This window comes from Amylibacter marinus, assembly GCF_030160015.1.
GTDB classification, from domain to species: Bacteria; Pseudomonadota; Alphaproteobacteria; order Rhodobacterales; family Rhodobacteraceae; genus Amylibacter; species Amylibacter marinus.
Genome location: NZ_BSNN01000002.1, coordinates 688795 through 1148870 on the forward strand (window position 1 = coordinate 688795; position 460076 = coordinate 1148870).

Here is a 460076-nt window from a genome sequence, read left to right on the forward strand (position 1 = left end):
GGGGCGTGCCCTCTAAATAGAGGCGCATCTCATCCGTCAGAGGCATAGATTTGGTGGCGGTTTCATTCACCAGCACCATCTGTGTATCCCCACTGGTGCGCAATTCACCGTTTACAAACACGCCGTATTGGAAATCAAAACTGCTGTTGCCAATACGCGAACAACGAATGCCTGTAATATAGTCCTCACCAAACAACATCTGAGCGTGATATTCGATGCCCGCACGCCGCACCACAATCTTGTAGGGCGATTCCCCACCGAACAGTCCAAACCCCTGCACATAACAAACCCGCAGGTTTTCAAACCACGTATGATAGATTTTGTTGTTAACATGGTTATACGCATCCAAGTCGCTGTAGTGCACTGTGCCGGCCAATCCCATTGCCCAGCCCCCCTGCACGCCAGCCTCTGTAACCTGTGCGGCAGATAAAATCATAGTACACCTGCCGTGATCAAACCCTGGGCTATTTCTTGATACGCCCCCGCCACCGCGCTGTCGGTCGCCGCAATCGGTGTGCCACTGTCACCGGCCACGCGAATATCCAGCTCTAACGGGATTTCCCCAAGGAACGGCAAGCCAAGGCGCGCCGCATCATCGCGCGCGCCGCCATGGCCAAAGATATGCGCCTCGTGGCCACATTTCGGGCAATGATAGCTGGACATATTCTCGATCATCCCCAGCATCGGGGTTTTCACCCGCTCAAACATGTTCATCGCCTTGCGCGCATCCAACAACGCCACATCCTGCGGCGTAGACACGATAATCGCGCCATCTACCTTGGTCTTTTGCGCCAGCGTTAACTGCACATCCCCAGTGCCCGGCGGCAGATCAATTAATAAGACATCCAATTCGCCCCATTCCACCTGATTAAGCATCTGTTGCAACGCCCCCATCAGCATCGGCCCACGCCAAATAACCGCCTCGTCCTCTTGCATCATTAGTCCCAATGACATCATGGTCACACCATGCGCCTGTAGTGGGATAATCGTCTTGCCATCCGGGCTGGCGGGGCGTTTGGATACCCCCATCATGCGCGGCTGGCTAGGCCCATGGATATCTGCATCCAATAGCCCCACCCGCTTGCCCATCGCGGCCAAGGCCACGGCAAGGTTGCTGGACACGGTGGATTTCCCCACCCCACCCTTACCAGAGCCAATGGCAATGATTTTAGAAACACCGGCAATGGGCTGATTATCATCTTGGGGTTTCATATGCCCCCCAACCTTTAGGTTTGGCGGGGGCGCCTTGGGGGCCTCATGCGCGGTTAGAATTACACGGGCCTTGCTGACCCCATCCATCTCGGCCAACAATTTCTCTGCGGCTGCACGCACCGGTTCCATACGCGCGCCCAGCGCCGCAGGCACCTCGAGCACAAAGCTGACCTGCCCGCCCGTGATGGTAATTGCGCGTACCATATCCGCAGAAACGATGTCACTGCCATCGGGCAGTTGAATGCGCTTCAACTCATCTTGAATTTGTTGTGTAGTTATAGACATGACGCCCCGCGTTCAGTTAAACAGTTTCGAGCCAAATTTTACCAATTCCGCGCCGAGGGCAAGAGGGAACCACAGGTTGGATATTTTTACCACAGCCCTAAGCCTGATCACCAGCGCAGATGCGACGCTGTGGGGGATTGTCGGCCTGTCCTTTAAAATCAGCGGCGCGGCCACACTTTTGGCCGCACTGCTGGCAGTACCGCTGGGGGCGGCGCTGGCCATGGGGCGGTTTTGGGGGCGGCGGGGCATACTGGCCCTCTCGACGGCGCTTATGGCCCTGCCCCCCGTGGTGGTTGGACTGGCGATCTATCTGTTGCTGTCGCGCGCAGGGCCCTTGGGGCACTGGGGGCTATTGTTCACGCCCAGCGCCATGATCATCGCCCAGACGGTTCTAATCTTCCCGATTATACTGGCCCTAACCACCGAGGCCGTCACCCCCCTAGAGCAAAGCTACCGCCCACTGTTAGATTCTGTTGATGCGGGTTGGGTGTTTCGCCTGAAAACACTGATCATCGATGCGCGTTTCGCAATTTTTACTGCCCTATTGGCGGGATTTGGACGCGCCATTGCCGAGGTGGGCGCGGTGATCATCGTGGGGGGCAATATTGCGGGGTTAACACGGGTTATGACCACCACAATTGCACTCGAAACCTCTAAAGGTAATCTGGAATTGGCCTTAGCGCTGGGGATTGTGCTGATCCTGATGGCCTTGGCGGTAAATGCGATAATTCATTTGCTAAAATCCGCAGGCGAAAAGAACCAAAGGGCGCAAAGATGATCCTCTCACTCAAAACCGCAAGCTTTGCGGCGAATGGGAAAACCCTGCTGGGGCCGATTTCGCTGGATATCCCGATGGATGGCATCACAGTGGTTTTGGGGCCAAATGGTGCGGGTAAATCGCTGTTTCTGGAAATGTGCCATGGGTTAATCCCCCTCAGTATGGGCAGTCTGTGCTGGGATGGCATCCCGGCCAATCATGAAAAATCAAGCAGAGGCTATATTTTTCAGCATCGAATTACCCTGCGCCAATCGGTTGCCCGCAATATTGCCCTACCTTTGCGCGCGGCCAAATGGCCAAAGGCCAAACAAATTGCCCGCACCAAAGAACTGTTGTCCCTTACACAGCTTAGTGCCAAGGCCGATGAACCAGCGGTTGTTCTATCCGGCGGCGAGGCCCAGCGCATGGCATTGGCGCGCGCCATGGCCCACCACCCCAAAACAATTCTAATGGATGAACCCACCAGCAATCTAGATCCAAAGGCCACAGAAACCTTTGAAATGCTGATCCAAGACATTGCCGACAGTGGGGTGTCGTTTTTATGGGCGACCCACAATCTGGCACAGGCTAAACGCTTTGCCAAGCATGTGCTGTTTATCTCCGAGGGAAAAATTGTTGAATATGCCCCCGCAGATCAGTTTTTCAACACACCCATTCATCCCACTTGCCAAAATTTTTTAAGGCCACCTTTATGAAATCGCTGCTAACCTGCCTGTTGCTTCTTGCCACCCCCCTAAGCGCAGACAGCATAACCCTCGCCTCTACCACATCAACCCAGAATTCCGGGCTTTATGACTACCTTATCCCTCTGTTCACCAAGGATACGGGCATCGAGGTCAAAGTGATCGCCGTTGGCACAGGCCAAGCCCTGCGCATTGCACGTAATGGCGATGCGGATGTGTTGATGGTACACCACCGCCCGTCAGAAGACGCGTTTATGGCCCAAGGTTATGGCAGCGTTCGCTTTGATGTCATGTACAATGATTTCGTACTCGTCGGGCCACAAATGCCCCAAAAACCCAAGTCCTTGACCCGCTTCCTTCAGATAATGGCTCAGGATCAAACGCATCTGTTTATCTCTCGCGGTGATGACAGTGGCACCCATAAAAAGGAACGCGAGCTTTGGGCCCAAGCGCTAGACACCCCCCCCAGTGGCACATGGTACCGCGAGATCGGCGCAGGTATGGGCGCGGCTCTGAACATGGCCGCATCTGAAAATGCCTATACGCTATCGGATCGCGGCACTTGGCTATCTTTTGGCAACAAAGGCGATCTGGCCATTCGCTGGGCCGGTGATCCAGACCTGCGCAACCCCTATGGGTTGATATTGGTAAACCCAGACCGCTTCCCCCATATTAACGCACAGGCAGCGGCGGAATTTGCCAAATGGATTACCGCCCCCAGGGCACAGGCCGCTATCGAGGCCTTCCGTATCGAGGGCATGCAATTATTCTGCCCCCATACCCCGGTAAATGCCACCCAGAGCGCAAAAACATGTCCAGCGCAATGAAAGAGCTATGCGTAAAGCGCATAACGGCTTTGCATTAATTAATCTTCTATTAACACATCAACCACCCTAAATATAACCCAAGAGAAACAAATCTCTGCGCCACTCCTCCTCCCGGCGCGAAATTTGAACTGGCCAGCTTCCTCCTCCCTGAAGGTGGCCAAACAAGATAGACGGCGACACTTCATCCTCCTCCCTTGAAGTGTCGCCGTTTTAATTCCCCCCTCAAACACCGGCGATAAACCCCGCGCTTATTGCACCCCGTACAATACATCACTGTACTGTTGCTGCGTGCCTTTGCATGCACCAAATTAATGGCTAGATGGCCAAGCTATGCATCAGGCGCATTTCGGCATTGCAGAACTATCTGTTTAACGTCCACCCCAAGGATCCTAATTATAAGGTACGAAACCAAGGAGCCTTAGACATGGCATATATCACACAGAACCACGCAACTCCCAGCGTATTCGCTGGTATCATCTCAGCATTCAACGCGCTCAAAGCGCGCTATGAAGCAAACCGTGTTTACGCGAAAACAGTGTCTGAGCTAAGCGCCCTGACAGCTCGCGATTTGGCTGATCTCAATATCAACCGTGCCGACATCCGTCGCATTGCACGAGAAGCCGCCTACGGCGCATAAGACAGCCCATAACACGAAAAGGCGATGCATTCCTCCCATGCATCGCCTTTTTTGTATCTGCTGTTCCGATTTTATCGGCCAGTGGCATCCATCAATTTCTGCACCTCGTTGCGTGCATCGTCGGCGTTATCGTCAAAATCTCCTAAAATATTTGTATTCATCGCCGCCAAAACCATAATTAATGGCATCACGATCAATCCAGCAATCAGTACCTTGGTCATAACGCTCTCCTAAGCTCTATTGCGGCAAGTATACATCGGCCACTTATTTACACAAGTAATGCTATGCGCGATACCGTGTTAATCCGATAGCACTGCCTGCACAGCATGTATCCTGATATCCTCAGATGCTTTCTGGATTGCCAAACCCCATTTCAGAAAATAGCGTATTGATCTGCAAAAGGATCACCCATGCTGACAAATTCCGATATAACCCAGCTAACTCACCTACGCCGCAAATTGCACAAACACCCCGAAATATCGGGACAAGAGGCCGAAACCGCCAAAACAATCATCGCAGAGCTGCACCCCCTAGGCCCAAACGAGATTATCTCGGGGTTGGGCGGGCATGGGGTGGCCGCCATATTCGACAGCAAGATCCCCGGCCCTACGGTACTGTTTCGCGCAGAGTTGGATGCCCTGCCAATTCAGGAAATCTCTGCCAACCCTTGGAAATCCGAAATCGACGGGGCCGGCCATCTATGTGGACACGATGGGCATATGATGTTCCTGATGGGGCTGGGGCGTATTCTATCGCGCACCCCCGTGCAAACTGGGCGTGTCGTCCTAATGTTCCAACCGGCCGAAGAAGATGGCAGTGGCGCACGCGCCGTGGTCTCAGACCCCGCCTTTGACAGAATTCGCCCTGATTGGGCCTTTGCCATTCATAATGAACCCGGTCGCCCATGGGGCTATGTCTCTACCCGGGCGGGCCTTATTAATTGCGCCTCATTAGGGCTGGGAATAAAACTTATCGGCAAAACCGCCCACGCCGCGGATCCACAGGATGGGGTATCTCCGGCACTGGCAATTGCAGAGTTGATCCCCGCCCTCTCAAGCCTTGGAATAGGGGGCGACTTAGGCGATGATTTCCGTCTGGTAACCATTACGCATTGCCAAATCGGCGCACCCAGCTTTGGCATTGCGCCGGGGGATGGGGTTTTGTTCGCAACCCTGCGCACCCCACACGACGATGCGATGGATAAAATCACTGAGCAGGCCCGTGCGTTGGCCGCCAAGAGCGCCGCCAAACATGGGTTAGCGGTGGAATTCGAAATTCATGATCATTTCGCCGCGTCGATCAATGATGCCACGGCCACCCAAATTGCCTGTACAGCGCTAGATAAACTAGACATACCCAACGGTGACTTGGGGCTACCAATGCGCGCCTCAGAAGACTTTGGCGTTTTCGGCTGGGGCGCACGGGCGGCAATGCTGTGTTTGGGCCCTGGTGAAAATCATGCCGCACTGCACAATCCCGATTATGATTTTCCAGATGACCTGATTCCCATCGGCACCAGAATTTTCGAACAAATTGCGCGCGACATTCTAGACGATCCAGACTAGCCTGATACACAGACAATCTAATCTATCCGAATAAAACCCTCTGGTAGGCGCATCGCCCACAAGAGATGTAATCAGACACCCGCTAATCACGAAGAAAACATCGACGCCTAGGTAATGACCCTCGCGCTGTCAAAGAGTATTTTAATAGCCTAAACTATAAAACCACATTAGATGAAAAACGCATCTTTATGTCCTTAAGCCAGAGATATAGCCTATCAAAAGATGAAACAACCTTAAGATTTGTAGCAACTCTTAGTTTACGTGGTGAAAGCCCTCCTGTTTTTATCAAACCAAGCGGTTTTATACATACACTATACTACGATTTTCTCGATCCAAGCATAGAATACGTCTATGTTTCTTGGCTCCCTGACGGAACGATTTACCGAGTTTCTGTCGGGGGAACTCAAAGTGAAATTATTATTCATAGAAAATCAAAACTATTTTTAGAAAGTTAAAATCATGGGAACAATAACGCTTGCCACCAATGCCATCGCCGCGACAAACTTAAATTTTTCATCAGATGTGAACGATGATTTTTATGTCAATGATTAGCCATATCGGGATTTTAAATGGTGCGGCTGAGAAGACTCGAACTTCCACGGGTTTTACCCCACAGCGACCTCAACGCTGCGCGTCTACCATTCCGCCACAGCCGCACTAAGGTATCTGGCGTATAGCCAAGCAATTTTGGGATGTGAAGGGGTGATTTTGCATTTGATAGATTTCCCCCACTAGACCTACCCCACAGTTTATGAAATGACTGCAAAATGCTGAACTGGACACATGCCCCCGATATCGTTGCCTACCCTGATGCGGTGGATGCAATGGAAATCCATGTGGCCGATATGATCGCAGGCACGGCGGATGAAAAGGTCTGGTTACTAGAACACCCCCCCCTTTATACCGCAGGCACCAGCGCACAGGCGCAGGACTTGGTTGCACCAGATCGTTTTGATGTCTTCACATCAAAGCGCGGTGGCCAATACACCTATCATGGTCCCGGTCAACGTATTGCCTATACGATGCTCGATCTGAACAAACGCGGCAAAGATGTGCGCAAATTTGTACAAAGCCTAGAGGATTGGGTCATCCTGACCTTGGCCGAGTTTGGCGTTCAGGGCGAGCGCCGCGCGGGCCGAGTAGGCGTATGGGTGGTGCGCCATGACAAGCCGCTTACTGCCCTTGGCACCCCGCGCGAAGATAAAATCGCCGCCATTGGGGTGCGCCTGCGCAAATGGATCAGCTTTCACGGTATTTCCATCAACGTAGAACCAGACCTAGAACATTACAGCGGCATTGTCCCCTGTGGCATAAATGACCACGGCGTCACATCCTTGGTGGATCTGGGTTTGCCTGTCAGCATGACAGATGTAGATATGGCCCTGAAACAGTGCTTTACCAAAATCTTTGGGGATGAAATTTGAAACCGCCCAGAATTTTATACACCGGTCTTTATATTCTGGCCTTTGCGATATCCTTCATTGCGCTGGTGCTTAGCGCCACGTCCTATACATCGGCCCAAACCAGCGACGAAACCCACTATATCTACATTGCCTTTGGGGTGATCTTTGTCGCGCTGCTTGTTTTGCCAGGGCAGGATATTCCGCGCGGCATGACCAAATCCCTGTGGGTGCTTGCACTGTTTATCCTGCTGTCCATTCCCTTTGCGGTGTTGAAAAATGCGCTGGCAATCAATCGCATAGATGCGATTTTGATCTTTATGCGCGATCACGATCTGTCCGATGTCGCCAGCTTTGGCTGGGAAACGGTGTTTAAGCCCATCCGCACGTTTTTATTCCTTGGCTTCATCGCCTTTATCAGCGCCTATATCGTACAGCCCCGCAAAAAATATTTTAACGGTACCGTTCTTGGCTTGGTACTGCTGGGGGCTTGTACATCACCGCCAGTGAATTACCTGTGGGAAACCGCATTCCCATCAAAATTCAAATCCACCTTCGATCTAGCGGGCGAAATCGCAGGGCTGGATATCACAGCAAAGCCAGCGCATCAGCGCAATATGGTAATCTTCTACCTAGAAAGCATCGAGCAAAGCTACAAAACCCTGCCCCAAACCGCCAAGGCCTATCAACCGCTGGCCGATTTTGCCGATCAAAACACCCAATTCAGCGAACAGTTACAGGTCACAGGGGCCGATATCACCATTGCAGGTATCCTTGCCTCGCATTGCGGCGTGCCCTTTCTGACCAAGGTATCAAATCGCTATCGCTTTAAACAGACATCCAAAACCGAAGTGGCAGAGTTTATGCCCAGCGTTTGGTGCCTTGGCGATCAACTACAGGCAGATGGCTATACGCTCTCTTATATGAATGGGGCCAGTTTGCAGAAATTCTCGAAAGGTGCCTTTCTGCGCAGCCACGGCTATACCCGCGTAATGGGGCGCGAAACGCTGGATGAACAAGGCGTTGATTACCGCAAAAACTACTTCGGTGCCGATGATGAATTCTTGTTTCAGGCGCTGAAAACCGAATACGAGACGCTTAACGCCGCCGGCAAACCCTTTGTTCTCTCTATGCTAACGACCGCCACCCACAGCCCTGATGGGTTTTTTGATGCCACCTGCATGCCAGAGGATGATGTGGTGTCAAATATCCCCAAGGGCATATCCTGTAGCGTTGCGCGCACCCTTGCGGCCATCGCGCATATGCGCGCCCTGCCCGGGGGCGATGATACGATCTTCGTGGTGCTCAGCGACCACCTGTCCTACAAAAATACGCTCTACCCAGATCTGGGGAATATGGGCGATCAGCGCCGCAATATGCTGACCATTGCCGACGGCACAGCCGCGCGCCGTATCGCCAAAACCGGCACACATCTGGATATTTACCCCACACTATTGGAAACACTAGGCTATCAATTGCGCGACCATCGCGCCAATATGGGTATTTCATTGTTTTCAGACACCCCCACATTGATCGAACAACACGGCCAAGACAAAATAAACAAGCTGTTTCGCAACAATGCCGCCATGGCTGATTATTTGTGGCGCTAAGCTAGGGTAACATTATCTGACAACATCCCGACAAGAGCTTGATCTCATTGCCCCCCACACCAAGCAAATCAATTTGCAACGCATAGACACGATCAGACATGCCATCATAACAGGCCCGTTTCTCAAGCACCGCCCCCCAATTCGGCGAAGACAATCCATAGCGCAGGCTATGATTGGCTGATACGCTGTTTGATATCAAGGTCTCAACAGGCCGCTGCCCCTCGCTCATCGAAAACGTCACCTCAACACCATTGCTAAGCGACCAGTTCCAAAAGGGCTCTGTACCAAAACACGCAAGGTTCTGTGCGATACCCGATGGCGACAGCACGGGCGTTTCTACAGGCGTTAGATATCTACGTGCCACCCATGCGCTGCGCTCGCCCATAATGACCCGCGCCCATGCACCGGATGTATCCACGACCCCCACCTCGACAAATGTCCCTGCCGCCAGATCCCCGATGTCTTCTGATCGCGCATTCGGCTCTGCGCGCAAATTAAGATGATCCCCAGCGCTCAGCCCAGATACCTGCATAATAGTCGGCAAGGGAATGATTTGCTCGGCAGATACCGGCAACACGCCCATACACACCACCGCCGCCATCAGCTTGCGCCTAAGGGATTTATACATCTTTCGCTGCATTCTATGCTCCATCTGTATTACCAGCCGTCTCGGGCTAAATCGCCACACGATTGCGCCGCGCGGATAAACGATTCATGGTATCGATTTTCTATGCTTCAACTCAGTTTTATTGTGATAACACATAGCGTTGCAATCAACTTTGTTTCAGAAAACACATACTGGCAAAATTCTAAAGCTGTGTCATGATTTCAATCCCTCATCGCAATTACGCCGGTTCGCAATACCGCACAGCACCAGCCGATTTTGCCCGCCGACCAATAAGCCAAAGCCACCAACACCGCCAAAACACCCCATTTGACCTGCGACACGCAGTCCGAACTCCTTATTTATGGCGTTGAAACAGTTGTTCCCTGAAACGAAAGCCGTTAAGACGGCGCTGGATACATGCGAACCTTCGGGATTCGCACAATAATGACGTGTCAGGAGAGAACACATGGCAGACGCAGCCCATAACGACCACGCCACACCGGGTTTCTTCACCCGTTGGTTCAAGTCGACGAACCACAAGGATATTGGGATCCTTTACCTATTCACCGCCGGCCTTTTGGGGTTCGTATCGGTGTGTTTCACAGTGTATATGCGCCTAGAGCTTATGGAACCTGGCGTTCAATACATGTGTATGGAAAACCTAGACAAGGCTGCAAATGCCGCCGCGCTGGCCGCAGGTGAATGTACACCAAACGGTCACTTGTGGAACGTTCTGATCACAGGCCACGGCATCTTGATGATGTTCTTCGTGGTGATCCCCGCCCTGTTCGGTGGTTTCGGCAACTATTTCATGCCGCTGATGATTGGCGCGCCTGATATGGCCTTCCCACGTATGAACAACCTATCCTACTGGATGTATGTTTGTGGTTCTTCACTGGCTGTTTTGTCGCTCTTGGCCCCTGGTGGTAACGACCAAGCAGGTTCTGGTGTGGGCTGGGTGCTATATGCACCGCTATCAACACGAGAAGGCGGCATGTCTATGGATTTCGCGATCTTCGCGGTACACGTATCCGGTGCCTCTTCGATCCTTGGTGCGATTAACATCATCACCACATTCCTGAACATGCGCGCACCGGGCATGACGCTGCACAAAACACCTTTGTTTGCTTGGTCTATCTTCGTAACGGCCTTGTTGATCTTGTTGTCCTTGCCTGTTTTGGCAGGTGCGATCACCATGTTGCTAACCGACCGTAACTTCGGCACCACCTTCTTTGATCCTGCTGGCGGCGGCGACCCGATCCTATACCAACACTTGTTGTGGTTCTTTGGCCACCCAGAGGTGTATATGATCATCGTTCCTGGCTTTGGTATCATCTCACACGTGATCGCCACCTTCTCTAAAAAGCCGATCTTTGGCTACCTGCCGATGGTTTATGCGATGGTTGCAATTGGTGCGCTTGGCTTCGTTGTTTGGGCACACCACATGTACACGGTTGGTATGTCGCTCTCTCAGCAATCATACTTCATGCTGGCTACGATGGTTATCGCGGTACCAACAGGTATCAAAATCTTCTCTTGGATTGCCACAATGTGGGGCGGCTCAATTGAAATGAAAACGCCAATGCTGTGGGCCTTTGGGTTCTTGTTCTTGTTCACCGTTGGTGGTGTAACGGGTGTTGTATTGTCTCAGGCTGGTGTGGACCGCGCCTATCACGATACATACTACGTGGTTGCACACTTCCACTACGTGATGTCACTGGGTGCCGTATTCTGTATCTTTGCTGGTATCTACTACTGGATCGGCAAAATGTCTGGCCGCCAATACCCTGAATGGGCTGGTAAATTGCACTTCTGGATGATGTTCATCGGTGCCAATATCACCTTCTTCCCCCAGCACTTCTTGGGGCGTCAGGGCATGCCACGCCGCTATATCGACTACCCAGAGCAATATGCCTATTGGAACGAAATCTCGACCTACGGTGCCTTCCTATCGTTCGCCTCTTTCGTCTTCTTCATCGGCGTTGTGTTCTACACAATCAAGTTCGGTAAAAAGATTGAAGAAAACGCCTACTGGGGTGAGTACGCAGATACGCTAGAGTGGACACTGCCAAACCCACCACCAGAGCACACGTTCGAAATCCTGCCAAAACAGTCAGAGTGGGACAAACAACCCAGTCATTAGCGGGCATAGCCATTGATCAAAGGGCGGAACGAAAGTTCCGCCCTTTTTTGTTAGATATCCAAAATAGCCAATGATGCTAAATACGTATTTGGATCACTTCGAGGCTCTCAAATCGCATTCACAACTTATAGATGATCTGCCTACAGAATATCTATCCCATCGCATGTATATGAACATTGCCTTTTAGCGGATACCTGTCAGAGTGCAACTTTAACAATTACATTCTAAAGGCCCTCCTATGAAAAAGGCATACTACGAAGCATCTTTTCAGGAATTTTGTACCGAGAGTAACAGCAGTATTCTTGGCAAGTTAGCAAAACATCACCAACATGATTTAGACCATCTTCAGCGTAACGCTTGGATCACCCAGGTGGAGTATCTTCAGGCAGTTCTGATGAATTTTCCAGATGGCCATATCTTTTTCGAGTTTTCCATCCCCCGTATGGGAAAGCGAGCAGATTGCTTGGTTCTTCTGAACGGTGTCGTATTTGTATTAGAATTTAAGGTAGGCTCATCCAGTTTTGATCGTCACGCCATCGAACAGGTCGTTGATTATACTCTTGATCTTAAAAACTTCCATGGTGGGAGCCACAACGCGACCATCATCCCGGTGCTGATCGCGACCAATGCACCAGAGAATGTCATTGAAATAACGCTAGAACAGGACAACGTTGCAGCACCCGTATGCATAGGGAACTCTGGCCTAGGTTTCCTCTTTTCACAAGCATCCCAAATCCCTCGCCAGCAAAATGTTGAAATTGTCGCGTGGCGAAATTCGGGCTATCGCCCAACACCAACCATTATCGAAGCTGCGCAAGCACTCTATAAATCTCATAATGTAAATAACATCTCACGATCAGATGCTAGCGCGAAAAACTTGCAGGTCACCTCGGATCACATTGCTCAAATCATTGAACAATCCAAACTAAATGGTAAAAAATCGATATGCTTTGTCACCGGAGTACCCGGAGCGGGAAAAACACTTGCAGGCCTAAATATCGCGACAAGTCGGGCCGAGCGACATAAAAACGAGAACGCAGTCTTTCTGTCCGGAAATGGTCCACTAGTAGCCGTTCTGCGCGAAGCATTGGCACGCGACAAGGTTGAACAAGGCAAACTTAGCGGGGAAAAAATCAAAAAAGAGGATGCAAAACGACAGGTCAGTCAGTTTGTGCAAAACATCCACCACTTTCGCGATCAATACCTAAACGATACGGATAAACCATTTGAACACGTCGTTGTATTTGACGAGGCTCAACGCGCCTGGACAACAGAGCAAGCCTCTAAGTTTATGAAAAAGCGTGGCGTAAGTGATTTCAATCTATCAGAGCCAGAGTTTCTAATCGGGGTCATGAACAGACATACCCAATGGTGTACAATTGTCTGCCTTATAGGAGGCGGTCAGGAAATCAACACTGGTGAAGCAGGACTTGGCGAATGGTTGCATGCGTTAGAAACACGCTTTCCAGAGTGGGAGGTGCATGCATCGACTCTGTTGGAGGATCCGCATTATACAGTTTCCGACGATGCCAAGGAGCTTTTAAGCTCGACAAGAGTGTCAAAGCATAATGACCTACACCTTTCCGTATCCATTCGGTCGTTTCGCGCAGAGAGTCTTTCGTCTTTCGTATCAACGGTGTTGGACAATGATCCTTTGGCTGCATTGGAAATTATGACAACCCTGATAGATAGCTATCCGATTTTCTTGACACGTGATTTGGCCAACGCAAAAAATTGGCTGAAATCTAAGGCGCGCGGCAGTGAGAGAACCGGCCTAGTCGCCTCATCCGGCGCGCATCGCTTGCGGCCCGAAGGCATTCATATCAAATCAAAGATCGAACCCGAAAATTGGTTTCTAAATAACACCGAAGATGTACGTTCGTCTTATTACTTGGAAGGTGTCGCAACAGAATTCGACATTCAAGGACTGGAATTGGATTGGGTGGGAATGTGCTGGGATGCTGATCTACGGTATGTTGGCGACAATTGGAACTTCACTGCTTTTAAAGGGAGCAAATGGCAATCAGTCAATGTTCCGACAGGTCAACTTTACTTAATCAATGCCTATCGTGTTCTACTCACTCGAGCACGACAGGGCATGATTATTTTTGTACCGCATGGCGACGCGTTGGATAAAACCAGACCCCCAGAGTATTACGATGGAACCTACCGATACTTACGATCATGTGGCATTAAGGAACTCTAACTTACAGAGAAATTTGTTATAATAAGTGGGTTTTTACTTTTTCAGAACTCTCAAAATCGAGCATGTTTAAACCACTGAAAAGTCCATATTCCGCAAAAAGCTCAATCCGCGCCTATGTCCACGACAACGGATCTCAACCCAACAGCGCCTTAACAGCCCCGCCAGCCTTGCCAAAATCCATCTGGCCCGAATATTTCGCCTTTAGCGCGCCCATCACCTTGCCCATATCACGAATGCTATCCGCCCCGATCTCGCTGATGGCCTCTTTTACGGCATCATTCACCTCATCTGCGCTCAACTGCTTTGGCAGAAACTCTTCGATCACCTTGATCTCATTGTTTTCCCTACAGGCCAATTCCTCGCGCCCGGCGGATTGATAGACCTCGGCGCTGTCTTTGCGTTGCTTGATCATCTTGGCCAAAATGCTCAGAATCTCGCTATCATCCACACCTTCATCATTGCCGCTGGGGCGTAGGGCAATATCGCGATCCTTGATTGCCGCCATGATCAGCCGCAATGTAGACAGGCGCGTCGCCTCTTTGTCTCGCATGGCCTGTTTCATAGACGCATTGATTTTATCGCGCATTTTGCATTCTCCTGCATTGTCGCATTTCCAATTTTCGAACCTATCGAAAAACCAATTTGCACTCAACTGATTATCGCAAAGGCAAGAGATTGATAAATAAAGGAAACAAAAATGATCGCTGCTTGACCTTCCTAGACCCTAGGCGTATTTTCTGCCAAATTTCTAAATAGGATGAGTCTCCATGTGCCCTGCCCCCGCACCAGCAGAAAACCCTGAAAACCCCACCGCATGTATTGTTTTGGCCGATGGAACCACATTCTATGGTCGCGGATTTGGTGCACCCGGTGAAATCCAAGCAGAGCTGTGCTTTAACACGGCAATGACGGGTTACCAGGAAATCATGACCGACCCCTCCTACGCAGGTCAGGCCGTTACCTTCACCTTCCCCCATATCGGTAATACCGGCGTTACCCACGAAGATGACGAAACAGCAGACCCCGTCGCCCGTGCGATGGTGGTAAAATGGGATCCAACCGAGCCATCTAACTGGCGCTCCGAAGGCACATTAAACGCATGGTTGGAAAAAAATGGCCGTATTGGAGTCGGGGGCATTGATACCCGCCGCCTTACCCGAGCTATTCGTCAACAGGGCGCACCACATGTGGCAATCGCCTATAACAAAGAGGGCGTATTCGATCACGCAGCCCTTCTTAAATCCGCCCGCGATTTCTCTGGACTCGAGGGGCTAGACCTTGCCAAAGAGGTCACCTGTGCGCAATCCTACACATGGAACGAGCAACGCTGGGCATGGCCAGATGGCTTCCCAAAACGCTCAACTCCGGGCAAAAAGGTCGTCGCCATAGATTTCGGCGCCAAGCGCAATATCCTGCGCTGTCTGGCATCGGCAGGCTGTGATGTAACAGTATTGCCCGCCACGGCCACCGCCGCCGAGGTTCTGGCCCATAAGCCCCAAGGCATTTTCCTATCGAACGGCCCGGGCGACCCTGCGGCGACCGGCGAATATGCCGTACCGATGATCTCTGAAATCCTTGAGACTACCCAGTTGCCAATTTTTGGTATCTGCTTGGGGCACCAAATGCTGGCCCTTGCACTAGGTGCCAAGACCATAAAAATGAACCACGGCCACCACGGTGCCAACCACCCCGTGAAAGAAACGGCCACAGGCAAGGTCGAAATCACCTCGATGAACCACGGGTTTGCAGTAGATGCCCAAACCCTGCCCGAAGGTGTGATAGAAACCCATGTATCGCTGTTTGACGGATCAAATTGCGGCATTCGCCTTGCGGATCGCCCCGTATTTTCTGTGCAACACCACCCAGAGGCCTCACCAGGCCCACAAGACAGCTTCTACCTATTCGAGCGTTTCTCCGCCGCTATGGCGTAGGACACGTTCTATCATGGCTTGATTGCCGCCCGCATTCATGTTCTTCTGCAAAAGAAGCCGGATTTTTCGTTCGGCTTTTAACAGACGGCTGTGAATGCGCGACAATTATATTAAAATTTTGCCTGAATTGGGTTTAATAAACCTTTAATTTACCAATAAATAGAAAGACTGGTCCCTAGAAACCATTTAACCTTCGATTAACTGGTTACAAAGTACCTAAGAGACGAGGATGAAATGTCTAAGCACAAATGGATAGTATCGGTTGTACAGCATCTTTCGAACTATGCCGCTGAAGAGAAGCTTGAGAACTGGCAAGAAATTCTAGAATGCGCCAAGGCCGAGCTTTTGCATATTTCACCCAGCGCCACCCAAGAGCCAATCATCACCACATCCGAGGGGGCCGTGGATTATGACGAGCTAGCCCCGTTGGCGGCCTTGGACAAAGATTCTATGATCCACTAAAAATATATCAGCATTAAGATCGATTTAACTAAAATTCGATCAACTACACGTCAGCAAAGGCGTGTTATGTATCAATCTGTTTTTCCAAAGCTTACCCAAAAGGCCCCGAAAATAGAGGCCAAGCCGCGTCAACCCGCGCGTCTGGGCGATATTTTGGTCGAAAATGGGCAGATTGGCCCAAATACATTGGCCAAAGCCTTGGCCCTGCAAAACCATGAAGAGGCCCAGCTAGGCCAGATCCTGATGGTGAATAATGAAATCAACAGCGATGATCTTGGTTCTGCTTTGGCGCAACAACACCAAATGGCCTTTGAAAACATCGACACCCAGATCGATCCCGCCCTATACGCCTTGCCGTTTTCGGCCCGCGTGATGCTGGAACATTCATTTGTTCCCCTATCCCTGCGTAAAAATACTGTAGAAATTGCCACCTGCACACCACATTCAATCAACATGATCTGCGAGCTATGCGAGAAATTTGGCTTAACACCGCGCTTTGCGTTGGCCTCGCGCCCAAAAATACACAACCGCATCGCATCCCTTGCAGAACATGATCTTGCATGCCTTGCAGAAAATGCCTGCCCAGAAGAGCGAAGCTGTCGGCGATTTTTCTTGCTAGAGCGCCGATTAATGGCACTTGCCTGCATATTTGCCACCCTGTTCGCCTTCTTCGGGATTGGAATTTTACCCGAGGTCACATTCACCCTAATTCTGTTAATTTTTCTAGGAAATAGCCTGCTGAAATTCACCTGCCTCTTGGCCGCGCTACGTGCACCGCCGCCCCCTGTACCAGTGGCTAAATTCCCAAAGAAGCTAGAAAAAGTCAGTATTCTGGTACCCCTTCTGCACGAAAAAGAAATTGTAGGGCGGCTGATCCCAAGGCTGGAAAAAATCAACTATCCCAAAGAGTTGTTAGAAATATGCCTGATATGCGAGGCCAGTGACTCCATCACCCGTACCGCAATCGATCAGGCAACCCTGCCCCCGCACTTTCGCGTGATGGTCACCCCAAAAGGCAGCATAGAGACCAAGCCGCGGGCGTTGAATTATGCCATGGAATTCTGCAATGGCAGTATTATCGCCGTGTATGACGCCGAGGATGCCCCCGAAACAGACCAAGTGTTCAAAGCTGTAAAACACCTACAGCACTGCGATCCGCGTGTCGTTTGCGTACAGGCGCGCCTTGATTTTTTCAACCAGTCCACCAATTGGTTGTCACGCTGTTTCACCATCGAATATGCCATGTTGTTCCGCGTGGTTCTACGCGGGTTACAGCGGCTGGATATTCCGATCCCGTTGGGGGGGACGTCGATGTTTTTACGCAAATCAGCGCTGGATAGCCTAGGGCGCTGGGATGCGCATAATGTGACCGAGGATGCGGACTTGGGCATTCGGATTTACCGCGCGGGCCTACGTGTGGAATGCCTAGATTCAACCACCTACGAAGAGGCGAATTACCGCTTTATTCCATGGGTCAAGCAACGTTCCAGATGGCTAAAGGGGTTTTTCATGACATGGGTCACCCATATGCGCCGCCCGCTACAGCTGCACCGTGATCTGGGGCTCAAGGGCGCCATTGGGTTTCATATCCTGTTGCTTAATACCCTGCTGACATATCTGGCAATACCCTTTGCTCTGCCCTTATGGGTGCTGAGCTTTGGTGTTGATTTGCCCTTTGCACCAGACAGTTTGGACTGGTTCATCCCCTTGATGATTTTACTGTTCTTTTTGGGTGAACCAATGCTGTTTTTGGTGGGATATGTCGCCACTGATACGGCCAAGCACAAGTCCCTGCGCAGGGGACTATTTACCATGTTTGCCTATTGGCCACTGGCCAGTTTCGCAGCCTTCAAGGCGCTCTACGAAATCGCCTTTGCCCCCGCCTTTTGGGACAAGACCGAACATGGGCTGGTGGATGCGGAATATGCTGACGAGATTGCCAATTTAACCCCGGTAAAAGAGGATTCGGATGAATATGTGCAGGGGGTTTTGGATGTGCTGGCTCTCAAGAAAACCGGCACAATCAGCTGATCACACTCAACTCGCCGGCATCAATCTTAAGACGGGTTTCAAAAGCAAAGGACAGATGCGTCTTCAATGCATCGCGCGCAGATTCGCCATCCTTACGCTCAATCGCCTGCACAATCTCATAATGTTCGTTCAGCGCCGCCTCACCACGCCCATCCGCCGCCAAAGAGGTCGCCCCCAACAGGGCCATAGTGCGGTGCACCTGCTGTAGCTGTTTTATCAGGAAATTATTGTGGCTGGCCAGATGCAGCTGATTGTGAAACCGCCGATTAGACCGCGATAACGCATTGGGATCATCCACCAAGCGCCGATCGTTTTCGATCATATTGAACAAAACACGGATCTCTTCGGGGGCTGCATGTTGCGCCGCCAAAAAGGCCGCCAGCCCTTCCAGCTCGGCGCGCACGGTATACAGCTCGCCGATTTGATTATGATCCAACGTGGCCACCATCAATGAGCGCCCGTCCCGTTTAAGAAAGGACTGCGTTTCAAGCCGTTGTAGTGCCTCGCGAATTGGGGTGCGCGATACGCCAAAGCGATCCGCAAGCTCTGCCTCGACCAAGCGATCCCCCGGCTGATAGGCCCCTTCATCAATCGCCTCAATGATCAACTCATAGGCATCCTTTGCCTCGGTTTTCTTGATGACCATGTCTTCCCTCATTATTTTGGATGACATTAGCCAAGCCAAAGGAATTTGTCACCACCCTTGGACAGCGCTTTACCCTCCGCTGATTGCAGATTAACCTAGCCCCATGAAAACAAAATTTGCGCATATAGACACTTGGGTTTTTGACCTTGATCACACTCTCTATTCCAAAGAGGATTGCCTGTTCGACCAGATCGAGGATCTGATGGTTGCCTATATGAAGAAGGCGCTGAACATAGATGAAACCACGGCAAACCACCTGCGCAAACACTACTGGCAAACCTATGGCACCACCCTATCTGGGCTGATGGTGGAACATAATATCGCACCTGAACCCTTTCTGGCCGCCGTGCACGATATCGACCTCGGCGCTCTTAGTCCCGATCCCGCACTGGCCACCGCCATTAACGCCCTGCCCGGACGTAAAATCATCTATACAAACGGCGATAAGAATCACGCGGTTCGCGTTTTGGCCGCGCGGGGCCTTTCGCATTGTTTCGAGGATATATTCGGCATCGAACACGCCCAATACACCCCAAAACCTCAGCGTGATGCCTTTGAGATCATCTTTCAGCGCGCCGCCCTATCGCCCCAAAATGCCGCCATGTTCGAGGATGACCCCCGCAATCTGTTGGTACCCCATGAAATGGGCCTTAGCACGATTTTGGTAGATCAGATATCAACCCAACCCCACATCCACTATTGCACAGATCAGCTCACGCAGTTTTTGCACGCAACACAGGCCTAGATTATGCGGCGTAACACCACAGATATTGTTGTCTCAGGCGGGGGGATTGCCGGCATGGCCGCCGCCGCCGCCTTTGGTGGCGCGGGATTTCATGTGGTTTGCGTAGAACCACACCAGCCGATCAGCGACCCCAAAGATGCCCACGCCGATCTGCGCAGCACCGCATTCCTGCAACCCGCCCGCCATACGCTACAGCGCGCAGGCCTCTGGGATCAGTTGGCCCCTTTTGCCACTCCGATGAAAACCATGCGCTTGGCAGATGCTGGCGGCGAAACAAATACGCTGCGCGCAATTGCTGATTTTGAGGCCTCGGAAATATCTGATGATTTTTTTGCTTGGAACTTGCCCAATTGGCTGTTGCGCCGCGAAATGCATGCCCATTTAGAACGCCTAGAAACCGTCGAGTTCATCACCGGCCAGCGCACCCGCCGCCTGACCGCCCGCTCGGATCACGCCTTGGTGCAAATCGGAGAGCAACACTATAAATGCCAGCTGGTGATTGCCGCCGATGGTCGCGAATCCCCCCTGCGTAAAATGGCGGGAATTGGTGTAAAAACATGGCGTTACGGGCAAAAGGCACTGGCCTTTGCCGCTACACATGACGCCCCCCACGACAACATCTCGACCGAGATTCATCGCAGTGGCGGTCCCTTTACACTGGTGCCTCTGCCCGATCACCAAGGCCGCCCCTGTTCGGCCGTAATCTGGATGGAAACCGCGGCCAAGGCCAGCGATCTGTGGGCAATGGACACGGCTGATTTCAACAAGGCGTTGAATATACGCGCTTGTCAGGTGCTGGGCGAAATGCATCTGGTCTCTAGGCGTAATATCTGGCCGATTATTTCGCAAAAGGCCGATCATCTAACCAGTGCGCGCCTTGCCTTGGTCGCCGAGGCCGCCCATGTGGTGCCCCCCATCGGCGCACAGGGGCTGAACATGAGCCTTGCGGATATCGACTGCCTGCTGAACCTTGCGCAGGAAAACCCAGATGCATTGGGCACGCCCCAGCATTTGGATGCCTATGAAAAAGCCCGCGCACAGGATATTGCGATGCGCGTGCGCGGCGTAGATGCCTTGAACCGCGCAGCAATGTTTCAAAGCCCGACCCTACGCGACCTGCGCCTACAGGGGCTGAAATCATTGCATGGGTTTGCCCCCCTGCGCAAAAGTATAATGCGCAAGGGCTTAGGCTAGCTAAACCTGATCCAGAATACGCGTCAGGCGCCCAACAGTAGAATTCACATCATACAACTTTTCCAAGCCAAACAACCCGATGCGGAACGATGAGTAATCCTCTGGCTCGTCACATCGCAGCGGCACCCCAGCCGCGATTTGCACGCCAAGGGCTGCAAACTTTGACCCATTTTGAAAGGCAGGGTCGCTGGTATAGCTGACAACCACCCCCGGTGCCTCGAACCCAGCCCCCGCGACAGATTTAAACCCCCGCTCGGCCAACACCGCGCGAACCGCCTTGCCCAAATCCCACTGAGCCTGCTTCAGTTCACCATAACCAAAATCTCGCATCTCTAACACGGTGTCACGGAAATCGCGCAATGAATCGGTGGGCATGGTGGCGTGATAGGCATGGCCGCCATCAGTATAGGCACGCATAATTCCCGCCCATGTTTTCAGGTTGGCGGCAAAACTGTCGCTCTCGGTTTCCGCCATCTGTGCCTCGGCGCGCTCGTTTAGCATCACCAATCCAGCACAGGGCGATGCAGACCAACCCTTCTGCGGGGCAGAGATCAATACATCCACATTGCAGGCCTGCATATCCACCCAGATACAACCAGATGCAATGCAATCCAGAACAAACAGCCCCCCATAGCTGCGCACCGCCGCACCGATGGCTTCCAGATAGGCATCGGGCAGGATAATTCCGCTGGCGGTTTCTACGTGGGGGGCAAAAAACACATCTGGCTTCTTGTCCAGAATCTCGGCCACCACATCCTCGATAGGCAAAGGACGAAAGGCAGATTCGGTGTGATTGTCACTGCGCCGCGCCTTTAACACCTGAGCATCGGCGGTAAAATCCCCAGTTTCAAAAATCTGTGTCCAGCGAAAGGAGAACCAACCGTTCCGCAAAACCATCACTGATTTGTTCCGGCTAAATTGGCGGGCGACGGCCTCCATCGCGAATGTGCCCCCCCCGGGAACAATGGCACAGGAACTGGCGTTATAAACATGGCACAGTTGTTCAGAAATATCGCGCATCACCTTTTGAAATTGCGCGCTCATGTGATTGAGAGATCGATCCGTGAACACCACTGAAAATTCCAACAACCCATCTGGGTCTACATCTGGTAATAGGGCTTTCATCTTCCCTCCTCGTTGTTCAATTTTGGGCTACAGTTAACATTAAAAGCCACAATCCACCTAACAGTTTATAATGCCTCTAAATCGCAAGTTTTCGATGCTCGTCCGAGAGCAACACATTTGCTTCTACATCGCCAACGCCGGGCAATGTCATCACACGGCGACGCAAAACCCTCTCGAAATCACTTATGTCTCGGGCAACCACCTTTAGGCGGTAATCATAAAGCCCCAGAACATGCTGTATCAACTGAACCTCGGGGATGGCGGCAGCGGCGCGTTCGAAATCCTCGAGCGCCACACGCCCCTTGGTCGCCAGCTTTATCCCAAGAAATACGGTCACATCGAAGCCCAGCTTCTTGGCATCCAGCACCACGCGGCGCCCGCGCAGCACGCCGCCCTCTTCTAATCGTTTTATCCGCCGCCACGTAGCGGGCTGTGACAGTCCGACCTTCTTGCCCAGATCAGATGCGCGCGCAGCGCCATTGTGCTGTAGCCCCCGCAGGATCGCGCGGTCGATATCATCAAGGGCAATCATATGGGTAACGCCTGTCTATCCATCACTGTTGAAACCAGCATCAAGGCTTCGATATCGCTGATATGGGGCAGTGCCAGAATTTTGTCGCGGTAGATCTGTTGATAATGTGCCATGTCGCGGGCCAAAACATTCAACCGAACATCAACACGGCCCAAAAAGGTCTGGATTTCATTCACTTCTGCGATGTCGCGCGCGGCCGCAATAAAGCCATCAAAAGCATCGGTGCGGGTTTTATCCAAGGTGACGCGCAACGAGACCTCGACCTCATAGCCCAAGGCCTTGGCATCTAGCACTGCTTCGTGGGCGGCGATGATGCCCTCTTGTTCTAGCCGCTCGATACGGCGCCAACAGGAGGCAGAGGCGATTCCTATTTCATCAGAGAGCTGAGCAGCAGAGCGCGTTGCGTCTGCCTGTAGCGCCCTTAGTATTTTCATGTCAGTATTATCAAGATTATGCATGATAATTTCATAAACTATAATCTGGTGCATGTATATTTCTAAATTACGGGGAATTCCCGCGCTATTCACATGCATCCCCATGGGGAATGGGGTAAGGTATGCGCAACATGACATAGGAGAAAATCATGCGTGTATATTATGATCGCGATTGCGACGTTAACCTGATCAAAGACCTGAAGGTCGCAATTTTGGGCTATGGCTCACAGGGGCACGCCCATGCGCTAAACCTGCGCGATTCTGGCGCCAAGAACGTTGTTGTAGCCCTGCGCGAGGGTTCTGCATCTATTAAGAAAGCCGAAGGCGAAGGCCTAAAGACCATGGGCATCGCAGAAGCTGCTGCATGGTGTGATGTGATCATGTTCACAATGCCCGACGAGCTACAGGCCGAAACCTATAAGAAATACGTTCACGATAACCTAAAAGACGGCGCGGCAATTGCCTTTGCCCACGGTTTGAACGTGCACTTTGGTCTGATTGAGCCAAAGCCTGGTGTGGATGTGATCATGATGGCGCCTAAGGGCCCGGGCCACACCGTACGCGGCGAATACACCAAGGGCGGCGGCGTTCCTTGCCTTGTAGCTGTTGATCAAGATGCCTCTGGCAATGCTTTGGAAATCGGTAAATCCTATTGTTCTGCCATCGGTGGCGGCCGTTCAGGCATTATCGAGACCAACTTCCGTGAAGAGTGTGAGACCGACCTGTTCGGCGAGCAAGCGGTTCTGTGTGGTGGTTTGGTAGAGCTGATCCGCTGTGGTTTCGAAACACTGGTTGAGGCGGGTTACGCCCCAGAGATGGCCTACTTCGAATGCCTACACGAGGTGAAGCTGATCGTTGATCTGATCTATGAAGGCGGCATCGCAAACATGGATTACTCGATCTCTAACACCGCTGAGTTCGGCCAATATGTGACCGGCCCGCGCATCCTGAATTACGACGAAACCAAAGCGCGTATGAAAGATGTACTGTCTGACATCCAGACCGGTAAATTCGTGCGTGATTTCATGTTGGAAAACCAAGTTGGCCAACCAACAATCAAGGCCTCTCGTCGTGCAAATGACGAGCACCTGATTGAAGAAACTGGTGCTAAATTGCGCCGCATGATGCCATGGATTTCTGATGGCAAAATGGTGGATAAAGAGCGCAACTAATCCAGCGCCTATCGATTTAAAACCGCCTGCCCTTGCAGGCGGTTTTTTTATGCGCACTCCTCCCCATGGGGAAGTTTCCCCTTGCGCGGGATTTCTGCTCTTGTAGCATCGCTGCGAAACCCTTTCGAAAGTTATGATATGAGCAAACCAACACTTGCCAATTGGCTAGCGCTGATCACCCTTGGCGTTATTTGGGGGGGGTCGTTTATGGGGGCTAAAATCGCCCTGATTGATTTGGAACCGATGACCGTGGCCTTGTTGCGCCTTGCGATTGCGGCGGTGGTTTTATGGCTGGTCACGCTGGCCACGGGGCGCAAGTTCCCTGGATTCAGCACGCCAACAGATCGCCGCATTTGGGGGCATATTGCGCTGATGGGGCTGATCACCAATGCCATTCCCTTTACCCTGCTGAACTGGGGCCAGCTATATGTTAGCTCTGGGTTTGCAGGGGTGACCATGGCGGTTGTGCCACTGTTGGTTCTTCCGCTATCGCATTTTTTCCTAAAGGGCGGGCAGATGACCCTACGCAAGACCGTGGGGTTTGGTTTTGGGTTTATAGGCATTGTGATCCTAATCGGGCCGGCAAAATTGCTGGCGGCAACGGGATCAAACCTAGAGCCGATTGCGCGGGTTGCCTGTATTGCCGCGGCCTGTTGTTATGCCTTGGGCACCATCAATACCCGCCTGTGCCCGCCGGTATCGGTGATGGCCTATTCTGCCGGTGGATTGATTATTGGCACCATCGCGCTGTTGCCTGTTACCCTGATGTTCGAGGGCATACCCAGCTGGCCGGACGCCCCTGCACTGATGGGGGTGGTATTCCTTGGACTTTTCCCAACGGCATTGGCCACGATCCTATTGGTCAGTGTTGTGAATACTGCGGGGCCTTCGTTTATGTCATTGGTGAATTATCAGGTGCCTCTGTGGGCGGTTTTGTTCGGGGTATTGTTCCTAGACGAATCGTTACCGCCCAGCTTCATCGGGGCCTTTGCGTTGATCTTGTTCGGATTGGCCATCAGCCAGAGCCGCGCCAAAACGGGCAAAACCTTCCCCGCGGGGAAGGTTTGAAAATTCAAAACTGCTGAAATCGGCCTAAAACCTTCCCCGCGGGGAAGGTTTTGCATTATAAACAATACGTTATGCGACAGAGCGCACAGTATCGGCTATATTCATCACAACGGTTTTCAACAAGGCCTCGTCCTCACATTCCCCCATAACCCGCACCAAAGGCTCTGTGCCGGATTTGCGGATCAGCAAGCGGCCCTTGGCGCCTAGCTCGGCCTCGCCGTCGGCAATTGCCTGAAGAACATTTGAATTTTCCAATGGCGTTGCCCCAATCGTAAAGCTGACATTTTCCAGCATTTGCGGCATGGGTTCAAACACCTGCAACAATTGGCTGGCGGGCATATTGCTTTCGACCATGGCGTTTAGGAACTGTAGACCCGCCATCAGCCCATCACCGGTGGTGGCATAATCACTCATCACGATATGGCCGGATTGCTCACCGCCAAGATTATAGCCACCGCTGCGCATTTCCTGCACTACATAGCGATCTCCAACGTTGGTGCGCTTTAGTGTGATACCTTGATCATCTAGGTGGCGTTCTAGGCCCATATTGGACATGACTGTCGCCACCAGTGTGTTCTGGGCCAATGTGCCGCGCGCCGCCCACTGGGTGGCAATCAGCCCCATCAGCTGATCGCCATCGGCCACTTGGCCTTTTTCATCGATCAGGATCACGCGGTCTGCATCGCCGTCAAGGCAAATACCCACATCAGCACCATGTTCCAACACCGCACGCGCCGCCGCATCCGGGTGGGTAGAACCGCAATCTAGGTTGATGTTAAACCCATCGGGGTTCACCCCCAGCGAGATCACCTCGGCGCCCAATTCCCATAGGACAATGGGGGCTGCCTTGTAGGCGGCACCATTGGCACAATCGACCACAACCTTCATCCCATCGAGTAGTTTTTTACGCGGGAAGGCAGATTTGGCAAATTCCATGTAGCGGCCAAGCCCATCATCGATGCGCCGTGCCATGCCGATGTTTTCGGCCTTGGCGTAATCAATCTCGCCCTGTAGGAATTCTTCGATTTTCAGCTCGGCGCCATCGTCCAGCTTGAACCCATCGGGGCCGAAAAATTTTATACCATTGTCCTGATATGAATTATGCGAGGCGGAAATCATTACCCCAACATCCGCCCGCATAGAGCGGGTAAGCACCCCAATAGCCGGTGTGGGTACAGGGCCCAACAGGTATACATCCATACCCGTTGACGTAAACCCAGCCGTAAGCGCATTTTCAAACATATACGACGAGCGGCGCGTATCTTTGCCGATCACCACGCGGTGCTGTTTTTTATCTTGGCGGAAATAGCGCCCAGCGGCGGCCCCCAAGCGGAGCGCCACATCCGGCGTCATTGGGAAAGTATTGGCCAAGCCACGCACACCATCGGTGCCGAAATATTTGCGTTGAGTCATCAGGTGCCCATTGTTGTTTTTGCGTCAGTCATTGCCTGCCACAGGCGCAGGGCCTGTGCAGTTTCGAATACATCATGTACCCGTAGTATTTGTGCACCCTGTGCCAGACCTTCAAGCCCCACCGCAAGAGAGCCGCCAAGCCGATCAGCAGGATCTTGCGCTTGTCCGAGTGTACCAATGAAGCGTTTGCGCGAAACCCCAAGTAATATCGGGCATCCCAGCCCGTGGAATAGGGATAATCCGCGGATCAGTAACATATTGTGTTCCAGTGTTTTGCCAAAACCGATGCCCGGATCGATGGTGATTTTGGATTTTGACAGCCCCGCATCCACACAGGCCTGCACGCGTGCCGCCAGATAATCGTAAACATCCAGCAAAACATTATCATATCTGGGGTTATCCTGCATGGTTTTGGGATCGCCACTGGCATGCATCAAACAGACATCAGGTTGGGATGTACCCACCAAAGACAGGCTGCGTGGATCATAGGACAGGGCCGTCACGTCATTAAACATGCCTGCCCCGCCATCTAGTGCGGCGCGCGCCACATCAGCCTTGCGGGTATCGATGGAAATGGGGGCGATTTTAGACAAGGCCTTCACCACCGGCTCTATTCGGTTGCGCTCCTCTATTCGATCAACGAAATCGGCCCCTGGGCGGGTGCTCTCGCCACCGATATCGATGACATCTGCGCCCTGCTGGTGCATTTCTTGGCCACGATGAACCGCCGCATCGAATGTATTATGCATCCCCCCATCAGAGAAGCTGTCTGGCGTGGTATTCAGCACCCCCATAATTTTAGGGCGATCCATCGACAGACCCAAGATTGTGCCGCGGGGCGCGGTGAGCGATTGCAGGGTCGTGCCGGGGATATCATCGGCATCGGTGATTTCTGGCGCGGCAGTACGGCTATGTTTGAGGCAATGGGTAAACCAAAGCGGCCCACCCGCCAATATATGCGCCGATCTGGGGCGGGCGGGGTGGTTTTGAACAAGTGGTTGATAATAGGCCATGTGCCCCCCAATATGTTTCTGGGGAATTTACGCGAGCATCTCTGGTTGTGCAAGAACCTGCATGTTTTCGCGAAACGGGCCAGAGCCTAGAATATAGACCTGATCGGCGGCGAATTGTTCTGCGAACCAGCCTGCTAAATCCAGCGGCGAGGCATCTGGGCTTGGCTTATCCGTCGCATCTAGCACCATTTTTGAGGGTGCCCAGACTGATAGTTGGTCTCGTTTCATGGCCCAATCCAGCTCTGTGCGGCTGTCAACCACCACACAGCGACTGTCCTTGCCGGCCAAAACCCAGGCGTTTTGCTCGATCGATAATAGGTTAATGCGGCGGTTGGCTGGTGTGATATCGGCCTGTGGAATCGGGGTTTGCGTGGTTTCTAGGCACAGCACGGCAGGTAGACAGTGGGTCTCGATTGCATTTAGCCATGTTTTCAGGGCACTTGATTGGATCAGCGCATTGGGTAGGAAAAAGACCCTGGGGTGTACTGGGGCTTCTTCGCCCACAGTTTCGTCCAATTTCACCAAATTATCGGCATCAATTCTGGAACGTACGATTTCAACACCCAATGTGCCGGGGATGCGATCCAGCTTTTCGATGCGTACAAAGACACGGATTGCCTTGGGGTTGGTTAAGATCTGTGCCGCGATCCGCTCGGCCAAAGTTTCAAGCAGGTTCAGTCGCTCGACCTCTAGCTGATGATCGATGGCCTCGGTGATTGTGTCATAGGACAGCACCTGATCCACATCATCAAATTTCGCCGCAGCCGTATTGGCAACCTCTAGCACCACGTTAAAGCGAATGCCTTGGGTTACACCACGCTCTGCCTGAAATGCGCCAATTTCCACATTTACAGTGTAATCACGCACAGCAATGCGATCATGGGGATCACGCGCGGTGGCGCTGGCGCGGGTTTCTAACGTTTCGAATGCAAATGCGGTATCTTTGGTCATCGGTTTTCCATCTGGCCATTTGATGTTCGGCACTGTTTACGCGCAGTGCCGCGGTGTTTTCAAGAGGCTTGTGGTGGTTTGGGAATTAACCGCGGTAGAAATGGTGGTGGCCGATTGTGGCAGTGCGGTCAAAGGCGCGCGACCAGCGAGGGCTGACGGATTTCGCATGATAGAATGTGGCACCAGATGTTAGTTTTGGGGCGCGTTGCTCCAAAACGATCTGGGCGATCTTCGCAACCAGCTCTTTGGCCTTCTTCTCGTGGTAGATCTCTTTGTGGCCATCACATTTATACGAGAACTGGCAAGCATTTCTACGATGGGCGCCTTGCGAGATCACCTTGCACACTGTGTTTGGGAATTTCTTTGAATTACGGCGGTTCACAATGACCTCGGCCACCGCAAAAATACCAGATAGGCTCTCGCCGCGGGCCTCGAAATACAGCGCCTCGGTCAAACAGGCCCACTCGGCATCGCCGCTGGCCTGTGGCAATGCATTGATTGTCGCCTTGGCGGGTACGGTTGCATAGATATGCACCTTGGGGCGGCGCTGAAACAATGAGCCGATTTTGCGTTTTTGGTTTTTGGGTGCAAATTTCACATTGGTGATGGTTAGGTTCCCAAAGGCATCGGCCTCTTCTTGGCTGGGCAAGGCATCTTTGGAATACAGCGGCATGCGCAGATCCCGAGCGGACAGAGCGGCCACATTGCCCTTTTCCCTCGGTTGGCCATCAATCGTCTTATTGATCGGCATATTCACAGACAGCTGTTCCGAAATCGGTACCCAGCGCCCGGTGCGCGTTGATCCGCTGGTGGCCTGATCTTTGGCCTCGGCCTGGGCCACGGCATTCAGTTGCGCCAGCGTATAGGACGCGGTGTTCGCATTGGCAGCCACGGGGATAATCAGGGCCGAACACAGGGCTATAACATTTAGATACTTCATCAGATCACCGCTACGATGGCACGTTTTTGTCTTTTGTTACTTGGGGGCTTGTAGGGTGCAAATGCGGATTCGTCTATCCCCCCCGGCGCATAGCACCTATGCATCTGGGGTGGATGTACTGATTTTTTGTTAAATTTTACTTACTTACTCATGCGGCGGCTGTCATTTTTTTGCCACATTTTTGAGTAATTGCGCCTGTGCGGCGGCCAATCTGGCGATTGGAGTCGAGAATGGAGAGCAAGAAACATAGTCGAATCCGGCCTCTGCACAGAATTTTACCGATTCGGGATCGCCCCCATGTTCACCGCAAAGCCCCAACAGAAGATCGGGTTTATCCGCCCTACCCCGCTCAGCCGCCATTAGTAATAACTCGCCCACACCATCCACATCTAACGAGCGAAACGGGTCCTCTGGGAAAACATTCAGATTGACATATTCGCGCATAAACCGCCCCGCGTCATCGCGGCTAAGACCATAGGTCATTTGGGTCAGGTCATTGGTGCCAAAGCTCATGAATTCACAAGAGCGCGCGATATCGCGCGCGCGCAAGGCCGCACGCGGGGTTTCCACCATGACGCCCAGCTTGTAATCCAGCGCAACGCCGCGTTCGGACTGTACGGCCGAGGCAATGGCATCGATACGCGATTTAACCAGCTCTACCTCGTGATTGGCCGACACCAAAGGCACCATGATTTCTGGGGTAATGCTGCGCCCCGTGGCATTGGTAAATTCAAGTGCGGCCTCGAATATCGCGCGGGCCTGCATATCGTAAATTTCTGGCACCGTAATGCCAAGACGCACGCCGCGCATACCTAGCATCGGGTTGAATTCCGAAAGTTCCTCGATACGCGCGCTGACCTTTGAGGACGGGATGCCCATGGCATCGGCCAAGGCCTTTTGTTGCGCGCGGGTGGTGGGCAGGAACTCGTGTAGTGGCGGGTCAAGCAGGCGAATACAGACCTGTGCCCCATTCATCAGCGCGAATATCTCTTGGAAATCGCCACGTTGCATAGGCAACAATAGGTTCAGCGCATCGATACGATCTTCGGCTTTGTCTGCGAAGATGAGTTCGCGCATCACCGTAAGGCGCCCCGGGTCGTAGAACATATGTTCTGTGCGCACCAGTCCAATTCCATCAGAACCAAAGGCCAGCGCCATACGCACATCCTGGGGGGTGTCAGCATTACAACGCACACCCATCTCACGCACCTCGTCTGCCCATGCCAAAAATTGGCGAAACGGGCCATCGAATTTGGGCTCGACCAGACCGGCCGCGCCCCAGAATATTTGCCCTGTTGATCCATCCAGCGTGATAACGGTGCCCTCTTTTAGGGTTTGGCCATCGGGTAATGTGATGGTTTTGGATCGTTTATCCACCGAGATATCCTCGGCGCTAACAACACAGGGTAGACCAAGGGTGCGCGCCACCACAGCCGCGTGGCTATTGATGCCCCCGCGTTCGGTTAGGATAGCATTGGCCGAATGCATGCCGCGGATATCATCAGGACTGGTTTCAACACGCACAAGGATAGAGGCCTCGCCGCGGGCCTGTGCCGCGACGGCGGCCGGAGAGGAGAAGACGATTTTTCCGCTGGCGGCGCCGGGGCTGGCACCGATCCCCATGGCCAGCTGCTTTGGGGCGGCCTTGGGGTCGATTTGGGCGTGCAGGACCTCGGAAAGGTTGCGCGGGGCTACGCGGGCCAACGCCTGATCGCGGCTGATCAGCCCCAGTTCCACCAGATTAACCGCAATGGCGATGGCCGCACGCACGTTGCGTTCGGCTGGGGTGGCATCCAACAGCCAGACTTGGCCGTCCTCGACGGTAAATTCCACCTGCATTTCATCGCGGTAAATTTCGCGCACCTGTGCGCCGTAGCGTTGCAATAGCATAAAGGATTCTGGGCAAGCCTCTTCCAGCGAGGGGCCGCGCTTGTCTTGGGCCAGATACTGTGCCGTTTTGGTGGTATCCATGGCATCCCTGCCCTGTGATTGCCCTAGATAGCGGCCAGACAGGTTCACCGTGCCTGTGGTGGGGGATACGAATTGGGCAATGCCAGATCCGAATTCACCCTTGCCAATACCCAGCACCATTTCCTGAACCAACAGCCCCAATCCCGCATCCGCAGGGGCCCCGCGCGCGGCGCGCAGGATCCGCCCGCTGGCACCATTCCATGCATTGGCCATTGAGCGTAGTGCTTGGCGCAACTGATCTTCGGGGTCCTGCGGGAAAGGCATATCCATTTCAGATTCGTAATAGGCCAAAGAGTGCGCAAGGGCGGTGGCAGAATCGGTGCCCGCATCGGTTTTAGATCGATCAAGGATCGCATCGAAATCTTCTGCATCAAGGCGCGCCACATTGATCGCAAACCCCTGTACAAAGCGCAAATAGAAGGCATCGGCGGCCTCTTGGCCCAGCGTGTCGATCAAATCCTTGTGGCGCGCGGCGTTCATGCCGATATTCAACAAGGTTTCGGGCCCACCCCAATCGCGGTTAATCGGGCTAACACGCAGGGAAACCATAACCCCGTTTTTCAAGGCGGTGCTGACGGGCCATGATTCTGGAAATTCGCCGCGGCCAAATTTGCGCACGGTATCCGCCGCAAAGGCCCAACCATTGGGAATAGGCAAATTAGCCCGCAACAGCTCTACTGCGGCGGCGGCGCGTGCGCCGTATACCGATACCGGCACTTCGGCTGTGGCGCTAAGGGCGACGCAATCTGGGTATGTTTCTTGGGTTCCGTCCATTTGGGCCTCCGGGGGATAGGCTACGCATTGGGATAGGCTACGCATTTGCGTATCAATAGAACAGAGCAAAATGAAAATCATATTTATTCTGTGGCGTTCAAGCCAGAGAATGGCACTGGGGGATAATACAAATCGGACGCGAACAGGTGCACCTATCCGCGTCCTTACAAAATGGGTGTTTGGGTGGAAACCCCCATTTGTTCCATCTTCATTGAGATCCTGGGGAAATCAATGAAAAGTGGCATTGCCCCTGATTTTGTCAATGTCGCTGAATTTGGACAAATTTATGGCCCTTGTTTGGCGGAACCGAGGCAGGCGCGATTATCCTTCTATTTTTTCGAAGGCGGCAACGCTGTTCATAACACTGCGGATGCGATTCAGCAGGCACAGCCGATTTCGACGCAGGATTTCCGAATCTGCGTTCACCTGAACATGCTCGAAAAACCCATCAATCGGTGCGCGCAGAGCGGCCAAAGCGGCCATAGCGGCGGTGAAATCCTCGGCTTTGATGGCGCCATCCAGCAGGGGCTGGGCGGTATCAAGGGCGCTGAACAGCGCTTTTTCGGCATCGTCCTCGGCCAATTTTGCCTCTGGGTCTAATTCATAGAATACCCCGTCTTTTTTCTCTTCGGCCGTGAGGATATTATTGGCGCGCTTAAAGCCCTGAAGCAGGTTCTCGCCATCTGCGCTGTCACGGAAACCTTGCAATGCACGGGCACGATTAACCAAGAGTGAGAAATCATCGTTACGTGGCATGGCAAGGCAGGCGTCGATCACGTCATGTTTGATGCCGGCATCTTTTAGGTAGACCTTTAGGCGGTCGTGGAAGAAGGAGAGGAGGTTGTCTAAATCAACTGCCCCACCGCCCCCAGCTAGAGTCTGGGCACCCAGCCACTTCAGAAGGTCAACCCGAACACTATTTTCCAAGATCAATCGAATAACCCCCAATGCTGCGCGGCGCAGGGCGAAGGGGTCCTTGGATCCTGTGGGTTTTTCATCAATCGCCCAGAAACTTGTTAGTGTATCCAGTTTGTCCGCCATCGCTACGGCTACGGAAACAGGAGCGCTTGGCACTGTGTCTGTCGGCCCAAGGGGGGAATAATGTTCCTCGGATGCCGCGCCAATTTCATCCGGCAACCCAGCCTCGGCGGCATAGTAACGCCCCATCAGCCCTTGGAGCTTGGCGAATTCGCCAACCATTTCTGATGACAGGTCTGCCTTGGCCAATTTTGCGGCCTTCGCGGCCAGATCAGCATCAGCACCGACAATCGGGGCCAGTTCGCGGGCGAGTTTGGCGATGCGGTCAATCCGCTCTGCCTGTGTGCCCAGCTTGTTATGGAAGGTTACGTTGGTCAGCTTATCTGCCCAAACGTCCATGCCTGCCTTGGCAATACGCAGATCGTTTTCCCAGAAGAATTTCGCATCAGACAGACGCGCAAACAGCACCTTTTGGTTCCCCGCAAGGATGGTGGCGCCATTGTCCGCAGTGGTGCGGTTGGCCACGGTGATGAATTTTTCAATTTGGCCGGTTTTGGCATTTTTCACCGAGAAAAATTTCTGGTGTTCGCGCATAGATGTGATCAAAACTTCGGGTGGTAGGTTCATGAAATCAGGTGCGATATCGCCCATCAAGACCACTGGCCATTCCACCAGCCCTGCGACTTCGGCCAGCAATGCGCTGTCTTCGACCAATTCCAAACCTGCGGCGAAGGCCATGTTCTTGGCATCTTCCCAGATATGTTCGGCGCGCTCTTCGCTGTCGAGCATCACAAAGGCTGATTTCAGCTCTGTTTGGTACTGGGCGAAGCTTTTTACAGAAAACCACTGTGGCGCCAAGAAGCGATGCCCCGCGGTTAGATTGGCGGATTCGATGCCATCGATTTCAAAGTCAACGATCTCGGCGCCGTCTTCGGCGGATAGAATACACAGGATCGAATGCAAGGGGCGCACCCAGCGCAAAGAACTACTGCCCCAGCGCATGGATTTGGGCCAGGGGAAATTGCGGATAATTTGAGGCAGAACCTCGGCCAAAATCTCGGATGCTGTGCGCCCCGGCTTTTGCATCACTGCATAATAGGTTTGGCCCTTTTTATCATCGCGGATTTCCAGCTGATCCTTGGTAAGGCCAACGCCGCGCAGGAATCCATTCAGCGCCTGCTCTGGGGCATCAACGCGCGGGCCTTTGCGTTCCTCGGTTAGGTCTGGGGATTTATCCAGCAGGCCATCGATGGTCAGGCACAGGCGGCGCGGTGTAGAGAGCGCCCCTGCATCCGCATAGGTGATACCGGCATCCACCAAGGCATCTGTGACCAGTTTTTTCAGGTCAGCCGCCGCGCGGGCCTGCATACGGGCGGGGATTTCTTCGGAAAAGAGTTCAAGCAGTAAGTCAGCCATTAGTTTTCAACCTTTTGGTGCCACGCAACGGCGCGCCCGTTGGGGTAAACGGCAATGATGCGATCATAGCCGGGAATAATATCATGTTGCCCCAATAGGGCCATTGCTTCGCCGCTGGCGATATCTTGGGCGATTTGCCCGTGATCGAAACAGTCCATAGGGCTGCGGGTTTTACGCGGTGATGCGTGATCAGCGATTACATATGTTTCGCTTAGCAGGCCAAAGGACATAGGCGTGTCAAAGCAGGCAAAGAACTCTTTGCCGTTGGTGGAATAGCTGGTTACGGGGTCTGACCCGATCAGCATGTCATCCAGCGTACCACCAATAACCGAGGTAAGGCGCAGGGTGAAAATATCTGCGTTTCGATCGCGCATCACGTTTTTGTCTTCGGCACCTTCGGGTACGGGGCATCCATCGGGCAATGGATCGCCGGAAAAATGTGCCGTGCCGCAAGAATTGGTCTGGCGCCACATAAAGGCACGGCCGTCCTCGTATTGCGCAATAAAGCGGTCAAACCCAAAGGGTTCGTTCTCTTGGGCCAGAATTGCCGTGGCATTGCCCGCCTGCAGGTCTGCGCCGATTTCTTTGGCATCGAAGCATTTAAAGAAATTTGGTGCGATCAGCGGCGTTGCGATATCCTTGTATTCATCGGTCGGGAAGTAATCCCAATCCACATCAAAACAGGCCCGCATTTTAAGGGGTGAGGTATCCGCATCAATCCCGCGATAGTTTTTAACAGGGAAGGCATCACCATAGGCCATGATTTCAGTCACATCGGTGATTTCGTTGTAATAGGCATTTTGGATGCTATACCACAGCCCTGCGCCCATAGCGCCCGCCGCCAGAAGTAATCCGCCCATCAGAACCGATCCTTTCATGGCGCTGCCCCGCCTGCCTCGGTTTGCACAAATGCATCCGCGCAAAGTTTGGCCAAGGCGCGCACGCGCCCGATATAGGCCTGTCGTTCGGTAACCGAAATCACACCGCGTGCATCCAACAGGTTAAACACGTGGCTAGCCTTGATGCATTGATCATAGGCGGGGTGCGCCATGATGATTTTAGCGCCGGTTTTGGGGTCTTCATGTGGGGTGTCGATGATGCGCTGGCATTCGGCCTCGGCATCTTTGAAATGCTGAAGCAATGTGTCTGTATCGGCAACATCGAAGTTCCAGCGCGAATATTCTTGCTCTGTTTGTTTGAACACATCCCCGTATTTCAACGCGATGGCCGCGTCCGGGTCATTGAATGGCATGTCCATCACGTGATCCACACCCAGCACATACATGGCCAGGCGTTCCAGCCCGTAGGTCAGCTCGCCAGAGACTGGCTTGCAGTCGTGCCCACCAACCTGTTGGAAATAGGTGAACTGCGATACCTCCATGCCATCGCACCAGACCTCCCAGCCAAGGCCCCATGCGCCCAAGGTTGGGCTTTCCCAATCATCCTCTACAAAACGGATATCGTGCATTTCCATATCAATGCCGATCGCATTCAGTGAACCGAGATACAGGTCTTGCAAGTTCGGGGGGCTGGGTTTGATCAGCACTTGGTATTGGTAATAGTGCTGTAAACGGTTCGGGTTTTCGCCATAGCGCCCATCGGTGGGGCGGCGCGAGGGCTGAACATAGGCCGCGGCCCATGGTTTATTGCCCAATGCCCGCAGGGTCGTTGCTGGGTGAAATGTACCCGCGCCGACCTCCATATCATAGGGTTGCATGATCGCGCAGCCGTTCTCGGCCCAGTAATTCTGCAGGCGCAAAATAATTTCTTGGAAGCTGCGGGGTTTTGACGATGCTGTTTGTGCCATAACGGGGCCTTTGCGGATTTGTTTGCGCCTTACTAGGCAAAGAAGCCTAGGGGGTCAATTCAATCTGGTGCGCCCTGTGCTTGCCTGATTGAATTGACGATGGTTTTCCTAAATTGACGAAAAAAACAACCCTAGCGATCCAAAACCTTTTCTAGCCGCGCTCCCTGCTCTACCACCGCCTCAATCAGCACATCCAAATCACTCTCTTGGGTGCGGTGATTGGTGATATTTACACGGATCGCCGTCTCGCCATTCAGCACAGTGGTAGAGGGCACCGCAACGCCGCTTTCTTGGAGGGCAATCACGATTTCTGTGTTCAGTATATCCATATCCACCCGATCAGAGGTATAGCGGAAGCAATTGATGTTCAGCGGGGTTGGAGCCATGGGTTGCAGGCGCTCATGGGCCACGATCCGCGCCCGCAGCGCCCCTGCCAATGCGATATTGCGATCAATGGTGGCGCCCAGCGCATCAAAACCGTGTTCCACCAAATGCGCCCAGACCTTTAGGGCACGAAAGCCGCGCGACAGCTCTGGGCCGTAGTCCACTGCCCAAAAGGCGCCCCCCGCCAGTCCGCGCTCGGTGCCGCGCAGATATTCCGCACGATCAGAGAACGAGGCGCGGTGTGCGGCATCGTTGCGGATCAAAACAAGGCCCGCCTCGTAGTTCACCTGGAACCACTTGTGGAAATCAAAGGCCAAGCTGTCGGCGCGCGCAATACCCGTTAGGCGATCCGCCGCGGCTGTGCCCAGACGCCCTGCCGCCCCAAAAGCACCATCAACATGGAACCATAGTTTATGTTCTGCGGCGATATCGGCGATGGTTTCTAGATCATCAATCGCGCCCATGTTCACCGCCCCCGCAGTGCCCGCCACCAGAAAGGGTTGATGCCCTGCGGCCACGTCGGCCTCGATTTGTGCGATCAGCGCATCCGTATCCATTTCAAAAGCATCGTTACAGGGCACAAGGCGCAAGGAGTCCGTGCCCAAGCCCAAGAGGTCAAACGCTCGTTTGATACAAGAATGCGCCTGATTAGATGTATAGCCAACCAGCCGCCCCTGCGGCACCCCGCGGATTGATGCCAGCGCATTGGCCTGATCACGCGCAGTTTTCAGCGCAACCACAGTAGCCAAAGAGGTACCAGACACAATCAAGCCTGATGCAGTTTCCCCAAATCCCATGACATCGGCGCACCAGTTGATCACCTGTTTTTCCACCACGGGGGCCACATGATTACGGCCACCTGCATTCACATTCATCGCCGCCGCGATAATGTCGGCTAAAACCCCAGAGGGTGCCCCCGCCCCATGCACCCAGCCGAAAAACCGTGGGTGGGTATTGCCCACGCCATAGGGCAGGATAGCGCGCAGGATTTGATCCACATCACCACCGCCGCGCGGCAGGGGTTGTTCTATCTGTGCCTTCAGCTGATTGGGCAGTGGCGTCCATACGCGGCCCTGATCGGCGGTGCTCATCTTGTCTAGGCTGTCATCCAGCAGTGCATGTGCGCGAGCGCGAAACTCATCCCAATTTTTGGGATCCAAATCACCAGTTGTCACGGTATTATCCTCTCCAGAAGGTGGCGGTGAACAAAACGTATACCGCCATTAACTCTAGCCGCCCGATCAACATGCCTGCGGCCAATATCCATTTTGCATTATCATTCAGCCCAGCGAAATTCCCCGCAGGCCCGATTTCAGAACCAAGGCCTGGTCCAATATTGGCCAGGGCCGCCGCGGCCCCCGAGATAGATGTGATGGTGTTTAGGCCCGTCATGCCCAGCGCCACCGCCAAAACCGCCAGCGTCACCAGAAACAACACCAGAAAGGCCATCACAGACGAGACCACATCTTCTTGGACTGTTGTTTTATTATAGCGTGGCTTAAAGATGCCATGCGGGCTGTGAATTCTCTTAATCTGTGCAGAAATAGACGCAAACAGCAATTGAAAACGGAAAATCTTGATCGAACAGGTGGTAGAGCCCGCACAACCGCCTATCAGGCCAATCAGAAAGAAGAAAGTAATGGGAAAGGCCCCCCATGTCATATAGTCAGCGCTGGCATAGCCCGTGCCCGTAAGGATCGACACCCCATTAAAGGCGGCCTTGCGTAGGGCAAACTCGAACGAGTTGGTGATAAAATACCACCGCCAAGCCACCAATATGCCGACCACAATCACCAACGTATAGATGAAGCCACGAATTTGCGGATCGGCCCAGATCGGGCGCACCGATCCGCCCAGCAATTGCACATAGCGCACAAAAGGCAAGGCTGCGAGGATCATAAACACCACCGCGATATATTCAGCCGCCGCCCCCAGATCACCAAATGAGTTATCATAATTAGCAAAGCCGCCCGTTGCGATGGTGGTCATTGCATGTACCGAGGCATCAAACAGCCCCATACCCGCCATAGAATAGGCCACCATACAAATCAGTGTCAGACACAGGTAGATCGAGGAGATCGAGCGCGAAATTTCCGCCGCGCGTGGCAGAATTTTACCAAATGTATCAAACCCTTCGGTGCGAAAAATCTGCATCCCCCCCACGCGCAGAACAGGCAAGAACACCATAGCGACCACAACCACGCCAATTCCCCCGAACCATTGCATCAGCCCGCGCCACAGCAATAAGCCCCGCGGCAGGGTTTCCAGCCCGGTAAAGACCGTGGAGCCCGTCGTGGTTAGCCCGGACATCGCCTCGAAAAACGCATCGACAAAGCGTGCGTCCGTCGCCCCCCAGACAAAGGGCAGCGCCCCAAAGACCGGCAGAACCAGCCATACGCCAGTGGTGAGGAAGAAGGTCTGTTGGATATTCAACGTACCTGTCGTGGCATTATGACAGCACAGTGCAATTGCCCCGCCAATGAGCACCGTGGTGAATGCAGATAGCCCCATCGCCACCCAATTGCCATGGCCGTCGATCAAATCCATAGCCATAGGCAACACCATTGCACCGCCCAGTGCCATAATAAGAATACCGATTACATAGCCCGCAGGACGTAGATCAAACATAGCTGCAGGTTTGGGATAGGTACGCGGGGGTGTCAAGGCCCTGCGCACCCGCGATGTATTAGAGTTTGTTGGTTGGATTTCCGATCAGCGACATAAATTCACGTCGCATATCTCGATCACTGTCAAATGCGCCACGCATCGCCGAGGTGACCATATTCACCCCATGTTTATGCACACCGCGCGTGGACATGCAGTGATGTTCGCCCTCTAGCACCACGGCAACACCGCGTGGTTTAAGGGTGTCATTGATGGTATTGGCGATTTGCGCGGTCATCTTTTCCTGTACCTGCATGCGTTTGGCGAATGCATCCACCACGCGGGCCAGTTTAGATATGCCGACCACGCGGTCGGTAGGAATATAGGCCACATGGGCGCGCCCGATGATCGGGGCTAGGTGGTGTTCGCAATAGCTCTCGAAGCGGATGTCTTTTAGCAGAACCATATCCTGATAACCTTCGACCTCGGAAAAGGTACGCTGCAACATTTCCTCTGGGTCTTGGCCATAGCCCTGAAACCATTCGCCGTAGGCCTTGGTCACGCGGCGCGGCGTGTCCAGCAGGCCTTCGCGGTTGGGGTCATCGCCTGCCCAGCGCAATAGGGTGCGTACGGCATCTTCTGCTTCGGCTTGGGTGGGGCGGATTACGACGTCATCTTCTTTGATGACTGGTTCATGCTTGGTCATGGGGTTCCCTTTCGGTCTAGTGCCCTTGATAAGTGTTACATGGGGGTTCTAGTGCGAGTATTCCAGTGGATTGTCAACAATAGCGACATTTTAGGGGCGTAATTGAGAGAAATACCCGAAAATAGAGTGGCGTGCGGGTTAGCGCATGCGGAAACGGGATCGAATGCCGAGGGCGAGGAGGAATTGGAGGATCACTGCCAAGACCGCCTGAATGCCTAAAACGGATTTGAACCACCACGGGGCGCATTTCAGGACATCTGCGTAATAGAGTTTTACATAGCCCAAGTAGCCGAACATATTGGATAGGGTTAAGCCAAGGGGTTTGCTCCAATGTACGGGCTTCTCTACTGGGTAATATACATCGTAAAAAAAGGCGGATGCGGCCCCAAGTAGAACCAACCAACTGATGGGAAGTATAATTGAATGTCCGTAATTCGAGAGGATTTGAAAGAGGCCATATGGTAGTTTAGTCCCCCAATCAGCCCCGACCTGTTGCACCCCGATCTCTCGGCGGTGGAAGAATTGTTCTTCTTCGACCATGCGTTTATCGGCCATGAAGCTGCGGATACGGTTGTAATTGCTTTTCTGGTCTTCTGCGCCATGTGCGCCCTTAGCTGGCGGCCACAGATCACGGTCACGCTCGTCTGCGGAAAACAGCGTGTCGGAATAGAGTGTGGTGCCGTGAAAGCTGGGCACGTATTTTTCGAAGGTTGTAGCGGTGAAGTCGGTTTTGGCTTGGAAGGTGGCGGCGTCGAAATCGGCGTGACCAGCGAAGTGGCAGGAATTGAAGTTGGCGAGATCTGCGAAGAGACTGGAACTGAAATCGGCGGAACCAGCGAAGTGGTTGGATATGAAGTTGGCGGTACCAGCGAAGTGACTGGAATTGAAATAGGCGTCACCTTCAAAGTAGCTGAAACCGAGTTCGGCGGAAGGTAGAAAGGGGCTAAAACCTGCGAAGTGGCTGCCATTGAAAAAGGCCCCACCTAAAAACAACCCATTTTCGAACAAAAGGGAATTCCGAAAAAAGGTATGAGGGAAGTTTACTCGCTTTGCTGGTTTCTGCTCAGCTAAACTCTGACCACAGCGTGTTTTTAGCTCGCGATCAATCGCCTGCTCTTCTTCTGGGGTCAGCGCATCAAATTCGCTGGCACTAATTTTCAATTCACCTGCATAATATTTGGCAAATTCGGCGTGTTGCCATTCTGCGCGGCCTTCGACTTGCCGCGCCTTTTCCAGCCATTTTTCATCTCGAAACGCCCGCCCAATAAACCCGTGCCAGAAACGACGGTTTTCGGCCATTTTTTCTTTTAGTTTGAAATAAAACCTATCTGGATCAAACTCCCCCGCCACAGTCATCAAAACATACCACGGGTTATTATGGGCGGATTCTAGTTTTGCGCCATCGTTGCGGTGAGCATGCAGGTTTGCGTGCGGTGTTGCGCGTATAAATTCATGGGGATCATTGACCGTTTTTCCGCTGTCATCGGAATATCTCAAAATCGCAAAGCGATCCAATGCGGGGTTTTTTAATTCGGATGTTTTAATTTCATTTGCCATAATCCCCGCACCCTAGGTCAGGGGGCGGGGTGGTTCAATGCAATTGTGGCGTGTATCAGGCCTGTTCCAGCGCCTGTGTGATATCGCCGATCAGATCATCCGTATCCTCTAGCCCGATAGAGACCCGCACCAAGCCATCCGAGATACCTAGCTCAGCGCGTTGTTCATCCGACAGGCGCTGGTGGGTGGTGGTGGCGGGATGGGTGACCAGACTTTTGGAATCGCCCAGATTGTTCGACATGGTGATAATTTTCAGCGCATTCAGGAACTTAAACGCCGCCTCTTTGCCCCCCGTTAGCTCTAGGGAGATCACCGTGCCGCCCTTGGTCATTTGCGCCTTGGCCAATTCGTATTGCGCATGTTTGGGACTAAATGGGTAGATCAGGCGTGATAATTTATTATGCCCTTCTAGCGCTTGTGAAATCGCCATGGCCGTATCCGCCTGTGCCTCACAGCGCAACGCCAGTGTTTCCAGACCCTTTAGCAGAACCCATGCGTTAAAGGGGCTCATCGAGGGGCCGGTATGTTTGTTAAACGGCTCGAATGTTCCGCGAATAAATTCTGTGGTACCCAGAACGACCCCGCCCAGAACACGGCCCTGCCCATCGATATGTTTGGTGGCGGAATAGATCACAACATCGGCGCCCAGATCCAGCGTGCGCTGAAAAATCGGGGTGGCAAAGACATTGTCCACCACCAGTGTGGCATTATATGCGTGGGCGATTTCGGCCACCGCGGCGATATCGATCACCTCGAGTGTTGGGTTTGACAGCGCCTCTAGAAAACAGACCTTGGTATTGGGGCGCATGGCCGCGCGCCATTCATCCAAATTGGTGCCATCCACCAAGGTAACCTCGATGCCCCAGCGGCGCAGAACATCATCAATAACAAAGGAAATAGAGCCAAACAGCGCCTTGGCCGACACGATATGATCGCCCGCACGCAGCATTGAAAACAGGGTGCCAGAAACGGCGGCCATGCCGCTGGCGGTGGCGAATGCATCCTCGGCGCCCTCTAGGGCGGCAATGCGTTGTTCGAACATCGCAACAGTTGGGTTGCCATAGCGTCCATAGATAAATTCATCCGGGCCAGTTTCAATAAATCGGGCCTCGGCCTGTTCGGCAGTATCATAGGCAAAGCCTTGGGTCAGGTAGATCGCTTCTGACAATTCGCCAAATTGGCTACGCTTGGTGCCGGCGTGCACCAGCTTGGTTTTTGGTTTCCAGTTTTCCATTATTCTCTCCTAGGGCCGCGCCCATAAAAAAACCCCGACCAAAAGTCGGGGCAATCGGCCCTGACCTTTTTAGCGGCATATTTAACGTGGCCCACAATCCGGTTACAAATCGCCACACCAAATAAGTACCCATTCAAATAAAAAACGTCAACGCGCGAATTTTAATGAATATCGCAACACTCTGGTTAGGTTTAGGGTGTTAAAGCTCGGATATGAAATATGATCCGCTTTTCCATTTTAAAACCCAAGTGCCGCTACGCATGTTCCCGATTAATTCTTGGGGGCGCAGGATTTGTAATCCTGATCAGCCGGCACGCGATTATCGCACCCTGTTGCGCCATCAATTGGCGCGCACACCTGTTGAAAACCCCATAACCTTAATGGTGCATGGCGCGGGGTTTTCCCCATTTTCGCACCGTGCAAACCCGCAAGAGACGCTCTTTGGATCACGGGGGGACAGCACGGGTGAAAAGTGGGCAGATCGGGCATGGGCCATGCGTTTTGCGCCCAGCACGCGCAATCCGCGCGATTGCTTGGCCATTACCTATGGCTGGCATGCGACAGGGGATCATTGGACCGCGGCCAGCAATCTGATGGACACGCGAACCCGCGCAGAACAAGAGGCGCCGTTTTTAGCACAGCTATTGGATAGTTTGCGCCAGATTGATCCCGCGCGAACTGTGAATATCCTGTGTCATGGGATGGGTGCGCATTTGGTATTATTGGCCCTGTCCCGCCTAACTGCCAGTACGGTTGCGCGGGTGGTTTTGATTGATGCGCAGACCTTTGATACGGATGCTCTATTGGCGCTGAATCGACCTGTGACCAAGGGCATATCATTTTACAATATGTGCAATGATGCCGCTATCCATACCACACGCTGGGCCAATCGCATTTTGCCAAATGCCGGAAAGCTGGACAGCCTAGTTGCCTTTGGTTTTGCGTTCAAGCGCAAGAATTGGATCGATATCAGAACAGGGTTTGAACAAAAATCTCAGGCAAAATTGGGCTGGCGGGCGGGGCTATCGAATCGGCGGCATAGCGTTGCCAATTGTCATTGGAGCGGAACATTGCCGCCACTTGCCAATGCGCGGATGGTACGAATATTGTTTCAAGCCCCGCGCACCGAAATCGAAGATCTGCGCCCCAAGGGCGAGGCGACAGTGCCCCTACCCTTTCGCCCGCGCAACAATCCGCTACTACGGGATGTTCTATATAATTTTGGGCCGCGGCTGGCGTCCTAGCTGGGGCGGTCTTCTGTCTGATCGGCGGAGTATTTGGAAAACAGACCCGTTTGCAGCATGATAAAGGCAAACATTGCAATTGGCAGGCCAAAGGTTTTGAAATTAACCCATGCATCCGTTGACATGCTACGCCAGATCGCCTCGTTGGCCAAGGCCAAGCCCAGAAAGAAGAGCGCAAAACGTTTGGTTAGGATCATCCAGCCCGCGTCTTGCAGCGGCAACATTTCCTCCATCATATAACGCAGATAGGATTGCCCCCTTAGCAGGCCAAATCCCAATACCCCGCCAAACAGCAAATAGATGATGGTCGGTTTCATTTTGAAAAAACTGTCATCATTAAACCAAATACCCAAACCACCAAAGACCACCACAAGGATCGCGGTAAAAACCTGCATCTTCGACAGCTTACCCGTAATCCACCACATGGCCGCAGTAGAGATCAAAAGCACCGGAATAAACAACGCAGTCGCAACGATAAACCCTTGGTATTCATTGCCGGCAAAGGTGAATGTTTGGTCCTTGATCTTTGTATAGGCTACAAAAAACAGGATAAGTGGGCCGTATTCAAACAGCGCCTTCCATGGCCCGTGGGATTTTTTAGGTTCAGTGTCAGACATTCTATGCTCCAAATTCAACTATAACCGCGCCGAGCGCGATCAATATCATAAATACAGCCCTCAGGGGACCAACTTTCTCGCCCAGAAACAACCATCCGATGAGGGCGGCAAAAACCGGCGATGTTTCGCGCAGAACCGCCGCCTCGCCGACACTGTCTAGCCGCGTGGCCACCATAATCGAACCAAAGCTAAGATAGGCGATGATTCCGCCAATAACGCCACGCGAAATCAGGGGCATGGGTTCGGGGCGCACTGCCATTGCGTGCCATCTGTACAGCGCAATCCATGGGAAGACCACCAGCCCATCGATCAGGAAAAACCACGCAAGGAAGGTAAACGGATCGGCAGTAGCGCGGATGCCGTAGGCGTCATAGGTGGTGTAACTGGCCACCATAATCCCCCCCGCAATAGCCCATGCCAGGGCCTGCTTTAGATCGCTACGGCGCACCTGTTCTGTGCGCCGCAGGTTCAGCGCCGCTAGGGATAGGATCGCCAAGGTCAGCAGCGCCACCCCGCCCCATTGCATCGGGGCGAAATGCTCGCCAAATACGATGCCTGCCGCAAATACCGTAACAATTGGCCCGATCCCGCGCACCACCGGATAGACCACCGTAAAGGCGCCCTTGGAATAGGCCATGGCTTGGACATATTTATAGATCACATGGATCACCAACATGCCTGCAAAAATCGGCCACATATGCGGTTCTGGCCATGGCACCACAAACAGTGCCAGCGGCAGGGCCATGATCCCGTATGAAAAATCAATTGCCCCGCGCGACAGCCATGGATCATGCCGCCCTTTTTGCAGCGCGCCGAAAATTGCATGCATAAAGGCCGCGAATAACGCAAGGATCAGAGCGAGTTGCGCGCCGGTTTCAGTGCCCGATTGGGCCACCAGCCATGCGCTCATAAATCAAGGCCGGTTAGTGCCTTGGCGAAATCATCAGGGTCAAAGGCCTGTAAGTCGTCGATTTTCTCGCCCACCCCAATCGCGTGGATCGGCAGACCGAAACGATCAGCCAAGGCCACCAAAACCCCGCCCTTAGCGGTGCCGTCCAATTTGGTCATCACCAGACCAGATACATCAGACACCTGCTGGAAAACCTCGGTTTGTTTTAGGGCATTTTGCCCTGTGGTCGCATCCAAAACCAGCAAAGTGTTATGGGGGGCTGTTTCGTCTTTCTTGCGGATCACGCGCACGATTTTTTCCAGCTCTTCCATCAGGTCGGTGCGATTTTGTAGGCGCCCAGCGGTATCGATCATCAACAAATCCGCACCGTCAGCCTCGGCGCGAGTCATAGCATCAAATGCCAATGATGCGGGATCAGATCCCTCGGGGGCGGTCAGCACAGGCACGCCTGCCCGATCACCCCAGACCTGCAGCTGTTCCACTGCGGCAGCGCGGAATGTATCACCCGCCGCAATCACCACGGATTTGCCGGCCTCTTTGAATTGACTGGCCAGTTTTCCGATCGTAGTGGTTTTACCCGATCCATTCACGCCGACCACCAAAACCACTTGTGGTTTTTTCGGGAAAATTGGCATGGGTTTTGCGACCGGTTCAAGGATCCGCGAGACCTCTTGGGCCAGCGCCTGTTTAATTTCCTCGGACGAGAGTTTTTTGCCAAAGCGACCCTCGGCCATATTGGCGGCAACACGCAGGGCGGTATCTACGCCCATATCTGCGCTTATCAACAGCTCTTCCAAGCTTTCGAGCATGGCATCATTAAACAGACGCTTGGGGGCTGTTTTTTTGGGCTCGGCCTTTTTCGGCTCGGTTTTACGCCCGAGAACGCGTCCCAGGAGCCCCGGAGATTTGACCTCTGGCTCTGGCTCTGGCTCTGGCTCTGGCTCTGGCTCTGGCTCTGGCTCTGGCTCTGGCTCTGGCTCTGGCTCTGGCTCTGGGGAAACAGGGGGGATCGGCGTGGGGATGTCAACCGCTGGCGCCTCTTCTTTGTCTGCGGTGCTTATCGTGGCGGAACCTTCGATGCTTGCTGGGGTATCCAGATCCTCTGTACCCTCGGCTACCAGCGCATCTAGCCCCTCTTCCAATTTGGAAGACGACTTGAATAGCTTTTCTTTAAGTTTGTTGAAAAACGCCATAATTCACTCCGATTTATACAGATGACATAATATGTGCACGCCGTGAAGGGAAGAGCGGAATGGTCTGAGCAAAACCGCCTAGCTGCAAACCGGTAGGAAATGCAGTGAAACAGGGTTTATTTCGCATCTGTCTAGGGGTATCATTTTGCTAAATTGGGATATGGAATGATGATAAACACACCTAAGATAATCATTGTTGGCCTGTTATGCATGGCGTTCCCCGCACTGGGCGAAGAGTTTGTGACAGCGGATGAATTCGAGGCCATGAGTTTGAATAAGACGCTTTATTTTAATGCGGGCGGGAATTTTCATGGCGCCGAGCAATATTTCCCAAACCGTTTGGTGACATGGAAATTTGCCAATGGAGATTGCGATCAGGGACGCTGGTATGCCGAGGCGGATGCCATTTGTTTCACCTATGAGACCAATCCGGTTCCTCAATGTTGGAATTTTATCCGAACCGATACCGGATTTTACGCTCGACAGTTGGGGGCGGCACCAGAAAATGACCTGTATCTAAATTTCATAAACACCGAAGAGTTGTTGTGCGAAGCACCGTTTCTGGGCGCCTCTTTTAGCCAGTAGTTTTCACCTTGCCATCTTGGAATTGGATTTCCAGAACGCGCTGTGATTGAGCGTCATTCGCACGGGTTACAACCCTGCCTGTTTCATCGCGCACCACCGCATAGCCACGCATTAACGTGGCCTCATAGCCGAGGGTGTTCAACACGCGCTCTAGCCCAGCAAGGGATTGAGAGCGCCGCTCTAACCCGTTTTCGGCGGTTTGTATGAAGGACTTGCCCAAACGCCCAAGGGTATCAGCATTTTGGGTAAGTTTTGTTCGCAGAATTTGCGGGCGCAGGGCGGCGGCTGTTTGGGCCAATTGGCGCCCCTTGCCTGTTGCGGCCATTTGCAATGCGCGCGGCAGACGCGCCGACACCATATCCAAGCGCTGGCCTTGCTGGGCCAAGATATCCGCAGGTTTTGGCAGGGCGCGCGACAGATCACGCAGGCGTTGACGGCGGGTGTCAATGGCCGCAGTGATCGCCCCGAGGCGGCGCTGTTCTAGCTGTGCCACATGGCCCGTTAGATCGCGCCACACAGGCACCGCCATTTCTGCCGCCGCTGTTGGGGTGGGCGCGCGCCGGTCTGATGCATAATCTATCAATGTGGTATCGGTTTCGTGACCAACAGCAGAAATCAAAGGGATATCGCTGTCGGCGGCGGCGCGCACCACCATTTCTTCGTTAAAGCCCCATAAATCCTCGATAGATCCCCCCCCGCGGGCCACGATGATCAACTCTGGGCGCGGCAATGCACCACCGGGGGTCAATGCGTTAAACCCTTGAATTGCGCGGGTCACCTCGGGGGCGCAATTCGCCCCCTGCACCGCCACGGGCCAAACCAGCACCTTGCGTGGGAAGCGATCGCGCAATCGGTGTAGAATATCGCGGATCACCGCCCCAGATGGCGAGGTAACCACCCCGATGATCCCCGGCAGGTAGGGGATCGGTTTTTTACGATCTGGATCGAATAGGCCCTCAGCGCTAAGCGCTGCTTTGCGCTTCTCCAGCTGGGCCATTAGTGCGCCAACACCGGCAACGGCAAGTTCGCTGACCACCATTTGGTAGCGTGACTGCCCTGGATAGGTGGTGATTTTTCCCGTGGCGACCACCTCTAGCCCCTCTTCCGGTTGGGTCGCCAATTTGGCCGCTTGGCCTTTCCAGCAAATGGAATTGATCACGGCATTGTCGTCTTTGATGTCGAAATACAGGTGGCCCGAACGCGCGCGTACCACGCGGCCGACCTCGCCCTTGATACGTACATGGGAAAATTCGCCCTCGATCACACGCTTAATAACCCGTGAAATTTCGCTAACCGAAAATTCAGGGGCATTTTGGCCTTGGGCGGGGCTATCAATTAAATCAGACACGGGCGACTTTCTGGTGGGGGGTACTTGTGATTTGCGTGGCGCAACCTTATTACCCGCATCAACAAAGGCCAAGTGAAAGCGTGGGAATTATGAATATTTTGATCTTAGGGAGTGGTGGACGTGAGCATGCGCTGGCTTGGGCCACGCGTCAGAACCCCAAATGTGATGCGCTGTTTTGCGCGCCTGGGAATGCCGGTATTGCCGAGGTTGCCACCTGTGTGGCGTTGGAGACCGAAAACGGCCAAGCGGTGGTGGATTTCTGCACCAAGGAGGCCATTGAGTTTGTAATTGTAGGCCCAGAGGCCCCACTAGCGGCGGGCGTTTCTGATGTATTGCGGGATGCGGGCATTTTGACATTTGGGCCATCGGCCGCGGCCGCCCAGCTAGAGGCATCCAAGGCCTTCACCAAAGAAATCTGCGATGCCTGCGCGGCCCCTACAGCAGGGTATGCGCGTTTTACACAGCTTGCCCCTGCGGTGGACTATGTGCGTGCGCAGGGCGCTCCGATAGTGGTGAAGGCCGATGGTCTGGCCGCGGGCAAGGGTGTGATTGTAGCCATGACGCTAGACGAGGCGATTGCGGGGCTAGAGGATATTTTCGGCGGCGCATTTGGAGCCGCAGGTGCCGAGGTGGTGATCGAGGAGTTTATGGAGGGTGAAGAGGCCAGCTTCTTCATTCTGTCTGATGGTCAAAACATTTTACCCATTGGCACGGCGCAAGATCACAAACGTGCCTATGATGGTGATAAGGGGCCAAACACCGGTGGTATGGGTGCCTATTCCCCTGCCCCGATCATGGATGCATCGGTCACACAAAAGGCGCTCGACGAGATCGTTCAGCCGACCATTGATGAAATGGCTCGTCGTGGCACGCCGTATCAGGGTGTTTTATACGCTGGGTTTATGATTAAGGATGGTCAGCCGCGGTTGGTGGAATACAATGTGCGTTTTGGCGATCCTGAGTGCCAGGTCTTGATGATGCGTCTTGGGGCACAGGCGCTGGATGCAATGTTGGCCTGTGCGGCGGGTACATTGGATCAGGCGCGGATCAACTGGGCCGATGATCATGCCCTAACGGTGGTTTACGCGGCAGAGGGCTATCCTGGATCCTATGAAAAGGGCACTGAGATTTCGGGGTTAGAGGGATTGAATGCCGAGGGTGAGGTGCATGTATTTCATGCGGGTACCAAAACCGAGGATGGCAAGGTATTGGCCATTGGTGGACGCGTTTTGAACATCACTGCACGTGGCGAGACCCTAAAACAGGCCCATGAGCGAGCCTATGCGGCAATAGATAAAATCCAATGGAAAAAGGGCTTTTATCGACGGGATATCGGTTGGCGGGCGCTGTAATCTTCAACCAACGTTAAGGTGCAGGCGCTAAACCATCCCTGATCTATTGGGGATGACCATGCAGAAAATTCGTAACCTTGCCACGCCTGTTTTGGCACACCAAATCGGTATTTTATTCTATGTCTGGCGGCGCGATGTCGTATTGCGCATCGGGATTGAGCTGTTGTTTTTTGCCAGCATTCTAGCGGTTTTGCCGGTATGGGTGGTAGCATCATTGGTGATCGGGATCATCTGGGTAGAAGTTGCGATTTATCGCATGGCTATCCCCTTTGCACAGAAAAGATATTTATTTACAGAGGGGTTTGGTTATCAGGTTGAGGTCATCAACATGGTGCATATGTTGTTGTTGGCAACGCCTGCGCTATTGTTCATTGCCACCACCAATCATGATCTGCGCTCGTTGGGCGGATTGTGGATCATATTCCTTGCAATTTACAGCACCACATCTACCACATCGATCCCGCGGTTTTATTGGATGAATTTTGTGATTGCCAGCGCCGCGCTGGCCATTAGCACGGTGATTATGTTTCAGTTTAGCCAGACATGGCTAGATGATACGGCATGGGGATCTTTGCTGATATTCTCGGCGGTTTTTGCGGTACATGGTATCAAATTTGCGCAACGCCAACAGGCCACCGCGGCGGCATTATGGCGCGCAAAAACCCTGACATCCGCCAGCCAGATCGAGCAGGAATTCCCTAGCCATTGTGACGCGTTAACTGGCCTGTCAAATCGCAATGCCTTTGATGAAAAGCTGCGCGCCATCACCAAGGACACAGGGCGCAATCAAGGCGACCTAGCCATGTTTCGCATTCGCCTGAGCCACCCCTGGCGTCAACATCAGGGGTGGGATCAAAACGCCTATGATCATGCGTTGTTCAACGTCAGCTCGCGATTGATGAGTTTTTGTAAATCTAAGGGATTTGCCGCCCGATTTGACAAGGATGATTTTGCGGTGATCTTATGGGATATCAGAACCGACCGCGCCGCGGTTAAGCTGGGGCGGGCCTTGGCCGATCTGTTGGACGAGCCAATTGCGTTTTTTGATCGCAACATTCATGTGGTTGCCTCGATTGGAATTGCACGATCAAAGGCAGGTAAGATGAACCAAAAAGAGTTATGCTCGTCCGCAGAATTCGCGTTGGATTCATTGCTGGGCAGTGAAACAGATGACGTCGCAATAATCAAAGCGCCAGAACAATCGAACTGTTTAATTCTAAGCGAATTAGAAGAAATTGATGCGGCTCTTAAGAATGGCGAATTCGAACCCTACTATCAGCCGAAAATAGATATGTTGACCGGGCAGATTATTGGATTCGAGGCCTTGGCACGCTGGCATCACCCAGATCGAGGCGTCTTGTTACCAGCAGAGTTTCTACCCAAGTTGCACGAGTTTGACCGAATGCGCGCCTTTACCTTTGCGATTACGCAGCGCGTTCTGTTGGATATTCAGGCATGGCAATTGCGCGGGCTTGACCCCAGATCTGTCTCTGTGAACCTAGATGAGGGAACATTGGTTGGTAACGAGGGGCTGGCGGATCTGTTTTGGCTCTTAGAGGATCACAAGGCCGCGGCAAAGTTGTTGACACTTGAGATCAGTGAAAAGGTGATCGTGCAACAAGAGGATCAGCTGATCCAGAATGCGCTACGCCAATTCGTAGATATGGGTATGCGGATTTCCATGGATGACTTTGGTACGGGGTTTGCAGCCTTTCGGTATCTGAGCCGACTGCCGTTGGACGAGCTGAAGATTGATACGCAATTCGTGACCAGCATTGGCCAGGATCCCAATGCGATTGTGAAAATCGAGGGATTCTTGGCGATTGCGGCGCAATTGGGGGTTATGGTGGTGGCCGAAGGGGTGGAAACCCCTGCTCAGCGTGCCTTCTTGCTGGAGCGCGGCTGTAACATTGGCCAAGGGTTTTTATTCTTTAAGCCAAAACAGTTTGGTCAGATCACAAAGGTGCTGCGCGAACAGAATGCGGCAATTGTTGTGCCTGCCTAGCTACATTTCAGGGCCGCGATTAAAGCATGGGGCGTGTATTTTGAGAGAATGCCTCTCTCGAGCTCTGCCCCATTAAATCTTGTGGATATCACATCGCGCCACCCGCCATCAACGGTGATGATTTCTGGGGATGCGCCCGTACAATGTCGGATGCCCCCCGAGATGGTGGTCTCGCCGATGCGATGATTGGTGAGATCGGGGGCTTCGGCAATTTTTGAAAATTTGCGCCCCTTTAGGCTCCATATCTGTAGGGTTTTTGCCAAATGCGGGCGATCAATAAAGGCGATGTCCATTGCCCCGTCCCCGTCAAAATCCGCGGCCCCAATTGGAGCAAGCCAGCGGAACCGTCGGCCAATATAGGGCGTGGCGGCAATTAACTTGATCTTACCTGCGCCCTCTTTGGCGTAGCCATAGATGGCAAGCCGCGCGCCCAATTTGAAATCGGAATGAACAACAACCACCTCGTTTAAACCATCGTTGTTCATGTCGATAAGGCGCGGTGCTACATCCTCGAATACGGAATTGTCAGGGGCCAAAACCCGATCACAGCGGGAGGCATCCCACGGCAGGGATACGATAAACCCACCCGCCTCTACATCATCCCCCAATGCACCATGGGGATAGGAAGATGTTGGGTTGACAAAGGCGGCCCTCTGACCATCCTGTTGCGTTACCGGAGAATGATCAAAGCTGCGTTTAATCGCACAGTTTTGACCGGTTAGGCGTGTTTGGTCAGGAGTTTGCGCCTGAGCAATATTTGCGCAGATTAGCGCGCAAATTATGGTGTAGGCGCGGCGCATTAAATCTGCTTTTCGGGAAGGTTCACGATCAGACCATTCAGATCATCGCTGACCTTTAGCTGGCAGGTCAGGCGAGATTTGGTGGCATCTGGCTCCCACGCGAAATCGAGCATATCCTCTTCCATGGCATCCTTAGCGGGCAGTTTATCCACCCAGGTATCATCGATGTAAACATGACAGGTAGAGCAGGCACAGGCGCCGCCGCAATCTGCCTCGATTCCGGGAATGTTGTTGTCGCGCGCACCTTCCATCACCGTAAGCCCATTGGCCACTTCGATCTCGTGTTTTGTTCCATTATGTTCGATGTAGGTAATTTTAGCCATTCTTGCCTCCAAAGTTCGCTTTGTTCCGATGTAGAGCGCCTGTTGCCATCTTGCCAGCGTTTTTTTTCAATTCTGAGTAAAACCCACAAAGGTTTGATCAACATGGGGAGCATTGCGTTAAAATTTATGACAAATTTTAGGCTGTATAATCGTAATTTATATAATAATTTTAATAGATTACGCGTTAACCTACTCGCAAACTTTGTTTTGATTTTTCCATGCATTTTATGAAAAATAGACCCAGAGCGAGCATGGGGTGTTTGACATGGCTATTGAATACAAAGCAAATAAAAATGGGTTCTTTCTGACAACTGCGGTTGGCGGGTTACTGGCGCCCAGCCTATCGTTATCGGAAACCTTGAACATCAAGGGGCGCGTCATCAGCGCCGCGGGCAGCGACCAATGGTCAACAGCACCCGCAGGTGACGGCGGATTGCGTTTTGACCTTTCGGCGGTTGAATTTTCAAGCATTGCGGTCATTGGCGCGTCTCGAGAGGTACAATTTGATGCGGCCATATTGTACCGCATCGAGGATGGCGCACAGCTGGCCATTGGAACGATTTCTTTCGGCACTGCCTTGGTTGTTGAGGCAACCTTTGATGATATCAACGGCACGCTGGGCTGGCGCGCGGATATTGCCGACGCAGTGGCCGAGATGGTGAAAACCAACGGTATGGTTTTTCGCGGCAGCTCAGACATAGATATTTTCGAGCCGGTTGTAGAGCCTCTGTATTACAGCGAAACAACGGTTGTTAAATTACGAGGGGGCGATGATATTGCCACAGGAACCCATGGGGATGACAATATCCATGGTGGTTCTGGAAACGATAATATCACAGATGACTACGGCACCAATCGCCTACATGGGGGCGATGGGGACGATGTGATTATTATTGGCAATAACAGTACCAACAGCACAGCACTAGGGGGGCGCGGTGACGATATGTTGGTGTCTGGGCATGGTGCTGATGTTTTGATCGGAGGGGCTGGTAATGATCAACTGGTGGGCAACAACGGTGCGGATCAGCTACGTGGCGGCAATGGCCGTGATGTTTTACTAGGCGGTGCAGGTGATGATTTTCTGCGCGGTGGCCACGGCGATGACACACTACAGGGGGGAATGGGCGATGATACCTTGGTTGGTGGCAGCGGCAGCGATCAGTTTGTTTTCTATCAAAACAGTGATGGTTCTGACGTGATCAAGGATTTTTCGACGGGGGTTGATGTGATTGTTTTGCCGGATTTCATCGGTGATTTTGGCGATGTAAATCTACACCAACAGGGCAATGACGTAATTGTGACTCTGCATAATGAGGCATTTGAGGTTAAGTTAAGGGGTGTTGAGGCGTCCGACGTTGGTGCAGACGATTTCTTATTTGCGGTATAGCAAACGGACAGGTTGAGTGTTTCGGCACCCTGGCCACGGGCGAACTTATCTCGCGCGTGGCCTTTTTGTTCCAAGCATTACGCGACAATTCGCAGCATATACACCGCTAGCCGGTGCATTACCTTTGATCAAAAATCAAAGGTGGGTTTCATGCTTTCCAATTTTCATCAAATCGATTCAGAAAACATCTATGTGCTAGCACCGAGAACGTCTCTATATTTCTATGACAGCCAAACAAAAGAGCTACCACAATACCAAACGCCGCTGGAGGCATGGCAATCACTGATGGCACATCCTATGCCTTTGCTACGCGTGGCGTTTAAGATCAGAGATCGGATAGCGGGCTGGTTCGGGGTGCACGCGATTGGCGGGTTTTCCGGCCAAGAAGTCAACGAGGTACGAGCCGGGGACAGTTTGGATTTTTTCAAGGTTGAATATATCAACGATACGGTAATGCTACTGAGCGAGCGAGATCGGCATTTGGATGTGTTAACCTGTGTGTCGACCAAAGGATCGCAGCTAACGATCACCTCTTCGGTCATGGTACATAATTGGTTTGGTCGCATCTATATGGTGCCGGTGGCACCTGCGCATCGCGTGATTGTGCGGCGTATGTTAAACAGGCTGGTCACGGCACAAGAGGCCCATAGCGCATAAAAAAACCCGCCTAGAAAGGCGGGTTTTCGGTGTATTCATTTATTTTATTCAGCCAAAACCAAGCCAACAAAGCGCGCATTACCACCGCGTGCCACCAGCATCAGGACAGATTTACGACCCGCAGCGACCACATCGGCAAAGGCCTTGGTGACCTGTTCCGGCGAGGTTACGGGTTCTTGTGCGATCTTTTGGATAACGTCGCCAACACGGATGCCTTTTACAAAAGCATCCGATGTTTCATCCACATCGATCACCACCACACCTTCTACCGAACCATCAATATTATACTGCTCTTTGAGACTATCGGATATCGGGGCAAGCTTCATGCCCTTTTCTGTGACGTCCGCTGGCGTTTCTTCGGGCTTGGCAACCACTGGTGTAACCTCGGCCTTTTCTGCGTCCTCGCGGCGACCAAGTGTCACCAACAGCGTTTGTGTCTTGCCATCGCGGTAAATCACCACCCGCACAGCCTTGCCAACCTCGGCGTTGCCAACTGCGGCAACAAGCTCGCGGGTACCTACAACGTCTACCCCATCAAAGGTCAGGATAACATCGCCGGCCAATATGCCCGCATCTGCGCCAGGGCCTGCGGGCACGCCGCTGACGATTGCGCCCTTGGCACTATCAAGGCCTAATGCAGAGGCCATGTCACTGTCGATATCTTGGATTTGCACGCCCAGCCAACCACGACGGGTTTCACCGAACTCTTGCAGCTGTTGGACAACACGGCTTACAACCTTGGACGACATGGAGAACCCAAGACCGATAGAGCCACCATTAGGAGAGATGATCGCCGTATTCACACCGATGACATCGCCATCCATGTTAAACAGTGGGCCACCAGAATTCCCGCGATTAATTGCGGCATCAGTTTGGATGTAATCATCATATGGGCCAGAGCGCAGCGAGCGATTGCGCGCCGAGATAATTCCAGCAGAAACCGAGAACCCCTGCCCCAATGGGTTACCGATAGCCATCACCCAATCACCGACCCGCGCGATATCGCTGTCGCCAAATGCAACAAAGGGCAGCGGCTCTTCGGCCTCGACCTTTAGAACCGCAACATCGGTTTTCGCATCACGTCCAATCAGCTTTGCATCGCGTTTCGTGCCATCGAAAAATTCGATGGTGATTTCATCGGCCTTATCAATAACGTGGTTGTTGGTTACAATAAATCCATCCGCCGAGATCACAAAGCCAGAGCCCAGCGCGGATGAACGGCGCGGACGGCTGGGGCCGGTATTTGGACCCTCGTTAAAGAAATCATCGAACAGATCGCCGAAGGGGCTGCCCTCGGGAACCTGCGGACGGTTTTCACCAGAGCGGCCCACCACGGTGGTGGATGTGGTGATATTCACCACAGAGGGTGACAGACGCTCTGCCAGATCAGCGAAGCTGTCTGGGGCGCCTCTGGCGTGGCTGCTGATGGCGGAGGCAATCCATAGCATTATCGCCATGAGTGTGGCGTTTAAATAGATTGGCAACTGATCAACATATAGCTTCTTGGTTCTGGCGATTGGGGTCACTCTTATCCTCCATTTGGGCAATTTATAGGGCTCTCCTGTCGAGCCTATCATTAAAGATGTAGTTTTTACCTAAGTTTTCAAGTCAATTTCGGGTAATATACCTCAAAACCACGTGAAGGTATCACAGGTATTTATCACATTCCTGTTTAGCGGTTTTTTGCTTAGGCTACAAAAGCGCGCACCGCCCACAGCATCACAACCCCAAATGCGACGATGATCAAACCAATGGTGCGCTTGCGGGTCAGGGGCATTTCAGACAGTGTCTGAAGCAGGTCTTGGTAACGCAAAGGGGCCAGTGCAAGCACCAGCCCCTCGATCACAGCCACAAGGGCCAGTGCTGTTAGAAAATCGCTCATTCAGGCACGGTGTCTGACTTTAGATAATCAAAAAACTCGCTATCGGGTGAGATAACCAAGGTCGAATTGTCGCCCTTTAGCGCTGTTTCATAGGCCGAAAGCGAGCGGTAAAACGCGAAGAACTCCGGATCACGGCCAAAGGCCTCGGCGAAGATCGCATTGCGCTTCGCATCGGCCTCACCGCGGATGATATCCGCATCCTTTTGTGCGGCAGAGGTGGTCTCCACCACCAAGCGATCCGCCGACGCACGCACACGCTGTGCCGCCTCGTTACCGCGGGCGATTTCATCGGCCGCTTCGCGTTCACGCTCTGCGCGCATCCGCTCAAAGGTTTGCTCTAGGTTTTGCTGTGGTAGATCCGCACGTTTGATACGCACATCGATCACCTCAACCCCCAGTGCCGCCGCTTTTAGGCGCGATGCATCACGGATCGCATTCATCAACGCCACACGATCCGCCGACAGCAACGCGCTAGAGTTTTGATCCCCCAAAACCTCACGCAGTTCTGAATTTAGGATCGTTTCCAACCGCGCATTCGCCGAGCGCACACCACCAGAGCCGACGGCCTTGCGGAATTGAACAGCATTGGTAATCCGCCAGCGGGCAAAAGCATCCACCTCAAAACGGCGGTTGTCCTTCATCGTCACCTCTAGGGGTTGGGTATCAAGGGGCTGGATACGATCATCGTATTTCACGATTTCATGCAGACCAGGAACTTTGAAATTCAGGCCGGGCTCTGAAATCACACCTGTGACTTCGCCAAACCATAGACGTAGAACGGTTTGACGTTCGTCTACGATATAAGCAGAGGACAACCCAAGCAGGCCAAGAGCCACAACAAGCGGCAATAAAAGTGTAGAGCGTGCCATTAGTTTGCTCCTCCCTTAGGTTTAGACAATTCATTCAACGGTAGATACGGCACAACGCCCTGCCCGCCGCTATTCTCGTCGATGATCACCTTGTTCACATCCCCATAAACCTTTTCGATGGTTTCAAGGTATAAACGCTTGCGGGTCACCTCTGGTGCTTTAGCGTATTCCTCGTAAACAGCCTTGAAACGGGATGCTTCACCCTCGGCTTGGTTGATGGTCTGTGCGCGGTAACCTTCTGCTTGTTCTAGCAATTGCGCCGCTTCACCACGTGCGCCTGCAACTTTGGTATTGGCATAGGCATCGGCCTGTTTTTCCAATGTATCGCGGGTTTGTTCCGCCGCTTGTACATCCCGGAAGGCATCTGCCACAGATTCTGGCGGATCAGCCTTGTCAAAGTTGACGCGAATGATGTTCACACCAGCATCATAGCTGTCCAAAGTTTCTTGGATCAATTCTTGTAGCTCTGCCGCGATCTTGCCCTTACCTGTGGTCAGGATCGGGGTCAGGTCGGTGCGTGCAACAATCTCGCGCATCACAGATTCAGAAACCGCGCGGATGGTTTCCTCTGGATCTTTTAGATTGAACAAGAAATTTTGTGCATCATTGATGTTCCAAACGACCTGAAAATCGATATCAACGATGTTTTCATCCCCGGTTAGCATCAGGCCTTGATCTGCCCGTCCCCCGCGACCAACACCAATATTTTCAGTGTTTTCGCGCGTTACTGGTACGATTTCTTTGGTCACAACAGGCCATGGTGCGAAGTTCAAGCCCTCGGATCCGGTTTTATAGTATTCCCCAAAGAACAGCTCGACAGATTGTTCGGACGTATCAACGCGGTAAAAGCTGTTGAACACCCATAGACCAAACAGCGCAATCAAAATCAATCCAATGCCACCAAACCCAATACCAGGGCCCGAAGGTCCTGTGGAATTGGGGCGATTGCCGGTAGAGCCGCCTTTGCCGCCCATCAAAACACGTAGTTGATCCTGCCCCTTGCGGATAATATCGTCAATATCAGGTGGGCCGCCGTTGCCACCACCATTACCGCCACTGGGTGGGCGTCCACCGCCATTGTTACCAGAGCCACGGTTATCACCGCCACCGCCCCATGGGCCACCAGAGTTATTTCCAGCCATAAATACAAAATCCTCCTGAGATTTATGCGTATTAGATTTTACCTGACACTAAATGTCAAAATATCAAGATGCCAGCCCCTAAACAGTGCGTGTTGGGGCGCCTAGCGTTACCAATTCTTCGGCCGCTGTTGGGTGTACGGCCATTGTGCGATCGAAGTCTTGCTTGGTTGCACCCATTTTAATGGCCACACCGGCTAACTGGATCATCTCGCCGGCGCCGTGGCCCACAATATGAAGCCCCAGCACCTGCTGGCTATCCGTAGCGACAATCAGCTTCATCAGCATCTTTTCACTGCGCCCAGCCAAAATCACCTTCATTGGGCGAAAGCTGGCAACATAGACATCTATCTTGCCCGTTTCGCGTGCGGCCTCTTCTGATAGGCCGATGGTGCCGATTTCGGGTTGCGTGAAAACAGCTGTCGGGATCAGCTCGTGATCCGGTTGCGTTGGGTTTGATTTGAATACGGTTTCAATGAATGCTGCGGATTCCACAATTGCCACAGGGGTCAGTTGTACGCGGTCTGTTACATCCCCCACGGCATAGATCGAGGGCACAGAGGTCTGCGAAAACCCATCCACCTGTATTTGCCCCTTGGGGCCAAGGGGCACGCCGACCTCTTCCAAGCCCAGCCCATCGGTATTGGGCACGCGCCCCGTAGCATAGAGCACCTGATCAACCGTAAAGCTATCGCCCAGCGTTGGGGTAACCAGCAGGCCATCATCGGTTTTTTCAATGCTTTTGACATCGGTGTTCACCCGCAGATCCACGCCCTTGGCGCGCATTTCCTCGGCGACAAAATCCGCAACCTCAGCATCAAATCCGCGCAGAATTTGAGCACCGCGGTAAAACTGTATGGTTTCGGATCCTAAGCCATTCAAAATACAGGCAAATTCACAGGCGATATAGCCCCCGCCTACAACCAAAACGCGCTTGGGTTGGGCGGGTAGTTCGAATATTTCATTTGATGAAATCACATGTTCGCCGCCCGATATCGCAGGTACAAACGGCCGTCCACCTGTAGCGACCAAGATGTGCTTGGCAGTAATTACCTGCCCATCGGCCAACCTAACAGAATGCGCATCGTTCAGCACAGCACGCGTGCGAAAATGCGTGACCGCATTGTTATCCAGAACGGATTGGTAGATGCCCTCTAGGCGGTCGATTTCGGCGTTTTTGGCCTGCATAAACTTGGCCCAGTTGAAGCTGGCATCGCCCACAGACCAGCCATAGCCCGCCGCATCTTCGAAATGTTCGGAAAATTCTGATGCATAGACCATTAGTTTTTTGGGGACACAGCCGCGGATCACACAAGTCCCCCCGTAGCGGTATTCCTCGGCCAAGGCCACCGATGCGCCCGATTGCGCCGCCAAGCGCGCGGCGCGCACCCCACCAGAGCCTGCACCAATTACGAAGAGATCAAAGTCAAAAGTCATATTACGCATCCATTTCTAACAGCGCCGCGATTAAATCGGCCTCAGCCGCCAGATCATAGGATTTCTCAGACCAACCGCCAGTACCCTCACGAAAACGTGCTGTGCCATCTGCATCCCCCATAATAATAGTGCTGGCCATATCGATAAATAGACCGGTTTCCACAACCCCTGGAATGTTCAACATGGCATCAGACAGCGCCCTTGGCGCGATGATTTTCTCAGCGTAAATATCCAAAATATGATTGCCCTCGTCGGTGACAAAGGGTTGGGTTGGGCCGCCGCGCCAAGTAGTGCGCACCGCCAGCCCCAAGGATTTCAGCGCCTCTTCAACTTGGCGCTGGGTTGAAATCCACCCAAATTTCGTAACCTCGATCGGCAAAGGAAAGGCGCCTAGGTGATCGACCTGCTTGGAGGCGTCGGTGATGATAACCAGCCGTTTCGCATTGCTTTCTACGATTTTTTCCTGTAGCAATGCGCCCCCGCCCCCTTTGATTAGATCTAGGTTTGGGTCAAACTCATCGGCGCCATCAATCGCCAGATCCAATGCCCCCAGGGCATCAAGAGATTGGATTTCAATCCCAAGGCTGGTGGCCAAATTCGTGGTTTGGGTGGAGGTCGCACAGGCCTGAAACATAAGGCCGTGATTGTTTTGGGCATGAGCCAACAGTTTGACCAGCCATGCGGCGGTAGATCCTGTACCCAGCCCGAGCTTCATTCCAGCACGCACCTCTTGCATCGCATGTTTGGCAGAGATGAATTTTCCGATTTCGGCGGGGGGAAGTGTATCAATCATGGCGACTTTCGGTTCTGTAAGCTGGGGTTAGGGAAACGGTTATGGAATCTGTTCAAACTATATGAGGTTTCAAATCTCAGGGCGACAAGAAAGCGCCGATATCGTCACGATAGCCCCTATTAATGCCGCTTTTTAGTGCTATGAATTTTCAAACCGGATATATTCTGTTGGAAACCATCAAAATACCAGCACGATCACAGGGCAGAATTCATGTTTCTAAGCATCTTCGATATCTTTAAGATCGGCGTAGGCCCATCCAGTTCTCATACCATGGGCCCAATGGTGGCTGCGGGGCGGTTTCTGAATCAGCTGCTGGAACATGGGATCAAGGCGCACAGCCTTGGCGCATCTTTGCATGGGTCATTGGCCTTCACGGGCAAAGGACACCAAAGCGACTTTGCGACCATTATGGGGTTGGCAGGTTTTGCGCCCGAAAGTTTTGATGCCGATGTGGGGCGCGCGACATATGCAGAAATTGCCCGTACGGGGGAAATCCATCCCGCGGGTCACACCGCCTATCTTTTCGATCCAGAAACATCTGTGCGATTTGATTTTGACCGTGTGCTAGAGGGACATGCGAATGGAATGGTTCTTTACGCCTACGACGCCATTGGCACGGTTTTATTCGAAGAGACCTATTACTCTATCGGCGGCGGATTCGTAAAAACCAGTGCCGAGCTGGCCTCGGCCACGGTGCAAGACCCGGATCAAGGGGCAGTACCCTACCCTTTTAAAACCGCCGATCAAATGGTGCACATGGCCGCCAACAGCGGCAAAAGCATTTCCGAGATGAAATGGGCAAACGAAATGGCCACACTAGAGGCCAAACAATTATCCGATGGCATTGCGCGCATTTGGGAGGTGATGAACACCTGTATCGAAGCTGGATTAAAAACCGACGGCATTCTACCCGGAGGTCTATATGTAAAGCGCCGCGCCAAGGGAATTCATGAAAGCCTGCGCCGCGAACAGGGCCGAAATTTTGCCGCACCCCATATCATCAATGACTGGATGTCGTGTTATGCCATGGCGGTAAACGAACAAAACGCCGCCGGCGCACAGGTGGTAACGGCCCCAACAAATGGTGCGGCTGGGGTTATTCCTGCAACTCTGCGGTATTATCTTGATCATGTTCCGAATGCCAGCATGTCGAAGATACCTGAATTCTTGCTGACAGCGGCAGCAATTGGGGGGCTGATCAAAACCAATGCCTCGATTTCGGGGGCCGAGGTGGGATGCCAAGGCGAGGTTGGATCTGCATCGGCCATGGCCGCCGCGGGCCTATGTGCCGTGTTGGGGGGGACGGTTACGCAAATCGAAAACGCCGCAGAAATCGCGCTGGAGCATCATCTGGGTATGACCTGTGACCCTATCAAGGGTCTGGTTCAGGCACCTTGCATCGAGCGCAATGGTTTGGGTGCAATCAAGGCCGTTTCTGCCGCCTCTTTAGCCCTGCGCGGGGATGGCAAACATTTGGTATCTCTGGATGCCTGTGTGGAAACCATGCGTCAAACCGGGCGCGATATGGATACCAAATACAAGGAAACGTCCCAAGGTGGGTTGGCGGTAAATATCCCCGAGTGCTAGGTAAGCTGGGCGCATAATAAGCCCATCACATCACGTTCGATAACGACCAAGGCAGTACCCGAGACCATATCAATGCGTACCTGCGGCTCAGTTGTGTGATTTGAGGTGCTGATAATGCCCATTGGCGACAATTCCAACCCATTTAGCGCATAAGCCAACCCAGCAGAACGCGCAATACAGCGTTCTAGGGGAAACAGCGAAAACCGGGTACCGCACGGCACAGAAACATTCAGCTGTTTCGGGCATGCGAAGCATAGATCCTGATCAGAGATCAAGATGGCCGGTGTGCCCGCATTTTTGGCCAAGGTTGAAAAGCTGGCCAATGTATGATCCAGCCGCTGCCCCAAAAAACCGAAGCAAAGGATTTGAGGTGCCGTAATACTGCGCAGCGCCTTTTCGAAATCGGTAAAATTCTGATCGGGAAGATGCAAGCGGGGTATCTGGATTTCAGCCTGATCAACACTGTCGAAATCCCCCAGCACACAGGCCACATCCAGCCCTAACTTTTGGGCGGTGTGGTACCCCGCATCTGCACAGAGAATGGGGCCCGTGAAATCTGTTAGAAATTTGCAATCCTTTGCGCAGACATCGCCCCCCCCCAACAAGACCACTGGTGTTTCAAATTCAAGGTTGGGCAGAGCGGCAGCGCGGGTCATTGCGGCAGTTCCTATTCGGGTGCAAAATATTTTCAGGAGTTTACATTTAACAGTTTTTTGGGCTAAATCACAGTTGTAATTACCTTTTTAACAAAAATATGCGCACCAACTTTCGGCGTGAAATAGCGTTACAGGCGAGGCGAGATTCATGGAGCAGAACCCCAAAGACCCAAGCGTTTCCGTAAATTACGGCAGCTTCTCGCTCTCTGTATCTGGCTATGACGACCCCTTTGAAATGGTGCAACAGGTTACGAAATTCTATAGCCAGATTGCCGCCGAGAACCCGCATTTTGGCTCGCAGCCGGTGGCGGCAGATTACACCGCCCCGACAGATCCTGCGCCAAAAAAATCGCCCGATCCCGCCGCCGATTTGGGGCCAAAATTTAAACGTCGGCGCGATTACAAAATCGCCCATACAGAGCCAAAATCCAAGGCCCAGATATGGGATCCAGAAAATCAGCCCAAGGAAGTGTTGTTGTTAACCGAGGCTATTTCCAGCTATGCGCGCACCGATCAGGCGCAAATCGAAGCAAGCTCCGCTCCTCTTCTAGTTGACGAAAATCAGCCTGAAACGGCGGGAGAAACGGGCGGGTTAAGCGAAAAGAATGATGGCAAAAAATTGTCATATTTACATCTAAAGTATCCTTTTCGGCGATTTCCTGACAACAAGTAGCCTTATTTCCGCCATATACCTTTCAGAAATCGTGAAAATTATCACAAATCAAGCCTGAAACGCGATTATTATATATAAACGTTTACAGAAATTACTTCTTAATACATCATTAACGCTTAAGGAGAGTAACGTCGACTGCTCGGGGGCTCTCCACTGCCGGAGATATGATATGACCGAACAAGGAAATCGAATTCTATCTGTAAGTTATGGAAGCTTCTCAGTTTCCCTCGAAGGGTTCGAAGACCCCTTTGAAATCCTTCGCGATATCACAGAATATTTTAGAGCAGTGCTGGCCGCCGATCCTAGCTTTGGTACCTTGGCAATTTCAAACGCAGACGCCTTTCTAAAGCAATTGGGAACAGAGGTCATCCAATCGGATGTTGATCTAAGTATGGATGCAGAATCCATCACCGTGCGCCCGGTCGCCACGACGGAATTGAAACCCGAGGATGTTCTACGCCCACAAGCACCAGCTCAGATGCGCACAGATGTCGAACACCCTATTACGGAATTAGAATCTAGTGCCTTGCGTCCCCTGGAATTGGGGCCAGAACTAGAGCAACCCGTTATGGAACCGGCCCAAGCCGAGGCATTTTCTACCCCATCTGATGAGAATACTGTAGCAATTACATCACAGCCCACAGCGCCTCTAACCACCGAGATCCAGACCGAGACCGAAGATATGATCAATACCGCAGACCAAGCATTGGGTCTGCCGTTGATGATCGAAGAGGTTGCCAGCATATCGACCAGCATTGAGCAAGAAGAGACCCTTGCCCATGCCGTGGGCGAGCCTGTGAAATATCGCACTGATTTGGTCAAGACCGAAGCACGGTTTCATGATGCGGTTGCCAATCACGACGAGATGGCCTTTGTTGGTAACTCTACTGTTCCCAGTGATGCGCCCAAGGGCCCGCGCAAGTTCCGCATTATCCGCAATGAGTATACCGCGCCCTTAGAGGCACAGCCAGCCGAGACAGCTGATACAGAGAGTGTAGAGCCCTCAGCACCTGAGGTTGGTATTCCTGAGGCCTCTATTGAGGATCAGAAGAGTCTGCGCAGCGCTAACCCTTTTACGCGGTTTTTCGACAAGGGTGAAACAGTGTCCGTACCTGTACAAGAAGATGATGAACAGGAAGCAGATGACTTTGTAGAGAGCTTTGCAAAGGCCGACGATGTGCGCGCGGCATTTCGCAAACTAAAGGCTGAAATCGCCTAGATTTCAGCCTTGGTTTTTGTGAACCTATGTCTCTGGATCGACCGGCGCATCGGGGTCAGGCTTTCCCACCCCGCGAAACAGCGATTTAAACGGCAAGGCCCAAGCAACCCCCAGCACCAAATACATCACAAACTGTAGGATGAAATGCAGGGGCGGCAGCATTGCGATGATGCCGATGCACAGGATGATGTACACAGGCATCCAAATCAGCAACAGGACCAAAGACCAGCGGCGGCGTGCTTTGTAGGACAGCGCCATCAGTCTTGGAACGGGTCGGTGACCAAAATCGTATCATCACGTTCTGGCGAAGTGGAAACAAGGGCCACGGGACAATCGATCAATTCTTCGACACGGCGCACATATTTGATCGCCGCAGCGGGCAGATCGTTCCATGTACGCGCACCTTCGGTGCTTTCTGACCAACCGGGCATTTCTTCGTAGATCGGCGTACAGCGGGCCTGTTCATCAGCAGCGGTTGGCAGGTAATCCAACCGTTTGCCATCCAGATCATAGCCCACGCATATTTTTAGGGTTTCGAACCCATCCAGAACATCCAGCTTTGTTAGGCAGATGCCTGTGATTCCAGATGTGGCGCAGGTTTGGCGCAAAAGTGCGGCATCAAACCAGCCACAGCGGCGCGCGCGCCCGGTGGTGGTGCCAAATTCGTGGCCGCGCTCACCCAACCGTTGACCATCTGCGTCGAATAGCTCTGATGGGAAAGGCCCCTCGCCTACACGAGTGGTATAGGCCTTAACTATGCCAAGAACATAATCGATAGCGGTGGGGCCAAGGCCCACGCCTGTGGCCGATTGGCCGGCAATAACATTCGAGCTGGTGACAAAAGGATAGGTGCCGAAATCAATATCCAACAAGGCACCTTGGGCGCCTTCGAACAGGATGCGTTTGCCGGCCTTGCGTTTTTCGTTCAGGATTTTCCAAACCGGTGCCGAGAATGGCAGGATTTTCGGAGCGATTTCCATCAATTGTTTCAACAATACATCGCGGTCAATTTCGTCAAACCCAAGTCCTCGGCGCAGTGGGTTATGGTGCTGTAGCGCACGGTCAATGCGCGCCTCTAGCGTGGCCGTATCGGCCAAATCAGCGACACGGATCGAGCGCCGCCCGACCTTATCCTCGTAGGCAGGGCCAATACCGCGCCCTGTGGTGCCGATTTTGGTACCCTTGCTGGCAGCCTCTTCGCGCAGGCGGTCCAGTTCGCCGTGGAATGGCAGGATCAGCGGCGTGTTTTCCGCAACGATCAGGTTCTCGGGAGAGATATCCACGCCTTGTTCTTGGATTGTGGCTATTTCATTCAGCAGGTGCCAAGGATCAAGAACCACGCCATTGCCGATAACAGACAATTTCCCGCCACGCACAACACCAGATGGTAGGGCATGAAGCTTGTAGACCTTGCCATCAATAACCAACGTATGGCCCGCATTATGGCCCCCTTGGAAGCGCGCAACGACATCGGCGCGTTCGGACAACCAATCCACAATTTTGCCTTTACCTTCGTCACCCCATTGGGCGCCTACAACGACTACATTGGCCATGTGCTTCTCTTTCGCATATTAGATTTCCGCCGTTCTCTATAAACAATGGTGCAGGTCTGTGAAACAGCGAATTTATACGAATGTGCACAGTGGGCAGTGTTTTTTGAACGGAAAGGTACCTGCCCTGCGTATAAGAGTAGAGAACAGGAGAGTTTCATGAAAAGAATCGCCACCCTAACATTGATCACCGCCTTGATTGCCGTGCAAGTCGGTACCGCCAACGCCAACCCCAATATTTTATTAGTGATCGCGGATGACATGGGGCGCGAGGTATCCCCCTGTTATGATTTAGGTTCGGACAAGCCGGCAATGCCTACGCTAGAGCATCTATGCGCAACTGGGATGGTGCTTGAAAATGCATATGTGGCCCCCACATGCTCACCAACCCGCGCCAGTATCATCACCGGAAAATACGGGTTTCGTACCGGTGTCGGATCAGTGATCAAGGGATCTGCGAAAGGATTATCCAGCCATGAGACCAGCCTGTTCGATCTGTTCAGCGCGCAGGCCCCCACCTATGCCACGGCGGTGATCGGCAAATGGCATCTGGCAAAATCAGACAGTAATCATCCAGCCAAGCTGGGGGTGGAAAATTATTATGGGCTAATATCAGGCGGATTGGGCGACTACTACAACTGGACTGCCGTGGAAAACGGCAAACGTGTTAAGGTGCGCGACTATTCCACCAGCCACCTGACAGACCGAGCAATCGAATTCATAGGCGCGCAAAACAGCCCTTGGTTTCTGTGGCTGGCCTATAATGCGCCCCACACGCCTTTTCATGTACCACCTGCGGATTTACACAGCCAAGGTACACTAAATCCAGATGCCAAGATCACCCCCAGAAATGCACGCCCCTACTATTTGGCCGCGCTAGAGGCACTGGATCACGAACTGGGCCGCTTGCTAGGTGGCCTAGATGCCAAAACACGCGCAAACACAGTGATTATATTTATGGGTGACAATGGATCACCTGGGAAAATTTCGCGCCGGTTTTATGCAAGCCGTGGTGCAAAAGGCGGTATTTTCGAGGGCGGAACCCATGTGCCTATGGTATTTTCTGGCCCGAGGGTCATGCAGGGCCGCAGTGAAGCTCTGGTTAATTCTACCGATTTATTTAGCACCATTGCCGCGCTAGCAGGCATTCAGGCCCATGCGCCCGATAGCATCAGCATGATCCCACTGTTACAAGGGCGCCCCAATGGTCGAGACTATGCCTATGTCGAGCATTTTGGCCCCACAGTTTCCCGTGCCAACGCGGGGTGGGCGATCCGAGATCAGCGCTACAAATTGGTAGAACTGGAGGATCATGCACCTATGTTATTTGATCTCAAACATGATCCCAAAGAGCATATTGATCTATTGTCGGGCGCCGCAGATGCGCGCGCTTTGGCCGCCAAGGCAAATCTTTTGCAGGCATATGCCCGCTTAGGCAAATAACCCATCGACACACCCTCTGGTTTCGCTTAGAAAGCCGCAAGTTAATTCGCAGATAAAGGCGCCCGTAATGCAAACCGTTGTTCTAGTTCTATTGTTGATCTTTGCCGTTGGCTTGATCGGTATCGTATTGTTGCAACGCTCTGAGGGCGGTGGACTGGGTATTGGCGGCGGTGGCGGCGGTGGTATGGGCGGACGCCCAAAGCCAAGCCCCTTAGCGCGGGTTACATGGTTTTTGGCCATTGGATTTTTCGCATCCTCGATCGCATTGACCATCATTTCGGCCCAAGACAGCCGCGGACGTTCTGTTTTGGATGGGGTAGACGTAGAAAACGGTGCCGCCGAGGGCTTGAACGCGGATAGTCTGGGCGACAATCTATTGCCCCCCAGCACCTCTGATGAACCAGCACTACCACCCAAAGCCGAATAATATTTACGCGCCCTTATTGGCCACTCTGCTGTGGTTAAGATGGGCGAAAATCGGGAATATCTGGTCATTTTCAGCACGAGAACCACAAGATAAAGGGGAAAACCCTTGCTTGAATCTTGCGAATCTCGTATGACTTAAATCCCGTGTACTGGGGGTTTTTAGCCCCTAAAAAATAACAATAATAATCACGGGGGCCAAAGCGTGGCACGATATATTTTCATTACCGGTGGCGTTGTATCTTCGCTGGGCAAGGGTCTGGCCTCGGCGGCATTGGGTGCATTGTTACAGGCACGCGGATACTCGGTACGGCTGCGCAAACTTGATCCCTATTTAAACGTTGATCCCGGTACCATGTCCCCCTTTGAACATGGCGAGGTGTTTGTTACCGATGATGGCGCGGAAACCGATCTGGATTTGGGCCATTACGAGCGCTTTACCGGTGTTGCGGCACGCCAGACCGACAGTATTTCATCAGGCCGCGTCTATACCACCGTGCTGGAAAAAGAGCGCCGCGGCGATTATCTGGGGAAAACCATCCAAGTAATCCCTCATGTGACCAATGAAATAAAGGATTTCATTGAAATCGGTGATGACGAGGTCGATTTCATGCTCTGCGAAATTGGCGGTACCGTAGGCGATATCGAGGGGTTGCCGTTTTTCGAATCTATCCGTCAGTTTTCACAGGATCGCCCGCGCGGCGAATGTATTTTCATGCATCTAACCCTGCTGCCCTATCTGGGTGCATCGGGTGAATTGAAAACCAAGCCAACACAGCACTCGGTGAAAGAGCTGCGCTCTATCGGCATTGCGCCAGATATTTTGGTCTGTCGTTCGGAACAGGACATCCCAGAGAAAGAAAAGGCCAAGTTGGCGTTGTTTTGCAATGTACGCCCAGATGCTGTTATTCCAGCCTACGATCTGGATACGATTTACGATGCACCGCTGGCCTATCACAAGGCCGGGATGGATCGCGCGGTGCTTGCGGCCTTTGGGCTAAGTGACAGCGCCCCTGCCCCTGATCTATCTGTATGGGAGGATGTATCCGATCGCATGCACAATCCCGATGGCGAAGTGAAGGTGGCGGTTGTGGGCAAATACACCCAGCTGGAAGATGCCTATAAATCGATTTCAGAGGCCCTAACCCATGGCGGTATGTTCAACCGAGTGAAGGTGAAACTGGAATGGATCGATGCCGAGGTCTTTGACACGGCCGATAATGTGGCCGAAAAATTGTCCGGATTCCATGCGATTTTGGTACCCGGTGGATTTGGTGAGCGCGGCACAGAAGGCAAGATCAAGGCCGCCCAATACGCCCGCGAAAACAAAATTCCCTATCTAGGGATCTGCTTGGGCATGCAGATGGCCGTAATCGAGGCGGCGCGTAATCTGGCCAAGATCGACAATGCAGGATCCGAAGAGTTTGACCACGAAGCGGGCGACAAGCGCTTTGAACCTGTGGTTTACCACCTGAAAGAATGGGTCGAGGGTAATCGGACGATCGAGCGGGCCGTGAATGATGACAAGGGCGGAACCATGCGTCTGGGCGCATATAACGCCACATTAAACAAGGATTCAAAGGTGGCCGAGGTATACGGTGGCACCTCTATTTCCGAGCGTCATCGCCACCGCTATGAGGTGGATATCAAATACCGCAAACAGTTAGAAGATTGCGGTTTGACCTTTTCTGGCATGTCACCTGATGGCAAGTTGCCCGAGATTGTCGAGGTAGCTGATCACCCGTGGTACATCGGCGTACAGTATCACCCCGAGCTGAAATCAAAACCCTTTGAGCCACATCCGTTGTTTCGTGATTTTGTACGTGCAGCGGTCGAGCAGAGCCGCCTAGTTTAGGGGCGTCTCCGGCTCTGAGAAATCAAAGCCCATCTGCTGATAGACCTTTAAAATGCGCCGCCGCGTTTCAACGGCGCGGCGCGGCATAAACAAATTCTTGCGCAAGAACCAAAACGCATAGCGATCGTATTCGCTGGTTATAACCGGCTGTGCCAGCGCGCTTGCAAGCGCATCTGTCGTTTTGCAGGTGGTAGCGATGTGGTGAAAATCTGTCTCGCCGCACAGGATCGCTGGCGTGTGATGCAAATAGCCCTCAAATCCAGTGGCCGAACTTTGGGATAGCGTGAGGGCTGCATTTTCCATCAGGTCGTGGATGCTGGCATCTGTCACCCATATTTGGTTTTCTGGCGCATGATAACGGCGTAGATCGGCCATCTCTTCGCTGGTTTGATTGGGGTGGGGTTTTATATAGATCGCGCGCCCTGCACGATTCTCTATCGCTGTGTCGATCATTTCCTGCGCGCTTAGGAAATGTTTGTGATAGCGCGGGGGATTAAAATCCTGTGCGAATATTGTGATACTATCTGGGATGATCACAGAAGGCCGCCGCGCGGCCTGTGCGAATTTAGTTTGATTATTTGCAATGGTACGGCTGCGGATCAAATCCATAAACTCGGTGGCATTTTGATCATTGATCGTAAATGCATTAAATTTCTTGTCGCGGATCGATGAATTGTTGCGCGTGGCGTTGCGATCAAAATACCAAAAGCCACGTATATATCCAGGCACAGTGTTTATAACATTTGGCGCGCTGCGCGGCGTATCAAGCATGCACAAATGTAGATGGCGTGGATCAAGGATCATGTCATCGATCCATTGCCCTGCCTTAAGTAAAACGGGGCGATGCCCATTGGCCTGGGCGATTTCTACCGCCATATTGATCATCGGCAATTTGCCCGCCTGAAACGACCGCGCCAATTTTTCAGGCGCATGAATGAACAGGCATGTGTCTGCTGAAAGAAGGAGCGCCAAATTTTCCAAAGACGGGGTTAGCAATTGCAAGTGCGACACAGCATATTCCACAAATCCAGTTACCCAAGTATCGCAAAGTTTTGTGATGAGAAACAGCCCAAATTGCCTTGCCAAATTTTGGGCATTTTTCTAAAGTTCACTATGCTCAAAGATATCCTAAATGCGTTTCAATCGCCCCGCCCGACAAAATTGAACACAGATGATGTACGTGTGGCATTGGGGGCGCTATTGGTGCGGGTGGCGCGCGCCGATGGTGAATATGCGCAGGTAGAAAAACAGACAATCTTACGGGTATTGGCTCGCCGCTTTGACCTTGGGGCGGATGATGCGCAAGCGCTGTGCACAGAGGCCGAAGATTTGGAAAGCCAGGCCCCCGATACCGTGCGCTTCACCCGCGTGGTCAAAGAAGGCGTAGCCTATGAGGACCGAGCCAGCATTGTTGAAGTCCTGTGGGAAATAGCCTTGGCGGACGGTGCACGCGACAATGAAGAGAGCAATTTTCTGCGTTTAACCTCGGATTTATTGGGGGTAACGGATCGTGACAGCGCCTTTGCCCGCCAACGTGTAATCACCCGTCAGGCCGACTAATTTCTGCGAAAATGTCGGGAATGGGCTTGCACCATTTGGGTGTGCAAGTAATTTGATCAAAAGCTACTCGGGTGAGCATATGAAAATTGGTATTTTACAAACAGGGCTTGGGCCTGATGTTTTGGTTGATGAGTTCGGCGATTATCCGGATATGTTTCAGGTGTTTTTAGCTGGGCGGGGGTTCACCTTTGAAACCTATCGCGTGCTAGAGGGACAATTCCCCGATAGTATCGAGGCCTGTGATGGCTGGCTGATCACCGGTTCAAAGTTTGGCGCCTATGAAGATCACGCATGGATACCGCCGTTGGAAGATTTTATTCGGGATGTATTCACCCAGAAACACCCCATAGTCGGTGTGTGTTTTGGCCACCAAATCATTGCACAGGCTCTTGGTGGGCAGGTGGAGAAATTCAAGGGTGGCTGGAAAGTTGGCCGCCAATCGTATAGTACAGGTGACGATCAGCTGACTTTGAATGCCTATCATCAGGATCAGGTGATTACCCCACCCCCAAGCGCCACCCGTATATTGGGCAACGAACATTGTAAAAACGCAGTGATTTACTATGGCGACACGGCTCTTACGGTTCAGCCTCACCCCGAATTTAGCTCTGATTTTGTAAAAGCGTTGATTGATGCGCGTGGGATCGGGGTGATTGCGCCCGAGATTCTGCAATCGGCTCGTGATGGCCTGCTACCAGATGTCGATGCGCAGAAAGTGGCCGACATGTTCGAGGCGGTACTGAAGGGGCGTAAAAATAGCTAGGCAGGTCAGTTCACGTCTGTTAGATATTTCGAAAGTTAGTTTCGGAAATTCTGAAAGAAGAGACCATGACACTAGATTTACACACCGCAGAACCAATCCCAGAGGCCGCCCGCGCAGAGCTAGAGCGTGTGTTACAAAGCGGCGATTTATTCCGCTATCACGCGAAATCTGATGCACCAGTAACAGTGCTCGAACAAGAATTTGCCGCCCTTTTGGGCAAGCGTTTTGCTTTGGCGGTCAGTTCTTGCTCTGCAGCGCTGTTTCTTACGCTGCGTGCTTTGGATCTGCCCAAAGGGGCTAAGGTTTTGATCCCTGGGTTTACCTTTGCCGCCGTTCCGTCCGCGGTGGTACATGCAGACTGTGTGCCGGTTTTGGTAGAGGTTGGTGAGAACTATCGCATGGATATGGTCGATTTCGAGGCCAAGCTGACAGATGACATTGGTGCGGTTATTGTCTCGCATATGCGCGGGCATACCTCTGATATGGATGTGATCGAGCGTCTGTGTAATGCCAAGAACATCCCCATTGTAGAAGATGCGGCGCATTCGCTGGGCACGCTGTGGAATGGGCGCAAAATCGGCGCAATTGGTGCCGTTGGGTGCTTTAGCTTTCAGTCCTACAAGCTGGTGAATGGTGGCGAGGGTGGTATTTTGGTAACCGACGACGAGGATATCATTGCCCGCGCGGTCATCATGTCTGGTGCCTATGAAAACAATTGGCAAAAACACGATTGCGGGGCCGATACATTTGGCAAATATCAAAATATGTTGCCGCTGTATAACACTCGCCTGTCTAATCTATCGGCGGTGGTTATTCGCCCGCAACTGGATGAATTGGCGCGCCGTGTTCATGATGGCCTGCGCAATCACGACCATTTGGCACATATGCTGAATGCCAGTGATTTCATCGATGTGCCCCCTGCCCTAGAACCAGAGACCCGCGCACCGGATTCGATCCAGTTTAATCTCACCGGATTTAGCGATACACAGGCCGAGGCATTTATGGCCGCCTGCAAATCGGCCGGTTTGGGACTATCTATTTTCGGATTGCATACTGAAAACGCTCGTGTTTTCTGGAATTGGAAGTTCCTCGATGACATTCCCGCTCTGCCTAAAACCCGTGCGATGCTGATGCGGGCCTGTGATGTACGCCTTCCTGCACGCCTAAGCTTGGAACAGGTGGAACTGATCGGCAAGATCATCCTTGATGCTGTTGCCCATAGCCGCCAAGAGGCCGCGGCCTAGGGCAGAAGGCGGAATTTTTGCTCTAGCCACGGGGTGATTTCCAGCATTTTATCAATCATCTGCGCCTTAATCGCCGGGCGCAGAGCTTCTGCGATCTCTGCCGGTATCCTATCCATTGCGCCCTTCTGAGCGATCAGAGAAATACTGCGCGACATTGATTTAAACGGCAATGGCATCAAATCGATACTGTCCATAAACCGCTGTGCGCGCAAAAAACCCATGGGGGTGGTTATTGTCCATCCGGTGCCATCAGCGACCAAACTAAGGATTGCGTGATAGTTATTAAACTCAAATTTATTAGGCAGGGAAATACGTTGTCTGGTAAGGTGGGTCTCGATTTGGCGCCCCATCATTTCGCGTGACGAGTATCGAACGAAGGGCAATTTAAACAGCTGCTCTTGAACATCTCCTCCCTGATCTACAGCCCCCCTGGGGGCAGCCACGATAAAGGGTTCGGTGACCAGCGGATAGATATCCATCCAACCCTGTGCGTTATCCAAATCGGCCGTCACGATTACATCCAGCGCCTGCGATTGCAGATCGCTGGTCAGGGTGTAGCTGTTACCGCTTTCGAGTAGAAAGCGACAATTACGCATTTTGCGGGCCAGGGATTTCATCAAGGCCGGCGTAATATCCGCATCAAAATCATCAATCACGCCAAGACGCAGGCGCACCATTTTCGAATGATCAAATTGCGCCAGCTCGGCCTTGGCCTGCATGACTTCGGATAGAATAACCCGCGCTCGGCGTAAAAACATCTGTCCCATTTTTGTGGGTTTCATGGGCCGTGTTGATCGATCTAGCAACTCAGTTCCTAGCGCGGCCTCTAGGTTTGATAGGTGTTGGGATACGGTTGATGCGCTGGCCTTCAGGCGTGTGGCGGCGGCCGAGATTGTGCCCTCCTCTACCGAGGCTACAAAAATCTCTAGCGCCCAAAGCGAAAATTTATTTGGTGTATCAACCATCGATATGCCCCTTTGCGCCAAAGATGCTGGAATTACGGTGCAATAACAAGCCAAAGTTCCCAGTCCGGCGACTGGCGTGTAGTTCTGATCCAATTACCACAAAATTTAGCGCATATGCATATGACACTTGGATCACAGGGCACAGCGTTTTATAAGCGGCATGACGAATTCGCCGAAATCCAACCAAGGACCCGCTATGCGTATTGCAAAAATCAGCCGCGACACGGCCGAGACAAAAATCAGCGTCGAGATTAATCTGGACGGCACCGGTGTCTATGACAATAAAACCGGTGTTGGGTTTTTCGATCACATGTTGGATCAACTTTCGCGCCATTCCTTGATTGATATGACGGTACGTGCCGAGGGCGATTTACACATTGATGATCACCACACCGTCGAGGACGTGGGTATTGCCCTTGGCAAGGCCATTTCTCAGGCCGTAGGGGATAAGAAGGGCATTCGCCGCTATGGATCTAGCCTGTTGGCTATGGATGATGCCCTAGTGCGCAGCGCACTAGATCTGTCTGGGCGACCTTATTTGGTGTGGAATGTAGAAATTCCAACCCAAAAAATCGGGTCGTTTGACACCGAATTGGTTCAAGAGTTTTTCACAGCCTTGGCCATGCAGGGTGGGATCACGCTAAATGTAAATGCGCTGGATGGATTTAACAGCCACCACATTGTCGAGGCGACATTTAAATCAGTGGCACAGGCCCTGCGCGAAGCACTTGAGACAGACCCGCGCAAGGCAGATTCTATACCCTCGACCAAAGGAACCCTGTCAGAATGACAACGGTAATAGTTGATTATAATTCGGGTAACCTGCGCAGCGCTGAGAAGAGCTTTCAGCGGATGGCAGATGAGCTGGAAGTTGGCAAGATTGTGGTATCGGATGATCCGGAAATGGTGCGCCGCGCAGACCGCGTGGTATTGCCCGGTGTCGGTGCCTTTGCTGATTGCCGCCGCGAGCTGGGCGCCATTGATGGGCTGTTTGGCGCCATCGAAGAGAAGGTGAAATCAGGCGCACCCTTTATGGGGATTTGTGTCGGCATGCAGATGATGGCCACGCAGGGCCTAGAGCATGGCCAACACGCGGGTTTTGATTGGATCAAGGGCGACGTGGTCAAATTGGCCCCCACAGATCAGGGATTGAAAATCCCGCATATGGGGTGGAATGCCCTAGAAATACAAACCGCGCATCCGGTTTTTGACGGGATCGAAACCGGCCAGCACGTCTATTTTGTGCATTCCTATCATTTACAACCCGAGCGCGGGGCTGATTTGATCGCCAGCGTAGATTATGGCCAGCCGATTACGGCTGCGGTGGCGCGCGATAATATTATCGGCACACAGTTTCACCCAGAAAAAAGCCAATCAACCGGCCTGCGATTGATTGGCAATTTCTTACGCTGGAACCCGTAGGGTTATTTAACACGTGTCCATGTGCCGCCATCGCGGCACACCACCAAGACACAGCCCTGCACTTTTAGGGTGTTTCCGGTTAACTGCATTTTCGATTTATAGGTTTTGTCGCGATCTGGTGACCAAATCTTACCCCCGGAATAGGCGCCATTACCATCTGCGGACATGCCCCAGATGATTTTTTTACCCACGTTTTCGGATTTCAGCACATTGCCGTCAGAGGAAAAGGATTTCACCAGTGTGCCACAAATGTCGGCGCCACAGGCCTCTACTTGGATATGGCCATAATTGCCATTATCGTCTTTGGTGGTTTGCCATGTGCCATAGGCGTCATCGGCCACGACGGGTGATGCCAATGCGACAAGCGCCGCGAACAGTGCTGTTTTTTTCATCAATAATCCTCCCAAGATTTTTGTTACTCTGCGTGTCTGGGGTGGACTGCGTCAAGAATTACCTTTGGTCACAATGACACTTTGCAATTCTGTGCTGATCCGCTAACAGGCAACAAGCAGAAAATTTCCGAGGCCGAAAATGATCCTATATCCCGCAATTGATTTAAAAGATGGTGCATGTGTGCGCCTATACAAAGGTGAAATGGACCAAGCAACTGTGTTCAATGATAACCCTGCGGCGCAGGCGCGGGCCTTTGTTACGGCTGGGTGTGATTGGTTGCATTTGGTGGATTTAAACGGTGCCTTTGCAGGGGCACCTGTGAATGCCGCCCCGGTAGAAGAAATTTTAAAAACCTGTGATGTACCGGCCCAGTTGGGCGGGGGCATTCGCGATCTTGCCACCATAGAAAATTGGCTATCCAAGGGATTACAGAGGGTAATCCTAGGAACAGTAGCCGTAGAGCAGCCCGATCTGGTACGCGAAGCGGCGCGTAAATTCCCAGGCCATGTGGCCGTGGGCATTGATGCGCGCGACGGCATGGTGGCCACGCGTGGGTGGGCCGAGGAAACAAATGTAGAGGTGACAGATCTAGCCCGTCAGTTCGAAGATGCAGGTGTGGCTGCGATTATCTACACCGATATCAACCGCGATGGCGCGATGCAGGGCCCCAATGTAGCGGCAACTGCCGCGCTGGCCAATGCCGTTGGCATCCCTGTAATTGCATCAGGGGGGGTATCGTCTATGGCCGATCTGGAGGCGCTGAAATCCTGTGGCGCGCCGCTGGATGGTGCCATTTCTGGCCGCGCCCTATATGACGGTAAAATCGATGTGGCAGAGGCAACCGCATTTTTGAAGAGCTAAGAAACAGCACCGTTGCACTTAATCGCCTAGAACCGTAAGAAAAGCATATGCTAAAAACACGCATCATACCCTGCTTGGATGTCAAAGATGGCCGTGTGGTCAAGGGCGTTAACTTCGTTGATCTGATTGATGCTGGTGATCCGGTAGAATCGGCCAAGGCCTATGATGCGGCAGGGGCGGACGAATTATGTTTCCTAGACATCGCGGCCACAGTTGAAAATCGCGGCACCATGTTTGATGTGGCGCGGCGCACCGCCGAGCAATGCTTTATGCCCCTAACCATTGGGGGGGGCGTTCGTGTTCCAGAGGATGTGCGCAATCTATTGTTGGCAGGGGCCGATAAGGTCTCGTTTAATTCAGCGGCAGTGGCGAACCCTGATGTAGTCGCAGACAGCGCCAATCGCTTTGGATCGCAATGTATTGTTGTGGCGATTGATGCAAAAACCGTATCCCCTGGCAAGTGGGAAATCTTCACCCATGGCGGGCGCAAGGCCACGGGAATTGATGCCATCGAATTTGCCAAGTTAGTTGAAAGCAAAGGTGCCGGTGAAATCCTACTGACCAGCATGGATCGCGATGGCACGCGCGATGGTTATAACCTGCCCCTAACCCGTGCAATCAGCGACGCAGTAAGCATTCCCGTTATTGCATCTGGCGGGGTTGGCAATTTGGATCATTTGGTCGAGGGGGTAACCAAGGGTGGTGCATCTGCCGTATTGGCCGCATCCATCTTCCATTTTGGTGATTATACAATCAAAGAAGCTAAAACCTATATGGATGCCGCTGGCGTCCCAGTGAGATTATGACCATGCCCAATGTTCTAACCCGACTTGCCCGCACAATCGAAAACCGCAAAGGCGGCGACGAGAAGAAATCTTATGCAGCCAAGCTGTTTAAACGTGGCCCCGAAAAATGCGCTGAAAAATTTGGCGAAGAGGCGGTAGAGGCGATTATTGCCGCGGTGAAAAACGACAAGAAAAACCTGACCGAAGAAGCGGCCGATGTGCTATTTCATATGTTTATCATGCTGTCGTCACGCGATGTGAAGTTTGACGATGTTCTAAAGGAGCTAGAGCGGCGCGAAGGCACCTCTGGGATCATCGAAAAACAACAGCGCAAGAAATAACTTAGCGCATCCACAGCTTGTGGTTTTTCAACCGTTTGCGGATAACTTCCTCAGATCTTGGCAGGTTCTGACGGTTGAATAACGGTCTGATTTTATGGCCTTTTCTCTGGAAAATCAGCTTCTTAAACGGCTCATGATTTTTCAGAACTTTCTTGAATTTATTGGGGGCAACCAGTTGCTCCAGAAACTCTACCGCCGTATCGGGTGCTGTGGCATAGAACAGAGACATCACACGGTAATGGGTGGTAATTTCCCCGTCCAGTAGGCCGCTGGGCAGAGTGTCACGCCCGCCCCCAAGTGTGTGAATAACCAGCGGCAATGCCACTTGATCTAGCCAAGGGCGCAGGGATTGCGTCTCCAACTGTTCTGGCGGGTTCGCATCTATTTCAGATGCATATTTAAAGAACAGATCACCAAATTCACGGGGGCACTTGTAAAAGAAAAATCCCGCGTTGAAATACAGATAGCGCCGCCAATGCTCTGCAGGCATATCCATGTCCAGCGAGGTTTCAAAATCTAGATCAAATTTATCATAGAGTGCTTTCCAAATTTCAGCGTAGCTCGGCCCATAGAGATCGATTTCTGGCCAAGTGGCCTCGCGCTTCATTGATGCCATGGGGCGTGTGAAATCAAAGGGAACCTGTGTTATCGGGCCTGTGAATATCGTATCCGTATCAAAAAAGACAAAAGGCTGGTCAGCGGGCATGGCGCGCAGGCCCAGTATCTTATTTGAGTGGGGATAATCGCTGCCAAAATGGCGATTTTCGAAAGGAATAATCTCAGCGCCCTGCCCCAAAAGGATATCACGCGCACCTGCATCCTGCATACGCGGGTCATAGGCCCACTCCTCTGAAGGTTGAGGTTCTAGAAAAATCAGCCGGCCTTCGAAATCGGGGTTATGTGCGCGAAAACTCAGGGCGAAAATTATGGCCTCGTATTCAAGGCGGCCATGTTGAACCACGGCGCAAATGTTGTAGATTTTCTTGCTCATTAGCCCTGCCATTGCCTGTATATCTCTGCGTCCTGCATAGCACAAATTGATCGCGGGCCAAGCGGTTGCGCACATCTTGTGCTATTATTTTCTGGATCAGATTACATGCTGAATTGACCCAGATGAAAACGCTTGTACAGAATCTGATATAAAGACACAGTATCACCTATCGTACTCACCAGCTGACGATCGTCAGATATAAATGCCACCAGTAGCACCATCGATGTTTTGATGAACGCTAGATTAGCACAGAATGGAGACCCGATGGCACAAATAGGCCCCAGCACACGTCTGCGCGTATCCCCCTTTTATCAGGCAACATTGGCCGAAGGCGTTACATCGTTTTCACCCTATAATAAGATGCTGATGCCGGTTTCCTATGGGGACTTAGATGCCGAGTATTCCCGCCTGATGCAGGGGGTTTCGCAATGGGATGTATCCGTTGAACGTCAGGTGGAAATCACAGGCCCTGATGCCACTACATTGGTGCAACTAATTTCGGTGCGCGATTTGTCTAGTATTCAGGTTGGACGGGGGAAATACATACCCATGTGTGATCATCGCGGCGTGCTGATCAATGACCCCGTGGTTTTAATGTTGGGGCAAAATCATTTTTGGCTGTCTATTGGGGACGATAATATTCTGATGTGGGCGCGTGCTATTGCCGCCGAGCGGGGGCTGAAGGTGGTGGTAAACGAGCCTGATGTCTCCCCTATGGCTCTACAGGGCCCCGATGCCGAGGCCGTGATGGCCTCATTATTTGGTGATTGGGTTAAAGATTTGAAATATTTCTGGTTTAGAGAAACCGAGCTACAGGGAATCCCGCTGGTGATTCAGCGCTCCGGCTACTCCAAACAAGGAGGATTTGAAATTTATCTGCGCGATGGCAATCGAGGCACAGAGCTGTGGAACATCGTGCGCGAGGCCGGTGCACCGTGGAACATTGGCCCTGGTGCGCCAAATACCACCGAGCGCATAGAGAGCGGACTATTATCCTATGGCGGAGATAGCGATGATCAGACCAACCCATATGAAGTGCGCTTGGGCAAATACGTAAACCTTGATCTCGGCGACGAGGTCGTGGGCATAACGGCCTTGCGCCAAATTAACCGCGAAGGCCCCAAACGGCATCAGCTTGGCGTGATCCTTGGTGATCAATCAAGGCATTCCGCTCATTTCGTATGGTATGAAATTCACAAAGAGGGCCGCGCAGTCGGACATATGACCAATGGCACCTATTCGCCCCGTGCCAAGGCTATGATTGGCTATGCGCTTGTATCAACATCCGTTGAAATTGGTGATCAGGTATCGGTGCTCCGAGAGGCGGGCATCGATGCGGCGCGCATTGTTGATTTGCCGTTTTTTTAGGGAAAAAATCCGCCATCATACCGAATAGTTCATATTTATGATCATTTTAGGAATAATGGTGGGCGACCCTGGAATCGAACCAGGCGTGCGTCTCCGCGAGGGAGTTACAGTCCCCTGCCACACCTTGCGGCCTGTCGCCCTAAGAGCACCGAAGCGCTCTTAACGAGGCACTGATTAGTCGTCTAATTCGGGGGCGTCAACCATAAAAGAGCGCTTTGTTCACTTGCGTGCACATGGCTCGCTGTGCGAAGACCATCCAAAGCGAAAGATTGGTATTATGGCCCCTAGATCAAAGAAAAAACCTGCATGGATTGTGGAAAAAGAGCGTAGCCGCCGTGCGGGTGGTGCCGAAACAGTGTGGTTGTTTGGGATTCATGCAGTACGCGATGCCTTGGCGAATCCCATGCGAGAGCGATTGCGCCTGATGGTCACAAAAAACGCCCATGATAAACTAGAGGCCGAGATCAAAGCATCAGGCATCGAACCCGAAATATTAGACCCCCGTAAATTCAACCCACCGATCGATGCGCAATCGGTGCACCAAGGGGCCGCCCTAGAGGTAAAACCGCTGGATTGGGGCGATCTGTCCTCCACCTGCGCCCCGCGCAAGGATCCCACCCCACGCGTTGTTGTATTAGACCGTGTGACCGATCCACATAATGTCGGGGCGATTTTGCGCAGCGCCGAAGTGTTTGGCGCACGTGCGGTCATCGGCACCCAGCGCAATTCAGCACCCGAAACCGGAGCCTTGGCCAAAACCGCATCGGGTGCATTAGAGCGCCAGCCCTATGTAAAGGTGCGCAATTTGGCCACTGCCCTGAGGACATTGCGTGATATGGGCTACTATATCATTGGCATGGATGGCACGGCCAACAGCACGGTTGATGATGCGGTATTTCTGCATGGCAAGGGGCCATTGGCTATTGTGCTGGGGGCCGAAGGCCCAGGTCTGCGCGATTTAACCAAGCAGACCTGTGACGAGCTGGTCAAAATTGATTATGCCAGCGATTTTGGCTCTTTGAACGTATCTAATGCCGCAGCTGTAGCGCTATATGCGGCCAAGCCCAAATAGCGGTCACAGCAGGTAACCTCTGCGAGAGGGCTGCTAACAGGCGTGATTTTTTGTGGTAGCAAGGAGTAAACCACAGGAGATCATTATGAAAATTACAAGACGTATAACCTTGGCGTTTCTAGCTTCTTTGCCCCTTGCAGGCGTTCCTGCATGGGCAGACACATCAGAAATCTACGTTGGCAACAATGGGTTTGCCATCAATGGGTTTGATGCGGTGGCCTATTTCACCCAGTCCGATCATGTAATGGGCGATGAGGCACACCAGACGTCCTATAATGGGGCGACATTTTTGTTTTCATCGGCGCAGAATAAATCCACATTCGAGGCCGATCCAGAAAAATATGCCCCTCAATACGGCGGCTACTGTGCCTTTGCTGTTTCCAAAGGTGCGATCGCAAAATCCGATCCGGATGCATGGACGATTGTCGATGGCAAATTGTACATGAATTTCGATCTTCAAGTACGCCATCGTTGGCGCCAAGATATTCCCGGTAATATCGCCAAAGCCGACAAAAACTGGCCCGGAGTTTTAAACTAAGGCAAAACAGCATAAACCACTGTGATCTGTGCCGAGAAATCCAAACTGCCTGCTTGGATCGGCACAGATTCAACCGATGCCGCGCGCCCCATCGCCCGCAACGCCCCGGATGGCCCTCGCGCCACCTCTGACACCGAAATCACCCGCCCCAATTTCAAACCGGCCGCATCGGCGTACAGGTTGGCGCGTCGTTGCGCATCCGATACCGCCTGCCTGCGCGCCATATCCATCTGTTTTTCTGTATCCTGCATGGCAAAAGATATGCCATTCATGGAATTGGCCCCAGATTTAATCAGCACATCCAGCAAGGGCCCTATGTTGGCTATGTTGCGCAACTGAACCACCACCGCGTTTTGGGCTTGGTATCCCGTGATTTTGGGTTGTTGGGTGTTATTTTGGCGCCTTTCCCATTGCGGGTGCAGATTGATCTGAGTCGTCTGTATATCGCTTGGCGCGATATTTGCGGAGGTCAGCGCATCCAACACACCCTGCATTTTAGCGCTGTTTTGCATCATCGCCTCATTTGCCGATGGTGCGGTACTGATGACACCAAGGTTGATCAAGGCCATGTCTGGAATGGCGCTTACCACCCCTCGCCCCATGACAGTAATGCGATTATCCCCTTCGCCGCGTGCGGGGGTGATCAATGTGATCAGGGATAGAAAAATATAAAAATAGAGGCGCATCGCAACATCCTTTCACGTCAAGAGCTAAACCCGAAATTTAGAGGAATATATTAAAATCTTCCACTTGTTTCCCGTTGCTTCGCATCATAACGTAAATACAACACGCACGCCTATTATATTTGGAAAATTCATGCTGTCTGGGCACAAACACGCGCTTGGCTTTCGTAATGGAGCCTTGACACTCTATTCTTCTGTCAAACGCGGTAAATGGAGTGCCACAGAAACGGTTTCGCCCTGCGACCCTGAAAACGTGGTTTTTCGCCAAAAGTTGAATGCTTTTTTCCTTTCTACGGCCCAAAATGAAGGGCGCATTGCTGTTTTTCTGTCTGACGAAGATATCCATCAAATTCCCCTGCCTGATGGCGTTGAAAGTGATGATGCCGCCAGCATTGCACAAGCGGTAGCAAAACATGCAAGTATTCCCGTTGATCAGCTATCCTTTGACACAATTCTGGGCGCTAAGGGGCAAGAAGATCGGGTTGTATATGCCGCCAATGAAACCTTAGCGCGAGCCGAGGCCTTTTTGCAAAACTATGGGTTTAACATCGCCTATTTCAGCTGTTTTCCCGATCAGGCGAGGGATCGCCCAGAAGCGCGATTGCGCCAAGGCCAACACTCGACTTCTACGCCAAAGCGGCATAGATTGCCCATTATGATATTAGCAACACTCACTTTTATAGCAAATACCTTTCATGGAGCGCCGCTGGGGACCCTAGATACGGCCTCTACACTGGGTGTTTCTACACCGATTTCCACGCATAAATCTTCTACAGAACCCGAACCCTATATTCTGAATTTGGCCCGCAAGTCTATCGATCACAATACGGTAGATACCCAATCGGTACTTCCACGTCCTATGCCGCAGTCCACCCCCAAGGTTAGCGCCGATATTCCAGATATGTCACCCCCAAGCGCGATGCAGCCGCTTCGCCCAAATGCGCCACTCGGGTTTCAGATAAATTACACCCTACCGATAAAAGATGTGGCGCCTTTTACGTTGACCCAACAGGTATCCTCAGATGCCCGCCATAAATCATTGACCCAAGTGGCCTTCGTATCCTATGGGTCAGACTGGGGACCGATTGATGCGGTTGGGCGCCCAAGCCCGCGCCCATTTACCCCCGTGCCGGCTCTGCCCGATGAGGCACCAACCACGCCGGATCCCCAGAACCAAGTACCCGAAACAACCACAGAACAGAGCATTGCCGCCCCGGCGGTGCCCACGGAAAACTCCACCAATACGCCCGCTACTGCCGCGCCGTTGCCATCGAGCATAGAGGCCGCCCTAAAGGATTCCGCAAGCGCACCGCTGCCCGAGCAGCCCGCCGTATCCGAAACCGCGACCCCCTCCAATATCACCCCCAGCTCAGCGCGGGCGTTAAAACGCCCCCCCCTACGCCCCCAGAGTTTTGCCGCGTTGCCCACCGCCAAGTCAAAAAGGCCAACGCCTCGCCCCGCGTTTATCGGCCCAAGCCCGAAGCTCAGCAGCACCGAAGAGGCCATCGCAGAGGATTTGCTACAGCAGGCAATTATAGACGATGCCAACCGCAAGGAAAACATCGCCAACGCCAGCCGCTTGGCCTTGAACGGGGCCAAGCGGCCAGCGCGCAGGCCTTCAAATCTGCCGCAAATTAAGGTTGCAACGGCAACAGTTGTAAAGCCTGCGCCAAAAAAACCTGCCACTGTGGCCAATACCGCCCCCGAAAAAGAAACCCGTGCCAGCACCACATTCAACAAACGATCACTTAGCTTGGTTGGTGTTTTCGGCACACCGTCAAACCGCAAGGCAATGTTCCGCACATCTACGGGCGGCTATCGAACAATCAAGCCTGGTCAATCCGTCAGCGGCTGGAAATTGGTTGGCGTCAGCGAAAGCTCGGTTAAGGTAGCCAAGGGATCGCGCAGTAAAACCCTGCGCATGCCAGAATAGCCTATAAAAGTATCGCCGCCGCAAATCCCAAGAATGCTAAAAATCCGATAACATCCGTAACCGTGGTGACCAATGCGCTAGAGCCCAGCGCTGGGTCCACTCCGAAACGATCGAGAATCAGCGGCACATAAATACCCGCAAGGCTGGCAACGATTAAATTGATGATCATCGCCAAGCCCAGCACAACCCCCAACATTGCTGATCCATACCAAATAGACCCGATGCCCCCAATGATGATGGCAAAAGCCAAGCCATTTAACACGCCAACAGAGAATTCGCGCCCAATCACGCGCCATGCATTCGCGGGGGTTAAATCCTTGGTTGCCAATGCGCGAACGGCCACAGTCAGGGTTTGCGTACCTGCATTTCCCCCCATCGAGGCGACGATAGGCATCAAGACCGCCAAGGCGACGATGGCCTCTATGGTTGAGGTGAATTGCGCAATAACCAAAGAGGCTAGAATGGATGTCAGAAGATTGACCGCCAGCCAAGGGAAGCGCTGTTTCGCGGTATCCCAAATAGTATCCGTCAGGCTTTCGTCCCCAACACCTGCCAAGCGCTTGATATCTTCTTCAACTTCTTCGCCCAACACCTCCATTGCGTCATCGCTGGTGATCACACCGACCAGTCGGCTTTTGTCATCAACCACGGGCGCGGAAACCATATTATATTGGTTAAACGCATAGGCCACATCCTCTTGGGATTGGGTGACGGGGATGGTGATGAAATCTTCGTCCATCACACTGCTCAGCAGAACTTCACGCGGCTTAGTCAACAGGCTAAACAGCGCCACCTTACCCACCGGTTTCAGGCGTGGATCAACCAAGATAACTTCGTAAAATTCATCCGGCAATCCACCAGAAGATCGCAGAAAATCAATCGCTTGACCGATGTTCCAATGGGTTGGTGCCATGACCACCTCGCGTTGCATCAGGCGCCCAGCGGTCTGATCCGGGTATTGCAGAGATTGACGCACAGCAACCTGATCAGCATCCTCAAGTGCGCCCAGAACCCGCTCTTTTTGATCCTCTTCCAGCTCTTCGATCAGATCGACGACATCGTCGGTTTCCAGGTCTTTAAAGGCCTCGGTGACGACGGTATCAGGCATTTCTTCTAGCAGCTCAGCCGAGATATTCTCGTCCAGTTCACTTAAAACTTCGCCGTCGACCTCGTGCCCCCATAATTCGACCAGCTTCGAGCGTTTAGAGGGGGAAACCTGTTCAAGAATATCAGCCACATCCGCCGCGTGCAGCGGATCAAGCAAAGCGATCAGGCGCGGCTGGTCATTATGTTCGACACAGTCCAAAACCGCATCTATCAGATCAGCATTGATCTCATAGGCGCGCTCGCCCAATTCAGAATCGCCATCGACAGGGGTATTCATAGCGTATCGCCTATCTAATTTTATTGGATCGCCGCATTCACCGTAGCGCTAGATACGATTTTGGCATCACCATACCCCAAAGCCCTGGATTGATAGAACGCCGATTTTGCATTGCCGTCTGATGAAAACGGCCCCACATAAAGACGGTGGTTTTTACCCACTGGGAAAATCATGCTTTCATGCCCACTGGCATAGAATTTGGCCGCCAGAACCTCTGCGAGGTCTGTGGCAGTAAACGTGGCAACCTCTACATAAAATCCAGGCGCAACGGTTGATTTAGGCGCTGGAGCTGACTTGGCGGCTTGTTTTGCAGCGGTGGCCTTGGCCTCGCGCTCGGCTTTCCTAGCGGCCTTTTTGGCGGCCCTGTCTGCGGCGGCTTTCTCTTGGGCCTTGGCACGCTCGGCCGCTCTGGCCTGAGACAGCTCTTTGGCGCTAGGTGTTTTGGGCGCTGGTTTCTCTGTTGTCGTTGTAGAGGCTAGCTTGGCCGCGGGCTCTGCTTTGGTTAGGTTGCCTTGCTCATATTCTTTTTGCAATTGGCGCAATTCTTGTTTGCTGAGCTTTTTCTCGCGTTGGGTCGAGGCCGTGGCCACCGGAATCGGGGCCGTGGCCTTTGGCTTTGTCACCGGCTTTGGCGTCTTTTTGGCAGCAGTCGGCTTAGCCTTTACTGGTTTTGCCTTTTTTTCAGGAGGCTTGGGGGCTTCTTTTTTGGGGGGAGCTTCATTCACCTTGGCCGTATTTTCAGCCGCTGGTGTTTCTGCTTTAGCAACCTTAAACGTTGGGGTTAGATCATCGGAACAGATGTGGCGACGTGAGACATCAACCCGCGGCACCCAGTTTACCACACCCAGACGCCCTGCCCGTACAAACACACAGCCGTTGTTATCGACATATTGCTGGCCGTTAAATCCCGCTGGCGGAAGGTTTGCGGGGTTTTGAATCCCCTTTAGTGCACGTGCATGTGTGACATTGGCACTGATCAAAATTGCGGCCGTACAGAATAGAATTTTCGAATAGTTCACAAACCCGTCCCCTTATTATATTTTTGTCACCTAAACACCAGTGGCGACTCCTTCCCCTTATAATAGCGCAAAATTCCCAAAGCGCATCACCCTAATTGCCTCTATTTCAAGCGCTATGTTTTAGGGTAGCCGATTGTGCCCAATGCGGTGGTGATCTCAGACAAGATAGTTGGATCGTCGATCGTTGCCGGCATGGTATATGGTTCGCCGTCGGCAATTTTAGCAATTGTTCCGCGTAAAATTTTACCCGAGCGGGTTTTTGGCAATCGATCGACCACAACCGCCAATTTGAATGCTGCCACGGGGCCAATCTCTCCACGCACCCGTTTTATGCACTGGGCTATCAGATCGTCTGGGGAGGTTTCACAGCCCGCATTCACACACAGAAAACCAACCGGCAATTGGCCCTTTAACTTGTCCGCGGCACCAATTACCGCGCACTCGGCCACATCGGGGTGACCGGCTAGAACCTCTTCCATTTGGCCCGTTGACAACCTATGACCTGCGACGTTGATCACATCATCGGTGCGCGCCATGATATATAAATAACCATCCGCATCTTTGTACCCCGCATCCCCCGTTTCGTAATATCCATCGTATGTTTCTAGGTAGGAGGATTTAAAGCGCTGTTCGGCGTTCCACAATGTCGGTAATGTGCCCGGCGGCAGGGGTAGTTTTATGGCAATGGCACCCAGTTCTCCTGCAGGTTTTTCAACACCCGCCTCGTCCAGAATTTGGACATCGTATCCAGGCATCGGTACCGTTGGGGATCCCATTTTTATGGGCAACTGTTCTATACCCAGCGGATTTGCAGCAATGGCATAGCCCGTTTCTGTTTGCCACCAATGATCGATGACCGGAACCTTTAGATAGTTTTGCGCCCAATGGATGGTGTCTGGATCAGCGCGTTCGCCGGCCAAAAACAGTGATTGGAGGCAGCTGGTATCATAGTCGTCCAGAAAACTCGCAGCTGGGTCCACACGTTTGATTGCGCGAAAGGCAGTGGGGGCCGTGAACAGGCATTTCACATTATGTTCGCTGACCACCCGCCAGAATGCACCGGCATCGGGCGTGCCAACGGGTTTGCCCTCGAACACAATAGAGGTATTGCGGTTCAACAACGGAGCATAGCAAATATAGGAATGCCCGACCACCCAGCCCACGTCAGAGGCAGCCCAGAATACATCACCCGGATCCATATTATAGATGTTCTTCATGGTCCAATTCAGAGCCACCAAGTGACCCGCGCTGTGGCGAACCACCCCCTTGGGTGCGCCTGTGGTACCCGAGGTATAGAGGATATAAACAGGGTGATCGCCACGCACAGCCACACATTCAGCGGGCGTTGCCTGTGCAACCGTCTGCTGCCAATCGCAATCTTGTGGTTTGGACATATCTGCTGCGCATTCGGGACGTTGCAGAATTAGGCATGTGTCTGGGCTGTGCTGTGCGATTGAAATTGCTTCATCCAATAGAGGCTTATAGGCAATCACCCCAGAGGGTTCTATCCCACAAGAGGCCGACAAAATCGCCTTAGGCGTGGCGTCATCAATGCGCGTGGCTAATTCTTTGGCCGCAAAGCCACCAAACACCACCGTATGGATTGCGCCAATACGGGCACATGCCAGCATTGCGATCACCGCCTCGGCGATCATTGGCATATAGATCAACACCCGATCGCCAACAACCACACCGCGCTGTTGTAATGCACCACCAAGGTCCGCCACGCGCGATTGTAATTCTGCATAAGTGATTTTTGACTGGTTTCCAGTAATTGGACTATCATAGATCAGCGCAACCTGATCACCGAACCCAGCCTCCACATGGCGATCCACTGCATTGTAGCAGGTGTTGACCTGCGCATCTTTGAACCACTCAAATAGCGGGGAATTTTCCGAGAAAAGAGCCTTGGATGGGGGCGAAATCCAATCGATATCTTGTGCCAGCGTCATCCAGTATTGCTCTGGGTTATTTTGCCAAGCCTGATAGGTGGTTTGATACGACATTGAAACTCCTCCCAAAGTGTTGTGCCCATGATTGCCCAAATCGGTTGGGCATTGTGATGGTTTATGCCAGCACATAAGAATTTTGGGGCAAGCATATCAACATCGCAAGTGACAAATTGACATAGGAACGAAGATCAGGGGAAAGAATAAAAGGCAAAGACCGAAACTGAATCAAGAGGGGACGATTCAGATGCCCGTAAGGTAGGGGACAATGTGGGCGGATACTCGATCTTTGCCTTTCATCAATTAAGATAGCTAAATTGCTATCTCCACCTATGAGAAGGCCATTAACCGTACTCGTTTACAAATGCTTACACATCAAAAGCACAATTTAAGCAGATTGCCGCCAGTGCGCGCCACCCGTAGGCAGGAAATTGCCGAAACAACACTCAACCCATGCGGGTAAATATTAACAATTCACCACAAATTGCGGTCTTATGTGCGGTCTTCGGCGAAGATATTCGGAAAGCTGACCATGGATTTACTGATATCAACCTGCATTAGCGATTCGTAATCCTGTGGATCAAATGGATCACCCAGCGCGACCACCTCGCGCCCGATAAGCCAGCTTAGACGTCCGGCATCCAAATTCCCGCGTACAAAGGGCTCGGCACCGAACTGCTCAATCAATGTTTGTAGAAAAACCTCGTCGGCTTTACGGTCCACATTGCGCCGATCCGCATAGCGCTCGCGGCGGATGATCTCAGTCGGGCCCGATTTGTTTGGGCGGCGAATGGTGAATTGAAAATCTGTTCCAGGAAGTCTGGATGGGAATCCGCGGTGCTTGTGCATTTGGGCCTCGGGTTTTGATTTAGCGTGTTCTAGACCATAGTTGTACCGATACACAACTGTATTGGACAAGCCTTGCTGAGTGATTTAGCAAGTTGGCATGACTGATTTATCTCCTGTGCGTTTCTTGGATCGCGTCAGTCCTCCGCATATATTGACCCTAACAGTTATGTCGGCGGCATCCGCGATTCCAATGAATATTTTTGTGGCATCTTTGCCCGCAATGGCTGTGGCATTTAACGTATCCTATGCGGTGATGGCGCTGTCCATTTCTCTGTATTTGGCCACAGCTGGTGTTGTGCAGGTTATTGTTGGACCGCTGTCCGATCGTTTTGGGCGTCGCCCTGTTACCCTGTGGGCCTTGGGGATTTTTCTGCTGGCAACGCTGGGGGCTACATTCGCACCTGATTACTATAGCTTTATGGTTTTTCGCATTATTCAGGCCGCGGCTATTACGCTGACGGTGATCGCGCGGGCTACAATCCGCGATATGGTAACGCGCGAGAAAGCTGCCAGCATGATTGGCTATGTCACCATGGGGATGTCTGTGGCCCCCATGCTGGCCCCTGCAATTGGCGGCTATATCGAGGGCGCATTTGGTTGGCGCGCCAACTTTATCGCCCTGTTTGGCACCGGAATTTTGACGTTTGTGTTGATATATTTTGACCAAGGCGAGACCAATTTGTACAAATCCAGCAGTTTCGCCCAGCAATTTAAAACCTATCCAAATCTTTTGAAATCCAAACGATTTTGGGGCTATGTTTTTTCGGGCGCATTGGGGATTGGGATGTTCTTCTCGTATCTATCAAGTGCGCCGATTATAGGTGAGCGGGTGTATGGGCTATCGCCACAACAGGTTGGGCTATATTTGGCCATCACGCCTCTGGGGTATTTCGTGGGCAATGGCATTTCTGGACGTCACGCCGTGACATGGGGCATACCGCGCATGTTGTTGCTGGGCAGCATTTTGGGATTACTGGGCATGGTGGCTGGACTGATTTCAATTCAGTTAGCACCAAACTCTCCGTTGGCATTTTTTGCATTCACCGCCTCTATTGGATTGTGCAATGGGATGATCCTACCCAGCGCCAATGCGGGCCTGCTGGATGTACGCCCCGAATTAGCGGGTTCTGCCGCGGGATTGGGCGGGGCATTAATGACCCTAACGGGTGCATTCTTGGGGGCTATGGCCACTTTATATGTTGATACCGCCCATAGCGCGGCACCAATGATCCTGTTCGTTTTGGGGATCATGGTACTGGCGCTGATTGTGATACTGTGGACGATTGGCCAAGAGAAAAAGCAACTGGTCGGTTTTTCTTAGAGGTTCTGATGAGGCTGCTAAAGATATGTTTGGTGCTATATCTTGCGGTGTTTGCAGGGGTTTGGGCCTTGCGAATTCAGTTTATTTATCCCTTTGATCCTACACATGTGTCACCTGTCAGTGCAGGCGAACCTAGATTGCGCGAATATCTTGTTAACAGCTATGATGGCACAGAACTGGTCGTATGGGCCGCAGCCGCCACTGGATCGAAACCGTTGGTTTTCTATTTTCACGGCAATGCGGGTAATCTAGCCAGTCGCACGGGCCGCTTTAGGCGATTTTTGGATCGTGGGTATGGTGTAGTGGCAATGGCCTACCGCGGGTCATCGGGATCGGCAGGTCAGCCCAGCGAGGCCCATATTTCCCAAGATGTCCTGTATTTGCACGACAATCTTCCCCTCGCCCATAGTGGCGCGCTGATTTATTACGGCGAAAGTTTGGGTACAGGGGTAGCCATTCAGTTGGCACATGCGCGCAGACCAGATGCTCTTATCCTAGAGGCACCCTATCAATCCGTGGTTAAATTGGCCGCGGATGCTTGGCCGATATTTCCTGTGGCACAGGTGCTGGATCAGCGTTGGGAAAGCATCGATTATATTTCCCAGATCGATATGCCCCTATTGGTTATACATGGTAAACGCGACCAAGTGATCCCCATCGAACATGGCAGGGCAATTTTTCAGGCTGCCAAATCTGTGGATAAGCAGCTGTTTGTGCAACCAGATAGGAACCATCACAACCTGTGGTCTGTTCAAGGGCAAACCCAAATTTACAGTTTCATTGACAAGATAGAAAAATAAGGGCCCCAGAGGGCCCCTATTCTTAGATTGATTGTAGCAGTTGATCCAAGGATGCCTTGGCATCACCATATAGCATCCTGGTGTTTTCCTTGAAGAACAGCGGGTTCTCGATGCCCGAATACCCCGTTCCCTGACCGCGCTTAGAGACGATAACCGATTTCGCCTTCCAACATTCCAATACAGGCATACCTGCGATGGGGCTGTTTGGGTCTTCTTGGGCGGCGGGGTTCACGATGTCATTAGACCCGATCACAATCGCCACATCAGTTTCTGGGAAATCCTCGTTGATTTCATCCATCTCTAACACGATGTCATAGGGAACCTTGGCCTCTGCCAAGAGCACGTTCATATGCCCAGGCAGACGACCAGCAACGGGGTGAATTGCGAAACGCACGTTCTTACCTTTGTCGCGCAGACGGCGCACCAATTCAGACACGGATTGTTGCGCCTGTGCCACCGCCATGCCATAGCCCGGAATGATCACAACACTGTCTGCATCCTCCAACTGCGCGGCAACGCTGCTTACATCTGTCGCCACCATCTCGCCGTCGATCTCCATCGCAGGCCCCTTGGTACCGCCAAAGCCGCCCAAAATCACAGAGACAAACGACCGGTTCATCGCCTTACACATGATGTAGGACAAAATCGCACCAGAAGACCCCACAAGCGCACCGGTTACGATCAACAGATCATTGCCCAATAGGAAACCAGTGGCCGCCGCCGCCCAGCCAGAATAGCTGTTCAACATAGATACCACCACGGGCATGTCCGCGCCACCAATGGCCGCAACCAAATGCGCCCCAACCAAGAATGCAATGATCATCATCAAATACAGCGTCCAAGAGCCAGCGTGATCCATATACAGGATCAATAAGCCAAAGCTTAGGATAACCGCACCAGCATTCAGCCCATGGCGAAATGGCAGGATCAAGGCCTTGCCATCAATCTTACCTGCCAATTTAAGGTAGGCCACAATCGACCCAGTAAATGTGATCGCGCCAATAAACACACCCAAGAACACTTCGATTTCGTGGATCACCACCTCAGCGTGGGTCAAATCATGGGTGCCCGTGATGTCGGAATTAAGCCCGATGAAAACAGCCGCCAAGCCCACAAAACAGTGCAAGGCCGCAACCAGCTGTGGCATTTCCGTCATTTCAACGCGTTTGGCAACAACCGCACCGATAATCGCGCCAACCACCAACAATGGCAGCAGCAGTGCATAGGACCAGCCGCCCACACCCGGGCCAAAGATCGTGGCGAAAACCGCGATTCCCATACCCACAATACCATACCAAACGGCGCGCTTGGCCTTCTCTTGGTTGCTTAACCCGCCCAGTGCAAGGATGAACAAAACAGATGCCGCGATATAGGCGGCAGTAACAATACCTGTACTCATTAGTCTTTCCCCTTACGACTTTTGGAACATTTGCAACATGCGGCGGGTGACCATAAAGCCACCAACGATGTTAATGGTGGCAATCAACACAGAAATTCCCGCCAAAAGGGTAACGATGAAACCGCCACCCCCAATTTGCAATAACGCCCCAAGGATAATGATCCCTGAAATCGCATTGGTCACCGCCATTAGAGGTGTATGAAGGGAATGGCTGACATTCCAGATCACTTGGAAGCCAATGAAACAGGCCAAGGCGAATACGATAAAGTGCTGCATAAAGGATGCCGGTGCATAAGCCCCGATCAACAACATCAATGCCCCGCCTGTGGCCAACAAAATAGTTTGCTGCAGGCCCGCTTTTTTCATGGCCGCGGCCTCGGCGGCGGCAATTTCTTCCGCTGTGGGTTCAGGCGCGCTAGGGGCCTTGGCCGCGATCGCCTGAATTTTGGGCGGAGGTGGCGGGAAGGTAATTGCGCCTTCATGGGTAATGGTTGCCCCGCGGATAACATCGTCTTCCATGTTGTGGTTCACAACCCCATCCTTTTCTGGGGTCAAATCAGACATCATGTGACGGATGTTATTTGCATAGAGCGTTGAAGATTGCGCGGCCATGCGGCTGGGCAAATCCGTATAACCAATGATCGTTACGCCATTTGCAGATAGGATTTTTTCATCAGCAACGGTCAAATCACAATTGCCACCACGTTCGGCGGCCAGATCTACAACCACAGAACCTGACTTTTGCAAGGCCACCATGTCTTCTAGCCACAGTTTAGGCGCATCACGCCCCGGAATTAGCGCCGTGGTGATCACGATATCCATGTCTGGTGCCAGCTCGCGGAATTTTTCCAGCTGTTTTTCACGGAACTCGGGGCTAGAAGGTGCGGCGTAACCACCGGTTTCTGCGCCATCTGTTTGCTCTTCTTCGAAATCCAGATAAACGAATTCTGCGCCCATAGACTCGATTTGCTCGGCAACCTCGGGGCGAACGTCAAATGCATAAACCACCGCACCCAGTGATGTAGCCGCGCCAATTGCGGCCAGACCGGCGACACCTGCCCCCACAATCAAAACCTTGGCTGGGGGAACCTTGCCTGCGGCGGTTACTTGGCCAGTAAAAAAGCGACCAAAGTTATTGCCCGCCTCCATCACCGCGCGGTAGCCTGCGATATTGGCCATGGATGACAGCGCATCCATTTTCTGGGCACGGCTGATACGCGGGACCATATCCATGGCAATCACATGCGCGCCCTTGGCGTTTGCCGCATCCATCAGCTCGGTGTTTTGGGCTGGGTAGAAGAAAGAGATCAGTGTCTGCTCTTTGCGCAGACGTTTGATTTCCACATCCTCTGGTGGGCGAACCTTGGCGACCACATCGGCCTCTTTAAATAGCGCAGCCGCCGTTGCAGCGATTTTTACGCCAGCATCCTTGTAATCCTGATCAGAAAACCCTGCGGCCAGACCTGCCCCTTTTTCAATAGAGCATTCATAGCCAAGTTTCTGAAGTTGAGTGGCGGATTCTGGCGTCATCGCAACGCGGTTCTCTCCGTCAAATATCTCTTTTGGTGTCCCGATACGCATGACAAACCTCCTTTGTTCAAGCATTGCCGCATTGGGGATCGGCAATTTATAACCAGATGAATCGATCCTCTGGAATGTGCGAGGCAATGTTGCACATCAATCAGGGGATGGGAAACGCTAAATGACTAAATTCTGCAAAAAACGATAGGTCGATGCCAGAATCTTGTTCTGGCGTCCTGCGTGCGACACATATGAAAACAGGCACGGGGAAAATTCCGTGCCTGTGCAATAATCTAGAGCAGAACTAGAATGCCAATCTAGGCCCTATAGTTGTGCCATAACTTCGTCAGAGGCATCCATATTGGTGGTTACGTTTTGGATGTCATCATCATCTTCCAAAGCCTCGATCAGGCGCATCAATTTTTCTGCACCCTCTAAGTCTACCTCTGTAACGGTCGTGGGTTTCCAGATCAGCTTGGTCGTTTCGGATTCGCCTAGTGCCTTTTCAAGAGCCGTGGACACCTCATTCAAATCCGTAAATTCACAATATACATCATGCCCCTCATCAGAGCTCTCTACATCCTCAGCCCCTGCCTCGATCGCATGATCAAGCATCGTATCTGCATCGCCGGCACTTGCCGGGTACACCACCAGCCCTTTGCGTTCGAACATAAAGGATACCGCACCAGTTTCGGCCAGATTACCGCCAGATTTGGTAAACAGAGAGCGCACGGTAGATGCGGTGCGGTTTTTATTGTCGGTCATAGCCTCGACGATCACTGCAATGCCACCGGGGCCATAGCCCTCGTAGCGGATTTCGTCATAGTTTTCCGCATCCCCACCTGTGGCCTTGCCGATGGCACGTTCGATCACATCCTTGGGCACAGAATTTGATTTCGCCTCTTTCACCGCTAGGCGCAGGCGTGGGTTTTTCTCGGGATCGGGGTCGCCCATTTTCGCGGCAACAGTGATCTCTTTGGACAGTTTTGAAAACAGTTTCGAGCGCAGCTTATCCTGACGGCCCTTACGGTGTTGGATATTTGCCCATTTGGAATGGCCGGCCATGGTGTGATCCCTTTGCTAATTTGCCTTGGCGCTTTATAAGAAGCCCTGCCACAGGTTTCAAGCGCCATTGCCCGCGCTATAATTCCCAAAATACCGGGATCAAGGCCGAGGCCACCAACCCAATTATAATATTCAATGGCACACCAATTTTCATAAAATCAGTAAAGGCATAGCCACCGGGGCCGTAAACCAAAGTATTGGTTTGATAGCCAATTGGCGTGGCAAAGCTGGCGCTGGCGGCAACCATCACCGCCACGACCAATGGGCGAGGATCCATGCCCAGCGCCCCCGCCAGCGCGATGGCAATGGGGGTAACCACCACCGCAACAGCGTTATTAGAAACCAATTCTGTCAAAACCGAGGTCAGCAGATAGATCGCCCAGATTACGAAAAACGGCGGCAGGCCATACAACAGGGGTGCAACCGCATTGGCGATCAATGCCACCGCCCCCGATGCCTGTAGTGCCGCACCAATCGCCAGCATTGAAAAAATCAGCACCAACAGGCGCCCATCGACGGCATCAAAGGCCTCTTCGGCATCTATACAGCGGGTCAACAACACCAGCGCCACCGCAATGACCGCCACGGCGAAAATAGGCGCAAAGCCCAATGCCGCTAGTGTTACCACCCCGAACAGGGCCAATAGGATTATTGGGGCATGCCCGCGGCGATAGGCGCGCTCAGTTGGTTCGGCTAGATTCACCAAATTCATTTCATCCGCAAGGCGCGCAATATCTTCGCCCGCCCCCTCTAACAAAATGGTATCCCCCACCTTAATCACGATATCATCCAGCTGGCTGCCGATGTTTTGATTTTTGCGGTGCAGGGCCAACGCATAGACGCCGTAGCCGCGGCGCAGGTGCAATTTCCCCAAGCGGCGCCCGATCATGCGGCATCCTGGAGTGATCAGAGCCTCAACCGTAGTAGCCTCTTTCGAGGAGACACTATCAGCGACAGATACATCACGGCCTTCCTTTAGGCCTAACAATTCACCCACAGGAGTTTTCATCACAACCCGATCCCCCGCCATCAGCTCGATGCTGCCTAGGCGACGGCGCAAGCTGTTATCAGCACGCAGTACGTCAATTACACGCCCGCCGTCGCGCTTAAACATATCCACATCGCGTGGTTGTTGCCCGATCAATGCGCTGTCTGTTGGGATCACCAATTCGGTTATAAAGCGCTTGCTGTTGTTGCGCCCCAGCATATCCGACATGCTGGAACGATCCGGCAACAACCGGTTTGCAAACAATCGAAGGTATACCCCCCCCACCAAAACCAAGATAATCGCCAGTGGTGTCACCTCGAACATAGTAAAAGGCGCCAAGCCCTCGGCGCGTGCCACCCCATCCACCAACAGGTTGGTCGAGGTTCCAATCAGCGTCAAAATACCACCCAAAATTGCCATATAAGACAGCGGGATCAGCAGTTTAGAACCGGAAACGCCCAATATCTTGGCCATTTGCATAGCTATCGGGATCATGATCACAACCACAGGGGTATTGTTCATAAAGGCCGAAGCGATCACCACAAAGATCGCCAGCCCAAAGAGCACGCTTTTGGGCCTTTTTGACCCCAATGCGGTTACCATCTCTGTTAGCTGTGACAAGGCCCCTGTGCGGATCAAGGCCCCCGAGAGAATGAACATGGCCGCGATAGTCCAAGGGGCAGGATTGGAAAACACATCCAGCGCCATTGAATAAGGCAAAATACCACTCAGCAGCAAGAACGCCGCCCCAGATAGCGCGATCACCTCGGTGGGATAGACCTCGCGGATAAAACCTGCGAACATGACACCAATGACCCCCATCGCCAAGAAGGGGTGGAGGAACTCGGGAATAAACGAAACCAGCATTTGCGATCCTATTCAAATTGCAGACAATGTATCAACTGCGTCGCTTTGCTCAAGGGGTCTGTTGCGCATGTGCTGTATTGTCCCCCTTCGGGTGCACCAATGCCAACGCGCCTAACATACAGGCCAATGCAGCCCAAATATATCCGGTATAGATTTCGCCCAGCAACCACAGTGACCAAATCACTCCAAATATGGTGACCAAATAGGCCACCAGCCCCGCGAATACAGGACCGGCGCGGCCAATCATCCAGATATATCCCCCATAAGCAAAGGCATGCAATGTGCCCGCCGCTAGGATTGCAAGATCCGATCTATCCAGCCCGCCCTGCCAGATTGGGGCAAACCCGCCAAACATCCAGAAATACACGCTTAGCGCGATAATCCCGCAAACAGATGCGCCAAGAAGTGTCTCGTGAGTTGTAAGCCCATCTAGGCCAAAATGGGCGATAAAGTTATCCTCGATGGCATAGCACAGCGGCGCGACCAAGGCGATCAGCACATAGTATTTGCTACTGCCTGCAGGCAATGCGGCCTCGGGGCCGATCAACAAAAATATCGCACTGGCGCCCAGTAAAATGCCAGACAGGCGCACCACATTGGGGATTTCTTGGCCGGTCAATATGGCGATTGGCATGATGAATATGGGAACCAAGGCAATAGTGATGGCCACAACACCTGCTGGCAAATGATGCATCGCCGTAATTGAAAAAACCGCCGGAAGCAGAGAACCGAAGCCCGCAATCCACAAAAATAAGGCAAAGCGCTTCCTGGTGATTTTGACCCTGCGACGCCGCGGTAAAAACAACAGGAATGCGACCAGTGCTGTCATCACCTGAAACCAGAATATCATCACTGGTGCGCTATGGCCCGTTTCAAGTGCGATTTTAGTCAGTGGGATCGTTGCGCCCCAAACCGCCCCTAACAATATCAGCGGGGCAAAGAGCCACAACTTAGAATTCATTGGGGCATCGATTGTTGCAATCGCCCACCCTGACGGATCTGCAAAACTGATTTCGCTAGCCCAGTTGCATCATCTGTTTCGATCATGATGCCAGACAGGGTTGCCTCGCCTGCGGCGGGGGTAAAGCGCTCTTTATTCATACCCGTGATAAAACGGCGCATTGGCTCATCTTTCTGCATCCCAATGACGGAATTATAATCCCCGCACATGCCTGCATCGGATTGATGCGCGGTGCCACGCGGTAAAATTTGTGCATCGGCTGTCGGGATATGCGTGTGTGTTCCCACCACCAATGAGGCGCGCCCATCCAGCCAGTGCCCCATAGCCACCTTTTCAGATGTTGCCTCCGCGTGGAAATCAACAATCACCGCATCGACAGATCCCTTCATCGGGTGAACCCGCAGGGCGGCATCCAAGGCAGAAAACGGATCAGAAAAAGGTTTTTTCATGAAAACTTGCCCCAGTGCCTGAGCAACCAAGACCTTCTTGCCATTGCGTGCCTTGATCACTCGCGCGCCCTTGCCCGGGGCCGCAGGGGCATAATTTAGCGGGCGGACGATGCGCGGGTCTTGTTCGCAGAAGCTCAACATATCGCGTTGATCAAAGGCGTGATCCCCCAAGGTAATGCAATCGGCCCCTGCCTCAAACAACACCTTGGCATGCCCGCCAGACAGCCCCATGCCGCCGGTGGCATTTTCACCATTGATCACGATGAAATCCAGCCCCCAGTCTTCGCGCAATTTTGGCAGGCGTTCGCTGATGGCTTTGCGTCCTGCGCGCCCCATAACATCCCCAAGAAACAGTATTTTCATGAATCTCTCCCCCCCACGCTTAAAACGTCAGGATGCCCTTTTCTGTTATTATTGCATCCAACGCATAATCGGTATCCTCGCGCGGAACCATCATGACCTCTTGCTCTGAATAGGCAAATCCAACAGCCTGCACATCCTTGGTTTCGGACAATTGCGCAAAACTGCGATCATAGAAGCCGCCTCCGTAGCCCAGACGATACCCCCCCCGATCAAATGCCGCCAAGGGGGTAATCACTATATCAGGGCGCAGTACCGTTGCATTTTTGGGCACCGAGGTGCCGAATGCACCCTTGGTCATTTCGGCATCTGGCGCCCACTGGTGAAATTCTAGCGGCATTGCTGTGCCCATAACCACCGGCACGCAGACCACCCGCCCCCGCGCCACCATTTTAGACATGGCATTTAGCGGTGACAGTTCTGTGCGAATGGGAAGATAGGCCGCAATGATCGCCGCCTCGTCCTGCATTTTTAGAAATGATATCAGCTGCGCGTTGGCCTTCGCATCCACACCCGATATATGGGCCTGCGCGCGCGCGGCAAAGGCCGCCTGACGGCATTGCTGTTTAAGGCTACTTATATCCATTTTACCCTCGGGTTCATCTATGCCCTGATTGGGGCTTTTGAGTTGCTTTTGCAATGGAATTTATTGGGAAAGGTTGGCGGGCCCGCAAAATCATGCCGTTGAGCAATCAACGCATCGGTGGAAAGGAGTCATTTCCGGGAGCCTGTGTAAAACAGGTGGGCACCGGGTGTGATAGACCAGGATCAGTCACAGAGCCAGCTCCCTCAAGAAAGATTATCGGCCACTGAAATAGAGTTTCTCACCTGAAGGGCAGAACCCGCCAGCCCCTAAGCTAGCCGATACACCGGCAAATGGCAAGGTGGAGGATAATCTTACCCTTAAATTTGATCCCATTTTATTTAATCTTTATTAATGACCGCAGGTCAGGATTGGTCCAAGCATATGGGCCAAAACATGAAGCACCAAGACCTAGAGAAACAACGACAACCAGCGGTAAACGGCGTGAAATCCCTGCCACAGACGCCGCAATCAGTGCTCTTCTACGGGTGTCTGTTTGAACAGGGGCGCGCGCAAACTGCCGAGGCAGTTCAATTCAATGCTCGACTGATCGAGACTGGGTGGGATTTACACACGGTTTCTGGTCGAACCGATACGCTGAATCAAAAGATCGTTAACTATCGCACCCCCTATAAGTTTAAACGATCTGTTGCGTTTCTGGCTAAATATGACCGTGTTATCATCCAGTTAGCAGAATTCGCCCACCCCAGTTATCAATGCGGAACCATATGGCGCAAAACCAAAGAGCGGGTTCGCATGCATCGGATGTTAAATTTGCTCATTCAATCAGGACATCGAGTGCATTTGGTTGGCACCCGACGTCAGATGTTTCAATCCGGCCTCGTACATCTGCCCAAACATGCCAGCTTCGACACCCTGCCTGCGCTTTTGTGTGCGTTGGGGGGCGTTGAGCCGCCCCTCAAATCCAAGAGTATCCAACGGGCAACACGTGTTCTGTACGATCACGCCAATTACCTTCATCAAGACGGGCGTTTTACGGCGACACGGTTGCACAGCCAACTTCAACATCAGGCGCATCCAGACGACGATCTTGTAAAAATCTGCGAGTTCGCCCAAAGCTCTGCGTTCTTTCGTCATGGGCTGGTCACACGGGTGCGTCGCGCGCGCATTCAGCCCAGCGCACCCGCAGTTCAGACCACGCCCCCCCATCCTCTGCGCGATATCGCGATGCATAATGCCGAAGAGTCGGGTTTACCCAGATACGCCCTACATCTGCGGGCATTTTTTGGGCTGACAACGACATATCCCATCGCAACGCACCAGCAAAAAGAAGCGTTTTTGCGCTGGTATGTAGAAAAATCACGTGAACGATTGCCTGATTTTTGGGTACCCCGCCCAACCGATGATCGTCCCAATTTGGACACGGATGCCAGTAAGGATGCCCTAGATATCGCACATTATCTAGAAGACCCAAATCACGCTAAGCTGTGCAATCCCGAAATTCGCGCGCTATTGCAAAAACGTGTTTGCGAGACTGGGCCCACCGGATTGGCTATTCTGTTGGCACTGTTGGTGCGACTGCCTGTCAGTCAGGAGGTGCTGGATAACCCATGGCAGGCGGGGGAAATCGCACACTGGTTTAGCAAGGTCGTATTAAATATCGAGCCAGAGCTAGGCCCACGAAATGCTCCTCTGCTCTCACAAAGCACGGGCAGGTGCATTGCGCAGATATCTGGGTTGTCGAATGGTGGGTCGGGATTGGCTGTGAATTTTGAGATGACACGACAGGCCTTGGACAAGTTATCGATCCCTGCAACCCTATTAGATGTTGAAAACAGAGCGCCCCCACAACAGCACACGAGCCATAGCGCGCAGACCAAAGTGCGCAAAAATTTCATCATCCATCACGTCAACGCAGATCGCGTGCCTCTGGCCTGTATGACCCCACAGCTGTGTCACCGGAACGATATTTTTCATATCGGATATTTCCTATGGGAAACCAGCGCCTTGCCAGAGATCCATCAACTGGGCATCGATTTGATGAATGAGATTTGGACTCCCAGCACATTCGTAACCGATCTTTACCGCGCCAACAGCAATCAAGTGGTAAAAACAATGGGCAAGTCAATTCCTCAACTATCAGATCTAGCGAATATGGCGGATAAAGCCACGCGCGATCCGAACTCTTTCACGGTTGTGAATGCCTTTGATTTTCACTCTTCGCTAGAACGTAAGAACCCTCTTGCTACGCTTATTGGATTTCAACGCGCCTTCCCGAAAAAACAATACCCACATGCGCGCTTGATCCTGAAATCAACACCCAGCGCATCCGGGCATTGGGGTGATCCAAACGATCAATTGGCACAAATTCGCAAGGCTCAAATCCAGGATTCTCGGATAAAATTGATCGAAGAGCGCATCCCTACGCTACAGTTTTTTCAACTAATTGCTCAGGCCGATTGTGTTGTTTCCAGCCATCGAGGCGAGGGTTTTGGGTATCTACCAGCCTATGCTCTGGCGCTGAAACGGCCGCTGATATGCACCAATTGGGGGGGAAATACCGATTTTTGCACGAAAAGAACCAGCCTATTGCTAGAGCCTAACCTAATACCTGTACCACAGGGGCATTCAATTTATGAGGCAAAGGGTGCGCAATGGGCCAATGTAGATCCAAACCAAATTGCTACGCATCTGCATTCTGTATTAGACGACCCGTTGCAGGCAAAAAAACGTGCGCAAAAAGGGTTTGATGAGGTTTGGGCGCGTTACGCCCCCGAAACCTATGCCAACAGTATTTCGCAGCGATTACAGGATCTAGGCTTGATCTAGGCTCGCCTTCATTCATAGAATGAAAAGATGGCAGTAGATGGCAAAAAGCTGGGAAAATTATTGGCAAGGGGTGTAACGCGCCACCTTGCGCAATTGAATTATCGTACTTTGACTGAATTCACCCTGAGCACTGGGCGCAGGGTCGATGTGATTGGACTGGGCCCTAGAGGGGAGGTTTGGATTGTTGAATGCAAATCCAGTAAGGCGGATTTTCAATCTGATTCTAAGTGGATGGACTATTTGGAATGGTGTGACCGATTTTTCTGGGCCACGCCACTAGGTTTCCCGCTAGACATCCTGCCCAAAAATATGGGGATCATTTGCGCAGACCCCTATGGTGCAGAAATCGTTGCACCAGCGGCAGAAACCAAGCTTTCAGCACCACGTCGCAGAAGTCTTACGCTGCAATTTGCCCGCAACAGTGCCCAAAGGTTACATGCCCTAACCGATCCTAAAATTGATACCTAGCAGCTACTTAGCTCGCGCAGCGGCAGCGGCGGCGCGAATCTCTTCTGCGATCTCTTCGGCCTCTTCAGGTTCGAAATCCATTGGAACCTCGAAACCATTCCCTTCGATATACAAACGGACCATTCCCGAGCTGGTCGGGCCAATTTGCAGGTTAGCTTCGATATCTGATGCGGAATTAATACCCATTTTTCTATCCTTTTTGTCGTGCATGCTCGCTATCAACAGAAAGTCACAAATTCAAGCCCGATCGCTATTGATAGTTGTTTGCGCATAGGTTACATGACCCGAGATGTGCCGGCGTAGCTCAGTAGGTTAGAGCGCTTGATTGTGGATCAAGAGGCCCCCCGTTCGAGCCGGGGCGCTGGTACCATCCCCCCAAACTTAATCTTCGTTGTGGATTGTAACTTGGCCGCCACCAGATTTTTTTGAATCATACATTGCTTGGTCCGTAGAATTGTATGCCTCGTCAAAATCACACGGGCTATCGATAATTCGTATTCCGATGCTGGCGCTAATGCGGCATTTTTCACCCTGAAAATTGATGGGCTTTTCCAGCTCTTCTATAATCCGATGCGAAAGCCGCTTTACCGCTTTTACATCAGAAAAATCGCCAAGCAGCAGAACGAACTCGTCGCCCCCTGCCCGTACCACCAAATCCGATGGGCGCGTTAACAGGCCCAATTTTTCGCTAACAATTTTCAGCACCCGATCCCCAGCGGCATGCCCCAGCGTATCATTGATCGATTTAAACCGATCTAGATCGATCAGCACCAAGGCGAAGGGAATGAATTTCTGACGCCGCATGATCCGATTAACAAAGGCATGTAGCGCACGCCGATTGTGCAATCCCGTCAGCGGGTCTCTATCAGCCTTGGCATAGGCCTCTTTGCGATCCTTGTTCATCTCAATCGCTACTTTTCGAGATTCCCGCAATAGGGCCTGCTGTACCTCGATTAAATAGATCATATCGATACTGGGATCGGTAGGGGCAAAATCAGTGGCAACCAAGTTTAGATTTTCGATAATATGAATGGCGTTCACGCCAAGGGAAAAATTCACCAAGTACCCCTGTTCCATGGGTAGTTTATGGGCGATTGCGTTCAGGCGCTTTGCATTTCCATTACACAGGTTGACCCGCAGGGACTGTTCCCCATCAGCTTCGCCCTTTGCGGATTGCATGAATAGTTGTGGATTGCGCAGCTCGAAATGATCAAAGAAGCTAGAGCCTACGGCCGAGTCTTCGTTTAATATCTTATGCAATGTTGGCCCTAAATGGATTAATTTAAAACCATTATCCAGCATGCAGTGCATAGGCATAAACCGATCCATGAACATCCATGATGTGGTTAAGCTTTTGGTTGAGAATTGAAACATCCGATCCCCTAAGCGGCGCTGGGTTGGGAATTTAGCCCAGCATCGTTAAATATATGTATTCTGAAGATATCGCGGTCTATTCCACCCTGAACACGTGGTTGATGCGTTACCGTAACCAGCGCCCCATAATCATCAGCCATGGCCCGCAACAGCCCTAAAAACACCGCACCATACCCTTGTTTTTCGAATTCATATTTCACGATAAATTCGTCGGCCGCTTTGCGGTCAACCTGCATTAGGGGCATATCAAGATCGGGTATGGCGATCGATGCGCGGTCATAAACATCCTCAAGAGAGTGGAGGAAGCCAACATAGTTAACCCCGCCCAATCTCAACAGGCGCCGCACCGAAGGCGAGCAATGTTCGGAGACAAGAAATGTACCAAAATCTTCTAGAATTTCATCGCGCTTGCGTTGAACAATCTGCGAAATTGAATCCAATATCAGTTCGGAATAGAATTCATCGTAGGGCAACACCGTTTCGAAATTTTGAAACGGCAAATCCGCATCTGCGCAGACTTCATGCCAGACCTCACTTCCATATATACTGACAACGAAACACTGTAGTCCGCGATTTACCATTCCATGCATCATCATTTCCCATACTGATGCACCCTGTCTACATGGTTTGACTTAAGCAATATTTGAAATTTTTCATTGGATTTGAATCGAAATGTTCTATCTAAGCACCGCTGATAGGCCCCGAATATCATCAAGTATAAGATCAGCCCTGTGCCCCAAATCCGCGCGGCTCGCCGGCCCCGATAGCACCGCTATATTTTTCCCAACCTTGGCATGATATCCCGCATCCAGATCATGGGTGCTGTCGCCAATCATCGCGACCTCGCTGGGGTGAAGATTAAATGCCTGACAAAATCCCAGAATGGTGTCTGGAGCCGGTTTTGGGGCATGACCGCTATCATAGCCAATCACGCTGGAAAATAGCCCACGGATCGCAAGTTTTTCCAGCTGTTGTTCGGCGGATTTTTCGCTGGCATTTGTTATCACGCCCAGAATGTAGCCCCTAGATTTCAAATCCCCCAGCACCTGATTCAAATCACAAATTGGCGCTGGTTCCAGATCCTCGAAACAAGCCGCCCCAGCAGAATAAAACAGATCCACATCTAGCGCTGGATAGGCCGCCTGCATGCAAGCCAAGGTGTCATCAATCGTCCCATTCACGAAACTAGACCCCGCCAGAAAACAACCCCTAGCCGTATCAAACCCACATGCCAGCCCAAGCGCTGAGCGTATTTCTGAATCATTCGGTACCAAGTGTTTTAAAAACGCGCCCATCCCAGGGGCCCAGCTTGCTTCGAAATCGATTAACGTGCCGTCTTTATCAAACAACAGTGCCTTAATAGTCGCCATATCATGTCCAATTCGGTATTTCCCCGCCCGGCAATGCCTGACGAACGTGATACACCATATCGTATTTGTAGCCATGGGCATCAGAGAATTCGCGCACCCAATCGTCATCCATTAAAATGAAATCCAGAACCGACCCCAAAAACATCGAATCTCGTGCATTGTCCTTGATATCCCCTAGATTTGCCCCAGTCGCACCAAGGAAGGTCATCAACAGATCCTCATGCCCTGCCAGCCATTCCAAGGCCTTAAGCGCAACAACATCTGCTTGTTCTTTGGATATCATGGCTCGTTTCCTAAAATTCAAAATCAATTAGAAATGTTTCGTTAACAGATTCAAGGTTAACTGTCTCTTATGAAACTGCGATTTTGAGGTGAAATGTGTCAGGTAGGATATTAGTAGCGGATTCAATAGCGTCGAACAGAATAGCATTGCGAGCCACATTGATTGACGAGTTTTTCGAGGTGACTTGCTGTGAGGATGTTGATGATCTGTTACACAATATTTTAAAAGCCCCGCCAGATATCATCATACTATCGGCCCGTTTTGGGCGATCTGACGGTTATGCCGTGGCAAAAAAGATAAAACTTAATCCCAAGTTCGCTGCAATCCCACTGATTTTAACAGCCGCTACCGGTCAAGAGGTGAACTGGGGCTGCGCCATCACCTCTCTAATTGATGATATCAAGGTTTTCCCAAGGGAAAAGTCACAGCTGATCTCTAGCGTTCGGCATCACTATCGCCAGAAACGCGATATCGATACATTGAAAACACATGTCCAAACCAAAGAGACCAGCGGATTTCATGATGTTGGGATCGAGTTGGGGAATGGATTTAAGGGCAGAGGGCGAATTACAGTCGTTAGCAACAGCGAGACAGCAAGACTAACATTGCCAAAAAGTTTTGCGGTACAGCATCGTTTAGCGACCGCATGCACTATCGCCGATATAACAACAAACACTGATTTGATTATTCTGGATGACACCAAACAGCATCTAAAACTACTGGCCGACCTAAAGTCCGACCCCCGCGCGTTGGAAATCCCTATTCTATGCCTGTGGAAGGATTTGCGCAAAAAACACTCCAAACGATCGCGCGAATTGGGGGCGGCGGATTGTTTGCCCTGCGAGGTGGGGGTGGATCAACTGGCCACGCGCATTCAATCCCTGATCAATGCCTATCGCTATCGCAACGAGTTGCAGAACCACATGCGAAGCTTGGTAAAAGATGCCAGTTTCGACCCCCTGACCGGATTGTTCAATCGCCGACATGCTGAAAACTATTTGGCCTCTGCCTTTGATGAAACGAAGATCAAGCCGACGTCCTTGGCCGCCTTGATGCTGGATGTCGATGATTTTAAATCTGTGAATGACCGGTATGGCCATCATGCCGGTGATCAAGTGCTAAAAGAGCTGGCCAATCGTCTAAGCAAGAACCTGCGAAAGATGGATTTATTAGCCCGAATTGGCGGAGAAGAGTTTCTGGTGGTTATCCCCGATACCAATAAAATGCGCACCACTGAAATCGCTGAACGTCTGCGTGGATTAATAGAAGAACAACCCTTTGTCCTGAGCACAAAAAAGCTATCTCTGAACATCACTGTCAGCATCGGCATAGCCTGTAGAACGGTAGAGCATGAAACCGCAGATCACCTGCTAGACTGTGCTGATCGTGCGTTATATCGCGCGAAATCCAGCGGCAGAAATTGCATTCATTTACACGCGGCTTAGGGTTACTCTGGTCTCTTGCGTTTGCGCTTTTGATCCAAATTTTGCAAAAATTCCGCCCTCTGAGCATCCGTCATATCAGAGATCACCGCTATCCAAACGCTATCACCCCGCTTGGCCTTCTCGGCCCGATACTGGTTTTGGCGCGCGAAAATCTCTTCCAGAGTGGCCCTATCATATGGCACGGCGGCAATGGCCGCACGCATTTCACGGCGCAATCCCAGGTGCAGGTCACGTTGCGGTTCGAACTTTTTACGCGCGGCCTTGAACTGTATGCGCAAATTCGCACGCGCCTCGTCTGGCAGCGCTGAGATCATTTCCCGTGGCCCATGCAAATTTCCAATCTGATGTTTGGATTTGGGTGCGGGCTTAACGGCAAATCCGACTACTGCGGCCACGAACAGCACATTCAAGCAGATCGATGCGATCAACAAGGGTTTCTTCCAGCCAGATTTTGGTGTTTTCTCACTCATGATGCATTCTCCAAGAAAGCGACATCAAACAGCGTCGTTTCACCAAAGCTATTGTCCATTTCGTAACCCTCATCTTGGGCGATCTCGGATTCGATACCAAGAACCATACCCGCAGAAGACGAATAGCCGATATACAACCCAAAGACAGCACAGGCGGTAAGCGCGGCCATGGATGGCCATTCGCCCGCGGCAAGCAATTTCTGATACCACTGCAATCTGGGCTGTGGGCGCGCGGGCTTTTCATGGGCATTTTGTGCATCCGTCAGGACACGCGCCAAAAACGCATCCGAAACAACGGGCAAGGCATCGCGCTCTTGTGCGAACAGTGCATCTAAATGATTCATATCTAATTCGTCATTTTTCATGTTGTGTATCCTAACTGATCTTTCTCTGCCGCCAATATTTTTGCAAGGGCCCGCCGCCCGCGAGAGGTTAGGCTTTCTACGGCCTCAACCGATATTTCCATAACATCCGCAATCTCGGGGTTTGACAATTCGTCGATGTGGCGCAGTGATACGGCTAATTTTTGACGCTCGGGTAACGCATTCAGTGCAGTGTGCAATTTCGAAAATCGCGCCTGTTGCTGAAGTGTTTCCTCTGCTGACGGTGCATCATCCTCTGGCTCGGGGATATCATCCAATGCCGCCCCGCGCTTGCGCCGCAAACGATCGGTGCACATATTGCTGACCACACGGTATAACCACGTTGAAACCTTGGCTTCGCCTTGGCGCCAATCGGGTGCGATTTTCCACAACCGCATCAACGCTTCTTGGGCGATATCTTCGGCCTCTGTTTGGTCGTTTAGCATCCGATACGCCAGCCCCATCATCCGCGCAGAATGACGCAACGCCAAGCTCTGCGCAGCAGTTTGATCCCCATTCGCATAGAGAACCATAAGCGCATCATCGCCAACGTCTTGCAAAGAATCCAATGCCATTACCATCTTTCGAAACTAGGGCCAGAGGGATGAAACCACAACCTAGCTAGGCTGATAAAGCCGAGCTAGGTTGAGAGCCATATTTACTCCTCGATTTTTTTGCCTTTTCCTTTGGCTTTGCCTTTTTTCTTTCCCTTGGCCGCTTCTGCTTCTTCTTTCGAGATTTTGCCGTCGCCATTTGTGTCTAGCTTTTCAAACATCTTATTAGAGTTTGGGTGTTTCATCTCGTCAGAAGATAGTTTGCCATCTTCGTTTGCGTCCATTTTCTCGATCATTTTGTCCAAACGACCCTCTTTCATTTCGCGCTTGCGCTCTTCAGCGCGCGCTTCAAATGCGGCGGTGATTTCTTCTTTGGTTAGAAAACCATCACCATCGGTGTCTTGGGCGTTAAAACGGGCCAATTGATTGGCTTCCATTTCTTCTGGTGTGACAAAACCATCTGAATTGCTATCAAGCGTTTCAAAATTAAAGCCGCGCTTCTTGCCGTGCCCCTTGCGATCTTCATCAGCATGCGCAGCGGCGAATGCGCCCATTGCGGCGATTATTGTTGTGGCCAATACAGTCGTTTTTGTAAGTTTGTTCATTTTCTGCTCCGTTCGCTTACGCTTGATTGCGTTTCTAATAGTAAAACGTAGGTGGCGTGGAATTCCGTCGCATGGTTTCAATTTTTATGAAATAACCTTGCCAAACAGACCCTTTGTCGCATTTCCATAAATCAGCACGCGCCCTATAAAGCACTATGACAGATATAGCCCATGCACAGTTTCGCCCAGAGCGAGACGCCAAAAAAGCGATGATCACTGGCTGGAAGCGCAAATGCCCAAATTGTGGCACCGGTGAGATGATGAACAGCTATCTGAGCGTCAATGACGCTTGTCCAGATTGTGGCGAAGAATTGCACCATCACAGATCAGATGACGGCCCCGCCTATGTAACCGTTTTGATATCGGCGCATCTTTTCGGGGCCTTGATGTTGCATCTGTTTGAAAAGTATCGCCCCGACGTCTGGGTTTTGACGCTGGGCGTGTCCTTGGCCTTTATTGCCTTTGCCAGCTACATGCTGCCCCGTGTCAAAGGGTGCTTTGTAGCCCTACAATGGGCCAAATACATGCATGGGTTCGGTCAGAACCGCTAACCAAACATAATAAGCAAAACCACCGAAAGCACAATCAATGTCATGCCAAGTGCCTCGCGTTGAGTCGTATGCTCTTTGAATACAAAACGTGAGCTAAGCGCCGCAAAAACCATTTCTATCTGACCCACGGCATTAACATAGGCTACATTTTGCAGGCTAAAAGCCACGAACAGACAGCCGGATCCGACCATGCTGGTTAGTCCCACCAATGCTGTAATTTTCCAATGTCTGATAACGCGAATGACCTCGCCACGCTGCATCATCACCAAATACAGCCCCAGCAACAGCAGTTGAATCCAAATGGCGAATGCCAGCGAAAACATCCCGCGATGCACGGCGCCCAAATCTGCAAGCTCCAGCGCCGCACCACGATAAAAGACCCCGCTAGCGCCAAAGAAAAATCCAGCCGCCAGCCCCAGTACTGTCGATCGTTGTAAAAGATCACGCCACGAAACCAATGCGTTACTTGGCGCAGAGCTAAGCAATAGAACCCCGCAAAAGCCCAGCACAATAATGCCCCAGCCCATCAAAGGCAGCGCATCGCCCAACAACACGGCACCAAAAACTGCCGCCTGTAGTGTTTCGGTTTTTTTGAATGATATGCCCACCGCAAAATTCCGCTGCTTGAACAAAACCACCAAGCAAACCGTTGCCAAAATCTGACAGATGCCGCCAGCGGTGACAAAGCCCAAAAACCAAACTCCAATTGGGGGATAGGCTGTACCACTGTGGGAAAACAGTGCCCAAAGCAGGATCGCGACCAGCGGTGCTGACCATAGATAACGCGCAAAGGTGGCCCCCGCGGCACTAAGCCCCGTCGCGGCCAGATGCTTTTGCATCATAAATCGAAAATTTTGTACCAAGGCCGCAAGAACAGCCAGAAATATCCACATCTCTAGAAGGGCATTGGGTTTTGGCGATGCACCTTGGCCAAATCAGACAGGCATTCCTCAGTAAGCTCAATCCGGGTAGATGCCAAAATATTTTCCAGTTGCCCTTCGGCGCGCGCACCGAAAATGGCAGATGCCATAAACGGGCGCGTCCGGCACCACGCCAAGGCCATCTGACAAGGGTCAAGCCCATGTTTTCTGGCAACGTCAACATAGGCATCAGCGGTGGCCCGCGCCCGCGCGGTTAAACGCCCCCCAAGCCCTTGGGCGATAGTCGCACGCGATCCTTCCGGTAGAGCGTTATTGGAATATTGCCCAGACAGCAGTCCCGTAGCCAAGGGCGAGTAACACACCAACCCCACCTGTTCATTATGGGCAAGTTCGGCCAAATCGGTATCAAACAAACGGCACATCAAACTGTATTCGTTTTGCAGAGATTCCATACGCGGCAGGCCCTGTTCCTCGCTGATACGCAACCACTGTGCGGTGCCCCATGCGCTCTCGTTGGATAGGCCAACCGCACGCAATTTTCCCGCCTGTTTCAGCTTGTCCAGTGTTTCTAGAACCTCGGCCATATGATCCAAGGTTTGGGCCTTGTTTTGTGCGCTGGGATCAAATTCCCAGTTCTGGCGAAACATATAAGAGCCGCGATTGGGCCAATGCAGCTGGTACAGGTCGATGTAGTCGGTTTGTAATGAAGTAAGAGAGGCCTCTATTGCCGCGGTCACGGTTTGCGCTGAAATCGGGGCGCCATCGCGCACCCCCTTAAATCCGGCGCCAGAAACCTTGGTGGCCACATAGACCTGATCGCGCTTACCCGATGTACCCAGCCATTGGCCCAATATCCGTTCGGAATCGCCCTGTGTTGGTTGGCTGATCGGGTTTACAGGATACATTTCTGCGGTATCAATAAAGTTCACACCATGATCCAGCGCTGTCTCAATTTGCTGGTGCGCCTCTTGGGCGGTGTTCTGTGTCCCCCACGTCATCGTGCCAAGGCAAAGTTCGGATACCACCATATCGGTTTGGCCAAGCTGATTATATTGCATGTAAATTCCTATGGAGAATGGGCTGTATTTTCACAAACTATATAACCACCCTTCACCGCTGACCAGTAGATTTCGAGGTCTGGATGTCGGATAACTTTCTCGATGCATAACTGTACCTGAGTGACATTTCCGCCGAGATCAGATTAGAATTTGATCAATGGCCCAAACTGGTGATAATGCAGACCAAATTATAATCCTGCAAAGGTCAATACACCATGTCAGTTTGGTCCAGAATATCAGAAGCACTTGCCGCACTCACCAGTGGCGAGAGCCTAACATCGGTGATTGATCGCCTGCGCACCCCTCCTGAACGTTCTGTGGCCTTTACCATCGCCGTGATTGCCCTAGGTGCAAAAATGGCCAAGGCAGATGGTTTGGTTACCAAAGACGAGGTCACAGCTTTTCGGCAGGTCTTCCACATTGCCAAGCGCGACGAGGCCAAGGCCGCACAGGTGTTCAATCTGGCGCGCCAGGATGTGGCAGGCTATGAGACCTATGCAAAAACTGTATGGTCGCTGTTTAGCAATGATCAAAAGGTTTTGGAGAACTTGGTCGAAGGGCTGTTTCACATTGCCATGGCCGATGGCCGCTATCACCCAAACGAAGATGACTTTGTACACCGTGTGGCACAAATGTTTGATTTATCAGAGGCGGCGTTTCGCTCTATGCGCACACGCTTTGTGCCCGATGCCCCTGCTGATGCTTATGATGTGTTGGGGGTCACACCCGACACCCCATTGGACGAGGTTCGAAAAGTTTGGCGCCAGAAAATTCGAGAAACGCACCCCGATATTCTAATTTCCCAAGGTCTCCCAGAAGAGGCTATCACCATGGCCACAAAAAAAATGATAGCGATCAATGAAGCATGGGAGCAGGTCTACGAAAGCCACACGCCCGCGTGATGCGTATTGCAACCTATAATATTGAATGGTTCAGCAGTCTGTTTGACGCCGAGGATCACTTGATCAACGATGACAGCTGGTCTGGGCGCTATGATGTTGTAAAACGCGACCAAAGCCACGCCATTGCCGATGTTCTGCGGATGGTGGATGCAGATGCGATCATGATCATCGAGGCCCCCGACAGCAGTAATTCGCGCTCTAGCACCCGTGCACTTGAAAATTTTGCGCGCCATTTCTCACTGCGCCAGAACAAGGCAATCAGCGGCTTTGCCAATCATACACAGCAAGAGATTTCGCTGCTGTATGATCCGCAAAAAATGTCGCTTCGTCATGACCCAATAGGAGAAGAGACCCCAGAAAACGGGGTGTTTTCACCACGTTTTGATCGTACGAAGATGCACCAATCCGCTGATGGTACCACCAAAGAGATCACCTTTTCCAAGCCCCCCCTAGAGGTGGTTTTGAAACCCAAACCCAGCGGTGCAGAAATCCGCTTGATTGGTGTACACGCCAAATCCAAGGCCCCCCACGGTGCAAAAAACCCACAAGAGGCGGCAAAAATATCGATTAAAAACCGCAGCAAGCAACTGGCACAGTGTCATTGGATCAGACAGCGTGTGGTGGAACATCTGAGCAAGCAAGAGCCCCTGATTGTTCTTGGGGATTTCAACGACGGGCCGGGATTAGACGAATATGAAAAACTGTTCGGCCAGTCCGGAATAGAGATCGTGTTAGGCGCAGATGGCCCCGCACAACATCGCCTGTTGGATCCCCACGCCCTACAGGCGATGCGCCCGCCCTATGTGATCCGTAAGAGCACCTCTCGCTTTTATGATCACCGTACAAAAACCTATCTAAATGCCCTGTTGGATTACATCATGATCAGCCCAGACTTGGTGCCCAAGGTGACAGATGGTTGGAAAATATGGCACCCCTTTGATGACCCAGAGTGTTTTGATTGCGCTGAAACACGCGAGGCATTGTTGCTGGCGTCGGATCATTTCCCCGTAAGTTTGGACATAAAATTAACTGCAGACTAGAAATAATGCTGGTTTGCGCCCATATTAGCCCCATGACCCTAGGATATCTAAAAATCGCGCCCATGGTTTTTATCGCGACCGTATCAATGGCGCAGGCCGATGATCGCTTGGATTTGCTTTTCGATTTCATGGAAGAATTCAGCGAACAAACCCAGCCGATGCTGGAGGAATTCATGGACGATTTAGCCCCGAAACTAGAACAGTTTCAGGAATTAATCAGCGATTGGAGCCTGTACGAGGCACCCGAGGTATTACCAAACGGTGATATCATCATTCGGCGTAAGTCTGCCCCCCTTGGTAAAGAACCTAGCCCAAAACAGAAGGCCTTGGAAATTTAGCTATAATTTGGCCTTTCCAAGCCCCCTATCGTCACCTATCGTTATAGCTTGAATTTTAAGGATAGAGCCATGATAAAACCCTTTGCAACCTTTGAGTTACTGCGCGACAACGCCGAGCCTGCGGGCATGGAATTTGGCGATATGCCCAGCTGGAATTTGGATGATCTATACCCTTCGCAAGATGGGCCAGAGATCACAGCCGATCTAGAGAAAATCGAAACCGCCTGCAAAGATTTTGCCGCTGATTATCAGGGCAAGATGGATGCGCTGGATGCCGACGAATTGCTGACATGTATTTTGCGCTACGAAGAGATCGAGGGATTATCGGGGCGCGTGATGTCTTATGCTGGACTGCGCTATTATCAAAACACCACCGATGCACAGCGCGCCAAATTTATGTCTGATATGCAGGGTAAAATCACCGAGTTCACAACGCCGATGGTTTTCGTATCCCTGGAAATAAACCGCATCGAAGATGCAAAAATGCAAGAAATGTTGCAGGGACATGCTGGTCTTGCGCGATTTGCCCCGATCATAGAAAACCTGCGCAAAATGAAGCCCTATCAGCTGTCAGATGAGCTGGAAAAATTCCTTCATGACCAATCAGTTGTGGGGGCGGCCGCGTGGAACCGGCTGTTTGATGAAACCATGGCCAGCCTGACATTTGATATAGATGGCGAGGAATTAAATTTAGAAGCCACATTAAATCTGCTGTCTGACGCCGATCGTGCCACCCGCGAAAAAGGCGCTCGCGCGTTGAGCGCGGTTTTTGCACAGAACCTGCCCCTATTTGCGCGGATCACCAATACGTTAGCAAAGGAAAAAGAGATTGAAGACAAGTGGAGGAATATGCCCAGCCCACAGCATTCCCGCCATCTGTCCAATCAGGTCGAGCCCGAGGTCGTTGAAGCCTTGCGCAATGCGGTTGTGGCCGCTTATCCAAAATTATCGCACCGCTATTATGCGTTAAAGGCCAAGTGGATGGGACTTGAAACCATGGAAGTTTGGGATCGCAATGCGCCCTTGCCCGATGGCCCCCGAGAAAAAATTCAGTGGGATGAAGCACAAAAAATGGTGATGGAAGCCTATGGCGATTTCTCGCCGCAAATGGCGGAAATTGCAGCACCATTTTTCAGCGATGGTTGGATTGATGCGGCGGTTAAACCAGGTAAAGCCCCAGGCGCATTTTCCCACCCCACAGTTACGGATGTGCACCCCTATGTGATGCTAAACTACATGGGAAAACAACGTGATGTGATGACCTTGGCCCATGAATTAGGGCACGGCGTGCATCAGGTTCTGGCGGCAAAACAGGGAGAATTACTGGCCTCTACGCCACTGACGCTAGCCGAGACAGCATCTGTGTTTGGCGAAATGCTGACTTTTCAAAAATTGCTGGATAACGCCCCAGATCAGGCAGCGCGCAAGCGCCTGTTGGCGGGCAAGGTCGAGGATATGATCAACACCGTGGTGCGCCAAATCGCCTTTTACGATTTTGAATGCAAATTGCATGCGGCGCGTGCCAATGGTGAGCTGACACCGGATCAAATCAATGAAATCTGGATGTCTGTCCAAGCAGAGAGTCTAGGGCCGGTTTTCAACTTTGTTGAAGGCTATGAGACATTCTGGACTTATATCCCGCATTTCATCCATTCGCCATTTTATGTCTATGCCTATGCCTTTGGTGATGGGTTGGTGAACGCGTTATATGCAGTCTACGAAGAGGGCGACGCGGATTTCCAAGGCAAGTACTTTGACATGCTCTCTGCGGGCGGCTCCAAGCACCACTCCGAATTGTTAGCGCCCTTCGGGTTGGATGCCAGTGATCCGAAATTCTGGGACAAGGGGCTTAACCTGATCAGCTCGATGATTGATGAGCTGGAAGCGATGGAAGACTAGGTAACTATGGCCAAGCGATCACGCGCTTGGCCTATTAGTCCTGGAACAAGGAAGTCAGACGATTCAGAACCGTTTCTGATTTTTCTGGTTTGCTCTTCTTGGTTTCATAAAAATCAATCTGATTTCGTGCGTACCGCAGCCCTACCAACCGCGTGATAAAGCACAGGCGGTCAATATCCACCCCAGCATAATGATGGGCATATTCCGCAAGCTTTGGACGCAACGGCGCGCTCGCACTATAGCAACTGGCAAGGGCCATTTTTGCTAGATCAAATTCTGGAATATCATAACGCCATTCTGAGAAATCGATGCAATACATCTCGCCCTGTTCGAATAGAATATTTGCATCGTGTAAATCACCGTGGCAAAAAACCATATCGAGGTGTGCCTCTGGCATCGTCGCCGCCATTTGTGACAGCTGTTCGAAACAATCCAGCAGGGTTTCCTTGGCGCGGGCAGAGGTCAATGCTGCTATTTTTTCTTCGAAGTCCTGCTCGTGTAAAATCTGGGTGGCTGCCCAGAATTGTTGTTTTGGGCCTTTGGTGTGATGCAGTGTTTTGACCCAATTGAAAATCGCCTCGTTAAACTCTGGCCGAGATAGTTGTGCGTTTTGACGCAGATTTTTCCGCAGATCATTGCCTTTGACTCGCGTCATAAAAATACAGGGAACATCTGGGTCAAATCCCAAAACCTCGGGATAGCGAAAACCTGCTTGTATCGGATTTTCCCGAGATAGGATTTGATAGGCTTCGTGCTCTTTGGCCAAACTTTGATCAGATTTATCAAGAATGATTTTAACAATCACCTCTTTGCCCGTTGTCAATTGGCGGCACCGAAACAAAAAATGAGGGCGCGCGGCTGCAAGATTGGCCGAGACCAACTTGATGTCCTTTGAGAGAGAGAGTTCTACGAACAGAGGGGATTTGCGACAGGCCTTTAGCGCCGCAGTTAACTTTAGAAAATATTGGAAACGTTGTCGCATGTGTACTTTTAATTTGAACTGAGCCAACCCTACCAATAATCACCACAGACGCATAGGTCTATTTGAAGTATATGGATCAACCTTCGGCAGTTAACATACCCTGTTCTTGAGCCAGCTCTTGCATGCGTTTTTGCAGTTTTTCAAAGGCCCGCACCTCGATCTGGCGAATGCGTTCGCGGCTGACATCATACTGACCAGACAGCTGTTCTAATGTGGTGGGTTTATCCAGCAATCTGCGTTGATGTAGGATATCCTGTTCGCGCTCGTTTAGGATTTCCATGGCCTGCGCCATTAATTCACGCCGTGCAACCAATTCATCCTTCTCTGCAAAATCAGAGGCTTGGTCTGCGTTCTCATCCTCTAGCCAGTCTTGCCATTCCGCCTGCCCTTCGGTCGGGTCGCCAATCTGCGCATTCAGGCTGGCGTCACCGCCAGACATGCGCCGGTTCATAGATACCACCTCTGCCTCGGTCACATTCAGATCATTGGCAATTCTAGCCACGTTTTCAGGGCGCAAATCACCTGCCTCGATCGCACCAATTTTGTTCTTGGCCTTGCGAAGGTTGAAGAACAGCTTCTTCTGTGCGCTGGTCGTGCCGATTTTCACCAAAGACCAGCTGCGCAGAATGAATTCTTGGATGCTGGCGCGAATCCACCACATGGCATAAGTGGATAGACGAAAGCCCTTTTCCGGATCAAATCTTTTAACCGCCTGCATCAAGCCTACATTTGCCTCGGAAACGACCTCGGCAGTTGGCAGACCATAGCCGCGGTACCCCATGGCGATTTTTGCGGCCAGTCGCAAATGTGATGTTACCATCCTATGGGCGGAGTCAGAGTCCTCGTTCTCGACCCACGCTTTTGCCAGCATATACTCTTCGTCTTTTTCCAACATTGGAAATTTACGAATCTCCTGCATATAGCGGTTCAACCCCTGTTCAGGCGATGGCGTAGGTAAATCTGCGTAACTCACTTTTCACTCCGAAAAATTAATATCTATAAATACTTGGGTATTTCAAAGCATTGTTCCAAGGGTACAGTTGAAAAACCTGCGGTTATCGCCCTAACTATTCAGATATTTTATTTAAAATCAAGAAGTTAATAAAGTGTGACGTTGGGGAATTATTTTCGCAAAACTACAAGTAGTTTCAAAAAATCAGCAGGTGCATCACAAGTAAATTCCACCTTGGCTCCTGTTGCAGGGTGCACAAACCCCAATGAACGCGCATGCAATGCTTGGCGATTAAATGCCTGAATCACTGCCCTACCCGTATCATCAAAGCGCGTCTGGGGCATTTGTTTACGATGGCCATAGATCGGATCCCCGATCAGCCCGTGCCCGATGTGGCTAAAATGTACGCGGATTTGGTGGGTGCGCCCTGTTTCCAACCAGCATTCCATCAATGCAGAGTGATCAAAATCCTCGAGGACTCGCGCCCGCGTGATGGCATGACGCCCCGCATCCTGCACAACCGCCATGCGCTTGCGGTCGGTCTTGTGGCGCGCAATATTTGTACCAATGCGAATAACACCGCCATCTTCAAACCCAACGCCACGTTGCCCCGCGAGGCGCGGATCAGATTTCTGCGCGACCCCTTTGGTGATGGCAAGGTATTGGCGCGAAATCGAGTGATCGCGGAATTGATTGGCCAGACCTTGATGCGCCTCGTCGGTTTTGGCAACCACCAACAGCCCAGAGGTATCCTTGTCAATTCTATGCACGATACCGGGCCGTTTTTCGCCGCCCACCCCAGACAGATCTCCGCCAAAATGATGCAACAGCGCATTCACCAGTGTTCCTGTCTCTGATCCAGGCGCAGGATGCACGACCATGCCCGCAGGTTTGTTCACCACAATCAGATGCTCGTCCTCAAAAACCACATCCAAGGGGATATCTTCGGGCTGGGCGTTTTCGTAATCCTCAACCTTTGGCATCACCACTTTAAACTCTTGGCCCGCCTGAGCCTTGTATTTCAGATTGTCGATCACTGTGCCATCCATGGTCTGCACAGCACCTGCTTGGATCAATTTACCCAATCGCGAGCGGCTAAGGGTAACATTCTCTGGTACTACGCCTGCCAATGCCTTATCCAAACGCGGAGCGGGGCTATCGCCCAGTGTCAAAATGATTGTAAGAGGCTCGGACATGAATGATACCTTGGAAACACCCGTTGAACCCGCAAACCTACGGTTTCTGCGGCGCTTGGTGACCCTTTTGTTGATCGTGATGATTTTGGGGTTCATAACCTTGATTGCATTGTTTGTCATGCGCTTCTCTGCAGAAACAGAAAGAAAACCGCTAACCAGCATTACCCTCCCCGCCGGCGTGACCGCCAGCGCCTATACCCGTGGCGGAGATTGGTATGCGATTGTAACGGCTGATAATCAAATTTTGATCTATAACCAATCAGATCAGTCCCTACGCCAGAGCATCCAAATTGAACCAAAGTAGCCAAAAACACCCCACCCCACCCTTGCGCCGCACATCGCGCGCGCGCATATTACAGCCATGAGTCTGCCCGATGGTTTTATAGAAGAATTACGCAATCGTTTGTCCCTGTCTTCTGTGGTGGGGCGCAAGGTGATGTGGGATACGAAAAAGTCCAATACAGCCAAAGGGGATTTTTGGTCGCCCTGCCCCTTTCATTCGGAAAAAACCGCATCCTTTCATGTGGATGACCGCAAGGGGTTTTATTACTGTTTTGGCTGCCACGAGAAGGGCGATGCCATAACGTTTGTGCGCAATACCGAGAACGTAGGTTTTATGGAGGCGATCGAAATATTGGCGCGCGAGGCCGGCATGACCATGCCCGCCCGTGACCCTCAGGCCCAGAAAAAAATAGACCGCAACAAGGTTTTGGCCGATGTGATGGAACAGGCGGTGCAGTTCTATCGCCTACAGTATAACACGGCCCAAGCAAGTGATGCGCGGGATTACATCCAAAATCGCGGACTATCTCAGCAGACCCAAGATACATTCGAAATCGGCTTTGCCCCCAGCCAGCGCGGCGCTCTTTCTCAGCATTTGCGCGCAAAGGGGGTCGACGAGGCCCAGATCATCGATGCCGGGCTGGCAATCAAGCCCGATGATGGTGGCGCGGCCTTTGATCGATTTCGCGGGCGTATCATGTTCCCGATCCGGGACGCGCGGGGGCGGTGCATTGCCTTTGGTGGTCGCGCCATGGATCCGAATGCACGGGCTAAATATCTGAATTCAAACGAAACCGCCCTGTTTGACAAAGGCCGCAGCCTTTACAATCACGCCCCCGCCCGCGAGGCCGCAGGCAAGGCAGATAGCCTGATTGTGGCCGAGGGTTATATGGATGTGATCGCGCTGGCGCAGTTCGGGTTCAAGCATGCGGTGGCCCCGCTGGGCACCGCCATCACCGAGGGTCAGCTGGCATTGATGTGGCGCATGCACCCAGAGCCGATTATAGCGCTGGATGGCGATACCGCCGGATTGCGTGCGGCACTGCGATTGATTGATCTAGCACTACCGTTAATCGAGCCGGACAAATCCCTGCGGTTTTGCATTATGCCAGAGGGCAAGGACCCTGATGATCTGCTAAAGGCCGATGGGGCCGATGCGATGCAGGCGCTGTTAGACAGCGCCCAACCCATGGTAAACCTTCTGTGGAAGCGCGAAATAGACGGCAAGGTTTTTGACAGCCCAGAGCGGCGCGCAGCACTGGATGCATCGCTGCGCACGGCCATTCGCACAATCAAAAACCCCTCGGTTCGCCAGCATTATGGTGCGGCGATCAAGGAATTACGCGACACCTTATTCGCGCCAGCAGGGTCAGCAAAATTCCCACCGCGCGGCCCCTTTCAGCCTTGGAGCAAACGCGACATAAAGCATGGCCCAACAGAGGGGGTTCGATCGTCGATCCTTGGCGGGCAATCAGATCAAGGTGCCTATCATATCCGCGAAGCAGTGATACTTGTGGCGGCGCTTCGCAACCCGGCAGCGGCATTGACCCACGAGGCCGGACTAGAAAGATGTCAGATCACCACGCCCGAGCTGAAAGAAATTATGAATTGCCTCTTGGCAAACCTACATATCGACCTACCTGATACAGATGGTACCGAAATCTTGGTAGGGGTAATGCAAGAAACATTGGGCTATTCGCCGCTTGAACGACTGTTCCAACTGAAACCAATTCAGAGCCACCCGTTCCTACACGCCAGCGCTGATCCTGAAAAAACCGAGCGTACGCTGCAAGAGGAATTGGCAAAGCATTCTGCGCTAATTGGGGCATCAGCCGAAATCAGAGACGCAGAGCAAGAGTTGCTAGGGTTAGCGGACGAGGGCCTGACTTGGCGCCTACAACAGGCCGCCGATGCCAAGGTAAAGGCCACCGCCGCAATCGAAAAAGAGGGCGCGACAGCAGGTGAAGATGTGGATGCGATGAAGAAACAGTTGCAAAATATGCTCGATGATCAGGTTTGGGTAAAGAAAAAGCACTAAACACCATTGCGAATCATCGATTCGATGTGTTGATTCGACAAAACCGATAGTGATTCGTTTTAATCGGGCACTTGCCCATGTGATAGGAGCCGCCAATATGGCCAAAGACGACAATTCTAAAAAAGACGAAGCCAACGCAGGCATGGGCGATATGAGCCAAGCCGCCGTCAAGAAAATGATCGCAGTGGCGCGGGAACGTGGCTATATCACCTATGACGAGCTGAATGATGTTATGCCCCCCGATCAGGTCTCATCCGAGCAGATCGAGGATGTGATGTCGATGCTATCGGAAATGGGCATTAACATCATTGAGGCAGACGAGCTAGAAGACGATGATACCCCCAAGGATGTCGCGGTGGTGGCCAGCGATCCAAAAGAGATCACATTGGCATCAACCGGCAAGGAAACGCTGGATCGAACAGACGATCCCGTACGCATGTACCTGCGGGAAATGGGCTCTGTTGAGCTGTTATCACGTGAAGGCGAGATCGCCATTGCCAAGCGTATCGAGGCCGGTCGTAAAACCATGATCGAGGGCCTCTGCGAAAGCCCCCTGACCTTCCAAGCGATCACCATTTGGCGCGACGAATTGCTGGAAGAAGAAATCCTTTTGCGCGATGTGATTGACCTAGAGACCACATTCAGTGGCACCATGGAAGATGACGACGAAGAGCCCGTGGCCGATGCCGCAAAGACCGCATCCCCCAAAGCCGATGGCGAAAAGCCCCGCGAACTGGACGCAGACGGCAACCCGATTATCGATGACGATGAAGATGATGACGAGGATGAGGTAGCGAACCTGTCTCTGGCCGCAATGGAAGAGGCACTAAAGCCCGAAGTTCTGGCAACCTTGGCAAAAATTGCCGGCAATTATAATAAACTGGCCTCCATGCAGGACGAGCGCATCTCGGCCACGATTAACGACGATGATACATTTTCTGACAAGAGCGAAAAATCCTATCAAAAGCTGCGCAAAAGCTTGGTAGAGATGGTCAACTCTTTACACCTACATAACAATCGGATCGATGCGCTGATTGACCAGCTGTATGGTATTAATCGGAAAATCATGTCAATCGATTCAGGCATGGTAAAATTGGCGGATCAATCTCGTATAAACCGTCGTGAATTCATCGAAAAATACCGTGGTTACGAATTGGATCCAGTATGGTTAGACACAATCGCAGATGAGCCAGGCCGCGGCTGGCAGACCTTTATCGAAAAACACCGCGACAAGGCCGAAGATCTGCGCGCGGATATGGCCCAAGTCGGCCAATATATCGGCGTAGATATCCCCGAATTCCGCCGCATCGTGAACCAAGTGCAAAAGGGTGAGAAAGAAGCCCGCATTGCGAAGAAAGAAATGGTAGAGGCCAACCTACGTTTGGTAATTTCCATCGCGAAAAAATACACCAACCGCGGCCTACAATTCCTAGATTTGATCCAAGAGGGTAATATCGGCCTGATGAAGGCGGTGGATAAATTTGAATATCGCCGCGGCTACAAATTTAGCACCTACGCCACATGGTGGATCCGTCAGGCGATCACCCGCTCTATTGCAGATCAGGCCCGCACCATCCGTATCCCTGTGCATATGATCGAGACGATCAACAAATTGGTGCGCACCGGTCGCCAGATGCTGCACGAAATCGGCCGCGAACCAACGCCCGAGGAATTGGCATCCAAATTGCAAATGCCTCTGGAAAAAGTACGCAAGGTGATGAAAATTGCCAAAGAGCCTATTTCCCTTGAGACCCCAATTGGCGACGAGGAAGACAGCCAACTGGGCGATTTCATCGAGGATAAAAACGCGATCCTACCATTGGACAGCGCGATCCAAGGCAACCTAAAGGAAACAACAACCCGCGTGTTGGCATCCCTGACCCCGCGCGAAGAGCGCGTGTTGCGCATGCGCTTTGGGATCGGCATGAACACCGATCACACGCTAGAGGAAGTTGGCCAACAGTTCAGCGTGACCCGCGAGCGGATCAGACAGATCGAGGCGAAGGCGTTGCGGAAACTGAAGCATCCAAGCAGAAGTCGCAAGTTGCGGAGTTTCTTGGATCAGTAAAATGGCCGATGTGATCTACATCCTAACAAATGAAGCAATGCCTGGTCTTATCAAAATTGGTAAGACCAAAGCACATTTACTTAAACGAATAAAAGCACTAGATACGACCGGCGTCCCTTTACCCTTCGAATGTTTCTATGCAGCCGAGGTTGCCAGTTGCGATTCTGCTGAGCGTCTAATTCATGATGCCTTTGACGATCATAGAGTTCGAAAAAACAGAGAGTTTTTCGAAATCAGCCCTGAACGTGCTGCATCTGCATTGAAGTTGGCAACTATCAAAGAGGTAACTCCACATGATGACATCTTTCAAACTAAAGAAGATTCTATAGCTGTTGCAAAAGTTAAAGAGCGCCGAAGCCGTTTCAACTTTAAGATGGTTGATATTCCGGCTGGCTCGATCTTACTCCACAACAAAGACGAGACTGAAACATGCCAAGTTGTTGATAACAGGACTGTTATTTATGACGATATTGAACAAAGCCTTTCACAAGCTGCGCTAACTGTGTTTCATAAACTTGGTTACACATGGTCGGCAGTTTCTGGCCCTGAATCTTGGATGTTTGAAGGTGAAACATTAGATGCGCGGCGCAAACGTTTAGAAAACGAAGACTGACAGCACACATTGAGAAAACATCACAACACAGTGCTTCACCAGCCAAAGGGCTATCAAACTCACAACCCCGCTGACCAGTTTATCCCCGCCAAGTAACACAAACATCATAGAAGCCAAAACCCTCACACCCTCGCCAACCTGCCGATAACAGGCTGGCCATGCACGGCGGCCTATGGCCTTGATTTCGTGCAAATACCCCCGCCACAGCGCATTGCCCTTCGCCGCCCGTCGCGTTACCCTACCCCATGCAACAAACCCAATTCACCATCCAAACCAACGGCCAAGGCCTCTATGAATTCACCCGCCATGTCATCAATTGGGTCGATATAGGTACGGGCCTGCTGACATTGTTCGTTCAACACACGTCCTGCTCTTTGCTGATCCAAGAAAATGCAGACCCAGAGGTACAAACAGACTTGCGTAATTATTTCGCTCGCCTTGTCCCGCCTACAACGGATCCGACTATGTCATACCTTAGCCACACCTATGAAGGCCCCGATGATATGCCTGCCCATATCAAGGCCGCGATGATGCCGGTTTCGCTCTCTATCCCCGTGACCAAGGGTAGAATGGCATTGGGCACATGGCAGGGCATATACCTATTCGAACATCGTGATGCCCCGCATCAGCGCCGTGTCATCGCGCATTTGGCCTGATTACCATTCTTTGTGGTCTTGAAGGTTCATGAAATCTGGCACCTCATAATCTTCTTGGAAACTTTCGTCCCACTGGATGCACTTCACCCCGCAGAGCAATCGTGATGTCTGTTCCTCTGCATTGTTAAACCAGACCCTCCCGCCAGGGGTGGCAACGTAGCCATCCACGCCTTCGGAAATATCCGCCTGCAAATCATCCAAAGAGGGCACTTCGCTATCATGGTCCTGCGAATATCCACCATGGGTGTGATAAGAGGCCAAGAGTTCTAAATCAGGATCGGGTTCATCAGCGCGGCAAAATTTCTTGGTGCCCTCGGTCGGCTTGCTGGCCACAAATTCACCTTGCTGGTTAATCCCAATATATCCACAGTATTCGCGGTTATTCTCAAAAGAGCGTTGTTGCAGATCCTCTAGAACAGATTTCGCAAATTCTATTTCGCCCCGAGATTGGGGTTGAATACGCTCTATAGGGGCTGCGATATCAGTTGAATTCTCTACACAACACGTCAACACAAAGGGAATCAACAACCAACGCATATTAACTCCAGTTTCAATAGACAAACAAATTGAACGCGCTCACTATTTATCAGCGCACCTTCCCCTTACCATATGCTAGCCGTAAAAAACATCCCCTCGAGTTTGAGATGCTGGATAAACACATTTAGCTACGCCACCTTCATAAAATTAGGGCAATGGATGCCAGATGATATCTATGCCATCCGCCATTTTGTGCGCCTGAATACCGCGCCGCATCTACAAATTTTGCGATTGGCGATAGATGTATCAACCACATACCGTCCCAAGGATTTCAACAATTTCCCTATGAAATTGTCTGTGCCGCGCAAACCGATAACCCCATACCAAACGCTGTGGGAGGGCTTTTTATCGGTTGCGCCTTTCTGATCTCTGTTGATCAGGGATGCTTCTTGGGGGCTGCGCATTGCCAAGTGTTTTTTGCTGTTTGAAAATTGAAAGGGACATTTTGGCCTGATTTTCATTTCGAGCAGAACTCTTGATACAAGGGACCAAGCCACAGTTTTCTTGAATCACGAGAAACGCAAGTAATTTTCCCGACGCAACAGCGCTGCGCTACAAATTCCCTTCGATTCCACCGAACCCTAAACCGCTATCGTATTTTTCAACGTCACAGAGATATCTGGATCATCAGCGTTGATCTGCGCATCCCGCACAAATACACGGAATACAAATGTCGCCGCGAAAATAGTTGTGAAAATAGGTCAATTGGCTAAATTTTAGCCATCAGTGCTGGGTTCCATTTACCTTTAACAATGCGTTAGTTATTGTTTGGCTATGGCAAAACTATATTTCAATTACTCTACCATGAACGCAGGAAAATCCACCCTGTTGTTACAGGCCAGCTATAATTACCGCGAGCGCGGCATGGGCACGTTTTTATTAACGGCCGCCCATGATGATCGCGCTGGCGAGGGCATTATCGCATCGCGTATCGGGATAGATCAAAAGGCCACAACCTATTCCCCCGATGATGATCTGTACCGCATCATCGAAAAGCGCACGAAAGAAACCCCCACCGCCTGTGTTTTTGTAGACGAGGCGCAATTCTTAACCCCAGATCAGGTCTGGCAATTGGCGCGCGCGGTAGATCACTGGAATGTACCAGTTATGTGCTACGGGTTGCGGGTAGATTTTCTGGGCAATGCATTCCCTGGATCAGCGGTTTTACTGGCCCTTGCGGATGAAATGCGCGAGGTGAAAACAATCTGTTTTTGCGGCAAGAAGGCCACCATGGTGGTGCGACAGGATGGCGAAGGAAATGTACAAAAAGAAGGTGACCAGATCCAAATTGGCGGTAATGAAACCTATGTTTCCCTGTGCCGTCGCCACTGGTGCGAGGCGGTTGGGAAATAGGCTAAACCACCACCCCTAGTGTTGCCAAAGTGACTCTACCCAAATATGGGAATACTGTGTATAAGATCCCTAAATTATACTAAAACCGAGCACAAACCCAAGGATCAGGCCCCATGAGATGTCCGTTTTGCGGTAATACCGATACCCAAGTGAAAGATAGCCGCCCAGCCGAAGACCATGTGGCGATCCGACGCCGCCGGTTTTGCCCCTCTTGTGGGGGTCGTTTCACCACATACGAGCGTGTTCAGCTGCGCGATCTAGTAGTGGTCAAGAAAAATGGCAAACGCGAGGATTTTGATCGCGACAAACTGGCCCGTTCCATCCGAATGGCGCTGCAAAAGCGCCCCATCGAGGCTGATCGCATTGAACAGCTGATCTCTGGCATTGTGCGTCGCCTAGAAAGCATGGGCGAGGCAGATATCGATAGCGCCAAGATTGGGGAAATTGTCATGGATACCATGGCCCGCATTGATACTGTGGCCTATGTGCGTTTTGCCTCCGTATATAAAAATTTCCAAGCGGCTGATGACTTTGAAGAGTTTGTCAAAGAGTTGCGCCCACCAGAACCCAAAGAAGAGGATTGATGCAAACGGTTGCTGCTGACCAGCGCTGGATGCGATTGGCACTGGCGCTTGGCGCGCGTGGCGCGGGCACCACGTGGCCTAATCCTTTTGTGGGATGTGTAATTGTCAAAAATGGCATCGTTCTGGGCCGCGGCTGGACACAAATAGGGGGCCGACCCCACGCGGAACCCATTGCATTGGCACAGGCCGCTCAGCAGGCCCACGGTGCCACGGCCTATGTTACACTGGAACCCTGCGCACATCATGGCCAAACCCCACCCTGCGCCGAGGCCCTGATCAAGGCAGGCATCGCACGGGTAGTGGTCGCCACCACGGATCCAGATCCGCGGGTATCTGGGCGCGGCATCTCTATGTTGCGCGCAGCGGGTGTCGAGGTAACAACAGATATCTGCAAATCCGAGGCGGATCATCAACACGCCGGTTTTTTCAAGCGGATACAGGAGAACCGCCCCTTTGTTACGCTAAAGTTGGCAACAACACTGGATGGTAAAATCGCCACAAGAACTGGCGATAGCCAATGGATAACAGGGCCCAACAGTCGCAAATATGTTCACCTTTTGCGCTCGACCCATGATGCGGTAATGGTCGGCCGCGCCACCAGCACTGCAGATGATCCCAGCCTAACAGTTCGCGAATTTGGCGCAATAAAACAACCCGTTCGCATTGTTCTGGATCGTCAGTTGCAATCAAGTCCAACCGGCAATCTTGGGCAAACGGCACAGGAAATTCCCGTTTGGATGTGCCACGCACAGGGGGCGCAGACCCAAGGCTGGGCCAAAACCGGGGCAGAGCTGATCGCCTGTGCCTCTGGGCCTGCTGGGGTTGATTTGGGCGATGCCCTTGGGAAAATCGCGGCGCGGGGCATCACGCGGGTTTTTTGCGAAGGCGGGGGCACCTTGGCCGCATCCCTATTGAGGCACGGGGTGGTGGATCAGCTGATCACCATTACCGCTGGCGTGGCAATTGGCGCCGAAGGCATCGGTGCATTGGGCACAATGGAGGTTTGCGCCCTTGCGGATGCGCCACGCATGAAGCTGGTGCAGAGCAAATCATTTGGAGGCGATATCATTTCCACATGGCACCCCGCCTAGCGCCATAGATAGGCAAATCCCGAAAATCGCGCTTGTAGCTTGGCTAGTGCGCGATTAAGTGGCCCACGCCGAGGCGAAGCTTGGCCTGTGGAAAACCTCTCGAGCACCACTTCTGGCGGGCAGGGTTGGCCTGACACAGGATCCCAGTAGCGCGGATAATCGATCAAGGTCGCATGGATCAATTGCGTAAGGTTGGGTCTGGATTTTCGGCGATCTGGCATGGCCGCCAAATCCTCGGTTAACCCCCACCCCGCATAAAACGGCACCCCAAAGCACACCACATGGCGCTCTTGCATCAGTGCCTCGAACCCCGCCAAAGAGGTAATGGTACACAGCGTATCGCAGCGCCCAATCAGATCAGAAATATCCCCCTCCGACAGAACCAAATCTGCCGTGGCCCGTAGCGTTTCCTGCCCCACCTCTCCTCGCCGCAGTCCCGCAACAACATCAGGGTGGTGTTTGTAGATTATATACTCATTTGGAAATTTTTGCCGCGCCGCCCACAGAAGCGCCTTGTTGGTTTTAACCTGATCTGCCCCCAACAAAACCGAGGCATCATCCTCGACTTGGCCAACAACCAATATAATCCGCTGGCCCTTTTTGGGCGCTATCTTCACCTCTGCTGCACCCAAGTTGTATTTAGATATCCCTGCCTTAATATAAGATCGCTTCAACGCAGTGGCGCGCGACAGCTGGGTTTCGGATAGAGAAATAGAGGCGTTGATCTGGGTTTCTAGGTCACTGGGGTAGTTGGGGTCATAATAGATGCCGCTGTGATCAAAAACCAATGAACAAGGTGTGATTAAATGCGCTCCTAGGCCACTAGAACGGATAAACCCATCCTCGACATTGATCAAATCAACCCCGGCCTTTTGCGCTCGCACCACCAAATCACTACCACCCTTCTGACCCCAACGGTAAATCGGGGCTGGCTGGCGCTGCGCCATGGTAATGGCATCTGCAACAGTCTTGGCAAAAAGCACTGGCTTGCGCGCACCGCTGAGGTATTTGCGCATAAACCCATGCTTCCATAGGCGCATGCCATACATCACCGCACCCGATGCGCCATCCCGCCAGTTCTGCCCCTGAGCCACAAGGATCTCTGTGGTACGTTGGAAATCCGATGCCCGATTAAAAAACGGATCAAAGTACAACGCGTATTTCAAATAGGTCGCCCAAAATATATGTTCAGGTTCGCGCCATCCCTTGACCACCGACTTGGGATGGCGATCATCGCTTAGCCCCCAACCGGCATAAAATGCCCGCCCGAAAACCACCGGTTTGTGGCCTGCAAAAATCGCCTCTGCACCCATTTGCGAGGTAACGCAGTAAACCGCCTGCGCCCTATCAAACAACGCCCAAGGAGAAACCGCGCGGTCATAGAGCTGAACGTTATCATCCTGATCTTCAGTGTTGAAATGCCCTGCCCGCGTGCCCGCCATCGTTTCGGGATGGGTCTTAATCAATATCTTAGATCCAGGATTTTCATCGCGCGCCACCTGTAGCATATGCGCAAAGGTCTCGGCATCAGCGCCGCCCTTGCTGATAGACGCATCACCTTTGGTTTGGTCAATTACCAGCACAAATTTCGATGGCAGCAGCGGGTCGTCCAGCGCAAAGGCATTGTATTTCGACAGGTTTTGGCGCTGCATCATCTGCATAGCACCCCGCGCTTGGCCTAGTTCCTGTGCTGATAGGCCTATGCTGTGATGGATAAACTGGTGTAGATCGTTTTTAGTATTCGCATCAAAGAAAATGCCATTGCGATCCTGTATCACGCCTAAACTGGGCGCCCCCTGACGCCCGGTACGTACAGAACGAAGAAAGCTATCCTCTACCGTCAGCAAAGGCAGTTTTCGCCGCTTGGCAATTAACCGACCGCGCCTTGATGACTTCTTGCGCCCCCAAACAGCGATCATATCGCCCTTGGCGCGCGGCCAACCAAAGCGGATTTTATACCCATGGGCCTGTAGAATTTGTCTGGGCCTGCGCGAAAACAAAAGCCCCAAGCTGTACACATACAACCCAGAGCTTTCTATTTTCTTCTTTGCCTTAACTAAGGCCATCGATGTTACAAATCTTCGATGGTATTGACCAAACGATCCCCAGTGCCCAGCACACCCAAGAACGTCGAAATAACCTTGGTGAATTGCGAATAGGGTGCCTCGGTTACAAACATGATGTCATTGTCGCGAATCTCAAAATCCTGTGCCAAGAATAGACCATCAGGCTGAACGATATTTAGCACATAGAGCACACGGCGTGATTGCACAAAATTGGAAACACCGGTCAGCTGAGAGACAATCTCTGGCTTTTCATCTCGCAATACAAAAATGCCAGTGGAATCCCCTGAATACGAATTAACGCCACGGCTTTGCGCGATGGCCTCAAGGGCATTGATCTTGGGCTTAGAGAAGCTGCGCAGCCCTGTGTTACCGACCTGCCCCATCACAGTATAGGATCGCACATCCTGCGAGATAATGATCCGATCATTGGGGCGCACATGCACGTCATTGCGTGGATTGGTATAGAGATCCTGCAACCAAACACTGCCGGTTTGCGACCCGCGTTGTAGCGTGACCTTGGTCAGGTCTTCTTGCCCCGTGGCAATGCTGGAACCGCGGCTGGCCTGTGCCAATATGCCCGTCAGATGACGGGTGGAATTATCGATCTGATAGACGCCCTGCCCCATGGTGCCCAATACCGTCACGGATGCGCCGGTGCCTTCGGCACGGGCCAGTTGCACCTGCGGATCAGGGGTTTGTGCTGCGAGGCTGGCCTCGATAGATCTGCGCAATTCTTCTGTGGTCTTACCAGAGGCAGGGATGCGCCCAGCATAAGGTACAAAAATATGACCTGTTTGATCCACCTGAATGTGGTTGATCACTGATGGCAAACCTGCGCTGCCTAAAATCCCGGCCTCTACATTCTCATAAACCGTTAGCACCAGAACATCGCCACTGCGCACTACATCTGTGTTCATCCCGCCTGATTGTAGAAATGTACTTGGGAAGCGCAGGGTCTCATCGACATTGGTGATATCTGCAACGCGTTGTGTAACCTGAACCAGTAATGTTTCACCGCCACGTTTGGACGATCCCGCCAAAAGCTGGCTTTTGCTTGGGCCCGCTGTTGGGAAAATAGTACAAGCGGCTATTCCAAATAACAGCCCCCCAAATGTCAATGTTTTAACAGCAGTGCCAATAAAATTTTTGCCGCGCATTAATCCGCCCTATCTTTTTTGCAAAGCTTTACCCAATTCTAGGTAGAATTCCACCAAAGAATGCAAAAATCATTTTATCAGTTTGATCTGTTGCATTGGCGCGGCAGGAGATTGCGAAATCAGGTCGTATGGGTCGCTGGATGACAGCACCAGATCGACCGCTTGGCGCGTAAGGCGCGCGCGGCTTTTGCGCGCATAAAAACCACCGGTTATCTGCGAGGTCACCAGTAAAAACCGCCGATAATCGCGATAGGCGTTTAAATCTGGCGTGTTTGGCTGCGCGAAAAAATCTGCGGTTGTTTGCTGGGATACCAATTCTGGCTTGGAATAAACACTGCGGCCCAGTGTTTTTACCGGCAGCCCACGCCACAGCGCCTGTTGTGCCGCGGTGGAATTTATGGTGATAACCGAGCGCGCGAAATCTAAGACAGCCGCCAATTTACCGCCGTGCAAAAAATGCACCCGTGCGGCCACACCGAATTCTGCGGCAATCTGGGCAACCACCCGATCGGGCCGTTCACGGTAGTCCTCTAGGGGATGTGCCTTAAAAACCAGATGATGGTGAGCAGGCGCCTTTTTCACAAAGCCTGAGATAACATCGTGAATGAATTCTGCATTGTCGCGATAATCGCTATGCTCGGCAATGGACGAGTCATGACCCAATTGCATCAAGGCCACATGGTATACATAGCCTTTGTTTGTAATTCTGCGCGTAGCGATCATCCGCTTTGCCCAGCGATAGGGCATTAGGATCAAACGCTTGCAATGCGCCCATAGCTCTTGACCAAGGGTAGCAGTCCGGTGCCCTCGATAATTCGGGTATTTGCGCCGACCAAGAAACAGGTTCAGATGATAGATCGCCCCATAAAGTGCATGGCGACGCAATTCGCCCCAGCGGGCCGGCGCCTCTGGCTGATCCTCATCAATACGGCCTAAACAGCTGCGCATTTCATCTATCGACATATTCATTAGCCGAGAATGCCCATTCACGCCACCGCGCTCATAGGTTGTCCAATAAGGGCGCATATAGCCCTCTTCGAAACAATGGATGGTAACGCCCGCGTCTTTCGCGATCTTGATCGCCTGTGCATGAAAAACCCTATGATCCCCATAGATCACCAGATCCGTTACCCCCCGAGCCAGGTAGTCCGATAGGTACTGCGCCCACTCATCCTGTGGCTGTTTAAAGGCGATATAGGTTTTATGATCGGGCCAAAACCGCGCATCCCCCTGATTGAATCCGATCTTTACGATCTCTGCACCAGAGCTTTGCAATATCCGCGATAGTTCATAGAAAAACGGGCCATGCGGCCCCTGAAGAAAGACAAACTTGCGCTTGGGGCGCGAAATTTCGCGAAGAGATGCCAATTCAATTCCTTGCAACGCCAGCGTGTGCTGGTAAACAGCACCGTCATACCGGTATTTTTTAAAAACTATGTTAAAAACTTATACCGAGTTCTATATCTGATAAGCAATATGGATAAAAGGACAGTTTCGGTGGCAATTTGCTGGCATTCGTACGGGTAAATAGCTACTAGTTTTCAGTGAAATTCAGAGGAATCGAAAATGTTTACGGGTATTGTCACCGACATCGGCGAAGTCATCGCACTAGAGCAAAATGGGGATATGCGCGCGCGTATTCAAACCCGCTATGATGCGGATGATATTGATCTCGGGGCATCTATTGCCTGTAACGGGGTCTGCCTGACGGTTATAGAAAAAGGCAAACTTGAAACCCACAGCTGGTTTGATGTGGAAATTTCATCGGAATCTCAGAGCATTACCAACATCGGCTCTGGCAACAAAGCTTGGAAAATCGGCACCAAGCTGAACCTAGAGCGCGCGCTAAAATTAGGCGACGAGCTGGGCGGGCATATGGTTTCGGGGCATGTGGATGGTCTGGCCGATCTGGTTCAGATGGATCAGGTGGGCGACAGCACAGTCGTGACCTTTGAAACCAGCGATAAATTATCGCAGTTTATTGCAGAGAAAGGTTCCGTAACGCTGGACGGCACATCCCTTACGGTCAATCAGGTTGATGGCAGTCGGTTTAACGTAAACCTGATCCCCCACACAAAAACCTGTACAATATGGGGGGATATGGCGCTTGGGGATAAAATAAATCTGGAGATTGACACGCTGGCGCGTTATGTGGCGCGTCTAGCGCAGGTGCGCGAGGCTAAACCACGCCCCGATAGCTTTAAGTCTGATGCGGACTTTATCGATATTGCCGGCCAAGCGAGTAAAACAACATGAATGTCGCCCTTAAGAGACAAATGAAATCCGCCGCGCGGCTCTATGCTGTACAGGCATTGTTCCAAATGGAAGCCTCGGATCAGACTATGGATGCGGTGCGCGAACAATTCGTCGAGCATCGCTTTGGTGCAACCTACGAGGGTGACCAATATGCGCAAGGCAATATCGCCCATTTCGAAACCGTGATCTACGAGGCAGTGAACCAGCAAGCGCTGATCGATCAAATGACAGATCGCGCCTTGGCAAAAAAATGGCCAATTGATCGCATCGATCCAACCATCCGCGCAATCTTTCGTGCGGCTGGGGCCGAACTGGTAAAACAGAACACCCCCCCCAAGGTCGCGATTAGTGAATATGTAGATGTGACCAAAGCGTTTTTTCCAGAGGGTCGCGAAGCCAATTTCGTAAACGCCGTATTGGATCATATGGCCCGCGAAGCAAACCCAGACGCCTTCGCCGAATAAAACTCTTCATTATTGGAATAACCCATGACCCGCACCCTGATCACATCCGCCCTGCCCTATATCAATGGTGTAAAACACCTCGGGAACCTAGTGGGCAGCCAGCTACCCTCTGATGTCTATGCGCGCTACTGCCGCGCTATTGGCCACGAGGTCATGTATATCTGTGCCACAGACGAGCACGGCACCCCCGCAGAATTAGCGGCGAAGAAAGCGGGCCAAGGTGTCGAGGAGTTCTGTACACAGATGCACGAGGTTCAAGCAGAATTGGCCCGTGGATTTCGACTATCATTCGATCATTTTGGCCGCTCTTCCAGCCCGCAAAACCACAAGCTTACGCAATATTTCGCAGGGCGGTTAGCCGAGAATGGTTTGATCGAAGAGGTCAGTGAAAAACAGGTCTATTCCAACACTGATGGCCGCTACTTACCTGATCGTTATATTGAAGGCGAATGCCCCAACTGTGGTTTTGCGGATGCGCGCGGAGATCAGTGCGAAAATTGTACCAAACAGCTAGACCCGACCGATTTGATCAACCCGCGCTCTGCAATTTCTGGATCTACTGATCTAGAGGTACGCGAGACCAAGCATCTGTATCTGCGCCAATCCAAACTGCGCGATACCTTAGACAAATGGATTTCAACACGCGAGGGCTGGCCAGTTCTAACCACATCGATTGCAAAAAAATGGTTGCATGATGGTGATGGATTACAGGATCGCGGCATCACGCGTGATTTGGATTGGGGGGTGCCCGTAAAGCGCGGCACCCAAGAGTGGGACGGCATGCAGGGCAAGGTCTTTTATGTCTGGTTTGACGCACCGATCGAATACATTGCCGCCACGGCAGAGTGGGCCGAGGCCAATGGTCACGAACCGGCCGAATGGCAGCGTTGGTGGTGCACCGACAAGGGCGCGGATGATGTGAATTACGTTCAATTCATGGGCAAAGACAACGTCCCCTTTCACACCCTATCTTTCCCTGCCACGATCATGGGCGCGGATGACAATTGGAAATTGGTGGATTATATCAAGTCCTTTAACTATCTAAATTACGATGGCGGGCAGTTCTCGACATCCAAGGGGCGCGGGGTGTTTATGAACCAAGCCCTGGATATCCTGCCCTCTGATTACTGGCGCTGGTGGTTGCTGTCGAATGTACCAGAAAGCTCGGATAGCGAATTCACATGGGAAAGTTTCCAATCTGGCGTGAACAAGGACTTGGCCGATGTTCTGGGGAATTTCGTGTCCCGCATCACCAAATTCTGCCGCTCTAAATTCGGCGAAGAAGTGCCCGCAGGGGGCGTGTATGGCGCGGCCGAGCAGGCAGTCATCGATCAGATCAATGCCCGCCTTGCCTCGTATAACGCCAATATGGCTGCGATGGAGGTACGTAAATCCGCTGCTGACTTGCGGGCCATTTGGGCCATTGGTAACGAATACCTACAGGCGGCGGCTCCTTGGTCATTGTTTAAGACAGATCCAGAGGCCTCGGCAGCGATTGTGCGCTTTGCCTTAAATCTGATCCCGCTTTATGCCGCCCTATCTCAGCCCTTTATCCCCGATGCCGCCCAGACTATGGGCGAGGCCATGAATGTGGATCTAAGCTGGCCACAGGATGCAGCAGAGGCCCTACAGACCTTAACCGCAGGGCATAGCTTTAGCGTACCAGAGGTGATGTTTGCTAAAATCAGCGATGATGCGCGGGATGAAATGGAGAGCCGCTTTGCAGGCGTATAGGGCGCCGGCACAGCCGCTGTGACCCATGTCAGACCTAGAGACTAAAAGGGCTGGTGCAGAGAGTGCACCAGCCCTAATTTTTTGCGCTGATCTCGTGCTTATTCAGCCCATTCCCAACCTTGGATAAACCCACCCAATACTGCGGTGACAGCCTCGTCGGATGCATCGCCACTGGCCTGCAACATCGCCACCAAACCCTTTTTCTTGGTTTCAACAACCAAGGCCACGGAAACCGGCAGGCCGGCATCTGTCAGTGCTTGGTCATAAATACGAGTGATCGCCATTTTGCGCAGGTCGGGCTTAAACACCTTGCCCACGGCTGTTTTGGGCAATTCTGGTAAGATTTCCATATATTTTGGCCGTGCGGCGCGCTCGTGCACATGGTCGCCAACATAGGTCATCAGCTCGTCGATCGTCACCTCGCCACCGTCTACCAATTCGACAAAGGCGCAAGGCAATTCTCCGGCTTTAATATCTGGTTGACCAATAGCTGCCGCAAAGGCAACAGCAGGATGGCCCGCCAAGGCTTCTTCGATGACCGCAGGATCAATGTTATGCCCCCCACGTATGATCAAGTCTTTCGCGCGCCCCGTGATCCATAGATAGCCCTCGGCATCAATGCGGCCCAAATCGCCGGTGCGCAAATGCGTGCCATTGGCAAAAAGGCCGGTGTTTTTATCCGCCTCAGTATAGGTCTGCCCAATGGCAACACCAGGATTAGAGACACAAATCTCCCCAACCTCATCAACGCCCATCTCGGCCAAAACCTTACCCTCGGCATCACAGTCATAAATGCGCACATCCGTATGGGGGAAAGGAAACCCGACAGAACCAATGCGTCGTTCGCCATCTGTGGGGTTACAGGAGACCAAACAGGTGGCCTCGGACATGCCGTAGCCTTCGATAATTTCCACACCCGTGGCCTTTTGGAAATTTTTAAACAGCTCCACAGGCAGTGGGGCAGATCCACAAAATGCGGCACTAAGACTAGAAACATCAGCATTGACGGGGCGTTGCATCAAGGCCGCCGCAGCCGTTGGCACAGTGACCAGAAAGGTCACTTTCCAGCGCTCGATCAGCTGCCACATATTGTCAAAAACACCATCACCGCGATAGCCCGCAGGGGTCGGCAAAATCATATGCGCACCAGATTTCAAACACCCCGCCCAGATAGGATAGGCCGCAAATACGTGGAACAATGGTAAAGGGCAAAGCACTACGTCTGTTTCCTTGTATAACAGGGTGCTGCCAATCCAGCCATTATACAACACACCCGATTGTTGGTGTTGTACGATTTTGGGGCGCCCTGTGGTGCCACCGGTGTGAAACAATGCACAGAATCGATCATCCGCACTTTCTTCGAAATCCAACGCATCGCCATTTTGCTCGGCCAGTGCCGAATGGAAATCGATAACCTTGGCAGAATGCTTTATTTCAAATTTAGGCCGGATCAGCGGTACGATCCACTTGAGAGGCGGTGTTAGATGCTCCAGCAGATCTACCTCTACAACCGTTTCTACCGAGGGGGCCTCGGCAGCAGCGGCATGGGCCAATTCTGCAACATTGGTTTTTGGGAAAGAACGCATGGTAACCAATACCTTAGCACCGGTTTCGCGGAGCAATGCGGAAATATGTTCCGGTTCTAATGTGGGATTGATCGGGGCAACCTTACCCGCGGTCATCCCCCCCATCAGGGTGACCAACGTCTCGGTCGTGGTCGGTAACAGATAGGCTACCACGTCGTTTTCACCAACCCCCAGCGCGCGGAACAGATTGGCTGCCTTGGTCACCTGCTGTGTCAACGATTTCCATGACAGGGTCTGGGCTTTATCCTTTGGGCCGGACTTCAGCTGAAAGCTAACAGCGCCACGTTCTGGGAAATTATTCTTTGTTTCCAACAGCTGCTGATAGGGTGTTTTTACTGATACGATCTCGGCAACCGATGTGCCCTCTTCGATTTTCTTTACATCTTGTGTATTTCTAAATTGATATGTCACGATAAGTCCTCCCAGTCTTCTCTCAAGGATGACGCAAGATTACGTTAACGTCAAAGAAAAAGGGCAGGATAGCCTGCCCTTAAAATCATTTTGACGCATCGTCGTATTATGTAGGAATACGCAAGACCTGACCTGGATAGATTTTATCAGGATGGGTTAGCATTGGCTTATTTGCCTCAAAAATCTCTTCGTACTTGGCGCCATTGCCCATGGTTTTTTCAGCAATTGCCCATAGGGTATCGCCTGATTCAACCGTATGGAAAACACCTTCCGAGTCATCCTCGGAATTGTCTTGAACACCAGCAATCCCCTTAACATTGCCAAGGGCAAGCATCAGCTTCTCTTTGATAGATTTAGATGCTGGTTTTCCAGTTAGAACGACTTCGTCGCCCTGAACCGCGATTTCGACGCCCTCTGCATCCAAGCCCAGATCGGCGATCTCGGTGTTCAATGCCTCGGTTGCTGTTGCTTCGTCGTCATCCTCGCCGAACAATTTCTTGCCAACGTTTTTCGCAAAATTTAATAGGCCCATTTACCCCTCCTGATTTGTTAGTCACAGGGGAAATGTAGGGCCCTATTCACCTATTGCAAGGTCTATACTGTATCTGACGTAAATTGTAATTTGGCTAAACGCGCATATAACCCACCGCGGGCAATCAAATCATTATGCGTGCCCTGCTCGATGATGCGCCCTTCGTCCAAAACCACAATACGATCGGCCTTTTTCACCGTGGCCAACCGGTGTGCGACGATAATGGTCGTACGCTCCTTGGCCAACGCATCTACGGCCAATTGCACCGCTTGTTCACTCTCGGCATCTAGGGCCGATGTGGCCTCATCCAACAACAGGATCGGCGCATCGCGCAAAATCGCCCGCGCAATTGCCAAGCGTTGCTTTTGCCCACCAGACAGCATCACCCCCTGCTCGCCCACATAGCTATCGTACCCATCTGGCAAGGCGATAAGGAAATCATGTGCCGCGGCGGCCTTGGCGGCGGCAATCACCTCTTCGTCTGTCGATGCTGGGCGACCAAATCGGATGTTTTCCATAGCCGAGGTCGCAAAAATTACCGGATCTTGGGGTACCATGGCCAAATGTTGGCGGAACTCTTCACGCGCCAAAGTGTTGATGGGTAGCCCATCGATACAGATTGTACCACTTTCTGCATCAAAGAACCGCATAAGCAGTTGAAATACTGTGGATTTACCAGCCCCGGAAGGGCCGACCAAGGCGAGGGTCTCACCAGATTTGACATTTAAATTCAGCTTATCCAGCGCGGTCACCTTGGGGCGCGCTGGATAGCGAAAGGTCACATCCTGAAACGTGATTTCGCCAACAACTGGGTGCTGCAATTGTTGCGGATTCTGGGGATCCAGCACCTCGTCTTCGGCATTCAATAACTCAACCAAACGCTCAGTTGCCCCAGCCGCACGTTGCATTTCGCCCCAGAACTCGGCAAAGGCCGAAACCGAGGCCCCCACAATTACCGCATAGATCACAAACTGTACCAAAACACCTGCTGTCATTGTACCTGCACGTACATCCCGTGCACCAATCCATAGCACCGCGACAATCCCTGTGAATATCAGGAAAATTACAATCGCCGTCATCACCGCGCGGATAGTGACCCGTGCGCGGGTTGCATCATAGGCCTGTTCTGTTAGCGCACCAAATCGCGCCCGCGATACGGCCTCATGCGTAAAGGCCTGAACCGTCTGCGCTGCCAAGAGGCTTTCGGATGCGTTGCCAGAGCTCTGGGCGATCTTGTCTTGGTTGATCTTGCTTAGGCTACGCACTCTGCGTGCCAAGGCGAAAATTGGAATCAGAATAAACGGTACCAAAAGTAAAACCAAAGCAGTTAGTTTTGCCGATGTGATAAACAAAAGGATCAATCCACCAAGGAACATCAGTAAATTGCGCAGGGCAAAAGACAAATATGATCCTATCACCGAAAGTATAAGCGTGGTGTCCGTGGTGATGCGGCTAAGCACCTCGCCAGTAAGCAGTTTTTCATAGAAAGCGGGGCTCATGCCGATCATTTTATCGTAAACCGCACGGCGAATGTCCGCGACCACCCGCTCACCCAACCGTGTGACCAGAGCATAGCGCACCGCAGATCCCACCGCCATCAAACCGGCGACAAAAATCGCCGACATGAAGTAGCGATCAAGTAGCGCAGGATCGCTCTCTTGTTGAAATCCATCAACAACGCGGCGGACCGCCAGCGGAAGTATCAGGGAAATCGCTGCCGTAAACGTCAACATAAACAGTGCCGAGGCCACGAGCCAGCGATAGGGCTTTAGAAACGGAATAAGACCTTTTAGGGCGCCAACCCGTTTGCCCTTTTGGCGGTCTTCTGCGATTGCGGCGGTAGATTCTGGTGTAGACATAGGGAATGAGTATTCACAACCGCGCCCCACCGCAAGCCAAAGCCGCAATTTTGCCCGATTTCAATAAAAGAGTGATATTTATCACTTTTACAGAATGTAAAATTAACATAAATTATTTGTAACGAATGTTTATAACCGATTCTGCGTCGGAAATTCTAAGTTGACTTTATAACCTACGAGATCTGCCAATGTATAGGAACATAGCCCCCCCGGCAATTGGACCGCAATTGCCCAAAGATTTGATACGCAACCCACAGGATCACCAAGGGGAACTGGAAGAGTTTTCACGTGACCTGAAAGAGTGGTGGCGCTTGCACAGCACCCGTCTGCGTCCCGATGGATACCACAACCGTATCGCCTATTATAAAATGCACACAATGGGTGGCGATGTTAATCTTCCCGAGAGCCTGATTAACTGGATGAAGGATGCGGATATCACGCGTGATCGTCGCTCTTGGAAGGCGGTTGAGAAATCAATTTTGACAGGCAAGCTGTTTAAATCCATCGCCTAATCACAGCACCTAAATCTTGGTGGAGCGTGCGTTATATTCCCAATTGCACGCATCTGTCACACGTCAGCCCTTTGTCGCCAAGTTGTATTTTACTTGGGTGTTTTTGCCGATTTATGCCAATGGAATCAACGCCCAAGCTCAGACATCAGCCCATTATCTTTAACATTTCTGGAGATAAATTCTCTGGAGCGGGCGACGGGAATCGAACCCGTGTCATCAGCTTGGAAGGCTGAGGTCTTACCATTACACAACGCCCGCTCTGAGAATTCACCTCATATTTCAATCCCCCTGCGCCGTCAAGAAGGTAGTTCATCTGAAATCAAAGTTTTAGTGCACCCAGCACGCGCAATCATGCCTCCCCTGCCACGGCATCGCCTTGGCGCCTAGCCGCATAAATTAATCAACCAATTTCCAGCCCAAAAGACCAACCACAATCATCAAGCCAACCGCTGTTACCTGCAGTATGGGTGCAAGATTGCTGATAGGCGGTTTACTTGTTTTTGTCGGGCGGGGGGCGCGGTTTCCAACGCTTGTGAAACCACAGCCATTGGCCCAAATTATTTCGTATTTGATTTTCAAGCGACAGGTTAAGCGCCTGCATCATCGCCTTCGGGGTGCTATGGGTGACCGGCGCTTCGAAGTGGACCTCGAAGTTCAGACCATCCGCCAGACGAATACCATAGGCCGGCACCAACAGTGCGTCATACTTCAATGCCATTTCTGCTACCGACAGCGCGGTCAAGGCAGGCTTGCCGAAAAAATCGATCTCTATACCAGATTGCATACGTTGATCATGCAACAGGGCCACAGGCCCACCACCGCGCAGATGGCGCACCAAATGCGCCAGCCCCTTGCGGCCCCGCTCGAACAGCGGGGTACCGATCTGTGAAATGGCCGACAGATAATGGGCGTTCATATGGCGATTGTTCAAGGGGCGATACAGGCCGCCCACCTGATACCCCTGCCCCGCTAAATAGCCGCGCACCGCATCATAATTCCCGATATGGCCAGAAACGATCAATACAGGGCGACCATCAGCAAGTGCCTGCATCAGCAACGCGTGGCCTGACCCGCTTATTTTTGGATCCCTTACAATTGATAGAAATTTCTGTGCTGAATACAATTCCATGATCGTGCGCCCAGCGTTATTTGGGGCCTGATCAACAACCTGTTCTATTTCTGCTGCAGACAGGTCAGGTAACACATGGCGCAGATTATCGCGCGTACGAGTCCGGTACCCTGCCATTGGCGCTACAACTTTTGACATGAAAACCCCCGCCAGAGGCACACGCAGGTGATAGGGCAACAGAAACAGCCCGCCCATAATTCCCCTTAGGGCGGCATTTTGGATCCAGTATTTTACAGACATGCCGGCCCCCTACCAAGCAGAGTACCCGCCATCCACATTTACAAATTGCCCGGTCATGTGATTAGCACCAGAGCTAGACAAAAACAGTGCGACATCCGCGATTTCGTCGGGCTGAGCCATACGCCCCTGCATGATCAATTCAGAAACCCGTTTTTGAAACTCTTCGGAATGCCCATTAAACACCGCACCAGGGGCTAGGGTGTTCACCGTGGCCTTATGGCGCCAAGAACTGGCCAACCACAGTGTCAGCCCATGTATCCCCGCCTTGGTCGCCTGATAGGCGCTAAAGTTTTTGAACGGCATACCCTCGTAGATATCGTGATGGGGGGCGCGCAATGCATACATCGAGGCAATGTTGATCAGTTTTAGATCCCATTTCCCCAGGACCTGTCGGTCAATCTCGCGGGCCAATAGAAACGGCCCCGTCAAGTTTACCGACAAGGCCTTGTTCCAGCTGTCCAGCGTAGTATTGGCCAGATCAGGAAATTCAGCCCCTGCCTTCATCAGCATCTCGCCAGTGATCGAGGCATTGTTAAAGAACACATTGGGCTTGTGCCCATCTGCCAGAATTTGCGACACCGTATCCCCAACAGCCGCCTCATCTGCCACATCCATCTCATAAAGGGCAAAATTCTCATTCTGGCCAAATTTTGCAGCCAAGCCATCATAACGCGCACCGGGCAATTCCGAGGCAATCACCCGCGCCCCAGCATCCAGCATACGCCGCACATAGGTAGAACCAAGAACCCCACCTGATCCAGTAAGGAATATGCTCTTGTCACTTAGATCGGTCATGCTTGGGCTCTCTTTTTCATCAGGAATTCTACATATTCAAAATCTTCTGGCGAGTCGATATCGAAACACCGCCCTGCGGGCATCAGATAGGGGATGACCCGTCCGTCAAACAGCGATGAGGCACGACGCAGATAGTCGGGGTCCAAAACATAGGTAGAGGCCGCATGTTCATAGACCACTGGGGCCTGCTGGCGGGCGACCACTTTGTTTGGCAGAGGTTTCGACACCTGAAGCGCGCCTGTAGCATCAGGCTCTACCAAATTGAAATAGGGGTTTTTACGTGCATCCGTACAAGACATCACCATATCGGGTGATTGGGTTTGATACAGGTTTATCGCATCTGTAATATCTTGGGGAATACGCAGGGGTGATGTGGCGTCCAGATCCACAAAAATATCCGCCACTTGGCCGGTTTTTTGCTCGACCGCCTCTAGCGCATGTTCCCAGACGTTCCATTTTGATGCTGTGTCCGATGCCAAATAGGCAGGGCGCAGCCCGATATCCAACGCCCCCTTAGATACTGCAAAATCCAAATAATCCTGCCCATCCGTTGAGACCACCACGCAGTCAATCTGCGGATGATCCAGCAGCTGATCAAGGCTCCATTGCAACAACGGTTTCCCGTTAATCTCGCGCATGTTTTTACCAGACAGCCCCTTAGACCCCGCCCGCACACCGATATGTCCAATAATCATGTTTTCGCTCCTAAAGTAGAGGTAAATTTGCGCTGTTCGTAGGCGGTACAGATCACTGCACAAGAGGCCATTTCCTTGGCAAAAACCGGCGCGATTGGGTTTTGTGCCTGTCCACTACGCACAAGTGTGATAAAATCTGCCATAGCATTTTGGAACATCTGCTGGCGATCAATGGATAGATCCAACTGCTGAGCGCCATTATCACGCTGGATTGTGTAGCGATCATTAGCAAAATCAAATGTGATATTCTGATCCTGCCCGAACAACACCATCCGCCGTGTGCTGATCGGATTTATGTAATCCATCGCCACAACCCCCTGCGCGGTATCAGAGGTCAACGATAGCTGGCTGGAAAAATCAACACCCGGATAAGCACCATGGCCAACGGCACTGACACCTTGCACTGTTAGTGGCCCTAAAACCACCTGTGCCATATCGATTTCGTGGCATAAATCCAGCAAAACGCCCCCGCCCTCTGGTTTGGCGGCATAGCTATCCTCAAAGCGCCAGTTCTGCCGCCATTGAGTGACATCATGGCCGATCTCAAAACAAAAGCGGTAGACCAGTGCATGATCTTGGGCCGCAAGATACTGAACCGCAGGGTGATAGCGCATCATATAGCCGACGAAACTGCGCCGCCCCAAATCCCCTAAGAGCGCCTCAATTTCCATCAAGTCCGAAGAGCGAAAGGCCACTGGTTTTTCGATATACACGGGGATGTCGTGACGTGCTGCTAGTTCTATCACCGGAATGCGCATCTGGGTTTCTGTACAGATAATCGCGGCTTCTACACCCTCGCCAAAAACCGCCTCGACCCCCGACAGCCCCGCCGCGCGCATCGAGATCAGCTGAACCTGCTCGCCCAGCACATCTAAATTATGTGCGTGGCGCTGGCCAATGGCCCCTGATCCAATTACCGCGATGCTCATTTGAATACATCCTTCATTTTCGCACCATGGCGTTGATATCCAGCGCGTACCAGCATGTCAGGCAAATGGGCTACAGCCTTGGCCCCGCCCCCTTCGTGGGCCTGAAAAAACGCCGCCGCTTTGGCAGACATGTGATCGCGATCTTTAAGCTCATACAGGCGTTCATATAGGCGTTCAGCCAGTTCATCAGCACTTGCCACCTGTGCCAAAACCCCTGCCTGTAGGGCCTCTTGCGCTGGATATTCAATTGACCAAGTCACTGGTCCCACGAACACAGGTTTGGCCAAGGCCAAGGGTTCAATGATGTTATGCGCGCCGCTATCCAAAAAACCACCCCCCACGATGGCAGCATGGCATAGATCCAAATAGAAATACATCTCGCCAAGGCTATCCCCAAGCAAAACATCGGTTTGCGATTGAACCGGTGTGATCATGTTTAGGTTTTCATCAAATAGATCACAGCGGCGTTCGACCCGTTGCCCCTGTTCAATCAGCAATTCATAACACTCTTCAAAGCGCTCGGGTGCCCGTGGCACGTAGATAAATAGTGGCAACGGATTACCGGCCTTTCGGGCGCGTGCCTGAATCTGCTCTATGGCCTGTAGATAGATTGCATCCTCGCCCACCACCACACTGGCCAATGTCACCACTGGGCGTGCGCCCAACACACCAAGGCGGGTTAAGGCCGCGCTGGCATCCAGCAGATGCGGCGCGATGGGTTGATCAAATCGGGTCTCGCCCATGATTTCAACATTGCTGGCCCCAAATGCACGAAACCGCGCCTCTTGGATTTCGGATTTAGCCAAAACCCCCGCATAGCCCGCAATCAAATCTCCGCGCGCGCCTAATATCCGCCCGCTGTCACGCTTGAAGCTGTGCTCGGGATACTGGGAATTACACAAGAACAGCGCCACACCTGCGCGGCGTGCGGAAAAGACCATCTGCGGCCATAACTCGACCTCCATCACCAACCCAAGGTTAGGCTTAAACGCCCTGAAAAACCGTGCATAACACCAATGATATTCCGCAGGCGCATAAACCACGGCCAAATCACCCGCCGTGATCGCGCCTTCGAACATCCGCATCGTTTCGCGCCGACCGGCTGGGGTAAAATTGCTGACCACCACGCGCTGACCTCGATCAAGGAAGGCCTGAATGATCGGCGCCGCAGAACGCAACTCGCCCAATGAAACAGCGTGAACCCACAAGTCGGCATTTAGATTCTGCCGATAAAAGCCAAACCTTTCACCCAAGAATTGCGTGTACAGGCGATCCTTTCGCCCTCGCAAAAACAGATAGATCAACGCGAATGGCAGGCCAAGCAGCCAGAACAGCTTGTAGGGCAGCATGGCACAGCGCAGACGCAAAGACGGGAAGTTTTTCTCAGACGGCATCGCGCGTAGCCCTAGGTGTTCTTGTCATAATCAACAAAGGTTTTCTGCATATCTGCTTCCCAAAACTTAGGTTGATTGATCACCTCTACAAAGCGTTTTGCGGTGCTGCCCGCACCAAAGCTTTGATCCCGCTCAAACCGCCGCCCCCAAGATTGTTTAAAAAAACCTGCGATGGTTTCATGATCATTTGCAGCTGCTGCAGTGATTGATTTGGCCTGTGAACGATTGGTCTGGCGCGATCCAATATCCAAACTGGCAATCCCCAGAAAGGGCGCCTCTCGCACGCCAGCACTAGAATTACCGATCAGGGCCTGCGCATTGCGCAACAGTTCTGAAAAATAGGCAAATCGCATAGAGGGTATACGTTTGAACCGCTGGGGTGATAACCCTTCTAGCACCGCAAAAATATCAACCGAGCCAGGGTCATTGTTTGGCGAAATGACCACAAAGTTTTTGCCGCTTTTGTCCAGATTGTCAAACAAATCCCTGGCCTGTGCGCCCATGGTTGCGGCCTCGGATGTGACAGGGTGGAACAGCACCACACCATATTCATCAAAGGGAATTTCATAGTGATCAAGGACGGTTTGAATATCCAGCCCCGTGGGCACCCCGTGGGTATCCAGCTCTGGCGAGCCAAGCACATAGATCGAGCTCTCGGGCTCGCCCAGAACCTGCACCCGCTCTTTGGCTTGGTCAGAACTGACGAAATGATAGGTGGCCAATTTAGTGTTACAATGGCGGAATACCTCGTCGATGGTTCCGGATACCTCGCCCCCCTCGATATGCGCAAAACGCACATAATTTGTGGCACAAACCAACGAACAGGCCAAAGCCTCGATCCGATCCCCATGCACCACGACCAAATCATGGGGGTTCTCTTTCAGAAAATCCGAAAACCCCAAAATAGTTTTAGACAGAATCAAATCTTGGGGGTCGCCTTCGACTTGGTTGGTAAATTCGATCAAGCCCACGCCAGAAACGCGAGAGACCTCGATCTTGGTCAGCCCATAGCGTTCCATCATGTGCATGCCCGTGATGAAAAACGACACATCATGCCCCGCATCCCGCGCCGCAATAGCCAGGGGCTCGATTTTACCGAAATCCGCGCGGGTTCCAGTGACGAATACAATACGCTTTCTCATTGATCTTCGAAATCCGACCAGCGCAATTGTTGATTAAAAGTCACCGCATGTTTCAATGTCTTGCCGACAACCTGATCAAATTCAAACCCCGCAATTTCGCCCGACCCCGGGCGGCGCGCCCAAATATCAGCCTCAGTGATTACCTGACCTGCCGGCAGATCACGATCCGCCACCACAGACCCACGAGCAAAGCGATACACGTCTTCCTCCGGGCCGGTACGTTTTTTTGCGTTGTGCAAGGCCGTGTGTATATCGCGCGATTTCTGCACCATCACCGCCAGTTCTGCGGGATCCATTGAGCAAATGATATCGGGGCCATCGCGTTCCATCGTATCGGTATAGTGGCGTTCCAAAATACAGGCCCCCAGCGCTACAGAGGCCAAGGCCATTTCAGGCCCAATCGAATGGTCAGAAAATCCGACAACCGCATTGGGGAAGGCATTTTGCAAATCAACCACCCCTTGCAAGGATACGATTTCAGGCGGCGAGGGGTAAAGATTGGTGCATTCCAGCAGCGCATATTCAATGCCCGCCGCATCCAGGATTTCAACCGATGCCCGCACAGTTTCGATGGTTTGCATCCCCGTAGACATGATCACAGGTTTGCCAAAACTGGCGATATGCCGGATCAGGGGCAGGTTATCCGCCTCGCCCGAGCCAATTTTAAACGCAGGCACATTAATGTCATTTAGAAAATCCGCCGCTGCACGCGAGAACGGAGTAGAGATATATATCATCCCCAGCTCTTCTACATAGGCCTTTAGTGCGATCTCGTCTTCCTGTGACAATGCACAACGCTCCATCACCTCCCAGATCGAAACATCCGCATTGGGTGGGAAAATTTGACGGGCTTCCTCGGTCATTTCATCAGAAACGATATGGGTCTGATGCTTGATCATCTCGCATCCAGATTCGGCGGCCAAGCGGGCCATTTCCTTGGCTACGGCCAGATCACCGCCATGGTTAATACCAATTTCAGCGATAACCAATGGGGGGTGTTGAGATGAAATTTCGCGCCCTGCAATTTTCATATTACTGCCTTTGTTTTTCTCTGTTTTAGCGGCGAAATCACCCATGCGCAATTCATGTTCGGTTTTTTGTCCATTTCCCAAGCGCAACGAATTGCGTTAGACATCGATAGAATTGTTAACCCCCTCAACCCCAAGGCGCTACCCATTGTTCGCATCGACTTTCTCTCCGCTGCTTGGCCTCTATTTAGCCCTATCGCACTGCATGGCCCCCGTGGCATCGCGCCACCTGCAAAAACGCCTAGCTAAGGGTAAAGAAGACCCAGATCGCCTACAGGAAAAACTGGGATTTGCCAGCCACATGCGCCCACAGGGGCGGCTGATTTGGATGCATGCGGTGGGGGTGGGCGAGGTGCTCGCTTTGCCTGCATTGATCACCCGAATGTCCCAGCTAGATCCCGCGGCGCATTTTTTGATCACCACCTCGGTTAGAAATGCCGCCACCGCGCTGGCGGATAATCTGCCGCCACGCAGTGTGCATCAGTATTTACCGCTGGATTGCATGCCATTTGTTACACGCTTTTTGGATCACTGGAAACCAGATCTATCGATCTGGGCCGAACGCGATATCTGGCCGGCGATGATCCATCAATGCCACAGGCGTGCCATTCCGCTGGCCATTGTAAACGGGCGGATGGATCAGAAATCCTTTGCCTCTAAGGCGCGCTTAAAATCACTGTTTCGTGCGGTTTATGCGCGTTTCGATCTCATTTCGGTACAAGATACGATCAGCCATACGAATTTTGAGACCCTAACCCCCAAGGGCACGGATATTCAGATTACAGGTTCGCTAAAGGCCAGCGCCCCTGCCCTACATCTTGATAAAGAGAAGCTTCACATATGGCGCAGACATCTCGGGGATCGGCCCGTTTGGGTGGCCGCTTCAACCCATCCAAACGAAGAGATGTTCTGTATTGAGGCCCACCAAGAGTACCGCAAGTTCGCGCCAGACGCTGCATTGATCATCGCCCCCAGAGATCCCGCCCGCGCGCACCATATCGCCGCCGATACCCACCTCAGCAACAGTCTGATCCAAGAGGCCCTACCCAGCCAAAGCGCTAGCATCTATATTGAAACCGAAATCGGTAATATGGGCCTGTGGTATGATCTGGCCGCTGCGGGGTTTATTGGCGGGTCAATCGCAGATATTGGCGGGCATAACCCCTATGAACCCGCACGCCTAGCATGTGCCATTATCCACGGCCCGAATACCTATAATTTTGCTGATGATTACGCTCGCTTTCATCAGGCCAAGGCTGCCATTGAAATCACCACCCCCAGTGCGTTGGCACAGGCTCTTCTGGCCCCAAAGCATCCAACCGATACCGCTCAAAAATTGGCCACAACCCCGCACCCTGAATTAGAAGGGCTGGCACGAAATTTGCTGGCATTGATTGCCCCTGAATAGGAAAATAGCGCTGGACACAGGCTACTGATTTGGCGCAGCATTCTGAAAAAATCAGCGAGCATTACATGGAAAGTTCAGCCCAGAATAAAACCTATGATGTGGTCATCGTTGGGGGTGCCATTATGGGCTCGTCGGTTGCATGGTTTCTGACCCATAACCCAGATTTCAATGGATCGATTTTGGTAATTGAATGCGATCCCACCTATGAATTCGCATCCACCAGCCACACAAACAGTTGCATGCGTCAACAATTCTCAACCCCCGTTAACGTAAAAATATCGCAATATTGTGCCGAGTTTATCCAGCAATTCCCAGAAATCGCACGCGATAGCCGTATCCCCAAACTTTCGGTGCAGAACTTTGGCTATCTGTATTTGGCCAACACACCAGAATTTGCCACGCATTTGCAAAACAATCAGATGATGCAGGCACAGCTGGGTGCTGGCACCCGTACATTAGACCAAGAGGCCCTGCGCCGCGCCTATCCCTTTATGAATGTCGAGGATATTATTTGCGCCAATTACAATAATCTGAATGAGGGTTACTTCGACGGCAACGCCCTGTTTCAATGGTGGAAACGTTTGGCAATTGCCGGTGGGGCGGAATATATTTGCAACAAGGTTGTGGGGATTACCACCGCCCCGGATCGCGCATCGGTTCAGCATATTGCCCTTAACAGTGGCGAAACGATCAGCTGTGGTACGCTGATAAATGCCGCAGGCCCACGTGCCGCGCAACTGGCGCAGATGGCAGGGCTAAATCTGCCGGTTGAACCGCACAAGCGCCACACCTATGTTTTTGCGGCTGAAAATCCGCTGGGGGAGGTTCTGCCCCTTACGATAGACCCGAATGGCATGCATGTGCGCTCGGATGGCGACTATTACATGGCCGGATGTACCCCTGACATCGATCCCGCCGTGGCCTATGATGATTTCGCCGAGGATCATGATCTGTGGATGGATAAGCTGTGGCCCAGCTTGGCCAACCGCATTCCGGAATTTGAACGGATCAAGGTGATGCACTCTTGGGTTGGGCATTACGCGGTGAATACATTTGATCGCAATGCTATTATTGGCGCCGATACCACTGTAAAAAATATGTTTTATATCAACGGATTTTCAGGCCATGGCCTGCAACAGGCCCCTGCAATGGGGCGCGCATTATCCGAGCTGATTACCTATGGTGGGTTTCAGACCCTAGACCTTGGCGCGCTGGGACCACAGCGCCTATTGGATGGCCGCGCAAAAAACGAAACAGCCCTAATTTAGTTGGTTTTGAATTCTTGTACGGCTTTGGGCGTAGACGCCCTGCCCCCGCAGGTTTTACCATCGAAACGTTTCGCCCCTTTGGGGGCAGCGGCTCTGGGTAGTGTTTGATACGGGGCAACAGGTTTGTATGCGCATTTTCCGCGCTGGGGGCCGTTTTTTGGTTTCCACAATCGCCTAAACTGCCTAGGCTCTGGCCAAGCAGTAACAGGACAGAGAATTATGGTAAAAGTTGCATTTTTAGGATTGGGTGTGATGGGGTATCCGATGGCTGGCCATTTGGCAGCCGCAGGGCACAAGGTCACGGTGTATAACCGCACGCCCTCCAAGGCAGAAGCGTGGGCCAAATCCCACTCAGGAAATGCCGCTGAAACCCCACAAAAGGCCGTACAGGACGCAGATTTTGTAATGGCCTGTGTGGGAAATGACGATGACCTGCGCGCCATTTGTTTGGGCGATGATGGAGCCTTTGCGGGTATGAAAGAGGGCAGCGTATTCGTAGATCACACCACTGTATCGGCCAAGGTAACTACAGAGCTATATGCAACCGCCGCTGATCAAGCCATTGCCTTTGTCGATGCGCCGGTATCCGGTGGCCAAGCAGGGGCAGAAAACGGCGCACTATCGGTAATGTGCGGCGGGACTCAATCCGCCTATGATCAGGCTGAACCGATTATCGCAGCCTATGCCAAAATATGCCGCCGCATTGGGGATAGCACTGCAGGTCAAGTGACCAAAATGTGTAACCAAATCGCCATTGCAGGCTTGGTTCAAGGTCTATCCGAGGCCTTGCATTTTGCCCAGAAAGCCGGCCTTGACGGGCGCGACGTAGTCGAGGTGATCAGCCAAGGTGCCGCGGGTAGTTGGCAAATGGAGAATCGATTTGCAACCATGCTCGAAGATCAATTTGATCACGGGTTTGCTGTGGATTGGATGCGCAAGGATCTAAATATCTGCCTTTCAACCGCTGATGATATCGGCGCCAGCCTGCCCGTTACCGCCCTAGTAGACCAATTTTACAAAGATGTGCAAAAAATGGGTGGTGGCCGCTGGGATACCTCATCTCTGCTAAAACGTCTGACCAGCGCGGGATAACACGGCAATGCCCCCTGATATCACCCTTGTGGTTGCGGCTGCGTCTTTTTTCCTGGCTGGCGCCATCAAGGGGTTAGTCGGCTTGGGCCTGCCCAGCGCGGCCATTGCCTTTATGTTAATTGCTATCGAGCCTCGCACCGCGATTGCCTTGGTGATTTTCCCAATGCTCGGCACAAATGTTTGGCAGAGCTACCGAGCCGGTGAATTTTTACGTACCGCAAGGCGTTATTGGGTGTTTGCTGTCATTTTGTTTTGCTGTGTTGGGGCTACTTCCTATCTCACCCGCGATATCCCGGATCGCGGTTTGATCGTTGTGTTGGGCATTGGGATATTGATTTTTGTTGTGGCCTCTTGGCGCGATTTGGTGCCGCCCATTCCGGCTCGGTATGATCGCCATGCACAGGTAGGCTTTTCATTGTTTGCTGGGCTGATCGGTGGGATGACTGCTGGTTGGGGGCCACCTATGGCGATGTATCTAACCAGCGCGCGCGTCAAGAAAGATGAATTCATTCGCGCCACAGGGTTTCTAATACTTGCAGGCAGTTTCCCACTGCTAATCAGCTATACCACGATTGGTTTCATGCAGGGTGATCTGGCGTTGGTGTCGATGGCCATGGTCATCCCTACTATACTAGGATTTAGCATTGGTGAAAAAATCCGCACCCGCCTATCGGCTGCACAATTTCACAATGCGATCCTGTGCCTGTTTGCACTGCTGGCGCTGAATATGTTCCGCCGCGCGATTTGGTATGTGTAAGAGATAGCTATTGCTTTAGTGCAAAGTGGTGCCCGGGGGCGGATTTGAACCACCGACACGAGGATTTTCAATCCACTGCTCTACCCCTGAGCTACCCGGGCACGGGTTCGACAATGTAGATCACTGTCTTGGGTTGGGGCGTTTTAGGATAGGCAACAGATGCTGGCAAGAGGGAATATGCAGGATTTCCCATTAATTCTGCATTTGCGATAAACTCCACCATATTCCAATATAATCAGCGCTCCCGATCGGGGGTTAATCGGTTATAATTTCTTGCATGACGCACAGAAATTTTGCGACTTCCTCGAGGCTGTTGTAATGGCACAAAGACACTCGAACACAGTCCAATAACCCCAGTGGATTAAGGATATTCCCGGAATAATGATCTGCTTTGCGCTCATGCGTACGAATACCACGCAGACGTAGGCGTTCGACCACATCTGCGCTTGGCAGGGACTTGATGCTAAAGGACACCAACCCTTTACGTTCTGGGTTATCCGCGCCGCCGATAATCTGTACCTGTTCATAATCCGACAGGCCCTTATGATTCCCCACCCCAAACAGCATAGCCTGCGTCAGCGCGCTCTCTTGAGCATGAATCACGTCGGATGCCGCATCGATTCTGGCGCGGCGGTCCCCAAACGGCACTACAGTACTGCCCAACCAATCAAAATAATCGACGACGTTGGAAAATGTTGCATAGGCGCCGGTATCTCTTGTGCCCATTTCCCAATTGTCCGCGGGGCCACCGACCAACGAATTATGTGGCAAACGTGCGATGCGATCCGATACCCACGCAATGCCATAACCATGGCGCGAGAAAACCTTGTAGGGCGAAATCACATAGGCATCGATACCATAGGCATCTACGTCAATGCCTCCGTGTGCGGCATGCTGAATGCCATCCACCACAATGAAACAGTCGGGAGAAATCTTACGAATTTCGCGTACAATTGCGGCAACATCCACCACCATGCCTGTAACTGGCGAGCACTGTAAAATCGTGGCCACCCGTGTATCCGTGGTAACATACGCGCGGTAATCTATATCTGTGACCAGCCCTGTTTCATTATCATGAGGCACACTCACGTAGTCCTTGCCAGCAATTGCGGCCCAGCGCTGAGCCGCGCTACGCGATGCGGGGTGCTCGAAACTGCTGCCCAGAACATTACCCTGTGGCGCTGCCGCCAAAATCGCCACGCTGAGGATCCGAAACAACAGCTCTGTGCCGCTTTCCCCGACAAAGACCTGCCCCCCGCTGGCATTGAAAAGCAAGCATGCGTCCTGTTTCGCCTTGGTAATCACCTCTGATAACTTTGACGATGCGTCATTCGCGCGGCCTTGGTTATCCGGCAGGCCTGCATAAAAGGCGCTGGTCTCGACCACGCTCTTTAGCGTCAGCGCACCGCCGGCGTTCTCAAAGAACACCCGCGCACCTTCGAATGGGCAACTGTCTATATGCGTGAAGCGGGCGCGTACCTCTGCTAGCAGCTCTGGTGTCATATTTTTGCCGCCAGCCCAGCCGATATCGTCACGCCGTTTTTCTCTAGCGAGGCCCGTAGGTTTTGGGCCAGGGATAGCGCCTGAGGGTGATCGCCATGAATGCAGATACTGTCGATAGGTGTGTTAATTTGGGTGCCATCAAATGCGGTGATACATTGGTGATCTAGCATCCGGTGCACCCCGTTGATCGCCTGTTCTTCATCATGGATCACCGCGTTGTCAGCGCTACGCGGTACCAAGGTGCCATCTGGCATATAGGCGCGATCCGCGAATACTTCGTTGATCACGGGAATATCCGCAGTCGCGCAGGCGCGGCTAAGGGCGGAATTGGGCATCACCATAATCGGCAAGCCGGTTTCCAGCCGTGCAAAGGCCTCGACAAACCCTGTGGCGATCTCTGGCTCGACCATAGCGATATTACTCAGCGCGCCATGCAGCTTTACATAGGCCATTTTGGCACCATTTGCTGCCGACAAAGCCTGAAATGCGCCAATTTGATACAAGATCATGCGGCCAATTTGTTCTGGGCTATCCCCGCGAATAACCCGTCGCCCAAACCCAGCCAGATCCTTAAATCCAGGATGTGCCCCCATGCGCACCGAATTTTTCAATGCCGCCTTTATGGTTTGATCCATCACATCAGGATCCCCCCCATGAAAACCGCAGGCGATATTTGCAGAGCTGACGATCTGTAATAGCGCCTCATCACAGCCGATCTTATATGCCCCAAAACTCTCGCCTAAATCGGCATTTAAATCCACAACACTCATACTCTTCGCCTTTGTTAGCCATAACCGAGGCTAGCAATCCCCCAATACCCTGTCTATTGTCTTTACTGAAACCAAGCATAAGAAGATGACTCACCAACCTCAGCAATCCCCCGAATTCCCCCGTCTTTACCCTATGGGAGATAGCGCCTTTGTGGTCGAGCTGGGCGATGCAGTTGATCCAGGTATAAATCAAGCGGTTCTGGGGCTGGAACTAACGTTGAACCACATGAGCATCCATGGCCTATCAGAAATAGTTCCAAGCTATCGATCACTAATGATCCTGTTTGACCCGTTGATATTACCCCTAGAGACACTAACGCAGAAAATACATCAGGCCCTATTACAGTCCCCTAATACTCCACTTCCCCGTGCGCGCCATTGGACAATCCCTGTGTGCTATGGCGCCGATCACGGCGAGGATATTACTGAGGTTTCAACCCTGTTAAACATCACCGTACCAGAAATTATTGCCGCCCATACCAACGCCGAGTACCGCGTTTACATGATCGGGTTTTCCCCGGGCTATGCCTATCTAGGGGGGCTGTCGCCGCGCCTGCATATACCGCGCCGCCAGACACCTCGGCCTGCGGTAAAACCGGGGGCCATTGGGATTGCAGGACAACAAGCCTGTGTTTTCACCAATGCTGCTCCAACGGGCTGGTATATTTTGGGGGCAACGCCCATTCCAGCATTTGAACCCGCTCGCGATCCTGCCTGCCTATTTCGGGCCGGCGATCAGCTGAGATTCGCCGAAATCTCGCCTGATCGCTATAACAATTTGGTACTGGATATTCAGAACGGACTAGATATCACCGCGGCCTTCGCAGCCCCCGCCCCCGCCAATCTAGGCCCCATATGAGAGAGATCAATGTCCTAAAAACAGGCCCTGCCAACAGCATTCAGGATCTGGGCCGATTTGGCCATCAGCGCCTTGGTATCACGCAATCAGGGCCGATGGATCTAGTGGCCTTTAGAACCGCACAAATCCTGCTGGATAATCCCGACAACGCCCCGATGATCGAGCTGGCAGGTATGGGCGGCGATTTCCGCCTAGGCCGCAATTCTTCACCGGTTCAATTCGCGTTAACAGGGGCTAAATTTGCAGCATCCCTTAATTCCACCGCCATAGACCTTAATCGCGTCTATATGCTTGGCATTGGCGATGTCCTGTCCATCGGTGCCGCGCAGATCGGTAACTATGGATATTTGGCCCTGCGCGGTGGGATTGATATTGAGCATGTATTGGGCAGCAGTGCCACCCACAGCCGCGCAGGGCTTGGTGGTCATCAGGGGCGTACCCTGCGAGCAGGCGATCAATTATCTGTAGGTTCAGCCCCAAAATTAGCGCCGGTGTTGATCCCCTCTGCATCGCGATCAACAGCTGGCATCGAAACCATCCATGTTATTCAGAACCCGCAATCAGAGATGTTTACGCCCGCCTCTTTGGATCGGTTTTACACCCAAGTCTATAGCGTGACCGCCAAGATGGATCGCATGGGGGTTTATCTTACTGGCCACCCGCTAAGCCACCGCGCAGGGCATGACATAATTTCCGATGGCAACCCAAATGGTGCGATCCAAATCCCAGGTTCTGGCCTGCCCATTGTGTTGTTAGCAGATCGCCAGCCCACAGGGGGGTATCCAAAAATCGCCACGATTATCACGGCTGATCTTGGGCGGTTTGCACAACTGCGCGGGGGTCAAAAGTTACGATTTCAACCGGTTTCCCATGCACAGGCTCTGGAAAAATTGCGCAGGGTTAATACAGCGCTAGAAAACACACCCAAGCTATTGGTATCCGCACCAGATAGAAAGGAAAGCCGCCTGCTGTCGTACAATCTGATTAGTGGTGCGATTTCCTCAGGGGACACAATGCCTTGGGAGGATTAGTCCCCCCGCGTCATTTTTGAAAACCTTGGTAGCATCGCAGAAAAATCTTGGCCTAATCCATCTTCGTTGTCGACAAATTGCGTATAAATATCACGAGCCAATGCACCCATTGGGGTTGGAGCATCCACACCTTCTGCCGCTTGTTGCGATAAACGCAGATCCTTCAACATCAACTCTGCGGCGAACCCCGGCTCGTATCCATTATCGGCAGGGCTTTCTGGCCCTACACCCGGTGCTGGGCAATAGGCATTCATCGACCAAGAATAGCCCGAAGAGGTTGAAACCACATCAAACATTTTCTGACGCTCAAGCCCCAGTTTATCCGCCAGCGCAAAGGCCTCGCAAGTAGCCACCATAGTGGCCCCCAAGATCATGTTGTTACAAATTTTTGCCGCCTGTCCTGCACCGCTGGCACCACAATGAACCGTTTTCTGGCCCATGATTTCGAACAATGGCAACGCGGTATCAAATGCGCCCTGATCCCCCCCGGCCATAAAGGTCAACGTGCCATTCGCAGCGCCGCCAATACCACCAGAAACCGGTGCATCAAGGGCCGAAATTCCGTGTGCGCGGGCCGATTTCGCCACATCCACCGCGGCCTCTACGTCAACGGTCGAGCAATCCAAATGCACAGAACCGTTTTGCATCTCCGGAAAAATTTCTGCGGCAACAGCACGCAATATCGCACCGTTGGGCAACATCGTGATCACCACGTCCGCGCCGCGCACCACCTCTGGCGCACTAGAGTGTGCCGCCACGCCCTGCGCGCTGGCCCCTGCCACATCATAGCCGCGAACTTCGTGCCCCGCACTGGCCAAATTTGCAGCCATCGGTGCACCCATGTTCCCCAGTCCAATAAATCCAACAATCATTATAATTCTCCACATCCCATTTGCACTCAGTGTGACAAGTGGTCTGTGCGCTGGCAATACAAGAGTGGTGAACGCTGTTGAAAATTATATGGGCAGTTCTGTGCCCTCCTTCAACTCTTCCATAACAAAACTGGCTGAAACGTCACCAATTTCAATTCTCTCTGTTAGGGTTTTATAAAACCTATCATAGGCGGCAATATCCGAAACCCGTACCCGCAAAATATAGTCTAGATCCCCCGTCATCCGATAGGCGCCGACCACTTCTGGCATATGACAGATAACACGGTGAAACTGATCCATCCACTCTTTGCCATGCGATGCCGCCCGGATCATTACCATAACCACAAGACTAAGGTTCAGCTGATCCGCATCCAGCAGAGCTACACGTTGCTGGATGAGCCCAACCTCTTCGTACTGTTTAATCCTACGCCAACAGGCATTGCGCGAAAGGGCAACTCGCTCGGATATTGTATCGATGCTAAGATTTGCATCTTTTTGCAATAACCGCAGAATTCCAAGGTCAATATCATCTAGTTTTACGCTCATACGGGATATTATCCCAATTATTTTCACTACACAATATATCTTTGGGATCACCTAACGCGGTATTTGCGCTAACCTGACCCAAAGGAGACCCAAATGGCACATAAAGTTACAGACCTGTTTACCGCGCACCCTGCTTCGGTGGATGAAACATATCTTCAGCACCTTGGATTTGCATTGCGGTTTTCTGGGTGGTTGATATTGGCGGGAATGGCGGCGCTGTTGCATGCGCTTTTGCCGTTTCTATTTGAAAAAACGGCCAGCAATATCATCAACACCCTGCATCATCGCATTCACAAGAGGTGATCAAATCAGCCGTCCCCCAAGACGCGTCAGCATATCCAGACACAGCTGCAACTGCTCTGCGCTGACAAATTCATCCGGCTTGTGCGCCTGTTCGATGCTGCCGGGGCCGCAGAGCACGCTGCTGATTTCTGCATTCGCAAACAGCCCCGCCTCGGTTCCAAAGGCCACAACATCTGTAGAATTGCCCCCCGTCAGCTCTTTGACCAGTGCAATCGCCTCGCTGTTGGGATCGGGCTCCAGTCCCTCGGTCTCAGTGCAAACTGTTTCCACAATATCGGCTTTGGCAGATTTTTCCCGCATTTCGGGGCGCAGAACCTCATCTACAAAACGGGCCATTTCACCGCGCAGATATATGCGATCCGATTTTTGCACTACGCGCATTTCCCATTCTACCGATGCATGATTGGGGATCACATTGTGCGCAACCCCCGAATGGCATGCACAGATAGAAGAGGTCGAATATGGCGGATCAAAACGGCACCCATCGGGCGCTAAATCGGGCAATTTGGCGCGTACCTCCATTAATTTTGCGATAAAGCGCGTGGCATATTCCAAGGCATTGACCCCTAGATCGGGCTGGCTGGAATGCCCCTCTACCCCATGAAATTCGGTGGTGTATTCGCACATGCCCTTGTGGCCCTCGATGATGCGCATCGACGTAGGCTCGCCCACAATACAGATGCTAGGCTTTAACCCCGAGGCGATCAGCTCGTTTATCAGCACCCGCGCGCCCAGACAGCCGACCTCTTCGTCATAGGTAAAGGCAAAATGCACGGGGCGTTTCAAATTCTGGGCGGCAAAAACCGGCGCCATTGCCAAACAGGCGGCAATAAACCCCTTCATATCGCAGGCCCCGCGCCCGTAATAGCGATCGCCATCAACACGCATCTGAAACGGATCGCTTGACCAATTCTGCCCCGCAACAGGCACCACATCCGTATGCCCCGATAGGATAATTCCGCCATCCACCTGAGGACCAAGGGTGGCAAAAATATTGGCCTTGCCTGCTACAGCCGAACTGATTTTTACATCTGCCCCTAGGTTTCTAAGATAGTTGGAAATCCAGTCGATACAGGCCATATTACTGTCCGAAGACACGGTCGGGAACCCGATCAAACGATCCAGAATATCTATGGTCTTTTGAAACCTATCCATGCGGCACCCCTAATTGCGGGCGAAAAAACCACCCCATTATATCCTTGGGATGGTGATAGAGTGTTTTCATCGGCTCAGCAATAAAACCATTAGAGAAACGACCCGCCAATAAAAAAGCCGCCCACAAAAGGGGCGGCTAAAAATTCGCTGAATACCGCTAGATTAGTTGGCAGCGGCATCCTTTGCGCCCTCGATCAGGGCCTCTTTTGCAGCATCAGTGGCGGCCTCTGTGGCCGTTTCGGTTGCCACGTCTGTTACCGCATCGGTCGCGGCATCCATCGCGGCGTCTTTAGCGCTGTCTACAACATTCTCTACAGCACTCTCAACGGCCTCTTCAGTCGCGGTCTCCATTTGGTCTTTAACCGCTTCTTTCACCATATCGTCAACCGCATCTGGGACCAAATCGCCTGCTTTTTCCGTCACGCTTTCCATGGCCTCTTTGGCGGTTTCTGTTGCGTTATCTCCCGCCGCCTTAAGCGCATCCTTGGCTTGCTCTTCAACGGTTTCTACTGCTGTTTCGACGGCCTCTTTCATCGATTCCGCGCCGGCTTCCATGGCCTCTTTAGCCTCTTCCACGACCTCTTCGACTGCGTCTGATGATGCATCCTTTGTCATCTCATCTGCATCTTTTTTCATGGTTTCCATAGTCTCGCTATGATCCATATCGCTTTGATCGCCAGTTCCGATAAAGAAATATGCGCCCAGCGCGATTGCGGCCAATAGTGCGGCGATTGGGATTGCTTTGTTCATTGTTTGCTCCAAATGTTACGGCATAAGTGTCGTTCCGCTTGCAGATGTGCCCTTGCGCACAGATTTACAAGCCCAATTAGATAAAGTTTTAATTTAGGAGGGAATCCGCATAACTTGGCCATTGCCCCCAGCCCCCGCACTCGGTACAACTTGCATAATGTGCCAATACTTTTAGGCTTGGCATACATCTAACTACAAAAGGATCAAGAACCATAGCTCGCAGACCACATCACGCGCCACCACAGCGCGACACGGGACCCCGCGCAAACGACCGCGTCGTGGCACCCGAAATCAGACTTATTGGCGCAGACGGCCAGAACGTTGGCGTTGTATCGCCAGACCGCGCGAATGCCATGGCCCGCGAGGCAGGGCTGGACTTGGTGGAAATTTCCCCAAATGCCAAACCCCCCGTTTGCAAAATTATGGATCTCGGCAAGTTCAAGTACGAACAGCAAAAACGAGAAGCCGAAGCCCGCAAAAAGCAAAAGATCATTGAGGTAAAAGAGGTGAAATTCCGCCCCAATACCGATACGCATGATTTCGATGTGAAAATGCGCAATGTCTACAAGTTCTTGGAAAATGGCGACAAGGTCAAAATCACCATGCGGTTCCGCGGCCGTGAAATGGCCCACCAAAACCTTGGGCTGCAATTATTAAAACGCGTCGAAGAAGCGGTGGTCGAGGCCGAGGCTGGTAAAATCGAGGCCCACCCCAAAACTGAGGGACGGCAAATGACCATGATGATCGGCCCGATCGCAAAAACCTGATTTTTTTTTAAACCGCCCCGATGGGGGCGGTTTTTTTTCTGCCTAGTCTTGTAAAAGCACGTGTTATGAAAATCCTCATTCTTGGTGGTTACGGTGTATTTGGCGGGCGCTTGGCAGAGCTGTTGTGCAATATACCTACGCTGGAAATTATTGTCGCTGGGCGCAACCTTGCCAAGGCCAAGGCCCAATGCCGCGCGCTACGCGGTGTGACACATTTCACGCCCTTAGCCTTGGATCGGGATGACATTCAACCGGCTCTGCTGGCCCACAGGCCTGATATCCTGATCGACGCCACGGGCCCATTCCAAGATTATGGCGAGAACCCTTATGCCGCCCTAAAGGCCTGTATAGAAACCCAAACCAACTATATAGATTTCGCCGATGGCGCTGATTTCGTCTTTGGTGTTTCCCAATTTGACCAAGCGGCCCAGCAGGCTGGTGTATTTTGCTTGTCTGGTGTTAGCTCTTTTCCGGTACTTACGGCAGCAGTTATGCGCGAGATTGCCCAAAAGATGGAGATAACCACGCTAACAGGGGGTATTGCGCCCTCTCCATATGCTGGTATCGGGCTAAATGTTATGCGCGCGGTGATCAGCTATGCAGGCGGGGAGGTAACCCTGCTGCGCAATGGCAAAGAAATAAAGGCGAAAGGGCTGGCAGAAAGCCAGTATCACACAATTTCCCCACCCGGCATTTTGCCCTTGCGTCGTATTCGGTTTTCGCTGGTCGATGTACCTGATTTACGAGTTATCCCCCCAGAACATCCCCAGTTGCGCACCATCTGGATTGGCGCAGGCCCTGTGCCGGAATCTCTACATATTGCGCTAAACTTGCTGGCTAAATTACGCGCGGCCCTGCGCCTGCCCCCCCTTACCCGCTTTGCCGGACTTTTTTACCGCGTGCTAAATCTGATGCGTTTTGGCGAGCATCGTGGCGGAATGTTTGTATCCGCCACGGGGATCCATCAGGGGAGGCCCCATCGCATTAGCTGGCATTTAGTTGGCGAGGGCGACGACGGCCCTTATATCCCCGCGATGGCCATTGAGATCGTTGTTCGAAAAACTTTGGCAGGATCGCCCCCCGCCGCGGGGGCAAGAGAAGCCGTGAACGCAGTGGAATTGGCAGATTACGATGCCCTATTTTCCAAACGTGCAATATCCACTGGGTTTCGCGAAACCACCAATTCACATGCGCCTCTGTATCGTCAAATATTGGAAGACAGCTACGATACCTTGCCAGAAAGCATACAAACACTGCATGATCTCGACGACCGAATGGAATTCAAAGGCCAAGTTGAAATCACATCGCCCCACAAGCGCCTGAACAGAATGATTGCACGGCTGTTTCGTTTCCCGACCCAAAGCGGAGAAATGCCCGCCACCGTTCGATTTCAGCGCAATGTAGATGGTTCTGAGCGCTGGTCTCGTGATTTCAATGGCCATAAGTTCCACTCGGTTCAATCCAAAGGGTGCGGGAAATCCAAACACCTGATTGAAGAACGCTTTGGGCCCATCACCGTAGCCCTTGCGCTGGTTATCAAAGATCAGAAACTACACCTGATCGCACGCCATTGGAATATTCTGGGCATTCCAATGCCCCGCTTTTGCATGCCCAACGGCAAGGCAGTGGAGTATCAACACAACAAAAAGTTTCATTTTGATGTGGAAATTCGCCTGCCGTTTATCGGACGATTGGTGCATTATAAGGGATGGCTTGGCCCTGAATAATACGCCAATAAATTCCTGTATTGTCCATGAGATTTTGCTTTCATTGGCCTCAAAACACCCCTAGATTGTGCTCATGATAAATTCCTTTAATGGCCTAAGCACGACGGCTCGGGCCTCAATTCTGATGATTATTGGCGTCCTATTCTTCTCATTCATGGATGGAATAGCCAAAGGACTTTCTACCAATTTTCACACCCTTGAGATCATTTGGGCGCGCTACTTCTTTCAGTTCCTATTCTCTTGCCTTATTTTGTTACCCAACCTCACCCAATTGATGCGTACAAAATACCCAAAACTGCAGCTGATCCGATCGCTGTTTCTATTTGGCGGCACTATGGGGTTCTTTTTCGCTATTGCCTATATGCCTCTGGCGGATGCCACAGCCATCTTTGAGGTGGCCCCTCTGATCATCACCACGCTAGCTTTTGTGGTTTTGAAGGAGCGCGTCGATTTGCGGCGCTGGATTGCAGTGATAGTTGGGCTTTTGGGGGCGCTGATTATCATTCGCCCAGGTAGCAGCGCCTTTAACATCTATAGCCTCTTACCGTTTTTCGCGGCCTTTTGCTTTGCCTGTTATACCGTATCAACACGCTTCTTAGGCCAAGAGGAAAATCCATGGACCAGCTTTTTGTACACGGGGCTGATCGGCACAATTCTAGCGACACTAATGGTACCCAGCGTGTGGCAAACACCCGATCTGTTCCAATGGTTACACTTAGCGGCGGTTGGGGCATTTGGAATGATAGGGCACTTTTTCTTGATCCGTGCACTATTCATAGGCGAGGCATCATTTTTGGCACCATTCGCCTATATCAGCCTTGCGTTCAACGCGCTGTGGGGCGTGCTGTTTTACAACGAAGTTCCCGATATTTACGTTTTAATCGGATCCGCAATTATTGTAGGTGCAGGGATCATTATTTGGCGCATTGAGACCAAACAAAAGAAGAAAATCATCGTCCCCGCACCGCAATTTTAACCAACATATTCTGTTATGAGCCAGAGCCGGCCAATTTGCGTGCGGCAAAAACGGGGCCTGCGTTATATCCTTGGACAATTAGGGCATAATCGCCGGTTTTAGGCAGATCAAAACTGACAGTAGAGTTTGATTTACCATCCCAGTTGCCAACCCGCGTAAAGCTTTTGACCGTATTCACATAGGAAATCGTGCGACCCGCATTCTCGCCGCGCTTGATCTTAACTGTTTCCATCGGCGAATATTCCACCAAATTCAGAACAGCGCGCCCCAATTCACCGGCATTACTGGCCAGCGAGACCTTGATGGTGTTTCCCTTTTGCGTCCAGCTGACATCTGCCGCCTCGTGCTGGTTTCTCAGGGCTTTCACCGCCTGATTAATCCGCGAAACACTACGGCCAGATCCGCCCGCTACCTCAGCAACACCATTGAAAATCATCTGCGGTGTTACACGACGAGAACGTTTGATGATCTGCGCATTGTAGCGTGCCTGACGCTCACCAAATTTTGCGATAGCAAATTGGTCTTTCCAGCCAAGATAATCCCAGTAATCCACATGCATGCTTAAGGCGATCACATCATCATGTTTGGACAATTTACGCAGTATTTCATCTGCTGGTGGGCAAGAAGAACACCCCTGAGATGTAAAGAGTTCTACCACAATCATGGTGTCGTCGGCCTGGGCCGCGGTTGCGGTTGCCAAAACAGCCGCTGATGCTAGTGTTTTAAAAAAATTCATGCTGTGTCCCACTTCGTCTATCGTTGACCTACCCTAGAAATCTATACGATAAAAAGCGAATAAAGAAAACGCGAGCACAGCGTTACAAAAACCAAACCCACCGCCCGGTACGGGCAAAATAATCCTCGGCTTCACGATCAAATGCCTCGCGCAGCTTACGTTCTTCTGGGGTGATATAATTTTTACCCAAGAAAAAAAACAGCCAAACCGCTGGCAAAAGCGCCTGAACAGATCCCAATAAAACACCCGTGCCGAGAACCAGTAACACCATGCCCAGATACATAGGGTTGCGCGAAATAGTGAACGGGCCGCCCACCATCAGGGTGCTCGGTTTTTGGCGCGGTACAATTGTGGTTTTGTACCTGCGAAACCAGATACCGGGCCATATCAGAAGAACCAGCGAAAGAGTAATCAGCCCATAGGCCAACAGTGGCATATCAAGCAATACAACAGGATAGAGCAAATGCAGCACCACCGCGCAAAAGCTGGCGAAAATGGTCCAAAACGGTGGGATGTTGAAATGTTTTAGGGTCATCGTTTCAAAAAGCACCAATAACTGGTGCTTTTCAAGGGGTAATAAATGAACGCACAAAGATTAGATGTAATCCAATTCATCTTCTTCGTCCTCATTATGCTCGACTTCGTCATCCTCTTCCGCCGCAGCGTCTGGTGCCAATAACAAAGCAGTAAAGTTTAGAGGTTCTGCATTATCTGGGCTATCGGATTCTGGCCCCTCCTCTTCTGGCTCTTCTGGTGGGCGACACCGCCAATAGCTATACTTGCTGTACCCCCAGCGCGAGCCGCCGGCACTGCGAAAATTTGGCTCGGCATTATCTGGGCTATCTGATTCTGGGTCGTCCTCTTCTGGCGAACGGCACCGCCCATAGCTATATTTGCTGTACCCCCAGCGCGATCCGCCAACACTGCGGAAACCTGGCTCGGCGTTGTTTGGGCTGTCTGATTCTGGATCGTCCTCTTCTGGCTCTTCTGGTGGGCGGCACCGCCCATAGCTATACTTGCTGTAGCCCCAGCGCGATCCACCGCCGCTGCGATAGCTTGGCTCGTCATCCTCTTCTTCTTCGTTTTCTTCTTCGCGTTCGCGCCTGTATCTGCGCCCATAGGATTGATAAGAGCTGCGATCCTGCTCTTCTTCCTCACGCCAGCGTTTCCGCCCTCTTCCACCTCTAGAACCATAACCGAAACGGCCACCGCGCATAATTATTCTCCTTGTAATAAAATAAATTCACATATTTGGGCCGCACCAAAAAGAATTGGATGTTCAAAATAATTTAAGAATCAATTTTGGCAGGCTTGCGCCTCAATTTAGACACATTTAAGACATATTTCAAGGCGCCAAAGTGTTAGTGTGGTGATTTTACTCACTAAAAAGCCGATTTTAGCAACCTAGATGCAGTCATAATTTCAACATTTCCACCCCAGATTTAGCTGAATTTAGCCAAATCACGCAAAACATAGTGCAGCACACTGCCCTGCTCGAGGTGTTCAACTTCGACTTCTGTATCGATCCGAGAGCACAGCTCGATATCGATGTTTCCCCAGTGGAATAGGTGATAGTACAGAGGGTAATTGATTGCGGCTTCAGCGTTCCCTCTTGCCCAGAAATAGTCGCGATCTCCTCGCCCGTTAGGCCAAGAGAATTGCGCGTATCCCCCTTAGGGAATTCAAATGAAGCAACACCCATACCCACCAAATTCGCGCGATGATCCCGCGCCATATCGCTCGCCCCCAAATATCGCGCAGGAACACATCCTTGCCATTGTCATTTTGGCCCATGGGATCGCAGGTAAGATTGATATCCAAGGTGCCCGCAATTGCATCAGCCACAACACGGCCGTGGCGTGCAACTTCTCTACATCCTTAAGAACCAAATCGGTGCCGATTGTTCCCTCGGTCATCTCACCGGCAGCTCAAATCCAAAGACCTTAGGGATCGGCCTCGATACCCCTACTCCCCCCCAGCCTTGCACAAAGACGCAGTTCACCATTGTCGTATGGCTATCGGTGCCCACCAATTTACTAGGATAGGCAATTTCACGCGGGTTATTCCCGCCTGTGCGACTCATGTGCCAAAGGCCTTGATATCCTCGGAGGAAATTGTCCTACCACCGTCCTCGAAGCGCACTATGTTTTCCAATATCACCCGTAGCACCGCCGGCGGTTTTGAGAAATCCTCTAATCCCGCCGCCTGAGCAGCAGGGATCGGGTAAAATCTAGCGCCCTCTCGCCAACCTGAAGCGTTCTGCGGGTTCTATTTGTGTCTTGTCTGACAGTCACAGTCATGTTGGATCGACAATATTAAAAGGGTTATATTGCGCCTTCTATAAGCGATACCCCCTTCTCAGGCAAGAAATCCGCCTTGGGAATACATAGATGCGGGCCTCAGGCAAAGCACTGTCGTCAGGCTTCCTTTAGGGTGCGGATTAGGCTATGCCCAGCCCATGAGCCTATTGATGAAAATTGAAAGCCTAACCTGTAGACGTGCAAGTACGCCTATTTTACAGGGTGTAAATTTAGAACTGCATTCAGGTATGATCACCGTTCTGCGCGGGCCAAATGGATCGGGCAAAACAACCCTGTTGCGCCATTTGGCAGGGTTGGGCTCTGATACCCAGGGCCTAGACACCGAGGAGATTGTTTTCAGCGGTCATTTAGATGCCATCAAAGCCACACTAACCGTGGGGGAGAACCTTCGGTTTTGGGCGGGGGTTTATTCTAAGGCGCTTGATCCGGCGATCATCGAGAATTTTGAACTGTCTGACCTAATCGAGCGCCCAGCTGGGCGTCTATCGGCAGGGCAAAAGCGACGCTTGGGTCTGGCCCGTGTTGTTCTCTCGGGGGCAAAGGTCTGGCTATTGGATGAACCGACCGTTTCACTGGATACGGCCAGCACGGATCGATTGGTTGCCCTGATCGCGGATCACTCTGCCCGCGGGGGGGCCTGTATCCTATCCACCCATATTGATCTTGCCCTACCACAGGCACAAATCCTTGATATCACCCAGTTTAAGGCAAGCTCGCAAGAGGCCGATCCCTTCTTGAGTGGGGATTTCACATGATCCCGATTATTTTGCGCGATGTTCAATTGGCCCTACGATCCGGTGGGGGATTTGGCCTAACGTTGGCGTTTTTTTTGGTGCTGGTGATGTTTGTCCCCTTTGGGATTGGTGCGAACCTAGAACTCTTGGCGCGGATCGCGCCGGGCATGCTGTGGATCGGGGCATTGTTGTCCTGCATCCTGTCTCTGGATCGGATTTTCCAACTCGATTGGGAGGATGGCACCCTCGAGGCTCTGGCGACCTCGCCCATTCCGCTGTCGGGGATTGTGTTATCCAAGGCCACCGCCCATTGGATCACCACCGGCCTGCCCCTAACGATGATATCCTTGCCGTTGGGGTATCTGTTAAATCTGCCGCCTGCACAATATGGGCTGGTTTTGCTCTCTTTGCTCTGTGGCACGCCAGCACTATCATTTATCGGGGCCTTTGGGGCGGCCCTGACTGTGGGGGTAAAGCGGGGGGGCTTGTTATTATCGTTGCTGGTGATGCCGCTTTATATCCCCACGCTGATCCTTGGGGCACAATCGGTGGCGGTGGGCACAGCAGAGCCTGGAATCATGCTGGCACTTTTGGCGGCATTATCACTATGCTGTGTGGTCTTCATACCCGCGGTTAGCGCACTGGCACTGCGCGCGAATTTGCGATAAATTCGCCGCATTGACCCAACGGTCCCTTCATTCTATGCCACGACTAACAAAACAGGAAACCTTGCCCAATGTCTTTATGGGAATACGCAAATCCAGCCAAGTTTATGGCGCTTAGCACGCGGGTATTGCCAGCCCTTGCCTGTGCCAGCGCAGTGCTGTTGCTGAGCGGGCTGATCTGGGGCTTTTTCTTTACCCCAGATGATTACAAGCAAGGCTCTACAGTCAAAATCATATTCCTGCATGTGCCCACTGCCTTGATGGCGATTAATGCATGGCTGATGATGCTGGTGGCGTCTTTGATTTGGCTGGTGCGCCGCCACCATGTATCCGCCCTAGCGGCCAAGGCGGCGGCGCCAATAGGCATCACCATGACCTTGATCGCACTGGCCACCGGTGCAATTTGGGGCAAGCCTATGTGGGGAACCTATTGGGCATGGGATCCCCGCCTGACCTCTTTTATGATTTTACTGGTGTTTTATCTTGGTTATATGGCGCTGTGGCGCGCGATCGAGGATACGGATTTGGCTGCAGACCTGACCTCAATCCTTTGCATGGTTGGGTCTGTCTTTGCCTTGCTGTCACGCTATGCAGTGAATTTCTGGTCTCAGGGCCTGCACCAAGGAGCCTCACTCTCGCTGGATAAAGAGCAACATGTCGACAACGCGTTCTACTTTCCGCTGGTTATTTGCATGCTCGGGATGGGTCTGTTGTTTATCACCCTAGTTTTGATCCGTACACGTACAGAGATCCGCTTACGCCGCCTATCTGCGTTACAAAAAAGGACTAGCCAATGATTGATCTTGGGAAATATAGCGAAACTGTACTGGTTTCTTATGCAGTTTCTATCTTGCTGTTGGCGCTATTGATCTGGATCACATTTGCACAATCCAAATCCGCCAAGAAGGCCCTGTTGGCCGAAGAAGCCCGCAACGCGAAGGCCAACGAGAATGCCTAAAATCAATCCTCTATACCTGTTACCGCCGGTTATATTCATCGGCCTTGCTGTGATGATGTTCGTGGGCTTGCAACGCGAAAACCCGAATGATCTGCCCAGTCAAATGATCGGACGCCCGGCACCGACGCTAACCACAACGCCACTTGCCGGCCATGCCATGCTCACGCAGGATGATTTGCAAAAATCAGAGGTGAAGATTGTAAACTTCTGGGCCAGCTGGTGTGCGCCTTGCCGTGTGGAACATCCCAATATTCAAGCCCTCGCCGATATGGGTATAGCGATATACGGGATCAATTATAAAGACAAAGCAGAGCAGGCCAATCAATTCCTGAATTCACTGGGCAACCCCTATGCCAAGATTGGCGCAGATGCAGGGCGAACGGGGCTGGACTGGGGATTATACGGAGTTCCAGAAACCTTTGTTATCGGCCCCGATGGTCGAGTTTTGTATCGTCACGCGGGCCCCGTTACGACCCGCGTGATGAATGACACAATTCTGCCGCTGCTGGCGAATTAATACTCTATCGCATCCATGGCCAAAACGGCGCGCGCTGCCTCGGCGCCCTTTTTGACAAAATGTTTGGTATAAAATTCGATGTGATCTGGCGTCTCCTGGAATTCATGCGGCGTCAGGGATACGGAATAAACAGGCACGCCTGTATCCATTCCTGCGCGCACCAGCCCATCAACCACCGCCTGTGCCACAAATTCGTGGCGGTAAATACCGCCATTCACCACCAGCGCGGCACAGACAATACCGTCGTATTTTCCGGTCTCTGCCAGTTTTTTGGCCACCAACGGCATTTCCAGCGCTCCTGGCACATGGATTTCTTTTACATCGCAACGGCGCTCGGCCTTTTGCATTTCCTCTTCAAACCCTATCTGAGTTTGATCCACAATCGGTGCATGCCAACGGGCCTTTACGAATGCTATTTTAAGGGGTTTTGTCATATTTGGGTCTCCTTCTTACAGACAAAACCCAGAGCGAAAGACAGACGGATTGCGCCATCTGCCCATTCTCTACCATCCAGACTATCACTGTCGGCCAAGGGATTTCACCTTGTCTGCTGACCCCTCACAATGAGGGCGCTCGCGGGCTATCACCGCCGGTGGGGAATTACACCCCGCCCTGAGAATGCGCCGAATATAGCTTGAAAAAATATGTGGTGAAAGCGGAATTTAGGATTGCCGTCGCGTAAAAAACTAGATTTTAAGCCTCTTGTTTTGTCGAACTAACACTGGCAACTTGATTAGACCTATTGGTTCAAAGGTTTTTTGATGTTGCTCCGTTTGAGTATTGCCCTATCGACGATCATCACCGCGATCTTCCTGTCGCTATTTTATCTGCACTACTTTAGGAAGCGTGACTGTTTCAATGCACAAGGGCGTTGTTTCGATCATGAGCATGGGGTGATTTATCATGAACAATCAGGATTGTTCTGGCTATCCGGTGCGATCCTTGTAGCAATTATCACCTTGGTGCTTATCAAGCGATTGCGCCGAAAAAAATTCCACTAACCGCTGAGCCCTGATCATTCTGTATTCAAACAGCCCATTGCCCCCCAGCCCCATTTGCGATACCCAAAACCAAAGTAATGAGGTGCCCCATGTCAGATCAAACCATCACAATTACCCGCCCAGATGATTGGCATTTGCACCTGCGCGACGGCGATATGCTGCGTGGTATTTTGCCCGAAACGGCCCGCCATTTTGGCCGCGCGATCATCATGCCAAACTTGATCCCCCCCGTGGTCAGCGCCGATGATGCCCGCGCCTACCGCGATCGCATTTTAGCGGCGCGCCCAGAGGGATCTGGATTTACGCCGCTGATGACCCTGTACCTAACAGATAGAACCGATCCCAGCGATGTGCGCGCCGCGTTTGCGGACGGTGTTGTGAATGCGGTAAAGTACTACCCCGCAGGTGCCACCACCAATTCCGACAGCGGTGTGACCGATATCAAGAACGTAATGCCCGTGCTGGAAACCATGGCCGAGATAGGGCTAACCCTATGTATTCACGGCGAATCCACCGATCACAGCGTTGATATTTTTGACCGAGAGGCGGCCTTTATCGACACCACCCTTGACCCCCTGCGCCGTGCCCTACCAGAGCTGAACATCACATCCGAGCATATCACCACCAAAAACATGGTGGATTACGTGTTGTCGCAGGATAAAAACCACGGCGCCACCATCACCACCCATCACCTGATGATCAATCGCAACGATATGCTGGTTGGCGGGATCCGCCCGCATTACTACTGCCTGCCGATCGTGAAACGCGAAGAACACCGCCAAGCCTTGCGCGCCGTGGCCACATCTGGAGATTCTCGTTTTTTCCTTGGCACAGATAGCGCCCCCCATGCTGATCCCACCAAAGAGGCCGCCTGCGGCTGCGCGGGATGTTTCACCGCCACCAATACCATATCCTGCCTTGCACAGGTATTCGAAGACGAAGGCGCGCTGGATAAGCTAGAGGGCTTTGCATCTCTGCACGGGCCTGCGCATTACGGTCTGCCCGCCAACAGCGATACCATCACTCTAACCCGCCAAGATACGCCCGTGGACTATCCCGAGACTATCGCAACCGATGCTGGGAGTGTTACTGTATTTAACCCTCTGGTGCCTTTGCACTGGCGGGTGGGCTAGTTATCCACAACTTACCCCCAATTTTATCCAGATAGATTTTTCTGCCACATTATGGCATCCTTGCTCCAGCAATCAGAAATGGGTCATCCTATGAACGAAATTTCTCCAGTGAATGCAGCCCTACCGGCCGAAGCAACCAAAGCAACTGCCCTGCCCCATAACATCGAGGCAGAACAGGCATTGCTGGGGGCATTGCTGGTGAACAATGATGTGTTTGATAAAATCACCAGCATCGTCAAGGATATCCATTTCTTCGACCCTGTACACCAGCGCCTGTTTGAAACGATCTCGATCCGAATTCAGAAAAATGCGCTGGCCTCACCCGTAACCATCAAGGCGTTTTTCGAGGATGATGAAGGTCTGGCTGAATTGGGCGGCCCTGCCTATCTGGCGCGCCTTGCGGGGGCCTCGGTTTCGGTCTTTGCGGCCAAAGACTATGCGCAGATGATTTACGATATGGCGATCCGCCGTGATCTGATTGCAATTGGTGATGAAATTTCAGATAAGGCGGGATCGGTTGATCTGTCCTCTGAACCATCAGAGCAAATCGTCGAGGCCGAACAGCGCCTCTATGCTCTATCCGAGCAAGGCCAAGTCGAAAGCGGATTTCAAAGTTTCCTAAAGGCTGTGACGGATGCGGTGAATGTGGCCAACACAGCCTATCAACGCGATGGTGGCATGGCGGGGATTTCAACAGGCCTTGATGATATGGATAAAAAGCTGGGTGGCCTGCACCGCTCTGATTTGCTCATTCTTGCGGGGCGCCCCTCGATGGGCAAAACATCTCTGGCCACTAATATCGCCTTTAATATCGCCAAGGCCTATAAGCTGGGCCGCCTGCCCGATGGGTCAGATGGCGCGGTAGATGGCGGCGTGGTCGGGTTTTACTCGCTAGAGATGTCCGCAGAACAGCTGGCGGGGCGTATCCTATCGGAGGCCTCCGAAGTGCCCTCGAACCAAATCCGCTCTGGTGACATGACCGAGGATGAGTTTCGCCGTTTTGTACAGGCCGCGAAGGATTTGGAAAATTGCCCGCTGTTTATCGATGACACGCCCGCCCTGCCGATAAGCCAGCTGGCAGCACGTGCGCGACGCCTCAAACGCACCCATGGTTTAGATGTGTTGATTATCGACTATCTGCAACTGGTACGCCCAGCATCGGCCAAAGACAGCCGCGTAAATGAAGTATCCGAAATCACCCAAGGCATGAAGGCCATCGCCAAGGAATTGGATATTCCCGTGATTGCCCTATCTCAGCTGTCGCGTGCAGTAGAAAGCCGCGAAGACAAACGCCCGCAATTATCAGACCTGCGCGAATCCGGTTCGATCGAGCAGGACGCGGATGTGGTGATGTTCGTGTTCCGCGAGGAATACTATAAGGAGCGTGAGAAACCAGGTGACCACGAGGCCGAAAAGATGGTGGGCTGGCAGGAAGAGATGGAGGCCCTACACGGCAAGGCCGAGGTAATCATTGGTAAGCAACGCCACGGCCCCATCGGCACAGTTGATCTATCATTCGAAGGGCGCTTCACCCGCTTTGGTAATCTGGTACAGAAATGGCAACAGGGCCAAGACGACCAAGGTTTTTAATCCCTTGGCCCGTTCGACTATTTCAAATTAATCGGCAATCCACTGGGCACCACAACCGGTGCGCCCAGCCGAGAAATCTGGCTGATCGGATCGGTAAGCGTATGTAAAAAGGCCTCGATGCTGTTCACATCCGTATCACTCAGCTCTGTTGTGCCCAGCTCGTTGGCCATGGCAATGGCATTGGAATCCCACAGATGCTCCATAACGCGCCAATCCCCTGCCCCCTCTAGATCCACCATACGGGCCTCGTTTGGCTGATAATTGCGAAAGGCGGTTACGGGATCAAGGTGGTGACGTATAATCCCCTGAAGAGTGGAATACGCGCCCGTATGCCCATAGGGCGCCGTCAGGGCAATGTTGCGTAAACTGGGGGTTAAAAAGCGATAGTTATCAATCTCTTGCCTCGTAATCCCCCCACGGCCTAAATCCGCCTGAAGGGTCATGCCCTGCCCTTTACCCGGGCCAAACTGTGGCATGGCAATGGCATGGAATTTATGGTCTGTCTGATAGGCACCACTGTGACAGTCCGAGCACCCCGCTTCGCCATAAAACAGCTGAAATCCGCGATACTCGGCCTCGTTAAAGACCGCCTCGCCTTGAATATAGTGATCAAAGGGGCTGTTATCTGCGCGAAATTCAAACTCAATATAGGCCCCAATAGCATTGGCTATATCTACATAGGACAAATCACGCATCTCGCCATTTACCTTAGCGAAGCCATCAGCATATTCTTTGATGCCCTGCACGCGGTCTGCCAAGATTTGCAGCGCCGCAAGTTTAGACTCAGGGGTGCCGGGCCGCAGCGCACGAGAGATCTCGTTCTCATCATCGTGTCCGGCCATTTCATCCTCTGCCAATACCGGCAAAAAGGCCTGTGCAGCGGCGATGCCCTGAACGCCCGCAGGCATCGCAGCACCAAGGGGGTGGTTAAATCCGCTTACACTGGTTTCATCGATAGACAGACGTCCATCATGGAACACAACGCTAAATTCCGGATCGGCTAGATTGTAAAGTGCGGGCGCATTGCGCGGGATGCGCTGCTTGGGGATATTTCCATCCAGAACACGGCGTTGCATCCCAACACCCACCGCCCCATCACCAAAGCCCAGCGATAGACCATCTGAGCTACCGGTACCAAGCCCATGGCAGGTGGCACAAGAAATCTCTTTGCTGCCGCTGAGAATCGGGTCAAAGAACAAATTACGCCCAAGCGAGACCTGAACCTCGGCGATATCGACCTGAGGCTGGGGGGCAGACTCGGGGCTATTTTCCACCTTAGGCGCGAAATAACTAAAGCCAAGCAGGTAAATGAATGTAGCGCCAAGCAATAGGCCAAAACCAAAGCGTTTGAAAAAATCGGGCATCAATAACTCGCAAAAATTTGTTCCCGCCCCGCATAGCAAAAATCGCAACCGGGTTCAAATCATTGCACAGCATCGATGTTATTTTTTCGGCTTTACCCCACGCCCAGCAGACTTGCGGTAGCGCCCCTCTAGGTGCTTGTTCAGCTTGGTCACTTTTTTCTCTTTTTTATCGGCATAGGGATTTTTATCCGACTGACTGCGCATGAACACCCGAATCGGCGTGCCGGGCATGTCGAAATCTTCGCGCATACCATTCACCAAATAACGCGAATAGCTGGTGGGCAAAAGATCAGGATGAGAGCACATGATCACGAAGCTGGGCGGACGGGTTTTCACCTGTGTCATATAGCGCAATCGAATGCGTCGCCCACCCGGTGCGGGCGGTGGATGCGCATCCAGCATATCAATCAGCCAGCGGTTCAGGGCGCTGGTGGATATCCGGCGGTTCCATATTTTATGGGCCTGAAGGATCGCGGCATGTAATCGATCCATACCCCGCCCCGTTTTGGCAGAGATGGTAACCAAAGGCGCTCCGCGCAATTGTGGCAACAGGCGGGTGAACTTCTCGCGGATGTCTTTCAGCTTTTCTTGCTTCTCGTTTTCGATATCCCATTTATTGACCGCTACGACTACCGCGCGCCCCTCGCGCTCGGCCAGATCAGCAATGCGCAAATCCTGTTGCTCGAACGGGATCTCTGCATCCAGCAGGATCACAACGACCTCAGAGAATTTAACCGCCCGCAATCCATCAGACACCGATAGCTTCTCTAGTTTTTCCTGCACTTTGGCCTTTTTACGCATACCTGCGGTATCCCACAAACGCATAGGAACCCCATCCCATTCGTGGTTGATGGAAATACTGTCACGCGTAATCCCCGCCTCTGGGCCGGTTAACATGCGGTCTTCGCCCAGAATCTGGTTGATCAGTGTGGATTTACCCGCATTCGGGCGCCCAACCACCGATAATTGCAGCGGTCGGCTTTTGCTAAAGGTGATCTCTTCGCCGTCATCATCATCGTCCAACGCCTCGATGACCACGTCCGTTTCCGGTTCGATCTGACGGCTTTCAAATTCTTTTGAAATCGGCATCAAGACCTCTTGTAGGTCAATCATACCCTCGCCGTGTTCGCCAGACAGACGAATAGGTTCACCCAAGCCCAGACTAAAGGCATCGTAATAGCCTGTCTCACCGGCATTGCCCTCTGCCTTGTTGGCCACCAAAATAACGCGCGCCGATTTCTTGCGCAAAATTTCCGCAAACACACGATCCGCAGGTAAAACCCCAGAACGCGCATCAATCATAAACAAACACACATCGGCCATATCAACCGCGCGCTCGGTCAACATACGCATGCGCCCCTGTAGGGATTCATCCGTGGCCTCTTCTAATCCAGCGGTATCAATGATGGTGAATTTGATCGGCCCCAGCTTGGCATCACCCTCGCGCAGGTCGCGCGTAACCCCCGGCTGATCATCCACCAGCGCCAAACGGCGCCCGACAAGACGATTAAACAGGGTTGATTTTCCCACATTGGGACGTCCAACAATTGCAAGTGTGAAGCTCATGGATCCGCGACCTTTGATATAAGTCGCCCCCCATAACGGATAAAAACCCTATTGAAAAGCGATCAGTTGCCCTTTGGTCGATATCACATACATCCGACCAGCCGCCACCACAACCTGTGATGCGGCACCGCCGGGCAACTCTATGGTCGAAACCAATTGCCCATTTGCTGGATCAAACCCGCGAATGACGCCATCGCTACCGGCAACATATAGAATACCCCCCGCCAAAACAGGGCCGTAGTGGCCATAATTGCCCTTGAATCTCTTAACGGATTTAAACAATGGTAAATCGACATCCCAAACCTGCGCACCGTTCGCCGCATTCAGGCGCTTTAACTTCAGCTCGTCAGTCACCACAAACAATGAATTCCCCGCAGGCCATACCGGCCCCACGGCGCCTTCTTTCACTGTCCAGTTGCGTGTGCCCGCGGTGCGGTCGATGGATACCAGCCGCCCAGAATAGGTCCCCGCATAAAGCGTGTTTCCCTGTACCACCGGATCACCAGAAACGGCAACTATACTGCTTTTGGAATGGCCGACGCGCCGCCCTGATATGGCCTGATTCCACTGCCCAGCACCGGTATTTAGATCCAGCGAGACAACCTCGCCACTGCTATAGGCAATGATGGCGGAACGATCCGCAATGGCAGGGGTGCCCGTGCCTAGAACCGCCGCGCCGCTGGCACCCGAGCTCTGTTGCCACAGGATGCGCCCATTGCGCAGAGCCAACCCGTAAGCCTTGTTATCGCGCGCAACGGCCACAACCACATTGCCACTCATCACGGGCGCAGACCCGATAGAGGCCGATACCCGTTGACGCCAGCGAATATCCCCAGATTTGGCCTCTAACAACAAAACCTCGCCGTCGGCGGTGGTTACAGCCAAATTATCGCCAGCTATGGCCAATCCACCGCCAGATGCGGCTAGCCGTTCGCGCCCTTTGCTGCTGATTTCGATCGATACCGATTGCTTCCACAATATTTGACCACCCAAGGACACCGCCGTGACGGTATCGCTGGAATCCATTGTAAAAATCCGCCCACCCGAGACAATCGGATCAGCGCTGATCCGTTGGCCATTGCGATTGCCCGCGCCGATATCCACGGCCCAGATTTTCTGTAATTGGCGCCCCAAGCTTGGGTGATGCAAGGCATGCTGGGCATTGCCGTTACGATGTGTCCATTGGTTATTGGTGGTGGCCGCGGGCAAGACCAATGCGGGCGGCTGATCCATGATTTCAATCGCCTGTGGATCCTGACCATCACGCAATCCCAGGCGCTCACCTGCTAAAATTTCTTCTTTTTCGCCACAGGCGGCCAAAAGGCCCAGCCCCAGACCAAGCAGAGTGAGAAATTTTAGATGCATGATATATCCTTTTATCAATCTCAACCGGGGCGCGATCTTATTGGTCGTGTTCCGTTGTGGGTACAAGACTGGCACGCGATGGTAACTCCCCCCCCAGCGCCACGATCATCTGTTGCACACGATTCTGTTGATTCGCGGTAATCAATGGCTCATCAAGCAGATTGACCAATGCCGCAATCCCTTCGTCCTGACGTCCCGCATCCAATAATGCAATCGCCTTTTGCTCGAGTGCTAGATTGCGAAAGGGCGCCTCAGGTGCGGCCAATAAATCCAGCGCAGCTAGGCGCTCTTCGGCCGAGATATCAGATCCACGGATCATTAACGCCTTCAGGCTAGAGATTTGGGCATAAATCGGATCATCGCCTGATGCTAAACGATCATAAATTTCTAGGGCCGCCGCCTCGTCATCCTGCTCCAGTAGAACCGCCGCCTGCAACAAAGACGCAAGCGTTGCTTCGCCCCCTTTGTGTGAAACGATCTCGGCCAACCCAGCACTACGGGCCTCTGGTGTTTCCAGATCCAGTGCCGCAACCAACCCATCGCCGCGCTGTTGCGCCACGGTTTGTTTACGCGATTTATCCCATTCTAAATAACCAGCGCCGCCCACAATTAATGCGATCACAGCTCCCGCGATCCAGCCATATTTTTTATACAGTGCAAACAGCTGATCTTTGCGAACTTCTTCGCTGACTTCGTCGATAAAACTCTCGGTATTGCTCACAGCGGTCTCCGTTGGTGTAATTGCAGTAGTACCTAGCGCGAATAGTTACGTAGTACCAGCCAGTTCAACCTTTTTTTGTGCTGTAGGTATGCTCAACGGCAGGAAACGACCGATCGCGCACCTCTTGCGCATAGCGCTGAATGCCATCGATCATCATATCCTCCATGTTGCCATAGCGTTTTACAAATGTCGGCACGCGTGGGAACAGACCGATCATATCTTCGAACACCAATATCTGGCCGTCGCAATTTACAGATGCTCCAATGCCAATTGTCGGGATCGAAACGTTGCGAGTGATTTTCTCGCCCAGCTCTGCGGCCACGCCCTCTACCACCACAGCAAAGGCCCCCGCCGCCTCTACGGCCTTGGCATCAGCAATAACATCTTCCCAAAACTCTTCGTCGCGCACGGCCTTGAAGCCACCGGCCACATTCATCTGTTGTGGCATCAAGCCCACATGAGCCATCACCGGAATACCGCGCGCAGACAAATGGCGGATGGTTTCGGCCATTTCACGCCCGCCCTCTAGCTTTACCGCCGTACAGCCGGTCTCTTTAATAAGACGCGCGGCATTGCGAAACGCCACTTCTGGGCTTTCTTCAAAACTACCAAAGGGCATATCAACCACCACAAGCGCCTTACTCGCGCCACGCATCACTGCCTGACCGTGCATGATCATATGTTCCATTGTCACGCCTAATGTGCTGTCCATGCCGTGGATCACCATGCCCAGACTATCGCCGACCAGAATGCAATCGGCCTCGGCATCTACCAAGTGCGCAACATGGGCCGTGTAGGCCGTAAGGCATACCAAAGGTGCGCCGCCCTTTTGCGCCCGAAACCGCGGCACAGTCATTTTTATACGGGGCTTTTTACCCACATCTTTGGTTTGGTCTGCTTGATTTAACACCGTGGATTGGCTGGACATAGCGCCCCCCTTAACAAAATGAAGTTAACATCGCGCAGCGATGGTTTCACCTAGGCTAATCCGTTGTGTGAGAAATTGCGAGACAGAATTAAGAAAACCTAAATAGTGAATTGAAAGTTTGTTCGGTATTGTCCGCTCCAACTGGTCACTTGCCTATCTAAAAAGACAGGCGTAAACATTCCGTAACATTTACCAAAGCCACTGAATTTTTCCAATCGGAGCTCATAATGCGTATTTCATCCATTCTAATCGCGCTAGTTGTTTGCGCTGGCTTAGCCATGTTCATTCTGGGTCGCGGCCAAAGTGCCGAGGCGCAAAACACCACACCAATCGCCGAAGCTGATGAAAAAGTGGTATCGGTGGTTGCCATGAAATCCTCTGCACAAGAGGTGACCAGCGGGATCGTATTACGTGGCCAAACAGCCGCATTCAAAACCGTAAACGTCAAGGCGGAAACATCAGGTGCCGTGATTTCCACCCCGATCCGCAAGGGTACATTGGTGGAAAAGGGTGAATTGCTCTGTGAGTTGGAGATCGGCACAAAGGCCGCCGCCTTGGCCGAAGCCAAGGCCAAATTACTTGAGGCCGAGGCCAACAATGCCGCCAGCGCTAATCTGGTGAAGAAAGGCTTTGCCTCGGAAACCACCGCCATCGCCCGCGAAGCCGCCCTAGAGGCCGCCATCGCTGGTGTCGATCGTGCCCAAAGTGATCTGGAAAACACCCAAATTGTAGCCCCCTTCAATGGATTGCTGGAATCCGATACCGCTGAGCTGGGGGATTTCATGCAACCAGGCACACCCTGTGCCACCGTTTTGGCCCTAAACCCCATAAAATTGGTGGGCTATGCAACAGAGCAACAAGTGAACCGCATTTCTGTAGGTTCACAGGCTGGTGCACGTTTGATCGATGGTACTGAATTGGTTGGGCAGGTCACCTTTTTGTCTCGCTCTGCTGATCCGACCACACGCACGTTCTTGGTGGAAATCACCGTACCAAACGAAAAGTTGGAAATTCGCGATGGCGCAACTGCTGATATCTTGATTTCATTGGCGGGGATCACGGGCCACCTGTTGCCCCAATCCGCCATGACCCTAAATGGCGAGGGCCTGATTGGGGTGCGCGTTGCCGATCAAGACCGCGCCAAGTTCATGCCGATCAATGTTATCCGTGACACCCGCGAGGGTATCTGGGTAACCGGCCTTGGCGATACAGTCGATGTGATCGTTTTGGGCCAAGAATACGTCACCGACGGCTCCAAAATCAAGGTAACCTACAAGGATAAAACACAATGACTGGTCTAATTGATTGGGCGACGACCCGCGCCCGAATGATCATTGTTTTCATCTTGATGTCGCTGACCGCAGGTACAGCGGCCTATTTTGGCCTACCCAAAGAAGGCGAACCGGATATTGATATCCCCGCCCTCTTTGTCTCGGTACCCTTCCCCGGGATTTCCGCCGAAGACAGCGAGAAGCTGTTGGTAAAACCCCTTGAAAACAAGCTAAAAGAGCTGGATGGGTTGAAAACCATGTCCGCCACTGCGGCCGAAGGCTACGGCGGGATTGCATTGGAATTCGAATTTGGCTGGGATAAAACAGCCACCATCGCGGATGTACGCGACAAGGCCAACCAAGCTGCCGCTGAATTCCCAGATGGGGCTGATCAATATACTATTAACGAAATCAACTTCTCGGAATTTCCTATTTTAGTGGTCTCGCTCTCTGGTCAATTGCCAGAGCGTACAATGAATCGAGTGGCCAAAGATTTGCAGGATAAAATCGAGGCCATGCCCGAGGTGCTAGAAGCAGGTCTGGCTGGTCAGCGCGAAGAAATGCTAGAGGTGCTGATCGATCCTTTGAAACTAGAGGCCTATAACGTTACCGCGGGTGAGTTGATCAATGTAGTGACCAATAACAACCTGCTAATTGCTGCAGGTGAAATCGAGAGCGACGCCGGTGCTTTCGCAATCAAAATCCCGTCGTCGTTTTCCGAACCACAGGATGTCTATAACCTGCCTGTTAAGGTTAATGGCGACCGTGTGATCACCCTATTGGATTTGGCCGAAATTCGCCTTACCTTCGAGGATCGTTTAGGGACTGCACGCTTCAATGGCGAGACAACGGTCGCGATTCAAGTGGTCAAGCGCAAGGGCGTGAACCTGATTGGCACCGTGGAGCTGGTCAAAGAGATGGTCGATGCGACCACCGCAGAATGGCCCGATGAGCTAAAAAATGCCATCACCATCAATTATTCATCCGATCAATCCCGCCAAGTTGGCGATATGGTTAGCCAACTAGAGGGTTCGGTTCTGACAGCCATTGCATTGGTGATGATTGTTGTTCTGGCGGCTCTTGGGGTGCGCTCGGCATTGTTGGTGGGCTTTGCGATTCCCACATCTTTCCTGCTGGCCTTTGCTATTATGGGGGCCACGGGGATTACCATTTCTAACATGGTGATGTTTGGCCTGATCTTGGCTGTGGGTATGCTGGTGGATGGTGCTATTGTTGTCGTGGAATACGCCGATAAGCGCATCTCCGAAGGCGTTGGCCCCATGCAGGCCTACGGTGCCGCTGCTAAGCGCATGTTCTGGCCAATTGTATCTTCTACGGCAACCACGCTTTGTGCCTTCTTGCCAATGCTGTTTTGGCCCGGGGTCCCGGGCGAATTTATGGGCATGTTACCGGTTACACTGATTTACGTTCTGGGGGCATCGCTGCTGGTGGCACTGATATATCTGCCGGTTGTTGGCGGTGTTGCAGGGCGCTTGACCCGCTTTATGGAAAATACCGCAGAACGCTTGCGTGCGCGCGCCATATGGCAACGAGTGATTCTGGTTGTGGTGTCTATCGCCCTGATTTATTTCGGTGGGATGATGCTGATGAAGGGCGCGGTTCTTTTGGGAACAGTGCTGTTTATCCTAGGATGCTTGTTGATGTCGGTTTCGGCCAGCTCTCTGCGCAAAGCCTATATTCAGAACTTTGAATCCGCCCCAAATTTCTACTCGCGATTTATCCAATTCATCGTTGGGAAATGGTACATGCCAATTGTTGTGGTTCTGGCCACTGTCGGGTTTGTATTTGGCACTTTCACCACCTTTGGCTCCAATAATCATGGCGTCGAATTTTTCGTAACCACAGAGCCTGAGAATGCCATCATCTACGTGCGTGCGCGCGGTAATCTATCCTTGGCAGAAAAAGATGCCTTGGTGCGCGATGTAGAGCGCCGCATCGAGGGTATCGATGGATTGCAAAGCGCCTTTGCCTTTGCAGGTGATGGTGGGTTGAATAACAACACCGGCGGTGCCAGTGCCCCGCTGGATACCATCGGGCAAATCCAAATTGAAACCACCCCTTGGGAAGAGCGCCAAGGCACGCCCTCGGGTTTTGATATTTTGGCCGAGGTTGAAGAGCGCATCAAAGATGTTCCAGGTGTTCAGGTTGAAATCCTAGAGTTGGCCCAAGGCCCCGCCTCGGGCAAGCCCCTGACATTGCGTGTTTTAGGAGATAATTTCGAAGATTTGAAAACCGCTGCGGGGATTGTGCGCGCCCACTACGAGGCTATCGATGGCCCGGTTAAAATCGAAGACACCCGCCCCCTACCTGGGATTGATTGGAAAATTGATGTCGATGTGGAAAAGGCGGGCCGCTATAACGCTGATGTGGCGCAAGTCGGGGCAATGGTACAGCTGGTAACCCGCGGGCTTAAGCTCGGTAATATGACAACAGATACCTCGGATGAGGATATCGATATCCGCGTACGCCTGCCTGAAAAGGATCGCCTGTTATCCACCTTGGAAACCCTACGCATTCGTACCAGTTCAGGTTTGATCCCTATTTCCAATTTCATCACCCTTACCCCTGTTGAAAAACTGGGCCAGATCGATCGCGTGGATTCCGTGCGCTATTTCGATATAAAGGCTGATGTGGCCGAGGGGGTAAATGCCATTGCCAAAATCGCCGAGATCACCGAATGGCTAGAGGCTGAGCAACGCCTGCCCGCGGGAATCGAATGGAAATGGCAGGGTGATCAAGAAGATCAGGCAGAAAGCCAAGCCTTTTTGGGGCAGGCCTTTTCTGGCGCACTCGCGTTGATGTTCGTTATCCTGCTGGCCCAGTTTAACTCGTTTTATAACTCGGTTCTGGTGCTCTTGGCGGTGGTTCTATCCACCACCGGCGTGTTGATCGGGATGATGATAATGGCACAGCCGTTTTCTGTGATCATGACAGGTACGGGGATTGTGGCCCTGGCGGGGATTGTGGTGAACAATAACATTGTACTGATCGATACCTATCAGGAATATTCCCGCCGGATGCCCCAGATTGAGGCGATTTACAAAACCGCACAGGCACGTATTCGTCCGGTTATCCTAACCACTCTTACTACCATGGCAGGTCTTACGCCAATGATGCTGGGTATTTCGATCAACTTTGCGGATGGTGGCTATACCATCGATCAGCCAACTGCTCTGTGGTGGAAACAGCTGGCCACTGCGGTGGTCTTTGGTTTGGGGGTTGCCACTGTGCTAACCTTGGTTCTAACCCCCTCTCTCTTGGCCCTACGCATCTGGGTCATGGTGGGGTTGGGCCGCATCTTTGGATTTACACCCAAGGCCTAGACATAAAAAAACCTTTGGCGGGATCACCGCCAAAGGATCTGAACCGCTTAGGTTATTTTTGGGCCTAGGCCTCTTCCATCTCTTCCTCGGCGGCCTGTGTATGCCACATATGCGCATACCGCCCTCCTAAATCCAGTAACTCTTCATGGCTACCTGCCTCGCTGATCTGCCCCTGCTCCAGCACCACGATCTTATCTGCATCCACTACCGTTGACAGACGATGGGCAATGGTGATTACAGAGCGCCCGGCGCCCATATCGCGTAGAGAGTCCTGAATGTCACGCTCGGTTTCGGTATCCAGCGCCGATGTTGCCTCGTCTAATACCAAGATCGGCGGATCCTTTAACAGGGTCCGGGCAATGCCAACCCGCTGTTTCTCGCCCCCAGATAGCTTCAGCCCACGCTCGCCCACCGTCGTGTCATAACCATCAGGTAAAGACATAATAAAATCGTGAATTTTAGCGGCCTTGGCAGCGGAAACCACCTGTTCATGCGTGGCACCATCACGCCCATAGGCGATATTGTAACCAACCGTATCGTTGAACAAAACCGTATCTTGCGGCACAATCCCCAGCGCATTATGCACAGAGCGCTGCGTTACATCGCGCAGGTCTTGGCCATCGATTTTAACCGCGCCCCCCCCGACATCATAGAACCGGAACAACAAACGCCCAATGGTGGATTTCCCAGACCCAGACGGCCCCACAACGGCAACGGTTTCCCCCTTGCCAACACGTAAATTCAATCCGGTTAAAATCGCACGATCTGTGGTGTATCCAAAATCAACCGCCTCAAAGCTGATCTCGCCGCCCTGTATCACCAAATCGGGCGCATTGGGTGCATCAATCACTTCGGCCGGTTGGCCCAGCAAATCAAACATCTCACCCATATCCACCAAGGCTTGGCGAATTTCGCGGTACACCGTGCCTAGAAAATTCAACGGCATGGTGATTTGAATCATATAGGCATTCACCAGTACAAAATCCCCGACTGTCAGGGTACCGGCCTGTACCTCGATAGCGGCCATAACCATCACACCAACCAAGCCGGCCGTGATCAAAACCGCCTGCCCAAAATTTAGAAACGCCAGCGAATAGCTGGTGGTCAGGGCCGCATCTTGGTATTGACGCATGCTGTCGTCATAGCGCAAGGCCTCGCGTTCCTCGGCTGCAAAATATTTCACAGTTTCGAAATTCAACAGGCTATCGATGGCCTTTTGATTTGCATCGGTATCGCGGTCGTTCATGATTTTGCGCACCTTTACCCGCCATTCGGTCACCGCAAAGGTAAACCAAATGTACAAACCAATGGTCACGACAACCACCGCCAAATACCGCACATCCAAAACGAAATACAAAATACCCGCGATGAAGATCAATTCTAGGATCAACGGCCCGATAGAGAACAGCATAAAGCGTAATAGAAACTCTACCCCCTTTACCCCGCGCTCGATAATCCGGCTAAGACCACCGGTTTTACGCGTGATATGATACCGCAGAGATAGGTTGTGCATATGACGAAAGGTCTCCAACGCCAGCTGGCGCAGGGCGCGCTGGCCCACCACTGCAAAAATAACATCCCGCAACTGATTGAACCCCACCGACAACAACCGCATCACACCGTAGGCTAATGTCAAGCCAACAGCCCCCGCGGTCAGCATATAAACTGTTTGATCAGTACCGCCCTCTGGCGCCAGCGCATCTACCGCGCCCTTGTAGAAGAATGGCAACAGCACCCCAACCACCTTGGCCAGCACCAGCGCAATCAAGGCCAGCACAACGCGCATTTTTATATCCAGCCGTTTCTTCGGCCACAGATATGGAATAACGCTTTTGATTACGCGCTTTGCTTGGCGGCGGTTAACGGGTTCGGTAGATGTAATGATTGATGCCATATGGGTTTCTCCTCAGAGAGGAAAACATAGTCCTGCGGTTCATAATTGACCAGTTAATTTTCCGGCAAATCAAATACCTGCCCAGGGAAAATCATATCAGGATCTTTGATGATATCCTTGTTAGCCTCGTATATCTGTACAAAGCGTGCACCGGACCCATATTTTTGCTCTGCTAAATGCCATAGGGTAAATCCGGGCTGAATGGTAACCGCCCCCTCTAATGCCGCCACATCAACACGCTGAAACGGACTTTCGACGCGCTCGACCACCGCGCCGGTTTCATCGATCGAATCCACCCGCAGGGTATAAATCCCCTCGTCGATATTTGGGATTTCAAAACTCCAGCGCCCGTCATCGATTGCGCCAAGGCTGACGGGGTGATTGTCCACATAGACGCGCACGGATTGATCCGAGGCCCCGCGTCCCGCCAAAATCACATGACCTGCATCGGAATAATTAATCGTATCAAGCGAGAGGTCTGCGATAATAGCGCGATTGGGCGTTACATTATCTTGTACCACCTCTGCTATCTCGGCCTCGGCCACGACAATTTTTGGGGCCTGAGGCTCTGCATTGCTGTTTGGGGCTTGTGGGATCACCAGCACCTGCTCCCCAGAGGTAACCCCCCCCTGTTCCAGTTGCATCTGCATTGCACTGTCCCCTTCTGGTAGGTCCAACATAAATACAAATGCCCCGTGCGAATCCGTTTGGGTTTGGCCAAGAGCTGTGCCGTTGCCCAGCAATGTTACGGATGAATTCGGCGCGGCCTTGCCCGCAAATAACGCGCTATTGTCTTCATCTACGCGCAGCAGATCAAAGCTGGGCTGGGGCGGATTAATGCTTGCGCTTTCTTCTGATGTTGGTGTTTCGATTGGGCCTGTTGGGGTATCTGTTGTGACAAGGTTCGCATCCCCTGCCGGCGCCGCATCTTGGGCTGATGACGCCGTGCTTGCGCCGGCTGGCGCGATGTTATCTCGATTGCCAGCGGCGCGTTTATCACCGCGTTGATCTGTGGTCGTAGCCACGCTCACAGCACTTGTTTGACCCGCATCGGACACTTGGCGCGCATCTGCTGGGATGCGCGATTTGGCAGACACCATCTCGGGCGGGTCATAGGGCCACAATAACCCAATCACAGAGGCAACCCCCGCAATACAGGCAAGTGTTATCACCATTTTCTTATGCGGATCCTGTTCTTGGTCTGCCCGTTCGAAACCCATCGATAATCTTCCCCTTGGCCCAGCTCTATCTTAGGTGTAAGGATTTATTATGATTTCACAAAGCAAAAAATCCATTTGTGTCTATTGCGCCCATCGCGACGGCACGCGACCTGAATACCTACAAGCCGCCGTCGCAACCGGTGAGTTAATCGCAAAACGTGGGCATCGATTGGTCTATGGCGCGGGTGACATTGGGTTAATGGGTGCCGTTGCACAGGGCGCGCAGGACTGCGGCGGGGATACCTTTGGCGTGATCCCACAACACCTGATGCGTGGCGAGGTCGCGAAACGTGATCTTTCGACGCTGGTGGTTACCGAAAACATGCACGAGCGTAAAAAGATCATGGTCATGAATGCAGATGCATTTGTTCTGTTGCCCGGTGGATTGGGATCGCTGGACGAATTTTTCGAATTGATCACATGGCGCCAATTAGGCCTGCATCAAAAGCCCTGTTTCATAATAAATACCGCGGGTTATTGGGATCATCTGATCGCACTGATCAATCACCAAATCGCCGAGGGATTCGTACCAGAGGGGAATACCCAATACTTTCGCGTGCTTGAAACAGTTTCTGACCTTGATTTTGCCCTTGCAGATCACTTTTCTTGACGCAGCGCTTCCCAAGAATAGATCCCCAACCCAAGCCAGATCAGCCCAAAGGCCAGCAAATGTTCCCCGCCAAAGGGTTCCATAAAGATCAGTGTTGCTAGAATAAACTGCAAGGTCGGGTTTACATATTGCACCAAACCAACGGTTGCCAAGCGCAGGCGCTTCATCGCATAGGCCATCAATACCAAGGGGCCGCCGGTTAGCACCCCCGAGAACATCAGCAACAGGGTATTCCAGCCTGTTCCAAACCAGCCGCCCTGTGCATCTACGACACCGCGCCAGCCCAAAAAATGTACCCCAAGTAGCCAAATCAGCGCCAAGGGAAACAACAAGAGCACCTCCCAAAAAACCGATTGTTTCGGGCCCAAGCTCAGGGGCTTCTTAACCAAACCATATAGACCAAACGTCAGCGCCAGCATCACCGACACCCATGGCAACTGCCCCTGTCCGATACTTAGAATTACAACGGCTAAACCAGCCAGAATAACCGCCGCCCATTGCATCCTACTGAGTTCTTCGCGCAGAAACAGTGCCCCCAAGACCACCGCCACCAAAGGGAACATGTAATACCCAAGGCTGGTCTGGGCCACAGCCCCAATTTGCACCGCATAAATAAACAGAAACCAATTCACGCTGATCAATACTGAGGCCGCCATAACCACCCAAATCTGACGCAGGGGCACCGCTACTATGCGGCCCTCGATTCGCAACAATATCCCAATAAAACAAGCCGCCCATAGCGTGCGATGGCTAAGAACCTCTAGGGGTGGGATGTGGTCAATGGCGCGGTAATACAGGGCCGAAAGCCCCCAAATACAGCAGGCCAAGCCCATGGCGCATACCGCCTTTACGTCTTCCTTCATCGGGGTTTCCATTCGCCATTTGGGCAAAAATAAACCCCGCTGACGGATCAGCGGGGTCTTTTGCTAATGCAACCTAAATCCGAAAATTTAGTCCTCCCGTTGCTCAGCGGTGTCTCAGGATTACAACATCCATTCAATCTACTTGAGAGTCAACCATTTTTTGAACAAAATGGCCAATTCTGGTCAGGATTTAAGCAGAAGTTAAACGCGCAGCTACATTTTCCCAGTTAACCAAGTTCTCTAGGAAGTTAGATAGGTAAACGGGGCGCTTATTCCGGAAATCGATGTAGTAGGAATGCTCCCAAACATCACAGCCCAACAAGGCAGTTTGACCGAAGCACAATGGATTCACACCATTTTCAGTCTTGGTGACAGCCAAGCTGCCATCAGCGTTCTTAACCAACCAGCACCAGCCAGAGCCGAACTGACCAGCACCCGCAGCGGCGAAGGCATCTTTAAATGCTGCTACAGAACCAAAGCTTTCGACCAATGCCGCCTCTAACTCGCTGGGCATTTGACGACCAGAGGGGCCCATCATTTCCCAGAATTGGTTGTGGTTCCACAATTGTGAAATGTTGTTAAAGATACCGTTTTGCGCAACGGCGCTGGCATCATATGTGCCGGTGATGATCTCTTCTAGTGATTTATCGGCCCATTCGGTGCCTTCGATCAATTTGTTGCCATTGGTTACATAGGCAGCGTGGTGCAGATCATGGTGGAATTCCATGGTTTCAGCGGACATGCCGCCCGCGGCCAGCGCATCATGTGCATAGGGTAGATCAGGAAGTTCAAAAGCCATTGGGGCCTCCATAGTTTGGTGATTTCGCCGAACTCTAAAACAAAGGGCTGGCGGTGGAAAGCTTAAACAGGGATTGCCGCAACTGCAACGCGGCGCCCTTCGGATAACAAAACATTAAATGTACGACAGGCACTGGGGCTGGACATAATCTCATAGGGCACCTCGGCGTGATCCAGTGCATCGCGCAATGCCCGCGACAGGGGCACCAGATTGGGCCCCATACCAATCAGCAAAACGTCAACATGCGCCTGTGATTGAATCAAAGGCTCAAAATCCTCTAGCCCTTGCCAAGCGCGCACCCCAGAAGGGGTGACAAACACTGGCCCCGACAGAACTTTTTCATCCACACGGAAAAATCCAGGCCCATAGGCATCTATGGGCAACTGATTGGAAAATGTGATTTCGTTCACTTGCATAACGTGGTTTTACCCAGCTTTGCCATTGCGCGCAATTCTATTCACCAAAACCCCAAATAGGCAGGCCAGCGATCGCGCTGCTGGCGATCAAAATAAAGGCAACGCGGCGGTATTGGGCCTCTTTGGCAGGGTTAAATATCCACGTTCCCATCATGCCTGCAATTGCATAGGGCACAGATAAGACAGCCCCAATCAGCAAGGGTAACGCCAGCAGCAAGCCCTTTAGGGCGAAGATAAGGATGCTCAGAATATCAATCAAAAATAGATAAAGGATCATATTGCCGCGGATCACCTGTGGTGCACGCGGGCTGGACATATAGGACAGGATTACCGGTGGCCCTGGCAGGGCTGCAATCCCACCCAAAAATCCGCCAGCCCAACCAACCACCACAGTCAGAACATCACTCAGCGGGTTACGATAGCGCCAGCCACTACCCAGCAGGGCCAGCATGCCCAGCGCAAGGATTGAGACCAACCAACGAAACACCAACGGGTCCAACAGCAAAAGCAAATATATCCCCACCGGCAGGCCGAGTATCGCGCCAACCCCCAACAGCCCCACGTCCCGTGGCTCGCCATCGCGCCACGCGCGGGGCAACAGCACCAAAGGCCCAAATATATCAAAAGCCATTAACATCAGAATACAGTGAACTGGTTCCGCAACCCCCGCAGCAATTGGCATAAATACCATCGAGGTGCCAAAGCCAGCAAACCCGCGCACCAGCCCAGCTAGAAAAACCGCTAAAACCAAAATCCATAAGCCATCATAACTGATGGCTTGCCAGAGCATCAGGCGTCAATACCGGCGAATTGCGTACCCGCCTTGCCGTCATTGGTTTTGTCCCAATCGCGCTTTACATCAAGACGCAATAGAATGGCTGATGCTACGAATACAGATGAATAGGTCCCCACAATCACGCCCCAAATCATCGCAAAGACAAAACCGCGAATAACATCGCCACCCAGCACAAACAGGCTGATCAGGGCAATGAGCGTGGTGATTGAGGTCATCACGGTTCGGCTTAGGGTTTCGTTGATTGATTGGTTCAGAACGTCTTTCAACAGCTTCTTTTTATACTTGCGCAAGTTTTCCCGCACGCGGTCAAATACCACCACCGTATCATTCAAGGAGTAGCCAACAATCGTTAGCAAAGCCGCGATAATAGCTAGATCAAATTTGATCTGTAGCAGGCTGAATATCCCAATGGTCAGCACGATATCATGCACCAAGGCCGCCACGGCTCCCACCGAAAACTGCCATTCAAAACGCAACCAAATATAGAATAACACCGCAGATACCGCCGCCAACACCGCGATTACGGCACTTTTAACCAGCTCGCCAGATACCTCGGGGCCAATGCTCTCGGTTTGTGGGAATGTCATATTTGGATCGATCCCAAGCAATGCATCCTTTACCGCCTTAACTGTATCCACAGACGCCGCTTCTTCGCCCTCTTGGGTTTCAAAACGGATCTGCGTGGCATTCAAATCATCGCGCAGGGGATCTTTAATTTCGATTACCGAAATATCGCCCAGCTCTAATGTCTCTAATACCGCGCGATAGGCCGCCACATCGACCACCTGTGTAGAATCCGTACGGATGGTTGTACCACCCCGGAAATCAATGCCGTAATTCAACCCCATAGTAAAAAACAGAATAATCGAGGCAATCATTGCCAAAATCGATGCCCCAAAGGTCGCTTTGGTGATTTTGAAAAAATCAACGCTTGTTTCAGCGGGAACCAGTTTCAATCGCATGTCTTTGCTCCTAAACTTCTATGGTTTTTGGGTTTTTGCTGCGCATCCAGATGGATATCAACAGGCGGGTCACCCAAATTGCGGTAAAGACCGAGGTGATAATCCCCAAGCCCAATGTGATAGAGAAGCCCCTAACAGGACCAGACCCAAAGGCCAGTAGAATAAAGGCCGCGATCAACGTGGTGATATTGGCATCAATAATCGCACTAAAGGCACGCTCGTAGCCCAACTCGATGGCGCGCACAGGACTCTTGGCTTTCTTCAGCTCTTCGCGAATACGCTCAAACACCAATACATTGGCATCCACCGCCATACCGATTGTCAAAACAATCCCCGCAATCCCCGGCAGGGTCAGCGTCGCACCGATGATGCTCAGCAATGCAAAAATCAAAGCCACGTTTACAATCAACGCGATATTCGCAAACAATCCAAACAGACCATAGCTCAGCACCATAAACACCAGCACCGCAATAAACGCCACGATACAGGCCCGCTTGCCCGCATCAATACTGTCTTGGCCCAAATCTGGCCCAACGGTTTGTTCCTGTAAATAGATCAGCTCTGCGGGCAAAGCACCTGCGCGCAGCTGAATAGACAAGAGTGTCGTGCTTTCTACAGTGAAATTACCAGTGATAATGCCAGAACCGCCTGGGATATGGCTTTGAATTGTAGGGGCGGATACAACTTCGTTGTCCAACACAATAGCAAAGGGCCTACCGATATTATTGGCAGTATATTCGCCAAAAATACGCCCCCCTGTTGGATTCAAACGAAAACTTACCGCTGGGCTGTTGTTTTGATCGAACGAAGGCTGTGCATCAACCAAATGCTCGCCAGATATCACAGGTGTTTTCTTTAAAGCGTAGTAAACCCCAGGTTCATCAATAGAGGGAGCCAAGAACTGACGAGACGTAACCCGCGTCGCCGCATCCTGCGTGCGCCCCTCGACCGCATGAAACGTCAGCTTCGCAGTTTTACCAATGATTTCTTTCAATTCCTCGGCAGATCCAACACCGGGCACTTGGATCAAAATACGATCTTCGCCTTGGCGTTGAATGGTCGGTTCACGTGTGCCCGCCTCGTCTACACGGCGGCGAATGATTTCCAAGGATTGATCCATAGTACGGGTATTTGTGGCGAGCCGCTCTGCCTCGGATAATTGCACAATCACCGTATCGCCTGCGCTGGATACATCAATGTCATTGGCACCCGCACCAGACAGGCTAACAACTGGGGTTGCCAATCCGCGCACAACCTCTACGGCGCGTGCGATGTTTTCTGGATTTGAAATCCGAACACGCAATTCTGAATCCGGCCCATCGGCGCGGCGGATCGTACCGATGGTCTCGCGCTCTTCGCGCAGCGCATCACGCACCACAGGCCAGTAGCTGTCCATGCGGGCGGTATAAACCTGTTCCACCTGAACCTCGGCCAACAAATGCGCACCCCCGCGCAAATCCAAGCCCAAATTCACCAGACTAGCTGGCAAGAAGCTGGGCCAATCAGCGGCCTTTACGGTTAGTTCTTCTGAACTTTGGCCGGCCTCTATGGCGGCGCGGGCATCATTCACCTGCTCTACACGGGAATAAAACCCATTTGGCAAGGCAAACAAAAACCCAAGGAGCACAACGCCCCAGATCAACAGCTTCTTCGACAGTGAAAATTGCAACATAGAAATGGGCCTATTCAGAAAACGATATTATTTAGCGGGCTCGGTCTTGTTCAGCACATGTGTAATTGTACTTTGGATCAGCTTAACCTTGGTGCCAGCTGCGATTTCCACCTCGATCTCGTTTTCACCCTCGGCGCCAACCTTGACAACCTTGGCAACGATTCCACCGGCGGTCACAACCTTGTCGCCCTTACGCAGTGCCTTTACCATCGCCTGATGTTCTTTGATCTTCTTTTGTTGTGGGCGGATCATCAAGAAATACATGATCGCGAAAATCATAACAAACGGAATAACTCCGCCAATGCCACTTCCGAAACCGCCACCAGCGGCCTGTGCGTATGCAGGTGATGCAAACATAATATATCCCTTATTTTACTATGGGCCTTGGCCCCAAGAATCTTAACTGAAAGATACCTATAGGCCATAGAGCACAGTTGCAAGACATGACAGATCACGCATTATTCAACCAGCTACACGCTTTGGCATAAATCCCCCTTAACCTCTGGGGCAATTTGGTGCATAACCGCGCCAAACACATTCATCTCAAGGTAAGATCATGCACGATATCCGCGCCATTCGCGAAAACCCCGCCGAATTTGATGCCGCATTGGCCCGCCGAGGTGTTGCGCCTATTTCGTCCCAGATTTTGGCCATCGATACCGCACGGCGCGAAAAAATCACCCGCGCAGAGGCCGCGTTGGCAGAACGCAACGCCGCGTCTAAAAACGTCGGTGCTGCCAAGGCCTCGGGGAACGATGCTGAGTTCGAACGCCTACGCGCGCTGGTCAGCCAGAAAAAGGCCGAGATCGCCACATTGGACGAAGAGGCCAAGGCCGAGGACGCCAAACTGAATGATCTATTACTTACCATCCCTAACCTGCCCTACGCCGATGTGCCTGATGGCACCGATGAAAACGACAATGTAGAGGTTCACAAGCATGGCACGCCGCCAACGCTTGATTTTGATGCAGTAGAACATTTTGATATCCCGGCAGTGCGCCGTGGCATGGATTTTGAAACAGCGGCTAAATTATCAGGATCTCGCTTTGTCATCCTATCGGGTGCCGTGGCGCGTATTCACCGCGCGTTGGCGCAATTCATGCTGGATACACATACAGGTGAAAATGGCCTAACAGAGATCAACGCCCCCGTTCTGGTACGCGACGAGGCCATGATGGGCACCGGGCAGTTGCCGAAATTTTCCGAAGACAGCTACCAAACCACCAATGGCTGGTGGCTGATCCCGACATCCGAGGTCAGCCTGACAAACATCGTGTCGAGCCACACCCTAGACGAAGACAGCCTGCCGCGCCGCTACACGGCACATTCGCTGTGCTTTAGATCAGAAGCTGGCAGTGCGGGGCGTGATACATCAGGTATGTTACGCCAGCACCAATTCGAAAAGGTCGAAATGGTATCCGTAACCAAACCCGAGGAGTCAGACGCAGAGCTGGCCCGCATGACCAAATGTGCTGAGGGTATTTTGGAGAAACTGGGGTTGGCCTATCGCACGGTTACCCTATGCACGGGTGACATGGGATTTGGGGCGCGTCGCACCAATGATATCGAGGTTTGGTTGCCCGGTCAAAACACCTACCGCGAGATCAGCTCTTGTTCCACATGTGGCGATTTTCAGGCACGGCGCATGAATGCGCGTTTTAAACGCGCCGGCGAAAAGAAACCAGAATTCTTGCATACGCTGAATGGATCAGGATTGGCCGTTGGGCGCTGTTTGATCGCAGTTTTGGAAAATGGCCAACAGGCCGATGGGTCTGTGAAATTGCCAGAGGTACTGCACAGCTATCTAGGTGGAAAGACAACAATCCAGCCAGATGGTACCCTAGCCTAATTATCAGGCCTAATACCCCAGCCCAAAATCAGCATAATAAAAAGGCCCCTGAAATCGGGGCCTTTTCTTTTAGTGATAAATATTATTTTTGGGTGATACGGCCATCGGTATAGGCGGCGTAATCACCTGATGCGGCCATATATTCCGCAACCACATCTGCCAAATCAGGGCCAAAATCATAGGCATTGGCGGCTGTTGTAAACATCTTATAGCCATCGCCGCCACCGCGCACATAGTTGTTGGACACCACCCCATAGGTCGCCTCAGGATCAATCGCCACAAAGCCACCATCCTGTGCAACCATCACATCTGATACGCGGCCTTCATTTGGTGCCACAGACATATCCCACGTGAACTTCAAACCAGCAACCTGCGGGAAGCGCCCCTTCACCTCTTCAACTTGCGATACGCCATTTTCCAGCGCATCAATCACCGTTTGCCCTGATACTTCAAAGGTAGAAAGCGTGTTTTGGAAAGGCAGCACGGTCAAAACTTCGCCCATGGTAACCGGGCCCGTGTCCATAGAGGCCCGCACACCGCCCGAATTTTGGATCGCTATGGAAATGCCCTGATCCTTAACCCGCGCCAACATCGCATCAGCAATCAAGTTGCCCATAGCACATTCCTGCACACGGCACACGGCGCGGTCCCCCTCGATGTCCGCCGCCGAAGATGCCACAACCCGTTCGCGGATTTCTTGCAATGGTTTTGCCAATTCCCCGATGCGGGCCTTGGTCGCGGCATCCTCAACAACAGCGGCATCAATCACAATCGGTTCACCCACTGCGGTCTTGATCTTGCCTTCATCATCAAAGGTTACGTTTAATTCACCCAAGAACTTACCATAGGCGTAGGCCTGAACCACAGCTGTATCGCCTACCATTGTTGGATAGGCACCCTTAGCGCGTTCGTTTGTATTGGACAGCAATGTATTGGAATGCCCCCCCACGATCACATCCACACCGGTAACTTCGGCGGCGACCTTTAGGTCCACATCATATCCAGAGTGCGATAAAACGACGATTTTGTTCACGCCCATGGCGCTCAAGCGATCGACCTCGCCCTGCACCGCCGCTACCGGATCACTAAAGGTTACGTTCTTACCTGGGCTGGCCAGCTCGTCTGTATCCTCTGGCGTCAAGCCGATCATCCCGATCTTCTCGCCACCGCGTTCGATCACCGTAGACTTAAGCAATTTTTCCGCCAGCAATGGCTCTTGTGTTACGTCCGCATTCGACATCAAAACAGGAAAATTCACCGCATCCATGAATCCGCGTAGAACTTCTGGGCCATCATCGAATTCATGATTGCCCACGGTCATGCCATCATAGCCCATCTTGTTCATCATCTCGGCGGCGACTTTACCCTTGTAATAGGTGTAAAATAGCGTGCCTTGGAATTGGTCACCCCCATCCACAAGGATGGAATTATTTGACCGCGCCCGCGCATCGGCCACCGCATTCACCAATCGCGCAGACCCGCCAAAGCATTTGCCCTCTTGGTTGTCTTCTTCGTTACACCCGCTGTCGTATTTGCTGATCGGTTCAAAGCGTGCGTGAAAATCATTGGTGTGTAGCACTGTCAGAGTGTAGTCGGCCATCGCCGCATGGGCAGAAACAGCCAAAACAGCCGCAGAGGATAAAAGTTTAATAGACATCTATGTCTCCCTTATTTTGGGCTTTGGCAGAGTGCAGGCCCATCAAATGAACATGGTAAACAGGTTATATAACAATACTATGACATCGCTCTCCGATTCCCCAAAGCGTTAATATTTGGCCCTAGGATAAACCCTGCGTTGCTTTGTGCACCTGCGAGTCCCATGCGCAACGCCCATCGGTTTTTTATGCTAGGTGTCTTTTCACGAGCTCTAAACTGGTCTAGCACATATTAAAACAGTCGGGCGAGCGGATGAAAATCTTACTTACAAATGATGATGGTCTGGATGCACCGGGCCTTTGCGCACTTTATGATATCGCGCTTGGCCTTACGGATGAAGCTGAGATTTTTACGGTCGCCCCTGCCGCCGAACAATCGGGCATGGGCCACGCCATCAGCTATAAACAAACCATCCAGATGGAACGGCGCGGCCCCAACCGCTGGGCGGTGCATGGTACCCCTGCTGATACAGTGCTGCTGGGGATTTACAATGCCATGCCCACGATGCCTGACTTGGTGCTATCAGGTGTAAACAAGGGCAATAACGCCGCGCAAAACACCCTTTACTCTGGTACAGTTGGCGCCAGCCTCGAGGCCGCCCTGCAAGGGATCCCCGCCATCGCCCTATCACAGTTTTATGGCCCTCAGTTGGCGGATATTGATACCTTTGATGCCGCCCGCGCACATGGGTTACAGACCATAAAAACCCTGCTGGATGCAGATATATGGCGCCACGAGGATCGCCCCATCCATTACAACGTAAATTTCCCTCCCTGTAGCGGTGCCGATGTTCTGGGGCATGAATTCACCACCCAAGGGTTTCGCCGCGGCGCCCCTTTTCACAGCGAGGCCGGCGCAGATGGCTATCACATCATCGGCCGCCCCCAACACGAAAGTACCGGCGCAGGCAGTGATGTTCAGGCCAATATGAATAACCAAATCGCCATCACCCCCTGCGGTGTAGATTTAACCAACCAATCCACGCTATCGCGGCTGCGTCAGCTATGAACACACCTGTAGAAACATTGATGCAATACATCCTGATGCTGAAAAACAACGGCGTGTCGGATACCCGCGTGCTACAGGCAATGGAGCTGATCCCCCGCGAGCCCTTCACCACGCCAGCCTTCCTAAGCCGTGCCTACGAGGACACGGCCCTGCCCATTGCCTCTGGCCAAACTCTCAGCCAACCCTCGGTGGTTGCCAAAATGACCCAAGCCTTGGATGTTGGCCCCCGCCACAAGGTGCTGGAAATCGGCACCGGCACTGGATTTCAGGCCGCGGTTCTTAGCCAATTGGCCAGGCGTGTCTACACTATAGAACGATTTGCCGATTTGGCACGCAACGCAAATCAGACCCTTCTGGATCTGGAATTGGTCAACGTAACCGTCATTACCGGTGATGGTAGCCACGGCCTACCTACGCAATCGCCCTTCGATCGCATCATTTTGACCGCCGCCGCCGAGGACCCCCCCGCAAACCTCTTGGCTCAGCTGAAAGAGGGCGGTATTATGGTACTGCCCGTAGGGCAATCCAGCACTGTTCAAACCCTGATAAAAATCACAAAAACCGACACAGGGCTGGAATACGAAGAATTAGAGGATGTGCGATTTGTGCCGCTTTTGGCTGGCCTCGCATAGCGAACACAGGAATGATCCAGTAAAAAATCTGGACAACAAGAACAGTAGGAACAGGCTTATGTCATTGAAAGTACAAAATTTTCCAAAAATGGTGTTGCTGTCTGGCTTCGTCGGGTTTGGGCTTAGCGCCTGTGACCCTGACTTTACGCTAAATGACATTGGTGATCTGGTGGATCGCCCCCCCGCAATCGAAGGTTCAGGCGCAGATCAACGCCCCGCCGCCGATGCGAATGGGGTGATCACCTATCCGGATTATCAGGTCGCAGTGGCGCTGCGCGACGAAACAGTGTCTGATGTAGCCACCAGAGTGGGGATTTCCGCCGATACATTGGCCCGCCATAATGGCCTAAAAGCAGATGCCCCCCTCCGCAAGGGCGAGATCCTCGCTATTCCCGATGGTGCTAGCCTGAGTTCTGGCTCATTTGAGGATATCGCCTCTAGCGCGCTGGATTCTGCTGATGATACATCCCCCAACGTCCAGTCAGGCCAAGCCCCCGTGCGCCATACGGTACGCAGTGGCGAAACCGCCTTTACCATCGCGCGCCTCTACGGGGTTTCGGTAACCTCTTTGGCCTCTTGGAATGGTTTAGATCGCGAGTTATCCGTGCGCACAGGTCAGCGCCTGCTGATACCCACAGGTGCAACTCCCCCACAATCCCAACCCCCAAAGCCTGGCACCGGTACCGTGGCTCCGACACCGCCAAGCGCGTCAAAACCCCTACCCAAGGCCACACCTAAACCCGCCACCCCAGCTCCGGCACCAAAAACCAGCAAGTTGTCCAAACCGGTAAACGGCAAAGTTCTGCGCGGGTTTTCCAATAAGTCAGGCGGCAACGAAGGTATCGATTATGCCGCCGCGACCGGCACGGCCGTTACGGCGGCGGGCGATGGGACAGTGGCGCTTATTTCAGGCTCTGTTGGGGATACCACCATCGTGCTGATCCGACATGCGAACAATATCTACACGGTCTATTCCAACGTCACCAATGTGACCTTGACCAAGGGTAAAAAGGTTAAACGCGGCGAGCCGATTGGCATTGTGGCCGGCGGCAATCCACCATTTGTGCATTTCGAAGTACGCAAAGGCACCCAAGCGGTCGATCCCGCACCCTATCTATAGGCACTATCGATCACCACACCGCTAGGCCCCGATAATCGGCCAGGGCGCCTAGCGGGTTAAATCCACCCCAGCCTTCTCTTTCAGTGTTTTCAACACTATTTCTGACTGCACCTGCGAAACCTGCGGATGGGGCAACAGCTGTTCATGAATGAACCGTGCAAAGCTTTCCAAATCGCGTACCCGAATATCCAGAACATAATCCGCATCCCCAGATACCGAGAATGCCGCACGCACCTCAGAGCAACTTTCGATGAAGCGGCTGAAATCGCTATCGCGCTCTTGGCTATGGCTGCGCAAATTCACCCGCGTCATTGCTCGAAACCCAAAGCCCAGTTTCCCCGCATCGACCCGCGCCCCATAGCCCAGTATCAGGCCCGCCGCCTCTAGGGCTGCACGCCTGCGCGAGGATTGCGATGCAGATAAGCCAACCTGCCCCCCAAGGGTCGCATTGGTCATCGCACCATCCCCCTGCAATGCGGTTAAAATCGCTACATCATACCCATCCAAAACCATTTCACGCACCAAAAGCTTAAATATTGCACATTTTGTGTGATTTTACGATAATCCATACATAGAATGCAACATCTGTGCAGGGGCGTGACCCTATAGTGGTGAAAACAATCAGAAAGGATTCCCCATGGGCCCGTTTCCACATAATGCTCCAAAGGCAACAATAAGCGCAGAAAACCCAGCCGGCACCGACGGCTTTGAGTTTGTAGAATTTGCCCATACAGAGCCAGAAAAGCTGGACGCAACCTTTCGCCAAATGGGATTTGCGCCCGTAGCCAAGCACAAGAGCAAGGACATCACCCTCTACCGTCAGGGCGACATCAACTATTTGCTCAACGCCGAGCCCGATAGCCAAGGCGCACAATTCGCGACCGAACACGGCCCCTGCGCCCCCGCCATGGCGTGGCGCGTGGTTGATGCACAGGTGGCGCTGAAACGCGCGTTAGACCTTGGGGCCACAGAATACACAGGCACCGGCAAATCATTGGATGTACCCGCCGTAATCGGCATTGGCGGCTCTTTGTTGTATTTCGTGGATACATACGGCGAGGATGGCTCTTGCTATGATACACAGTATGATTGGATCGGCGAAGCCAACCCAAACCCCACCGGATTTGGGTTTTATTATCTGGATCACCTGACGCATAATGTAATCCGTGGCAACATGGACACATGGTATAAATTCTACTCAGAAACCTTTAATTTCAAAGAGATCAAATTCTTTGACATCCAAGGGAAACATACAGGCCTGTTGTCACGTGCCCTTACATCACCTGATGGTAAAATTCGCATTCCGATCAACGAATCTACTGATGATAAGTCCCAGATCGAGGAATACCTAAAGCGCTATAATGGCGAGGGCATTCAGCACATCGCAGTAGCATCCGAGGATATCTATAGCGCTACAGATCGGATCGCAAATGCGGGCATGCGCTTTATGCCAAAGCCCCCCGCCACCTACTACGAGATGTCTCACGAACGGGTAACTGGCCACACAGAACCCCTTGATCAGATGGAAAAACACGGCATTCTGATTGATGGCGAGGGTGTCTTGGGCGGCGGCGAAACCCGCATTCTGCTACAGATATTCTCTAAAACCGTTATCGGGCCAATCTTTTTCGAATTCATTCAGCGCAAGGGCGATGATGGGTTTGGCGAGGGCAATTTCCGCGCCCTATTTGAATCTATCGAGGCAGATCAAATCCGCCGCGGTGTACTAGAAGCAGAGCCCGCGGAATAAACGGCAGAATAAGCACCGGGGCCGTTCACAGGGCCCCGTAGCCTATAGCTTTATCCCCTTGCGCCCCGCAAGATCGGTAAAATACTGCCATGCAACCCGCCCAGATCGCGATCCGCGGGTTGCCTGCCACTCGATGGCCTCGGCGCGCAAATCCGCATCCGAAATCGATACATTGAAATGATCGCAATAGCCGCGGATGATGCCCAAATAGGTATCCTGATCACAGGCATGGAACCCCAACCACAGACCAAAGCGATCGGACAAAGAAACCTTCTCTTCTACTGCCTCAGATGGGTTTACCGCCGATCCGCGCTCGTTCTCGATCATATCGCGGGCCATCAAATGACGGCGATTAGAGGTGGCATAAAACAGCACATTTTCTGGGCGCCCCTCTACCCCACCATCCAAAACCGCCTTCAGCGATTTATAGGCCGTATCATCATGATCAAAGCTTAGATCATCACAAAACAACAAAAAACGCTCTGAAGAGGTGCGTAAAATATTCAAGAGCACCCCAATACTGTTCAGGTCTTCGCGCTGTATCTCGATCAGCTTAACCCCAGAAACAGCGGCGTGAACGGCCTTTACCAGCGATGATTTCCCCATGCCGCGCGCGCCCCATAGCAGGGCATTATTTGCCGGCAATCCAGCGGCAAATTGTGTGGTGTTTTTCAAGAGGGTATCGCGCGACCGCGTCACCCCCAACAACAGATCAAGGGGCACATGCGATACCCGTGGCACAGCAATCAGGGCCTCGGGTGCGGTTTGCCACAGATAGGCATCACAGGCGGTGAAGTCAGGGGCGGCCAAGGGGGCCGGGGCCAAGCGCTCCAGCGCCGATGCGATGCGCTCTAGGTGCTCGCTCATTCTTCGCTCTCGAACTCATCATCATAATACCCATCAGCGCGCAATCGCGCCTCGCGTCGCTTGCCAACGAAGCTGACCAACTGAATCGAAACCTCGTACAAAAGATATACAACGCTAAACAGGATCAGCTGGGTAATCACATCAGGGGGTGTAACGATTGCGGCCAATATCAGAATGCCAACTACAGCGTATTTACGCATATCCTTTAGGCCCTGCGCCGATACAATGTCCGCCATCCCCAGCAGGGTCAGCAGTACCGGCAACTGGAAACATAGGCCAAAGGCAAAGATGAATTTCAATGTGATATCCAGACTTTCCTTCACCGATCCCAAGAAGACCGTCTCTAATTTCTGGCTGGCAGCAGGATCAGCAATCTCGCCCACGTCCCCATTGCTCAACAAATCCGTAATCGCGGGTAATACATCGCCAAAACCAATGAAAAACCGCATTGCCAACGGGGTAACCACATAATGCGCAAAGGATGCGCCAATGATAAACAAGATAGGCGAGGCAATGATAAAGGGCAGGAAAGCCCCTTTTTCGTTCTGATACAGGCCCGGCGCCACAAAGCGCCACATCTGATGGGCAATCACAGGGAATGCCACAGCCAAGCCACCCAAAATAGAGATCCGGAAAAGCGTGAAAAACTTCTCTTGCGGGGCGGTAAAGATCAGCCGCGCATCTTGGCCGTTTTCCTCTAGGATACGGCGGATGGGGTCAAACAGAAACTCCAGCAAGGGTTCTGCCACCACAAACACCAATAACATCGCCACCACAAAGGCCGCGACAGAGCGGATCAAACGGGTGCGCAGCTCTGCCAGATGCTCGATCAACGGTGCCGAGCTTTGCTCGATCGCCAGTTCTTCATCAATCTCACTCATTAGGGTGCTTTCTTGGCCGCAGGTCTCTTGGCGGTTTTCTGTGCGGCAGGTTTTTTCGCCGGTGCTTTTTTGGCGGCGGGTTTCTTGGGTGCGGCCTTGTCGGCTGGTTTCTTCACCGCAGATGCCTTAGCCGCAGGCGCGCTAGTCTCTGCCTTTGGCGTGCCTGTTTCGATTTTGGCGCTGAAATCCGTAGCCCCCGGGGCAATATCATCCAGCCCCAGATCATCCAGCTGCATATCCTTAACATTGCTCACATCTTGGATAGATTTCTTCAGCTCGTTCACACCGGATTCATCCGCCGCATCATGCATCGCATTTTGAAAATCGCGTGCCATACCGCGGGCTTTGCCAACGAAATTTCCCACCTTGCGAAACATCATCGGCAAATCTTTGGGGCCCACAACGATCAGCGCCACAACGCCGACCACGACCATTTCAGACCATCCAATATCTAACATAAGTATACGAACCTAGGAATTGGTCTTATCAGAATCAGGTGTCACATCTTTGGCAGCGTCGGCGGCATCATCAATCGAGGCGGTCAGCTCTTCTTTGCCCTCGTTCACACCTTTTTTGAACGCGGTGATACCTTTGCCTACTTCGCCCATCAGGTTGGTGATCTTGCCACGCCCGAACAATACCAAAACGACCACGGCAATCACAAGCATACCCATTGGGCCAACATTCTGAATAAAAAGGGGCGTTACAATCATAAGGGTTCTCCATAATTCAGCGCAGCAAAAGGCCGCGATTACTTTCACTGCATACAATTAGATACTTTTAGCCAAAGTTCAAATCCTAAAAACGGCTCTGCCCTCATTCCCCACGCTTATTTGTCAGAAAAAAGCCGCGCCCACAGATATCGGAGCTGAACCAGAACAACAAAACGCATAGGAAACTTGGTGCCCATACGCAAACAGGCCATCATCGGGTTTGGCCAGCGATGTACCAGTTGTGCGCCTATTGACGATGGGCGTTGGCGAATGATCGCCTTCAGTGGTTTGCGGTCATGGTACTGCGTAAATGATTTTGACCAATCGCGCAGTACGACCCGCCTTGCCCATTTGGGGGGTGGTACCACGACACCCGCCGGCACGCGGCGCATATCTGCCCCAAGCAACTGTTGTGCCAACCCCAGACACACCCCGATCCAGTTGCGCAGTGTCGCATCCCCTTGTAGACACAATTCCCAGTTAAAATCTGCGGGTAGGTTTTCAACAAAGGCCGCAATATCAACCAACCAAACCGCCCGCCAGAACCCGTGGCGTAGCCCATGCAGGCAAGCCAAGCGCAGCAAATGCTCGGCCCCCATCACCGGCACCTGTGCGCCCGCAATTTCCATATGCCCCGCATGAGCAAAAACCGCATTTAAATCCGGCAGATGAAATTTATCCAAATTCTCGTGCAGATCAACCTTGCTCATATGCGCTGGATACTGCCAATCCAACGTTACCACGATGTTATTGCGATCAAAGGGGAAATCAGGATTGTCCCGTGCAAAGGATTGCGGCACCAAAACATCCAAAACAGCCGCCATCTGCGCGGGGCGCACCAGAATATCGATATCGCCATACCCCCGACAAGCCGCGTCACCATAGTAGCGCGACAGGCTCGCCCCTTTAAACAACAGATGTTCGATGCCAGCCTCACGTAACATCTGGGAAACCTCTGCAATAGCATGGCCCGAAACCGCATTGTTCAGCACCGCAGATTTAAATCCCTGTTGCATCTGTGCATACTGTGCCAGATCCTTGCGCGCCTGACAGCGCTGATACAACATCCCCCCACCGCCAACAGAGGCAAGGTTTGGATAAATCTTCGAAAGGGTAGCATCTGGTAGATCACAAACCGCTGGATCAGAGCGCCACGCCCCCATAAGCGCCTGTGCCGCCAAAGCGCCTAACTTTTGCCCATTAGCCACTTTGGTCGATTTGGGCATCAAGCAATTCCAGAATTCGTGCCGCATCTTTGGCGGCATCACTACGTTGGGTGCAAATTACTGGGGCCAGATCCGTATGGGCCTGAAGGGCATTCATGGTCTCTGCTGGACGCAAACGCCCACCAACACAATTGTCCAGCATTCCCATAATAGCCTCGCCCTGATCCATGACCCGCGGCGCCCATTCAGCCCCCTGTTCATAGGCGCACAACACCACCAATCCTGGCCGAGCAGATACCGCACGCTCTGCGCCAAACTCTGCGATATCCAAATCTACCTGTGGCGCTGTGGGGTTTGCGCGCATAGACAAGGGTTTGTACCACGGGGTAACAGTCCCCTCTTGATCAAGAATGGCATATTCATCGGATAGATACCGCGCGCCAGCGCGCAGCAACTCGCTGACAAGGGTGCTCTTGCCGGCCAAGCTACGCCCTGGCAAAACAATCGCGTGCCCGCGCCATTCCACTGCACCTGCATGAATAAAAATCCCCGCGCTGGACATAAACCCAATGCTTAACGATACCCATGCCTGAAAGCGATCCAGCGCCTCTTCCATGCGAAAGCTGCGGCCCTGAAGGGTATGATTCTGATACACCAGATTGTAATGACGTGTGCGGGTCTTTGGGTCTTTGCCCCCCTTTACGAAGGACATGATTGTTTCAAATTCTGTGCCATCATAGGGTTTCGCAGCCGTTGGCATCAGCGCCCGCAACTGATCAAACATCTCTGGATCATTGGCCCGCACCCCCAGACGCACACCATGGGATTGCACCCCAAACCCGTCGTGCCATTCCAAATCATTTAGGTTGTCAAAACAGGGCGTATGCCAGCGCTCGAGTAAATGATACCGTGTGGTGTCGATCGGTTTTAGGGTCTGATTTTCCATAGCACACTCTAACTAGGTTTACGCGCAGAGGTAAAAGAGCCACATCGCTGTGCCAAAATATCAATGCAGAACATTGGAAATCAAACACACAGATCTATCGAGCAAACGGTTTGTGTTCCAGCCGCGCAAAATTGATCACAGATCAATCACGCCCCCCCCCCTGGAAACGATGTACATACGCCACCCAAACAAATGCTGTCAGGATCACAACAATCCGCAACAGATGCACAGCCAAAGACGCCATCCCCAATACAGCTCATGGCCTGTGCCGCTGCGGGTACAGCCATGCTTAGAACACTGGGCGCTGCGATGGCCGCCACACGTGCGCCACCGATCAACTGGCCAAAGACTTCGCGCCGAGTTGGCCCCGCAGATATAAATTCCTGTTGCAACAAACCAGCCTGACCGATTTGGCCCAAGGCCACCTCTACGCTGGCCATATCTTGGGCAAGGCTCTGTTCCAAGATTGCATCCACATCATGGGCCCCATCGCATAAATCCCAAACCGACCCGGCCACAGCATTCAGGCAGGTTGCCGAATGGTTGTCCAGATCATAGATCATGGTTTCATCTTTCAACTTTTTTACGATAACACCTTCGGTGCGGTGCGCTGGATAAATGCTCATTGGAAATCCCCTTTTACCATGGAGGAATAGATAGCATTTTAGAAAAAATTTCAAGCGATCTAGACGCGACAGCGCCAAAAAACACCAATTATCGCAAGCCAAGGTAAAATGAGTTGGTTAAATACCCCGGATTTTGCTGCTGTTTGCAGGTTTTTGCACCTGTGTTCCAGGAAACTTAGTGCTGTGCGCGCTCATAAACAATCCATCCAAATCATAATGTAGGCCAAATAGATTTGCTTTCTCATTCACATCTTTTTTAAGGGTGCGCTTGGCCTGACGGCGCGCCCAAAAACCGGCCATCCCACCTTGACCTGCATAGGTCTTATTTATTCTTTTGATTTTCTCCAGATTTTCGGCATGAAATTTTTGAAAATCTTCTTCGGTATTTATCCCAAACATTAAACCCCCGTATAAGCAAATTGTAACAATATATTTTAGGCACGAACCCAGATTAATGGCGAATAGATATATGTAATTGTCAAAATTCGCAAATAATTAGCTAGAAATTGCACGATTATCTTAATGAACGGTTAATATTCAACCTAAGGGGCAGGACACGCAAAAACAAAACATCTATCGCGACGTACAGACAGCCATAATGGCGTCCCCGGCTTGGGTAAAAACACCCCGGGTACCAATACATGCATCAGCACATCCTCGTAATCCATCGCAAATTCGACCAACGAGTTATGCCCAACGAATCGCGCACGCTCGACCACACCGCGCGCAGGGCTGCCCTCTTGCTGAGTGGGATTCGGGCCACGCCCAGCGCGATCAAAATCGATTTTTAGGTGCTGCGGGCGGATCACAATTTCTACTTCTGTGCCATTCTCCATGCCCGGGGTCAAAAACGCCCCAAAGGGCGTATTGGTTAGCGCCCCATCAACACGCCCTGAGATGACATTAACATCCGAGAAAAATTCCGCCGCCTTGCGATCCACTGGTGCGTGATAAATATTATACGGCGCACCCACCTGCACAATGCGACCTCGACGCATTAGCGCGATCTGATCTGCCATGCGCATGGCCTCTTCGGGCTCGTGGGTCACCAACAGCACCGCTGTGCCCTCTTCGCGGAGCATATCCAACGTGCTGTCGCGCACCGCATCACGCAGGCGGTTATCCAAGCCAGAAAACGGCTCGTCCATCAACAAAACCTTGGGGCTGGGAGCCAATGCACGGGCAAGCGCCACACGCTGTTGCTCGCCACCCGACAGCTGATGCGGATAGGCGGATGCAAATTTCTGCATGCCGACGCGCTCTAACATCCGGCGCACTCGCGCGGCCTTGACGTTCTTGTCCCCTGTCAGACCAAAGCCCACATTCTGGGCCACATCCAAATGCGGGAACAATGCGAAATCCTGAAACATCAGGCCGATACCGCGCTTTTCCGGGGGAAGATGATGCGTGGCGTCGGAAACACAGCCCCCCGCCACATAAACCGCGCCCGCGTCTTGCTGATCGACCCCGGCCGCTATGCGCAATGTTGTAGACTTTCCGCATCCTGACGGCCCCAGCAGACATGTAACCTCACCCGCGTTCAAAGTCAGGCTTAGTTCATCAACCACGCGCCGCCGATCAAAGCTGCGCGAAATTTGCCGAAGCTCTAGTTGTGTTTCAGGATCCGCCACGCGTACCTATCCAAGTAAATCAATCAGGTTTGCGTCGCCATAACAGCCTATGCGCAAAATGCCAAGCATTCTGCGCACTGTTCCCTAGGCCCGAGATGATCTACCTTGTTGCATAGCACCTATGATACAAGCGGCAAACCCGATCGCCAGCACATAAATGCAAATGCTGAGCAACTGGTCATATTTGTGAGCACCGCTGATTATCTCGGATACAAATTCAACCCCGCGATACATATAGGCCATAGCCCCGACGATCGCCGCGGCCCACGCCACCAAATAGGACCAAAGAGGCAAACGATAGCCCATAAAAGACACCGCCATCACTGGCGTCAAGAACATGCTGGCAGTTCCAGTTACAGCCACCGCATCAAACAGGGTCTTGTTTGGGAACAATGTTAGCAATAGCCCCCCCAGCATAAAGGCCACCATAACCCAGCGCCCATTTTTAACACTACGCCCTAGCGCCCCAACCTCATCCACCACCAAGCGCGCAGCGGATGCCAAGGCGCTGTCTAATGTAGAAACAGCCGAAACCAAGAGCGATGCCATCAGCAGGAAATATACGCCACTGCCAAACATCCCCTGCCATGTACCCAAAATCTGGTTTTCATATTCCGCCCCAATCAGCCCAGCCTGAATCCCAAACAGACCAAAGCCCATGATGCAAATCACAGATAGTACAAACGCCCAAACGAAGCTCTGCTTGGTGCGCGCAGGTGAGGCGATGAATCCTCGGTCCATCATCACCGGATCATGGGCGGGATAGGACAAGACCTGCAACAAGGCCACCACCACCAATACCCAGCCGGGGCGCGCCCCCTGATCGTGCACACCCTGTGCGGAGAAAACGGCGCTAAAGGAAAAATCAGCACTGCTAATCATAACGCCAAGTGCCACGGCGAAGACCCCCAAGAAAACCACCATCTGTAAGACATCGGTTTTAAGGCTGGCCAACAACCCTCCCCGGGCCGAATACAGCAGGCCAATCAGGGCCAAGGCAATGATTGATACGGTCTTTGCGACCGCGACCTCTGGAAAAGCCGCTGAAAAAATAAGCCCCACAACAATAAGGTTTGCAAAAACCTCTGACAACAAACGCAATCCGACTACCAGATTATAGGTTATATGCCCGGTCACACCGAAACGCGCGCCCAGCCATTCCTGTACCGATCCGGCATTGTCCTGCCGCAGTCGTGCAACAATATAACCGCCAGTCAAAAAGCTTAGATAATAGGCCGTATAGGCCAAGGTACCGGCAAATCCGTAAAAGTACCCCAAAATGGCGGAATTCATCAGCGAGCGTGCGAAAATCCATGTGGTAACCTGACTAAGAACCAGCGTTAGAAGCGCTGGTTCGTGGCCCAAAGACGCCCCTGAGAAGAACCCCTCGACGCTAGCCTGCCCACGCGACAGGGCCAAGCTTCCCAAGCTAATAAGCGCAACAAAACCAACCAAGGCCCATGGGCTTGCTAATATTTCCATTTGATATCCCCTTACTTTTGCAAGGGTTTAACAAGAAACCAGCAAAATCAAACTAACAGTTTTGTGAGGCCCGCTAAACTTCAAGAATACAGCTCTCTTTTACAGATAGGGATAGGCGTGCAGATGGGCCAAAACTTTCGCAATTATAGGCGAGATCGGGGAAAAGAGTTAATACCTCTGTGCGGGCCGCATCATCTAAACCAGCCACCGACATATCTCCAGGCTGGAAACTCTCTGTGATCAACCCATCAGATGTGATCAATTGGTGCTGATCAAACAAAATGTGAATGTATTCCACCTGATCTACCTGCCAATCAACCTGTATACTGGTCTCGTTCAACAAACCCTTGGCAGGAGCCAACACTTGCATCTGCGCAAAGGCCAATTGCGTCATCGTATTCTCGATCATAATTCGATGCTGAGGCGAAACCAACATATCGCGGCGCGGCATTCCCGGGCCAAAGCTGTGTGCAGAAATGCGAACGGGGCGTAGATTGGGTTGTGCACGCAATCGCGAGCCTTCCAGTTTTTTATGCCCGATCCAGCGAATTTTCTGAAGGCCATTGTCCACAGTTTGAACAAAGTCTCCCACGTTCAGTGCCTCTACAGGTATCCCACCGCGGGGTGTATCGATCAAGGTTCCGGGTGTAAAACAAACCACATCAAAGGACATATCAGTAATGCCGATGATCCCCGCGCTGTCATCCACAGGCCCGTTGCTCATAGTGATGATCAGGCTGGCAACTGGCCCAGCGAAAGAGACGAATACAGAATCATCTTCGCCGGATCCGTTAAACGCCGTCTCAGCGTTACCTGAGGCATTGACCGTATAAGTGTTCCCCGAAACCGAGGTATTTTGATAAGTTCCATCGACACTGGTGAATATAACCGCCACTGGGTTTCCGGCCAGATCAAAGGCCTGAATGTTGACCTCATCCGACCAACCGCCAGGGTTGCCATCCAAATCCATAATTTCGAAGGTTAGATTTTCGACATCCTCACCGAAACTTACATCCATTCCTTCTGGCACACCATCCTGCGCGCCTTGGCTATAAACAAAACCGCTGGTGTTGAAGGTGCCGTTTGTGTCCGCGAAAAAAGTCATATCCGTCGTGGATACCGTAACCGTTGCGTCATGACCGCTTGCGGCATCCGTTACGGTGTTTGTCCCACCAGTTTCAAAAACTGTCCAATCCAATATCGCAACCATAGGGCTCTCCTTGTTCTCAATACATTTGGGCCATTTCTAATATAGGCACACCTGCATATCATTTAAGAATGCTAGCAAAATATCTTGCATTTTAATGTTCATCCATCATTAGCTATTTTCCTAAACAATCAGGCGCAACTAAGGTGCAAATGAGTCGATTATGGCTCAATTGAAAATTCAGGAGCCAAAATGCCCGTTTTCCTAATACCGCGTGAAATCGCGCAAAACCACGCTCAGGCGCTAGACGCCCTGCAGAACAGCGATGCCCTACAGCTACGTGACCCCGCGGATTTCCATATGACCCCGATGTATACCCCCGCCGATATGAAGGAATTTGGAATTAAGGATCAACTTTCGTGGTTCGCCGTGGTCAAAGATGCAAAAAAATGGACAGATGCCCTACCTGAAACGGAAAACGCGCGGCGCAATTACCGCGCCCTGAATAATCCCAAGGCTTTGGCGCGGATCGATCCATGGTATCAGGCCGCCCAAGACTAGCAACGCCGCTGTGCATTGGCGCTATCTATATCGTCGCCGAGATATACCCGCCATCCAGCAGAACATTTTGTCCGACAATAAAGCCCGCATGCTGGCTACATAAAAACGCACAAGTGTTGCCAAACTCCTCAACAGTACCATAGCGACCCGCTGGTATTGTCTCGCAGCGCGCGGCCTTGGCCTCGGCGACTGAAATATCAGCCTTCTCCGCGGCCGCCACATCCAATGATTCTGATCGGTTGGTGCTGTGCAGCCCGGGCAACAGATTATTTATGGTCACTCCGTGCTTGGCCACATCTCGACTGGTACCCGCAACATATCCTGTAAGCCCCGCGCGGGCAGAATTGCTTAGCCCAAGGATAGAACTAGGGCCCTTTACGAACTGGCTGGTGATATTCACCACACGGCCCCATTTGTTCTCTATCATACCGGGCAACAGTGCCTTCATCAGCATAATCGGGGTTAGCATATTGCTGTCAATCGCGCTTATAAAATCCGTGCGTTCCCAATCCGACCAATGCCCAGGGGGCGGCCCACCGGCATTGGTAACCAAAATATCCACCTGCCCCGCAGCATCCAAAACCGCGGTGCGTCCATCATCCGTGGTGACATCCCCTGCCACCGCAGTGACTGAAACGCCATGTTGTTCCAGAGCCTGACGCGCCTGTTCCAGCGGCCCTGAACTGCGCGCACAGATCACCAAATCAACTCCGGCCTTTGCCAGGGCCTGTGCACAACCAAACCCCAACCCCTGAGACGAGGCCGATACCAACGCCCGCTTGCCGGCAATTCCTAAATCCATTGCAATCTTCCCATATTATAGCTGCCAATCACGCCACAATACCCTTAATCACACCGTGCTGCATAGGTGCAATTGCACCGACGCCCGAATTCCCGGCGCGCCAAGGTTTTTCATGCCTCCATACGCTATTGCCTCCGCCTTGCTTGCGCTTTATCCCTTCGCGCCCTATAGAACCCACATGTTAGATACAGAGCAAAATTCCCCCGTCCTGCCACCCGAGATTGATCGGCGCCGCACCTTCGCGATTATCAGCCACCCCGATGCCGGTAAAACCACATTGACGGAAAAATTCTTGCTCTATGGTGGTGCCATTCAGATGGCCGGCCAGGTGCGCGCCAAGGGCCAGGCCCGCAACACGCGTTCAGATTTTATGCAGATGGAAAAAGATCGTGGAATTTCCGTATCGGCCTCCGCCATGTCCTTTGAGTTTCGCAATTTTTGGTTCAACCTTGTTGATACTCCGGGTCACTCGGATTTTTCCGAAGATACCTATCGCACACTGACCGCTGTTGATGCTGCGGTTATGGTCATTGACGGTGCCAAAGGGATCGAAAGCCAGACCCGCAAGCTGTTCGAGGTGTGCCGAATGCGCGACATGCCAATCCTGACCTTTTGTAACAAAATGGATCGCGAAAGCCGCGATACATTTGAAATAATTGACGAAATCCAAGAAAACCTTGCCATTGATGTCTGCCCCGCCAGTTGGCCCATTGGTGTTGGTCGCGATTTTCTGGGTTGCTATGATCTGTTAAATGACCGCCTAGAATTGATGGATCGCGCTGATCGAAATGTGGTGGGTGAAAGTGTTGAAATCAACGGGCTAGATGATCCGAAACTGGCCGAACATGTGCCTGCTGAATTGCTGGAGCAATTCCTAGAAGAGGTCGAAATGGCCCGCGAATTGATGCCTAGTTTTGACCACCAAGCCTTTCTTGACGGCACACTTACCCCGATCTGGTTTGGATCTGCGATCAATTCTTTCGGGGTTCAGGAACTGATGGATGGTATCGGTAATTTTGGCCCCAAGCCACAGGTTCGACCAGCCGATACGCGCCCAATTGCGCCAGACGAACCCAAAGTCACAGGATTTGTATTCAAAGTTCAGGCCAATATGGATCCAAAACACCGCGACCGCATCGCTTTTGTGCGCCTGTGTTCTGGTCACTTTAGACGCGGCATGAAACTGACCCATGTAAGGACCAAAAAACCCATGGCAATCGCTTCGCCCATGCTGTTTTTGGCCAGTGATCGGGAACTGGCCGAGGAAGCATGGGCCGGTGATATCATTGGCATTCCAAACCATGGGCAATTGCGTATCGGTGATGCCCTAACCGAGGGCGAACAGCTGCGCTTTGCGGGCATCCCTTCCTTTGCCCCTGAGTTATTACAGTCGGTGCGTTCGACTGATCCAATGAAGGCCAAACATCTGGACAAGGCCCTAAATCAATTCGCCGAAGAGGGGGCCGCCAAATTGTTTAAACCAGTCATCGGCGCTGGCTGGGTGATCGGCGTTGTCGGCGCCCTTCAGTTCGAGGTACTGGCCTCGCGCATCGAATTGGAATATGGCATCCCCGTGCGCTTTGAACCTTCCCAATTCACTTCGGCACGCTGGCTGACCGGCCCACAGGAAGATGTGGATAAATTCATCGATATTAACAAGGGTCATATGGCGCTGGATCATGATGGTGATCCGGTATTCATGACCCGCCTGCAATGGGATATAGACCGCGTAGAGCGCGACTACCCCGCCCTATCCCTAAGCGCCACCAAGGAAATCCTGAGTTAAATCGATTTTTTTCCGACGGGAATGACGACGACATACGTTTCAAACATATGAAACATTTATTGAAAACCGCCCTGTGCGTAATCCTTAATATACTGGCCCTCGGAACCGCGGTGCTGGCAGATGTAACAAAGCATAGTGATATCCCCTATGGTGCAGATCCATTGCACCGTATGGATATCTATGTACCCAAGCAGGCGCGCGGGGCTCCGGTCATTGCGATGGTGCACGGAGGTGGCTGGCATATCGGTGATAAATCCAATGCCGGTGTGGTCGATAACAAACGAGATTACTGGACAAAGCGCGGTTATATTTTTGTCTCGATCAATTATCGCAAGATGCCCCAATCTGATCCCTATACTCAGGCCACGGATGTGGCGCGATCTTTTGCATATATTCAGAAAAATATAACGAAATATGGTGGTTCAGCGGGTAAATTGATCGCTATGGGCCATTCCGCGGGGGCCCACTTGGTGGCCTTGGTTCATACAGACATCGGGATGCGAAATCGCTTTGGTGTTAAAAAATGGTCTGGATCGGTTTTGCTGGATTCCGCAGCCTTTAATCTGCCCAATCTCATGCGAAATGATCCCCCAAAAATATATTTAAAAGCATTCGGCAACTCCCCAGCATTTTGGAAAAAAGCATCACCGGCCCATGCCCTAAAATCGGCACCATCGCCGATGTTAATCGTGTGTTCTACCATGCGCAAAATCGCCTGTAGTGACGGCAATTCATTCGCTAAACTGGCCCAAAAGCGCGGTGGTGCTGCGCAGGTTCTGCCGCTCAATAAATCCCACAGCGCGATAAACAAGACCCTTGGGAAATCACCAAGATACACCCAACAGGTCCATAATTGGATCAAGCAAACGCTCAAAAATTAGCTAATTTTTCTAGGTTTTCCCACTGCAAGGTTAGAATTCTTCAAACCCTTCTCTCTATTTCGTAGATCAGGAGGTCCCCATGTTCATATCCCTGTTGATCACATTTCTTCTTTGCGCCGCTGGTTCGGCCTATGTTTGGCACAGTGCAGGTGCGCCCAATCCCTCGTGGCGGGCGCATTATCCCCCGATAAATCAACGCCCACGCAGCGGCCCCGTACCGCGTATGGCACGCTACCGCGCAAACCTTCACCAATCGACCATCAAACTCATGCCCGCCCTTCAGGCTAGTCCACATCCTGGACGTGCAAAGAGAAACAATCAGGCCAATCTTCTGGCCCTAAAGATCCAATTCGCGCAACAGCCGGAGATTTTGTTTCTGAACGCCCTGTGTATTGGCAACCTGCGGCGCAAGGACCCCGATCCGGAAATGCGCGCGTTGTTTTTCGACATCTGGACAAAGCAGCGCCGCTATATGTTGAAAAATATCGATACTCGCTGGCTCCTTTCCGCACTCATTACGTTCGAGTTTGTCTCGGACAATCCCCGTCAACAACAGGCCGCCACTACCTCATTCGCCTTTTTCTCGATGATGCGCCTATACGAATCTGAGCGCATGGTGCATGGTGCCTCACCCACCAAACAGTTGCGCAGAAATTTCCGCGTCCAAAAGGTGACCATGGGCTTTAACAGCAATTCTATGCTGCGCGGTGATGCCGATGAAAATCTGATAAAGCTGATGATCCGGCTCGCCGACAGCGATCCTGTAACAGGCCCCATGATTGGCGAACTACTGGCACGCATGCACTGTGATCAAGGTAATATCTTCGCCCGCATCCGCAACGCCCGCGCCAAGAGACCTGATTCTGAGCGCAATATGTGATTTATCGGCGCCAAAACTGCACTGATTTCACGAATTCAGGTAATTTATCCCCACTCAGTTTGACTCTTGAAGATTTACCCCTCATTAACACCTCAGTTGAAGTGCCCCAATTCGGGGGCATGGCCGCGCTGTTTGCGGCAAAAGTCGTAAACGTAAGGCAAAAATGACAAAATTCTCTGATCTAAAACTCAGCCCAAAGGTGATGAAAGCCATCGCCGATGTGGGCTATGATACCCCAACCCCAATTCAAGCAGAGGCCATTCCCTATGCATTGGAAGGTCGGGATGTCTTGGGCATCGCCCAAACAGGCACCGGAAAAACCGCAGGATTTACGCTGCCGATGATCCACAAATTGGCCCGTGGCCGCGCCCGCGCACGAATGCCGCGCAGTCTTGTTTTGGCACCGACCCGCGAATTGGCCGCACAGGTGGCCGAAAACTTCGAACTCTATGCGAAATACGTAAAATTGGACATGGCTCTGTTGATTGGGGGTGTTTCGTTCAAAGATCAAGACAAGCTGATCGACCGCGGTGTTGATGTGCTAATTGCTACACCTGGCCGCCTGTTAGATCATTTCGAACGCGGCAAGCTGTTGCTGACCGGTATTGAAATCATGGTGGTGGATGAGGCGGATCGCATGTTGGACATGGGTTTTATCCCCGATATCGAACGGATATTTAAGCTCACGCCCTTTACCCGCCAGACCTTGTTTTTCAGCGCCACAATGGCCCCCGAAATCACACGGATCACTCAAGAATTCCTATCAAACCCGCAGCGCGTAGAGGTGGCTCGCCAGGCGACAACCTCTGAAAACATCGACCAAAAGGTCTGCTGTTTTACTGCATCCCACCGCAAGGCAGAAGCCAAGGAAAAACGCACCCTCTTGCGCAAGATCATCACCGATGAGGGTGAACGCCTGACCAACGGGATCATCTTCTGCAATCGCAAAATCGATGTGGACATTGTGCTAAAATCCCTGAAAAAACACGGTTATTCCGCCGGCGCTATTCACGGGGATCTAGATCAGAAATACCGTATGCAGGTTCTAGATGGGTTCAAGAATAACGAGATTCAGCTACTGGTGGCATCCGATGTGGCGGCCCGCGGGCTGGACATCCCAAACGTCTCACACGTGTTCAACTACGATGTACCGATCCATTCGGAGGATTATGTCCACCGGATTGGCCGTACAGGCCGCGCCGGGCGCAGCGGCTGGGCCTTTATGCTCTGCCTGCCACACGAACAAAAGAATCTGGATAAAATCGAAGAGTTGGTGAAACATCCAATTCCACGCCTAGAGGCTCCAGAGCTCCCTAAACCCGCCCGTAAAGAGCCGCGCAAGGCCAAGGAGCAACCCAAAGAGCAATCCCCAGTTGGACAGGAACCAGCGGCTGAGAAACCACACGCATCTGATCGACCGAAGGCGACGCCGAAATCTGCGCCAAAATCCACAACTAAACCCGCGCCAAAGCGTGGCAACGACAACCGTGTCAGAGGTCTGGGCCAACATGTTCCCGCCTTTTTGATGCGCAACATTCGTGGTGAAAACCCAGACCCAATTCCGCAGAGCGAAGGCTTAGCGCCAGACACCCAAGATTAAAAAAACCCTACACCATAATCGGTGTAGGGTTTTTCATTTCATAGGTGTGCTTGTGCGGTTGGCTGCTAACTTTCCAATCGGTTGATCAAAATTCGAGATACAGGTTTTTTTCCAACCTCATCGCGGCAAATCCGCGAAACGGTGCGTGCTACCAAATGTTCGACTTCTTCATCATCCAACAGGCGTTTTGCCTTTTGCGAAACAAGGACCCGTTCGATCTGCTCCTCGATCTGTGTTACCAGAGGCTCTTCTGCTTCGGATAACTCCGGCAGGCCAACCACCTCGGCCCAGACCCCTAACACATCGGCATCTTCCATCACCAAGGACACTGCCACAAACCCGCGGGTGGCCATTCGAATGCGCTCTAGAACCACACCGTCATAGGCCCCAATCAGCTGTTTCCCATCTAGATAAATGCGGCCAGTTTCGATGGTGTCCACCACCTTGGCACCCTTTTCATCAATCTCAACAACACTGCCATTGGGGGCAACAATTGCCTGCATGCCATTGCTGATCGCCAGTTGCGCATGTTCTTTCAAATGTCGGTACTCGCCGTGCATCGGGATCAGCGTTGTAGGCTGTAGCAACGCATGAACCCGTTGCAAATCGGGGCGGTTGGCGTGGCCCGACACGTGGTATATCTCGGCGCTATCATCGATCACCTTCACCCCCTGCATGGCCAAAGAATTGATAATGCGCCCCACAGGCACCTCATTCCCAGGAATGGTCTTGGACGAGAACAGAAACGTATCGTTCTCCTTCATCGTTAGCCCGAGATACTTACCTCGCGCCAACTGAGCCGAGGCCGCTCGGCCCTCGCCCTGTGATCCGGTCACGATCAGCATTAAATTCTCGCGTGGCACCGATGCTACGTCCTCAAGGTCAATGCGCGGCGGAAAATCCGTAAGCACCCCAGATTGCGTGGCATAACCCAGCATACGCTGCATAGAGCGCCCCAGCACACAAACGGAACGCCCCGCCGCAACACCCGCCTCGGCCAATGTCTTTAGCCGCGCGACGTTAGAGGCAAAAGTAGTGGCCACCACCATGCCCGACGCCTCGGAAATCATCTTGGCGATCGGTGCTTGAAGGGTGGATTCGGATCGTCCCTCTTTGTTTGAAAACACATTGGTGCTGTCGCAAACCAATACATCAACGCCCTTTTTACCCAAGGCCTTGAACATATCTGGGTCAAAGGCCTCGCCCACAATCGGATCAGCGTCCAATTTCAAATCACCCGTGTGTACCACGCGCAAGCCGCCGACCTCGATCACCAAACCAGATGCCTCAGGTATGGAATGGGGAACTGGCAGGATCCCCACAGAAAATGGGCCAACCTTCTGCATTTCCGGATAGGGCGGCAGAATTTCGATCGCGCTAGCATCTAAACCGCGATCTTCCATTTTGGCGCGGGCTACGGCCGCGGTGAATTTGCGGCAATAAATCGGCGCATTCAGGCGTGGAAACAACAAACCAATTGCCCCGATATGATCCTCATGGGCATGGGTGATGAAAATACCATCCAGCTGATCGGCACGTTGTTGAATAAATTGCGTATCCGCCATGATCAAATCAACGCCAGGGGTGCCATCCATAGACGGGAAGGTTACCCCCACATCCGCCAGAATATAGCGTTCCTGCCCCGATGGCCCATAGCCATAGAGATACATGTTCATTCCAATTTCGCCTGCACCACCGAGGGGCAGGTAAATCAATTTGTTTTTCGATGTCATCATCAGTTCCGATTTGCTTGGTCGATCAGATACAGCCCATGCAAAGTTAATTCTAGGTCTATCTGATCAATAACGCGGGTTCCGCGTTCATAAAGTGTAGAAAGCCCGCCTGTGGCGATTACCTTCATCGGGCGGGGGTGTTCGGCGCGGATTTGGGTGCATATGCCATCGACCAATCCAACATAACCCCAAAATACCCCAGATTGCATGCAAGCCAGCGTATTGGTGCCAATTACCTTCTCGGGTTGGGCCACATCGATATGGGGTAATGCGGCCGCACGCTCGTGCAAGGCCTGCATAGATAGGTTAACACCCGGTGCTATTACGCCGCCAATATAAGCGCCATCATGATCAACCACATCAAATGTGGTTGCAGTGCCAAAATCCACCACAATTAAATCGCCGCCATAGCGATTATAGGCACCAATGGTATTTACCAACCGATCAGGCCCCACTGTGGTGCCCTCGTCCACGCGCACATCTATCCCCAAAACACACCCAGCACGTCCCACCACAACTGGGCGACAATCAAAATAGCGATCCGTTAACACCCGCAGGTTAAACACCACGCGCGGCACTGTCGAGCTGATGACTGCACGCGTGATCTTGGCGTTTATACCCGCCAATTCTATCAGCTGATTTAGCCAGACAAAATATTCATCAGCCGTGCGCCCCACGTTGGTTTCACAGCGCCATTGGGCAATGAATTCAGTGCCGTCATGCAATGCAAAAACCGAATTGGTATTCCCTACATCTATTGCCAGTAACATTTGCCTAACTTTCGAAAAATATATCCGCCGCCGTGATGGCATGGCGTGTTCCGTTTGCTTCTATTACAACCGCACCTTCGTCGTCTATGGTGTGAAATATTCCCGTGATCTCACGGCGGGGCATGCGCGCGGTGATCACCTGTCCAATACGCGCCGCGTGGGCCAGCCACGCGGTGCGGGTGGGCCCAAACCCATGGGTTGCAAAGTTGGCTTCGCGCTGTGCAAATTTGGCGGCCAATACCTCTAGAAAATCCTCTGGCCCCACCACCGCGCCTAAATCGATTGGTGTAGCGCTGCCTGCCTCTAGCGCGCTGATATCGGGGCTATGGGCCAAGTTAACCCCAACACCAATGCACAAATGACTTGGCCCGTTGCCACAGGTTTCTAACAAAATACCTGCAAGCTTGCGCCCATCACACAGCACATCATTGGGCCATTTCAGGGTGAAACGATCGGGCGTGCCCGTCACCTCAACCAAGGCATCATAAAGCGCCAACGCGGTCACAAAACTATGTAACGCCACTTGGGTTAGCGTGCCGTTGATCGGCTTCAGAAGCGTTGCCGAAAAATTTCCCCGCGCAGAATTCCAAACCCGTCCGCGCCGGCCAACTCCCGCGCTCTGTGCCCATGCCATGATCCACAGCGGCGCACCACACTGATCCGCACGCCTCTTGGCCTCGGCATTGGTACTGTCAATTTCATCCAAGACCACACGGTCAAACCCCTGGGGCCACTGGCTCATTTTAACAGGCTAGCGGCCGCATCTGCGGCGATTGGCTGAACGCCGAACAGGTTGACCACCCCGACGACCATAATCAGTGCCGCCCCATATAGGGCCATCTTGTGCATCACGGGCATTACGCCGTCTAGCGCGTCAACCTCGTCGCCAAAATAGATATGGCGAATAATTCGCAGATAATAGAATGCGCCAATTACCGAAGCGATAACACCAGCAATGGCCAGCCAAGCCAACCCAGCATCCACAGCGGCCTGCAACACATACAGTTTGCCGAAAAAACCCGCCAGTGGCGGAATACCTGCCAGCGAAAACATCAAGGCGCTAATGGCAGCAGCGCGTGCCGGTTCCACCTTGGAATACATGCCCAATGATTTAATATCCGTAATTGGGCGTCCCTCGCGTTCCATGTTCAAAATAAACGCAAAAACCCCGATGTTCATGGTGACATAAATCGCCATATAAATTAGTAGCGCCGCCACCCCATCCTCAGTTCCAGAGGCCAACCCCACCAAGGCAAAGCCCATATGTGCAATAGATGAAAACGCCATCAGGCGTTTGATATTGCTCTGACCAATCGCGGCAATCGACCCCAAGAACATAGAAACAACCGCCAGAAACGCCACGATCTGTTGCCAATCAGCTACCGCACCACCAAAGGCATCATGCACCACCCGTGCAAACAGCGCGGCCGCCGCCATTTTTGGCGCCGTTGCGAAAAACCCAGTAACCGGCGTGGGTGAGCCTTCGTAAACATCTGGTGTCCACATATGAAACGGCGCGGCCGATATCTTGAATGCCATGCCAACACTTAGGAATACCAACCCAAACAGCAGGCCAAACCCCAGGTCACCCTCGTGGATCGTGGAGGCTATACCCGCAAAATTTGTGGTACCCGCAAAGCCATAGACCAAGGAAGCCCCATATAACAGAATCCCGGAAGATAGCGCTCCCAAGACAAAATATTTCAGCCCTGCCTCGGTAGAGCGCACCGAGTCTCGGCGAAATGAAGCCACCACATACAGCGAGAGCGATTGCAATTCCAACCCCATATAAAGCGCCATCAGATCCCCCGCAGAGACCATCAACATCATCCCTAGAACCGCCAAGGCGATCAAAATTGGGAATTCAAATTTCAACAGGTTATGTTTTTCCAGATACTGGCGCGATAGCAACAGCATAACCGCCGAGGCCCAGAGCATCACCACCTTGGCAAAGCGTCCAAACTCATCATTTACAAAGGCACCGTTAAACGCAACATCACTGCCCGCAGGGGCAAGCCCGATCCATGCCCCCAGCAGGAATAAAACCCCCGCGGTGGCCCAAAACATCAATCCAGCCAAGCGATCCTTGCCGCCGTATACCGCAAACATCAATGCCGCCATGGCAAAAACAGCCAGAAAAATTTCTGGCAAAATGATGTTAATATCTCCGCTGTTCATGGCTGGATATCCTTTAATGTGCTGCTGGCGCTTGGGGGGCGGTATCTGATACCAGCCCCTGCGCTGTGTTTACGTTTTCCAACAGTGCGCTGGTGCTGGGGCCGATCAGATCGAGGATCAATGCAGGGTAAACACCCAACAGAATGGTCATCACAATCAGGGGCGCCATCAGCATCTTCTCGCGGGTATCCATATCTAATATACCCTTCAGGCTGCCTTTTATCAGATCACCAAATATCACGCGACGATACAGCCATAGCGCATAACCCGCCGAGAAGATCACCCCTGTAGTGGCCACAAAGGCAACCCAGGTGTTGGCCTGAAACACCGCTGTTAAGGTTAAAAACTCGCCCACAAACCCAGATGTGCCTGGCAGGCCCACATTCGCCATGGTAAACAACATGAACACCGCCGCATAGACGGGCATGCGGATAACCAAGCCTCCATAGGCGTCTATCTCGCGGGTATGCATGCGATCATAAATCACCCCAACCGCTAGGAACAACGCCGCTGAAATAAACCCATGGCTCAACATCTGGTAAATTGCACCATCCAACCCCTGCTGATTCAGCGCAAAAATACCCATGGTTACGAACCCCATGTGCGCCACCGATGAATAGGCAATCAGCTTTTTCATATCTTCCTGCACCAAGGCCACAAGCGATGTGTAAACAATGGCGATGGCAGATAGCCATAATAGGAAATTCGCCATGACTTCTGCCCCGACAGGAAACATTGGCAAACTAAAGCGCAAAAAGCCATAGCCACCCATTTTCAACAGAATCGCGGCCAAGACCACAGACCCCGCAGTTGGCGCCTGAACATGAGCATCAGGCAACCACGTGTGTACAGGCCACATCGGCATCTTCACCGCAAAGCTGGCAAAAAACGCAAGGAATAACAGGGTTTGAATTCCCCCCACAACGCTAACGCCCAAGATGACCATATCCTTGGAGGCAAACTGATGTTGCATCAAGGCCGCGATATCCGTGGTGCCCGCATCAAACCACATATAGATCATCGCCACCAGCATCAGAACCGATCCTAGCAGCGTATAAAGGAAGAATTTAAACGCCGCATAAACGCGATCCTTGCCCCCCCAAATGCCCACAATCAGGAACATCGGAATAAGGCCGGCCTCGAAAATCACATAGAACAGGATCAGATCCAGCGCACAGAATACACCCAGCATTAGGGTTTCCAGCACAAGGAACATGATCATATATTCCTTTACACGGTGGGTCACCGACCAACAGGCGCCGATGACGATGGGCATCAAGAATGTGGTTAGCATCACAAATAGGATCGATATTCCATCTACACCTACCTTATATTTCAGTCCCGCAATCCAATCGTATTCCTCTACAAATTGAAAAGAGGTGTCCAGCGGGTCAAAATTGATCAAAACCGGCATGCTAATCAAAAAGGTCGCCAATGTGGCAACCAGCGCCAAAACCTTAGCGTTGCGCTGCGCTGCGGCGTCTTCACCTCGTAAAACAACCATCAGAATTAAGGCTGCCAATGAAGGTAAAAAAATCACCAGTGAGAGAACATTATCCATCAGTGCGCTCCCCCACCCAATGCAAACCATGTAACAATCACAACAACCCCAATCACCATGACAAAGGCATAGTGGAACAAATAGCCCGACTGTATTGCCTGATATTTACGCGTAAGGAAGGGGATCACCCCCATCGCCAAACCGTTGATGCCGCCATCAATCACTGCGCCATCGCCCTTTTTCCACAGGATATGCCCTAACCATTTGGTGGGGCGCACGAACAAAATGCCGTAGAGTTCGTCAAAATACCATTTGTTCAGGAAAAACGCATAGAGGCCGCTATGGCTTTTTGCAAGATTGTCTGGATTTTCAGGCGACCAGATATAAAACCAAAGCGCCATAATCAGACCAAAGGCCATCGCAACAAAGGGGGATACCTTTACCCAATTTGCAACACTATGCGCATCATGCACCACATGATTGGTATCGTGATTGGCATACAGAGATGTACCAAAAAACTCTTCCCAGTGGTGGCCAAAGAAATCTTCGTACCAGAACATGCCAGCAAAAATCGCCCCCAGCGCCAAAACACCCAAAGGTATTAACATCACCATCGGGCTCTCATGCGCATGATCGTGAGTATTCGCATCCCCACGCGGGGCACCGTAGAAGGTCATAAATATCAAACGCCACGAATAAAAACTGGTCATCGCCGCCGCGACCACCAGCATCACAAATCCATATAGCCCCACACCACCTGCGGCATAAGAACTCTCAATAATCGCATCCTTTGATAGAAATCCAGCAAAGCCAACATGCGTTAGCGGTATACCAACACCCGTAATGGCCAAGGTGCCAATCATCATCGCCGCAAAGGTCATTGGAATTTTTTTGCGCAGGCCACCGTAATTGCGCATGTCCTGCTCGTGATGCATGGCGTGGATCACCGACCCCGCCCCCAGGAACAACATCGCCTTGAAAAACGCGTGCGTAAACAAATGGAACATCGCCGCGCCATAGGCGCCAACACCCGCCGCCACAAACATGTAGCCCAGCTGGGAACAAGTAGAATAGGCGATCACCCGTTTGATATCATTTTGTACCAATCCAACGGTGGCTGCGAAAAATGCTGTGGTTGCGCCAATGATCACAATAAAGCTGGGCGTAAAGACCGCATATTCCAGTAATGGCGACAGACGGCAGACCATAAACACACCGGCCGTAACCATGGTGGCCGCATGGATCAGCGCCGACACTGGGGTCGGGCCTTCCATCGCATCAGGCAACCATGTGTGCAGCCCCAATTGCGCGGACTTGCCCATCGCACCGATGAACAACAGCATGGTGATAACCTCTAGCGCATTCAGCTCCCAACTCAGGAAATGCAGGGTGGTCTTGCTGAGTTCCTTCGCATTATGCGGGTCAAGTACTTCGGAAAAATTGATGCTATCCGTCAAGTAAAACAGCGCAAAGATCCCCAACGCAAAGCCGAAATCCCCAACGCGGTTGACAATAAAGGCCTTCATCGCCGCGGCACCTGCGGATGGCTTGCGATAGTAAAATCCGATCAACAAATAGGATGCAACGCCCACACCCTCCCAGCCAAAGAACATCTGCAACAGATTATCTGCCGTAACCAACATCAGCATCGCAAAGGTAAAGAACGATAGATATGCGAAAAAGCGCGGCTTATAGCTCTCGCCGTCTTTCCATTGTGGATCATGAGACATGTAGCCCCAAGAATACAAGTGCACCAAGGACGACACAGAGGTCACCACAATCAACATTATTGCGGTTAAACGATCCAACCGAATGGCCCAATCAGCAGACAGCGTCCCACTTTCTACCCAGCGGAACAAGGTGATAACCTCGGTCTCGCCATGAAAGCTGAAAAACACTACCCAAGACAGCGCGGCCGATAGGAACAACAGGCCCGTGGCGATGATCATCGAGACCTTCTCGCCAAACAATGGATGCCCGAAGCCACATAAAAACGCACCCAGTAGCGGAGCAAAAAGCAGGATCGTTTCCATCTGCCTAGCCTTTCATCACGTTAATATCTTCTACCGCAATGGTGCCACGCACCCGGAAGAAGCACACCAAAATCGCCAGCCCAATCGCCGCCTCGGCTGCCGCAACCGTAAGAATAAACAGAGCAAATACCTGCCCTGTCAAATCATTCAAATGTGTGGAAAATGCCACCATATTGATATTAACCGCCAAGAGCATCAGCTCGATCGACATCAAAATCACAATCACGTTTTTGCGGTTTAGAAAAATCCCAAAAATGCCAATAACAAACAGCAATGCCCCGACGACTAGATAATGTTCAACTGATATCATTGGTCGCGCCCCTGCTTTTCAATCATAATAATTTCTGTTTGCATGTTTGTCATATTTTACCAAGGTTGATGATTATCGAGCCAGTCCTGATACAATCGCTCGGGGACCTTGTGATCAAATTTGTAGCGAATCTTTTCAAGGGCCGTGAATTCATCCCAGTTGTATCCGACATAGACTTCTAAACGCTGCGTGTTAGGCTTGCAGGCCCAGCTGGGCTTGGACATGCCCAACAATGATCCCGTAGCCGTCATAAAAATCGTCACCACAATCGGAAGCGAAAACAGCATCTTTCCCTTTAGATCAAATTTCATAGCCCCTGCCCTGATTTCACGTTCACCACGGCCATCGTTTCTGATGGATCACGGTGCATTTGTTCGACAATATTTTGGCGTTTAACATCACCGCGATGGCGCAATGTCAAAACAATCGCCCCGATCATCGCAACCAACAAAATCATCCCAGAAATCTGAAACAGGTAGATATAATCGGTATAGATAATTTGCCCCAAGGCCACGGTATTATGCGCATCCGCCAGCGCAGGCGTTGGTGATTGCAGCAGGCTACCCGCCTCGCTGGCCACCACCCAGTGCCCATACAGCAAAGATAGTTCCGACAACAGAACCGCGCCAATCAGCAAGCCAATCAACATATAATTCTGCATACCAGACTTTAGCTCTGCAAAATCAACATCCAGCATCATCACCACAAACAAGAATAGCACCGCCACCGCGCCAACATAAACAATGGCCAACAGCATGGCCAAATATTCGGCACCCATCAGAACAAACATCGCCGAGGCGCTGAAAAATGTCAGGATCAACCACAAGACTGAATGCACAGGATTGCGCGACAGCACCACCAACAGTGCCGAGGCAACCGCCGTAAGTGCAAACACATAAAAGGCAATCAATGTTATGCCCATTTCTATCCCCTTCTTAGCCGCCCGATCGGGCACGTCTGCACAGTACCCGCAAACAATCCTCAAATATCCGCCCCATAGGGGGCCACGCATCAGCGATACGGCGCATCTAATTCCAGATTGCGCGCGATCTCCGCCTCCCAACGATCGCCGTTTTCCAACAGCTTCGCCTTGTCATAAAACAGCTCTTCGCGTGTCTCGGTGGCGAACTCGAAATTCGGCCCCTCAACAATCGCATCCACAGGACAGGCCTCTTGGCAAAACCCGCAATAAATGCACTTGGTCATATCAATGTCATACCGCGTGGTGCGGCGTGATCCATCCTCGCGCGGCTCTGCATCAATCACAATCGCTTGGGCCGGGCAAATCGCTTCGCACAGCTTACAGGCAATACAGCGCTCTTCGCCATTTTCATAACGACGCAACGCATGCTCGCCACGAAACCGCGGGCTTAGCGGCCCCTTCTCATGGGGATAATTCAGCGTGGCCTTGGGGCGGAAAAAATATTTCAAGCCCAATTTCATGCCCAGCACAAAATCAGCCAAAAGAAAATATTTTCCCGCACGCGTGTAATCAAATGCCATAACCGTCCCTATCCGTTCCATCCTAGATGCGCCTGTTTTACGCCACTGGCTCCACCACGCGCACACATCGGCCCCACAATCATCCGATCAAAACTTGAACCGATATGTGGTAGCGTGACCATCCCTATAACATTTCCTCGTATTGCGCGATGAGCGCCGCTGGCAAAATTGTGACAAAGGGCTCCTTCATCTCAAATCTTTGGATCACCTGATCCCAATACTCGCGCTTATGCGCCAGATGAACAGAGCGTGTCGCCGCGATGGCGCAATGCTCGATTTTGATCTCGCGGCAGGCATCGGCGCGAATAACACCATACCCAGCAAAGGCAATATCCATGCGCCGCGCGCCCAAGGGTAGCTCGCCCAAAAACTTGCGCAATTCCGAGTGGAAATCCAAGGCCCAAGTGGCGTTTTCAGAGAGAAACTTACGGTAGGGTGCCCGCCCATCCTTGGCCACCTCAAAACTGGCCTTCTGGAAAATCTTCACATACCACTCAACCAATTCCGGATCATTCTTGAACAGATGTTCGAGGTTGCGAGACGAGGTCAAAACCTGTGTTGATGCGGATACCACGCATAGATTGCGCTGTTTCTCCACACAGGTTTCTGTCTTGATCTTTAGCTTCGATAGATCGCCTTGCAAATCGGCAAAAGCAGGCACCGCCATTCCAATCGCCAAGACACATAAAGCAATAGTATTTCTTAAAACCACAGTCGATTATCCTCCAGTAACCCAGCGCGCGTATGTCCCGCCAAATGCACCGTACTGTGCAAAAAACGAAACAACAACAACCCAGAGCAATGACATGGGTAAGAATACCTTCCAACCCAGCCGCATTAGTTGATCATAGCGATAGCGCGGGGTGATCGCCTTTACCATCGCAAATAAGAAGAAAAAGAAGCCCATCTTAGCAACGAACCAAATGGCCCCATCCGGCAGTCCAGGCACAGGTGACAACCAGCCACCAAAAAACAATAGCGTGGTCAGGGCACACATCAGCCAAATGGCAATATATTCACCGGCCATAAACAACAAAAACGGGGTGGACGAGTATTCCACCTGATAGCCAGCCACCAATTCTGACTCTGCCTCAGGCAAATCAAATGGTGGGCGATTGGTCTCAGCAAGGGCCGAAATAAAGAACAAAAACACCATCGGAAAATGCGGTAGCCAGTACCAACTAAAGAAACCCCAATCGCCATCCTGCGCCAACACAATATCAACAAAGCTAAGCGACCCCGTGGTGATGATAATCCCCACAATGATAAACCCGATAGAGACCTCATAGGAAATCATCTGTGCCGCAGAACGCAAGGCCCCCAAAAACGGGTATTTGGAGTTAGACGCCCAGCCCCCCATGATCACACCATAAACCTCTAGGCTAGATACCGCAAAAACAAACAAAACCGCCACATTCAAATCAGACAATATCCAAGTTTCGTCAAAGGGAATAACCGCCCATGCCACCACAGCCAAAATAAAGGATGCCAAAGGCGCCAAGAAAAACACCGTGCGATCCGCCCCCGCAGGTACCACAACCTCTTTCACCACATACTTCAACGCATCCGCAATGGTCTGCAAAATCCCCCAAGGCCCCACAACATTTGGCCCACGACGCATTTGCACCGCCCCCCAAACCTTACGATCCCCATAAACCAGCACCAGCAGGCTGATCATCACAAACCCCAAAACCATCAAGCATTGCGCCAAAATGATCAGGAACATCCCCAGTGTTGTGTCAAAAAACCCCATGCCTACCCCTACTCTGCCGCTATGGCGCCTGTGGCGCGTTCTTTGGCATTGCGCGATAGCTCTGCCATCACTTCGGATGCCCGCGCAATTGGATTTGTCAGATAATGATCTGTTACAGCCGATTGGAAGTCACCGCTGCTTAATTCACCCGCCTTGGCGGTAAATTCTGCATTCTCGGCCACCTGATCAATCTCTGCCAAATGCGGGAATTCTGCAAACATCTGACTGCGCAGGGCCGCCAAACTGTCATAGGGCAATACCGCCCCCAGATCCGCCGATAGCGCACGCAAAATCGCCCAGTTCTCCTTGGCATCTCCAGGTGCAAATGAGGCGCGCGCACTGATCTGCGGTCGACCTTCTGTATTCACAAATAGGCCACTTTCCTCGGTATAGGCAGCGGCAGGCAGGATTACATCGGCGCGGTGCGCGCCCCGATCTCCATGGCTACCTTGATAAATCACAAAGGGATTATCAGCGATTTCCACCTCATCCGCGCCCAAATTGAACACCACCTCGGCGCCTTTTAGCGCCGCGTTTATGCCGCCCTTGGTCGTAAAACCGATATCCATGCCCCCCACACGCGCCGCGGCCGTGTGTAAAACCAATAGCTTTGAGGCGCTATTGGCGGCCAACCTCTGTGCCTCGGCCAATACCGCCTCGCCGTCTTCGGCCAACAACGCCCCCTGCCCAATAATCACTAGGGTTTTCATTTTCTTGGTTTCTGCGGTGATCTTCTTTTTAGCCAGTGCGCTTAGTGCTGCGCGATCTGTGCCCACATGGAAGTATTCATATTTCAAATCAACCTTTTCACCAACCAATGCAATCTGCGCGCCACGCAAATACGCCTTGCGAATTCGGGCATTTAGCACCGGCGCCTCTAGGCGGGGGTTAATGCCGACCAGCTGGATCATCTCAGCCTCGTCAATATCCTCGATATTGGCGGTGCCCACATAATCGCCGCGCCCGCCGATGGGTAATTTTGCATCATCCACCCGGCATTCCACCGCACCGCCCAGCCCAGTGACCAGCTGCTTCAACGCATACATCGCCTCAACCGAGACCAGATCACCGGCCAATCCCGCAACCTTCTTACCCTTTGCCGCCTTGGCAATAGCCCCAAAGGCCTCGCCCCAGCTGGCTGGCTTTAACTTACCCTTCACGCGCACATAGGGGCGATCCAGCCGCTGGCGACGCAACCCATCCCAAACAAAGCGGGACTTGTCCGACAACCATTCTTCATTCACACCATCATGATTTCGCGGCAAAATGCGCATCACCTCACGCCCTTTGGTGTCAACGCGGATGTTTGACCCAAGCGCATCCATTACATCGATGGTTTCGGTTTTCTTCAATTCCCACGGCCGCGCCGTAAAGGCATAGGGTTTTGACGTCAGCGCGCCAACGGGGCACAGATCGATGATATTACCCTGTAACTCGCTGTCTAAGGTTTGATTAAGATAGGAAGTAATTTCGGCGTCTTCGCCGCGCCCTGTCTGGCCCATCTGGGTGATACCCGCCACCTCGGTGGTGAAGCGCACGCAGCGCGTACAGGAAATGCACCGCGTCATAGTGGTGGCCACCAGTGGCCCTAAATTCAGATCTTCTGATGCACGTTTTGGCTCTCGAAAGCGGGAAAAATCCACGCCATATGCCATGGCCTGATCTTGTAAATCACATTCTCCACCCTGATCGCAAATAGGGCAATCCAATGGATGATTGATCAGCAAAAATTCCATTACACCCTCGCGGGCCTTTTTTACCATGGGGGATGTGGTCTTGACCTCGGGCAATTCCCCATTTGGCCCCCCGCGCAAATCACGAACCTGCATGGCACAAGACGCTGCTGGCTTTGGCGGGCCACCAACCACCTCGACCAAGCACATCCGACAGTTCCCCGCAATCGTCAAACGCTCGTGATAGCAAAAACGTGGCACCTCGATACCGGCTACTTCACAGGCTTGAAGCAGCGTCATCGCTCCTTCTACTTCGACTTCTTCACCGTCGATGATGATTTTGCGCAGATCAGACATGAGCCTAATTCATCCTTAGTAATACGCCAACTTGGCTTTTCTTTGCTATCTCCGCTTCGCCAAACTGGCACAGCGCATTTGGGGTCTCAGTATCCAATCCCTTGGACTGTAGGTATTTCACAACGCGGGCCCGCAACACCGCCTTCTCGTCTTTGTCCTCAATAAAGGCGCGGGTCTCGGACATAGAATACCCTGCATCACGGGCATGGCCTACCAATTTCCACGCAAAGGAGGCCCCGCGCAGCTTATGCGCCTCGATAGTGTTGCAATTTTTACGCACCCCGTGCGCTACACCAATTTGAAACAGCCCCCGATCAACCTCGGGCACATCCCACAGGCTGGCTGGGCGAGCAACACTTGCCGTACCAAGCGCCAAAATCAGGGCAGAAATAGTTACAATGCGCATTAGATATCTCCTTTAGATCATGCATTGGGGGGGCATAGAATTTCTGCACCCCTTTGCACTAAAATAAAGGCACAGTGGTACTGTTATGCAATAACAACCACGCTCGCGATTTGTTACAATATCCACCATCACACTACTGCCGCCGGTTTGCACTGGTTTTTGCGGGTCTCGGCAGACATCCCCAGATAATCCCAGCCAAAGGCCTGATCACTGGCTCCATGTGCGTTCAAATGCGCCAACTTGGCCAACCCCTCGTCTAATGTGGGTTGATGGCCAATGGGTACCCACCACATCACAAAATGCATCCCCTGCATGAGCTCCATCCATTCGGCGCGGCGATCATAAATCTGCTTGTGCACGGTGTTAAAAACGAAATTCTCTAGACTTGTGGCATCTTCCCAGACGGTCATATTCGACACAAATTGCGGATCCCCGCCGATGGCAGTTTCCAAATTCCCCGCATTCGGCTCGCTTGAACCTTCCATAATCCACACAAATCCTGGCATGCGTTTACCCAGCCCATTAATGCGATCAATGTTATTTACAAAATCTGCCACGCGCGGATCATCAACAGGGGCGATAAGGCGCGCCACATTCAATTCCGCAAGATGATGACCGGTTGGTTGCATTAGGTTAACGCCCCGATCATAGCAATCAGCGCAAGCCCGCAAATACAAAACATGCCAAGGGCAAATATCATTGTGCGCGGGCCCATGTTCTTATGCCCGATACCCTTGATGTGCACATAGGCCATAATCAAGCGGCTTACCAAAAACACAGAGGCCAATAGGTTTACCCAAAGGGGGCTACCACCAGCCAAAATCGCGGCAACGGTTGCACCCACAAAGGGGCCGCTAACCTCCATCGCATTCATATAGGCGCGGCTCCAGCGATAAGATTTCGAACTGTAATCCGCAGGTGGCATAGCACCGGATTCGACACCTTCGTTGGTTTTTATATTTGCTGACAGCGGATTCAAAATCATCACAATTAGAACAAAGGCCCCAAGGGCAAAAATCGCATGATTATATTGTGCAAAATGTTCCATTTTCTACTCCGCCGCAACCGAGCTGACCCGCCCGGTGCGCTTATGTTTAATACGATCCTCTATTTCATTGCGGAAATGACGTACCAAGCCTTGGATCGGCCATGCCGCCGCATCGCCCAGCGCACAAATCGTGTGGCCCTCGACCTGCTTGGTCACATCCAACAGCATATCAATTTCCTCAACCTCGGCCTCGCCGGTGACCAGACGTTCCATCACACGCATCATCCACCCCGTACCCTCGCGGCACGGCGTGCACTGACCGCAACTCTCGTGTTTATAAAATTTGGACAAGCGCCATATCGCCTTGATCACATCGGTGGATTGATCCATCACAATCACCGCCGCCGTGCCCAGACCCGATCTCTGCTCGCGCAGCCAGTCAAAATCCATGATCGCATCATTGCAAATATTCTGCGGTAACATCGGTACAGATGACCCACCGGGGATCACTGCCTTTAGGTTATCCCAGCCGCCGCGTACCCCGCCGCAGTGGCGATCCAGCAATTCGCGCAAAGGAATAGACATCTCTTCTTCGACCACACAGGGGCTGTTCACATGACCCGAAATCGCAAACAGCTTGGTGCCGGCATTGTTCTCGCGGCCAAAGGATTTAAACCAATCGCCCCCGCGGCGCAAAATTGTGGGCACCACAGCAATGGATTCCACATTGTTTACAGTGGTCGGGCATCCATACAGCCCGGCCCCCGCAGGGAATGGCGGCTTCATACGCGGCATGCCCTTTTTACCCTCTAGGCTCTCCAATAGCGCGGTTTCCTCGCCGCAAATATAGGCACCAGCCCCATGATGCAGATACAGATCAAAATCCCAGCCAGACTTGGCAGCATTTTTACCCAATAGCCCCGCATCATAGCATTCATCGATCGCCGCCTGTAGCGCCTCACGTTCGCGGATAAATTCACCTCGAATATAGATGTAACAAGCATTGGCATTCATGGCGAAACTGGCGATCAGCGCCCCCTCGATTAGGGTATGGGGATCATGGCGCATGATCTCGCGGTCCTTGCAGGTGCCTGGCTCAGACTCGTCTGCATTGATCACCAAATAGGCAGGCCGCCCATCAGATTCCTTGGGCATGAATGACCATTTCAATCCCGTGGGAAAACCAGCCCCCCCGCGCCCGCGCAGGCCAGAGCCCTTCATCTCGTCAACAATCCAGTCGCGGCCCTTTTTGATCAGCTTGGCCGTGCCATCCCAATGGCCGCGCGCCCTAGCGCCCTTTAGGCTGCGATCATGCATGCCGTATAGATTGGTAAAGATGCGGTCTTGGTCTTTTAACATCTTGTCACTTCCCTGATCATTGGCGCGCGCGCCAAACTTGAAACAATACAATCAGCGCCCATGCAAAGGCCGCCAGCGCGGCGAAATCGAATAGAAAAGCATAGCGTACTGCCCATCCCATTTGGCCACCGAGCCATTGCAAGACCATCCAAAGTATCATTGTAACCAGCATAACAATGCTGGCTATACGCGCTTGTTTAGATTGCGCCGGTGTGGATGGCTTCAAAATTGCTCTCCTTATACCTTCGGGCCAATGGCCCGAAGGGTTGTTAACGGGCTATCGCCTATTTTTTCTTACGCTTGGAAAATTCGGTCTCGCCGCCTTTGGCCAAAACCTTTGCCTGCTTCACCCACTCGTCGCGGACGATGCGCCCCTTAAACGATAGCTTGTCATCCACGGTGGCGATATCTGCCTTTTTCCAATTGGCGATCTGGGCGAATTGGTACACACCAATATCGTGACAGGTCGCCTCTAGCTTTGGGCCTACACCGGAGATCAGCTTTAGGTCATCCACCTGATCGGGGCGCTCCGTGTACAACACCGGTGGTTTCTCTGCGGCGGGCTTTTTGGCTGCCGGTTTCTTGGCTGCCGGTTTCTTGGCGGCAGGCTTTTTAGCAGCCGGTTTCTTCGCCGCAGGCTTTGGCGCCTCTTCTGGCACATCGGCAAATTTAGCAGGTGCGGCCTTTGGTGCCGGCGCCGGTTCTGGCTTTGGTGTAGGAATTGGGGCTGGCTCTGGCGCGGGTTCTGGTGCCGGCTCGGGCTTTGGCCTTGGCGCGGGCTTCGGGGCGGGCGCGGGTTTTGCAGTCTCGGCACTGGCGGCCGAGGCAGCCATTGCCGCACCAGATGCACCGGCGGCGGCAGCGCCTGCACCAGCCTGCGAAGATCCACACCATGCCCAGATCATAAATACTGTCGCTAGGAAAAATACGGCCAATCCCCAAAATAGCGATTGCGCATTGGTTAAATTCGTCAACCACATCAAAAGCAACGCCGTTAAAATACCTAATACAGCGCCCATAAGGCCGCATTTAACAGAACAACTCATTTCATCTTTATTCGCCATATTTTACTCCCCTAAGTGTTGCACGGGCTCAAATTGCCCATTTTCTATATAATCTCTATAAACTGCTTTGCTTGATTTACCCAATCATCTCTTTCGACCCGACCCTTAAACCTCAACTGGGCGTCCACCACTGCAATGTCAGATCCGCCCCAAGAGGCGATCTGCGCAAATTGATAAACGCCAATATCATTTAATGTTTGCTCTAGTTTTGGGCCAATGCCAGATATTTTCTTTAAATCATCCACATGATCGGGGCGGCTGTTAAAAAGCTGTGGCCCAGCATTTTGCGTATCGTTGTCTTGGTGCACTGTGGCGGATGCATGACCTTCTGTTGGCGCGCCATCGCTTGCTGTTTTAGCGGTTAAGCTTTCCCTTTTGGCTGATTGATCATTTTGAAAATCCCCGCCCGCATTACAAAACAATCTGCGCAGAACCCAGACCAAAATTAGCGTGGTGATCACCGCAATTAAAACACACAAAAGCATATGCACTGAGCGCAGCATGAAACAGGCCCCCAGCAACGCGCCACACAGGATCGCCATCCCCCAACACAGGGCTGTACATAGGGTCTGGGATTTTTCGCCGTTGGCCATTTCGTGCTACGCCTTTGTTTTACGGGTGATGGGCTTTAACACTGGAACCTCGTCGCCCTGAATACGCTTAATAGTATCGCCATATACAGTGGCACGTTCTGCGGATGCGTTCTGCCCATGCTTATCAGACACCATTTCCGTCAACGTGCTCAACCCTGTCACTGGTTCAGCGGCAAAGCGGCCATTCTGCGGGCCAGGAGTTGGGATCTCGCCACGTGCAAATGCCGCTAATATTTCGCGAAAGCTCTCCTCGGTTAGATCCTCATAGAAATCTTTGCCAATCTGAACCATCGGCGCATTTGAACAGGCCCCCAGACATTCAACCTCTTCCCAGCTGAACTGCCCATCAGCCGAAATTTGATGCGCCACTGGGGCGATCTCATCTTTGCAAACACTGATCAAATCTTCTGCACCGCAGATCATACAGGATGTGGTGCCACAAACCTGTACATGCGCCACAGCTCCCACAGGCTGTAACTGAAACATGAAATAAAACGTTGCAACCTCAAGCACACGAATAAATGCCATATCCAGCATCTCGCCTACGGTTTCGATTGCAGGGCGCGATAACCAGCCCTCTTGTTCTTGGGCGCGCCACAATAGCGGTATCACCGCACTGGCCTGACGGCCTTCGGGGTATTTGGCGATTTGGCCCTCGGCCCATTCCTTGTTAGCCGTGGTAAATGCGAAATCAACAGGCTGGTCTTTATGTAAACGACGAATTGACATTAGGTTAACCGCACCTTCCACGACAGAGTATCGACCATATTTCCAAGCTCCAAGGTGCTTTTGAAACCATCAGTTTCAACGCAGAAGGCATGGTGCCCACTAGATAGAGAATAAACGCGGTGTTTATTCCGGTGACAAGCGCTACCAGCAAATAGGTTGTCTTCGGGCCTAGGCCTCTGCAAATGAGGATTGCAGTCACATAGGCTATAAGCCCCCAAAGGACAGGCGCGGCGAGATCCACCTTCGCTTCTATATCGATCGGTTTGATCACAAACTGATCCATCGGCACGATCGTTAACTCTTTTGTCTCCGCCAACCATTATCACCGATCAATCTCCCCGAAAACCACATCCATCGTGCCAATAACTGCGGCAACATCTGCCAACTGATGGCCCTTACAAATATGATCCATCGCCTGCAAATGCAGATAACCCGGTGCGCGGATTTTAGTTTTGTAGGGTTTGTTTGATCCGTCCGATACCAAATAAACCCCGAATTCCCCTTTGGGGGCCTCGACGGCCACATAAACCTCGCCCGCGGGCACCCTGAAACCTTCGGTGTACAGCTTGAAATGGTGGATCAATGCTTCCATTGATGTTTTCATTTCATGGCGCTTTGGCGGCGATGCCTTGCCGCGCGACATCACATCACCGGTCGCGCTCTCTAACTTTTGGATCGCTTGTTGGATGATTTTCAAACTCTCGCGCATTTCCTGCATGCGGCACAGATAGCGATCATAACAATCGCCATTTTTACCGACCGGAATATCAAACTCAAATTCGTCATAGCACTCATAGGGCTGCGCACGGCGTAAATCCCACGCCATGCCAGAGCCGCGCACCATCACCCCAGAAAAGCCCCAGTCCAGCGCCTCTTGTTCTGTCACAATGGCAATGTCCACGTTGCGCTGTTTGAAAATACGGTTCTCGGTTAGCAAACCATCGATATCCGCTAGCACATCTGGGAATTCCATCGACCACGCCATGATATCATCCAGCAAATCCTGCGGCAGATCTTGGTGCACACCACCAGGGCGGAAATAATTGGCGTGCAGGCGCGCACCACAAGCACGCTCGTAAAACACCATCAGCTTTTCGCGCTCTTCAAATCCCCACAACGGCGGGGTTAGCGCCCCCACATCCATCGCCTGAGTGGTTACATTCAAGATGTGGTTCAAGATACGCCCGATTTCAGAGTAAAGCACACGGATCAAGGAGCCACGACGCGGCACATCAATGCCGGCCAATTTCTCAATCGCTAGACACCAAGCATGTTCTTGGTTCATCGGGGCCACGTAATCAAGACGGTCGAAATACGGCAGGTTCTGCAGATAGGTTCTGCTCTCCATCAACTTTTCAGTACCGCGGTGCAACAGGCCAATATGCGGATCACAGCGCTCGACGATCTCGCCGTCCAGCTCTAGCACAAGACGCAAAACACCGTGCGCCGCAGGGTGCTGAGGCCCAAAGTTGATGTTGAAATTGCGAATACGTTGCTCGCCTGTTTGGGCGTCGTTGAATGTGCCATCCATCATTTCGCAGACTCCTCTTGGCTTGGCCAAGTTACAAAGGTCAGCATCCAAAGAAGCATCGCCCAACCAAGCACAGGAATGATCAGCAACAGCATCCAGAACTTTGAAACCCCACTGCGCAGCGTTAAAAATACCAACGGCAGTCCGAACAAGACAAACATCATTGCAAAGGGAATGATTTGGGACGCTAATGACCCGTATTGGGCAATACCAGACACCATCACTTCGCCTCCGCCTTATCATCACCGGGCAGGATATATTCCGCACCCTCCCACGGCGACATGAAATCAAATTGTCGGTATTCCTGCACCAAATTCACGGGTTCATAAACCACACGTTTCTCGACCTCGTCATAGCGCAATTCGGTATAGCCCGTGGTCGGGAAATCCTTGCGCAATGGATAGCCGCGAAACCCGTAATCGGTCAGAATACGGCGCAGATCTGGATGATCAGAAAACAACACGCCATACATATCAAAAACCTCGCGCTCGAACCAATTGGCCGATGGATGCACCGCGGTGATTGAGGGCACCATGCCATCCTCGGCCACATGCACCTTTAGGCGAATACGCAAATTCGTGTACATAGATAGAAAATGATAGACCACCTCAAAGCGGTCCGCGCGGGCGGGATAATCAACGGCCGTGATATCAACAAGGGTAGAGAAGCGAAACACCACCCCTTTTTTCAACACTTCAACCACATCAGCAATATGCGCCAACTTGACCTGCACCAACAATTCACCCTGTGGCGTGATCTCATATCCAGAAACAGCCTTGGGGCATTTCAACTCAACCTGCGCGCCTAATTCTTTCAATTCTTCTGACATCAAATTACCTAACAATGGTGCCGGTGCGGCGAATTTTGCGTTGTAGTTGCAACAGACCATAGAGCAAGGCCTCGGCCGATGGGGGGCATCCAGGCACATAAACATCCACAGGCACCACACGATCACAGCCGCGCACCACACTATAGGAATAATGGTAATACCCGCCACCATTGGCACAGGATCCCATAGAAATCACATAGCGTGGCTCTGGCATCTGGTCATAAACCTTGCGCAGGGCCGGTGCCATTTTATTGGTCAATGTGCCCGCCACAATCATCAAATCCGACTGGCGTGGGGATGCGCGCGGTGCAATGCCGAAACGTTCGATATCATAGCGCGGCATCGCCGCATGCATCATTTCAACCGCGCAACACGCCAACCCAAAGGTCATCCAGTGCAATGATCCTGTGCGCGCCCAATTGATAATATCTTCTGTGCTGGTTAACAGGAACCCTTTGTCCTGCAACTGGCTGTTCAGCGCTGATGTCACAACCTCTTTATCAACACCTGCGGTATTGGGGGATGTCGCTACTCCCATTCCAAGGCTCCTTTTTTCCACTCATAAGCAAAGCCAATACTCAAAACAGCCAAGAAGATCATCATAGACCAAAACCCCAGCTCGCCTTGGTGCTGAAATGCCGTGGCCCAGGGGAATAGAAATGCCACCTCTAGATCAAAAATAATGAATAAAATAGATACCAGATAAAACCGAATATCAAACTTCATCCGCGCATCATCAAATGCATTAAACCCACATTCATAGGCAGATGTTTTTTCCGCATCAGGGTTGCGTACGGCCAAAACCAATGCCGCCAAAATCAGCACCAGACCCAGTCCAGCTGCAACCCCCAAGAAAACAAGAATAGGCAAGTAATTTAAGAGCAAGTCTTGCAAAGGTATCCCCTTTAGCGTTGGCAACTAAGAATTCTTCTCCATGCTTAACTGTCACATGCTTCAAGGTCAACAAACTCGAACGTGAAAACGGATGCACTCTAACCCTAGATACAAATCCACCACGCCCTAGGGGATTACCGCCGCCAACTCTTCGCGTATGATCTGCGCCACCACACGGTAATCCTCAGGCGCAATCGTTAACGGCAGGCGAATGTCCATCAGCCCAGCCAGCACGCTGTCTGTGCGCGGCAAATCCTGTGCTTCTGTATAGCGCCAACTGTCATGGCGCGAGGTAAATCCAACAGGCCGATCCGCCCCAAACCATTTAATCTGCACACCGCGCGCCATACAACTTGCCAAAAACGCCTCGATCGGCGCCGCCGCCAAGTCATCTAGGCAGAATTGAAAGGATGACGCCACAAACCCCTCTTTGGCTGGGCGATCAATCAATCGTAGCCCCTCTACCTGTGCCAAGGCATCCTCTAATACACGATAACGCGCATTCCACGCCGCCGCCTGCGCAGGCAATTGCGCCAGCTGTGGGCGTAGAATCGCCGCGCGCAGATTATCCATCCGCCCTGAACAATTGGGCGTATCAAGGCGAACATCGTCAAATGCCTCTGCCGGCGCCCCAGCCCCGTGGCTTTCATACAGCATATAAGAGCCAGACAACATGGTTGCCCGTGCCATCGCATCTGCGTCATCCGTGATCAGCAATCCCCCCTCGCCCGAATTCACATGCTTAAAGGTCTGGGTGGAATAACACCCAATAATCCCGTGGCGTCCGCTGGGCACCCCATTCCAATCCGCCCCCATAGTATGGGCGCAATCCTCAATCACCTGCACACCAGCCCCATCGCAGATTTGCATTAACGCATCCATATCCACGATATGTCCCCGCATATGGCTCAACATCAAAACCTTGGCGCCACTGGATAGAATCTTGGCGTTCAAATCGTCTAAATCCATCACCAAATCGCCTGTCACCTCGACAAACACAGGGCGCGCACCCACAGATGCAATAGCCCCCGGTACAGGGGCCAAAGTGAAAGCATTGGTCAAAACCGCATCCCCATGTTCAACACCCAACGCACGCAACGCCGCGCCCAGCGCATAGCCCCCCGATGCCACCGCAAGGCAATATTTAGCCCCCGTAAATGCCGCGAATTCTTGCTCTAACAACACCGTTTCGGCCACCTCGCCCGCAACGGTGTTATACCGATGTAGCCGCCCGTGGCGCATCACACGCACGGCCGCTTCAATACCGGCCTCGGGGATTGGCTCTTGCTGGGTGAAATCACCCTTAAATTTCACGCCCATCTTCACACCTTTTCTAAGTCATCAAAAATCGGGCCAAGCATGGCCTCTAAATCTGTGTAATGATCCAGAACCGCCGCAGGTTTCATATCGGCCACCCCCGCGCCCAAAGGGCCAAACCCCACCAGAATACAGGGTAGGCCAGCATTTTGCGCCGCCTTGCGATCGGTAATGGTATCACCGATCAACACACCACAACCGCGTGTGCCCCCCATGGCATCAATGGTGGCCCATAAATGCTCTGGGTCAGGTTTGCGCACAGGCAAGCTATCCGCCCCAAGCATTGCAGAAAAATAATCACGGATGCCCAGCCGCACCAGCAGATCCTCGGCCAAGCCCGCCGGCTTGTTGGTGCACACCCCCAAGGCATACCCCTGCTTCAACAGCCCCTGCAAGCAGGCCTCGACCCCATCATAAAGCCGCGTATGCACATCCAAATCCCGCGCATAATGAGCCAATAGGTTTGGAAATTCGCGCGAGATTGCGCTGGTATCCGATACTCCCAATCGCTCGAATCCCAATCCCAGCATCGCTCGCCCACCGGCAAAAGCGGTTAGCGCATCCGCCACAGGATCCAGCGGTGTGCCCAAGCCCAGATCCGCAAAACAGGCATTGGCCGAGGCAATTAAATCCGCACTGGTATCGGCCAATGTCCCATCCAGATCAAAAACCACCGATTTCATTTTATTCCCCTATGCTGGTACTTGGCCGTAAAACTGATAAAAAATTCATGCCACAAAACCGTAACGGATTGAAAGCTTTCTTGAGCACCTTATGTCTTTTGTTAAGTCTACTTTAAGTTTAAAAGAATGCTTCGGCCACCAACGACAAAAACAAGGCACTATAATATGACAAAAGCAGTGGTAATTCTCGCAGCAGGCAAAGGCACGCGTATGCAATCAGATCTGCCAAAGGTTCTGCACCCGCTGGCAGGCGCGCCGATGTTGGCACATTCGATCTTTTGCGCCCAAGCAATCAACGCCCAAAAGACCATCATCGTTGCTGGCCACGGTTCCGATCAAGTCACCGCCGCCGCTAAAAAATATGATGAAGATGCCCAGATTGTCCTACAAACAGCCCAAAATGGCACCGGCCATGCCGTTGATCAGGCGCGCGATGCGCTGAGCGGTTTCGATGGCGATGTCTATGTTCTGTATGGGGATACGCCCTTTATCACCCCAGAAATCCTGGATCAAATGGCCCAAAAGCGCACAGATGGCGCCAGCGTGGTTGTGCTGGGCTTTGATGTGCCTGCCCCGTCAAACTATGGGCGATTGGTGATCAAAGACGGCGCACTTGATGCCATTGTCGAGGCCAAAGATGCCACACCAGAGCAACAAGAAATTCGCCTGTGTAACTCGGGCGTCATTTGCGCACCGCGTGACCTGCTGTTTGATCTGATCTCTGAAATCACCAATGATAACGCCAGCGGCGAATATTACCTCACCGATGTTGTCAGCCTTGCGCGGGCGCGGGGCCTGAGCTGTGCGGCGGTGGAATGTACCGCCCAAGACGCCATGGGCGTTAACTCGCGCCGTGAACTGGCCATAGCGGAGGCGCATTTTCAAGACAAAGCCCGCGCATCCGCGATGGACAATGGCGCAACCCTGCTAGATCCAAAAACCGTGTGGTTTTCCTATGATACACATGTGGGCCGCGATGTAGTGATCGAGCAGAATGTGGTCTTTGGGCCTGGTGTTACGGTGGAAACAGATGCGCATATTCGCGCCTTTAGTCATATCGAAGGGGCGCATATCTCGCAACATGTGGTGGTTGGCCCCTATGCCCGCCTGCGCCCCGGTGCTGAGCTGGCAGATGGTGCGCGCGTTGGGAACTTCGTCGAGATTAAAAACGCCGCCATCGGCGAAGGTGCTAAGGTCAATCACCTGTCCTATATTGGTGATGCAAGCATCGGCGATGCGGCCAATATCGGCGCGGGGACGATCACCTGTAACTATGACGGCTATTTCAAGCACCACACAGAAATCGGTGCGCGTGCCTTTATCGGATCGAACACCATGCTTGTGGCCCCTGTACGCGTTGGCGATGATGCGCTTACGGGGTCTGGTTCGGTTATCACACGGGATGTGGCCGATGGCGATCTGGCGCTGGCGAGGGCTACGCAGGCGAATAAAACTGGTCTGGCCCTGAAACTTATGTCAAAACTCAAAGCTGCAAAAGCAGCGCTGAAAAAGGATTAAACCATGTGTGGAATCGTAGGTGTACTTGGAAATCACGAAGCGGCCCCCATTTTGGTGGATGCCCTGCGGCGACTGGAATACCGCGGCTATGACAGCGCGGGCATTGCCACCATTGATGATGGCAAATTGGGACGACGGCGCGCGCTGGGTAAGCTGGTAAATCTGTCAGATATGCTGGTGCATGACCCGATCAAGGGCAAGGCTGGCATTGGGCATACCCGCTGGGCAACCCACGGCGCGCCCACGGTGGCCAATGCCCACCCACACCGTGCAGGCCGTGTGGCCGTTGTTCACAATGGCATCATCGAGAACTTCAAGTCCCTGCGCGAAGAGCTGCTGAACAACGGCGCTGAATTTCGCACAGAAACCGATACCGAAACCATCGTACAACTGTGTATGAGCTTTATGGATGGTGGCGCGCCCCCCAAAGAGGCCGCGGAAAAAACCATCGCCATGTTGGATGGCGCCTTTGCGCTTTGTTTCCTATTTGACGGCGAAGAGGATCTGTTGATTGCCGCACGCAAGGGATCTCCCTTGGCTATTGGCCATGGAGAGGGCGAAATGTTTGTTGGATCTGATGCCATCGCGCTGGCCCCCATGACCAATAAAATCACTTATCTAGAAGAGGGTGACTGGGCCGTGATTACCCGCAACAGCGTAGACGTTTATGACACAAATGGCGCCCTAGCCAATCGCGAGATGCGCGAGCTTAATCTTTCGACCCAATCCGCCGACAAGGGTGCGCACAAACACTACATGTCCAAAGAAATCGCCGAGCAACCCTCGGTGATATCAGGCACCCTTTCACACTACCTAAGCCAAAATCGCAATGCGATCGACGTGGCAAACCTGAACATCGATTTCGCAAAGACCACCCGCATCACCATGGTGGCCTGCGGCACGGCATACCTTGCCTGTAACGTGGCTAAATACTGGTTCGAGCAAATCGCGCGCATCCCAGTCGAGCTAGATGTGGCATCGGAATTTCGCTACCGCGCACCGCCAATGGATGCAAATGGTGTGGCAATATTCGTTAGCCAATCCGGCGAAACCGCCGATACATTGGCCGCCCTGCGCTATTGTAAATCCCAAGGCGTTAAAACGATGGGTATCGTCAATGTCGAAGAAAGCACAATCGAGCGCGAGGCCGATGCTGCCCTGCAAATCTATGCCGGTGCTGAGATCGGCGTGGCCTCGACCAAGGCCTTTACTTGCCAGTTGATGGTGCTGTTTGCCCTGATGATCAAGGCCGCACGCGAGAACCAACAACTCACCCCAGCCCAAGAGGCAGAGCTGTGCCGCGCCATGCAGACCCTGCCCGGCCTGATGAATCAATCCCTTGCTCTGGAAACTGAGATCAAGACTACCGCACTGGAATTATCCAAGGCCGATGATGCCCTATTCTTGGGCCGTGGGGCCATGTTCCCGCTGGCCTTAGAAGGTGCCCTAAAGCTCAAAGAGATCAGCTATATCCACGCCGAGGGCTATGCCAGCGGCGAGCTGAAGCATGGGCCAATTGCCTTGGTTGATGAAACCATGCCCGTCATCGTTTTCGCCCCCAAGGATGATCTGTTCGATAAAACAGTGTCAAATATGCAAGAGGTGATGGCGCGCGGGGGCAAGGTGTTGCTGATTACCGATGCCGCTGGCGCCCAAGAGGCCGAAAACGGCACCTGGAAAACAATTATCATGCCAGATGTGCTGGACGCGCTGGCCCCTATTCTATATGCCTTGCCAGCCCAGCTGTTGGCATATCACACCGCGGTGCACAAAGGCACCGATGTAGACCAGCCGCGTAACCTTGCAAAATCGGTAACCGTCGAATGATCACCCTGAACACCGCCCTTGAGCAACTGAGTGCACTAGCCAACCCCGCCCGCGCCCAAAAACAGGCCAAGCAGAATAAAATCGAGCGCCCCTATTTGGGCGTGACCAATCCTGAAATCGATGTGTTATACAAGCAATGGCGCGCGGATGTTGACGGGGCGGATCGCCTAACCTTGGCCGCCGGCCTATGGGACAGCAATATTTTCGAGGCCCGTATCGCGGCGGCTAAATTGCTAACGCAGGCGCGTATTTCCCCCGATGCGGCGGTTTGGGATACGCTGATTTCTTGGATCGATGATCTGGATGGCTGGGCCATCGGCGAACAGGTCATGGGCGCTCTTGCCCGCCGCTTTATGGCCGTACCCGATCGGTTTGAAATCTTGGAAAACTGGGCCGAGGTCGACAGCCCCTGGCACCGTGCCGCGACCCTGATGATTACCCAGCCTTTGACCAAGCTGAACAACCCAAAGCAAGCGGAACAGGCACAACGGGATGCGATTCTTGGCATGGCTGGCCAATTGGTGGGCGATCACAATACATTCGTGCAACGTGCATTAGCCGATTGGCTACGCACGCTGGGGAAACATGCCCCCAATCAAACGCAGGCATTTTTAGATGAGTTTTCTGCGCAGATGAACCCGCTGACCCTAGCCGAGGCGAACAAACATCTGTGAGCGCCCTTGCGCCTATTCACGGCACCCCCTAGGTTCGCCTCATGAGCACTATTCCCCAATTGATAGACCCCTATGCCCGCACCATTGATTATTTGCGGGTTTCGGTCACCGATCGATGCGATTTTCGCTGTGTATACTGTATGTCTGAAAACATGCAATTTCTGCCCAAGAAAGAATTGCTAACCCTAGAAGAGCTGGATCGCCTGTGCTCGGCCTTTATTTCCCAAGGCGTGAAAAAACTGCGTATCACGGGTGGCGAGCCTCTGGTGCGGCGCGGCATCATGGAGTTCTTTCGCGCTATGTCTCGCCACCTAGAATCTGGTGCGTTGTCTGAACTGACCCTAACCACCAATGGGTCGCAATTGCGCCGCTTTGCCCATGATTTATTCGCAGCAGGCGTACGGCGCGTAAATATCTCACTGGACACGCTAGACGAAGAAAAATTCGCCTCTCTTACCCGCTGGGGTCGCTTGGCGCAGGTGCTGGATGGCATCGATGCGGCACAAGAGGCAGGCCTGCGCGTTAAAATCAACGCCGTCGCCCTTCGCGGCGGTAATGACGACGAGCTGGAAAAGCTGGTGGAATGGTGCGCCTCGCGCGATATGGACATCACCTTTATCGAGGTAATGCCTATGGGTGATATCGGCAATGAGGATCGCCTTGATCAATACTGGCCCCTAACCGATCTGCGTGCCCAATTAGCCAAAACATGGACATTGGAGAATAGCGCCGAGCGCACGGGCGGCCCTGCGCGCTATGTTCGACTGGCAGAAACCGGCCAGAAGATCGGCTTTATCACCCCCCTAACCCATAATTTCTGCGAAAGCTGTAACCGCGTGCGCCTAACCTGTACCGGCGAATTATATCAATGCCTTGGCCAGGAAGAACAAATCGATTTGCGCCGCGTCTTGCGCGCCAATGAAACCGACGCCCCTGTGATAGAGGCCATCCATGCCGCCATTGCCAAAAAGCCCAAGGGTCACGATTTTGATTATTCCCGCCAAAAAGTCGAGGGCGAAATGCCCCGCCACATGAGCCATACAGGCGGCTAATTCGGATCAGCGCGCAAAAATCGCCGCCGAGCAGGTGGCACTGATGCCACTTCTAAACCAGTGAACACATGCAGGGTATTCATCTGCCGATCAATCACCGCATGATCGCTGACCCAGCCCCCCATCGTTAAATAGCTGCGCAGCAAAGGCGGCAGGTCGCGCTGTGCCACCGCAGGCTCTAGCTGTTGGGGTAATTGGGCAGGGTTAAGATGAAAAACCTCCGGTGCCTTGATCCCTAGACGCCATTGATCAGGCGCTAGATAGCGCCGCTGTAACAGCGCAAAACTCTGGGCATATTTCCCGACATCAATCCCATCAAAAGACGAACACCCAAATAAAATCCCGATGTTTTCTCGATCAACGATCCCGCCAATATGCGCCCAAGCAAGGCGCAAAATAGTCGGATCCCCCATCCCCTCTGCCACACAAAACCGCCCTATCTCTAGCATCGGCTGCTTAAACCGCCATAGGTTCTCCAGCCCGTAAAACTGGGCGGCATAGGCCCCATCAAGGGCCGCGCCAGTGCTAAAAACCTTGTAGCGGAATGTGCAAACCAGCTGATCAGAACGCTGGTCTTCTATCAGGATATGCTGGCACTCTTGGTCAAACTCATCGGGCTGATGATCGGTGGGAAAGCAATCGCCACGCAAGAGGCGCGCGCGGTCGATATCCACAGAACATTGGCTTTGTCGCAGGCGATAGCTGGGTGTATCAGTGTGGGCCATAGGCGCAACCTAAAACAGATTTCAGTCCATATCTGAAAATAGTTTGACCCTTTTCTAAAATAGATCAAGCCCAAAACCCGCCTAGCCGTCAATCAGGCTGCCTGGATCCAAATTGCCAAGGCTGCTGAGAACTTGGCGTAGGAATGTTGGGCCCTTGATTGGTTGCTCGGTTACGCGGCGACTTAGGGTGATAACCCGCCCATCCTCGATACCAAAGCGCTCGACGTTTTCAACAATACCCTCGCCATCAAAGGACACCGCCACCATCTCGCGCTCGACCACCTTAGGCTCAAAAAACGCATAGGAACGCACCCGCGAGCGGATGTAATACCAATCCCCATCCACCAACAGTCCTGTTGAATTTGGCGCCCCTAAAATATCTTCGATCGAGGCGCGATTGTCGACGCCAACCACCACCTGATCCAGCGTATCCTGATCCGGCAAATACCCATGATCGCGAAAGGTCGCGCTACAGGCAGCAAGAGAGGCACAGAGAAGCAGGCTCATGGTTACACGACAAGCAGTTTTTGACATTCTTTGTTTTCGCCCCTAACACATTCTAAGGTGTCACATACCCTGTGGAACCGCTACAATCAAACAACTTGTGCGCCGACGCAATCAGAAATCAAGGGATTTCACCAAATGAGCAAGAATCCGAAGCCCCCTGCGGCCCAAACTGACAGCGTGATCATATTGGCCGAGCTGTCGCAGAATCGCCCCCGCCGTTTTGCCCTGCGCCTAGATGACGCGCAGACCGCGCAAATTCAGAATGACCTCACCCTTAGACGACTATCAAAGGTCACCCTAGAAGGCGAGATCACCTCCGAGGGGCGCACCGATTGGGCCCTAACGGCCAGCGTGGGCGCATCCGTGGTGCAGGCCTGTGTCATCAGCAACGACGATATCAAAACCCGCTTAGATATTGGGATTAGCCGCCGCTATCTTCATGATTTCGAGGCCTATGACGCGGAGTTCACTACCGAGGAAGAGCTGAACGCAGAAATTGAGCCTCTGCCCGCCGAGATTGACCTGATTGATCTGATCCGCGAGTCGATTTCCCTTAACATTGATGACTTTCCGCGAATCAATGGAACCAGCTTAGAAACCAGCCTTTCGGCCCCCAAAGGCGTGACGCCACTGACTGATGAGGCCGTAAAACCCTTTGCTGCACTGGCCAGTTTGAAAGATAAGTTGAAAAGTTAGACAATACCCACCGATTAGGGCTTGCGATTATGCTAAATCTTTGTATTTTCGCGGCTCTTGTATTCCTGTGGTAATCGGGTACGCGCTGTACTCAAATTCCGCTTTTCCAAAGGCAAAATGCCTTAACTTCGAGGTTGTGACATGGCTGTCCCCAAAAGTAAAATTACCCGCTCTCGTCGGAACAATCGTCGTTCACATGACGCATTGGTTGCTGGCAATCCAAATGAATGCCCAAACTGTGGCGAGCTGAAGCGCCCGCATCACGTTTGTGGCGCATGTGGTCACTATGATGACCGCGAAGTCGTGGCACAGGCCGACGACATTGATCTGGACGACGACGCTGCCTAAAGCTAGGAGCTGATCCGTCATGCGCGATTCCGCCAAATCGATCAGCTCTTCGTCACCTGATATGTCCCGCGACATAGTCATTTCTGTCGACGCCATGGGCGGCGACCAAGGCCCTGGCGCTGTCGTCAGCGGCCTTTTTATGTCTGCCAAGAAAAACCCCCGCATTCGGTTTATCCTAAATGGCGATCAGGCGGTATTGTCCCCCTTGGTGACCAAACGCGGCCTGTCTGACATCTGTGAGATCCGCCACGCAGAAGAAGTCATCACCATGGATGACAAACCCAGCCATGCCATGCGCAATGGCAAAAACACATCTATGTGGCATACCGTAGATGCTGTGCGTGATAAACAGGCCCATGCGGCCGTGTCCTGCGGCAATACGGGGGCCTTGATGGCCATATCCATGTTGCGCCTTCGTAAGGCACCAGGCGTCTACCGCCCCGCCATTGCGATCCTATGGCCTTCGAAAAATCCCAGCGGATTTAACGTGATGTTGGATGTGGGTGCAGATATCCGCGCCGATGCCCCTGATCTTCTGAAATACGCACTTATGGGCGCATCCTATGCCCGTAACGGATTCAACATCAAAAAACCCCGCGTCGGCTTGCTTAACGTTGGCACAGAAGAACACAAAGGCCGCCCCGAATTACACGAGGCAAACGACCTGATCAGCGAAACCTTCGACACCACCGATTTTGAATACGTCGGCTTTATCGAAGGTAATGATATCCCATCGGACAAGATCGACGTGATCGTAACCGATGGCTTCACAGGCAACATAGCGCTGAAAACAGGCGAAGGCACCGTGAACTTGATCGCCGGCGCCATGCGCGATAGCTTCAAGGCAACACTCTTGTCCCGCCTCAGCGCCCTCTTTGCCATGACATCCCTAAAACGTCTGTCGCGTCGCATTGATCCGCGGCGTAAAAATGGTGGCGTATTTCTGGGCCTAAATGGCACGGTCGTTAAATCTCATGGTGCTGCCGATGCTACGGGGATTTCCGCGGCCATCAAGCTGGCGTTTCAGCTGGCAGAAATGAACTTCGATGAAAAACTCGCCGCAAGGGTTGCATCCGCCACCTCTGATGGTGAAACTATAAAAAAGTAAAAATAGGTAAAAGCGATGATCAGAGCAGTCCCAGTTGGTGCAGGCCACTACCTTCCTGAAAATATCGTCACCAATGACGAACTCGCAAAAACCGTAGACACCAGTGATGAATGGATCCGCGCGCGCACCGGCATTGGCCAACGTCACATCGCCGCTGATGACCAGCTTACATCTGACCTTGGGATCGCCGCCGCTCAGGATGCGCTGAAGAACGCGGGGCTAACAGCCGCCGATATCGACGCCATCGTTCTGGCCACATCCACACCAGACCAAACATTCCCCTCGACCGCCACCAAAATCCAAGCGGGCCTAGGCATGAAACATGGATTTGCCTTTGATGTTCAGGCGGTTTGCGCAGGCTTTGCCTATGCCTTGGTCACGGCCAACTCTCTGATCACATCAGGTCAAGCCAAACGCATTCTTGTGATAGGGGCTGAAACATTTTCACGTATCCTAGATTGGGAAGACCGTACAACATCCGTGTTGTTTGGTGACGGCGCAGGGGCGTTGATCCTAGAGGCCCAGACAGGCACAGGCGCCTCGGATGATCGTGGCATCCTTGCCTGCGAGTTGCAATCCGATGGCACCTATAACGATCTGCTGTATGTAGATGGGGGCGTCTCGTCCACCCAGACCTCGGGGAAATTGCGTATGCAAGGCCAAGAGGTTTTTAAACATGCGGTAGCAAAATTGGCCGCCAGCGGGCATGCCGCACTTGATCGTGCGGGCATTGCCGCATCAGATGTGGACTGGGTGGTGCCCCATCAGGCCAACCTGCGCATCATCAAAAGCACGGTCAAAAAAATGGGCCTAAGCATGGATAAGGTGATTCTGACCGTCCAAGACCACGGCAACACATCCGCTGCATCGATTCCCTTGGCCATTTCTGTAGGCGCAAAACAGGGTAAATTCAATCAAGGCGATTTGATTCTAACCGAGGCCATCGGCGGTGGCCTTGCTTGGGGCGCTGTGGTTTTCCGCTGGTAGGGCTATTTTCGCCAAAAATCAACGCGGTAAACGTTGACACAAAGGTGACTAAGCCAATATTATATTCCTGAAACAGGGGAGATGATGAATGGCTGGCGAAACTTTAACCAGAATGGACTTGGCAGAGGCTGTGTTTGAACAGGTGGGTCTGTCGCGTAACGAATCCGCGGATCTGGTCGAAAGCGTATTGCAACATATCTCTGACTCTCTGGTGCGTGGCGAGAACGTCAAAATCTCGTCCTTTGGCACATTCAATATTCGCGATAAAAACTCGCGCGTTGGGCGCAATCCCAAAACAGGCGAAGAAGTGGTCATTAACCCCCGTCGCGTTCTGTCCTTCAGACCATCCCTTACTATGAAAGACAGGGTCGCAGCCGGCAACAAAAAGTAGGCCTCAATGGCAAGAAAAACTGCACAGGCATTCCGCACCATTACCGAAGTATCCGATTGGTTGGATACGCCATCCCATGTTCTTCGGTTCTGGGAAAGTAAATTTTCACAGATAAAGCCAGTGAAACGCGCTGGCGGGCGGCGCTATTACCGCCCAGAGGACCTGCGCCTAATTGGCGGCATAAAGGCCCTATTGCATGACCAAGGTAAAACTATCGCCTCTGTACAGGATCTGATCAAGACCGAAGGCATACCCGAGATCGAGACCCACTCGCCGGAACCGCTCTTCCCAGAAAAGGGTCGTCGCGCCAAAAAACGCGCAGCTGCGAAAACACACGACACCCCAAATACCGACACATCGAACACCCTCAATACTGAACTGAAATCAGAGACCAATACCGTGACCCCCCCAGAAATGCCCCCCGAGACACCCCCTAGCGAAATCCACGGCTCGGCCATGGGCTTTTCTACACCAAACCCAGCCCCTGTGGCCGATCAGGACCCCGCCCAAGAGAACGATGCAGAGACTCAACAATCAGCTGATATCCCTAATGCGATCCCGTTTAAGTTATCGGGTGAAGATTCGGCGCGCGAGCTAATCACCAGCCATGTTTCCAAATCAAAATCCCCACCCGAGGATATGCCAAGCACCGAAAGCGAGGGCGCATCCGCCCTCACCGCGCTGAATATCCACGGCGCTACATTGGGCGAAAACATCGACGAGGTTGAAGAGCTATATTTCCAATTGCAACGTTTGAAAAATCGCATGAAGCGACGCCTAGATCAGGTTTAATTTGCATTCGCTCTTGCAACTGTTTCCAACACCGATTAACCAGCACTCAGTCGGGCTATAGCGCAGTCTGGTAGCGCGTTCGTCTGGGGGACGAGAGGTCGCAGGTTCGAACCCTGCTAGCCCGACCAAGACCATTAGGTCACATACTCAGGGGGATAGATGTCACAATCTGGGGTACTACCAAGCCAAAAAATAAACGCGATGTTACACAGCGGCGAAATCGCTGTAGACCACCCCGTTCTAGATGGCCAGATTCAACCCGCTAGCCTTGATTTACGCCTTGGCACCAAGGCATATCGCGTACGGGCATCTTTCTTACCAGGGGCGGGAAATACGGTCAAAGATCGATTGGCGGATTTCCAGATGCACGAGGTCGATTTGACCAATGGTGCGGTTCTAGAAAAGGGCTGTGTTTATGTGGTGCCATTGATGGAATCCCTAAACCTAGAGCGCAACACCAATGCCGTCGCCAATGCCAAAAGCTCAACTGGCCGTCTGGATCTACTAACCCGCTGTATCGTCGACAATGGTATTGAATTTGACCGTATCGAGGCGGGCTATACTGGCCCTCTATTCGCTGAAATCTCTCCACGCAGTTTTTCGGTACTGGTGCGTCCCGGTATGCGCCTTAATCAAATCCGCTTTCGCCAAGGGCAATCTGTCCTAAAAGATGCCGAGCTTGCGGCGCTACACGCCGATATTGGTCTTGTGGATGGCACGGCCCAGATCGACGATGGCCTTGGGTTTTCGGTGGATCTAAGCCTAGAAAACAATCTGGTCGGTTACCGCGCCAAACCTCATACAGGCGTGATAGATCTGGATAATATCGACCACTATGAGGTCGATGAGTTCTGGGAACCCGTCTATGCGCAAAATACCCGCATCATCCTTGATCCGGGCGCATTTTACATTCTTGTCAGCCGCGAGGCAGTGCACATCCCCCCTAACTGTGCGGCGGAAATGGCGCCCTATCTAGCGATGGTTGGCGAATTTCGGGTGCACTACGCAGGTTTCTTTGATCCCGGATTTGGCAATGCAGGGGCTGGCGGCACAGGATCACGCGGGGTGCTAGAGGTACGCTGTCACGAGGCACCATTTGTGCTGGAACATGGTCAATCCGTTGGGCGGCTGGTCTATGAACGTATGGCAGAAGTGCCAGATATCCTTTACGGCGCTGATCTGAAATCCAACTATCAGGGCCAAGGGTTGAAGCTGTCGAAGCATTTCAAGGCGCCTTAGTGCTTGCGCGGTTTTCTGCAACTTTTCGCAAACCCATTATCCAAAAATAGACACTGTACGCTCCCAGTCCTAAAATAGGATTTTAGGAGCTTTTCATGCGCTTTTTGATTTCCATTTTAACATTTTTATTCATTGCAAATCCAGTATTCGCTGAACGGTTTCAAGGACGTATTATTGAAATCGTTGATGGACGCGCGGATCCATCAAAACCAGCACCTGTTGTAATCGCACTTCATCCATTCTTGGGAACAGCCGCCAGTATGCGCAAAAGCACAGGCTTTGACATATTGGCAAAACGAAATGGTATTGTTGCCGTTTTTGCAACAGGCCTAAAACGCAAATGGAACGATGGCCGCAATTCACGGCCTGCACCGGATGATGTGAAATATCTTAGTAATCTGATTGGCAATTTGGTTTTGACGAGGAATGTGGATCCGAAGCGCGTCTTTTTGGCGGGGCATTCAAATGGCGGTGGCATGGCCATGCGCATGGCCTGTGACAGGCCAGATTTGATCGCCGGCATTTCCGTTGCTGCCACGAAACTGGCTGCAAACTACACCTGCGCAAATGGCAAATCCGTTCCCGCCATTTTCTTTTACGGAACCGAAGATACGATTTCACCCCATGCAGGACGCCCTGCTGGCAGATTGGGTGAAACGATATCAGCCACAGCCACAATTGCGAATTGGGCAAAACGCAACAAATGCGGTAATGCACATGCACCCCAAGTTGTAGATCGCCATAACGACGGCACAAAGGCGGAAATCTATCAATATTCCAGATGTCGCAAGGCACTTACTTATGTTGAAATAGAAGGCCACGGACACGGGTGGCCGGGTGGAGCTGGTCAAGGAACGCGCCTGCAAGGTCCTGCCAGCAAAGAGATCAACGCCACCTCTATGACTTGGCGCTTTTTCAACGGACGATAGCGCGTATCAATTGATTGGGTATTTGGCCTTTATATCTTCGGAAGTTTTTTTTGGCGAATGAAAGACCGCTTTAACCAGCTATTTAACGACCAAACATTCGCAACATGCGGGTTAAGCGTGACGCGATTTTTGCATTTTTTCGGGATTGTTCCCGTGTGATTTTGGCATGTTCAGGGGATTGGTTTCGGGCCTGTCTGTCGCCCCACCATGTAATCACTTGACGAATGCCTTGGTACAAAAACCGCCACAAAACAACGCGCATTATATTTGTGATAAACCTATTCACTCAAACATATCTTCTTGGTCATCCTCTGGATCGGGCACATCGCCGCGATCCGCATCCGGCAAAACACCCGGGATAGCCCCTGGTGCGGGGCGATTGTCCAACAATCCCGCATCGCGCAATTCCTTCACCCCCGGTAAATCCTTGGCACTCTCCATTCCAAAATGATCTAGGAAATGCTGGGTCACAATAAAGGTCACAGGCCGCCCGGGCGTCATGCGCCGCCGCCCCAGCTTAATCCACTCTAACTCCAGTAGCATGTCGATGGTGCCGCTGGATACAGATACACCGCGGATTTCCTCGATTTCGGATCGGGTTGTGGGCTGATGATACGCAATGATCGCCAGTGTCTCAATGGCTGCTCGCGATAGCTTGCGGGTCTCGACACTTTCTTTCTGCATTAAAAACCCCAGATCAGCACTGGTGCGAAACGCATAGCCCTCGCCCGCACGCATCAATTGCACACCACGCCCCTCATAGCGCCGCTTAACATGTGCTAGGGCCTCGCTGACATCACAACCATGGGGAAGACGCGCCTCGATTTGACGGCGCGTCATCGGTGTGGCGCTGGCAAACAGGATCGCCTCTACCATGCGCTCCTGTTCGGCCATGGGCGGCGCGTCAAACAGGCTCTCGGTGGTGTTTTCTTCACTCATGCTAAATCTCTTTACGTCTAACTTGGATCGGGGCGAATGTATCAGATTGGCGCAAATCCAATTTACCCTCTTTGACCAATTCCAACATGGCCGCAAAGGTGGATGCGGTGGCCGATCTACGCAGCTTGGCATCATTTGCCACCCCTTCGGGCAGAAATTGCTGTAGCTCGCCCCACTCGATCGCATGGCCAATCAGCCCCTTCATACGCTCCAGCGCTTGCTCCATGGTAAACACGCTATCGCGTTCCTCTAGGTGCAGGGGTTTAAAATCACCCTTGGTAGAAATGCGCGCATAGGCCTGCATCAAATCCAGAATGGTAGAGCTGTAGCGCACGGTTTTCTTAATGCTGTAATCTTCAGGGATGCCACGGGCGAAAAAATCTCGACCCAGCTGATCACGCGCCATCAGCTTGGCCGCCGCGCGCCGCATGGCCTCTAGGCGCTCCAATTGAAACGCCAAATGCGCGGCCAATTCCTCGCCTGATGGGCCATCTTCTGTCGGGTCTTGGGGTAAAAGCAGGCGTGATTTAATAAAGGCCAGCCAAGCGGCCATCACCAAATAATCCGCCGCCAATTCCAAGCGCACCCGTTTGGCCTCCTCGACAAAGGCCAAATATTGCTGTGCCAGATGTAAAACCGAAATGCGGCGCATATCCACCTTTTGGGTGCGCGCCAGTGTTAACAGAACGTCCAGCGGGCCTTCATAGCCCTCAACATCCACCACCAAGGCCTCGGCGGCCAGCCGATCAGATACGCTTAGTTCAAGACTTTGTTGTGATTCCATAATCACCGCATATTGCGCTAATTGCGCGCCTACAGCAAGCTTGCGAAAGTGGCATCAGCCGCTTCTATGTCAAATGCTTCGGGGGTTTTGCGCAACTCAAGTGCCGCCGCCGCGCGCCGTTTGGCCCCGCCGGAAAGGCGCGGTAAATTCGATGCAACCTCTTGCATCTCATCCATGTCTCCATTGCAATGCAGCATCATATCAACCCCCACGAACAGGGATTTCTGAACCCGATCTGCCAAACTACCCGAAAGGGCCTTCATCGAAAGATCATCACTCATCAGCAATCCCTTGAACCCAATTTTGCGCCGAATGATAGACATCATCGGATCAGATAGGGTGGCGCAGTTTTCCGGATCAATATCCGAATAGGTGATATGCGCCGTCATCGCCATAGGCAGATCTTTCAGGCGGCGAAAAGCCTCGAAATCGGTGCTGTCCAATTCGGCCATCGGGGTGTTGACCACCGGCAATTCCAAATGGCTATCTAAATTCGCGCGCCCGTGGCCCGGAATATGTTTGATAATCGGTAGAACACCGCCAGCCAACAACCCATCAGCCGCCGCGCGGCCCATATCGGCCACACTGTCCACATCATGCCCATAACAGCGGTTTAGGATGATTTCATGAGACGCATCGGTGGCAATATCCAGCATCGGCGCACAGTTCACATCAATACCAAGATCACGCAATTCATGGGCAATAATGCGGTAGCGCAATTCCATAGCTTGGCGGGCATTTTCTGGTGCGACTTGCGCCATCTGATCCAGCGGTGCCGGCCATTCCCGCCACTGTGGCGCGCGCAGGCGTTGTACCCGCCCGCCCTCTTGATCGATCAAAATCGGGGCATCATGACCCACGGTATCGCGCAATTCACGGGTTAAGGCGCGAACCTGATCCGGTGTTTCGATATTGCGAGCAAAAAGGATAAAGCCCCAAGGCGTCACATCCTTGAAAAATGCGGCCTCTTCGCTGGTTAAACTGGTGCCAGACAGGCCAAAAATCCCTGCGCGCATGATGCTACCTCGCGGTTGTGGTGATGCAATCTGTACCGCGCGCCTTTAGGGCCGAACAGAACCGCTTGGCGTCCTTGCTGGTATCAAACCCTCGAATGCGCAGACGATAAAATGTTTTGTCGCTGTTAGAAATTTTTTGAATAACGGATTGGCGATTGCCCATCAAATCATGATGTTTGATCGAAAACTTCGCCCATTCAGATTCGGCCACCGTGGTGTTATCAAAGGCCCCGATCTGTACCAAAGGCGTGCCCTTGGCAATCGCCGCATTGGTGGTTTTCTTCCCGGCCAGTGTTTTCTTCTCGGCTGGGGCTTTCAATTTGGTCAAACCGGCCGGTCGGCGCGGGGGCCGCTTGCTCTTAACAACAGATGGCAGAACCTCAGCACTCTCGGCCTTTTTCTCTTGATCCGTTTCCCAACGTGCCACATCGGCCTCTTCTTTGCTTAGTACGCGCTCTGATACAGGTGCGTTGGCGACTGCGGCGGTCGGCACGGGGCTAGGCACAGTAGCAGAGACCAAAGTCTGGGGTGACGATGTAGCATCCCCTGCCACAGGGGCAACCACTTGGCTGGCCTCTTGGGTCAGGCCAGCGATATCCTCGGGTTGAAAGGGGCGCGGTTTAGGGGCCAACACCACCTGCATTGCGGTCTCGCCTGCGCCGCCATTTGCTTGGATACGATTAACGGCCAGCCCTTGGTGATTGGCCTGATCGCCACCGGGATCAACGGGTGCGATACGCGCAGGCCCCAAGGCGGCCTTGATCACAGGCACCTGATTAGGGTCCAGCTGGCTGAGGGTAATCCCCCAATAGATCACGGCCGCGAATAGCCCGATCGACGCCGTAGCGGCGCAAAGGTTCAAAAATCTACTCATGTGCTCTCCGGGGCATGTTAGCCCGATCCCCCGCTTATGCGAGTGTTATTTAAGCATTATTTTAAGCAATCAGCGCATTTCGTCAATTGGTGTTACACCTAAAATGCCCAAGCCCGCCGCAACTGTGGCTTTTACAGCAGAAATCAGGGCCAATTTATCGCCCGTTGCGACCAAATTCTCCTCTTGCAAGAAGCGCACGGCCTGTTCTTCCTTGCCCAAATTCCACAGGCTGTGAAATTCCGAGGCCAGCTCGTATAGATAAAAGGCAATGCGGTGCGGTTCGTTATGCTTCGCTGCCAATTCCAAAAGACGTGGCCATTCAGCCAATTTCTTCACCAAATTTAATTCACCCACATGTTGCAAGGTGCTGAGACCCTGATCCGCGGGGGAGATTTTTAAATCCGCTGCCTTGCGCAACACAGAATTAATCCGCGCATGGGCATATTGCACATAAAAAACAGGGTTATCCTTGGATTGCTCTGTCACCTTGTCGAAATCGAAATCAAGAGGGGCGTCATTTTTACGCGTCAGCATGACAAAACGTGTCACATCAGGGCCAACCTGTTCTACCAGATCAGCCAAGGTAACAAATGTCCCCGCGCGTTTTGACATTTTAAACGGCTCGCCATTTTTATACAGCTTCACCAGCTGTGTTAGCTTGATATCTAAGGGCACGCGTCCATCAGACAGCGCCGAAACCGCCGCCTTCATCCGCTTTACATAGCCACCGTGATCAGCCCCCAGAATATCAATCAACAGATCAAACCCGCGCTCGATCTTATTGTTGTGATAGGCAATATCGGGGGCAAAATATGTCCATGCGCCATCAGATTTTTTAACCGGACGATCTACATCATCACCGTGCAAGGTGGATTTAAATAGAGTTTGCTCGCGCGGCTCCCAATCATCGGGCTTTTTGCCCTTGGGTGGTTCTAGTACGCCTTCGTAAATCAGCCCCTTAGCATCTAAATTATCCAAGGCACCCTCTATCGCGCCTGTACCGTATAGAGATTTCTCTGAGAAGAAATGATCCATCTTAATACCCAAAGACCCAAGATCCTTGCGCACCAAATCCATCATCGCGTCGGTGGCAAAAACACGAACGTCCGCCAACCAAACCGCCTCGGGTTGATCCACATAAGCATCCCCCACCTTGGCCTTTAGCGCATCACCCACCGCGATCAAATAATCGCCGGGATACGTACCATCCTCAAAGGCCACCTCTTGGCCATGGGCCTCTAGATAGCGCAGATAAACAGAGCGTGCCAAAACATCGACCTGTGCACCACCATCGTTTATGTAATATTCCCGCGTGACATCATAGCCGGCAAAATCCAGCAGGCTGGCCAGCGCATCGCCAAATACCGCACCCCGCGTATGGCCCACATGCAAAGGGCCCGTGGGGTTGGCAGACACATATTCCACATTCACCCGCTTGTTTGCCCCCATATCCGAGCGTCCGAAATCAGCCCCCTTGGACAATGCCTCGGGAATAATCGCCAGCCATGCTGTTGTTTCCAAACGCAGGTTCAGAAATCCAGGCCCAGCCACATCGGCGCTGATAATCCGCGTATCACCTTGCAACAATTGTGCCAATTTTTCAGCAATCATACGAGGGTTGACCTTGGCTGGCTTTGCCAAAACCATCGCCGCATTCGTAGCCATATCCCCATGCAAAGGATCGCGTGGCGGCTCGACGCTAACGTTTGAAAAATCCAACTCAGCGGGCAAATCCCCTGCGGTTTGCATTTGGGTTAGCGCGTCCAGCACCAGCGTACGAATATCAGCAAAAAGGTTCATCGTTTTTCCAAGGATAATTTAGCGCGCATTTACCACAGGCCTGCCGCCTTCACCAGCCCTTTTGCCTATTTATCAAATCCCTTGCCAGCCAAAGCCGAACGCCCGAATAGCTGTTCAAAGCGCCCTAATGCATAACCATCCGTCATGCCCGATAGATAATCCGATACCCTGCGTGCGCGGGCCTGTTGATCCAGCCCCGCCATGTCCCAATGTTTGGGCAGCGCGTCATTATCCTGCATGAAGCGGGCAAATAATTCTCCCACCACATGCGCACAGTCTTTACGCATTTCCACGACGGGTGGTGAACGGTACATGTTATCGAACAGAAAAGCGCGGATCACCTTTAGGTCTTGCCACATTGTGGATGAAAATTGAACTACCGGCGCTCCAATGGCGCGGATATCTTGGGCAGAGCGCGCGCCAGATTTCTCAATACGCGCCTTACTTTCACGGATCACATCATCCACCATCACCCCAAAAACACGCCGCAGGGCCTCGTGGCGTCGCCGTGAGGGATCAAGGCCCGGATGCAGGGCATCCACCTGAGCAAAGCAAGCCCCAACAATGGGCAGATCCAGTAGCTCCTCAACGCAAAAGCTACCCGCACGCAAGCCATCATCCAGATCGTGGTTATTATAGGCAATGTCATCAGCAATCGCCGCGACCTGTGCTTCGGCACTGGCGTGGGTGTGTAACTCTAGGTCAAACTCTGCGCTGAATTCCGACAGCGCATAAGGCAGATCGCCCAGCACTGGCCCGTTGTGCTTGGCAATGCCCTCTAGCGTTTCCCATGTCAGGTTCATGCCATCAAAACCTGCATAGTGGCGCTCTAGGTTTGTGACAATTTTCAATGCCTGCGCATTGTGATCAAACCCGCCGTAAGGGGCCATTGCTGCGGCTAATGCATCCTCGCCCGTATGCCCAAAAGGCGTATGCCCCAGATCATGGGCCAGTGCGATTGCCTCGGTCAGCTCTATGTTCAGGCCAAACACCTTGGCCAATGTACGAGCCACCTGACCGACCTCAATGGTATGGGTCAGACGGGTGCGAAAATGATCGCCCTCGTGGGCTACAAATACTTGGGTCTTGTGTTTCAATCGCCGAAAGGCGGCGGAATGGATAATCCGGTCGCGGTCGCGCTGAAAAGGGCTACGGTGGGCGCTTTCGACCTCGGGAAATTGCCGCCCGCGCGTATTCGTTGGGTCGCATGCTATAATGCTACACATTTGTGATCGCCTTTGTCTTGTAGCCGTTCTTTGGTCGGCTTATATTACCCCTGTACAGCAAATAAGAGAGCCGTGAAAGATGGACCTTACCCTGCCCCCGCAAGTAACCGAACGTGCCTTTGCCCAATTGGCACAGATCAACGCAAACACCGCTGAACCACAGGCCCTACGCGTGGCGGTCGAGGGCGGGGGATGTTCTGGATTTCAATATGAGATTACGCTTGAAGAGCAGGCAGATGCGGACGACATGGTTCTAGAACAGGACGGGCAACGAGTGCTGATTGATCAGGTATCGTTGCCGTTTTTGGCCGATGCGGTGATCGATTTTACCGCCGAGTTGATCGGCGCGCGCTTTGTCATCGAAAACCCCAATGCCACCAGCAGCTGCGGCTGTGGGACGAGCTTCTCTATCTAGGCGTGTTGGGCCTGTTGCAGCGTTATCTTGCGGCCCAAGTTTAACATTTCCATGCTAAAGGCGCGCTGATTGTCCTGTTCTAGCTGAACTGGGAAATCTTGGGGATCTAGGCGTGAATAGCCAAAACGCTCCATCAGCGCCGGATCGATTTGAGCGTTAATTGATTCTACCCAAGGGGCGGTTAAGCGATGCTTCCATCCCTCGTCAGCATAAAACTCCTGTAGCTGGTCCAAGGGCTTGCCGTTACTTTTGGTCGATTGTTCGATGGGTTGTAGTTGTGCTTCTGGCAGGTCAAAACCGCGCAGCACCTCTGTCATCTGTGCGGCGGGATCTTGGATAAAATCCTCGAAGCGCAGGAACTGTATCGGCAGATCATGGCGCGCCGCGTGGTCGGCGAAATCCAGATAAGCGCTAAGCTTCTGATTCCAAAGCCCCAAAACCGATCCCAGAACAATGCCGCAATTGTCGCGCCGTTCAGTCAACCAAGGCCGAGAAATAAATGCACCAAAATCGCCCGTGCGCTCGGCCTTCATGTGGTAGGGTTTACGGGCCATAGACAGGGCCCAAGAATAGGGATTGCGCAGGGCAAACAACACAGACACCCGCTGGTCGGCGAAATCTGCTGACCAGCGCGGGCTAGCGTGCTTCCATGCGGCGATAGGATTGGTCTCATGGGCCACGTTATCGCGCAGGGCATCTACATAGATCTTGCGATACTCGCGCCGGTAATACAGGTTAATCCCTGCGCTTAACTTCGCCCATTCGACATTGCCCATAGTATCCGAAGCGCCCCCGGAATTCAGGGTCACCCCTTCGGCCCCTTGAAGCATCTGGATCATCGCCCGTGTGCCGGTATTTCGTTCGCCGAATAATTTGATTTTTTGTTCCATGGGCTCACCCTAGAAGTTGAAAGTTAACGCATTCCTAACTTGCGCAGGCTTGACGGGGGGGTATAGATTGCGCCCATATGAAAGGCCCCAAACATGAAAATCGCCAGCTTTAATATCAATGGGATCAAAGCCCGCCTGCCCGCATTATTGGACTGGTTGCGCGACAGCGCCCCAGATGTGGCGATGCTTCAGGAAATCAAATCCATAGATGAAAATTTCCCACGCGAAGAAATTGAGGCGCTCGGATATCATATCGAAACCCATGGACAGAAGAGCTTTAACGGGGTGGCATTGCTGTCTAAGTTCCCGCTAGAGGACATCACACGTGGCCTGCCCGGTGACGACAGCGATGAGCAGGCACGCTATATCGAGGCCACCGTAATTGGCGATAAAAACGCCGTGCGTATTGGCAATCTGTACCTGCCCAATGGCAACCCGGTGCCAGGGCCAAAATATGACTACAAGCTGGCATGGATGGAGCGGCTATATAAACAGGCACAAAGTCTGTTAGCGGCCGAAGAGCCTTTCTTGTTGGCGGGGGATTATAATATTATCCCGCAGGCCGAAGATTGCTGGGATACCAAGCCTTGGGAAAATGATGCCGCCTATTTACCCGCAAGCCGTGCGGCCTATCGCCGGATCGTAAACCTTGGCCTGACGGATGCCTTTCGGGCGCGCGATACATCGGCAATGAATTACACCTTCTGGGATTATCAGGCGGGCGCTTGGCCAAAAAACAATGGCATTCGCATTGATCATTTCCTGCTGTCACCCAGCTGTGCTGATATGTTGCGTGATTGCCAAACAGACCGCGAGGTGCGCGGCAAGGATAAGCCATCCGATCACATCCCTGTTTGGGTCGAGTTGGATATCTGATTTACAAGGCTTTGCGCTCTAGGGACGCTGCCACCGCAAATTCTGTGTAACTTTGAAACAAATGCCCCTGCCCTATACTCAGGCCGTCAACCAGCCGCCAATCAAAGCCCCGCGCTGAAGATTTGGCGTACAAAAGCGCCATCGCTAAACAACAGCCCATGGAAACGGGCTGTGATAATTGGGTAAGGCGCGTAGGTTTCTGGCCCATGGCGGCCCTGCTACAATGGTCGTGTCACATCGTGATTATATATCCAGTCGGTGCGCCGTCGTAACAGGCCAGGCGCAAGGGTGCTGGTGATTTTCAGGCCAACAGTGGCGGTACGCCGCGCCAATGGATTGGATATATGGAACAGCCGCCCATTGGATTTTGCGGCGCGCTGGAGCGCGCTACAGCGCGGCTTGCGCAACATTTCGTAGCGCTGCAGGGCACTGGGAATTTCCGTTGTCTGGTCCAAGCTATCGGCCAAGACCCACGCATCCTCGATGCCCATACAAGCACCCTGCGCCATATAGGGCAACATTGGGTGGGCGGCATCCCCAACCACCACCAGATTACCGCGCGACCACGAATTCAGCGGCGGGTGATCAAACAGGCCCCATAACTTTGGCGCTGTTACCTGATCAAGGGCGGCGCGCACATCTGCGCTGAACCCTAGGAAATGCGCGCGCATATTTGCTCCGCTGTCGGGTATATCCCAGCCCTCGGCTGTCCATGATTTACGCCGTTCGACCGCCACGATGTTCAATAGTGTCTGATCCCGTAGCCCATAAAAGACCACATGCCGCCCAAGCCCCATATACACATTGGTATCACGCCAAACTTCGGCGCCCTGTGGCATGGGAACCAATGCCCGCCAAGCCACCTGACCGGTGAAAGCGGGTTCTATGCCATCAAGAAAGGCCATGCGCGTGGGCGAGCGCACCCCATCCGCCGCCACCACCAGATCAAAATCATGTGCGACGCCGTTAATCCGAATACTGCCCGCGCCGCCATCTGCCAATGCGGGTTGACCCATATTCAGGGTCACACCTGCCGCGCGTGCTTGTTCAGCCAGCAAGGCAATGAAATCGGCGCGGTGCACTTGATAATAGGGATGATCGGGCTGGGTGTTCAGGGGGGTTCTCGAGAGTAACATCCCCCGCGCCCCGCGTAGATTTACGGCCTGGGGTGTACCGCAGGGGATTGCGTCCTTCAAATCGATACCCAGATCCGTTAGGACACGCAGCGCATTGGCGCTGATTTGGATGCCCGCGCCAACTTCTGCGAAATCCTCAGCCTGTTCGAAAATTTCTACATCGGCACCACGCCGCGTCAATGCGATGGCGCTGGTCAGCCCCGCAATTCCCGCCCCAATGATGCCAATTCTCATCTGCGTTAACGCCACTTTCAATCTCCTAACCAAAAACACCGGACCCAAGGGCCCGGCGCTGTTTCAAAATTGGAATTTCGATTGCATTGCGAATTTCCAGTTAATCGTCGCGGTGGACCTTTTCTTTGCGCTCGTGGCGCTCTTGGGCCTCGAGCGAAAGAGTGGCGATCGGACGTGCATCCAATCGCTTTAGTGAAATAGGTTCACCGGATGCTTCGCACCAGCCGTAGGTGCCATCATCCAAACGGCGCAAGGCGCTATCGATTTTTGCCACCAGTTTGCGCTGGCGATCCCGTGTGCGCAATTCTAGGGCACGATCGGTTTCCTCTGAGGCACGATCTGCAACATCTGGAATGTTTCGTGTACCTTCTTGCATGCCTTCGATGGTTTCGCGCCCCTCTGCCAGCAATGATGCGCGCCAATCTTTAAGTTTCGTTCGGAAATATTCTTGCTGACGATCGTTCATAAATTCTTCGTCTTCGGAAGGACGGTAAGCTGTATCAAGCACTGTAGTCACCCTTGTAATTCCTAGTTCAATTCAAAACATCCTTCCCAAAAGTCGAGAAAATTGTTTATCACGCATCACCTATCTTGATTTGACCCGATTGTCACCTAAAACTTAGGTGAGTTTCACGCATATTTTGACCCAGTTGGTTAATTTCTCTAAGGTTTTTCCGAATCACAAAACACGTTTGAGGTGAGTACATGACATTGGTTATTCGCGCTGTAGATGCAGGAATGGCGCCCGATTGGAGGCGATTATGGCGACACTATCTAGAATTTTACAACACTGAGAAACCGCCAGAGATCTATGATGCGGCATGGGCGCGAATCATTGCGCCAGACAGCGGTATGCACAGCGCATTGGCCTTTCACGATGATCAGGCGGTTGGGCTCGTCAACTATCTATATCACGATACTTTTTGGTCAGTAGAGCCACGGATTTATCTGAATGATTTGTTCGTAGACCCCAATGTTCGTGGCACCGGCGCCGGGCGCGCGCTCATTGAATATGTAGAGGCAGAATGCCGTAAAGAGGGGGCAGAATGCCTCTATTGGTTGACCGCAGAAGATAACATGACCGCGCGACGATTATATGATAAGGTTTCTAGGTTAACGCCCTTTATAAAGTATGAGATTCGATGAAATCCATTGTCGCGTGCATAAGTTTAGTGAGCCTATTGATCGGCTGTGCCCCTATTGGGGCACCAATCAGCAAGACATCACAGGTGCACGCGCCCTTGATTGCCCATGAGTTTGCCAATCCCAGCCATTCTACGGCCATTCGCAGATCTAATCTGGATATCGCCAGCGAATTTTTGGACTATAGCTTTGGGTTGGAAACCGGTGCGACCATAAACCAGTTCAGCCGTTTTAACGGGCGTATTGTTGTCGCCTTTACACAATCTGCGCCCTTGGATTTACAGCGCGATTTGAACAAATTGGTAAAGCGCCTACAAAATGAGGCTGGATTGAATATTGTGGTGGGGGCCACGGGCGGGCCGGCCAATATATACATCAACCGCATCACCCCCAGACAGCTAAGCTCTGCCCTTCCTGGTGCCGCATGTTTTGTTGTGCCAAATGTGCGCAACCTGCAAGAATTGCGCACAGGGCGCAAAACTGCTGCCACCGATTGGACGCAATTGGATGGGCGCAGTGTGGCCAGTATTTTCCTGCCCAACAATCATTCCCCCCAAGAAGGGCGTGATTGTCTGCATGAGGAATTGGCGCAGGTTCTAGGGCCAGTGAATGACCTGTTTCGCGTGGCGGATACCATTTTTAACGATGACAACATGCATGTGGTTTTGACCAATTACGATATGCTGTTGTTACGCCTGACCTATGATAGCCAGTTGCGCAATGGCATGTCGCGCGGGGATGTGGCTGCACGCTTGCCAGAGATGCTACGCCGCCTAAACCCCACCGGCGAGGGATATGGCACCCGCCCCGTCCCCAAGGCCAATGATGCATGGAAGAAGGCCATATTCTCGGCTCTTGGCAAGAGCGGCAACGCCAGCGCACGTATGCGCCACATTAACCGCGCAGTTAGCATTGCCCAGAACCAAGGCTATCGAGATAATTTGCTGGCATTTTCCTATTTCTCGCGCGGGCATTTGCAGGCGAAGTCCAACCCAGAGGCCGCGGTGGCGGATTTCACACGCGCCTATGGCATCTATTCGCGCGCCTACGGCAGCGAGAGCATCCAAGCCGCGCAGGCGGCGGTTCAGCTGGCCTCTTATACCTTTACAGGCGGGGATGTTACGGGGGCCTTGGCGTTGATAGAGCCCAGCATTTTGGCAGCGCGCCGCGCCCAAGATGCCACATTGCTGTTCCGGCTACTGGCGCTAAAGGCCGCGATTAAGAAACACCAGAACGAAACCATTGTGGCCAACCAGCTGTACCGCGAGGCGCATTCATGGGCCTATTATGCGCTGGGTACGCGGCCCTTGGTCGCACAGATATTTGATCGCATTAACTCTCTCGCCCCGCCCAAGGGGTGATCTTGGGGGTTGAGAAACCCATTCACCACTTCCATATATAGGTTATGTTGAAATTTTCACCGATTCTGCTGGCGTTGATTTACGGGGTGGTGGTCTACATCATGTCTGCGGGGCGTTTACACCGCGAATTGGATCAGAAATCATCCCCTCTAGATGATACAGAGTTAGAGGCGCTGTCGCGCAAGATGGCGCGTGCGTTGGATCTGGATCAAATCGCCGTCAATATTTACGAGATTGATCCGGTAAACGGGCTGGCCGCACCAGATGGGCGGATTTTTCTAACCCGCGGATTTATCAACAAGTACAAGATGGGCGAGATCAGCGCGCCCGAATTGGCCAGCGTGATTGCGCATGAGCTGGGGCATGTGGCGCTGGGGCATACACGGCGGCGCTGGTTGGATTTTTCGGGGCAGAATGCCATTCGCGTAACACTTTCTATGGTGCTCTCGCGGTTCTTGGGTGGTTTTGGGGTGATGATCGCCAATTGGGTGGCCTCGGGAATCGCCGCGCGGGTATCGCGGGGGGACGAGTTTGAGGCCGATGAATATGCCGCCGCCCTGCTAACGCGCGCGGGCATTGGCACGGCCGGGCAAATTTCGCTGTTTCGCAAATTTGAGGCCCAAAGCGGTGGCAGTCAGCCCACCTTTGCATGGCTGATGAGTCACCCGAAGATGGCAGATCGCATTGCCGCAATTGAGGCCCTAGAGGACAAGTGGCACGCCCCTAGCCCGCAATAAATTTGGCCAGCCGTGGCAGGCGGGCGTTTTTCAGCATCTTGCGATTGTTAATCGACTGACCAGAGCGGCGGATCGCCTCTTTACGGGTTTTTTCTACCGCCGATAGCACCGCCTCGCGGTTGGCATGGGCCAATTCTAGCAGAAAATCATCGGGTGCGCGGCGGATCAGCCCCTGTTTGCTTAGGATATCTGTTGGGAAATCTTTTAGGTTTGCGGTTAGCAGTTCATCGGCCTTGCCCGTGATCGCGGCCTGTAGAACGTGGATATCATTATCATCAGGCAAATGCAGGTTTGGGTCGATCTTATCGACCTGTACCAATGACTCGCGCCATTTCGAGCTAAGCAACGCAATTTCGATTGTGGCCTCGGCCTCGACGTGATTGCGTACAGATGTGTGGCGCCATTCATCAAGGATCCGTTCAGACCACAGCGGCATAAACAGCCCCTGTGACGCCACATCCAACAGAATAGAGCGCAGGACAGAGGGGTATAGAACACAAGTATCAAGTAAAACGCGCATGGGGGTACCTTTCAGTTGCCCCCGCTTATCCTGCATTTAGGCAAAAGAAAAGCGCCCAAGCGGGAGGATGCTTGGGCGCTTAAACCTGTGAACAACGGGAGGAATTGTTTCTTAGGCTGTCTTTAGTGGCTTCAACGACAATGTTGATTTCACAAACTCTTTGAATACTGTTGTTAGGCGACGGATTTCTGCGGCGCGCAGAGCGGCTGCTTCGCGTTGGATTTCCACCATGTCGATTGGGTTATCCAGATCAAATTCGGGTGTATGTGCCATGTTAGTCTCCTATATTTCGTATACTCAACATAGAGTTGAAGACCAACATTTACATCCGATAATCCCGCCTTGGCGCTACGGCGTTAAACGCATAGCTTGTTACAAAACCTATGCAAAAATTTCACAACTTAGTGATAATCTACCTGTGCTGCGGGATCAGCGGCGGTGGACAACCATGTCAGCATATACGCCCCCACCGAGCGAAAGCACACCAACCGCGCGGTGGTTTCAGAGGTAAACCAAAAGGCCACTGCCACCTGCCCCAGCCGCGTGCGGCGCACTACATTTAGGCCCAGCGCATCGGGTGATAAATCCACAGGGGTACCCTTGGACAAAACATCGCGGATCGCGTTCCCAGACAGGTCAAACACCGCGCGCGCATCTGATACATTTACCGCCAGTGCATGGTGATCGGCCAGATCACCTGTGATCTGGGCCGTGATTTCATCGGCCTGCGCGTAGGGTGCAAATATCATCAGCTCGTCTGGGGACATCCACGCACAGCTCTGGGCATCCGCGTGCACGATCTGCCCCATTTCTGGGGGCGCTGTTCCTGTGGCCGTTTTTACCGCAGCATTAAGGGTTGGGCTGGCAAGATCACCACGCAGGGTGATCATACCCAACAGGCCTGCATCGCGGATCTCAATCGCCCCATCAAAGCCCGCGCCCTGTAGCACCGTTACACTAGACATTTTGCAAAGCTCCTTCTGGATCATAAAACACAGGGTCACAGATGGTGGCGCGGATCATCTTGCCATCCAACGTGGGGAAATCGATCTGCTCGCCCATGCGTTCTGGGCCATTTTGCACCAACCCCATGGCGATACCATGCCCCAATGTGGGGGAATAATAGGTCGAGGTAACCCGCCCGATCATGTTTTTCACACCGTTTTCGCGAATGGTGCCATCCACAGCATAGGCGCCATCGGGGATGATTTCGCCATCATTTACCGGGCGCAGGCCCACCAGACGCCAGCGATCAGGATCCTGCATATGGGGCCGCAGTTGCGCCCGCTTGCCCAAGAAATCTTCTTTCTTTTTCGATATCGCCCATGACAGGCCCAGATCCTGCGGAATAACCGTGCCATCGGTTTCATCGCCAATCATAATAAAGCCCTTTTCGGCGCGCATCACATGCAGGCATTCAGTGCCGTAGGGTTGCAGGCCGAATTCAGCGCCCGCCTCGATGCACATATCCCAAAAGGCCTGACCATCGCTGGCCGGCACGGCGATTTCATAGGACAGCTCGCCCGAGAAAGATATCCTAAAGGCGCGCGCCTTGATGCCGCCAATTTCCCCATCAAGGAAACCCATAAAGGGCAGGTTTTCACCTGATACATCCATACCGCCCAGTTTTTCCAACAGGTGGCGGGCTTTGGGGCCGACCACGGCGATCTGGGCGTATTGCTCGGTGACATTGGCGGTATAGACCTGCCAATCCCACCATTCGGTTTGCAGCCATTCCTCCATCCATGCATGAATGCGATCAGAGCCGCCGGATGTGGTGTGGCATAGGAAGGTATCAGAATCGAGGCGCGCAACTACCCCGTCGTCAGACAGAAATCCGTTCTCGGTGCACATCAACCCATAGCGGCATTTGCCGACCTTGAGCGTCGACATCATGTTGGTGTACATCATATCCATAAAGCGCCCAGCATCGGGGCCTTTGACGATGATTTTCCCCAGTGTCGATGCATCCAGCAGGCCAATGTTCTTGCGGGTGTTCAAGATTTCGCGGGTTACGGCCTCGCTGACGCTTTCATCTGTGCGTTGATAGCAGTAGGGGCGGCGCCAATCGGCAACGGGCTCGAAAAATCCGCCATTGTCTGCGATCCAGTTATGTATCGGGCTTTGGCGCACCGGTTTAAACAACTCGCCGCGTGCATCGCCAGCAATCGAGCCCATCGAGATCGGGTGATAGGGCGGGCGAAATGTTGTGGTGCCCACATCCGGGATTTCGGCATTTAGGCTATCGGCAAGGATCGCCAGCCCGTTGATGTTGGACAGCTTGCCTTGGTCTGTGGCCATGCCAAGTGTGGTATAGCGTTTGGTGTGCTCAACACTTTCGTATCCTTCGCGCGCAGCAAGGCGGACATCCGAAACCTTTACATCATTTTGATAATCAAGGAAGGTTTTCATCTGTTTCTTCGGGCCCATGCCTTGGGGCATTTGCCAGATCGGCTCGATCGGATGTTCTGGTGTGCTTGTCGCCATATCCTTGAGGGCTGGGCCTGCTTTAAAGCCCGCCTCTTTGGTCGCAAGAGTGCCTATGTCAAAACCATCTTTCAGCACCGAGGCCGCATCTAGGTGGCCATTGGCACTGCCCGCTACATGCACAAACCCTGTGCCATCCGCCCCCAATGGTGGGCGCATAGGATCGGGGCGGAACATCGCCTGTGTGGCATCCCAATGCAATTTGCCGCCGCAATGCGACCACAGATGCACAATTGGTGACCACCCCCCCGACATAGCCAGCACATCGCAGGGAATTGTTTCCAGCACTGCGCCCTCGCCAGCCTGCGCACAGATCGTGACAGCTTTCAGATATTTATTACCCTTGGCCGCCGCAATGGCACGCCCTGTGTGCACCGGAATGCCCAGCGCGCGCACCTGCTGGGGCAAATCGCCCGCGGCGGATGCACGGGCATCGATCACCGCCGCCACCGTAAGGCCCGCCGCGTGCTGGGCAAGCGCTGTGCGATAACCATCATCGTTGTTGGTAGCCAGAACCAAACGATCCCCGCAGGACGTCGCATAGTTAATCAGATAATCCCGCACCGCACTGGCCAGCATAACACCCGGTATATCATTGCCCGCAAAAGACAGCGGGCGTTCAACCGCACCTGTTGCGCTGATAATCCGCTTGGCTCGAATGCGCCACAAACGGTGGCGGGGGCCAGCGGCTTTAGGGGCGTGATCCGTTAGGCGCTCATAACCCGTGGCCCAACCGTGATCATAGACACCTGCGCCCATGGTGCGGTTTTTCAACGTAACATTGGGCATACCGTCCAATTCGGCCAGTGTGGTATTGATCCAATCCTGCGCGGCTGCGCCATTAATCTCGGCACCATCCACAGGCGCCCGCCCGCCCCAATGAGCAGTTTGTTCCAGCAACAGCACCCGCGCACCCGCGCGCCCCGCCCGCAGAGCGGCGGCCAATCCCGCGATGCCGCCACCGATAATCAACATATCGACAGTGGCATAGAAATATTCATAGCGATCCGCATCTGGGGTTTTGGGCGCCGCTCCTAGGCCCGCCGCACGCCGGATCACAGGCTCGAACAGATGCTTCCACGCAAAACGCGGGAACAGGAATGTTTTATAGTAGAACCCTGCAGGGAAGACCCGCGAGAGGATGCGGTTAAAGCCCATGATGTCAAAGTGTACACTCGGCCAAGCGTTCTGCGATGTAGCGCTCAGATCCGTGAACAGCTCTGTGGTCGTGGTACGCTGGTTTGGTTCGAAACTAGCGCCCTGCCCTAGCCCAACCAACGCATTTGGTTCCTCTGGGCCGCTGGCCAATATGCCGCGCGGGCGATGGTATTTAAAACTGCGCCCAATCAGAGTCTGATTGTTGGCCAACAGCGCCGATGCCAGCGTATCGCCCGCATAGCCCATCAGACGTGTGCCGTTCCAATTGAATTCAAGCGCGGATTTGCGATCTATCAGGCGACCGCCCTGTGGCAAACGGGTGCTCATTTCTCAAATCCCTCCCACTCGGGGCGCAGTTTTTTAATTTTAGTGATCAACGGTTTGGGCGGGGTTAATGTCTGTGCGGAATAGGTGCCAAACACCTGTAGCGTGGTTGTGCAACGCGCCGCATGAAACCACTTGCCGCAACCATAGACATGACGCCAGCGCTCGAAATGCACCCCTTTGGGATTTTTGCGCATGAACAGGTAATCCTCGAAATCAGCGTCCGAGGCACCAGCACCGTGGCGGGTGATATGGGCCTGACCGCCTGCATGCAGGTCTGTTTCATCGACCATTTGGCCGCAATTTGGGCATGTTAGATGTAGCATAAGAAGCCCCCAAGAATTTTGGAATTGGTGCAAGTGGGTCTATCGGTCAATGCGCAACCCCCGCGGCGACGCTTTCATCGATAAAACGCCCCTCTTGAAAGCGGTTCAGGCCGAATTCTGCGGCCAGCCCTTGGGTTTCGCCTGTGCTCATTAATTCGGCCATGGCCCAGCCAGAGCCAGGGATGGCCTTGAAACCACCCGTGCCCCAGCCACAGTTGATGAAACAGCCCCCCAGCGGGGTTTTCGAAATGATCGGCGAGCGATCCCCGGTGACATCGACAATGCCGCCCCAGTGGCGCAGCATTTTCAGGCGCGACACCATCGGGAAGGTCTCGATCAGCGCGCGCACGGTTTCCTCTAGGTGATGGAAAGAGCCGCGCTGCGTATAGCTGTTGAACCCATCGGTGCCGCCGCCAATCACCATCTCGCCTTTGTCAGACTGGCTCATATAACCGTGCACCGTATTGGCCATAACCACAACATCCATGCAAGGCTTCACAGGCTCTGAGACCAACGCCTGTAGGGATACCGATTCCAACGGCAGGCGAAAGCCACCCATATCGGCCAGATGCCCAGAATTGCCAGCGACCACAATGCCCAGCTTTTTGGTTTTCATAACGCCCTTGGTGGTCTCGATGCCGGTGACCTGTCCGCCGGATTGCGTAATTCCCGTGACCTCGCATTGCTGGATCACATCCATGCCCATATCCGAACAAGCACGCGCATAACCCCAAGCCACCGCATCATGGCGTGCGGTGCCCCCGCGCGGTTGCCACAGCGCGCCCAACACGGGAAAGCGTGGGCCTGATAGCTCGATAATAGGGCAGAGCTGCTTAACACGCTGGGGGGAAATGAATTTCGTTTCCACACCTTGTAGAGCATTGGCATGGGCCGTACGCTGATAGCCGCGCACCTCGTGTTCTGTTTGGGCCAACATCATCACGCCGCGGGGGCTAAACATGACGTTATAATTCAGATCTTGGGACATCGTCTCATAGAGGCTACGGGCCTTTTCATAAATCGCCGCCGATGGATCCTGTAGGTAATTTGAGCGGATAATAGTGGTGTTGCGGCCTGTATTGCCCCCGCCCAGCCAACCTTTTTCCACAATCGCGACATTAGTGATGCCATAGTTTTTGCCCAAATAGTAAGCCGTGGCCAACCCATGACCACCTGCGCCTATTATAATGGCGTCATATTCGGGCTTGGGCTCTGGCTTAGCCCAGGCACGTTCCCAACCGCGGTGATAGTTGACAGCGTTTTTGGCGATCGCAAAAGCTGAGTAACGTTTCATAGATGTGCCCTTTAGCCAAAACCTATCTCAGTGTTTCAAAGCTAGGCGATTCTGCCTGCACAGCCAACGACAAATGCCGAGGCGTTCGCGACATCCCGCCTTCCAAATCTTACAAATATCCAAATTCGGTGAGTGAGGCCGGGTCGGAAATTGGATATTTTAAAGATTTGGAAAGATTAATCGTTCATTTTGGTCAAGCGGTACAGGCGGGGACGCCGATGGCCGTAGATTTGGAAGCGCCTTGTTACACCTAAGTGTGACAGGGTGTTTTTCGTTTTATCCTACCCAATGCGTTACAAACTCGCTAGGAACGATTGGAGTAAAGGATCGGCGATGATTTGGTTTATTGGTATAGCGGCAACATTGGCCGCAGCATGGATTATTGCGCGCCCGTTGTTAGGCGCTGCAGCGGATCAGGGTACGGGGGCCGACGATCCTGATCTACAGGTTTACAAGGCGCAAATGCGCGAGCTGGACAGTGATCTTGCGCGCGGGATTATCAACCAAGACGATGCCGAGACCACCCGCTTAGAAATTGCGCGCCGCATTTTGGCCGCTGACAAGCGTGCGGGCGCTCAACGCAGAGATCCGTCTGTACACGCCCATGGACTAACAGCGGGTTTTATATTTGTAATATGTCTGGTTGGGGTTTTGGGGATTTACGCGCAACTGGGGCGCGCGGATTTGCCAGACCGCCCCTTGGCCCTACGACTATCAGAAGCACAGGCCCTACGTGCCCAGCGCCCTAGCCAAGAGGTGATTGAGGCTCAAGTTGTGAAATCCCAAATTGATGCCGATCCTGATTATTTAGCTTTGGTTGAGAAATTGCGCGGTGCCGCGACTGAGCGCCCCGAAGATTTACAGGGGCAGCGGCTGTTGGCATTGCACGAGGCACGGCTGGGCAATTATAGTGCTGCGCGCGTGGCTCAACAGCAGGTACTGGCCTTGCTTGGGTCTGGAGCAACTGCGCAGGATTATTCTGATGCCGCAGAGTATATGATCATGGCAACCAATGGTTATGTATCACCTCAGGCCGAAGAAATGCTGGGGCAGGTTCTGCGGTTAGACAGCGTTGATGGGCGTGCGCGCTATTACTCTGGGTTGGCCATGGCGCAAAACGGGCGCCCCGATGTCGGGTATCGGTTGTGGTTGGGGTTGTTAAACGAAGGCCCTGCGGATGCGCCTTGGATTGCGCCCATTCAGGCGCGCATTGCCGATATGGCACGTGCGGCGGGTGTTGCCCCGCCCACCGCCGAAATGCCCGGGCCAAGTGCTGCGGATATTGAGGCCGCGGGTCAAATGAGTGCTGAGGATCGCCAAGAGATGGTGCGTGGTATGGTGGGTGGATTGGCCGCGCGTCTTGCATCACAGGGGGGCAGTGTTGATGAATGGGCCCGCCTGATCCGCGCCTTGGGCGTATTGGGCGAAACCACCCGCGCCAATGAAATTTGGCAAGAGGCGCAAGATGTTTTTGCCGAGGATACCCAAGCCTTGGCAAAACTACTGGCCGCAGCACAATCCGCAGAGGTGGCACGATGAGCATTTATGAAGATATCGCAGAATTCGCCAGCGCATTACCGCGTGGGAAATCACTGGTTGGGTTAGATCTGGGCACCAAGACCATTGGCGTGGCGGTATCGGATCGGTTGTGGTCTATTGCGACGCCCCGTGAAACCATCAAGCGTAAAAAATTCGGCCTTGATGCAACCGCGCTAGAGGTGATCCTTGCGCAGGCTGATGCGGGTGGCATTCTGTTGGGCCTACCGATGAATATGGATGGCACCGAGGGTGCCCGGTGCCAATCTACCCGCGCCTTTGCGCGCAATTTAGCCGCGCGCATTGACTTGCCCATCGGATATTGGGACGAACGCCTATCGACCGTGGCCGCCGAGCGTGCCCTGATCGAGGCGGATATGAGCCGCGCCAAACGCGCCGAGACCATTGATCATGTGGCGGCAGGGTATATTTTGCAGGGAGCCTTGGATCGATTAGGGCATCTGGCGTCATGAGCGATGATATTTGGGCACGCGCAGAAATTGAAAGCCCCTGTGTGAAAGTATGCGTTATGCACCGCGAGAGCGATCTATGCATGGGCTGTTATCGCAACCGTCAGGAATTGGCATTATGGGGCAGTATGAGCAGCGAAGAGCGTAAAGCGATTATGGCAGAATTGCCCGGCCGCGCGCATCTGGTAAAGGGCCAGAGACGCAAACGCGGCCCCAGACCCTAGGCGCGGGATCTAGGCGATCTTGCGTTGTCGCTCTTGGGCGATTTGCACCTGTTCATATGCGGCGCGCAGCGTATCGACCCCTGCGCCCTCTAAATGCGCGTGATCAGACAGGTATCGTTTCCAGTGCCGCGCACCGGTTTCACCGGCGAACAACCCCAGCATATGTCGCGTAATTTGATTCAGACGGCCACCAGCCCCGAGATGGGCTTCGATATAAGGCAGGAATTCCTCGATCACTTGGCCTGCTGATTTGGGCGGTTGTGCATCCCCAAACAGCGCATCGGCCTGTGCCAAGACCTGCATCGGGCGGTGATATGCCGCGCGCCCGATCATCACGCCATCTAGGCCCTGATCAAGGTGCGCTTGCGCATCTGCCAGCGTTTCTATACCGCCATTGATTGCGATTTCCAGATCGGGAAACTCGGTTTTCATCCGGTGCACCAACGGATAATCCAGCGGCGGCACATCGCGGTTTTGTTTGGGGCTTAGGCCCTGTAGCCAAGCCTTGCGCGCGTGGATTGCAAAGGATTTCACCCCTGCTCCAGAAACGATCTTCAGAAAATCAGGCAAGACATCATCGGGGTTTTGATCATCAACACCAATGCGGCACTTGACCGTAACTTCGATATCCCCAGCCGCCGAGATCATCGCCGATACGCATTCTGCCACCAGTTCTGGTTCTTGCATCAGCACGGCGCCAAAGCGCCCCGATTGCACCCGATCCGATGGGCAGCCCACATTCAGGTTAACCTCGTCATAGCCCGCATCAACCCCCATGCGTGTGGCCTCGGCCAACTCGGCAGGGTTGGAACCACCGATTTGCAGCGCTACGGGATGTTCGCCGGTATTAAAAGCCAGCAGGCGCGCACCATCCCCATGCACCAAGGCCGGGGCTGTGACCATTTCCGTATACAAAAGAGTATTGCGCGAGATCACACGGTGCAGAGCACGGCAATGAGTATCCGTCCAATCCATCATCGGGGCGACGGAAAGGCGTCGGTTGATTTTATCGCATGCATGTTTGGTCATGAGCGGTGTTTACTGTGGCGGCGCGGGATTGTCACGCGGTGAGTGCGCCGCAAAGCCCCCCGCCATGGGCGGAGGGGAGATGATCAACGCAGTCGTGCCTCGGATTCTGCATCAAAGAACATAGCATGTTCAGCCTCAAAGACCACATCCACGGTGGTGTTGGGGGCAATGGGATCATCCCCCTTGGTCTCTACGGTGATGCGCTCGCCCGTTGGGGTGGTTAGGTAATCATAGGCGACCCCGCCCAACCGTTCGCGCAGGTTCACCACGATGCCAGATTTTGCCTCGGTGACCGCCAGATGTTGTGGGCGCAGACCCACGGTAATGGCAGCGCCATTCGCCGGTAGGGACACATCAGTTTTGATCAGCGTATCGTTTAGCGCGGGCACACGCACGCCGCCCTGATCCACCACACCATTTAAGAAGTTCATGGAAGGCGAACCGATAAAGCCAGCCACAAATTTATTGTCCGGGTTTTGGTAGAGCTCCATTGGGCTACCGACCTGTTCGATATTCCCAGCACGCAGAACCACGATTTTGTCCGCTAGGGTCATGGCCTCGACCTGATCATGGGTCACATAGATCATGGTGGTGCCCAGTTCTTTGTGCAGGCGGGCGATTTCCACACGCATATCTACGCGCAATTCCGCATCAAGATTAGACAGTGGTTCATCGAACAAGAATACATCGGGGCCGCGCACAATGGCGCGCCCGATTGCCACACGTTGGCGTTGGCCACCAGACAGGGCCTTGGGTTTACGATCTAGGTAGGGGCCGAGCTGCAGTATTTCGCTGGCTTTGGCCACTTTTTCGTCGATTTCTGCCTTGGGAACACCATTCATTTTCAGGCCGAACCCGACGTTTTGTTCCACCGTCATATGCGGGTAAAGCGCATAGGTTTGGAACACCATCGCCACGCCGCGCTCTGCGGGGTCGGCGTTGGTAACATCGCGCGCGCCGATGTGGATCTGGCCATCGCTCGTATCCTCTAGGCCTGCGATCATACGCAGCAGTGTTGATTTACCACAGCCCGATGGGCCAACAAAGACGCAAAATTCCCCGTCTTCGATTTGTAGGTCAACGCCATGGATGACCTGGGTTTTGCCGTAGCGTTTGATCGCCCCTTTGAGTGTTACTCCTGACATTATTGGTCCTTTCCCAATTGCGCCTTGTGATGCGCGGTGTTCATGATGGAAACTGCCATGATGTGGCCTCGTCTCCGATTAATTTTGCGGTTTTCAGCAAGGGCTGGCGAAACTGTTTCAAGGCTTCGGTATCGAAACGTGTTGTGGCGCTGGCGATTGATATCGCGCCCACGATACGCCCATTGGTCGACAGGATGGGGGCCGCAATTGAATTGATGCCCTGTTCGTGTTCTTCGTGATCAAAGGCGATGCCTGATTTCCGAATTTTGGCCAGCTCTTCTGACAGGTCATCAGCACTACCCTTGGTTGTGGTTGTGAATTTGTAGAAGGATTGCTGCTGCAGGACGATCTGAAGGCGCTTGGGTGCCAGGAAGGCCAGCATAGCCTTGCCAACACCTGTGCAATAGGCCGGTGCCACATGCCCCACCTGTGCCAAAGTTTCGAATCGGTCAGTGGCGCGCAGCTTGTCTACGAACAGAACCTGCCCATTATCAAGCTGTGCAAGGTGCACAGCCTCGCCCACTTCTGTGGCCAGCTGTTCTAGGAAGGGGCGCGCGATGGGGGCAAGGGATGCGTTTTTCCATGCGGCATGGGCCAGCCGCATTAGGCGAATGCCCAGAGAATAGGCGCCGGTATCCGTATCTAGGCTAAGCATTTGTTGATTGGTCAGGGTTTGAAGGAATCTGAACAAGGTCGCCTTTGGGTATGGGCTGTCTTGGAGCAATTCAGAGAACTTTACCGGTCGCCCATAGGCAGCAACTTGGTCAAGCACCTCCAGTGCTTTGCCCACCGTTCCGTCAGCTTTGACAGGTTTATCCATGTGTTCCTCCCTGGGGATTCGGGTCAGAATCCCAACAACCCCGTTGACATTTGTAGCGAGTCACGTCAGAGTTTTCAATACTTGATACTAAGTTTCAATATATGAAACCAATAGTCAACAGGGACCCTAGGGAGGAAACTATGTTCCAATACTCAAAAACTCTGCTGGCCGCGCTGGCCGCAGCCACAACCTTGGCGGGCAATGCCAGTGCCGACAACTTGACGGGTGATCTAAAGATCTTCTTGGATACGTCCAACCCAGCACCCCGCGCCACAATGGAAGCCATGATCGCGCGCTTCCAGGCCAAGAACCCCGAGATGAACATCGAAACAACGGTGATTGATCGCGAAGCTTATAAAACCCAGATCCGCAACTTTCTGACGGCCAATGCACCGGATGTTGCCACATGGTATGCGGCCAACCGCATGACACCTTATGTGAATGCGGGCCTGTTCGAGGATGTATCTGATCTATGGGCAGAGCCAGAGATAGCAGAAAACCTTGCATCAACCAAGGGTGCCATGACCATCGATGGCAAGCAGTGGGGTGTGCCATACACCTACTATCAATGGGGCGTTTACTACCGCGCCGATATCTACAAGGAGCTGGGCCTAAGTGAGCCTGCGAATTTTGATGAGATGGTTTCCAACTGTGAGGCTGTTATCGCCTCTGGTCGTAAATGTTACACAATTGGTACCAAGTGGTTGTGGACGGCATCTGGCTGGTTTGATTATTTGAACATGCGCACGCATGGGTTTGATTTCCATATGCAATTGGCGCGTGGCGAGATTGCGTGGACAGATGACCGTGTGCGCGAAACATTTGCCAACTGGCAGCGTTTGGTTGATTTAGGCGCCTTTGTTGATGACCACCAGAACAAAGACTGGCAGCAATCTCTACCGTTCTTGGTATCCGGTGATGCGGCGGCGATCCTAAAGGGCAACTTTGCCGTGGCCCCCTTGCGCGAAGCAGGTCTTACCGATGATCAGCTGGACTTTCACCAGTTCCCAGCCATCACACCGGGCATTGAATTGGCAGAAGATGCGCCAACAGACACGTTCCACATCCCAACGAATGCACAAAACAAAGACAACGCCCGTGCGTTCCTGCGCTTTGTGGTATCTGCGGAAGAGCAAACCGAGATCAACAACGGCAAGAACCTAGGGCAGTTGCCTGTGAACGCAAAATCAAGCGTTGACGACGACAAGTTCCTGCAAAAAGGTTTCGAGATGCTGTCTACCAATAGCCCCGGTGGTGTAGCACAGTTCTTTGACCGTGATTACCCGGCAGAAATGGCCAAGGCGGCCATGGAAGGCATGCAAGAGTTCATGGTTTTCCCAGACAACTTGGATGATATCCTAGAGCGTCTGGAAGCCGTGCGCCAAGATAGCAAGTAATCCATAATCTGTGACGCGCAGCCCGCCTGCGCGTCACGCGACGATCTGTCGCCAATGACAAGCGCCCATGGGGTGCTTTTCCCTGACGACTGGCATCAATTGCCACGAAAGCGAGGCCCCTAATGTACAGCTGGTATAAAAGAAACCAAATCGCCGCCACACCGTGGCTGTTTTTGATCCCTGCATTGATCATGTTTGCGATGTATGTGATCTATCCGATTTTGCAGAGCTTTAATCTATCTCTCTACAAATGGGATGGGCTTGGAGATGCCGAATATGTAGGGCTGGCCAACTACGAAAAATTGCTGCTGCGTGACCGCGCCTTTGAAATTTCCATGTGGAACAATGCCAAATGGCTGGCGTTTTATTTGCTGGCGATCCCTGGTGGGCTGTTTATTGCGCTGTTCCTTAATCAAACGGTGCGGGGCATTCGCCTGTATAAATCGCTGTTCTTCTTTCCCTTTGTGATTTCGCAAATCGTTGTGGGGCTGGTGTTCACGTGGTTTTATGACCCGACATTCGGCCTGTTCAATGCTATAATTGGCGTGGTGGGATTGGGCCCTGTGAATGTTTTGGGTGATCCTCAGCTGGCGACATATGGTATTATTGCCGCAGGCCTGTGGCCGCAAACCGCCTACTGCATGATCCTGTATCTAACGGGACTGAATGCGGTAGACCCCGAACAAATCGAAGCCGCGCGCCTTGATGGGGCTAAGGGGATGCGAATGCTGTGGCATGTGATCCTACCCCAGTTACGCCCTGCTACATTCATTGCCTTTGTGGTGACGATTATCGGTGCCCTGCGCTCGTTTGATTTGATTTCGATCATGACCAATGGCGGGCCATTTGGATCCACGCGGGTGCTCAGCTTTTATATGTTCGAAAAATCCTTGTCTGAATATGGGTTCAAAATGGGATATGGCGCGGCCATTGCGGTGGTGCTGTTCCTGTTGATGCTGATCTTTATCGGCTATTTCCTATGGCGGATGTACCAAGACGAAAAAGGAGGTCACTGATATGTTTCCTGCACCTATTGAAAAAGCATCGCGCGGCGCGCGCATTACCTATCAAACCATGTTGCCGTTTGTCTTGGTTTTATGGTTGGCCCCCCTGATCGCAGTGGCGCTGTTTTCAGTACGCCCTGCGGCGGATTTCACCGCCGGCAACTATTGGGGGCTGCCGTCATCTTGGGAATTCATTGCCAACTATGGGCAGGTGTTCACCTCGTCTATGCCGCGCTATATCCTGAATTCTTTTATGATTACCATACCCACGGTAATCGGCGCCGTTGCGCTTAGTGCGATGGCGGGGTTTGCCTTGGGGGTTTACCGCTTTCGCGGAAATTTGATTTTGTTCTTCCTGTTTATTGCCGGTAATTTTGTGCCTTTTCAGATCTTGATGATCCCAGTGCGCGATCTGACCTTGGATATGGGGCTATACAATACCAAAACAGGGCTGGTTCTGTTTCACGTGGCCTTCCAAACGGGGTTCTGCACGCTGTTTATGCGCAATTTCATCCGCGCCCTGCCCTTTGATCTGATCGAGGCGGCGCGCGTAGAGGGCATTGCAGAATGGCGGATATTCTGGTTTGTGGTTCTACCCCTGATGAAGCCCGCGCTAGCGGCGCTGGCGGTACTGATTTTCACCTTTATCTGGAACGATTATTTCTGGGCGGTGGTCTTAACCCAAGGTGAGGCGGCCCAACCTGTGACCGCAGGGATCACCAGCTTTAACGCCCAATTTCGCGCCATGTATCATTTGATGTCGGCTGGTTCCATTATTGCGGCCCTACCCCCTGTTGCTATGTTTTTTCTAATGCAGAAGCACTTCATCGCGGGCCTGACATTGGGTGCCGTAAAATGATCCAAACATGGCGCTTGGATTCGCCTGACCAGACATTGGTATTTGCGACCCAAGATCAATGCCTACCGCGTGTTCTCTATTGGGGGAAATCACTACCCCTGACCGAGGATCTTGTGGCCCTTGTAATCAGCGGCGAAATGGATGTAACCGGCGGAATGCTGGATGCCAATCCGGATATTTCGCTGTGCCCAGCGCAGGATCAGAATTTTCCCGGTCATTTAGGTATGGAGATTTTTGGTGCCGACGGTGCACCCGTTACCCCGCGCCTGCGCCTGCAAGAGGTGGATGTATCCGCCGATCAGCTGGTGTTCCACTGTGCCGACACGAATGCGGGCATCCGCTATAGCGCACACTTCTGCATCGATGCCACCACGGGAATCATCACCACCAAGGCTCGCCTGCACTGCCAATCCCCGATGCGCCTGAATTGGCTGGCGGCCCCCGTATTGCCCGCCCCCCAAAACAGCATCGAGATGGTTGATTTCGCGGGGCGCTGGTGTGGTGAATTCCAGACCAATACCATCCCTTGGTCGTCGGGCATGCGATATCGCGAGAACCGCACTGGGCGCACTGGGCACGAGCATTTTCCTGGCCTATACCTGCCCTGCACAGGGGCGCAGAACACAACCGGTTCGGTATATGCGCTGCATTATGGTTGGTCAGGCGGGCACGCCATGGTGGCAGAGGAATTACCAGACGGCCGTAGGCAGGTGCAATTTGGCCATGCCAAGGGGTCCCACAGGGATGCACGCCAAGAGTTTGAAACAGCACCTCTGTATGCCATTTATTCCCCGCATGGGACAAATGGCTGTAGCATCGGATTTCAGCGCCACCTGCGCGACCAGATTGTAAAATTTCCCAATTCTGCCGCCCCGCGCCCTGTGCATTACAATTGCTGGGAGGCGGTCTATTTCGATCATAAGATCGACGAACTAAAGGATATCGCAACCCGCGCCCATGATCTGGGGGCAGAGCGGTTTGTTTTGGATGACGGCTGGTTTGGCCTGCGCGATGACGACACCAGCTCTTTGGGGGATTGGGACATTGATCCGCGCAAATACCCCGATGGGTTGGCCCCGCTAGTGGATCATGTCACAGGCCTTGGAATGGGATTTGGAATTTGGTTCGAGCCTGAAATGATCAACCCAGACAGCGCTACATACCGCGCCCACCCCGATTGGATATTGGGTGCGCCAGATCAAATATTGGGCCGCCAGCAGATGGTACTGGATCTGCGCATTGGCGCGGTTCAGGACTATTTGTTTGAGAAAATTTCCAACATTCTGTCCGCCTATGCGGTTGAGTATGTGAAGTGGGATCATAACCGCGTATTGCCGGTATCGGATGCGGCGCAGACCGAGGCGCTATATGTGCTGCTGGCGCGGCTGAACACTGCCTTTCCTTTGGTAGAGTTTGAAAGCTGTGCATCGGGCGGGGGGCGTATTGACTTTGGCATCCTGCATCACACCCACCGCGTCTGGTTATCTGACAGCAACGATGCGCTAGAGCGTTTGCAAATTCAGCACAATGCGGCCCTGTTTTTGCCCAGCATTGTCACCGGCAGCCATGTGGGCCCGCGCAATTGTCATACCTCTGGTCGGGTGATTGATATGGGCATGCGGGCATGGGTTGCCGCCCAGCGCCACATGGGGTTTGAAATGGATCCCCGCGAACTGACGGATGACGAGGCCGATACATTGCGCACAGTCACCACATGGTGGAAAAGCAATCGCCATTGGATGGGGGATGCGGATATTCTGCGTCTGAATTCCGCTGATCCAGCCGTTGTGGCCGAGCAGCAATTGTCCGCAGATGCCGGCCGCTTTGTGGTCTTTGCGGGTAAGGTTGCGACCAGCAGGCAGATCCTGCCGCGCCCCTTGCCTCTTACCCGCCTAGATCCGGATGCCATCTATCGCATCCAGCTGGTCAACCGCGCCGATCCCCCCACCCTGTCGCGCGCAGAGCAAGCCATCAAAACACAGCCACTTGATCTAAGTGGCGCATATTTAATGAACCATGGTCTGACCCTGCCGTGGACTTTCCCTACAACAATATGGGTTGTCGAAGGAAAACGGCTATGAGCAAAGAACGGCGCAACCGCGCGTGGTATGGGAAACACGACAAAGATGGGTTTATTCACCGCAGTTGGATGAAGAATCAGGGCTTCCCTGATCATGCCTTTGATGGTCGCCCGATCATTGGGATTTGCAACACATGGTCAGAATTAACCCCGTGTAATTCAGGCCTGCGGGATCTGGCCGAGGGCGTAAAACGTGGCGTCTGGGAGGCCGGGGGGTTCCCAGTAGAGTTTCCAGTAATGAGTTTGGGTGAAACCCAGATGAAGCCCACGGCGATGCTATTTCGCAATCTGTTGGCGATGGATGTCGAGGAATCGATCCGCGCCTATGGCATAGATGGCGTCGTGTTGCTGGGGGGCTGTGACAAGACTACGCCTGGGCAATTGATGGGGGCGGCCAGTGTTGATTTACCAACGATCGTTGTGTCATCGGGGCCAATGCTCAATGGTAAATGGCAGGGCAAGGACATCGGATCAGGCACAGATGTATGGAAATTCTCCGAAGATGTGCGCGCAGGAGATATGACCCTAAAGGATTTCATGGCCGCCGAGAGCGGCATGAGCAGATCCAAGGGCACCTGTATGACCATGGGCACAGCATCAACAATGGCATCCCTGTGCGAGGCCATGGGGGTATGCCTGCCCACCAATGCCGCCCTGCCGGCGGTAGACAGCCGCCGCATGGCGCTGGCCCATGTAACCGGCAAGCGGATTGTAGAAATGGTGGACGAGGATCTGAAGCTGTCAAAAATTCTGACGCGCAGCGCCTTTGAAAATGCTATTTTAGCAAATGGTGCGGTTGGGGGATCTACCAATTCTGTGGTGCACCTATTGGCCCTTGCGGGGCGCGTTGGGGTGGATCTAACGTTGGATGATTTCGACCTTGGCTCTGATATTCCATTACTGGTGAATTGCATGCCCTCGGGAAAATACCTGATGGAGGATTTCTGCTATGCTGGCGGTATGCCTGTTATTCTAAAAGAGCTGGGCGAGAGATTGCGCAGTGCCACCACCTGTTTGGGCGGGGATATTACCGCCTATGCCGAGGGGGCGGAATGTTTTAACCGCGATGTGATCCATGCCTTTGATACCCCGCTGAAACCGGCGGCAGGGATCAAGGTTCTGCGCGGCAATTTGGCCCCGCGCGGCGCGATTGTAAAACCGTCTGCCGCCAGCGAACACCTGCTGGAACACGAGGGCGAGGCCTATGTTTTTGAAAACATCGAACAATTAAAGGCCACCATTGATGACCCTGATCTGCCGGTAACCAAAGACAGCATTCTGGTGCTAAAGGGCTGTGGACCCAAGGGATATCCGGGCATGGCCGAGGTTGGCAACATGCCGATCCCGCGTAAATTGGTGCGCGAGGGTGTGCGCGATATGGTACGTATTTCTGATGCGCGCATGTCTGGTACCGCCTTTGGCACCGTGATCTTGCATGTTTCCCCCGAGGCCAATGCGGGGGGTAATCTGGCCTTGGTACAGACCGGTGATCGCATTCGCTTTTCTGCCAAAGACGGGGTGTTGGATGTGTTGATTTCTGATACAGAATTGGAACAGCGCCGCGCCAATTGGGCGCCTGATGCGCCCCATTACACCCGCGGGTATGCCAAAATGTATATCGATCATGTGATGCAGGCCGACCAAGGGGCCGATCTAGATTTCCTTGTGGGCAAAGACACACGCCCCGTAACACGAGAGAGCCACTGATGAGCCAGACCGCAACATTTCACGACCTAAAGGGCAAAAGCGTATTTATCACGGGGGGCGGCTCGGGCATTGGCGCATCCCTAACCGAGGGCTTTATCGAACAAGGGGCGAATGTGGCCTTTGTTCAACGGTCGGATTCCACAGCGTTTTGCAATGAAATGGAGAGCAAACACGGGGTGCGCCCCCTGTTTATACCCTGTGATATTACCGATATCGCGGCCCTGCGCGGTGCAATTGATACCGCCAGTGCGGCCCATGGGGCCGTGCAGGTTCTGGTGAACAACGCCGCCAATGATCAGCGCCACAGCACCGCCGAGGTTGACGAGGAATTCTGGGACTGGTCACAGGCGATTAACCTAAAGGCATATTTCTTCGCCTGTCAGGCGGTGATCGAGGGCATGAAATCCAAGGGCGGCGGCGCCATCGTGAATTTCTCCTCCATCAGTTATATGATGGGCAATGCAGGTTATCCCGCCTATACCACCGCAAATGCGGGGATTAATGGTATGTCGCGTTCATTAGCGCGAGAATTTGGGCCAGATAATATTCGGGTGAATGCATTGGCGCCGGGCTGGGTTCTAACACAAAAGCAATTGGATCAATGGGCCGAACCCTCCGCATTGGCGGCGCATCTGGAACGCCAATGCCTGAAAGAACACCTAGCGCCGCGCGATATTGTGGATGGGGTATTGTTTTTAGCCTCTAACACCAGCCGCATGATGACCGGCCAGACGATGGTTGTGGATGGTGGCGTGGTGACCACTGGTTAAGGGCCACGCGCCCATTAGAAGAATTGGACAAGACTATGGATAGAAACATTATCGCAATTTTGCGCGGCGTGCGCCCAGACGAGGTGGTTGAACTGGCGGGGGCCTTAATCGAGGCAGGCATCACCAAGATCGAGGTGCCGCTGAACTCGCCAGATCCGTTTGACAGCATCGCGCGCTTGGTCACAACCTACGGCGAGCGTGCATTGATTGGGGCGGGCACCGTGCTCTCGATCAGCGATGTGGCCCGCCTGAAAGAGATCGGCGCCAAGTTGGTGGTATCCCCAGACACCAACATCGAGGTGATCAAGGCCACTAAGGCCGCAAACATGCTCTCTTATCCTGGGGTTATGACCCCTACGGATTGTTTTTCCGCCCTTCGCGCAGGGGCTGATGGGCTAAAGTTTTTCCCAGGCTCTTTAATCGGGCCAGCGGGTCTGGCGGCCATTCGCGCGGTGCTGCCCAAGGGTACTGAAACCTTGGCCGTGGGCGGCGCAGATGCCAGCAATTTCGCCCAGTGGCAGGCCGCAGGGGCAGATGGTTTTGGCATTGGATCGGCCATTTACAAGCCCGGTATAAACCGCGCAGAGATCGCCGCCCGCGCCGCAGAAATCGTGACCGCCTATGATGCGGCATATGATCTGTGATCGCGCCCTATGACCCGCGCAACGCCTCTTTGGGCGAGGGGCCGCTGTGGCATCCAGAACGCGCACAACTGTTCTGGTTTGATATCAATAACAACACCCTGCTAAGCCGCACCCAAGACGGACCAGCGCAGTGGCAATTTGACCGCCCTGTTTCTGCGGCGGGCTGGGTCAGCCATGATGAGTTATTGATTGCCAGCGCCACCGATCTGTTTGTGTTCAATGTTGAAACCACAGCCCAAAGAACCCTCTGTGGGCTAGAGGTCGATAATTCCGCCACACGTTCCAATGATGGGCGCGCCGATCCATGGGGGGGCTTTTGGATTGGCACCATGGGCCGGCAGGCCGAGGCGCAGGCGGGGGCGATTTATCGATACCACCGCGGTGTGCTGACGCGGCTGTACTCGGATATCACCATATCCAATGCGATCTGTTTTTCACCTGATAAATCTTCGGCCTATTTCGCCGATACACCGAGGCGCCAAATTATGCGCGTCTCGTTGGATAGCGATGGTTGGCCCATGGGCGCGCCAGAGGTGTTTGTCGACCTATCTGAACAGGGGTATAATCCAGATGGGGCAGTGGTGGATAGCACGGGCCATCTGTGGAACGCCCAGTGGGGCGCGGGGCGCGTAGCGCGCTATGCGCCCGATGGGGCCTTTGTTTCGGCTGTGGAAATTCCCGCCGCACAGGCCACTTGCCCTGCTTTTGGCGGTGCGGATTACAAAACCCTATTTGTGACCTCTGCATCGGAGGGTATGGTTAATCCATCCCCCGAACAGGGCCAAGTGTTCAGCACCCAAACCGCCATCACAGGCCAACGTGAACACGCCGTAATATTATAAGTGAAGTCAGATGAAAAGAACTCTAGGAACCTGCTACTACCCCGAACATTGGCCCGAGGATCAATGGGGCGAAGATGCGCGCCGCATGGTCGAGGCAGGCCTGACATGGGTGCGCATTGGTGAATTTGCGTGGTCGCGGCTGGAGCCGGTGCGCGGCGCGTATGATTTTGCATGGTTAGACCGCGCGATTGCGGTTCTGGGGGGCGCTGGCCTGCGCGTGGTGCTGGGCACGCCTACGGCCACGCCACCGCGCTGGATGCTAGACCGCCACCCAGACATGTTGGCGCTGGATGAACAGGGACGCGCGCGCAAATTTGGGTCGCGGCGGCATTATTGTTTTAGTCACGAGGGGTATCGCGCCGAGTGCGCCCTGATCGTTGAGCAGCTGGCAGAACGCTATGGCAAGAACCCCCATGTGGCGGCATGGCAGACCGACAATGAATACGGGTGCCACGACACCGCCCTTTCCTACAGTGACGCGGCGCGCATAGGATTTCAGGTTTGGCTACGTGACCGGTTCTCGGGCGATATTGCAGCACTGAACACCGCATGGGGCAATGTGTTTTGGTCTATGGAATATGATGATTTTGCCCAGATCGATCTGCCAAATCTAACGGTTACCGAGGCCAACCCCGCCCATTGCTTGGCATTTCGCCGCTATACATCCGATGCGGTGGTCAGCTTTAACCGGTTACAGGTTGATATCCTGCGCGCCCATACGGATAGGCCGCTGACCCATAATTATATGGGGCGGATCACCGATTTTGACCATTTCGCGGTGGGGGATGATTTGGATATCGCCAGCTGGGATAGCTATCCGCTGGGCTTTTTGGAAGACCGCGTTGGCGCCGATGCCGCCCGTCAGCGTATCTATGCTCAGACGGGCGATCCTGACTTTCAGGCCTTTCACCATGATTTATACCGCGCGGTTGGGCGCGGGCGCTGGTGGGTGATGGAACAACAGCCCGGGCCTGTAAACTGGGCACCCTATAACCCAGAGCCCCTGCCCGGCATGGTACGCCTATGGACATGGGAGGCCTTTGCCCATGGGGCCGAGGCGGTGTGTTATTTCCGCTGGCGCCAAGCACCAATGGCCCAAGAGCAACTGCATGCGGGCATGTTGCGTCCAGACAGCAAGGATGCCCCCGCTATCATCGAGGCCCGCGAGGTGGCGCGCGAATTGGCCGATGCGGGTGATGTTGCACCAGCGCAGGCCCCCGTGGGCTTGATCTTTGACTACGATGCAGATGCGGCTTGGCAGGTACAGCCCCACGGGGCAACACTTAGCTATTTCGGGCTGGTATTTGAACAATACCGCGCCTTGCGCTCCTTGGGCCTATCGGTGGATATTCTACCGCCAACGGTTCGTGATTTCACGGGCTACGCTGTGGTTCTGGCCCCAGGGATGATGCATATGCCCCAAGATTTAAAGAACGCATTGGCCCAGAGTGAGGCCCATGTGGTGCTGGGCCCGCGCAGTGGCGCGCGCGATGCCCATATGAATATTCCCCTGCCCTTGCCACCGGATTACCCCGACTTGGATGTGACTGTGGCACGTATTGAAAGCCTTCGCCCCGATATGCCCCGTGATTTGGCCGATGGTGGTCGGATTATCAATTACCGCGAGATTATTGAGGGCACTGCAGATGTGGTTCTGCGCTGTGCAAAAGGATCAGCCATTGCCATGCACGCGGGTACGGGCACCTATGTGGCGGCTTGGCTGGATTTAGAGGGATGGCAGAATATCCTGCGCCCCCTGATACAGAACGCAGGAATCGAGACGATCGACCTGCCCGATGGGGTGCGTATCCGCGATACGGGGGCCGAGCGATTCTGGTTTAATTTCACCCAAGAGCCCCATCAGATCGGCGCGCATCATTTGGCGCCGATCTCGGTTTTACGCCAGCCGCGTTAGCGTGGTGCCATGCGAATGGCGCCATCTAGGCGAATGACCTCGCCGTTCAGCATGGGGTTGCCCACGATATGCGCGGCCAAATCTGCATATTCTGATGGTTTGCCAAGGCGTGATGGGCACGGCACCTGCGCACCCAAGGAATCTTGCACCTCTTGGGGCATCGCCGCCAGCATTGGTGTTAAAAATATGCCCGGCGCGATGGCACAAACGCGAATGCCCTTATCGGCCAGATCGCGTGCCATTGGCAGGGTCATGCCGACAATGCCCCCCTTGGAGGCCGCATAGGCCACTTGTCCTACCTGCCCGTCATAGGCGGCAACAGAGGCGGTATTGATGATCACACCGCGGCTGTTATCTGGCCCAAAGGTATCGGCCTCGACCATACGCGTGGCGGCCTGACTGGCGCAATTAAACGAGCCGATTAAGTTGACACCAATCACCGAGGCGAACAATTCTGGGTCATGAGGTGCACCGCGCGATACGGTTTTGGCCGCAGGGGCGATGCCTGCACAATTCACCAGCACCCGTGCAACGCCCAGCTCTGCCTCTACACGGTCAAGCCCCGCGGTCACGCTTGCGGGATCGGTCACATTAACCTTACAGAATATACCGCCGATTTTGGCGCTGTGTTCGGCGCCCGCTGCCTCGTTCAGATCAAACAGCGCCACCTTCATACCCTGTGCGGCCAGCGTTTCCGCGGTTGCGGCGCCAAGGCCAGATGCCCCGCCAGTTACGATGGCTACTTTGTCTTTCCAATCAGTCATGGTGTTTTTCCTTCTTCGAATTTTCTGATTTTTTGCAACACTGCGCGCAGACTGTCGATCTCTGTCGCGCTTAATACTTGGGTTAGCTGCTCTTCTTGCATTTGAATGGCACACAGAGCCTCTTGGTGGGCGGCAATGCCCTTGGCTGTGGCGATCAGCGCCTGAATACGCCGATCTCCGGGCACAGCCACGCGATTAAGTAGGGCGCGCTGTTCCAGGGCATCAATGGTACTGACCAAGCCAGAGCGCTCTACCCCCAGATGGCGGGCAAGGGTGCTTTGGGTGATATTGGGGATTTCAACCGCCAGCGCCAGTGCGGAAAATTCACGCGGGGCCAGACCGATGTTGGCAAGACATCTGCGAATTTGCGATTCTGCGATGGTATTGGCGCGTTTCAGGTTATAGCCGATCATCGCGTCAAGCGCGCTGTTTTGCTCTGCGGTCATCCAAATGGGCCTCTATAACGTTAACTGGGTCAACTGTTACAGAGGTTAACAATATTTGTCCAGCCTTGGACAGTATTGAGCGTTAGCCGCGCAGGGCCGCCCCAAAGGTTTCGAATAAGGGGCGCGACACACTATCAAATCCTGCGCGCCACTCTGGATGCCACTGTACCGCCATGGCAAAGCTGGGCGCATCAGCGATGCGGATTGCCTCTGGGGTGCCGTCGGGGGCGGTGCCTTCGATTATAACACCTTCGCCTGCCTGTTTGATACCTTGACCATGTAGAGAATTCGTGCGTACCACATTTGTGCCGAAGATTTTGGCAAATTCACCGTCTTCGATCAGCGAGACGTTATGGCGCAGTGCAAATTTTTCCTCTAGCGTACCTTCGGGGGGCATGCGGTGATTCATCCGCCCAGGCAGGTCGCGAATTTCTGGATAAAGTGATCCGCCAAAGGCCACGTTAAATTCCTGAAAGCCGCGACAAATTCCCAAGATCGGGATGCCCCGTGCAACACAGGCGCGGATCAATGGCAAGGCCAGCGCATCGCGGTTTCTATCAAATTTTCCATGGGCGGGGGTTTCGGCCTCGTTATATTCCGAGGGGTGAACATTAGGGCGCGCGCCCGTCAACAAGATCCCATCAAAGGTGGCGCAGATATCATCCACGTCATTCACCTGAGGTAGGGCAGGAAAGATCATGGGCATAGCCCCTGAAACCTCGGCCAAGGCCTCTAGGTTATTGAGGCCAGACATTTGTACCGGGTAGGAATCGTCGATCAGTTCGGCATTGCCAATTACACCAACTAGGGGACGGGGCATATCAGACTCACTTTGTAGTTCATCGCCACTGTTGCAGATCGTGCATCGAATGAAAACCACACCCTGGGGAAAAAGCGACATAAAACCCGCCTCGAAGGGCGGGCTTTGGAGCGCCTAGGCGCTGAGCTTTAGCTCCAGTCGGCGCGCGTGCAACACAGGTTCGGTATAACCCGAGGGCTGTTGTGTGCCCTTAAATACCAGATCGCAGGCCGCCTGAAACGCCAAGCCTGTGAAATCTGGGGCCATGTTAACATAACTGGGGTCGCCCTGATTTTGCCTGTCGACCACCGCTGCCATTTGGCGCAGGATATCCATTACCTGTTCCTTGCTGACCACACCGTGGTGCAACCAATTTGCGATGTGTTGTGACGAAATACGACAGGTCGCACGATCCTCCATCAGGCCGATATTGTTGATATCAGGCACCTTAGAACACCCAACCCCCGCATCAACCCAGCGCACAACATAGCCCAAGATCCCTTGGGCGTTATTTTCGACCTCGCGGGTGATTTCATCCGCAGACCAGTTCTGGCCCTGTGCCAGTGGGATTTGCAAAATTGTATCAACCGAGGCACGCGGGCCATTTTGGCGTAATTTTTCCTGTACCGCAGGCACATTCACCGCATGATAATGCATCACATGTAATGTGGCGGCAGTGGGCGATGGCACCCATGCACAATTTGCACCGGCCTCTACGTGGCCAATTTTTTGCTCTAACATATCGGCCATGTTGTCTGGGATGGCCCACATTCCTTTGCCGATTTGGGCACGTCCCTGAAGCCCACAGGCCAGCCCAACATCCACGTTGTAATCCTCGTATGCGGCGATCCATGGTTGGGCCTTGATATCGGCCTTGGGCAAGAACACCCCAGCCTCCATGCTGGTGTGAATTTCATCGCCCGTGCGATCCAAGAATCCGGTGTTGATGAAGGCCACGCGGGATTTAGCTGCGCGGATGCATTCGCGCAGGTTAACGCTGGTGCGGCGCTCTTCGTCCATGATGCCGATTTTCACGGTATTTTGCGCCAAGCCCAGCGCCTGTTCTACATGGTCAAATATTTCACAAGCAAAGGCCACCTCTTCTGGGCCATGCATCTTGGGTTTTACCACATACATCGAGCCGGTGACTGAATTGCCGCCCTCGCGTTGTAGATCATGTAGGGCGATCAATGTGGTGATCATCGCATCCATCAACCCCTCAAAGGCCTCGTTACCCTCTTTGTCTAGAATGGCCGGGTTGGTCATCAAATGTCCCACATTGCGCACCAGCATCATGGCGCGACCCTTAAGAGTTTTGGCGCCGCCCTCAGGGGTGGTTATCTGTAGATCCGGGTTCAGGGCGCGGGTAAAAGTTTGGCCGCCCTTGGACACGGTTTCGGTTAGGGTGCCCTGCATCAGGCCCAACCAATTGGAATAGGCCAGCGTTTTATCAGCGCCATCTACGGCCGCGACAGAATCTTCGCAATCCATAATGGTGGTCAGCGCGGATTCCAGCACCACATCCGAGATTCCAGCCGGATCTTGTGTACCGATAGGGCTATCGGCATCGATTTTAATTTGCACATGCAAGTTGTTGTTGAGCAGGAATACAGCACTTGGGGCGGTATCGCCGCCTTGGAAGCCCGCATATTGCAGGGGGTCCGCTAGGCCAGTTTCGCCCTGTGCGCCCGTTACGCGCAGCATGTTTTTAGTACAGGCAATATCCGTGATGTCGCCCCAAGAGCCAATGGCCAGTGGGAATGTTCTATCCAAGAAGCTCTTGGCCCATGCGATCACCTCTGCGCCGCGCACCGTGTCATAGCCGCCTGCGGTAGGCTTGCTGCCCATAGCATCGGTACCATACAGCGCATCATACAAAGAGCCCCAGCGCGCATTGGCTGCATTCAGCGCATAGCGGGCGTTCATAATGGGCACCACCAATTGTGGGCCGCAAATGGTGCCTATCTCGGGATCTACACCAGCGGTATCCACTGTGAAATCTGGCCCCTGAGGCACCAAGTAGCCGATTTCCTGCAAGAAGGATTTATAGGCGCTAGCGTCTAATTCAGTGCCGCGTTGTTCTATATGATAGGCGTCAATCTGGCCCTTGAGGTCTTGACGCTTTTGCAACAAGGCGCGGTTTTTGGCGCTAAACCCATTAATCAAAGAGGACAGTTCAGACCAGAAATGATCCGCCGCGACCCCCGTGCCTGCCAAGGCCCGAGATTCGACAAAGGTCGCAAGTTCAGCATCAACAGAGATATCTGCGCGGGTTACGTGGGTCATTCTATCCTCCTTAGTTGATATTGGTAATATTTACTTACCAATTATGACGCAAGAGCTTATTGTGCAAAATGCACGAAAAGTGGCGGATTTCGCATGTTCTTGCAATTTAGGCTTGTAACTCTGCGCTAAAACCCGTTCGTAGTCTTGAGGATACAGGAGACACCCATGCGCCCAAGCACCCCCCCGACCATTCGCCTAGTGGATTATCAGCAACCTGCGTTCTGGATCGAAAAGGTTAATCTAAAGTTTGCATTGCACCCCACCGCGACCAAGGTGACCAGCGAGATCACTTTTCACGCCAATGCAGATCGCGGCGACGGCCCCCATGATCTACGCCTTGATGGGCGGGACCTGAAACTGATTCATGCATCAATCGATGGGCGCGATTTAGCAGACGACGAGGTCTTGTGCGATGCCGAGGGCCTATCGGTGCCCGCAGATTTGGTACCCCAAGAGGGATTTACATGGCGCTGTACGGTAGAAATCAACCCAGAGGGCAATACAGCTCTTGAGGGCTTGTATATGTCTAATGGTATGTATTGCACCCAGTGCGAGGCGCAGGGCTTTCGCAAGATCACCTATTATCTAGACCGCCCGGATGTGATGGCACGTTTTAATGTAAAAATTGAGGGAGAGGCCCCTGTACTCTTATCCAACGGGAATAAAATCAACCACGGGAGTTGGCAGGATCCTTGGCCCAAGCCTGCCTATCTGTTTGCGCTGGTAGCTGGTGAATTAGAGGTGGTTGAGGATCAATTCACCACCCGTTCCGGGCGCGATGTCGTCTTGCAAATTTTTGTACGCAAAGGGGACGAGGATAAATGCGATTATGCCATGGACGCATTGAAACGGTCCATGCGCTGGGACGAAGAACATTACGGCCGCGAATATGATCTGGATCTGTTTATGATTGTGGCGGTGGATGATTTCAATATGGGCGCAATGGAAAATAAGGGTCTGAATATCTTCAACTCGCGCCTTGTTCTGGCCACACCAGAAACCGCAACTGATGCCAATTACAAGGCGATCGAGGCGGTGATTGCCCATGAGTATTTTCACAATTGGACTGGCAATCGCATTACCTGTCGCGATTGGTTTCAGCTGTGCCTGAAAGAGGGGCTGACGGTTTTCCGCGATCAAAAGTTCAGCGGTGATATGCGCAGCCATTCAGTGCAGCGCATCGAGGATGTTCTAACCCTACGTGCGCGTCAATTCCCCGAGGATGCCGGCCCCCTATCTCATCCTGTGCGCCCCGAAGAATATATCGAGATCAACAATTTCTATACGGCCACCGTTTATGAAAAAGGGGCCGAGGTTATCGGCATGCTAAAGCGGCTGGTGGGGGATGAAACCTATCGTGCCGCATGTGATTTGTATTTTGAACGCCATGATGGGCAGGCCTGTACCATCGAGGATTGGATCCGAGTATTTGAAGATGTCAGCGGGCAGGACTTGACGCAATTTAAGCTCTGGTATCAACAAAACGGAACTCCTGTCGTATCTGTAGACGAAGATTTTTCCCAAGGCACCTATCGCCTGACCCTGCGCCAAGATGCAGATGCATCGGGGCATCGCATCGACAAGGCCGCGCAGGTGATCCCCGTGATGACCGGTTTTCTGGATACGGATGGTAGCGAGCCCCTGCCAGAGCAATGTTTGATCTTGGATGCAGCAGAAAAAACCTTTGTATTTGAAGGATTGACCGCGAAACCCGTGGTCTCATTGCTGCGCGGATTTTCTGCGCCTGTAATTTTAGATCATACGATGGATTCCGATCAGCGCATGTTCTTGTTCAAACATGACAGCGACACATTTAACAAATGGGAGGCAGGGCGCGGAATTGCGCTGGATCTTTTGTGCGATATGGCCCGCGGGCAACTGGTGAAAGGTGCTAATTTTGCCGATGCCTTGCGCACTATTGCTCTGGACGGCGCACTGGACCCCAATTTTCGCGCCTTGATGCTGACATTGCCCAGCGAGGATGCCATTGCAGTGCATATGGGGCATCTAGGGGCTGTGCCAGACCCAGAGGCGATCCACCGCGCGCGTCATGATCTGAAAAAGACAATCGCCAAACAGCTGGCCTCTGACCTGCCAGAGCTGTTCGCGGCCATGCGCGTGCGGGGGCCCTATAGCCCCGATGCCGATGCGGCGGGGCGACGGGCCCTGCGTTTGGCTGCGCTTGGGCTATTATCTTTGCTGGATGACTGCGCAGCGGCGCAGGATCTGTACTGGGGTGCTGATAATATGACAGAACAATTTGCCGCCCTGTCTATCTTGATCAGCGCAGGCAAAGGCGCGGATGCGATCGATGCCTTTTATAAACAGTGGAAAGACGAGGGGCTGGTGTTGGACAAGTGGTTCGCAATTCAAGCGGGCACCACGCCACCAGAGGCCGCATTAGACGTGGTGCGCGCCCTTGGCGAACATGGCGATTTCAACTGGAAAAACCCCAACCGCTTTCGCAGCTTGATCGGCGGATTCGCCACCGCACCGGCCAGCTTCCACCGCGCCGATGGGCGGGGGTATGAGTTTGTGGCCGATTGGCTGATCAAGCTGGATGCGCTAAACCCGCAAACCACCGCGCGCATGTGTGGCGTTTTTGGCACTTGGAAACGCTATGACAAGAAGCGGCAGACCTTGATTTCTACGCAGCTGCGCCGCATTCAGAAAACCCCTACACTCTCAAAGGATACGGGCGAGATTATCGGTAAGCTGCTGGCAGGGTAGCCCCCCTTTGCAGGGGTGCTTCCACTAAAATCTTTGCTCAGAATCGCCTTTTGCAGTATATTTAGATTCTGCAAAAGGGGATTATCATGACCCAATACGCCGCCTTTTATACGATGCTAACTAATTTTGCGGCCCTATTCGATACCGAATTACGCATAGGCGGGGATCACGCCGCCAGCGTTTTGCGCGATATTGGCGGGCGCTCGCATACGCCTCTGCCCCCGTCGAAACATCCGCTGGATGATACATGTTTGATCGCCCTAGATCATAACCCGCATCCTCTGGCGGTGATCGTATCACAGGCGCTGCCGCTGATTGATTGGCATTCGTCTGGATTAGATGATGGGCATGTACCAACAGAGATCGCGCGCCGCGTTGCGACGACCGAGCTGGTTGGGCCAGACGGGATGATTTACCACAAAGATCTGCGCATCGGGCTTTTTGTGCAATCGGCGCATACTAAGTACCCCGAGCGTCAGCATAGCGCAGAGGAATGTTTCATCATGCTAGGGGGGGCTGGCCATTGGCAAAATCACCCCTATTCTCCCCCGACCCCACAGGGGCAAAGCGGTGCTGGCGACATTGTCTTTCATCCGCCCAATACGGCTCATCGATCTATCACACAAGATTATCCGATGATTGCGCTATGGCGTTGGACAGGGGATATCAGCTATGCGCGGTATACGCTGGCAGGATAGGCGTGCTCATTTGGGTCTAGTTTTCGCGCTTTCGCTCTTGCGATGGGGGGCCGGCTTGCCTAAAACCATCCCCATCATTTGCGAGAGAGAACCATGCTTGATCTAGTATACGAAGAACCCAAACCCAAGGTAATTTCCGGCGCCACTGGCGACTGGGAATTGGTGATCGGATTGGAAGTCCACGCACAGGTTTCCTCGAATGCCAAGTTGTTTTCAGGGGCCAGCACACAGTTTGGCAATGAACCGAATTCCAACGTTTCGATGGTGGATGCGGCCATGCCCGGTATGTTGCCAGTGATCAACGAATTCTGTGTGGAACAGGCCGTGCGCACGGGGCTGGGCCTTAAGGCTGCGATCAACCTGTATTCTGCCTTTGATCGTAAGAACTATTTCTACCCTGATTTGCCGCAGGGCTATCAGATCAGCCAGTTGTACCACCCCATCGTGGGTGAGGGCGAAATTCTGGTGGATATGGAGCCAGGTATTGCGCGCAAGGTACGCGTAGAGCGTATTCACCTAGAGCAGGATGCGGGTAAATCGGTACATGACATGGATCCGAACATGTCCTTTGTTGATCTAAACCGTACGGGCGTGGCCCTGATGGAAATTGTATCCAAGCCAGATATTCGCGGCCCCGAAGAGGCCGCCGCCTATGTGACCAAGCTGCGCCAAATTTTGCGTTATTTGGGCACCTGCGATGGCAATATGCAAAACGGCAGTATGCGCGCGGATGTCAATGTATCTGTATGCCGCCCGGGACAATATGAAAAGTACCAAGAGACCCAGGACTTTTCTCATTTGGGCACGCGCTGTGAATTGAAGAATATGAATTCCATGCGGTTTATCCAGCTGGCCATCGATTATGAAGCCCGCCGCCAGATTGCCATCCTAGAGGATGGTGGCAGTGTTGATCAAGAAACCCGCCTGTATGATGCAGACAAAAACGAAACTCGATCTATGCGATCCAAGGAAGAGGCGCAGGATTATCGTTACTTCCCCTGCCCTGATTTGCTACCCCTGCAATTAGAGCAATCCTGGGTCGATGAAATTGGTGCTGGCCTGCCTGAGCTGCCCGATGCCAAGAAGGCGCGTTTTGTGAACGATTATGGCATGACCGAATATGACGCATCGGTTTTAACAGCCGATGTTGTGGATGCTGCCTATTTCGAGGAAGTTGCACAGGGCCGTGACGGTAAAATCGCCGCCAACTGGGTGATTAACGAATTATTTGGCCGCCTGAACAAAGCTGATTTATCCATCCCAGACAGCCCTGTTTCTGCTGCCCAGCTGGGGGGGGTTTTAGATCTATTGGCTCAGGATGTAATTTCGGGCAAGGGCGCTAAGGATGTGTTCGAGATTGTTTGGAACGAGGGTGGTGACCCTGCCGAGATTGTCGAAAGCCGCGGCATGAAGCAGGTAACGGACACAGGCGCTATTGAAGCAGCCGTCGATCAGATTATGGCCGACAACCCCGCACAGGTGGAAAAAGCCAAGCAAAACCCGAAACTGGCGGGCTGGTTTGTAGGGCAGGTTATGAAGGCCACCGGCGGCAAGGCTAACCCCAAGGCTGTGAACCAAATCATCGCACAAAAGCTGGGCGAATAAGCGCCCCAGCCAAGGCCGCTGGCCTTGGCACACTTTTAGACTGAGCCGTATTTTCGCACCCTATGGGATATTCAATGCCTGCAAGGCGGTATAGTCATAGGTCTGGGCAAATTGCTCGATGACCTTCTTGGGCGCATTGGTATGGAATTCTAATTGCACATGCCCAGAGACAAATCCCGAATACCGCGGCGGATTAAGGTTTAGCTGTTTGGCGCGCGCCTTTAGCGTTTTTGAAACACTGGCGTCCAGAAATTGGCTATCGCGCCCATAAAAAGGAATATTGCCGAGCTTGAACATCAAGTTATCTGGAGTTTGGCGGAATTTTCTCATCAAACGCACCGCCCCCGTTTCGCGGTGAGCTCTGGTGAAAAACACCATTTCAACATAAATCGTATGCCCCTGTTCGTTGTAATAATATGCATAGCCGCGCTGATTGAATTTCACTTTGTTATCCTCTTGGGACAACAAGAAACGGCGTAATAGCGGCAAATCCTCCCATGGCATATCTGGCTTGGCCACGGTGCCCTTCCAGGCGTTTTTGGCATCGAAATAGGCCGATGCATCACCGGATAGATCACCCGATGTTAGGCGGGTCCAACCCTCTGGTGCGGGGGCGTGGTATAGTTGGGGTTTGTTTGGGTGATCAGGTTGCAACAGGTTCATGACCCGCTTGGTCAGGGAGAGGGGCGGCTGAGGCACGGGCTCTAGAAGACCCTTTTCTTTACGCGTGGTAGCCAGATTTACATTGGCCTGTTCGCTGAGCTCTCTTGAAACGCCGGCAAGGGTAAAGCTGGCGTTGGCATCGGAATTATTCAGATCAAACAACGGCACCAAGATCGGATCTGCTAGCATTGCAAATCGTATGCCAATATATTCCATTTCCTTGGTTTTTCCGATTGTTTCCAATTGGGCACGCCGCCCTGGGAAATCGATGCCCGTGAATTTAGTGCCGACCACGCGCATCATTGTAATCAACAACAAAACAACAACCACCAGCTTTAATAGCAAAAACAAGCCCTGCCCGTTGCCCTTTTTCTTGCCCGGGGCATTGGCCAGCGCAGGGTCGATGCCACCACCACCACGCGGCACGGTTACACGTTTTGTTTTTTCCAGCCGCTGAAGGCGTTTTTGAAAATCTTCTTGTCCGGGCATATGCGTCACTTATATTGGTTTCAATCTATCCATAGCACAGGTGCATCGGATTTCCAGAATTGATCGGATGATTTACGTTTCGCTGTTGTAATCACAGCATGCTACCCAATATATATGTTTAATCCGATTTATAAACAAACCTCCGCGTTGGTATATTATGACAAAATTTACGTATAAGGTTATCCCTGCCCCAACATCGGGGAAATCTGGCAAAGGCATCAAGGGTGCGGAGGCGAAATTTGCCCATGCACTGGCCGAGTTGATGAACGAACTCGCGGCCGAGGGCTGGGAATATCAACGCGCGGAGAGCCTACCATCGGTCGAGCGGCGCGGTGTGGCGCGCAAGCGTATCGAGACCTATCAGAATGTATTGGTATTTCGCAAAGAGGCTGATCAAGCCGAACCCGCGCCCCAAAAAGAGGTCAGCGAAGGGTTCAATCCCTTCAAGCGTAAAAGCCCCGCAACCGAGGCCAAGCCCGCCCCTGTTTTGCTGACCACGCCAATTGCTGAAAAAGAACCCGATACCAGCGACGCTGAGGAGGATGCCGACACCAACATGGCAAAAGAGATCGAGGATTTCATCACCGAGACCGACAGCGAAACGCCGGAAAAATCAGATGCGGATCGCGCCTAGGCGCCATCCACATCCAATGCTAAGGCATGCAACCCTTGGTCAAAAGCAAAGTCCAAGGCCTTGTTTACCGCACGTTGGCGTGCCACCCGCGATAAATCACTAAAATATTCGGCGCGAATTTTCACATTCACATGGGTGGTTTCACCCTCGCGGTAGCCCCCATGCCCGCGGTGCGATTCGCTGTCATCCACCACCTCTAGCTCGGTTGGATCAAAGGTCTGTTGTAGCGCGGTTTCGATAGCGGTAAGCATTGTGTAAATTCCTTGTAATCGGGTCTTGGCATTGGCTGGAATTAGGTTAGTATTCTTTGCCTGACTCGGGCAAGTACAAAGGATAGTACAATGGCAAATCGTCCACCATTGGATTTTGATTTCGATATTTCTGTTTCGGCAGACAAGAAAAAGCGCGCCCGCACACGGCGTGGCATGTCCGGCGCATCTGAAACATCACAAATGGTTTGCCAGCATCCCGATTGCCAAGAGCCGGGAAAATACCGCGCGCCTCTGAACCCCGATAACCTAGAAGAGTTTCGCTGGTTTTGTCTGACGCACATCCGCCAGTTCAACCAAAAATGGAACTTTTTCGAGAACCATTCCGAGGAAGACCTGCAAAAACAATTCGCCGCGGATCGCGTATGGGAGCGCCCAACAGAACCTCTGGGCAAGCAATCTGCAGAACAGCGCGCATGGGCACGTTTAGGGATCGAGGACCCGCATCAGGTATTGGGCGAAAATGCCACCCAGAATCCTGGCAAGGGCGATGGACTGGGCGGGGCAAAGCGTCTGCCTGCTGACGAGCGCAAGGCAATCGATATCCTAGAGGCCAAGGACACGTGGACCAAGGCAGAGTTGCGCAAGAAATACAAAGCCCTGATCAAGGAGTTGCACCCCGACCTAAATGGCGGCGATCGCAGCCAAGAAGAGTTCCTGCAAAAGGTTGTTTGGGCTTGGGATCAGGTGAAGAACAGCTCTAGTTTCAAGGACAAATAGCCCCATCCCCCCGCGCCCCCCCTTGCGCTGGTTCGTAAAAATATGCACAACAAGCCAACTGATATCGGATCAGGGGTATAGTTTAGGATTAATCACATGGCTGATGGCACATTGGAAATCGGTGAACCCACCGTAGAATATAGCGCGCGCGAGTTGTTTGGCATCGACAGCGATATGAAGGTTATGGGATTCGCCAATGCATCCCCCCGTGTGCCCGAGGCCGATAGCACCTATCGCTTTGACCATGATACCACATTGGCCATTTTGGCGGGATTTCAACACAATCGCCGCGTGATGATACAGGGCTATCACGGTACTGGTAAATCCACCCACATCGAACAGGTGGCCTCGCGGCTGAATTGGCCCTGTGTGCGCGTGAACCTAGACAGCCACATCAGCCGGATTGACCTGATCGGCAAAGATGCCATCAAATTGCAAGACGGCAAACAGGTAACCCAGTTCCAAGAGGGCATTTTGCCTTGGGCCTTGCGCAATCCTACGGCCATTGTCTTTGACGAATATGATGCGGGCCGCGCGGATGTGATGTTTGTGATCCAGCGTGTCCTAGAGGTTGATGGCAAGCTGACACTGTTGGATCAGAACCAGGTGATCACCCCGCACCCTAGTTTCCGCCTATTTGCCACTGCCAATACCGTGGGCTTGGGCGATACAACGGGTCTGTACCACGGCACCCAACAAATCAACCAAGGCCAAATGGATCGCTGGTCTATTGTGACCACTCTGAACTATTTGGACCATGCGGATGAAACCAAAATCGTCTGCGCTAAAAACCCCACCAATGACCCCGAGGTGATCGGTAAAATGGTGACGGTGGCAGAGCTGACGCGCAATGCGTTTATGAACGGTGATATTTCGACTCTAATGTCTCCACGTACCGTGATTGCATGGGCGCAAAATGCTCAAATTTTCGCTGATGTGGGCTTTGCTTTCCGCCTGACATTCCTAAATAAATGTGACGAGCTGGAACGCGAAACAGTGGCCGAGTTCTATCAGCGCTTGTTCGACGAAGAATTACCAGAAAGTGCCGCCAGCCTGAGCTTGGGATAATGAGCAAGCCAAGCGATAACCCGGCCGATCAATTTAAAAAAGCCCTCAGCGAGGCCACCCGCGCATTGGCAAATCAGGCCGACCTAGAGGTCGCCTATTCCATTGATCCCCCTGGCCTGACCAATGAGATCGCGCGCCTGCCACAAGTATCGCGCCGCATGACCCGCGCCGAGGTCATGCTGGCCCGTGGCACCGCCGATGCCTATGCCTTGCGCACACGATTTCATGACGCGGATGTCCACAACCGCTACATGCCAAATGGCGTAGAGGCCCGCGAGATTTACGAGGTCATGGCCACCGCCCGTTGCGAGGCCGTAGGTGCACGCGCCATGCCCGGAACAGCTGGTAATATCGAGGCCAAGCTAGAGGCCGAGGCGCTGGCGCTGGGATATGATCAGGTAAGCTCATATAAAGAAGTGCCAATGGCTACGGCCCTGTCATATTATCTGCGCCAAATTGCAACTGGGCGTGACATGCCCCCTGCGGTGAACCATGCACTAGAGCAGTGGAAAACCACAATCGAAGAGCGCTCGGGCAATACATTTGAAAACATTGCCGACAAAATGACAGATCAGGCGGATTTTGCCCGTTTTGCGCGCCAGCTGATTGATGATTTGGGGTACGGCGATCAATTGGGCGAAGACCCCGATGAGATCCCCCCCGAGGACGACAGCACCGAGGCCGAAAGCGAAGAACAAGAGCAAGACGAACCCGATGCCGATGCCGGGGATTCGGACAGCGATGAACAAGAACAACAGGAACAGGCCGCCGAGGGTGAAGAGGCGCTGGATCAACAACAGGCCCAGATGTCTGCTGATGAGGACCAAGAGCTATCGGATGCGCAAGAGGTAGATGCCCCAGATGGCGAGCCGCCTGTGGATCAGCCAAATCCAGTATCGGATGCCGATCCAAACTACAGTGTGTTCACCACCGAGTTCGACGAGGAAATCGCCGCCGAGGATTTAGCCGAGGCCGCCGAGCTGGAACGCCTGCGCACCTATTTAGATCAACAGCTAGAACCCCTAAAAGGGGCGGTATCGCGTCTGGCCAATAAGCTACAGCGCCGCCTACAGGCCCAGCAGAACCGCTCTTGGTCTTTTGATATGGAAGAGGGCATTTTGGATGCGGGCCGCCTTGCGCGCGTGATCAGCAACCCTACAACCCCCTTATCGTTTAAGGTAGAGCAAGATACAGAATTTCGCGATACGGTCGTGACCATACTGTTGGATAATTCAGGATCAATGCGCGGCCGTCCAATTTCAATTGCAGCAATCTGCGCCGATGTTTTGGCCCGCACCCTAGAACGTTGTCAGGTGAAATGCGAAATTTTGGGCTTTACCACCCGCGCATGGAAGGGCGGGCAAAGTCGCGAGTCATGGCTACAGCAGGGCCGTGCCGAGGCGCCGGGTCGGTTGAATGATCTGCGCCATATCATCTATAAATCCGCAGATGCGCCATGGCGCCGTGCGCGGCCTAATCTGGGCCTGATGATGAAAGAGGGGCTGTTGAAGGAAAACATCGACGGCGAAGCGCTGGAATGGGCACACAAACGCCTAATGGCGCGCCCAGAGGCGCGGCGCATTTTGATGGTGATTTCTGATGGGGCACCGGTGGACGATTCGACCCTGTCGATCAATTCCGCCAGCTATTTGGAAAAGCATCTGCGCGATGTGATCGCCATGATCGAGAAACGCCGCGCGGTTGAATTATCCGCCATCGGGATCGGCCATGATGTAACGCGCTATTACGAGCGCGCGGTCACCATTACTGATGCAGAACAATTGGCAGGGGCAATAACCGAGCAATTGGCCGCACTTTTTGACAATGACCCCCGCGCAAACAGACGCAAGGCAGGCTAATGTTTCAATCCTTTGATAGCACTACCAGCCCTGATACCTGTGCTGTGCGTGTGCAGGCCTTGCGCCGTGCTATGAAGGCGATCGCTGTGGATGGTTTTTTGGTACCACGCGCGGATATCCATCAGGGCGAATATGTGCCCGCGCGCGATGCTCGGCTGGGCTGGATCAGCTCTTTCACCGGATCGGCGGGGTTTGCGGCTGTTTTAGATACTCGTGCTGCGCTGTTTGTCGATGGCCGCTATGGAATCCAAGCCCGCCAACAGGTTGATTTGGATATTTATGAGATTTGGAAGCACCCTGAACAAAAGCTATCCGAATTCATTCTCGATGGCATGGCGCAGGGTGCAAAGCTGGCCTATGATCCGTGGTTACACACTATTGGCGCGATTGAGGCCCTGCGCAAAGAACTGGCAGGGCGAGTTGAATTGGTGCCTGTTGAGAACCTGATTGATAAGGTGTGGCAGGATCAGCCCCCTGCCCCGCAAGGTTTGATGCAAGTACACCCGTTAGAATTTGCAGGCCTAGACCATGTGCAGAAAATCAAGGATATCGCCGCGGCACTAACCAGCGCCGGGCAGGATCACATGATTATGACCCAGCCCGATAATGTCGCTTGGCTGACCAATACCAGAGGATCTGATTTGGGGCAGACGCCAGTTACCCTGTGCTTGGCCGTCTTACATTCTGATGCGCGACTGGATTTGTATATTGATGAGGCGAAACTGACGCCCGCGATGCATGCGCATCTTGGGGATCGGGTTTCCATCCATGCGATAGGCGCATTTGCCCGCGATGTTCAGCGCCTAGCGGGTGTGGTGCGCATTGACCGCGCGGTGGCCCCGCAGGCCTTGGCTGATCTGCCCAATGCGGTATTTGCACCTGATGCGGTAACTCTGGCCAAGGCGCGGAAAAACCCCAGTGAATTACAAGGCGCACGCGCCGCGCATCTGCGCGATGGGGCGGCAATGGCAACCTTTTTGTACTGGGTTTCGCAAAATGGCGAAACGGGTCTGAATGAAATTCAAATCGCGCGCAAGTTGGAAGAGTTTCGCACGGCTACGGGCCAATTGCGCAACATCAGCTTTGACACCATCTGTGGGTCTGGGCCAAATGGCGCAATTGTCCATTACCGCGTAAACGAGGACAGCAACCGCCAGCTGAACAGCGGCGAGATATTACTGGTGGACAGTGGCGCACAGTACCAAGACGGCACCACAGATATCACCCGCACCTTGGCAATTGGGCCCCCGCCCGCAGAGGCTGTACGGGCCAATACATTGGTTTTACAGGGGATGATTGCCATATCGCGCCTGCGTTTCCCACGCGGGTTGGCGGGGCGCGACATCGATGCGATCGCGCGCCAAGCCTTGTGGAATGCGGGGCTGGATTATGATCATGGCACGGGGCATGGCGTTGGCTCGTTCCTATCTGTACACGAGGGCCCGCAAGGAATTTCGCGCCGCGCAGAGGTGGAGCTGGCCGAGGGGATGATTCTGTCTAATGAACCCGGGTATTACAAGGAGGGTGCCTTTGGCATTCGCATTGAAAACCTAGTTTATGTAACACAGGCCCCTGAAATTACCGGGGCAGATGCCCGTGATATGCTGTCCTTCGTAACCCTTACGCTGGCCCCAATTGATCGAGCATTGATTGATGTCTCATTGCTTACATCTGTCGAACGCCACTGGTTGGATACCTATCACGCGCAGGTCTTGGCTCAGATCGCCCCCTTGGTCAGCCCCGAGGTTCACCGCTGGCTGACACAGGCCTGTGCCCCGCTTTAGCTATGTTCTTCGATTGCGGTGGCGTTTAGGGCGGCGTTGTAAGTTTTAAGCGCATCCACATGATAGACCGCGCCCAATAACACCGGTGCATCGCTCTCGCCGCCCAGTTGTACAACAGGCAGTGCCTTGTGATAGCCCGTTTCAAACAAAGGCATGGCCTGTTCTAGTGTGGCACTGCCATCCAGATACAGCCCCTTGGCGACCATCTTCCACAGCTTTTTACGGCGATTAACCTTCAGCATCTCTGCGGGGCGCATGACATCCGTAATGGGATGTTTTGATAGGATATACCCCGTGTCACCATCGGCCAGATGCACGCCGCGCCGCTCTAGCTGGCTGATGAAAAACGAACGGTGTACAAAGCGCCCCGTGATGGCGCTGGCAACACTTACGGCGACCATAACAGCCAGCCCCGCCTGCCAATCCTCGGTCAATTCAAACACGATCAATGTGGTGGAAAGAGGCGCGCCCAAAACCGCCGCTGCCACAGCCCCCATCCCCGCCAATGCATAGAGCGTTTCATCACCATTTACGCTGGGAAACAGTGCCACTGCCACCCAACCAAAGGCCAATCCCGTAAGCGCCCCCAGCATCAGGGCAGGCGAAAATATTCCCCCACCCATGCGCCCCGCCAGCGTGATTACCACCGCCAGCGCCTTGATGAAGGCAAAAAGCACAGCCCCGCCAAGCGCTAGATTACCCGTTAGCGCATGGGATGTGGTTTCATAGCCAACTCCAATAATATGTGGGAAAAAAATTGCAATCACCCCAAGTAAGGCCCCCGCGATGGTGGGGCGCGCCCATTGTGGTAGGCCGGTTTTGGCCTGAACTTTGTCTGCAAAATCCTCGGCCCAGAACACCGATTTTATCAACGAGACCGCCACCAGCGCAGATATAATCCCCAATAGCAGATGCGCAGGCAACTCCAGATAGAAATCCGCCACATGGCCCGGCAGGGTAAATTCGGTAACATTGCCAAAGTACAACCGCGAGATCACCGCCCCTGAAACCGAGGCGATCATAATCGGGGCCAACGCATGGATCGCATAGTGGCGCAAGACCACCTCCATGGCGAATACCGCCCCAGCAAGGGGCGCATTAAACGAGGCCGCCACCGCAGAGGCCGCCGCACAGCCCATCAAATCGCGCGCGGTGATCGCGTCGGCCTTCATTAGGCGAGAGATTTTAGAGGAAATCACCGCACCCAGATGTACCACCGGCCCCTCGCGCCCAGCCGAGCCACCCGTTGATAGCGTAATCAGCGAGGCCAATACCGAGGCCAACCCAGCGCGCCCTTCTACACGGCCATCATGCAGCGCCGCACCTTCGATCACATGAGCCACACTGCGCGTGCGCCCATCATGGGTAAAATATTGTAGAATCACCCCCACCAACGCCCCGCCCAAAATGGGCAAACACAGGATAATATGCCACGGCAGATCGCGCGCTGTAGAGGCCAACAGCAAATCATCGGCACCGTAAAACAGCGATTGCAGCTCAGAAATTGCCACGCGAAACCCAATTGTCGCAAAACCTGCAGCAATTCCAATCAACAACGCAATCACCCAAAAGCGCACCTGTACAAGGCTACAACGGTGTAAATCCTGAAGGGTGGCTTGCAGCGTTTTATTGGGCGAAGAAGTGGGCATTTCTATCCAAGCTTATCCATTTACTTTGGTAGTATCTTAGCTAATCTAGCATGCGAATTGGAGGGTGGTATGAGCAAGAATGCAAGTGCAATTAATGAAATTCAGGCATTTTTGGGGGAAAGACTGAACACCAGCGCCGCTGTACGCGCCCTGCATGGGCAAAACGAGGCCCATTACCCCGAAATGCCCCCCGAGGCGGTCGCATTCCCCAATTCCACCGCCGAGGTGTCTGAGATTGTGAAAATATGTGCGAAACATCGCTGCCCTATCATTCCTTGGGGCACGGGCACATCCCTAGAGGGGCACGCCCTACCGGTGCAAGGCGGGATTACTGTCAGCCTGCAAAACATGTCCGCTGTACTAGAGGTTCTGCCTGAGGATCTATTGGCCGTTGTGCAACCCGGTCTTACCCGCGAGGCACTAAACAAGGATCTGCGTGCAACGGGTTTATTTTTTCCGGTGGATCCGGGTGCCAACGCATCCCTTGGCGGGATGGCCGCTACCCGCGCATCGGGCACCACCGCTGTGCGCTATGGCACGATGAAGGAGAATATTCGCGCCCTAGAGGTGGTTTTGGCCGATGGGCGCATCATACGCACCGGATCACGCGCCAAGAAATCCTCGACAGGATATGATTTGACCAAGCTGTTTGTCGGATCAGAGGGCACATTGGGGATCATCACCGAAATGACCCTAGAACTACAGGGCCAACCAGAGGCGATCGCCGCCGCTGTTTGCGATTTTGACGATATAGAAAGTGCGATCAACACCGTGATCATGGCGGTGCAGATGGGGGTGCCTATTGCGCGAATGGAGTTGGTAGATGGGCTATCAATCAAGGCGATCAATGCCTATTCCAAGCTGAGCTACCCCGAAAAACCGCACCTGTTTATGGAATTTCATGGGTCAGAGGTGGCGGTAAAGGATCAATCAGAAACCATGCGCGAAATCAGTGCCGATTTCCAGGGGGGCGATTTCCAATGGTCGACCCGCAGCGAAGAGCGCAATGCCCTGTGGGCGGCGCGCCATAATGCATATTACGCAATGAAGGCCCTTTATCCAAACAAGCGCGGTATGGCCACCGATGTCTGTGTACCTATTTCCAAGCTGGCACAGGCCATCACCGAAACTATTGCCGATTTGGATGCGCATGGTGTTTCTGGGATGATCATTGGCCACGCGGGGGATGGGAATTACCACAGCACCCTGTTTGTCGATCCAGATCAGCCCGACGAGTTGGCGTTGCACCTAAAGCTGGCGCATCGTATGGCAGAACGCGGTCTGGCATTAGGCGGAACCGTCAGCGGCGAGCATGGTATCGGTGTGGGCAAGCAAAAATTTATGGCCGCAGAGCATGGCGATGCCGTATCCGTAATGGCAGATATCAAACGCAGCTTTGACCCCGATAACATCATGAACCCCGGGAAACTGGTGCCAATGAACTAGGGGCTCATTAGGGCGCGTGCGGCGGCGCGCGCCTCTGGGGTGATGCTATCACCGGCCAGCATACGGGCCACCTCATCTACGCGATCTTGGTCTTCCATTTTAATCACGCGTGAATGGGTAATGCCCTCGATCACGGATTTAGAAACCTGCCAGTGATGCGCACCCTTGGCGGCCACCTGTGGCGAGTGGGTCACCACTAGAACTTGGGCGTTTTTGGCAATTTCAGACAGGCGACTGCCCACCGCATCGGCGGTAGCACCGCCAACACCGCGGTCGATCTCATCAAAGATCAATGTCAGCCCCTGCGCATTGCGCGTCAGGCAAACCTTCAGCGCCAGTAAGAAGCGCGACAGTTCCCCCCCAGATGCGATCTTGTTTATCGCACCCGCGGGGGCGCCGGGGTTGGTGGCGACCATAAAGGTGACATCATCCACCCCATCTTGGCCCGCGTCGGCATCGCTAACCTGTACCACAAATTCTGCGCGATCTAGTTTCAGCGGGGCCAGTTCACCGTCCATGGCACGAGCCAGCTCTTGGCCGGCTTTTTGGCGCGCGAGGGTTAGAATCTTGGCCTCTTGGTCATATTCCGCCTCGGCCTCGACCAGTGCCTGATGCAAGCGGGCAATTTCATCGCCGCCAGTTTCAATAGCGCGCAGCTTCTGTGCCAGATCCGCGCCGAATCCAGCCAAATCCGCGGGTAGTATATTGTGTTTGCGGGCCAATGCGCGAATAGCAAATAGGCGCTCTTCGGTGGCCTCTAGTTCTAGGGGATCAAAGGTCAGGGCCCGCAGGCAATCCTCTACACCGCGCTGTGCCTCGCCCAGCTCGTTTAGCGCGCGCGATAACGCATCACTGGGCGCATCAAGGCGCCCATCGGCGGCATCCAACGCGCCCTCTAACCACCGCTGAGCATCGGTAATCTGTGCCTCGGCCCCCTGCCCGCCTAATGCATCAAAGGCACGCGCCACATCTGCGCGGATTTTTTCCGCCCCTTGCATCAAACGCCGCTTGGCATCCAGCGCCTCTTCTTCGTTTGGCTCTGGGGCCAATTTCTCTAGCTCGTCCAGTGCATGTGCTAGGAAATCTTGGTCTTTTTCGGCCTCTGCTAGGGTGGCCTGCGCCTGTTGCAGCTGTTTTGCCAATGCCGCACGTTTGCGCCAAATCGCACGGATGTCGCCTAGATCTATACCCGCGAAAGTATCCAACAACTGTCGGTGCCCCCGCGGATTTAACAGCCCACGATCGTCGTGCTGGCCATGTAATTCCACCAATGTCTCCGACAACCTGCGTAGAATTTCGCCAGAACAGCGCCGGTCGTTGATATAGCATGTTTTGCGCCCATCGCGCGCATTGGTGCGCCGTAGGATCAGCGCGCCATCGTCCTCTAGCCCAGCCTCGGACAGTATCGCATGGGCTGGATGATCAGCCCCCAGATCAAAGCTGGCTGTTACGATCCCTTGTTTGGCGCCTGTGCGCACCAGATCTGCGCGCCCGCGCCAGCCTAAAACAAACCCAAGGCTATCCAAAAGAATAGATTTACCGGCACCGGTTTCGCCTGTCAGCACATTCAGCCCCGCCTGGAAATCCAATTCCAGCCGATCGATCAGCAACATGTCCTGTATGTAAAGTTCGCGCAGCATTGGCGCCTAGAGCCACTTGCCTTGGATCACGCGCCGCCAGATGGTGGCTAACCATCGTGTGGCACGGGTATCGCCTGCCTCGGTGGACAAGCCACGTTCGGTCAACAGCACATGACTGTCGTTAAACCAAGTAGTGTTCTGGAAATTGTGCCCCAAAATGGCACCCGCGGTTTGCGCCTCGGCCTCAAAGCCTAGGGATAGATAGGCCTCGACCAATCTGTGCAGGGCCTCGGGGGTGTGGCTGGTGGTTTGGAAATCCTCGACCACCACGCGAAAGCGATTGATCGCCGCGCCAAAATGGCCGCGCTTTAGGTAGTATCGGCCGATTTCCATCTCCTTACCTGCCAAATGATCCAATGCCAGATCGAATTTCAACAACGACGAGGTGGCGTAATCACTATCTGGATAACGTTCGATCACCGTGCGCAGGGATTGAAGTGCCTGAAATGTAACGCCCTGATCGCGGCTTACATTGTCGATTTGGTCATAATAGCTGAGCGCAATCAGATACTGTGCATAGGCGGCATCCTTGGATGCCGGATAAAAGTCCAGATAGCGCTGTGCATCGGTACGGCTGAATTCATATGCACCATCCTCGTGATGTGCAAATGCGCTCATAATCAAGGCCCGTTGCGCCCATTCGGAATAGGGATATAGGCGTTCCACCTCGCCGAAATATACAGCGGCCGTATCGGCATTATTATCCGCCAGCTCTTTTTCAGCCGCTTGGAAAATTTCTTGTGGGCCTTGGGTTTGCAACTGTTCCAGAGGGGTCAATTTAGTTGATCCAGAACAAGCAGACAGCGCGATAGAGGCCGCGAGCAAAGGCCAAATAAGTTTGCCCGATTTCATGTCCATTAAGTCACGTCCCTGTTCTAGGCCATATTGGCGCTTGGCGTTCCTAGCATATTTTCGGGAAAGGAAAAACGGATTCAAGCAGGAAAAGCAGATTTTGTTGCAATCACAGCAATTCATCGCCGATTAGACCCTAGGCGACGAAATCCAATAGGGTGATATCAGCACCCGGCAGATCATGGCTTTGGTCTGGGGTGCATTCGATCATCTCGTAGGCATCCGGCTGATCGAACAATGCGCGCAGTACCAAATTGGTAGCGCGGTGCCCCGCACGTTTACCGCGGTATTGGCCTAGAATCGGTGCACCCGCCAAGTAAAGATCACCCAAAGCATCCAGCATTTTATGGCGCACACATTCGTCGACACGGCGGAAACCATCTGGGTTCAGCACCTTATCCTGATCCACGACGATAGCGTTTTCTAAGCTACCCCCAAGGCCTAGGCCCATGGATTGCAGCGCCTCGACCTCGTGACGCGAGCAAAATGTGCGGCAATTAGAGAGTTCACGCACAAACGATCCATTGGCCATGTTTAGGGATTTAGCCTGACGGCCAATAGCACTTTGGGCAAAATCGATTTCAAAGTCGATGTTCAGATTGTCATTGGGCGACAAAGAGACCTCGAAATCCTCGGTTTTCACAGTGACTTCCTTGAGGATGCGAATAGCGCGCACAGGTTGATCCAACGTTTGCAGACCAACGCGCAGGATTTCGGCAACGAAGGGCGCAGAGCTGCCATCCATGATCGGCACTTCAGGGCCAGAGACCTCGATCAATGCATTGTGGATACCAGTCCCCGCTAAAGCGGCCATCAGATGCTCGATTGTCGACAGCTCAACTCCTGCATCATTACAAACTCGGGTGCACATCTTGGTGTCATTCACCGCATCATAACGCGCAGGGATCAGATTATCGCGATCCGTTACATCGGTGCGGCGAAACCACAGGCCATAGTTGGCAGAGGCAGGCAAAACGCGCAGGTCAATCGCCGCACCAGAATGCAGGCCAGTACCCGTAAAGAAAATTGATTTTTTCAGCGTCGTTTGCATGGTTTTTCCAAAAATATTTACACAACTGCCCCATTGTATAGTGTATCGAGGGCTTCTGGCTCAACTCACGCTTTGTGACTCTCTGTAACAGATTTCCTACATGACGTGGCGTTGAAACACTAGAACAGCGGAAATCCCCCTATTTATGGCTAAAATAAGGCAGCTCTTTCAGTTAAATCGGGGGATTAATGCGCGAGACAAGCACATGGGGTTCATCGGAACAGCGATGGTGGAGTGAACGAGACCTTGGACAAACCCACCGACAGTGGCGGCATATCAGCCCTCACCGATACTTGGGTCCAAGCTATGTTTCACTGCTCAGATTGGATGGAAAGGGGCGTTCTTGACGGGAAAAATGGACGACAGAGCGCCTTGTACGGGTGAACAGCTGGTCGATCTATAAGGGTAATGCGCATAAAAAAAGGCGCGACCAAGCGCGCCTTTTTTAACATTTTAGATACTTTAGTTCGCTTGGCGACGTAGAAATGCTGGAACCTCGACCTGTTCGTCTTGAGGGTCCATCTCATCATAATCGGTGCTGAACTGGGGTTCTTCGTTCAAAGCGGGTGCACTGCGGTGCTGGGCCATGAAAGAGGGCTGTTCAGCGGCTGCTGGTGCGCCTGTCATGCGTGAAATTAGCCCACCCAAAACGCCTTTTTTTTCCGGAGCCATTTGTTGACGCAAATCCGCATCGCTGACGCGGGGTTCTGCGGCGGGTCTGGCCTCGGTTTTGGGCTGCTTTTGAACAGCAGCATTTAGGCGCGCCATTGTTTCTAGGCTGGGTGTTGCAACATTTTCCTCAACAGGGGCATAGTCCTGTGCGATAGGGGCTGGCTCTGCGGGAGCTTGATATGCTGGCGCAGGTAGGCCATCCTCTTGCAGCGGGTCTTCGATCACGGCGTGAGGCTGTGCTTCGAATTCCGGCATATCAAAGCTAGATTGCGCCACTGTGTCGTGAAACTGCGGCGGCAGTTCTGCCTCCATCGTGGGGCGTGGTTGCTGTGCTACAGGCGCAGAGGGTGCAGGTGCCGCGGCGGCAGGGGCCGGTGCTGGCTCTTCTACCTTCAGCTCTTCTACCTTTAAGGGTAGAGGTGATTTTAGGGTACGGCGCGGTACGGGAACCTCGTCTACACGTTCGACGGCATCGATGCCAGTAGCCACAACAGAGACGCGCATATTGCCATCCAGCGTATCGTCCAGCGCAGAACCAACCAAGATATTGGCATTTGGGTCTACCTTGTCGCGGATACGGTTTGCAGCCTCATCAACTTCGAACAATGTTAGATCATCACCACCGGTGATGTTGATCAGCACGCCGCGCGCACCATCAAGAGAGATTTCATCCAACAGCGGGTTGTTGATCGCCTGTTCAGCAGCTTGGATAGCGCGGTCTTCGCCTGCGGCTTCGCCGGTACCCATCATAGCTTTGCCCATCTCGTCCATGACAACGCGAATGTCGGCAAAATCCAGATTAATGATACCTGGGCGAACCATCAAATCGGTCACGCCTTTAACGCCTTGGTACAACACGTCATCCGCAAGACTAAAGGCCTCGGTGAACGTAGTCTTCTCGTTGGCGATGCGGAATAGGTTTTGGTTAGGGATGATGATCAGCGTATCCACAACCTTTTGCAGGGCCTCGACCCCATCATCGGCTTGGCGTGCGCGTTTGGCACCCTCGAACTGGAACGGCTTGGTTACAACGCCTACGGTTAGAATGCCCAACTCGCGTGCGGCCTGTGCGATGATCGGCGCAGCACCAGTACCTGTGCCACCACCCATACCAGCGGTAATAAAGCACATGTGGCTACCCGCCAGATGGTCAACGATCGTTTCAATGCTTTCTTCGGCGGCAATGGCGCCAACCTGTGGGCGCGCACCAGCACCCAGACCTTCGGTGGATTTTTCACCCAACTGAATCTTCACAGGGGCCTTAGAAAGCTGCAGCGCCTGCGCATCTGTGTTGGCCACCAAAAAATCGACACCTGCTAGGTTTTTGTCGATCATGTTGTTTACTGCGTTACATCCTGCGCCGCCTACACCGAATACGGTGATTTTTGGACACAAATCTGCCACTTCTGGCATTTGGAGATTCAGAGTCATGGGTCTGTCCGCCTGTTTCTATCTGCTGCTCTATCGCTTTTTGCGACTTATTATCCACCCAGTGTAGCAAACCGATTCGCGCTCGTCACGGAAAATCGTATCATTTACGGGGTTTAGAGTGATTTATTTTGACACTGGCGGATTTTGGCTGATCTGGCCTGCACGCGCCCTATGAAACGAATTGTGCGCGGTGCTTTTTACAGTACCCAACCAAGGCCTCGCGAAACACGCGTTGCTTTTGCGATTTCCACGCATCTGGATGGCCAACCACCCAGATGTCTAGATATTTCTGCGGCGGCAACACAGGCACCTGTACCAAGCCCTGAGTTGAACGGCCTAAAAACAATGGCAGACGCGCTACGCCAGTACCTGCGCGGGCCGCGCCTATAATAGCCACCATATCATTCAAACGCAGTCGAACCTGATTGTTTGGATAATAGGGGTGAATACCAACTGGCACATTAGGGTATTCGTCATAGACAATCCAATCCACCATCTCCTTGGGATTCCGCGCGATCCGGTGCGCCAACTGCGGGCTGGCAAAGCCAGCATTTTCTTGGCGCAACAGACGCAGACCTTTTAGGGTATCACCGGGGTTGTTGCTGATGCGGATGGCCAAATCAGCCTCTAGACGTGTCAGATCAAGCAATTCATTGGTTGCTAGAACCCGCAATTCAATCTGGGGATACTGGTTGATAAAACCATCTATTACTGGTGCCAGAAAATTGGCGATCAGAAGTTGAGGCGCGGTGATTGTCAATGGGCCAGAAAGTGCGGCATCTGCGCCTTGAATCTTGCGCCGCATACTGTGTTCAATTTCTTCCATTTCACCGGCATCTTTGGCGATTTTCAGTGCGGCATCGGTGGGACTGTAACCTTCGGGTAGCCGCTCGAACAATAAAACCCCCAGTATATCCTCTGCGCGTTTGATGCGGCGCGCGACAGTTGTGTAGTTCACTCCCAATGCAGCCCCTGCACCAGCAAGCGACTGGTGCCGCACCAGCATCATTACGGTTTTCAGATCATCCCACGACACATCCATCCATGCATTTTTGCACATGATCAATGCAAATGCACGCGTTTATGCACCCAAAAATCCACTTTATACCGGCTGTGCAATTGAAAGGAACCTGCAATGATTTATGCCTATGCCAATCTCACTATCACCAACCCAGAGGCCCTTAAACAGTATCAAGAGGTCTCGGTACCCGCCCTTGCGAAACACGGAGGTCTGATTGTGTCCGCAACGCGCGAGTTTACAGTGTTGGACGGCGATCCAGATATCCCTGTGGTGGCCGCATTGCTGTCCTTCCCGAACAAGCAATCAGCCGAAAACTGGGCTACGGATGAAGCCTTGTCAGATGTTCACGCCCTGCGCCGCAGTGCCGGCGCATCAAATATAATTCTACTGGGTTGATAGATAAAAAACCTTCGCGTTTTGCGCGAAGGTTTGAATTTACTTAGGGTGCCTTCGATCCCGCGGGCCGTTTGCCCTCGGCCAGATCAAGAGCAATGCTGTCACCCAAATCGCAATTTCTAGCAGAAATGTCCAATGCGCCATAAAAGACAGAATAAAATGGCTATGTGTGGGCTGCACGGTTACCAGCTGGTATAGTGTTCCAACCCATGGCCAGAGCCACATGATACCGCCCGCGATGGAATCCAGCAAGATATGCAGGAAAACACCGCACATAAATAACAAGCCAAGACGCAACACTTTGCGTGAAATCATCGCAAGTGTTGGCACCCCTATGATGCCGACCATCACCCAAAACCAAGGAGCATGCACCCAATAACGGTGGTGGTGAAATGCGCGTTCATCAACCCAGTAGAACCAAGCCAAGTCAAAGTCTGGGAAAATCGCTCCCAGCACTACCACCCCCATCGCAAGGCTCGCATTCGCACCGAGCACTCGCCCCAGAACATACCCCGATGGTAAATGTGCAGTGATCATGCTCGCCTTACTCTTAGTACAAGGGCTAAGTTACCAGTTTTCTTTTACCCATTGCAGGGCACGTTTCATTGGCTTGGCACCAAGGCGTTGTGCCGGCAGATCGAAATCCCAGCATTCGTCTTGGGGGTGGGCCGCATAGAGCGAGAGCCCAACGGGGGCCGCGTAATCTGGCCCTGTGGCCGCCTGTGGCAGGCCATGCACACGTAGCGGGCGGCCAAGGCGCACTTGTTGGCCCAGAATTCGGCTGGCCAGCCCTTCCATTCCGGGGATTTGGCTACCACCACCTGTGAGCACAATGCGCTGACTGGGCAGGGTATCAAACCGTGCCGCCTGTAATTTATGGTGCACTTCCTCTAGGATTTCTTCGACCCGCGGGCGTATAATGCCGATGATCTCGGATCGGGTGAATTGGCGTCTATCATGATCCCAATCCCCGGTTTTACCATCTACATCGATCATATCGCGGTCATCCATAGAGGTAGCCATAACCCCGCCATGGATGGTTTTGATCCGCTCGGCGGTGGCCTTGGGCACCTGTAATCCCAGAGACAAATCCGAGGTCACGTGATCACCGCCAATACGCACGCTGTCACCATAGATCATATGTTTACGCAAGAAGACCGATACAGAGGTAGACCCCCCGCCAATGTCAATACAGGCCGCGCCCAATTCTTGCTCGTCCTCGACCAGTGCCGAGATGGCGCTAGCATAGGCCGAAGAGACCACCCCTGCCAGTTCCAGATCACACCGCTTGACGCAGACCATCAGGTTCTGCAACACGCGGGTATCGATTGTCAGCAGGTGCATATCCACCGATAGCAAATGGCCGATTTGACCACGCGGGTCGGTTAGGCTGGGGTTTTGGTCCAGCGCGAAATTCACAGGCATCGCGTGGATTGCCTCGCGGCCCTCGCCGAAATAGGGCGTATCACAAGAGGCCAGAACCTTGCCAATATCCAAATCCGTAACGGTACCGGTTTCCACCTCTACCTGCCCTGCCAGACCATAGGATTGCGGCCGCGCGCCAGAGAAGCTGGCGATCACATGATCCACACGTACATTCGCCATTTTCTGCGCACCCTGAACAGCGGTGCGCACCGCACGTTCGGTCTCTTCCATGGTGGCGATCTCGCCCAGCTTCACCCCGCGTGACTGTGTTTTGGCAACCCCGATTACCCGGAATGAGCCATGATTGGCCACCGCGCCCATGCCCTCGGCGGCATTCATTTGCACCGATGGGTCGAACTGCAGGATCATACAAACGATTTTCGAAGTTCCTACATCTAAAACCGCAACAACACCGCGTTGTAGGGCGGCGCGGCGTTTTAGGCGCATGGCACGTTGGGCTTCATAGAGGCTGGTCATATCATTCAACTTTCATCATTCGGGTATCGCACTGGCGCGAAACAGCTCTGTGGCCACATCACTTAGGCGTAAAATAGGGCGTTCAGAGTTGCGCATATCCACCAGACGCACATCTCGGTTCAAAATTTTCTGTGCACCATGCAGGGCAATTACCCGCTCTAATGCAGCCACGGCGTTTTGCTCGGGTAATTGAATAATCTGCCCCTTGTCCATCATCACATCCCAGCGCCGCGCACCCATTCGGCGCAATCCGCGGACGCGGGGTAATATTGGCTTGGCCGCATCAAAAAGGGCCAGCGCCTCGGGGATATTTTCTTCGGCTTCTAGCCCCGCGATCAACGGTAAATCCCGTCGATCAAGGCGCGAGGTAATGATGCCTGTGCGCACACCATCCGCATCTAGCAGATCCAACTCGCGGCCCTTGCGCAACATGATAACAGGAATGCGTTCGGTAATTTTCACCTCTAGCAGGTTGCTTGAATGGGAATAAAGCTCTGCACGATAAACCCCGTCTAGCTGTTCGATCTTGTCCTGTAGCAGCTCAAGGTTCACCTGAAACGAGCTGATCGGGAATTTCAGCCCCAAAGCGTTGCGAATATCTTGTGCCAAATCTTCGGACGCACCAGATATCTTCATCAACTCGATTTGAAATTCGGGACGAGTTTGAATATTTTCTCGGGCATCTGCAAGACTGGTCGCCACGCGATTGCGCAGCTCATCATTGCTTAGCGCCAATAACGCCACGCCCAGAATTGCAACCATAGGCACGCCGGTACAAACCAACCCGCGCACCATTGGTGTAAGCCACAGACGCTGCATTTTATATTTCGCGCGGCTGGGGGCCGGGTCGACCTTAGGGGGTAATTTCTGCGGGGCAGCTTGGCCAAACAAACGCTCGACCTTGGCCGCGGATACGGCCCCTAGTGGGGCCACATTGGGTTGTGCCTCTTTGCGCGCATGTAGGGTCTCCATCACGGATGGGCCTTCTAGGGGGGGCTGACTGCGATCTATCGGTTGCATGATGCATCCTCGACCAACCAGCGAACCAGTGCACCGAAATTCATTCCCGCCACATCCGCCTGTTCTGGCGAAAGCGAGGTTGGAGTCATGCCCGGCTGAGTATTGGTTTCCAGCAGGATCAGCCCATCGAGGCCACGGGTTTCATCCCAGCGGAAATCAGTACGCGATAGCCCCCGACAGCCCAGCGCATTATGTGCCCGCAAGGCGTAATCTTCGCAGGCCTGATAAATTTCTTCAGGGATATCGGCTGGCACCACATGGGATGAACCGCCATTGGCGTATTTGGCATTAAAATCATACCAGCCATCGGTGATAATATCAGTAACCCCCAAAGCACGGTTGCCCAGCACAGATGTGGTTAGCTCGCGTCCAGGAATAAACTGCTCTACCATCACCGTATCGGGCATATCAGCCGAAATTTCTGCCAAGGGCGCATCGCCTTCGTTCACGATATACACCCCAACAGAAGAGCCTTCGTTATAGGGCTTCACCACATAGGGCGCGGGCATGGGGTGGTGATCCAGAACCTTGGATTTATCTATCAGGATGCTGTTGGCGACGGGCAAATCAGCGCCGCGATATGCGGATTTGGTGCGCTCTTTGTCCATAGCAAGGCTTGATGCAAAAATTCCCGAGTGAGTATAGGGTATTTGCAACCATTCCAGCAGGCCCTGCACGGCGCCATCCTCGCCCCAGCGACCATGAAGCGCGTTAAACACCACATCTGGGGTGGACGACAGAATATCAAACGCAAGGCTTTCGCCTGCGTCAATTTCCGTGACCACGTAACCCTCGCCGCGCAATGCAGATGCGACTTCGCGCCCTGTGCTTAGCGAAACGTCTCGTTCCGCCGAAGGACCACCCATCAACACTGTTACACGGATAATTGCCTTGCTCGACATGCCCGCCTCTGATCCCTACCCTTTTGGGCTTGGGTTTTATTATTTTAGGGGTTCTCCGACCCGCATTATCTCCCACTGTAACGTGATGCCTGCGGTGTTGAAAACCTTTTTTCGCACCATCTCGCCTAAATTTTCTAAATCTGCGGCAGTTGCGCCACCCGCATTGATCATAAAATTGGAATGCATCTCGCTCATTTGCGCACCACCAAGCGTGGCACCGCGCATGCCCGCATCGTCGATCACCTTCCATGCCTTTAGATCATGCACATCGTCATCGCGCCCAGTGGACGAAAATCCGGCCGGATTACGAAAGGTGGATCCGCAGGATCTGTCTTTGGTGGGTTGCGTTTTCTCGCGTTTGTCCAACGCATCGGCCATTTTGGCCTCAATACCAGCAGGGTCGCCCGCCGTACCGCATAGGGTAACATCAGTGATCACCATGCCCTCTGGGATTTGCGTAGAGCGGTATTCAAAATGCATGTCATCGCGCCCTAGGGTTACCCTATGCCCATCGCGGGTGATGGCGGTGGCGGATTCAAAAACATCGGCCAAATAGGTACCATAACACCCTGCGTTCATCTTGGCCGCCCCGCCAATGGCACCAGGAATGGTGCGTAGAAACGCCAGGTCAATCCCCGCTGTTGCCGCGCGGCGCGCTACATGTGCATCCAGCGCCCCGGCCCCCGCCCGCACGCGGTTACCCTCCAGCAACTCGATGCCATTAAACCCGCGCCCAAGGCGGATAACAACACCCCGAATACCGCCATCGCGGATGATCAGGTTTGAACATACGCCAATGGGTAATACGGGTATATTATGCGGTAATGCCGCCAAAAACGCCGCCAGATCATCTGCATCCGCAGGCTGGAACAAATACTGCGCAGGGCCGCCGACGCGCAACCACGACAGATCGGCCATGGGGCGGTCGGGGGTTAGCGTGCCGCGGATTTCAATTTCGTCTATACGAACCATCGCACTGTGTTCCTGTGTAGATCTGTTATGTCGCCCCTAAGGGGCCTTAGGTATTTTCCCACCATCGCCCTATTTCCCCTTGGTGCGAATGGGCGGGCCAGTATAAGGGCGCCCTGTTAGTTTGCTCCAGAAAAACTTGGTCAGGAAATAAACGGGCCAGCGCAAGACAGAACCAGCCCCCAATAGGGCCGCCAACATCCAAACCAAGCCATAGCTATATCCGATTAGCGGAATTAGGATCAGCGCCGTGGGGATCAGCACATAGAGTGCAAAAAATCGATGGTAGCGCGTGGATGTCATAGCCACGATCGCCGATGTCACAATCCATATGCCGACAATCAGCGCGGTGTAATTCATGACTTTATCGCCCGCTCAAGGGCATTGGCCCATGCAGAAATCGTACCAGCACCAAGGCAGACCAGCAGATCACCAGGCTTGCACTCGCGTTTGAAAAATTCGTGGAAATCCGCCTCATTGGCCACTGCCAAGGCGGCGCGGTGCCCATGGGTCGTAAGCCCCGCCACCAAATCATCGCGCTCGGCCCCTTTTATCGGGTCTTCGCCTGCGGCATAGACATCAGAAATACCCACAATATCCGCATCATTAAAACAGCTACAGAAATCAGAAAACAGGCTTTCTAGGCGCGAATAGCGATGCGGCTGGTGCACCGCAATCACCCGCCCTGTGGTTGCTTGGCGCGCGGCACTGAGCACCGCCTCGATTTCCACAGGGTGGTGGGCGTAGTCGTCTATCACCGTGACACCATCGATCACCCCCACCTTGGTAAAGCGGCGGTTAACGCCCTTGAATGTACCAAGGGCCTTGCGAATTTCATCGCCCTTCATCCCCAGATGCCGCGCCACCGCCACCGCGGCCAGCGCGTTGGATACATTGTGATCGCCAGGCATGGGCAACACAACATTGTCGATGCGTAGATCTTCGTCGCGCAGGGCAATATCAAACAGGGCCGATCCGTTTTCATAGCGCAGGTTTTCCGCCGCCACATCGGCCTGTGGGTTGAACCCGTATGTTTTCACGCGGCGGTCATTGATCCGCCCAACCAGGTTTTGCACCTCGCCATGATCCGTATTGCAAATGGCCAACCCATAGAACGGGATGTTACAGACAAATTGGTAAAAGGCATCCCGCAGGTTATCAAAGGTGCCATAGTGTTCCATATGCTCGGGATCGATATTGGTAACCACGGCAATGGTGGCGGGTAATTTATTGAATGTGCCGTCGCTTTCATCCGCCTCGACCACCATCCACTCACCCGCGCCCATACGGGCATTGGAGCCATAGGCATGGATGATGCCACCATTAATCACGGTGGGGTCAATGCCGCCGCCATCCAGCAGGGTGGCAACCATTGTGGTGGTGGTGGTTTTGCCGTGTGTTCCCGCAATGGCCACGTTGGATTTCAGACGCATCAGCTCTGCCAGCATCTCTGCGCGGCGCACAACAGGCAGGCCCCGAGCGCGGGCCGCATCTAGCTCTGGGTTGCCCGGCTTGATAGCAGATGAGATCACAACCACCGCCGCGTCGTGGATATTTTCGGCCCGTTGCGGGTATGAAATTTGCGCGCCCATCCCTGCCAATCGTTCGGTAATTTTAGAGGCGCGCAGATCTGACCCAGAAATGGAATAGCCGTGGTTTATCAGCACCTCGGCAATGCCAGACATGCCAATACCACCGATCCCGACGAAATGAATAGTGCCAAGCTGAGTCGGAAGTTTGGTTGCTGCGTTCACGGGGTCATCCTTGTTCTATTGAGGCCTCTACCAGTGCGGCCAATTCCTCGGCGGCCTGTGGTTTTCCCTGAGATAGGGCGGCCAGTGCCATTTGAGAAGCACCTTTTTCATTTTCCAGCACCATTTTGATGCTCTCGGCCAATTTTTGCGCGCTTAGCTGGGATTCAGGCATTAGAATTGCGGCATTTGCATCCACCAGACCACGGGCGTTAGCGCTTTGGTGATCTGCGGTTGCGGCAGCAAAGGGGATCAGAATTGAGGGGCGTCCGATTACAGATATATCCGCCACCGACGATGCACCAGAGCGCGAGATCACCAATTGCGCCTCGGCCATCAGGTCAGGGATATCTGTGAAAAATTCCTGCACATCGGCGTTAACCCCCGCATTTGCAAAGAGCGATTGTACCTCTGCTAGATCAGCGGCGCGCGCTTGGCACGATACCCGCAGGTTTTGGCGCATGGTATCTGTTAGGAGCGCCACCGCCTGTGCGGCCGTGGTGGACACAATACTAGACCCTTGGGAGCCACCGATTATCAGCAGGTTCATCGGCCAATCACCCGGGGGGATATACCCCGCCGCCGCTTTGGCCAGCACCGCCGCGCGCACAGGATTGCCCACATGCATCCCCCCCACATCCGCAGGCAATGTGGTTGGCCATGTACCGCAAGCCACCGCATCAACGCGTGTCGCGAACAATTTGTTCACCCGCCCCAGTATGCCGTTCTGTTCGTGTATGATACGTGGCACCTTGCACAGCCCCGCGGCAATCATTGCAGGCAAGGCAGGATAACCGCCAAACCCCACAACCACCTCTGGGCGATCCACGCGCATAGAGCGCCATGCCCCAAGAACACCACGCAGAATTTGAAAGGGTGTTAGCAATTTTGCCTTGAGGCCACCGCGCGCAAATGTAGATGCATTTACAATCTCGATCTGCACCGCATCAGGGAAACCGGCCGTATAGCGCGCACCGCGCGGGTCGGTGGACAGTTTGACCCGCCAGCCGCGCTTTAACATTTCTTCGGCCAAGGATTGGGCTGGGAACATATGCCCCCCAGTTCCGCCAGCGGCGATGGTTAGTAATTTATCACTCATGTGCCAATTTATCTCGATTTAAAATATCACTGATATCGCCCTGTGCACGGGTACGTGTAAATGCCAGTAGCATGCCCAAGGCAATCCCACCCGCAACAAGAGATGACCCACCATAACTAACAAACGGTAGGGTCATGCCCTTGGCTGGTAACAAGCGTACCGCAACACCCATATTAATCATGGCCTGCATACCAAACAGCACCGCAAGGCCTGTGCCCGCAAGGCGAATGAAAATATCGCGTTCAGACATCAGGCGCATTAGCGATCGAACCGTTACGGCCATAAACAACCCAATGATGATCAGCACCAGAACCAGCCCGTATTCCTCGGCCGCAACCGCAATAATGAAGTCCGTATGCGCATCAGGCAGAGACCATTTTACCGAGCCTTCGCCAACGCCAACGCCAAAAAAACCACCCTCTTGGATCGCATTTGTGGCATAGCCCAGCTGCGTGCGTGGATCAACATCAGGGTTTAAGAACCCATCAATACGGCGGGCGAAATGTTCGGATGAATTATAGGCAAAGAACCCCGCCGCCACCACACAGCCACCGAGCGCGAACAGCAACAACATCGGTGCACCGGCAATGAAATACATCAACCCCCATGCGGCAAGTGTAAGAGAGGCCTGACCAAAATCAGGCTGTAGTGCCAGCAAGGTGACCACCGCCAAACACACGACAAAGGACATGCGTTTCCCAGGGGGGCCGCCGACTTCGTAACTGGCGGCCATAAGCCATGCCGAAAACACCACAAAGCAGGGCTTTAGAAATTCTGATGGTTGCACAGATGCAAAGCCTAATGAATACCAGCGCACTGCACCCTTGCCAAAATCAGTCCCCAAAAACGGCAACATGCAAATCGCAACAAACCCCGCCAAGAAGCCCAAAACGCCCAAACGGCGCACAGTGCGGGGTGACATCATAGAGGTGATGATCATGGCAATCAGCGCCACCACCCCAAAGAACAGCTGTTTATACACATAATAAAACGGCGCCAAACCATTGCGCTGTGCCAAGGGAACCGACGCTGCAAGCCCAAGCAGGATACCAATAAAAAACAAGGCAATTACAAATGTAAGGGTCCACCGATCAATCGTACGCCACCAACGCGGAAGGATAGGTTCCCCCGGTTGAGCCGCGACTGTTCCAAATACCATATCAGTCATGGAAATATCCGCCTGTCTACTGCTGTGCCGCCTCGTTTTCGGGTTCGGCTTATTATTATTTTGTCCAACTATGGCATATTCGTTTTGGTTTTTCTAGTCACTGAGATGCGGGATTATATTACCCTGCACCCTCGGCCAAAAATGGCGCAACCGCAGCGACAAAGGCATCGCCGCGCAACTCGAAGTTTTTATATTGATCAAAGCTGGCACAGGCAGGTGCCAACAGAACCACATCCCCTACATCCGCATCCTCTATGGCCTGTTGTACCGCCGCCTCGATGGTGCCTGAAATTTGGTGTGGGGTATCGGGCAATTGTTTGGCAAACTCCTCTGCCGCCGCGCCGATCAGATAGGCCGATTTCACATCCCCCAGCACGGGGGCCAGATCTGCTATGCCGCCCTCTTTGGGTTGGCCCCCGATAATCAGGCGGATGTTTTTAAACGCGCCGATCGATTTTGCCGCTGCATCCACATTGGTGGCCTTGCTGTCATTCACAAAGGTAATCCCGCGCGCAGCCCCCAAAACTTGACAGCGGTGCGGCAACCCAGGGAAGCTGTGCAATGCGCTCTCGATCACCTTGGGTGACAGGCCAAGGGATCGGCAGACGGCATAGGCCGCACAGGCGTTTTGGTGATTATGTGCCCCCGGTAGGCCCTGAATGTCACGCAGGTCAATCGAGGCCATTTGCCGATCTTTGCGCCATTCGGCCAAGAACCCCTTGCGCGCAAATACAGACCAGCCGGCGCCGCGCAGTTTTTGCGTGGTAGAAATTGCAATCACCGGATCGCCAGAAACCACCTCTTGGCGCATTTCATTAGCTAGGGCGCGACCCTCTATTTCATCCACGCCGATAATCGCACGCTCTGGGCCACCCTCGATAAACAGACGCCGCTTGGCAGCATAGTAACCGCCCATACCGCCATGGCGATCCAGATGATCCGGCGACAGGTTCATGAACACCCCAATATCCGGGGTCAAAGACCGCGCGACATCAGTTTGATAGGAAGACAGCTCCATCACCACCACCTCGCCATCTGTGGCGGGGTTCAAATCTAATACACCGCGGCCAATATTGCCGCCCATTTGCACAGGCTTGCCCGCCGCGCGTAGAATATGTGTGATCAGCGCAGTCGTGGTTGATTTACCATTTGATCCAGTGACGCAGACCACCTGTGGCTGATTGTCAAACATATCCCAGTCGCGTGTGGCATAAGAGCGGAAAAACAAGCCAATGTCATTATCCACCACCACATTCATTGCCCATGCCTTGGCCACGATAGGGTGTGGTCGCGGGTACAGGTGTGGGATACCGGGCGAAAGGATCAGCGATACCACATCGACCCATGGTCTGTCTTTCGACAGGTCTTGCACATCCAGCCCCAAATCATGTGCGGCCGCGCGGGCGGGCTCATTATCATCCCAGACCACGGGCGATGCGCCCCCCGCCTGCAACGCGAGAGCCGCCGAAAGGCCAGAACGCCCCAGCCCCAAAACCGCGACCCGTTTGTCCTTATATCCGCGAACAGGGATCATTAGCGCAACTTCAATGTAGCGAGACCAATCAAGGCCAAGATCAAAGCAATAATCCAAAAGCGGATAACGATCTGGCTTTCGTGCCAGCCCTTTTTCTCGAAATGGTGGTGAATAGGCGCCATCAAAAACACCCGCTTGCCGGTTTTCTTGAAATAGAGCACCTGAATGATCACAGAGAGGGCCTCGACCACGAACAGGCCACCAACAATCGCCAGCACCAATTCATGCTTGGTAGAGACCGCAATCGCACCCAGCGCCCCCCCCAATGCCAAAGACCCCGTATCACCCATAAACACCGCGGCAGGGGGTGCATTATACCACAAGAACCCAAGCCCCGCACCGATTAGCGCCGAGGTAAAGACCAACAACTCACCCGTGCCATCCACATAGTGCACATCCAAATACTGGGTAAAATCCGTACGCCCAACCACATAAGCAATCACCCCAAGTGTGCCCCCCGCAATGATCACCGGCATAATTGCCAGCCCATCTAGACCATCCGTCAGGTTCACCGCGTTGGCCGAACCCACAATCACAATGACCGCAAAGGGCAGGTAGACATAGGAGAGGTTAATCAACGTATCCTTGAACACCGGCAGGGCCAGATGGTATTTTAAATCTGGAGTATGCAATGAGGATGCGAAATAGGCCGCTATCAGCGAAATCACCAGCCCAAGACCAAGGCGCGCCTTGGAGGAGAACCCCTTAACGCTATGCTGGGTGACCTTCATGTAATCATCGATAAATCCGATCGCCCCAAAGCCCACCGTAACCAGAAGAACAATCCAAACAAAGCCATTATCCACCCGCGCCCATAACAGCGTGGATAGCAACAGCGTGCCCAAGATCAACACGCCGCCCATGGTGGGGGTACCTGCTTTGGCGATGATATGGCTTTCTGGGCCATCTTCGCGAATAGGTTGGCCCTTTTTTTGCATTTTGCGCAGACGACGTATAAGCGGCGCCCCAAACATAAAGCTAAGGATCAGGGCCGTAAACAGCGCCCCACCGGCCCGAAAGGTGATATAGCGGAACAGGTTGAAAATATCCCCGCCATCGGAAAGTTCGCTGAGAAAGTAGAGCATATTCGATCCTTTGCTTATGCCGCGCCTAATTTTTGGATCGCGCTGACCACCGTGGACACACGGGTATAGTTTGATCCCTTAACCATAATAACGTCGCCCGCTGATAACAGGTTTTCGATCCGGTGCACCAGCTCATCTGCCTGCGCCACCCATACCCCGCGCTTTGCCGCTGGTAGCGCGGCATGTAGGGATTGCATCATCGGCCCAACCAGATGGAATTGATCCACCTGTGCCACGCTGGGCAGGGCTGCTAGCTCCGCATGCAAGGCCAATTCATCCGCGCCCAGCTCGCCCATTTCTCCAAGAATGGCGATACGCCGCCCCTTGGCATGCGCGCTGGCCAATACATCCAGTGCCGCCCCCATGGATTTGGGGTTGGCGTTATAGCTCTCGTCTATCAATTCACAGGATGCACCCGCGCCCAGATCGATGATATGGCGCGCACCGCGCCCTGCGGGGGCTGTCCAGTTTGCAAGGGCTGTAATGGTTTTTTCTAGGTCTGCACCAATGGCCCCTGCGGCGGCCAAAACGGCCAAGCCATTGGTTGCGAAATGGGCACCAGCCGCCTGAATTTCAAATTGTGTCTTTTGGCCCATAACTTCCACAGCACAGCGGGTTATGCTGCCCGCGGTCTGAATATCCAACGCGCGGAATTCACAGGTTGCGCCTTGACCGAAGGTCACCAATAAATGGCTGTCGCCAAGATCGCGGCGCACTACATCAAATGTTTCAATGTCACCATTTACAATTGCAGTACCTGTTGGCTTTAAGCCTTCGAATATTTCCGCCTTGGCTTGGGCTATTTCGGAAATATCATTAAAGGCCTCCATGTGCACGGGCGCCACGGTGGTGATAATCGCCACATCTAATTGTGCCATTCTTGACAGGGGGCGAATTTCACCCGCGTGGTTCATGCCAATTTCTATCACTGCGAAATCTGCATTCTGGGGCATGCGCGCCAATGTCAGTGGCACGCCCCAATGATTGTTAAAGCTACGATCTGCCGCATGCACCACGCCCTGCGTTGCAAGGGCTGTGCGGAGCATTTCTTTGGTGCTGGTTTTGCCCACAGACCCTGTAACGCCAATCACCTGCGCTTGTGTGCGTGCCCGCGCGAATCGCGCCATATCCTCAAGACCTGCCAAAACGTCATTGACCAGCAAAAGGGGTGCATCCACAGGCAGCCCCGCTGGAATATGCGAAACCAATGCCGCCGCCGCCCCCTTGGCCAATGCATCGGCCACGAAATCATGGCCATCGCGCTGGTCGGTTAAGGCAACGAACATATCCCCCGCTTGGATAGAGCGCGTATCAATAGACAGCCCCGTCGCCTCCCAGTCACAGGGGGTGGTACCGCCGGTTGCGCTGATCGCATCTTTTGATGTCCACAAGCTCATGCGCCCAATCCGTCAAGTGCTGCAACGGCAACGCTGGCCTGTTCTGCGTCGTTAAATTCAAAAATATCGTCACCAACAATCTGGCCTGTCTCGTGTCCCTTGCCCGCGATTAACAGCGCATCCCCGGGCTGTAGCGCATCAACGCCAGCCAATATCGCCTGTGCCCGATCGCCAATTTCCGTGGCCTCAGGACAGCCCTGCAATACCGCCCAGCGGATTTTCTCGGGGTCTTCGCTGCGCGGATTATCATCCGTTACAAACACCACATCGGCGTTTTGCGCCGCCGCCAATCCCATTTTTGGGCGTTTGTCTGTATCACGATCACCGCCCGCGCCGATGATCACCAACAGGCGCCCCAAAACATGAGGACGCATGGCACGTAGCGCCGTTTCCACCGCATCGGGCGTATGGGCGTAATCGACAAAAACCGTGGCGCCATTTTGGCGTGTCGCCGCCAATTGCATGCGCCCCTGTACGGTTTTTAATTCCGGCAGTGTCTGGAATACTTCCCTTGCCTGTGCGCCAGACCCGATGGCCAGTGCCGCCGCTTGTAGAACATTCATCGCCTGAAATCCGCCGATCAACTCTAGGCGCATACTATGCACCACATCACGCCACGAAAACCGCAGATCTTGGCCCGTACTATCAAAGCGCGCATTCAATAGCGTTAAATCGCAATTCTCATGTCCCACGGTAATCACATCTTGGCCACGCGACAGCGCGATATCGCGCATATCCACCCCGCGCGGGTCGTCCATATTCAGAACTGCCGTGCCCTCAGGGGGCAGAACCCGCCCAAACAGGCCAGATTTGGCTGCGAAATATTCCTCGAAGGTTTTGTGATAATCCAAATGATCTTGGGTAAAATTGGTGAATGCCGCGGCCGTTAGATAAACCCCATCAAGGCGGCGCTGCTCTAACCCGTGGCTAGAGGCCTCCATCGCGGCGTGGGTGACACCATCGCCCTGTAGCCCATGCAAAAGCCTGTGTAGCGTCACCGGCTCTGGCGTGGTGTGGGACATCGGGGCTGATACCGCGCCCTCGACACCTGCAGTGCCAAAATTAACCGCGCTTTTGCCCAATAGTTCCCATATTTGTCGGGTGAAACTAGCCACAGATGTTTTACCATTGGTGCCGGTTACGGCCGTAATGGTCGCCGGTTGCGCCGCAAAAAACCGTGCAGCTGCAAGCGCCAGCGCACGGCGCGGATCCTCCACCACCACAACAGGCACATCGATCTGTGCAATCTCGCGACGCGCGATTTCCCAACCCGCGGGATCGGTTAAAACTGCCCCCGCCCCCATGCGCAGAGCAAATTTTACAAACTCACCACCATGCATATCTACACCTGCAAGGGCTACGAATAAATCATTCTCGGCGGTTTGGCGGCTGTCAACGGAAATACCAGATATGGTCACATCCTGCAGGGCGCCCTGATTTGGCGCAAGCCCCAGTGCAGACAGGGTTTTTGGGTCAGGGTTCGCGGACATCGGCGCCTCTATTGGTTGCTGGTCTGCGTGTAGGTGATTGGCTGTTTAGGTGCAAGTGGACGCAGACCCAAAATCGGGGCAACCCTGGCAATGATTTCTGCGGCCACGGGCACGGCTGTCCAACCTGCGGTGCGCCGATCCTCGCCCACCGCATTTATCTCTGGCTCGTCCAGCGCCACCACAAGGGTGTATTTGGGATTGCTGGCAGGGAAGACAGAGGCGAATGTGGCGATCACCTTTTTCTTATCATAGCCGCCTTGTGCGTTGGGTTTTTCGGCGGTGCCAGTTTTACCAGCCACCTCGTACCCAGGAACTTCGCCCATTGTGGCGGTGCCGTTTTCGTCGTTTACCACACGGCGCAGCATATTGACCAGTTGCTGAGAGGTGCGCTCACTCATCACGCGCGCGCCCTTTGCCTCAGTGACATCAAGGCGCTGTAGCGTGGGTTTCACCGCATAGCCACCGTTGGCCATGCTGGCATAGGCCGTGGCTAGATGTAGAGGTGTGGCCGATAGGCCGTGCCCATAAGAAATAGTGATGGTTGAAATATCCGACCAACGCTTGGGCAAAAGAGGTTTGGTTTGCGATGCTTCGATCAGCTCTACTGGTACTTCCTCGAAAAAACCAAGTGATTTCAACATGTCTTTCTGTGCCGAAGTGCCTGCCGCCAGCGCCATGCGCGCGGTGCCGACATTGGATGATTTCATAATCACATCCTGTACTGACAATTCAGGCCCATAGTTTTTATAATCGCGGATCGGGAATTTGCCCCATTTCATCGGGCTTTTGGTTTCGATCATGGTGTTTGGATTGGCCAGACCTTTTTCCAGCGATGTGGCCACAGTGAAGATTTTGAACGTTGAGCCCAGCTCATAAACCCCTTGGGCGGCGCGATTGAACAGCGGGCTGTCAGATGCATCGCCTGTTGTGGCGGGGCGCGGGCGTTCATTTGGATCAAAATCAGGCAGGGAAACCATCGATAAGATTTCACCAGTGTGCACATCCATCAGGATCGCGGCAGCACCCTTTGCATTCATATAGATCATGCCATCCTCCAGCACCTCTCTGGTGGCAGATTGCGCGCTTAGATCCAGAGACAACTGTAGCGGAGACCCTTCAAGTGCAGGATCGCGCAACATATCATCGAAGTATTTCTCGACGCCTGCCACACCCAGTACCTCGGCGGCACGCACTCCCTCCTCGCCAAATCGGGTGCCGCCCAAAATATGTGCAGCCAGTTTACCATTGGGATACAGGCGCATTTCGCGGTTCCCAAACAACAGGCCCGGTTCGCCTAAATCATGCACCAATTGACGTTGTTCGGGGCTGATGCGCTTTTTTAACCAAATGAACTTGCGCTTGCCGGATGTGAAATCCCGTGTCAGGCGATCCAGATCCAGATCGGGGAAAATTTCCACCAAATCTTTGGCCGCCTTGACACCATCGACCATCAACGGCGGCTGTGCATAAAGCGCCTGTGTCGTTAAATTGGTGGCCAGTACATTGCCGTTGCGGTCGGTGATGTCCGCACGCTGGTTGATGATTTTTGAGGTCGACGCAAAATAGGCGGTCTCGGCAGGGGCAGAATTGGCCAACATGCCCATTTTAGCCCCAATCGCACCAAAGCCGACCACAAAGGCCAAACCTAGGATCAATAGGCGGTTCTCGGCGCGCAGGCGGTGCTTGACCGCGATGGCTTGGTTGCGCTTGGCACGGGCGCGGGCCTCAATCATATCTGGGTTCTCACCCTGTTCGCGGGTATGAATAACCTGTGCTAAGGGGCGAAGGGGTTCGCGTCTCATGGGAAATCTTTCCCCTCTTCGGCCACGGGGGTGACCGATTTAACCGACACTGGTAAATTGGGAATGCCCAGCGCTGCGGGCGGCAGGGGAATATCCTCTAGCTCTGCAAAATGCTGGGCGGCCAAAGGCACAAGGCCCAAGCTATCGAAATTCATTTCCACCAAATCGCGCAAACGATCTGGGCGATTTAAATAGGCCCATTCCGCGTTTAACACCGAAAGTGCCTCGCGTTCTTGGGCGATCTGTTGGTGCAGATTGTCCACGCGACGCGAGCTGGCCTGTGTGGTGTAATTTTCGGTATAGGCCCAATAGGCCACGAAAACCACCAAGCCTAAACAGCTAAGATACAGAAAAACACGCATTACGAAATCCTTCCTAAATCAAATTTTGGTAAACCAATTTTGCTGGTGTCAAAATCACCTGCTGGCGTATCCAGTCGGCGCGCCATGCGCAGCTTTGCGCTACGGGCACGCGGATTATGGTCCAGCTCATCTTTGCTTGGGCCGATGGCCTTGCGCCCCATTAATTGGAAACGCGGCGCATCATGTGTGACCTCTGGTTGATAACGGTTGCCCTTGGGCAAATTACCACTGCGCGCCTGCAAGAACCGCTTTACGATACGATCTTCGATAGAGTGAAAGGTCACCACAGCCAGAACACCACCGGGGGCTAGAACGGCCTCGGCGGCACGCAGGCCCGCCACCAATTGGCCTAGCTCGTCATTGACCGCAATACGCAATGCCTGAAAGGTACGCGTCGCCACGTGGGCCTGATTGGGCTTGGCTCGCGGCAAGGAATTTTCAAGTACCTCGACCAACTGAAAGGTGGTTTCGATGGGGGCAAGGGCACGAGCCTTTACGATATTGCGGGCAATGCGACGCGAGGCTCGATCTTCACCGTACAAGTATATCAAATCCGCCAGATCACCCTCGTCTGCGGAATTTACAATATCAGCAGCACTCATCCCCGCCTGCGCCATGCGCATATCAAGAGGCCCATCCTTCATGAAAGAAAACCCGCGCGCGGCCTGATCTATCTGCATCGAGGACACCCCGATATCCAAGACCACACCATCCAGCAGCGCAGCGCCGGCATCACGTGCCAGTTCATCCAGCCGCCCAAATGTACCATGAATAAGATGTAGGTGGTTTTCGTATTCACCGGCCCATTTTTCTGCTCGCACAAAAACCTCAGGGTCACGATCAATGGCATATACATCAGATGCGCCCGCATCCAACAACGCACGCGTATAACCACCAGCACCGAATGTGCCATCCAGCCAACGGCCAGAAATAGGGGCGGCGTTTTCCAAAATAGGCGCCAGCAATACAGGTATATGGGGCGCAGAGGGTGCAATTATCTGGGCCATTGCCATCCCCTAGCCTATCGGCGCTTCATCAAGAAGCGCCAATGGATCAAAATCATCATCATAGTCATCCAGCCACGCATCAGATGCGGCGATAGATTGCTCATAGGTTTCGGGTTTCCAAATTTGGAAGGTATCAACAGAGGCAATGAACAGGGCCTCGCCTTTTAAATCTAGTTTATCTTTTAGCTTGGGCGGTAAAACAATGCGCCCGGTTTCATCAACGCTCATTTGCAAGGATTGCCCAGAGAACATGCGCTCCAACATTCGGCGTTCGCGCCCGCCACGTTTCATGGCGGCAATGCGCGCATCGACCTCTTCCATAGATGTCATTGTGTAGCCTTCGATGAACTGGCGGCGGTGATCGCCATATACCAAGACCATCTCGGCGGCCAGGCCCTCGGTCCAATCGGGATCACCCGATTGCAAAACACGTCGAAAGGCGGCGGGAATAGATACCCGACCCTTGGCGTCCACTTTTTGGACGAACTCACCTCTGAACCTACGTGCCACTTGGGCGACCTCTTTTGTTGCGGGGAGACCCCCTGTAAACGAAACGGCGGATCGAACTGCTGCCACTGCTCGATCCGCCGTCCTTGTCCCGAATGGGCCGTCTGGTTGATGGGGATACCACCCGAGGGTGTCTGCTCGTATCTCCTCCAGATCTTACTTTTTAGATGGGGGGTGCCTGTATGAAACCTGTTCAGGTGTCCTTGGATCTGCGCCCAATTGATACGCCCGTCCTCATCGTATAATCAGTTGTACATGGTACTGATTGGGAAACAAAGGAATTTTTTGGGATTTTATGGATTTCTTTGGAAAATTGACAAATTTCAGCCCCAAAAGCCGCTGATTTTGGCCATATTCTTGGAATTTGTAGCGGAACAGATAAATTGAACCACAAGATATAGTGGGTAAAATTCTTTGTATTTTCACCCATGATTTCCCACTAAAATAGCCACATTAGCCAGAACATTTTGAGAACAAAGTGAATTTTTTGGCTTTTCAATCCCAAAGCGTCGGGAATTGTTGATCAATTCCCCTAGCCCTACGCTGCCTTTTCCCATAGCGTAAAAAAAAACGTGGAAAACACATGCAACGTCGCACATTTTTAAAACGTCTCGGCTTGGGCACTGTTGGCTCGGCATTGGGCGCGCTGGGCTATGCCAGATATAAGCAGAGCTTTAATGGCTATTATACCGGTCCCGTGTCCGATCACTATGATGGGGTGCGGTTTTTCAACCCCAATGGGGTAGAGCCTGGAAATCTTTTGGATTTACTTAAATGGCAATTCAATACCCCGCGTGCCAAATGGCCAGAGACCTTCGATAGCCCCTACCCACAGGCCAAACCACCTGCCCAGAGCGATGCCATACGTGTAACCATGATCGGCCATGCCTCTATGCTGATACAGGTGGCGGGGGTTAATATCCTGTGCGATCCGGTCTATTCAGAACGGGTTAGCCCTGTGGGTTGGGCTGGCCCCAAGCGGCATAACCCCGTAGGTATTCAATTTGACGATTTACCGAATATCGATCTGATTCTGATTTCCCACAACCATTATGATCATCTGGATAATCTAACACTAGAAAAACTGGTAGCGCGGGATAATCCAAAGATCATCACCCCTTTGGGGAATGATACCATCATCCACCGCCGCACGCCCAGCGCCGATATCGCCGTTGGTGACTGGGGGGATATGATCGCGCATGCTGGGCTAAAAATTCATATCGAACCCTGTCATCATTGGTCGGCACGCGGGCGCAATGATCGGCGCATGGCGCTATGGGCTGCCTTTGTGATCGAGGCGGGGGGCCAGCGGATTTATCACATCGGTGACACCGGTTTCCACAGCGGCATTAACTACGGCGCCGCAGCGGAAAAATTCGGCGGGTTTGACTTGGCTATCCTACCCGTTGGGGCCTATGAGCCGCGCTGGTTTATGAAGGGCCAGCACCAGAACCCCGCCGAGGCTGTGCAGGGAATGATCCTATGTAACGCAGAATATGCAATTGGACATCATTGGGGCACATTTCAGCTGACCAACGAGGCAGTGGATGCCCCGCCCAAGGCACTTGGCGAGGCCCTAGCACGGGATACAATTCCTGCGGATCGTTTTGTGGCCATGGCGCCTGGCCAGGTTTGGATACGCTAGCCTGCTGTGCGCTGGGCCCGCCGCATACGCTGACCGGTCTGATAAATATGCGGATGGCCTATAAGCCGGATTTTGTTCAGGCCGAAGCCGTCAGCGACCATTCATCTAGGCGCATCGTTACCGATACGCTCTTGCAACCACCCGAACCTGCTGGGGATACAGCACCCCCGCCCTTGCGGGCACGCGGTTCCTACTTGGTTTTGCTCTCGGCGGGGCTTGCCATGCCGGTGATGTTACCATCCCCGCGGTGGGCTCTTACCCCACCGTTTCACCTTTTCCGTGCAGGCACGGTAGTTTGTTTTCTGTGGCGCTATCCCTTGAGTTACCTCAGGCGGGCATTACCCGCCGCCGTTGCTATAAAGAGTCCGGACTTTCCTCGGGCGGGTTACCCCGCACGCGGCCGCCCAGCCATCCGCCACGCTGATTTAGGCCGTGATGGGGCGCGCGTCAATCGCCTTGGCAGGATAATCGCGCGCAAGGGCCGCCATTACCGCGCAATCCTGTGCGCACAGCGGCCCACGAAGCATTGGCAAAAAACGCATTCGAAAGGCCGCCAAAACAGCATCGAAGGTGGCGCCCTCACATGTATAGCCAAATGTACGGGCATCGCGCAGGAACTGATCAGCGCTGCAGGCGCCAATTTGCAAGACATCTTTTGGCCAAATCGATAAGCCGCCCAGCGCCAAGCGTCGCCAATCAAATTTTGCACCGGGGTCAAATTTACGCGTAGGCGCCATATCCGAATGACCAATTACCCGATCCTCGGTGATGGCCGGATGGCGGGCCATGATCTGGCGCATCAACCGTTCCAGTGCCTGTATCTGTGCATTTGGGAAAGGAAGAGCGAGCGCTTCGGTCGTGGCATTGGCCAGCTCGATCCCGATGGAATGGGAATTCACATCCATCACATCCCCCCAACGCCCCGCGCCCGCATGCCATGCGCGCATTTCCTCATCAACCAATTGGTGCACAGCACCAGTTTCGGATATCACATAATGGGCAGAAACCTCGGCATTGGGATCGCATAGCCGATCAATAGCGGCATCGCAGGATTTCATCGCCGTGTAATGTAGAACCAGCAAATCAGGCCCGCGATCGTGTTTGCGCGGGCCAAAATTCGGTGATTTTTTCGTGGTGTTAATCCAGCTCATCCGGCTAGATTAACGATTGGGAACCCAAGCACAAGCAAAGCCATCCCCATCTCGGTCCAGCAACAGCGTATCCTTGCGTGGGCCGCCCGCATCCAAGAATGCAATTTGTGCAATCTCGGGGAGGCTATATTGGCCACAATGCCCGCCGTTTTTGTATTTGTTAGCGCTGCGCGCATATTTTGGTGTGCCAACCAAATGCGACTGGCTGCGCCCATAGGCCAGCAAATCGATGCCGCTATCGCGTTTTTGGATCGGGGTTGCCACGGCATTGGCCTCTGGAACCTTGTTTTGTGCGCGACGCTTGGTGCGCTTTTTCTCCTCGACCAATGGCTCCGCCACGGCCAATTCATTCAGCACCACCTTTTTCTGGGCAGGGTCTGTTTGATCGGCGTTGGCCCCATTGGCTACGGCATCTAGATATTCGGATCCATTGCTCAGATCATCAGGTACTGAACTAGGCTGGGCATTGCTGGATTCTGCGCGGGGTTGGGCCGCAGGCACGCTGGTGTATTCGGGCCTTTGCCCACCAGCATAGACCGTGGCGGGATCAGGATTGATGCTGTCGAAATAGCGCGAGCCGACCTCTTCGCTAGAACAACCTACCAATATACCAAGCATTGCCAAAAGCGGTGCATATCTTACCACCATTTTGCAGCCTTTCCTGTGAATTCAGCAGATTTTTCCAGAACCGATGCGATGTTCAGCATCTCGCCTTCTTCCCATGGGCGCCCAATCAACTGTAGCCCCAGTGGCAGCCCCTGAGCATCCAGCCCTGTTGGGACAGATACACCCGGCAGGCCCGCCAAATTCACAGTTACAGTAAATACATCGTTCAGATACATCTTGATCGGATCCGCATCTTTCATTTCCCCAAGACCAAAGGCCGCAGAGGGGGTCGCGGGTGTTAGGATCGCATCAACACCGCTGGCGTAGACATCATCGAAATCTTTCTTGATCAAGGTGCGCACGCGCTGGGCACGCCGGTAATACGCATCATAGAATCCAGCAGACAACACATAGGCCCCGATCATCACGCGGCGTTTGACCTCTGGGCCAAGGCCCTCGGCGCGGGTGCGGGCATACATATCGTCAATGCCCTCGCCCTTGGCCAATGTGGCGCGGTGGCCATAACGCACGCCATCATAACGGGCCAAATTGGAAGAGGCCTCTGCAGGGGCCAAAACATAATAGGCCGGCAGGGCATATTTTGTATGCGGCAAAGACACATCAACAATCTCGGCCCCCGCATCACGCAACATATCCGCGCCATCATTCCACAGCTTTTCAATCTCGGCAGGTGTACCATCAAGGCGATATTCGCGTGGTATGCCGATTTTCTTGCCCTTGATATCCCCGGTCAGAGCGGCCTCGAAATTCGGCACATCGAAATTAGCGCTGGTGCTATCCTTGGCATCGTGGCCAGAAATCGCGTTTAAGAAAATGGCGCCGTCGCGCACCGATTTGGTCATCGGGCCAGCCTGATCAAGGGACGATGCAAAGGCCACTACACCCCAGCGCGAGACCCGTCCATAGGTGGGCTTCACCCCAACAGTACCAGTAAAGGCCGCAGGCTGGCGAATTGAGCCACCGGTATCCGTACCCGTGGCCGCAAGGCATAGATCACCCGCAACCGCCGCGGCCGATCCACCAGATGATCCACCCGCGGTCAACGGCGCATCAGAACCCTTGCGCCGCCAAGGGTTGACAGCCGCACCATACACGGATGTTTCGTTAGACGAGCCCATGGCGAATTCATCCATGTTTAACTTGCCCAGCATCACAGCACCCGCATCCCACAGCTTGGTGGTTACGGTGCTTTCGTATTCGGGCTTAAACCCGCTTAAGATTTTAGAAGCCGCTTGGCTGGTTACGCCCTTGGTGCAGAACAAATCCTTAATGCCCAGCGGGATGCCACACATATCAGGTGCATCGCCCGATGCCAGACGCGCATCGGCAGCTGCTGCCTGTTCTAGGGCGATTTCTGGTGTTTTCGCACAATAAGCATTCAGCGCATCCCCCGCGGCCACCGCATCCACACAATCCTGTGTCAGCTCTACTGCGGTAATTTCCTTGGCGCGTAGTTTTTCGCGCGCCTCTGTAATGGTCAGTTTCGAAAGTTCAGACATTTTATTCCACCACCTTAGGCACAGCAAAAAATCCCTCGCGGGCCTCGGGTGCGTTTTTCAATATTTTTTCAGGCTGATTGCCGTCGGTCACAACATCAGCGCGACGGTACAAGGACATGGGGCTGACGGATGTCATGGGCTCTACGCCGTCTACATCGACCTCATTCAGCTGTTCCATAAATCCCAAAATTCCGGACAGTTCGGTTGCCAGCACATCCAGGTCTTCTTCGGGCACGGCAATACGTGCCAGATGGGCGGCGCGGCGGGCGGTTTCTTTATCAATCGACATTACAGGAGCCTTGCATTTAACATGATCCCCCATCTAGCGCGCCCTCGGCAGACGTGCAAGCCACCTGTGGCCCTCCTTAGCGGCGATTTTTGAAAAAACCGCGCAGTAATTGGGCACATTCGCGCGCATTTATTCCCTCGTAGACCTCGGGCTTGTGGTGGCACTGTGCATGGTCAAACACCCGCGCGCCCTGCTCTACCCCACCAGATTTTGGATCAGATGCCCCGTAATACAGGCGCGCAACACGTGCATGGGCAATGGCCGCCGCACACATGGGGCACGGCTCTAGGGTTACATAGAGGTCAGCGCCGGTGATACGCTCTACGCCTAAATGCGAACAGGCCGCACGAATGGCCAGAATTTCTGCGTGTGCTGTTGGGTCATTTAGCTCGCGCGTGCGATTGCTGGCCGTCGCGATCACCTGACCCTCCAGCGTGATCACCGCGCCTACAGGCACCTCGCCGCGTGCACCAGCGGCACGGGCCTGTTCTATTGCAAGGGGCATAAATGTCTTAAAATCGCTCATTTCTCTTGAATACGCGAAATTACGGCCCTTGCAAGCCCTGCCCAGATCACCCATAGGGGGGATATGTCAAATGAACCTGAACGCATTGCAAAATTTCTGGCCCGCGCGGGCGTAGCCTCTCGTCGCGAAGTCGAGCGTATGATCGCCGCTGGGCGTATCCACCTAAACGGCGAGGTACTGACCACCCCTGCGGTCAAGGTGACCGACGCCGACAAGATAGACGTGGATAAGAAGCCTGCACCGGTCAAACAGCAGGCGCGGTTTTGGCGCTATTACAAGCCCGTGGGCTTGGTCACCACCGAGCGTGATGAAAAGGGCCGCAAGACCATTTTTGAAGACCTGCCCGAGGATATGCCGCGGGTGATGTCTGTGGGGCGCTTGGATATCAATTCCGAGGGTTTGCTATTGCTGACCAATGATGGTGAGCTGAAGCGAAAATTAGAGCTACCCTCTACGGGGTGGTTACGCAAATATCGTGTGCGGGTGAACGGCAATCCGACGGATGAAATGCTTGAGCCCCTGCGCCGGGGTGCGGTAATTGACCGCGAGGCATTTAAGCCCATGCAAATTACACTGGATCGCCAGCAGGGGTCAAATGCATGGCTAACGGTGGGCCTGCGCGAGGGGAAATATCGTGAAATTCGCCGCGCGATGGATTTTGTGGGCCTGCGGGTTAACCGCCTGATCCGTGTATCCTACGGGCCATTTCAACTAGAGGATTTGACCCCCAGCCAAGCGGTGGAGATCCGCGCGAAAACACTGCGTGATCAGCTGGGCATTGATACGGTTACCCCGCATAAACCCGAGGAAACCACAGAGAGACCCGCCAGGGCGAATTTCAAAAAGACGCCGCGCCCAAATGCTGGGCGGCCTAACTCTGGGCGGACTAATACTACAAAGCCCAATTCTGGGCGACCAAATGCAGGGCGGCCAAAGCGGCGCTAAGGCTCGGTAGCGACCTAAGGATCGATGATTTTTAACTCGCCCGCCATTTGGCGACCATCGCGCCCGTCGATCAATTCGTATTCAATCGGCATCTCATCCACTAATTGAACAATTCCTGCCGCTTGTAGTGCTGAAATATGTACAAAAATATCGGCCCCACCGCCCTCGGGCTGGATGAATCCATAGCCCTTATCTGCGTTGAACCACTTCACCTTACCCTTTGCCATGTTCGTGTCCTTCGTCATTGGTATTTCACAACGAAACCAGAAGCGGTGGGAACAAATTGATCGAATGCCCAGCCCCGCTGATTCGTCTACTTTGTTATTTCAGTGTAATATGAAACCCGAATTTCAGCAATTTTCCCAGAAAACCCGTTGCGCGAAACGGCCTGTCTGCGTATTTGAAAGAGAGTATTTTTAAACCAAGAGGCGAAAATGGCTGATTTACTTACCTTTGAAAACCTAGGAAATTTAGCAGTATTGTTTTTCCTACAAGCCGTTCTCGGCTTTGATAACCTGTTGTATATTTCGATTGAATCGCAACGTGCACCGGCACACCTGCAACAGAAAGTGCGCTTTTGGGGCATTATTATCGCTGTGGCCCTGCGCGTGGTTCTGTTGTTTGTCATGATCAAACTGATCGATGCGCTGAAGGAACCGTTTCACATCTTTGAATGGACAGGTGTTCTGGAGGGCGGGATAAATTTTGCCACCGTGATCTTTATCATTGGGGGTGTTTTCATCATGTACACCGCCTTTAAGGAAATCGCACATATGCTGTCGATAGAGGATCTTGCCCATAACACAGGGGCTAAATCAGGAAAATCTGCGATGCAGGTTATCGTATTGATTGTAACAATGAACTTGATTTTCAGCTTTGATTCAATTCTGTCTGCATTGGCAATTACCGATGTGTTCCCGGTCTTGGCCATTGCGATCCTAGCCTCTGGTGCGGCCATGTTGATATTGGCAGATGGCGTAACCGAGTTCCTAAAGAAGAACCGCATGTACGAAGTTTTGGGTCTGTTCATCCTGTTAATCGTTGGTGTGGTTTTATTGGGCGAGGCTGGTCCTGCGGCGGCTCATGCCATGCATAATGACGCCCTACAAATTCGCATCTTTGGGCACGAGTTGCTGCCCATGTCTAAAACCACCTTCTACTTCTCGGTGATCGTATTGGTTGTCGTGGAAATCGTGCAAACGGGTTATCAAAAAAAGCTGGCGCATGAGCGAAAAACCCAGCAAAACCATGGCTCTTAAACAAGCGTAGATTTGCACAGTTGCAAAAAACCTAAAACCCCCGTCTAGTAACGGGGGTTTTTCGCTATATATTAAGAGACGAACACTGGTCCTGCGGGGAAGAATGAAAGCATCGACGTTAAATTGGCTATCCTATGCGGTCTTACTTGCGATCGTGATCACTGTATCAATGAATACATTGGGGACGGGATAGATGGCCCGCGAATTTGGAGGCAAGCACAGCCCCGATGGTGCACCCAATAATGCCCGCCCAACCCCGATAAACAAGTTTCGCGGCAAGAAGGCCCATAATTCCTATATCCGCGTGAAAATGCTGTTCTTTGCGCCCCTGCCTATGCTGTTTGCCGCTATTGGCGAGCTGCGCGCAGGCCAGATAAATGGGATGTTGGCAGAGCTAGGCGCCTTTGCCACACTCATTCTTTCTGCGTGGTTGTTGCGCGATGGTATCCGCGCCAGCGAAGCCTATGATGCGCGCAAAGTGGCACGCAAGCCCGCCATTCCGCGCAAACTGTTCGCCGCCATCCTTGCTGGCATTGGCATTGGTATTGCTGCGTTTGCCGGCTGGGAAATTGGGGCGATACAATCTATTGCATTGGCCCTGTTAACCGGCGGCTTACATATGGCCAGTTTCGGATTAGATCCCCTGAAATCCAAGGGCCTAGAGGGCCAGAGCGCCTTTGAAGCCGAACGTGTGGCCAAGGCCGTGGCCAAAGCCGAGGCCATATTGACCGAGATGCTGATCGCCTCCAAGCGGTTTCGCGACCGTGCCTTAGAGGGCCGCGTTGAAACATTGGCCAGCGAAATTCGCGACATGTTCCGCGCCATCGAGGAAGACCCGCGCGATCTAACCGCTGCGCGAAAATTCTTGGGCGTGTATCTAAAGGGCGCGCGCGACGCGACCCTGAAATTTGCCGAGATCTACAGCAAACAGCGCAGCACCGATGCGCGTAACGATTACGAAACCCTGCTGGTTGATTTAGAAACCAGCTTTGCCAATCAAAAGCAACAGATGCTTTTGGACAATAGAACCGACCTGAACGTAGAAATCGAAGTTCTGCGCGACCGGCTGAAACAAGAGGGCCTGCGGGCCGCAGAATAAGGAACCTGCCATGAGTGAAGATATTCGCAAGAAAGCCGAGACAACCCTAAAAGAGGTCGAGGCGGTCACCGCAGCGATCCTGCCAGAACCCAAGGGCGAGCTGATTGTAATCGAAGAAGCAAAACCCAACATGCAAAAAGCAATCAACGCCCGCATGAAGGAAATCGACCTGGCCAACACCCAGTCTATCATCGAGTTCGGATCCAAATCCCAACAAGAGCTGCAAGCCATTTCCCAAGAGATGCTGGCAGGTGTGCGCAACAAGGATGTGGGCCCCGCTGGCGAAAGCCTGCGCAATATGGTCAGCTCAATCCGCGGCTTTTCTGTGGATGAATTGAACCCCAACCGCAAGCTTAGCTGGTGGGAGCGCCTGATTGGACGTGCCGCCCCGATGGCTAAATTCATGGCAAAATTTGAAACCGTTCAGGGCCAGATTGACAACATCACCGATGAATTGCTGGATCACGAGCATGTATTGCTGAAAGATATCAAGTCCCTCGACAAGCTTTACGGCAAAACATTGGCTTTCTATGACGAGCTGGCATTGTACATCGCCGCTGGCGAGAAGAAGATCGCAGAACTAGATGCCAAGACCATCCCCGCCAAGGAGCGCCAGGTAGAAAAGGCCAGCAAGGATAAAGGCGTGGTCATGGCGCAGGAATTGCGCGATCTACGCGCCGCGCGTGACGATCTGGAACGCCGGGTTCATGATCTAAAACTGACACGTCAGGTCACCATGCAATCCCTGCCGTCAATCCGCTTGGTTCAGGAAAACGATAAATCACTGGTGACCAAAATCAATTCTACCCTAGTGAACACCGTACCCCTATGGGAAACACAGTTAGCACAGGCCGTAACCATCCACCGTTCGTCAGAAGCCGCCAAGGTGGTCAAGGATGCCACAGACCTGACCAATGATTTGCTGGAAAGCAATGCCGCCAACCTAAAAGAAGCAAACAAAGCCGTGCGCGAGCAAATGGAGCGCGGTGTGTTTGATATGGACAGCATCCGCAAGGCCAACCAATACCTGCTGGATACCATCGAGGAAAGCCTAAGCATTGCAGATGAAGGCAAGGCGCGCCGCGCCGCCGCCGAAACCGAACTAGAAGGTCTGGAAGACAAGCTAAAAGAGGCCCTAAAAGCCGCCAAAGCAAAAGGCACCGGCACCGGCGACACCATCGGCACCGCCACAGGCGAATAACCCCAAAGAAAGGCACAAACACATGGGCATTTTAGATTTCTTATTGGGTGAGTTGATTGATGTCATCCACCACACGGATGATACCAACGACACTATGGTCTGGCGTTTTGAGCGCGAAGGCCATGAGATCAAATACGGAGCCAAGCTGACCGTGCGCGAAGGTCAGGCTGCGGTTTTCGTGCACGAGGGGCAAATTGCCGATGTGTTTTCGCCGGGGTTGTACATGTTGGAAACCAACAACATGCCCATCCTGACCAGCCTGAACTATTGGGACCACGGATTCAAAAGCCCGTTTAAATCCGAGATTTACTATGTAAACACCACCCGCTTTCAGGATTTGAAATGGGGCACCAAAAACCCGATCATGTGCCGTGATCCTGAATTTGGCCCCGTGCGCATTCGCGCCTTTGGAACCTATTCTGTACGTATCTCTGATCCTGCCAAATTCCTAAGCGAGATTGTGGGTACAGATGGGGAAACCACGACCGACGAGATATCCTATCAAATCCGCAATGTAATCGTATCCAGCTTCTCAGCCGCTATCGCCAGCTGTGGCATTCCTGTGCTGGATATGGCCGCCAATGCCCCTGAATTGGGCAAGCTCTTGGCCACACGCATCGCCCCTGATCTGGCGGAATACGGTATCGAATTGCCCAGCCTGTTTATTGAAAACATATCCCTACCACCAGCGGTCGAGGCGGCATTGGACAAGCGCACATCCATCGGCATCGTGGGCGATCTATCAACCTATACCAATTTTTCTGCCGCCGAGAGCATGACAACAGCCGCAGCCAACCCTGCGGGCGGGGGCGGCATGGGGGCTGGCCTTGGGGCGGGCATGGGCATGGCCATGGCGGATCGTATGATGCGCGGCGGTTCTGTGGCACCCGCACCGCAAATGCCACCACCACCCCCCGTGGTAGACAAGGTCTGGCACGTGGCCAAGGACGGCGCATCATCGGGGCCGTTTTCGCGCGCCGAATTGGGCCGTATGGCCGCCAGCGGCGAGTTATCCCGCGACAGCTATGTTTGGAGCGCGGGCCAAGATGGCTGGAAAACCGCTGATGAGGTGATCGAACTGGCGCAGCTATTTTCCATCATGCCACCGCCAGTACCAACGGCCAAGTAGGCCAGAAACAGAGGTGATATGACCAGACGTACAGCGCTTAAATGGCTACATTGGCTCGCTGGGGCTTTCATTTTGTATTTTGTACTGGTTGAGCCAGATGAAAATACCGCCGATCCCGGGGGGGCATTATCTACACATGCAGGTGTAGGGATGTTGTTGGGTGTTGTGACGTTTATCTGGTTTGTCTCTTATATGAAAAACGGCCCTGTGGGGCGTGCTGGCCCTAAATTGCCCGCATGGGCAAAGCAGGTGCATTTTTGGATGCACCGTGTTCTTTACATCGCCCTTCCTATTATGGTTCTTTCTGGCGCATTAACTGGTATGATGGCCCCCTATGCCATTGATGCCTTTGGTGTTGTGCCGCTGAGCCTTGGGATTGATATCCGCTGGTTGCATTCACTGTTGGAAGAGCTGCACGAGCTGGCCTTTGATGGGCTGTTGATTATCATTGTTGTGCATATACTGTTTCATCTGTGGCGCCAGTTTGTGCTGCGCGATAATGCCTTGCGTATCATCCTGCCGATCAAACTACACAAATACCTAAAGTAATCCGGTGACCGAACAAAACGAACAGCAATTTCCCTGCGATTCCTGTGGATCGGCCCAGCGATATGCGCCTGGAACCTTTGGCTTGGTCTGTGACCATTGTGGGGATAACCAGGAAATAGTCCCTAATCATTCATGGCGTGGGCAGGCGATGCGTGAACTAGACCTTCGCGCAACCCTGCGCGATGGGCTGGGCGAATATCAAACGACAGAAGTGCAGACCTATGGCTGTAAAAACTGCGGTGCTTCGGTGGAATTTGATCCCCATACTCATGCTGCGGAATGTCCATTTTGCGCCACCCCAGTGGTCGGTGAAACCGCCCCCCAAAGCCAGATAAAACCCCAAGGTTTACTGCCCTTTGGTATCAGTGAAGAGGTCGCGCACAAGAGCATGAATAATTGGTTGGGGGGCCTATGGTTCGCTCCAAATGGCTTAAACGAGTATGCTCGCAAGGGCCGTAGGTTAGATGGGATTTATGTGCCCTATTGGACTTATGACGCGGATACCGCAACTGGCTATACTGGCCAGCGTGGCACGGTCTATTATGTAACCGAATCCTACACAAGGCGCGTTGATGGCCGTATCACCACGGGCACGCGTCGCGTGCAAAAGATCCGCTGGGATACCGTACGCGGGCGCGTTACGCGCTTTTTCGATGATGTGTTGGTCTTGGCATCGAAGAGCCTGCCCAAGAAATTCACCGATGGATTGGAACCATGGGATTTAGGCGCATTAGAGCCGTATCAGCCCGAATACCTCGCTGGTTTTCGCGCCGAGAGCTATACTGTTAGCCTAGAGGATGGTTACCGCGAGGCGCAGGTGATTATGGATCGGACGGTCACCAGAGATATAAAATTCGACATTGGGGGCGACCGTCAGAAAATCTTGTCTGCAAACACCGAATATAAATCCACAAGCTTTAAACATGTTTTACTGCCGGTTTGGATGGCGGCCTATAAATACCGCGGCAAGAGCTATCGTTTTGTGATCAATGGGCGCACGGGGCGCATTCAGGGCCAGCGCCCCTACTCTATTTGGAAGATCACCTTTGCGGTTTTGGTGTTTTCCATAGTGGCTGTAGGGTCTGGGTATCTAATTGCGCTGGCACAAAACAGCGGCCATATATAAATCTTAACCAACTAGGTATTCGATGTTTCCATTTCGCGATCATAATCCATCCCGTCGGCCCGCCTATGTGACATGGGCCTTAATGGCTGTAAATATTTTGGTGTTTCTAACCTATGTGCCAATTTTAGATCAACCACGCGAATTGGGAGCCTTTTTCGCAACATGGGCCTTGGTTCCCGCCGAATTCAGCGCAGGTATCGATTACCATACTGTGCTTACCTCTATGTTTCTGCACGGCGGCCTGATGCATATCGCGGGCAATATGCTGTTCCTGTGGATATTTGGCGACAATGTCGAAGATGCCATGGGGCATATCACATTTTTAATTTTCTATCTGCTAGCGGGTTTTGGGGCTGCGATGGCGCAGGTGCTGGTGGGGCCGCATTCGCCGGTTCCCATGGTTGGGGCGTCTGGGGCTATTGCAGGCGTCATGGGGGCCTATCTGTTGCTATACCCACGCGCCAAGGTGGATGTGCTGATCATCTTTGTTGTGTTTTTCAAGGTCTTTACCTTACCGGCCTATGTGGTGTTGGCGGTTTGGATGGGCATGCAGTTTTTTGGCGAATTGTCTGGCGGGGCGGGCATTGCCTATTGGGCGCACATCGGGGGCTTTATGGCCGGTGGGGTGCTGGCCATACCGGTGTTCTTACGTCTGGGGGGCGCACGGTTTTGGAAGGATGCGGATTACCACCCGCCCCACAAGCCCACATTTGAAAGCCGCACAACCAATATTCCCATAATCAAGCGCCGCCGCTAAGGAATTATTGCCAGAACTTGAGTACAGGTCTGTACCTTTGCGAATTCACCATCAAGGTTGGCCAAGGACATGGAATGTACCGCCTCTGCGCTGTGGCTGATACCATCGGGGCCTATAATGCCAAAGGCCCAGACCGCATCCGAGACGTAATAGGCATCATAGCCCATATTACCTGCCATGCGCGTGGTGGTTTCCACACAATGATTGGCCGTCGCCCCGCAAATTACCAGCGCAGGATCACCCAACGTCGCCAACTCATCCGCAAGATTGGTATCCACAAAGGCGGAATTCTGTTCTTTAACGATCACTGTTTCGCCTACCTTTGGCGTGGCAAATTCCTGAACCGCTACCCCAGAAGCACTGGGATGAAACGGCGAGTTTTCGTGCAATGAATGGTGGTGAACATGAATAATCGGCAGCTCGCGCATACGAAAATGCGCCAACAGATGGGCGATATTCACCTCTGCCTCGGGGCAGGAACGCCCATCTCCGGCCTCGGCCCGATCCGCAAAACCCTGCTGTACGTCAATAACGATTAGCGCGAAATCAGCCATTCAAGCACCATTTCATCACGGCCTTTTGCGCATGCAGCCGGTTTTCAGCCTCGTCAAAGACAACCGATTGCGGGCCATCCATCACCTCGGATGTTACCTCTTCTTCGCGGTGCGCGGGCAGGCAATGCATGAACAGCGCCTGCTCGCCCGCTGCCTTCATCAGCTGTGCGTTCACCTGATATGGGCGCAACTGATTGTGACGTGCGGCGCGTGCGCTGGTGGCATCATGCATCGACATCCACGTATCTGCCACGATCAGATCGGCGCCCTCTACAGCCCGCGTGGCATCTGGCTCTATTTCGACCTTGGATCCCATATCGCGGGCGTATTTGATAAACTCTGCCTCTGGGCGCAGGGTCTCTGGCCCAGAGAAGGTCATATCAAATCCAAATTGCCCCGCCGCATGCAGAAACGAGGCGCAGACATTGTTGCCATCGCCCATCCAAACCACCTTTTTGCCTTTGATCGAGCCCTTCTTTTCCTCGAAGGTCAGCAAATCGGCCATGATCTGGCAGGGGTGGGTGCGATCGGTTAGGCCGTTGATCACCGGCACATCCGCATATTCTGCCATTTCCAGCAGGGTGCTTTCATCAAATGTGCGGATCATAATCATATCCACATAGCGTGACAGTACGCGCGCAGTATCGGCAATGCTCTCGCCGTGGCCTAACTGCATATCATTGCCAGATAGCACCATGCTCTGGCCACCCATCTGGCGCACGCCCATATCAAAAGAGACCCGGGTTCGCGTGGATGGTTTTTCAAAAATCAGCGCAACCATGTGCCCATCAAGGGGGCGCTCTGCATCCAGCGTGCCCTTGGGCAGGCCTGCGCGGGCGGCCTTGGTTTTATGGGCCTGTTTTAGCATGGCCCGAAGATCATCTGCAGGTGTTTTGTGAATATCTAGAAAATGGTTCATAACTTTGCCTCGATCAATTGGGCGGTTTTTTCCAGACACGCCAGCGCCTGTTTGATTTCATCGGAGGTAATATTCAACGCAGGCAACAGGCGGATCACATTCCCCCCCCCCGGCACGGTAAGCAACGAGGCCTCGTAGCCCGCATTCACCACATCCATATTGGGCACGACGCATTCGACACCCAGCATCAAGCCAACACCGCGCACAGATTTAAAGACATCCGGATGGCTGGCCACCAGCCCCTCTAGCCCTTGGCGCATTTCGCCGGCGCGCGCGGTGACCTCTTGTAGGAACGCAGGCGTATTAACCACATCCAGAACAGCCGATCCCACGGCTGTGGCCAGCGGATTGCCGCCATATGTAGAACCATGGGTACCTGCCACCATGCCCGATGCGGCGCGCTCTGTGGCCAAACAGGCCCCCAAGGGGAACCCGCCACCGATCCCTTTGGCTACGGCCATGATATCTGGTGTGATCCCTGCCCATTCATGGGCAAATAATTTACCGCTGCGCCCCATGCCACACTGGATTTCATCCAATATCAGTAGAATACCCTGCGCATCGCACAATTCACGCAGACCTCGCAGGAAGGCATCCTCGGCGGGCACAATGCCGCCCTCGCCCTGCACGGGTTCTACGATAATCGCCGCGGTGGTTTCATCCACCGCCGCCTCTACTGCATCTAAATCAGCGAAATCAACATGGGTGAACCCCGGCAATAGCGGCCCAAATCCCGCGGTCAGCTTTTCTGCACCAGCGGCAGAAATCATCCCCAGTGAGCGCCCATGAAATGCCCCGTTGAAGGCGATCATATTCACGCGCTCTGGCGCGCCGTTTTCATGATGAAACTTGCGCGCCATTTTCACAGCGCATTCCATGCTCTCGGTGCCAGAATTGGTAAAAAATACCGTATCCGCAAAGGTGGCATCCACCAAGCGATCCGCCAGCGCGGTTTGGTTGGGCACATTGTAGAGGTTCGAGGTATGCCACAGGGTATCCGCCTGAGATTTCAACGCATCTGCCAGAACTGGATTGGCATGGCCCAGAATATTCACGGCAATCCCTGCCCCCATATCCAAATAACGTCGGTTGTCGCTATCCATCAGCCAGCTGCCTTCGCCTTTGACGAAGGATAGCGGTGCACGGGCATAGGTCGGCAACACAGAAGAAATCACGGGAATACTCCATTTATTAAATTAGAAGCGCAGTCTTTGACCCATCTTTGACGCTAAGTCAATTCTTGCTTGTGTGTGGGCGTATTTGTCGCCAATCTGTGGCCAAAGGACCCCCGATGAACAAAACCACAGAAACCCTTCTGCCAGCTGGACTGATCTTGCTGGCCTCTGCCTTTGTGGCGGGGACAACGCTCTTGGCCAAATCCATTGGCCAAGGACACCTTGGCCCTGCCCTGCCCCCCCTGATGATCAGCTTTGGGCGGTTTCTGTTTGCCTTCTTAATTCTGCTATGTGCGGCCGCCGTCCTGCGGCCCAAAATCAGCAACCCCAATCTGAAGCTCCATCTGGCGCGCTGTTGCTCTGGCTGGGCGGGGGTCAGCCTGATGTTTGCCGCCGCCGCCATGATCCCACTGTCTGATGCCACGGCAATCAGCTTTTTAAACCCTGTGTTTGCCATGCTGTTTGCCATCCCGTTCTTGGGTGAACGGGTCGGTAAATTCCGCTGGCTGGCGGCAACAATCACCATTTTTGGGGCAATCGTTCTATTGCGCCCCAGTTCCGCCAGCCTGCAGGTGGGAGGCCTTGTGGCATTGGGGGCAGCATTTATTCTGGGGATAGAGTTGATTATTATCAAAACCCTTACCCGCGCCGAGCGGCCCCTGCAGATTTTAATCCTAAACAATGGTATCAGCCTATGTATATCGGGATGTGTGGCCATGCTGATCTGGCAAGCGCCAACCACCCCGCAATGGTTGGGTTTGGCGGGTATCGGCGCGTTGATGCTTTGCGCACAGGTATGCTATGTGAATGCCATGCGCATGGGCGAGGTCAGCTTTGTAGCGCCCTTTGCCTATTCCACCCTGATATTCGCCGCCCTCTATGACTATCTGTTTTTCAATCAAATCCCCGACCGCATCAGCCTAATTGGCGCCGCGATAATACTATCGGGGGCATTGCTACTAGCCGAGCGCGAAGCACGTGCAGCCAAGCGCGCAAAGTTGATGTAAAAAATCACACCACACTCAAAAACCGCTGGTCACATATACACGGATAGTTTATTAAGTTGGCCTAGCCAAAGAACTGGCAATAATCGGAGAAATACATGGCCTGGACAGATGATCGCGTAGAAGTCTTGAAAAAGATGTGGGGCGAGGGCAAATCAGCCAGTCAAATCGCCAAGGAATTGGGCGGGGTTACCCGCAACGCTGTCATCGGCAAGGTTCACCGCCTTGGCCTGTCTAACCGCGCGACAACAACCACCGCAAAACCTGCCCCGAAAAAGGAACCCGCCAAGGCCAAGCCCAAATCGGCGCCCCAAGATACCGCACCAAAGGCCAGCGAGACCCGCGTGACCATGCCAAAAGCCACCAATATCCCTCCGCGCAAACCAATCATAAAGGCTGGTCAACCCCTACCGCCACAGCCCTCAGCCAATGAGGTAAGCAAGGAGGCGCTGGCCAAGGTTGCAAAGGTCGAGAAAAAAGCCAAGAAGCTGCGCCTGATGGAACTAACCGAGAAGACCTGCAAGTGGCCCGTGGGGGATCCCGCAACCGAAGATTTCTGGTTCTGTGGCCTGTCTGTGGAAACCGGTAAACCCTATTGCGAGGCCCATAACGCCGTGGCCTTTCAGCCGATGTCGGCGCGCCGCGACCGCCGTAGATAAAAGTGGCCGCGCGGCATGTCCCCGCGCGGGCCAACATTTTAATGTGAATAGACAAATGACCTTAATATCGCCAAGTTTATGTTTTATAATTAGTTTTTGATAGAGACTATCAGATGCCTTCATGCCTCGTTATCGCCTTTGCGATACCATGGCCGCCACACAAAACCCGATCCACCCCGTGGCACGAATTAGGCACAAGAAGGGAAAATATGATAAAGTATACCCTGAAATGTGAAAACGGGCACCAATTCGACAGCTGGTTTGATGGCTTGTCTGCCTATGAGCGCCTAGAGCGTGCAAAACTGTTGGGTTGCACCGTCTGCGGTAGCACTGGTGTTACGCGTGCCATCATGGCGCCTCAGGTATCCCCCGCTCGATCCAAGGCCGAAGCCCCCCTTACCGCCCCTGCCTCGCCCGAGGAAGAGATGATTTCAAAGATGCGTAAAACCGTTGAGGAAAACTCCGAGAACGTGGGCAGTAAATTCGCCGCCGAGGCACGCAAGATCCACGAAGGCACCGCCCCTGAACGGGCCATTCATGGCGAGGCCAAACTGGACGACGCCAAGAAGCTGATCAAGGACGGCATTCCCGTCCTGCCATTGCCATGGGCCAATAAGAAAACCAACTAGTGCCTGCGGCGCACCAATGCTCGGCCTCTGTGGCTCTTACCCATTTCCTACGCGCAGATGGCCTTGCTCTTTGCCCATAGTTTCTGTAACCCCAAGCTGGTAAGAAAACAGGAATTTTAGGCGTATGTCTCGGATAGTAATGAAATTTGGCGGCACATCAGTTGCTGATCTGGATAAGATCGCCAATGCCGCAAACAAAGTTGCCCAAGAAGTAGAAAATGGAAACCAAGTGGTGGTGATCGTTTCTGCTATGTCTGGCAAAACCAACGAATTGGTCGGCTGGGTGCGTGAGACAAAACCCGATTACGATCAGGCAGAATATGATGCGGTGGTCTCGTCTGGCGAAAATGTCACCTCTGGGTTGATGGCATTGCGCCTTCAGCAAATGGGCATCAAGGCGCGCTCTTGGCAGGGCTGGCAGGTGCCAGTGAAATGCACAGGCCATCACGAGGCTGCGCGCATTGATGATATCCCCCCCGAGAACATGAATGCCGCATTTGACGCCGGTTATGCGGTGAATGTTGTTGCTGGGTTTCAGGGGGTGATGGATGACAATCGCATCGCCACATTGGGGCGCGGTGGTTCCGATACCACCGCCGTGGCCTTTGCCGCGGCGCTAAAGGCGGATCGCTGTGATATCTATACCGATGTTGATGGCATCTATACCACCGATCCGCGCATCGTGCCAAACGCGCGCAAGCTGCATAGAATTTCCTACGAAGAGATGCTGGAATTGGCATCACAAGGGGCCAAGGTCTTGCAAACCCGTTCGGTAGAGCTGGCCCGCAGTTACCACGTGCCGTTGCGCGTCTTGTCCAGCTTCGAGGATGACATTTCAGACAAAGTTGGCACCGTTGTGTGCCGGGAAAAGGATATCATGGAAAATATCAAAGCCGTTAAAGGTGTTGCTTATTCACGCGATGAGGCCAAGGTAACCTTGGTCTCTGTTGCGGATCGACCAGGTGTTGCCGCCGCAATTTTTGGCCCACTAGCCGATGCAGGTGTAAACGTGGATATGATCGTTCAGAATATTTCCGAAGAGGGGCGTACCGATATGACGTTCTCTTGCCCTGTTGATCAGGTTCTGCGCGCAGAAAAGGCCCTAAAGGCCGCCCATGAGGCAGACGACATAAACTACAAAGAAATCATCGTAGATGATATCGTGGCCAAGGTCACCATTGTCGGGAACGGCATGCGCAGCCACGCCGGCGTTGCATCCAAAATGTTCAAGGTTCTGGCCGATGAAGGGGTGAACATCCGTGTCATCACCACCTCAGAGATCAAAGTTTCTGTTCTGGTGGATAGAAAATATATGGAATTGGCTGTTCGTGCGTTGCATGATGCGTTTGAATTGGAAACAGCATAGAGCCCAACATGGCCAAAAAACCTGGGATAAACTCCCGTGATCTTCTTAATCGCCTACGCGAAACTCTGGCTGTTGATGGCGATGGCCAAGAGCGGCTAGATCAAATCGTGCAGATGGTTGCCAGCTCTATGGACACCGAGGTGTGCTCTATTTACCTGCGCCGTGACCGCGAGACGCTAGAACTGTGCGCGACCCAAGGGTTGAACGCAGAGGCCGTACATAAAACCCGCATGCGTGTTGGCGAGGGGCTGGTTGGCGAGGTTGCCAAAACCGCGCAACCAATCAATGCCAAGGATGCCCCACAAGTGAAGGGCTTTCGCTATATGCCCGAAACTGGCGAGGATCTGTATCACTCGATGCTGGCCGTGCCCATTCAGCGCCTTGGCGAGGTTTTGGGCGTATTGGTTGTGCAGAACAAATCCCAACGCAAATTCGACGATGATCTGGTCTATGCCCTAGAAGTGGTCGCCATGGTCTTGGCAGAGATGAAAGAGTTGGGTGCCTTTGTGGGCACCGGCGAGGCAATGACTGCCCCCCACCAGCGCCCCTATATGATCACAGGCACCCGTGCCCAAGAGGGTACGGCAGAGGGTCAGGTGGTTCTACATGACGCCAAAATCGTCGTGTCAAATCTGGTATCCGACGATCCAGAGGCCGAGAAAAAACGCCTGCAGGGGGCCATGGATCAATTGCGCCTGTCCGTTGATGATCTGCTGACAGCCAATAAAATGGGTATTGGCAGCGAACAAAACGACATCATGGAAACCTATCGGATGTTCGCCAATTCTAAGGGGTGGAACAACCGGCTAGAGGCCAGCATCGACAGCGGGCTAACCGCTGAGTTAGCCGTAGAGAAAGAGCAATCCGCCTCGCGCGCGCGCATGGAGCGCGTGCCCGATCCCTACCTGCGCGAGCGCCTGCATGATCTGGATGACCTGTCTAACCGGCTGCTACGTCTACTAACAGGTCAGGGGCGCTCTGCCACTGAATCCTTGCCCAAAAACGCAGTACTGGTGGCGCGCAATATCGGCACGGCTGAGCTGTTAGAATATGGCAAGAACCTGCGCGGTATCGTGCTAGAGGAAGGCTCGGTTGGGGCGCATGCGGCCATCATTGCGCGCGCATGGGCGATCCCCATGGTGATCAATGCCGCAAATATCACCCGAGAGGCCCTGAACGGCGATACAATTCTGGTGGATGGCGATCAAGCATTGGTGCATCTACGCCCAACAGACGAGGTCAAATCCGCCTTTCTAGATAAATTGGCCATGTTGACCAAGGCCCAAGAAAAATACTCGGCCATTCGTGACAAACCCGCCATCACCCGCGATGGCACGCGTCTAGACCTATACATGAATGCAGGCCTGTTGGTGGATCTGCCCAGCCTAAAGGGTTCTGGCGCACAAGGCGTTGGCCTGTTTCGAACAGAATTACAATTCTTGATGCGTAATGTGATGCCCAAGCGAGACGAGCTGGCCAAGATTTATGGCCATGTGATGGATAGCGCACAGGGCCTACCGGTGACCTTTCGCACCCTGGATATCGGATCAGATAAGGTTGCGACCTATATGAACCCGCTTGATGAACCCAACCCTGCTATGGGTTGGCGCGCCATCCGGCTGGGGCTGGATAAACAGGGTGTTATGAAGATGCAACTTCAGGCGCTGATCCGCGGTGCCAATGGGCGACCTTTGCGGGTTATGTTCCCCTTTGTTGCACAGTTTAATGAATTCCGTGATGCACGAGCCTTGCTGTTAAAAGTGCTAAAGAGCGAAACCGCATTGGGGCATGAGCCGCCATCCAAGCTGGAAATCGGTGCGATGCTGGAAACCCCCAGCCTTGCCTTTGCGCCGGATCAATTTTTTGAAATGTGTGATTTTATATCCATAGGTGGCAATGATCTAAAGCAGTTCTTCTATGCCGCGGATCGCGAAAACGAGCGCGTGCGCCGACGCTATGATACACTCAACGTCAGCTACCTGACCTTTATCGAGCAAATCGCGGCACGCTGTGCGGCCTTTGACACGCCAGTTAGCTTTTGTGGCGAGGATGCTGGTAGGCCGCTCGAGGCCTTATGCTTTGCTGCGATGGGACTGCGACAGCTATCGATGCGCCCAGCCTCTATCGGGCCGGTTAAGGATATTTTGCTACAGACAGATCTGGATGATGCCCGCGCGGTGATCAACAAATCCCGCGCCTCAGGGGCACAATCTGTGCGCGCCGATTTGGTAAAATGGCTAAACGCCTAAAATTTCATTTCAAACTGTAGTCAACAAAAAAGGGCCCAAGGGCCCTTGATGTGTTCCTACTGGGTGAATTCCTCTATTGGAATTCACCGCCCGATACCTGGCCTTGTTCGATGTTCACACCGCGGCCACGAAGTTCCGCCAATATCTCGATGGAATTTGGTGGCACCGCGCTGATGTAGACCAATTCTAGGCTGGCCAAATCACGAAGCGGATCAAGGCTATCAAGTTGCGTATTGCTCAAATCCAGCTCGCGTAGGTAGCGCAGACCAGAAATTTTATCCAGATTGCGGACCTTGGTTCCGGCAATCTTCAAGACCTCTAGATTCTCTAAACGGCGGATCGGCGTAAGATCGGAAATCTGTGTTCCCGATATATCTAGAAACTCCATATCAAGGTTGGTGCTGAGATCCGGCAAAGTCACAATTTCAGTGCGCGCGACTTCTAGGCGGCGCAACTTATCCAAACGTGACAGATAGGACAGATCCAATATCTTGGTATCGTTCAGGAGAATTTCCTGCAATTCAAACATCGTGCCAAAGGGTGTAAGATCATAAACATTGCTGTTTGAAGCATCCAGATAGCTTAGGTTCACCAGATCAGCCAAGGGCGCGATATTGGCAACATCCGTACCGGAAAAATCCACATGCTCTAAAGCGCCCAAATTCGCCAGTGGCGCAATGTCAGACGCCTTGGAATTGGCGATTTCCAAGAACTTCAAACCGGTCAAATTGGAAACGGGCGCAATGCTGTCTACTTGGCTACCATTTAGGTTAAGTGTACGAATGTTACGCATGCCACTCAGCGCTTGTATATCGCTGACCTTTTCGCCAACGATCAATGTACTCAGGCGGCGCAAATCTTTGATTTCATCGGGCACAAATGCCAGACCAACGCTGGACAGGTTCATCGTTTCACAGCGATCTAGGCGACATTCCTCGATGATTGTCCAAACCTCAAGCAAGGCCATACGATCAGCAGATGAAATCAAGCGCTCCTGCGAGGTTACATTTGATGGCCCATCATCAACCACCCGTGGTTGGGAGGGCGCTACGGCAGCCACCTGCGGCTCGGGCTTTGCCACGGGCGCGGGGGTCACCGGCTGTGCCACTACCGGTTTCGCCTTGGGCTCAACAGGGCGCGAGGGCTGGGCCGGCTGCACCTGATCTACGGGTTGTGCCACGGGCTGGCTTACCGGCGCAGGCGTGATTTTTTGCGTGGCAACCACTACGTCACCATCGGCTTGTGGCCAAAATTTGAACACAGCAACGCAAACCGCCACATACCCTGCAATCATAACCAATAAACGAACCGGCATAACAACTCCTCTAAACTTGTTCCTATGACACCGCAATTAGGCCGATTGTTCAATGAAAAAACATCAACATGGTCAATTTTCGGGCGGTTTTTTTACACCCCATGCCCAGAGGCAACAGATTTTACCGATTTTATCGCCCCAGACACCCCAGAGAACCCCGCCTCATCCAATGCTAGGCACAGCAATCTATCAGGATTCGTGGGTGGCGGGAATTCTAATTCCCGCGCAGGCACAAAGCCAAAGCGTTGATAATAGGGGTAATCTCCAACCAGAATCACCCGTTTCCACCCCAACTCCTTCGCCATTTGCAAAGAGGCGCGCATTAAGCCGCCGCCCAATCCCTCGCTCTGATGCGCGGGGTGAACCGCGATTGGCCCCAACAACAATGCAGGGGCATTTTTGTCACCAATTACAATGGGCCAATAGCGAATCGCCGCAATTACGCCACTTTCTGCTGCGCGCGCCACCATACTTAGATCTGACACGGGCGATACCCCTTCGCGCAGACGATAAGAGCTGAGCGCCTCGCGACCCGGTGCAAAGGACAGATCGTACAGGTTTTCAACCTGCCACCAATCCTCTGCTTGCTCTTGCGAAATCTCTATCATTGTCCATGCCACATTGTCTCTGGTTTCGCCGATAACATGGCGATAAACCTTGGGCAACACAACAGAAAGACCAAGATGTTCTATAAACCCGAAAATGGCCATGGCCTGCCCCATGACCCCTTTAAGGCCATAGTCGCCCCACGCCCGATTGCATGGGTATCAACGCGTGATGCGCAGGGGCGCGATAACCTTGCGCCCTATTCCTTTTTCAATGGCATCAGTGACACGCCCCCGATTGTCGGGTTTTCTTCTGGGGCCGCAAAGTTGGACGGCACCGCCCCCAAAGACAGCGCCAGAAATATCCACGAAACCGGCGTGTTTTGCATCTCGATTGTGCCCGAGCACCTTCAAGATGCCATGAACATCTCTTCGGGAAACTATCCCGCAGATCAGGATGAATTTGCCCTTGCAGGGTTGGAAAAATCACAGGCACAGACAATTGATGCCGCCTATGTGACCGATGCACCCGCAACGCTGGAATGCCGGCTGTTTCAGGCGGTTCCCTTGCCGGGGGGCTATGAGTGGATCATGGGCATGGTCACGGCTGTGCATATCCAAGATCGCTATCTGGTTGATGGCCTGCTGGATGTGACGCTGTACCGCCCCTTGGCGCGCCTTGGCTATCGCGACTATGCCGCAGTGGGCGAGATATTTCAGCTTACCCGCCCCAGCACATGAGCGAAGCCTTTGATATATATGACCTATCCCCAATGATTGCCGGGGATATTGGCATCTGCCCCCTGCCCCGTGCGCCTGCGGATTTCGCCGCTATTTCGCGCTGGCAGGCGGACATAGCGGTCACGTTAACCACAGAGGTGGAATACCCCTTTGCAGATTTTCCAGACCATCTAGCGGCGGTATCGGGCCATTGGCTGCCTTGCCCAATACCTGACTTCGGCACCCCCGAACAGGATGTTTCTGATCTGGTTTCTCGGCTGGATCACGCTTTGCGGGCGGGCCAGCGGGTGCTGATCCATTGTCTGGGTGGGCGGGGACGCTCGGGGATGTTGGCACTGCGCCTGTTGGTGACTCAAGGCCAAGAACCGCAATCGGCTTTGGCTGATGTGCGCCGCGCACGTGCGCACGCGGTTGAAACCGATGCTCAGTATTTATGGGCTACATCCGCGCAAAATTGATCAACTTGGGGTGAAGCCCCTTTCCTCGCCCTGCACCACGGCATAACATGCGAAAAACTATCTAATGGGGACAATTATGGACACAGTAATCGGCATTATCGGCGGCAGCGGCGTATACGAAATCGATGGATTGGAGGATGCTCAGTGGATTTCCGTCGAGGGCCCCTTTGGGGCCCCATCAGATGATCTACTGGTGGGCAAGCTGAACGGTGTGAAAATGGTGTTTCTACCCCGCCATGGGCGTGGCCATGTGCAAACCCCTAGCACCGTAAATTACCGCGCCAATATCGACGCCCTGAAACGTGCAGGTGTCACGGATGTCATCTCTGTCTCTGCCTGTGGATCTTTTCGAGAAGAAATGGCGCCCGGTGACTTTGTGATCGTGGATCAGTTTATCGATCGCACATTTGACCGCGAGAAATCATTCTTCGGACCTGGCTGTGTAGCACATGTAAGCGTGGCCCACCCTACCTGTCCGCGCCTCAGCCAGCATTGCTATGATGCGGCGCTGTCTGCGGGCATTACCGCCCATATGGGTGGCACCTATTTGGCCATGGAGGGCCCGCAATTCTCGACCCTAGCCGAGAGCAAAATGTACCGCGAACATTGGGGGGCAGATGTGATTGGTATGACCAATATGCCCGAGGCTAAATTGGCCCGTGAGGCAGAGCTGTGCTACGCATCCGTCGCCATGATCACGGATTATGACAGCTGGCACCCAGATCACGGCGAGGTAGATGTAACCCAGATCATCGCTACATTGATGGGCAATGCCAGCAAGGCGAAATCCATTATCGCCCAATTGCCCGAACGGCTGGGTGAGGCCCGTTCAGATTGCCCCCATGGCTGTGACAAGGCGCTGGAATTTGCTATCATCACCCAACCAGAGGCCAGAGACCCTGCTATGGTGGCCAAACTAGATGCAATCGCTGGGCGTGTTCTCGGATGATCAGGCACCTTATTATGGGCCTTGCGCTGGGCCTTGTGCTGGGCTGTACGCCACGCGGCGAGATTGTTTTGTATCCTCAGGTCTCGCAAAATGATACCTCGGTATCGCTCCAGCAGATTTTCATCGCCACTACGCGACAAAAAGAGGGAGCACATGAATTTAATGCGCTACGCACCTCACAGGTGTCCTTGGCGCGCTATGATATTTCTGTGCCTCCCACTCATACGCTAGGACGCGTAGAATGGCCCCAGGATGATACCCCAGACCCCAGCCAACATTTTCTGACTCGTGATATTCAGACCTATGAAACCCGAGGCGATTTTCGTACGGCGGTTCGATCTAGTATCAGTACCGAGGATGCGGTGGTCTTTGTGCATGGTTATAACAATACCTTCGCCGAGGGCCTGTATCGGTTTGCCCAGATCGCACAGGATGTGAATATTACCGGCCAGAAGTTTCACTATGCATGGCCCTCTTCCGGGGATGCACGCGGCTATATCCATGATCGCGATTCCGTGCTGTTTGCACGTGATGGCTTCGAGCAATTCTTGGACGATATCGCCGCCGCCAACCCAAATGGCGTGTATCTGGTGGCCCATTCCATCGGATCAGCCCTAACGATGGAGACCCTGCGTCAGGCCTCTATCAAGGGCAATACCAAGCTGTTATCGGCCATTCGCGGGGTGATCTTCATCTCGCCCGATATCGATGTGAATGTGTTCTTGATGCAAATGCGCCGCATCACCCCAGCCCCAGAGCAATTCCTGATCTTTGCATCGCAGCGCGATATCGCCCTGCGCCTATCGTCGTTTATTACAGGATCGGGCAAACGATTGGGGCTGATCGATAATCCAGAAAAACTGCGCAATGTGAATGTGGATTTGATAGATATCACCAGCTTTACCGACAGCACCGATATCCTCAACCATTCGGTGGCGGCCACCTCGCCGACATTGCTGGCAATCCTGTCAAACCCCGATCACATGCGCGATCTGCTGGATACTCAGAAAACCGCGCGCCGCGGCAGCAATGTGGTGTCGCGTATTGTGCAAACCGCCAATGACGCCACCCAAATTATCCTAAACCCCTAGAGGCCCCCATGACTGTTGATCTGCGCGATTTCATTCGCACCATCCCTGATTTCCCCCACGAAGGCATCATGTTTCGCGATGTGACCACTCTGTTTAATGACCCCGTTGGTCTGCGCGAAACAGTGGACCAAATGGCCGCCGCCCTTGGGGATCAAAAGTTCGACAAAATCGCCGGCCTAGAGGCGCGCGGCTTCATGCTAGGGGCTGCCTTGGCCTATAAGCTGGGGATTGGGTTTACCATGATCCGCAAGGCAGGTAAATTACCCGGGTCAACCATCAGCGAGGATTACGCATTGGAATACGGGCAGGCCACGGTGGAAATCCACGACGATGCGCTGGATGCTGGCGACAAGGTTTTACTGTTTGATGATCTGATCGCCACGGGCGGCACTGCCGAGGCTGGAATAAAGCTGATTGAACGCCTGGGCGCCGAGGTCACATTGGCGGCGTTTATCATTGATCTACCGGATTTAGGTGGGCGGGCAAAGATAGAAAAAATGGGTGTGAAAACCCATGTTCTATGCGCCTTTGATGGGCTGTAGAGATTTTTTAGAAAAGTAACGACAAATTTTTGACTTGGTTAACCAGTTGGAAATATTTGTACGGCAATACTCTATTAGGTTCCGATGGAACCGCTGCTTGCCCTACGCCTCACCTTACCCTTGGTGGGGCGTAATTACTTTTGGGCTAGTCTTCCTTGGCCACCACCGCATCTGGGTTCATAATGTTTTGGGGATCTAGCGCCGCCTTTATAGCGCGCATAGCCGCCAATTTTGCCCCGTCGCCATAGCGCAACAGTGCCCGTGCCTTTAGCCGCCCGACCCCATGTTCGGCAGAGATAGAGCCCCCCAGCGCAGCAACTTTGTCATGGATCGCCGCACTGAAGGCCGCGCGCTGATCCGCGAAATCCGATTTATGCGCGCCCCAAGGGGGGAAGATATTGTAATGTAGATTACCATCCCCCAGATGCCCAAAACAGTTTATCCGCACATCACCAATTCGCGCCAAAACGGCAGGCATGGTTTCGATGAATTCTGGAATACGTGAAATCGGAATAGACACATCGTGGCTGGCAATTGCGCCAATGGCGCGATTGGCCTCGGGGATGGTTTCGCGCAATTCCCACAGGGCATCGGCCTGTGCGATAGACTGGGCAATCACCGCATCCTGCACCGAGCCACGCTCTATTTCTGTGGTTAGGGCCTGCATCATGCGCGCCTCTACATTTGATCCAGTGCCACTGGCCGCCTGAACCAGCACCGCCCATTCCGGCACCTGTGCAAAAGGCTGGCGGATATGAGGCATTTGCTCGGCTACAAATTCAAACCCTGCGCGCCCGATCAACTCGAATGCCGAAATCACCCCATCCAATTGCGTATTCAAACGCCCCAAAATGTCGATCGCCACCGCGGGATTTTCTAACGCCAGCAGGGCGGTGCTGACCTCGCGTGGTTTTGGGAATAGCTTCAGGCTGGCGGCGGTAATCACCCCAAGGCTGCCCTCGGATCCAATCAACAGGTTGCGCAGGTCATAGCCAGTGTTATCCTTGCGCAATCGGCGCAGCCCGTGATGAATTGACCCATCGGGCAACACCGCCTCAACCCCCAGACACAAGTCGCGTGCATTCCCATAGCGCAACACCTGAACACCCCCGGCATTGGTGGCCAAATTTCCGCCAATACGGCAGGATCCCTCGGCGGCCAGTGATAGGGGAAACAAGCGATCATGGGCATCTGCATAGCCTTGTGCATCGGCCAGAATAACCCCCGCCTCGACCACCATCACGCTTTCATCTGGATAGATCCCCCGCAGCGCATTCATCCGCTCGAGCGACAGGATAATACAGGGGCGATCGCCATCATAAACCTGACCACCAACCAAGCCAGTACCACCGCCATAGGGCACCACGCCAACGCTCAGTTCATTGCAAAACCGAACAATCGCAGAGACCTCGTCCACAGTACGCGGGCGTAACAGGGGCCGCGGCGCGCTGATATAATGCCCGCGTGGTTCGCCCAAATAGGCCTCGGTGGCCATGCTGACCATATCGGCGCCAAAGGCTGCAATAAATTGGTCAAGCAGAGCGGTCATCCCCTAGCCCCCGATCACGCCAGCATCGGTTTTTCCGCGCCGATCCATACGAATATTTGCATAGAGCACATGTGTGCGCCACCGCCCCGCAATTTGCAGATAGCTTTGCGCAACGCCTTCGTATTTAAAGCCCGACTTCTCCAACAACCCGCGCGATGGTTTATTTTCAGGTAGCGTCGCAGCTTCGATCCGACTGAGATCAAGTTTTGAAAATGCATAGGCAACAATGGCGTTGATAGCCTCGCTCATATATCCCATACGCGCATAATCTTGACCGATCCAATAGCCCAGCGTTGCCGCCTGTGCCGGGCCGCGGCGGATATTATCCAACGTAATCGCCCCCAGCAAATGCTTGCTGTCACGTTCGACAATAAACAACGGCAGGCCATCCCCCTCATCGAACGTTTTCTTTGCCCAAAAAACGCGATTTTGAAATGCGCTTTTGCTGAAATGATCAGGCGCCCAGACTGGCTCCCATCCTCGCAGAAACTCTGCGGAATTTTGGCGCAAATGCACCCATTGCGCATGATCTTTGGCCACAGGCAGGCGCAAGATACAGCGCGGGCTTTGCAGCTCAAGCCTTGTACCGCGCCCAAACATTATGCCGCCAAGGCCCGTGCCAATTGCCCCACTTCGGGGGCATTGTCCACCGGCCCGTATAGCGCAAGTGCCGGCGCGCCCGCGCATAGCGACTGCCCAAAGGCTCGCACATCGGACGCATTCACCGCATCAATTTTGGCGATCACCTCATCCAATGCCGGTACGCGGCCAAATATTGCCACCATCCGCGCCAGGCGCTCACATCTGTTCGAAGCACTTTCCAATCCCATCAACATGCCAGCCTTCATCTGGGCCCGCGCACGGGCAACCTCGTCTTCGCTCATATCCGACGCTGCCCGTTTCAGCTCGTCTATCGTAAGATTGGCAAGCCCAGCAATATCATCACCACTGGTGCCGGAGTAAATCGTCATCATACCACTATCGCGAAAGGCGCCAGCACTGGCATAGATTGAATAGCACAGGCCGCGTTTTTCACGAGCCTCTTGGAACAGGCGCGATGACATGCCCCCACCTAATGCGCCGGCATAAATCTGAGCGGTATAGATCTGATCATCAAGATAATTGGCTGATTCCAATGTGAGCGCGAAATGGGCCTGCTCAAGATCCTTGGCCACGCGGCGCTCACCGCCAACAAAGCGTGCATCATTTGCCATTAGCAATGGCTGGCGTTTTAAATTGCCAAACATTTGGCTGGCCATATCGACCAACACATCATGATCGATTGCACCTGCAGCGGCAAACACCATGTTTTCTGGATTGTAGTGCTGATCCACAAAGGCCTGTAAATCGTCGCGCCCAAAGGCCCGCACACGTTCCGCAGGGCCCAAAATAGGGCGCCCCATGGGCTGATCGGGATAGGCGGCCTCTTGCAACCAATCAAAAATGATATCATCGGGCGTATCAAGAGATTGCCCAATCTCCTGTAGGATTACGCCGCGCTCGATCTCTAGCTCTTTGGGGTCGAATATAGAATTCAACACAATATCCGAAATAACATCGACACCTAGCGCCACATCCTCTTCGAGGACACGCACGTAATAGGCCGTCATTTCACGGCTGGTATAGGCGTTGATATAGCCACCAACGTTTTCTATCGCCTCGGCGATTTCCAGGGAATTGCGTTTTTTTGTGCCCTTAAAGGCCATGTGTTCTAGAAAATGCGCAATGCCGTTTTGTTGAACCTGTTCATTGCGGCATCCAGCGTTAACCCAGACGCCAAGAGACGCTGATTTCAGGCCGGGCATATATTCGCTAACGATACGAAAGCCATTTTCTAATGTGGTGATACGTAAGAATTCGCTCATGATTTGATTCCAGCGCGGATCACAGATTGTACCGCACCCAAATCACCAGCCACGCGGGTAACGCGCTCGTCTCTGTCAAACAGATCGGCCATATGCGCAGGCAGCTCTGGGTGCACACCGCAGGCGTCTTTTACCGCGGCGGGGAATTTGGCGGGGTGGGCCGTGGCCAACGTGATCATTGGGGTCGCGGATTTTGGCTGCTGATTAGCCACCTTTACGCCAACGGCGGAATGCGGGCACAATACCTCGCCCGTTTGGGTCAATGCGGATTTGATGGTGGCAGAGGTCTCGGTCTCGGTACACTTGCCAGAATCAAACTCGGCACGCAACAAATCCACTGCCCCTTGGGACAATGTGAACGTGCCGTCATCTTTCAGCGCATCAAACAATTGTGCAATAGCCGCGCCTTCGCGATCATAGAGATCAAACACCAAACGCTCGAAATTAGAGCTAACCTGAATATCCATTGACGGGCTGATAGAGGGTGTAACCCCCGTCTTGGCATGTTCGCCAGATTGCAAAGTGCGGTGCAGGATGTCATTTTGATTGGTAGCAATGACCAGACGATCGATGGGAAGCCCCATGCGTTTGGCCACATAGCCCGCAAAAATATCGCCAAAGTTGCCGGTGGGCACAGTAAAAGAAACCGCGCGGTGCGGTGCACCTAGGCTGACAGCAGATGTGAAATAATAGACCACCTGCGCCAGAACCCGCGCCCAGTTGATGGAATTGACGCCAGCCAATTTCACGCCATCGCGGAATTCGAAATCATTGAACATCTCTTTCAGGAGCGCCTGACAGGTATCAAAATCGCCATCAACAGCCAGCGCATGCACGTTATCCTCGGTGGGGGTGGTCATCTGGCGGCGTTGCACCTCGGACACCCGCCCATGGGGGTACATGATGAATACATCCACCGCATCTAAACCTTTGAAGGCCTCCATTGCAGCGGATCCAGTATCACCCGATGTGGCCCCCACAATCGTGACCCGTTCGCCGCGCCGCTTTAGTGCTGCCTCGAACATCTGCCCGATCAGCTGCATCGCCACATCCTTGAAGGCCAAGGTGGGGCCATGGAACAGCTCTAGTAAATAGTGGTTATCGTCTAATTGCACGAGCGGGCATTTGGCAGCATGGGCAAAGCTGGCGTAGGCGCGTTTTAGGATTGCACGGAATTCATCATCCCCAAAGGTATCGCCAATAAAGGGCTTCATCACCGCAAAGGCTATCTCCTCGTAGGACTGGCCGGCAAAGCCTGCGATTTCATCGGCGCTAAGTGTAGGCCAAGTTGAGGGAACATACAGTCCACCATCACGGGCAAGCCCTGTAAGCATGGCCTCCTCGAAGCTAAGTTCGGGCGCTTGGCCGCGTGTAGAGATATATTTCATACTGTCCTCTTAGACGGTTTTTCTTCGGATACGCCACAGCAGGTAGAGTGTCATCCCAAGCCATACCAAGGCAAGGGAAAACCACGTAATCGCGTATTCTAAATGATCGTTTTTAAAGCTGGCCTGCACCGGACGAAAGGCAGTGGCATCATAGGGGCGCCACGTGCCATCGATCTGGATTTCGGCCTGTTCTACCACCACCATAAAGGGGGTTGTATTCATATTCTGCGCTATGGGTGCAAGAAAGCGAGAGAAATAGATGTTCTTTTCCAGATCTGGATCCGGGGTAAAGGCATCATCGTGATCTTGGGGGGTCAGCACATGCCCTGTGCCGCGGATTGGGCCACTAGGGCGCGCATCCTCTTTGGCACTTGCAGGGATAATCCCCAGATCCAGAAGCATGGATTTACCCGAAGACTGAAATTCAGCCACCACGTGATAGCCTAGGTTTTGACCTGCCTGAGGGGCGTAAACATGGGCCTCGCGCCCTGTTAGCACCCCATCGAAGGCCACGCGCACATAGTTGCGATCAAGGATGCTATCTGTGCGTTTGTATTGTGATACTAGGGATACCGGATCGGCCCCCATTTGTGTGGTAACACGCTCAATGATCCCCTGTTTCCATTCTAAGCGCCCCAGTTGCCAGAACCCCAGCCACAGCAAAATGACGATGCCGCCAAGGCCAAAAATCAAGGGCGCGATCATGCGTTTGCTCATCTGGGGATCCATGGGGTTGTTTGGCGATGAAGTAACGCAAATTGCCGCCAAGGCCAAGCCTTAACGCGCATATGTGGTATCGCGCGCCGAATTGGCAGAATACCAAGGTGGATGTGCAGGTTTGTTGGAATTTTGAACCAGACTTTCGGGAAATCTACCTGCCCAATCGACGCGATTGCCCCCATGGGGTCGGCGCGCGCAGGTGTAACACCCCCATAAGAAAGGGCGCTGAGTTCCCCCAGCGCCCGATAAAACCCAAATGGTTTCGGCCCTAGCCGCCCCAGATGTATACGGCGAAGAACAGGAACAACCATACCACATCAACGAAGTGCCAGTACCATGCGGCTGCTTCAAATCCAACGTGGCGTTCTTGTGTAAAGTGGCCTTTCAGCGCACGCATCAAGCAGATAGCCAAGAAGATTGTGCCCACCAGAACGTGGAACCCGTGAAAGCCAGTGGCCATAAAGAAGTTCGCACCATAGATATTATCGCGGAACGAGAAGGCCGCGTGGCCATATTCATATACTTGGAACACGGTGAAAATCGCACCCAATGCAATTGCACCAACCAAGCCCCAAACCAGACCCTTGCGATCATTGTCATGGGCCAGCGCATGGTGCGCCCAAGTGGCCATACAGCCAGAGCATAACAAGATCAGCGTGTTGATCAACGGCAGGTGCCATGGATCGAATGTTTCGATACCTACAGGTGGCCAGACGCCGTCTACCGCGGGACTATCTGGGCCCATTGGGAAAATCGCGTGTTTAAAGAATGACCAGAACCAAGCAACGAAGAACATCACCTCTGACATGATGAACATGATCACGCCGTAGCGCAGGCCAATAACAACCACCGGTGTGTGATCGCCGACATGAGATTCCTTAACCACTTCGCTCCACCAGCCGAACATAGTGTAAAGCACCATCAACAGCCCGATGATGAACATCCATGGTGACAATGGGATGCCGCCAAATGTTACGGATTCGCTACCGCGTCCCAGGTGATGTGACGCCAAAACAGCGCCAACCAGCATAACAAATGCGCTGATCGCACCAAAAAATGGCCAACTGCTGGGTGTTAGAATGTGATAATCGTGGTCTTTTTCATGTGCCATGGTCGACAAATCCCCTGTCTGTTATTGTCTCTTTACTTGGGTTTTAGGGTCAGTTTCAAGGCTTGCTTGTTCACTGGGTAAATCTGTCACATGGAATGTATATGACAGGGTTATGCTTTTCAGGTTGCCGGCCTCTGCATCATGAATCATTTCTGGATCGACAAAAAAGGTCACGGGCATTTGCACGGTTTCACCGGGCTGTAGCACCTGCATCTCAAAGCAGAAGCAATCTATTTTAGTGAAATAGCTGCCTGCGGAATAAGGAAACACATTAAAGCTGGCGGTACCAGCAATCGGTTGGTCGGTGGGGTTATGCGCCTCATAAAAAGCCAGACCGGTCTCGCCAATCTTTAGCGTCATTTTCCGAACCACGGGTTTGAACTCCCATGGCATATTGGAATCAAGTGATCCATCGAAGCGCACAGAGATTTCGCGATCTAGCACCTTATCACTGTTGGTGGCGGCCACCTGTGTTACACCGCCAAAACCTGTGACTCGGCAAAACCAGTCGTAAAAGGGCACCGCCGCAAAGGACAGCCCCAACATCACAACGACTAGCCCCATAAAGGATAGGGCGGTTTTTTTGTGTTGGGCTTCGCTCATTGGGTGACCTCTAGCGCCGGACGGCGCACATGGTCAAAGGCCTCCATGTTGTGGCCTTTGGTCATTTTAACGATGGTAATGCCAAACACGATGACCACAAATCCCACGAGCACAAGGCCCAGCATTTTGTTGTTCTTCGCGCGGCGCGCATGAATTTCTTCGTCAGTCATCAGATCACCACTGGCCAATTTTCAAGGCCGATTGAAAGATTGCGCATTACTTCTTCAACCAGCAATGCCGCGAAGAGTATAAACAGATAGAACAGCGAGAACTTGAACACCCTGCGTTCGGCGATATATTTATCGGCCTCGGCGGTTTCTTCCGCACGGGTATACAAACCATATGCCCCGCGCAGGAACATCACGCTTAGAATAAGCGAAGCCAGAAAATAAACAGGCCCCCCAATAGAGGTAAACCCTAGCCCGATACAAAAGGGCGTTAGCAGAACCGTGTAGACCATGATGTGCTTGCGCGTTGTGCGCCGCCCGTGGGTCACGGTTAGCATGGGAACACCCGCCTTGGTGTAATCATCGTTCATAAACAAAGCCAGCGCCCAGAAATGTGGTGGCGTCCACATGAAGATCAGCATGAACATACCCCACGCCTCGATAGATACGCCCCCCGTTGCCGCCGCCCAGCCGACCATGGGCGGGAAGGCCCCAGCAGCGCCACCGATCACGATGTTCTGCGGGGTAGAGCGTTTCAACCACATGGAATAAATCACGGCATAAAAGAAGATCGTAAAGGCCAGAAAAGCCGCCGCGAACCAATTCGCCGCCAGCCCCAGCATCGCCACCGATAGAACAGACATCCATAGCCCAACCAGCATCGCATTATGGGCGGTAACCTTGCCTGCCGGTACAGGGCGCGATTGCGTTCGTTTCATGATGGCATCGATATCTGCATCCCACCACATATTCAGCGCACCAGACGCCCCCGCGCCCAGCCCTATGAATAAAATGGCGCAAAAGCCAAGGAACGGGTGCACAGATACCGGTGCGACAATTAACCCAACAGCAGCGGTAAAAACCACAAGCGACATCACCCGAGGCTTCAGCAATGAAACCACGTCACCAAAATCCGACGCGGTATGCGTCGCGGATGCGCTTGTATCGGTCATAACAATCCCAAAGGTTGGCAGGTTATTCGCCTGCCGTGGTGGATTACTTAATTGGTGGCGGTTTCGGCGGCCAATACTTTGGCCATGTTTGCCTCGGCATATTCAACGCTGCGCGGGATGCCGGCGTACTCTTTGATCGCGCCATCCAGCCATGCATCGTATGCCTCTTGGCTTACAACCTTAACCGTGATCGGCATGTAAGAGTGATCCTTGCCGCACAATTCTGAACACTGGCCGAAATACACGCCCTCTTTTTCGGCATTGAACCACAACTCGGCCAAACGACCCGGTACTGCATCCTGCTTTACGCCGAATGCCGGGATTGTCCACGAGTGGATCACATCAGATGCAGTAACCTGTACAACAACTGTTTTACCTACAGGCACGACAACAGCGGTGTCGGTTGCCAACAGATATTCGTCATCCGCATAGCCGTTTTCGGCTAATTGGTCACGCTCTAGCATAAAGCTATCGAACCCAAACTCATGGTCCACATATTCATGTGTCCAATACCATTGGTTGCCGATAGCCTTGATTGTGATGTCAGCTTCTGGAATTTCCAGCTGTTTGAACAACAAGTTCAGGCTGGGTGGCATAATCGCCAGAAGGATCAGCACGGGGATCATTGTCCAGGCTTTTTCCAAGGTCGAGTTATGCGAGAATGTAGCGGGCACAGGGTTGCGTTTGGCGCTAAAGCGCACAGCACAGTAAACCAGCAACACTGTCACAAACAAACAAATGATGCCGATGATCCACAACAAGAAGTTATCCAGCCACTGAATATCGCGGGCAACTTCGGTAACCGGTGTTTGAAAATCAATGCCCTTGTCGATAGGCTTGCCGATTGTTTCCAAGCTTTGTTGCGCAAATGCGCTTCCTGCGAGTGTGAAACCAACCAAAGCGGCGGCTGAAGTTTTCAAAACTTTTGCAATTGCCATGCGATACATCCTATTTTTAGGGTTTTGCGTCCCTGCGCAGAATCCCCAGTTGTCTCTTCTCACTGCTAAAACCATAATATACCCAAAAGAACAAGCTTTCCATTTGCGGCATTGCGCCGCTTGTGACAAAAATTAGCAAAATTCGCCCATTTGATCAAAGGACACCGCCATGAGCAATGCCTCCGCCCCATTTCGCCCGTTTGAAAACAATTTCGACGAGGCCGCCGCCTTGGGGATCTTGCGTGATACTATTGACGGGGCTGATGACGGCGAGCTGTTCTGCGAGCGCAAGCGATCCGAGGGATTGGTTTTGGATGATGGGCGGGTGAAAACCGCGAGCTATAATGCCTCCGAGGGCTTTGGCCTGCGCGCAGTGCGCGGCGAAACCGCAGGCTATTCCCATTCCACCCAGATGAACGAGGCCGCGCTAAAGCGCGCCGCCGAAACCGCCCGGCTAGCGGTTGGATCTGGGGGGGGCACATTGGCCGACGCCCCCGTACCAACGAACCAACGCCTCTATAGTGATGCGGATCCGATTTCCGATGCAGAGTTTTCGGTGAAACTAGATGTTCTAAAGGAAATAGACGATTTTGCCCGCAGCCTTGATGCCCGTGTGGTGCAGGTTAGCGCCAGCATGGCCGCATCCCTACAAGAGGTAGAGATATTGCGCCCCGAGGGCACACGCCTACGCGATGTGCGCCCGATGACGCGCGTGAATATATCGGTGATAGTCGAACAGGATGGCCGCCGCGAGAGCGGAACAGCCGGCGGCGGTGGTCGCCATAGCCTCTCTCAGCTGATCACCCCCGAGGCCTGGAAGCCCAAGGTGCACGAGGCCCTGCGTATTGCGCTGGTGAACCTAGAGGCAGTGCCCGCGCCCGCAGGTCAGTTTGATGTGGTGCTTGGCCCAGGATGGCCGGGTATTTTACTACACGAGGCCATTGGTCATGGGTTAGAGGGCGATTTCAACCGCAAAGGAACATCGGCCTTTGCGGGGTTAATGGGGCAACGGATCGCGGCCAAGGGCGTTACAGTGCTAGATGATGGCACCATCCCTGATCGGCGTGGCTCGATCAGCTTTGATGACGAGGGCACGCAATCGGGCAAAAACACCCTGATCGACGATGGGATTTTGGTTGGCTATATGCAGGATCGCCAAAACGCCCGTCTGATGGATGTGGCCCCCACGGGCAACGGGCGACGCGAAAGCTATGCCCACGCGCCGATGCCGCGTATGACCAACACCTATATGCTGGGCGGTGATGCCAATCCACAGGATATCGTGGCGGATCTAAAGGATGGTATTTACGCTGTGGGTTTTGGTGGTGGTCAGGTCGATATCACCAATGGCAAATTTGTCTTTAGCTGTACCGAGGCATACCGCGTGAAAAACGGCAAAGTTGGCGCGCCAGTCAAGGGCGCAACCCTGATCGGCGATGGGGCAACCGCGCTGAAACATATTCGCGCCATCGGCAATGATATGGCGCTAGACCCAGGGATGGGAAATTGCGGCAAGGCCGGCCAATGGGTGCCAGTGGGTGTTGGGCAGCCTAGCCTAATGATTGGTGGGCTAACGGTGGGTGGATCACAGACCTAGAGCCCATATTTCTATATTTTACTAGGGTAACTCTGCTAGTGTACTTTGCCCCTCCCATCTACATAACAGTCACCAAGGGAGGCTATTATGAACCGACGGCAGATTTTATCCCGCATGGGGGCGGCATTGGCTGTTCCTGCATTGCCCCCATCTGCAATGGAAGGTAGCAGCTTAGCCACCAGCGCCACCCTGCCCGACTAGGCGCTTTTTTTTGGGATCACTTACACAAGTGTATAAAAGGGTAACTCGCCCTCTGCGCCTTGATTTCTTCGGCTGGTATTCAGCCTGATCCGGCCGAGGTCAATATTTCGCATATAATGTCCATAGGTATGATGAGGCCCCCATGTGGCCCCGATCGGCACCATTCGCGGCGTCGCGCGGTAGGGTGATACCAAAAACCACAGCAAAGTTAGGAAACCCTGCCAGCGGATTTAGACCCTGTTAACCATGTGCGCGCAGACTGTGATGATGATCGATACACCACCGAAGATTCCCAGCCATCGGCTGCCCCACAGCCAGAGCGAACAGGTTGACTGGCTGCGCCTATGTCGTAGCCACCGTGTGGGGCCGGCGACATTTGTCAGTTTGTTGGATGATTACGATAGCTGTGGTGGGGCATTGGCGGCCCTGCCCGAGGTTGCACGCATATCGGGTGTAAAATCCTATCATCCCTATGACAGCCATAGCGCCGAGCGCGAATTAGATCTGGGGTATAGCCTTGGGTATCGCCCACTGTTTTTAGGCGCATCGGATTATCCCGCATTATTGGCACAGGCCAGTGATGCCCCTGCATTTTTATGGGCCCGGGGGGACATAGCATTGGCCGCGCGCCCCTGTGTTTCCGTAATTGGTGCACGCAATGCCTCTAGCTTGGGGTTACGCATGGCGTCGCGCGTGGCCTACGCCTTGGGCGAAATTGGTTATGTGGTCGTCTCGGGGTTGGCGCGTGGGATTGATACGGTGGCACATCAAAAATCTATTGCCACAGGCACCATCGCCGTACAGGCCGGTGGGCTTGACGTTGTTTACCCCAAAGAAAACGCTGACCTTCAAGAGCAAATCGGCACCGAGGGTCTGTGCCTATCCGAGCATCCGATCGGCTTGGTACCGCAGGCACGACATTTTCCGCAGCGCAACCGGATTGTTGCAGGGCTAAGCCTAGGGGTGGTGGTGATAGAGGCGGCAGCGCGATCTGGCAGCCTGATCACCGCGCGTGCCGCCATGGATCAGGGGCGCGAGGTTTTGGCCGTACCCGGTAGTCCAATTGATCCGCGTGCATCTGGGTGTAATATTTTGATCCGGGATGGCGCGACATTGGTGCGCGATGGCGCCGATATCGACCGCGCCCTTGGCCAGCCCTGCGGTCAGCCGCGCCGATCAAGCGCTTTGGCGGATGTTAGCGATCAGAAAAGTGAGCCCGCCTCCTCCGAGCAAATACCCAGCAGTGAGGCGATTGATGCCCAAATTCTGGATCTGTTATCGGCCAACGCTACACCAGAGGATCTGGTTATTCGCGACATGGGCTTTCCCGCCGCGGTTGTTTCGCGCCAGTTGACTGCATTGGAAATGAGCGGAAAAATTCAACGCCAAGCTGGGGGAATTTTAGCGCTCGTTAATTGAAAATTCCCCCTCCTATATAAAGGAGTGTTGACATTACCCCCCGATACGCCACATCTTCCGCGCCCAAGGAACCAAAGAATTTCAGTGAAAGAAACATATGCCAGTTGTCGTCGTAGAGAGCCCCGCAAAGGCCAAAACCATCAATAAATACTTGGGCGATGACTTTACTGTTCTGGCCTCCTATGGCCATGTTCGTGATCTACCACCCAAGGATGGATCGGTAGATACCGACAATGAATTCGAGATGAAATGGGAGGTGGCCAGTGATTCTAAAAAGCACATCAAGGCCATCGCTGATGCCCTAAAGGAAGATAACGCCCTGATCCTTGCGACCGACCCCGACCGTGAGGGAGAGGCGATTTCTTGGCATCTAGAGGAGGCCCTGCGCAAGCGCCGCGTGGTTAAGAAAGACACGCCCGTCAGCCGCGTAGTGTTCAACGCCATCACCAAAGCAGCCGTGACCGAGGCCATGAAAAACCCACGCCAAGTGGATATGGAGCTGGTCGAGGCCTATTTGGCGCGCCGCGCATTAGACTATTTGGTTGGGTTTAACCTCTCGCCCGTGTTGTGGCGCAAATTGCCCGGTGCAAAATCTGCCGGCCGTGTGCAATCGGTATGCCTGCGCCTGATCGTAGAGCGCGAGATGGAAATCGAAGCTTTCAAACCGCGCGAATATTGGTCGGTTAAGGCGCTTTTGAAAACCCCACGCGGGCAAGAGTTTGAAACCAGCCTACGCGTGCTGGGCGGCAAGAAGCTGGAAAAATTCGATATCGAAAACGAGGCCGCCGCCGAATTGGCAGTCAGTGCTGTGAATGCGCGCGATCTATCGGTGCAAAAGGTCGAGGCGAAACCTGCCACCCGAAACCCCTCCGCACCCTTTATGACATCTACCCTCCAACAAGAGGCCTCGCGCAAGTTTGGGTTTGGTGCACGCCAAACCATGTCAACCGCTCAGCGTCTCTATGAGGCCGGGCATATTACATATATGCGGACGGATGGAATCGATATGGCCCCAGAGGCCGTCACCGAGGCGCGCGATGCAATCAAATCCCGCTATGGCGCTGATTTTGCCAGCGAAAAGCCCCGCGTTTACAAAAACAAAGCCAAGAACGCCCAAGAGGCCCACGAGTGTATTCGCCCCACAGTTATGGCAAATTCCGCCGCTGATCTGCCAAAACTAGAGGCCGATCAACGCAAGCTGTACGATCTGATCTGGAAGCGCACAATCGCCAGCCAAATGGCCAGCGCCAAGATGGAGCGCACCACCATTGATATCGGATCTGATGACGGCCAAGTTGGTCTGCGCGCCACCGGTCAGGTGGTTGTTTTCGAAGGGTTCCTAAAGGTTTATGAAGAAGGTCGTGATGATCGGGACGACAGTGTTGTCGATGACAATGACAAGCGTCTACCACAGCTAACCGAGGGCGATAAAACCGCGAAGTCAGCAGTGAACCAACATCAGCATTTCACCCAAGCCCCACCACGCTATACCGAGGCAACCTTGGTCAAGCGCATGGAAGAATTGGGCATCGGGCGCCCCTCAACCTATGCCTCAATCGTAACCACCATCCAGACCCGCGAATATGTGCGCAAAGAAGGCAGTCGCCTAATTGCAGAGGACAAGGGGCGCCTTGTTATTGCCTTTCTAGAGAATTATTTCCGCCAATATGTCGGGTATGATTATACCGCTAGCCTAGAGGAAGAACTGGATCAGGTTTCTGCTGGTAAGATGGATTACAAGGTTGTGTTGTCGCGGTTCTGGCGTGATTTTTCTGCCGCCGTGGGCGAGACTGCGGATCTACGTATTACCGAGGTTTTGGAAAAAATTAACGAGGTGTTAGAGCCACATATTTTCCCAGCTAATGAGGATGGATCTGATCCGCGGGTATGCAAAACCTGTGGAGATGGGCGACTATCCATGCGCACCGCGCGTTCTGGAGGCGCCTTTATTGGCTGTTCGAATTACCCAGATTGCCGCTATACCCGCCCACTATCGGGCGAGTTAGAGGGCGGCGATATCGCAGGGCCAGACGGGAAAGAGCTGGGTGTAGATGGTGATGGCGAGTTGATTACCCTGCGCACAGGGCGATTTGGCCCCTATGTTCAGCGCGGTCAGGCAACCGAAGAAATGCCTAAACCGCCGCGCGCATCGATCACCAAAGGTTCTGACCTATCTGCCGTAGATCTAGAGCGTGCGCTCTTGTTGCTCTCCCTGCCGCGCCATGTGGGGGATCACCCTGAAGGCGGCACCATTACCGCCGCCATTGGCCGATTTGGCCCCTATGTAATGTGGCAAAAACCGCTTGAAGAGGGTAAGAAAACCGCCCAGAAAATTTACGCCAATATGAAAGACCCCGAAGAGGTCTTCATCATCGGCATGAACCGTGCGGTAGAGTTGATCACCGAGAAGGCCAATAAAACCGGCCGTGGTGCAGCCGCAACGCCGCTAAAGGAATTGGGCGAACATCCAGAAGAGGGTGGTGCGATTAATGTGATGGATGGGCGATATGGGCCTTATGTGAAATTCGCAAAGATCAATGCCACACTGCCCAAGGATGTGGAGCCAGCGGATGTGACGTTGGAAATGGCGCTAGAGCTGATTGCGGCGAAATCCGCCAAAAAGAAGCCCCGTAAGAAGGCGGCCCCGAAGAAGGCGGCGGCGAAGAAGCCAGCTGCCAAGAAACCTGCGGCAAAAAAGAAGCCCGCAGCGAAGACAAAAACCGCCCCAAGCGCAGAATAATAGAACTGGCGCGCGTTATTTTAGCGCGCGCCCTTCGACCACATGGCCGTATAGCGTGGTCAGAATGCTGGCAGAGATCAAAATACCGATCCACTGGAACCCTGCAAAAATCAGAACACCGATCACATTGTTGGGGGCGGCTAGGGATGAAATCAGGCTGATTGCCGTCATCAAAAACACCTGAATGCAGGCAACACCGATCAAATGCGTCTCTAGGGGTTTGGTCTGCGCAAAACTCTGTGGCAGGGGCATGGTGCTATCCAGTGCGCAGGCCGGCAGAGCCAAACCAAAGCGTAATAGAAAATAATAAAACGCCAGTAGCGTGATAATCGTACTGAGCATCCCCAAACCAATAATCGCCAGAACAAGCGAAGCGACTAATGAGACCCCCATGGCGATCAGAAGCACACACAATACCACCACAACCGAGCGCCACATATAGCTAAGCACGCGTTTCGCATTCCACACAGGTAATAGGGATTGTGGGATTTCACCCTGTAGGATGTAGCGGTGCCAAGAGACCGTCAGCCACGAAAACGCAAAGAAGAACAGCGCCCCGTTTAGAATGCTGGATTGGATCAACCCCTCGGGCAGCTGAATGGGATCGCCAGCGCTGATATCTATCCCCGTTAAATCCACAGACGGGGGAAGCAAGCCGCCGGTAAACATCACGTTTATAGCCGAGCTTGCGAAAATTGTTAGGATAAACAACCCCCCCGTTAGGCGCAGCGCATCCGAAAGGTTTTCTGAAATAATCAGCAGCGATTTTTTAACGATTTGCCATGCCACGTTCATTGGGTTTGCCTTGTTGATTTTTGGCAAACCTAGCCAATCATTGCATCGGCATCAAGCGGCCAAGCGTTGCTCGAGCATTTCTAGAACCTTTGCACAGCGGTTTTGCCATTTGGCACCAAGAGAGAGTGCAACCCGCAGGTTCTCGGCCTCAGTTGCCAGATCGAGATCCCCCGACACCTGCGCCACAGAAGTTAAGAATTGAGCGCAATAGCTTAGGCGGTGGGGATCAGATTCGGGCATAGCCTCGCGCATAATCCCTTGAATATTGTGCAAATCCTCGGCCAGGGATGCCTCGTCTGGATGCACGGTATCACCTACAACACGGGGGCGAAATGATTTGGGCCCTTGTTCTGGTGGCAGAACTGATAGAACCGTTTGCTGAAAGCTAGAGAGATCATAAAATGGTTTTTGCAGATACAAAGAGGCCCCTGCCCCTAGGGCATGTTGTTGCCCTGCGGGGTTCATTTCGCCGCTCATGGCGATAACCGGCGGACCACCTGTGGCATTGGAAATCTCGCGGATGAATTCCGCACCCGAACCATCTGGCAGGCCCAGATCAACCAGCACCGCATCGGGGCGATAAATACGAATATGTTTGCGCGCAGAGTGCAAACAATCGGCACGGCGCAGGCGCGCGCCAGATCGAATGGCCATTAGGCGCACCGCATCAGAGAAATATCGACTGTCTTCGACCAATAAAATCGTCAGCCCCAACAAGGGGCGATCAATTTGGCGTGTGGGCCGAATTTTTTGGGCGTCTGTGATTGCGTCTTCCATATTAATCTCCTTTGCACCATAAAGGCGCACAAGTTCCTAATAGCTCGCTAACGCGGCTCATAAAAATCCACTTTGGTTCAAATTTTCTACTTGAGAGGTCCTTCGTATGTCCATTACTGCAATATTTGTAGTTTTCGCAGTGGTTTGGTTTCTGTTGCTGTTACTGAATCTGCAGGGGAATCGGCCATCACAGGCCGAGAGCGGCGATGTAGTTGAGGGCACCCCCAGTTCTGCACCTGCGGAATTCCACCCCAAGCGCGTGGCATTTCGGACCACGATCTATTCTGTACTGGTCACCATTGTTCTGGTTTATGTGATCAAATCGGGCTGGATTACGCTGGATATGTTCGATTTTTACAACATTATCGAAAAGTAGGTCTTTTCTTTTGGGCCAAAGGCGCGTAATCGCGCGGTAATCTAGCAAAGGAAAATCGTTATGGCCGCACTTTCAGAAGGCGACATTGTTGTATTGGTATCTGGCTCTCCACGTTTTGTTGTGGAAAGCATTCAAAGCACAAAGGTAAGCTGTGTGTGGTGCAACGAAGGTATCATTCACCGTGATACATTCGATATGAGCATCCTGCGTAAATGGGAAGCATCCGATACCGCACCCGGTGGTGGTGGACGCGGTGGTGATCGCGGCGGCTTTAAGGGCGGTGATCGCGGTGGTGATCGTGGTGGCTTTAAGGGCGGCGACCGTGGTGGACGCGGCGGTGATCGTGGCGGTTTCAAGGGCGGCAATGATCGTGGCCCCAAGCGTGACTTTGATAAAAAAGACAAACCGTTTTTCCGCAAGGATTAATTCAGGCACAGATTTCAGATTTAAAGGCGCGCCATGGGGTGCGCCTTTTTCGTTAGCGGGGTATGTTTGATCCATTTAGGCGATGGAATATGTGGGTAAATGTTGCAACCCCCAGCACCGGGATCAGCAGATTGATCAGCGGGATCGACAGCGGCACCGCCATAAGAAATCCTGCGATGAATATTTGCAGGCCATGCTTGCGCCGCAGGGCCAGCGCATCAGCCGCGGGTATAAAGCGTAGCGCGACCAGCTGAAAATACTCTCGCCCCAGCAAGAACCCGTTTACCGCCCAGAATAGCACCGGCCCCAGCACCGTAAACAACAGATACACCACCAGCGCCAACAGGTTTATCAGCACCAATAGGCCAAAAAATCGCAGGGCCTCGGCCATACTGACCCTCAAACTGGCCCGAGGGGAATCTGGCAGATGCGGATAGTGTTTCTGTTCCACCGCATCGGCGATCTGGTCAAGAAATAGCCCCGTAAACAGGCTGGCAACCGGCACCATCAGAAAAATTGAACCGACCAGCATAGACAGCAACAAAACCCCAGACAGCACCGCGCCAAGCCACTCGATCTCGCCGATCCACGGCAGAGAAATGCTATCGGGCAGGAGAAATTGTACCCCCAGAGTAAGAGCCGCCAAGAGCGCAATTGTCAAACCCACGCCGGTCAAAAGAACGCGCAGAAATCGTCTGTCCGCGATTTGCAACAGGGCCTTGGTGAAATCCGTTAAAATCATAATTCTGGGTCGTTGGCGGCGCGCACCAATTGGGTCAGATCGCCCAGTCTTTCAATCTGCTGGCCATGCGCATCAAAATTGCGGGGCGACAGCCATGTTTGATATGCGGATTGTAGGGCGGGCCATTCCGCATCGATACAGGCAAACCATGCGGTATCGCGGTTGCGCCCCTTTACCACCGATGCTTGGCGGAAAAGCCCCTCATAGGAAAACCCCAGACGCTGTGCTGCGCGTCGCGATGGGATATTGGCCGCATCACATTTCCATTCAAAGCGACGATAGCCGGACTCAAACGCCCATTTCATCATCAGATAGATCGCCTCTGTTGCCCCAACCTTACGCTGAAGGGCTGGTGTGAAATTCACATGCCCCACCTGGATAGATCCGGCGCTTAGCTTAATGCGCATAAAGGCGGCGACCCCTGCGGGGAGCTGGGTAGATAAATCACGAATGGCATAGAAATAGGGATCCTCTGCGGCGGTCTCTTTGATCCAGCGATGGTAACCTGCCAGCGAGGGGAAGGGCCCATAGGGCAGATAAAACCAATGCTGGGGGTCGCTGGAATTAGCGCTGTGTAAATCTGCGCCGTGTTGATCGGCGCACAGGCGTTCCAATTGGACATATTGCCCCGTAAGTGTCTGGGCATCTGGCGCGGGAGGTGGCGTCCAATTTGCAAGAGGGTGATCAGTCATGGGTCTATCCAGTGTTTACCCCATAGGTAACCATGCAAAATCTAACGTCAAGCTTGGCCGTTGTAAATTACGGCCAAGCATAGCGCTAACCTAGAACGGGTCGCTGGTAGAAACTTCTGGCCCGGGGATATTGCGGAACCACCAGTTTGGCGCCCACATATGCGGGGTAGAGGCCACCGGCACAGGCACAATTGCGGTCTGAGCAAAGGCATTTATGACCATGATTGTGTGGTGCATACAGTTGCTTTGTAGGAAATCATAGCCAACGGTTTTCACATGTTCCGCCATGCGCCTACCCGCATTAGGGTTGGGATTGCCACATGTTAGGGGTTTGTACTTATGATACTTGTACCCAGAGCTGAAGCGGGCAAACATTTGCTCCTTGGTTCCAACCTTGGTGAATACACCGTTATCATCCCCGGGCTTAACGCCCACCTTGCCAAACAGCTCGGTTGCGCCAAACAGCCACTGATTGCTGGCGATTTTAATGCCCCATCCCACATGCCCGAAATTAAACGGGACCTCTGGTTTTAAAAACACCACGGCGTTGGCCGCGCAGGCGTTCCCACAGCTGGGGTCTGGCACATCCCATTCACCCCACATATGCGTGCCGCTATTCTTACAGCGGTGCGGGCGGGCGAAGTAATGGCCATTGATGGTGTTTGGATGCGAGAAGCAAGCCTTCTCCCAATCATGCCCCCACGGGATATCCCACAATATCGCGGAATACTGGCGCTTGCCGCCATTGCAAGCATCGGCCTTGACCGGCCCCCAGTGCATGGCGCCCTGCGCGCCCATTTCGCCGCCCTGCGCAGCCATTTCACCCTCGGGTTCTGCGGCGACGGCGGCTGCAAAATCGCGGGCCTCTTGATCAATTCGCCCCGCAATCGGGTCGGCCAATTCCGCCACATCGCACAATTGTTGCCAGACCTCGCTGCCCTCTTCTTTTATGCTGGTATCAGCCGCCGCTGACATGGTGCTGATTTGATCCGCATCAAAGGGGCCTAGATCGGCCTCGCCATCTGTTAAAAAGTACTTCCTAGTCATAAAATTACTCCCATTTACATTAATAATGGTAATAATATTAATAAATCGATCCAATCATTAAGTATAGAAAGTCACATCATTGCGGGATTTACGTCACCTAGAGGATAAATTTGGCCGCATCGGTCATATCAAGATTAGGGAAAACTACCCGCTCCAGATCTGATGTTGAATGCCCAAATAGCCCCTGCATGGCCGAGGCCGCCAACCCGCGCACATCTGCGGTTGGCATCAAATCACGTTGTTGGTACAGCTGATGATCCGCCAGTCCAGGCCAGCGGCCCAGCACCTGTTTCCCGCGCACCGCCCCCCCAGCATAGAGCAACGCCCCCCCGGTGCCATGATCTGTGCCTTGGGTACCGTTTTGGCGCACGGTTCGACCAAACTCGGTCATACACAACACCGCCGTTTTACCCCATATTGGTCCAAGATCGGTTTTTAGGGTGCGTAGGGCGGTGCTTAGCTGTTGTAGCGCGTTGCGCATAGAATTTGGCTGATTGCGATGGGTATCCCAGCCGCCGATAGAAAAGGCCGCGATGCGGGTATCTTGGTGCATTTGCTCGGCGGTAAAGCGGGCCAGCGCCTGTGCACGATCTGCATTGCGCGCGGCCTTTAGGTTATCGGCCATCTGCGCCATCATATCCTCGCCTTCTGCGACTTCCCCGCCCAATGTTTCGGCGCTGAGGGTGATGGCGGTTTGGGCCGATGCATGAAACAGCGGGTCATTTTCATACATGCGCTCGAGGAAATTCTGCCCCTGTACAGACAAAGGCAGGCTACGCCCCGGAGACCAGCTGGAATGCGGAGCATCACCGCTCAGCAATATCAGATCGTCCTGCCCCACCGCAAAGGCGGTTTCGGCGTGGACATTGGGCAACAGCGTCAGCATACGATTTAGCCAGCCCGTTGTACCCGTTGCGGCCTGTTTCTGCGCGATGCTGGCATATCCTGCCTCTAGTAAATCTTGGCCATCAAAATGGCTGCGCTTATCGCGGTAAGGGGTCGAGACCGCATGCGCAAAACCCAGCTCGCCCATGCGCCACATAGGCATCAAATCACCCAGTGCAGGGTGCAAGGCAAACATGCCGTTTAAATCATGCGCACCAGTTGCCATATCCGTACGGTAGGTAGCGAAATTTTGATCCCCAACTGGGCGCACCACATCCAGCCCATCCATGCCCCCGCGCAGGATAATCACCACCAGCCGGTTGTTCGATGGGGTTGCGGCATAGGTAACGGGTGTGATCAACGGGTTGGCGGCAGCAGAGCATCCCAACGCCATTGTGTTCAAGAGAAAGCGGCGGCGTGAACTTGACATGGGTTATCTCCGGTTGAATTCTGGTGAGGCAAGGATCAGCGCCAACGCCTCTTGACGGTTGGCGGCATTGCTGGCCGCAAAACGGGTTTGTTTGCTGGCCAGATCACCCAAGGCTTGGGTCAGGAACAGGCGTGGGTCAAGCGATTGGCTACGCCCTGTTGCGCGGGTGATTTGCATGGCCCATTGCAACCGGCCCGCCAGATTTGATGGGGTGATCCATGCACTGGCATCCTCGGGCCAGCCATCTGGGCCTGCGGGGCGAAACATCACCTGCCCCATCAGGCGCATGGGCAGGGTGATATCACGTCGAAAATGCCTAGAGCTGTAATTTTCTGCCTCGGTTGATGTAATTCCAAGGGCGCGCAGGCCCGATACTACATATTCGAATGGGGTGCGAACCTTGGCACCAATCGCCGAGAAGCTGTGTTTGTTTGTCAACATTGCCCCGTAAACTTGCATCAAATCGCCGCCACTGACACGGTAGGTGCTGGCCATATGCGCCAGCAAATCCTGTGGTGGGTTATCCGAGAAGAAATGCACCGCCAATTTACGCGTGATATGCGTGGCAGTATCCGCGCGCCGCGCCAGATCATCCAAAAACTCATGAATATGCGCCAGTTGCGGGCGGTCGCCGCCGTAGGTTTTGCCGAGAATCTGCTCGGTTCCCGGCTCTGCCCACTGGCGCTGGTATATCATGCCTTGGCGTCCGGTACGCAGGCCAGTTAGCAATTCGGCCAGTTGGCGTACATCCGTTTGGGTGTAGGCGCCATTCACCCCTAGCGTATGTAATTCCAATAATTCACGCGCAAGGTTTTCATTCAGCCCGCGATCGCGACGCCTGCCTGCGATACTGTTGGGGCCGATCGAGGCGCTTTGGTCAAGGTAATCCAACATAGCCGGATGCAGGGTGGCCTGTGTAAGCAATGTAGTGAAATTACTGGCAATATGGGGACGAATGGCCTCTTCCACAAAAGGGATAACCAAGAGGCTAAGGCGTGCATTTTTCGCCGATACGGTAAAATGATTCAGCCAAAAATGCACCAAGCGCTCTCGGAACTGATTGGGGGAATACATCGCCCGAAAAAACACATGCCGCAGAGCATCCTCTTGGATTTTTCGCATATCCTTGCGGGCCTGTTGTCGTTGCTGTCCTGCCTGTGCATCGCCTGATTTTTCTGCCTTTGTCAGGCGCGCAAATTCGCTAAACTGTGCCACCGCCGCATCAAAGCCAAAGGTGGGGTAGGCCTGCGTGATTGTATCCGCGGCGTGTAGCTGTGCAATCAGGTTCTCTGGGGTAGCGGTGGGTTGGTGTTGCCCAAGGCCAAAACCATAGCGAAAGGCCGATATCGTTTCTGGTGAATGTGCCACTTTGACCTCCCTATATATCCTCTATACGTGTCGCAAATATATTTCTGTCGTTTTAATATGCAAAAAGCAACGCGGCTGTACGCCAAAGCGTGTATATAAAACTCAGATGATGGGTGGAGATGTCAGCACAAGAGCCAGATCATGGCCGGCATAGAGGATACCGCGGGGGCCGCGGTATCCATAATTTTTAATCTTCTTGCGGGATGACCCGTAGGCCCAGCTCGCGCAATTGTTCGTTGGTTGGGTCGGATGGCCCGTTCAACATCAGATCCTCGGCACGTTGGTTCATCGGGAACATGATCACTTGGCGAATATTATCTTCGTTTGCAAGCAACATCACGATGCGATCGATCCCCGCCGCGCAGCCACCGTGGGGTGGCGCACCGTAGGTAAAGGCGTTGACCATACCACCAAAGCGCTTGTTCACCTCTTCGTTCGGATAGCCTGCCAATTCAAAGGCTTTGTACATGATTTCTGGCTTGTGGTTACGGATCGCGCCAGAGATCAGCTCGTAGCCATTACAGGCCAAATCATATTGGTAGCCAAGGATGGTTTCAGGATCTTCTGCATCCAAGGCCTCGATGCCCCCTTGGGGCATAGAAAATGGATTGTGGCTGAAATCAACGCGGCCGGTTTCTTCGTCGCGTTCATACATTGGGAAATCAACAATCCATGCGAATTCAAAGCTGTCTTTGTTGGTCAGCTCCAGCTCTTCGCCGATCACGGTGCGCGCACGCCCTGCAACGGATTCAAATGCAGCAGGTTTACCACCAAGGAAAAATGCGGCATCGCCGACCTCTAGGCCCAACTGCTGGCGGATCGCCTCGGTGCGCTCGGGGCCGATGTTCTTGGCCAATGGGCCCGCGGCTTCTAGGCCCTCGCCTTGGTCACGCCAGAAGATATACCCCATGCCCGGTAGGCCCTCACCTTGGGCGAATTTGTTCATACGGTCACAGAATTTGCGCGACCCGCCCTTGGGGGCTGGAATGGCGCGAATTTCGGTGCCTTCGTTTTCCAAAAGGGATGCAAAAATTTTGAACCCAGAGCCAGCAAAGTGCTCGGACACCACCTGCATCTTAATCGGGTTACGTAAGTCAGGCTTGTCTGTGCCATACCACAATGCCGCATCTTTATACGAAATTTGCGGCCAGTCTTGGGATACGGGTCGCCCGTTGCCGAATTCTTCGAACAGGCCCTTTAGCACGGGTTCGATCGTATCAAAGACATCTTGTTGTTCCACAAAAGACATTTCCAAATCCAGCTGATAAAAATCAGTGGGCGAGCGATCTGCGCGCGGGTCCTCGTCGCGGAAACACGGGGCGATCTGGAAGTATTTATCAAAACCCGCAACCATGATCATTTGCTTAAACTGCTGTGGTGCCTGTGGCAGGGCATAGAATTTACCCGGATGTTGGCGCGATGGCACCAAGAAGTCGCGCGCGCCTTCGGGCGAGCTGGCGGTAATGATCGGGGTTTGGAATTCATTAAACCCCTGATCGCCCATGCGGTTGCGGATGGATTTCACCACATTAGAGCGCAGGATGATATTGTTGTGCAATGTTTCGCGGCGCAGATCCAAGAAACGGTATTTCAGGCGGGTTTCCTCTGGGAAATCCGGCTCGTCAAAGACCTGAAGCGGCAGTTCGGCAGAGGCGCCCAGAACCTCCATATCACGGATAAAAATCTCGATCTCACCTGTAGGCAATTTCGGGTTTACCAATTCGGGGGCACGGGCCTTTACCTCGCCATCAATGCGAATACACCATTCCGAGCGCACCGTTTCCAATTCAGCAAAGGCTGCGCTGTCTGGGTCTGCTAAAACCTGTGTAATGCCATAGTGATCACGCAAATCGATGAACAAAATGCCCCCGTGATCGCGCACGCGGTGCACCCAACCAGATAAGCGAACGGTTTCGCCCACGTTTGCGGCGGTCAGTTCCGAACATTTATGACTGCGATATCCTTGCATTTTGGGTGCCCCATATGGATTAATTTTCAGTGTTCGATACACTCGTTTCATCACCAATTGTCAAGAGCGCGATAGTGCATGGGCCCATGGGGGCATACATTGGCGCGATAATCACGGGGCAATCTCTTTAAAATTGGAAACCGCACCCTAGATAATACCCATAGCAACACAAACGGAGCCACAGATGCTAGCCCCCGGTGATTTGATGTTCGTCGGATTTGATTCCGACAATAACGATGCGGCCATGTTGGCCACCACCCATATCGCCGCAGGCGAGGTTATCTATTTTACCGATAACGAATGGGATGGCACCGAATTTGTAGGGAATGAGCAATTGATGGAATGGGTCGTTCCGGCGGGGGGTATTCCTGCAGGAACTGTGATCACCATCGATATGGCCACTAGCCCCGGATCCGCCACCATAGATGCGGGCGGCACGTTTAACTATCTGGGCGGTGGTGGCAGTTTGGCTGGCTCTAACGAGATGTTGTGGATCGTGCAGGGCACGGTGGATGGAAATGGCGATTTGATTCCAGATAATTTCGTCGGTGTGATCGGCAACGAGGACAATAATAACCACATCCAGTCACCAGATCTTTCGGGCACAGGCCTAACCGAAAGCACGGGTGCCGTGATTATCGACGGTGACAATGATTACATGGAATTCACAGGTGATGTGGATTTACCTGATCCTGTTACCCCAGCAGAGCTGATCGCAGCGATCTCTGATACCGATAACTGGTCGTTGGGCAATGGTGGTGGCAATAACAATCCCAATGGTTCGGGTTTTGACGTTAATCTACCTACGGTTATTTGCTTTACCAAGGGCACCCTGATCCGTACCCCTCATGGGAACCGCAAGATCGAAGATTTATGTGTAGGGGATCAGGTCATCACCCATGATAATGGCGTACAGCATATCCGCTGGATCGGCCGGCGCTTGCTAAAGGGGAAGTTCCTGCATCAGCACCCGCATTTAACACCAATCACCCTGCGCAAGCACGCCTTGGGCGAAAACTGCCCCAGCCGCGACATCACCGTATCTCCCCAGCACCGTATGCTCATGCGCGGCGTACAGGCTCAGCTATTGTTTGGTACGGGCGAGGTGTTGGCCGCCGCTAAGGGGTTGGTGAATGGCCAGAGCATTGTCCAAGAGCCTGCAGCGGATGTGGAGTACATTCATATTCTATTTGATCAGCACGAGCTACTATATGCCAATGGCTGTGTATCAGAGAGTTTTTTTCCCGCTGATCATGCGCTATTCAGCATGGAAGCTGCAGCGCGCAGCGAGATATTAGAGCTGTTCCCTGAATTGCGGGTAGCGCCAGATGGCTTTGGCCCTGCGGCGCGCCTTTGCCTGCGCCCCTTTGAGGCTTCGCTGATCTCGCCCAACACCTAAAGGCGCGCATAGGCGGATTTCAACAGCGCCTCTTGGTATTCCGAGGCGGCGGTACTGTCATACACCACGCCACCACCTACGTTTAACTGCACACTCTTATCCTCAAACAATTTCAGAGTGCGAATTGCCACATTAAAACACATGCGCCCATCTGGGGCGATCCACCCGATAGAACCGCAATAGGCATCGCGCGCCTGATCCTCTAGGTCGCGGATCACCTGCATGGCCCGGATTTTTGGCGCCCCCGTGATAGACCCACAGGGGAACAGCGCCTTGAACAGATCATCGAGGGATAGTGCTTGTTTCAGCCGCGCCCGCACCAGCGAGGTCATCTGATGCACCGTGGCATATGTTTCCACAGTGAACAATTCGGGCACATTCACCGATCCCAGCTCAGCCACCCGCGATATATCATTCCGCAACAGGTCAACAATCATCAAATTCTCGGCGCGGTTTTTGGTGTCACGTGCCAAAAACGCCTTGTTGGCGGCGTCTTCATCGGCGGTGGCTCCGCGTGGCATAGTGCCCTTCATCGGGCGGGTTTCAATCATTCTGTTTTGATCCACCTGAAAAAACAATTCAGGCGAACGCGACAGTAAAATCGGCCCCTGCCCCAAGTTGACCAAGGCCCCATACCCCACCGCCTGTTTAGCCCATAATTTGGCATAAAGCCCTAGCGGTGTTCCAGAATAGTGCGCCTGCATCGGAAATGTCAGGTTGGTCTGGTAAAAATCGCCCGCGCGAATATAACCTGCGACCTGATCGAAGGCGGATGCGTATTCGGCCTCTGACCATGTGGGTTTTGGTGCGCTTAGCTCCGCGCCGGCGGCCAGTGATTGGCCCTGTGCCAGCATAGCCTCTGCGGCCAGAGGGTCGGGTGCGTCAAACACGCCAAAACACATAAGCGGCGCGCGGCGCCTTGCTGGCATCAGCGCGTGAAGCTTCTCTTCTAATGCATAACCCAACTCATAGCTGGTAAAACCTGCCAGCCATTTGCCCTGTGCGCGCGCACGTTCCAATGCGCCAAAGGCTGTTGATACATCCTCTATATCCCATGCACAGATCAATTCAGATGGGGCGCAGAAGGCCTGCGCCCGCTGATCTGGGCCATGTTCAATAAGAATGTAGGGGTCGTTCACAGAAATGCCCTTGGTTGTCTGTTCTGTTATTTAATCCCGAACACCCCGAAGCGCCACATTAAATTATAGAATATATTTTAGCGCGTTGTGCATTTTCCAGAGCCCTTAAATGCATTTAAGTACCCCAGTGGTATGGCCGATACGATCGCTTTGTTATTCTTTTTCAGCCAAGTTAATCGATACTGAAAATTGGCGTATTGGCGTGATGAACTGTTCGCGCCCTTAAGGCCGAAAACAACAGTCATACGTTTGTCATTGACCGCATCAACAACACCGGTGTTTGCGATTTTTCCATTCGCAGATGCAGATGGATGCAGGACTTTGATATTATCGTCATCTAAATTATAATCCACGACAATTCGGGTCGGAATGTAACCACCAGAGCGATCTAGTTTTGTAATCTTACAATCCAGAATTTTTGCAGAGGCGGCAACTGGGCCAAGGGTAACGATCGCGGCCAATAGGGCCGTCGTAATTGTTTGTTTCAAAATTTTTCCCTTAAAGTAATATTTATTTTTCTCTATTCTTCTATAGATGGCACTTCAGAAGTCAATGATTTAAGGCCGCGAAATCTGAACATTGTATTGACGCGACGCAGCTCCCCAAAATTCAGCCGCAGATTTCCAAATTTCATCGGTATCCGATCCAAAATCAATTCTACCGCCCAAAACTCCGCTAATTTTCGGGATATACCCCAAACCCCCCTTGCGCCAACCCACTCAAATCATTACACGCAGGACAATTTGGAAAATCCGCGCGATTCCGTCCCCGCGCCCGTCTAAGGAAGCTGCCCTATGCCCAAAAGAACCGATATATCTTCCATCATGATCATCGGCGCAGGGCCCATTATTATCGGGCAAGCCTGTGAATTTGATTATTCAGGGGCACAGGCCTGTAAAGCGCTGCGCGAAGAAGGTTATCGTGTGATTTTGGTGAATTCCAACCCTGCCACGATCATGACCGATCCTGATATGGCAGATGCCACCTACGTAGAACCCATCACCCCCGAAGTCGTTGCCAAGATCATCGCGCACGAGCGCCCCGATGCTCTACTGCCGACCATGGGCGGACAAACCGGCCTAAATACAGCATTGGCGCTGGACGAAGATGGCACCCTTGAAAAATACAATGTTGAATTGATCGGCGCGGATCGCAAGGCGATTGAGATGGCCGAGGATCGCAAACTATTCCGCGAAGCCATGGATCGCTTGGGGATCGAAAACCCCCGCGCCACCATCGCCGAGAGTATGGAAGATGCGATGGCTGCGATCGACGACATCGGCTTGCCCGCGATTATTCGCCCTGCCTTTACCATGGGTGGTACCGGTGGTGGTATTGCCTACAACCGCGAAGATTACATTCACTTTTGCACCACGGGTTTGGATGCATCCCCCGTTAATCAAATATTGATCGACGAAAGCTTGCTAGGCTGGAAAGAATACGAGATGGAGGTTGTGCGCGACAAAGCGGACAATGCCATTATCGTTTGTTCTATTGAAAACGTAGACCCCATGGGGGTGCACACTGGCGACAGTATCACTGTGGCCCCTGCCCTAACCCTGACCGACAAAGAATATCAGATGATGCGGACACATTCGATCAATGTGTTGCGCGAGATCGGTGTTGAAACTGGTGGTTCAAACGTTCAGTGGTCGGTTAATCCCAAAAACGGCCGTATGGTGGTGATCGAGATGAACCCGCGGGTGTCGCGCTCATCTGCTTTGGCATCCAAGGCCACGGGTTTCCCGATTGCCAAAATCGCGGCGAAACTGGCCGTTGGCTATACGTTGGACGAGCTGGACAATGATATCACCGGTGTCACGCCTGCGTCCTTCGAGCCCAGTATTGATTATGTGGTCACCAAGATACCGCGTTTTGCTTTTGAAAAATTTGCTGGGGCTGAGCCGATCCTTGGCACCGCAATGAAATCTGTGGGCGAGGCCATGGCCATTGGGCGCACTATTCATGAATCTCTGCAAAAGGCGCTGGCCTCGTTGGAAACTGGACTATCTGGGTTTGACGAGATCGAAATCGCAGGTGCCCCAGACAAATCAGCGGTGATCAAGGCTATTTCTGTACAAACGCCCGACCGTATGGTTCTGATCGCACAGGCGATGCGCCATGGGCTTACCAATGATGAGATCATCGCCGCCACATCCTTTGACCCATGGTTCCTAAACCGCATTCGCGAAATCGTGGATATGGAGGCAGAAATCCGCGAAAATGGTCTACCCGGCACGGCCAAGGCGCTGCGCCGCGTGAAAATGATGGGCTTTAGTGATGCGCGTCTGGCCACCCTTACCGGTGCGACCGAGCGTGAAATCCGCATTGCGCGCAATGCGCTTGGTGTAACGGCTGTGTTCAAACGCATTGATACCTGTGCGGCCGAATTCGAGGCGCAAACACCCTATATGTATTCGACCTACGAGGCGGATTCGATGGGGGATGTGGAATGCGAGGCGCGCCCATCTGATCGCAAGAAGGTGGTTATTCTGGGCGGTGGCCCAAATCGTATCGGTCAGGGGATCGAATTTGATTATTGTTGTGTACATGCCTGCTATGCGCTGACGGCGGCAGGTTATGAAACCATTATGGTCAACTGTAACCCAGAAACCGTTTCCACCGATTACGATACATCCGATCGTTTGTATTTCGAGCCGCTCAGCATGGAAGCGGTGATGGAAATCCTGCGTGTAGAGCAGGAAAACGGTACATTGCACGGTGTGATCGTACAATTTGGTGGCCAGACCCCTCTGAAATTGGCCAATGATCTAGAGGCCGAGGGTATCCCAATTTTGGGCACCTCGCCAGATGCCATCGATTTGGCCGAGGATCGCGAACGTTTCCAGCAAATGTTGGAAAGCCTTGACCTGAAACAGCCCTATAACGGAATCGCTCATAACGACGAAGAGTGTTTCACCATTGCCAAGGACGTGGGATATCCGCTGGTCATTCGCCCCTCTTATGTTTTGGGTGGCCGTGCTATGGAGATCATCCGCACAGACGCGCAGTTGGAACGCTATGTCACCGAAGCTGTAAAAGTATCTGGCGACAGCCCCGTTTTGCTCGACAGCTATTTGGTGGGTGCGATCGAGGTGGATGTTGATGCGCTGTGTGATGGCGAGGACGTTCATGTGGCTGGTATCATGCAACATATCGAAGAGGCTGGTGTGCATTCGGGCGATAGCGCCTGTTCCTTGCCGCCATATTCCTTGTCAGATGAATTGATCGAAGAAATGACCCGTCAATCCAAGGCCATGGCTCTTAAGCTGAATGTTGTTGGCCTGATGAACGTGCAATTTGCCATCAAGAATGACGAGATTTTTATCCTAGAGGTCAATCCTCGTGCATCGCGCACCGTACCCTTTGTGGCAAAGGCAATCAATTCCCCCATCGCGGCCATCGCGGCGCGTATCATGGCGGGCGAGAAGTTGGCTGATTTTGATTTGAAATCACCCCACCCAGATCATTTCGCGGTGAAAGAGGCGGTTCTACCATTTAACCGCTTCCCGGGTGTTGATCCATTGCTGGGGCCAGAGATGCGCTCTACCGGCGAGGTTATGGGGCTCGATACCACGTTTGAACGTGCGTTTTTGAAATCTCAACTGGGTGCAGGCACGCCGCTACCAGAGCAAGGCACCGTATTCATCTCGATCAAAGACAGCGATAAAACATCGCTGATTCTAGAGGCGGCAGAAATCCTAACCGAGCTAGGGTTCACCATTTTGGCCACGGGTGGCACCGCCAAGTGGTTGTCGGAGAATGCTGTGGCGAATACGCTGGTGAGCAAAGTATTCGAGGGTCGCCCCAATATCGTGGATACGCTAAAGGACGGCGCGGTTGATCTGATTTTCAACACCACCGAAGGCACCCAGAGCCTAGAGGACAGCCGCGAAATTCGCGCGGTCGCCCTGTCTGGTAAAATTGCCTACTACACCACCGCCGCCGCATCCAATGCCGCCGCCAAGGCGATCCGCAACATGCGCGAAGGCGAGATTGAAGTAAAGGCGCTGCAAAATTATTAGGGCAGGAAGCTGCCCTAAACCAAAACGCGACATTGCATTATTTCAGGCCGCCGGCTAACGTCGGTGGTAACCAAGGAGTTGCGATGCGTCTGATCTTTTGTATTGTTTTGTCTGCCGTGCTGGCGGGATGTAATGTGCCGATAATTCCTGGAATTTAGCGCGCCAATGCTCTTGTGCCTTCTGGGATATTTCTTCAGCTGTTTTTGGCCCACTCTTTTTTCCAAACTTCGGGGAATCGCACCCTATCAAATCGCGCCACCGTAATTGGGTACACGGCACTGTCCGATCAACTGTGCATCGTTTTTTCGGGCCCGCAATCCCAGGGGGCTATTTTGCGAATTTACGCACAAAAATTTCCCACAACCGCTGTATTTCGACAAATTATTCCAAATCCCCAAAACTGCCAAAATGTCGCAGGCAAATTTGATATACCTATAACGTAGAACATGCATGGCACCTCTGCCTAAGCATAGATTTAATCGGAGTGAACATGACCGAATTTTCCAAAATCCTAATCGCCAACCGCGGCGAAATCGCAATTCGCATCATGCGTGCAGCCAATGAGATGGGAAAGAAAACCGTCGCGATCTATGCCGAAGAGGACAAGCTGGGACTGCACCGTTTTAAGGCCGATGAGGCCTATCGCATTGGCGAGAATATGGGGCCGGTTGCTGCCTATCTAAGTATAGAAGAGATCATTCGCGTGGCAAAAATGTCAGGGGCGGATGCCATTCACCCTGGTTATGGCTTGCTGTCAGAAAACCCCGAATTCGTCGATGCCTGTAGCGCTGCCGGCATCAAATTCATTGGCCCGAAGGCCGAGACAATGCGCAAATTGGGCGACAAGGCATCCGCGCGCCGCGTGGCAATGGAGGCCGGTGTGCCCGTGGTACCCGCAACCGAAGTCTTGCCCGATGATATGGATCAAGTGCGCAAAATGGCCGATGAGGTTGGTTATCCCTTTATGCTAAAGGCATCATGGGGTGGCGGGGGGCGCGGTATGCGCCCGATCATGAATGCCGACGAGTTAGAAGAAAAGGTTCTAGAGGGGCGGCGCGAAGCCGAGGCCGCCTTTGGCAATGGCGAGGGCTATCTAGAGCGCCTTGTTCAGCGCGCCCGCCATGTAGAGGTGCAGATTCTGGGCGACAGCCACGGCGATATTTACCACCTGTATGAGCGCGATTGTTCCGTACAGCGCCGCAACCAAAAGGTGGTCGAGCGTGCCCCCGCCCCTTATCTAAGCGATGCGCAACGCCAAGAGCTTTGCGCGCTGGGGCGCAAAATTTGTGCTCATGTGGGCTATGAATGCGCAGGGACTGTGGAATTCCTGATGGATATGGACACGGATGAGTTCTTCTTCATCGAGGTGAACCCCCGCGTGCAGGTAGAGCATACCGTAACCGAGGAAGTGACCGGCATCGACATCGTGCGCGCCCAAATCCGCATCGCCGAAGGCGCCACATTGGCCAAGGCTACAGGCGCCGCCAGCCAAGATGACATCCGCCTAAACGGCCACGCTCTGCAAACCCGCATCACCACAGAGGATCCGCAAAACAACTTTATCCCCGATTATGGCCGCATCAGCGCCTATCGCTCGGCCACGGGTCTGGGCGTGCGTCTGGATGGCGGCACCGCCTATTCTGGTGCAGTGATCACGCGGTTTTACGACAGCCTGCTAGTAAAAATCACCACCAAGGGGCCAAGCCCAAAAACCGCCATAGCCCGTATGGATCGCGCATTGCGCGAATTCCGCATCCGCGGCGTGTCTACCAACATCGCCTTTGTGATCAATCTGCTGAAGCACCCCACGTTTCTGGATAACACCTATCACACCAAATTCATCGACCAGACCCCCGATCTATTTGATTTCAAGCCCCGCCGCGATCGCGCTACCAAGATTTTGACCTACTTGTCAGATGTGATCATTAACGGGCACCCAGAGGTCGCAGACCCTGTGCGCCCCGCGCTTGCCCGCGCCGTGGTTCCACAGAACAAAACCCCCGATGTTCCGCGTGGTGCGCGCAATTTGCTGATCGAGCAAGGCCCGCAGGCCGTGGCCGATTGGATGGCGGATCAAAAGCAATTGTTGATCACCGACACCACCATGCGCGATGGGCATCAATCCCTGTTGGCCACGCGCATGCGCTCGATTGATATGGTGAATATCGCCGATACCTATGCGCATAACCTACCAGAGCTGTTCTCGGTGGAATGCTGGGGGGGGGCGACCTTTGATGTCGCCTATCGTTTCTTGCATGAATGCCCGTGGCAGCGGTTGCGCGATCTGCGCGAGCGGATGCCAAACCTGATGACCCAGATGTTGCTGCGCTCGTCTAATGGTGTGGGGTATACCAATTACCCCGATAATGTGGTGCAGGAATTTGTACGCCAATCTGCCGAGACGGGCATAGACGTGTTCCGCGTGTTTGATCCGTTGAACTGGGTTGAAAACATGCGCCTGTCGATGGATGCAGTTCTGGACAGTGGCAAGCTGTTAGAGGGCGTGATCTGCTACACTGGCGATATCTTGGATCCTGATCGTGCCAAATACGATCTGAAATACTATGTGGATATGGGCAAACAGCTAAAAGAGGCTGGTACCCATGTGTTAGGCCTAAAGGATATGGCGGGCCTGTTGAAACCCGCCGCCGCAACAGCCCTTGTCACCGCATTGAAAGAAGAGGTTGGCCTACCGATCCATTTCCACACCCATGACACCAGCGGCATGGCGGGGGCATCTATACTGGCGGCATCTGCGGCGGGTGTTGATGCGGTAGATGTGGCCATGGATGCTTTTTCTGGTGGTACATCCCAACCTTGCCTAGGATCCATGGTCGAGGCCCTGCGCAACACCGAACGCGACACCGGCATTGATATTGCCACCGTGCGCGATATCAATGATTACTGGGCCGCCATACGCGGGCACTATGCCGCATACGAAAGTGGCACATCATCGCCCGCATCCGAAGTTTATCTACACGAAATGCCCGGCGGGCAGTTTACCAACCTAAAGGCACAGGCCCGCTCCATGGGGCTGGAAAGCCGTTGGTTAGAAATTGCCAAGACCTATGCCGATGTGAACCACGCCTTTGGCGATGTGATCAAGGTAACGCCCATTGCAAAAACCGTGGGAGATATGGCCCTTAGCATGGTATCGGCGGGTCTCACAATCGAGGACGTTCTGAACCCCAACAAAGAGGTGGCATTCCCGGAATCAGTCGAGACCTTCTTTAAGGGCGAAGTTGGCCAGCCCTATGGTGGTTTCCCCGAGGCACTACAGAAGAAGGTTTTGCGTGGCCGCACCCCGCTTGAGGTACGCCCGGGTTCAGTATTACCCGCGGCGGATCTAGAGGCCGAGCGGGCCAAGCTGGCCGAGATGCTAGACGTGGAGCATGTGGATAACGAAGATCTGAACGGCTATCTAATGTACCCAAAGGTCTTTACCGATTATCAAGCCCACCACAAGATAAACGGCCCTGTACGTACCCTGCCCACGGAAAACTTCTTATATGGGATGCAACCGGGCGAAGGTATTTCTTGTGAAATCGACCCGGGTAAGACGCTGGAAATTCAGCTGATTGCTGTGGGTAAGACTGACGAAGATGGCCAAGCACGGGTGTTTTTCGAACTAAACGGCCAGCCACGCACCATCCGCGTCACCGATTCCAATAAGGCCGCCACCACCATAAAGCGCGCCCAAGCAGAGGCCGGCAATACCGCCCATGTCGGTGCGCCAATGCCCGGCGCTATTTCATCTGTGGTCGTCAGTGTGGGCCAAGAGGTCGCCGAGGGTGATTTATTGTTCACCATCGAGGCCATGAAAATGGAAACAGGCATCAGTGCCGAACAGGGTGGCGTGATCAAGGCCATCCACTCGGCCACCGGGACACAGGTAGATGCCAAGGATCTGATCGTGGAATTCGAAGCCTAACATCGCAGATTAACAAACAAGCCTAGCGCCCCGCAATGCGGGGCGTTATTCATTTGGGGCTAGCCTACGATTCGCCAAGGACTCCTATATGACCGCCTCTAAAACCATCGACATCCTCTGCATCGGTTCCGTGTTGTGGGACATTATCGGTCGCGCACCACAGGTGATGAATGTGGGCACTGACGTGGGTGGACGCATCACTCGCATCCCCGGTGGCGTTGCCATGAATATTGCCATGACCGCCCAGCGCTTTGGCCTGCGCCCCGCCCTGCTTACGGCTATTGGTGATGATGCCGAGGGGGCAGATTTGTTGCGAGCCTGTACTGATATGGGAATGATCACCGATCATGTGCACCGCTCTGAAGGCATGCCAACCGATCGGTATATGGCCATCGAGGGTAGCAACGGGCTGGTTGCCGCCATTGCCGATGCCCATACCCTAGAGGCAGCCGATAGCGATATCCTGCGCCCGCTGTCTGATGGGCGCTTGGGCAGTGAAGCCGCGCCCTATGATGGGGTGATTGCGCTAGATGGCAACTTGACTACATCGCTGCTGAGCGAGATCGCCAACAGTCCCCTATTTGCCCGCGCCGATATGCGCCTGGCCCCCGCCAGCCCCGGCAAGGCCCAGCGATTGCTGCCCCTGTTAAAACACGCAGGCGCAACCCTTTATGTGAACCTAGAAGAGGCCGGATTGCTATGTGATACGCCCTTTGATACCGCCTTTGACGCCGCCGCCGCCTTGGTGGCACGCGGTGCTCACCGTGTGCTGGTGACCAACGGCGCTAGGGCCGCCAGCCTTGCCAGTGCCGCAAATCATATCACTGCTACCCCACCTCAGGTGGCCCAGCGCCGCGTGACGGGTGCAGGTGATACATTCATGGCCGCCCATATCGCCGCAGAAATAAATAACATACCGGCCCAAGAGGCCCTAGAACAGGCCCTTGCCACCGCCGCTAAATACGTATCCGGAGAAGACGAATAATGATCCAGTTGAATTTCAGCGCCGAAGTGCGCGCAGCCAAAGAGGCTGGTCAGCCAATTGTGGCATTGGAATCCACCATCATCACTCATGGCATGCCCTTCCCACAGAATGTAGAAACCGCGCGCCGTGTCGAGCAGTGCGTGCGCGATAATGGCGCCGTGCCGGCCACAATTGCGGTGCTGAATGGTGAGTTGTGCATTGGCCTATCTGCGGATCAGCTAAACAGCCTTGGACAGGCCAAAGACGTGGCCAAGCTATCGCGCGCCGATCTGCCTGTGTGTATTGCTACCGGCAAAACGGGGGCGACCACAGTTGCCGCCACCATGATCAGCGCGCATCTGGCGGGTATCTCTGTTTTTGCAACCGGAGGCATTGGCGGGGTTCATCAAGGGGCCGAGCAAAGTTTTGATATTTCTGCGGATTTGCAAGAGCTGGCCCAAACGCCTGTAACCGTTGTGGCCGCCGGCCCCAAGGCCATTTTGGACATCCCCAAGACCCTAGAGGTGCTGGAAACATTGGGGGTGCCCGTTATTGCGGTGGGCCAAGATCAGGTGCCCGCCTTTTGGTCGCGCCACTCTGGGATTGATGCGCCCCTGCGCCTAGACAGCGCCACAGATATTGCCCGCGCCGCACAGACCCGTGCGGCAATGGGCCTGTCTGGTGGTCAGCTGATTGCAAATCCAATTCCAGAGGCCGATGAAATTGCATCAGAGGTGCTGCGCCCGATCATTGCCCGCGCTCTAGAAGAGGCCAACGCCCAAGGGATCGAGGCCAAAAAGGTCACCCCCTTCTTGCTGGGACGAATTTTCGAGCTGACCGAGGGTAAATCGCTAGAGGCGAATATCGCATTGGTTCTAAATAATGCGCGCCTTGCTAGTGAAATCGCCGTAGCGTTTAGCGCAGGCTAACGCGAGGCACGTGCCAGCACCGCCACCGCCAGCATGCCGACCAAAATCACCACAATCGAGGCGGCCGATGCGCCATTGATATCCTCAAGCGAGGCGGCGTTGTAGATTTGGGTCGCCAGTGTTTCAAACCCAAAGGGGCGCAACAACAACGTCGCCGGCAGTTCTTTTATGCTGTCTACAAACACCAGCAAGACCGCAATCAGCAACGACCGGTGGATCAGCGGCAAATGCACCCGCCGCAACACCGCGGCAGGTGTTTTCCCCAAAGAGCGAGCCGCCCAGCCTATATTGGGTGAATAGCGCCCCATGGCACTGTCAACAGATCCATAGGCCAGCGCAAAGAAACGCACGAAATAGGCAAAAATTACCGCCCCCGCTGAGCCGGTGATCAGCAGCCCAATTTCAACATTCCACAGGGTTTGAAATATATCCGCGATTCGGTGATCCAATGCCGCCATGGGAATAAGGATCCCCACCGCCAAAACCGCCCCAGGGGCCGCATATCCGATGGTGGAAATTGGCGCCAGCTTGCGCGCCAGATTAGAGCGCGACATACGCACCGCATACACCAGTATAACCGCCGCCCCCACCGTCAACAGGGCCGCAGACAACGAAACCCATAGGCTGGTGCTGATCGCCCCGCGAAATTCCCGACCTTGCCAGATTTCAGGCACATGTAATGCATGAGACAGCATGATTAGGCTGGGCATTATAAACCCAAGGATCACCGGCAAGGCACAGACTCCCATCACCAACAGCGCCGCGCCACCACGTAATTTTTCGCGGCTGGGGGGGATCATTTGCGTATGGCGCTGATGCACCTTCATTTTATTTCGGCTACGACGTTCCAGAAACAACAGCCCCGTTAACAGCGCTAGAATGACCCCAGAAATCTGCGCCGCCCCGCCAACGTTCGACGCCTCTAGCCACACGGTAAACACCCCCGTTGTCAGGGTCTGCACCGCGAAAAATTCCACCGCGCCAAAATCATTCAGCGTCTCCATCATCACCAAAGACACGCCAATGGCAATGGCGGGACGTGCCAGAGGCAGCGCCACGCGGAAAAACACCCCCCGCGGCCCCACGCCCAATGCGCGGGCGACCTCTAGCGTGCGGCTGGATTGATCCCGAAAGGCCGTGCGCGCCAACAAGTAAACATAAGGATACAGCGACAACGCAATTACCAAAACAGCCGCCCCGCGTGCGCGCACCTGTGGGAAATAGTAATCCCGAGAGGTTTGCCAGCCAAACCAGTCGCGCAATTGGGTCTGAACCGGCCCCGCATATTCCCAAAAATCCACAAAGGCATAGGCCCCGATATAGGCCGGCACCGCCAAAGGGAAAAACAGCGACCATTCCAGCGTTCTGCGCATGGGGAAATCTTTGGTCACAATAAACCACGCGGTACTGACCCCGATCAGCGCACTTAGCGCCCCAACCGCGCCCATCATAATCAGTGAATTGCCCAGATAACGCGGCAATGTCGTGGACAGCAGATGTGGCCAGATATTTTCGGTAGGGAAAAAGGCCAGATAGATCACCACCAATATGGGCAGGATAACCAGCCCCGCAACCAAGGCCGCTGCGATGGTCCATACGCTGGGGAAACGGCCAAATTTACGTGCCGTTGATATATTTGCATTATCAGCCATTGAAACGCGCTTAGCGCATGGATAATTCTATGTCTAGCAATCAGGGCATTGGACGGGAACATTTATCAATGGACATTCGAATTTATCTTGGGCCCTACCGCACCGCATCTCAGCACATTTATGACATTTTAGAGAAAAATGCAGACGTCTTTTCCGATCAGAATATCGTAATCGTACCCCCAGAGGCCCACCGCGATGCATTAGAATCCGCGCTAAAGGCCTTGGGCGATGGCCTACCCAAGGCCGACGCAGGGGCGCAATTTATCCGCGAGGCAACCCAAGGGTCAGCAGCCAAGCGTATCGTGTTGCTGGATCATCAGATTGGCGGTTCTGTTCTGCGCCCCGTTAGCCGTAGCCTGTTGTTCCCCCCCTGCGGGGCGGCTGTGGCGCGCTATTCCACATTATTGCCGCTGAACAGCTATCGTTTCTTCATGGCCACGCGAAATTTAACCACCCTGTTGCCCTCATGTTATGGTAGCGCCTTGGGCCATGCCAAGATCGAGGAATTCTCGACCTTTGTTGAAAATATCGAAATCCCCAAGGTGAAGTGGTCTGACCTGTTAAACCGTGTCACCAGACGCCAAAGAGAGGAACGCGGCCCCCGCCACCATGTGGTAACGTGGAAATACGAAGATTATCCGCGTATCTGGCGCGATGTTATTCAGGCCATAACCGGCATTGAAAATGCCCAAGACCTGCATGGGGACAGCCGCCCTGTCAATCAGGGGCTATCGCTATATGGGTGTCAATTGATGTATCAATACCTGCTAAAGCACAAACCAGCGCAGGCGGGAGATTTTGAAAAAATCAAACGCGCTTTTGTGCTAAAGTTTCCGAACACAGATGCCCCAAGGCGTGATGATTTTTGGACTGCAGAGGTGCAGGATCAGATGACCTTTGCCTACGAGGATGACTGGTATTACATCGAGCGCATGGATAATGTTGCCACCATCCAACCGCGCCCGAATTTCTTAGACTAGCGCAGGGCTACATGCCCAAGGCTTCTTTATACATATCTAGAACCGCTTCTTCTTCTGAAATCTCGGCTGGGTCTTTCTTACGCAAAGCAATCAAAGAGCGCAGGGCCTTAGTATCATAGCCGCGTGATTTTGCCTCGGCCATCACCTCTTTCATATGTTCCGCAATATCTTTTTTCTCGGCGTCCAGACGCTCGTAGCGCTCTACAAATGCGCGCAGTTCATCCGCAGTAACGCGGTAGCTGGATTGGCCTGTTTCTTCGTTCATTTTATGCTCCTTTGGCTTGTCTGCGTGATTACTGTAGGGGGGGCGCGCGCGCAAGTGTTGCTTGTGCTGGGGGGGGGATTTCGCTATTCATCGCACAAAATGAAAGTAGGCCTATGGATATACTTGTACTTGCCGGCGTTGGCGTCACCCTATTAGGGCTGGCGGGATTAATCTATTGTATCGCCAAGGCCTTTAAGGCCCGCCAAGCGGGGCTAGAGGGCGAAGAGCTTAGCACGCATCTACAAAGCCTTGTTGCGATTAATGTCGGGTCATTTGCCCTGTCGGCACTGGGATTGGCCTTGGTGATTGTGGGTATACTACTCTAGGGATTTTATCCAGTTTAGCATCTCTGCAGTAGCCGTGGCGGTTTGGTTCGGGCTCATGATATCGCCTGCAATTACATGAGCGTTTACGTCATCTGCCTCGGTTAGGGTTGGGTTGATCAAGGTTACAGCCCCTCCCCACTTCTGGGCAACCTGACGTGTTGCGGCCGCATCTACCACCCTGTCGTCATCTGAAAAGTAGAACAACGCGGGGATTTCTGTGCGCGCGACATCTATGCCCTCGACATGGTCAATCAGGCGCATCATCGGCACGATAGATTCTGTGGGGTAGCTGGTTGTCCAGTATTGCCCATGCAAGGTGTTGCTAGGCTCCCAAGAGCGCGTTTCGCCGCCCAGCATCGGCCCCCAGAGGTTAAACAGGGGCAACTTACCCAAAAACGCCATGGAATTATGCACCGCAAAGTTTGGCGAGACAAAGATCATGCCTGCGACCTGTTCGGTTAGGCTGGGATCATCCAGTAATGTGGTGGCCAATGTGCCCCCCGTAGAGGCTGAAATCACGATCACCCGCTGACCGATCAATTGGCCAATCTGCAAGGCCTGTGCCAAATCCACCGCCCAGTCCTGAACATGGGTTTGCGCCATGGCATCCCCCGCGCGACCATGGCCCGTAAGGCGCGGGAAATAGACATTTGCGCCAAGGGCCGCGCCCAGATTATCGGGCACGGGGCGGATTTCTTGTAGGCTGGCGGAAAACCCATGCAGGTACACGATGGATAGCGCGGTTTTCGCCCCCTCTTCGCCGGCCCAGAGGATCTGCTTGTGTTGATTGGGTTTGATATCGGTAAACCGGGCTTCTGATTTGGCCAGATCTGTGGTGATTTGAGAAATATCGCGGGGGGGCGTTTGATCCTTGGTTGCCTCGGTTAGATTAAAGCGCTGTCGCGGCCCGAGAACCAAAACCAGTGCCGCTCCTAACAGAACCATAATAACCAGTCCCACGAAACCTTTGATGACGCGCATATACCCCCCTTTGGGGGCTAGGCCATCAGGATCGAGTGAATTGATTTACGGATCAATTGCAGACACCGTGCATCAGAGAACCTGTGATCCGCCCCTTTGACGAAATTCAGGCGAATATCATCCCCACTTGCGTGTTCAAGCAAGCGTAACGCCACGTCCATGTGCACATCCGCATCCGCGGTGCCATGCAACAGGCGCACTGGAAATGGCAGCTCAAGATCTTCGCGCAGAACCAAATGGTTGCGCCCATCTGTGATTAGCTTTTTGGTAATTGGATAGGGTTCATCGTATTCTGATGGCTGATAGATCACGCCATCTTTCATCAATTTAGCCTGAAGGATCGAGCTCATGCCATTCCACATGCTGTCTTCGGTGAAATCAGGTGCGGCGGCAATACCCACAAGGCCCGCCACTTGATCGGGTATGCGCTTGGCCAATAAAAGAGAAATCCATCCGCCCATAGACGAGCCGACCAATATCTGCGGGCCAGTGGTTAGGGTGGTGACCGCCGCCTGTGCGTCCTCGGCCCATTCGCCGATAGAGCCATCGCGAAATTCGCCCGAGGATTGCCCGTGGCCCGAATAATCAAAGCGCAGGAATGCGCGACCGGTTTCCTCGGCCCATTCCTGTAGGTACAGCGCCTTGCTGCCCTGCATATCGGATTTAAAGCCGCCAAGGAAAACAACCCCTGGGCCTGCCTCTGTGCCGGTGGTTTGGTGATAGGCGATTTCGCGGCCTTGGGGGGTGGTGAAATGTTGCGGGTTGCTCATGGTATCCTCGGGAAATTATGCCTCAGTCCTAGACTAGTTTTTGGGGGGCGTCATCTACAGGTGGCACGTTTGGGGCGGAATACGCTGGAATTTGCCAATGCGCGGATTTTGGCGATCATGGGATTGGATATTTTAAAGATTTGGATGTGGGAGGGGAGTTGGGGGTCAAAAATTGCTTGAACCTGTAGTGAAATCGGGCCAAATGGGCGCACAACTTTAACCGAGCGTTTCGTAGGCGCTAAATGAAAGGATGATCCATGTCAGAGATCACAATCACCCTACCCGATGGAAATTCACGTAAATACGCCGCAGGTGTAACGGGTATGGATGTGGCCAAGGACATTTCCACCTCGTTGGCCAAAAAGGCCATCAGCTGTAGTGTAAACGGCGAGCACCGTGATCTATCGCGCGAGATTGAGGCCGATGCCGCATTTGCCATTCACACAATGCAAGACGATGCACAGGCACTTGAGCTGATCCGTCACGATTGTGCTCATATCATGGCGCGCGCGGTTCAAGAGCTGTGGCCAGATGTGAAGGTGACCATTGGCCCCGTTATCAAGAACGGCTGGTACTATGATTTCGATCGCGAAGAGCCCTTTTCCACCGAGGATTTGGTGGTGATCGAGAAGAAAATGCGCGAAATTATCAACAAAAAGGATCCCGTGCGCCGCGAGGTTTGGGACCGCGCACGCGCCCTCCAATTCTATCGGGACAATAACGAGCCTTATAAGGTCGAGCTGATCGAAAGCATACCTGGCGATGAGGATCTGTCGATGTATTGGCATGGCGACTGGCAAGATTTGTGCCGTGGGCCACATTTGGTACATACCGCTCAGGTTCCTGGTGATGGATTTAAATTGATGTCTGTGGCCGGTGCATATTGGCGCGGCGACAGCGACAATGCGATGTTACAGCGCATCTATGGCGTCGCCTTTAAGAACAAGAATGATCTAAAGGCCCATTTAAATATGCTCGAAGAGGCCGCCAAGCGCGACCACCGCAAACTGGGCCGCGAGATGGACCTGTTTCACATGCAAGAAGAGGCCCCAGGGCAGGTGTTCTGGCACCCCAATGGCTGGCGTATTTACACAACATTACAGGACTATATGCGCCGTATGCAAACCAAGGGTGGCTATGTTGAGGTGAACACACCTCAGGTGGTGGATCGCAAGCTGTGGGAGGCCTCTGGCCACTGGGAAAAATACCAAGAGAACATGTTCATCGTAGAGGTGGACGAAGAGCATGCCCGCGAAAAGGCCGTAAATGCCCTAAAGCCGATGAACTGTCCCTGCCATGTGCAGATATTCAACCACGGTCTGAAATCCTATCGCGACCTGCCGTTGCGCATGGCCGAATTCGGATCTTGTAACCGCTATGAGCCCTCTGGCGCATTGCATGGTATCATGCGGGTGCGCGGCTTCACCCAAGATGACGGGCATATTTTCTGTACCGAAGATCAAATCGAGTCGGAGACAAAGACCTATATCAATTTCCTGTCTGAGGTTTACCGCGATCTGGGGTTCGAGGAATTCAAGATCAAGTTCTCTGATCGCCCCGAAAAGCGATCTGGGTCAGACGAGGTCTGGGATAAGGCAGAGGCGGCATTGCTGTCGGCCACCCGTGCTGCGGGGATCGAGCCAGAAATGAACCATGGCGAAGGCGCGTTCTACGGGCCCAAGCTAGAGTTTGTATTGACCGATGCCATTGGTCGCGATTGGCAATGCGGCACCCATCAGGTTGATTTTGTTTTACCCGAGCGTCTTGATGCATCCTATGTCGGCCAAGATGGCAACAAGCATCGCCCCGTTATGTTACACCGTGCAACGCTGGGATCATTCGAGCGTTTTATTGGTATTATGATCGAAAGCCATGCCGGCAAGTTGCCCTTCTGGTTGGCCCCACGCCAAGTGGTGGTGGCATCAATTGTGACGGATGCCAATGATTTCTGCTTGGATGTGGTCGAGGCGCTAAATGCCGCCGGCATTCGCGCCGAGGCCGATATCCGCAACGAGAAGATCAACTATAAGGTTCGCGAACACAGCTTGGGCAAGGTTCCGGTTATTCTGGCCGTGGGTAAAAAAGAGGTTGAGGATCGTACAGTAACCGTGCGGCGTCTGGGCGAAAAGAAAACAGTTGTAATGTCTCTAGATGAAATCACCGCAGAGTTGTTTCAGGCTGCGTTGCCGCCAGATATGCTCCGCAATTAACATCTAGTTTACTTGATTGCGCCATAATCCCCTGTTATCATTGAAAAATACTTTAGCGGGGGGTTAGATATGCCAAGATACTCATTTGCGATTTATGACATAAGCGATTTTACCGGCGCTATTTCCAGTGCCACAGATACAACGGGGGCCGCTGTATCGGGAACCTCTACGACATTCACCAACAGCGGTCCTGCCCAGATATTCATCGACGACGACGACCTGATTTTCAATGATGCCTTTAACGAACCGGGTGGATTCGACCAGATACTCGATTCGGATCTTACGATTGGGAGCAACACCTTTAATGCCGGCCAAGGGGTAGAGCTGGAGTATTCGTTCGAATCTGATCAGGGTATTGTGTTCTTTGTCGTGCGAATTGGGAATGATCCACCAAGCAGTAACTCTGGTCAGAACTATGGTATTATCACCAGCGAACCATTGGTTGATGGCGCCACCTATACCTTTAACAACAACTCTGCACAGGATGGATCACAAACCCCCTATAATGTGGTCTGTTTCACACGAGGAACAAAAATTTTAACGCCCGAGGGTTCCAAGAATATCGAGGATTTGGTGGTCGGAGATCAGGTCAGCACACTAGAGGGCGAGGCCCCGCAAATTCGTTGGATCGGATCGCGGAAATTTAGCCTAGAACAGCTGTTGGACCATCCGCATTTGTGGCCAGTATCCATTGGGCGCAACAGCCTAGGTGCGGCAATGCCTGACCGCGACCTGCTGGTATCACCACAACATCGCATTTATGTCAAAGATTGGCGCGCGGATCTGTTGTATGGCTCCAGCGAGGTTTTGGTGCCGGCTGTTGGCCTGTTGGATGGCGTTAGCACTACACAGCCTGTACCGCAGGAAGAGGTCACCTACTATCACATGCTGTTTGATCGCCACGAGGTGGTTTTTGCCAATGGCCAACCCTGCGAGAGCTTCTTCCCTGGCGAGCAAGCCCTGCGGGCCATTGACCAGTCATCGCGCGACGAACTGTTAGAGATATTCCCTGATCTTGCAGGATTGGAAAAGCTATTCCCTAAAACCAAATACCCCTGTCTGGGGTTACGCGAATTTAAAGCCCTGCGCGACCGCGCTGATCTATAGATCAGCTCTCCACATCTATGCGGGGCTTTAGCAACAGGGTATCGATTTCGCGTAGCGCCTCTTGGTACTGATCCAGCGGGATATTGCAATTGACCGATATGCGCACCGCATTTGGGATTGGCATATTGTTCAGGGCAAACTCATCTGCCGCGCGCACCGCGATTTTTCGCCGCTCGCAGGCCGATGCAAAAGATGATCCGCGCCACCCCCGCGTCAGTGGCACCCAAATAAACGGCACATCTTTGCGCCACGAAATATCGTGATGGCCCAGCATATTCACCGTGGTTTCCACCCGTTCCGACACGCGCGAAAGGATACGGTTGCGAATGGCCTGTGCATCCCCAGAGGCCAGCAATTCGTGGGCGATATCAATCACCGCACGCGAGGTGCCAAAACTGTTGGTTTGCACAATTCGGCTGGCGCGATGCCGCATGCCCTCGGGGCATAGCAAATACCCAAACCGAAGGCCCGCTGCCACGACCTTGGAAAAAGAAGACAGGTACCAAGCGCGTTCTGGGCACAGACGCGAAAAACCGGGCGTGCGCGCCTCTCCAATACCCCAACAGTCATCCTCGATAATCTGTAAATCGTAATCTCGGGCAATTTCGGCGATCTCGACCCGTCGCTGATAGGGCATTTCACCTGTGGTAGGGTTCAACACATTTACAGAGGTAAACAAGGCCCGCGGCCGATCCCGTTTGCAAACACGAATCAGGTCTTCTGGAATGATCCCATGCTCATCCGTTAATACACCCGAGATAGCGGCATTATGGGCCTGAAGCGCATAACGAATTCCCGGATAAGTGAGGGCATCCAGCGCAATAGGGCCAGAACCCTCGGTTAATATAGCGCTACAGGCAATGTTGATCGCGTTTTGCCCACCATTGGTTAACACGATATTCTCGGGTTTCGCCTGTACATGCGAATACTGCATCCAGTCGCACAGATGTCTATAAATATCGTGGCGCGCCTTGCGTTCCGGATAGTCCATATAGCCTGAGGCTTGTTCGGCGGCGCGGATCATGGCGGCGCGCAGCTCTGTGCTTTGGCCAACATTTGTGGTGCTGGTATTGCGCAGGTTGATAAGGCCGCCCTCCTCTACCTCGAACATAATCGGTCGGAAATCCTCAGTGGTTTTCTGCGTCGCCACAAAGGTGCCACGCCCCACCGCCGCCTCTAGTATGCCCTCGGAAACGCCCAGCTGATAGGCCCGCGCGATTGTACCAGGCGTCACCTCTAACTGCCACGCCAGATCCCGCACCGGTGGCAATCGATCCCCCACTGCAAGTGTATTCTCTGCGATATCTACCCGCAGGGCCTCTAACACGGCCTTGTATTTCGGGCCGCTGGTAAAATCAGGGGAGGGGCGCCAAATTGTACCCATTACAATAATCTCCTATCAATACATATCGAATCTTTGTATCTATTAATTACCAATACTATCAATATTGTACCAACACAATAAGAAAGTTAGAAAGATGACCTATACCCCCTCAAGAGCTTCTGAATTCGCCCTGAACTTGTCTGCACGCACGGATTTGCCAGTGGCATCCACTGTCGCCATCAAATTCGCGCATACAGTGGCGATCTGGGGGGATCGCACGAAGATGCGCCGCGCAGTTGGCCGGCTATCCGACGCACATCTGCGTGATATCGGCATCACCCCCACTCAGGCCCAAATCGAGGCGCAAAAACCCTTCTGGAAGGCCTAACCCCCAAACGGGGCCTATGGTGTGGCAGATGTCCATGGAGCCCTGTGCGCCCGCTGCCTGTGGCGGGCGCAAAATTATCTGTATTCCCAAGAAAAACACGCAATCAAGCCTTGGGGCCATGCCCCCCGCGTGATAAGACCCTGAAAAGCTAAGCAGGAGCATCAGGGGATGGGCTTGATTTACAAAATTCTACGCGCACCCGAATGGGAGGCCCTGCAATCACAGGGCCAAAGCGCAGGTGCGCCGATTGATATCGTGGATGGCTACATCCATTTTTCTACCGCAGAGACTGTTGCCCAAACCGTGGCCAAGTATTTTGAGGGTATGGAGGGTTTGATGATCCTTGCGCTAGAGGATGCGCCACTGGGCAACGCGCTGAAATACGAAGTGGCACGCGGGGGGGCATTGTTTCCGCATCTTTATGGGCCTTTGCGCATGGCGGATGTTTTATGGGCCAAACCCTTACCACTGGTAGAGGGCACGCATCATTTCCCACAGGGGGTGTTATGAAGTTTTCAGAACGCATCGCATTGGCGGCATTGCACAAAACAGACCCAGAAACAGCACATGGCTTGGCAATCAAGGCGCTAGCTATGGGGCTAGGCCCACGCCACGGCCCCTTTAGCACCGCGCGCATAAAAACCAGCGTCGGCGGGTTGGAATTGCCCAATCCCGTGGGATTGGCGGCGGGGTTTGACAAAAACGCCGAGGTTGTACCCGCGCTACTAAAGGCAGGGTTTGGCTTCGTAGAGGTGGGCGCCGCAACCCCCAAGGCCCAAAACGGCAATCGCAAACCGCGCCTGTTTCGCCTGACGGAGGATCGCGCTGCGATCAATCGGTTCGGGTTCAACAACGAGGGCATGGATGTGATTGCCGCACGACTGGCCAATCGGCCAAATTCTGGAGTGGTGGGTATCAATCTAGGGGCCAACAAAGACAGTTCGCACCGTGCAATTGATTTTGTCCAAGTCCTAGAAACCTGTGGCCCACATGTGGATTTTGCCACGGTGAACGTCTCCTCGCCCAATACCGAAAAACTGCGCGACCTTCAGGGCGAAAAGGCCCTGACCGCGCTACTAGAAGGTGTAATGAAAACCAGCGCAGGCCTAGAACGCCCCGTGCCGATTTTTCTTAAGATTGCGCCTGATCTAACGCTGGAAGAGATCGCCCAAATCGCCCAAGTGGCCCGCCATGCGCGACTTGATGCAATCATCGCCACCAACACAACGTTAGACCGTGATGGGCTAACCAGCGAGCATCGCATTCAAAAGGGTGGCCTTTCTGGCGCCCCGTTGTTTTCCAAATCAACACAGGTCTTGGCGCGCCTATCTGCCGAACTAGAAGGGCATGTCCCCCTAATCGGGGTGGGCGGCATTGCCAGCGCAGAGGATGCATTTGAGAAAATTCGCGCCGGTGCCAGCGCGGTTCAGCTATACACGGCCATGGTGTTTCAGGGGGTATCGCTGGCCAACGACATCGCCAAGGGGTTGGATCGGCTTTTGGAGCAACACGGGTACAATCATATATCTCAAGCCGTTGGTTCCGGCACAGAGGAGTTCCTATGACCACAATCTGGCATAATCCACGTTGTTCTAAATCGCGCCAAACATTGGCATTGATCGAAGATCGGGCACCCGAAATCCGCCGCTATCTAGATGACAACCCCAGTGCCGACGAGCTGCGCAGCGTGATTGATATGCTGGGGGGCAAGGCTATAGACATCATTCGCCACAAAGATGCGCGCTTCAAAGAATTGGGTCTCACGCTGACCAGCGATTCCGATCAGCTAATTGCCGCAATGGTCGAACACCCTATTCTAATCGAACGCCCGATTGTCATTTCAAACGGACAGGCCCGTATTGGCCGCCCCCCTGAGGCCGTGTTCGAAATTTTCAGCTAAGGTCGCGTTCTATGTTGGGGTAACACCACAGCAGGGTGATGCCGCGCAGGATGAACAGGATATTGATGCTGAACCACAGGCCATGGTTGCCCCACATGGGGATTGTGATCCATAGGCTGATCAAGAAACCGCAAAACGATATACACATCATATCGCGCATTTCGCGCGTGCGTGTGGCACCAATAAAGACCCCATCCATCATCCATGCCAGCACCCCCGTCAGCGGCGCCAGCACCATCCATGGCAGATAGCGCAGAGCTACATCTTGCACGGCTAGGGATGTGGTCATTTCTTGGATCAACAGCCCCCCAAGCACCGCAAACCCCAGCGCTGATAACGAAACGGATATGCCCCCCCACATCCCCGTTAACCAAACCGCGCGCCGCAGGCCCAACCTGTTTCGTGCACCAACCGCCTGTCCCACCAGCGTCTCGGCCGCCAACGCAAACCCATCCAACGCATAGGCCGTAACATGCAAAAATTGTAGCAGTATCTGGTTCGCCGCCAGTATTTCATTGCTAAAGCTAGATCCCAGAAACGAGAACAGAACAAAACCGCCGGTCAATAGCATAGAGCGCAACATAATATCGCGATTAACAAGGGCCATGCGGCGTAGTTTTACCCCATCAAACACCCGCGCCCAATTGCGCCACAGCCCAGATTTAAATCCATCACGGACCAACCACAGACCAAACAGCAGTCCAAAATATTCTGCCGCAAGTGTAGCCAGCGCTACCCCAGATACCCCCCAAGACAGCCCCAATACGAACCAGCAATCGAGGAGAATATTCAACCCATTGACGCTGATTTGCAAAAGCAACAACGCCCCTGTGCGCCCCTGCCCCACCAGCCAGCCAGAAATCCCATAAACCGCAATTGCCGCAGGTGCGCCCAGCACACGAATCTCCAGATAGCCCTGCGCCAACATCTCGACCTCTGGCGAGGCGGGTGATAATGCAAAAACCGCATAAAATAGGGGCCATTGCACCGCGATACACAGACCGCCAGCCGCCAGCCCAATCATCAGCGCACGTGTTAGCAAAAGTGTGGTTTCCCCCGCGTCCCCCTGCCCCACCGCCTGTGCCGTAAGCCCCGTTGTGCCCATGCGTAAAAATCCGAACATCCAAAAAATCGATGTAATGATCACCGCCCCCATGGCCACTGCGCCAATGGCAACAGGATCGCCCAGTTGGCCGATCACATAGGTATCAACCAGCCCCAGTACCGGCACTGTTGCATTAGACAAGACCACCGGCAGAGCGATGGCCAGCACGCGCATATTGCTAAGAGGAAGAGAAGAGGTATCGGCCATAACTAGTGCCATAAAATCTAATAGCGCCAATTGCACCGAAATTATTGCACGGATTCAATTTGCCCGACCAGTGATCCCCCTATGTCACGCAACGCTTCTGACCTTTTATCACTGGTATATTTTTGGGCAGAGTAGTTACTGTGACTTGAATTCTATCCCTTTGGGGCTAGAATGCCCGCAAAGGATACTGTGAATGACTGAAAAAAAACTCTCGCTTAGTGAAATGTGTGAGCTGTTCGAGGTAACGCCCCGCACTCTACGTTATTACGAATATATCGAACTGCTGGTGCCAGAAAAACAAGGGCGCAAGCGGTTCTATGGGGGACCCGAGAAGGCGCGACTGCGGTTGATCAAACGGGGGCGGCGCTTTGGGTTTACACTTGAGGAAATTCGCCAATGGCTGGAAATGTATGACCGCGAGGATCAGAACCAAGCCCAGCTGGAAAAATGGATCGATATGTCCACACGTCAGATTGTAGAGTTAGAGGATCGCAAGGCAGAAATCGATGCGGCAATCGAAGACATGCACCGCCTGAATAGAGAAGCCCGAAACGAGCTGGAAGTCCTGAAAAATGCGTAGTACCGCAGATTACCGACTCTATTGTTTTGGTGAATCTGGCAATGCCTACAAAGCCGCTTTAATGTTAGAGCTATGCTCCTTGGACTGGCAGGCCGAGTTTGTTGATTTTTTCAACGGCGAGGCCCGCAGTGCGGATTTTTTAAAAATCAACCCCATGGGCGAGGTTCCGGTGCTGGTGCATGGCGATGTCACCATGACCCAATCAGGGGTTATACAGGACTACATCACCGACCAAACAGGCCAGTTCGCCCCCCAAGACGAGATCGAGGCGCGCGAGGTGCTACGCTGGGTACTCTGGGATAATCACAAGCTGTCTTCACAGGCAGGGGTGGCGCGGTTCTTGAATAATTTTCTACCCAAAGACAAGCGCCCCGTTGGCGCCTATGATTTCTTACAGGGGCGGTTGCGCGCGGCCTATACCGTGTTAAACGGGCATTTAGCGGATCGCGAATGGGTCGCGGCCTCGGGCCCGACAGCGGCAGATTTTTCTTGCTGTGGGTATTTATATTACCCAGAGGAATTCGGCTTTAAACGTTCGGATTGGCCGCATATTGATCGCTGGCTTAAGCGCATATCGCAGCTAGATGGATGGAAACATCCCTATGACCTGATGCAGCCTGCATTTAAATAAGCTTGTTTAACCGCCGTTTTTGCCCCAAAATGAGGGCATAGATAGAATGACCCAAAACTGGGCGTATAGGCAATGACAGCAATTAAGGAATTTGACCGATTAGAGGCGCTTGGGCTCTGGAAAGAGGGGCCCGATGCACAGCGCCGCGAGGTTGTTGTATCCTTTGGTGATGCCACCTTGGTTCTATCTGATATCCATAATCGCCCCCTGACCCATTGGTCACTAGCGGCCATTCAGCGAGTAGAGAGCAGTAAATCCGGCACCCTCTTTAGCGTTGATGCCGAGGCGCTAGAAACCCTAGAAATAGAAGACCCGTTGATGGTGTCCGCCATCGGCAAGGTGCGCATGGCGATTGAGATGTCGCGCCCCCATCCCGGCAGGTTGCGCTGGTTGATCGGATTGCTGGTTGTACTGGCCTTTGGCGCATTTTGCTTCTTTTGGTTACCTGGTGGGATTGCACGCTATGCGGCTAATATCTTACCCGAGGCCAAGGCTGTGCAAATTGGCGACGAGTTGCTGAGTTATATTGAAAAAAATACTGGAGCAACCTGCTCTAACCCCGCGGGTCAGCGCGCACTGCGCCGATTTGAGGATCGGGTTCTACAAGACCCAAGCCAGCGGGTACATATCGCCAAAATGGGCAGCCGTCCCAGCGTGCATTTACCGGGCGGGAATATTGTATTGAACCATACATTACTGTCTCAGCAAGACAGCCCTGAGGTTTTGGCCGGCTTTTCTCTAATGGAATATGCTGCAGCAATGCAGAACGCATCGGTCATAGAGTTATTCACCAGCATTGGCATAGGCGAGACGCTGAATTTTCTAGGCAATGGCACCATCAGCAGCCCCGCCCTAGAGCGATTTGCGGATCAGCGTCTGTTTGGCGCTCTATCACGCCCGAAGTCAGAGAAACTACAGGGTCTGTTTCAACAGGCAAATATCTGGCCAGATGCCTTTGCCGCTCAGGCCAATTTTGCGGGATTAAGCAGCGAGGGGATCACCCCGCAACAGATCCTAACTGATAGTGACTGGGTGGCCTTGGTCGAAATCTGTAGCTCCTAGAGCGGTATTAATTTCCCACCCGACAGGGACAGCTGGCGGTCCATACGCGCGGCAAGCTCATGATTATGGGTGGCAATAACCGCGGCCAATCCGGTTTCGCGCACCAGCTTCACCAAGGTCACAAACACCCTCTCGGCGGTTTCTGGATCCAGATTTCCCGTTGGTTCGTCCGCAATCAGCAATTTTGGCGCATTGGCCATGGCACGGCAAAAGGCCACGCGCTGTTGCTCGCCACCTGACATTTCGGCGGGGCGATGATGGCCGCGGGCCTCTAGGCCGACGCTGGCCAGTAATTCTGTCGCGCGGGCCTCGGCTGTGGCCTTGGATCGGCCATTGGCCATCTGGGGCAACATCAGATTTTCCAGGGCGCTGAATTCGGGTAGCAAGTGGTGGAATTGATAGACAAACCCGATGTCATTGCGCCGCGTGGCCGTGCGCCTGCGATCGGATTGCTGGCTGGTGTCCACACCGCTAATGTACACACGACCACTATCGGCATTGTCCAAAAGGCCTGCAATATGCAGCAGCGTGGATTTCCCAGCCCCAGAGGGCGCAACAAGGCCGACAATCTCGCCCGCGTTTACACACAGATCGGCAGCGTCCAGCACCTGTACACGCCTTCCAGCGCCAGAGGTATAGGCCTTGGATATCGTCTCTAGGCGAAGAATCTCATTCATAGCGCAAGGCCTCTACAGGGTTCATGCGGGCCGCACGGCGCGCAGGGAAGTAGGTGATACCAAAGGACAGGCCCAGTGATAGGCTGACTGCCTTGGTCACATCTTGCCAACGCAACTCGGCAGGTAGGTCAGATAACATGCGCACTGATGGATCCCAAACGCCGCCGCCAGCGATATAATTGATCAGCCCAAAAATCGGATCTATATAGATTACAAACAGGCATCCCATAGTCACCCCAATTATCGTGCCCAAAACCCCAATCGCCGACCCGCACATGAAAAACACCCGCAAGACCGACGCTTCGGTTAGGCCCATAGTACGCAGGATCCCGATGTCGCGCCCCTTGTTCTTAACCAGCATAATCAGGCCAGACACAATATTCATCGTCGCGATAAGCACCAAAACCCCAAGGATGACAAACATAATGTTATCCTCCATCTGTAGAGCACGCAGAAACCCACCATTGGCATCAAACCATGTCCAGATCAGCGCCCTATCAGGGGCCGAGGCCAGCAACATCGGCGCTAGGTCATTGACCAATTCGGGGGTATCTACCATGATTTCAAACTCGTCAATCCGACCCTCTTGGTTGAAATAGGATTGCGCCTCACCGCGGGGCATATAGACCCGTGTGCTGTCGATATCATAGCGCCCCACCTGAAACACATAGGCCACATCATAGGCAATAACCCGGGGCGCGGTGCCAAAGGCCGTTTGCACCCCATCGGGGGATGTTAGCGTAATGGCGTCTCCCACCCTCAGGCTTAGCTCGCGCGCAACACCAGAGCCAATTGCGACTCCGTTTCCAATATCATCCAGTGCACCCCATGATTGTTCGGGTTCGGAAATCAGCGGCAAGGTTTTCAAATCAGCCAGAGTTTCGCCAAATACCTGCACCCCAAGGTTACGGCCATTCGCGCTGGCCAGCACCTGTCCTTTGACAATACCCGCAACACGGCTAACGCCCGGCGTTTCACGCAGTTCTGCCAAGGCCTGCTCGAAATCACCAAACCCGGTGCGCATCACACCGTCAGCATCGGTGCGTGGCCCAGTATACAGCGTAGCATGGGCATTGGCGCCAAGGATTGTACCCACAAATTCGGTGCGAAACCCAGAGCGCACCGCCAGGGTGGCGATTAGGGCAAATACAGCCAAAGCAATGCCAATAAGAGAAATCCATGTCATCACAGAAACGCCGCCCTCGGCGCGCTTCGAGCGCAGGTAGCGCCAAGCAATCATACGTTCGAATTGGCTAAACGGTTTGGCACCTGTCATGTAAATTTCTGCTTTTTATTACGGCGTCTAAAGATGCGGCCCAGCCCAGCCAGCCCCGCATAACCCGTGATATAGCCCCCAAACAACAACAGCAACCCATCAAGATTCAGAGGGATCGCGGGGGCGAAATTTTTCCAAGCACCTTTGATAACCTGTGGATCACCAAAGGCGCGAATATTGGCCAAACGCCCAAGGGGGGATGCATCCTTCAGGGTATTATAGCTGGTAGTCAGGCTTTCTTGGCGTTCAATGGTGCGGCGCATATCGGCCTGTCGCCCCTCCAGAAATGCGCTGCCCTGTAGGGCATTTAGCGCCTGATCGCGGGTCTTATCGGCCTGTGCGGCGGTGGCATCAAAGTCAGCGACAATCACCGACAGCTCATCCACCGCGCCGCCCAAGCGTTGCACATACTGTTGTGAATATTCTGGGAACTGTGAAAGGGTTAGCCCCAATCCCACGCTCCCAGCAATTTTCACAAGATTTGGCATTACAGTCCTTGGTAGATTTTTGCCAGTTTTTCAAGCGCCAGTTCCGCTGTCAACTCTTCGCTTTCGCCGGTTTTGCGGCAGGTTAATTCTACCACACCGTTTTTCAGACCCCGCGGCCCGACAGTGATGCGCCACGGCAGGCCGATCAGCTCCATGGTAGAAAATTTAGCACCGGCGCGCTCTTTGCGATCATCATACAGCGGATCTAGGCCCAGCAGGGTGGCGGATTTATACAAAGCCTCACAGGCCGCGTCGGTATCATCGTCACCCTGCTTTAGATTTACAATTCCCACGCCAAATGGGGTAACGGCCTCTGGCCAAATGATCCCATTTTCATCGTGGCTAGCCTCGATAATCGCCCCCAACATGCGCGATACGCCAATGCCATGACTGCCCATGTGCACGGGGACTTCGCGGCCCTGATCATTAACGACCTTGGCGTTCATCGCATCGGAATATTTAGTGCCAAAATAGAAAATCTGCCCCACCTCGATACCACGCGATTGGCCTTGGCGTTCGCTCGGAATCTGTGCGAACAGCTCTGGATCATGTGTTTCATCGGTACGGGCGTAGGGTGTTGTCCATTCGCGCGCGATTTCTGCGCATTGATCCCAGCTATCGTAATCCACGGCCCTGTCCCCAAGATGCAGATCAAGAATCGCCTTATCGTAGAACACCTCGGATTCACCAGTATCAGCCAGCACCAAAAACTCGTGCGTGTCCTCGCCACCAATGGGGCCAGAATCTGCGCGCATTGGCAGGGCCTTCATTCCCATACGTTCGTAGGTGCGCAGATAGCTAACCATATGGCGATTATAGGCATGTAGCGCGCTGTCTTTATCCACATCAAAATTATAGCCATCCTTCATGAAAAACTCACGCCCCCGCATGACCCCAAACCGTGGGCGCACTTCGTCGCGGAATTTCCATTGGATGTGATACAACGTCATGGGCAGATCCTTATAGGATTGCACATTGTCGCGGAAAATATCGGTGATCAGCTCTTCGTTGGTGGGGCCGTACAGCATATCGCGGCCATGGCGATCAGAAATACGCAGCATCTCTTTGCCATAGTCATCATAGCGACCGGATTCGCGCCACAGGTCCGCAGATTGCAAGGTCGGCATCAACATCGGAATGTGGCCTGCGCGAACCTGTTCTTCGTGCACGATATTTTCCAATTTGCGTAGAACCTTAAATCCGGTGGGTAGCCACGAATAAATACCACTGGCCGATTGCCGGATCATGCCCGCGCGGATCATCAAGCGGTGGCTGGCGATTTGCGCATCGCTTGGGTTGTCCTTCATTGTAGGCATAAAATATTTGCTGAGGCGCATCGCGGTATTCCTTAACTGAGATTTCGGATTTTCTAGTCTATTGAGGATGGCGGCGCAACCGAGCTTGTATAGGAAATATTGGCCTCTTTGCGCAGTGTTTTGGCCAATCCATTAAGGCGCTTTTGCACCACTTCGCCAATAATCGGGCGGCTGTCTGGTGGCAGGCACAGGGTGATTGTATCATCTGTCACGTGGAAAGCGCCCATGTGATATGCATCAGCGCCACTCATCATCGCCCCCAAACGCATGGCGCGCCCCACCATCTGAGCGATCTTCAAATCCTCGGCCGAGATCAAATTCAACAACGCGCGATCTAGGGAAGCGCTGTCTCTAACCTTGTAACGTTTCATCAGGGCCCATGCCAAGAACACCCGCCCTGCGTGATCGATCCCCCCCAAATTGGCCAGCGTGGCAGCATCAAAGCTGATGTTAGCGCGGTAATCCGGATGTGAGCGCCAGTTCACATCATGCATCAAACAAGCCGCATGAATAAGGCGTAGCCGCTCTTGCCCGTGATCCTGAAACAACGGGCGCAACCAAGTGAACAATCGATCCCCAAAACCATGGAAGCGCGCTTGGGCGCGTTCAGTGGCACGCGCCGCCTCAATCAATGGATCAAGCGCACGTATATTTTGGCTCATGCTGTTATACAAAATGCCTTCCCGTAGGCCATAGCTGGATATGGACAATTGCGCGGGTTGGATTTTTTCCAGCAGGGCAATCAGCGTTTGTGCCGCCATAGGTAACAACGACAGACGACGATCCGAGGCAACCCCATAGGCACGCAGTGCCTCGAGATCCAGCCCGATGATATGCACAAGTGTCGGCAATAGATCCGCAGGCGTTACCTGATAATCCTGTAGGACGCGCAAAGGATAGGCATTGCGTCGCATGTGAATGTTTGCCATCGCACGCCATGAACCGCCAACCAAGTACAACAGTTGCGGTGTGGTATCGAACCCCGCTACCAGCGTATCCAGCTGGGTGGCGATGTGGCGGGCCTGCTGATCTGAATCCAAATGCAGCCCCAGCACCGCCAATGGGCCCAGTCTGGAAGAGCGTGACCGCGTAATTTCGCCCTGTTGAAAACTGGCCAACTCCATAGAAGAGCCGCCAATATCACAAACCATACCTGTGGCATTCGGAGTGCTTAGAAAGATGCCTTGAGCGGATAGCTCGGCTTCTTCTTCGCCGCTAATCACCTCTAGAACGATACCCGTTTCGCGCAAAACCTCCGCGCAGAAATCTGCGCCATCGGTGGCACGGCGCACCGCCTCGGTGGCCACCGCGCGCATATGCGTCAGGTTCATCGGTTTCGCAATGGCAACAAAGCGCTTCAGCGCCAGCAAGGCGCGTGCGCGCCCTTCTGGGTGCAAGATGCCCGTCTGCGCCAGCTCTAGCCCCAGACCACACATGACTTTTTCATTATAAAAATATGCAGGTGCGCGATTGGCGCCATCAAACACGACAAAGCGTACAGAATTCGAGCCAACATCGATGACACCCATACGATCCAATTGTGCGGCGGAATCAGTCATTGCCATGAGCCAATTCTGGTACATCTTTCGCACCAACCTTACCCCGCCCGGACAGCGAGGGATTTTCCATAAAGAAACGGTGACAATCAAAACCGTTTTCATCAGATTGGCGCACATAGGATCCATCGGCCTGCATGACCCAGGAATTTTTCACATCGGCCATATTCGCCGCCATGATCTGGCTAATGATTTGGGCATGTACGGTCTTATTGGTGATACGCACCAAGGTTTCGACCCGCCCGTGCAGATTGCGCCCCATCCAGTCGGCCGAAGACATAAAGACCAAGGCCCCTTTATTTGGCATTTCCGTGCCATTGGCAAAACACACAATGCGTGAATGTTCCAAGAAGCGTCCGACAATTGATTTTACGCGAATATTCTCCGAAAGGCCCTGAACGCCTGGTCGCAAACCGCATATGCCACGAACCACCAGATCGATTTTCACCCCCGCTTGGGATGCGCGGTACAGTGCATCAATCACATCTGTTTCGATTAGCGAGTTCATCTTGGCCCAGATTTGTGCAGGGCGCCCCTCTTTGGCCGCCTTGGTTTCTGCATTGATATGCGCGATCAGATCATCGAATAATTGCGCCGGTGCGATGGACAATTTATTCAATTTACCCACCTGTGCATAGCCCGACAGGTAGTTAAACAACTTGGTCGCATCTTGGCCCAATGATTTGCTACGGGTGAAATACGACAGATCCGAATAAATATTTGCCGTTACTGGGTGATAGTTTCCGGTGCCAAAATGGGTATAGGTATGTAATTCACCATGTTCGCGGCGTACCACCGTGGATACCTTGGCGTGAGTTTTTAGATCAATAAACCCATAAACCACGTGCACGCCTGCCTTTTCCAATTGCCGCGACAGGCGAATGTTGGCGGCCTCGTCAAAGCGTGCCTTTAGCTCGACCACGGCGGTGACGGATTTGCCAGATTCTGCGGCACGGCATAGTGCATCGACAATTGGTGATTGATGCGATGTGCGATACAGCGTTTGCTTGATCGCCAGAACATCTTTGTCGCGTGCGGCCTGTTGCAGGAACCCGACCACCACATCAAAACTTTCGTAGGGGTGATGCAGCAGCATATCTTTCTGTCGAATTGCCGCGAAGATATCGCCCTTAAAATCTTGGATACGTTCGGGCACACGCGGGGAATATTTGCTCCAGACCATATCTTTGGGGCCAAGGGCGCAAATTTCCGATAGATCTTGTAGGCCAGAAATCCCGTCGATGGTAAACACCTCGCTGGCATCCATATCAAGGGAATCGATGATCAGGCGCTGAAGTTTCTCTGGGGCGTTGGCCGAAATTTTTAGGCGCACCGCAACGCCGCGCTGGCGTTTTTTTAGTGCGCTTTCAAACTCGTGCACCAGATCCTCGGCCTCGTCTACGATTTCTAGATCGCTGTCACGCAACACGCGAAAAATACAGTGTCCAACCAATTTACAATCGGGAAACAGAACATCCAGCGCCCCCAATAGCATCTCTTCAAGTGGCAAGAGGCGCAACGCGCCTTTGGCGCTTTTTAGAGATATAAACCGATCTACTTGGCTGGGAATAGGTAATAGCACCTGAAAGGGCTTGCCATCGCCCATGCGCTGTAATTGTAGCGCAATGGTCAACCCCCCAGATGGAATAAAGGGAAAGGGGTGCGCTGGATCCACCGCCAAGGGACTGAGAATCGGGAATATTTGATCCAGAAAGAACTGGCGCAAATGATCGGTGTCTTCTGCGGTCAGCTCTTCTACTTTTAGAATATTAATATTCTCGCCAGCCAATTCGCGTCTTAGGTCTGCCCATATCACCTGTTGGTGTTCCATCAAGTCGCTGGCATCCTTATCGATTAGCGCCAGTTGCTCGCTAAGCAACATGCCATCAGCGGTATTCTGTCTAACATCTGCGCGGATCAATTCACGCAAGCCCGCCACACGCACGGTAAAAAATTCATCAAGATTGCTGGAGGAAATAGACAGCATCCGCACCCGTTCCAGCAGAGGCCACGATTTATCCTGTGCCAGATCCAACACCCGCCAGTTAAAGGCCAGCCAAGTGAGCTCTCGGTTGGCAAACCTTTGGGCGGAATTTGGATCTAGGTCAGGCACCTTTGTGGGGTTTGGGATCGCCTGATTAAGAAAATCAGCGGGGTTATTTTTTTCTTGAGCCAGTGTCTTAATCATGAAAAGTCTCTACGGGTTTTAACTGATCTAATGCGCGGCGGGCGATGCCCAATGTAATGGGTTTACGATGAACCAAGGCCTGGCGATCCAGCTCTGACACCAAATGCGAAACCGTCTCGAACGATCGCTCCATACGCAACATCAAGAAATCCATCACCTTGGGGTCAAGTTTGATCTGGCGATCCGAAAACTGCTTTAGCATCACCGCGCACAACAGGCTGTCATCAGGCAACGCCAGCTCGGTTAGGCTGCTGCCTTGAAGGCGGCTCAGCAAATCTGGTAGAGTAATCCCCCACTGCCCGGGTATCCCAACACCAGTAAACAAAAGGGTCTGCCCCTGCTCCATCATCATATTGTGCAGATGGAATGCCGCCTCTTGCAGGGCGCTGATGCCGGCTATTTGGTGCATGTTTTCCACGCAAAGGGGGGCCGTGATCTGTGCGCCCAAATTCACATCTAACAGCGCCATTGCATCAATAACCCGCGCGCCCGTCAGCTCTGCCCAAATATTGGATAGGTGGGTTTTCCCCGATCCCTTCGGCCCCGATAGAACCAATTTCCCCATGGGCCAAGATTGCCAATTCTCGAGAACCGAAACAGCGGTGGCATTGGCACCAGTTACAAAAAAATCCTGCCGCCCAAAGGCCGTTTCAAGCGGCAAGTCAAAGATCAGTTGTTCAGCCATCACGCTCTTGGTCATCGGGGTTTGGATCACTTTCCAAAATGGGTTCAGAATCATCCCCATTATTCAACCCAATTAGCCCGTTGTACAGGCGGCTGTTCAAATATTGGCGAATACCAAATCGTGAAAACACCCCAATGCCCGCAGCCACAGGTACCGCAACCAACATGCCCGTGAACCCCATCAAGCTGCCAAATGCAGAAAGAGCGAACATCAACCACACCGGATGCAATCCAACAGACCCGCCAACCAGTTTCGGCGTTAGGAAATTACCCTCGACCACCTGCCCAATGACAAAAATAATCGCGACGACAACGATCCACTCTGGTGTGCCCCAGAATTGAAACAACGCCAGCCCCAGCGACAGCCCTCCCCCAATCAGCGACCCCACATAAGGAATAAAGGTCAACATACCCGCAATCAATCCTACGATCAGGCCAAATTGCAACCCCACCGCCATCAAGGTAATTGCATAAAACCCCCCGAGGATCGCGCAAACGGTCAGCTGTCCGCGTACAAATCCGGCCATCACCCCATCCAGCTCTCGTGCCAATGCGCGTAATGTCTCGCGGTGGTCGCGTGGCAACCAACCATCTATCGTGGCAACCATTCGATCCCAATCAAGAAGCATGTAAAACGCGACGACGGGGGCCACCACGATAAAGATGATGGCATCGACGACGCTAAAGGCCGAGGCCAAAACCGCATTGGCCAAATCGCCACTGCGCGCGGTTACAAGATTTACGAAACTATCAAACGCTCCGCGCACCGAGGATTGTTCGTCTAGCAATGCTGGGAACTTGGCAATCAAGAATTCCTTGGCCGAGCTGAAATATTCGGGCAATGCTGCAATTAGGGCCACCAATTGTTCAATCATTTGCGAGAGCACGTATGCCAATACAGGCAAGGCAACAAAAATACTGACCAAGGTGATAATAGTGGTCGCGGCAACGCGCGAGAATTTCATAGCCTCTAGACGATCCGCAACCGGATCTAGAAAGTAGGCAATGGCCATACCGGTGACAAACGGCAATAAAATCCCGCCCAGCAACCACAGCAGAAACACCGCAACCGTCAACCCAATAGCCCAATATCGAAACTGTGTTGATACGCTTAATGCCATAATGCCTCGCTTTCTGGTTTACTATCTAACTTGGAAGGATAGGATTGCAAGAAAAGAGCGATTTTAAGAGGGTTATCATGGCAAAAAAGCGCGTATGTGTGGAATTCGGTATGGGAACATCCCTGCGCCGCGAAGATTATACCGAGGCTGCCATTCGTGCGCTGAAAGATGCGCTGTGGCATAATTCGTTAAATATCGCGCCTGCCTTTGGGTTTGACCAATCGGCCATGCTGGTGGATGTGGAAATTGCAGTGCAAAAACCCGATGCTGTTGATCTGGATCGGCTCTCTGCAATTTTACCCTATGGGCAGCCAAGTTTCGTGGTGAAAAAGGGTGGGCTGGATATCCCAAAACCCCATGGCGGTACGACCCTGATGGCCAACGCCGCGGTGATTGTATCATTTGACATGGAGCCTGCCACATGAAACGTATTATTCTTGAAATGGGTATGGGCAATGATTTGTATGGCCAAGATTACACCAAGGCCGCAATCCGCGCAGTCGAGGATGCCTTTCGCCATTCAACCCTAAGCATGTTTTCAACACTTGGTTTAGATCCCAGTCTGATGGAGGTACGCGTTAGCGTGGGCGCCCAAAACCCGGATGCGGTGGATGTGGATGCCGTGGCCGCCACCTTGCCGCGCGGGCGGGCCAGCGTGCGTGCAGTGCTGGGCGGGCAAGATGTCGAAAACCCCAGCGGTGATGGCCCACATGTGATCGTCAGTGCGGCAATCGAGGCCTATTACCCGATTGAGGCCACTGCGTGGAAATTATCCAACAGCTAACAAAAAAGGCGGTACATTGCTGTACCGCCTTTGAATTTCGGTGCGGATGGAACCCGCGCGAAACTTATACCAATGATAGGTCTGTCGCAGAAGACTTGCCATTGCGGCCTGTTTCCAGCTCAAAAGTTACCTTTTGGTTGTCTTCTAGGCCTTGTAGGCCAGCTGCTTGTACCGCTGTGATGTGTACAAACACATCTGCACCACCATCGTCAGGTGCGATAAAGCCGTAGCCTTTAGTTCCGTTAAACCATTTTACAGTGCCGTTAGCCATCTGTATTCTCCTAATAAATTGCCATCCACAACATGTGATAGCTTGGTGTCGTCCAGTCTAGTTTGAAAAATCGTCGGACTAGAATAGGCGTCAGAGAATTCAGTGAAAGAACACTTCACATCCCCCACCTAGGTGGGGGAAATGCATATTGCAAGGTTTCTTTGCAAAACCTTTCGTCATTCACACAAATTGTTCACGGATCAGGCGCTCTTCCAATCCATGGCCGGGATCAAACAGAATGCGGTGATGCACCTCTGGGGCACGGTAGATGTCAACCGCGCTGATCCGCTTGGCATCGCGGCTATCCGCCGAGGCTGTCACGGGGCGTTTGTCCGCCTCAAGCACCTCAAATCGTACGCGTGCGCCCATTGGCAACAGGGCCCCCCGCCAGCGCCGCGGCCGAAAGGCGGACATGGCCGTTAGTGCCAAGATATCCGCCGTGATCGGCAAAATGGGGCCATGTGCAGAATAGTTATAGGCGGTAGACCCTGCCGGCGTAGACAGCAATGCGCCATCACAGGTCAGATTAGCGAGCCTCTCGCGGCCATCAACTATGATGCGCAATTTGGCCGCCTGAGGACCAGCACGGATCAAAGAAACCTCGTTGATCGCCAAGGCCTCGAATTTCTCACCACTCTCGCAATGCGCTTCCATACGCAGAGGATGGATTACCGTATCTTCTGCCACCTTCAGGCGATCCATCAAGCCATCAACGGCATATTCATTCATCAAAAAGCCAACGGTGCCACGATTCATCCCATACACGGGGCAATCAATATCTTGGGTGCCATGTAGCGCCTCAAGCATAAATCCATCCCCGCCCAATGCAACAATCACATCGGCCTGTTCCACAGGAACATCGCCGTAGCGATCGATCAAGGGAGCCATGGCCTCTTGGGCCAGAGGGCTTTTGCTGGCCATAAAGGCGATTTTCTTTGGCATTTGTCACCCCCGCTATAACCGCTCCTGCTTTGAATGCGCAGATTCTCCGCTTTCGGACGGCAATTGTCGTATTGACACTTTCATATTTGCAAGCATTCGCATAGGACAGTGCGCAATTCCACCAGTTATTTCGGAGCCACAAATGACAAACACCGTAAAAGACGCAGGTTTTTTCACCGAAGAGCTTTCTTCTCGTGATCCAGAACTGTTTGCATCCATCACAAACGAGCTGGGCCGTCAGCGCGATGAGATCGAGCTAATCGCATCGGAAAACATCGTATCCAAGGCAGTGATGCAGGCCCAAGGATCAGTGATGACCAACAAATACGCCGAAGGCTACCCCGGGCGTCGTTATTACGGCGGTTGTCAGCATGTTGACGTGGCCGAAAACCTAGCCATTGATCGTGCCAAACAATTGTTCGGCTGTGAGTATGCCAATGTACAGCCGAATTCAGGCTCACAAGCGAACCAAGGCGTTTTCACCGCGCTATTGCAACCGGGCGATACCATCTTGGGCATGTCACTGGATGCCGGCGGCCACCTGACCCACGGCGCAAAACCCAACCAATCTGGTAAATGGTTCAACGCGATTCAATACGGTGTACGCCGGCAAGACAGCCAACTGGACTATGTTCAGGTTCAGGAACTGGCCACAGAGCACAAGCCCAAGATGATCATCGCCGGTGGCTCTGCTATCCCCCGCCAAGTAGATTTTGCCAAGATGCGCGAAATTGCCGATAGCGTTGGCGCCTATCTAATGGTTGATATGGCGCATTTCGCAGGCCTTGTGGCCGCAGGCGAGCACCCCAGCCCCTTCCCGCATGCCCATGTGGCCACCACGACCACGCATAAAACCCTGCGCGGCCCGCGTGGTGGTATGATTGTAACCAATGATGAAACCATCGCCAAGAAGGTGAATTCGGCGATTTTCCCAGGCATTCAGGGCGGCCCCTTGATGCATGTAATTGCGGGCAAGGCCGTGGCCTTTGGCGAAGCATTGCGCCCAGAATTCAAAACCTACCAAAAGCAAGTGCGCCTGAATGCTACCGCCCTGGCGGATCAGCTGATGAAGGGGGGCCTAGATATCGTAACAGGCGGTACCGACACCCATGTAATGCTGGTAGATTTGCGCCCCAAGGGTGTGAAGGGTAACGCCACTGAAAAGGCACTGGGCCGCGCCCATATCACCACCAATAAAAACGGTATTCCCTTTGATCCAGAAAAGCCGATGGTGACCTCTGGTATTCGTCTGGGCACGCCTGCGGGCACCACACGCGGATTTGGCGAGGTGGAATTCCGCGAAGTGGCCGATCTGATTGTCGAGGTTGTGGACGGTCTGGCCGCCAATGGCGAAGATGGTAACGCCGAGGTGGAATCGGCGGTAAAGGCCAAAGTGGCCGCGCTCTGCGCACGTTTCCCTCTGTACGACGATCTATAAATACACGCTCCCTTGGATTGCTAAACAACCCTAGGGGCCGCATACTGGTGGGCGCGCCTTGCGCCCGCCGCATTGTTTGGGCGTTGCCCGTGCATCACATACATGCCATGCTCTGTTCCATAACTGTTGGGCGAGCGAATGGAAAATTCTGTGGATCGGTTTCTGGATGCCCTAGAGGGCGCGCCCGCAGACAGCTGCAAATTCATCGCAATCGATGTGGAAACCGCCAATCAATACGCCCATAGCATCTGCCAAATTGGTATCGCAGTGGTTAGCGCAGCAGGCGAAATCCACACCGCCGGCTATGACATAAATCCAGAACAAACCTTCGATCCCCGAAATATCCAGATTCACGGCATTGATACCAAAAGAGTTGCCAAGGCTCAGACCTTCGCACCCGTATTGCAACACCTGCGCCCGTTATTGGAAAAACACCCGCTGATACAACACAGCTCTTTCGATCAAACCGCCATTGATGCCGCTTGTCGACGCCACGCCATACCAATCCTAGCCGCCCATTGGTATGACAGCGTCACCATTGCCCGTAACGCTTGGCCAGAATTGCGCGGCAACGGTGGCCATGGGCTGGGGCACCTAAAAACATTCTTGAATTTGGATTTCAAACACCATGATGCCGAGGAGGACGCCCGCGCCGCCGCAGAAGTGGTCTTGCGCGCCCAAGATCATACCGCACAGGGGTTTCATATTCTAGCACAGAAAAAGCGGGGAAAAAGCGGCGCAGATAGGCCGCAGGTGCCGGGCGACCCCAATGGTGCATTGTTTGGCCATGTGGCCTGTTTCACAGGCGCGCTAACGCACCCCCACCCTATCGCCACAGATCGCGCCACCGCCGCAGGAATTACAGTGCAGAAGAACCTGTCAAAACAGGTTACAATGCTGGTTGTAGGTGGCCAAGATTTGCTGATCCGCGCAGGCCTTAGCAAAACCACGCAGCAAATCCAAGCAGAGGCCTGGATCGCAGAGGGCGGCTCAGTGCGTATCCTCCACGAGCAGGCATTCTGGGATTTGCTGAAGGCCAAAACAGGCGCGTAACTCTGCCACATTCCCCCGCGCGGAAAAGCGCCGATCAATCGCCCCCTGGTTGCGGCGCAAGCTCAGCTGCGCTAGGCAGAGGTATGCACAGACTAGTGATCTTGGTCGGACTATTAGCAAGCGGCTGTTCGATAGAACGCGCCGCGCCCAACTATGTCGCCCCCACCAGCGCTTTAGATGCGGATGCTCCATGGCCTCGCCTAAGCCCCAGCAACAGCTTGGCCAATTCAGACAGTACCGTCACAACACCACAGGCCCAATTGGCCGCGCGCATTGCCCGCCTGCGGGCGCGAGCAGGCGCACTCTCTGCTGCGCAGTTTTGATGCTTCGCCACCTTGGCGCGTAATTTCGTTGTTCTTGGCCGCGCTCTGCGCTAGTACCGCGCCAAACAAATTAGGAATCGCGTAATGGCAAAATCACTTCGATTGGGGATTGCAGGTCTGGGCACCGTGGGTGTGGGGCTAATTAAAATCATTCAAGACAATGCTGATATGTTGACGATGCGCACAGGGACCTCAATTTCGATCAGCGCCGTTTCTGCGCGCTCGGCCGGCAAAGATCGCGGTGTTGATATTGCGGCCTATGCTTGGGAAGATGATCCCGTGGCCCTTGCCACACGCGATGATGTGGATGTTTTCGTAGAATTGATCGGCGGAGACGCTGGCCCCGCATTGGCCGCAACCGAGGCCGCAATAGCTGCCGGAAAACATGTGGTTACCGCCAACAAAGCAATGCTGGCCCTACACGGGCAAGCACTGGCGCTGGCGGCAGAAGATGCTGGCGTGAACCTGCGCTTCGAGGCTGCGGTTGCGGGCGGCATTCCCATCATCAAATCCCTAACCGAAGGTCTGGCTGGCAATAACATCACCCGCATAATGGGCGTGATGAACGGCACCTGTAACTATATCCTAACCCGCATGGAAACTGCAGGCTTGTCATACGACGAAGTCTTCGAAGAGGCCAATCAGCTGGGCTATCTGGAGGCCGATCCAAATCTGGATGTCGGTGGAATTGATGCCGCGCATAAATTGGTGCTGTTGTCGGCTATTGCCTTTGGCACTCAGGTGGATTTTGACGGTGCGGTTCTAGAGGGCATCGGGCGCATCACCATCGAGGACATCCGCGCCGCGGGCGAGATGGGGTATCGGATCAAATTGCTGGGTGTTACCCAGATGACCGATACAGGCCTGTCACAAACCATGCGCCCCTGTTTGGTACCTCAGTCGTCGCCTTTGGCACAATTAGATGGTGGTACAAATATGATCGTGGTCGAGGGCGACAGCGTAGGCCAAGTGGTTCTGCGCGGTGCAGGCGCCGGCGAAGGCCCAACCGCCAGCGCCGTAATCGGTGATGTAATGGATATCGCACGTGGCATAAATATACCCGTGTTTGGCCAACCCGCCAACACCCTGAAATCCGCGCCCGCAGTGCAAACCGCAGTCGAAAGCCCCTTTTATATTCGCCTGAACCTGCGCGACGAGGCCGGCGCCATGGCACAGGTTTCCACCGCATTGGCCGATGCCGGCGTATCCATTGACCGCATGCGTCAAGACGGACAGCAAGACGCAACAGCCCCAGTGCTAATCGAAACCCACCCGACCAGCCGCCAGACCCTGAATGCCGCTATCAAAGCGATAGAGGTCACAGGCGTGGCCATTCATTCCCCCGTGGTGCTGCGGATCGAAAACCTTTAAACCCTCTTCACAACCGCCCCTCCATAGGAGAAACCCATGTCACAAACTGATCAATTCGAAGACCGCCTATTGTCCCTTGGCCTAGCCCGTGTATCCGAAGCCGCAGCGATTGCCTCGGCCAAACTGGTGGGGCGCGGTGATGAAAAAGCCGCCGATCAGGCAGCGGTAAATGCCATGCGTGAACAGCTGAATATGCTAGATATTCAGGGCGTTGTTGTGATTGGCGAGGGCGAGCGCGACGAAGCCCCTATGCTGTATATCGGCGAAGAGGTAGGCACCGGCAAGGGGCCGGGTGTGGACATTGCGCTGGACCCGCTAGAGGGCACGACCCTTACAGCCAAGGACATGCCAAATGCGCTTACGGTTATTGCTATGGGCCCACGGGGTTCTATGCTACATGCCCCAGATGTTTACATGGACAAACTGGCCATCGGCCCGGGCTTCGAACAAGGGTTGCTTGACTTAAACATGACCCCAACTCAACGCGTGGAAACGCTGGCTAAAGCCAAGGGCGTGGACAGCAATCAAATCACGGTTTGTGTTCTGGAGCGCCCGCGCCATGCAGCAATGATCGAAGAATTGCGCGCGACGGGTTGTGCGATACGTTTGATTTCTGATGGTGATGTGGCGGGTATTATGCACTGTGCCGAGGCCCACAAAACCGGTATTGATATGTATATGGGCGAAGGTGGCGCCCCCGAGGGTGTCTTGGCCGCAGCTGCATTGAAATGCATGGGTGGCCAAATCTCGGCGCGCCTATTGTTTCGCAATGACGACGAGCGCGCCCGCGCCCACAAGGCCGGTATTACCGATTTAAACCGTGTGTATACCCGCGATGAATTGGTGACACAGGATGTGATTTTTGCCGCCACTGGGGTAACCGAGGGCAATATCGTATCTGCAGCGCGCCGCGATGGTGACTACATGGAAACGGAAACGATCTTGATGCGCTCGCGCACTGGCTCTGTTCGACGTATTCAATACCGCCAGAACAACAACTAGCACGCCCCACCGCACCCGCGGTTGAAGGCTGGTTTTGGCTGTTGTGCGCGGTAATTCATGCTATGGCTATGGGAAACCAAGGGCATAGCATGACACAAGAAACCTCTGAGGCATTTTTAAACGTTTCTCGCTCGGTTACCGGGCGCAAATGGCTGGGGCTGGATACAGCAACCGACCGCCAGGCTCAGCTGATCACCCAGCAAACCGACTTGCCCGATGCCTTGGCACGTGTTCTGGCCCGCCTTGGAGTTAGCGTGCTGGAGGCCCTGCCCTACCTATCACCAAGCCTGCGCGACTTGATGCCAGATCCATCTAGCCTACGTGATATGGACAAGGCCGCAGAGCGCATTCAACTCGCCGTTGATCAGGGCCAGCGGATTGCCATATTTGCCGACTACGATGTGGACGGTGCCACATCAGCGGCGCTGTTGCACGATTGGTTGGGCCAGCTGGGGATTACGCCCATAATTTATGTACCTGATCGCATTGACGAGGGCTATGGCCCAAATGATGCAGCCATGCAGAAGCTGGCCCAAAGTGCAGATTTGATCATCTGCGTAGATTGCGGAACCCTGTCCCATGGGCCAATAGCGGCAGTGGCGGGCACGGATGTAGTGGTGCTGGATCACCACGTAGGCGGCGAAACCCTGCCAGATGCAGTGGCCGTTGTGAACCCCAACCGCCAAGACGAGAGCGGTGATCTAGCCTATCTATGCGCGGCAGGGGTAGTTTTTCTAACCTTGGCGGCCATCAACCGTCTGCGCCGAACGGCTGGTCAAGTCACGCCTGACCTGATGCAAATGTTGGATCTGGTCGCTCTTGGCACCGTGGCCGATGTTGCACCTCTAGTTGAATTTAACCGCGCACTGGTGCGCCAAGGTCTGAAAATTATGGCAGGGCGCCGGCGTATCGGCTTGGTTGCCCTATCGGATGCGGCGCGCATGAATTCCACACCCAAGGCCTATCATCTGGGCTATCTGCTGGGCCCGCGGATCAATGCAGGGGGACGTGTTGGCATTGCCGATTTAGGCGTGCGCTTGCTAACCTGTGCTGACCCAGAGGAAGCATCTGCAATCGCGGAGAAGCTAAACCAGTTGAACGAAGAGCGCCGAGAGATCGAAGCACAGGTACAATTGCAAGCCATGGATCAGGCCGAGGCACGCGGATTGGATGCGCCTCTGGTCTGGGCGGCTGGCGAGGGCTGGCATCCAGGTGTAGTGGGTATCGTCGCCTCGCGCCTAAAGGAGACCGCCAATCGCCCCGCCATTGTCATCGGGCTGGATGGCCCTGAGGGCAAAGGATCAGGGAGATCCGTAAGTGGCATCGATCTGGGCGCGGCGATTGCCACAGCCACCCGCGAGGGCGTGTTACTAAAGGGCGGCGGACATAAGATGGCAGCAGGTTTAACCGTGGATAGCGAGAGCCTTGAAACCGCCATGTCACGTATTTCTGAGTTGCTGGCAAAACAAGGTGCAGACCAAATAGGGGTCAAGGATCTACGTCTTGATGGTGCCATTGCCCCGCGCGCCGCAACCGTGGATATCATCGAACATTTGGAACAGGCGGGGCCTTATGGTGCCGGTGCGTCTGCGCCGCGGTTCGCCTTGCCATTTCTAAGGGTTTCTTTTGCTAAGAAGGTCGGGCAGAATCATCTCAGCGTGACATTCGTTGACGATTCAGGTGCCCGTATTAGCGCAATAGCGTTTGGCGCATTTGACAGCGAAATCGGCCCGGCCTTGCAGAATCACGCGGGTAAATCATTTCATATTGCGGGAAGATTAGAGGTAGACGACTGGAACGGGCGCAATCGCGCCAAGCTTCGGATCGAAGATGTGGCCTTTGCAGAATAAAATTTTAAATCTTTTCATTTTTCGTCTTGCGCGCCCTTAAGAGTTCGCCTAAATACCGCTTCACCAACTAAGTGCTCCCTTCGTCTATCGGTTAGGACGCCAGGTTTTCAACCTGGAAAGAGGGGTTCAATTCCCCTAGGGAGTACCAGTTGGTGTTATCTCAAGCATCAAAATATACGTGCCCCAAATATTCGTGCCCCTTGGGGATGGCGGCGGTGTTTGCCCTGTGTGTATCCTGTTTCACACACAGAAACAGCGCAGGTTATACCCCGCGCTGCTTAAATATATAACTTGTTTTTCGGCTATGCCTTTAGGCTGTTAATCCGCTCAATCGCACCGCGCGTTGAAGCGCGCAGGCCCGATAAATCGGCCCCATCTTCCAGCAATGGTTGAACCTCTAGGGCCAGTACCTTACCCAGCTCCACACCCCACTGATCGAAAGAGTTCACCCCCCAAATCACGCCTTGGGTGAAGACCTTGTGCTCATAAAGCGCAATCAAGCGTCCTAAGGCATAGGGCGTTGCGGCGCGTTGCAAAATCGTGGTGCTGGGGCGGTTGCCCGGAAAGGTGCGATGCGCCACCAGATCCTCTACCTGTGCTGGTTCCATCCCCTTGGCCAGTAATTCTGCGCGTACCTCCGCGCTGGTTTTGCCAAAGGCTAAGGCCTGTGATTGCGCCAGACAATTTGCCGTTAGCAGGGCATGCTGGTCTGTTAGGTCTGAATTGGATTGTGCTGACAGGATGAAATCCACAGGGATGATATCCGTGCCTTGGTGTAGCATCTGAAAATATGAGTGCTGTGAATTGGTGCCCGGTGTCCCCCAGATCACTGGTGCCGTGCCATGGGGTACATCTTGGCCGCCCTTGGTCACGCGCTTGCCGTTGCTTTCCATATCCATTTGCTGAACATAGGCTGGGAAGAATTCCAGCCGTTGGTCATAGGGCAATAATGCCACCGTAGCACACGCCATAATATTGCGCCGCCAGATACCGATTAGCCCCAGCAGAACCGGCAAATTCTGAGCCAATGGTGCAGTTTTAAAATGTACATCCATCGCCCGAAATCCGCGCAACATTTCATTAAAGTTGTCCGCCCCAACTGATAGTGCAATCGACAGGCCGATGGATGAGCACATAGAATAGCGCCCCCCCACCCAATCCCAAAATCCAAACACCCGCGCCGCAGGGATGCCAAAATCGGCGGTAGCCTTTAAATTGGTGGACAATGCCGCCAGATTTTGATCCGCATCTTTGGCCGATAAGTTGGTTTGCAACCAGCGTTTTGCGGCCCGCGCGTTGGTAATGGTTTCGATGGTGGTAAAGGTTTTTGAGGCAACCAAAATTAACGTGGTGTCTGGGTTAAGCCCTGTGATTACATCGGATAGATGCGCACCATCTACGTTGGATACAAAATGCACATTCGGGCCATCACCGCGAAATTCCGACAATGCCCGCACTGCCATTACCGGCCCCAAATCCGACCCGCCGATGCCGATATTGATCACATCAGTAAATTTTTTCCCCGCCGCATTGGATACCTGCCCGCTGCGCACCGCATCGGCAAATTCCAGAAAGCGCGCTTTTTCAGGATCCACCAAATCGGCCACTGCACCGCCGTCAACCATCAGCGCATCTTCAGCGATGGCCCGCAACCCGACATGCATCACGGCACGGTCCTCGGTGGTATTCAAATGGTCACCATTGAACATAGCGGCAATCGCGTCCTCTAGCCCAGAGGCGCGCGCTAAAGCAATGAGGTTTTCCAAGGCGAGCGTATCGATACGTTCACACGAAAAATCCAGTGTTAGATCATCAAGCGCGGCAGTATACCCTACATCACGCGTGCCGGTATCAAATAGATCGCGCAGATGTTGATCAGACAGTCGCGCCCAATCAGATTTCAGGTCATTCCAGATTTTTGATTGTTGTGTCACCACATTCCCCTTTGGATACCAGTCAGCATAACCAAACTATATTCACGAAGTGATCGAAAGGTTAACCATAAATTCAACAAAATTGACAGATCACTGTTAGCGCTAACGGGGATAACGGGTTCCACCAGAAAGTAAATGCCTTATACCCGCTTGCGCAGCTCATACTTTTGTATTTTTCCGGTGGCCGTCTTTGGCAATTCGCCGAAAACAATATGTTTCGGGCGTTTGAATCCGGCCAAATGTCTGCGACAGAAGGTGATTATTTCTTCGGCATCCGCTGATTTATTTTCCTTCAGCTCTATAAATGCACAAGGGACTTCGCCCCATTTTTCATCCGGCTTTGCGACCACTGCCGCAAATGCAACCGCCGCATGGCGATGCAACACACCCTCAATCTCGACAGAGGAAATATTCTCGCCGCCAGAGATGATAATATCCTTCAGGCGATCTTTGACCTCGATATACCCATTCTCGTGCATCACCGCCAAATCGCCAGAGGCAAACCAGCCGTTGGCGAAGGCATCCGCCGTGGCATCCGGGTTTTTCAAATACCCTGCCATGATCGAATTTCCCCGCAGGAATATCTGGCCCATGCTGACCCCATCGGCCGGCACATCCTCGCCCAAATCATCCAGCACCCGGACGCCATCCGCATGTACCATTGCCGCGCCTTGCCGCGCTTTTAGGCTGGATTTTTGATTAGGCTCTAATGCATCCCAATTCGAATTCCACGAAGACATGACTGTATGGCCAAAGGTCTCAGTTAACCCGTAGACTTGGGTCACATTGAACCCCAAATCCTCGATGCCCTGCAAAACCGCCGCAGGGGGCGGCGCACCTGCGGTCATTACCTCTATTTTGTGGTCAAACTTCACCTTTTCAGGCGCATTTAGTAACATCCCCAAGATAATTGGGGCACCACCAAAATGGCTGATTTTATACTGATCAATGGCGGCGAAAATCCCCGCCGGCGTAATGGCGCGCGTACAGATCATGGTACCAGCCAAGGCCGCCATGGCCCATGCATGGCACCAGCCGTTGCAATGAAACAGCGGCACCGTATATAGGTATTTCGGATGCCGCGGCAGACCCCAATCAGAAATCACCCCTGTCGCCGTTAAATAGGCCCCACGGTGGGTCGACACCACGCCCTTGGGGCGCCCTGATGTGCCGGACGTATAGTTCAGCGATATCGCGTCCAGCTCGCTGTTTGGCATCTGCCAATCGGCATTTGGGTCGCCCGCCTGTACGAAAGCCTCGTAGTCCGTATCGCCCAGCGCGCTGGGGGGCTGATCGCCCTGCTCATCAAGGATATCAATCACCAAAATATCATGATCAAGGGCGGCCAACGCATCACGCGCATTTGGCGCCAATGCACCGTCCACGATAAATACCTTGGCTTCGCCATGCTCCAGAATATAGCGGATGGTTTCGCTATCTAGGCGCGTGTTAATCGTGTTTAGCACCGCACCAGACATGGGCACAGCAAAATGCGCTTCGATCATTTCAGGGGTATTGGCGGCCAAGATCGCTACTGTATCCCCCCGCCCGATTCCATGTTTACCAAGCGCCGAAGCCAAGCGACGACAGCGGGTGTAAACCTCGCCCCAGCTGTAGCGCCTTGTGCCATAGATCAGCGCGTCGTGATCGGGATACATCAGCGCCGTGCGCTTAATGAATGACACAGGGCTTAGGGCAACGTGGTTGGCAGCCGTGGGGGTAAATTGGTATTTGTCCTGCGTCATTTTAGTTCCTTATGGCGGATCCATTATCCAACAGGCTGGCGATGCGAGCATGTGTTTGCGGTGTTTGCGCCAAGTTTAAGAATGCCTTGCGCTCGCGGTCAAACATTTCTTGCTCCGAGACCTCTAGCACATCATCGCCGCCACTGTTAACCACGATTTCTGCCACCTGCATGGCGGTCGTTTTATCATGTGGGAAAAACAGCCCATCTTGGATGCCTTTGTCCATGAAATCCGACATTTTTTGCAACAACCCCGCACTTGGCAATATGAATTTAGGCTCCTCTGGTACGGTGTAATCAGCCTGTAGCTGTTCGATCAAGAGCACCGCTTGATCCAATAGCTTGTCTCGGTTGCTCATCTCGCCATCACGTTTAGGCAAATAATATTGCAGGCGTGCGGCTTGTTCGGGGCTGTTGGCGATCTTGGCATAGCCAATTTGCATCCATGTGTTCCATGCGGCTTGTTCCCAATCGCCAGTCGCAAGGTGCCAGCGGCGTAGCGTCTCTTTGACACCGCCCCCACCGGGCACCACGCCGACGCCGGCCTCTACCAACCCAAAAACAGTATTGGTATGCGCCAACACTTGATCACAGTGCAACATAACCTCGCATCCGCCACCGATCGTCAAACCAGATGGCGCACAGATCACAGGAACCGGCGCATACTTAAGCGCGCGTACCGCCTGCTGGAAATCATTCAAGAATCCATCCATCGCGGTCCAGTCTTGGGCCTCGATAAATATGCGGAATTGGTTCAGATCAACACCCGCCGAGAAATGCTGGGCGTCATTGTGTACGATTATGCCGCGCCCATGATTGCGCGCCGCCTCGGCCACTACCTGCATCGAGGCACCCGTCAGGGCATTGGCCTTCGAATGAAATTCGATCAGGCGCAGATCATCCCCATAGATGTAAAGACTGGCGGCCTCGTTGGTGAAGATCGGCGTCAGACATTGCTTGGTAATATGAAACCGCGTGGTGCCCGCAGGCAAGGTTACCGGGGCATAAACCCCATCGCGGGGCAAGAGCACCGCGAGCTGGTCGCCCTTGGGTGTATAAAACGGCCCATTTTTCACCGAAGAGGCAATCGCGTCAGGCACCTCAATGCCCGCCTCACGGATCAATTCCGCCACAACCTCGGCTCCCAGCGCATCGATCATCTCGAAGGGGCCGCGCACCCAGTTAAAGCCCAGTTTCATCGCGTCATCGATATCTTGGGGGCTGTGGGTTACATCAGGGATTAAAGAGGCCGCATACCCAAGAACCCGTGCGAGGAACCGGCGACAGAACTGTGTATCGGCATCGGCCGCGCCGCTGATCATCATTGGCAGGGTATCCTTGCCGATCAATTGCGCATCAGCCGCCGCCTGTGCCTTGGGTGGCAAATCAGTTAGACAGGGGCGCGGGGTACCGGTGGCCAAATCTACCGAATTCAGCCCGCCATCGCGGTAAAAACCGCCCTTGCCTTTGTTTCCGCTATAACCATCGGCCACCATATCCTTGATCAGCCCCATTACGGGGTTTTGATCCACGCCAACCCCGTGAAACGCATCACCGCTGGGCAGGATATCCCCCAATGTGTTCACAACATCGGCCATCAGATCCACACCGATCAGGTCATACAGACCAAACACACCGGTTTTCGGGATGCCCATTGGCCGCCCCATCAGCGCATCTGCCACCTCTGGTCGCAGGCCAAGATTTGCGGCCTCGTCCATGCCCACCTGTAACGCAAAAACCCCAACGCGGTTCCCCAGAAATCCGGGGGTGTCATTACATTGCACAACGCCCTTGCCCATCACCCGATCATTGAAATCCGCTAGCCGATCCATGACCGCCGCATCCGTATCCGCACCACGCACCAATTCCAGCAGGCGCATATAGCGTACGGGATTGAAATAATGGGTGATAGCAAAACGCGCACGAAATTCCTTTGGCATCTCTGCCACCAATAGCGAGATCGGAATGGTCGAGGTATTGGATGTCACCACGCAATCATCCCTAATCACATCGTTCAGGCGGCGATACAGATCGCGCTTTACTTCTAAACGCTCTACCACGGCTTCGACGATCCAGTCACAGTCGCCAAGGCGGTGAAAATCGTCCTCGATATTACCGGCAGTAATTAAGTCAATACGCGATTTATGCACCAAGGCGGGCGGATCAGATTTTAACAGCCGCTGCTTCGCGCCCTCGGTCACGGCATTTGGGCTGTCTTTGCCTGCTAGATCCAGCAAGAGCACCTCTTGGCCGGCATTAGCGATTTGTGCGGCAATGCCACTGCCCATGGTGCCTGCACCAATCACGGCTATTTTAGAAAAACTCTGCATTACTTTTGCGCCTCGAAAAATGTGCGCAACGCGCGGTTAACTTCTACGGGATGTTCATTTGGCAACATATGCCCCGCATTTGGAATGACTGTGGGGGTTTCATCCCCAATGGCTTTGGCCATCTGCAGGCCAAATTTTAGCGGTGTCATTTTATCTCTCTGCCCCAAAATAGCCTGCGCAGGGCAGGATAGCGCCGCGGCGGCATCAGCGCCTGTGGAATATGCAGCACAGGCCGATAGATCCGCAAATAGAGCACCCGTTTCGTTGGCCTCCATTAACTGTCTGCCATAATACAGGTGGCTCTGACCGGGCATGGTGTGATCATGCGCATGCCCCACTGGCCCATGCCCCCAATCCACCATAGCGTTTATCGCCGCAGGCTCTTTATCCCGCGCCAATCCCAACAACATATCATTTACAGGGATCGCCAGAGCACAGCCCACCAAGGACAACCCCCGCACCCGATCGCCACTGCGCCGCGCCATTTCCAATGCAATCAACCCGCCCTGAGAGTGCCCAACCACATGGGCAGACTTCACACCCAGCTGATCCATCAAGGCGACGTGCCAATCGGCCATATCCTCGATCGAGGTCAACGGCGCACCGCCAGACAACCCATGCGCGGGCATATCCGGCACCAGAACATCCCACCCTCGGTTGGCGAAATAGCGCCCCTGTAACATATAGCCCAAGTGGCTCTGGCCAGAGCCGTGGACAAACATGATAACATCGCCGCTTGCGTTAAACTCGCGCCCGCCTGTTGATGCAAAAACCTCTGCGGTATTCAGCGTGGTCTTCATGTGCTTTCTCCAACCTTGCTGGCCTTTTTCAGGGCTTGGGTAAAATCGGCCTTAAGATCATCAAAATCTTCTAGCCCCACCGAAATACGGATCATATCATCGCTTAGGCCTGCCGCTTGCATGGCCTCGGGGGTGATATGGCTGTGGGTGGTGCTGCCTGGGTGGATCACCAACGTTTTGGCATCGCCAACATTGGCCAGATGCGATGCAACGGATACGCTCTCGATAAAGGCACGCCCCGCATCGCGCCCCCCCTTAATGCCACAACCAATGATCGAGCCAGCCCCCTTAGGCATCAGCCGTTTTGCAACCTCGTGATCCGGATGGTCTGGCAAAGAGGGATGCTTGATCCAAGAAATGGCTTCGTGACCTTGGAGGAATTCCAGCATCTTTTGGGTATTGGTCATATGGCGCTCCATACGCAGACCCAGTGTTTCTATACCTTGGATCAAATGGAAGGCATTGGTTGGGCTCAGGCTGGGGCCGATGTTATACATTCCCTCGGTACGCACGCGGGTGATAAAGGCGGCGGGGCCGAATTCTTCGTATAGATTAACCCCCTGAAAACCGAAATGCGGCTCGGTCAGGGTGGGGAAGCGATCGTTTTGCCCCCAATCAAAATTACCGCCATCAATCACCACACCGCCTAGCGCCACGCCGTGACCACCAATCCATTTGGTAAGGGAATGAATGACAATATTCGCGCCCTGCTCTAGGGGTTTCATCAGCCACGGGGTATTAAACGTGGCATCGATCACCAACGGTACACCCGCATCCGCGGCAATCTTCCCAACCGCGGGCACATCCATCACATCCATTCCTGGATTGCCTATCACTTCGCCAAACACCATTTTTGTGTTCGGCTGAATGGCCTCTGCGATGGCCTCTGGATCATTTGGGGCCACAAAGGTTGTGGTGATGCCATAGCGGCTAAGGGTGTGCTGAAACAGGTTGATATTTGCGCCGTACATTTGACTGCTGGAAACGATATGATCCCCTTGGGAACACAGTGCCAGCACTGTAAGAAAAAGGGCCGACATGCCACTGGACGTAGCCACCGCACCAATGCCCCCCTCTAGCGCGCAAAGCCGCTGTTCTAGTACCGCAACCGTGGGGTTGGAAATACGGCTGTAAATATGCCCGCCAACCTCTAGGTTAAACAGCGCGGCGGCATGCTCGCTATCTTGGAACACATAAGAGGTGGTCTGGTGAATTGGAACCGCACGCGAACCATGGCGGCTGTCGGGGCTGTGGCCCGCATGTAGGCTCAGGGTATCAAATTTGAAATCACCGGTCATGTCTCTCTCCCAAAAGTTCGGCTGCATTGCACAAGTGTTGCGTGATTGCCCACTTTGTCAACCAGAACGCCGCGCGCTATATTTGAACATTTTGCCGCATCACTGGGTGATCGTTCTATTTCGGCGCTTTCAGCATTTCCTGCACGAATTTTTCCCATGTTAGCGCCTTAGCAAGGGTTTTTGCCCCCTCTGCGCGCGCCTTCAGTGTGTTCATTTCCAAGCCTGCAAGAATTTCCGCCAGTGCATCCACCTGACCCATTGGAAATAACCACCCCGTCTGACCAGGGTGCACCACATCGCGAAGACCTGCCAGGTCGCTGGCGATCACGGGTTTGGCAAAATGATACGCCAGCGGCACCACGCCTGATCCCGTAACCGAGGTATAGGGTAGAACCACCGCATCTGTACGGGCGAAATAGTTTGACGCATCCTTGTCCGAAACATAACCCGCATCAAGTGTGACCTGAGAAGCTAACCCCAGCTGTTGGATCAATGATTTGGTTTCCTCTAAACCATCCCAAAATTCCCCCGCAATGGTCAGAGAGATATCCTTGCGCCCCGATTGAGCCAACGCACGTAGGGCAATCGGCAAGCCCTTATAGGGGCGCACCAGCCCGAAAAACAGTACATCTATGGCATGGGTTTTGGCAACCGGCGCATCGGGTTCAGGGAAATCATCGAAAATTGGATGCGGAAACACCACTGCCGGTTTACCGGGATAATGCTGGGCCAATAAATCCGCCAGACCACCGCCATGGGTCATGAAAAAATCTGCCTGCGCCAGCGCTCGTTTGCTAAGGGCTGATTTCCACCAGACCTCTTCGTGATCAAAGGCATTGTGAACAATCCCACAAGTCTGAATACCGGCGCGTCGTATGGGTGCCAGAATACTGGCCAAGGCAGGGGCCAGAAAAAACGTCCATGTGGGGAACACCACCAAATCTGGGCGCCACGCACAGATTTCGCGGGCCGCTTTGCGCCATGTTAACGGGTTTACCCCATCGATGATCTCGCGCTGATCGATATCTTGTGGCGCGTCTAGATCACACGCGCGCTCGGCCTCGCCGGGGTAAAGGGCCTTGGGGTATTGGCGGGCATAGCTCCAGACCCGGACCTCTTCGCTATTTTGCATCGCGCGCGCAACGGCCAAGCTGTGGCGTGCAATACCACTGCGCACGGGGGGCAGCGGTGCGATCATGGCAATGCGTTGGCGGGTCTTAGTCATGTTTAGGTCCTTTGCGCGTTAATATCCCAAATGGATAAAGCCCCATACGCATGGTCAGTACCGCGCAATTTTGCAACAAGACCTCGGCCTCTAGGCGCATCCTTTGCCAAAGCCCTGCGCGGGGCGCGATATCCGAATACCCTGCCCAATCACAAAGCGATCCCGCCAATGCACAGACCTCTTGGCTGGTCTGTTCAGGCACCGATTTGCGCCAGATCTCGGCGCGTTCGGGCACAAAGCCCTGCGCCACTTCTTTGGCCTCATCAAATCTTGGGTTCAAAACCTCTGGGTCAAAATCTAGACCTAAGAACGCACAGATATCTCCGAGTACAGCCTCTGGTGCTTGCACCAGATCCTCATAGCGGATCTTCATCACCCGCCGCTGTGGCAGTACCTGTACCGCGCGGCGCAATGCGCGATTGATCAATACCCAACGCGCCAAGCATTGGCGCTGTGTTGCAACACGGCGAAATCCGGGTTTGTTCATCACCGACAGGATTGTCGGCATCGGGTGGCGGGTAATCACGATCATTTTGATGTTTGGGTTTTTACGCAGAATTGCCAAGGCAAAGGGGCTGTGCCATGGGGTTTTCTCGCCGATGACCGCCCGATCAGACAGGCTATTTAGTATCTGCCCATATGCAGCACCGATCGAGGGTGCAGAGGCGTAGCTTTGGGTGATCTGATCTTTGGCCTGTGCAAACACCCCGCGCGCAGGGTATTCCTGATCTGACAAAAACCGCGCCACCATTTTGGCCTGACGTGATTTCGGGACAAATGACAAAAAGCGGCGCTGGCCATAGACCTGATTAAAATACTGCATTTCTGGGGCGATGAATATATCGCGGTGGCGATCCAGCGCCTGCGCCAGAACGGTGGTACCCGATCGGGTACAGCCAGCAATGATAACCTGTTGGCTCATGATCTCTGACCCTTTGTTTTGAATAGCCCCAGCCCTAATAATATCAGCCCGCTCATAAATAACCCCGACAGCCGATTCAGCGCAGTTGCCAAAAATGCCGCGCCCCCCGATACCGCGATCGCACTGGCCAACGTGGCGGCGATAGCCTCGCTTAGCCCAAGCCCCGCGGGAATGATCGTGGCGGCCGAACCAATGGTGGTGGCTACCGATAGGGTCGCTAGTGGCGCGAACCCCAGAACCTGCCCCAAAATCGCAAAGGCGCAATAGAGACGCAACAGATTGATAGATACGATCAAAACCCGCACCGCCAGCATCTGCCATAGCGCCGATGCACCAAATCTGGCCCGCAGTAGCGCAGCGCAAATTCCAATACCAAAGCTACTACCACCCAGAACAATCCAGCCTCCTTGAAAGGCGCCGCCCACCAGCCCCAGCCCGCCAACAAACACCGCAATACATAGCGTTAGAACCGCCCCAATGCCTACCAATATACCGCTATCAGCGGCGCTGGCACCGCCATGTTTCAACGCGCCCGCGCGCACCAATGCCCCACCGGGCAAGGGCAATATCTCGGCCAAATTCGCGCTGGCCACCACGCCCAGCGCCCGTGATGCGCCCAGCGTTACCCCCCCTGCCCGCGCCGTAATTCGAAAGGCCAAGGCCCCTGCAAGACTGGCCAAAAACCCCAGCACCATAAACACCGGCACCTGCGGCCACAGGCGCAAGTCGCCCCATGCCAAACCAAGGTTCTGCAACGCCCAGAACAGGCCCGCAAAAAACAATACCCCCCCAAGGCCGAGGAAGGCGTATTTATAGCGCTGAGCAAAGGCTTTTAGCTGTTTTAGCGCGCTCATGCTTATCTGATCCCCCAGAACAAATGATAAATCTCCGTTTCAGGAGGTGGAGGCAAAGCATCGGGCACAACGCCTGCCCATCGCAGGCGCATCTGATGCGGGTGGCTGGTTTCAACCCGATGTATGCCCGCAGATAACGCGACCTGCATCCCCTGCTCGATGCGTTGACCATCGATAAAAACGGGCGTTTGGCTGTCTAAAATATAAGGCCCAGCGTGATAGATTGTGACCTCATGCAGACCCTTGGCCATCTGTAGCCGCTTGCCCAGTACATAGATATCCCCCCAAAAAGGCAGAAAATTTTGGCGTAGGGTCTGTGCATCTTTGGGGAAAAATCCACAGCAATTGGCAATGCGTGCATCTCCTTCTAGGGCGGCCTGTAGATAGCGGGTGTTGTCGATCAAAAACAGCGGTGTTTCCTGTTCTAGGGCTTTTTGAAAAATCGGCTGTCCGGCCTTGCGGTAATTTTCCATCCCCCAGCTGGACATGAAGACACCAACCTTGGGAAACGAGGTGATCATCCCGTTGCGGTCAATATAGGGCACGGGCTCTGTAAACAGCTGATGCACCGCCGCGATTGTTTGGCGCTGTGCGGATTGGGTCTCTTGGCTGGTGAGCACCGCCTGTGTGATCCCGCCAAGCGCCATCAAACCGGTAACCCCGCCAAGGGCAAATCTGCGGCCATCCAATCGCCGTAGCCCCACCGCGGCCGCCACCATCATCGGGGGTGTGATAAAGGGCATGAAATAGGGATAGGCATTCCCGTAAAACAAAACAGATCCCAAGGGCAGGCAGAGGGTTAACAGCACCCATTTTTCACGGCCAGCCCCCGTGCCAGCACGCAGTGCCGCCAGCGCTGCTAGCAATGGCACGATGCTATAGATCAACCAGACCTTCAAATAGGGTTTTGCAGGTAAAAATCCCGCCCCGAATATTGTGCGCCCAGATGCGTTCTTCAAAACCTTTTGCGTGGCCTCTGCACCGCTTATGTTACTCGGTATATTCAGCTGTGATTTATGCCACAGGAACATCGCCAACAGCATGAAAACAGCGGCCACACCAGCCAGCACAATACGCAAAACCGCATCACGGCTGGTGCCCCGCCAAATCAGGGCCCCTACGAAGGCGGGTATAAACAACAGGGATTTAATGGTGATCATCACCGAAAGCGCTGCCGCAAATCCCGCCACCAACAAAGGCCGCGCCCGCAAGGGGTGACAAAACAGCAAATATAGCGCCCCCATCAGCAAAAAGGCCGCAAAGGGATCCGCGCGAAAGCTGGCCCCATGGCCGATCACAAACCCCGAGGTCACATAGGCTAGCCCCCCCAGTATTGCATAGGGTTTGGGGGCAAAAATACTGGCGATGCGATAGATAAAGTAGAGCGTCCCCATCAAACACCCAAAGGCCACAATACGCCCCGCAATCACCATGCCAATTTCAGAAAATGGTAAATGAGTGAGCCAAGAAAACAGATGCGCATGAAAGGTTTGCAGAGGTTTTTCGACCTGTCCGCGCGCCATATCAAATGGGATAGACAGAAAGTGAAACTCGTCCCAATTGATATTATGCCAAAAGCACAATCCCAAAATCAAAACAGCAAACAGCGCCACCAGCCCCATCGCGCCCTTGGTCATATAGACCATAGGCGGGTTTGGATCTGTTTGCGCCACAGGTTCTGCCATCTGGGTTAGGATTTGGCGGCTTTTGTCGCCGCGGCTTTTTTGCGCGCTGTAATGGGTTTCGCCATTGTTTCATTTTGGGGTGCCTCGCGCAGCAATTGACGTGCGCGCACATCCTCTAGCAGGCTGCGATTTGCAGAAATCAAATCAGCCAAGATCCCCGCGGTGACCATGATGCTGGCCATGGCCAACAAAGCACCAGATAAGACCAAGGATTGAATATGCCCATCGCCAGATCCGGTCATATACAAAATCAAGAACCGCAAAACACCAAACAATCCAGGCAGAGCGAACAGCGCCGTTAGACCTAGGAAAAACCGCAATGGCTTGTAGATGATGAAAATGCGCACAATGGTTTTGGCAGAACGGCTGACATATTCGCCAATGCCCTTAAACAACCGCGATTTGCGCGTAACGACATTCACCCCAATTGGCACAGAAATCATTGGGATTTGCTTGCGTCCGGCCTGAATAATGGTCTCTAGGGTATAGGTGTAGGTGTTGATCACGCATAGGCGCGCCGCCGCATCGCGTGAATAGGCGCGAAAGCCGCTGGGGGCATCGGGGATATCTGTTCCGCTAGCTTGGCGCACCACCCAGCTGCCCAGCTTTTGCAGGGCTTTCTTTAGGGGTGACCAGCTTTCGATGGTATCGATGGGCCGCGCGCCAACCACGATCTGGGCGCGGCGCTCTATAATTGGGGTGACCAGTTTGGGGATATCAGCGCCGCAATACTGGTTGTCTGCATCTGTGTTCACAATAACATCCGCACCTTGGCGAATACATTCTTCAACCCCCGCCATAAAGGCCCGCGCCAAACCAACATGGCTGCTCATACGCAGCACATGATCAGCGCCCGCATTCTTGGCCACCTCTACCGTGCGATCGGTGGAACCATCATCAATCACCAATATTTCCACCTTGGAAATCCCGGGGATTTCGCGTGGAATATCAGCCAAGGCCTCGGCAAGGGTTTCTTCCTCGTTCAGTGCGGGGATTTGTACAATCAGTTTAATAACGCCACCTCTATAATAAACCTGTTCTTCACCTGTCGCGGTAATCGCACATTATGTCAACAGTAAGACCGGCTAGCGTCTAACAATGCTGGGCATCTGGCGCATAAAGTCATCCTTGTCACGCACGGTTAGAACAATGCGGCGCAATCCATCAATACCCGTAGCCTGCGCGATGCGTGAAACCAATTCGCAGGCCGCGCCATAATGGCGCCCATAGGCCCGATCCGCCACCATTGCATTCCAATCACGAAAGGTATCGGCGCGCAAAACCCGCGCTAAATCGGCCTCGTTGTGCCGTTGAAAGGAACAGTGCCGCCCTGATAGGAATTCGGATAACCCCTCGTCAAACCATGCTGGGAATCGCTGGCGGTACAGATCCTGAAACCCCATCAGCGCATGCAAATCAACATGAATACGCTCGTGATTTAGCACCGATGGCGTAAAGCCCTTGGGCGAAATCAAAACACGATGATACCCCAGCGTAAGCCCCAGCGGCATTCTACCAAAGATTTCCTCACAGTTGGATTTCAGACAGATGATATAGGTCGGGCGCGCAGAAATTTCGGTGAAAAATTGCAACGAGTTGTACTCGGCCTTTTTAATCGCCTCGGTAATTTGACCACTGCGTTCCGGGCTGTCGGTATAAATACGCGGGGCGATTTCCTGCATACCAAAGAAGCTGGGGGTAAGGGCACGGTGCCACCCCGCCTGTGTCAAATAAACCGTTATCATAAACAGAAGGGTCGAGGTCGACAGAGCGCGGGAAATCTTCTTCAACATAGATTTAAGCATTAAATCAACCAATACATTTATTGATAGCGTATAGCGCAACCTAACCGAATCAAACCGGATGTCAAAAGCGGAAAACACCCCAAATAGGATCAAAGAAATTGCAATAAATATGAGGGGCATTAAAGTCAGTATAAATAATATCGAATACTAAATGGGGGAATACTTTGGACATAAAAACCTATTCGATCAACCCGCTGGTCGCGATAATTGACGATTTCATCACAGAAGATATCGCGCAGCACATCATTAATCTGGGCAAAGATGATCTGACGCCCACCACCGTGACCACACCAGATGCAGCAAATATGATTGATTCACGCTGCAAAAGCCTGTCTACCCAGATGGTGCAATGGGAAGACCCGATCCTGACCAAGGTCACCACCGACATCGCCGATATTGTGCGCCTGCCCCCTGAAAACGCAGAACCCTGCAAATTATTGCACTACCAAGGCGAACAGGACTTCGTGCCCCATTCAGATGCATTTCACAAAAATAAGGGCGGGATAGAGCAAATGACCCGCGGTGGTCAGCGCCTGTTTTCCAGTATGATTTACCTGAATGATTGCGATGGCGGGCAAACTACATTTCCGGCTCTAAAGATGCAGGTCATGCCAAAAATGGGCCGCTTATTGATCTTTGCCAATACAATGATCGGGTCAATTGACCACCACCCACATGGGATTCATGGCGCTCTTTCCGTCAACAGCGGTGAAAAATGGGCGATTCATTTCGGCTGGAGACAACTTGCGTACCATAAACCGCGTGTTTATCCCGAGAATTCGGGTGAAATGGTCGATATTTAACTTGGTTGTACTAGGTCTCTTCTGATATTTATAAATAATTAGTTAACAATGAAGAAGGAGGGGACAATGAAATACATCGCACCAACAGCGGCATTGGTTATGAGTGCTACACAGGCCGTGGGAGGCACCTTGACAGATCCAGCAGTGGAAGAAATCATCGAGCCAGCAACCCAGGCCGGATCATCCGCCAACTGGATTATTCCAGTATTGATGATTGGCGCTGTGGCCGCGCTGGCCAGCAGATCGGGGAATGACCCCGAGCAAGAACCAGAAGAGAGCTGCATGTACATCAGCATTGGCTGCGAATGAGAAACCTCCAAAGGCGCCCTAGCGGCGCCTTTGGTATAGCCTAGCCATCAATGCGGATGGTTTTGTTCTGCGGGTCATAGGGGCTGTCTTCTACAATCTCACAGGCGTAACGATCACCCAAGATATTCACAGATAGCTTCTGTCCGACGGTGGATAACTCAGGGCTTACATACCCCATACCAATAGATTTTTCGAAGGCCACGGAGTAGCCGCCAGAGGTCAAGCGCCCCACCTTTACATCCCCATCATAAAGCGCCTCGCGCCCCCAAGGATCCGCATCATCCGGCCCATCAATCAGCACCGTTACGCATTTCGCCCGAACGCCAGTTTTTTCCATCGCCTCCTTGCCATGGAACTCTTTGCTTAGGTCGATAAAGCGCGGCAGATCGGCCTCGACAGGTGTTGCATCGCGGCCTAACTCCGTACCAAAAGCACGATAGGATTTCTCTTGGCGTAGCCAATTTTGCGCCCGTGCGCCGACCAGTTTCATTCCTTGATCGGCCCCTGCCTCCATCAACAAATCATATAGGTAATTCTGCATTTCAATCGGGTGATGCAATTCCCAGCCCAATTCGCCCGTGTAGGCCACACGGATCGCATTTACGGGACACATGCCCAGTTCTATCTGTTTGGCAGACAACCATGGGAAACGTTTATTGGAGAGGGCTGTTGCGGGGTCCGCATCGCGGATCACCTTATTTAGAACCGCACGGGATTTTGGGCCCGCAATAGCAAATACGCCCCACTGCGTGGTCACATCTTGGATTTCTATATACCCAAACTCTTCCATCTTATCCGCTGCCGCCTTGCGCAGATAATCGGCATCATAGGCTGTCCATGCACCTGCCGAGACCAAATAATAATCATTCTCGCCATTGCGCACAATCGTGTATTCTGTGCGTGTGGTGCCATGATCTGTCAGCGCATATGTCAGGTTGATACGGCCAATCTTGGGCAATTTATTACAGGTGAACCAATCTAAGAACTGTGTCGCCCCCGGCCCCTTTACAACATGTTTGGTAAAGGCCGTGGCATCAACTAGCCCTACCCCGTTACGGATCGCGCGCGCTTCTTCTACCGCATAGGGCCACCATGTGCCACGGCGAAAAGAGCGCCCATCATGATCAAAATTCTCATCCGCATCCTTGGGGCCGAAATAATTCGGCCGATCCCAGCCATTTACACGGCCAAATTGCGCGCCCGCCGCCTTTTGGCGATCATATGCGGGCGATGTGCGCAGGCCAGCACAGGCAGGGCGCTCTTCATCGGGGTGATGCAAGATGTAGACATGATCGTAGCACTCCTCGTTTTTGCGCGCCGCATATTCGGTGGTCATCCAAGAGCCATAGCGCTTGGGGTCAAGGCTGGCCATATCGATCTCGGCCTCGCCCTCTACCATCATTTGCGCCAAATAATTACCCACACCACCAGCAGCGGTAATGCCAAAACTGAAACCCTCGGCCAGCCACATATTGCGTAGGCCAGGGGCTGGGCCAACCAGCGGATTACCGTCGGGTGTGTAACAAATCGGGCCATTGAAATCATCTTTTAGCCCACTTTGCTCACTAGAGGGCATGCGGTGTATCATCGCCATATACTGTTCTTCGATGCGATCCAACGCCAGTGGGAACAGATCAGCGCGGAAACTATCGGGCACACCATATTCAAACCGTGCTGGGGCATTTTTCTCGTAAACACCCAAGATCCATCCCCCTCGCTCCTCGCGCATATAGGATTGGGCATCGGCATCGCGAATAACGGGGTGCTCGGGGTTGCCATCGGCGCGCCACTGCTTCAACGCTGGGTCAACGTCCGTGACAATAAACTGGTGTTCCACAGGGATTGCTGGGATTTTTATGCCCAGCAGATTTGCGGTACGTTGTGCATGATTGCCAGTGGCTGTTACCACATGCTCGGCGAACACCTCTACCTGTTCATCCGAGGCTACCAAATTGCCGCCCCGCTCGACCATTTTGGTCAGGGTTACCTTCCACTCGTGGCCCATCCATTCATAACCATCCACCTGCCATTTACGCTCGATGATTACGCCGCGTTGGCGCGCACCTTTGGCCATGGCCATGGTAACATCGGCAGGATTTATATACCCATCTCCTGGATGATAAATCGCACCTTCCAAATCGGTGGTATTGATCAATGGCCAGCGCTCCTTGATCTGGGCTGGCGATAGGCGGTGATATTCAATGCCTACGGTTTCAGCCGTAGAGCCATAGAGCATATATTCATCCATGCGGTCCTTGGTCTGGGCCATGCGCAAATTACCCACCACAGAAAAGCCGGCGTTCAATCCGGTTTCTGCCTCAAGGGATTTGTAAAACTCTACCGAATAATCATGCAAATGCGTGGTGGCATAACCCATGTTAAACAACGGCAACAACCCCGCCGCATGCCATGTGGAGCCAGACGTCAGCTCGTCGCGCTCGACCAACATCACATCTTTCCAGCCATATTTCGCCAAATGATAGGCAATGCCCGCGCCAACGGCACCGCCCCCTACAACCAAAGCTTTTACATGGGTTTTAATCTGGGTTGCCATTGTCGAATCTCCGCATTCTGTCCCCACCAGAATTGCAGAAATCACTTGATGCGCGCTAGGGGGGCCGACCCTTTCTTTCAAAAAACGACAAGTTTACCGCTTGGCTCTGGCACATCCGCACAATGCGCCCTAACAATGGGGCAACAAACAGGAGATTTCGATGACCACCGCTAATCCATTATTGTCCGATTGGAATACCCCCTTTGAAATGCCCCCCTTTGATCTGATTAAGGATGCGCATTTTGCCCCCGCATTCGAGCAAGCCTTTGCCGAAACCCGTGCACATATTGCCGCAATCGCCCAAAACAGCGATGCCCCGACCTATGAAAATACCATCGACGCGCTAGAAGACCCAAATTCATTAATGGACCGCGTGGCGGGTGTCTTTTCTAATATTTCTGGCGCAGATACCAACCCCACACTCGAAGACCTGCAGCGGGATCTATCGCCCAAATGGGCCGCGTTGAATTCCGAAATTACCATGAACGAGGCCCTCTTTGCCCGCATAGAAACCCTGTATAATGCCCGCGCCACACTGGACCTTAGCGCCGAACAAACCCGCGTGCTGGAATTGTATTACCAAGATTTTGTGCGCGCGGGTGCCAAACTGCGCGGCGCGGATCGTGCACGGCTCAAAGCTATCATGCAACGCCTTGCGGAACTGGGCACCGCCTTTACCCAGAACCTGCTGGCGGACGAGCGGGATTGGTTCATGCAGCTGGCAAAATCCGATCTGGATGGATGCCCAGACTTTCTATGTGATGCCGCTGCCGAGGCCGCAAAAGAGCGCCAAATCGAGGGCTATGTAATCACCCTATCACGCAGTTTGATCGTGCCGTTTTTGCAATTCTCTCCGCGGCGAGATTTACGCCAACGCGCCTTTACCGCATGGGGAATGCGCGGGGAAAACGGCGGCGATACAGATAATCGTGCCCATGTCAGCGAAACATTGGCCCTGCGCCACGAGCGCGCCCAGTTGCTGGGCTTTGAAACTTTCGCAGATTTCAAACTACAGCCAGAAATGGCCGGCACACCTGATCGTGTGCGCGATCTGCTGATGGCCGTTTGGCACCCTGCCAAGGCCGCGGCGGATGCGGATGCGGCGGTGCTGACGGAGATGATGGCGCAGGACGGCATTGAGGGGGATTTAGCCCCGTGGGATTGGCGCTATTATGCCGAGAAACGGCGCAGTGCCGAACATGATCTGGATGAGGCAGAGCTGAAACCCTATTTTCAGCTGGATCAAATGATTGCCGCACAGTTTGATTGCGCAACTCGCCTGTTTGGGCTGGAATTCCGCGAACTTGATATGCCCCTGTACCACAAAGATGCCCGCGCATGGGAGGTCACCCGCAATGGCCGCCACATGGCCGTTTTTATCGGGGATTATTTCGCCCGCGCCTCCAAACGATCCGGCGCATGGTGTTCGCGCTTTCGCGGGCAATCAGCGTTGGGTGGAGAACAGCGCCCCATCACGGTTAATGTTTGTAATTTTGCCAAGGCCCCCTCTGGTCAGCCCAGCCTTTTAACATTTGATGATGCACGGACACTGTTTCATGAGTTTGGGCACGCCCTGCATTCCATGCTGTCGGATGTAACCTATGGCTATATTTCGGGCACCTCTGTGGCGCGCGATTTCGTAGAATTGCCCAGCCAGTTATACGAACACTGGCTGTCTGTTCCCGAGGTTTTAGAGAAATTTGCCCGCCACGCCGAAACAGATCAACCTATCCCCGCTGAATTATTGTCGCGTCTGTTGGCGGCCGAGAATTTCGATCAAGGCTTTGCAACGGTAGAATATTGCGCCAGTGCCTTGGTGGATTTGGCATTTCATACCGAAACACCCCCCGCAGATCCTCTGCAAAAACAGGCCGAGGTTCTGGATCGAATAGGCATGCCAGCTGCCATTACCATGCGTCATGCAACACCACATTTCGCTCATGTATTTTCCGGTGATGGTTACTCATCCGGCTATTACAGCTATATGTGGTCAGAGGTGATGGATGCGGATGCCTTTGCCGCATTTCAAGAAACCGGCGACGCATTTGATCCGGATATGGCGGCATCTCTAGAGCGCAACATCTACAGCGCAGGTGGCTCTCAACCAGCAGATGTTTTGTACAAAAACTTCCGCGGTTCTCTGCCCAAGGTTGACGCGCTGTTGGCGGGGCGCGGGCTGGCTTAGTTGCGCAGCTCGTCCTTGCCCACGCCCCAAATCGCACCCTTGCGTACCCAGCCTTTGGTGCGGCCAATACTCACTTTGCACCATTCCACATCACAGGCGTCCAGCTTGGCGATCACCCCTTGCTCGACCTCGGCCAAAATATCCGCCGCCTCATAAGCGCGGCGGCGCAATTTGGTTTTCTCGGCTTGGAACAACACCATGCGCACCCCAGACAGCAGGCGAAAATGCATCCAGCCACCCTGGCCATCCACATCCTGTACACGGCGCCAGTGCTGATACTCGCCAGTCACCATCAGCGGCGTGTTCTTGTGCTTAAACACCCAATCAATGCGATGGGATTTAGACGGCCCGCGCCGCGCAAACCCCTCCGATGCTTTCATAGAGACGAACCGCGGAATGGCCAGATTGGTCACAGGGCCACGCGCCTGTTTGATCGGCGTTTCTGCAGGTTTATCGGTGGAATTTTCCTGTGCGATTGCAGGGCCGCCCAAACTTAGCGCCCAAATAAAGGTTACGATCGTAAGTGTTTTCAACATGATTTTGCCCTTGGGTTTCTGTGACCCTTTGGGGCAAATTGCCAGAAATGGGGCGATAAATCCAGCCCCAAGAACGCGGTACTAGTTACCCGCACCACATACAGGGCATTCGGGGTTGCGGTGTAGCTTCACTTTGCGTGTTTCTGCGTAAAGCGCATCAAATATCAGCATCTCGCCACGCATCAGTTTCCCCGCACCTGTAATCTGTTTAATCGCCTCGGTGGCCATGATCGATCCAATAATCCCGGGCAAGGCCCCCATAACCCCCGCTTCGGCACAGCTAGGCGCCAAGCCATCTGCGGGGGCTGTGGGAAAAATACATGCATAACAGGGATTATCCCCATCTCCTTCAAACAGGCTGACCTGACCTTCCCATTGCGTAATCGCCCCCGAGATCAGTGGCACGCCTGCGGCCACACATTGGGCATTCACCAAGGCACGCGTTTCAAAATTATCGCACCCATCCAAAACCAGATCGAAATCAGCAATCATTTGCGCGGCGTTCTCGCCAGAGATGCGCCTATTATAAGGCAAGACATCAACAAAGGGATTTAATGCGCTCAGTTTTTTTTGGGCGGCGAAAACCTTGGGCATATTCAGCTGATCCTCATCAAACAGAACTTGGCGCTGTAAGTTTGAATTGCTAACCACATCATCATCAACCACACCAATGGTGCCCACACCCGCCGCGGCCAAATAGGATAGAACAGGGCTGCCCAGCCCACCAGCCCCGATCACCAAAACCCGAGCCCGGCGCAAGCGGGCCTGCCCTTGGCCCCCAATTTCGCGCAATATTATATGGCGCGAATACCGGTCAATTTCCGTGTCCCCCATGTGATCGCTTGGCTCCGTTATCACTTGTTGATTTTCCCGAATGGCACGGGTTTTGCGGCGAATAAAACGCACATAGGCAATGACCAGCAAAAATAGAACCCACAGAACCATCGCCTCGGAGGACACCACCCCCTGCATGTGATCCATAAACCCCTGCATCACTCGCGCCCCGTAGACCCAAATCCACCAGAGCCGCGCGCCGTATCAGAAAGGGTATTTACCTGATTTACGGGCATCTGCGATACGGTGGCAACCACCAGCTGTGCAATGCGATCACCGTGGCCGATGGGAAATGGATCAGCGCCATGATTGATCAACAAAATCCCCAGTGGGCCGCGATAATCACTGTCAATTGTTCCTGGTGCATTCAGGATTGTAACACCATGCTTATAGGCCAATCCAGAGCGTGGTCGTACCTGTATTTCAAAGCCGGTCGGGATTTCCAGTCGTAGACCCGAGGGAATCAACAGTCGTTGACCAACACCTAACACAACACCTTCTGCCCGCTGATCAGGCCCAAAATTGGCCCGCACATCCATGCCCGCTGCGCCCGCGCTTTCGTAGGTAGGCAGAGCAATCGCAGGATCAGCGCCCGCGTCATACATTACATTAATCATTGTGCACGCCTGTTAGGCTCTTGGCAATTTCCCTTGCCAGCCGCTGAGCCACCGCCTGTTTACTGGCGCGCGGCCAATCTGTGACACCCGAAGAGGTGATCAGCGTTACGTCATTTTCGGCGCCACCCATTATGCCTGTTTCGGGGGATACGTCATTGGCAAGAATCCAATCACAGCCCTTGCGGGTGCGCTTTTTTGTGGCATTTGCGATCACATCATTGGTTTCGGCGGCGAACCCAATCACCAAGTCTGGGCGCCCCGTAACCCGCTGTGAAACCTGCGCCAAGATATCGGGGTTTTCCACCAGATCAAAGGTGGGGATATCGCCCTTGGCGGTTTTCTTGATCTTGCTGTTTCCGGCGTTACGCACATGCCAATCAGCCACTGCTGCGGCAAATATTGCTGCATCAACTGGCAGGGTATCCTCCACCGCTTGGCGCATTTCGCGAGCAGTTTCCACGGCGATAACCCTGCATCCCTCTGGCAGGGCCGCGCGGGCGGGGCCGGTCACAAAGGTAACCTGCGCGCCCAGCGCTACCAAGGCATTGGCAATCGCCGTTCCCTGTGATCCGGATGATCTGTTCGCGATATAGCGCACGGGATCAATGGGTTCGTGGGTGGGGCCAGAGGTAATCAAAATATGGCGCCCCGCCAAAGGCCCATTTTGCAAAACATTCGTCGCCGCTTCCACAATGCCCACGGGCTCTGACATGCGCCCAAATCCGAATTCACCACAGGCCATATCGCCCTCTTCTGGGCCACAAATATATACACCGTCTTGGCGCAGAATTTCCAAATTTCGCTGGGTTGCGGGGTGCTCCCACATGCGCACGTTCATCGCTGGTGCAATCAACACCGGCGTATCAGTGGCCAAGAGCAATGTGGTGGCCAAATCCCCCGCAATGCCCTGTGCCATCTTTGCCATCAAATCGCCCGTCGCCGGCGCCACTACCACCAAATCCGCCGATCGGGATAATTCGATATGCCCCATCTCGGCCTCGTCCGTCAGATTAAACAGATCGGTATAAACCTTGTTGCCCGCCAGCGCAGATGCGGACAGCGGCGTTACAAACTCCTGCGCAGATTTGGTAAGCACGGGCGTTACAGATGCGCCTGCACGCTGGAAATCGCGGATCAGTTCCAGTGATTTATAGGCGGCAATCCCCCCGCCAATGATCAATAAAATACGCCGGCCCGCCAGTTTCATCACAAATCCCTCGTTTAGAATATATCTAAACCCCAGCTGGCAACTGTGCAAGCAGACAAAAGGCTTCGCATCACGCCAGAACAGCGCTAAGAATAGCCCAAACCAAAGGATGCCCCATGTCATCAGACTTTCCAAAACTTACGCTGGTGCTTGGCGGTGCCAATTCAGGCAAATCAGCCTATGCCGAGGCCCTGTGCATTGCGGCAGGTT

Annotated in this window: 445 protein-coding genes, 7 tRNA genes, 1 other RNA gene, 2 pseudogenes and 2 riboswitches (2 of these 457 only partly in view); of the genes and pseudogenes, 188 read left to right on the forward strand and 267 right to left on the reverse strand. The window is 53.1% G+C overall.

The window, feature by feature from the left end; all coding sequences use genetic code 11:
- On the reverse strand, positions 1-436 hold the 5' portion of the coding sequence (locus tag QQL62_RS04210; RefSeq protein ID WP_284376365.1) for an acyl-CoA thioesterase. Its footprint begins 14 nt before the window's first position; the window shows 436 of its 450 coding nt (coding positions 1-436); its start codon is at positions 434-436; its stop codon lies beyond the left edge, outside the window.
- A complete protein-coding gene (locus tag QQL62_RS04215) occupies positions 433-1497 on the reverse strand; it encodes an Mrp/NBP35 family ATP-binding protein (RefSeq protein ID WP_284376366.1) in 1065 nt (354 codons plus the stop codon). Before QQL62_RS04215 ends, QQL62_RS04210 begins: the two co-directional genes overlap by 4 nt.
- A gap of 76 nt (positions 1498-1573) precedes the next feature.
- Here QQL62_RS04215 and QQL62_RS04220 point away from each other — a divergent pair, with 76 nt between their 5' ends.
- From QQL62_RS04220 to QQL62_RS04235, 4 genes are all read left to right on the forward strand, one after another.
- Positions 1574-2275 carry an ABC transporter permease gene (locus QQL62_RS04220; protein ID WP_284376367.1) on the forward strand — a complete coding sequence of 234 codons (702 nt, stop codon included), beginning with the start codon at positions 1574-1576 and terminating at the stop codon, positions 2273-2275.
- Positions 2272-2970, forward strand: a complete 699-nt coding sequence (locus QQL62_RS04225) for an ATP-binding cassette domain-containing protein (RefSeq protein WP_284376368.1) — start codon at positions 2272-2274, stop codon at positions 2968-2970. Before QQL62_RS04220 ends, QQL62_RS04225 begins: the two co-directional genes overlap by 4 nt.
- A complete protein-coding gene (locus tag QQL62_RS04230) occupies positions 2967-3785 on the forward strand; it encodes an ABC transporter substrate-binding protein (RefSeq protein WP_284376369.1) in 819 nt (272 codons plus the stop codon). Before QQL62_RS04225 ends, QQL62_RS04230 begins: the two co-directional genes overlap by 4 nt.
- Positions 3786-4209: 424 nt before the next feature.
- The gene (locus QQL62_RS04235) at positions 4210-4422 is read left to right on the forward strand and encodes a DUF1127 domain-containing protein (RefSeq protein WP_284376370.1); all 213 of its coding nucleotides are present in this window, start codon (positions 4210-4212) and stop codon (positions 4420-4422) included.
- Positions 4423-4493: 71 nt separating this feature from the next.
- Here QQL62_RS04235 and QQL62_RS04240 read toward each other — a convergent pair whose 3' ends face one another.
- Positions 4494-4643 carry a hypothetical protein gene (locus QQL62_RS04240; RefSeq protein ID WP_284376371.1) on the reverse strand — a complete coding sequence of 50 codons (150 nt, stop codon included), beginning with the start codon at positions 4641-4643 and terminating at the stop codon, positions 4494-4496.
- A gap of 189 nt (positions 4644-4832) precedes the next feature.
- Between QQL62_RS04240 and QQL62_RS04245 the strand changes: the two genes are divergently transcribed.
- Complete coding sequence (locus tag QQL62_RS04245; RefSeq protein WP_284376372.1) at positions 4833-5987, forward strand: amidohydrolase; 1155 nt, start codon at positions 4833-4835, stop codon at positions 5985-5987.
- 570 nt (positions 5988-6557) lie between these two features.
- Here the strand turns inward: QQL62_RS04245 and QQL62_RS04250 are convergent.
- Positions 6558-6643 (reverse strand) — tRNA-Leu (locus QQL62_RS04250).
- A gap of 111 nt (positions 6644-6754) precedes the next feature.
- Here QQL62_RS04250 and lipB point away from each other — a divergent pair.
- Positions 6755-7411: a lipoyl(octanoyl) transferase LipB gene (lipB, locus tag QQL62_RS04255; RefSeq protein ID WP_284376373.1), complete on the forward strand. Its 657-nt coding sequence runs from the start codon at positions 6755-6757 to the stop codon at positions 7409-7411.
- Positions 7408-8997 (forward strand): sulfatase-like hydrolase/transferase, encoded by a 1590-nt coding sequence (locus QQL62_RS04260; protein WP_284376374.1) that lies wholly within the window; start codon positions 7408-7410, stop codon positions 8995-8997. The genes lipB and QQL62_RS04260 overlap by 4 nt, the downstream gene beginning before the upstream one ends.
- 1 nt (position 8998) lies before the next feature.
- Here the strand turns inward: QQL62_RS04260 and QQL62_RS04265 are convergent, their stop codons facing one another.
- Positions 8999-9637, reverse strand: coding sequence for an SH3 domain-containing protein (locus QQL62_RS04265; protein WP_284376376.1), 639 nt, complete (start codon positions 9635-9637; stop codon positions 8999-9001).
- 433 nt (positions 9638-10070) lie between these two features.
- Here QQL62_RS04265 and QQL62_RS04270 point away from each other — a divergent pair, with 433 nt between their 5' ends.
- Positions 10071-11747 (forward strand): cytochrome c oxidase subunit I, encoded by a 1677-nt coding sequence (locus tag QQL62_RS04270; protein ID WP_284376378.1) that lies wholly within the window; start codon positions 10071-10073, stop codon positions 11745-11747.
- A gap of 238 nt (positions 11748-11985) precedes the next feature.
- On the forward strand, positions 11986-13953 hold the full coding sequence (locus tag QQL62_RS04275) for a DUF2075 domain-containing protein (RefSeq protein ID WP_284376379.1): 1968 nt from the start codon (positions 11986-11988) through the stop codon (positions 13951-13953).
- A 133-nt stretch (positions 13954-14086) separates the two neighbouring features.
- On the opposite strand, the gene QQL62_RS04280 is transcribed toward QQL62_RS04275, so the two are convergent.
- Positions 14087-14539 carry a GatB/YqeY domain-containing protein gene (locus QQL62_RS04280; protein WP_284376382.1) on the reverse strand — a complete coding sequence of 151 codons (453 nt, stop codon included), beginning with the start codon at positions 14537-14539 and terminating at the stop codon, positions 14087-14089.
- 181 nt (positions 14540-14720) lie between these two features.
- On the opposite strand from QQL62_RS04280, the gene carA reads away from it, so the two are divergent.
- The 3 genes from carA (at position 14721) to QQL62_RS04295 (ending at position 18377) form a co-directional block, all read left to right on the forward strand.
- The gene (carA, locus tag QQL62_RS04285) at positions 14721-15884 is read left to right on the forward strand and encodes a glutamine-hydrolyzing carbamoyl-phosphate synthase small subunit (protein WP_284376384.1); all 1164 of its coding nucleotides are present in this window, start codon (positions 14721-14723) and stop codon (positions 15882-15884) included.
- 234 nt (positions 15885-16118) lie between these two features.
- Positions 16119-16346: a hypothetical protein gene (locus tag QQL62_RS04290; RefSeq protein WP_284376386.1), complete on the forward strand. Its 228-nt coding sequence runs from the start codon at positions 16119-16121 to the stop codon at positions 16344-16346.
- A 66-nt stretch (positions 16347-16412) separates the two neighbouring features.
- Positions 16413-18377 (forward strand): glycosyltransferase family 2 protein, encoded by a 1965-nt coding sequence (locus tag QQL62_RS04295; RefSeq protein ID WP_284376389.1) that lies wholly within the window; start codon positions 16413-16415, stop codon positions 18375-18377.
- On the opposite strand, the gene QQL62_RS04300 is transcribed toward QQL62_RS04295, so the two are convergent.
- Positions 18370-19023 carry a GntR family transcriptional regulator gene (locus tag QQL62_RS04300; protein ID WP_284376391.1) on the reverse strand — a complete coding sequence of 218 codons (654 nt, stop codon included), beginning with the start codon at positions 19021-19023 and terminating at the stop codon, positions 18370-18372. The genes QQL62_RS04295 and QQL62_RS04300 overlap by 8 nt on opposite strands.
- 103 nt (positions 19024-19126) lie before the next feature.
- Here QQL62_RS04300 and QQL62_RS04305 point away from each other — a divergent pair, with 103 nt between their 5' ends.
- The gene (locus QQL62_RS04305) at positions 19127-19768 is read left to right on the forward strand and encodes a pyrimidine 5'-nucleotidase (protein ID WP_284376393.1); all 642 of its coding nucleotides are present in this window, start codon (positions 19127-19129) and stop codon (positions 19766-19768) included.
- Between the two features lie 3 nt (positions 19769-19771).
- The gene (locus QQL62_RS04310; RefSeq protein WP_284376396.1) at positions 19772-20962 is read left to right on the forward strand and encodes an FAD-dependent monooxygenase; all 1191 of its coding nucleotides are present in this window, start codon (positions 19772-19774) and stop codon (positions 20960-20962) included.
- Here the strand turns inward: QQL62_RS04310 and QQL62_RS04315 are convergent, their stop codons facing one another.
- The 3 genes from QQL62_RS04315 to QQL62_RS04325 form a co-directional block, all read right to left on the reverse strand.
- Positions 20963-22087: an aminotransferase class V-fold PLP-dependent enzyme gene (locus QQL62_RS04315; RefSeq protein WP_284376398.1), complete on the reverse strand. Its 1125-nt coding sequence runs from the start codon at positions 22085-22087 to the stop codon at positions 20963-20965. It lies immediately after the preceding gene.
- A 76-nt stretch (positions 22088-22163) separates the two neighbouring features.
- Complete coding sequence (locus tag QQL62_RS04320) at positions 22164-22619, reverse strand: Lrp/AsnC family transcriptional regulator (protein ID WP_284376400.1); 456 nt, start codon at positions 22617-22619, stop codon at positions 22164-22166.
- Positions 22616-23107, reverse strand: coding sequence for an Lrp/AsnC family transcriptional regulator (locus QQL62_RS04325; protein ID WP_284376403.1), 492 nt, complete (start codon positions 23105-23107; stop codon positions 22616-22618). Before QQL62_RS04325 ends, QQL62_RS04320 begins: the two co-directional genes overlap by 4 nt.
- Before the next feature lie 95 nt (positions 23108-23202).
- On the opposite strand from QQL62_RS04325, the gene ilvC reads away from it, so the two are divergent.
- Positions 23203-24225 carry a ketol-acid reductoisomerase gene (gene ilvC / locus QQL62_RS04330; RefSeq protein ID WP_284376405.1) on the forward strand — a complete coding sequence of 341 codons (1023 nt, stop codon included), beginning with the start codon at positions 23203-23205 and terminating at the stop codon, positions 24223-24225.
- A gap of 138 nt (positions 24226-24363) precedes the next feature.
- Positions 24364-25293: a DMT family transporter gene (locus QQL62_RS04335; protein ID WP_284376407.1), complete on the forward strand. Its 930-nt coding sequence runs from the start codon at positions 24364-24366 to the stop codon at positions 25291-25293.
- A gap of 69 nt (positions 25294-25362) precedes the next feature.
- On the opposite strand, the gene glmM is transcribed toward QQL62_RS04335, so the two are convergent.
- The 13 genes from glmM to metZ form a co-directional block, all read right to left on the reverse strand.
- Complete coding sequence (glmM, locus tag QQL62_RS04340; RefSeq protein WP_284376408.1) at positions 25363-26706, reverse strand: phosphoglucosamine mutase; 1344 nt, start codon at positions 26704-26706, stop codon at positions 25363-25365.
- The gene (gene folP, locus QQL62_RS04345; RefSeq protein ID WP_284376410.1) at positions 26706-27719 is read right to left on the reverse strand and encodes a dihydropteroate synthase; all 1014 of its coding nucleotides are present in this window, start codon (positions 27717-27719) and stop codon (positions 26706-26708) included. The genes glmM and folP overlap by 1 nt, the downstream gene beginning before the upstream one ends.
- A 27-nt stretch (positions 27720-27746) precedes the next feature.
- A complete protein-coding gene (locus QQL62_RS04350) occupies positions 27747-28670 on the reverse strand; it encodes a dihydroneopterin aldolase (RefSeq protein WP_284376412.1) in 924 nt (307 codons plus the stop codon).
- Positions 28671-28755: 85 nt separating this feature from the next.
- Complete coding sequence (locus QQL62_RS04355; protein ID WP_284376415.1) at positions 28756-29610, reverse strand: cell wall hydrolase; 855 nt, start codon at positions 29608-29610, stop codon at positions 28756-28758.
- A gap of 162 nt (positions 29611-29772) precedes the next feature.
- Positions 29773-32355: a pyruvate, phosphate dikinase gene (gene ppdK, locus QQL62_RS04360; protein ID WP_284376417.1), complete on the reverse strand. Its 2583-nt coding sequence runs from the start codon at positions 32353-32355 to the stop codon at positions 29773-29775.
- Positions 32356-32676: 321 nt separating this feature from the next.
- Complete coding sequence (gene glyS / locus QQL62_RS04365) at positions 32677-34749, reverse strand: glycine--tRNA ligase subunit beta (protein WP_284376420.1); 2073 nt, start codon at positions 34747-34749, stop codon at positions 32677-32679.
- Positions 34749-35609 carry a DUF6446 family protein gene (locus QQL62_RS04370; RefSeq protein WP_284376422.1) on the reverse strand — a complete coding sequence of 287 codons (861 nt, stop codon included), beginning with the start codon at positions 35607-35609 and terminating at the stop codon, positions 34749-34751. The genes glyS and QQL62_RS04370 overlap by 1 nt, the downstream gene beginning before the upstream one ends.
- 14 nt (positions 35610-35623) lie before the next feature.
- Complete coding sequence (locus QQL62_RS04375; RefSeq protein WP_284376424.1) at positions 35624-36556, reverse strand: glycine--tRNA ligase subunit alpha; 933 nt, start codon at positions 36554-36556, stop codon at positions 35624-35626.
- 131 nt (positions 36557-36687) lie between these two features.
- Complete coding sequence (locus QQL62_RS04380; protein WP_284376426.1) at positions 36688-38115, reverse strand: pyridoxal phosphate-dependent decarboxylase family protein; 1428 nt, start codon at positions 38113-38115, stop codon at positions 36688-36690.
- A 4-nt stretch (positions 38116-38119) separates the two neighbouring features.
- Entirely contained in the window at positions 38120-39568 is a 1449-nt protein-coding gene (locus tag QQL62_RS04385; protein WP_284376432.1) for a TrkH family potassium uptake protein, read from the reverse strand.
- A gap of 58 nt (positions 39569-39626) precedes the next feature.
- Complete coding sequence (folE, locus tag QQL62_RS04390; protein WP_284376435.1) at positions 39627-40250, reverse strand: GTP cyclohydrolase I FolE; 624 nt, start codon at positions 40248-40250, stop codon at positions 39627-39629.
- Positions 40251-40388: 138 nt separating this feature from the next.
- Positions 40389-41549 carry a pentapeptide repeat-containing protein gene (locus QQL62_RS04395; protein WP_284376439.1) on the reverse strand — a complete coding sequence of 387 codons (1161 nt, stop codon included), beginning with the start codon at positions 41547-41549 and terminating at the stop codon, positions 40389-40391.
- A 313-nt stretch (positions 41550-41862) separates the two neighbouring features.
- Positions 41863-43041 (reverse strand): O-succinylhomoserine sulfhydrylase, encoded by a 1179-nt coding sequence (gene metZ, locus QQL62_RS04400; RefSeq protein WP_284376441.1) that lies wholly within the window; start codon positions 43039-43041, stop codon positions 41863-41865.
- Between the two features lie 48 nt (positions 43042-43089).
- Positions 43090-43167, reverse strand: a riboswitch (SAM riboswitch).
- 86 nt (positions 43168-43253) lie between these two features.
- Between metZ and QQL62_RS04405 the strand changes: the two genes are divergently transcribed.
- Positions 43254-44285, forward strand: coding sequence for an alpha/beta hydrolase (locus QQL62_RS04405; RefSeq protein WP_284376443.1), 1032 nt, complete (start codon positions 43254-43256; stop codon positions 44283-44285).
- Here the strand turns inward: QQL62_RS04405 and QQL62_RS04410 are convergent.
- The 3 genes from QQL62_RS04410 to ftsY are packed head-to-tail and all read right to left on the reverse strand — an operon-like array spanning position 44282 to position 47005.
- Positions 44282-44902 carry an inner membrane-spanning protein YciB gene (locus QQL62_RS04410; protein WP_284376446.1) on the reverse strand — a complete coding sequence of 207 codons (621 nt, stop codon included), beginning with the start codon at positions 44900-44902 and terminating at the stop codon, positions 44282-44284. The genes QQL62_RS04405 and QQL62_RS04410 overlap by 4 nt on opposite strands.
- Position 44903: 1 nt before the next feature.
- Positions 44904-45812 (reverse strand): EamA family transporter, encoded by a 909-nt coding sequence (locus QQL62_RS04415; RefSeq protein ID WP_284376448.1) that lies wholly within the window; start codon positions 45810-45812, stop codon positions 44904-44906.
- Positions 45809-47005 (reverse strand): signal recognition particle-docking protein FtsY, encoded by a 1197-nt coding sequence (gene ftsY, locus QQL62_RS04420; RefSeq protein ID WP_284376451.1) that lies wholly within the window; start codon positions 47003-47005, stop codon positions 45809-45811. Before ftsY ends, QQL62_RS04415 begins: the two co-directional genes overlap by 4 nt.
- Before the next feature lie 165 nt (positions 47006-47170).
- Here ftsY and QQL62_RS04425 point away from each other — a divergent pair, with 165 nt between their 5' ends.
- A complete protein-coding gene (locus QQL62_RS04425; protein WP_284376453.1) occupies positions 47171-47590 on the forward strand; it encodes a hypothetical protein in 420 nt (139 codons plus the stop codon).
- On the opposite strand, the gene xseA is transcribed toward QQL62_RS04425, so the two are convergent.
- Positions 47580-48938 (reverse strand): exodeoxyribonuclease VII large subunit, encoded by a 1359-nt coding sequence (xseA, locus tag QQL62_RS04430; RefSeq protein WP_284376457.1) that lies wholly within the window; start codon positions 48936-48938, stop codon positions 47580-47582. The genes QQL62_RS04425 and xseA overlap by 11 nt on opposite strands.
- An 89-nt stretch (positions 48939-49027) precedes the next feature.
- Here xseA and purD point away from each other — a divergent pair, with 89 nt between their 5' ends.
- Positions 49028-50290 (forward strand): phosphoribosylamine--glycine ligase, encoded by a 1263-nt coding sequence (gene purD / locus QQL62_RS04435; protein ID WP_284376459.1) that lies wholly within the window; start codon positions 49028-49030, stop codon positions 50288-50290.
- Between the two features lie 58 nt (positions 50291-50348).
- Positions 50349-52295, forward strand: coding sequence for a bifunctional diguanylate cyclase/phosphodiesterase (locus tag QQL62_RS04440; RefSeq protein WP_284376461.1), 1947 nt, complete (start codon positions 50349-50351; stop codon positions 52293-52295).
- On the opposite strand, the gene QQL62_RS04445 is transcribed toward QQL62_RS04440, so the two are convergent.
- Positions 52292-53095 carry an FG-GAP repeat domain-containing protein gene (locus QQL62_RS04445; protein WP_284376463.1) on the reverse strand — a complete coding sequence of 268 codons (804 nt, stop codon included), beginning with the start codon at positions 53093-53095 and terminating at the stop codon, positions 52292-52294. The genes QQL62_RS04440 and QQL62_RS04445 overlap by 4 nt on opposite strands.
- A complete protein-coding gene (locus tag QQL62_RS04450) occupies positions 53095-53418 on the reverse strand; it encodes a 2Fe-2S iron-sulfur cluster-binding protein (protein WP_284376465.1) in 324 nt (107 codons plus the stop codon). The genes QQL62_RS04445 and QQL62_RS04450 overlap by 1 nt, the downstream gene beginning before the upstream one ends.
- 265 nt (positions 53419-53683) lie before the next feature.
- On the opposite strand from QQL62_RS04450, the gene QQL62_RS04455 reads away from it, so the two are divergent.
- Together QQL62_RS04455 and QQL62_RS04460 are read left to right on the forward strand one after the other, a co-directional pair.
- On the forward strand, positions 53684-54805 hold the full coding sequence (locus QQL62_RS04455) for a calcium-binding protein (RefSeq protein ID WP_284376467.1): 1122 nt from the start codon (positions 53684-53686) through the stop codon (positions 54803-54805).
- 150 nt (positions 54806-54955) lie between these two features.
- Entirely contained in the window at positions 54956-55462 is a 507-nt protein-coding gene (locus QQL62_RS04460) for a DUF2867 domain-containing protein (RefSeq protein ID WP_284376470.1), read from the forward strand.
- A 44-nt stretch (positions 55463-55506) separates the two neighbouring features.
- Here QQL62_RS04460 and QQL62_RS04465 read toward each other — a convergent pair whose 3' ends face one another.
- The 6 genes from QQL62_RS04465 to rpiA form a co-directional block, all read right to left on the reverse strand.
- Complete coding sequence (locus QQL62_RS04465) at positions 55507-56919, reverse strand: Do family serine endopeptidase (RefSeq protein WP_284377187.1); 1413 nt, start codon at positions 56917-56919, stop codon at positions 55507-55509.
- A gap of 230 nt (positions 56920-57149) precedes the next feature.
- Positions 57150-57344: a DUF2065 domain-containing protein gene (locus QQL62_RS04470; RefSeq protein WP_284376472.1), complete on the reverse strand. Its 195-nt coding sequence runs from the start codon at positions 57342-57344 to the stop codon at positions 57150-57152.
- Positions 57341-58213, reverse strand: a complete 873-nt coding sequence (gene hflC / locus QQL62_RS04475) for a protease modulator HflC (RefSeq protein WP_284376474.1) — start codon at positions 58211-58213, stop codon at positions 57341-57343. Before hflC ends, QQL62_RS04470 begins: the two co-directional genes overlap by 4 nt.
- Positions 58213-59355, reverse strand: a complete 1143-nt coding sequence (hflK, locus tag QQL62_RS04480) for an FtsH protease activity modulator HflK (protein ID WP_284376476.1) — start codon at positions 59353-59355, stop codon at positions 58213-58215. Before hflK ends, hflC begins: the two co-directional genes overlap by 1 nt.
- 78 nt (positions 59356-59433) lie before the next feature.
- Positions 59434-60789 carry a glutathione-disulfide reductase gene (gene gor, locus QQL62_RS04485; RefSeq protein WP_284376478.1) on the reverse strand — a complete coding sequence of 452 codons (1356 nt, stop codon included), beginning with the start codon at positions 60787-60789 and terminating at the stop codon, positions 59434-59436.
- 1 nt (position 60790) lies between these two features.
- Positions 60791-61582 (reverse strand): ribose-5-phosphate isomerase RpiA, encoded by a 792-nt coding sequence (rpiA, locus tag QQL62_RS04490; protein ID WP_284376479.1) that lies wholly within the window; start codon positions 61580-61582, stop codon positions 60791-60793.
- Between the two features lie 210 nt (positions 61583-61792).
- Here rpiA and QQL62_RS04495 point away from each other — a divergent pair, with 210 nt between their 5' ends.
- Positions 61793-63169, forward strand: a complete 1377-nt coding sequence (locus QQL62_RS04495; protein WP_284376480.1) for an L-serine ammonia-lyase — start codon at positions 61793-61795, stop codon at positions 63167-63169.
- Here the strand turns inward: QQL62_RS04495 and QQL62_RS04500 are convergent.
- Positions 63166-63825: a thiamine diphosphokinase gene (locus QQL62_RS04500; RefSeq protein WP_284376481.1), complete on the reverse strand. Its 660-nt coding sequence runs from the start codon at positions 63823-63825 to the stop codon at positions 63166-63168. The two genes, QQL62_RS04495 and QQL62_RS04500, sit on opposite strands and share 4 nt — an antisense overlap.
- A gap of 148 nt (positions 63826-63973) precedes the next feature.
- Here QQL62_RS04500 and QQL62_RS04505 point away from each other — a divergent pair, with 148 nt between their 5' ends.
- Both QQL62_RS04505 and QQL62_RS04510 read left to right on the forward strand, forming a co-directional pair.
- Positions 63974-64498, forward strand: a complete 525-nt coding sequence (locus tag QQL62_RS04505; RefSeq protein WP_284376482.1) for a hypothetical protein — start codon at positions 63974-63976, stop codon at positions 64496-64498.
- A 169-nt stretch (positions 64499-64667) separates the two neighbouring features.
- Complete coding sequence (locus QQL62_RS04510) at positions 64668-65717, forward strand: hypothetical protein (protein ID WP_284376483.1); 1050 nt, start codon at positions 64668-64670, stop codon at positions 65715-65717.
- 24 nt (positions 65718-65741) lie between these two features.
- On the opposite strand, the gene QQL62_RS04515 is transcribed toward QQL62_RS04510, so the two are convergent.
- Together QQL62_RS04515 and QQL62_RS04520 are read right to left on the reverse strand one after the other, a co-directional pair.
- Positions 65742-65975 (reverse strand): DUF2842 domain-containing protein, encoded by a 234-nt coding sequence (locus tag QQL62_RS04515; protein WP_284376484.1) that lies wholly within the window; start codon positions 65973-65975, stop codon positions 65742-65744.
- Positions 65975-67270: an adenylosuccinate synthase gene (locus tag QQL62_RS04520; protein ID WP_284376485.1), complete on the reverse strand. Its 1296-nt coding sequence runs from the start codon at positions 67268-67270 to the stop codon at positions 65975-65977. The genes QQL62_RS04515 and QQL62_RS04520 overlap by 1 nt, the downstream gene beginning before the upstream one ends.
- Positions 67271-67426: 156 nt before the next feature.
- Between QQL62_RS04520 and QQL62_RS04525 the strand changes: the two genes are divergently transcribed.
- The 3 genes from QQL62_RS04525 to pyrG all read left to right on the forward strand — a co-directional run bounded on the left by QQL62_RS04525 (position 67427) and on the right by pyrG (position 70988).
- Positions 67427-68710: a sulfatase-like hydrolase/transferase gene (locus QQL62_RS04525; protein WP_284376486.1), complete on the forward strand. Its 1284-nt coding sequence runs from the start codon at positions 67427-67429 to the stop codon at positions 68708-68710.
- A gap of 67 nt (positions 68711-68777) precedes the next feature.
- Positions 68778-69137, forward strand: a complete 360-nt coding sequence (gene secG, locus QQL62_RS04530) for a preprotein translocase subunit SecG (RefSeq protein ID WP_284376487.1) — start codon at positions 68778-68780, stop codon at positions 69135-69137.
- A gap of 201 nt (positions 69138-69338) precedes the next feature.
- A complete protein-coding gene (gene pyrG, locus QQL62_RS04535) occupies positions 69339-70988 on the forward strand; it encodes a CTP synthase (RefSeq protein ID WP_284376488.1) in 1650 nt (549 codons plus the stop codon).
- Here the strand turns inward: pyrG and QQL62_RS04540 are convergent.
- Positions 70980-71999, reverse strand: coding sequence for a capsular polysaccharide export protein, LipB/KpsS family (locus QQL62_RS04540; protein WP_284376489.1), 1020 nt, complete (start codon positions 71997-71999; stop codon positions 70980-70982). The two genes, pyrG and QQL62_RS04540, sit on opposite strands and share 9 nt — an antisense overlap.
- 102 nt (positions 72000-72101) lie before the next feature.
- On the opposite strand from QQL62_RS04540, the gene QQL62_RS04545 reads away from it, so the two are divergent.
- From QQL62_RS04545 to QQL62_RS04555, 3 genes are all read left to right on the forward strand, one after another.
- Entirely contained in the window at positions 72102-72548 is a 447-nt protein-coding gene (locus QQL62_RS04545) for a tellurite resistance TerB family protein (protein WP_284376490.1), read from the forward strand.
- 79 nt (positions 72549-72627) lie between these two features.
- The gene (locus QQL62_RS04550) at positions 72628-73311 is read left to right on the forward strand and encodes a type 1 glutamine amidotransferase (protein ID WP_284376491.1); all 684 of its coding nucleotides are present in this window, start codon (positions 72628-72630) and stop codon (positions 73309-73311) included.
- 65 nt (positions 73312-73376) lie between these two features.
- Positions 73377-74555 (forward strand): DegT/DnrJ/EryC1/StrS family aminotransferase, encoded by a 1179-nt coding sequence (locus tag QQL62_RS04555; RefSeq protein ID WP_284376492.1) that lies wholly within the window; start codon positions 73377-73379, stop codon positions 74553-74555.
- Here QQL62_RS04555 and QQL62_RS04560 read toward each other — a convergent pair.
- Positions 74552-75520 (reverse strand): LysR family transcriptional regulator, encoded by a 969-nt coding sequence (locus QQL62_RS04560; protein ID WP_284376493.1) that lies wholly within the window; start codon positions 75518-75520, stop codon positions 74552-74554. The genes QQL62_RS04555 and QQL62_RS04560 overlap by 4 nt on opposite strands.
- Positions 75521-75716: 196 nt before the next feature.
- Between QQL62_RS04560 and hisB the strand changes: the two genes are divergently transcribed.
- Positions 75717-76310 (forward strand): imidazoleglycerol-phosphate dehydratase HisB, encoded by a 594-nt coding sequence (gene hisB, locus QQL62_RS04565; RefSeq protein ID WP_284376494.1) that lies wholly within the window; start codon positions 75717-75719, stop codon positions 76308-76310.
- On the forward strand, positions 76307-76942 hold the full coding sequence (gene hisH, locus QQL62_RS04570; RefSeq protein ID WP_284376495.1) for an imidazole glycerol phosphate synthase subunit HisH: 636 nt from the start codon (positions 76307-76309) through the stop codon (positions 76940-76942). Before hisB ends, hisH begins: the two co-directional genes overlap by 4 nt.
- Before the next feature lie 2 nt (positions 76943-76944).
- Here the strand turns inward: hisH and QQL62_RS04575 are convergent, their stop codons facing one another.
- Positions 76945-77334 carry a DUF2147 domain-containing protein gene (locus tag QQL62_RS04575; protein ID WP_284376496.1) on the reverse strand — a complete coding sequence of 130 codons (390 nt, stop codon included), beginning with the start codon at positions 77332-77334 and terminating at the stop codon, positions 76945-76947.
- Positions 77335-77473: 139 nt separating this feature from the next.
- Between QQL62_RS04575 and hisA the strand changes: the two genes are divergently transcribed.
- Genes hisA through QQL62_RS04590 form a run of 3 tightly spaced genes read left to right on the forward strand, consistent with a single transcriptional unit; the run spans position 77474 to position 79322 of the window.
- Positions 77474-78196 carry a 1-(5-phosphoribosyl)-5-[(5-phosphoribosylamino)methylideneamino]imidazole-4-carboxamide isomerase gene (gene hisA, locus QQL62_RS04580; protein WP_284376497.1) on the forward strand — a complete coding sequence of 241 codons (723 nt, stop codon included), beginning with the start codon at positions 77474-77476 and terminating at the stop codon, positions 78194-78196.
- Positions 78197-78243: 47 nt separating this feature from the next.
- Positions 78244-79002 carry an imidazole glycerol phosphate synthase subunit HisF gene (hisF, locus tag QQL62_RS04585; protein ID WP_284376499.1) on the forward strand — a complete coding sequence of 253 codons (759 nt, stop codon included), beginning with the start codon at positions 78244-78246 and terminating at the stop codon, positions 79000-79002.
- 2 nt (positions 79003-79004) lie between these two features.
- A complete protein-coding gene (locus QQL62_RS04590; RefSeq protein WP_284376501.1) occupies positions 79005-79322 on the forward strand; it encodes a phosphoribosyl-ATP diphosphatase in 318 nt (105 codons plus the stop codon).
- Between the two features lies 1 nt (position 79323).
- Here QQL62_RS04590 and QQL62_RS04595 read toward each other — a convergent pair whose 3' ends face one another.
- On the reverse strand, positions 79324-80313 hold the full coding sequence (locus QQL62_RS04595) for a hypothetical protein (protein ID WP_284376503.1): 990 nt from the start codon (positions 80311-80313) through the stop codon (positions 79324-79326).
- A 264-nt stretch (positions 80314-80577) separates the two neighbouring features.
- On the opposite strand from QQL62_RS04595, the gene QQL62_RS04600 reads away from it, so the two are divergent.
- Complete coding sequence (locus QQL62_RS04600) at positions 80578-81681, forward strand: glycine cleavage T C-terminal barrel domain-containing protein (RefSeq protein ID WP_284376505.1); 1104 nt, start codon at positions 80578-80580, stop codon at positions 81679-81681.
- Between the two features lie 56 nt (positions 81682-81737).
- On the opposite strand, the gene QQL62_RS04605 is transcribed toward QQL62_RS04600, so the two are convergent.
- Positions 81738-81821 (reverse strand) — tRNA-Tyr (locus QQL62_RS04605).
- Positions 81822-81958: 137 nt separating this feature from the next.
- On the opposite strand from QQL62_RS04605, the gene rlmB reads away from it, so the two are divergent.
- Both rlmB and QQL62_RS04615 read left to right on the forward strand, forming a co-directional pair.
- Positions 81959-82753, forward strand: coding sequence for a 23S rRNA (guanosine(2251)-2'-O)-methyltransferase RlmB (gene rlmB, locus QQL62_RS04610; RefSeq protein WP_284376507.1), 795 nt, complete (start codon positions 81959-81961; stop codon positions 82751-82753).
- 85 nt (positions 82754-82838) lie between these two features.
- Positions 82839-83291 (forward strand): YHS domain-containing (seleno)protein, encoded by a 453-nt coding sequence (locus tag QQL62_RS04615; protein WP_284376508.1) that lies wholly within the window; start codon positions 82839-82841, stop codon positions 83289-83291.
- Here QQL62_RS04615 and QQL62_RS04620 read toward each other — a convergent pair.
- Positions 83288-83977, reverse strand: a complete 690-nt coding sequence (locus QQL62_RS04620; RefSeq protein WP_284376509.1) for an SIMPL domain-containing protein — start codon at positions 83975-83977, stop codon at positions 83288-83290. The two genes, QQL62_RS04615 and QQL62_RS04620, sit on opposite strands and share 4 nt — an antisense overlap.
- 130 nt (positions 83978-84107) lie before the next feature.
- Between QQL62_RS04620 and QQL62_RS04625 the strand changes: the two genes are divergently transcribed.
- Entirely contained in the window at positions 84108-85907 is a 1800-nt protein-coding gene (locus tag QQL62_RS04625) for a hypothetical protein (RefSeq protein WP_284376511.1), read from the forward strand.
- 1 nt (position 85908) lies between these two features.
- On the opposite strand, the gene mgtE is transcribed toward QQL62_RS04625, so the two are convergent.
- From mgtE to QQL62_RS04645, 4 genes are all read right to left on the reverse strand, one after another.
- Complete coding sequence (mgtE, locus tag QQL62_RS04630) at positions 85909-87291, reverse strand: magnesium transporter (protein ID WP_284376513.1); 1383 nt, start codon at positions 87289-87291, stop codon at positions 85909-85911.
- 20 nt (positions 87292-87311) lie between these two features.
- Entirely contained in the window at positions 87312-88310 is a 999-nt protein-coding gene (locus tag QQL62_RS04635) for a hypothetical protein (protein WP_284376515.1), read from the reverse strand.
- Between the two features lie 113 nt (positions 88311-88423).
- On the reverse strand, positions 88424-90316 hold the full coding sequence (locus QQL62_RS04640) for a propionyl-CoA synthetase (protein WP_284376516.1): 1893 nt from the start codon (positions 90314-90316) through the stop codon (positions 88424-88426).
- 435 nt (positions 90317-90751) lie between these two features.
- A complete protein-coding gene (locus QQL62_RS04645) occupies positions 90752-91108 on the reverse strand; it encodes a hypothetical protein (RefSeq protein ID WP_284377188.1) in 357 nt (118 codons plus the stop codon).
- A gap of 97 nt (positions 91109-91205) precedes the next feature.
- On the opposite strand from QQL62_RS04645, the gene QQL62_RS04650 reads away from it, so the two are divergent.
- Together QQL62_RS04650 and QQL62_RS04655 are read left to right on the forward strand one after the other, a co-directional pair.
- On the forward strand, positions 91206-92429 hold the full coding sequence (locus QQL62_RS04650) for a multidrug effflux MFS transporter (protein WP_284376519.1): 1224 nt from the start codon (positions 91206-91208) through the stop codon (positions 92427-92429).
- A 137-nt stretch (positions 92430-92566) separates the two neighbouring features.
- Entirely contained in the window at positions 92567-93229 is a 663-nt protein-coding gene (locus tag QQL62_RS04655; RefSeq protein ID WP_284376521.1) for an alpha/beta hydrolase, read from the forward strand.
- A 22-nt stretch (positions 93230-93251) separates the two neighbouring features.
- Here QQL62_RS04655 and pntB read toward each other — a convergent pair whose 3' ends face one another.
- The 7 genes from pntB to QQL62_RS04690 form a co-directional block, all read right to left on the reverse strand.
- Positions 93252-94628, reverse strand: coding sequence for a Re/Si-specific NAD(P)(+) transhydrogenase subunit beta (gene pntB, locus QQL62_RS04660; protein WP_284376523.1), 1377 nt, complete (start codon positions 94626-94628; stop codon positions 93252-93254).
- 12 nt (positions 94629-94640) lie between these two features.
- Positions 94641-96209, reverse strand: coding sequence for a Re/Si-specific NAD(P)(+) transhydrogenase subunit alpha (locus tag QQL62_RS04665; RefSeq protein WP_284376525.1), 1569 nt, complete (start codon positions 96207-96209; stop codon positions 94641-94643).
- 264 nt (positions 96210-96473) lie between these two features.
- Positions 96474-97214: a YebC/PmpR family DNA-binding transcriptional regulator gene (locus tag QQL62_RS04670; protein WP_284376527.1), complete on the reverse strand. Its 741-nt coding sequence runs from the start codon at positions 97212-97214 to the stop codon at positions 96474-96476.
- 76 nt (positions 97215-97290) lie between these two features.
- On the reverse strand, positions 97291-99069 hold the full coding sequence (locus tag QQL62_RS04675; protein WP_284376529.1) for an SLC13 family permease: 1779 nt from the start codon (positions 99067-99069) through the stop codon (positions 97291-97293).
- A gap of 49 nt (positions 99070-99118) precedes the next feature.
- Positions 99119-100030 (reverse strand): DMT family transporter, encoded by a 912-nt coding sequence (locus QQL62_RS04680; RefSeq protein WP_284376530.1) that lies wholly within the window; start codon positions 100028-100030, stop codon positions 99119-99121.
- Complete coding sequence (locus QQL62_RS04685; protein WP_284376531.1) at positions 100027-100842, reverse strand: TIGR00282 family metallophosphoesterase; 816 nt, start codon at positions 100840-100842, stop codon at positions 100027-100029. Before QQL62_RS04685 ends, QQL62_RS04680 begins: the two co-directional genes overlap by 4 nt.
- A gap of 19 nt (positions 100843-100861) precedes the next feature.
- Positions 100862-101425, reverse strand: coding sequence for a 5-formyltetrahydrofolate cyclo-ligase (locus tag QQL62_RS04690; protein WP_284376532.1), 564 nt, complete (start codon positions 101423-101425; stop codon positions 100862-100864).
- Positions 101426-101818: 393 nt separating this feature from the next.
- Here QQL62_RS04690 and QQL62_RS04695 point away from each other — a divergent pair, with 393 nt between their 5' ends.
- Together QQL62_RS04695 and QQL62_RS04700 are read left to right on the forward strand one after the other, a co-directional pair.
- Entirely contained in the window at positions 101819-104212 is a 2394-nt protein-coding gene (locus QQL62_RS04695) for a glycosyltransferase (RefSeq protein ID WP_284376534.1), read from the forward strand.
- A 27-nt stretch (positions 104213-104239) separates the two neighbouring features.
- A complete protein-coding gene (locus QQL62_RS04700) occupies positions 104240-104680 on the forward strand; it encodes an MmcB family DNA repair protein (protein ID WP_284376536.1) in 441 nt (146 codons plus the stop codon).
- Positions 104681-104683: 3 nt separating this feature from the next.
- On the opposite strand, the gene QQL62_RS04705 is transcribed toward QQL62_RS04700, so the two are convergent.
- Complete coding sequence (locus QQL62_RS04705) at positions 104684-104866, reverse strand: DUF6324 family protein (RefSeq protein ID WP_284376538.1); 183 nt, start codon at positions 104864-104866, stop codon at positions 104684-104686.
- Between the two features lie 107 nt (positions 104867-104973).
- Between QQL62_RS04705 and QQL62_RS04710 the strand changes: the two genes are divergently transcribed.
- Positions 104974-105050: transfer RNA gene (locus QQL62_RS04710), tRNA-His, on the forward strand.
- Between the two features lie 11 nt (positions 105051-105061).
- Here QQL62_RS04710 and QQL62_RS04715 read toward each other — a convergent pair.
- The 4 genes from QQL62_RS04715 to QQL62_RS04730 all read right to left on the reverse strand — a co-directional run bounded on the left by QQL62_RS04715 (position 105062) and on the right by QQL62_RS04730 (position 107707).
- A complete protein-coding gene (locus tag QQL62_RS04715; RefSeq protein WP_284376539.1) occupies positions 105062-106054 on the reverse strand; it encodes a GGDEF domain-containing protein in 993 nt (330 codons plus the stop codon).
- An 8-nt stretch (positions 106055-106062) separates the two neighbouring features.
- Positions 106063-106635 carry a heme NO-binding domain-containing protein gene (locus QQL62_RS04720; RefSeq protein ID WP_284376541.1) on the reverse strand — a complete coding sequence of 191 codons (573 nt, stop codon included), beginning with the start codon at positions 106633-106635 and terminating at the stop codon, positions 106063-106065.
- A 96-nt stretch (positions 106636-106731) separates the two neighbouring features.
- Positions 106732-107424, reverse strand: a complete 693-nt coding sequence (locus QQL62_RS04725) for an HAD family hydrolase (RefSeq protein WP_284376542.1) — start codon at positions 107422-107424, stop codon at positions 106732-106734.
- 1 nt (position 107425) lies between these two features.
- Entirely contained in the window at positions 107426-107707 is a 282-nt protein-coding gene (locus QQL62_RS04730; RefSeq protein WP_284376543.1) for a DUF3572 domain-containing protein, read from the reverse strand.
- Between the two features lie 146 nt (positions 107708-107853).
- Here QQL62_RS04730 and QQL62_RS04735 point away from each other — a divergent pair, with 146 nt between their 5' ends.
- Positions 107854-109152: a diguanylate cyclase gene (locus QQL62_RS04735; RefSeq protein ID WP_284376544.1), complete on the forward strand. Its 1299-nt coding sequence runs from the start codon at positions 107854-107856 to the stop codon at positions 109150-109152.
- 2 nt (positions 109153-109154) lie between these two features.
- On the opposite strand, the gene QQL62_RS04740 is transcribed toward QQL62_RS04735, so the two are convergent.
- The 4 genes from QQL62_RS04740 to QQL62_RS04755 all read right to left on the reverse strand — a co-directional run bounded on the left by QQL62_RS04740 (position 109155) and on the right by QQL62_RS04755 (position 111143).
- Positions 109155-109622 (reverse strand): periplasmic heavy metal sensor, encoded by a 468-nt coding sequence (locus QQL62_RS04740; RefSeq protein WP_284376545.1) that lies wholly within the window; start codon positions 109620-109622, stop codon positions 109155-109157.
- On the reverse strand, positions 109619-109987 hold the full coding sequence (locus tag QQL62_RS04745) for a hypothetical protein (RefSeq protein ID WP_284376546.1): 369 nt from the start codon (positions 109985-109987) through the stop codon (positions 109619-109621). The genes QQL62_RS04740 and QQL62_RS04745 overlap by 4 nt, the downstream gene beginning before the upstream one ends.
- Complete coding sequence (locus QQL62_RS04750; protein WP_284376547.1) at positions 109984-110565, reverse strand: RNA polymerase sigma factor; 582 nt, start codon at positions 110563-110565, stop codon at positions 109984-109986. The genes QQL62_RS04745 and QQL62_RS04750 overlap by 4 nt, the downstream gene beginning before the upstream one ends.
- Before the next feature lie 77 nt (positions 110566-110642).
- Positions 110643-111143: an EF-hand domain-containing protein gene (locus QQL62_RS04755; RefSeq protein WP_284376549.1), complete on the reverse strand. Its 501-nt coding sequence runs from the start codon at positions 111141-111143 to the stop codon at positions 110643-110645.
- 155 nt (positions 111144-111298) lie between these two features.
- Between QQL62_RS04755 and QQL62_RS04760 the strand changes: the two genes are divergently transcribed.
- Complete coding sequence (locus tag QQL62_RS04760; protein ID WP_284376550.1) at positions 111299-111694, forward strand: DUF983 domain-containing protein; 396 nt, start codon at positions 111299-111301, stop codon at positions 111692-111694.
- Here QQL62_RS04760 and QQL62_RS04765 read toward each other — a convergent pair.
- Positions 111691-112587 carry a DMT family transporter gene (locus QQL62_RS04765; RefSeq protein WP_284376553.1) on the reverse strand — a complete coding sequence of 299 codons (897 nt, stop codon included), beginning with the start codon at positions 112585-112587 and terminating at the stop codon, positions 111691-111693. The two genes, QQL62_RS04760 and QQL62_RS04765, sit on opposite strands and share 4 nt — an antisense overlap.
- 2 nt (positions 112588-112589) lie before the next feature.
- On the reverse strand, positions 112590-113633 hold the full coding sequence (locus tag QQL62_RS04770; RefSeq protein WP_284376555.1) for an aldo/keto reductase: 1044 nt from the start codon (positions 113631-113633) through the stop codon (positions 112590-112592).
- 215 nt (positions 113634-113848) lie between these two features.
- On the opposite strand from QQL62_RS04770, the gene QQL62_RS04775 reads away from it, so the two are divergent.
- The 4 genes from QQL62_RS04775 (at position 113849) to QQL62_RS04790 (ending at position 117812) form a co-directional block, all read left to right on the forward strand.
- On the forward strand, positions 113849-114535 hold the full coding sequence (locus QQL62_RS04775; protein WP_284376556.1) for a molecular chaperone DjiA: 687 nt from the start codon (positions 113849-113851) through the stop codon (positions 114533-114535).
- The gene (locus tag QQL62_RS04780; protein ID WP_284376557.1) at positions 114535-115575 is read left to right on the forward strand and encodes an endonuclease/exonuclease/phosphatase family protein; all 1041 of its coding nucleotides are present in this window, start codon (positions 114535-114537) and stop codon (positions 115573-115575) included. The genes QQL62_RS04775 and QQL62_RS04780 overlap by 1 nt, the downstream gene beginning before the upstream one ends.
- A gap of 62 nt (positions 115576-115637) precedes the next feature.
- Positions 115638-115913 (forward strand): hypothetical protein, encoded by a 276-nt coding sequence (locus QQL62_RS04785; RefSeq protein ID WP_284376558.1) that lies wholly within the window; start codon positions 115638-115640, stop codon positions 115911-115913.
- Positions 115914-115982: 69 nt separating this feature from the next.
- Positions 115983-117812 carry a M3 family oligoendopeptidase gene (locus tag QQL62_RS04790; protein ID WP_431355744.1) on the forward strand — a complete coding sequence of 610 codons (1830 nt, stop codon included), beginning with the start codon at positions 115983-115985 and terminating at the stop codon, positions 117810-117812.
- Positions 117813-117846: 34 nt separating this feature from the next.
- Here the strand turns inward: QQL62_RS04790 and QQL62_RS04795 are convergent, their stop codons facing one another.
- The 3 genes from QQL62_RS04795 to QQL62_RS04805 form a co-directional block, all read right to left on the reverse strand.
- Positions 117847-118794 carry an aminoglycoside phosphotransferase family protein gene (locus tag QQL62_RS04795; RefSeq protein WP_284376559.1) on the reverse strand — a complete coding sequence of 316 codons (948 nt, stop codon included), beginning with the start codon at positions 118792-118794 and terminating at the stop codon, positions 117847-117849.
- Between the two features lie 76 nt (positions 118795-118870).
- A complete protein-coding gene (gene rpoH, locus QQL62_RS04800) occupies positions 118871-119767 on the reverse strand; it encodes an RNA polymerase sigma factor RpoH (protein ID WP_284376560.1) in 897 nt (298 codons plus the stop codon).
- Positions 119768-119916: 149 nt separating this feature from the next.
- The gene (locus QQL62_RS04805) at positions 119917-120942 is read right to left on the reverse strand and encodes an RluA family pseudouridine synthase (protein WP_284376561.1); all 1026 of its coding nucleotides are present in this window, start codon (positions 120940-120942) and stop codon (positions 119917-119919) included.
- Between QQL62_RS04805 and QQL62_RS04810 the strand changes: the two genes are divergently transcribed.
- From QQL62_RS04810 to QQL62_RS04830, 5 genes are all read left to right on the forward strand, one after another.
- Positions 120941-121246, forward strand: coding sequence for a DUF6476 family protein (locus QQL62_RS04810; protein ID WP_284376562.1), 306 nt, complete (start codon positions 120941-120943; stop codon positions 121244-121246). The genes QQL62_RS04805 and QQL62_RS04810 overlap by 2 nt on opposite strands.
- A gap of 57 nt (positions 121247-121303) precedes the next feature.
- On the forward strand, positions 121304-123262 hold the full coding sequence (gene dnaG / locus QQL62_RS04815) for a DNA primase (RefSeq protein ID WP_284376563.1): 1959 nt from the start codon (positions 121304-121306) through the stop codon (positions 123260-123262).
- Between the two features lie 97 nt (positions 123263-123359).
- Positions 123360-125330 carry an RNA polymerase sigma factor RpoD gene (gene rpoD, locus QQL62_RS04820; protein WP_284376564.1) on the forward strand — a complete coding sequence of 657 codons (1971 nt, stop codon included), beginning with the start codon at positions 123360-123362 and terminating at the stop codon, positions 125328-125330.
- A gap of 1 nt (position 125331) precedes the next feature.
- Positions 125332-125943 carry a GIY-YIG nuclease family protein gene (locus tag QQL62_RS04825; RefSeq protein ID WP_284376565.1) on the forward strand — a complete coding sequence of 204 codons (612 nt, stop codon included), beginning with the start codon at positions 125332-125334 and terminating at the stop codon, positions 125941-125943.
- A 245-nt stretch (positions 125944-126188) separates the two neighbouring features.
- Entirely contained in the window at positions 126189-126599 is a 411-nt protein-coding gene (locus QQL62_RS04830; RefSeq protein ID WP_284376566.1) for a secondary thiamine-phosphate synthase enzyme YjbQ, read from the forward strand.
- Here QQL62_RS04830 and QQL62_RS04835 read toward each other — a convergent pair whose 3' ends face one another.
- Positions 126600-127136, reverse strand: a complete 537-nt coding sequence (locus QQL62_RS04835) for a DUF4329 domain-containing protein (RefSeq protein WP_284376567.1) — start codon at positions 127134-127136, stop codon at positions 126600-126602.
- 159 nt (positions 127137-127295) lie between these two features.
- Between QQL62_RS04835 and QQL62_RS04840 the strand changes: the two genes are divergently transcribed.
- The 4 genes from QQL62_RS04840 to ribD all read left to right on the forward strand — a co-directional run bounded on the left by QQL62_RS04840 (position 127296) and on the right by ribD (position 130164).
- Positions 127296-127502, forward strand: coding sequence for a hypothetical protein (locus QQL62_RS04840; protein WP_284376568.1), 207 nt, complete (start codon positions 127296-127298; stop codon positions 127500-127502).
- Positions 127503-127910: 408 nt separating this feature from the next.
- Positions 127911-128489 (forward strand): thymidine kinase, encoded by a 579-nt coding sequence (locus QQL62_RS04845; protein ID WP_284376569.1) that lies wholly within the window; start codon positions 127911-127913, stop codon positions 128487-128489.
- A gap of 113 nt (positions 128490-128602) precedes the next feature.
- A complete protein-coding gene (nrdR, locus tag QQL62_RS04850; RefSeq protein WP_284376570.1) occupies positions 128603-129073 on the forward strand; it encodes a transcriptional regulator NrdR in 471 nt (156 codons plus the stop codon).
- The gene (ribD, locus tag QQL62_RS04855; protein WP_348520654.1) at positions 129073-130164 is read left to right on the forward strand and encodes a bifunctional diaminohydroxyphosphoribosylaminopyrimidine deaminase/5-amino-6-(5-phosphoribosylamino)uracil reductase RibD; all 1092 of its coding nucleotides are present in this window, start codon (positions 129073-129075) and stop codon (positions 130162-130164) included. The genes nrdR and ribD overlap by 1 nt, the downstream gene beginning before the upstream one ends.
- On the opposite strand, the gene QQL62_RS04860 is transcribed toward ribD, so the two are convergent.
- The 3 genes from QQL62_RS04860 to QQL62_RS04870 all read right to left on the reverse strand — a co-directional run bounded on the left by QQL62_RS04860 (position 130161) and on the right by QQL62_RS04870 (position 134755).
- Positions 130161-132230: a capsule polysaccharide biogenesis protein gene (locus QQL62_RS04860; protein ID WP_284376571.1), complete on the reverse strand. Its 2070-nt coding sequence runs from the start codon at positions 132228-132230 to the stop codon at positions 130161-130163. The genes ribD and QQL62_RS04860 overlap by 4 nt on opposite strands.
- 5 nt (positions 132231-132235) lie before the next feature.
- Positions 132236-133387 carry a polysaccharide biosynthesis/export family protein gene (locus tag QQL62_RS04865; RefSeq protein WP_284376572.1) on the reverse strand — a complete coding sequence of 384 codons (1152 nt, stop codon included), beginning with the start codon at positions 133385-133387 and terminating at the stop codon, positions 132236-132238.
- Positions 133388-133456: 69 nt separating this feature from the next.
- Positions 133457-134755 carry a capsule polysaccharide biogenesis protein gene (locus QQL62_RS04870; protein ID WP_284376573.1) on the reverse strand — a complete coding sequence of 433 codons (1299 nt, stop codon included), beginning with the start codon at positions 134753-134755 and terminating at the stop codon, positions 133457-133459.
- Positions 134756-134953: 198 nt separating this feature from the next.
- On the opposite strand from QQL62_RS04870, the gene QQL62_RS04875 reads away from it, so the two are divergent.
- The 3 genes from QQL62_RS04875 to metG are packed head-to-tail and all read left to right on the forward strand — an operon-like array spanning position 134954 to position 137841.
- Positions 134954-135643, forward strand: a complete 690-nt coding sequence (locus tag QQL62_RS04875; protein WP_284376574.1) for a riboflavin synthase — start codon at positions 134954-134956, stop codon at positions 135641-135643.
- The gene (gene nusB / locus QQL62_RS04880; protein WP_284376575.1) at positions 135640-136107 is read left to right on the forward strand and encodes a transcription antitermination factor NusB; all 468 of its coding nucleotides are present in this window, start codon (positions 135640-135642) and stop codon (positions 136105-136107) included. The genes QQL62_RS04875 and nusB overlap by 4 nt, the downstream gene beginning before the upstream one ends.
- Before the next feature lie 24 nt (positions 136108-136131).
- Positions 136132-137841, forward strand: coding sequence for a methionine--tRNA ligase (gene metG / locus QQL62_RS04885; RefSeq protein WP_284376577.1), 1710 nt, complete (start codon positions 136132-136134; stop codon positions 137839-137841).
- A 98-nt stretch (positions 137842-137939) separates the two neighbouring features.
- On the opposite strand, the gene QQL62_RS04890 is transcribed toward metG, so the two are convergent.
- The 3 genes from QQL62_RS04890 to QQL62_RS04900 form a co-directional block, all read right to left on the reverse strand.
- Positions 137940-139838 carry an acyl-CoA synthetase gene (locus tag QQL62_RS04890; protein WP_284376578.1) on the reverse strand — a complete coding sequence of 633 codons (1899 nt, stop codon included), beginning with the start codon at positions 139836-139838 and terminating at the stop codon, positions 137940-137942.
- 106 nt (positions 139839-139944) lie between these two features.
- Positions 139945-140370 carry a peptidoglycan-binding protein LysM gene (gene lysM / locus QQL62_RS04895; RefSeq protein WP_284376579.1) on the reverse strand — a complete coding sequence of 142 codons (426 nt, stop codon included), beginning with the start codon at positions 140368-140370 and terminating at the stop codon, positions 139945-139947.
- Between the two features lie 62 nt (positions 140371-140432).
- Positions 140433-142229: an ABC transporter transmembrane domain-containing protein gene (locus QQL62_RS04900; protein ID WP_284376580.1), complete on the reverse strand. Its 1797-nt coding sequence runs from the start codon at positions 142227-142229 to the stop codon at positions 140433-140435.
- Positions 142230-142417: 188 nt separating this feature from the next.
- Here QQL62_RS04900 and QQL62_RS04905 point away from each other — a divergent pair, with 188 nt between their 5' ends.
- Entirely contained in the window at positions 142418-142741 is a 324-nt protein-coding gene (locus QQL62_RS04905; RefSeq protein ID WP_284376581.1) for a hypothetical protein, read from the forward strand.
- A 184-nt stretch (positions 142742-142925) separates the two neighbouring features.
- On the opposite strand, the gene QQL62_RS04910 is transcribed toward QQL62_RS04905, so the two are convergent.
- From QQL62_RS04910 to QQL62_RS04945, 8 genes are all read right to left on the reverse strand, one after another.
- A tRNA-Gly gene (locus QQL62_RS04910) sits at positions 142926-142999 on the reverse strand.
- 232 nt (positions 143000-143231) lie between these two features.
- Positions 143232-144110 (reverse strand): lysophospholipid acyltransferase family protein, encoded by an 879-nt coding sequence (locus QQL62_RS04915; protein WP_284376582.1) that lies wholly within the window; start codon positions 144108-144110, stop codon positions 143232-143234.
- 9 nt (positions 144111-144119) lie between these two features.
- Complete coding sequence (locus tag QQL62_RS04920; RefSeq protein WP_284376584.1) at positions 144120-144905, reverse strand: SDR family NAD(P)-dependent oxidoreductase; 786 nt, start codon at positions 144903-144905, stop codon at positions 144120-144122.
- Complete coding sequence (locus tag QQL62_RS04925) at positions 144902-145600, reverse strand: acylneuraminate cytidylyltransferase family protein (protein WP_284376585.1); 699 nt, start codon at positions 145598-145600, stop codon at positions 144902-144904. Before QQL62_RS04925 ends, QQL62_RS04920 begins: the two co-directional genes overlap by 4 nt.
- Positions 145597-146529: a Gfo/Idh/MocA family protein gene (locus QQL62_RS04930; protein WP_284376586.1), complete on the reverse strand. Its 933-nt coding sequence runs from the start codon at positions 146527-146529 to the stop codon at positions 145597-145599. The genes QQL62_RS04925 and QQL62_RS04930 overlap by 4 nt, the downstream gene beginning before the upstream one ends.
- Complete coding sequence (locus QQL62_RS04935) at positions 146526-147923, reverse strand: 3-deoxy-D-manno-octulosonic acid transferase (RefSeq protein WP_284376587.1); 1398 nt, start codon at positions 147921-147923, stop codon at positions 146526-146528. The genes QQL62_RS04930 and QQL62_RS04935 overlap by 4 nt, the downstream gene beginning before the upstream one ends.
- An 11-nt stretch (positions 147924-147934) precedes the next feature.
- Positions 147935-149065: a UDP-N-acetylglucosamine 2-epimerase gene (neuC, locus tag QQL62_RS04940; RefSeq protein ID WP_284376588.1), complete on the reverse strand. Its 1131-nt coding sequence runs from the start codon at positions 149063-149065 to the stop codon at positions 147935-147937.
- A complete protein-coding gene (locus QQL62_RS04945) occupies positions 149062-150141 on the reverse strand; it encodes an N-acetylneuraminate synthase family protein (RefSeq protein ID WP_284376589.1) in 1080 nt (359 codons plus the stop codon). The genes neuC and QQL62_RS04945 overlap by 4 nt, the downstream gene beginning before the upstream one ends.
- Before the next feature lie 100 nt (positions 150142-150241).
- Between QQL62_RS04945 and QQL62_RS04950 the strand changes: the two genes are divergently transcribed.
- The 4 genes from QQL62_RS04950 to QQL62_RS04965 all read left to right on the forward strand — a co-directional run bounded on the left by QQL62_RS04950 (position 150242) and on the right by QQL62_RS04965 (position 154618).
- The gene (locus QQL62_RS04950) at positions 150242-151501 is read left to right on the forward strand and encodes a 3-deoxy-D-manno-octulosonic acid transferase (RefSeq protein WP_284376590.1); all 1260 of its coding nucleotides are present in this window, start codon (positions 150242-150244) and stop codon (positions 151499-151501) included.
- Positions 151502-151566: 65 nt separating this feature from the next.
- Entirely contained in the window at positions 151567-152769 is a 1203-nt protein-coding gene (locus tag QQL62_RS04955; protein ID WP_284376591.1) for an NAD(P)/FAD-dependent oxidoreductase, read from the forward strand.
- Positions 152770-152988: 219 nt separating this feature from the next.
- The gene (locus tag QQL62_RS04960) at positions 152989-153861 is read left to right on the forward strand and encodes an NAD(P)-dependent oxidoreductase (protein WP_284376592.1); all 873 of its coding nucleotides are present in this window, start codon (positions 152989-152991) and stop codon (positions 153859-153861) included.
- Positions 153862-153868: 7 nt separating this feature from the next.
- On the forward strand, positions 153869-154618 hold the full coding sequence (locus tag QQL62_RS04965) for a sulfite exporter TauE/SafE family protein (RefSeq protein WP_284376593.1): 750 nt from the start codon (positions 153869-153871) through the stop codon (positions 154616-154618).
- Between the two features lie 26 nt (positions 154619-154644).
- Here the strand turns inward: QQL62_RS04965 and QQL62_RS04970 are convergent.
- From QQL62_RS04970 to QQL62_RS04980, 3 genes are all read right to left on the reverse strand, one after another.
- Positions 154645-154719: transfer RNA gene (locus QQL62_RS04970), tRNA-Phe, on the reverse strand.
- Between the two features lie 154 nt (positions 154720-154873).
- Positions 154874-156121: an aminotransferase class V-fold PLP-dependent enzyme gene (locus QQL62_RS04975; protein ID WP_284376596.1), complete on the reverse strand. Its 1248-nt coding sequence runs from the start codon at positions 156119-156121 to the stop codon at positions 154874-154876.
- The gene (locus QQL62_RS04980; protein WP_284376598.1) at positions 156118-156891 is read right to left on the reverse strand and encodes a 5-oxoprolinase subunit PxpA; all 774 of its coding nucleotides are present in this window, start codon (positions 156889-156891) and stop codon (positions 156118-156120) included. Before QQL62_RS04980 ends, QQL62_RS04975 begins: the two co-directional genes overlap by 4 nt.
- Before the next feature lie 85 nt (positions 156892-156976).
- On the opposite strand from QQL62_RS04980, the gene pxpB reads away from it, so the two are divergent.
- Together pxpB and QQL62_RS04990 are read left to right on the forward strand one after the other, a co-directional pair.
- Positions 156977-157750, forward strand: coding sequence for a 5-oxoprolinase subunit PxpB (gene pxpB / locus QQL62_RS04985; RefSeq protein ID WP_284376600.1), 774 nt, complete (start codon positions 156977-156979; stop codon positions 157748-157750).
- Positions 157747-158781 carry a 5-oxoprolinase subunit C family protein gene (locus QQL62_RS04990; RefSeq protein WP_284376602.1) on the forward strand — a complete coding sequence of 345 codons (1035 nt, stop codon included), beginning with the start codon at positions 157747-157749 and terminating at the stop codon, positions 158779-158781. The genes pxpB and QQL62_RS04990 overlap by 4 nt, the downstream gene beginning before the upstream one ends.
- On the opposite strand, the gene mmsB is transcribed toward QQL62_RS04990, so the two are convergent.
- Together mmsB and QQL62_RS05000 are read right to left on the reverse strand one after the other, a co-directional pair.
- On the reverse strand, positions 158778-159653 hold the full coding sequence (gene mmsB / locus QQL62_RS04995) for a 3-hydroxyisobutyrate dehydrogenase (protein WP_284376604.1): 876 nt from the start codon (positions 159651-159653) through the stop codon (positions 158778-158780). The genes QQL62_RS04990 and mmsB overlap by 4 nt on opposite strands.
- An 84-nt stretch (positions 159654-159737) precedes the next feature.
- Positions 159738-160199, reverse strand: a complete 462-nt coding sequence (locus QQL62_RS05000; protein ID WP_284376606.1) for an Lrp/AsnC family transcriptional regulator — start codon at positions 160197-160199, stop codon at positions 159738-159740.
- Between the two features lie 93 nt (positions 160200-160292).
- Between QQL62_RS05000 and QQL62_RS05005 the strand changes: the two genes are divergently transcribed.
- Positions 160293-160502 (forward strand): DUF6356 family protein, encoded by a 210-nt coding sequence (locus tag QQL62_RS05005; RefSeq protein ID WP_284376608.1) that lies wholly within the window; start codon positions 160293-160295, stop codon positions 160500-160502.
- Here the strand turns inward: QQL62_RS05005 and argE are convergent, their stop codons facing one another.
- Entirely contained in the window at positions 160503-161657 is a 1155-nt protein-coding gene (gene argE / locus QQL62_RS05010; protein WP_284376610.1) for an acetylornithine deacetylase, read from the reverse strand.
- A 162-nt stretch (positions 161658-161819) separates the two neighbouring features.
- On the reverse strand, positions 161820-162407 hold the full coding sequence (locus QQL62_RS05015) for a hypothetical protein (RefSeq protein ID WP_284376612.1): 588 nt from the start codon (positions 162405-162407) through the stop codon (positions 161820-161822).
- 212 nt (positions 162408-162619) lie between these two features.
- Between QQL62_RS05015 and infC the strand changes: the two genes are divergently transcribed.
- The 3 genes from infC to QQL62_RS05030 all read left to right on the forward strand — a co-directional run bounded on the left by infC (position 162620) and on the right by QQL62_RS05030 (position 165877).
- Positions 162620-163174, forward strand: coding sequence for a translation initiation factor IF-3 (gene infC / locus QQL62_RS05020; protein WP_284377191.1), 555 nt, complete (start codon positions 162620-162622; stop codon positions 163172-163174).
- Positions 163175-163239: 65 nt separating this feature from the next.
- A complete protein-coding gene (locus QQL62_RS05025) occupies positions 163240-164901 on the forward strand; it encodes a saccharopine dehydrogenase family protein (protein ID WP_284376614.1) in 1662 nt (553 codons plus the stop codon).
- Positions 164902-164974: 73 nt separating this feature from the next.
- On the forward strand, positions 164975-165877 hold the full coding sequence (locus QQL62_RS05030; RefSeq protein WP_284376617.1) for a DMT family transporter: 903 nt from the start codon (positions 164975-164977) through the stop codon (positions 165875-165877).
- Positions 165878-165890: 13 nt separating this feature from the next.
- On the opposite strand, the gene QQL62_RS05035 is transcribed toward QQL62_RS05030, so the two are convergent.
- The 5 genes and pseudogenes from QQL62_RS05035 to QQL62_RS05055 form a co-directional block, all read right to left on the reverse strand.
- On the reverse strand, positions 165891-166613 hold the full coding sequence (locus QQL62_RS05035) for a DUF1223 domain-containing protein (protein ID WP_284376619.1): 723 nt from the start codon (positions 166611-166613) through the stop codon (positions 165891-165893).
- Positions 166614-166695: 82 nt separating this feature from the next.
- On the reverse strand, positions 166696-167148 hold the full coding sequence (locus QQL62_RS05040) for a methyltransferase family protein (RefSeq protein WP_284376621.1): 453 nt from the start codon (positions 167146-167148) through the stop codon (positions 166696-166698).
- 60 nt (positions 167149-167208) lie between these two features.
- Positions 167209-167829 carry a hypothetical protein gene (locus tag QQL62_RS05045; protein WP_284376623.1) on the reverse strand — a complete coding sequence of 207 codons (621 nt, stop codon included), beginning with the start codon at positions 167827-167829 and terminating at the stop codon, positions 167209-167211.
- Between the two features lie 428 nt (positions 167830-168257).
- Complete coding sequence (locus QQL62_RS05050) at positions 168258-168458, reverse strand: hypothetical protein (protein WP_284377208.1); 201 nt, start codon at positions 168456-168458, stop codon at positions 168258-168260.
- Positions 168458-168913 (reverse strand): annotated as a pseudogene (locus tag QQL62_RS05055) (aconitase family protein); the annotation flags it as partial. The pseudogene QQL62_RS05055 and the gene QQL62_RS05050, both read right to left, overlap by 1 nt.
- Positions 168914-169083: 170 nt before the next feature.
- Here QQL62_RS05055 and ccmA point away from each other — a divergent pair.
- From ccmA to QQL62_RS05080, 5 genes are all read left to right on the forward strand, one after another.
- Positions 169084-169689 (forward strand): heme ABC exporter ATP-binding protein CcmA, encoded by a 606-nt coding sequence (ccmA, locus tag QQL62_RS05060; protein WP_284376626.1) that lies wholly within the window; start codon positions 169084-169086, stop codon positions 169687-169689.
- Positions 169686-170336 carry a heme exporter protein CcmB gene (ccmB, locus tag QQL62_RS05065; protein WP_284376628.1) on the forward strand — a complete coding sequence of 217 codons (651 nt, stop codon included), beginning with the start codon at positions 169686-169688 and terminating at the stop codon, positions 170334-170336. Before ccmA ends, ccmB begins: the two co-directional genes overlap by 4 nt.
- 68 nt (positions 170337-170404) lie before the next feature.
- On the forward strand, positions 170405-171130 hold the full coding sequence (locus tag QQL62_RS05070; protein WP_284376630.1) for a heme ABC transporter permease: 726 nt from the start codon (positions 170405-170407) through the stop codon (positions 171128-171130).
- Positions 171127-171291, forward strand: coding sequence for a heme exporter protein CcmD (gene ccmD / locus QQL62_RS05075; RefSeq protein WP_284376632.1), 165 nt, complete (start codon positions 171127-171129; stop codon positions 171289-171291). The genes QQL62_RS05070 and ccmD overlap by 4 nt, the downstream gene beginning before the upstream one ends.
- Entirely contained in the window at positions 171284-171808 is a 525-nt protein-coding gene (locus tag QQL62_RS05080; protein ID WP_284376634.1) for a DsbE family thiol:disulfide interchange protein, read from the forward strand. Before ccmD ends, QQL62_RS05080 begins: the two co-directional genes overlap by 8 nt.
- On the opposite strand, the gene QQL62_RS05085 is transcribed toward QQL62_RS05080, so the two are convergent.
- Positions 171805-172242, reverse strand: coding sequence for a 6,7-dimethyl-8-ribityllumazine synthase (locus QQL62_RS05085; RefSeq protein ID WP_284376637.1), 438 nt, complete (start codon positions 172240-172242; stop codon positions 171805-171807). The two genes, QQL62_RS05080 and QQL62_RS05085, sit on opposite strands and share 4 nt — an antisense overlap.
- A gap of 60 nt (positions 172243-172302) precedes the next feature.
- Positions 172303-172432, reverse strand: a riboswitch (FMN riboswitch).
- A gap of 137 nt (positions 172433-172569) precedes the next feature.
- Between QQL62_RS05085 and QQL62_RS05090 the strand changes: the two genes are divergently transcribed.
- The 3 genes from QQL62_RS05090 to QQL62_RS05100 all read left to right on the forward strand — a co-directional run bounded on the left by QQL62_RS05090 (position 172570) and on the right by QQL62_RS05100 (position 175532).
- Positions 172570-172809 (forward strand): hypothetical protein, encoded by a 240-nt coding sequence (locus tag QQL62_RS05090; protein WP_284376639.1) that lies wholly within the window; start codon positions 172570-172572, stop codon positions 172807-172809.
- A gap of 89 nt (positions 172810-172898) precedes the next feature.
- Complete coding sequence (gene pyrC / locus QQL62_RS05095; protein ID WP_284376640.1) at positions 172899-173942, forward strand: dihydroorotase; 1044 nt, start codon at positions 172899-172901, stop codon at positions 173940-173942.
- Positions 173943-174032: 90 nt separating this feature from the next.
- Complete coding sequence (locus QQL62_RS05100; protein WP_284376641.1) at positions 174033-175532, forward strand: replicative DNA helicase; 1500 nt, start codon at positions 174033-174035, stop codon at positions 175530-175532.
- Positions 175533-175549: 17 nt separating this feature from the next.
- On the opposite strand, the gene QQL62_RS05105 is transcribed toward QQL62_RS05100, so the two are convergent.
- The 5 genes from QQL62_RS05105 to panB form a co-directional block, all read right to left on the reverse strand.
- A complete protein-coding gene (locus QQL62_RS05105) occupies positions 175550-176896 on the reverse strand; it encodes a cytochrome-c peroxidase (protein WP_284376643.1) in 1347 nt (448 codons plus the stop codon).
- 78 nt (positions 176897-176974) lie between these two features.
- Positions 176975-178462 carry a ribosome biogenesis GTPase Der gene (gene der / locus QQL62_RS05110; protein WP_284376646.1) on the reverse strand — a complete coding sequence of 496 codons (1488 nt, stop codon included), beginning with the start codon at positions 178460-178462 and terminating at the stop codon, positions 176975-176977.
- 48 nt (positions 178463-178510) lie between these two features.
- Positions 178511-179827, reverse strand: coding sequence for an outer membrane protein assembly factor BamB family protein (locus QQL62_RS05115; protein WP_284376648.1), 1317 nt, complete (start codon positions 179825-179827; stop codon positions 178511-178513).
- Positions 179828-179864: 37 nt separating this feature from the next.
- Positions 179865-180548, reverse strand: coding sequence for a hypothetical protein (locus QQL62_RS05120; RefSeq protein ID WP_284376650.1), 684 nt, complete (start codon positions 180546-180548; stop codon positions 179865-179867).
- 64 nt (positions 180549-180612) lie between these two features.
- On the reverse strand, positions 180613-181404 hold the full coding sequence (gene panB / locus QQL62_RS05125; protein WP_431355749.1) for a 3-methyl-2-oxobutanoate hydroxymethyltransferase: 792 nt from the start codon (positions 181402-181404) through the stop codon (positions 180613-180615).
- 299 nt (positions 181405-181703) lie between these two features.
- Here panB and QQL62_RS05130 point away from each other — a divergent pair, with 299 nt between their 5' ends.
- Positions 181704-182768: an efflux RND transporter periplasmic adaptor subunit gene (locus QQL62_RS05130; protein WP_284376655.1), complete on the forward strand. Its 1065-nt coding sequence runs from the start codon at positions 181704-181706 to the stop codon at positions 182766-182768.
- Positions 182765-186091 carry an efflux RND transporter permease subunit gene (locus QQL62_RS05135; RefSeq protein ID WP_284376657.1) on the forward strand — a complete coding sequence of 1109 codons (3327 nt, stop codon included), beginning with the start codon at positions 182765-182767 and terminating at the stop codon, positions 186089-186091. The genes QQL62_RS05130 and QQL62_RS05135 overlap by 4 nt, the downstream gene beginning before the upstream one ends.
- Before the next feature lie 64 nt (positions 186092-186155).
- Here the strand turns inward: QQL62_RS05135 and QQL62_RS05140 are convergent, their stop codons facing one another.
- Entirely contained in the window at positions 186156-187985 is a 1830-nt protein-coding gene (locus QQL62_RS05140; protein ID WP_284376662.1) for an ABCB family ABC transporter ATP-binding protein/permease, read from the reverse strand.
- A 53-nt stretch (positions 187986-188038) separates the two neighbouring features.
- Positions 188039-189205 carry a LysM peptidoglycan-binding domain-containing protein gene (locus tag QQL62_RS05145; RefSeq protein WP_284376665.1) on the reverse strand — a complete coding sequence of 389 codons (1167 nt, stop codon included), beginning with the start codon at positions 189203-189205 and terminating at the stop codon, positions 188039-188041.
- A 49-nt stretch (positions 189206-189254) separates the two neighbouring features.
- On the opposite strand from QQL62_RS05145, the gene QQL62_RS05150 reads away from it, so the two are divergent.
- Positions 189255-189815 (forward strand): LOG family protein, encoded by a 561-nt coding sequence (locus QQL62_RS05150; RefSeq protein WP_284376667.1) that lies wholly within the window; start codon positions 189255-189257, stop codon positions 189813-189815.
- On the opposite strand, the gene rarD is transcribed toward QQL62_RS05150, so the two are convergent.
- The 7 genes from rarD to yajC all read right to left on the reverse strand — a co-directional run bounded on the left by rarD (position 189803) and on the right by yajC (position 195680).
- Positions 189803-190678 (reverse strand): EamA family transporter RarD, encoded by an 876-nt coding sequence (gene rarD / locus QQL62_RS05155; RefSeq protein WP_284376672.1) that lies wholly within the window; start codon positions 190676-190678, stop codon positions 189803-189805. The genes QQL62_RS05150 and rarD overlap by 13 nt on opposite strands.
- Before the next feature lie 190 nt (positions 190679-190868).
- A complete protein-coding gene (locus QQL62_RS05160; RefSeq protein WP_284376674.1) occupies positions 190869-191477 on the reverse strand; it encodes a superoxide dismutase in 609 nt (202 codons plus the stop codon).
- A 62-nt stretch (positions 191478-191539) separates the two neighbouring features.
- Positions 191540-191893: an Mth938-like domain-containing protein gene (locus tag QQL62_RS05165; protein ID WP_284376676.1), complete on the reverse strand. Its 354-nt coding sequence runs from the start codon at positions 191891-191893 to the stop codon at positions 191540-191542.
- 37 nt (positions 191894-191930) lie between these two features.
- Entirely contained in the window at positions 191931-192683 is a 753-nt protein-coding gene (locus tag QQL62_RS05170; protein WP_284376678.1) for a sulfite exporter TauE/SafE family protein, read from the reverse strand.
- On the reverse strand, positions 192683-193651 hold the full coding sequence (gene secF / locus QQL62_RS05175) for a protein translocase subunit SecF (RefSeq protein ID WP_284376680.1): 969 nt from the start codon (positions 193649-193651) through the stop codon (positions 192683-192685). The genes QQL62_RS05170 and secF overlap by 1 nt, the downstream gene beginning before the upstream one ends.
- Before the next feature lie 10 nt (positions 193652-193661).
- Positions 193662-195323, reverse strand: coding sequence for a protein translocase subunit SecD (gene secD, locus QQL62_RS05180; protein WP_284376682.1), 1662 nt, complete (start codon positions 195321-195323; stop codon positions 193662-193664).
- Between the two features lie 27 nt (positions 195324-195350).
- Entirely contained in the window at positions 195351-195680 is a 330-nt protein-coding gene (gene yajC, locus QQL62_RS05185) for a preprotein translocase subunit YajC (protein ID WP_284376684.1), read from the reverse strand.
- A 199-nt stretch (positions 195681-195879) separates the two neighbouring features.
- Here yajC and serS point away from each other — a divergent pair, with 199 nt between their 5' ends.
- Positions 195880-197172: a serine--tRNA ligase gene (gene serS, locus QQL62_RS05190; RefSeq protein ID WP_284376687.1), complete on the forward strand. Its 1293-nt coding sequence runs from the start codon at positions 195880-195882 to the stop codon at positions 197170-197172.
- A gap of 82 nt (positions 197173-197254) precedes the next feature.
- Here serS and QQL62_RS05195 read toward each other — a convergent pair whose 3' ends face one another.
- Positions 197255-198829: a bifunctional metallophosphatase/5'-nucleotidase gene (locus tag QQL62_RS05195; RefSeq protein WP_284376689.1), complete on the reverse strand. Its 1575-nt coding sequence runs from the start codon at positions 198827-198829 to the stop codon at positions 197255-197257.
- Positions 198830-199080: 251 nt separating this feature from the next.
- Between QQL62_RS05195 and surE the strand changes: the two genes are divergently transcribed.
- From surE to QQL62_RS05210, 3 genes are read left to right on the forward strand one after another with little or no spacing between them, the layout of a single operon-like run.
- Entirely contained in the window at positions 199081-199836 is a 756-nt protein-coding gene (surE, locus tag QQL62_RS05200) for a 5'/3'-nucleotidase SurE (RefSeq protein WP_284376692.1), read from the forward strand.
- Positions 199833-200468, forward strand: a complete 636-nt coding sequence (locus QQL62_RS05205; protein WP_284376698.1) for a protein-L-isoaspartate(D-aspartate) O-methyltransferase — start codon at positions 199833-199835, stop codon at positions 200466-200468. The genes surE and QQL62_RS05205 overlap by 4 nt, the downstream gene beginning before the upstream one ends.
- A gap of 58 nt (positions 200469-200526) precedes the next feature.
- Complete coding sequence (locus QQL62_RS05210; RefSeq protein WP_284376700.1) at positions 200527-201588, forward strand: peptidoglycan DD-metalloendopeptidase family protein; 1062 nt, start codon at positions 200527-200529, stop codon at positions 201586-201588.
- Between the two features lie 48 nt (positions 201589-201636).
- On the opposite strand, the gene QQL62_RS05215 is transcribed toward QQL62_RS05210, so the two are convergent.
- On the reverse strand, positions 201637-202101 hold the full coding sequence (locus QQL62_RS05215; RefSeq protein WP_284376702.1) for an Lrp/AsnC family transcriptional regulator: 465 nt from the start codon (positions 202099-202101) through the stop codon (positions 201637-201639).
- 124 nt (positions 202102-202225) lie between these two features.
- On the opposite strand from QQL62_RS05215, the gene hppD reads away from it, so the two are divergent.
- Positions 202226-203338 (forward strand): 4-hydroxyphenylpyruvate dioxygenase, encoded by a 1113-nt coding sequence (hppD, locus tag QQL62_RS05220; RefSeq protein ID WP_284376704.1) that lies wholly within the window; start codon positions 202226-202228, stop codon positions 203336-203338.
- Positions 203339-203380: 42 nt separating this feature from the next.
- Here hppD and QQL62_RS05225 read toward each other — a convergent pair whose 3' ends face one another.
- The 11 genes from QQL62_RS05225 to QQL62_RS05275 form a co-directional block, all read right to left on the reverse strand.
- Positions 203381-204205, reverse strand: a complete 825-nt coding sequence (locus tag QQL62_RS05225) for an ATP-binding protein (protein WP_284376706.1) — start codon at positions 204203-204205, stop codon at positions 203381-203383.
- The gene (tatC, locus tag QQL62_RS05230; protein ID WP_284376708.1) at positions 204202-205086 is read right to left on the reverse strand and encodes a twin-arginine translocase subunit TatC; all 885 of its coding nucleotides are present in this window, start codon (positions 205084-205086) and stop codon (positions 204202-204204) included. Before tatC ends, QQL62_RS05225 begins: the two co-directional genes overlap by 4 nt.
- The gene (gene tatB / locus QQL62_RS05235) at positions 205086-205544 is read right to left on the reverse strand and encodes a Sec-independent protein translocase protein TatB (RefSeq protein ID WP_284376710.1); all 459 of its coding nucleotides are present in this window, start codon (positions 205542-205544) and stop codon (positions 205086-205088) included. The genes tatC and tatB overlap by 1 nt, the downstream gene beginning before the upstream one ends.
- A 12-nt stretch (positions 205545-205556) precedes the next feature.
- Positions 205557-205799, reverse strand: a complete 243-nt coding sequence (tatA, locus tag QQL62_RS05240) for a twin-arginine translocase TatA/TatE family subunit (protein WP_284376712.1) — start codon at positions 205797-205799, stop codon at positions 205557-205559.
- Positions 205800-205915: 116 nt separating this feature from the next.
- On the reverse strand, positions 205916-207025 hold the full coding sequence (locus QQL62_RS05245) for a nucleotidyltransferase family protein (protein ID WP_284376716.1): 1110 nt from the start codon (positions 207023-207025) through the stop codon (positions 205916-205918).
- A complete protein-coding gene (locus QQL62_RS05250) occupies positions 207000-207911 on the reverse strand; it encodes a hypothetical protein (protein ID WP_284376717.1) in 912 nt (303 codons plus the stop codon). The genes QQL62_RS05245 and QQL62_RS05250 overlap by 26 nt, the downstream gene beginning before the upstream one ends.
- Before the next feature lie 146 nt (positions 207912-208057).
- A complete protein-coding gene (locus QQL62_RS05255; RefSeq protein WP_284376720.1) occupies positions 208058-208537 on the reverse strand; it encodes a PqqD family peptide modification chaperone in 480 nt (159 codons plus the stop codon).
- Between the two features lie 117 nt (positions 208538-208654).
- Positions 208655-208936, reverse strand: a complete 282-nt coding sequence (locus QQL62_RS05260) for a hypothetical protein (protein WP_284376723.1) — start codon at positions 208934-208936, stop codon at positions 208655-208657.
- Positions 208937-209079: 143 nt separating this feature from the next.
- Positions 209080-210168, reverse strand: a complete 1089-nt coding sequence (locus QQL62_RS05265; protein WP_284376725.1) for an ABC transporter ATP-binding protein — start codon at positions 210166-210168, stop codon at positions 209080-209082.
- Between the two features lie 84 nt (positions 210169-210252).
- The gene (locus QQL62_RS05270) at positions 210253-211650 is read right to left on the reverse strand and encodes an SLC5/6 family protein (RefSeq protein ID WP_284376727.1); all 1398 of its coding nucleotides are present in this window, start codon (positions 211648-211650) and stop codon (positions 210253-210255) included.
- A 73-nt stretch (positions 211651-211723) separates the two neighbouring features.
- Positions 211724-212860: a Hint domain-containing protein gene (locus QQL62_RS05275; protein ID WP_284376729.1), complete on the reverse strand. Its 1137-nt coding sequence runs from the start codon at positions 212858-212860 to the stop codon at positions 211724-211726.
- A gap of 189 nt (positions 212861-213049) precedes the next feature.
- Here QQL62_RS05275 and QQL62_RS05280 point away from each other — a divergent pair, with 189 nt between their 5' ends.
- Positions 213050-213358 (forward strand): hypothetical protein, encoded by a 309-nt coding sequence (locus QQL62_RS05280; protein ID WP_284376731.1) that lies wholly within the window; start codon positions 213050-213052, stop codon positions 213356-213358.
- 25 nt (positions 213359-213383) lie between these two features.
- Here QQL62_RS05280 and QQL62_RS05285 read toward each other — a convergent pair whose 3' ends face one another.
- On the reverse strand, positions 213384-214160 hold the full coding sequence (locus tag QQL62_RS05285) for an SDR family oxidoreductase (RefSeq protein ID WP_284376733.1): 777 nt from the start codon (positions 214158-214160) through the stop codon (positions 213384-213386).
- A 178-nt stretch (positions 214161-214338) separates the two neighbouring features.
- On the opposite strand from QQL62_RS05285, the gene QQL62_RS05290 reads away from it, so the two are divergent.
- The 4 genes from QQL62_RS05290 to QQL62_RS05305 all read left to right on the forward strand — a co-directional run bounded on the left by QQL62_RS05290 (position 214339) and on the right by QQL62_RS05305 (position 219307).
- On the forward strand, positions 214339-215946 hold the full coding sequence (locus tag QQL62_RS05290; protein WP_284376734.1) for a peptide chain release factor 3: 1608 nt from the start codon (positions 214339-214341) through the stop codon (positions 215944-215946).
- 47 nt (positions 215947-215993) lie between these two features.
- The gene (locus tag QQL62_RS05295) at positions 215994-216827 is read left to right on the forward strand and encodes an alpha/beta hydrolase (RefSeq protein ID WP_284376736.1); all 834 of its coding nucleotides are present in this window, start codon (positions 215994-215996) and stop codon (positions 216825-216827) included.
- 223 nt (positions 216828-217050) lie between these two features.
- A complete protein-coding gene (locus QQL62_RS05300) occupies positions 217051-217707 on the forward strand; it encodes a hypothetical protein (protein ID WP_284376737.1) in 657 nt (218 codons plus the stop codon).
- 163 nt (positions 217708-217870) lie between these two features.
- Entirely contained in the window at positions 217871-219307 is a 1437-nt protein-coding gene (locus QQL62_RS05305; protein ID WP_284376738.1) for a DEAD/DEAH box helicase, read from the forward strand.
- Positions 219308-219372: 65 nt separating this feature from the next.
- Here QQL62_RS05305 and QQL62_RS05310 read toward each other — a convergent pair whose 3' ends face one another.
- The 28 genes and pseudogenes from QQL62_RS05310 to QQL62_RS05445 all read right to left on the reverse strand — a co-directional run bounded on the left by QQL62_RS05310 (position 219373) and on the right by QQL62_RS05445 (position 243511).
- Positions 219373-221040, reverse strand: coding sequence for a ribonuclease J (locus tag QQL62_RS05310; RefSeq protein ID WP_284376739.1), 1668 nt, complete (start codon positions 221038-221040; stop codon positions 219373-219375).
- A gap of 2 nt (positions 221041-221042) precedes the next feature.
- Entirely contained in the window at positions 221043-221810 is a 768-nt protein-coding gene (locus QQL62_RS05315; protein ID WP_284376740.1) for a type III pantothenate kinase, read from the reverse strand.
- Between the two features lie 4 nt (positions 221811-221814).
- Positions 221815-222552: a biotin--[acetyl-CoA-carboxylase] ligase gene (locus QQL62_RS05320; RefSeq protein ID WP_284376741.1), complete on the reverse strand. Its 738-nt coding sequence runs from the start codon at positions 222550-222552 to the stop codon at positions 221815-221817.
- Entirely contained in the window at positions 222549-223988 is a 1440-nt protein-coding gene (nuoN, locus tag QQL62_RS05325; protein WP_284376742.1) for an NADH-quinone oxidoreductase subunit NuoN, read from the reverse strand. Before nuoN ends, QQL62_RS05320 begins: the two co-directional genes overlap by 4 nt.
- A 13-nt stretch (positions 223989-224001) precedes the next feature.
- Positions 224002-225549, reverse strand: a complete 1548-nt coding sequence (locus QQL62_RS05330) for an NADH-quinone oxidoreductase subunit M (protein WP_284376743.1) — start codon at positions 225547-225549, stop codon at positions 224002-224004.
- Positions 225549-227522 (reverse strand): NADH-quinone oxidoreductase subunit L, encoded by a 1974-nt coding sequence (gene nuoL, locus QQL62_RS05335; RefSeq protein WP_284376744.1) that lies wholly within the window; start codon positions 227520-227522, stop codon positions 225549-225551. Before nuoL ends, QQL62_RS05330 begins: the two co-directional genes overlap by 1 nt.
- Positions 227523-227526: 4 nt before the next feature.
- Positions 227527-227832: an NADH-quinone oxidoreductase subunit NuoK gene (gene nuoK / locus QQL62_RS05340; protein WP_284376745.1), complete on the reverse strand. Its 306-nt coding sequence runs from the start codon at positions 227830-227832 to the stop codon at positions 227527-227529.
- Positions 227833-227888: 56 nt separating this feature from the next.
- The gene (locus QQL62_RS05345; RefSeq protein WP_284376747.1) at positions 227889-228143 is read right to left on the reverse strand and encodes a hypothetical protein; all 255 of its coding nucleotides are present in this window, start codon (positions 228141-228143) and stop codon (positions 227889-227891) included.
- Entirely contained in the window at positions 228140-228748 is a 609-nt protein-coding gene (locus tag QQL62_RS05350) for an NADH-quinone oxidoreductase subunit J (RefSeq protein WP_284377192.1), read from the reverse strand. Before QQL62_RS05350 ends, QQL62_RS05345 begins: the two co-directional genes overlap by 4 nt.
- Before the next feature lie 95 nt (positions 228749-228843).
- Positions 228844-229335, reverse strand: a complete 492-nt coding sequence (gene nuoI / locus QQL62_RS05355) for an NADH-quinone oxidoreductase subunit NuoI (RefSeq protein ID WP_431355745.1) — start codon at positions 229333-229335, stop codon at positions 228844-228846.
- A 124-nt stretch (positions 229336-229459) separates the two neighbouring features.
- Complete coding sequence (locus QQL62_RS05360) at positions 229460-230002, reverse strand: hypothetical protein (protein ID WP_284376749.1); 543 nt, start codon at positions 230000-230002, stop codon at positions 229460-229462.
- Between the two features lie 51 nt (positions 230003-230053).
- A complete protein-coding gene (gene nuoH, locus QQL62_RS05365; protein ID WP_284376750.1) occupies positions 230054-231088 on the reverse strand; it encodes an NADH-quinone oxidoreductase subunit NuoH in 1035 nt (344 codons plus the stop codon).
- An 8-nt stretch (positions 231089-231096) separates the two neighbouring features.
- On the reverse strand, positions 231097-233118 hold the full coding sequence (nuoG, locus tag QQL62_RS05370; RefSeq protein WP_284376751.1) for an NADH-quinone oxidoreductase subunit NuoG: 2022 nt from the start codon (positions 233116-233118) through the stop codon (positions 231097-231099).
- Between the two features lie 4 nt (positions 233119-233122).
- A complete protein-coding gene (locus QQL62_RS05375; protein WP_284376752.1) occupies positions 233123-233524 on the reverse strand; it encodes a DUF5333 domain-containing protein in 402 nt (133 codons plus the stop codon).
- Positions 233525-233652: 128 nt separating this feature from the next.
- The gene (locus tag QQL62_RS05380) at positions 233653-234153 is read right to left on the reverse strand and encodes a DUF3291 domain-containing protein (protein WP_284376753.1); all 501 of its coding nucleotides are present in this window, start codon (positions 234151-234153) and stop codon (positions 233653-233655) included.
- Positions 234153-234572: an MAPEG family protein gene (locus QQL62_RS05385; protein ID WP_284376754.1), complete on the reverse strand. Its 420-nt coding sequence runs from the start codon at positions 234570-234572 to the stop codon at positions 234153-234155. Before QQL62_RS05385 ends, QQL62_RS05380 begins: the two co-directional genes overlap by 1 nt.
- A gap of 3 nt (positions 234573-234575) precedes the next feature.
- Positions 234576-235871, reverse strand: a complete 1296-nt coding sequence (gene nuoF / locus QQL62_RS05390; RefSeq protein WP_284376755.1) for an NADH-quinone oxidoreductase subunit NuoF — start codon at positions 235869-235871, stop codon at positions 234576-234578.
- Positions 235872-235887: 16 nt separating this feature from the next.
- Positions 235888-236097 (reverse strand): DUF5337 family protein, encoded by a 210-nt coding sequence (locus QQL62_RS05395; protein ID WP_284376757.1) that lies wholly within the window; start codon positions 236095-236097, stop codon positions 235888-235890.
- Positions 236098-236155: 58 nt separating this feature from the next.
- Positions 236156-236935, reverse strand: a complete 780-nt coding sequence (locus QQL62_RS05400) for an NADH-quinone oxidoreductase subunit E (protein ID WP_284376758.1) — start codon at positions 236933-236935, stop codon at positions 236156-236158.
- A 44-nt stretch (positions 236936-236979) separates the two neighbouring features.
- Positions 236980-237528 (reverse strand): NADH-quinone oxidoreductase subunit E, encoded by a 549-nt coding sequence (locus QQL62_RS13490; protein WP_348520655.1) that lies wholly within the window; start codon positions 237526-237528, stop codon positions 236980-236982.
- A gap of 30 nt (positions 237529-237558) precedes the next feature.
- Positions 237559-238257 (reverse strand): annotated as a pseudogene (gene nuoE, locus QQL62_RS05410) (NADH-quinone oxidoreductase subunit NuoE); the annotation flags it as partial.
- A gap of 322 nt (positions 238258-238579) precedes the next feature.
- Positions 238580-239788: an NADH-quinone oxidoreductase subunit D gene (locus QQL62_RS05415; protein WP_284377193.1), complete on the reverse strand. Its 1209-nt coding sequence runs from the start codon at positions 239786-239788 to the stop codon at positions 238580-238582.
- On the reverse strand, positions 239788-240009 hold the full coding sequence (locus tag QQL62_RS05420) for a hypothetical protein (protein ID WP_284376759.1): 222 nt from the start codon (positions 240007-240009) through the stop codon (positions 239788-239790). The genes QQL62_RS05415 and QQL62_RS05420 overlap by 1 nt, the downstream gene beginning before the upstream one ends.
- Entirely contained in the window at positions 240009-240617 is a 609-nt protein-coding gene (locus QQL62_RS05425) for an NADH-quinone oxidoreductase subunit C (protein WP_284376760.1), read from the reverse strand. The genes QQL62_RS05420 and QQL62_RS05425 overlap by 1 nt, the downstream gene beginning before the upstream one ends.
- 4 nt (positions 240618-240621) lie before the next feature.
- Complete coding sequence (locus tag QQL62_RS05430; RefSeq protein ID WP_284376761.1) at positions 240622-241155, reverse strand: NuoB/complex I 20 kDa subunit family protein; 534 nt, start codon at positions 241153-241155, stop codon at positions 240622-240624.
- A complete protein-coding gene (locus tag QQL62_RS05435) occupies positions 241146-241511 on the reverse strand; it encodes an NADH-quinone oxidoreductase subunit A (protein ID WP_284376762.1) in 366 nt (121 codons plus the stop codon). Before QQL62_RS05435 ends, QQL62_RS05430 begins: the two co-directional genes overlap by 10 nt.
- A gap of 126 nt (positions 241512-241637) precedes the next feature.
- A complete protein-coding gene (locus QQL62_RS05440; protein WP_284376763.1) occupies positions 241638-242831 on the reverse strand; it encodes a DegT/DnrJ/EryC1/StrS family aminotransferase in 1194 nt (397 codons plus the stop codon).
- Positions 242832-242833: 2 nt separating this feature from the next.
- Positions 242834-243511: an HAD-IA family hydrolase gene (locus tag QQL62_RS05445; RefSeq protein ID WP_284376764.1), complete on the reverse strand. Its 678-nt coding sequence runs from the start codon at positions 243509-243511 to the stop codon at positions 242834-242836.
- 165 nt (positions 243512-243676) lie between these two features.
- On the opposite strand from QQL62_RS05445, the gene glmU reads away from it, so the two are divergent.
- Genes glmU through moaA form a run of 4 tightly spaced genes read left to right on the forward strand, consistent with a single transcriptional unit; the run spans position 243677 to position 248582 of the window.
- Positions 243677-245029, forward strand: a complete 1353-nt coding sequence (gene glmU, locus QQL62_RS05450; RefSeq protein ID WP_284376765.1) for a bifunctional UDP-N-acetylglucosamine diphosphorylase/glucosamine-1-phosphate N-acetyltransferase GlmU — start codon at positions 243677-243679, stop codon at positions 245027-245029.
- Positions 245030-245032: 3 nt separating this feature from the next.
- Positions 245033-246856, forward strand: coding sequence for a glutamine--fructose-6-phosphate transaminase (isomerizing) (gene glmS, locus QQL62_RS05455; protein ID WP_284376766.1), 1824 nt, complete (start codon positions 245033-245035; stop codon positions 246854-246856).
- The gene (locus QQL62_RS05460) at positions 246853-247530 is read left to right on the forward strand and encodes a DNA alkylation repair protein (protein WP_284376767.1); all 678 of its coding nucleotides are present in this window, start codon (positions 246853-246855) and stop codon (positions 247528-247530) included. The genes glmS and QQL62_RS05460 overlap by 4 nt, the downstream gene beginning before the upstream one ends.
- 41 nt (positions 247531-247571) lie before the next feature.
- The gene (moaA, locus tag QQL62_RS05465; RefSeq protein ID WP_284376768.1) at positions 247572-248582 is read left to right on the forward strand and encodes a GTP 3',8-cyclase MoaA; all 1011 of its coding nucleotides are present in this window, start codon (positions 247572-247574) and stop codon (positions 248580-248582) included.
- Here the strand turns inward: moaA and QQL62_RS05470 are convergent.
- The gene (locus QQL62_RS05470) at positions 248579-249307 is read right to left on the reverse strand and encodes a GNAT family N-acetyltransferase (RefSeq protein ID WP_284376769.1); all 729 of its coding nucleotides are present in this window, start codon (positions 249305-249307) and stop codon (positions 248579-248581) included. The two genes, moaA and QQL62_RS05470, sit on opposite strands and share 4 nt — an antisense overlap.
- Before the next feature lie 81 nt (positions 249308-249388).
- A complete protein-coding gene (locus tag QQL62_RS05475) occupies positions 249389-249841 on the reverse strand; it encodes an outer membrane protein assembly factor BamE (protein ID WP_284376770.1) in 453 nt (150 codons plus the stop codon).
- Between the two features lie 108 nt (positions 249842-249949).
- Here QQL62_RS05475 and QQL62_RS05480 point away from each other — a divergent pair, with 108 nt between their 5' ends.
- The 9 genes from QQL62_RS05480 to QQL62_RS05520 all read left to right on the forward strand — a co-directional run bounded on the left by QQL62_RS05480 (position 249950) and on the right by QQL62_RS05520 (position 256304).
- On the forward strand, positions 249950-250510 hold the full coding sequence (locus QQL62_RS05480) for a YceD family protein (protein WP_284376771.1): 561 nt from the start codon (positions 249950-249952) through the stop codon (positions 250508-250510).
- A 141-nt stretch (positions 250511-250651) separates the two neighbouring features.
- Positions 250652-250858, forward strand: coding sequence for a 50S ribosomal protein L32 (gene rpmF, locus QQL62_RS05485; protein WP_284376772.1), 207 nt, complete (start codon positions 250652-250654; stop codon positions 250856-250858).
- Between the two features lie 19 nt (positions 250859-250877).
- On the forward strand, positions 250878-251966 hold the full coding sequence (gene plsX, locus QQL62_RS05490) for a phosphate acyltransferase PlsX (protein WP_284376773.1): 1089 nt from the start codon (positions 250878-250880) through the stop codon (positions 251964-251966).
- 15 nt (positions 251967-251981) lie between these two features.
- Complete coding sequence (locus QQL62_RS05495) at positions 251982-252953, forward strand: beta-ketoacyl-ACP synthase III (protein ID WP_284376774.1); 972 nt, start codon at positions 251982-251984, stop codon at positions 252951-252953.
- Positions 252954-253041: 88 nt separating this feature from the next.
- On the forward strand, positions 253042-253344 hold the full coding sequence (ihfA, locus tag QQL62_RS05500; RefSeq protein ID WP_284376775.1) for an integration host factor subunit alpha: 303 nt from the start codon (positions 253042-253044) through the stop codon (positions 253342-253344).
- 6 nt (positions 253345-253350) lie between these two features.
- A complete protein-coding gene (locus tag QQL62_RS05505; RefSeq protein WP_284376776.1) occupies positions 253351-254136 on the forward strand; it encodes a MerR family transcriptional regulator in 786 nt (261 codons plus the stop codon).
- A 51-nt stretch (positions 254137-254187) separates the two neighbouring features.
- Positions 254188-254264 (forward strand) — tRNA-Pro (locus tag QQL62_RS05510).
- Positions 254265-254295: 31 nt separating this feature from the next.
- Positions 254296-255375: a 2'-deoxycytidine 5'-triphosphate deaminase gene (locus QQL62_RS05515; RefSeq protein ID WP_284376777.1), complete on the forward strand. Its 1080-nt coding sequence runs from the start codon at positions 254296-254298 to the stop codon at positions 255373-255375.
- Positions 255376-255470: 95 nt separating this feature from the next.
- Positions 255471-256304: a CE1 family esterase gene (locus QQL62_RS05520; protein ID WP_284376778.1), complete on the forward strand. Its 834-nt coding sequence runs from the start codon at positions 255471-255473 to the stop codon at positions 256302-256304.
- 282 nt (positions 256305-256586) lie between these two features.
- On the opposite strand, the gene scpB is transcribed toward QQL62_RS05520, so the two are convergent.
- The 6 genes from scpB to QQL62_RS05550 form a co-directional block, all read right to left on the reverse strand.
- Complete coding sequence (gene scpB, locus QQL62_RS05525; RefSeq protein WP_284376779.1) at positions 256587-257243, reverse strand: SMC-Scp complex subunit ScpB; 657 nt, start codon at positions 257241-257243, stop codon at positions 256587-256589.
- A 1-nt stretch (position 257244) separates the two neighbouring features.
- A complete protein-coding gene (locus QQL62_RS05530) occupies positions 257245-258027 on the reverse strand; it encodes a segregation and condensation protein A (RefSeq protein ID WP_284376780.1) in 783 nt (260 codons plus the stop codon).
- 29 nt (positions 258028-258056) lie between these two features.
- Entirely contained in the window at positions 258057-259043 is a 987-nt protein-coding gene (gene nagZ, locus QQL62_RS05535; protein WP_284376782.1) for a beta-N-acetylhexosaminidase, read from the reverse strand.
- Positions 259044-259047: 4 nt separating this feature from the next.
- A complete protein-coding gene (locus tag QQL62_RS05540) occupies positions 259048-259917 on the reverse strand; it encodes an SPOR domain-containing protein (protein WP_284376783.1) in 870 nt (289 codons plus the stop codon).
- Between the two features lie 69 nt (positions 259918-259986).
- Positions 259987-261717 (reverse strand): arginine--tRNA ligase, encoded by a 1731-nt coding sequence (gene argS / locus QQL62_RS05545; RefSeq protein ID WP_284376785.1) that lies wholly within the window; start codon positions 261715-261717, stop codon positions 259987-259989.
- A 65-nt stretch (positions 261718-261782) separates the two neighbouring features.
- Positions 261783-262943: a deoxyguanosinetriphosphate triphosphohydrolase gene (locus QQL62_RS05550; RefSeq protein WP_284376787.1), complete on the reverse strand. Its 1161-nt coding sequence runs from the start codon at positions 262941-262943 to the stop codon at positions 261783-261785.
- 79 nt (positions 262944-263022) lie between these two features.
- Here QQL62_RS05550 and erpA point away from each other — a divergent pair, with 79 nt between their 5' ends.
- Positions 263023-263358, forward strand: a complete 336-nt coding sequence (gene erpA / locus QQL62_RS05555) for an iron-sulfur cluster insertion protein ErpA (protein ID WP_284376790.1) — start codon at positions 263023-263025, stop codon at positions 263356-263358.
- Here erpA and QQL62_RS05560 read toward each other — a convergent pair.
- Positions 263355-264248: a sulfotransferase family protein gene (locus QQL62_RS05560; RefSeq protein WP_284376792.1), complete on the reverse strand. Its 894-nt coding sequence runs from the start codon at positions 264246-264248 to the stop codon at positions 263355-263357. The two genes, erpA and QQL62_RS05560, sit on opposite strands and share 4 nt — an antisense overlap.
- A gap of 93 nt (positions 264249-264341) precedes the next feature.
- Between QQL62_RS05560 and xth the strand changes: the two genes are divergently transcribed.
- Complete coding sequence (gene xth / locus QQL62_RS05565; protein ID WP_284376794.1) at positions 264342-265124, forward strand: exodeoxyribonuclease III; 783 nt, start codon at positions 264342-264344, stop codon at positions 265122-265124.
- Position 265125: 1 nt separating this feature from the next.
- Here the strand turns inward: xth and QQL62_RS05570 are convergent, their stop codons facing one another.
- From QQL62_RS05570 to dksA, 3 genes are all read right to left on the reverse strand, one after another.
- Positions 265126-265332 (reverse strand): hypothetical protein, encoded by a 207-nt coding sequence (locus QQL62_RS05570; protein ID WP_284376795.1) that lies wholly within the window; start codon positions 265330-265332, stop codon positions 265126-265128.
- A 10-nt stretch (positions 265333-265342) separates the two neighbouring features.
- Positions 265343-266509 carry an FAD-dependent monooxygenase gene (locus QQL62_RS05575; protein ID WP_284376796.1) on the reverse strand — a complete coding sequence of 389 codons (1167 nt, stop codon included), beginning with the start codon at positions 266507-266509 and terminating at the stop codon, positions 265343-265345.
- 85 nt (positions 266510-266594) lie between these two features.
- The gene (gene dksA / locus QQL62_RS05580; RefSeq protein ID WP_284377194.1) at positions 266595-266960 is read right to left on the reverse strand and encodes an RNA polymerase-binding protein DksA; all 366 of its coding nucleotides are present in this window, start codon (positions 266958-266960) and stop codon (positions 266595-266597) included.
- 239 nt (positions 266961-267199) lie between these two features.
- Here dksA and QQL62_RS05585 point away from each other — a divergent pair, with 239 nt between their 5' ends.
- The 3 genes from QQL62_RS05585 to QQL62_RS05595 are packed head-to-tail and all read left to right on the forward strand — an operon-like array spanning position 267200 to position 269735.
- Complete coding sequence (locus QQL62_RS05585; RefSeq protein ID WP_284376797.1) at positions 267200-267640, forward strand: GNAT family N-acetyltransferase; 441 nt, start codon at positions 267200-267202, stop codon at positions 267638-267640.
- Positions 267641-267666: 26 nt separating this feature from the next.
- Positions 267667-268998, forward strand: a complete 1332-nt coding sequence (locus tag QQL62_RS05590) for a DUF2927 domain-containing protein (protein WP_284376799.1) — start codon at positions 267667-267669, stop codon at positions 268996-268998.
- 44 nt (positions 268999-269042) lie between these two features.
- Entirely contained in the window at positions 269043-269735 is a 693-nt protein-coding gene (locus QQL62_RS05595; protein WP_284376801.1) for a M48 family metallopeptidase, read from the forward strand.
- Here QQL62_RS05595 and QQL62_RS05600 read toward each other — a convergent pair.
- From QQL62_RS05600 to QQL62_RS05625, 6 genes are all read right to left on the reverse strand, one after another.
- A complete protein-coding gene (locus tag QQL62_RS05600) occupies positions 269722-270255 on the reverse strand; it encodes an RSP_2648 family PIN domain-containing protein (RefSeq protein WP_284376804.1) in 534 nt (177 codons plus the stop codon). The two genes, QQL62_RS05595 and QQL62_RS05600, sit on opposite strands and share 14 nt — an antisense overlap.
- A gap of 111 nt (positions 270256-270366) precedes the next feature.
- Positions 270367-270528: an RSP_7527 family protein gene (locus QQL62_RS05605; RefSeq protein ID WP_284376806.1), complete on the reverse strand. Its 162-nt coding sequence runs from the start codon at positions 270526-270528 to the stop codon at positions 270367-270369.
- 128 nt (positions 270529-270656) lie between these two features.
- Entirely contained in the window at positions 270657-271220 is a 564-nt protein-coding gene (locus tag QQL62_RS05610; protein WP_284376808.1) for a sarcosine oxidase subunit gamma, read from the reverse strand.
- Positions 271213-274227, reverse strand: a complete 3015-nt coding sequence (locus QQL62_RS05615; protein WP_284376811.1) for a sarcosine oxidase subunit alpha family protein — start codon at positions 274225-274227, stop codon at positions 271213-271215. The genes QQL62_RS05610 and QQL62_RS05615 overlap by 8 nt, the downstream gene beginning before the upstream one ends.
- Entirely contained in the window at positions 274224-274550 is a 327-nt protein-coding gene (locus tag QQL62_RS05620) for a sarcosine oxidase subunit delta (protein ID WP_284376813.1), read from the reverse strand. Before QQL62_RS05620 ends, QQL62_RS05615 begins: the two co-directional genes overlap by 4 nt.
- A 46-nt stretch (positions 274551-274596) precedes the next feature.
- Entirely contained in the window at positions 274597-275844 is a 1248-nt protein-coding gene (locus tag QQL62_RS05625; RefSeq protein ID WP_284376815.1) for a sarcosine oxidase subunit beta family protein, read from the reverse strand.
- Positions 275845-276177: 333 nt separating this feature from the next.
- Between QQL62_RS05625 and ccmI the strand changes: the two genes are divergently transcribed.
- The 3 genes from ccmI to QQL62_RS05640 are packed head-to-tail and all read left to right on the forward strand — an operon-like array spanning position 276178 to position 278074.
- Positions 276178-277383, forward strand: coding sequence for a c-type cytochrome biogenesis protein CcmI (gene ccmI / locus QQL62_RS05630; RefSeq protein ID WP_284376818.1), 1206 nt, complete (start codon positions 276178-276180; stop codon positions 277381-277383).
- On the forward strand, positions 277380-277853 hold the full coding sequence (ruvX, locus tag QQL62_RS05635; RefSeq protein WP_284376820.1) for a Holliday junction resolvase RuvX: 474 nt from the start codon (positions 277380-277382) through the stop codon (positions 277851-277853). Before ccmI ends, ruvX begins: the two co-directional genes overlap by 4 nt.
- Positions 277850-278074, forward strand: coding sequence for a DUF1289 domain-containing protein (locus QQL62_RS05640; protein ID WP_284376822.1), 225 nt, complete (start codon positions 277850-277852; stop codon positions 278072-278074). The genes ruvX and QQL62_RS05640 overlap by 4 nt, the downstream gene beginning before the upstream one ends.
- 9 nt (positions 278075-278083) lie before the next feature.
- On the opposite strand, the gene dusA is transcribed toward QQL62_RS05640, so the two are convergent.
- From dusA to QQL62_RS05655, 3 genes are all read right to left on the reverse strand, one after another.
- On the reverse strand, positions 278084-279103 hold the full coding sequence (dusA, locus tag QQL62_RS05645) for a tRNA dihydrouridine(20/20a) synthase DusA (protein WP_284376823.1): 1020 nt from the start codon (positions 279101-279103) through the stop codon (positions 278084-278086).
- Positions 279104-279186: 83 nt separating this feature from the next.
- On the reverse strand, positions 279187-280248 hold the full coding sequence (locus QQL62_RS05650) for an ABC transporter ATP-binding protein (protein WP_284376826.1): 1062 nt from the start codon (positions 280246-280248) through the stop codon (positions 279187-279189).
- A 40-nt stretch (positions 280249-280288) separates the two neighbouring features.
- On the reverse strand, positions 280289-281068 hold the full coding sequence (locus tag QQL62_RS05655; RefSeq protein WP_284376828.1) for an IclR family transcriptional regulator: 780 nt from the start codon (positions 281066-281068) through the stop codon (positions 280289-280291).
- Positions 281069-281208: 140 nt separating this feature from the next.
- On the opposite strand from QQL62_RS05655, the gene QQL62_RS05660 reads away from it, so the two are divergent.
- From QQL62_RS05660 to QQL62_RS05700, 9 genes are all read left to right on the forward strand, one after another.
- Positions 281209-282465, forward strand: a complete 1257-nt coding sequence (locus tag QQL62_RS05660) for an ABC transporter substrate-binding protein (protein ID WP_284376830.1) — start codon at positions 281209-281211, stop codon at positions 282463-282465.
- 122 nt (positions 282466-282587) lie between these two features.
- The gene (locus tag QQL62_RS05665; RefSeq protein ID WP_284376832.1) at positions 282588-283481 is read left to right on the forward strand and encodes a carbohydrate ABC transporter permease; all 894 of its coding nucleotides are present in this window, start codon (positions 282588-282590) and stop codon (positions 283479-283481) included.
- A gap of 1 nt (position 283482) precedes the next feature.
- Positions 283483-284328 carry a carbohydrate ABC transporter permease gene (locus QQL62_RS05670; protein WP_284376835.1) on the forward strand — a complete coding sequence of 282 codons (846 nt, stop codon included), beginning with the start codon at positions 283483-283485 and terminating at the stop codon, positions 284326-284328.
- Positions 284325-286409: an alpha-galactosidase gene (locus tag QQL62_RS05675; RefSeq protein WP_284376837.1), complete on the forward strand. Its 2085-nt coding sequence runs from the start codon at positions 284325-284327 to the stop codon at positions 286407-286409. The genes QQL62_RS05670 and QQL62_RS05675 overlap by 4 nt, the downstream gene beginning before the upstream one ends.
- Positions 286406-288115 (forward strand): IlvD/Edd family dehydratase, encoded by a 1710-nt coding sequence (locus QQL62_RS05680; protein WP_284376842.1) that lies wholly within the window; start codon positions 286406-286408, stop codon positions 288113-288115. Before QQL62_RS05675 ends, QQL62_RS05680 begins: the two co-directional genes overlap by 4 nt.
- Complete coding sequence (locus QQL62_RS05685) at positions 288115-288885, forward strand: SDR family NAD(P)-dependent oxidoreductase (RefSeq protein ID WP_284376844.1); 771 nt, start codon at positions 288115-288117, stop codon at positions 288883-288885. The genes QQL62_RS05680 and QQL62_RS05685 overlap by 1 nt, the downstream gene beginning before the upstream one ends.
- Positions 288886-288920: 35 nt before the next feature.
- Positions 288921-289529, forward strand: coding sequence for a 2-dehydro-3-deoxy-6-phosphogalactonate aldolase (locus QQL62_RS05690; RefSeq protein ID WP_284376846.1), 609 nt, complete (start codon positions 288921-288923; stop codon positions 289527-289529).
- Positions 289526-290371 carry an SMP-30/gluconolactonase/LRE family protein gene (locus QQL62_RS05695; RefSeq protein ID WP_284376848.1) on the forward strand — a complete coding sequence of 282 codons (846 nt, stop codon included), beginning with the start codon at positions 289526-289528 and terminating at the stop codon, positions 290369-290371. The genes QQL62_RS05690 and QQL62_RS05695 overlap by 4 nt, the downstream gene beginning before the upstream one ends.
- A 10-nt stretch (positions 290372-290381) precedes the next feature.
- Positions 290382-292286 carry a beta-galactosidase gene (locus QQL62_RS05700; RefSeq protein ID WP_284376850.1) on the forward strand — a complete coding sequence of 635 codons (1905 nt, stop codon included), beginning with the start codon at positions 290382-290384 and terminating at the stop codon, positions 292284-292286.
- On the opposite strand, the gene QQL62_RS05705 is transcribed toward QQL62_RS05700, so the two are convergent.
- The 4 genes from QQL62_RS05705 to QQL62_RS05720 form a co-directional block, all read right to left on the reverse strand.
- Complete coding sequence (locus QQL62_RS05705) at positions 292283-293050, reverse strand: SDR family NAD(P)-dependent oxidoreductase (protein WP_284376852.1); 768 nt, start codon at positions 293048-293050, stop codon at positions 292283-292285. The two genes, QQL62_RS05700 and QQL62_RS05705, sit on opposite strands and share 4 nt — an antisense overlap.
- On the reverse strand, positions 293047-293496 hold the full coding sequence (locus QQL62_RS05710) for a MarR family winged helix-turn-helix transcriptional regulator (protein WP_284376854.1): 450 nt from the start codon (positions 293494-293496) through the stop codon (positions 293047-293049). Before QQL62_RS05710 ends, QQL62_RS05705 begins: the two co-directional genes overlap by 4 nt.
- 82 nt (positions 293497-293578) lie before the next feature.
- The gene (locus QQL62_RS05715) at positions 293579-294316 is read right to left on the reverse strand and encodes a gamma-glutamyl-gamma-aminobutyrate hydrolase family protein (protein ID WP_284376856.1); all 738 of its coding nucleotides are present in this window, start codon (positions 294314-294316) and stop codon (positions 293579-293581) included.
- A 114-nt stretch (positions 294317-294430) separates the two neighbouring features.
- On the reverse strand, positions 294431-296581 hold the full coding sequence (locus QQL62_RS05720; protein ID WP_284376858.1) for a malate synthase G: 2151 nt from the start codon (positions 296579-296581) through the stop codon (positions 294431-294433).
- 165 nt (positions 296582-296746) lie between these two features.
- On the opposite strand from QQL62_RS05720, the gene pepN reads away from it, so the two are divergent.
- The 3 genes from pepN to gatB all read left to right on the forward strand — a co-directional run bounded on the left by pepN (position 296747) and on the right by gatB (position 301614).
- Entirely contained in the window at positions 296747-299311 is a 2565-nt protein-coding gene (gene pepN / locus QQL62_RS05725; RefSeq protein WP_284376860.1) for an aminopeptidase N, read from the forward strand.
- Positions 299312-299397: 86 nt separating this feature from the next.
- Positions 299398-300009, forward strand: coding sequence for a dimethylsulfonioproprionate lyase family protein (locus QQL62_RS05730; RefSeq protein WP_284376862.1), 612 nt, complete (start codon positions 299398-299400; stop codon positions 300007-300009).
- A 93-nt stretch (positions 300010-300102) separates the two neighbouring features.
- Entirely contained in the window at positions 300103-301614 is a 1512-nt protein-coding gene (gatB, locus tag QQL62_RS05735; RefSeq protein ID WP_284376864.1) for an Asp-tRNA(Asn)/Glu-tRNA(Gln) amidotransferase subunit GatB, read from the forward strand.
- A 60-nt stretch (positions 301615-301674) separates the two neighbouring features.
- On the opposite strand, the gene QQL62_RS05740 is transcribed toward gatB, so the two are convergent.
- A complete protein-coding gene (locus QQL62_RS05740) occupies positions 301675-302766 on the reverse strand; it encodes a hypothetical protein (RefSeq protein WP_284376866.1) in 1092 nt (363 codons plus the stop codon).
- A gap of 157 nt (positions 302767-302923) precedes the next feature.
- Between QQL62_RS05740 and QQL62_RS05745 the strand changes: the two genes are divergently transcribed.
- Positions 302924-303400, forward strand: coding sequence for a DUF4177 domain-containing protein (locus QQL62_RS05745; RefSeq protein WP_284376868.1), 477 nt, complete (start codon positions 302924-302926; stop codon positions 303398-303400).
- On the opposite strand, the gene QQL62_RS05750 is transcribed toward QQL62_RS05745, so the two are convergent.
- Complete coding sequence (locus QQL62_RS05750) at positions 303397-303651, reverse strand: BolA family protein (protein ID WP_284376871.1); 255 nt, start codon at positions 303649-303651, stop codon at positions 303397-303399. The two genes, QQL62_RS05745 and QQL62_RS05750, sit on opposite strands and share 4 nt — an antisense overlap.
- Before the next feature lie 90 nt (positions 303652-303741).
- On the opposite strand from QQL62_RS05750, the gene QQL62_RS05755 reads away from it, so the two are divergent.
- The 4 genes from QQL62_RS05755 (at position 303742) to QQL62_RS05770 (ending at position 309100) form a co-directional block, all read left to right on the forward strand.
- A complete protein-coding gene (locus tag QQL62_RS05755) occupies positions 303742-304389 on the forward strand; it encodes a J domain-containing protein (protein ID WP_284376873.1) in 648 nt (215 codons plus the stop codon).
- A 96-nt stretch (positions 304390-304485) separates the two neighbouring features.
- Complete coding sequence (locus QQL62_RS05760; protein WP_284376874.1) at positions 304486-305457, forward strand: AAA family ATPase; 972 nt, start codon at positions 304486-304488, stop codon at positions 305455-305457.
- Positions 305457-307316, forward strand: a complete 1860-nt coding sequence (gene cobT, locus QQL62_RS05765; RefSeq protein ID WP_284376876.1) for a cobaltochelatase subunit CobT — start codon at positions 305457-305459, stop codon at positions 307314-307316. Before QQL62_RS05760 ends, cobT begins: the two co-directional genes overlap by 1 nt.
- On the forward strand, positions 307316-309100 hold the full coding sequence (locus QQL62_RS05770; RefSeq protein ID WP_284376879.1) for an aminopeptidase P family protein: 1785 nt from the start codon (positions 307316-307318) through the stop codon (positions 309098-309100). Before cobT ends, QQL62_RS05770 begins: the two co-directional genes overlap by 1 nt.
- Here QQL62_RS05770 and QQL62_RS05775 read toward each other — a convergent pair.
- Positions 309097-310749 (reverse strand): chloride channel protein, encoded by a 1653-nt coding sequence (locus QQL62_RS05775; RefSeq protein WP_284376881.1) that lies wholly within the window; start codon positions 310747-310749, stop codon positions 309097-309099. The two genes, QQL62_RS05770 and QQL62_RS05775, sit on opposite strands and share 4 nt — an antisense overlap.
- Before the next feature lie 69 nt (positions 310750-310818).
- Between QQL62_RS05775 and QQL62_RS05780 the strand changes: the two genes are divergently transcribed.
- Positions 310819-312195 (forward strand): FAD-binding oxidoreductase, encoded by a 1377-nt coding sequence (locus QQL62_RS05780; protein WP_284376882.1) that lies wholly within the window; start codon positions 310819-310821, stop codon positions 312193-312195.
- Here the strand turns inward: QQL62_RS05780 and recN are convergent.
- From recN to QQL62_RS05805, 5 genes are all read right to left on the reverse strand, one after another.
- Positions 312192-313835 (reverse strand): DNA repair protein RecN, encoded by a 1644-nt coding sequence (gene recN / locus QQL62_RS05785; RefSeq protein ID WP_284376885.1) that lies wholly within the window; start codon positions 313833-313835, stop codon positions 312192-312194. The genes QQL62_RS05780 and recN overlap by 4 nt on opposite strands.
- A 6-nt stretch (positions 313836-313841) precedes the next feature.
- Entirely contained in the window at positions 313842-314693 is an 852-nt protein-coding gene (locus QQL62_RS05790; RefSeq protein ID WP_284376887.1) for an outer membrane protein assembly factor BamD, read from the reverse strand.
- Positions 314694-314823: 130 nt separating this feature from the next.
- On the reverse strand, positions 314824-315738 hold the full coding sequence (gene lpxC, locus QQL62_RS05795) for a UDP-3-O-acyl-N-acetylglucosamine deacetylase (RefSeq protein ID WP_284376889.1): 915 nt from the start codon (positions 315736-315738) through the stop codon (positions 314824-314826).
- Positions 315739-316200: 462 nt separating this feature from the next.
- Positions 316201-317841: a cell division protein FtsZ gene (ftsZ, locus tag QQL62_RS05800; protein ID WP_284376891.1), complete on the reverse strand. Its 1641-nt coding sequence runs from the start codon at positions 317839-317841 to the stop codon at positions 316201-316203.
- A gap of 169 nt (positions 317842-318010) precedes the next feature.
- Positions 318011-318901 (reverse strand): LysR family transcriptional regulator, encoded by an 891-nt coding sequence (locus tag QQL62_RS05805; RefSeq protein WP_284376893.1) that lies wholly within the window; start codon positions 318899-318901, stop codon positions 318011-318013.
- 75 nt (positions 318902-318976) lie between these two features.
- Here QQL62_RS05805 and QQL62_RS05810 point away from each other — a divergent pair, with 75 nt between their 5' ends.
- A complete protein-coding gene (locus tag QQL62_RS05810) occupies positions 318977-319258 on the forward strand; it encodes a DUF1330 domain-containing protein (RefSeq protein ID WP_284376895.1) in 282 nt (93 codons plus the stop codon).
- A gap of 39 nt (positions 319259-319297) precedes the next feature.
- Here the strand turns inward: QQL62_RS05810 and QQL62_RS05815 are convergent, their stop codons facing one another.
- The 17 genes from QQL62_RS05815 to mraZ all read right to left on the reverse strand — a co-directional run bounded on the left by QQL62_RS05815 (position 319298) and on the right by mraZ (position 337256).
- Complete coding sequence (locus QQL62_RS05815) at positions 319298-319795, reverse strand: metal-dependent hydrolase (protein WP_284376897.1); 498 nt, start codon at positions 319793-319795, stop codon at positions 319298-319300.
- 30 nt (positions 319796-319825) lie between these two features.
- Positions 319826-321160, reverse strand: coding sequence for a cell division protein FtsA (gene ftsA, locus QQL62_RS05820; RefSeq protein ID WP_284376900.1), 1335 nt, complete (start codon positions 321158-321160; stop codon positions 319826-319828).
- 15 nt (positions 321161-321175) lie between these two features.
- Positions 321176-322180, reverse strand: coding sequence for a cell division protein FtsQ/DivIB (locus QQL62_RS05825; RefSeq protein ID WP_284376902.1), 1005 nt, complete (start codon positions 322178-322180; stop codon positions 321176-321178).
- Positions 322168-323082 (reverse strand): D-alanine--D-alanine ligase, encoded by a 915-nt coding sequence (locus tag QQL62_RS05830; protein ID WP_284376904.1) that lies wholly within the window; start codon positions 323080-323082, stop codon positions 322168-322170. The genes QQL62_RS05825 and QQL62_RS05830 overlap by 13 nt, the downstream gene beginning before the upstream one ends.
- 39 nt (positions 323083-323121) lie before the next feature.
- On the reverse strand, positions 323122-324054 hold the full coding sequence (gene murB / locus QQL62_RS05835) for a UDP-N-acetylmuramate dehydrogenase (RefSeq protein ID WP_284376909.1): 933 nt from the start codon (positions 324052-324054) through the stop codon (positions 323122-323124).
- Positions 324055-324123: 69 nt separating this feature from the next.
- Positions 324124-324411 carry a DUF2484 family protein gene (locus QQL62_RS05840; RefSeq protein ID WP_284376912.1) on the reverse strand — a complete coding sequence of 96 codons (288 nt, stop codon included), beginning with the start codon at positions 324409-324411 and terminating at the stop codon, positions 324124-324126.
- On the reverse strand, positions 324408-325805 hold the full coding sequence (gene murC / locus QQL62_RS05845; RefSeq protein ID WP_284376916.1) for a UDP-N-acetylmuramate--L-alanine ligase: 1398 nt from the start codon (positions 325803-325805) through the stop codon (positions 324408-324410). The genes QQL62_RS05840 and murC overlap by 4 nt, the downstream gene beginning before the upstream one ends.
- 4 nt (positions 325806-325809) lie before the next feature.
- Positions 325810-326901, reverse strand: a complete 1092-nt coding sequence (locus QQL62_RS05850; RefSeq protein WP_284376919.1) for a UDP-N-acetylglucosamine--N-acetylmuramyl-(pentapeptide) pyrophosphoryl-undecaprenol N-acetylglucosamine transferase — start codon at positions 326899-326901, stop codon at positions 325810-325812.
- Entirely contained in the window at positions 326894-328069 is a 1176-nt protein-coding gene (locus tag QQL62_RS05855) for a peptidoglycan glycosyltransferase FtsW (RefSeq protein WP_284376921.1), read from the reverse strand. Before QQL62_RS05855 ends, QQL62_RS05850 begins: the two co-directional genes overlap by 8 nt.
- Before the next feature lie 118 nt (positions 328070-328187).
- Positions 328188-329603 (reverse strand): UDP-N-acetylmuramoyl-L-alanine--D-glutamate ligase, encoded by a 1416-nt coding sequence (gene murD, locus QQL62_RS05860; RefSeq protein ID WP_284376923.1) that lies wholly within the window; start codon positions 329601-329603, stop codon positions 328188-328190.
- Positions 329603-330688, reverse strand: a complete 1086-nt coding sequence (gene mraY / locus QQL62_RS05865; protein WP_284376924.1) for a phospho-N-acetylmuramoyl-pentapeptide-transferase — start codon at positions 330686-330688, stop codon at positions 329603-329605. The genes murD and mraY overlap by 1 nt, the downstream gene beginning before the upstream one ends.
- A 14-nt stretch (positions 330689-330702) precedes the next feature.
- Entirely contained in the window at positions 330703-332085 is a 1383-nt protein-coding gene (locus tag QQL62_RS05870) for a UDP-N-acetylmuramoyl-tripeptide--D-alanyl-D-alanine ligase (RefSeq protein WP_284376925.1), read from the reverse strand.
- On the reverse strand, positions 332082-333575 hold the full coding sequence (locus QQL62_RS05875) for a UDP-N-acetylmuramoyl-L-alanyl-D-glutamate--2,6-diaminopimelate ligase (protein ID WP_284376926.1): 1494 nt from the start codon (positions 333573-333575) through the stop codon (positions 332082-332084). The genes QQL62_RS05870 and QQL62_RS05875 overlap by 4 nt, the downstream gene beginning before the upstream one ends.
- Positions 333576-333583: 8 nt before the next feature.
- On the reverse strand, positions 333584-335377 hold the full coding sequence (locus QQL62_RS05880) for a peptidoglycan D,D-transpeptidase FtsI family protein (protein WP_284376927.1): 1794 nt from the start codon (positions 335375-335377) through the stop codon (positions 333584-333586).
- On the reverse strand, positions 335374-335739 hold the full coding sequence (gene ftsL / locus QQL62_RS05885; RefSeq protein WP_284376929.1) for a cell division protein FtsL: 366 nt from the start codon (positions 335737-335739) through the stop codon (positions 335374-335376). The genes QQL62_RS05880 and ftsL overlap by 4 nt, the downstream gene beginning before the upstream one ends.
- On the reverse strand, positions 335739-336752 hold the full coding sequence (gene rsmH / locus QQL62_RS05890) for a 16S rRNA (cytosine(1402)-N(4))-methyltransferase RsmH (protein ID WP_431355746.1): 1014 nt from the start codon (positions 336750-336752) through the stop codon (positions 335739-335741). Before rsmH ends, ftsL begins: the two co-directional genes overlap by 1 nt.
- Positions 336753-336755: 3 nt before the next feature.
- A complete protein-coding gene (gene mraZ / locus QQL62_RS05895; protein ID WP_284377195.1) occupies positions 336756-337256 on the reverse strand; it encodes a division/cell wall cluster transcriptional repressor MraZ in 501 nt (166 codons plus the stop codon).
- 580 nt (positions 337257-337836) lie between these two features.
- On the opposite strand from mraZ, the gene QQL62_RS05900 reads away from it, so the two are divergent.
- On the forward strand, positions 337837-338898 hold the full coding sequence (locus QQL62_RS05900) for an MBL fold metallo-hydrolase (protein WP_284376933.1): 1062 nt from the start codon (positions 337837-337839) through the stop codon (positions 338896-338898).
- 45 nt (positions 338899-338943) lie between these two features.
- Here the strand turns inward: QQL62_RS05900 and rnpB are convergent.
- From rnpB to QQL62_RS05930, 6 genes are all read right to left on the reverse strand, one after another.
- Positions 338944-339314: RNase P RNA component class A (gene rnpB / locus QQL62_RS05905), an RNA gene on the reverse strand.
- A 9-nt stretch (positions 339315-339323) separates the two neighbouring features.
- Positions 339324-340049 (reverse strand): N-acetylmuramoyl-L-alanine amidase, encoded by a 726-nt coding sequence (locus QQL62_RS05910; RefSeq protein ID WP_284376935.1) that lies wholly within the window; start codon positions 340047-340049, stop codon positions 339324-339326.
- 9 nt (positions 340050-340058) lie between these two features.
- Positions 340059-340697 (reverse strand): hypothetical protein, encoded by a 639-nt coding sequence (locus tag QQL62_RS05915; protein ID WP_284376938.1) that lies wholly within the window; start codon positions 340695-340697, stop codon positions 340059-340061.
- A complete protein-coding gene (gene gatA, locus QQL62_RS05920; RefSeq protein ID WP_284376940.1) occupies positions 340688-342175 on the reverse strand; it encodes an Asp-tRNA(Asn)/Glu-tRNA(Gln) amidotransferase subunit GatA in 1488 nt (495 codons plus the stop codon). The genes QQL62_RS05915 and gatA overlap by 10 nt, the downstream gene beginning before the upstream one ends.
- A 1-nt stretch (position 342176) precedes the next feature.
- On the reverse strand, positions 342177-342464 hold the full coding sequence (gene gatC / locus QQL62_RS05925; protein WP_284376942.1) for an Asp-tRNA(Asn)/Glu-tRNA(Gln) amidotransferase subunit GatC: 288 nt from the start codon (positions 342462-342464) through the stop codon (positions 342177-342179).
- Positions 342465-342540: 76 nt separating this feature from the next.
- Positions 342541-342990, reverse strand: coding sequence for a nucleoside deaminase (locus tag QQL62_RS05930; protein WP_284376944.1), 450 nt, complete (start codon positions 342988-342990; stop codon positions 342541-342543).
- A gap of 63 nt (positions 342991-343053) precedes the next feature.
- Between QQL62_RS05930 and QQL62_RS05935 the strand changes: the two genes are divergently transcribed.
- The gene (locus QQL62_RS05935; protein ID WP_284376946.1) at positions 343054-343935 is read left to right on the forward strand and encodes a pseudouridine synthase; all 882 of its coding nucleotides are present in this window, start codon (positions 343054-343056) and stop codon (positions 343933-343935) included.
- Between the two features lie 14 nt (positions 343936-343949).
- Here QQL62_RS05935 and QQL62_RS05940 read toward each other — a convergent pair whose 3' ends face one another.
- Positions 343950-344162, reverse strand: a complete 213-nt coding sequence (locus QQL62_RS05940) for a cold-shock protein (RefSeq protein ID WP_284376948.1) — start codon at positions 344160-344162, stop codon at positions 343950-343952.
- 207 nt (positions 344163-344369) lie between these two features.
- Between QQL62_RS05940 and QQL62_RS05945 the strand changes: the two genes are divergently transcribed.
- The 7 genes from QQL62_RS05945 to QQL62_RS05975 all read left to right on the forward strand — a co-directional run bounded on the left by QQL62_RS05945 (position 344370) and on the right by QQL62_RS05975 (position 351055).
- A complete protein-coding gene (locus QQL62_RS05945; RefSeq protein WP_284376950.1) occupies positions 344370-345194 on the forward strand; it encodes a TerC family protein in 825 nt (274 codons plus the stop codon).
- 193 nt (positions 345195-345387) lie between these two features.
- On the forward strand, positions 345388-346293 hold the full coding sequence (locus QQL62_RS05950) for a 5-bromo-4-chloroindolyl phosphate hydrolysis family protein (RefSeq protein WP_284376952.1): 906 nt from the start codon (positions 345388-345390) through the stop codon (positions 346291-346293).
- Between the two features lie 10 nt (positions 346294-346303).
- On the forward strand, positions 346304-347494 hold the full coding sequence (locus tag QQL62_RS05955) for a toxic anion resistance protein (RefSeq protein WP_284376954.1): 1191 nt from the start codon (positions 346304-346306) through the stop codon (positions 347492-347494).
- Between the two features lie 22 nt (positions 347495-347516).
- Positions 347517-348623, forward strand: coding sequence for an SPFH domain-containing protein (locus QQL62_RS05960; RefSeq protein ID WP_284376956.1), 1107 nt, complete (start codon positions 347517-347519; stop codon positions 348621-348623).
- Positions 348624-348641: 18 nt separating this feature from the next.
- Positions 348642-349172, forward strand: coding sequence for a cytochrome b (locus QQL62_RS05965; RefSeq protein WP_284376958.1), 531 nt, complete (start codon positions 348642-348644; stop codon positions 349170-349172).
- 148 nt (positions 349173-349320) lie between these two features.
- Positions 349321-350298, forward strand: a complete 978-nt coding sequence (locus tag QQL62_RS05970; RefSeq protein ID WP_284376961.1) for a TFIIB-type zinc ribbon-containing protein — start codon at positions 349321-349323, stop codon at positions 350296-350298.
- 22 nt (positions 350299-350320) lie between these two features.
- On the forward strand, positions 350321-351055 hold the full coding sequence (locus tag QQL62_RS05975) for a rhomboid family intramembrane serine protease (protein WP_284376963.1): 735 nt from the start codon (positions 350321-350323) through the stop codon (positions 351053-351055).
- Here QQL62_RS05975 and QQL62_RS05980 read toward each other — a convergent pair.
- The 3 genes from QQL62_RS05980 to QQL62_RS05990 are packed head-to-tail and all read right to left on the reverse strand — an operon-like array spanning position 351052 to position 353703.
- Positions 351052-351609 (reverse strand): isochorismatase family protein, encoded by a 558-nt coding sequence (locus QQL62_RS05980; RefSeq protein ID WP_284376965.1) that lies wholly within the window; start codon positions 351607-351609, stop codon positions 351052-351054. The two genes, QQL62_RS05975 and QQL62_RS05980, sit on opposite strands and share 4 nt — an antisense overlap.
- Complete coding sequence (argF, locus tag QQL62_RS05985) at positions 351602-352528, reverse strand: ornithine carbamoyltransferase (RefSeq protein ID WP_284376967.1); 927 nt, start codon at positions 352526-352528, stop codon at positions 351602-351604. The genes QQL62_RS05980 and argF overlap by 8 nt, the downstream gene beginning before the upstream one ends.
- On the reverse strand, positions 352525-353703 hold the full coding sequence (locus QQL62_RS05990; protein WP_284376970.1) for an aspartate aminotransferase family protein: 1179 nt from the start codon (positions 353701-353703) through the stop codon (positions 352525-352527). The genes argF and QQL62_RS05990 overlap by 4 nt, the downstream gene beginning before the upstream one ends.
- Positions 353704-353819: 116 nt before the next feature.
- Here QQL62_RS05990 and QQL62_RS05995 point away from each other — a divergent pair, with 116 nt between their 5' ends.
- The 5 genes from QQL62_RS05995 to ptsP all read left to right on the forward strand — a co-directional run bounded on the left by QQL62_RS05995 (position 353820) and on the right by ptsP (position 359610).
- Positions 353820-354710, forward strand: coding sequence for a DMT family transporter (locus tag QQL62_RS05995; RefSeq protein ID WP_284376973.1), 891 nt, complete (start codon positions 353820-353822; stop codon positions 354708-354710).
- 95 nt (positions 354711-354805) lie between these two features.
- Entirely contained in the window at positions 354806-355366 is a 561-nt protein-coding gene (locus tag QQL62_RS06000) for a GcrA family cell cycle regulator (RefSeq protein WP_284376974.1), read from the forward strand.
- Between the two features lie 209 nt (positions 355367-355575).
- Complete coding sequence (locus QQL62_RS06005; RefSeq protein WP_284376975.1) at positions 355576-355995, forward strand: DUF1178 family protein; 420 nt, start codon at positions 355576-355578, stop codon at positions 355993-355995.
- Positions 355996-356119: 124 nt separating this feature from the next.
- Positions 356120-357361, forward strand: coding sequence for an aspartate kinase (locus QQL62_RS06010; protein ID WP_284376977.1), 1242 nt, complete (start codon positions 356120-356122; stop codon positions 357359-357361).
- 8 nt (positions 357362-357369) lie between these two features.
- Positions 357370-359610, forward strand: a complete 2241-nt coding sequence (gene ptsP, locus QQL62_RS06015; protein ID WP_284376979.1) for a phosphoenolpyruvate--protein phosphotransferase — start codon at positions 357370-357372, stop codon at positions 359608-359610.
- Positions 359611-359683: 73 nt separating this feature from the next.
- Here ptsP and QQL62_RS06020 read toward each other — a convergent pair whose 3' ends face one another.
- Positions 359684-360925: a leucine-rich repeat domain-containing protein gene (locus QQL62_RS06020; RefSeq protein ID WP_284376982.1), complete on the reverse strand. Its 1242-nt coding sequence runs from the start codon at positions 360923-360925 to the stop codon at positions 359684-359686.
- Between the two features lie 92 nt (positions 360926-361017).
- Positions 361018-361533, reverse strand: a complete 516-nt coding sequence (locus tag QQL62_RS06025; protein ID WP_284377196.1) for a GNAT family N-acetyltransferase — start codon at positions 361531-361533, stop codon at positions 361018-361020.
- A gap of 75 nt (positions 361534-361608) precedes the next feature.
- Here QQL62_RS06025 and QQL62_RS06030 point away from each other — a divergent pair, with 75 nt between their 5' ends.
- The 5 genes from QQL62_RS06030 to QQL62_RS06050 all read left to right on the forward strand — a co-directional run bounded on the left by QQL62_RS06030 (position 361609) and on the right by QQL62_RS06050 (position 365251).
- Positions 361609-362211, forward strand: a complete 603-nt coding sequence (locus tag QQL62_RS06030) for a flavin reductase family protein (RefSeq protein ID WP_284376984.1) — start codon at positions 361609-361611, stop codon at positions 362209-362211.
- Entirely contained in the window at positions 362208-362669 is a 462-nt protein-coding gene (locus tag QQL62_RS06035; protein ID WP_284376986.1) for a protein-tyrosine phosphatase family protein, read from the forward strand. The genes QQL62_RS06030 and QQL62_RS06035 overlap by 4 nt, the downstream gene beginning before the upstream one ends.
- 76 nt (positions 362670-362745) lie before the next feature.
- On the forward strand, positions 362746-363618 hold the full coding sequence (locus QQL62_RS06040; protein WP_431355747.1) for an S-methyl-5'-thioadenosine phosphorylase: 873 nt from the start codon (positions 362746-362748) through the stop codon (positions 363616-363618).
- Positions 363615-364709: an alpha/beta hydrolase gene (locus QQL62_RS06045; RefSeq protein WP_284376988.1), complete on the forward strand. Its 1095-nt coding sequence runs from the start codon at positions 363615-363617 to the stop codon at positions 364707-364709. The genes QQL62_RS06040 and QQL62_RS06045 overlap by 4 nt, the downstream gene beginning before the upstream one ends.
- Before the next feature lie 8 nt (positions 364710-364717).
- Positions 364718-365251 (forward strand): adenine phosphoribosyltransferase, encoded by a 534-nt coding sequence (locus QQL62_RS06050; protein ID WP_284376990.1) that lies wholly within the window; start codon positions 364718-364720, stop codon positions 365249-365251.
- A gap of 145 nt (positions 365252-365396) precedes the next feature.
- Here the strand turns inward: QQL62_RS06050 and QQL62_RS06055 are convergent, their stop codons facing one another.
- From QQL62_RS06055 to coxB, 10 genes are all read right to left on the reverse strand, one after another.
- Positions 365397-366800, reverse strand: a complete 1404-nt coding sequence (locus QQL62_RS06055; RefSeq protein WP_284376992.1) for an FAD-binding oxidoreductase — start codon at positions 366798-366800, stop codon at positions 365397-365399.
- A gap of 3 nt (positions 366801-366803) precedes the next feature.
- A complete protein-coding gene (locus tag QQL62_RS06060; protein WP_284376994.1) occupies positions 366804-367400 on the reverse strand; it encodes a GNAT family N-acetyltransferase in 597 nt (198 codons plus the stop codon).
- Complete coding sequence (locus QQL62_RS06065) at positions 367400-368665, reverse strand: M16 family metallopeptidase (protein WP_284376996.1); 1266 nt, start codon at positions 368663-368665, stop codon at positions 367400-367402. Before QQL62_RS06065 ends, QQL62_RS06060 begins: the two co-directional genes overlap by 1 nt.
- Complete coding sequence (thrC, locus tag QQL62_RS06070; RefSeq protein ID WP_284376997.1) at positions 368662-370053, reverse strand: threonine synthase; 1392 nt, start codon at positions 370051-370053, stop codon at positions 368662-368664. The genes QQL62_RS06065 and thrC overlap by 4 nt, the downstream gene beginning before the upstream one ends.
- 9 nt (positions 370054-370062) lie before the next feature.
- Complete coding sequence (locus tag QQL62_RS06075; RefSeq protein WP_284376999.1) at positions 370063-370770, reverse strand: SURF1 family protein; 708 nt, start codon at positions 370768-370770, stop codon at positions 370063-370065.
- Between the two features lie 271 nt (positions 370771-371041).
- A complete protein-coding gene (locus tag QQL62_RS06080) occupies positions 371042-371884 on the reverse strand; it encodes a cytochrome c oxidase subunit 3 (protein WP_284377002.1) in 843 nt (280 codons plus the stop codon).
- A gap of 21 nt (positions 371885-371905) precedes the next feature.
- A complete protein-coding gene (locus QQL62_RS06085; protein WP_284377004.1) occupies positions 371906-372487 on the reverse strand; it encodes a cytochrome c oxidase assembly protein in 582 nt (193 codons plus the stop codon).
- Positions 372484-372657, reverse strand: coding sequence for a cytochrome C oxidase assembly protein (locus QQL62_RS06090; protein WP_284377006.1), 174 nt, complete (start codon positions 372655-372657; stop codon positions 372484-372486). Before QQL62_RS06090 ends, QQL62_RS06085 begins: the two co-directional genes overlap by 4 nt.
- Positions 372657-373607 carry a heme o synthase gene (gene cyoE / locus QQL62_RS06095; protein WP_284377009.1) on the reverse strand — a complete coding sequence of 317 codons (951 nt, stop codon included), beginning with the start codon at positions 373605-373607 and terminating at the stop codon, positions 372657-372659. The genes QQL62_RS06090 and cyoE overlap by 1 nt, the downstream gene beginning before the upstream one ends.
- Positions 373608-373654: 47 nt before the next feature.
- Positions 373655-374545, reverse strand: a complete 891-nt coding sequence (gene coxB / locus QQL62_RS06100) for a cytochrome c oxidase subunit II (protein WP_284377011.1) — start codon at positions 374543-374545, stop codon at positions 373655-373657.
- A 169-nt stretch (positions 374546-374714) separates the two neighbouring features.
- Here coxB and tldD point away from each other — a divergent pair, with 169 nt between their 5' ends.
- The 3 genes from tldD (at position 374715) to topA (ending at position 380502) form a co-directional block, all read left to right on the forward strand.
- Entirely contained in the window at positions 374715-376142 is a 1428-nt protein-coding gene (tldD, locus tag QQL62_RS06105; protein WP_284377012.1) for a metalloprotease TldD, read from the forward strand.
- A gap of 465 nt (positions 376143-376607) precedes the next feature.
- On the forward strand, positions 376608-377762 hold the full coding sequence (dprA, locus tag QQL62_RS06110; protein WP_284377013.1) for a DNA-processing protein DprA: 1155 nt from the start codon (positions 376608-376610) through the stop codon (positions 377760-377762).
- 97 nt (positions 377763-377859) lie between these two features.
- Complete coding sequence (gene topA, locus QQL62_RS06115; RefSeq protein WP_284377014.1) at positions 377860-380502, forward strand: type I DNA topoisomerase; 2643 nt, start codon at positions 377860-377862, stop codon at positions 380500-380502.
- Between the two features lie 15 nt (positions 380503-380517).
- Here topA and QQL62_RS06120 read toward each other — a convergent pair whose 3' ends face one another.
- Complete coding sequence (locus QQL62_RS06120; RefSeq protein WP_284377015.1) at positions 380518-381297, reverse strand: hypothetical protein; 780 nt, start codon at positions 381295-381297, stop codon at positions 380518-380520.
- A gap of 51 nt (positions 381298-381348) precedes the next feature.
- On the reverse strand, positions 381349-382074 hold the full coding sequence (locus QQL62_RS06125) for a response regulator (RefSeq protein WP_284377016.1): 726 nt from the start codon (positions 382072-382074) through the stop codon (positions 381349-381351).
- A 106-nt stretch (positions 382075-382180) separates the two neighbouring features.
- On the opposite strand from QQL62_RS06125, the gene QQL62_RS06130 reads away from it, so the two are divergent.
- Together QQL62_RS06130 and QQL62_RS06135 are read left to right on the forward strand one after the other, a co-directional pair.
- Entirely contained in the window at positions 382181-382450 is a 270-nt protein-coding gene (locus QQL62_RS06130; protein ID WP_284377017.1) for a DUF1467 family protein, read from the forward strand.
- A 60-nt stretch (positions 382451-382510) separates the two neighbouring features.
- A complete protein-coding gene (locus QQL62_RS06135) occupies positions 382511-382876 on the forward strand; it encodes a hypothetical protein (protein WP_284377018.1) in 366 nt (121 codons plus the stop codon).
- Positions 382877-382928: 52 nt separating this feature from the next.
- Here the strand turns inward: QQL62_RS06135 and QQL62_RS06140 are convergent, their stop codons facing one another.
- The 6 genes from QQL62_RS06140 to aspS form a co-directional block, all read right to left on the reverse strand.
- Positions 382929-383615 carry an EI24 domain-containing protein gene (locus QQL62_RS06140; RefSeq protein ID WP_284377198.1) on the reverse strand — a complete coding sequence of 229 codons (687 nt, stop codon included), beginning with the start codon at positions 383613-383615 and terminating at the stop codon, positions 382929-382931.
- Positions 383615-384310 carry a GNAT family N-acetyltransferase gene (locus QQL62_RS06145; protein ID WP_284377019.1) on the reverse strand — a complete coding sequence of 232 codons (696 nt, stop codon included), beginning with the start codon at positions 384308-384310 and terminating at the stop codon, positions 383615-383617. The genes QQL62_RS06140 and QQL62_RS06145 overlap by 1 nt, the downstream gene beginning before the upstream one ends.
- Positions 384311-384400: 90 nt before the next feature.
- Complete coding sequence (locus QQL62_RS06150; protein ID WP_284377020.1) at positions 384401-385357, reverse strand: hypothetical protein; 957 nt, start codon at positions 385355-385357, stop codon at positions 384401-384403.
- A gap of 97 nt (positions 385358-385454) precedes the next feature.
- Positions 385455-386672, reverse strand: coding sequence for a DUF1501 domain-containing protein (locus QQL62_RS06155; protein ID WP_284377021.1), 1218 nt, complete (start codon positions 386670-386672; stop codon positions 385455-385457).
- 3 nt (positions 386673-386675) lie between these two features.
- Positions 386676-388040: a DUF1800 domain-containing protein gene (locus tag QQL62_RS06160; protein WP_284377022.1), complete on the reverse strand. Its 1365-nt coding sequence runs from the start codon at positions 388038-388040 to the stop codon at positions 386676-386678.
- Positions 388041-388227: 187 nt separating this feature from the next.
- Positions 388228-390009 (reverse strand): aspartate--tRNA ligase, encoded by a 1782-nt coding sequence (gene aspS / locus QQL62_RS06165; protein ID WP_284377023.1) that lies wholly within the window; start codon positions 390007-390009, stop codon positions 388228-388230.
- 184 nt (positions 390010-390193) lie between these two features.
- Here aspS and QQL62_RS06170 point away from each other — a divergent pair, with 184 nt between their 5' ends.
- Positions 390194-391408 (forward strand): Hint domain-containing protein, encoded by a 1215-nt coding sequence (locus QQL62_RS06170; protein WP_284377024.1) that lies wholly within the window; start codon positions 390194-390196, stop codon positions 391406-391408.
- Here the strand turns inward: QQL62_RS06170 and QQL62_RS06175 are convergent.
- Together QQL62_RS06175 and QQL62_RS06180 are read right to left on the reverse strand one after the other, a co-directional pair.
- Positions 391405-392553 (reverse strand): aminodeoxychorismate synthase component I, encoded by a 1149-nt coding sequence (locus tag QQL62_RS06175; RefSeq protein ID WP_431355750.1) that lies wholly within the window; start codon positions 392551-392553, stop codon positions 391405-391407. The genes QQL62_RS06170 and QQL62_RS06175 overlap by 4 nt on opposite strands.
- Before the next feature lie 71 nt (positions 392554-392624).
- Positions 392625-393035: a hypothetical protein gene (locus tag QQL62_RS06180; protein ID WP_284377026.1), complete on the reverse strand. Its 411-nt coding sequence runs from the start codon at positions 393033-393035 to the stop codon at positions 392625-392627.
- 306 nt (positions 393036-393341) lie between these two features.
- Here QQL62_RS06180 and carB point away from each other — a divergent pair, with 306 nt between their 5' ends.
- The 4 genes from carB to QQL62_RS06200 all read left to right on the forward strand — a co-directional run bounded on the left by carB (position 393342) and on the right by QQL62_RS06200 (position 402396).
- A complete protein-coding gene (gene carB, locus QQL62_RS06185) occupies positions 393342-396572 on the forward strand; it encodes a carbamoyl-phosphate synthase large subunit (protein WP_284377027.1) in 3231 nt (1076 codons plus the stop codon).
- A 490-nt stretch (positions 396573-397062) separates the two neighbouring features.
- Positions 397063-400503, forward strand: coding sequence for a pyruvate carboxylase (locus QQL62_RS06190; protein WP_284377028.1), 3441 nt, complete (start codon positions 397063-397065; stop codon positions 400501-400503).
- Positions 400504-400591: 88 nt separating this feature from the next.
- The gene (locus QQL62_RS06195) at positions 400592-401488 is read left to right on the forward strand and encodes a PfkB family carbohydrate kinase (RefSeq protein ID WP_284377029.1); all 897 of its coding nucleotides are present in this window, start codon (positions 400592-400594) and stop codon (positions 401486-401488) included.
- Positions 401488-402396 (forward strand): pseudouridine-5'-phosphate glycosidase, encoded by a 909-nt coding sequence (locus tag QQL62_RS06200; RefSeq protein ID WP_284377030.1) that lies wholly within the window; start codon positions 401488-401490, stop codon positions 402394-402396. Before QQL62_RS06195 ends, QQL62_RS06200 begins: the two co-directional genes overlap by 1 nt.
- Here QQL62_RS06200 and QQL62_RS06205 read toward each other — a convergent pair.
- Positions 402393-404048, reverse strand: a complete 1656-nt coding sequence (locus QQL62_RS06205; protein ID WP_284377031.1) for an ABC transporter permease — start codon at positions 404046-404048, stop codon at positions 402393-402395. The genes QQL62_RS06200 and QQL62_RS06205 overlap by 4 nt on opposite strands.
- 29 nt (positions 404049-404077) lie before the next feature.
- On the opposite strand from QQL62_RS06205, the gene QQL62_RS06210 reads away from it, so the two are divergent.
- Complete coding sequence (locus tag QQL62_RS06210) at positions 404078-405028, forward strand: hypothetical protein (RefSeq protein ID WP_284377032.1); 951 nt, start codon at positions 404078-404080, stop codon at positions 405026-405028.
- Between the two features lie 7 nt (positions 405029-405035).
- Here QQL62_RS06210 and QQL62_RS06215 read toward each other — a convergent pair whose 3' ends face one another.
- Complete coding sequence (locus QQL62_RS06215) at positions 405036-405293, reverse strand: DUF2312 domain-containing protein (protein ID WP_284377033.1); 258 nt, start codon at positions 405291-405293, stop codon at positions 405036-405038.
- 113 nt (positions 405294-405406) lie between these two features.
- Between QQL62_RS06215 and QQL62_RS06220 the strand changes: the two genes are divergently transcribed.
- On the forward strand, positions 405407-405619 hold the full coding sequence (locus QQL62_RS06220) for a hypothetical protein (RefSeq protein ID WP_284377034.1): 213 nt from the start codon (positions 405407-405409) through the stop codon (positions 405617-405619).
- On the opposite strand, the gene QQL62_RS06225 is transcribed toward QQL62_RS06220, so the two are convergent.
- Entirely contained in the window at positions 405611-406600 is a 990-nt protein-coding gene (locus QQL62_RS06225) for an alpha/beta hydrolase (RefSeq protein WP_284377035.1), read from the reverse strand. The genes QQL62_RS06220 and QQL62_RS06225 overlap by 9 nt on opposite strands.
- 17 nt (positions 406601-406617) lie before the next feature.
- The gene (locus QQL62_RS06230) at positions 406618-407370 is read right to left on the reverse strand and encodes an alpha/beta hydrolase (protein WP_284377036.1); all 753 of its coding nucleotides are present in this window, start codon (positions 407368-407370) and stop codon (positions 406618-406620) included.
- Between the two features lie 257 nt (positions 407371-407627).
- Here QQL62_RS06230 and thrS point away from each other — a divergent pair, with 257 nt between their 5' ends.
- Together thrS and QQL62_RS06240 are read left to right on the forward strand one after the other, a co-directional pair.
- A complete protein-coding gene (gene thrS, locus QQL62_RS06235) occupies positions 407628-409580 on the forward strand; it encodes a threonine--tRNA ligase (protein ID WP_284377037.1) in 1953 nt (650 codons plus the stop codon).
- A gap of 69 nt (positions 409581-409649) precedes the next feature.
- On the forward strand, positions 409650-410687 hold the full coding sequence (locus QQL62_RS06240; protein WP_284377038.1) for a Hint domain-containing protein: 1038 nt from the start codon (positions 409650-409652) through the stop codon (positions 410685-410687).
- 1 nt (position 410688) lies between these two features.
- Here the strand turns inward: QQL62_RS06240 and QQL62_RS06245 are convergent, their stop codons facing one another.
- The gene (locus QQL62_RS06245; RefSeq protein WP_284377039.1) at positions 410689-412071 is read right to left on the reverse strand and encodes an aminotransferase-like domain-containing protein; all 1383 of its coding nucleotides are present in this window, start codon (positions 412069-412071) and stop codon (positions 410689-410691) included.
- A gap of 94 nt (positions 412072-412165) precedes the next feature.
- Here QQL62_RS06245 and QQL62_RS06250 point away from each other — a divergent pair, with 94 nt between their 5' ends.
- The 4 genes from QQL62_RS06250 (at position 412166) to arsC (ending at position 414299) form a co-directional block, all read left to right on the forward strand.
- A complete protein-coding gene (locus QQL62_RS06250; RefSeq protein WP_284377040.1) occupies positions 412166-412399 on the forward strand; it encodes a DUF1127 domain-containing protein in 234 nt (77 codons plus the stop codon).
- Between the two features lie 168 nt (positions 412400-412567).
- Entirely contained in the window at positions 412568-412909 is a 342-nt protein-coding gene (locus tag QQL62_RS06255; protein WP_284377041.1) for a DUF952 domain-containing protein, read from the forward strand.
- Complete coding sequence (locus QQL62_RS06260) at positions 412906-413964, forward strand: quinone-dependent dihydroorotate dehydrogenase (protein ID WP_284377042.1); 1059 nt, start codon at positions 412906-412908, stop codon at positions 413962-413964. Before QQL62_RS06255 ends, QQL62_RS06260 begins: the two co-directional genes overlap by 4 nt.
- The gene (gene arsC, locus QQL62_RS06265; RefSeq protein ID WP_284377043.1) at positions 413961-414299 is read left to right on the forward strand and encodes an arsenate reductase (glutaredoxin); all 339 of its coding nucleotides are present in this window, start codon (positions 413961-413963) and stop codon (positions 414297-414299) included. The genes QQL62_RS06260 and arsC overlap by 4 nt, the downstream gene beginning before the upstream one ends.
- On the opposite strand, the gene QQL62_RS06270 is transcribed toward arsC, so the two are convergent.
- A complete protein-coding gene (locus tag QQL62_RS06270) occupies positions 414292-415611 on the reverse strand; it encodes an MATE family efflux transporter (RefSeq protein ID WP_284377044.1) in 1320 nt (439 codons plus the stop codon). The genes arsC and QQL62_RS06270 overlap by 8 nt on opposite strands.
- Positions 415612-415804: 193 nt before the next feature.
- On the opposite strand from QQL62_RS06270, the gene QQL62_RS06275 reads away from it, so the two are divergent.
- From QQL62_RS06275 to QQL62_RS06285, 3 genes are all read left to right on the forward strand, one after another.
- Entirely contained in the window at positions 415805-416191 is a 387-nt protein-coding gene (locus QQL62_RS06275; protein ID WP_284377045.1) for a MerR family transcriptional regulator, read from the forward strand.
- A complete protein-coding gene (locus tag QQL62_RS06280; RefSeq protein ID WP_284377046.1) occupies positions 416184-416822 on the forward strand; it encodes a glutathione S-transferase family protein in 639 nt (212 codons plus the stop codon). The genes QQL62_RS06275 and QQL62_RS06280 overlap by 8 nt, the downstream gene beginning before the upstream one ends.
- 72 nt (positions 416823-416894) lie before the next feature.
- Positions 416895-417884: a hypothetical protein gene (locus tag QQL62_RS06285; protein WP_284377047.1), complete on the forward strand. Its 990-nt coding sequence runs from the start codon at positions 416895-416897 to the stop codon at positions 417882-417884.
- Here the strand turns inward: QQL62_RS06285 and QQL62_RS06290 are convergent.
- Genes QQL62_RS06290 through QQL62_RS06325 form a run of 8 tightly spaced genes read right to left on the reverse strand, consistent with a single transcriptional unit; the run spans position 417881 to position 427190 of the window.
- Positions 417881-418561 (reverse strand): ABC transporter ATP-binding protein, encoded by a 681-nt coding sequence (locus tag QQL62_RS06290; protein WP_284377048.1) that lies wholly within the window; start codon positions 418559-418561, stop codon positions 417881-417883. The genes QQL62_RS06285 and QQL62_RS06290 overlap by 4 nt on opposite strands.
- Complete coding sequence (locus QQL62_RS06295) at positions 418554-419837, reverse strand: ABC transporter permease (RefSeq protein ID WP_284377049.1); 1284 nt, start codon at positions 419835-419837, stop codon at positions 418554-418556. Before QQL62_RS06295 ends, QQL62_RS06290 begins: the two co-directional genes overlap by 8 nt.
- Positions 419834-420325 carry a DUF2937 family protein gene (locus tag QQL62_RS06300; RefSeq protein WP_284377050.1) on the reverse strand — a complete coding sequence of 164 codons (492 nt, stop codon included), beginning with the start codon at positions 420323-420325 and terminating at the stop codon, positions 419834-419836. Before QQL62_RS06300 ends, QQL62_RS06295 begins: the two co-directional genes overlap by 4 nt.
- The gene (proS, locus tag QQL62_RS06305; RefSeq protein ID WP_284377051.1) at positions 420325-421662 is read right to left on the reverse strand and encodes a proline--tRNA ligase; all 1338 of its coding nucleotides are present in this window, start codon (positions 421660-421662) and stop codon (positions 420325-420327) included. The genes QQL62_RS06300 and proS overlap by 1 nt, the downstream gene beginning before the upstream one ends.
- Before the next feature lie 32 nt (positions 421663-421694).
- The gene (locus tag QQL62_RS06310; protein WP_284377052.1) at positions 421695-423200 is read right to left on the reverse strand and encodes a Ppx/GppA family phosphatase; all 1506 of its coding nucleotides are present in this window, start codon (positions 423198-423200) and stop codon (positions 421695-421697) included.
- Positions 423193-425385, reverse strand: coding sequence for an RNA degradosome polyphosphate kinase (locus QQL62_RS06315; protein WP_284377053.1), 2193 nt, complete (start codon positions 425383-425385; stop codon positions 423193-423195). The genes QQL62_RS06310 and QQL62_RS06315 overlap by 8 nt, the downstream gene beginning before the upstream one ends.
- On the reverse strand, positions 425378-426070 hold the full coding sequence (locus QQL62_RS06320; RefSeq protein WP_284377054.1) for an HdaA/DnaA family protein: 693 nt from the start codon (positions 426068-426070) through the stop codon (positions 425378-425380). Before QQL62_RS06320 ends, QQL62_RS06315 begins: the two co-directional genes overlap by 8 nt.
- A complete protein-coding gene (locus QQL62_RS06325) occupies positions 426063-427190 on the reverse strand; it encodes an AI-2E family transporter (protein WP_284377055.1) in 1128 nt (375 codons plus the stop codon). The genes QQL62_RS06320 and QQL62_RS06325 overlap by 8 nt, the downstream gene beginning before the upstream one ends.
- Before the next feature lie 77 nt (positions 427191-427267).
- On the opposite strand from QQL62_RS06325, the gene QQL62_RS06330 reads away from it, so the two are divergent.
- Together QQL62_RS06330 and QQL62_RS06335 are read left to right on the forward strand one after the other, a co-directional pair.
- On the forward strand, positions 427268-427615 hold the full coding sequence (locus QQL62_RS06330) for a Lin0512 family protein (protein WP_284377056.1): 348 nt from the start codon (positions 427268-427270) through the stop codon (positions 427613-427615).
- Positions 427612-427974, forward strand: coding sequence for a Lin0512 family protein (locus QQL62_RS06335; RefSeq protein WP_284377057.1), 363 nt, complete (start codon positions 427612-427614; stop codon positions 427972-427974). Before QQL62_RS06330 ends, QQL62_RS06335 begins: the two co-directional genes overlap by 4 nt.
- 64 nt (positions 427975-428038) lie before the next feature.
- Here QQL62_RS06335 and QQL62_RS06340 read toward each other — a convergent pair whose 3' ends face one another.
- Both QQL62_RS06340 and QQL62_RS06345 read right to left on the reverse strand, forming a co-directional pair.
- Entirely contained in the window at positions 428039-428245 is a 207-nt protein-coding gene (locus tag QQL62_RS06340) for a cold-shock protein (RefSeq protein WP_284377058.1), read from the reverse strand.
- A gap of 180 nt (positions 428246-428425) precedes the next feature.
- Complete coding sequence (locus QQL62_RS06345; RefSeq protein WP_284377059.1) at positions 428426-429187, reverse strand: NAD kinase; 762 nt, start codon at positions 429185-429187, stop codon at positions 428426-428428.
- A 142-nt stretch (positions 429188-429329) separates the two neighbouring features.
- On the opposite strand from QQL62_RS06345, the gene glyA reads away from it, so the two are divergent.
- The 7 genes from glyA to QQL62_RS06380 all read left to right on the forward strand — a co-directional run bounded on the left by glyA (position 429330) and on the right by QQL62_RS06380 (position 436372).
- Entirely contained in the window at positions 429330-430625 is a 1296-nt protein-coding gene (glyA, locus tag QQL62_RS06350) for a serine hydroxymethyltransferase (RefSeq protein ID WP_284377060.1), read from the forward strand.
- A 138-nt stretch (positions 430626-430763) separates the two neighbouring features.
- Positions 430764-431678 carry an exonuclease domain-containing protein gene (locus tag QQL62_RS06355; RefSeq protein ID WP_284377061.1) on the forward strand — a complete coding sequence of 305 codons (915 nt, stop codon included), beginning with the start codon at positions 430764-430766 and terminating at the stop codon, positions 431676-431678.
- Positions 431679-431761: 83 nt separating this feature from the next.
- Positions 431762-432001 (forward strand): hypothetical protein, encoded by a 240-nt coding sequence (locus tag QQL62_RS06360; protein WP_284377062.1) that lies wholly within the window; start codon positions 431762-431764, stop codon positions 431999-432001.
- Positions 432002-432085: 84 nt separating this feature from the next.
- Positions 432086-433372, forward strand: a complete 1287-nt coding sequence (locus tag QQL62_RS06365; protein ID WP_284377063.1) for a homoserine dehydrogenase — start codon at positions 432086-432088, stop codon at positions 433370-433372.
- Between the two features lie 36 nt (positions 433373-433408).
- Positions 433409-434374, forward strand: coding sequence for a class II fructose-bisphosphatase (glpX, locus tag QQL62_RS06370; RefSeq protein WP_284377064.1), 966 nt, complete (start codon positions 433409-433411; stop codon positions 434372-434374).
- 89 nt (positions 434375-434463) lie between these two features.
- Positions 434464-436224: a single-stranded-DNA-specific exonuclease RecJ gene (recJ, locus tag QQL62_RS06375; protein ID WP_284377065.1), complete on the forward strand. Its 1761-nt coding sequence runs from the start codon at positions 434464-434466 to the stop codon at positions 436222-436224.
- A 73-nt stretch (positions 436225-436297) separates the two neighbouring features.
- Positions 436298-436372, forward strand: a tRNA-Glu gene (locus tag QQL62_RS06380).
- 154 nt (positions 436373-436526) lie between these two features.
- Here the strand turns inward: QQL62_RS06380 and pgi are convergent.
- The 11 genes from pgi to QQL62_RS06435 form a co-directional block, all read right to left on the reverse strand.
- Entirely contained in the window at positions 436527-438158 is a 1632-nt protein-coding gene (gene pgi / locus QQL62_RS06385) for a glucose-6-phosphate isomerase (RefSeq protein WP_284377066.1), read from the reverse strand.
- A gap of 140 nt (positions 438159-438298) precedes the next feature.
- Positions 438299-439903, reverse strand: a complete 1605-nt coding sequence (locus tag QQL62_RS06390) for an AMP-binding protein (protein WP_284377067.1) — start codon at positions 439901-439903, stop codon at positions 438299-438301.
- Between the two features lies 1 nt (position 439904).
- Positions 439905-442232: a 3-hydroxyacyl-CoA dehydrogenase/enoyl-CoA hydratase family protein gene (locus QQL62_RS06395; protein WP_284377068.1), complete on the reverse strand. Its 2328-nt coding sequence runs from the start codon at positions 442230-442232 to the stop codon at positions 439905-439907.
- A complete protein-coding gene (locus QQL62_RS06400; RefSeq protein WP_284377069.1) occupies positions 442232-443032 on the reverse strand; it encodes an alpha/beta fold hydrolase in 801 nt (266 codons plus the stop codon). The genes QQL62_RS06395 and QQL62_RS06400 overlap by 1 nt, the downstream gene beginning before the upstream one ends.
- Positions 443029-444330, reverse strand: coding sequence for an O-acetylhomoserine aminocarboxypropyltransferase (locus tag QQL62_RS06405; protein ID WP_284377070.1), 1302 nt, complete (start codon positions 444328-444330; stop codon positions 443029-443031). Before QQL62_RS06405 ends, QQL62_RS06400 begins: the two co-directional genes overlap by 4 nt.
- Before the next feature lie 115 nt (positions 444331-444445).
- Positions 444446-445555, reverse strand: a complete 1110-nt coding sequence (locus QQL62_RS06410; protein WP_284377071.1) for a glycosyltransferase — start codon at positions 445553-445555, stop codon at positions 444446-444448.
- Positions 445548-446477, reverse strand: a complete 930-nt coding sequence (locus QQL62_RS06415; RefSeq protein ID WP_284377072.1) for a sulfotransferase family protein — start codon at positions 446475-446477, stop codon at positions 445548-445550. The genes QQL62_RS06410 and QQL62_RS06415 overlap by 8 nt, the downstream gene beginning before the upstream one ends.
- Positions 446474-447331, reverse strand: coding sequence for a lysylphosphatidylglycerol synthase domain-containing protein (locus QQL62_RS06420; protein WP_284377073.1), 858 nt, complete (start codon positions 447329-447331; stop codon positions 446474-446476). The genes QQL62_RS06415 and QQL62_RS06420 overlap by 4 nt, the downstream gene beginning before the upstream one ends.
- A gap of 2 nt (positions 447332-447333) precedes the next feature.
- Positions 447334-449004: an ArnT family glycosyltransferase gene (locus tag QQL62_RS06425; protein WP_284377074.1), complete on the reverse strand. Its 1671-nt coding sequence runs from the start codon at positions 449002-449004 to the stop codon at positions 447334-447336.
- A gap of 17 nt (positions 449005-449021) precedes the next feature.
- Positions 449022-450074, reverse strand: a complete 1053-nt coding sequence (locus QQL62_RS06430; RefSeq protein ID WP_348520658.1) for a glycosyltransferase family 2 protein — start codon at positions 450072-450074, stop codon at positions 449022-449024.
- Between the two features lie 27 nt (positions 450075-450101).
- Positions 450102-450821, reverse strand: a complete 720-nt coding sequence (locus tag QQL62_RS06435; RefSeq protein WP_284377075.1) for a hypothetical protein — start codon at positions 450819-450821, stop codon at positions 450102-450104.
- Positions 450822-450985: 164 nt separating this feature from the next.
- Between QQL62_RS06435 and QQL62_RS06440 the strand changes: the two genes are divergently transcribed.
- Together QQL62_RS06440 and QQL62_RS06445 are read left to right on the forward strand one after the other, a co-directional pair.
- The gene (locus QQL62_RS06440; protein ID WP_284377076.1) at positions 450986-451624 is read left to right on the forward strand and encodes a 2OG-Fe(II) oxygenase; all 639 of its coding nucleotides are present in this window, start codon (positions 450986-450988) and stop codon (positions 451622-451624) included.
- Between the two features lie 66 nt (positions 451625-451690).
- On the forward strand, positions 451691-451933 hold the full coding sequence (locus QQL62_RS06445) for a hypothetical protein (protein ID WP_284377077.1): 243 nt from the start codon (positions 451691-451693) through the stop codon (positions 451931-451933).
- Between the two features lie 40 nt (positions 451934-451973).
- On the opposite strand, the gene QQL62_RS06450 is transcribed toward QQL62_RS06445, so the two are convergent.
- Complete coding sequence (locus tag QQL62_RS06450; RefSeq protein WP_284377200.1) at positions 451974-454475, reverse strand: GcvT family protein; 2502 nt, start codon at positions 454473-454475, stop codon at positions 451974-451976.
- A 172-nt stretch (positions 454476-454647) separates the two neighbouring features.
- On the opposite strand from QQL62_RS06450, the gene QQL62_RS06455 reads away from it, so the two are divergent.
- The gene (locus tag QQL62_RS06455) at positions 454648-456672 is read left to right on the forward strand and encodes a M3 family metallopeptidase (protein WP_284377078.1); all 2025 of its coding nucleotides are present in this window, start codon (positions 454648-454650) and stop codon (positions 456670-456672) included.
- Here the strand turns inward: QQL62_RS06455 and QQL62_RS06460 are convergent.
- From QQL62_RS06460 to coaBC, 4 genes are all read right to left on the reverse strand, one after another.
- A complete protein-coding gene (locus tag QQL62_RS06460; protein WP_284377079.1) occupies positions 456669-457208 on the reverse strand; it encodes an SH3 domain-containing protein in 540 nt (179 codons plus the stop codon). The two genes, QQL62_RS06455 and QQL62_RS06460, sit on opposite strands and share 4 nt — an antisense overlap.
- Positions 457209-457289: 81 nt before the next feature.
- Positions 457290-458201 (reverse strand): HesA/MoeB/ThiF family protein, encoded by a 912-nt coding sequence (locus QQL62_RS06465; RefSeq protein WP_284377080.1) that lies wholly within the window; start codon positions 458199-458201, stop codon positions 457290-457292.
- Entirely contained in the window at positions 458201-458659 is a 459-nt protein-coding gene (gene dut, locus QQL62_RS06470; RefSeq protein WP_284377081.1) for a dUTP diphosphatase, read from the reverse strand. The genes QQL62_RS06465 and dut overlap by 1 nt, the downstream gene beginning before the upstream one ends.
- The gene (coaBC, locus tag QQL62_RS06475; RefSeq protein ID WP_284377201.1) at positions 458652-459866 is read right to left on the reverse strand and encodes a bifunctional phosphopantothenoylcysteine decarboxylase/phosphopantothenate--cysteine ligase CoaBC; all 1215 of its coding nucleotides are present in this window, start codon (positions 459864-459866) and stop codon (positions 458652-458654) included. The genes dut and coaBC overlap by 8 nt, the downstream gene beginning before the upstream one ends.
- Positions 459867-459982: 116 nt before the next feature.
- Here coaBC and cobU point away from each other — a divergent pair, with 116 nt between their 5' ends.
- Positions 459983-460076, forward strand: the 5' end (the start) of a protein-coding gene (gene cobU / locus QQL62_RS06480; protein ID WP_284377082.1) for a bifunctional adenosylcobinamide kinase/adenosylcobinamide-phosphate guanylyltransferase. Its footprint extends 431 nt past the window's final position; 94 of the gene's 525 nt are visible here — the first part of the coding sequence; it begins with the start codon at positions 459983-459985; its stop codon lies beyond the right edge, outside the window.

What these genes read in the sequence shown, in the direction of transcription:
- QQL62_RS04215 (WP_284376366.1), bottom strand. Translation starts at nt 1,497, where the DNA reads ATGTCTATAACTACACAACAAATTCAAGATGAGTTGAAGCGCATTCAA.
- QQL62_RS04225 (WP_284376368.1), top strand. Translation starts at nt 2,272, where the DNA reads ATGATCCTCTCACTCAAAACCGCAAGCTTTGCGGCGAATGGGAAAACC.
- QQL62_RS04230 (WP_284376369.1), top strand. Translation starts at nt 2,967, where the DNA reads ATGAAATCGCTGCTAACCTGCCTGTTGCTTCTTGCCACCCCCCTAAGC.
- QQL62_RS04235 (WP_284376370.1), top strand. Translation starts at nt 4,210, where the DNA reads ATGGCATATATCACACAGAACCACGCAACTCCCAGCGTATTCGCTGGT.
- QQL62_RS04240 (WP_284376371.1), bottom strand. Translation starts at nt 4,643, where the DNA reads ATGACCAAGGTACTGATTGCTGGATTGATCGTGATGCCATTAATTATG.
- QQL62_RS04245 (WP_284376372.1), top strand. Translation starts at nt 4,833, where the DNA reads ATGCTGACAAATTCCGATATAACCCAGCTAACTCACCTACGCCGCAAA.
- lipB (WP_284376373.1), top strand. Translation starts at nt 6,755, where the DNA reads ATGCTGAACTGGACACATGCCCCCGATATCGTTGCCTACCCTGATGCG.
- QQL62_RS04265 (WP_284376376.1), bottom strand. Translation starts at nt 9,637, where the DNA reads ATGCAGCGAAAGATGTATAAATCCCTTAGGCGCAAGCTGATGGCGGCG.
- QQL62_RS04270 (WP_284376378.1), top strand. Translation starts at nt 10,071, where the DNA reads ATGGCAGACGCAGCCCATAACGACCACGCCACACCGGGTTTCTTCACC.
- QQL62_RS04275 (WP_284376379.1), top strand. Translation starts at nt 11,986, where the DNA reads ATGAAAAAGGCATACTACGAAGCATCTTTTCAGGAATTTTGTACCGAG.
- QQL62_RS04280 (WP_284376382.1), bottom strand. Translation starts at nt 14,539, where the DNA reads ATGCGCGATAAAATCAATGCGTCTATGAAACAGGCCATGCGAGACAAA.
- carA (WP_284376384.1), top strand. Translation starts at nt 14,721, where the DNA reads ATGTGCCCTGCCCCCGCACCAGCAGAAAACCCTGAAAACCCCACCGCA.
- QQL62_RS04290 (WP_284376386.1), top strand. Translation starts at nt 16,119, where the DNA reads ATGTCTAAGCACAAATGGATAGTATCGGTTGTACAGCATCTTTCGAAC.
- QQL62_RS04295 (WP_284376389.1), top strand. Translation starts at nt 16,413, where the DNA reads ATGTATCAATCTGTTTTTCCAAAGCTTACCCAAAAGGCCCCGAAAATA.
- QQL62_RS04300 (WP_284376391.1), bottom strand. Translation starts at nt 19,023, where the DNA reads ATGGTCATCAAGAAAACCGAGGCAAAGGATGCCTATGAGTTGATCATT.
- QQL62_RS04305 (WP_284376393.1), top strand. Translation starts at nt 19,127, where the DNA reads ATGAAAACAAAATTTGCGCATATAGACACTTGGGTTTTTGACCTTGAT.
- QQL62_RS04310 (WP_284376396.1), top strand. Translation starts at nt 19,772, where the DNA reads ATGCGGCGTAACACCACAGATATTGTTGTCTCAGGCGGGGGGATTGCC.
- QQL62_RS04315 (WP_284376398.1), bottom strand. Translation starts at nt 22,087, where the DNA reads ATGAAAGCCCTATTACCAGATGTAGACCCAGATGGGTTGTTGGAATTT.
- QQL62_RS04320 (WP_284376400.1), bottom strand. Translation starts at nt 22,619, where the DNA reads ATGATTGCCCTTGATGATATCGACCGCGCGATCCTGCGGGGGCTACAG.
- QQL62_RS04325 (WP_284376403.1), bottom strand. Translation starts at nt 23,107, where the DNA reads ATGCACCAGATTATAGTTTATGAAATTATCATGCATAATCTTGATAAT.
- ilvC (WP_284376405.1), top strand. Translation starts at nt 23,203, where the DNA reads ATGCGTGTATATTATGATCGCGATTGCGACGTTAACCTGATCAAAGAC.
- QQL62_RS04335 (WP_284376407.1), top strand. Translation starts at nt 24,364, where the DNA reads ATGAGCAAACCAACACTTGCCAATTGGCTAGCGCTGATCACCCTTGGC.
- glmM (WP_284376408.1), bottom strand. Translation starts at nt 26,706, where the DNA reads ATGACTCAACGCAAATATTTCGGCACCGATGGTGTGCGTGGCTTGGCC.
- folP (WP_284376410.1), bottom strand. Translation starts at nt 27,719, where the DNA reads ATGGCCTATTATCAACCACTTGTTCAAAACCACCCCGCCCGCCCCAGA.
- QQL62_RS04350 (WP_284376412.1), bottom strand. Translation starts at nt 28,670, where the DNA reads ATGACCAAAGATACCGCATTTGCATTCGAAACGTTAGAAACCCGCGCC.
- QQL62_RS04355 (WP_284376415.1), bottom strand. Translation starts at nt 29,610, where the DNA reads ATGAAGTATCTAAATGTTATAGCCCTGTGTTCGGCCCTGATTATCCCC.
- ppdK (WP_284376417.1), bottom strand. Translation starts at nt 32,355, where the DNA reads ATGGACGGAACCCAAGAAACATACCCAGATTGCGTCGCCCTTAGCGCC.
- glyS (WP_284376420.1), bottom strand. Translation starts at nt 34,749, where the DNA reads ATGGCTGACTTACTGCTTGAACTCTTTTCCGAAGAAATCCCCGCCCGT.
- QQL62_RS04370 (WP_284376422.1), bottom strand. Translation starts at nt 35,609, where the DNA reads ATGGGCGGATTACTTCTGGCGGCGGGCGCTATGGGCGCAGGGCTGTGG.
- QQL62_RS04375 (WP_284376424.1), bottom strand. Translation starts at nt 36,556, where the DNA reads ATGGCACAAACAGCATCGTCAAAACCCCGCAGCTTCCAAGAAATTATT.
- QQL62_RS04385 (WP_284376432.1), bottom strand. Translation starts at nt 39,568, where the DNA reads ATGTTTGATCTACGTCCTGCGGGCTATGTAATCGGTATTCTTATTATG.
- folE (WP_284376435.1), bottom strand. Translation starts at nt 40,250, where the DNA reads ATGACCAAGCATGAACCAGTCATCAAAGAAGATGACGTCGTAATCCGC.
- QQL62_RS04395 (WP_284376439.1), bottom strand. Translation starts at nt 41,549, where the DNA reads ATGGCCGAAAACCGTCGTTTCTGGCACGGGTTTATTGGGCGGGCGTTT.
- metZ (WP_284376441.1), bottom strand. Translation starts at nt 43,041, where the DNA reads ATGGAAAACTGGAAACCAAAAACCAAGCTGGTGCACGCCGGCACCAAG.
- QQL62_RS04405 (WP_284376443.1), top strand. Translation starts at nt 43,254, where the DNA reads ATGAAATATGATCCGCTTTTCCATTTTAAAACCCAAGTGCCGCTACGC.
- QQL62_RS04410 (WP_284376446.1), bottom strand. Translation starts at nt 44,902, where the DNA reads ATGTCTGACACTGAACCTAAAAAATCCCACGGGCCATGGAAGGCGCTG.
- QQL62_RS04415 (WP_284376448.1), bottom strand. Translation starts at nt 45,812, where the DNA reads ATGAGCGCATGGCTGGTGGCCCAATCGGGCACTGAAACCGGCGCGCAA.
- ftsY (WP_284376451.1), bottom strand. Translation starts at nt 47,005, where the DNA reads ATGGCGTTTTTCAACAAACTTAAAGAAAAGCTATTCAAGTCGTCTTCC.
- QQL62_RS04425 (WP_284376453.1), top strand. Translation starts at nt 47,171, where the DNA reads ATGATGATAAACACACCTAAGATAATCATTGTTGGCCTGTTATGCATG.
- purD (WP_284376459.1), top strand. Translation starts at nt 49,028, where the DNA reads ATGAATATTTTGATCTTAGGGAGTGGTGGACGTGAGCATGCGCTGGCT.
- QQL62_RS04440 (WP_284376461.1), top strand. Translation starts at nt 50,349, where the DNA reads ATGCAGAAAATTCGTAACCTTGCCACGCCTGTTTTGGCACACCAAATC.
- QQL62_RS04445 (WP_284376463.1), bottom strand. Translation starts at nt 53,095, where the DNA reads ATGCGCCGCGCCTACACCATAATTTGCGCGCTAATCTGCGCAAATATT.
- QQL62_RS04450 (WP_284376465.1), bottom strand. Translation starts at nt 53,418, where the DNA reads ATGGCTAAAATTACCTACATCGAACATAATGGAACAAAACACGAGATC.
- QQL62_RS04455 (WP_284376467.1), top strand. Translation starts at nt 53,684, where the DNA reads ATGGCTATTGAATACAAAGCAAATAAAAATGGGTTCTTTCTGACAACT.
- QQL62_RS04460 (WP_284376470.1), top strand. Translation starts at nt 54,956, where the DNA reads ATGCTTTCCAATTTTCATCAAATCGATTCAGAAAACATCTATGTGCTA.
- QQL62_RS04465 (WP_284377187.1), bottom strand. Translation starts at nt 56,919, where the DNA reads ATGGCGATAATGCTATGGATTGCCTCCGCCATCAGCAGCCACGCCAGA.
- QQL62_RS04470 (WP_284376472.1), bottom strand. Translation starts at nt 57,344, where the DNA reads ATGAGCGATTTTCTAACAGCACTGGCCCTTGTGGCTGTGATCGAGGGG.
- hflC (WP_284376474.1), bottom strand. Translation starts at nt 58,213, where the DNA reads ATGGCACGCTCTACACTTTTATTGCCGCTTGTTGTGGCTCTTGGCCTG.
- hflK (WP_284376476.1), bottom strand. Translation starts at nt 59,355, where the DNA reads ATGGCTGGAAATAACTCTGGTGGCCCATGGGGCGGTGGCGGTGATAAC.
- gor (WP_284376478.1), bottom strand. Translation starts at nt 60,789, where the DNA reads ATGACTTTTGACTTTGATCTCTTCGTAATTGGTGCAGGCTCTGGTGGG.
- rpiA (WP_284376479.1), bottom strand. Translation starts at nt 61,582, where the DNA reads ATGATTGATACACTTCCCCCCGCCGAAATCGGAAAATTCATCTCTGCC.
- QQL62_RS04495 (WP_284376480.1), top strand. Translation starts at nt 61,793, where the DNA reads ATGTTTCTAAGCATCTTCGATATCTTTAAGATCGGCGTAGGCCCATCC.
- QQL62_RS04500 (WP_284376481.1), bottom strand. Translation starts at nt 63,825, where the DNA reads ATGACCCGCGCTGCCGCTCTGCCCAACCTTGAATTTGAAACACCAGTG.
- QQL62_RS04505 (WP_284376482.1), top strand. Translation starts at nt 63,974, where the DNA reads ATGGAGCAGAACCCCAAAGACCCAAGCGTTTCCGTAAATTACGGCAGC.
- QQL62_RS04510 (WP_284376483.1), top strand. Translation starts at nt 64,668, where the DNA reads ATGACCGAACAAGGAAATCGAATTCTATCTGTAAGTTATGGAAGCTTC.
- QQL62_RS04515 (WP_284376484.1), bottom strand. Translation starts at nt 65,975, where the DNA reads ATGGCGCTGTCCTACAAAGCACGCCGCCGCTGGTCTTTGGTCCTGTTG.
- QQL62_RS04520 (WP_284376485.1), bottom strand. Translation starts at nt 67,270, where the DNA reads ATGGCCAATGTAGTCGTTGTAGGCGCCCAATGGGGTGACGAAGGTAAA.
- QQL62_RS04525 (WP_284376486.1), top strand. Translation starts at nt 67,427, where the DNA reads ATGAAAAGAATCGCCACCCTAACATTGATCACCGCCTTGATTGCCGTG.
- secG (WP_284376487.1), top strand. Translation starts at nt 68,778, where the DNA reads ATGCAAACCGTTGTTCTAGTTCTATTGTTGATCTTTGCCGTTGGCTTG.
- QQL62_RS04545 (WP_284376490.1), top strand. Translation starts at nt 72,102, where the DNA reads ATGCTCAAAGATATCCTAAATGCGTTTCAATCGCCCCGCCCGACAAAA.
- QQL62_RS04550 (WP_284376491.1), top strand. Translation starts at nt 72,628, where the DNA reads ATGAAAATTGGTATTTTACAAACAGGGCTTGGGCCTGATGTTTTGGTT.
- QQL62_RS04555 (WP_284376492.1), top strand. Translation starts at nt 73,377, where the DNA reads ATGACACTAGATTTACACACCGCAGAACCAATCCCAGAGGCCGCCCGC.
- QQL62_RS04560 (WP_284376493.1), bottom strand. Translation starts at nt 75,520, where the DNA reads ATGGTTGATACACCAAATAAATTTTCGCTTTGGGCGCTAGAGATTTTT.
- hisB (WP_284376494.1), top strand. Translation starts at nt 75,717, where the DNA reads ATGCGTATTGCAAAAATCAGCCGCGACACGGCCGAGACAAAAATCAGC.
- hisH (WP_284376495.1), top strand. Translation starts at nt 76,307, where the DNA reads ATGACAACGGTAATAGTTGATTATAATTCGGGTAACCTGCGCAGCGCT.
- QQL62_RS04575 (WP_284376496.1), bottom strand. Translation starts at nt 77,334, where the DNA reads ATGAAAAAAACAGCACTGTTCGCGGCGCTTGTCGCATTGGCATCACCC.
- hisA (WP_284376497.1), top strand. Translation starts at nt 77,474, where the DNA reads ATGATCCTATATCCCGCAATTGATTTAAAAGATGGTGCATGTGTGCGC.
- hisF (WP_284376499.1), top strand. Translation starts at nt 78,244, where the DNA reads ATGCTAAAAACACGCATCATACCCTGCTTGGATGTCAAAGATGGCCGT.
- QQL62_RS04590 (WP_284376501.1), top strand. Translation starts at nt 79,005, where the DNA reads ATGCCCAATGTTCTAACCCGACTTGCCCGCACAATCGAAAACCGCAAA.
- QQL62_RS04595 (WP_284376503.1), bottom strand. Translation starts at nt 80,313, where the DNA reads ATGAGCAAGAAAATCTACAACATTTGCGCCGTGGTTCAACATGGCCGC.
- QQL62_RS04600 (WP_284376505.1), top strand. Translation starts at nt 80,578, where the DNA reads ATGGCACAAATAGGCCCCAGCACACGTCTGCGCGTATCCCCCTTTTAT.
- rlmB (WP_284376507.1), top strand. Translation starts at nt 81,959, where the DNA reads ATGGCCCCTAGATCAAAGAAAAAACCTGCATGGATTGTGGAAAAAGAG.
- QQL62_RS04615 (WP_284376508.1), top strand. Translation starts at nt 82,839, where the DNA reads ATGAAAATTACAAGACGTATAACCTTGGCGTTTCTAGCTTCTTTGCCC.
- QQL62_RS04620 (WP_284376509.1), bottom strand. Translation starts at nt 83,977, where the DNA reads ATGCGCCTCTATTTTTATATTTTTCTATCCCTGATCACATTGATCACC.
- QQL62_RS04625 (WP_284376511.1), top strand. Translation starts at nt 84,108, where the DNA reads ATGCTGTCTGGGCACAAACACGCGCTTGGCTTTCGTAATGGAGCCTTG.
- mgtE (WP_284376513.1), bottom strand. Translation starts at nt 87,291, where the DNA reads ATGAATACCCCTGTCGATGGCGATTCTGAATTGGGCGAGCGCGCCTAT.
- QQL62_RS04640 (WP_284376516.1), bottom strand. Translation starts at nt 90,316, where the DNA reads ATGTCGTATCAAACCACCTATCAGGCTTGGCAAAATAACCCAGAGCAA.
- QQL62_RS04645 (WP_284377188.1), bottom strand. Translation starts at nt 91,108, where the DNA reads ATGCACAAGCACCGCGGATTCCCATCCAGACTTCCTGGAACAGATTTT.
- QQL62_RS04650 (WP_284376519.1), top strand. Translation starts at nt 91,206, where the DNA reads ATGACTGATTTATCTCCTGTGCGTTTCTTGGATCGCGTCAGTCCTCCG.
- pntB (WP_284376523.1), bottom strand. Translation starts at nt 94,628, where the DNA reads ATGAGTACAGGTATTGTTACTGCCGCCTATATCGCGGCATCTGTTTTG.
- QQL62_RS04665 (WP_284376525.1), bottom strand. Translation starts at nt 96,209, where the DNA reads ATGCGTATCGGGACACCAAAAGAGATATTTGACGGAGAGAACCGCGTT.
- QQL62_RS04670 (WP_284376527.1), bottom strand. Translation starts at nt 97,214, where the DNA reads ATGGCCGGCCATTCCAAATGGGCAAATATCCAACACCGTAAGGGCCGT.
- QQL62_RS04675 (WP_284376529.1), bottom strand. Translation starts at nt 99,069, where the DNA reads ATGCTGGTTTCGTTTATTCCCGAGTTCCTCCACCCCTTCTTGGCGATG.
- QQL62_RS04680 (WP_284376530.1), bottom strand. Translation starts at nt 100,030, where the DNA reads ATGAATTCTAAGTTGTGGCTCTTTGCCCCGCTGATATTGTTAGGGGCG.
- QQL62_RS04685 (WP_284376531.1), bottom strand. Translation starts at nt 100,842, where the DNA reads ATGAAAATACTGTTTCTTGGGGATGTTATGGGGCGCGCAGGACGCAAA.
- QQL62_RS04690 (WP_284376532.1), bottom strand. Translation starts at nt 101,425, where the DNA reads ATGGATATAAGTAGCCTTAAACAGCAATGCCGTCAGGCGGCCTTTGCC.
- QQL62_RS04695 (WP_284376534.1), top strand. Translation starts at nt 101,819, where the DNA reads ATGAAGCACCAAGACCTAGAGAAACAACGACAACCAGCGGTAAACGGC.
- QQL62_RS04700 (WP_284376536.1), top strand. Translation starts at nt 104,240, where the DNA reads ATGGCAGTAGATGGCAAAAAGCTGGGAAAATTATTGGCAAGGGGTGTA.
- QQL62_RS04705 (WP_284376538.1), bottom strand. Translation starts at nt 104,866, where the DNA reads ATGGGTATTAATTCCGCATCAGATATCGAAGCTAACCTGCAAATTGGC.
- QQL62_RS04715 (WP_284376539.1), bottom strand. Translation starts at nt 106,054, where the DNA reads ATGTTTCAATTCTCAACCAAAAGCTTAACCACATCATGGATGTTCATG.
- QQL62_RS04720 (WP_284376541.1), bottom strand. Translation starts at nt 106,635, where the DNA reads ATGGTAAATCGCGGACTACAGTGTTTCGTTGTCAGTATATATGGAAGT.
- QQL62_RS04725 (WP_284376542.1), bottom strand. Translation starts at nt 107,424, where the DNA reads ATGGCGACTATTAAGGCACTGTTGTTTGATAAAGACGGCACGTTAATC.
- QQL62_RS04730 (WP_284376543.1), bottom strand. Translation starts at nt 107,707, where the DNA reads ATGATATCCAAAGAACAAGCAGATGTTGTTGCGCTTAAGGCCTTGGAA.
- QQL62_RS04740 (WP_284376545.1), bottom strand. Translation starts at nt 109,622, where the DNA reads ATGAGTGAGAAAACACCAAAATCTGGCTGGAAGAAACCCTTGTTGATC.
- QQL62_RS04745 (WP_284376546.1), bottom strand. Translation starts at nt 109,987, where the DNA reads ATGAAAAATGACGAATTAGATATGAATCATTTAGATGCACTGTTCGCA.
- QQL62_RS04750 (WP_284376547.1), bottom strand. Translation starts at nt 110,565, where the DNA reads ATGGTAATGGCATTGGATTCTTTGCAAGACGTTGGCGATGATGCGCTT.
- QQL62_RS04755 (WP_284376549.1), bottom strand. Translation starts at nt 111,143, where the DNA reads ATGAACAAACTTACAAAAACGACTGTATTGGCCACAACAATAATCGCC.
- QQL62_RS04760 (WP_284376550.1), top strand. Translation starts at nt 111,299, where the DNA reads ATGACAGATATAGCCCATGCACAGTTTCGCCCAGAGCGAGACGCCAAA.
- QQL62_RS04765 (WP_284376553.1), bottom strand. Translation starts at nt 112,587, where the DNA reads ATGTGGATATTTCTGGCTGTTCTTGCGGCCTTGGTACAAAATTTTCGA.
- QQL62_RS04770 (WP_284376555.1), bottom strand. Translation starts at nt 113,633, where the DNA reads ATGCAATATAATCAGCTTGGCCAAACCGATATGGTGGTATCCGAACTT.
- QQL62_RS04775 (WP_284376556.1), top strand. Translation starts at nt 113,849, where the DNA reads ATGTCAGTTTGGTCCAGAATATCAGAAGCACTTGCCGCACTCACCAGT.
- QQL62_RS04780 (WP_284376557.1), top strand. Translation starts at nt 114,535, where the DNA reads ATGCGTATTGCAACCTATAATATTGAATGGTTCAGCAGTCTGTTTGAC.
- QQL62_RS04785 (WP_284376558.1), top strand. Translation starts at nt 115,638, where the DNA reads ATGGTTTTTATCGCGACCGTATCAATGGCGCAGGCCGATGATCGCTTG.
- QQL62_RS04790 (WP_431355744.1), top strand. Translation starts at nt 115,983, where the DNA reads ATGATAAAACCCTTTGCAACCTTTGAGTTACTGCGCGACAACGCCGAG.
- QQL62_RS04795 (WP_284376559.1), bottom strand. Translation starts at nt 118,794, where the DNA reads ATGCGACAACGTTTCCAATATTTTCTAAAGTTAACTGCGGCGCTAAAG.
- QQL62_RS04810 (WP_284376562.1), top strand. Translation starts at nt 120,941, where the DNA reads ATGAATGATACCTTGGAAACACCCGTTGAACCCGCAAACCTACGGTTT.
- QQL62_RS04805 (WP_284376561.1), bottom strand. Translation starts at nt 120,942, where the DNA reads ATGTCCGAGCCTCTTACAATCATTTTGACACTGGGCGATAGCCCCGCT.
- dnaG (WP_284376563.1), top strand. Translation starts at nt 121,304, where the DNA reads ATGAGTCTGCCCGATGGTTTTATAGAAGAATTACGCAATCGTTTGTCC.
- rpoD (WP_284376564.1), top strand. Translation starts at nt 123,360, where the DNA reads ATGGCCAAAGACGACAATTCTAAAAAAGACGAAGCCAACGCAGGCATG.
- QQL62_RS04825 (WP_284376565.1), top strand. Translation starts at nt 125,332, where the DNA reads ATGGCCGATGTGATCTACATCCTAACAAATGAAGCAATGCCTGGTCTT.
- QQL62_RS04830 (WP_284376566.1), top strand. Translation starts at nt 126,189, where the DNA reads ATGCAACAAACCCAATTCACCATCCAAACCAACGGCCAAGGCCTCTAT.
- QQL62_RS04835 (WP_284376567.1), bottom strand. Translation starts at nt 127,136, where the DNA reads ATGCGTTGGTTGTTGATTCCCTTTGTGTTGACGTGTTGTGTAGAGAAT.
- QQL62_RS04840 (WP_284376568.1), top strand. Translation starts at nt 127,296, where the DNA reads ATGCCAGATGATATCTATGCCATCCGCCATTTTGTGCGCCTGAATACC.
- QQL62_RS04845 (WP_284376569.1), top strand. Translation starts at nt 127,911, where the DNA reads ATGGCAAAACTATATTTCAATTACTCTACCATGAACGCAGGAAAATCC.
- nrdR (WP_284376570.1), top strand. Translation starts at nt 128,603, where the DNA reads ATGAGATGTCCGTTTTGCGGTAATACCGATACCCAAGTGAAAGATAGC.
- ribD (WP_348520654.1), top strand. Translation starts at nt 129,073, where the DNA reads ATGCAAACGGTTGCTGCTGACCAGCGCTGGATGCGATTGGCACTGGCG.
- QQL62_RS04860 (WP_284376571.1), bottom strand. Translation starts at nt 132,230, where the DNA reads ATGGCCTTAGTTAAGGCAAAGAAGAAAATAGAAAGCTCTGGGTTGTAT.
- QQL62_RS04865 (WP_284376572.1), bottom strand. Translation starts at nt 133,387, where the DNA reads ATGCGCGGCAAAAATTTTATTGGCACTGCTGTTAAAACATTGACATTT.
- QQL62_RS04875 (WP_284376574.1), top strand. Translation starts at nt 134,954, where the DNA reads ATGTTTACGGGTATTGTCACCGACATCGGCGAAGTCATCGCACTAGAG.
- nusB (WP_284376575.1), top strand. Translation starts at nt 135,640, where the DNA reads ATGAATGTCGCCCTTAAGAGACAAATGAAATCCGCCGCGCGGCTCTAT.
- metG (WP_284376577.1), top strand. Translation starts at nt 136,132, where the DNA reads ATGACCCGCACCCTGATCACATCCGCCCTGCCCTATATCAATGGTGTA.
- lysM (WP_284376579.1), bottom strand. Translation starts at nt 140,370, where the DNA reads ATGGGCCTATTAAATTTTGCGAAAAACGTTGGCAAGAAATTGTTCGGC.
- QQL62_RS04900 (WP_284376580.1), bottom strand. Translation starts at nt 142,229, where the DNA reads ATGTCTACACCAGAATCTACCGCCGCAATCGCAGAAGACCGCCAAAAG.
- QQL62_RS04905 (WP_284376581.1), top strand. Translation starts at nt 142,418, where the DNA reads ATGTATAGGAACATAGCCCCCCCGGCAATTGGACCGCAATTGCCCAAA.
- QQL62_RS04915 (WP_284376582.1), bottom strand. Translation starts at nt 144,110, where the DNA reads ATGTCTGTAAAATACTGGATCCAAAATGCCGCCCTAAGGGGAATTATG.
- QQL62_RS04920 (WP_284376584.1), bottom strand. Translation starts at nt 144,905, where the DNA reads ATGACCGATCTAAGTGACAAGAGCATATTCCTTACTGGATCAGGTGGG.
- QQL62_RS04925 (WP_284376585.1), bottom strand. Translation starts at nt 145,600, where the DNA reads ATGATTATTGGACATATCGGTGTGCGGGCGGGGTCTAAGGGGCTGTCT.
- QQL62_RS04930 (WP_284376586.1), bottom strand. Translation starts at nt 146,529, where the DNA reads ATGAGCATCGCGGTAATTGGATCAGGGGCCATTGGCCAGCGCCACGCA.
- QQL62_RS04935 (WP_284376587.1), bottom strand. Translation starts at nt 147,923, where the DNA reads ATGCCGTCTGAGAAAAACTTCCCGTCTTTGCGTCTGCGCTGTGCCATG.
- neuC (WP_284376588.1), bottom strand. Translation starts at nt 149,065, where the DNA reads ATGAGAAAGCGTATTGTATTCGTCACTGGAACCCGCGCGGATTTCGGT.
- QQL62_RS04945 (WP_284376589.1), bottom strand. Translation starts at nt 150,141, where the DNA reads ATGGGTGATTTCGCCGCTAAAACAGAGAAAAACAAAGGCAGTAATATG.
- QQL62_RS04955 (WP_284376591.1), top strand. Translation starts at nt 151,567, where the DNA reads ATGGAAAGTTCAGCCCAGAATAAAACCTATGATGTGGTCATCGTTGGG.
- QQL62_RS04960 (WP_284376592.1), top strand. Translation starts at nt 152,989, where the DNA reads ATGGTAAAAGTTGCATTTTTAGGATTGGGTGTGATGGGGTATCCGATG.
- QQL62_RS04965 (WP_284376593.1), top strand. Translation starts at nt 153,869, where the DNA reads ATGCCCCCTGATATCACCCTTGTGGTTGCGGCTGCGTCTTTTTTCCTG.
- QQL62_RS04975 (WP_284376596.1), bottom strand. Translation starts at nt 156,121, where the DNA reads ATGACACCAGAGCTGCTAGCAGAGGTACGCGCCCGCTTCACGCATATA.
- QQL62_RS04980 (WP_284376598.1), bottom strand. Translation starts at nt 156,891, where the DNA reads ATGAGTGTTGTGGATTTAAATGCCGATTTAGGCGAGAGTTTTGGGGCA.
- pxpB (WP_284376600.1), top strand. Translation starts at nt 156,977, where the DNA reads ATGACTCACCAACCTCAGCAATCCCCCGAATTCCCCCGTCTTTACCCT.
- QQL62_RS04990 (WP_284376602.1), top strand. Translation starts at nt 157,747, where the DNA reads ATGAGAGAGATCAATGTCCTAAAAACAGGCCCTGCCAACAGCATTCAG.
- mmsB (WP_284376604.1), bottom strand. Translation starts at nt 159,653, where the DNA reads ATGATTGTTGGATTTATTGGACTGGGGAACATGGGTGCACCGATGGCT.
- QQL62_RS05000 (WP_284376606.1), bottom strand. Translation starts at nt 160,199, where the DNA reads ATGAGCGTAAAACTAGATGATATTGACCTTGGAATTCTGCGGTTATTG.
- QQL62_RS05005 (WP_284376608.1), top strand. Translation starts at nt 160,293, where the DNA reads ATGGCACATAAAGTTACAGACCTGTTTACCGCGCACCCTGCTTCGGTG.
- argE (WP_284376610.1), bottom strand. Translation starts at nt 161,657, where the DNA reads ATGGATAGGTTTCAAAAGACCATAGATATTCTGGATCGTTTGATCGGG.
- QQL62_RS05015 (WP_284376612.1), bottom strand. Translation starts at nt 162,407, where the DNA reads ATGAACAAAGCAATCCCAATCGCCGCACTATTGGCCGCAATCGCGCTG.
- QQL62_RS05025 (WP_284376614.1), top strand. Translation starts at nt 163,240, where the DNA reads ATGAAAATCCTCATTCTTGGTGGTTACGGTGTATTTGGCGGGCGCTTG.
- QQL62_RS05030 (WP_284376617.1), top strand. Translation starts at nt 164,975, where the DNA reads ATGATAAATTCCTTTAATGGCCTAAGCACGACGGCTCGGGCCTCAATT.
- QQL62_RS05035 (WP_284376619.1), bottom strand. Translation starts at nt 166,613, where the DNA reads ATGAATTTTTTTAAAACACTAGCATCAGCGGCTGTTTTGGCAACCGCA.
- QQL62_RS05040 (WP_284376621.1), bottom strand. Translation starts at nt 167,148, where the DNA reads ATGACCCTAAAACATTTCAACATCCCACCGTTTTGGACCATTTTCGCC.
- QQL62_RS05045 (WP_284376623.1), bottom strand. Translation starts at nt 167,829, where the DNA reads ATGCGCGGTGGCCGTTTCGGTTATGGTTCTAGAGGTGGAAGAGGGCGG.
- ccmA (WP_284376626.1), top strand. Translation starts at nt 169,084, where the DNA reads ATGAAAATTGAAAGCCTAACCTGTAGACGTGCAAGTACGCCTATTTTA.
- ccmB (WP_284376628.1), top strand. Translation starts at nt 169,686, where the DNA reads ATGATCCCGATTATTTTGCGCGATGTTCAATTGGCCCTACGATCCGGT.
- QQL62_RS05070 (WP_284376630.1), top strand. Translation starts at nt 170,405, where the DNA reads ATGTCTTTATGGGAATACGCAAATCCAGCCAAGTTTATGGCGCTTAGC.
- ccmD (WP_284376632.1), top strand. Translation starts at nt 171,127, where the DNA reads ATGATTGATCTTGGGAAATATAGCGAAACTGTACTGGTTTCTTATGCA.
- QQL62_RS05080 (WP_284376634.1), top strand. Translation starts at nt 171,284, where the DNA reads ATGCCTAAAATCAATCCTCTATACCTGTTACCGCCGGTTATATTCATC.
- QQL62_RS05085 (WP_284376637.1), bottom strand. Translation starts at nt 172,242, where the DNA reads ATGACAAAACCCCTTAAAATAGCATTCGTAAAGGCCCGTTGGCATGCA.
- QQL62_RS05090 (WP_284376639.1), top strand. Translation starts at nt 172,570, where the DNA reads ATGTTGCTCCGTTTGAGTATTGCCCTATCGACGATCATCACCGCGATC.
- pyrC (WP_284376640.1), top strand. Translation starts at nt 172,899, where the DNA reads ATGTCAGATCAAACCATCACAATTACCCGCCCAGATGATTGGCATTTG.
- QQL62_RS05100 (WP_284376641.1), top strand. Translation starts at nt 174,033, where the DNA reads ATGAACGAAATTTCTCCAGTGAATGCAGCCCTACCGGCCGAAGCAACC.
- QQL62_RS05105 (WP_284376643.1), bottom strand. Translation starts at nt 176,896, where the DNA reads ATGCCCGATTTTTTCAAACGCTTTGGTTTTGGCCTATTGCTTGGCGCT.
- der (WP_284376646.1), bottom strand. Translation starts at nt 178,462, where the DNA reads ATGAGCTTCACACTTGCAATTGTTGGACGTCCCAATGTGGGAAAATCA.
- QQL62_RS05115 (WP_284376648.1), bottom strand. Translation starts at nt 179,827, where the DNA reads ATGCATCTAAAATTTCTCACTCTGCTTGGTCTGGGGCTGGGCCTTTTG.
- panB (WP_431355749.1), bottom strand. Translation starts at nt 181,404, where the DNA reads ATGACTGTGCCGCGGTTTCGGGCGCAAAAGGGCGGCGCACCTTTGGTA.
- QQL62_RS05130 (WP_284376655.1), top strand. Translation starts at nt 181,704, where the DNA reads ATGCGTATTTCATCCATTCTAATCGCGCTAGTTGTTTGCGCTGGCTTA.
- QQL62_RS05135 (WP_284376657.1), top strand. Translation starts at nt 182,765, where the DNA reads ATGACTGGTCTAATTGATTGGGCGACGACCCGCGCCCGAATGATCATT.
- QQL62_RS05140 (WP_284376662.1), bottom strand. Translation starts at nt 187,985, where the DNA reads ATGGCATCAATCATTACATCTACCGAACCCGTTAACCGCCGCCAAGCA.
- QQL62_RS05145 (WP_284376665.1), bottom strand. Translation starts at nt 189,205, where the DNA reads ATGGGTTTCGAACGGGCAGACCAAGAACAGGATCCGCATAAGAAAATG.
- QQL62_RS05150 (WP_284376667.1), top strand. Translation starts at nt 189,255, where the DNA reads ATGATTTCACAAAGCAAAAAATCCATTTGTGTCTATTGCGCCCATCGC.
- rarD (WP_284376672.1), bottom strand. Translation starts at nt 190,678, where the DNA reads ATGAAGGAAGACGTAAAGGCGGTATGCGCCATGGGCTTGGCCTGCTGT.
- QQL62_RS05160 (WP_284376674.1), bottom strand. Translation starts at nt 191,477, where the DNA reads ATGGCTTTTGAACTTCCTGATCTACCCTATGCACATGATGCGCTGGCC.
- QQL62_RS05165 (WP_284376676.1), bottom strand. Translation starts at nt 191,893, where the DNA reads ATGCAAGTGAACGAAATCACATTTTCCAATCAGTTGCCCATAGATGCC.
- QQL62_RS05170 (WP_284376678.1), bottom strand. Translation starts at nt 192,683, where the DNA reads ATGCTCTGGCAAGCCATCAGTTATGATGGCTTATGGATTTTGGTTTTA.
- secF (WP_284376680.1), bottom strand. Translation starts at nt 193,651, where the DNA reads ATGCGATTGAAACTGGTTCCCGCTGAAACAAGCGTTGATTTTTTCAAA.
- secD (WP_284376682.1), bottom strand. Translation starts at nt 195,323, where the DNA reads ATGTTGCAATTTTCACTGTCGAAGAAGCTGTTGATCTGGGGCGTTGTG.
- yajC (WP_284376684.1), bottom strand. Translation starts at nt 195,680, where the DNA reads ATGTTTGCATCACCTGCATACGCACAGGCCGCTGGTGGCGGTTTCGGA.
- serS (WP_284376687.1), top strand. Translation starts at nt 195,880, where the DNA reads ATGCACGATATCCGCGCCATTCGCGAAAACCCCGCCGAATTTGATGCC.
- QQL62_RS05195 (WP_284376689.1), bottom strand. Translation starts at nt 198,829, where the DNA reads ATGTCTATTAAACTTTTATCCTCTGCGGCTGTTTTGGCTGTTTCTGCC.
- surE (WP_284376692.1), top strand. Translation starts at nt 199,081, where the DNA reads ATGAAAATCTTACTTACAAATGATGATGGTCTGGATGCACCGGGCCTT.
- QQL62_RS05205 (WP_284376698.1), top strand. Translation starts at nt 199,833, where the DNA reads ATGAACACACCTGTAGAAACATTGATGCAATACATCCTGATGCTGAAA.
- QQL62_RS05210 (WP_284376700.1), top strand. Translation starts at nt 200,527, where the DNA reads ATGTCATTGAAAGTACAAAATTTTCCAAAAATGGTGTTGCTGTCTGGC.
- QQL62_RS05215 (WP_284376702.1), bottom strand. Translation starts at nt 202,101, where the DNA reads ATGGTTTTGGATGGGTATGATGTAGCGATTTTAACCGCATTGCAGGGG.
- hppD (WP_284376704.1), top strand. Translation starts at nt 202,226, where the DNA reads ATGGGCCCGTTTCCACATAATGCTCCAAAGGCAACAATAAGCGCAGAA.
- QQL62_RS05225 (WP_284376706.1), bottom strand. Translation starts at nt 204,205, where the DNA reads ATGAGCGAGCACCTAGAGCGCATCGCATCGGCGCTGGAGCGCTTGGCC.
- tatC (WP_284376708.1), bottom strand. Translation starts at nt 205,086, where the DNA reads ATGAGTGAGATTGATGAAGAACTGGCGATCGAGCAAAGCTCGGCACCG.
- tatB (WP_284376710.1), bottom strand. Translation starts at nt 205,544, where the DNA reads ATGTTAGATATTGGATGGTCTGAAATGGTCGTGGTCGGCGTTGTGGCG.
- tatA (WP_284376712.1), bottom strand. Translation starts at nt 205,799, where the DNA reads ATGATTGTAACGCCCCTTTTTATTCAGAATGTTGGCCCAATGGGTATG.
- QQL62_RS05245 (WP_284376716.1), bottom strand. Translation starts at nt 207,025, where the DNA reads ATGCCCAAATCGACCAAAGTGGCTAATGGGCAAAAGTTAGGCGCTTTG.
- QQL62_RS05250 (WP_284376717.1), bottom strand. Translation starts at nt 207,911, where the DNA reads ATGGAAAATCAGACCCTAAAACCGATCGACACCACACGGTATCATTTA.
- QQL62_RS05255 (WP_284376720.1), bottom strand. Translation starts at nt 208,537, where the DNA reads ATGAGCATTTATCCAGCGCACCGCACCGAAGGTGTTATCGTAAAAAAG.
- QQL62_RS05260 (WP_284376723.1), bottom strand. Translation starts at nt 208,936, where the DNA reads ATGTTTGGGATAAATACCGAAGAAGATTTTCAAAAATTTCATGCCGAA.
- QQL62_RS05270 (WP_284376727.1), bottom strand. Translation starts at nt 211,650, where the DNA reads ATGGAAATATTAGCAAGCCCATGGGCCTTGGTTGGTTTTGTTGCGCTT.
- QQL62_RS05275 (WP_284376729.1), bottom strand. Translation starts at nt 212,860, where the DNA reads ATGGTTGCGATATTGGATTGGACAGTTTTTGAAACTGGTGGGACAAAC.
- QQL62_RS05280 (WP_284376731.1), top strand. Translation starts at nt 213,050, where the DNA reads ATGCCCGTTTTCCTAATACCGCGTGAAATCGCGCAAAACCACGCTCAG.
- QQL62_RS05285 (WP_284376733.1), bottom strand. Translation starts at nt 214,160, where the DNA reads ATGGATTTAGGAATTGCCGGCAAGCGGGCGTTGGTATCGGCCTCGTCT.
- QQL62_RS05290 (WP_284376734.1), top strand. Translation starts at nt 214,339, where the DNA reads ATGTTAGATACAGAGCAAAATTCCCCCGTCCTGCCACCCGAGATTGAT.
- QQL62_RS05295 (WP_284376736.1), top strand. Translation starts at nt 215,994, where the DNA reads ATGAAACATTTATTGAAAACCGCCCTGTGCGTAATCCTTAATATACTG.
- QQL62_RS05300 (WP_284376737.1), top strand. Translation starts at nt 217,051, where the DNA reads ATGGCACGCTACCGCGCAAACCTTCACCAATCGACCATCAAACTCATG.
- QQL62_RS05305 (WP_284376738.1), top strand. Translation starts at nt 217,871, where the DNA reads ATGACAAAATTCTCTGATCTAAAACTCAGCCCAAAGGTGATGAAAGCC.
- QQL62_RS05310 (WP_284376739.1), bottom strand. Translation starts at nt 221,040, where the DNA reads ATGACATCGAAAAACAAATTGATTTACCTGCCCCTCGGTGGTGCAGGC.
- QQL62_RS05315 (WP_284376740.1), bottom strand. Translation starts at nt 221,810, where the DNA reads ATGTTACTGGCAATAGATGTAGGGAATACCAATTCGGTTTTTGCATTG.
- QQL62_RS05320 (WP_284376741.1), bottom strand. Translation starts at nt 222,552, where the DNA reads ATGAGCCAGTGGCCCCAGGGGTTTGACCGTGTGGTCTTGGATGAAATT.
- nuoN (WP_284376742.1), bottom strand. Translation starts at nt 223,988, where the DNA reads ATGAACAGCGGAGATATTAACATCATTTTGCCAGAAATTTTTCTGGCT.
- QQL62_RS05330 (WP_284376743.1), bottom strand. Translation starts at nt 225,549, where the DNA reads ATGGATAATGTTCTCTCACTGGTGATTTTTTTACCTTCATTGGCAGCC.
- nuoL (WP_284376744.1), bottom strand. Translation starts at nt 227,522, where the DNA reads ATGGAAACGATCCTGCTTTTTGCTCCGCTACTGGGTGCGTTTTTATGT.
- nuoK (WP_284376745.1), bottom strand. Translation starts at nt 227,832, where the DNA reads ATGATATCAGTTGAACATTATCTAGTCGTCGGGGCATTGCTGTTTGTT.
- QQL62_RS05345 (WP_284376747.1), bottom strand. Translation starts at nt 228,143, where the DNA reads ATGAAATTTGATCTAAAGGGAAAGATGCTGTTTTCGCTTCCGATTGTG.
- nuoI (WP_431355745.1), bottom strand. Translation starts at nt 229,335, where the DNA reads ATGGCATTTGATTACACGCGTGCGGGAAAATATTTTCTTTTGGCTGAT.
- QQL62_RS05360 (WP_284376749.1), bottom strand. Translation starts at nt 230,002, where the DNA reads ATGGCGGTGCCTGCTTTTGCCGATTTGCAAGGCGATCTATCGAAGCTA.
- nuoH (WP_284376750.1), bottom strand. Translation starts at nt 231,088, where the DNA reads ATGGGGTTTTTTGACACAACACTGGGGATGTTCCTGATCATTTTGGCG.
- nuoG (WP_284376751.1), bottom strand. Translation starts at nt 233,118, where the DNA reads ATGTCTGATCTGCGCAAAATCATCATCGACGGTGAAGAAGTCGAAGTA.
- QQL62_RS05375 (WP_284376752.1), bottom strand. Translation starts at nt 233,524, where the DNA reads ATGCGCATTGTAACTATTTCTGCCCTGATTTTGGCGCTTGGTACGGCA.
- QQL62_RS05380 (WP_284376753.1), bottom strand. Translation starts at nt 234,153, where the DNA reads ATGCAACCAACCGGTCATCATCTTGCGGAATTGAATGTGGCGCGCCTT.
- QQL62_RS05385 (WP_284376754.1), bottom strand. Translation starts at nt 234,572, where the DNA reads ATGGAACATTTTGCACAATATAATCATGCGATTTTTGCCCTTGGGGCC.
- nuoF (WP_284376755.1), bottom strand. Translation starts at nt 235,871, where the DNA reads ATGTTAAAAGACCAAGACCGCATCTTTACCAATCTATACGGCATGCAT.
- QQL62_RS05400 (WP_284376758.1), bottom strand. Translation starts at nt 236,935, where the DNA reads ATGGCGAATAAAGATGAAATGAGTTGTTCTGTTAAATGCGGCCTTATG.
- QQL62_RS13490 (WP_348520655.1), bottom strand. Translation starts at nt 237,528, where the DNA reads ATGGCCAACGGCGAAAAATCCCAGACCCTATGTACAGCCCTGTGTTGG.
- QQL62_RS05415 (WP_284377193.1), bottom strand. Translation starts at nt 239,788, where the DNA reads ATGGATGGCACATTCAACGACGCCCAAACAGGCGAGCAACGTATTCGC.
- QQL62_RS05420 (WP_284376759.1), bottom strand. Translation starts at nt 240,009, where the DNA reads ATGGTGTCTGGTATTGCCCAATACGGGTCATTAGCGTCCCAAATCATT.
- QQL62_RS05425 (WP_284376760.1), bottom strand. Translation starts at nt 240,617, where the DNA reads ATGTCAGAAGAATTGAAAGAATTAGGCGCGCAGGTTGAGTTGAAATGC.
- QQL62_RS05430 (WP_284376761.1), bottom strand. Translation starts at nt 241,155, where the DNA reads ATGGGAGTAGCGACATCCCCCAATACCGCAGGTGTTGATAAAGAGGTT.
- QQL62_RS05440 (WP_284376763.1), bottom strand. Translation starts at nt 242,831, where the DNA reads ATGGGCGTGAAATTTAAGGGTGATTTCACCCAGCAAGAGCCAATCCCC.
- QQL62_RS05445 (WP_284376764.1), bottom strand. Translation starts at nt 243,511, where the DNA reads ATGAAATCGGTGGTTTTTGATCTGGATGGGACATTGGCCGATACCAGT.
- glmU (WP_284376765.1), top strand. Translation starts at nt 243,677, where the DNA reads ATGACAAAAGCAGTGGTAATTCTCGCAGCAGGCAAAGGCACGCGTATG.
- glmS (WP_284376766.1), top strand. Translation starts at nt 245,033, where the DNA reads ATGTGTGGAATCGTAGGTGTACTTGGAAATCACGAAGCGGCCCCCATT.
- QQL62_RS05460 (WP_284376767.1), top strand. Translation starts at nt 246,853, where the DNA reads ATGATCACCCTGAACACCGCCCTTGAGCAACTGAGTGCACTAGCCAAC.
- moaA (WP_284376768.1), top strand. Translation starts at nt 247,572, where the DNA reads ATGAGCACTATTCCCCAATTGATAGACCCCTATGCCCGCACCATTGAT.
- QQL62_RS05470 (WP_284376769.1), bottom strand. Translation starts at nt 249,307, where the DNA reads ATGGCCCACACTGATACACCCAGCTATCGCCTGCGACAAAGCCAATGT.
- QQL62_RS05475 (WP_284376770.1), bottom strand. Translation starts at nt 249,841, where the DNA reads ATGTCAAAAACTGCTTGTCGTGTAACCATGAGCCTGCTTCTCTGTGCC.
- QQL62_RS05480 (WP_284376771.1), top strand. Translation starts at nt 249,950, where the DNA reads ATGAGCAAGAATCCGAAGCCCCCTGCGGCCCAAACTGACAGCGTGATC.
- rpmF (WP_284376772.1), top strand. Translation starts at nt 250,652, where the DNA reads ATGGCTGTCCCCAAAAGTAAAATTACCCGCTCTCGTCGGAACAATCGT.
- plsX (WP_284376773.1), top strand. Translation starts at nt 250,878, where the DNA reads ATGCGCGATTCCGCCAAATCGATCAGCTCTTCGTCACCTGATATGTCC.
- QQL62_RS05495 (WP_284376774.1), top strand. Translation starts at nt 251,982, where the DNA reads ATGATCAGAGCAGTCCCAGTTGGTGCAGGCCACTACCTTCCTGAAAAT.
- ihfA (WP_284376775.1), top strand. Translation starts at nt 253,042, where the DNA reads ATGGCTGGCGAAACTTTAACCAGAATGGACTTGGCAGAGGCTGTGTTT.
- QQL62_RS05505 (WP_284376776.1), top strand. Translation starts at nt 253,351, where the DNA reads ATGGCAAGAAAAACTGCACAGGCATTCCGCACCATTACCGAAGTATCC.
- QQL62_RS05515 (WP_284376777.1), top strand. Translation starts at nt 254,296, where the DNA reads ATGTCACAATCTGGGGTACTACCAAGCCAAAAAATAAACGCGATGTTA.
- QQL62_RS05520 (WP_284376778.1), top strand. Translation starts at nt 255,471, where the DNA reads ATGCGCTTTTTGATTTCCATTTTAACATTTTTATTCATTGCAAATCCA.
- scpB (WP_284376779.1), bottom strand. Translation starts at nt 257,243, where the DNA reads ATGAGTGAAGAAAACACCACCGAGAGCCTGTTTGACGCGCCGCCCATG.
- QQL62_RS05530 (WP_284376780.1), bottom strand. Translation starts at nt 258,027, where the DNA reads ATGGAATCACAACAAAGTCTTGAACTAAGCGTATCTGATCGGCTGGCC.
- nagZ (WP_284376782.1), bottom strand. Translation starts at nt 259,043, where the DNA reads ATGCGCGCAGGGATTTTTGGCCTGTCTGGCACCAGTTTAACCAGCGAA.
- QQL62_RS05540 (WP_284376783.1), bottom strand. Translation starts at nt 259,917, where the DNA reads ATGAGTAGATTTTTGAACCTTTGCGCCGCTACGGCGTCGATCGGGCTA.
- argS (WP_284376785.1), bottom strand. Translation starts at nt 261,717, where the DNA reads ATGAACCTTTTTGCTGATATTCGTACGCTGGTGCTGGACGCGCTAACC.
- QQL62_RS05550 (WP_284376787.1), bottom strand. Translation starts at nt 262,943, where the DNA reads ATGTGTAGCATTATAGCATGCGACCCAACGAATACGCGCGGGCGGCAA.
- erpA (WP_284376790.1), top strand. Translation starts at nt 263,023, where the DNA reads ATGGACCTTACCCTGCCCCCGCAAGTAACCGAACGTGCCTTTGCCCAA.
- QQL62_RS05560 (WP_284376792.1), bottom strand. Translation starts at nt 264,248, where the DNA reads ATGGAACAAAAAATCAAATTATTCGGCGAACGAAATACCGGCACACGG.
- xth (WP_284376794.1), top strand. Translation starts at nt 264,342, where the DNA reads ATGAAAATCGCCAGCTTTAATATCAATGGGATCAAAGCCCGCCTGCCC.
- QQL62_RS05570 (WP_284376795.1), bottom strand. Translation starts at nt 265,332, where the DNA reads ATGGGCCAGAAACCTACGCGCCTTACCCAATTATCACAGCCCGTTTCC.
- dksA (WP_284377194.1), bottom strand. Translation starts at nt 266,960, where the DNA reads ATGAACGATCGTCAGCAAGAATATTTCCGAACGAAACTTAAAGATTGG.
- QQL62_RS05585 (WP_284376797.1), top strand. Translation starts at nt 267,200, where the DNA reads ATGACATTGGTTATTCGCGCTGTAGATGCAGGAATGGCGCCCGATTGG.
- QQL62_RS05595 (WP_284376801.1), top strand. Translation starts at nt 269,043, where the DNA reads ATGTTGAAATTTTCACCGATTCTGCTGGCGTTGATTTACGGGGTGGTG.
- QQL62_RS05600 (WP_284376804.1), bottom strand. Translation starts at nt 270,255, where the DNA reads ATGCGCGTTTTACTTGATACTTGTGTTCTATACCCCTCTGTCCTGCGC.
- QQL62_RS05605 (WP_284376806.1), bottom strand. Translation starts at nt 270,528, where the DNA reads ATGGCACATACACCCGAATTTGATCTGGATAACCCAATCGACATGGTG.
- QQL62_RS05610 (WP_284376808.1), bottom strand. Translation starts at nt 271,220, where the DNA reads ATGTCTAGTGTAACGGTGCTACAGGGCGCGGGCTTTGATGGGGCGATT.
- QQL62_RS05615 (WP_284376811.1), bottom strand. Translation starts at nt 274,227, where the DNA reads ATGAGCACCCGTTTGCCACAGGGCGGTCGCCTGATAGATCGCAAATCC.
- QQL62_RS05620 (WP_284376813.1), bottom strand. Translation starts at nt 274,550, where the DNA reads ATGCTACATCTAACATGCCCAAATTGCGGCCAAATGGTCGATGAAACA.
- QQL62_RS05625 (WP_284376815.1), bottom strand. Translation starts at nt 275,844, where the DNA reads ATGAAACGTTACTCAGCTTTTGCGATCGCCAAAAACGCTGTCAACTAT.
- ccmI (WP_284376818.1), top strand. Translation starts at nt 276,178, where the DNA reads ATGATTTGGTTTATTGGTATAGCGGCAACATTGGCCGCAGCATGGATT.
- ruvX (WP_284376820.1), top strand. Translation starts at nt 277,380, where the DNA reads ATGAGCATTTATGAAGATATCGCAGAATTCGCCAGCGCATTACCGCGT.
- QQL62_RS05640 (WP_284376822.1), top strand. Translation starts at nt 277,850, where the DNA reads ATGAGCGATGATATTTGGGCACGCGCAGAAATTGAAAGCCCCTGTGTG.
- dusA (WP_284376823.1), bottom strand. Translation starts at nt 279,103, where the DNA reads ATGACCAAACATGCATGCGATAAAATCAACCGACGCCTTTCCGTCGCC.
- QQL62_RS05650 (WP_284376826.1), bottom strand. Translation starts at nt 280,248, where the DNA reads ATGTCAGGAGTAACACTCAAAGGGGCGATCAAACGCTACGGCAAAACC.
- QQL62_RS05655 (WP_284376828.1), bottom strand. Translation starts at nt 281,068, where the DNA reads ATGGATAAACCTGTCAAAGCTGACGGAACGGTGGGCAAAGCACTGGAG.
- QQL62_RS05660 (WP_284376830.1), top strand. Translation starts at nt 281,209, where the DNA reads ATGTTCCAATACTCAAAAACTCTGCTGGCCGCGCTGGCCGCAGCCACA.
- QQL62_RS05665 (WP_284376832.1), top strand. Translation starts at nt 282,588, where the DNA reads ATGTACAGCTGGTATAAAAGAAACCAAATCGCCGCCACACCGTGGCTG.
- QQL62_RS05670 (WP_284376835.1), top strand. Translation starts at nt 283,483, where the DNA reads ATGTTTCCTGCACCTATTGAAAAAGCATCGCGCGGCGCGCGCATTACC.
- QQL62_RS05675 (WP_284376837.1), top strand. Translation starts at nt 284,325, where the DNA reads ATGATCCAAACATGGCGCTTGGATTCGCCTGACCAGACATTGGTATTT.
- QQL62_RS05680 (WP_284376842.1), top strand. Translation starts at nt 286,406, where the DNA reads ATGAGCAAAGAACGGCGCAACCGCGCGTGGTATGGGAAACACGACAAA.
- QQL62_RS05685 (WP_284376844.1), top strand. Translation starts at nt 288,115, where the DNA reads ATGAGCCAGACCGCAACATTTCACGACCTAAAGGGCAAAAGCGTATTT.
- QQL62_RS05690 (WP_284376846.1), top strand. Translation starts at nt 288,921, where the DNA reads ATGGATAGAAACATTATCGCAATTTTGCGCGGCGTGCGCCCAGACGAG.
- QQL62_RS05700 (WP_284376850.1), top strand. Translation starts at nt 290,382, where the DNA reads ATGAAAAGAACTCTAGGAACCTGCTACTACCCCGAACATTGGCCCGAG.
- QQL62_RS05705 (WP_284376852.1), bottom strand. Translation starts at nt 293,050, where the DNA reads ATGACTGATTGGAAAGACAAAGTAGCCATCGTAACTGGCGGGGCATCT.
- QQL62_RS05710 (WP_284376854.1), bottom strand. Translation starts at nt 293,496, where the DNA reads ATGACCGCAGAGCAAAACAGCGCGCTTGACGCGATGATCGGCTATAAC.
- QQL62_RS05715 (WP_284376856.1), bottom strand. Translation starts at nt 294,316, where the DNA reads ATGCCCCGTCCCCTAGTTGGTGTAATTGGCAATGCCGAACTGATCGAC.
- QQL62_RS05720 (WP_284376858.1), bottom strand. Translation starts at nt 296,581, where the DNA reads ATGACCCACGTAACCCGCGCAGATATCTCTGTTGATGCTGAACTTGCG.
- pepN (WP_284376860.1), top strand. Translation starts at nt 296,747, where the DNA reads ATGCGCCCAAGCACCCCCCCGACCATTCGCCTAGTGGATTATCAGCAA.
- QQL62_RS05730 (WP_284376862.1), top strand. Translation starts at nt 299,398, where the DNA reads ATGACCCAATACGCCGCCTTTTATACGATGCTAACTAATTTTGCGGCC.
- gatB (WP_284376864.1), top strand. Translation starts at nt 300,103, where the DNA reads ATGCTTGATCTAGTATACGAAGAACCCAAACCCAAGGTAATTTCCGGC.
- QQL62_RS05740 (WP_284376866.1), bottom strand. Translation starts at nt 302,766, where the DNA reads ATGCCCGGACAAGAAGATTTTCAAAAACGCCTTCAGCGGCTGGAAAAA.
- QQL62_RS05745 (WP_284376868.1), top strand. Translation starts at nt 302,924, where the DNA reads ATGACAAAATTTACGTATAAGGTTATCCCTGCCCCAACATCGGGGAAA.
- QQL62_RS05750 (WP_284376871.1), bottom strand. Translation starts at nt 303,651, where the DNA reads ATGCTTACCGCTATCGAAACCGCGCTACAACAGACCTTTGATCCAACC.
- QQL62_RS05755 (WP_284376873.1), top strand. Translation starts at nt 303,742, where the DNA reads ATGGCAAATCGTCCACCATTGGATTTTGATTTCGATATTTCTGTTTCG.
- QQL62_RS05760 (WP_284376874.1), top strand. Translation starts at nt 304,486, where the DNA reads ATGGCTGATGGCACATTGGAAATCGGTGAACCCACCGTAGAATATAGC.
- cobT (WP_284376876.1), top strand. Translation starts at nt 305,457, where the DNA reads ATGAGCAAGCCAAGCGATAACCCGGCCGATCAATTTAAAAAAGCCCTC.
- QQL62_RS05770 (WP_284376879.1), top strand. Translation starts at nt 307,316, where the DNA reads ATGTTTCAATCCTTTGATAGCACTACCAGCCCTGATACCTGTGCTGTG.
- QQL62_RS05775 (WP_284376881.1), bottom strand. Translation starts at nt 310,749, where the DNA reads ATGCCCACTTCTTCGCCCAATAAAACGCTGCAAGCCACCCTTCAGGAT.
- QQL62_RS05780 (WP_284376882.1), top strand. Translation starts at nt 310,819, where the DNA reads ATGAGCAAGAATGCAAGTGCAATTAATGAAATTCAGGCATTTTTGGGG.
- recN (WP_284376885.1), bottom strand. Translation starts at nt 313,835, where the DNA reads ATGCTGCGCGAACTTTACATACAGGACATGTTGCTGATCGATCGGCTG.
- QQL62_RS05790 (WP_284376887.1), bottom strand. Translation starts at nt 314,693, where the DNA reads ATGGACATGAAATCGGGCAAACTTATTTGGCCTTTGCTCGCGGCCTCT.
- lpxC (WP_284376889.1), bottom strand. Translation starts at nt 315,738, where the DNA reads ATGCAAACGACGCTGAAAAAATCAATTTTCTTTACGGGTACTGGCCTG.
- ftsZ (WP_284376891.1), bottom strand. Translation starts at nt 317,841, where the DNA reads ATGACTCTGAATCTCCAAATGCCAGAAGTGGCAGATTTGTGTCCAAAA.
- QQL62_RS05805 (WP_284376893.1), bottom strand. Translation starts at nt 318,901, where the DNA reads ATGTGCAAAAATGCATGGATGGATGTGTCGTGGGATGATCTGAAAACC.
- QQL62_RS05810 (WP_284376895.1), top strand. Translation starts at nt 318,977, where the DNA reads ATGATTTATGCCTATGCCAATCTCACTATCACCAACCCAGAGGCCCTT.
- QQL62_RS05815 (WP_284376897.1), bottom strand. Translation starts at nt 319,795, where the DNA reads ATGATCACTGCACATTTACCATCGGGGTATGTTCTGGGGCGAGTGCTC.
- ftsA (WP_284376900.1), bottom strand. Translation starts at nt 321,160, where the DNA reads ATGACCAGCCTCTATGAAGCCCAACGTGCCATGCGCCTAAAACGCCGC.
- QQL62_RS05825 (WP_284376902.1), bottom strand. Translation starts at nt 322,180, where the DNA reads ATGCAACCGATAGATCGCAGTCAGCCCCCCCTAGAAGGCCCATCCGTG.
- QQL62_RS05830 (WP_284376904.1), bottom strand. Translation starts at nt 323,082, where the DNA reads ATGTCGAGCAAGGCAATTATCCGTGTAACAGTGTTGATGGGTGGTCCT.
- murB (WP_284376909.1), bottom strand. Translation starts at nt 324,054, where the DNA reads ATGGTTCGTATAGACGAAATTGAAATCCGCGGCACGCTAACCCCCGAC.
- QQL62_RS05840 (WP_284376912.1), bottom strand. Translation starts at nt 324,411, where the DNA reads ATGAATTACACCGCGCTGATTGTCGGCATATGGATTGTGACATCGGCG.
- QQL62_RS05850 (WP_284376919.1), bottom strand. Translation starts at nt 326,901, where the DNA reads ATGAGTGATAAATTACTAACCATCGCCGCTGGCGGAACTGGGGGGCAT.
- QQL62_RS05855 (WP_284376921.1), bottom strand. Translation starts at nt 328,069, where the DNA reads ATGACTGATATGGTATTTGGAACAGTCGCGGCTCAACCGGGGGAACCT.
- murD (WP_284376923.1), bottom strand. Translation starts at nt 329,603, where the DNA reads ATGATCCCTGTTCGCGGATATAAGGACAAACGGGTCGCGGTTTTGGGG.
- mraY (WP_284376924.1), bottom strand. Translation starts at nt 330,688, where the DNA reads ATGCTCTACTTTCTCAGCGAACTTTCCGATGGCGGGGATATTTTCAAC.
- QQL62_RS05870 (WP_284376925.1), bottom strand. Translation starts at nt 332,085, where the DNA reads ATGAGCTTGTGGACATCAAAAGATGCGATCAGCGCAACCGGCGGTACC.
- QQL62_RS05875 (WP_284376926.1), bottom strand. Translation starts at nt 333,575, where the DNA reads ATGTCCGCGAACCCTGACCCAAAAACCCTGTCTGCACTGGGGCTTGCG.
- QQL62_RS05880 (WP_284376927.1), bottom strand. Translation starts at nt 335,377, where the DNA reads ATGAGACGCGAACCCCTTCGCCCCTTAGCACAGGTTATTCATACCCGC.
- ftsL (WP_284376929.1), bottom strand. Translation starts at nt 335,739, where the DNA reads ATGCGTGTTTTTCTGTATCTTAGCTGTTTAGGCTTGGTGGTTTTCGTG.
- rsmH (WP_431355746.1), bottom strand. Translation starts at nt 336,752, where the DNA reads ATGGCAATGGCCCAGATAATTGCACCCTCTGCGCCCCATATACCTGTA.
- QQL62_RS05900 (WP_284376933.1), top strand. Translation starts at nt 337,837, where the DNA reads ATGCAACGTCGCACATTTTTAAAACGTCTCGGCTTGGGCACTGTTGGC.
- QQL62_RS05910 (WP_284376935.1), bottom strand. Translation starts at nt 340,049, where the DNA reads ATGAGCTGGATTAACACCACGAAAAAATCACCGAATTTTGGCCCGCGC.
- QQL62_RS05915 (WP_284376938.1), bottom strand. Translation starts at nt 340,697, where the DNA reads ATGGTGGTAAGATATGCACCGCTTTTGGCAATGCTTGGTATATTGGTA.
- gatA (WP_284376940.1), bottom strand. Translation starts at nt 342,175, where the DNA reads ATGTCTGAACTTTCGAAACTGACCATTACAGAGGCGCGCGAAAAACTA.
- gatC (WP_284376942.1), bottom strand. Translation starts at nt 342,464, where the DNA reads ATGTCGATTGATAAAGAAACCGCCCGCCGCGCCGCCCATCTGGCACGT.
- QQL62_RS05930 (WP_284376944.1), bottom strand. Translation starts at nt 342,990, where the DNA reads ATGAGCGATTTTAAGACATTTATGCCCCTTGCAATAGAACAGGCCCGT.
- QQL62_RS05935 (WP_284376946.1), top strand. Translation starts at nt 343,054, where the DNA reads ATGTCAAATGAACCTGAACGCATTGCAAAATTTCTGGCCCGCGCGGGC.
- QQL62_RS05940 (WP_284376948.1), bottom strand. Translation starts at nt 344,162, where the DNA reads ATGGCAAAGGGTAAGGTGAAGTGGTTCAACGCAGATAAGGGCTATGGA.
- QQL62_RS05945 (WP_284376950.1), top strand. Translation starts at nt 344,370, where the DNA reads ATGGCTGATTTACTTACCTTTGAAAACCTAGGAAATTTAGCAGTATTG.
- QQL62_RS05950 (WP_284376952.1), top strand. Translation starts at nt 345,388, where the DNA reads ATGGCCCGCGAATTTGGAGGCAAGCACAGCCCCGATGGTGCACCCAAT.
- QQL62_RS05955 (WP_284376954.1), top strand. Translation starts at nt 346,304, where the DNA reads ATGAGTGAAGATATTCGCAAGAAAGCCGAGACAACCCTAAAAGAGGTC.
- QQL62_RS05960 (WP_284376956.1), top strand. Translation starts at nt 347,517, where the DNA reads ATGGGCATTTTAGATTTCTTATTGGGTGAGTTGATTGATGTCATCCAC.
- QQL62_RS05965 (WP_284376958.1), top strand. Translation starts at nt 348,642, where the DNA reads ATGACCAGACGTACAGCGCTTAAATGGCTACATTGGCTCGCTGGGGCT.
- QQL62_RS05970 (WP_284376961.1), top strand. Translation starts at nt 349,321, where the DNA reads ATGCGTGAACTAGACCTTCGCGCAACCCTGCGCGATGGGCTGGGCGAA.
- QQL62_RS05975 (WP_284376963.1), top strand. Translation starts at nt 350,321, where the DNA reads ATGTTTCCATTTCGCGATCATAATCCATCCCGTCGGCCCGCCTATGTG.
- QQL62_RS05980 (WP_284376965.1), bottom strand. Translation starts at nt 351,609, where the DNA reads ATGGCTGATTTCGCGCTAATCGTTATTGACGTACAGCAGGGTTTTGCG.
- argF (WP_284376967.1), bottom strand. Translation starts at nt 352,528, where the DNA reads ATGAACCATTTTCTAGATATTCACAAAACACCTGCAGATGATCTTCGG.
- QQL62_RS05995 (WP_284376973.1), top strand. Translation starts at nt 353,820, where the DNA reads ATGAACAAAACCACAGAAACCCTTCTGCCAGCTGGACTGATCTTGCTG.
- QQL62_RS06000 (WP_284376974.1), top strand. Translation starts at nt 354,806, where the DNA reads ATGGCCTGGACAGATGATCGCGTAGAAGTCTTGAAAAAGATGTGGGGC.
- QQL62_RS06005 (WP_284376975.1), top strand. Translation starts at nt 355,576, where the DNA reads ATGATAAAGTATACCCTGAAATGTGAAAACGGGCACCAATTCGACAGC.
- QQL62_RS06010 (WP_284376977.1), top strand. Translation starts at nt 356,120, where the DNA reads ATGTCTCGGATAGTAATGAAATTTGGCGGCACATCAGTTGCTGATCTG.
- ptsP (WP_284376979.1), top strand. Translation starts at nt 357,370, where the DNA reads ATGGCCAAAAAACCTGGGATAAACTCCCGTGATCTTCTTAATCGCCTA.
- QQL62_RS06020 (WP_284376982.1), bottom strand. Translation starts at nt 360,925, where the DNA reads ATGCCGGTTCGTTTATTGGTTATGATTGCAGGGTATGTGGCGGTTTGC.
- QQL62_RS06025 (WP_284377196.1), bottom strand. Translation starts at nt 361,533, where the DNA reads ATGATAGAGATTTCGCAAGAGCAAGCAGAGGATTGGTGGCAGGTTGAA.
- QQL62_RS06030 (WP_284376984.1), top strand. Translation starts at nt 361,609, where the DNA reads ATGTTCTATAAACCCGAAAATGGCCATGGCCTGCCCCATGACCCCTTT.
- QQL62_RS06035 (WP_284376986.1), top strand. Translation starts at nt 362,208, where the DNA reads ATGAGCGAAGCCTTTGATATATATGACCTATCCCCAATGATTGCCGGG.
- QQL62_RS06040 (WP_431355747.1), top strand. Translation starts at nt 362,746, where the DNA reads ATGGACACAGTAATCGGCATTATCGGCGGCAGCGGCGTATACGAAATC.
- QQL62_RS06045 (WP_284376988.1), top strand. Translation starts at nt 363,615, where the DNA reads ATGATCAGGCACCTTATTATGGGCCTTGCGCTGGGCCTTGTGCTGGGC.
- QQL62_RS06050 (WP_284376990.1), top strand. Translation starts at nt 364,718, where the DNA reads ATGACTGTTGATCTGCGCGATTTCATTCGCACCATCCCTGATTTCCCC.
- QQL62_RS06055 (WP_284376992.1), bottom strand. Translation starts at nt 366,800, where the DNA reads ATGACCGCTCTGCTTGACCAATTTATTGCAGCCTTTGGCGCCGATATG.
- QQL62_RS06060 (WP_284376994.1), bottom strand. Translation starts at nt 367,400, where the DNA reads ATGTTTGGGCGCGGTACAAGGCTTGAGCTGCAAAGCCCGCGCTGTATC.
- QQL62_RS06065 (WP_284376996.1), bottom strand. Translation starts at nt 368,665, where the DNA reads ATGAGCGAATTCTTACGTATCACCACATTAGAAAATGGCTTTCGTATC.
- thrC (WP_284376997.1), bottom strand. Translation starts at nt 370,053, where the DNA reads ATGAAATATATCTCTACACGCGGCCAAGCGCCCGAACTTAGCTTCGAG.
- QQL62_RS06075 (WP_284376999.1), bottom strand. Translation starts at nt 370,770, where the DNA reads ATGAGCAAACGCATGATCGCGCCCTTGATTTTTGGCCTTGGCGGCATC.
- QQL62_RS06080 (WP_284377002.1), bottom strand. Translation starts at nt 371,884, where the DNA reads ATGGCACATGAAAAAGACCACGATTATCACATTCTAACACCCAGCAGT.
- QQL62_RS06085 (WP_284377004.1), bottom strand. Translation starts at nt 372,487, where the DNA reads ATGAGCGAAGCCCAACACAAAAAAACCGCCCTATCCTTTATGGGGCTA.
- QQL62_RS06090 (WP_284377006.1), bottom strand. Translation starts at nt 372,657, where the DNA reads ATGACTGACGAAGAAATTCATGCGCGCCGCGCGAAGAACAACAAAATG.
- cyoE (WP_284377009.1), bottom strand. Translation starts at nt 373,607, where the DNA reads ATGACCGATACAAGCGCATCCGCGACGCATACCGCGTCGGATTTTGGT.
- coxB (WP_284377011.1), bottom strand. Translation starts at nt 374,545, where the DNA reads ATGGCAATTGCAAAAGTTTTGAAAACTTCAGCCGCCGCTTTGGTTGGT.
- tldD (WP_284377012.1), top strand. Translation starts at nt 374,715, where the DNA reads ATGAGCAATGCCTCCGCCCCATTTCGCCCGTTTGAAAACAATTTCGAC.
- dprA (WP_284377013.1), top strand. Translation starts at nt 376,608, where the DNA reads ATGATGATCGATACACCACCGAAGATTCCCAGCCATCGGCTGCCCCAC.
- topA (WP_284377014.1), top strand. Translation starts at nt 377,860, where the DNA reads ATGCCAGTTGTCGTCGTAGAGAGCCCCGCAAAGGCCAAAACCATCAAT.
- QQL62_RS06120 (WP_284377015.1), bottom strand. Translation starts at nt 381,297, where the DNA reads ATGAACGTGGCATGGCAAATCGTTAAAAAATCGCTGCTGATTATTTCA.
- QQL62_RS06125 (WP_284377016.1), bottom strand. Translation starts at nt 382,074, where the DNA reads ATGGAAGACGCAATCACAGACGCCCAAAAAATTCGGCCCACACGCCAA.
- QQL62_RS06130 (WP_284377017.1), top strand. Translation starts at nt 382,181, where the DNA reads ATGTCCATTACTGCAATATTTGTAGTTTTCGCAGTGGTTTGGTTTCTG.
- QQL62_RS06135 (WP_284377018.1), top strand. Translation starts at nt 382,511, where the DNA reads ATGGCCGCACTTTCAGAAGGCGACATTGTTGTATTGGTATCTGGCTCT.
- QQL62_RS06145 (WP_284377019.1), bottom strand. Translation starts at nt 384,310, where the DNA reads ATGACTGATCACCCTCTTGCAAATTGGACGCCACCTCCCGCGCCAGAT.
- QQL62_RS06150 (WP_284377020.1), bottom strand. Translation starts at nt 385,357, where the DNA reads ATGACTAGGAAGTACTTTTTAACAGATGGCGAGGCCGATCTAGGCCCC.
- QQL62_RS06155 (WP_284377021.1), bottom strand. Translation starts at nt 386,672, where the DNA reads ATGTCAAGTTCACGCCGCCGCTTTCTCTTGAACACAATGGCGTTGGGA.
- aspS (WP_284377023.1), bottom strand. Translation starts at nt 390,009, where the DNA reads ATGCAAGGATATCGCAGTCATAAATGTTCGGAACTGACCGCCGCAAAC.
- QQL62_RS06170 (WP_284377024.1), top strand. Translation starts at nt 390,194, where the DNA reads ATGCTAGCCCCCGGTGATTTGATGTTCGTCGGATTTGATTCCGACAAT.
- carB (WP_284377027.1), top strand. Translation starts at nt 393,342, where the DNA reads ATGCCCAAAAGAACCGATATATCTTCCATCATGATCATCGGCGCAGGG.
- QQL62_RS06190 (WP_284377028.1), top strand. Translation starts at nt 397,063, where the DNA reads ATGACCGAATTTTCCAAAATCCTAATCGCCAACCGCGGCGAAATCGCA.
- QQL62_RS06195 (WP_284377029.1), top strand. Translation starts at nt 400,592, where the DNA reads ATGACCGCCTCTAAAACCATCGACATCCTCTGCATCGGTTCCGTGTTG.
- QQL62_RS06200 (WP_284377030.1), top strand. Translation starts at nt 401,488, where the DNA reads ATGATCCAGTTGAATTTCAGCGCCGAAGTGCGCGCAGCCAAAGAGGCT.
- QQL62_RS06205 (WP_284377031.1), bottom strand. Translation starts at nt 404,048, where the DNA reads ATGGCTGATAATGCAAATATATCAACGGCACGTAAATTTGGCCGTTTC.
- QQL62_RS06210 (WP_284377032.1), top strand. Translation starts at nt 404,078, where the DNA reads ATGTCTAGCAATCAGGGCATTGGACGGGAACATTTATCAATGGACATT.
- QQL62_RS06215 (WP_284377033.1), bottom strand. Translation starts at nt 405,293, where the DNA reads ATGAACGAAGAAACAGGCCAATCCAGCTACCGCGTTACTGCGGATGAA.
- QQL62_RS06220 (WP_284377034.1), top strand. Translation starts at nt 405,407, where the DNA reads ATGGATATACTTGTACTTGCCGGCGTTGGCGTCACCCTATTAGGGCTG.
- QQL62_RS06225 (WP_284377035.1), bottom strand. Translation starts at nt 406,600, where the DNA reads ATGCGCGTCATCAAAGGTTTCGTGGGACTGGTTATTATGGTTCTGTTA.
- QQL62_RS06230 (WP_284377036.1), bottom strand. Translation starts at nt 407,370, where the DNA reads ATGAGCAACCCGCAACATTTCACCACCCCCCAAGGCCGCGAAATCGCC.
- thrS (WP_284377037.1), top strand. Translation starts at nt 407,628, where the DNA reads ATGTCAGAGATCACAATCACCCTACCCGATGGAAATTCACGTAAATAC.
- QQL62_RS06240 (WP_284377038.1), top strand. Translation starts at nt 409,650, where the DNA reads ATGCCAAGATACTCATTTGCGATTTATGACATAAGCGATTTTACCGGC.
- QQL62_RS06245 (WP_284377039.1), bottom strand. Translation starts at nt 412,071, where the DNA reads ATGGGTACAATTTGGCGCCCCTCCCCTGATTTTACCAGCGGCCCGAAA.
- QQL62_RS06250 (WP_284377040.1), top strand. Translation starts at nt 412,166, where the DNA reads ATGACCTATACCCCCTCAAGAGCTTCTGAATTCGCCCTGAACTTGTCT.
- QQL62_RS06255 (WP_284377041.1), top strand. Translation starts at nt 412,568, where the DNA reads ATGGGCTTGATTTACAAAATTCTACGCGCACCCGAATGGGAGGCCCTG.
- QQL62_RS06260 (WP_284377042.1), top strand. Translation starts at nt 412,906, where the DNA reads ATGAAGTTTTCAGAACGCATCGCATTGGCGGCATTGCACAAAACAGAC.
- arsC (WP_284377043.1), top strand. Translation starts at nt 413,961, where the DNA reads ATGACCACAATCTGGCATAATCCACGTTGTTCTAAATCGCGCCAAACA.
- QQL62_RS06270 (WP_284377044.1), bottom strand. Translation starts at nt 415,611, where the DNA reads ATGGCCGATACCTCTTCTCTTCCTCTTAGCAATATGCGCGTGCTGGCC.
- QQL62_RS06275 (WP_284377045.1), top strand. Translation starts at nt 415,805, where the DNA reads ATGACTGAAAAAAAACTCTCGCTTAGTGAAATGTGTGAGCTGTTCGAG.
- QQL62_RS06280 (WP_284377046.1), top strand. Translation starts at nt 416,184, where the DNA reads ATGCGTAGTACCGCAGATTACCGACTCTATTGTTTTGGTGAATCTGGC.
- QQL62_RS06285 (WP_284377047.1), top strand. Translation starts at nt 416,895, where the DNA reads ATGACAGCAATTAAGGAATTTGACCGATTAGAGGCGCTTGGGCTCTGG.
- QQL62_RS06290 (WP_284377048.1), bottom strand. Translation starts at nt 418,561, where the DNA reads ATGAATGAGATTCTTCGCCTAGAGACGATATCCAAGGCCTATACCTCT.
- QQL62_RS06295 (WP_284377049.1), bottom strand. Translation starts at nt 419,837, where the DNA reads ATGACAGGTGCCAAACCGTTTAGCCAATTCGAACGTATGATTGCTTGG.
- QQL62_RS06300 (WP_284377050.1), bottom strand. Translation starts at nt 420,325, where the DNA reads ATGCCAAATCTTGTGAAAATTGCTGGGAGCGTGGGATTGGGGCTAACC.
- proS (WP_284377051.1), bottom strand. Translation starts at nt 421,662, where the DNA reads ATGCGCCTCAGCAAATATTTTATGCCTACAATGAAGGACAACCCAAGC.
- QQL62_RS06310 (WP_284377052.1), bottom strand. Translation starts at nt 423,200, where the DNA reads ATGACTGATTCCGCCGCACAATTGGATCGTATGGGTGTCATCGATGTT.
- QQL62_RS06315 (WP_284377053.1), bottom strand. Translation starts at nt 425,385, where the DNA reads ATGATTAAGACACTGGCTCAAGAAAAAAATAACCCCGCTGATTTTCTT.
- QQL62_RS06320 (WP_284377054.1), bottom strand. Translation starts at nt 426,070, where the DNA reads ATGGCTGAACAACTGATCTTTGACTTGCCGCTTGAAACGGCCTTTGGG.
- QQL62_RS06325 (WP_284377055.1), bottom strand. Translation starts at nt 427,190, where the DNA reads ATGGCATTAAGCGTATCAACACAGTTTCGATATTGGGCTATTGGGTTG.
- QQL62_RS06330 (WP_284377056.1), top strand. Translation starts at nt 427,268, where the DNA reads ATGGCAAAAAAGCGCGTATGTGTGGAATTCGGTATGGGAACATCCCTG.
- QQL62_RS06335 (WP_284377057.1), top strand. Translation starts at nt 427,612, where the DNA reads ATGAAACGTATTATTCTTGAAATGGGTATGGGCAATGATTTGTATGGC.
- QQL62_RS06340 (WP_284377058.1), bottom strand. Translation starts at nt 428,245, where the DNA reads ATGGCTAACGGCACTGTAAAATGGTTTAACGGAACTAAAGGCTACGGC.
- QQL62_RS06345 (WP_284377059.1), bottom strand. Translation starts at nt 429,187, where the DNA reads ATGCCAAAGAAAATCGCCTTTATGGCCAGCAAAAGCCCTCTGGCCCAA.
- glyA (WP_284377060.1), top strand. Translation starts at nt 429,330, where the DNA reads ATGACAAACACCGTAAAAGACGCAGGTTTTTTCACCGAAGAGCTTTCT.
- QQL62_RS06355 (WP_284377061.1), top strand. Translation starts at nt 430,764, where the DNA reads ATGGAAAATTCTGTGGATCGGTTTCTGGATGCCCTAGAGGGCGCGCCC.
- QQL62_RS06360 (WP_284377062.1), top strand. Translation starts at nt 431,762, where the DNA reads ATGCACAGACTAGTGATCTTGGTCGGACTATTAGCAAGCGGCTGTTCG.
- QQL62_RS06365 (WP_284377063.1), top strand. Translation starts at nt 432,086, where the DNA reads ATGGCAAAATCACTTCGATTGGGGATTGCAGGTCTGGGCACCGTGGGT.
- glpX (WP_284377064.1), top strand. Translation starts at nt 433,409, where the DNA reads ATGTCACAAACTGATCAATTCGAAGACCGCCTATTGTCCCTTGGCCTA.
- recJ (WP_284377065.1), top strand. Translation starts at nt 434,464, where the DNA reads ATGACACAAGAAACCTCTGAGGCATTTTTAAACGTTTCTCGCTCGGTT.
- QQL62_RS06390 (WP_284377067.1), bottom strand. Translation starts at nt 439,903, where the DNA reads ATGACGCAGGACAAATACCAATTTACCCCCACGGCTGCCAACCACGTT.
- QQL62_RS06395 (WP_284377068.1), bottom strand. Translation starts at nt 442,232, where the DNA reads ATGCAGAGTTTTTCTAAAATAGCCGTGATTGGTGCAGGCACCATGGGC.
- QQL62_RS06400 (WP_284377069.1), bottom strand. Translation starts at nt 443,032, where the DNA reads ATGAAGACCACGCTGAATACCGCAGAGGTTTTTGCATCAACAGGCGGG.
- QQL62_RS06405 (WP_284377070.1), bottom strand. Translation starts at nt 444,330, where the DNA reads ATGACCGGTGATTTCAAATTTGATACCCTGAGCCTACATGCGGGCCAC.
- QQL62_RS06410 (WP_284377071.1), bottom strand. Translation starts at nt 445,555, where the DNA reads ATGACTAAGACCCGCCAACGCATTGCCATGATCGCACCGCTGCCCCCC.
- QQL62_RS06415 (WP_284377072.1), bottom strand. Translation starts at nt 446,477, where the DNA reads ATGAGCCAACAGGTTATCATTGCTGGCTGTACCCGATCGGGTACCACC.
- QQL62_RS06420 (WP_284377073.1), bottom strand. Translation starts at nt 447,331, where the DNA reads ATGAGCGCGCTAAAACAGCTAAAAGCCTTTGCTCAGCGCTATAAATAC.
- QQL62_RS06435 (WP_284377075.1), bottom strand. Translation starts at nt 450,821, where the DNA reads ATGCTTAAATCTATGTTGAAGAAGATTTCCCGCGCTCTGTCGACCTCG.
- QQL62_RS06445 (WP_284377077.1), top strand. Translation starts at nt 451,691, where the DNA reads ATGAAATACATCGCACCAACAGCGGCATTGGTTATGAGTGCTACACAG.
- QQL62_RS06455 (WP_284377078.1), top strand. Translation starts at nt 454,648, where the DNA reads ATGACCACCGCTAATCCATTATTGTCCGATTGGAATACCCCCTTTGAA.
- QQL62_RS06460 (WP_284377079.1), bottom strand. Translation starts at nt 457,208, where the DNA reads ATGTTGAAAACACTTACGATCGTAACCTTTATTTGGGCGCTAAGTTTG.
- QQL62_RS06465 (WP_284377080.1), bottom strand. Translation starts at nt 458,201, where the DNA reads ATGCAGGGGTTTATGGATCACATGCAGGGGGTGGTGTCCTCCGAGGCG.
- dut (WP_284377081.1), bottom strand. Translation starts at nt 458,659, where the DNA reads ATGATTAATGTAATGTATGACGCGGGCGCTGATCCTGCGATTGCTCTG.
- coaBC (WP_284377201.1), bottom strand. Translation starts at nt 459,866, where the DNA reads ATGAAACTGGCGGGCCGGCGTATTTTATTGATCATTGGCGGGGGGATT.